390 protein-coding genes, 4 tRNA genes, 1 other RNA gene, 3 pseudogenes and 2 riboswitches are annotated in these 392,452 nt (G+C 41.8%); of the genes and pseudogenes, 85 read left to right on the top strand and 313 right to left on the bottom strand.

What is annotated here, in order from left to right; genetic code table 11:
• Positions 1 to 83: 83 nt before the first annotated feature.
• On the bottom strand, positions 84 to 395 hold the full coding sequence (locus E4K67_RS18490; protein WP_135549330.1) for a hypothetical protein: 312 nt from the start codon (positions 393 to 395) through the stop codon (positions 84 to 86).
• Positions 396 to 492: 97 nt separating this feature from the next.
• Entirely contained in the window at positions 493 to 693 is a 201-nt protein-coding gene (locus E4K67_RS18485) for a hypothetical protein (protein ID WP_135549328.1), read from the bottom strand.
• Between the two features lie 256 nt (positions 694 to 949).
• Here E4K67_RS18485 and putP point away from each other — a divergent pair, with 256 nt between their 5' ends.
• Positions 950 to 2,413 carry a sodium/proline symporter PutP gene (gene putP / locus E4K67_RS18480; RefSeq protein WP_135549326.1) on the top strand — a complete coding sequence of 488 codons (1,464 nt, stop codon included), beginning with the start codon at positions 950 to 952 and terminating at the stop codon, positions 2,411 to 2,413.
• A 307-nt stretch (positions 2,414 to 2,720) separates the two neighbouring features.
• Here the strand turns inward: putP and E4K67_RS18470 are convergent, their stop codons facing one another.
• From E4K67_RS18470 to E4K67_RS18460, 3 genes are all read right to left on the bottom strand, one after another.
• Entirely contained in the window at positions 2,721 to 4,199 is a 1,479-nt protein-coding gene (locus E4K67_RS18470) for an Lsa family ABC-F type ribosomal protection protein (protein ID WP_135549324.1), read from the bottom strand.
• A gap of 329 nt (positions 4,200 to 4,528) precedes the next feature.
• Complete coding sequence (locus E4K67_RS18465) at positions 4,529 to 6,175, bottom strand: hypothetical protein (protein ID WP_135549323.1); 1,647 nt, start codon at positions 6,173 to 6,175, stop codon at positions 4,529 to 4,531.
• 173 nt (positions 6,176 to 6,348) lie between these two features.
• On the bottom strand, positions 6,349 to 7,161 hold the full coding sequence (locus E4K67_RS18460) for a hypothetical protein (RefSeq protein ID WP_135549321.1): 813 nt from the start codon (positions 7,159 to 7,161) through the stop codon (positions 6,349 to 6,351).
• A 78-nt stretch (positions 7,162 to 7,239) separates the two neighbouring features.
• On the opposite strand from E4K67_RS18460, the gene E4K67_RS18455 reads away from it, so the two are divergent.
• Entirely contained in the window at positions 7,240 to 8,472 is a 1,233-nt protein-coding gene (locus tag E4K67_RS18455; RefSeq protein WP_135549319.1) for a hypothetical protein, read from the top strand.
• A 30-nt stretch (positions 8,473 to 8,502) separates the two neighbouring features.
• Here the strand turns inward: E4K67_RS18455 and E4K67_RS18450 are convergent, their stop codons facing one another.
• The 3 genes from E4K67_RS18450 to E4K67_RS18440 form a co-directional block, all read right to left on the bottom strand.
• Positions 8,503 to 8,739, bottom strand: coding sequence for a hypothetical protein (locus E4K67_RS18450; RefSeq protein WP_135549317.1), 237 nt, complete (start codon positions 8,737 to 8,739; stop codon positions 8,503 to 8,505).
• Between the two features lie 33 nt (positions 8,740 to 8,772).
• Positions 8,773 to 9,756 (bottom strand): D-alanyl-D-alanine carboxypeptidase family protein, encoded by a 984-nt coding sequence (locus E4K67_RS18445; protein ID WP_243454536.1) that lies wholly within the window; start codon positions 9,754 to 9,756, stop codon positions 8,773 to 8,775.
• A 162-nt stretch (positions 9,757 to 9,918) separates the two neighbouring features.
• The gene (locus E4K67_RS18440) at positions 9,919 to 10,722 is read right to left on the bottom strand and encodes a M23 family metallopeptidase (RefSeq protein WP_135549315.1); all 804 of its coding nucleotides are present in this window, start codon (positions 10,720 to 10,722) and stop codon (positions 9,919 to 9,921) included.
• A gap of 106 nt (positions 10,723 to 10,828) precedes the next feature.
• Between E4K67_RS18440 and lexA the strand changes: the two genes are divergently transcribed.
• A complete protein-coding gene (gene lexA, locus E4K67_RS18435; protein ID WP_135549313.1) occupies positions 10,829 to 11,446 on the top strand; it encodes a transcriptional repressor LexA in 618 nt (205 codons plus the stop codon).
• Between the two features lie 290 nt (positions 11,447 to 11,736).
• Here lexA and E4K67_RS18430 read toward each other — a convergent pair whose 3' ends face one another.
• The 19 genes from E4K67_RS18430 to E4K67_RS18345 form a co-directional block, all read right to left on the bottom strand.
• A complete protein-coding gene (locus E4K67_RS18430; protein ID WP_135549311.1) occupies positions 11,737 to 12,840 on the bottom strand; it encodes a D-alanine--D-alanine ligase family protein in 1,104 nt (367 codons plus the stop codon).
• Positions 12,841 to 12,962: 122 nt separating this feature from the next.
• Positions 12,963 to 13,508 carry a signal peptidase I gene (lepB, locus tag E4K67_RS18425; RefSeq protein ID WP_135549309.1) on the bottom strand — a complete coding sequence of 182 codons (546 nt, stop codon included), beginning with the start codon at positions 13,506 to 13,508 and terminating at the stop codon, positions 12,963 to 12,965.
• Between the two features lie 112 nt (positions 13,509 to 13,620).
• Positions 13,621 to 14,886 (bottom strand): methionine gamma-lyase family protein, encoded by a 1,266-nt coding sequence (locus tag E4K67_RS18420; protein ID WP_135549307.1) that lies wholly within the window; start codon positions 14,884 to 14,886, stop codon positions 13,621 to 13,623.
• A gap of 35 nt (positions 14,887 to 14,921) precedes the next feature.
• Positions 14,922 to 16,529 carry a GTPase HflX gene (gene hflX / locus E4K67_RS18415; protein ID WP_420841560.1) on the bottom strand — a complete coding sequence of 536 codons (1,608 nt, stop codon included), beginning with the start codon at positions 16,527 to 16,529 and terminating at the stop codon, positions 14,922 to 14,924.
• Positions 16,530 to 16,582: 53 nt separating this feature from the next.
• Positions 16,583 to 17,560, bottom strand: a complete 978-nt coding sequence (locus E4K67_RS18410) for an AAA family ATPase (RefSeq protein ID WP_135549305.1) — start codon at positions 17,558 to 17,560, stop codon at positions 16,583 to 16,585.
• A gap of 73 nt (positions 17,561 to 17,633) precedes the next feature.
• Positions 17,634 to 19,457, bottom strand: coding sequence for a translational GTPase TypA (gene typA, locus E4K67_RS18405; protein WP_135549303.1), 1,824 nt, complete (start codon positions 19,455 to 19,457; stop codon positions 17,634 to 17,636).
• 345 nt (positions 19,458 to 19,802) lie between these two features.
• Entirely contained in the window at positions 19,803 to 20,057 is a 255-nt protein-coding gene (gene hfq / locus E4K67_RS18400; protein ID WP_135549301.1) for an RNA chaperone Hfq, read from the bottom strand.
• 35 nt (positions 20,058 to 20,092) lie between these two features.
• Entirely contained in the window at positions 20,093 to 21,034 is a 942-nt protein-coding gene (gene miaA, locus E4K67_RS18395) for a tRNA (adenosine(37)-N6)-dimethylallyltransferase MiaA (RefSeq protein ID WP_135549299.1), read from the bottom strand.
• Positions 21,035 to 21,048: 14 nt separating this feature from the next.
• Positions 21,049 to 21,849 carry a class I SAM-dependent methyltransferase gene (locus E4K67_RS18390; RefSeq protein WP_135549297.1) on the bottom strand — a complete coding sequence of 267 codons (801 nt, stop codon included), beginning with the start codon at positions 21,847 to 21,849 and terminating at the stop codon, positions 21,049 to 21,051.
• 153 nt (positions 21,850 to 22,002) lie between these two features.
• Positions 22,003 to 23,991: a DNA mismatch repair endonuclease MutL gene (mutL, locus tag E4K67_RS18385; RefSeq protein ID WP_135549295.1), complete on the bottom strand. Its 1,989-nt coding sequence runs from the start codon at positions 23,989 to 23,991 to the stop codon at positions 22,003 to 22,005.
• The gene (locus tag E4K67_RS18380; RefSeq protein ID WP_135549293.1) at positions 23,988 to 25,328 is read right to left on the bottom strand and encodes a histone deacetylase family protein; all 1,341 of its coding nucleotides are present in this window, start codon (positions 25,326 to 25,328) and stop codon (positions 23,988 to 23,990) included. Before E4K67_RS18380 ends, mutL begins: the two co-directional genes overlap by 4 nt.
• Positions 25,325 to 26,992, bottom strand: coding sequence for a hydantoinase/oxoprolinase family protein (locus E4K67_RS18375; RefSeq protein WP_135549401.1), 1,668 nt, complete (start codon positions 26,990 to 26,992; stop codon positions 25,325 to 25,327). The genes E4K67_RS18380 and E4K67_RS18375 overlap by 4 nt, the downstream gene beginning before the upstream one ends.
• Positions 26,993 to 27,219: 227 nt before the next feature.
• Positions 27,220 to 29,772, bottom strand: a complete 2,553-nt coding sequence (mutS, locus tag E4K67_RS18370; protein ID WP_135549291.1) for a DNA mismatch repair protein MutS — start codon at positions 29,770 to 29,772, stop codon at positions 27,220 to 27,222.
• Between the two features lie 196 nt (positions 29,773 to 29,968).
• A complete protein-coding gene (locus E4K67_RS18365; RefSeq protein WP_420841559.1) occupies positions 29,969 to 30,400 on the bottom strand; it encodes a YlbF/YmcA family competence regulator in 432 nt (143 codons plus the stop codon).
• A gap of 103 nt (positions 30,401 to 30,503) precedes the next feature.
• Positions 30,504 to 31,835, bottom strand: coding sequence for a tRNA (N6-isopentenyl adenosine(37)-C2)-methylthiotransferase MiaB (gene miaB, locus E4K67_RS18360; RefSeq protein ID WP_420841558.1), 1,332 nt, complete (start codon positions 31,833 to 31,835; stop codon positions 30,504 to 30,506).
• Positions 31,836 to 32,068: 233 nt separating this feature from the next.
• Positions 32,069 to 33,337, bottom strand: a complete 1,269-nt coding sequence (locus tag E4K67_RS18355; RefSeq protein WP_135549287.1) for a D-alanyl-D-alanine carboxypeptidase family protein — start codon at positions 33,335 to 33,337, stop codon at positions 32,069 to 32,071.
• A 404-nt stretch (positions 33,338 to 33,741) separates the two neighbouring features.
• Positions 33,742 to 33,864, bottom strand: coding sequence for a hypothetical protein (locus tag E4K67_RS31165; RefSeq protein ID WP_274594895.1), 123 nt, complete (start codon positions 33,862 to 33,864; stop codon positions 33,742 to 33,744).
• Between the two features lie 72 nt (positions 33,865 to 33,936).
• Positions 33,937 to 34,377 (bottom strand): acyl-CoA thioesterase, encoded by a 441-nt coding sequence (locus E4K67_RS18350; RefSeq protein ID WP_135549397.1) that lies wholly within the window; start codon positions 34,375 to 34,377, stop codon positions 33,937 to 33,939.
• A 163-nt stretch (positions 34,378 to 34,540) separates the two neighbouring features.
• Entirely contained in the window at positions 34,541 to 36,025 is a 1,485-nt protein-coding gene (locus tag E4K67_RS18345; protein ID WP_135549285.1) for a peptidoglycan DD-metalloendopeptidase family protein, read from the bottom strand.
• Positions 36,026 to 36,176: 151 nt separating this feature from the next.
• Here E4K67_RS18345 and E4K67_RS18340 point away from each other — a divergent pair, with 151 nt between their 5' ends.
• Positions 36,177 to 36,371: a DUF896 domain-containing protein gene (locus E4K67_RS18340; RefSeq protein WP_135549283.1), complete on the top strand. Its 195-nt coding sequence runs from the start codon at positions 36,177 to 36,179 to the stop codon at positions 36,369 to 36,371.
• A gap of 91 nt (positions 36,372 to 36,462) precedes the next feature.
• Complete coding sequence (locus tag E4K67_RS18335; protein WP_135549281.1) at positions 36,463 to 36,750, top strand: hypothetical protein; 288 nt, start codon at positions 36,463 to 36,465, stop codon at positions 36,748 to 36,750.
• 83 nt (positions 36,751 to 36,833) lie between these two features.
• Here the strand turns inward: E4K67_RS18335 and pyk are convergent, their stop codons facing one another.
• Positions 36,834 to 38,570: a pyruvate kinase gene (pyk, locus tag E4K67_RS18330; RefSeq protein WP_135549279.1), complete on the bottom strand. Its 1,737-nt coding sequence runs from the start codon at positions 38,568 to 38,570 to the stop codon at positions 36,834 to 36,836.
• Between the two features lie 19 nt (positions 38,571 to 38,589).
• Positions 38,590 to 39,600, bottom strand: a complete 1,011-nt coding sequence (gene gap, locus E4K67_RS18325) for a type I glyceraldehyde-3-phosphate dehydrogenase (protein ID WP_135549277.1) — start codon at positions 39,598 to 39,600, stop codon at positions 38,590 to 38,592.
• 612 nt (positions 39,601 to 40,212) lie between these two features.
• On the opposite strand from gap, the gene E4K67_RS18320 reads away from it, so the two are divergent.
• Positions 40,213 to 40,932: a Crp/Fnr family transcriptional regulator gene (locus E4K67_RS18320; protein ID WP_135549275.1), complete on the top strand. Its 720-nt coding sequence runs from the start codon at positions 40,213 to 40,215 to the stop codon at positions 40,930 to 40,932.
• Here the strand turns inward: E4K67_RS18320 and E4K67_RS18315 are convergent.
• The 3 genes from E4K67_RS18315 to dltD form a co-directional block, all read right to left on the bottom strand.
• On the bottom strand, positions 40,924 to 41,523 hold the full coding sequence (locus E4K67_RS18315) for a 4Fe-4S dicluster domain-containing protein (protein ID WP_135549273.1): 600 nt from the start codon (positions 41,521 to 41,523) through the stop codon (positions 40,924 to 40,926). The two genes, E4K67_RS18320 and E4K67_RS18315, sit on opposite strands and share 9 nt — an antisense overlap.
• Before the next feature lie 212 nt (positions 41,524 to 41,735).
• On the bottom strand, positions 41,736 to 42,395 hold the full coding sequence (phoU, locus tag E4K67_RS18310; protein WP_135549271.1) for a phosphate signaling complex protein PhoU: 660 nt from the start codon (positions 42,393 to 42,395) through the stop codon (positions 41,736 to 41,738).
• A gap of 310 nt (positions 42,396 to 42,705) precedes the next feature.
• The gene (gene dltD / locus E4K67_RS18305) at positions 42,706 to 44,043 is read right to left on the bottom strand and encodes a D-alanyl-lipoteichoic acid biosynthesis protein DltD (RefSeq protein WP_243454535.1); all 1,338 of its coding nucleotides are present in this window, start codon (positions 44,041 to 44,043) and stop codon (positions 42,706 to 42,708) included.
• Between the two features lie 218 nt (positions 44,044 to 44,261).
• On the opposite strand from dltD, the gene E4K67_RS31590 reads away from it, so the two are divergent.
• The 8 genes from E4K67_RS31590 to E4K67_RS18265 all read left to right on the top strand — a co-directional run bounded on the left by E4K67_RS31590 (position 44,262) and on the right by E4K67_RS18265 (position 53,719).
• Positions 44,262 to 44,489, top strand: coding sequence for a trimethylamine methyltransferase family protein (locus E4K67_RS31590; RefSeq protein WP_135549393.1), 228 nt, complete (start codon positions 44,262 to 44,264; stop codon positions 44,487 to 44,489).
• A 147-nt stretch (positions 44,490 to 44,636) separates the two neighbouring features.
• Entirely contained in the window at positions 44,637 to 46,217 is a 1,581-nt protein-coding gene (locus E4K67_RS18295) for a PucR family transcriptional regulator (RefSeq protein ID WP_135549269.1), read from the top strand.
• Positions 46,218 to 46,490: 273 nt separating this feature from the next.
• On the top strand, positions 46,491 to 47,138 hold the full coding sequence (locus E4K67_RS18290; protein ID WP_158408522.1) for a TorD/DmsD family molecular chaperone: 648 nt from the start codon (positions 46,491 to 46,493) through the stop codon (positions 47,136 to 47,138).
• Positions 47,139 to 47,156: 18 nt separating this feature from the next.
• Positions 47,157 to 49,358 (top strand): molybdopterin-dependent oxidoreductase, encoded by a 2,202-nt coding sequence (locus tag E4K67_RS18285; protein ID WP_135549265.1) that lies wholly within the window; start codon positions 47,157 to 47,159, stop codon positions 49,356 to 49,358.
• Between the two features lie 12 nt (positions 49,359 to 49,370).
• Positions 49,371 to 49,937 (top strand): 4Fe-4S dicluster domain-containing protein, encoded by a 567-nt coding sequence (locus tag E4K67_RS18280; protein ID WP_135549263.1) that lies wholly within the window; start codon positions 49,371 to 49,373, stop codon positions 49,935 to 49,937.
• Positions 49,938 to 49,940: 3 nt separating this feature from the next.
• Complete coding sequence (locus tag E4K67_RS18275) at positions 49,941 to 50,846, top strand: dimethyl sulfoxide reductase anchor subunit family protein (RefSeq protein ID WP_135549262.1); 906 nt, start codon at positions 49,941 to 49,943, stop codon at positions 50,844 to 50,846.
• A 267-nt stretch (positions 50,847 to 51,113) separates the two neighbouring features.
• Positions 51,114 to 53,144: a molybdopterin-dependent oxidoreductase gene (locus tag E4K67_RS18270; RefSeq protein ID WP_135549260.1), complete on the top strand. Its 2,031-nt coding sequence runs from the start codon at positions 51,114 to 51,116 to the stop codon at positions 53,142 to 53,144.
• 26 nt (positions 53,145 to 53,170) lie between these two features.
• On the top strand, positions 53,171 to 53,719 hold the full coding sequence (locus tag E4K67_RS18265; protein ID WP_135549258.1) for a 4Fe-4S dicluster domain-containing protein: 549 nt from the start codon (positions 53,171 to 53,173) through the stop codon (positions 53,717 to 53,719).
• A 299-nt stretch (positions 53,720 to 54,018) separates the two neighbouring features.
• Here the strand turns inward: E4K67_RS18265 and E4K67_RS18260 are convergent, their stop codons facing one another.
• Positions 54,019 to 54,750: an SGNH/GDSL hydrolase family protein gene (locus tag E4K67_RS18260; protein WP_135549256.1), complete on the bottom strand. Its 732-nt coding sequence runs from the start codon at positions 54,748 to 54,750 to the stop codon at positions 54,019 to 54,021.
• Positions 54,751 to 55,113: 363 nt separating this feature from the next.
• Entirely contained in the window at positions 55,114 to 56,064 is a 951-nt protein-coding gene (locus E4K67_RS18255; protein WP_243454534.1) for an ADP-ribosylglycohydrolase family protein, read from the bottom strand.
• A gap of 279 nt (positions 56,065 to 56,343) precedes the next feature.
• Between E4K67_RS18255 and E4K67_RS18250 the strand changes: the two genes are divergently transcribed.
• Positions 56,344 to 56,925 carry a flavin reductase family protein gene (locus E4K67_RS18250; protein ID WP_135549254.1) on the top strand — a complete coding sequence of 194 codons (582 nt, stop codon included), beginning with the start codon at positions 56,344 to 56,346 and terminating at the stop codon, positions 56,923 to 56,925.
• Between the two features lie 121 nt (positions 56,926 to 57,046).
• On the opposite strand, the gene E4K67_RS18245 is transcribed toward E4K67_RS18250, so the two are convergent.
• The 18 genes and pseudogenes from E4K67_RS18245 to E4K67_RS30195 all read right to left on the bottom strand — a co-directional run bounded on the left by E4K67_RS18245 (position 57,047) and on the right by E4K67_RS30195 (position 73,460).
• Positions 57,047 to 57,232, bottom strand: coding sequence for a hypothetical protein (locus E4K67_RS18245; RefSeq protein ID WP_135549252.1), 186 nt, complete (start codon positions 57,230 to 57,232; stop codon positions 57,047 to 57,049).
• Between the two features lie 76 nt (positions 57,233 to 57,308).
• Entirely contained in the window at positions 57,309 to 58,115 is an 807-nt protein-coding gene (locus E4K67_RS18240) for an enoyl-CoA hydratase/isomerase family protein (RefSeq protein WP_135549250.1), read from the bottom strand.
• Positions 58,116 to 58,178: 63 nt separating this feature from the next.
• Positions 58,179 to 59,027: an SDR family NAD(P)-dependent oxidoreductase gene (locus E4K67_RS18235; RefSeq protein ID WP_135549249.1), complete on the bottom strand. Its 849-nt coding sequence runs from the start codon at positions 59,025 to 59,027 to the stop codon at positions 58,179 to 58,181.
• A gap of 44 nt (positions 59,028 to 59,071) precedes the next feature.
• A complete protein-coding gene (locus E4K67_RS18230) occupies positions 59,072 to 60,229 on the bottom strand; it encodes an acyl-CoA dehydrogenase family protein (protein ID WP_135549247.1) in 1,158 nt (385 codons plus the stop codon).
• A 116-nt stretch (positions 60,230 to 60,345) separates the two neighbouring features.
• Positions 60,346 to 60,639, bottom strand: a complete 294-nt coding sequence (locus E4K67_RS18225) for a ferredoxin family protein (protein ID WP_135549245.1) — start codon at positions 60,637 to 60,639, stop codon at positions 60,346 to 60,348.
• Positions 60,636 to 61,904: pseudogene (locus E4K67_RS18220) on the bottom strand (FAD-dependent oxidoreductase); the annotation flags it as partial. The pseudogene E4K67_RS18220 and the gene E4K67_RS18225, both read right to left, overlap by 4 nt.
• A gap of 77 nt (positions 61,905 to 61,981) precedes the next feature.
• On the bottom strand, positions 61,982 to 62,890 hold the full coding sequence (locus tag E4K67_RS18215) for an electron transfer flavoprotein subunit alpha/FixB family protein (RefSeq protein ID WP_135549241.1): 909 nt from the start codon (positions 62,888 to 62,890) through the stop codon (positions 61,982 to 61,984).
• Positions 62,890 to 63,657 carry an electron transfer flavoprotein subunit beta/FixA family protein gene (locus tag E4K67_RS18210; protein WP_135549239.1) on the bottom strand — a complete coding sequence of 256 codons (768 nt, stop codon included), beginning with the start codon at positions 63,655 to 63,657 and terminating at the stop codon, positions 62,890 to 62,892. The genes E4K67_RS18215 and E4K67_RS18210 overlap by 1 nt, the downstream gene beginning before the upstream one ends.
• Before the next feature lie 67 nt (positions 63,658 to 63,724).
• On the bottom strand, positions 63,725 to 64,789 hold the full coding sequence (locus tag E4K67_RS18205; protein ID WP_135549237.1) for a zinc-binding dehydrogenase: 1,065 nt from the start codon (positions 64,787 to 64,789) through the stop codon (positions 63,725 to 63,727).
• Between the two features lie 26 nt (positions 64,790 to 64,815).
• Entirely contained in the window at positions 64,816 to 65,604 is a 789-nt protein-coding gene (locus E4K67_RS18200) for a hypothetical protein (protein WP_158408521.1), read from the bottom strand.
• Between the two features lie 172 nt (positions 65,605 to 65,776).
• Positions 65,777 to 65,923 carry a hypothetical protein gene (locus tag E4K67_RS29835; RefSeq protein WP_206752213.1) on the bottom strand — a complete coding sequence of 49 codons (147 nt, stop codon included), beginning with the start codon at positions 65,921 to 65,923 and terminating at the stop codon, positions 65,777 to 65,779.
• A gap of 55 nt (positions 65,924 to 65,978) precedes the next feature.
• Positions 65,979 to 66,131, bottom strand: a complete 153-nt coding sequence (locus E4K67_RS29830) for a hypothetical protein (RefSeq protein WP_158408519.1) — start codon at positions 66,129 to 66,131, stop codon at positions 65,979 to 65,981.
• Positions 66,132 to 66,167: 36 nt separating this feature from the next.
• Positions 66,168 to 66,992 carry an acyl-CoA dehydratase activase gene (locus E4K67_RS18195; RefSeq protein ID WP_274594894.1) on the bottom strand — a complete coding sequence of 275 codons (825 nt, stop codon included), beginning with the start codon at positions 66,990 to 66,992 and terminating at the stop codon, positions 66,168 to 66,170.
• Positions 66,993 to 67,016: 24 nt separating this feature from the next.
• Positions 67,017 to 68,579 carry a 2-hydroxyacyl-CoA dehydratase family protein gene (locus E4K67_RS18190; RefSeq protein WP_135549233.1) on the bottom strand — a complete coding sequence of 521 codons (1,563 nt, stop codon included), beginning with the start codon at positions 68,577 to 68,579 and terminating at the stop codon, positions 67,017 to 67,019.
• A 12-nt stretch (positions 68,580 to 68,591) separates the two neighbouring features.
• Positions 68,592 to 69,764, bottom strand: coding sequence for a 2-hydroxyacyl-CoA dehydratase subunit D (locus E4K67_RS18185; protein ID WP_135549231.1), 1,173 nt, complete (start codon positions 69,762 to 69,764; stop codon positions 68,592 to 68,594).
• A gap of 38 nt (positions 69,765 to 69,802) precedes the next feature.
• On the bottom strand, positions 69,803 to 70,567 hold the full coding sequence (locus E4K67_RS18180) for an ATP-binding protein (RefSeq protein ID WP_135549229.1): 765 nt from the start codon (positions 70,565 to 70,567) through the stop codon (positions 69,803 to 69,805).
• A 506-nt stretch (positions 70,568 to 71,073) separates the two neighbouring features.
• Entirely contained in the window at positions 71,074 to 72,987 is a 1,914-nt protein-coding gene (locus E4K67_RS18175; RefSeq protein WP_135549227.1) for a sigma-54 interaction domain-containing protein, read from the bottom strand.
• A 302-nt stretch (positions 72,988 to 73,289) separates the two neighbouring features.
• Positions 73,290 to 73,460 carry a hypothetical protein gene (locus tag E4K67_RS30195; RefSeq protein WP_199242587.1) on the bottom strand — a complete coding sequence of 57 codons (171 nt, stop codon included), beginning with the start codon at positions 73,458 to 73,460 and terminating at the stop codon, positions 73,290 to 73,292.
• Between the two features lie 136 nt (positions 73,461 to 73,596).
• Here E4K67_RS30195 and E4K67_RS18170 point away from each other — a divergent pair, with 136 nt between their 5' ends.
• On the top strand, positions 73,597 to 73,839 hold the full coding sequence (locus tag E4K67_RS18170) for a helix-turn-helix transcriptional regulator (RefSeq protein WP_135549225.1): 243 nt from the start codon (positions 73,597 to 73,599) through the stop codon (positions 73,837 to 73,839).
• A gap of 103 nt (positions 73,840 to 73,942) precedes the next feature.
• Here E4K67_RS18170 and E4K67_RS18165 read toward each other — a convergent pair whose 3' ends face one another.
• A complete protein-coding gene (locus E4K67_RS18165; RefSeq protein WP_135549223.1) occupies positions 73,943 to 74,806 on the bottom strand; it encodes a DUF3102 domain-containing protein in 864 nt (287 codons plus the stop codon).
• A 245-nt stretch (positions 74,807 to 75,051) separates the two neighbouring features.
• Here E4K67_RS18165 and E4K67_RS18160 point away from each other — a divergent pair, with 245 nt between their 5' ends.
• Both E4K67_RS18160 and E4K67_RS18155 read left to right on the top strand, forming a co-directional pair.
• Positions 75,052 to 75,276 carry a DUF1659 domain-containing protein gene (locus E4K67_RS18160; RefSeq protein ID WP_135549220.1) on the top strand — a complete coding sequence of 75 codons (225 nt, stop codon included), beginning with the start codon at positions 75,052 to 75,054 and terminating at the stop codon, positions 75,274 to 75,276.
• A gap of 35 nt (positions 75,277 to 75,311) precedes the next feature.
• Complete coding sequence (locus E4K67_RS18155) at positions 75,312 to 75,551, top strand: DUF2922 domain-containing protein (RefSeq protein WP_135549218.1); 240 nt, start codon at positions 75,312 to 75,314, stop codon at positions 75,549 to 75,551.
• A gap of 922 nt (positions 75,552 to 76,473) precedes the next feature.
• Here the strand turns inward: E4K67_RS18155 and E4K67_RS30185 are convergent.
• On the bottom strand, positions 76,474 to 76,809 hold the full coding sequence (locus E4K67_RS30185; protein WP_199242585.1) for an AAA family ATPase: 336 nt from the start codon (positions 76,807 to 76,809) through the stop codon (positions 76,474 to 76,476).
• Positions 76,810 to 76,992: 183 nt separating this feature from the next.
• Positions 76,993 to 77,436 carry a GNAT family N-acetyltransferase gene (locus E4K67_RS18145; protein WP_135549216.1) on the bottom strand — a complete coding sequence of 148 codons (444 nt, stop codon included), beginning with the start codon at positions 77,434 to 77,436 and terminating at the stop codon, positions 76,993 to 76,995.
• Between the two features lie 773 nt (positions 77,437 to 78,209).
• Here E4K67_RS18145 and E4K67_RS18140 point away from each other — a divergent pair.
• Complete coding sequence (locus tag E4K67_RS18140; protein ID WP_243454533.1) at positions 78,210 to 78,446, top strand: DUF4177 domain-containing protein; 237 nt, start codon at positions 78,210 to 78,212, stop codon at positions 78,444 to 78,446.
• 60 nt (positions 78,447 to 78,506) lie between these two features.
• The gene (locus E4K67_RS31585; RefSeq protein ID WP_420841557.1) at positions 78,507 to 78,845 is read left to right on the top strand and encodes a TIGR04104 family putative zinc finger protein; all 339 of its coding nucleotides are present in this window, start codon (positions 78,507 to 78,509) and stop codon (positions 78,843 to 78,845) included.
• Positions 78,846 to 79,355: 510 nt separating this feature from the next.
• Here E4K67_RS31585 and E4K67_RS18130 read toward each other — a convergent pair.
• From E4K67_RS18130 to E4K67_RS18105, 4 genes are all read right to left on the bottom strand, one after another.
• A complete protein-coding gene (locus E4K67_RS18130) occupies positions 79,356 to 79,784 on the bottom strand; it encodes a hypothetical protein (RefSeq protein WP_135549211.1) in 429 nt (142 codons plus the stop codon).
• Positions 79,781 to 81,304 (bottom strand): Y-family DNA polymerase, encoded by a 1,524-nt coding sequence (locus tag E4K67_RS18125; RefSeq protein WP_135549208.1) that lies wholly within the window; start codon positions 81,302 to 81,304, stop codon positions 79,781 to 79,783. The genes E4K67_RS18130 and E4K67_RS18125 overlap by 4 nt, the downstream gene beginning before the upstream one ends.
• A gap of 132 nt (positions 81,305 to 81,436) precedes the next feature.
• Positions 81,437 to 81,796 carry a hypothetical protein gene (locus tag E4K67_RS18120; RefSeq protein ID WP_243454532.1) on the bottom strand — a complete coding sequence of 120 codons (360 nt, stop codon included), beginning with the start codon at positions 81,794 to 81,796 and terminating at the stop codon, positions 81,437 to 81,439.
• Positions 81,797 to 84,153: 2,357 nt separating this feature from the next.
• Positions 84,154 to 84,687: a TetR/AcrR family transcriptional regulator gene (locus tag E4K67_RS18105; RefSeq protein WP_135549206.1), complete on the bottom strand. Its 534-nt coding sequence runs from the start codon at positions 84,685 to 84,687 to the stop codon at positions 84,154 to 84,156.
• Between the two features lie 132 nt (positions 84,688 to 84,819).
• Between E4K67_RS18105 and E4K67_RS18100 the strand changes: the two genes are divergently transcribed.
• Positions 84,820 to 85,245: a flavodoxin family protein gene (locus E4K67_RS18100; RefSeq protein WP_135549204.1), complete on the top strand. Its 426-nt coding sequence runs from the start codon at positions 84,820 to 84,822 to the stop codon at positions 85,243 to 85,245.
• Positions 85,246 to 85,707: 462 nt separating this feature from the next.
• Here the strand turns inward: E4K67_RS18100 and E4K67_RS18095 are convergent, their stop codons facing one another.
• Together E4K67_RS18095 and E4K67_RS18090 are read right to left on the bottom strand one after the other, a co-directional pair.
• Positions 85,708 to 86,442 carry a hypothetical protein gene (locus E4K67_RS18095; RefSeq protein ID WP_135549201.1) on the bottom strand — a complete coding sequence of 245 codons (735 nt, stop codon included), beginning with the start codon at positions 86,440 to 86,442 and terminating at the stop codon, positions 85,708 to 85,710.
• A 380-nt stretch (positions 86,443 to 86,822) separates the two neighbouring features.
• Complete coding sequence (locus E4K67_RS18090) at positions 86,823 to 87,689, bottom strand: tyrosine-type recombinase/integrase (RefSeq protein ID WP_158408518.1); 867 nt, start codon at positions 87,687 to 87,689, stop codon at positions 86,823 to 86,825.
• 370 nt (positions 87,690 to 88,059) lie between these two features.
• Here E4K67_RS18090 and E4K67_RS30180 point away from each other — a divergent pair, with 370 nt between their 5' ends.
• The gene (locus E4K67_RS30180) at positions 88,060 to 89,640 is read left to right on the top strand and encodes a hypothetical protein (RefSeq protein WP_199242584.1); all 1,581 of its coding nucleotides are present in this window, start codon (positions 88,060 to 88,062) and stop codon (positions 89,638 to 89,640) included.
• Between the two features lie 699 nt (positions 89,641 to 90,339).
• Positions 90,340 to 90,594 (top strand): annotated as a pseudogene (tnpA, locus tag E4K67_RS18075) (IS66 family insertion sequence element accessory protein TnpA); the annotation flags it as partial.
• Positions 90,595 to 90,717: 123 nt separating this feature from the next.
• Here tnpA and E4K67_RS18070 read toward each other — a convergent pair.
• The 3 genes from E4K67_RS18070 to E4K67_RS18060 are packed head-to-tail and all read right to left on the bottom strand — an operon-like array spanning position 90,718 to position 93,911.
• Positions 90,718 to 91,743: a tyrosine-type recombinase/integrase gene (locus tag E4K67_RS18070; RefSeq protein ID WP_243454531.1), complete on the bottom strand. Its 1,026-nt coding sequence runs from the start codon at positions 91,741 to 91,743 to the stop codon at positions 90,718 to 90,720.
• Positions 91,730 to 92,695, bottom strand: coding sequence for a tyrosine-type recombinase/integrase (locus tag E4K67_RS18065; RefSeq protein WP_158408517.1), 966 nt, complete (start codon positions 92,693 to 92,695; stop codon positions 91,730 to 91,732). Before E4K67_RS18065 ends, E4K67_RS18070 begins: the two co-directional genes overlap by 14 nt.
• Positions 92,688 to 93,911, bottom strand: coding sequence for a tyrosine-type recombinase/integrase (locus E4K67_RS18060; RefSeq protein WP_135549191.1), 1,224 nt, complete (start codon positions 93,909 to 93,911; stop codon positions 92,688 to 92,690). The genes E4K67_RS18065 and E4K67_RS18060 overlap by 8 nt, the downstream gene beginning before the upstream one ends.
• 150 nt (positions 93,912 to 94,061) lie before the next feature.
• On the opposite strand from E4K67_RS18060, the gene tnpB reads away from it, so the two are divergent.
• The gene (tnpB, locus tag E4K67_RS31580; RefSeq protein ID WP_135549189.1) at positions 94,062 to 94,364 is read left to right on the top strand and encodes an IS66 family insertion sequence element accessory protein TnpB; all 303 of its coding nucleotides are present in this window, start codon (positions 94,062 to 94,064) and stop codon (positions 94,362 to 94,364) included.
• Positions 94,333 to 94,656 (top strand): annotated as a pseudogene (locus E4K67_RS18050) (IS66 family transposase); the annotation flags it as partial. The gene tnpB and the pseudogene E4K67_RS18050, both read left to right, overlap by 32 nt.
• A gap of 205 nt (positions 94,657 to 94,861) precedes the next feature.
• On the opposite strand, the gene E4K67_RS18045 reads toward E4K67_RS18050, so the two are convergent.
• From E4K67_RS18045 to trxB, 12 genes are all read right to left on the bottom strand, one after another.
• Positions 94,862 to 94,937 (bottom strand) — tRNA-Lys (locus E4K67_RS18045).
• A gap of 147 nt (positions 94,938 to 95,084) precedes the next feature.
• On the bottom strand, positions 95,085 to 96,488 hold the full coding sequence (gene pepV, locus E4K67_RS18040; RefSeq protein WP_135549185.1) for a dipeptidase PepV: 1,404 nt from the start codon (positions 96,486 to 96,488) through the stop codon (positions 95,085 to 95,087).
• A 171-nt stretch (positions 96,489 to 96,659) separates the two neighbouring features.
• Entirely contained in the window at positions 96,660 to 98,627 is a 1,968-nt protein-coding gene (locus E4K67_RS18035) for a penicillin-binding protein (protein WP_135549381.1), read from the bottom strand.
• A gap of 344 nt (positions 98,628 to 98,971) precedes the next feature.
• Complete coding sequence (locus E4K67_RS18030; RefSeq protein WP_135549183.1) at positions 98,972 to 99,946, bottom strand: rhomboid family intramembrane serine protease; 975 nt, start codon at positions 99,944 to 99,946, stop codon at positions 98,972 to 98,974.
• Positions 99,947 to 99,961: 15 nt separating this feature from the next.
• On the bottom strand, positions 99,962 to 100,783 hold the full coding sequence (gene larC, locus E4K67_RS18025; RefSeq protein WP_135549182.1) for a nickel pincer cofactor biosynthesis protein LarC: 822 nt from the start codon (positions 100,781 to 100,783) through the stop codon (positions 99,962 to 99,964).
• 74 nt (positions 100,784 to 100,857) lie between these two features.
• Positions 100,858 to 101,613, bottom strand: coding sequence for a nickel pincer cofactor biosynthesis protein LarB (gene larB, locus E4K67_RS18020; RefSeq protein WP_135549180.1), 756 nt, complete (start codon positions 101,611 to 101,613; stop codon positions 100,858 to 100,860).
• A complete protein-coding gene (gene larE / locus E4K67_RS18015; RefSeq protein WP_135549178.1) occupies positions 101,610 to 102,437 on the bottom strand; it encodes an ATP-dependent sacrificial sulfur transferase LarE in 828 nt (275 codons plus the stop codon). Before larE ends, larB begins: the two co-directional genes overlap by 4 nt.
• 183 nt (positions 102,438 to 102,620) lie before the next feature.
• Positions 102,621 to 102,902: a ferredoxin family protein gene (locus E4K67_RS18010; RefSeq protein WP_135549176.1), complete on the bottom strand. Its 282-nt coding sequence runs from the start codon at positions 102,900 to 102,902 to the stop codon at positions 102,621 to 102,623.
• Positions 102,899 to 104,191 carry an FAD-dependent oxidoreductase gene (locus E4K67_RS18005; protein WP_135549174.1) on the bottom strand — a complete coding sequence of 431 codons (1,293 nt, stop codon included), beginning with the start codon at positions 104,189 to 104,191 and terminating at the stop codon, positions 102,899 to 102,901. Before E4K67_RS18005 ends, E4K67_RS18010 begins: the two co-directional genes overlap by 4 nt.
• A gap of 12 nt (positions 104,192 to 104,203) precedes the next feature.
• Positions 104,204 to 105,544, bottom strand: a complete 1,341-nt coding sequence (locus tag E4K67_RS18000; protein WP_135549172.1) for an electron transfer flavoprotein subunit alpha/FixB family protein — start codon at positions 105,542 to 105,544, stop codon at positions 104,204 to 104,206.
• Positions 105,544 to 106,377, bottom strand: a complete 834-nt coding sequence (locus tag E4K67_RS17995; protein WP_135549169.1) for an electron transfer flavoprotein subunit beta/FixA family protein — start codon at positions 106,375 to 106,377, stop codon at positions 105,544 to 105,546. The genes E4K67_RS18000 and E4K67_RS17995 overlap by 1 nt, the downstream gene beginning before the upstream one ends.
• Before the next feature lie 103 nt (positions 106,378 to 106,480).
• Positions 106,481 to 107,392, bottom strand: a complete 912-nt coding sequence (gene trxB / locus E4K67_RS17990) for a thioredoxin-disulfide reductase (protein ID WP_135549166.1) — start codon at positions 107,390 to 107,392, stop codon at positions 106,481 to 106,483.
• A gap of 214 nt (positions 107,393 to 107,606) precedes the next feature.
• On the opposite strand from trxB, the gene E4K67_RS17985 reads away from it, so the two are divergent.
• Positions 107,607 to 110,357 carry a UPF0182 family membrane protein gene (locus tag E4K67_RS17985; protein WP_135549163.1) on the top strand — a complete coding sequence of 917 codons (2,751 nt, stop codon included), beginning with the start codon at positions 107,607 to 107,609 and terminating at the stop codon, positions 110,355 to 110,357.
• 83 nt (positions 110,358 to 110,440) lie between these two features.
• Here E4K67_RS17985 and E4K67_RS17980 read toward each other — a convergent pair whose 3' ends face one another.
• The 8 genes from E4K67_RS17980 to E4K67_RS17945 all read right to left on the bottom strand — a co-directional run bounded on the left by E4K67_RS17980 (position 110,441) and on the right by E4K67_RS17945 (position 116,727).
• A complete protein-coding gene (locus E4K67_RS17980; RefSeq protein ID WP_135549160.1) occupies positions 110,441 to 110,860 on the bottom strand; it encodes an OsmC family protein in 420 nt (139 codons plus the stop codon).
• Positions 110,861 to 110,890: 30 nt separating this feature from the next.
• On the bottom strand, positions 110,891 to 111,475 hold the full coding sequence (locus E4K67_RS17975; RefSeq protein WP_135549158.1) for an ANTAR domain-containing response regulator: 585 nt from the start codon (positions 111,473 to 111,475) through the stop codon (positions 110,891 to 110,893).
• A gap of 123 nt (positions 111,476 to 111,598) precedes the next feature.
• Positions 111,599 to 112,261, bottom strand: a complete 663-nt coding sequence (locus E4K67_RS17970; RefSeq protein WP_135549156.1) for a hypothetical protein — start codon at positions 112,259 to 112,261, stop codon at positions 111,599 to 111,601.
• Positions 112,262 to 112,565: 304 nt separating this feature from the next.
• Positions 112,566 to 113,282 carry a hypothetical protein gene (locus E4K67_RS17965; RefSeq protein WP_135549154.1) on the bottom strand — a complete coding sequence of 239 codons (717 nt, stop codon included), beginning with the start codon at positions 113,280 to 113,282 and terminating at the stop codon, positions 112,566 to 112,568.
• A 290-nt stretch (positions 113,283 to 113,572) separates the two neighbouring features.
• Positions 113,573 to 114,301, bottom strand: coding sequence for a phosphatase (locus E4K67_RS17960; RefSeq protein WP_135549152.1), 729 nt, complete (start codon positions 114,299 to 114,301; stop codon positions 113,573 to 113,575).
• Between the two features lie 90 nt (positions 114,302 to 114,391).
• Complete coding sequence (locus E4K67_RS17955) at positions 114,392 to 114,970, bottom strand: hypothetical protein (RefSeq protein WP_135549151.1); 579 nt, start codon at positions 114,968 to 114,970, stop codon at positions 114,392 to 114,394.
• Positions 114,971 to 115,062: 92 nt separating this feature from the next.
• A complete protein-coding gene (locus tag E4K67_RS17950; protein WP_135549150.1) occupies positions 115,063 to 115,920 on the bottom strand; it encodes an ATP-binding protein in 858 nt (285 codons plus the stop codon).
• A gap of 42 nt (positions 115,921 to 115,962) precedes the next feature.
• Positions 115,963 to 116,727, bottom strand: a complete 765-nt coding sequence (locus E4K67_RS17945; protein WP_135549148.1) for a DnaD domain-containing protein — start codon at positions 116,725 to 116,727, stop codon at positions 115,963 to 115,965.
• A 278-nt stretch (positions 116,728 to 117,005) separates the two neighbouring features.
• Here E4K67_RS17945 and E4K67_RS17940 point away from each other — a divergent pair, with 278 nt between their 5' ends.
• Positions 117,006 to 117,596 carry an HD domain-containing protein gene (locus E4K67_RS17940; protein WP_135549146.1) on the top strand — a complete coding sequence of 197 codons (591 nt, stop codon included), beginning with the start codon at positions 117,006 to 117,008 and terminating at the stop codon, positions 117,594 to 117,596.
• A gap of 13 nt (positions 117,597 to 117,609) precedes the next feature.
• Here the strand turns inward: E4K67_RS17940 and E4K67_RS17935 are convergent, their stop codons facing one another.
• From E4K67_RS17935 to E4K67_RS17875, 13 genes are all read right to left on the bottom strand, one after another.
• Entirely contained in the window at positions 117,610 to 119,352 is a 1,743-nt protein-coding gene (locus E4K67_RS17935) for an MBL fold metallo-hydrolase (RefSeq protein ID WP_135549144.1), read from the bottom strand.
• 127 nt (positions 119,353 to 119,479) lie between these two features.
• A complete protein-coding gene (locus tag E4K67_RS17930) occupies positions 119,480 to 120,118 on the bottom strand; it encodes a response regulator (RefSeq protein ID WP_135549142.1) in 639 nt (212 codons plus the stop codon).
• Positions 120,115 to 121,257 (bottom strand): sensor histidine kinase, encoded by a 1,143-nt coding sequence (locus tag E4K67_RS17925; protein ID WP_135549140.1) that lies wholly within the window; start codon positions 121,255 to 121,257, stop codon positions 120,115 to 120,117. The genes E4K67_RS17930 and E4K67_RS17925 overlap by 4 nt, the downstream gene beginning before the upstream one ends.
• A 99-nt stretch (positions 121,258 to 121,356) precedes the next feature.
• Positions 121,357 to 122,223 (bottom strand): hypothetical protein, encoded by an 867-nt coding sequence (locus E4K67_RS17920; RefSeq protein ID WP_135549138.1) that lies wholly within the window; start codon positions 122,221 to 122,223, stop codon positions 121,357 to 121,359.
• Between the two features lie 162 nt (positions 122,224 to 122,385).
• Positions 122,386 to 123,180: a methyltetrahydrofolate cobalamin methyltransferase gene (locus E4K67_RS17915; RefSeq protein WP_135549136.1), complete on the bottom strand. Its 795-nt coding sequence runs from the start codon at positions 123,178 to 123,180 to the stop codon at positions 122,386 to 122,388.
• 63 nt (positions 123,181 to 123,243) lie between these two features.
• Positions 123,244 to 124,203 carry an acetyl-CoA decarbonylase/synthase complex subunit delta gene (locus tag E4K67_RS17910; protein ID WP_135549134.1) on the bottom strand — a complete coding sequence of 320 codons (960 nt, stop codon included), beginning with the start codon at positions 124,201 to 124,203 and terminating at the stop codon, positions 123,244 to 123,246.
• Positions 124,204 to 124,218: 15 nt separating this feature from the next.
• Positions 124,219 to 124,986: an ATP-binding protein gene (locus E4K67_RS17905; protein ID WP_135549132.1), complete on the bottom strand. Its 768-nt coding sequence runs from the start codon at positions 124,984 to 124,986 to the stop codon at positions 124,219 to 124,221.
• 22 nt (positions 124,987 to 125,008) lie between these two features.
• Entirely contained in the window at positions 125,009 to 126,919 is a 1,911-nt protein-coding gene (locus E4K67_RS17900; RefSeq protein ID WP_135549130.1) for an ASKHA domain-containing protein, read from the bottom strand.
• A gap of 52 nt (positions 126,920 to 126,971) precedes the next feature.
• Positions 126,972 to 128,297 carry an acetyl-CoA decarbonylase/synthase complex subunit gamma gene (gene acsC / locus E4K67_RS17895; RefSeq protein ID WP_135549128.1) on the bottom strand — a complete coding sequence of 442 codons (1,326 nt, stop codon included), beginning with the start codon at positions 128,295 to 128,297 and terminating at the stop codon, positions 126,972 to 126,974.
• Between the two features lie 94 nt (positions 128,298 to 128,391).
• A complete protein-coding gene (acsB, locus tag E4K67_RS17890) occupies positions 128,392 to 130,572 on the bottom strand; it encodes an acetyl-CoA decarbonylase/synthase complex subunit alpha/beta (protein WP_135549126.1) in 2,181 nt (726 codons plus the stop codon).
• 16 nt (positions 130,573 to 130,588) lie between these two features.
• Positions 130,589 to 132,607: an anaerobic carbon-monoxide dehydrogenase catalytic subunit gene (cooS, locus tag E4K67_RS17885; protein WP_135549124.1), complete on the bottom strand. Its 2,019-nt coding sequence runs from the start codon at positions 132,605 to 132,607 to the stop codon at positions 130,589 to 130,591.
• A gap of 62 nt (positions 132,608 to 132,669) precedes the next feature.
• Entirely contained in the window at positions 132,670 to 133,434 is a 765-nt protein-coding gene (locus E4K67_RS17880; protein ID WP_135549122.1) for an ATP-binding protein, read from the bottom strand.
• A gap of 656 nt (positions 133,435 to 134,090) precedes the next feature.
• On the bottom strand, positions 134,091 to 134,948 hold the full coding sequence (locus tag E4K67_RS17875) for a DegV family protein (protein ID WP_135549120.1): 858 nt from the start codon (positions 134,946 to 134,948) through the stop codon (positions 134,091 to 134,093).
• Between the two features lie 399 nt (positions 134,949 to 135,347).
• On the opposite strand from E4K67_RS17875, the gene E4K67_RS17870 reads away from it, so the two are divergent.
• Both E4K67_RS17870 and E4K67_RS29820 read left to right on the top strand, forming a co-directional pair.
• Positions 135,348 to 135,424, top strand: a tRNA-Pro gene (locus E4K67_RS17870).
• A 247-nt stretch (positions 135,425 to 135,671) separates the two neighbouring features.
• Positions 135,672 to 135,848: a hypothetical protein gene (locus E4K67_RS29820; protein WP_158408514.1), complete on the top strand. Its 177-nt coding sequence runs from the start codon at positions 135,672 to 135,674 to the stop codon at positions 135,846 to 135,848.
• 557 nt (positions 135,849 to 136,405) lie between these two features.
• On the opposite strand, the gene E4K67_RS17865 is transcribed toward E4K67_RS29820, so the two are convergent.
• Together E4K67_RS17865 and E4K67_RS17860 are read right to left on the bottom strand one after the other, a co-directional pair.
• Positions 136,406 to 136,696 (bottom strand): DUF3846 domain-containing protein, encoded by a 291-nt coding sequence (locus E4K67_RS17865; RefSeq protein WP_135549118.1) that lies wholly within the window; start codon positions 136,694 to 136,696, stop codon positions 136,406 to 136,408.
• Between the two features lie 27 nt (positions 136,697 to 136,723).
• Complete coding sequence (locus tag E4K67_RS17860; RefSeq protein ID WP_274594897.1) at positions 136,724 to 137,374, bottom strand: M48 family metallopeptidase; 651 nt, start codon at positions 137,372 to 137,374, stop codon at positions 136,724 to 136,726.
• Between the two features lie 355 nt (positions 137,375 to 137,729).
• Here E4K67_RS17860 and E4K67_RS17855 point away from each other — a divergent pair, with 355 nt between their 5' ends.
• From E4K67_RS17855 to E4K67_RS17825, 7 genes are all read left to right on the top strand, one after another.
• Entirely contained in the window at positions 137,730 to 138,272 is a 543-nt protein-coding gene (locus tag E4K67_RS17855; RefSeq protein WP_135549378.1) for a GNAT family N-acetyltransferase, read from the top strand.
• Between the two features lie 54 nt (positions 138,273 to 138,326).
• A riboswitch (FMN riboswitch) is annotated at positions 138,327 to 138,440 on the top strand.
• Positions 138,441 to 138,622: 182 nt separating this feature from the next.
• Entirely contained in the window at positions 138,623 to 139,777 is a 1,155-nt protein-coding gene (ribD, locus tag E4K67_RS17850; RefSeq protein WP_135549114.1) for a bifunctional diaminohydroxyphosphoribosylaminopyrimidine deaminase/5-amino-6-(5-phosphoribosylamino)uracil reductase RibD, read from the top strand.
• A 79-nt stretch (positions 139,778 to 139,856) separates the two neighbouring features.
• Positions 139,857 to 140,510, top strand: coding sequence for a riboflavin synthase (locus E4K67_RS17845; RefSeq protein WP_135549112.1), 654 nt, complete (start codon positions 139,857 to 139,859; stop codon positions 140,508 to 140,510).
• 45 nt (positions 140,511 to 140,555) lie between these two features.
• Entirely contained in the window at positions 140,556 to 141,758 is a 1,203-nt protein-coding gene (locus tag E4K67_RS17840) for a bifunctional 3,4-dihydroxy-2-butanone-4-phosphate synthase/GTP cyclohydrolase II (RefSeq protein WP_135549110.1), read from the top strand.
• Between the two features lie 63 nt (positions 141,759 to 141,821).
• Positions 141,822 to 142,283 (top strand): 6,7-dimethyl-8-ribityllumazine synthase, encoded by a 462-nt coding sequence (gene ribH / locus E4K67_RS17835; protein ID WP_135549109.1) that lies wholly within the window; start codon positions 141,822 to 141,824, stop codon positions 142,281 to 142,283.
• A 138-nt stretch (positions 142,284 to 142,421) separates the two neighbouring features.
• A complete protein-coding gene (locus E4K67_RS17830) occupies positions 142,422 to 143,042 on the top strand; it encodes a sigma-70 family RNA polymerase sigma factor (protein ID WP_135549107.1) in 621 nt (206 codons plus the stop codon).
• Positions 143,043 to 143,275: 233 nt separating this feature from the next.
• Positions 143,276 to 143,806: a hypothetical protein gene (locus E4K67_RS17825; RefSeq protein WP_135549105.1), complete on the top strand. Its 531-nt coding sequence runs from the start codon at positions 143,276 to 143,278 to the stop codon at positions 143,804 to 143,806.
• A gap of 115 nt (positions 143,807 to 143,921) precedes the next feature.
• Here the strand turns inward: E4K67_RS17825 and E4K67_RS17820 are convergent, their stop codons facing one another.
• Entirely contained in the window at positions 143,922 to 144,119 is a 198-nt protein-coding gene (locus E4K67_RS17820) for a spore coat protein (protein ID WP_135549103.1), read from the bottom strand.
• A 16-nt stretch (positions 144,120 to 144,135) separates the two neighbouring features.
• Entirely contained in the window at positions 144,136 to 144,345 is a 210-nt protein-coding gene (locus tag E4K67_RS17815) for a hypothetical protein (protein ID WP_135549101.1), read from the bottom strand.
• Positions 144,346 to 144,579: 234 nt separating this feature from the next.
• Between E4K67_RS17815 and E4K67_RS17810 the strand changes: the two genes are divergently transcribed.
• Positions 144,580 to 145,110 (top strand): DivIVA domain-containing protein, encoded by a 531-nt coding sequence (locus tag E4K67_RS17810; RefSeq protein ID WP_135549099.1) that lies wholly within the window; start codon positions 144,580 to 144,582, stop codon positions 145,108 to 145,110.
• Between the two features lie 59 nt (positions 145,111 to 145,169).
• Here the strand turns inward: E4K67_RS17810 and lpdD are convergent, their stop codons facing one another.
• The 9 genes from lpdD to E4K67_RS17765 form a co-directional block, all read right to left on the bottom strand.
• Positions 145,170 to 145,574: a prenylated flavin chaperone LpdD gene (gene lpdD, locus E4K67_RS17805; RefSeq protein WP_135549097.1), complete on the bottom strand. Its 405-nt coding sequence runs from the start codon at positions 145,572 to 145,574 to the stop codon at positions 145,170 to 145,172.
• Between the two features lie 213 nt (positions 145,575 to 145,787).
• Positions 145,788 to 148,385: an ATP-dependent chaperone ClpB gene (clpB, locus tag E4K67_RS17800; RefSeq protein WP_135549095.1), complete on the bottom strand. Its 2,598-nt coding sequence runs from the start codon at positions 148,383 to 148,385 to the stop codon at positions 145,788 to 145,790.
• A gap of 101 nt (positions 148,386 to 148,486) precedes the next feature.
• Positions 148,487 to 149,488 carry a DnaJ C-terminal domain-containing protein gene (locus E4K67_RS17795; protein ID WP_135549093.1) on the bottom strand — a complete coding sequence of 334 codons (1,002 nt, stop codon included), beginning with the start codon at positions 149,486 to 149,488 and terminating at the stop codon, positions 148,487 to 148,489.
• Between the two features lie 589 nt (positions 149,489 to 150,077).
• A complete protein-coding gene (locus E4K67_RS17790; protein ID WP_135549091.1) occupies positions 150,078 to 151,007 on the bottom strand; it encodes a diacylglycerol/lipid kinase family protein in 930 nt (309 codons plus the stop codon).
• An 82-nt stretch (positions 151,008 to 151,089) separates the two neighbouring features.
• Positions 151,090 to 152,310 (bottom strand): threonine ammonia-lyase, encoded by a 1,221-nt coding sequence (ilvA, locus tag E4K67_RS17785; protein WP_135549089.1) that lies wholly within the window; start codon positions 152,308 to 152,310, stop codon positions 151,090 to 151,092.
• Positions 152,311 to 152,546: 236 nt separating this feature from the next.
• Complete coding sequence (locus E4K67_RS17780) at positions 152,547 to 154,289, bottom strand: phospho-sugar mutase (protein WP_135549087.1); 1,743 nt, start codon at positions 154,287 to 154,289, stop codon at positions 152,547 to 152,549.
• Positions 154,290 to 154,437: 148 nt separating this feature from the next.
• Complete coding sequence (locus E4K67_RS17775; RefSeq protein ID WP_135549085.1) at positions 154,438 to 155,322, bottom strand: DegV family protein; 885 nt, start codon at positions 155,320 to 155,322, stop codon at positions 154,438 to 154,440.
• Positions 155,323 to 155,411: 89 nt separating this feature from the next.
• Entirely contained in the window at positions 155,412 to 155,993 is a 582-nt protein-coding gene (locus tag E4K67_RS17770) for a flavodoxin family protein (RefSeq protein WP_135549083.1), read from the bottom strand.
• A gap of 779 nt (positions 155,994 to 156,772) precedes the next feature.
• Positions 156,773 to 157,588, bottom strand: coding sequence for a GNAT family N-acetyltransferase (locus E4K67_RS17765; RefSeq protein ID WP_243454529.1), 816 nt, complete (start codon positions 157,586 to 157,588; stop codon positions 156,773 to 156,775).
• 198 nt (positions 157,589 to 157,786) lie between these two features.
• Between E4K67_RS17765 and E4K67_RS17760 the strand changes: the two genes are divergently transcribed.
• Entirely contained in the window at positions 157,787 to 159,109 is a 1,323-nt protein-coding gene (locus E4K67_RS17760) for a M18 family aminopeptidase (RefSeq protein ID WP_135549081.1), read from the top strand.
• A 21-nt stretch (positions 159,110 to 159,130) separates the two neighbouring features.
• On the opposite strand, the gene E4K67_RS17755 is transcribed toward E4K67_RS17760, so the two are convergent.
• Positions 159,131 to 159,367, bottom strand: a complete 237-nt coding sequence (locus tag E4K67_RS17755) for a hypothetical protein (protein WP_199242590.1) — start codon at positions 159,365 to 159,367, stop codon at positions 159,131 to 159,133.
• Positions 159,368 to 159,761: 394 nt separating this feature from the next.
• Between E4K67_RS17755 and E4K67_RS17750 the strand changes: the two genes are divergently transcribed.
• On the top strand, positions 159,762 to 160,073 hold the full coding sequence (locus E4K67_RS17750) for a zinc-ribbon domain containing protein (RefSeq protein ID WP_135549079.1): 312 nt from the start codon (positions 159,762 to 159,764) through the stop codon (positions 160,071 to 160,073).
• Positions 160,074 to 160,188: 115 nt separating this feature from the next.
• Here E4K67_RS17750 and E4K67_RS17745 read toward each other — a convergent pair whose 3' ends face one another.
• The 13 genes from E4K67_RS17745 to E4K67_RS17685 form a co-directional block, all read right to left on the bottom strand.
• A complete protein-coding gene (locus E4K67_RS17745) occupies positions 160,189 to 161,052 on the bottom strand; it encodes a nitrilase-related carbon-nitrogen hydrolase (protein WP_135549077.1) in 864 nt (287 codons plus the stop codon).
• Positions 161,053 to 161,103: 51 nt separating this feature from the next.
• Positions 161,104 to 162,045 (bottom strand): LysR family transcriptional regulator, encoded by a 942-nt coding sequence (locus tag E4K67_RS17740; protein WP_199242583.1) that lies wholly within the window; start codon positions 162,043 to 162,045, stop codon positions 161,104 to 161,106.
• Positions 162,046 to 162,495: 450 nt separating this feature from the next.
• Positions 162,496 to 163,965 (bottom strand): cobyrinic acid a,c-diamide synthase CobB, encoded by a 1,470-nt coding sequence (locus E4K67_RS17735; RefSeq protein WP_135549372.1) that lies wholly within the window; start codon positions 163,963 to 163,965, stop codon positions 162,496 to 162,498.
• A 228-nt stretch (positions 163,966 to 164,193) separates the two neighbouring features.
• The gene (locus tag E4K67_RS17730; protein ID WP_135549073.1) at positions 164,194 to 164,418 is read right to left on the bottom strand and encodes a hypothetical protein; all 225 of its coding nucleotides are present in this window, start codon (positions 164,416 to 164,418) and stop codon (positions 164,194 to 164,196) included.
• Positions 164,419 to 164,453: 35 nt separating this feature from the next.
• Entirely contained in the window at positions 164,454 to 165,515 is a 1,062-nt protein-coding gene (gene dsrB, locus E4K67_RS17725; protein WP_135549071.1) for a dissimilatory-type sulfite reductase subunit beta, read from the bottom strand.
• A 20-nt stretch (positions 165,516 to 165,535) separates the two neighbouring features.
• Positions 165,536 to 166,774: a dissimilatory-type sulfite reductase subunit alpha gene (gene dsrA / locus E4K67_RS17720; RefSeq protein ID WP_135549069.1), complete on the bottom strand. Its 1,239-nt coding sequence runs from the start codon at positions 166,772 to 166,774 to the stop codon at positions 165,536 to 165,538.
• A 34-nt stretch (positions 166,775 to 166,808) separates the two neighbouring features.
• Entirely contained in the window at positions 166,809 to 166,997 is a 189-nt protein-coding gene (locus E4K67_RS17715) for a 4Fe-4S binding protein (protein ID WP_135549067.1), read from the bottom strand.
• A gap of 180 nt (positions 166,998 to 167,177) precedes the next feature.
• Complete coding sequence (locus E4K67_RS17710) at positions 167,178 to 168,866, bottom strand: FAD-dependent oxidoreductase (RefSeq protein ID WP_135549065.1); 1,689 nt, start codon at positions 168,864 to 168,866, stop codon at positions 167,178 to 167,180.
• 108 nt (positions 168,867 to 168,974) lie between these two features.
• Positions 168,975 to 170,597: a (Fe-S)-binding protein gene (locus E4K67_RS17705; protein WP_135549063.1), complete on the bottom strand. Its 1,623-nt coding sequence runs from the start codon at positions 170,595 to 170,597 to the stop codon at positions 168,975 to 168,977.
• A 50-nt stretch (positions 170,598 to 170,647) separates the two neighbouring features.
• Positions 170,648 to 171,538 carry a respiratory nitrate reductase subunit gamma gene (locus tag E4K67_RS17700; RefSeq protein WP_135549061.1) on the bottom strand — a complete coding sequence of 297 codons (891 nt, stop codon included), beginning with the start codon at positions 171,536 to 171,538 and terminating at the stop codon, positions 170,648 to 170,650.
• A gap of 446 nt (positions 171,539 to 171,984) precedes the next feature.
• The gene (locus tag E4K67_RS17695; protein WP_135549059.1) at positions 171,985 to 173,178 is read right to left on the bottom strand and encodes a THUMP domain-containing class I SAM-dependent RNA methyltransferase; all 1,194 of its coding nucleotides are present in this window, start codon (positions 173,176 to 173,178) and stop codon (positions 171,985 to 171,987) included.
• 128 nt (positions 173,179 to 173,306) lie between these two features.
• Positions 173,307 to 173,588, bottom strand: a complete 282-nt coding sequence (locus E4K67_RS17690) for a hypothetical protein (protein WP_135549057.1) — start codon at positions 173,586 to 173,588, stop codon at positions 173,307 to 173,309.
• A gap of 117 nt (positions 173,589 to 173,705) precedes the next feature.
• Positions 173,706 to 174,074, bottom strand: coding sequence for a hypothetical protein (locus tag E4K67_RS17685; protein WP_135549055.1), 369 nt, complete (start codon positions 174,072 to 174,074; stop codon positions 173,706 to 173,708).
• Between the two features lie 262 nt (positions 174,075 to 174,336).
• Between E4K67_RS17685 and E4K67_RS31160 the strand changes: the two genes are divergently transcribed.
• Complete coding sequence (locus tag E4K67_RS31160; RefSeq protein WP_274594893.1) at positions 174,337 to 174,465, top strand: hypothetical protein; 129 nt, start codon at positions 174,337 to 174,339, stop codon at positions 174,463 to 174,465.
• A gap of 150 nt (positions 174,466 to 174,615) precedes the next feature.
• Here the strand turns inward: E4K67_RS31160 and pepT are convergent, their stop codons facing one another.
• A complete protein-coding gene (gene pepT / locus E4K67_RS17680) occupies positions 174,616 to 175,839 on the bottom strand; it encodes a peptidase T (RefSeq protein ID WP_135549053.1) in 1,224 nt (407 codons plus the stop codon).
• Positions 175,840 to 176,047: 208 nt separating this feature from the next.
• Positions 176,048 to 176,173: a hypothetical protein gene (locus tag E4K67_RS31155; RefSeq protein WP_274594892.1), complete on the bottom strand. Its 126-nt coding sequence runs from the start codon at positions 176,171 to 176,173 to the stop codon at positions 176,048 to 176,050.
• Positions 176,174 to 176,337: 164 nt separating this feature from the next.
• On the opposite strand from E4K67_RS31155, the gene E4K67_RS17675 reads away from it, so the two are divergent.
• A complete protein-coding gene (locus tag E4K67_RS17675) occupies positions 176,338 to 177,654 on the top strand; it encodes an aminotransferase class V-fold PLP-dependent enzyme (protein WP_135549051.1) in 1,317 nt (438 codons plus the stop codon).
• Positions 177,655 to 177,718: 64 nt separating this feature from the next.
• Positions 177,719 to 178,195, top strand: coding sequence for a DsrE/DsrF/DrsH-like family protein (locus tag E4K67_RS17670; RefSeq protein WP_135549049.1), 477 nt, complete (start codon positions 177,719 to 177,721; stop codon positions 178,193 to 178,195).
• On the opposite strand, the gene E4K67_RS17665 is transcribed toward E4K67_RS17670, so the two are convergent.
• A complete protein-coding gene (locus E4K67_RS17665; protein ID WP_135549047.1) occupies positions 178,196 to 178,810 on the bottom strand; it encodes a ribonuclease H1 domain-containing protein in 615 nt (204 codons plus the stop codon).
• 139 nt (positions 178,811 to 178,949) lie between these two features.
• On the opposite strand from E4K67_RS17665, the gene nifJ reads away from it, so the two are divergent.
• Entirely contained in the window at positions 178,950 to 182,471 is a 3,522-nt protein-coding gene (gene nifJ / locus E4K67_RS17660; protein ID WP_135549045.1) for a pyruvate:ferredoxin (flavodoxin) oxidoreductase, read from the top strand.
• A 121-nt stretch (positions 182,472 to 182,592) separates the two neighbouring features.
• Here the strand turns inward: nifJ and E4K67_RS17655 are convergent, their stop codons facing one another.
• The gene (locus E4K67_RS17655; protein ID WP_135549043.1) at positions 182,593 to 182,757 is read right to left on the bottom strand and encodes a CDIF630_02480 family spore surface protein; all 165 of its coding nucleotides are present in this window, start codon (positions 182,755 to 182,757) and stop codon (positions 182,593 to 182,595) included.
• A 358-nt stretch (positions 182,758 to 183,115) separates the two neighbouring features.
• Here E4K67_RS17655 and E4K67_RS17650 point away from each other — a divergent pair, with 358 nt between their 5' ends.
• Positions 183,116 to 183,778, top strand: coding sequence for an AbrB family transcriptional regulator (locus E4K67_RS17650; RefSeq protein ID WP_135549041.1), 663 nt, complete (start codon positions 183,116 to 183,118; stop codon positions 183,776 to 183,778).
• 373 nt (positions 183,779 to 184,151) lie between these two features.
• Positions 184,152 to 184,919, top strand: coding sequence for an exodeoxyribonuclease III (locus E4K67_RS17645; RefSeq protein WP_135549039.1), 768 nt, complete (start codon positions 184,152 to 184,154; stop codon positions 184,917 to 184,919).
• A 47-nt stretch (positions 184,920 to 184,966) separates the two neighbouring features.
• Here E4K67_RS17645 and E4K67_RS17640 read toward each other — a convergent pair whose 3' ends face one another.
• The 7 genes from E4K67_RS17640 to E4K67_RS17610 all read right to left on the bottom strand — a co-directional run bounded on the left by E4K67_RS17640 (position 184,967) and on the right by E4K67_RS17610 (position 200,729).
• Positions 184,967 to 185,344, bottom strand: a complete 378-nt coding sequence (locus tag E4K67_RS17640; protein WP_135549029.1) for a PH domain-containing protein — start codon at positions 185,342 to 185,344, stop codon at positions 184,967 to 184,969.
• A gap of 195 nt (positions 185,345 to 185,539) precedes the next feature.
• Positions 185,540 to 186,262 carry a class I SAM-dependent methyltransferase gene (locus E4K67_RS17635; RefSeq protein WP_135549028.1) on the bottom strand — a complete coding sequence of 241 codons (723 nt, stop codon included), beginning with the start codon at positions 186,260 to 186,262 and terminating at the stop codon, positions 185,540 to 185,542.
• 59 nt (positions 186,263 to 186,321) lie between these two features.
• Positions 186,322 to 194,910, bottom strand: a complete 8,589-nt coding sequence (locus tag E4K67_RS17630) for a GH36-type glycosyl hydrolase domain-containing protein (protein ID WP_135549026.1) — start codon at positions 194,908 to 194,910, stop codon at positions 186,322 to 186,324.
• A 248-nt stretch (positions 194,911 to 195,158) separates the two neighbouring features.
• The gene (locus E4K67_RS17625; RefSeq protein ID WP_135549024.1) at positions 195,159 to 197,681 is read right to left on the bottom strand and encodes a DNA translocase FtsK; all 2,523 of its coding nucleotides are present in this window, start codon (positions 197,679 to 197,681) and stop codon (positions 195,159 to 195,161) included.
• Between the two features lie 181 nt (positions 197,682 to 197,862).
• On the bottom strand, positions 197,863 to 198,753 hold the full coding sequence (locus E4K67_RS17620) for a BON domain-containing protein (protein WP_135549022.1): 891 nt from the start codon (positions 198,751 to 198,753) through the stop codon (positions 197,863 to 197,865).
• A gap of 84 nt (positions 198,754 to 198,837) precedes the next feature.
• Entirely contained in the window at positions 198,838 to 199,854 is a 1,017-nt protein-coding gene (locus E4K67_RS17615) for a potassium channel family protein (protein ID WP_135549020.1), read from the bottom strand.
• 47 nt (positions 199,855 to 199,901) lie between these two features.
• A complete protein-coding gene (locus E4K67_RS17610) occupies positions 199,902 to 200,729 on the bottom strand; it encodes a PHP domain-containing protein (protein WP_135549018.1) in 828 nt (275 codons plus the stop codon).
• 232 nt (positions 200,730 to 200,961) lie between these two features.
• Here E4K67_RS17610 and E4K67_RS17605 point away from each other — a divergent pair.
• Positions 200,962 to 201,036 (top strand) — tRNA-Trp (locus tag E4K67_RS17605).
• A gap of 179 nt (positions 201,037 to 201,215) precedes the next feature.
• On the opposite strand, the gene E4K67_RS17600 is transcribed toward E4K67_RS17605, so the two are convergent.
• The 3 genes from E4K67_RS17600 to E4K67_RS17590 form a co-directional block, all read right to left on the bottom strand.
• Positions 201,216 to 201,437, bottom strand: coding sequence for a helix-turn-helix domain-containing protein (locus E4K67_RS17600; RefSeq protein ID WP_135549016.1), 222 nt, complete (start codon positions 201,435 to 201,437; stop codon positions 201,216 to 201,218).
• A 171-nt stretch (positions 201,438 to 201,608) separates the two neighbouring features.
• The gene (locus E4K67_RS17595; RefSeq protein ID WP_135549014.1) at positions 201,609 to 201,869 is read right to left on the bottom strand and encodes a hypothetical protein; all 261 of its coding nucleotides are present in this window, start codon (positions 201,867 to 201,869) and stop codon (positions 201,609 to 201,611) included.
• A gap of 90 nt (positions 201,870 to 201,959) precedes the next feature.
• Positions 201,960 to 202,154 carry a helix-turn-helix domain-containing protein gene (locus E4K67_RS17590; protein WP_135549012.1) on the bottom strand — a complete coding sequence of 65 codons (195 nt, stop codon included), beginning with the start codon at positions 202,152 to 202,154 and terminating at the stop codon, positions 201,960 to 201,962.
• Positions 202,155 to 202,355: 201 nt separating this feature from the next.
• Here E4K67_RS17590 and E4K67_RS31575 point away from each other — a divergent pair, with 201 nt between their 5' ends.
• The 3 genes from E4K67_RS31575 to E4K67_RS17570 all read left to right on the top strand — a co-directional run bounded on the left by E4K67_RS31575 (position 202,356) and on the right by E4K67_RS17570 (position 204,480).
• Positions 202,356 to 202,550 (top strand): helix-turn-helix transcriptional regulator, encoded by a 195-nt coding sequence (locus E4K67_RS31575; RefSeq protein WP_135549010.1) that lies wholly within the window; start codon positions 202,356 to 202,358, stop codon positions 202,548 to 202,550.
• A gap of 131 nt (positions 202,551 to 202,681) precedes the next feature.
• A complete protein-coding gene (locus E4K67_RS17580; RefSeq protein WP_135549008.1) occupies positions 202,682 to 203,101 on the top strand; it encodes a hypothetical protein in 420 nt (139 codons plus the stop codon).
• A gap of 521 nt (positions 203,102 to 203,622) precedes the next feature.
• On the top strand, positions 203,623 to 204,480 hold the full coding sequence (locus E4K67_RS17570) for a hypothetical protein (protein WP_135549004.1): 858 nt from the start codon (positions 203,623 to 203,625) through the stop codon (positions 204,478 to 204,480).
• Positions 204,481 to 204,897: 417 nt separating this feature from the next.
• On the opposite strand, the gene E4K67_RS17565 is transcribed toward E4K67_RS17570, so the two are convergent.
• The 59 genes from E4K67_RS17565 to E4K67_RS17285 form a co-directional block, all read right to left on the bottom strand.
• The gene (locus E4K67_RS17565) at positions 204,898 to 205,146 is read right to left on the bottom strand and encodes a hypothetical protein (RefSeq protein ID WP_135549001.1); all 249 of its coding nucleotides are present in this window, start codon (positions 205,144 to 205,146) and stop codon (positions 204,898 to 204,900) included.
• A gap of 57 nt (positions 205,147 to 205,203) precedes the next feature.
• Positions 205,204 to 205,398: a hypothetical protein gene (locus E4K67_RS17560; protein ID WP_135548999.1), complete on the bottom strand. Its 195-nt coding sequence runs from the start codon at positions 205,396 to 205,398 to the stop codon at positions 205,204 to 205,206.
• Between the two features lie 18 nt (positions 205,399 to 205,416).
• Complete coding sequence (locus tag E4K67_RS17555; protein WP_135548997.1) at positions 205,417 to 206,091, bottom strand: hypothetical protein; 675 nt, start codon at positions 206,089 to 206,091, stop codon at positions 205,417 to 205,419.
• Entirely contained in the window at positions 206,081 to 206,461 is a 381-nt protein-coding gene (locus E4K67_RS17550) for a hypothetical protein (RefSeq protein ID WP_135548995.1), read from the bottom strand. The genes E4K67_RS17555 and E4K67_RS17550 overlap by 11 nt, the downstream gene beginning before the upstream one ends.
• A complete protein-coding gene (locus E4K67_RS17545; RefSeq protein ID WP_135548993.1) occupies positions 206,461 to 207,303 on the bottom strand; it encodes a ParA family protein in 843 nt (280 codons plus the stop codon). Before E4K67_RS17545 ends, E4K67_RS17550 begins: the two co-directional genes overlap by 1 nt.
• Positions 207,304 to 207,689: 386 nt before the next feature.
• Entirely contained in the window at positions 207,690 to 208,064 is a 375-nt protein-coding gene (locus E4K67_RS17540) for a hypothetical protein (RefSeq protein WP_135548991.1), read from the bottom strand.
• 70 nt (positions 208,065 to 208,134) lie between these two features.
• The gene (locus E4K67_RS17535) at positions 208,135 to 208,881 is read right to left on the bottom strand and encodes an N-acetylmuramoyl-L-alanine amidase (RefSeq protein WP_135548989.1); all 747 of its coding nucleotides are present in this window, start codon (positions 208,879 to 208,881) and stop codon (positions 208,135 to 208,137) included.
• A gap of 16 nt (positions 208,882 to 208,897) precedes the next feature.
• A complete protein-coding gene (locus tag E4K67_RS17530) occupies positions 208,898 to 209,149 on the bottom strand; it encodes a hemolysin XhlA family protein (protein WP_135549370.1) in 252 nt (83 codons plus the stop codon).
• Positions 209,150 to 209,408: 259 nt separating this feature from the next.
• Positions 209,409 to 210,512 carry a right-handed parallel beta-helix repeat-containing protein gene (locus E4K67_RS17525; RefSeq protein WP_135548987.1) on the bottom strand — a complete coding sequence of 368 codons (1,104 nt, stop codon included), beginning with the start codon at positions 210,510 to 210,512 and terminating at the stop codon, positions 209,409 to 209,411.
• 1 nt (position 210,513) lies between these two features.
• Positions 210,514 to 210,933, bottom strand: a complete 420-nt coding sequence (locus E4K67_RS17520) for a hypothetical protein (protein ID WP_135548985.1) — start codon at positions 210,931 to 210,933, stop codon at positions 210,514 to 210,516.
• Positions 210,934 to 210,988: 55 nt separating this feature from the next.
• Complete coding sequence (locus E4K67_RS17515) at positions 210,989 to 212,071, bottom strand: phage tail-collar fiber domain-containing protein (protein WP_135548983.1); 1,083 nt, start codon at positions 212,069 to 212,071, stop codon at positions 210,989 to 210,991.
• Position 212,072: 1 nt separating this feature from the next.
• Complete coding sequence (locus E4K67_RS17510; protein WP_135549368.1) at positions 212,073 to 212,690, bottom strand: phage tail protein I; 618 nt, start codon at positions 212,688 to 212,690, stop codon at positions 212,073 to 212,075.
• A complete protein-coding gene (locus tag E4K67_RS17505; protein WP_135548981.1) occupies positions 212,690 to 213,853 on the bottom strand; it encodes a baseplate assembly protein in 1,164 nt (387 codons plus the stop codon). Before E4K67_RS17505 ends, E4K67_RS17510 begins: the two co-directional genes overlap by 1 nt.
• Positions 213,850 to 214,152: a hypothetical protein gene (locus tag E4K67_RS17500; RefSeq protein WP_135548979.1), complete on the bottom strand. Its 303-nt coding sequence runs from the start codon at positions 214,150 to 214,152 to the stop codon at positions 213,850 to 213,852. Before E4K67_RS17500 ends, E4K67_RS17505 begins: the two co-directional genes overlap by 4 nt.
• A 6-nt stretch (positions 214,153 to 214,158) precedes the next feature.
• On the bottom strand, positions 214,159 to 214,743 hold the full coding sequence (locus tag E4K67_RS17495; RefSeq protein ID WP_135548977.1) for a phage tail protein: 585 nt from the start codon (positions 214,741 to 214,743) through the stop codon (positions 214,159 to 214,161).
• Between the two features lie 13 nt (positions 214,744 to 214,756).
• Complete coding sequence (locus tag E4K67_RS17490) at positions 214,757 to 214,948, bottom strand: hypothetical protein (protein ID WP_135548975.1); 192 nt, start codon at positions 214,946 to 214,948, stop codon at positions 214,757 to 214,759.
• Positions 214,948 to 215,859 (bottom strand): phage late control D family protein, encoded by a 912-nt coding sequence (locus E4K67_RS17485; RefSeq protein WP_135548973.1) that lies wholly within the window; start codon positions 215,857 to 215,859, stop codon positions 214,948 to 214,950. The genes E4K67_RS17490 and E4K67_RS17485 overlap by 1 nt, the downstream gene beginning before the upstream one ends.
• A gap of 6 nt (positions 215,860 to 215,865) precedes the next feature.
• The gene (locus E4K67_RS17480) at positions 215,866 to 216,078 is read right to left on the bottom strand and encodes a LysM domain-containing protein (RefSeq protein ID WP_135548971.1); all 213 of its coding nucleotides are present in this window, start codon (positions 216,076 to 216,078) and stop codon (positions 215,866 to 215,868) included.
• On the bottom strand, positions 216,071 to 217,648 hold the full coding sequence (locus E4K67_RS17475) for a phage tail tape measure protein (RefSeq protein ID WP_135548969.1): 1,578 nt from the start codon (positions 217,646 to 217,648) through the stop codon (positions 216,071 to 216,073). The genes E4K67_RS17480 and E4K67_RS17475 overlap by 8 nt, the downstream gene beginning before the upstream one ends.
• A gap of 135 nt (positions 217,649 to 217,783) precedes the next feature.
• On the bottom strand, positions 217,784 to 218,122 hold the full coding sequence (locus E4K67_RS17470) for a hypothetical protein (RefSeq protein WP_135548968.1): 339 nt from the start codon (positions 218,120 to 218,122) through the stop codon (positions 217,784 to 217,786).
• A 47-nt stretch (positions 218,123 to 218,169) separates the two neighbouring features.
• Positions 218,170 to 218,679, bottom strand: coding sequence for a phage major tail tube protein (locus E4K67_RS17465; RefSeq protein WP_135548966.1), 510 nt, complete (start codon positions 218,677 to 218,679; stop codon positions 218,170 to 218,172).
• Positions 218,676 to 220,136, bottom strand: a complete 1,461-nt coding sequence (locus tag E4K67_RS17460; protein WP_243454528.1) for a phage tail sheath protein — start codon at positions 220,134 to 220,136, stop codon at positions 218,676 to 218,678. The genes E4K67_RS17465 and E4K67_RS17460 overlap by 4 nt, the downstream gene beginning before the upstream one ends.
• A gap of 4 nt (positions 220,137 to 220,140) precedes the next feature.
• A complete protein-coding gene (locus E4K67_RS17455; RefSeq protein ID WP_135548962.1) occupies positions 220,141 to 220,668 on the bottom strand; it encodes a hypothetical protein in 528 nt (175 codons plus the stop codon).
• Positions 220,669 to 220,671: 3 nt separating this feature from the next.
• On the bottom strand, positions 220,672 to 221,298 hold the full coding sequence (locus E4K67_RS17450; protein WP_135548960.1) for a phage tail protein: 627 nt from the start codon (positions 221,296 to 221,298) through the stop codon (positions 220,672 to 220,674).
• Positions 221,299 to 221,300: 2 nt separating this feature from the next.
• Positions 221,301 to 221,615, bottom strand: a complete 315-nt coding sequence (locus E4K67_RS17445; protein ID WP_135548958.1) for a hypothetical protein — start codon at positions 221,613 to 221,615, stop codon at positions 221,301 to 221,303.
• A complete protein-coding gene (locus E4K67_RS17440; RefSeq protein WP_135548956.1) occupies positions 221,616 to 221,849 on the bottom strand; it encodes a hypothetical protein in 234 nt (77 codons plus the stop codon). It lies immediately after the preceding gene.
• Between the two features lie 14 nt (positions 221,850 to 221,863).
• Positions 221,864 to 222,919 (bottom strand): major capsid protein, encoded by a 1,056-nt coding sequence (locus E4K67_RS17435; protein ID WP_135548954.1) that lies wholly within the window; start codon positions 222,917 to 222,919, stop codon positions 221,864 to 221,866.
• Between the two features lie 24 nt (positions 222,920 to 222,943).
• A complete protein-coding gene (locus E4K67_RS17430) occupies positions 222,944 to 223,294 on the bottom strand; it encodes a hypothetical protein (protein ID WP_135548952.1) in 351 nt (116 codons plus the stop codon).
• A gap of 3 nt (positions 223,295 to 223,297) precedes the next feature.
• A complete protein-coding gene (locus E4K67_RS17425) occupies positions 223,298 to 224,410 on the bottom strand; it encodes a head maturation protease, ClpP-related (protein ID WP_135548950.1) in 1,113 nt (370 codons plus the stop codon).
• Positions 224,407 to 226,041, bottom strand: a complete 1,635-nt coding sequence (locus tag E4K67_RS17420; protein WP_135548949.1) for a phage portal protein — start codon at positions 226,039 to 226,041, stop codon at positions 224,407 to 224,409. The genes E4K67_RS17425 and E4K67_RS17420 overlap by 4 nt, the downstream gene beginning before the upstream one ends.
• 45 nt (positions 226,042 to 226,086) lie before the next feature.
• A complete protein-coding gene (locus tag E4K67_RS17415; protein WP_135548947.1) occupies positions 226,087 to 226,320 on the bottom strand; it encodes a DUF6148 family protein in 234 nt (77 codons plus the stop codon).
• Positions 226,317 to 228,239 (bottom strand): phage terminase large subunit family protein, encoded by a 1,923-nt coding sequence (locus tag E4K67_RS17410; protein ID WP_135548945.1) that lies wholly within the window; start codon positions 228,237 to 228,239, stop codon positions 226,317 to 226,319. The genes E4K67_RS17415 and E4K67_RS17410 overlap by 4 nt, the downstream gene beginning before the upstream one ends.
• On the bottom strand, positions 228,223 to 228,804 hold the full coding sequence (locus tag E4K67_RS17405; RefSeq protein ID WP_135548943.1) for a protoporphyrinogen oxidase: 582 nt from the start codon (positions 228,802 to 228,804) through the stop codon (positions 228,223 to 228,225). The genes E4K67_RS17410 and E4K67_RS17405 overlap by 17 nt, the downstream gene beginning before the upstream one ends.
• Before the next feature lie 165 nt (positions 228,805 to 228,969).
• The gene (locus E4K67_RS17400; protein WP_135548941.1) at positions 228,970 to 229,176 is read right to left on the bottom strand and encodes a hypothetical protein; all 207 of its coding nucleotides are present in this window, start codon (positions 229,174 to 229,176) and stop codon (positions 228,970 to 228,972) included.
• A gap of 601 nt (positions 229,177 to 229,777) precedes the next feature.
• Entirely contained in the window at positions 229,778 to 229,912 is a 135-nt protein-coding gene (locus E4K67_RS31150) for a hypothetical protein (RefSeq protein ID WP_274594891.1), read from the bottom strand.
• A 141-nt stretch (positions 229,913 to 230,053) separates the two neighbouring features.
• Complete coding sequence (locus E4K67_RS17395) at positions 230,054 to 230,593, bottom strand: hypothetical protein (RefSeq protein ID WP_135548939.1); 540 nt, start codon at positions 230,591 to 230,593, stop codon at positions 230,054 to 230,056.
• Positions 230,594 to 230,716: 123 nt separating this feature from the next.
• Positions 230,717 to 232,111 carry an SNF2-related protein gene (locus tag E4K67_RS17390; protein WP_135548937.1) on the bottom strand — a complete coding sequence of 465 codons (1,395 nt, stop codon included), beginning with the start codon at positions 232,109 to 232,111 and terminating at the stop codon, positions 230,717 to 230,719.
• The gene (locus E4K67_RS17385) at positions 232,108 to 232,395 is read right to left on the bottom strand and encodes a VRR-NUC domain-containing protein (protein WP_199242588.1); all 288 of its coding nucleotides are present in this window, start codon (positions 232,393 to 232,395) and stop codon (positions 232,108 to 232,110) included. The genes E4K67_RS17390 and E4K67_RS17385 overlap by 4 nt, the downstream gene beginning before the upstream one ends.
• A gap of 282 nt (positions 232,396 to 232,677) precedes the next feature.
• On the bottom strand, positions 232,678 to 235,086 hold the full coding sequence (locus tag E4K67_RS17380; RefSeq protein WP_135548933.1) for a virulence-associated E family protein: 2,409 nt from the start codon (positions 235,084 to 235,086) through the stop codon (positions 232,678 to 232,680).
• A 48-nt stretch (positions 235,087 to 235,134) separates the two neighbouring features.
• On the bottom strand, positions 235,135 to 235,410 hold the full coding sequence (locus E4K67_RS17375; RefSeq protein ID WP_135548931.1) for a DUF3850 domain-containing protein: 276 nt from the start codon (positions 235,408 to 235,410) through the stop codon (positions 235,135 to 235,137).
• Between the two features lie 153 nt (positions 235,411 to 235,563).
• On the bottom strand, positions 235,564 to 237,579 hold the full coding sequence (locus E4K67_RS17370) for a DNA polymerase (RefSeq protein WP_135548929.1): 2,016 nt from the start codon (positions 237,577 to 237,579) through the stop codon (positions 235,564 to 235,566).
• Positions 237,572 to 238,591: a DUF1351 domain-containing protein gene (locus tag E4K67_RS17365; RefSeq protein WP_135548927.1), complete on the bottom strand. Its 1,020-nt coding sequence runs from the start codon at positions 238,589 to 238,591 to the stop codon at positions 237,572 to 237,574. Before E4K67_RS17365 ends, E4K67_RS17370 begins: the two co-directional genes overlap by 8 nt.
• Positions 238,588 to 239,439 carry a DUF2815 family protein gene (locus tag E4K67_RS17360; RefSeq protein ID WP_135548925.1) on the bottom strand — a complete coding sequence of 284 codons (852 nt, stop codon included), beginning with the start codon at positions 239,437 to 239,439 and terminating at the stop codon, positions 238,588 to 238,590. Before E4K67_RS17360 ends, E4K67_RS17365 begins: the two co-directional genes overlap by 4 nt.
• The gene (locus E4K67_RS17355) at positions 239,432 to 240,610 is read right to left on the bottom strand and encodes a DUF2800 domain-containing protein (protein WP_135548923.1); all 1,179 of its coding nucleotides are present in this window, start codon (positions 240,608 to 240,610) and stop codon (positions 239,432 to 239,434) included. The genes E4K67_RS17360 and E4K67_RS17355 overlap by 8 nt, the downstream gene beginning before the upstream one ends.
• The gene (locus E4K67_RS17350) at positions 240,607 to 241,089 is read right to left on the bottom strand and encodes a hypothetical protein (protein WP_135548921.1); all 483 of its coding nucleotides are present in this window, start codon (positions 241,087 to 241,089) and stop codon (positions 240,607 to 240,609) included. Before E4K67_RS17350 ends, E4K67_RS17355 begins: the two co-directional genes overlap by 4 nt.
• Before the next feature lie 112 nt (positions 241,090 to 241,201).
• Positions 241,202 to 241,591: a helix-turn-helix domain-containing protein gene (locus E4K67_RS17345; RefSeq protein ID WP_206752211.1), complete on the bottom strand. Its 390-nt coding sequence runs from the start codon at positions 241,589 to 241,591 to the stop codon at positions 241,202 to 241,204.
• On the bottom strand, positions 241,588 to 242,376 hold the full coding sequence (locus E4K67_RS17340; protein WP_243454527.1) for an HNH endonuclease signature motif containing protein: 789 nt from the start codon (positions 242,374 to 242,376) through the stop codon (positions 241,588 to 241,590). Before E4K67_RS17340 ends, E4K67_RS17345 begins: the two co-directional genes overlap by 4 nt.
• Before the next feature lie 2 nt (positions 242,377 to 242,378).
• Positions 242,379 to 242,633, bottom strand: a complete 255-nt coding sequence (locus tag E4K67_RS17335) for a hypothetical protein (RefSeq protein ID WP_135548917.1) — start codon at positions 242,631 to 242,633, stop codon at positions 242,379 to 242,381.
• Between the two features lie 10 nt (positions 242,634 to 242,643).
• Positions 242,644 to 243,009: a hypothetical protein gene (locus tag E4K67_RS17330; RefSeq protein WP_135548915.1), complete on the bottom strand. Its 366-nt coding sequence runs from the start codon at positions 243,007 to 243,009 to the stop codon at positions 242,644 to 242,646.
• A 13-nt stretch (positions 243,010 to 243,022) separates the two neighbouring features.
• Positions 243,023 to 243,343 carry a hypothetical protein gene (locus E4K67_RS17325; RefSeq protein WP_135548913.1) on the bottom strand — a complete coding sequence of 107 codons (321 nt, stop codon included), beginning with the start codon at positions 243,341 to 243,343 and terminating at the stop codon, positions 243,023 to 243,025.
• A complete protein-coding gene (locus tag E4K67_RS17320) occupies positions 243,334 to 243,642 on the bottom strand; it encodes a hypothetical protein (RefSeq protein ID WP_135548911.1) in 309 nt (102 codons plus the stop codon). Before E4K67_RS17320 ends, E4K67_RS17325 begins: the two co-directional genes overlap by 10 nt.
• A complete protein-coding gene (locus E4K67_RS17315) occupies positions 243,639 to 243,902 on the bottom strand; it encodes an AbrB/MazE/SpoVT family DNA-binding domain-containing protein (RefSeq protein ID WP_135548909.1) in 264 nt (87 codons plus the stop codon). The genes E4K67_RS17320 and E4K67_RS17315 overlap by 4 nt, the downstream gene beginning before the upstream one ends.
• Complete coding sequence (locus E4K67_RS17310; protein WP_135548907.1) at positions 243,896 to 244,168, bottom strand: hypothetical protein; 273 nt, start codon at positions 244,166 to 244,168, stop codon at positions 243,896 to 243,898. Before E4K67_RS17310 ends, E4K67_RS17315 begins: the two co-directional genes overlap by 7 nt.
• Positions 244,169 to 244,189: 21 nt before the next feature.
• On the bottom strand, positions 244,190 to 244,444 hold the full coding sequence (locus E4K67_RS17305; protein WP_135548905.1) for a hypothetical protein: 255 nt from the start codon (positions 244,442 to 244,444) through the stop codon (positions 244,190 to 244,192).
• A complete protein-coding gene (locus tag E4K67_RS30175; RefSeq protein ID WP_199242582.1) occupies positions 244,419 to 244,574 on the bottom strand; it encodes a hypothetical protein in 156 nt (51 codons plus the stop codon). The genes E4K67_RS17305 and E4K67_RS30175 overlap by 26 nt, the downstream gene beginning before the upstream one ends.
• Positions 244,575 to 244,589: 15 nt before the next feature.
• Positions 244,590 to 244,787 (bottom strand): hypothetical protein, encoded by a 198-nt coding sequence (locus tag E4K67_RS17300; RefSeq protein WP_135548903.1) that lies wholly within the window; start codon positions 244,785 to 244,787, stop codon positions 244,590 to 244,592.
• A 28-nt stretch (positions 244,788 to 244,815) separates the two neighbouring features.
• On the bottom strand, positions 244,816 to 245,094 hold the full coding sequence (locus tag E4K67_RS17295; protein ID WP_135548901.1) for an Rpo12/RPC10 RNA polymerase subunit family protein: 279 nt from the start codon (positions 245,092 to 245,094) through the stop codon (positions 244,816 to 244,818).
• Positions 245,095 to 245,133: 39 nt separating this feature from the next.
• Positions 245,134 to 245,343, bottom strand: a complete 210-nt coding sequence (locus E4K67_RS17290; RefSeq protein WP_135548899.1) for a MerR family transcriptional regulator — start codon at positions 245,341 to 245,343, stop codon at positions 245,134 to 245,136.
• A gap of 18 nt (positions 245,344 to 245,361) precedes the next feature.
• Positions 245,362 to 245,574 carry a helix-turn-helix domain-containing protein gene (locus E4K67_RS17285; protein WP_135548898.1) on the bottom strand — a complete coding sequence of 71 codons (213 nt, stop codon included), beginning with the start codon at positions 245,572 to 245,574 and terminating at the stop codon, positions 245,362 to 245,364.
• A 179-nt stretch (positions 245,575 to 245,753) separates the two neighbouring features.
• Here E4K67_RS17285 and E4K67_RS17280 point away from each other — a divergent pair, with 179 nt between their 5' ends.
• The 4 genes from E4K67_RS17280 to E4K67_RS17265 all read left to right on the top strand — a co-directional run bounded on the left by E4K67_RS17280 (position 245,754) and on the right by E4K67_RS17265 (position 248,543).
• A complete protein-coding gene (locus E4K67_RS17280) occupies positions 245,754 to 246,089 on the top strand; it encodes a helix-turn-helix domain-containing protein (RefSeq protein ID WP_158408511.1) in 336 nt (111 codons plus the stop codon).
• Positions 246,090 to 246,122: 33 nt separating this feature from the next.
• Positions 246,123 to 247,319, top strand: coding sequence for a site-specific integrase (locus E4K67_RS17275; RefSeq protein WP_158408510.1), 1,197 nt, complete (start codon positions 246,123 to 246,125; stop codon positions 247,317 to 247,319).
• Between the two features lie 187 nt (positions 247,320 to 247,506).
• Positions 247,507 to 248,052 (top strand): helix-turn-helix domain-containing protein, encoded by a 546-nt coding sequence (locus E4K67_RS30170; RefSeq protein ID WP_199242581.1) that lies wholly within the window; start codon positions 247,507 to 247,509, stop codon positions 248,050 to 248,052.
• A gap of 191 nt (positions 248,053 to 248,243) precedes the next feature.
• Positions 248,244 to 248,543 carry a hypothetical protein gene (locus E4K67_RS17265; protein WP_135548892.1) on the top strand — a complete coding sequence of 100 codons (300 nt, stop codon included), beginning with the start codon at positions 248,244 to 248,246 and terminating at the stop codon, positions 248,541 to 248,543.
• An 849-nt stretch (positions 248,544 to 249,392) separates the two neighbouring features.
• On the opposite strand, the gene E4K67_RS31145 is transcribed toward E4K67_RS17265, so the two are convergent.
• Complete coding sequence (locus E4K67_RS31145; RefSeq protein ID WP_274594890.1) at positions 249,393 to 249,524, bottom strand: hypothetical protein; 132 nt, start codon at positions 249,522 to 249,524, stop codon at positions 249,393 to 249,395.
• An 89-nt stretch (positions 249,525 to 249,613) separates the two neighbouring features.
• Positions 249,614 to 250,411 carry an SEC-C metal-binding domain-containing protein gene (locus E4K67_RS17260; protein ID WP_199242580.1) on the bottom strand — a complete coding sequence of 266 codons (798 nt, stop codon included), beginning with the start codon at positions 250,409 to 250,411 and terminating at the stop codon, positions 249,614 to 249,616.
• A 147-nt stretch (positions 250,412 to 250,558) separates the two neighbouring features.
• Between E4K67_RS17260 and E4K67_RS17255 the strand changes: the two genes are divergently transcribed.
• The gene (locus E4K67_RS17255) at positions 250,559 to 251,020 is read left to right on the top strand and encodes a LexA family protein (RefSeq protein ID WP_338031895.1); all 462 of its coding nucleotides are present in this window, start codon (positions 250,559 to 250,561) and stop codon (positions 251,018 to 251,020) included.
• A 27-nt stretch (positions 251,021 to 251,047) separates the two neighbouring features.
• Here E4K67_RS17255 and E4K67_RS17250 read toward each other — a convergent pair whose 3' ends face one another.
• Positions 251,048 to 251,284, bottom strand: coding sequence for a helix-turn-helix transcriptional regulator (locus E4K67_RS17250; protein ID WP_135548886.1), 237 nt, complete (start codon positions 251,282 to 251,284; stop codon positions 251,048 to 251,050).
• Between the two features lie 161 nt (positions 251,285 to 251,445).
• Here E4K67_RS17250 and E4K67_RS17245 point away from each other — a divergent pair, with 161 nt between their 5' ends.
• From E4K67_RS17245 to E4K67_RS17225, 5 genes are all read left to right on the top strand, one after another.
• Positions 251,446 to 252,159 (top strand): helix-turn-helix domain-containing protein, encoded by a 714-nt coding sequence (locus E4K67_RS17245; RefSeq protein ID WP_199242579.1) that lies wholly within the window; start codon positions 251,446 to 251,448, stop codon positions 252,157 to 252,159.
• The gene (locus E4K67_RS17240; protein WP_135548884.1) at positions 252,134 to 253,144 is read left to right on the top strand and encodes a tyrosine-type recombinase/integrase; all 1,011 of its coding nucleotides are present in this window, start codon (positions 252,134 to 252,136) and stop codon (positions 253,142 to 253,144) included. The genes E4K67_RS17245 and E4K67_RS17240 overlap by 26 nt, the downstream gene beginning before the upstream one ends.
• On the top strand, positions 253,132 to 253,446 hold the full coding sequence (locus E4K67_RS17235; protein ID WP_135548883.1) for a site-specific integrase: 315 nt from the start codon (positions 253,132 to 253,134) through the stop codon (positions 253,444 to 253,446). Before E4K67_RS17240 ends, E4K67_RS17235 begins: the two co-directional genes overlap by 13 nt.
• 185 nt (positions 253,447 to 253,631) lie before the next feature.
• Positions 253,632 to 253,856, top strand: coding sequence for a type II toxin-antitoxin system HicB family antitoxin (locus E4K67_RS17230; RefSeq protein WP_135548881.1), 225 nt, complete (start codon positions 253,632 to 253,634; stop codon positions 253,854 to 253,856).
• Between the two features lie 2 nt (positions 253,857 to 253,858).
• Positions 253,859 to 254,083: a type II toxin-antitoxin system HicA family toxin gene (locus E4K67_RS17225; protein ID WP_135548879.1), complete on the top strand. Its 225-nt coding sequence runs from the start codon at positions 253,859 to 253,861 to the stop codon at positions 254,081 to 254,083.
• Positions 254,084 to 255,622: 1,539 nt separating this feature from the next.
• On the opposite strand, the gene E4K67_RS17215 is transcribed toward E4K67_RS17225, so the two are convergent.
• Entirely contained in the window at positions 255,623 to 256,936 is a 1,314-nt protein-coding gene (locus tag E4K67_RS17215) for a DUF2812 domain-containing protein (RefSeq protein ID WP_135548877.1), read from the bottom strand.
• Positions 256,933 to 257,250 (bottom strand): PadR family transcriptional regulator, encoded by a 318-nt coding sequence (locus E4K67_RS17210; protein WP_135548875.1) that lies wholly within the window; start codon positions 257,248 to 257,250, stop codon positions 256,933 to 256,935. Before E4K67_RS17210 ends, E4K67_RS17215 begins: the two co-directional genes overlap by 4 nt.
• 570 nt (positions 257,251 to 257,820) lie before the next feature.
• Between E4K67_RS17210 and E4K67_RS17205 the strand changes: the two genes are divergently transcribed.
• On the top strand, positions 257,821 to 258,627 hold the full coding sequence (locus E4K67_RS17205) for a hypothetical protein (RefSeq protein ID WP_135548873.1): 807 nt from the start codon (positions 257,821 to 257,823) through the stop codon (positions 258,625 to 258,627).
• A gap of 153 nt (positions 258,628 to 258,780) precedes the next feature.
• Here E4K67_RS17205 and E4K67_RS17200 read toward each other — a convergent pair whose 3' ends face one another.
• Positions 258,781 to 259,215, bottom strand: a complete 435-nt coding sequence (locus tag E4K67_RS17200) for a GNAT family N-acetyltransferase (protein ID WP_243454526.1) — start codon at positions 259,213 to 259,215, stop codon at positions 258,781 to 258,783.
• Between the two features lie 337 nt (positions 259,216 to 259,552).
• On the opposite strand from E4K67_RS17200, the gene E4K67_RS17195 reads away from it, so the two are divergent.
• Positions 259,553 to 260,206 (top strand): HD domain-containing protein, encoded by a 654-nt coding sequence (locus tag E4K67_RS17195; protein WP_135548871.1) that lies wholly within the window; start codon positions 259,553 to 259,555, stop codon positions 260,204 to 260,206.
• A 239-nt stretch (positions 260,207 to 260,445) separates the two neighbouring features.
• On the opposite strand, the gene E4K67_RS17190 is transcribed toward E4K67_RS17195, so the two are convergent.
• The 4 genes from E4K67_RS17190 to iadA all read right to left on the bottom strand — a co-directional run bounded on the left by E4K67_RS17190 (position 260,446) and on the right by iadA (position 269,133).
• On the bottom strand, positions 260,446 to 264,795 hold the full coding sequence (locus tag E4K67_RS17190; protein ID WP_135548869.1) for a 2-hydroxyacyl-CoA dehydratase: 4,350 nt from the start codon (positions 264,793 to 264,795) through the stop codon (positions 260,446 to 260,448).
• 39 nt (positions 264,796 to 264,834) lie between these two features.
• On the bottom strand, positions 264,835 to 265,413 hold the full coding sequence (locus tag E4K67_RS17185) for a TetR/AcrR family transcriptional regulator (protein WP_243454525.1): 579 nt from the start codon (positions 265,411 to 265,413) through the stop codon (positions 264,835 to 264,837).
• A 317-nt stretch (positions 265,414 to 265,730) separates the two neighbouring features.
• On the bottom strand, positions 265,731 to 267,755 hold the full coding sequence (fusA, locus tag E4K67_RS17180) for an elongation factor G (protein ID WP_135548867.1): 2,025 nt from the start codon (positions 267,753 to 267,755) through the stop codon (positions 265,731 to 265,733).
• A gap of 199 nt (positions 267,756 to 267,954) precedes the next feature.
• Positions 267,955 to 269,133, bottom strand: coding sequence for a beta-aspartyl-peptidase (gene iadA / locus E4K67_RS17175; protein ID WP_135548865.1), 1,179 nt, complete (start codon positions 269,131 to 269,133; stop codon positions 267,955 to 267,957).
• 194 nt (positions 269,134 to 269,327) lie between these two features.
• Here iadA and E4K67_RS17170 point away from each other — a divergent pair, with 194 nt between their 5' ends.
• Both E4K67_RS17170 and E4K67_RS17160 read left to right on the top strand, forming a co-directional pair.
• Positions 269,328 to 270,872, top strand: coding sequence for a putative polysaccharide biosynthesis protein (locus E4K67_RS17170; protein WP_135548863.1), 1,545 nt, complete (start codon positions 269,328 to 269,330; stop codon positions 270,870 to 270,872).
• A gap of 385 nt (positions 270,873 to 271,257) precedes the next feature.
• On the top strand, positions 271,258 to 271,482 hold the full coding sequence (locus E4K67_RS17160) for an alpha/beta-type small acid-soluble spore protein (protein WP_135548859.1): 225 nt from the start codon (positions 271,258 to 271,260) through the stop codon (positions 271,480 to 271,482).
• A gap of 37 nt (positions 271,483 to 271,519) precedes the next feature.
• On the opposite strand, the gene surE is transcribed toward E4K67_RS17160, so the two are convergent.
• From surE to E4K67_RS17100, 11 genes are all read right to left on the bottom strand, one after another.
• Positions 271,520 to 272,281, bottom strand: coding sequence for a 5'/3'-nucleotidase SurE (surE, locus tag E4K67_RS17155; protein WP_135548857.1), 762 nt, complete (start codon positions 272,279 to 272,281; stop codon positions 271,520 to 271,522).
• A 13-nt stretch (positions 272,282 to 272,294) separates the two neighbouring features.
• Positions 272,295 to 272,495 carry a YpmA family protein gene (locus E4K67_RS17150; RefSeq protein ID WP_420841562.1) on the bottom strand — a complete coding sequence of 67 codons (201 nt, stop codon included), beginning with the start codon at positions 272,493 to 272,495 and terminating at the stop codon, positions 272,295 to 272,297.
• Between the two features lie 13 nt (positions 272,496 to 272,508).
• The gene (gene folE, locus E4K67_RS17145) at positions 272,509 to 273,084 is read right to left on the bottom strand and encodes a GTP cyclohydrolase I FolE (protein ID WP_199242578.1); all 576 of its coding nucleotides are present in this window, start codon (positions 273,082 to 273,084) and stop codon (positions 272,509 to 272,511) included.
• A 48-nt stretch (positions 273,085 to 273,132) separates the two neighbouring features.
• Positions 273,133 to 273,864 (bottom strand): 7-carboxy-7-deazaguanine synthase QueE, encoded by a 732-nt coding sequence (locus E4K67_RS17140; RefSeq protein WP_135548853.1) that lies wholly within the window; start codon positions 273,862 to 273,864, stop codon positions 273,133 to 273,135.
• Positions 273,864 to 274,421, bottom strand: coding sequence for a DUF366 family protein (locus E4K67_RS17135; RefSeq protein WP_135549353.1), 558 nt, complete (start codon positions 274,419 to 274,421; stop codon positions 273,864 to 273,866). Before E4K67_RS17135 ends, E4K67_RS17140 begins: the two co-directional genes overlap by 1 nt.
• Before the next feature lie 9 nt (positions 274,422 to 274,430).
• Positions 274,431 to 274,808: a 6-carboxytetrahydropterin synthase QueD gene (gene queD / locus E4K67_RS17130; RefSeq protein ID WP_135548851.1), complete on the bottom strand. Its 378-nt coding sequence runs from the start codon at positions 274,806 to 274,808 to the stop codon at positions 274,431 to 274,433.
• Between the two features lie 125 nt (positions 274,809 to 274,933).
• Positions 274,934 to 276,100 (bottom strand): tetratricopeptide repeat protein, encoded by a 1,167-nt coding sequence (locus E4K67_RS17125; protein WP_135548849.1) that lies wholly within the window; start codon positions 276,098 to 276,100, stop codon positions 274,934 to 274,936.
• A 239-nt stretch (positions 276,101 to 276,339) separates the two neighbouring features.
• The gene (locus E4K67_RS17120) at positions 276,340 to 276,807 is read right to left on the bottom strand and encodes a Fur family transcriptional regulator (RefSeq protein ID WP_135548847.1); all 468 of its coding nucleotides are present in this window, start codon (positions 276,805 to 276,807) and stop codon (positions 276,340 to 276,342) included.
• Between the two features lie 52 nt (positions 276,808 to 276,859).
• Positions 276,860 to 278,134 (bottom strand): class I SAM-dependent rRNA methyltransferase, encoded by a 1,275-nt coding sequence (locus tag E4K67_RS17115; protein ID WP_135549351.1) that lies wholly within the window; start codon positions 278,132 to 278,134, stop codon positions 276,860 to 276,862.
• Positions 278,135 to 278,689: 555 nt separating this feature from the next.
• Positions 278,690 to 278,929, bottom strand: a complete 240-nt coding sequence (locus tag E4K67_RS17105) for a YkuS family protein (protein WP_135548843.1) — start codon at positions 278,927 to 278,929, stop codon at positions 278,690 to 278,692.
• Positions 278,930 to 278,996: 67 nt separating this feature from the next.
• Positions 278,997 to 281,327, bottom strand: a complete 2,331-nt coding sequence (locus E4K67_RS17100) for a M28 family metallopeptidase (RefSeq protein WP_243454524.1) — start codon at positions 281,325 to 281,327, stop codon at positions 278,997 to 278,999.
• Positions 281,328 to 281,610: 283 nt separating this feature from the next.
• On the opposite strand from E4K67_RS17100, the gene E4K67_RS17095 reads away from it, so the two are divergent.
• A complete protein-coding gene (locus E4K67_RS17095; RefSeq protein WP_135548840.1) occupies positions 281,611 to 282,630 on the top strand; it encodes a phospholipase D-like domain-containing protein in 1,020 nt (339 codons plus the stop codon).
• Between the two features lie 173 nt (positions 282,631 to 282,803).
• Here E4K67_RS17095 and E4K67_RS17090 read toward each other — a convergent pair whose 3' ends face one another.
• The 4 genes from E4K67_RS17090 to panB form a co-directional block, all read right to left on the bottom strand.
• Positions 282,804 to 283,433, bottom strand: coding sequence for a histidine phosphatase family protein (locus E4K67_RS17090; protein ID WP_135548838.1), 630 nt, complete (start codon positions 283,431 to 283,433; stop codon positions 282,804 to 282,806).
• A 48-nt stretch (positions 283,434 to 283,481) separates the two neighbouring features.
• Positions 283,482 to 283,658: non-coding RNA, 6S RNA (gene ssrS, locus E4K67_RS17085), on the bottom strand.
• Between the two features lie 51 nt (positions 283,659 to 283,709).
• Positions 283,710 to 284,177 (bottom strand): IclR family transcriptional regulator, encoded by a 468-nt coding sequence (locus E4K67_RS17080; RefSeq protein WP_135548836.1) that lies wholly within the window; start codon positions 284,175 to 284,177, stop codon positions 283,710 to 283,712.
• A gap of 129 nt (positions 284,178 to 284,306) precedes the next feature.
• Complete coding sequence (gene panB / locus E4K67_RS17075; RefSeq protein WP_135548834.1) at positions 284,307 to 285,140, bottom strand: 3-methyl-2-oxobutanoate hydroxymethyltransferase; 834 nt, start codon at positions 285,138 to 285,140, stop codon at positions 284,307 to 284,309.
• A 99-nt stretch (positions 285,141 to 285,239) separates the two neighbouring features.
• On the opposite strand from panB, the gene E4K67_RS17070 reads away from it, so the two are divergent.
• Positions 285,240 to 285,614 carry a TIGR04086 family membrane protein gene (locus tag E4K67_RS17070; protein WP_135548832.1) on the top strand — a complete coding sequence of 125 codons (375 nt, stop codon included), beginning with the start codon at positions 285,240 to 285,242 and terminating at the stop codon, positions 285,612 to 285,614.
• Positions 285,615 to 285,830: 216 nt separating this feature from the next.
• On the opposite strand, the gene lgt is transcribed toward E4K67_RS17070, so the two are convergent.
• From lgt to spo0A (E4K67_RS17050), 4 genes are all read right to left on the bottom strand, one after another.
• Positions 285,831 to 286,616, bottom strand: a complete 786-nt coding sequence (gene lgt / locus E4K67_RS17065) for a prolipoprotein diacylglyceryl transferase (RefSeq protein WP_135548830.1) — start codon at positions 286,614 to 286,616, stop codon at positions 285,831 to 285,833.
• Between the two features lie 110 nt (positions 286,617 to 286,726).
• A complete protein-coding gene (locus E4K67_RS17060; RefSeq protein ID WP_135548828.1) occupies positions 286,727 to 286,927 on the bottom strand; it encodes a hypothetical protein in 201 nt (66 codons plus the stop codon).
• Between the two features lie 78 nt (positions 286,928 to 287,005).
• On the bottom strand, positions 287,006 to 289,108 hold the full coding sequence (locus E4K67_RS17055; RefSeq protein WP_199242577.1) for a cell division protein FtsA: 2,103 nt from the start codon (positions 289,106 to 289,108) through the stop codon (positions 287,006 to 287,008).
• A 63-nt stretch (positions 289,109 to 289,171) separates the two neighbouring features.
• Positions 289,172 to 289,975 (bottom strand): sporulation transcription factor Spo0A, encoded by an 804-nt coding sequence (gene spo0A, locus E4K67_RS17050; RefSeq protein ID WP_135548827.1) that lies wholly within the window; start codon positions 289,973 to 289,975, stop codon positions 289,172 to 289,174.
• Between the two features lie 432 nt (positions 289,976 to 290,407).
• Between spo0A (E4K67_RS17050) and E4K67_RS17045 the strand changes: the two genes are divergently transcribed.
• Entirely contained in the window at positions 290,408 to 290,614 is a 207-nt protein-coding gene (locus E4K67_RS17045; RefSeq protein WP_135548825.1) for an alpha/beta-type small acid-soluble spore protein, read from the top strand.
• Between the two features lie 200 nt (positions 290,615 to 290,814).
• On the opposite strand, the gene E4K67_RS17040 is transcribed toward E4K67_RS17045, so the two are convergent.
• The 3 genes from E4K67_RS17040 to E4K67_RS17030 all read right to left on the bottom strand — a co-directional run bounded on the left by E4K67_RS17040 (position 290,815) and on the right by E4K67_RS17030 (position 294,293).
• A complete protein-coding gene (locus tag E4K67_RS17040) occupies positions 290,815 to 292,239 on the bottom strand; it encodes a glucose-6-phosphate isomerase (protein WP_135548824.1) in 1,425 nt (474 codons plus the stop codon).
• A gap of 35 nt (positions 292,240 to 292,274) precedes the next feature.
• Positions 292,275 to 293,246 carry a 6-phosphofructokinase gene (pfkA, locus tag E4K67_RS17035; protein ID WP_135548822.1) on the bottom strand — a complete coding sequence of 324 codons (972 nt, stop codon included), beginning with the start codon at positions 293,244 to 293,246 and terminating at the stop codon, positions 292,275 to 292,277.
• A gap of 78 nt (positions 293,247 to 293,324) precedes the next feature.
• The gene (locus E4K67_RS17030; protein WP_135548820.1) at positions 293,325 to 294,293 is read right to left on the bottom strand and encodes a DnaA/Hda family protein; all 969 of its coding nucleotides are present in this window, start codon (positions 294,291 to 294,293) and stop codon (positions 293,325 to 293,327) included.
• Between the two features lie 84 nt (positions 294,294 to 294,377).
• On the opposite strand from E4K67_RS17030, the gene E4K67_RS17025 reads away from it, so the two are divergent.
• Entirely contained in the window at positions 294,378 to 295,304 is a 927-nt protein-coding gene (locus tag E4K67_RS17025) for an amidohydrolase family protein (RefSeq protein WP_206752210.1), read from the top strand.
• A gap of 7 nt (positions 295,305 to 295,311) precedes the next feature.
• On the opposite strand, the gene E4K67_RS17020 is transcribed toward E4K67_RS17025, so the two are convergent.
• The 11 genes from E4K67_RS17020 to E4K67_RS16970 all read right to left on the bottom strand — a co-directional run bounded on the left by E4K67_RS17020 (position 295,312) and on the right by E4K67_RS16970 (position 307,073).
• Positions 295,312 to 296,256 carry a selenium metabolism-associated LysR family transcriptional regulator gene (locus tag E4K67_RS17020; RefSeq protein WP_135548816.1) on the bottom strand — a complete coding sequence of 315 codons (945 nt, stop codon included), beginning with the start codon at positions 296,254 to 296,256 and terminating at the stop codon, positions 295,312 to 295,314.
• 218 nt (positions 296,257 to 296,474) lie between these two features.
• On the bottom strand, positions 296,475 to 296,993 hold the full coding sequence (locus E4K67_RS17015) for a peptidylprolyl isomerase (protein ID WP_243454523.1): 519 nt from the start codon (positions 296,991 to 296,993) through the stop codon (positions 296,475 to 296,477).
• A gap of 97 nt (positions 296,994 to 297,090) precedes the next feature.
• On the bottom strand, positions 297,091 to 297,663 hold the full coding sequence (locus E4K67_RS17010; protein WP_135549346.1) for a DedA family protein: 573 nt from the start codon (positions 297,661 to 297,663) through the stop codon (positions 297,091 to 297,093).
• Between the two features lie 193 nt (positions 297,664 to 297,856).
• Positions 297,857 to 299,332, bottom strand: coding sequence for a SpoVR family protein (locus tag E4K67_RS17005; RefSeq protein WP_135548814.1), 1,476 nt, complete (start codon positions 299,330 to 299,332; stop codon positions 297,857 to 297,859).
• A 23-nt stretch (positions 299,333 to 299,355) separates the two neighbouring features.
• Positions 299,356 to 300,492: a sporulation protein YhbH gene (yhbH, locus tag E4K67_RS17000; RefSeq protein WP_135548812.1), complete on the bottom strand. Its 1,137-nt coding sequence runs from the start codon at positions 300,490 to 300,492 to the stop codon at positions 299,356 to 299,358.
• A gap of 18 nt (positions 300,493 to 300,510) precedes the next feature.
• Positions 300,511 to 302,412, bottom strand: a complete 1,902-nt coding sequence (locus tag E4K67_RS16995; RefSeq protein WP_135548810.1) for a PrkA family serine protein kinase — start codon at positions 302,410 to 302,412, stop codon at positions 300,511 to 300,513.
• Positions 302,413 to 302,582: 170 nt separating this feature from the next.
• The gene (locus tag E4K67_RS16990; RefSeq protein WP_135548809.1) at positions 302,583 to 302,795 is read right to left on the bottom strand and encodes a hypothetical protein; all 213 of its coding nucleotides are present in this window, start codon (positions 302,793 to 302,795) and stop codon (positions 302,583 to 302,585) included.
• 232 nt (positions 302,796 to 303,027) lie between these two features.
• Positions 303,028 to 304,356, bottom strand: a complete 1,329-nt coding sequence (gene glnA / locus E4K67_RS16985; RefSeq protein ID WP_135548808.1) for a type I glutamate--ammonia ligase — start codon at positions 304,354 to 304,356, stop codon at positions 303,028 to 303,030.
• A gap of 275 nt (positions 304,357 to 304,631) precedes the next feature.
• Positions 304,632 to 305,165 (bottom strand): cob(I)yrinic acid a,c-diamide adenosyltransferase, encoded by a 534-nt coding sequence (cobO, locus tag E4K67_RS16980; RefSeq protein ID WP_135548806.1) that lies wholly within the window; start codon positions 305,163 to 305,165, stop codon positions 304,632 to 304,634.
• A complete protein-coding gene (locus E4K67_RS16975; protein WP_135548804.1) occupies positions 305,165 to 305,695 on the bottom strand; it encodes a hypothetical protein in 531 nt (176 codons plus the stop codon). Before E4K67_RS16975 ends, cobO begins: the two co-directional genes overlap by 1 nt.
• A 109-nt stretch (positions 305,696 to 305,804) precedes the next feature.
• Positions 305,805 to 307,073, bottom strand: a complete 1,269-nt coding sequence (locus E4K67_RS16970; protein WP_135548802.1) for a tetratricopeptide repeat protein — start codon at positions 307,071 to 307,073, stop codon at positions 305,805 to 305,807.
• Between the two features lie 603 nt (positions 307,074 to 307,676).
• On the opposite strand from E4K67_RS16970, the gene E4K67_RS16960 reads away from it, so the two are divergent.
• A complete protein-coding gene (locus E4K67_RS16960; RefSeq protein ID WP_135548798.1) occupies positions 307,677 to 308,468 on the top strand; it encodes a polysaccharide deacetylase family protein in 792 nt (263 codons plus the stop codon).
• A gap of 9 nt (positions 308,469 to 308,477) precedes the next feature.
• On the opposite strand, the gene E4K67_RS16955 is transcribed toward E4K67_RS16960, so the two are convergent.
• Both E4K67_RS16955 and E4K67_RS16950 read right to left on the bottom strand, forming a co-directional pair.
• Positions 308,478 to 309,482: a tetratricopeptide repeat protein gene (locus E4K67_RS16955; protein ID WP_243454521.1), complete on the bottom strand. Its 1,005-nt coding sequence runs from the start codon at positions 309,480 to 309,482 to the stop codon at positions 308,478 to 308,480.
• A gap of 135 nt (positions 309,483 to 309,617) precedes the next feature.
• On the bottom strand, positions 309,618 to 310,487 hold the full coding sequence (locus E4K67_RS16950; protein WP_135548796.1) for a YitT family protein: 870 nt from the start codon (positions 310,485 to 310,487) through the stop codon (positions 309,618 to 309,620).
• Positions 310,488 to 310,766: 279 nt separating this feature from the next.
• Between E4K67_RS16950 and E4K67_RS16945 the strand changes: the two genes are divergently transcribed.
• Together E4K67_RS16945 and E4K67_RS16940 are read left to right on the top strand one after the other, a co-directional pair.
• Positions 310,767 to 310,842: transfer RNA gene (locus tag E4K67_RS16945), tRNA-Arg, on the top strand.
• Between the two features lie 166 nt (positions 310,843 to 311,008).
• On the top strand, positions 311,009 to 311,554 hold the full coding sequence (locus tag E4K67_RS16940; RefSeq protein ID WP_135548794.1) for a hypothetical protein: 546 nt from the start codon (positions 311,009 to 311,011) through the stop codon (positions 311,552 to 311,554).
• Positions 311,555 to 311,881: 327 nt separating this feature from the next.
• On the opposite strand, the gene E4K67_RS16935 is transcribed toward E4K67_RS16940, so the two are convergent.
• From E4K67_RS16935 to spo0A (E4K67_RS16905), 7 genes are all read right to left on the bottom strand, one after another.
• Positions 311,882 to 312,568 carry a dTMP kinase gene (locus E4K67_RS16935; RefSeq protein WP_135548792.1) on the bottom strand — a complete coding sequence of 229 codons (687 nt, stop codon included), beginning with the start codon at positions 312,566 to 312,568 and terminating at the stop codon, positions 311,882 to 311,884.
• Positions 312,569 to 312,824: 256 nt separating this feature from the next.
• Positions 312,825 to 313,820, bottom strand: coding sequence for an ABC transporter ATP-binding protein (locus E4K67_RS16930; RefSeq protein ID WP_135549344.1), 996 nt, complete (start codon positions 313,818 to 313,820; stop codon positions 312,825 to 312,827).
• 9 nt (positions 313,821 to 313,829) lie between these two features.
• Positions 313,830 to 314,834: an ABC transporter ATP-binding protein gene (locus E4K67_RS16925; protein ID WP_135548790.1), complete on the bottom strand. Its 1,005-nt coding sequence runs from the start codon at positions 314,832 to 314,834 to the stop codon at positions 313,830 to 313,832.
• A gap of 13 nt (positions 314,835 to 314,847) precedes the next feature.
• The gene (locus E4K67_RS16920; RefSeq protein WP_135548788.1) at positions 314,848 to 315,762 is read right to left on the bottom strand and encodes an ABC transporter permease; all 915 of its coding nucleotides are present in this window, start codon (positions 315,760 to 315,762) and stop codon (positions 314,848 to 314,850) included.
• A gap of 4 nt (positions 315,763 to 315,766) precedes the next feature.
• On the bottom strand, positions 315,767 to 316,705 hold the full coding sequence (locus E4K67_RS16915) for an ABC transporter permease (protein WP_135548786.1): 939 nt from the start codon (positions 316,703 to 316,705) through the stop codon (positions 315,767 to 315,769).
• A 213-nt stretch (positions 316,706 to 316,918) separates the two neighbouring features.
• Positions 316,919 to 318,544, bottom strand: coding sequence for a peptide ABC transporter substrate-binding protein (locus tag E4K67_RS16910; protein ID WP_243454520.1), 1,626 nt, complete (start codon positions 318,542 to 318,544; stop codon positions 316,919 to 316,921).
• A 302-nt stretch (positions 318,545 to 318,846) separates the two neighbouring features.
• Positions 318,847 to 319,644, bottom strand: a complete 798-nt coding sequence (gene spo0A / locus E4K67_RS16905) for a sporulation transcription factor Spo0A (RefSeq protein WP_135548784.1) — start codon at positions 319,642 to 319,644, stop codon at positions 318,847 to 318,849.
• Between the two features lie 464 nt (positions 319,645 to 320,108).
• Between spo0A (E4K67_RS16905) and E4K67_RS16900 the strand changes: the two genes are divergently transcribed.
• A complete protein-coding gene (locus E4K67_RS16900; RefSeq protein WP_135548782.1) occupies positions 320,109 to 320,300 on the top strand; it encodes a ferredoxin in 192 nt (63 codons plus the stop codon).
• A 95-nt stretch (positions 320,301 to 320,395) separates the two neighbouring features.
• Here E4K67_RS16900 and E4K67_RS16895 read toward each other — a convergent pair whose 3' ends face one another.
• From E4K67_RS16895 to E4K67_RS16870, 7 genes are all read right to left on the bottom strand, one after another.
• Positions 320,396 to 321,277: a DUF1858 domain-containing protein gene (locus E4K67_RS16895; protein ID WP_135548780.1), complete on the bottom strand. Its 882-nt coding sequence runs from the start codon at positions 321,275 to 321,277 to the stop codon at positions 320,396 to 320,398.
• 9 nt (positions 321,278 to 321,286) lie between these two features.
• Complete coding sequence (locus E4K67_RS30165; protein ID WP_199242576.1) at positions 321,287 to 321,433, bottom strand: hypothetical protein; 147 nt, start codon at positions 321,431 to 321,433, stop codon at positions 321,287 to 321,289.
• A gap of 304 nt (positions 321,434 to 321,737) precedes the next feature.
• A complete protein-coding gene (locus tag E4K67_RS16890; protein ID WP_135548778.1) occupies positions 321,738 to 322,187 on the bottom strand; it encodes a hypothetical protein in 450 nt (149 codons plus the stop codon).
• A 205-nt stretch (positions 322,188 to 322,392) separates the two neighbouring features.
• Positions 322,393 to 322,743 carry a recombinase gene (locus E4K67_RS16885; RefSeq protein WP_135548776.1) on the bottom strand — a complete coding sequence of 117 codons (351 nt, stop codon included), beginning with the start codon at positions 322,741 to 322,743 and terminating at the stop codon, positions 322,393 to 322,395.
• A 599-nt stretch (positions 322,744 to 323,342) separates the two neighbouring features.
• Positions 323,343 to 323,882 (bottom strand): CDP-diacylglycerol--serine O-phosphatidyltransferase, encoded by a 540-nt coding sequence (pssA, locus tag E4K67_RS16880; RefSeq protein WP_135548774.1) that lies wholly within the window; start codon positions 323,880 to 323,882, stop codon positions 323,343 to 323,345.
• Complete coding sequence (locus E4K67_RS16875; RefSeq protein WP_135548772.1) at positions 323,879 to 324,517, bottom strand: phosphatidylserine decarboxylase family protein; 639 nt, start codon at positions 324,515 to 324,517, stop codon at positions 323,879 to 323,881. Before E4K67_RS16875 ends, pssA begins: the two co-directional genes overlap by 4 nt.
• 175 nt (positions 324,518 to 324,692) lie before the next feature.
• A complete protein-coding gene (locus E4K67_RS16870) occupies positions 324,693 to 327,476 on the bottom strand; it encodes a helicase C-terminal domain-containing protein (protein ID WP_199242575.1) in 2,784 nt (927 codons plus the stop codon).
• Positions 327,477 to 327,610: 134 nt separating this feature from the next.
• On the opposite strand from E4K67_RS16870, the gene E4K67_RS16865 reads away from it, so the two are divergent.
• From E4K67_RS16865 to E4K67_RS16855, 3 genes are all read left to right on the top strand, one after another.
• Entirely contained in the window at positions 327,611 to 328,114 is a 504-nt protein-coding gene (locus E4K67_RS16865) for a hypothetical protein (RefSeq protein WP_135548770.1), read from the top strand.
• A 248-nt stretch (positions 328,115 to 328,362) separates the two neighbouring features.
• Positions 328,363 to 330,396 (top strand): aminodeoxychorismate synthase component I, encoded by a 2,034-nt coding sequence (gene pabB, locus E4K67_RS16860; protein ID WP_135548768.1) that lies wholly within the window; start codon positions 328,363 to 328,365, stop codon positions 330,394 to 330,396.
• Positions 330,383 to 331,207 carry an aminotransferase class IV gene (locus tag E4K67_RS16855; RefSeq protein WP_135548766.1) on the top strand — a complete coding sequence of 275 codons (825 nt, stop codon included), beginning with the start codon at positions 330,383 to 330,385 and terminating at the stop codon, positions 331,205 to 331,207. Before pabB ends, E4K67_RS16855 begins: the two co-directional genes overlap by 14 nt.
• Positions 331,208 to 331,375: 168 nt before the next feature.
• Here the strand turns inward: E4K67_RS16855 and E4K67_RS16850 are convergent, their stop codons facing one another.
• Positions 331,376 to 331,639 (bottom strand): antibiotic biosynthesis monooxygenase, encoded by a 264-nt coding sequence (locus E4K67_RS16850; protein WP_135548764.1) that lies wholly within the window; start codon positions 331,637 to 331,639, stop codon positions 331,376 to 331,378.
• Between the two features lie 218 nt (positions 331,640 to 331,857).
• Between E4K67_RS16850 and E4K67_RS16845 the strand changes: the two genes are divergently transcribed.
• Positions 331,858 to 332,157, top strand: a complete 300-nt coding sequence (locus E4K67_RS16845) for a hypothetical protein (RefSeq protein WP_135548762.1) — start codon at positions 331,858 to 331,860, stop codon at positions 332,155 to 332,157.
• A gap of 87 nt (positions 332,158 to 332,244) precedes the next feature.
• On the opposite strand, the gene E4K67_RS16840 is transcribed toward E4K67_RS16845, so the two are convergent.
• The 7 genes from E4K67_RS16840 to E4K67_RS16810 all read right to left on the bottom strand — a co-directional run bounded on the left by E4K67_RS16840 (position 332,245) and on the right by E4K67_RS16810 (position 336,944).
• Positions 332,245 to 332,688 (bottom strand): DUF2383 domain-containing protein, encoded by a 444-nt coding sequence (locus tag E4K67_RS16840; RefSeq protein WP_135548760.1) that lies wholly within the window; start codon positions 332,686 to 332,688, stop codon positions 332,245 to 332,247.
• Positions 332,689 to 332,759: 71 nt separating this feature from the next.
• Positions 332,760 to 333,041, bottom strand: coding sequence for an EscU/YscU/HrcU family type III secretion system export apparatus switch protein (locus E4K67_RS16835; RefSeq protein ID WP_135548758.1), 282 nt, complete (start codon positions 333,039 to 333,041; stop codon positions 332,760 to 332,762).
• Positions 333,038 to 334,141: a hypothetical protein gene (locus tag E4K67_RS16830; RefSeq protein ID WP_135548756.1), complete on the bottom strand. Its 1,104-nt coding sequence runs from the start codon at positions 334,139 to 334,141 to the stop codon at positions 333,038 to 333,040. Before E4K67_RS16830 ends, E4K67_RS16835 begins: the two co-directional genes overlap by 4 nt.
• A gap of 84 nt (positions 334,142 to 334,225) precedes the next feature.
• Positions 334,226 to 334,822: a DUF2103 domain-containing protein gene (locus E4K67_RS16825; protein ID WP_135548754.1), complete on the bottom strand. Its 597-nt coding sequence runs from the start codon at positions 334,820 to 334,822 to the stop codon at positions 334,226 to 334,228.
• Between the two features lie 15 nt (positions 334,823 to 334,837).
• The gene (locus E4K67_RS16820) at positions 334,838 to 335,320 is read right to left on the bottom strand and encodes a metallophosphoesterase family protein (RefSeq protein WP_135548752.1); all 483 of its coding nucleotides are present in this window, start codon (positions 335,318 to 335,320) and stop codon (positions 334,838 to 334,840) included.
• 28 nt (positions 335,321 to 335,348) lie between these two features.
• The gene (locus tag E4K67_RS16815) at positions 335,349 to 336,449 is read right to left on the bottom strand and encodes a CofH family radical SAM protein (protein ID WP_135548750.1); all 1,101 of its coding nucleotides are present in this window, start codon (positions 336,447 to 336,449) and stop codon (positions 335,349 to 335,351) included.
• 123 nt (positions 336,450 to 336,572) lie between these two features.
• Positions 336,573 to 336,944 carry a hypothetical protein gene (locus E4K67_RS16810; protein ID WP_135548748.1) on the bottom strand — a complete coding sequence of 124 codons (372 nt, stop codon included), beginning with the start codon at positions 336,942 to 336,944 and terminating at the stop codon, positions 336,573 to 336,575.
• 131 nt (positions 336,945 to 337,075) lie between these two features.
• Here E4K67_RS16810 and E4K67_RS16805 point away from each other — a divergent pair, with 131 nt between their 5' ends.
• Positions 337,076 to 337,519 (top strand): DMT family transporter, encoded by a 444-nt coding sequence (locus tag E4K67_RS16805; protein ID WP_135548746.1) that lies wholly within the window; start codon positions 337,076 to 337,078, stop codon positions 337,517 to 337,519.
• Between the two features lie 11 nt (positions 337,520 to 337,530).
• Here the strand turns inward: E4K67_RS16805 and E4K67_RS16800 are convergent, their stop codons facing one another.
• Positions 337,531 to 338,055 carry a hypothetical protein gene (locus E4K67_RS16800; protein ID WP_135548744.1) on the bottom strand — a complete coding sequence of 175 codons (525 nt, stop codon included), beginning with the start codon at positions 338,053 to 338,055 and terminating at the stop codon, positions 337,531 to 337,533.
• A gap of 94 nt (positions 338,056 to 338,149) precedes the next feature.
• Here E4K67_RS16800 and uvrC point away from each other — a divergent pair, with 94 nt between their 5' ends.
• Entirely contained in the window at positions 338,150 to 339,955 is a 1,806-nt protein-coding gene (gene uvrC / locus E4K67_RS16795) for an excinuclease ABC subunit UvrC (RefSeq protein WP_420841554.1), read from the top strand.
• 563 nt (positions 339,956 to 340,518) lie between these two features.
• Here the strand turns inward: uvrC and E4K67_RS16790 are convergent.
• The 8 genes from E4K67_RS16790 to E4K67_RS16755 all read right to left on the bottom strand — a co-directional run bounded on the left by E4K67_RS16790 (position 340,519) and on the right by E4K67_RS16755 (position 346,860).
• Complete coding sequence (locus E4K67_RS16790) at positions 340,519 to 340,815, bottom strand: CD3324 family protein (protein WP_135548740.1); 297 nt, start codon at positions 340,813 to 340,815, stop codon at positions 340,519 to 340,521.
• A gap of 447 nt (positions 340,816 to 341,262) precedes the next feature.
• Positions 341,263 to 341,922, bottom strand: coding sequence for a FusB/FusC family EF-G-binding protein (locus E4K67_RS16785; protein ID WP_135548738.1), 660 nt, complete (start codon positions 341,920 to 341,922; stop codon positions 341,263 to 341,265).
• Between the two features lie 484 nt (positions 341,923 to 342,406).
• The gene (locus tag E4K67_RS16780) at positions 342,407 to 343,186 is read right to left on the bottom strand and encodes a C40 family peptidase (RefSeq protein WP_243454519.1); all 780 of its coding nucleotides are present in this window, start codon (positions 343,184 to 343,186) and stop codon (positions 342,407 to 342,409) included.
• Positions 343,187 to 343,236: 50 nt separating this feature from the next.
• Positions 343,237 to 343,388, bottom strand: a riboswitch (cyclic di-AMP (ydaO/yuaA leader).
• Between the two features lie 123 nt (positions 343,389 to 343,511).
• Positions 343,512 to 344,879 carry a PFL family protein gene (locus E4K67_RS16775; RefSeq protein WP_135548736.1) on the bottom strand — a complete coding sequence of 456 codons (1,368 nt, stop codon included), beginning with the start codon at positions 344,877 to 344,879 and terminating at the stop codon, positions 343,512 to 343,514.
• Positions 344,880 to 344,946: 67 nt separating this feature from the next.
• Complete coding sequence (locus tag E4K67_RS16770) at positions 344,947 to 345,240, bottom strand: ACT domain-containing protein (RefSeq protein ID WP_135548734.1); 294 nt, start codon at positions 345,238 to 345,240, stop codon at positions 344,947 to 344,949.
• 288 nt (positions 345,241 to 345,528) lie between these two features.
• Positions 345,529 to 345,858, bottom strand: a complete 330-nt coding sequence (locus tag E4K67_RS16765; RefSeq protein WP_135548732.1) for a HesB/IscA family protein — start codon at positions 345,856 to 345,858, stop codon at positions 345,529 to 345,531.
• A 101-nt stretch (positions 345,859 to 345,959) separates the two neighbouring features.
• Positions 345,960 to 346,199 carry a hypothetical protein gene (locus tag E4K67_RS16760; protein WP_135548730.1) on the bottom strand — a complete coding sequence of 80 codons (240 nt, stop codon included), beginning with the start codon at positions 346,197 to 346,199 and terminating at the stop codon, positions 345,960 to 345,962.
• Between the two features lie 46 nt (positions 346,200 to 346,245).
• Entirely contained in the window at positions 346,246 to 346,860 is a 615-nt protein-coding gene (locus tag E4K67_RS16755; protein WP_135548728.1) for an HD domain-containing protein, read from the bottom strand.
• 234 nt (positions 346,861 to 347,094) lie between these two features.
• Between E4K67_RS16755 and E4K67_RS16750 the strand changes: the two genes are divergently transcribed.
• Positions 347,095 to 347,769, top strand: coding sequence for a tetratricopeptide repeat protein (locus E4K67_RS16750; RefSeq protein ID WP_243454518.1), 675 nt, complete (start codon positions 347,095 to 347,097; stop codon positions 347,767 to 347,769).
• A 23-nt stretch (positions 347,770 to 347,792) separates the two neighbouring features.
• Here the strand turns inward: E4K67_RS16750 and pepF are convergent, their stop codons facing one another.
• The 9 genes from pepF to E4K67_RS16705 all read right to left on the bottom strand — a co-directional run bounded on the left by pepF (position 347,793) and on the right by E4K67_RS16705 (position 357,155).
• The gene (gene pepF / locus E4K67_RS16745) at positions 347,793 to 349,595 is read right to left on the bottom strand and encodes an oligoendopeptidase F (RefSeq protein ID WP_135548726.1); all 1,803 of its coding nucleotides are present in this window, start codon (positions 349,593 to 349,595) and stop codon (positions 347,793 to 347,795) included.
• 225 nt (positions 349,596 to 349,820) lie between these two features.
• Complete coding sequence (locus E4K67_RS16740) at positions 349,821 to 350,087, bottom strand: DUF3102 domain-containing protein (RefSeq protein WP_135548724.1); 267 nt, start codon at positions 350,085 to 350,087, stop codon at positions 349,821 to 349,823.
• Positions 350,088 to 350,305: 218 nt separating this feature from the next.
• On the bottom strand, positions 350,306 to 351,295 hold the full coding sequence (locus E4K67_RS16735; RefSeq protein WP_135548722.1) for a 2-hydroxyacid dehydrogenase: 990 nt from the start codon (positions 351,293 to 351,295) through the stop codon (positions 350,306 to 350,308).
• A gap of 111 nt (positions 351,296 to 351,406) precedes the next feature.
• A complete protein-coding gene (locus tag E4K67_RS16730; RefSeq protein WP_158408507.1) occupies positions 351,407 to 352,138 on the bottom strand; it encodes a GntR family transcriptional regulator in 732 nt (243 codons plus the stop codon).
• A 22-nt stretch (positions 352,139 to 352,160) separates the two neighbouring features.
• Entirely contained in the window at positions 352,161 to 353,087 is a 927-nt protein-coding gene (locus tag E4K67_RS16725) for an ABC transporter permease (protein WP_199242574.1), read from the bottom strand.
• 4 nt (positions 353,088 to 353,091) lie between these two features.
• Complete coding sequence (locus E4K67_RS16720) at positions 353,092 to 354,153, bottom strand: ABC transporter permease (protein ID WP_135548719.1); 1,062 nt, start codon at positions 354,151 to 354,153, stop codon at positions 353,092 to 353,094.
• 3 nt (positions 354,154 to 354,156) lie between these two features.
• Positions 354,157 to 355,671, bottom strand: coding sequence for an ABC transporter ATP-binding protein (locus E4K67_RS16715; RefSeq protein ID WP_135548717.1), 1,515 nt, complete (start codon positions 355,669 to 355,671; stop codon positions 354,157 to 354,159).
• Between the two features lie 101 nt (positions 355,672 to 355,772).
• Positions 355,773 to 356,822, bottom strand: coding sequence for a BMP family lipoprotein (locus E4K67_RS16710; RefSeq protein WP_135548715.1), 1,050 nt, complete (start codon positions 356,820 to 356,822; stop codon positions 355,773 to 355,775).
• Positions 356,823 to 356,963: 141 nt separating this feature from the next.
• Positions 356,964 to 357,155 carry a hypothetical protein gene (locus E4K67_RS16705; RefSeq protein ID WP_135548713.1) on the bottom strand — a complete coding sequence of 64 codons (192 nt, stop codon included), beginning with the start codon at positions 357,153 to 357,155 and terminating at the stop codon, positions 356,964 to 356,966.
• Between the two features lie 165 nt (positions 357,156 to 357,320).
• Between E4K67_RS16705 and E4K67_RS16700 the strand changes: the two genes are divergently transcribed.
• Together E4K67_RS16700 and pheA are read left to right on the top strand one after the other, a co-directional pair.
• A complete protein-coding gene (locus tag E4K67_RS16700; protein ID WP_135548711.1) occupies positions 357,321 to 358,577 on the top strand; it encodes a [Fe-Fe] hydrogenase large subunit C-terminal domain-containing protein in 1,257 nt (418 codons plus the stop codon).
• 178 nt (positions 358,578 to 358,755) lie between these two features.
• Positions 358,756 to 359,619: a prephenate dehydratase gene (gene pheA, locus E4K67_RS16695; protein ID WP_135548709.1), complete on the top strand. Its 864-nt coding sequence runs from the start codon at positions 358,756 to 358,758 to the stop codon at positions 359,617 to 359,619.
• A gap of 317 nt (positions 359,620 to 359,936) precedes the next feature.
• Here pheA and E4K67_RS16690 read toward each other — a convergent pair whose 3' ends face one another.
• Both E4K67_RS16690 and thrC read right to left on the bottom strand, forming a co-directional pair.
• Positions 359,937 to 360,608: a YidC/Oxa1 family membrane protein insertase gene (locus E4K67_RS16690; RefSeq protein ID WP_135548707.1), complete on the bottom strand. Its 672-nt coding sequence runs from the start codon at positions 360,606 to 360,608 to the stop codon at positions 359,937 to 359,939.
• A gap of 594 nt (positions 360,609 to 361,202) precedes the next feature.
• The gene (gene thrC / locus E4K67_RS16685; RefSeq protein WP_135548705.1) at positions 361,203 to 362,675 is read right to left on the bottom strand and encodes a threonine synthase; all 1,473 of its coding nucleotides are present in this window, start codon (positions 362,673 to 362,675) and stop codon (positions 361,203 to 361,205) included.
• A gap of 206 nt (positions 362,676 to 362,881) precedes the next feature.
• On the opposite strand from thrC, the gene E4K67_RS16680 reads away from it, so the two are divergent.
• Positions 362,882 to 364,270: a uridine kinase family protein gene (locus E4K67_RS16680; RefSeq protein WP_135548703.1), complete on the top strand. Its 1,389-nt coding sequence runs from the start codon at positions 362,882 to 362,884 to the stop codon at positions 364,268 to 364,270.
• Between the two features lie 78 nt (positions 364,271 to 364,348).
• Here the strand turns inward: E4K67_RS16680 and E4K67_RS16675 are convergent, their stop codons facing one another.
• The 6 genes from E4K67_RS16675 to nth all read right to left on the bottom strand — a co-directional run bounded on the left by E4K67_RS16675 (position 364,349) and on the right by nth (position 367,648).
• The gene (locus E4K67_RS16675; RefSeq protein ID WP_135548701.1) at positions 364,349 to 364,534 is read right to left on the bottom strand and encodes a 2-hydroxymuconate tautomerase; all 186 of its coding nucleotides are present in this window, start codon (positions 364,532 to 364,534) and stop codon (positions 364,349 to 364,351) included.
• Positions 364,515 to 364,922, bottom strand: a complete 408-nt coding sequence (locus E4K67_RS16670) for a methylglyoxal synthase (RefSeq protein WP_135548699.1) — start codon at positions 364,920 to 364,922, stop codon at positions 364,515 to 364,517. The genes E4K67_RS16675 and E4K67_RS16670 overlap by 20 nt, the downstream gene beginning before the upstream one ends.
• A 28-nt stretch (positions 364,923 to 364,950) precedes the next feature.
• On the bottom strand, positions 364,951 to 365,313 hold the full coding sequence (locus tag E4K67_RS16665) for a GIY-YIG nuclease family protein (RefSeq protein WP_135548697.1): 363 nt from the start codon (positions 365,311 to 365,313) through the stop codon (positions 364,951 to 364,953).
• A 3-nt stretch (positions 365,314 to 365,316) separates the two neighbouring features.
• Positions 365,317 to 366,135 (bottom strand): menaquinone biosynthetic enzyme MqnA/MqnD family protein, encoded by an 819-nt coding sequence (locus tag E4K67_RS16660; RefSeq protein WP_135548695.1) that lies wholly within the window; start codon positions 366,133 to 366,135, stop codon positions 365,317 to 365,319.
• 82 nt (positions 366,136 to 366,217) lie between these two features.
• Positions 366,218 to 366,976, bottom strand: a complete 759-nt coding sequence (locus E4K67_RS16655; protein ID WP_135548693.1) for a fumarylacetoacetate hydrolase family protein — start codon at positions 366,974 to 366,976, stop codon at positions 366,218 to 366,220.
• A 24-nt stretch (positions 366,977 to 367,000) separates the two neighbouring features.
• Positions 367,001 to 367,648 carry an endonuclease III gene (gene nth / locus E4K67_RS16650; protein ID WP_135548691.1) on the bottom strand — a complete coding sequence of 216 codons (648 nt, stop codon included), beginning with the start codon at positions 367,646 to 367,648 and terminating at the stop codon, positions 367,001 to 367,003.
• 210 nt (positions 367,649 to 367,858) lie between these two features.
• Here nth and E4K67_RS16645 point away from each other — a divergent pair, with 210 nt between their 5' ends.
• A complete protein-coding gene (locus E4K67_RS16645; RefSeq protein ID WP_135549333.1) occupies positions 367,859 to 368,611 on the top strand; it encodes a TSUP family transporter in 753 nt (250 codons plus the stop codon).
• A gap of 200 nt (positions 368,612 to 368,811) precedes the next feature.
• Here E4K67_RS16645 and E4K67_RS16640 read toward each other — a convergent pair whose 3' ends face one another.
• The 16 genes from E4K67_RS16640 to E4K67_RS16570 all read right to left on the bottom strand — a co-directional run bounded on the left by E4K67_RS16640 (position 368,812) and on the right by E4K67_RS16570 (position 381,781).
• On the bottom strand, positions 368,812 to 369,936 hold the full coding sequence (locus E4K67_RS16640; protein WP_135548689.1) for a VanW family protein: 1,125 nt from the start codon (positions 369,934 to 369,936) through the stop codon (positions 368,812 to 368,814).
• A 21-nt stretch (positions 369,937 to 369,957) separates the two neighbouring features.
• Positions 369,958 to 370,776 (bottom strand): PRC-barrel domain-containing protein, encoded by an 819-nt coding sequence (locus tag E4K67_RS16635; protein ID WP_135548687.1) that lies wholly within the window; start codon positions 370,774 to 370,776, stop codon positions 369,958 to 369,960.
• Between the two features lie 22 nt (positions 370,777 to 370,798).
• Positions 370,799 to 371,773 (bottom strand): hypothetical protein, encoded by a 975-nt coding sequence (locus tag E4K67_RS16630; RefSeq protein ID WP_206752209.1) that lies wholly within the window; start codon positions 371,771 to 371,773, stop codon positions 370,799 to 370,801.
• A 585-nt stretch (positions 371,774 to 372,358) separates the two neighbouring features.
• On the bottom strand, positions 372,359 to 372,973 hold the full coding sequence (locus E4K67_RS16625) for an IMPACT family protein (protein WP_135548682.1): 615 nt from the start codon (positions 372,971 to 372,973) through the stop codon (positions 372,359 to 372,361).
• Between the two features lie 2 nt (positions 372,974 to 372,975).
• On the bottom strand, positions 372,976 to 373,359 hold the full coding sequence (locus E4K67_RS16620) for a thioesterase family protein (protein WP_420841561.1): 384 nt from the start codon (positions 373,357 to 373,359) through the stop codon (positions 372,976 to 372,978).
• 122 nt (positions 373,360 to 373,481) lie between these two features.
• Complete coding sequence (locus tag E4K67_RS31140; RefSeq protein ID WP_274594889.1) at positions 373,482 to 373,607, bottom strand: hypothetical protein; 126 nt, start codon at positions 373,605 to 373,607, stop codon at positions 373,482 to 373,484.
• A gap of 26 nt (positions 373,608 to 373,633) precedes the next feature.
• On the bottom strand, positions 373,634 to 374,056 hold the full coding sequence (locus E4K67_RS16615; protein WP_135548678.1) for a CBS domain-containing protein: 423 nt from the start codon (positions 374,054 to 374,056) through the stop codon (positions 373,634 to 373,636).
• A 101-nt stretch (positions 374,057 to 374,157) separates the two neighbouring features.
• Positions 374,158 to 374,883, bottom strand: coding sequence for a demethylmenaquinone methyltransferase (locus E4K67_RS16610; RefSeq protein ID WP_135548676.1), 726 nt, complete (start codon positions 374,881 to 374,883; stop codon positions 374,158 to 374,160).
• Between the two features lie 168 nt (positions 374,884 to 375,051).
• Positions 375,052 to 375,639 carry a TetR/AcrR family transcriptional regulator gene (locus E4K67_RS16605; protein WP_135548674.1) on the bottom strand — a complete coding sequence of 196 codons (588 nt, stop codon included), beginning with the start codon at positions 375,637 to 375,639 and terminating at the stop codon, positions 375,052 to 375,054.
• An 84-nt stretch (positions 375,640 to 375,723) separates the two neighbouring features.
• Positions 375,724 to 376,002 (bottom strand): FeoC-like transcriptional regulator, encoded by a 279-nt coding sequence (locus E4K67_RS16600; RefSeq protein WP_135548672.1) that lies wholly within the window; start codon positions 376,000 to 376,002, stop codon positions 375,724 to 375,726.
• 144 nt (positions 376,003 to 376,146) lie between these two features.
• Positions 376,147 to 378,234 carry a ferrous iron transport protein B gene (feoB, locus tag E4K67_RS16595; protein ID WP_135548670.1) on the bottom strand — a complete coding sequence of 696 codons (2,088 nt, stop codon included), beginning with the start codon at positions 378,232 to 378,234 and terminating at the stop codon, positions 376,147 to 376,149.
• Positions 378,235 to 378,429: 195 nt separating this feature from the next.
• A complete protein-coding gene (locus E4K67_RS16590; protein WP_135548668.1) occupies positions 378,430 to 378,723 on the bottom strand; it encodes a FeoA family protein in 294 nt (97 codons plus the stop codon).
• 377 nt (positions 378,724 to 379,100) lie between these two features.
• Positions 379,101 to 379,496 carry a RidA family protein gene (locus E4K67_RS16585; RefSeq protein ID WP_135548666.1) on the bottom strand — a complete coding sequence of 132 codons (396 nt, stop codon included), beginning with the start codon at positions 379,494 to 379,496 and terminating at the stop codon, positions 379,101 to 379,103.
• Positions 379,497 to 379,685: 189 nt separating this feature from the next.
• Positions 379,686 to 380,012 carry a zinc-ribbon domain containing protein gene (locus tag E4K67_RS16580; RefSeq protein ID WP_135548664.1) on the bottom strand — a complete coding sequence of 109 codons (327 nt, stop codon included), beginning with the start codon at positions 380,010 to 380,012 and terminating at the stop codon, positions 379,686 to 379,688.
• Between the two features lie 277 nt (positions 380,013 to 380,289).
• Positions 380,290 to 381,282 carry an asparaginase gene (locus E4K67_RS16575; protein WP_135548663.1) on the bottom strand — a complete coding sequence of 331 codons (993 nt, stop codon included), beginning with the start codon at positions 381,280 to 381,282 and terminating at the stop codon, positions 380,290 to 380,292.
• Between the two features lie 22 nt (positions 381,283 to 381,304).
• On the bottom strand, positions 381,305 to 381,781 hold the full coding sequence (locus E4K67_RS16570) for an HD domain-containing protein (RefSeq protein ID WP_135548661.1): 477 nt from the start codon (positions 381,779 to 381,781) through the stop codon (positions 381,305 to 381,307).
• A gap of 109 nt (positions 381,782 to 381,890) precedes the next feature.
• Between E4K67_RS16570 and E4K67_RS16565 the strand changes: the two genes are divergently transcribed.
• Together E4K67_RS16565 and E4K67_RS16560 are read left to right on the top strand one after the other, a co-directional pair.
• Entirely contained in the window at positions 381,891 to 382,871 is a 981-nt protein-coding gene (locus E4K67_RS16565; RefSeq protein WP_135548659.1) for a glycosyl hydrolase family 18 protein, read from the top strand.
• Between the two features lie 418 nt (positions 382,872 to 383,289).
• Entirely contained in the window at positions 383,290 to 383,964 is a 675-nt protein-coding gene (locus tag E4K67_RS16560) for a Crp/Fnr family transcriptional regulator (protein ID WP_135548657.1), read from the top strand.
• 6 nt (positions 383,965 to 383,970) lie between these two features.
• Here the strand turns inward: E4K67_RS16560 and E4K67_RS16555 are convergent, their stop codons facing one another.
• Positions 383,971 to 384,813: a hypothetical protein gene (locus E4K67_RS16555; protein WP_199242572.1), complete on the bottom strand. Its 843-nt coding sequence runs from the start codon at positions 384,811 to 384,813 to the stop codon at positions 383,971 to 383,973.
• Between the two features lie 137 nt (positions 384,814 to 384,950).
• Between E4K67_RS16555 and E4K67_RS16550 the strand changes: the two genes are divergently transcribed.
• Positions 384,951 to 387,200 (top strand): DEAD/DEAH box helicase, encoded by a 2,250-nt coding sequence (locus tag E4K67_RS16550; RefSeq protein WP_135548655.1) that lies wholly within the window; start codon positions 384,951 to 384,953, stop codon positions 387,198 to 387,200.
• 204 nt (positions 387,201 to 387,404) lie between these two features.
• On the opposite strand, the gene rd is transcribed toward E4K67_RS16550, so the two are convergent.
• The 6 genes from rd to E4K67_RS16525 form a co-directional block, all read right to left on the bottom strand.
• Entirely contained in the window at positions 387,405 to 387,563 is a 159-nt protein-coding gene (gene rd / locus E4K67_RS16545; protein ID WP_135548653.1) for a rubredoxin, read from the bottom strand.
• Between the two features lie 100 nt (positions 387,564 to 387,663).
• The gene (locus tag E4K67_RS16540) at positions 387,664 to 388,110 is read right to left on the bottom strand and encodes a hypothetical protein (RefSeq protein WP_135548651.1); all 447 of its coding nucleotides are present in this window, start codon (positions 388,108 to 388,110) and stop codon (positions 387,664 to 387,666) included.
• Positions 388,111 to 388,135: 25 nt separating this feature from the next.
• A complete protein-coding gene (locus E4K67_RS16535; RefSeq protein ID WP_135548649.1) occupies positions 388,136 to 388,825 on the bottom strand; it encodes an HAD family hydrolase in 690 nt (229 codons plus the stop codon).
• Positions 388,826 to 389,041: 216 nt separating this feature from the next.
• Positions 389,042 to 389,170, bottom strand: a complete 129-nt coding sequence (locus E4K67_RS31135; protein WP_274594887.1) for a hypothetical protein — start codon at positions 389,168 to 389,170, stop codon at positions 389,042 to 389,044.
• Positions 389,171 to 389,358: 188 nt separating this feature from the next.
• Positions 389,359 to 391,524: an L-lactate dehydrogenase (quinone) large subunit LdhH gene (ldhH, locus tag E4K67_RS16530; protein ID WP_135548647.1), complete on the bottom strand. Its 2,166-nt coding sequence runs from the start codon at positions 391,522 to 391,524 to the stop codon at positions 389,359 to 389,361.
• Positions 391,525 to 392,103 (bottom strand): LutC/YkgG family protein, encoded by a 579-nt coding sequence (locus E4K67_RS16525; protein WP_135548645.1) that lies wholly within the window; start codon positions 392,101 to 392,103, stop codon positions 391,525 to 391,527. It abuts the gene before it with no gap.
• Positions 392,104 to 392,452 lie beyond the last annotated feature (349 nt).

Genomic DNA, 392,452 nt, shown 5'->3' with positions numbered 1-392,452 from the left:
CTGCTAGATTCCTTCTAAAGGTTTCAGCCCAAAGGCATTCCCCTTTACCAGACTTGATCCTGGCGCAATAAGAATAATGAGACTTAAACAACTACCCCTAATAGAGATATAAGAATAAGTAATCCAATAATTGCAGAAAGATTTCTCCCTATCTTTGAACCATAGTTTTCCTTGTATTTTAGACCGATTAATAATGATGGAATGAAAAATATTAACGAGTAGAAAATCGTATAATGAATTCCAGAATCACCATTAGACCATGAATTTAGTCCAATACCATCTACTAAGTAATCACCAATACAGACATATCTAAAACTTATTGAAAACAAGATACCAACCAAGCATAATGCTAAGGATATAGTTCCTATTCCTAATTGTTTATTTCTAATTTCCAATATGTATTTCACTCCTATAATATTTTGATTTTTAGTGTCCAGTCATTAATTAGCCATGGAGTATCTGTTGTTTCTTTAATTAAATTAAATAGCTTGGTCAAAAGCCAATCGTACCCATTATAAAGTAAATTAAACCGAATATAGCAGGTATTGATAAAGCGAAAGTAGCTCCTAATAGCGCCTTTTTATATGGTTTTTGGGAGAGTTTAAGATATAGCCCCCCAAAAGCCAATATCACGGCTACCTCTAATGCAATTAGTGGAATCCATGTTATGATAGCAAATGTAATTTCACTCATTGTTCCACATCCTAGCTATCTATCTATATATAGTTTCCGTTGCACATTGTTCTACTAAATGAGTCAAGTCATAAGAAGACGTTCAGTTACTCTCAATAAGAATTCAACAGCATATTTAAAATACCTGCCCTAAGTACCATTATCTTATAAATATGCTCGTCACTCCAGAGTGTTCAACAACTTTTCAATGTGTGATACAATAATTATTCAGTGCTGGCCGACATTAGGCTGAATAAAGAAAAAGGAGGAATACGGTTTGGAATCATTAGTAGCAATTATTATTTACATGGCAGGTATGCTTGGGATTGGTTATTACTCCTATAAGCGCACCAGAAGCTTGTCCGATTACATGCTAGGGGGACGGAATCTTGGCCCTGCCGTAACCGCCTTAAGTGCAGGAGCCTCCGATATGAGCGGTTGGCTCATGCTAGGACTTCCCGGAGCCATGTTCTCTCAGGGAATTAGCTCTGGGTGGATCGTCATTGGCCTTACACTCGGTGCTTATTGCAATTGGCTCTATGTTGCTCCCCGTCTACGGACGTACACCGAACTCGCTAACAATTCTATTACAATCCCGGAATATTTAAGTAATCGTTTTGGAGATACCTCTAGAATTTTGCGGATTGTGTCAGGTCTCGTCATTATTGTGTTCTTTACCTTCTATGTATCGTCCGGTCTTGTCTCGGGGGCTGTTCTTTTTCAGAATTCGTTTAATGTAGACTATAATATCGGATTATGGATTGTCGGTGGGGTTGTTGTAGCTTATACTCTATTCGGAGGATTTTTAGCAGTCAGTCTTACCGATTTTGTTCAAGGCATAATCATGGTCCTTGCTTTAGTAATGGTTCCTCTTGTCACCCTTCGGGCAACTGGAGGATTGGGGTACTCCTTAAATACCATTCAAAGCATTAATCCTGCATACCTCGACTTCTTTAAAGGTACAACAGTTCTAGGTATTATCTCGCTCTTCGGTTGGGGGTTAGGCTATTTTGGACAGCCGCACATCATTATTCGTTTCATGGCCATCTCTTCTATTAAAGAAGTTGCCAAAGCTCGTAGGATCGGCATGCTCTGGATGGTCTTCTCAGTCATTGGCGCTATGTTTACTGGATTAATAGGGATCGCCTACTTCGCTAACAAGGGCCTAACGCTTGCTGATCCCGAAACCGTTTTTCTTGAATTAGGCAAATTGCTTTTTCACCCGATTATTACCGGCTTCCTGCTCGCCGCAATCTTAGCCGCGATCATGAGCACCATCTCTTCTCAGCTTCTTGTCACGTCTAGTTCTTTGACGGAAGACCTCTATACCCTATTTCGTCGCAATGCTGGTGATAAAGAACTCATCTTTGTCGGGCGTTTATGCGTTCTGCTTGTAGCACTGGTCGCAATACTGGTTGCTTATCGCCGCAGTGATACTATTCTGGGTTTGGTCGGTTATGCCTGGGCAGGATTCGGTGCATCGTTTGGTCCTGTCATTCTCTTGAGCCTCTATTGGAAGCGGATGAACAAATGGGGAGCCTTAGCCGGGATGATCGCCGGTTCTAGTACCGTTATTATCTGGACCCGCTTCCCCTTTCTTAAAAACACCCTTTATGAGTTGGTCCCGGGGTTCTTCGTCTGCTTAATCGCCATCGTCGTGATCAGCTTACTCACTGCTAAGCCCACAGAAAAGATTCAAACCGAGTTCGAACAGTGCAAACTGGATACGAATCTTGTTTAGGAACAAATTTGATAGTTACTAAATTGATGCGACAAAAAGATCCCTTGAATACCAACAGTTGATTGGCTTCGAGGGATCTTTGTTTACCAACGCCTTAAAATAGGTGATTAGTGAACCCTAATTCTCGAAGAGTTTGCGTAAATAACGACCTCTATTTCTAAAAAACCTTCGCTAATCTGCTAATGCGAGGTATCTTCATACGTTGTTTGAGAAACCGATGAAGTATCGAAATCGAGAATTTGGGCATCTGGGTAAGCTAAAATAATTGGAGAATGTGTTGCAATTCAAGCGGCGGTTGTCCATCCAGTTAAAGTTCAAAAAACTTTGTTGCAATATTTTTGTAAAAGTTACTGTCATGTTCCACAAATAGTAAAGTTGGTGAGTATTCAAGCAGTAACTCTTCTATTTGCATGCGAGAGATAATATCAATAAAATTAAGCGGTTCGTCCCAGATATGCAAATGAACTTTCTCGCATAGACTTTTTGCAATCAGCACTTTTTTCTTTTGCCCGCCGCTAAAAGCTGACATATCCTTTTCAAATTGAACTCTGGAAAAATCAAGCTTTCTTAAGATAGATTTAAAAAGGCTTTCATCGATCTCGTTGTTTGCAGCGTAGTCATTTAATTTGCCCTGAAGGTGTGAAGTATCCTGGGAGACATAGGATATTTTAAGCTGACTTCCTTTCCTGAAAGTGCCTGTATAGTTTATATCCTCACCACAAATAAGTTTGATAATACTTGATTTTCCGGAGCCGTTTTTACCTATAAGCGCAATTCGGTCACCTTGGTCAATAGTAAAGCCGACATCTTTGCAAACCATTGTTTCATCGTAAAAAATCGAAATATTATCGAGTTCGGCAAGTCGGTTCTTATGATAAGCAAGCTGAGAAATCTTCAGGCTGTCAGAGTTTTCAATATTTCTAAGAAGTTTAGACTTCTCTTCAATAGCTGATTGCTGTCTGCTTTCGATTGACTTTGAGCGTTTCATCATTTTAGCTGCCTTATGGCCAACATAACCTTTATCTAGCTTGGAACCGGAGTTTGTTGTTCCATTTTTCGTCTTTTCCACCTCGTGCGACCAACTACTCGCTCGTTTGGCAGAATCCGACAAGCGAGTAATATCTTTTTTGAGCTTTTCATTTTCTGCAAGTTCAAAGCTGTCTTGTCTTTGTTTATTTTCCCACCAACTAGAAAAGTTACCCCTTTGGATTTCTACATTGGTCTTATTGATCGAAAGAATATGGTCAACACAGTTATCAAGAAATGATCTGTCGTGAGATACTAGAATAAAACCACTTTTAGTATTGAGATAGTCACTGACAAGTTTTCTGGCCTTCATATCAAGGTGATTAGTTGGCTCATCAATCAATAGAAAACTATTTTCCTTAAGAAACAAAGTAGCAAGCATCACTTTCGTTTGCTCTCCGTTGGATAATGAATCAAAAGGACGATATAAGATTTCCTCAGAAAGTTCTAGTAATGAAAGTTCACGCATCAATTTCCAGTGGGTATAGTCTGGGAAAATGTCGCTGATTATATCAAGGGTATTATTACCCTTGTTTAATACATCGAAAGGGAAATATTCAAAGCTGATATTTGCAGATATATTACCGCTGTATTCATATTTACCACGCAACAAATTAAGAAATGTTGTCTTACCTCTACCATTTCTTCCTGTAAAACCCAATTTCCAAGCGGTATCTATTTGAAAACTTACGTTTTCAAATATGTTATCGTAACTGCCGTCATAGCCAAAGGTCAGATTTGTAACGTTTATCAAAGACATAAATTCATCCTCCAGTATAAAAAATATGAGCTGCAAGAAAGTCAATTCTTACAGCTCATAAATACAGCAAAATCAAACCCTTATTGGGCATGAAGAGGATATATTGTCTGAGTGAAAAAAATTGGTAACTTTCTTGCATAAGAACAACAAAATAAGCGGCATTTTCCGCACCACGATTTTGTTATTCTTTTAAAATTAGCAAGAAAATTACTTCATTTTTTCAACTCCAATTTCAATTAATTACACTAAATATTGTAACATACTCGTTTTTATAATTCAACAAAAACCAAAAAGCATATATATTATAATAATCTCCCGAAAGTAATCCATCAGATTTTTATACTTTTCAGCACCTCCATTATTCGTTCTTTATTTTGATTAAAACATTCAGGGCTAATCCTTACATTTGCCCCATGGTAACCTTCACCAAGGATTAAATCTATATGTCTTTTCCCATCAATCTCATCGCTATAAAGATGTCCCTTTAAGCCACTATTTGTTGTAAATTCTTCTCTATGAAATCCATCAATAGTTGGTCTGATATGGCTGACTTGACCAAACACATAAATTCTTTCAACTTGCTTGCCATCCACGTATATATTAATTCCACTATCAGGACTTGCATTATGTTCTGCAGTTGGCTCGATATAGGTTTCCATTATAGCTGTCCATTCCACTGGGTATTCTACACTAAAATCAAATCTTTTGTCTTGATATATTTTTGTGACTCCATCAGACTTTTCTATTGAAGCCTTGTCAGAAAAAACAAACTGACTACCGTTCCATAAATATTTACCGTATCCGTATCCAAACCCATAGCCATTGAAATTGCTCAGAGTAACTCCAATACTAGTTTCTCCATCGTCCAATAAAGAAAACCCTGCTTGTGTCTCCGCGCTGTAAATGAACCCATCTTCTTTATAGCCAATAGCCGGCAGATTATACACAATCCCCTCGCCATTGACACTGAGTAAAACATATTGAAATTCCGGACTGGATTTTCCTGGCCGACCAATTGCAAAATCATAATGACCGTCTTTATTATAATCTTTGAATACAAGTGGGAAAGTTCCACAGCTCAATTCGTCATTTCCGAAGTAGTTATTGAGCGAAACCCTGCTCGTTACCTTCCCGCTGCTGTTCTGAATTTGAAGATCAAAACGTCCTCGGTACATGCTTTCGAAAATACTAAAGCCTTGTTCGTCAGGGGTAAGTGGCTTTTTGTATTCCGTTTGTATGACTGTAATCAAATATTTATCATTATTGGCATCTAATACTGCCTTGGAAATAATGAAAGGACTTTCTTTTTCAAATTTAAATAGTTTTCCATCCCAGACATATTTGGCAGGTTCAAAACCGCCGCCGTTATTCTTAACACCAATTACTATACCTGGACTCTTACCTTCTCCAATACCTCCTGTTCTAGTGAACTCAATTGAATAACTACCAGCGGCAGTATAAACAAAGCCCTCTTCTTTATACCCTTTTATGGGTAATGAAAAAATCTTGCCATCTTTGCCAACACTGAAAATATGATACTTATATTCACCACTACCATCGTTCACAGGGAGTCCAATAGGGATGTCGAGCAAATTATCATTATTGTAATCGTTTAGAATGAGATTCACCGGACCGTCAAAGAGCAGGTCTTTATTACCAAAGGACTGATTGAGTGACCGTCGGCTGGTTTCTGTTCCTTTGTCGTTCTGAATAACAAGGTCAAAGGTCCCTGAATATATGGTTTTTTCATCGGCCCGAATAGAAGACCCCTTTGTCTGGACAATAGAAAGTGTATACTGCAATTCAGTATCTATGAACCCCACTGCGCTTTGAGCAACAATGGGATTCTGACTGCTCGGGTTTAAACATACCGATAAAACCAGCAGAGAAAATAGAATGAACAGAAAACCGCTTGTCTTTATAAAAGAAAGCATTAGTAATGTACTTTCTTTCTTACTTCGATAAGCCCTCTTCATCTCTAATTCCTCCCCACCACTTCTTTTTGTCAGCATGAGAATTAATTTCTCGATTGATCGAAGTTCTGGCCCATTTTCATCGTTGCAAAGGCATTTCAACTACTATTTCTACAAAATAACAAGTATCCCTTCATTTAAGAGCGGGGAGCAACGTAGTAAGCAATTGTCGTCATTCATTCCTTAGGGGTGATTTCTTCTATTTGCTCACTTTGGTTTTGGGATACCTCTCTGTAGATTTCTAGCACAGCTTTATTAATCACAGCTCCAAAATAAGCAGTGATAACAGATCCAAGGACAATGCCATTCAGGCCCATCTTTGCTAAAGGGTGTATAACTATCCCAACTAAGGAAAACAAAATGCCAAAAGAAATAGCCATTCTGATGGTTAAGCGTAAGTTTTGCAATAAGAATCTAATTCCAAACTGAAAATTTTCTATAAGACTTACCTTATCTACAACAATTGAGTATTGAACATAAACTAACACAATGTAAACTAAACTAAAATAAGCATATTCTTTTTTTATAAACATTAAGAGAAAAGGAATAACCTCCAAGAGGTTAAGGATGAAAAACTTAAACCATACTCTATTACCATCCTGAAGAAAGTCTTTAAATGTTACCTTTTTATGCCCTGCTTGGCTAATAACTGATAAATAGCCACCGAATAAAAAACTTGTGACAAGAACAAAAGATAACAGAAGCAAGAGGTTTGCCAGGTTGATTTGATTTATTACTCCTCGAAAATTGCTAGGGTTATATTGAAATATAAGAGAAGGAAAGTCTTCCAAGATATATCTAATACTTGGTGGGGCTGATATAAACCCGATTTTTAAGTTGAATAGTTGGGAGATGGGCTCATATTCAGTTTTGAAAATCCTTTCATAAAGATGGAGTTCTCCTATATCTAAAATTATGGGCAGTAAAATGATCCAAATGACCTTATGTATTGCTTTAAACTGTTCGTTAAATTTATCAGTTATAGACATTTAACTTTACTCCTTTAAGTCACCTAATTTGTGATATAATTAATTATACCATATTATGGAGGGAGTATTGGGTCTATAATGAGAAAATACATTATGCTTATATTTACACTTGTAGTGTTGTTAGCTACTGTTATTACGCAAATTCCTGATAATAAAACCCATCCTAAACCTAACTTTCGGGAACCTTTCCTTGAATTTAATTCCTCAAAGTTCGGACAAATCAAAAATATTGTTTGGCTAGATAATTATGTATTAAGTGAAAATGCTGTGGTAGTATTAGCCACAAACCTTAAAGAAAATATTAGCTATTCTTCTTTATCCTATTTAGATGTTGCTACTGGTGAGAGCCAACTCTTAGCAGAATATCCGACTCACCAATATCTTGAGGATGTTATATTGTTCGATAGTCCATTTTCTAAACATAGTATAATTACAGCTTTTAATGATGGAGTTGTTAAAACAACTCTCACCAGAGATAATGACCAGAATTTACATGCCGAACAGGAACTCTTAACGATAGAGGGTTTTGAAGAAGCTAATAGCATGGAATTCAAAGGCAATCTCTATTACTCTAAAGAAAATGATAAGTTATTATATGTAAAGAATTTCGACCGACCAGTCTTTTCCTTTAATGAAACAGATACTCCGGTCAGTGATATGACCTACTTACTAAAACCTTCTCAAATAATCAATGCTAATACCTTAGACAGTACTCTTACCTATACCTCATTTACTCCAAATGGGATTGACCTCTACTCCATAGATTTTGATGGTACTCCCTTAACAAATAATAAACCTCTTGTTAAAGAGGTAATTAAGGCACAAACTATCGAGGATAGGTTTGGCTTTATTGGGATGAATTTAAACACTGATCCCTCTAGTTCCTCTAGTAATCAAACCTTAAATATTTTTATGGCTCGAAGATATAGCTCTAATAACCATGAGATACTTGAATTGGATGCTATTCCATTTAATAATGATCCTCAAGGTGCGGTGCCTGCTTTAGACTCAACTACCTACAATGAGGACTATACTTTAGTCTATACGAGTTATGATGAGAGCCACAGGGGTAAGCTAAATATATGTAATTATAAACAAAAACCCAAAGTTATCCTCGAAGATGAGAATCTCTTTGGGCCAGTTAGTATTGCCAGAAAAAGAACCCTTGATCCCACAGATCCATTGGGTAATGGTGATAGCACAAACAAATATATTCTTTATTTTACGTTAGAGAATGGTAAGGTTAGGATAAAGGTCTGTGATGAGCAAGGGGAGCTAGTTAAGGATCTTACAACTATGATAATGAGCTAATATAATCTATTAATGTAATGATTCACTAAGCTATGCTTTAATCCGATATTTACTCCCCTTCCCTTTATGGCGGGAAGCTGGAGTTGGGTTATCCGTGTTCAATAGTATATCGTCTATCTCAATTTCTGCGAAATCTCCATCTGGAAATTCAATACATTGACCGCAATTATCACATTGTTTGTTTGGATCTTGATCACATTGATCACACTCGCCGCATTCAGTGCATGGACGATCTTCTAATACGCATGCTTCACCTAGATTTTTCAACTTTTTCGAACCTCCGAATTAATTAAAATATACCTAGAATATTCCAGGACTCATAATTAGTGATTTAGGGTCATTTGCCAGTCCTCGGAGTGCAGCCTTCGAGCGCTGATCTGCCCACCCTTCATCCAATAACTTGATGGTGTCATTGTAGCGATTCTCACTTCCTAATAAGACGAGTAACAAATCCCCATCGGGTCTAGTTACATACGATACCAAGCACTGTCCAGCCTCTGTGGTCGTACCCGTTTTCAGACCTTCGTCTCCAGGATAGTTCCCGAGAAGTAGATTCGTATTGTCAAACTCGCCTTGACGAGGGTTACCTTTTGCATCTTTCCATTGAATTCGTGCATGAGGTAGTTTGACCAATTTCATAAGCCGTTCATTCTTGAGAAATTGACTTGCTATTTTACTTAGGTCATTTGCAGTAGTATATAGGTCCGGGTCAGGCATTCCATGAGGGTTCGTAAATTGACTATCTGTACATCCTAAAGTGGCCGCATAGTTGTTCATTTCCTCGGCAAAGGCTGGGATTGAACCGCTGATTTTTACGGCTAGCGCTGCAGCTGCATCATTCGAGCTGTGAACGTATAGTGCAGTTAAGAGCTCTTTGACTGATATTTGATCGCCTGGGCTGAGGCCTAGCTGTGACCCCTCAATATTCACTTCAGGGCCAACACTTACAACATCTGTATCCTGAAGGGTCTTCTCTGCGACAAGACCAGTGAGGAGCTTTGTGGTACTCGCTGGTGCCCGTTTAAGGTCGGCATTGTATGATTTCAGAATCTGAGTTGTTTGTGGGTCTATAAGAACGTAGCTTTCGTCTTGGGTTGAGAGATCCTTATTCGATATCAATGTCTTAGAATTGACGGTATTCGCTTTGGTCTCAGTTCCGCTAATCAGTCCTTTTGCGATTGTCGGACTTATGTAGTTGTATCCGATATACGACAAAACGCTAACCAGCATTAATAGAATTAGAATCGGTAATTTCGGGCCAAAGCGATTTGTAGAATGCCTCAATGACTAACCCCTCTTTATCCTTATATCTAAGTATTAAGTACTATAATCTGAAGATATATTACTGCAAAAATATAATAATAATATTTTTTTTAACTGACTACGCTATTATAACGAATCTTAGAGCAAGGGGCAAGTTTTATACGCTGGGCATCAAACGAAATACTAAGAACCCTTCTCCTCATCCCAATACTGCCATACTGCTAAAAATGGATAGGGATTAATCCATTGCCCATTCGGTAGTTCAATCCCAAAATGAAGATGGTCGGGTGTTGTTAAAGCATCTCCTGTATGCCCCATGGTTCCCAAGGGCTCTCCGAATTGTACTCGATTCCCTTTTACAAGTGTTGTGGCAATAGATTTGAGGTGTGCGTAATAATAATAATTCCCATCATCCCCGCGTATACCGACACGTTCTCCACCCAGGCGGTTCCACCCTAATTGTTCAACTTTCCCACCACAGATGCTGACAATGGGAGTTCCTTCTTTCCCGAAAAGGTCAGTTCCTTCATGTCTGCGTATTCCCCCTTCACGGTCTGCTCCAAAACTATCCCCAAACCACGTAGTTCCGATAACGGGAAATTTGTACACGTTAGGCTGGTAGTAGGTATACTGGTTGAGAATTTCCTTGTGCCTTTTAACCTTATTCTGTGTAACTTTGGAGAGTAATCCCCAGTCTATTGCTGAAAAAGGAACCTGGTTCTTAAGTTGATTAATTAGTGCTTGTGCTTCGCTTTCAGGGATCGTGGAGCGTATTGCAATTAACTCCTCTAAGGGAATTGTTGGAGCTGTTCGATTTTCATGAATACACTGTTTCACTAGGGCTGGCGATATCGATGTTAAATAGGGATAGGCATCTGAAGGGCTTTTGATAGGCGGACGGTGAAGTTCCTGCCATGCTATTATAGCGACAATCATAAGGAAACCTAACTGAGTTAGCATTCGTTTCAACTTCGCTGGAATTTTCATCGTCCTCTCCCACTTTCTTCTGTTCTTTTCTTAACAATTTGACGAACATTTGTTTGCACTTTGTTTTGATGAATGGTAAAATTAATGAAAAGATGGGGGTGTGATTATGTACCCAGATTTGTCACTGAGGCAAACAAACATTTTAGAGTTCATAAAACAAGAAATACGTAAAAAAGGATATCCACCTGCTGTACGCGAAATTGGCGAAGCCGTCGGATTATTATCGAGCTCTACAGTGCACGGTCATCTACAAACGTTAGAAGACAAAGGATATATTCGACGTGATCCCACAAAACCTCGGGCAATTGAAATTTTGGATAGTTCAAGCGACATACTCGAAGCGGCAAAAGTCGTCCACATTCCTGTTATAGGTCGTGTCACCGCTGGGCAACCGATTTTGGCCGTGGAAAACATTGAAGGCACCTTTCCTCTTCCTGCTGATCTTGTTCGTCAAGATAACGTTTTCATGCTTAAGGTTCAGGGAGAAAGTATGATCAATGCAGGAATTTTAGATGGAGATTTTATTATTGTTCGTCAACAGAATGAGGCTCGAAATGGCGAAATTGTCGTTGCGTTAATTGGAGATGAAGCGACGGTTAAACGCTTTTATAAAGAAAGAACTCTTATTCGCCTTCAGCCTGAGAACCCGGCCATGGAGCCAATTTATTCTCAGGATGTCTCGATTCTAGGGAAAGTGGTTGGTGTTTTCCGAACCCTACAGTAGACTTAAAAAGACCTATAAACAAAGATATGCAGAATAGAGCGATGTTAGCGCTCTAAAACTTAATTCTATGACCTAATACTTTAACATAATTCTATCTCGTAATTTGATATGAAAAAGGGCCTGTAACTAAACTTGTTTTCCAGTTTGTTACAGACCCTTTTTGTTCGAGAATTGCCGTTATTGTCGAGGATTATTCGCCATTTCATAGGTGTATATCCTCTTTTGGGTGATAGCGCACCACTACTCAGAAGATTTTCCAAGTTTTGTAACGCTCCCTTTTTCATATTAAATTATTCGCGAGAAATTTTACAGTTCTGTTTATCCTGAAAACGTTCCAAGCCTAACTGAATCAATTGGTCAATTAATTCAGAGTAAGGAATTCCAGATGCCTCCCAAAGCTTGGGGTACATCGATATTTCCGTAAATCCTGGCAATGTATTAATTTCATTAAGGAAGATTTGATTCTCAGAAGTTACAAAGAAGTCAACTCGACTAAGGCCACTCGCTTCTACGGCACGGAAGGCTTCAACCGCCATTTCTCTTAAACGTAAAGTTATAGATTCCTCGAGCGGAGCTGGAATTAACAAGCTTGAGCCAATATTTGAGTACTTTGCTTCGTAGGTATAAAATTCATGGGCGGGTTTTATTTCTCCAGGAACTGATGCTTTTGGATGATCATTTCCCAGAACGGCGACCTCAACTTCTTGTCCAGTAATATTTTTTTCTACGACAATTTTACGATCAAATATGGTCGCAACATCCAAGGCAACCATTAATTCTTCACGGTGGCGTGCTTTAGAGATGCCCACACTAGACCCTAGATTAGCCGGCTTTACAAAGCAAGGATAACCAATCTTGGTTTCGATTTCGTCAACGCAAATATCCCGCCTACTCAGTAAGTCTGAACGCAGGAGGGTCACATAGCGTGCTTGGGGTAGCTCTTTCTCATGGAAGACTGCTTTCATTCGATCTTTGTCCATCCCTAGAGAGGATCCTAAAACCCCAGACCCTACATAAGGTACATTCGCCATTTCAAGTAATCCCTGGATAGTTCCATCTTCCCCATATGGGCCATGTAGTACAGGAAAAACAATGTCAAATTTACCTTGGTTTGGCAGAGTGTGACCGTCTAAAGCCATAAAATGCGGGTTTGTCGGATCAACGACCAGAGTAACCTGGTGTGTCTGGTCAGCCGGAGGAAACCCTTCTTTTATCAAAGTTTCGGGGAGAACGCCCCAAAACCATTGGCCTTGTTTATTGATTCCGATCGTTTCAACAATGTAACGTGTTCGATCAATCGCTTTGACGATCGACTGGGCTGAATTTAAGGAAACTTCATGTTCTCCTGATCGCCCGCCAAACAACAAAACTACCCTAAGTTTATGATTTTCCACTAAGCTCCACCCTCTCAATTAAGTAATTGGAATGAATGTCCTGCTATGTGTTCCTATTCCTCTAAGGAGACGATATTATAACTGATATCATTATATGCGTAAAATAAGGAAAAAGCTCCCGCCTATCGGGCAAGAGCACCTATATGATCCATTGGCCAATAACGGAATAAAGTTCGGCCAGTTATATTTTGAGTAGGTAAAAATCCCCACTCCCTAGAGTCTGCACTATTGTTGCGATTATCGCCCATAACGAACACTGTATTTTCAGGAATATCGATCGGCCCGAAATCATTTTTAGATTTATCGACTACATAGGGTTCATAAAGTGGTTGATCGTTTACATAGGTCGTATGATTACGTATTTCCAGCTTATCTCCGGCCACACCAACCACACGTTTAATAAAGTCCTCAGTTGAGTGAGCACTCGGTGGTGGATGAAAGACTATGATATCTCCAGGACTAATGTGGTCAAAATGTTTGAAGAAAAACTTATCCACTATGACTCTGTCTTCCAATTGAATCGTCGGCAGCATTGAACCGGTAGGGACTTTACGAGCTTCAATAACATACGTGCGCAAGACCCAAGAAAGCGCAAAAGCTATCAGTACAATTTCAACAAGTTCGAGTAAAAAACGCATTGTACTTTTCGGTGACTCTGAATCTCCCATAATTCGCCCCTTTCTTCCCTTTCATATTAACACAGTTAGGTATATGTTTGAAAGGAAGATGTCATTGAACCAGTTACTATTGAAAACTGCTAATTAGCAGAGAATCGATGAGTTAGTCCAAAAGCCCTTGTTGCCATAGATTTAGGGCGGCTAAAATGTTGCCCATCTGGACATAAGTACTGGAAATGCCCCCTTGCTGATAGACGATATAAGGTTCTCGGAGTGGACCGTCCGCAGAAAATTCGCTGGTAGCTCCTTGAATAAAAGTACCACCTGCCATGATGACTTCGTCTTCATACCCCGGCATTCCAGAAGGTATAGGCAAAACATGAGAATCCACGGGTGAACCTTTCTGAAGGCCCTGACAGAAGGAAATCATTTTAGCCCGTGATCCAAGTTTTACAGCTTGAATCAGATCTGCTCGAGGCGCTTCTGGTTCAGGATGTACTTCAAATCCTAAGGCCCGCCAAAATGCCGCTGAAAAAACAGCACCTTTAATGGATTCAGAAACGGTTAAGGGGCTAAAGAATAATCCCTGATAGAACAGGCGCTGCCATTCCAAAGTAGCGCCCATATGCTCACCAATACCTGGGGCAGTCAAGCGCTGGGCTGTAAGTTTAACCAAATCTGAGCGACCAGCTACATATCCACCCGTCGGAGCAAGACTACCTCCCAGATTTTTAATTAGCGAACCGGCCATCAAGTCAACACCGATATCACCGGGTTCCAGTTTTTCGACTAGTTCTCCGTAACAATTATCTACAAAGATAAGCACGTGAGGATAGCTACCCTTTATAAAACTAACCAGTTCCTCGAGCTGCGATATCATCAGTGAATTTCTCCACGCATATCCGCAGGAGCGTTGAACCATCAACATACGAGTTTTATCAGTTATGCACTTGCCTAAAAGTACATATTGTATTTTTCCTTGGGAATCTAAAGGAATCGCCTCGTAGGACACGCCGAAATCTAGCAGGCTCCCTTGACCTGTTCCCCGTAACCCTATAACTTCTTCCAAGGTATCATACGGTGCCCCAGTGACAGAAATAACATGATCGCCTGGGCGCAGAACACCAAATAAGGCGGATGCAATTGCGTGAGTACCGGAAACAAATTGACCCCGCACAAGCGCTGCTTCCGAGCCTAAAATGCGTGCAACCACGCGGTCTAGGACTTCACGACCCGAATCACCTAGTCCATAACCGGTTGTTCCCTGTAAATGATACGTAGAGACCTGTTCGGCTTGAAAGGCTTGCAAGACTTTTTCGTGGTTATGTGTGGCAATGTCCTGTATCGCAGGTAGCTGACGCATAAGTGTTTCTTCTGCATCAGACACTGCTTTACGAATTACCTCTGGCCAGTTGGGATTCAAATACAAACAACTTCCTTCTATTAAAACAAAATGGATGAAAATCAGGTCATTAAAGAACTGAGGGCAGTCCAAACTGGCTTTAAGGAGTCTCCCCGAGCGAGAGAAAACTTGATTGGATGAGGAAGGCGCTCGACCAGTTCTGTAAGATCATCTTCAGCCAAGACCTTATCGACCTTATTTAACAAAGTTATCATGGGTTTGTCATCGCATCCAAGTTGTTTGAGCACCTCATGTACAGTTTCAGCATGTTGGAGTGCTTGCGGATGGCTCGCATCGACGACATGTAATAAAATATCCGCCTGTTGGACTTCTTCAAGTGTGGCTAAAAAAGCACGCAGAAGTTGGGTTGGCAATTTTCGAATAAACCCAACCGTATCGCTAAGGAGGACTTCCAAGGAGGAGTTCACTCTGATACTACGTACAATCGGATCTAAAGTTGCGAATAGTTTATTCTCACCCATCGGTATGTCGGAACGGCTACCAGTCTGTTCCATTGCAACTTTTAAAAACGTTGTTTTTCCAGCATTTGTATACCCGACTATGGCAATTGTCGGTAGGCCACTTCTCGATCGTTGACGACGTTGGACATCGCGATGCTGTAAAACCAGCTTCAATTCTTTTTCCAATTGAGAAATGCGATCCCGCATGCGCCTACGGTCAAGCTCTAATTTTGTTTCCCCTGGTCCGCGCGAGCCGACTCCTGCCCCTAAGCGAGAAAGAGCTTGTCCTTGACCTGATAGATAGGGCAATAAATGTTTAAGTTGCGCCAATTCGACTTGAAGTTTGCCTTCGCGAGACTGAGCACGTTGCGCAAAAATATCTAAGATCAATCCTGTACGATCTAGTACTTTAAGCCCAGTTTCCGTCTCTAGGGTTCGTAACTGTGCTGGTGACAATTCATCATCACATATCACGACGTTAGCCTCTGTCTCCTGTAAGCGGTGAACTAATTCTTCAATTTTTCCGCTCCCTAAATAGCTGCGGGACTGTCCATAACGACGCAGTTGGACTATTTGACCAACTACGTCTACACCAGCTGTACGGGCTAGCTCTCTCAGTTCAATCAAATCTTCATTGTCTTCTTGGTCACTGTCAACGAGCGCGATAAGGAATGCGTGCTCTTTACCAGAGGCAGTTTCAGTTTTAGGTGCAACCTTGGAAAAGCTCGATAAGGAATCGTTATAGTCAAAGGCTTGCCAGTTTTCAGAACTGAGATTTACGTTAAAGGAATCGTCCTCTCCTGTTCGAAAGGCAATCTGAATTCCTGTAAGTAAGCCGTCGCGAACTCCAATAGCAGCCATACTTTCTAGTTGCAGGGATAACAAAGCGCTATGATCTAGGGGACTGAGTCTGAAGTCTCCATTGGGATGGGTATGTATGCATCTCAGGTGTTTTCCAATGGAGCGACCTTTAATCTGAGGTAGAGTAACATTGGCATGACGTCCTATCGCCGCCGCGAGGAGTGTCCCTGGACGCGAAAGATAGACCGCAATTTCTCTATTCCAAAGTTGGGTTAGACGAATGAGCTCTTGAAGGATTTCTGGATGGATTAGTTCGGAACGTTCAGTCTTAAATTCTGAAAGATCTTTTAGCTCTTGTAACTGGCTTGCCCGAATCCCGGACAATTCTCCCGAAATATCCATATCCATAGGAAACCTCTCATTCTTAAGTTTTGTATATCAATTGTACCTAAAAGATAAGATTAGAGATCTTCTAGGGTAATATCCACAGGTAATATTTGAATCAGTTCTTCGCGACTAGAGCTAGGCTTTTGAAATAACCGAACAGCCTGTTTCCGGACTGTCTTTTCCACGAGGTTACGAACAAGCCGTGCATTTCCAGCATAAGGATGAGTATTAATCAAACTTAACAGGTGGAAGCGGAGCGTGTCCGAACCCTCAGGAGAAAGCTCATATTGTCGAGACTTGAGCATAGATTTCCCGATGGCTAACAATTCGTCGAGGGTATAATCTGGAAAATCAATATGTATTGGGAAGCGTGAACGAAGTCCAGGGTTAGATTGCAAAAAAAACTCCATTTCCTGTCGATAACCAGCCAGGATTAAAACAAGGTTATCCTTATTATCCTCCATGGCTTTTACCAAGGCATCAATAGCTTCCTTGCCGAAATCCTTTTCTCCCCCACGGGCTAGCGAATAGGCTTCATCTATAAAAAGAACTCCACCTAACGCCTTCTTCAGTTGTTCCCTTGTTTTTTGCGCGGTATGTCCGATATATTCCCCGACAAGATCTGCTCGCTCACATTCGATTACATGCCCTTTTTGCAGAACTCCCATTTCTTTAAACAATCGACCGACTAAGCGAGCCACTGTTGTTTTGCCAGTGCCAGGGTTCCCACGGAAAATCATGTGCAGAACTAGAGGCTCGGCAATAAGCTTTTCTCGTGTACGCCGCTTTTGTATTTCCACATAGGCTTGCAATTCACGAATGAGGCGCTTCACGGTTACTAAGCCAATGAACGCTTCCAATTCATCAAGGATTTCCGCGACTTTATCTTTATCTTTATCTTTTTCAAGGGACGAAGGATTATTCTTGCGAACTTTTCCTATTCCAACCGGCTCATTCACAGGTATGAGAATCTGTGCGGTTTCGCGGGGCAAGGGAGATTGAATGACTGGTGGTTGAAGTTTGTCAGGTCTAAACGTCACACGGATTGTCATAAGTACAGGCACCTCCCATCCTTACTACTATACTCAAGTAAAGATAAAAGGTGTCTTAGAAAACGCGTTGTTATTATTTTCCTGTTAGGGTCTTAGCGTATCGTACTCGTGCCTGATGATCTAAAAATTTCTTACGGATCCGGACGCTCTTTGGTGTAATTTCAACTAACTCATCATCATTGATAAATTCTAAAGATTGTTCCAAGGAAAATTCTCTAGGTTTATCAAGTCGTAACGCTTCATCGGCCGAGCTTGTACGCATATTAGTAAGTTGTTTTTTCTTACATACGTTTACTTCAATATCTTGTTCACGTTTATTCTCTCCAACAACCATACCTCCATATACATGAAGGCCTGGATCAACAAACAAAGTTCCTCGGTCCTGAGCTGAGAAAAGACCGTAAGCGTTTGTTTCTCCCTCTTCAAAAGCAATGAGTGCACCACGACTTCGGCCAGGGATATCCCCTTTATAAGGTTCATAACCCAAGAACATATGACTCATCATACCTTCGCCCCGTGTCTCTGATAAGAAATCTCCACGGAAGCCAATCAGGCCACGTGCCGGAATTCTAAATTCCAGACGGAGTTGCGTCTGAGACAGGTTTATCATATTGGCCATTTCTGCTTTCCGCTTTCCGAGAAGTTCCATAATTGATCCAAGCGCACTTTCGTGAAGATCACAGATTAAGAACTCGATTGGTTCGCATTTGACCCCATCGATGGTTTTATAGATAACTTCGGGTTTAGAAACTTGAAGTTCATACCCTTCCCGACGCATATTTTCAATTAGAATTGAGAGGTGAAGTTCTCCTCTACCAGATACTTGAAAACAATCAGCAGAGTCCGTTTCTTCGACCCTCAGACTAACATTTGTCTCAACTTCTTTCCAAAGGCGTTCGCGTATCTTACGAGAGGTTACGAAATGACCTTCTCGCCCAGCGAAGGGACTGTTATTAACCATAAAGTTCATGGATAAAGTTGGCTCATCGACTTCAATTCTCGGTAAGGCTTCAGGAGCTACAGAACAGGCTACAGTTTCTCCGATATTAGCGCTGGTAAGCCCGGTAAGCGCAACGATTTCTCCGGCGGATGCTTCTAAAACGTCTTGTCGTTTTAGTCCTTCAAAGATCATAACTTTCCCGACTTTAGCTCGTTCAAAACTCTCATCCCGTTTGATTAGGGTAACAGTTTCATTTTGGTGAATTGTTCCACGTACAATTCGGCCTACAGCAATTTTCCCGACATAATCATCGTAGTCTAAAGTGGTGACAAGCATCTGAAACGGAGCTTCCAGATCAACTACAGGAGCTGGAATGTGTTCCAAGATCACGGAAAATAAGGGTGTTAAAGAGTCCGCCAAAGAATCGTGAGCGAGTCCTGCAGTTCCGGCACGAGCAGAGGCATAAACTACTGGAAAATCTAACTGCTCATCTTCCGCACCAAGCTCAATAAAGAGGTCAAGGACTTCATCGACGACTTCATCAGGGCGGGCGTCAGGGCGGTCAATTTTATTGATGACAACAATAGGCACGAGTTTAAGCTCTAAAGCTTTTCTCAAAACAAAACGAGTTTGGGGCATAGGGCCTTCGAAAGAATCTACAATAAGGAGTACCCCATTGACCATTTGTAAAACGCGCTCAACTTCACCACCGAAGTCGGCATGGCCTGGAGTATCAATAATGTTAATCTTTGTTCCCTGCCAATGAACGGCGGTGTTTTTGGATAGGATTGTAATTCCACGTTCACGTTCTAAATCATTGGAGTCCATGACGCGCTCAATAACTTGTTGGTTAGCTCTGAAGGTTCCACTTTGTTTTAACATGGCGTCCACAAGCGTCGTCTTCCCGTGATCAACGTGAGCGATAATTGCAATGTTTCTTAAATTTCGAGTTTCCATAGTTTTAGTTGAGTTCCTTTCTTTCACCAAGATAAAAGCATATAAAACTAAGATATCACAAAAGAGCAATGAATTCAAGAGAAAGAACTAAGAATGGTAACTTTCCAAACTTAGTCCTTTACGCTTTTGAGTCATCCTAATATATCCAATCGTGAGACTCCTACTTCTACGAGTTGGAGTGGGACCCTGTCCCCTGCTTCGTGACGAAAGCCTCCAGTGTTGAAAGTCTCCAGTGGAGACTTTGGCACTGGAGGCTTTTCCAATGGGAACACTTGCCAGCGAAGGAGCTAGACTCCCTCACCGAAGTCTCGATTTTCAACTATAGTTGAACGAGTTAATATTGGTCTAAGAACTCGTGGATGACTCTGCAGCAGCACTTGCCATAAAGTTAATAGGGCGAATTGGCATGACAGTTGAAATTGCGTGCTTATAGACCATTTGTTGTCTACCTTCAAACTCAATAACTACTGTGAAGTTATCAAAACCTCTGATAAGACCCTTAAGCTGAAACCCGTTAACCAAGTAAATGGTCACCGGAAGGTTTTCCTTGCGTACCTGATTTAAAAAGGTATCTTGTAAATTGATGGGCGATTTATTCATATATTTGCCTCCATCACCTTATATTACTACTTAACTTATTCTACACGAGTTTGACAGGCTCTGCAAGTCTTGAGAATACCCTCGAGTAATTCGTCCGAATCCGTCTCAATGTCATACCAACTGATGCGTGGATCACGGCGAAACCAAGTCAGTTGGCGTTTAGCAAAATGACGCGTATCTCTTTGTAGCAAACGTAGCATTTCAGGTTGGGTGACAAGACCAAATACGTACCAAAGTGAATGACGGTAGCCTATACTTTGCAATGGCTTTAACGTTGGTGCATAACCGAGTTTTAAGAGACCCAGTGTTTCTTCGATTAGGCCCTGAGATAGCATTGTGACGCAGCGCTGATTGATTCGATCGTAGATTAATTCGCGTCGAGCAGTTAGCCCAATATAGACAACCGAGGGGTCAAGTGCTTGGTATTCATCATCTCGGAATTGACGTTGACTCGATAGGGTGCTACCTGTTAATTCAATGACTTCTAACGCTCGAATAACGCGAAAAACATCGTTGGGGTGTAACTGCTGTGCTGTTTCAGGGTCCCTGTCCTTCAACTCCTGATGCAGTGCTAAGTTTCCATGTAATTGGACGTATTCATTCCAAATGGATCGGATTTCTTCAGAACCATGTTGTGAAAAATCATAGGGATCGAGCAACGAACGAATATAGAGCCCTGTCCCCCCGACTACAATTGGAACATGTCCACGCCCCCTAATTTCATCAATTAAGGCAGTAGCCTTAATCTTAAACTGAGCTGCAGAAAAAGGTTCTTGGGGATCTATATAATCAATGAGGTGGTGTGGGACGAGTTGGAGTTCTTCTGTACTTGGTTTCGCTGAACCGATATCAAGTTTCTTATAAATCTGAACAGAATCTCCAGAAATTATCTCCCCTCCAAGTTCCAGGGCCAGGGCTATTCCTAGTGATGTCTTACCGACGCCGGTCGGGCCGATAATAATGATTAGTGGATACACTAGATCAACCCCTATCAAACTAAAATGACGCCATAATCGACAGGACTGTACTGTCCTCCAAGTAATATGTCAAACCCTAGACGTCGGAATTCTGGGCTGGTTTTGCGTTCTTTAAGCACAACCCGGTATCGAGCAACCCGACATGCTTCTAGTACAACCTCGGGATTGAGGGGATTGTGGTCTGACCAGCGATGCAAGGGTACAATTGAGTCAGACTGTCTACATGTGTTGCGAAACATAGGATCGAAATAAACCACATCAACCGAGCGAGAGGGTATCTGCTTTAGATACTCAAGGTGTTCACCCCAACGAACTTCAATTTTCTGAGAGGCTCGTGCTAAAGCTGACCAAGTATCTTGTTTATCTTTATTGTGAGCTTTGCGAATAATCTCATCAAAATGGCTCAAACCATCCTTAACGAATGCGGCTAAAATCGGAGACTGCTCAATTCCCAGAACACTCCCTTTTTCCCCAACTGCCCAGGCCCCAATTAAAGCATCCGTCCCAAAACCCAGAGTAGCATCAATTAATGAGCCCCCTTCTTTTAGTTGGGTTGCTTCAAGATAACGATCAAACCCACCACGCAGGAGATTTAATAGCCGAATGATGGCCATGTTTGGATGAAAGGACAGTTGTTTTGATCCGCTTGTCAAGAAAACACCCCGACGCGTTATTGTAAGTTCTGGTAACTCTCCACCCCTGCCCTGAATTACAGTCCAGCTGCATCCGGGTTGTTGCTGAAACCAAGCAAGTCTACTTAGGAGTTCAGGATCTGTATGGGTTATTTTGATGAGGATAGGTATATCTTTTAACATAGAGCCTCCAGTTTTCTTTACCGTATCACTAGCATGCATATTTTCGCCGAATCCTTAGTTGTACTAAGTGAGTCACTTGGTTCTAGCGCAAGAGCACGCCTCTCATCTTACGGAAAGTATACCCGTGTCAAGCAGCACCCAAACTTTTGATTATCAAGTGCGATAAAAACGCTTTTCCAATTCTGCCCGAGTCATTCTCACCATAGTTGGGCGTCCATGTGGACAGGTATAAGGATTCTGACTTCGGCCAAGTAGCGCAATGAGTTGTTCCATTTCCAGCAAGGAAAGTGAGTCTTGTCCTTTAATGGATTCTTTGCAAGCCAAAAGATAAATCCATTCCTCTAATAATTTCTCAATAGTGGGTGTAGAATTTTTCTGTAAGACCTCTTCGATAAACTGCCGTAGTAGGCTGTCTGCCTGAACATTACCTGTTTGAACGGGTACACCCCGTAAAAGATAAGTTCGTTCACCAAACTGCTCCAGGATAAATCCCATTTCAGTCAAACTCCATAAATTTTCTAAAACCACCTGCTCTTCCTGGAGAGTAAACTCCATTGGAAGTGGAATCAAAAGAGTCTGACTGGAACGCTCAGCTTGTCTAAACTCCGCAAACAGTCGTTCATAATTAATGCGTTCGTGAGCAGCATGTTGGTCAATCATCAAGAGGACATCACCGTCAGTAGCTAAGATATAAGTGCTAAATAGCTGTGCTAAGGGCCAGATGTGAGCTAAAACATCATCGGCTATCGTTTCCAATTGAGCTAATGTATCCAATCGTGAGACTCCGACTTCTTCGAGTTCACTTATCTTACTAACCTCACTAGGGGGCGTGGTATGAGTTAATGGTTGCGCCACTTGGACATCTAACTCAGGTGAGGCTTTTTGAATAGGTCCCTTAGCGACTAAACTCTCTAGAATTCCAGTCTGTTCTTGAGCGGGTAAGAAGAATTTTGGTTGGTCAACTATTTCGGGTCTTAGGGGGAGTTTCAGCGGGGAGCTTGACGCGAGCGGTGCTACAGTCTCCTTAAATTGCCCTCTGGCTTTAGCATTCTCTGAATTTGTTGCTAGTACAGAACTTGGAGAAGGCTTAGTGGAGAAGGTTGTCGCTGGTTCTAGTGATGAGCGTAGTGTCTGATATGAGGGTAAAGGTTTACTCTTGATTAGGGTTTGATAAACCGATTGACTGATAAATGGGGCTAAGGCTTGCTCACTCCTAAAGCGCACATCCATTTTTGTGGGGTGGACATTGACATCATACTCTGAGGGCGGAACATGCAGATGCAGAACGACGATTGGATGAAGCTTCGTTGGAATAAGGGTATGATAGCCTTCCTCTAGGGAGCGGCCTAAAAATGGTGAGCGTACAATTCGACCATTGATCATAAAGTTTTGGGTTTGCTTAGAAGATCGCACCAGATCAGGTGGACTGATAAAGCCCTCTAATTGCCAGTCTCCTTTTTGCACGTTGATCGGTATCAGCTGTCGAGCAATCCCATGGCCCAAGACTGCTCCAATCGTTTCCCGTAAATCTCCGCGCCCGGACGTTTGCAAAACGACTTGTTGAGGATGAGTTAAGGAAAAGGCGATATCTGGATGCGCAAGAGCTATTCTCCCAATTGTATCGCTTATGAGACCAAATTCAGTAGGCGTAGATTTTAGAAATTTCAAACGAGCGGGTGTGTTAAAAAAAAGATTGCGGACAGTCACAGACGTTCCGACAGGGCACCCAACTTCTGAAAATTCTCCATTTTCGCCACCGATCAGCTTAAGACATAATCCAGCAACTTCGTCCGCGGGCCTTGAGGAAATTTCCATATGAGAAACCGAGGCAATACTTGGTAATGCCTCCCCTCTAAACCCGAGGGTCTGTAAATGATCAAGGTCATCAATCTTGTTGATTTTACTGGTGGCATGACGAATAACAGCCAATGGTAAATCCGCAATTGCGATTCCACAGCCATCATCTCGCACTCGAATAAGTGGTACGCCATTCCCTTCAATGGTTATGTCAATGTGTTTTGCCCCAGCGTCTAGAGCGTTTTCAACGAGTTCCTTAACGACAGATGCAGGGCGTTCAACGACTTCTCCGGCGGCAATTTGGTTAGCTGAATGTGAATCAAGGATGTGTATCACCGGTGTCAAAATTTCCTCAGTCCTTCTTTCCTACTCCAAACATCTAATTTATCATGAAGTTGGTTTTGCAGTAAACCGCTTGTGGTAGCTTCACTATGATGTTGTAGGTGGTCCCATAGGTCATAACCCGCTTGTTCACACTCTGAGCAGGCTTGAAACGGAATTCGCACGAGCACAGACTTTTGGGGAGACGACGAACGCGAGCTTTCAATATAGACGGTTCCGCCGCAATGGCTACACTCCCGTATGTAATCATGTCGGGTTTCTTCGAACCCATCCGTATCATAATAGACAGAACGAGGGCTATAAATCCAAGTTCCTTGGGGAAAGAAGGCTTTGCCTTGGATTGTGAAGCGGGGTTTAATGGTTTCGTGCTGTTTCTTGAGGGCCTCAAAATATGGTTTAAGGGCCGCAAGGGGTAAAGCCGGACTATCTGGTTTTTGTGGTTCTCGGACATGATGGTAATCTTCCCCGGCAAGCGCGAGTAAAATTGCAAGGTTGACATAAGGCAGTGCCCCTTCTATGGAATATCCACCTTCCAGGACAGCTAAATCCGGTTGGAGAAGTTCAGTGATACGCCCGTACCCATTGGCAGTGAGCTTCATCGATGCCAATGGATCTGTAAAATGATTGTCCTGGCCTGCTGAATTGATAATCAGATCCGGGGCAAACGCTTGGAGTCGTGGTAGCACCCAGTTTTCCAATACGTAGTGATATCCTTCGTCACCAGTTCCAGGTGGTAGAGGAATGTTTAACGTCTGATCCCAGGCATTCGGACCACCCTTTTCATTAACAAAGCCACTGCCTGGAAAAAGAGTACGTCCATCTTGATGGAGGGAAATAAAAAGCACATTCGGATCGTGATAAAAGATATCTTGGGTTCCGTCCCCGTGATGCACATCGGTATCGACAATAGCAATCTTCTTAGTTCCAAAACGTGCTCTCAAGTGATTTACAAGGATCGCTTCATTGTTGAGTGAACAAAAGCCCCGATTGCCCCATGAGGTAGCTCCTGAGTGGTGTCCTGGAGGGCGTGCCATAACGAAACCATTAGAGATTTCTCCGCGGACACGTGCTTCCCCAAGCAAAATAGCACTCCCTGCTGCAATGAGGTGGGCGTCTAAGGAACCGATATGCACTTCAGGCGTGGGAAATAATGCTTGAGCCCGTAAAGCCTCATGTAGCGAGGCAAGCCGGGGTGAATACTGTTTGATCTGGGGTAAGTCTAGAATCCCCTCTTCAAATAATTGTTCTTGTGTGTAGAGGAGACGTTCTTCTCGTTCAGGATGGGAGTCGCCCAGTGACCAGTCAAATGCAGGGAAAAACAAAATTCCAGTTCGTTTCATGCGTCTATCCTCCCGATCACACCAGGCCGCAGATGAACGGCCCCGCGGACAATTTGACCCACGGTTTTATATCCCTTAACAATTGGGAAGAAATCGAAGGGCTCTTTTTCCACGTCGTTAAGCTGCAACCCATAGGATGTAGCTAGCTGCTGAGCGAGAGTATCCAGAAATCCCTCGACTTCGCGATGAGGGCGGAGCGCACCTGACCACGTCCCCTGTTCCCCAGTCTCTTCTACCCGATACCTTTTCATATAAGTGTCCAGATGAAGCGTACAATCAAAGGTCGGTTTAGCCATAGCTGCGCCAAGAGCATTGGAAACCTCTGGATATAATCCGAGAGTAACAGGTGTCTTCAGGCGTTTTTCCAGAGCCAAAGTCATCCCCCGAGCTCCTCCACCACTGACTAGGGTGTTGAAGGTATGGGCCTCTTGGGGATGGAGAACTTCCCAAACTTTATATGCCGGCTCTTCTTGCCACTCGCGCTTCAGGGAATCAACTGCGCCAGCGATTTTCTCTGCTACTGTTTCAATAATAGCCTCTGCCAGTTCATGCAGAAACTCTGGTGTCCGGCGTTCTATCGGCAAAATAGAGGCTAGGGCCTCTTCTGCTAAGCGCTCATTTCCATATTCGATCAGCCCCAGATAACGCATCGCGTCTGTTGGTGTGGGTATGTTTCCACCTAGACAATAGGCTGGTCCGAGTCGGTATTCCTCCAGGACAAAACCCTGATCTGCAGAATGGATGGCGGAGTCCCCTCCAACTGGAATTGAACGAACCGCTAGGGTTCGGACAAGGGTTGAAAAAGGCCCGATTTGAGCTCCTTTCGAGCTGAGTAATGGGACACCGGAAAGCACGATCCCAATATCGGTCGTCGTTCCACCAATATCCACGATGATCGAAGAAGTCGTCGGTTCACTTTGAGTCAGTGCGGCAAGGATACTCGCTGCTGGTCCAGAGTAAATGGATTCAATCGGCCGAATCTTGGCAAGGGGTACAATCCCCCCATCGGCCTTTAGAATTGAAATAGGCGCTAGGATTTTTCGGGCGGATACCGCACTTTGTAATTGTTGGGCGAATTCACGATACAAATCGGAAACAGCCAGATTGAGATACGTAGTCAGACTGCGCCGATAAAAATTTGCTTGTCCCCAAGTGTGTCCTAAAGCAATTCTCAAAGAGGGATTAATCCCCCTCAGATAGGTTGAGAGTTGTTCCTCGTGAAGATTGTTGCGATGTGAGAACTTTCCTATAATGGCTACTAAAGCAGGATTTTCACGGAGATTAGGCGTTAGGAATTCTCCCCACTCACTCTGCTTAGGAGGTTCAATCTCCCGGCCTCGAAAATCCATTTCTCCAGTCAGTTCCAGATAACTAACTGGCCAGGGGAGTGCGTCGACGCTCATCCCATTTCCAGAAAACAAGAGTAATTGCACGGGTGGTATTCTGTTTTGAAGAATAGCGTTTGTCACGAGTGTTGTACTGACCGTTATTTGACTAAGGGCTTGTTCATCTGGAATATTTAATTGATCAAAGGCCATCATGAGTGTCTCCACTAAGTTTTCAGATCGGGTGGGTACTTTTGCCGTTTGTTGGATATGACCGTCGTGAATAAACACAGCGTCGGTATAAGTCCCTCCCACGTCGATTCCTACTCGGTAAGGAATAGTAAACACCCCCTAATTCGATATTCGATATTCGATGCACGATGTAAGATGTAAGATGTAAGATGTACGATCTTTAACACCGAACATCCTACTTCGAACTGCGAAATACGATCTTAACTTTAGCTTTGACTAAACTTTAGAGTCGGTCCGCTAACAGCGAACACTCAACTTATAATTCGTTCTAGAACCTCGGATCTAGAACTTCAGACCTCGAACAATCGCGTTCCCTACAAGTCTTCAGAGGATTGAATGCGTTCTCGTAGGTCAAAGAGATACTGAAGGGCTTGGCGTGCAGTCATGTCTTCCATAGGAAGTTTGTTAATTTCTTGCAAAATCGGGTGGATTTGTGGCACGTCAAAGAGGGAAATTTGAGCAACCTGCTTAGGTGGGTCGCTCAAAGCATGCGTTGGCTGAGAGGATTCTAACTCTAGAAGCAGGGTTTTAGCACGTTTAAGTAGGTTCTGAGGCAAACCAGCTAAACGGGCTACCTGGATACCATAACTGCGATCAGCTTTACCAGGCAAAATTTTATGCAGGAAAACAATGTCCTCTCCCCTTTCCTTCACCCCAACATGAAGGTTAAATAGCCCCGAAAAATCATCTTGAAGATGCGTAAGCTCATGATAATGCGTGGCGAAGAGAGTTTTAGGGTTGAACTTAGGCTGTTGAACGAGGTGTTCAGCAACTGCCCAAGCAATGCTAAGCCCATCAAAGGTTGCTGTTCCTCGTCCAATTTCGTCTAAAATGATTAAACTTTTCCCAGTAGCATATTTTAAGATGTGAGCGACTTCTTGCATCTCGACCATAAAGGTGCTTTGTCCGGCTGCTAAATCATCAGAGGCCCCGACCCTTGTAAAGATCCGATCTACCAGTGTAATACTGGCCTTTTTAGCGGGTACAAAGGAACCGATATGGGCCATGAGGACTATCAAAGCAACTTGGCGCATGTAGGTGGATTTTCCGGCCATATTTGGTCCTGTGATAAGTGCTAAATGCAAACTCTTCGACATGAGGGTATCATTCGGGACGAACACGCCTGGTTCAAGCATTTGTTCAACAACCGGGTGTCTGCCTTCGGTGATAAGTATTTGACCATCATCTTTGATCTGGGGGCGAACATAATGATTGCGAACTGCAACTTCTGCTAAACTGACAAAGACATCAATTTCCGCTAAAACCTGAGCTATGTGCAAAATAGTCTTAATATGGGCCCGGACGTCCTCTCTCAGAATCAAGAGAAGCTCATACTCTAAATCTTTAAGCTTTTCCTCTGCCCCTATGATTTTTTGTTCGTACTCTTTCAATTCGGGAGTAATGAAACGTTCAGCATTAGATAGAGTTTGCTTGCGTTGATAGTCTGGAGGACTAAGATGAGCATTGGCATGAGTAATCTCAATAAAATAACCAAAGACTTTATTATACCCTATCTTCAAAGACCGAATTCCAGTTCGTTCACGCTCTGAGTTCTCCAGTTGAGCAACCCATGCTTTGCCACCCGTCGAAATGGAACGCAATTCGTCTACTTCTTGGGAATAACCAGTTTTGATGATATTGCCATCGCGTAAGGTTAAAGGGGGATTTGGATTTAGAGCACTTTGAAGCTTACTTACGAATGAGTCAAGTCCCTCTAGATGGGGAACATTGCTTTTAAGGTTTTCCGAAGAGCTAGCAGATAGGAGTGTCCTGATTTCTGGAAGGAGCGCTAAGGTTTGCGCCAACGCTAATAAATCTCTCGCATTAGCCGTCCCATAAGAAACCTTCCCCATCAGGCGCTCAAGATCATAGACCTCAGACAGAAGCTTAAATAAGTCTCTGCGGAGAAATGAATCTGAGGTAAGTCCTTCAACCACATCCAGACGTTGATTTATCGCATCTTGCCTAAGCAAGGGTTTATCAATCCAATGCTTTAATAGCCTACCTCCGAAAGCAGTTTGAGTTAAATCAAGCACTGACAAGAGGGTTCCTTTTTTATCTGTACTACGGAGAGATTCTGTCAGTTCAAGATTACGACGGGTCCATTGGTCGAGAAACATCCAATGTTCAGAACGGAAAGTCGTAATTTCTATGATATGGGTCGGATCTATACCAGGCATCGTTTCTAGTATGTAGACCCATAAAGCTGTGGCAGCTTGAGTTCCTACGGGAAATTCTTGCAACAAATCTTGTTGATTGAGAAAACGCTCCCGCAAGGACTGTCCACAAAATGTTTTTCCTTCGCGTACAGTACTGTAATAACCCACCCACGGTTTAGGTTTTTTCATAAGTTCAGGAGGCAATAGTAGTTCAGCGGGATTAATACGGGATAGTTCTGTGAGGAGAACGTCGAGTTCTGGGGTTTGGAACATTGAAAACTCGCCAGTAGATAGATCAAGAAAAGCAAGTCCCCAGTCCATATCATGGTACACACTGGCTAAATAATGATTAGTCCGTTCAGAGAGCGATTCTGTCAGTGTACCTGGAGAAACAATTCGAATAATGTCCCGTTTGACAATCCCTTTGGCGTTTTTAGCGTCTTCCACTTGTTCACAAATGGCGACTTTATGACCAGCCTTGACGAGCTTAGACAAATAATTATCTAAAGCATGATAAGGAACACCGCACATGGCAATTCGTTTCCCGTCTCCTGCATCACGCCCGGTTAAGGCTATTTGTAAAATAGGTGCGGCTAATTCTGCATCTTCGCCAAACATTTCATAAAAATCGCCCAGGCGATAAAACAGTATTGTTCCGGGGGCTTTTTCTTTAATTCCTCGATATTGGTGCATCATCGGGGTGGTCATACCTTGATTCTCCCCTTTTTTGAAATTCTGTCAATATACTTATAGTAAGTCCAAGCGAACTTATTAACTAAAGTTGAACATCGAACCATGGTGACGAAAAGCTTAATCTCACTTGCTACCCTTGAATTAATCCTAAAAGGGAAGGGCTACCGATTTAGCCCTTCCCTTTTGACAACTTAATGAACTTCGTCAGGTGTTAGTTTCCTGAACAACCGCAACCACCGCTGCCACACCCACCAGGCTCACAGCCGCCAGGTTCACAAGTATTGTCTTCGCAGGAACAACCACCTGAAGATCCGGCTATTGCACCAGCTAGAATAGCATTTACACTATCCAACATTACCGTGAATTTGTCTTGTGCAGCCATATAAGCGACAATGGCAGGGTTACCCTCAACCTTTGTTTCAATTTCATCTACCGCATTTTTATCGGCTTCAGAAAGTTCGCCTCCACCTTGTTGTTTTTCCATAAATCGTTCTTGAGCTTTCTGTAATTCTGCGATCAATTCTTGAGCTGACGTGTCAGCTGTCATTGCATCTTCCGTACTACGTAAGTCGGCCAGTTCCGAACTACGAGCAATGGCATCAGCTAAGAGTCCAGCTTTTTCTGTTATTTCACTGTTAATCATTATTAACACACCTCCGAATATTACTTTCTACATAAAACTCTGAATTCCTGCATTAAATTTAAAGGCCAAAGATTTTTTAGGATTCTTCCCAATCGTGAGACTTTCACTCAACCTCTCCAATTAGGGTCCATGATCCTGCTTCCTTGATCCTAACATTAACTAACGAGCCAATAGTTTCAAAATCACCCTTAAATACAACCAGTTCGTTTCCGCGTGTACGTCCTGTTAAACGTTCAGGATTTGTTTTACTAGGGCCTTCAACAAGAACCTCTAGTATTTCCCCAATCATATGTTGCCGCCATTCAAGACTTTCTTGATTTTGGACACCCATTAATATCTGTAAACGCCTTTTTTTCACGTCCAATGAAATTTGGTCTTCCATCTTTGCAGCCAGCGTTCCTGAACGTTTAGAATACATAAAGGTGAAAGCTTGAGCATAATGAGCTTCTTTCATCATTGCGAGTGTCTGTTCGAAATCTTCTTCCGACTCACCAGGAAAGCCAACAATAATATCTGTTGTTATGCTAGCATTGGGGATGAATTCACGAATTTCTTGAACTCTACTTAAATAGTATTCCCTCGTATATTTGCGATTCATGCGCTCTAAAATAAAATTACTACCTGATTGAATAGGGAGATGAAAGTGCTCGCAGAGGTTCTTCCCTTCAGCAACAGTCTTAATTAGTTTATCTGATAAATCTTTGGGATGGGACGTGATAAAGCGTATCCGTAATAGAAATGGGATTTGATCCACTTGATGAAGTAGATCCGCAAAGTCATACGCTGGTGAAAACTCTTTCCCATAGGAGTTCACATTTTGTCCCAATAAGGTGATTTCTCGACACCCACTGTCCACTAGGGATTTGATTTCTTGAAGTATTTCTTCAGGTTTACGGCTTCTTTCCCTACCCCGAACATGGGGAACAATGCAATATGAACAGAAATTATCGCAACCATACATGATATTTACATTGGCATGTAGTTTGCCTTTTTCAGCGAGCGGTATAACTTCTAAGGTTGCTTTTGATTCTTGCCAAACTTCTGCCACTTTTCTGCCCTGCTCTACCCGATTTATTAAAGCGGAAAAATCATGTAGATTATGGGTCCCTGCCCAAATATCCACATGAGGGGCACGTTTCTGCAAACGTTCTAAAGCACCCGGTTGTTGTACCATACACCCTGTAATCGCTATCTTTACATTCTTATTTCGTTCTTTGAGTTTTTTGAGTTCTCCGATTTTTCCAAGTATTTTATTCTCTGCACTCTCTCTTACGCAACAAGTATTAACAATTACTAAGTCTGCCGTTTCGAGATCATCTGAAGGCGAATACCCTAATTGTCTTGTGATCTCTGTCAAAGTTTCCGCATCGCGTTCTGACATTTGGCAACCATAGACTAATGTAACAACCCTTTTACTATTTTCCAAGAATGTCACTCCCAAATCGCACCCTCTAAACTTAATCTACTCATTATAAGATAAAAGACAAAAAAAAGCTAAAGTTAACTTGGCTAGCGCCCAAGCTTTTAGCAAAGTTGGTAGTCAAGTTAACTTTAGCCTCCAAGAAAAGTATATAACTGAAGGTTATCCTTTCTGGAAGCTAAAGTGTTAGCCTATCTGTGCCTAATGCTCTAACGTTATATTGGGTTATAACCCCAACCTTTAATACTTTAGTCACTTGATTCTCGCATTGAATATCTATTCCTCGCAAGTCGCATTTTTCTGCGCCAACGCCTATCAGCACGAATTTTCGCACTAATAAGGAGCAGTAAGATAACACCTATTAGAATTGCTCCAGTGGTCCATGAAAAGTAATTAGAAAATAGACTTCTTTTTACGGTCGGCGGCAAAATTGTTCGCGTCGATTTTAAAGGAAGTGTGCCTAAAAGTGTACTATCGTCCGAAATTTCGACTTGGGCAACTACTTGACCCTCTTCTACTGAAGTAAGAGTACTAGAAGAAGTCGGTATAACTTTTAAATCCAAGACCGAACTCTGATCGTCTATTTTCTGGGTCATATAGATTGGACGATCGAGAATTAGATTAACAGGTTCATTGTTAACCGTGGTTGTAGAAATGATCGACCCTGAAGGTTTAAAAATAGTACTTTTAAACTGAGTAAAGCCGAACTCAAAAAGAGCTTGCATATCCGTGTAAATTTCGGGTCCTGGAGATTTTAGGATCACGCCAATAAATTGACGTCCATCCTTGGTTACGGATGCCACAAGGCAATTTTGCGCAGCTGCTGTGTATCCTGGTTTAATCCCATCAACGGCAGAGTCTCTCCACAGCAGTTTATTTTCATTAACCATTAGCTTAGGTATATCTGTTTTTGATCGTGAGATAGGCTGTGATTTCGTACGAACATATTGAGCAAACGTAGGATTCTGATAAGCAACACGTGCTATAAGTGCTAGGTCATGAGCGGTTGTTGTGTGCCCAGACTCTGTTAAACCACTCGGGTTAAGAAAATGGGTATTAGTCGCTCCTATTTCACGGGCACGCTGATTCATCATTTCGACAAAAGTAGGTAAGTCACTTCCTATATGTTCCGCAATTGCCACAGCTGCATCGTTGGCGGAGTTTAACAGCAAAGCATATAAAAGATCTTTTAGAGGCATTTTTTCTCCAGGCTCGAGGTATATCTGTGTGCCATAAACGAGCTTATTATTAAGCAGTGTAGAAGTTGGCGTTACGATATCATTTAAATCTCCAAGTTCAATTGCTAAAAGGCCAGTCATAATTTTTGTTGTACTTGCTGGAGCTAGTGGTTCGTCTGGATTCTTCATATAGAGGGTTTGACCAGATAATACATCAATTAAATAGGCACCCTCTCCTCGTATTTGAGGTGCTTTCGAAGTAGTGTCTTCCGCAAATGATGGAGGAGTAACACTAACCATTATAAGTATTGTAAGGAGAAAAGTAGTGAAAAACTTCAAGAATAGTACACCTCATATTCCTAACGACTTTTAATCTTATTAATTGCCATGTTTCCGGTCCCGTGTTTATAGTATTCCACAAAAACATCTCGCTGTTTTAATCACCGTCCCTCTTTAACGAGATATTTAAGTGTACTAATGTAAAAACATATCGCATCTTCTTGGAAATTGCAAGTAAGCATACCCCAATGATGCTCCTAGGTCATCAATTATATGTACTCGCTCCGAAAGCCAGAGAATAGATCCGAAGACAACGTTGGGTTTCTAGAATAAACAGAAAAATTGCCACATTTAAATATTCGAGGAAGATTAGTAATATCCTGCAGAACGCAAAAAAATAAATGTCCATCAAAATGATGGACATTTATCGATATTTAAAATCCTTAATAATTTATTGGGCTCCATTACGATGCAAATCTTTGAATAATTGCATGTTGCCCAAAGGATGCCATTAATGCAGAAAGTTCATGCTTCTTCACGAGCCGATAGTTAACCTCTTCGCCTTCGATCCAAGTTACAAGAAACATAGAATCCCTTCTTTCAATGTATTATGTATACATAATACCATGGCCTGAATCGAAATACAATAGCGTATCCTATTAGCCTTTGGAAAGATGTTTGGCATCCTTATTTTTCTCAATAATTCCTTGCAAACGGGTCCATATCGCGTACCTTCGAGCGTCTGCTGAACGGCCTTCAGTATTAATAAACGCGTGAACGGTTTTGCCTTCAGCCAAAAGAGTTTCCTCTCGATAAACGTGATAACAAAAACGGGCTGAGCGCGAAGACATCTGATCTACCTCGGTAACAAGCACAAGCTCATCATCATAATGGGCGGGTTTGCGATAGCGGCAATTGGCCTCGATGACCGCTAAACCTAAACCCTGTTCTTCGAATTCAGTATATGGAAGTTCCAATTCCCGAAATAGTTCTGATCTTCCGACTTCAAACCAAACAAGAAAATTAGCGTGATAAACGATGCCCATTTTGTCCGTTTCAGAATAACGAACCCGCAAATGTGTTTTTGAAGATAATCCCACAATAGCCACTCCTTCATCGTAATGTATAATCATAACGACTCTGCATCCAAGTAAGGGCAATTCATGCATGAATTGCCCTTACTTAACATATATTTTCTGATAGCTTAAAGAAAACTTGGGGGTCTGACTAGTATAAAAAAGCGCCAAGGGCGCTTTTTTATATCTACCGCAAATAGTTCAATGGGTTGACAGTAGACCCATTAAGAATGACTTCAAAATGTAGATGTGAACCGGTTGAATTTCCAGTTGAGCCAACCAATCCGATTCTTTGACCTTGTGTTACTTTTTGACCGACAGAAACTAAAAGTTTTGAAGAATGCCCGTAACGGGTCTGTACACCGTTGCCATGGTCAATAAGGATCATGTTCCCGTATCCTCCACTCCAGCCTGCAGAAATCACCTTCCCTGCAGCAGCAGCGGAAAAGGGAGTACCGGTACTCCCGCCGATATCTATTCCGGTATGTACACTACCCCAACGGGACCCAAAAGGAGAATTAATCGGACCTCTCAAGGGCCAAGCAATCCCAGTGGAACTTTTTGATCCTCTAGATACGCTAGCCAAAGCAACGGCAGTTAGCTCAGGCCCTTTGGAAACGACTTGGGTAACGGGTTGTTTAATTACTTTCTCTTCGTCAACTTGCTTCGATACATCTTGCCCATTTTTTTGGAGATAGGAGTATGTGACAACTTTGGTGCCCTCACTGCCGGGCTCTTTGACAACAGTTTTCCCGCTATCGAGTTCAGTGTCCGTCGTTGTCACGGTATCGTAAGCAATCGTTTCAGTACTGGTCAATATCCCTTTACTCATCACAGTTAGATATGGACTTACAGTGACTATTTTGATTTTTTGACCAGTTTGAATCTTGCTATCTTCCGTCATTCCTGGATTACCCGCTAACACTTCTTTCGTTTTCATATCATGTTTGCGAGCAATCAGCCACCAAGAGTCATTTTCTTGAGCAGTGTATTCCGTAGTCGTTATCTTACCTTCTATTAACTCTTTCAAGGCTTGATCAAGTACTTTGACCTGATCGGGTTGAGCTTCAACGGGTTTAGTGGCAGTGGGTTCGCTAAACTCAACAGATAGCACTTTATTGTTATCACTAGGTTTTGTATAGTAATCCTGATATTTCTTAAGGAGAGTTTGCACATCGGCTTGGGTAGGTAGAATGGCGACCTGTGTTCCGGCAACCTCTAAAGCATACCCATCAATATAGGAGGATAGTACACTATGCAGTTCATTATCTGTTTTGCTGACATCTAAAAGCTCTATCTTTTTAACGCGAACTGTTTCATACGCTATTACATCACTCGTTTTGGCAGCCTTACCTATAGCTTGACCACGTTCTGTCAAAATGTCATCAACAATTTGTTGGCCTTTATCAACACTCTCAACTAAACCGATCTTTTGTCCGTTAACCACTATATAAGCAGCCGAAGCTGTACCACTATAGTATATCGTTGCACCGCTAATGACTAACACAAAGGTCATTGTTCCAATTAAAAACTTGGGTGATTTCCAAGATATTGCAAGGAGATTCTTTGACCTCCATAATCCCATTTTTGAAAAAATGGCTTTGGTCTGTTGGCTTAAACGTTCTAAAAATCCTTTAATTACGACTTTCATTTCAAAATTTAATTTTTTCATCCTAGCCCCCCCATCGTCTTTAAGACGTTTTGAGACCATTATAGCATTGATTCCTTAGGATAGGAACCTGGATTTTTCATTATATTTCACATTATGCTATAATGTGATAATAAATCCAAGTCACATGGTATGTTGGAAGGAGAGTTGAACTTTGAGTATTTCAGCCATAAATGTCATTATTGATCGAATTAATGAACTGTCTAAAAAGCAAAAAACTATTGGTCTTGAAGAGTGGGAGCGCGCCGAACAAGAGGCCATGCGCCAGGAGTATTTATCGTTTATTCGTGGACAAGTCAGGGAGACCTTAAACAAAGTTGAGCTTACTGATGATCCACTTATTCAATAAAAATGATCATCCAAAATGTATTTGTTTTGACCATCAGGCAAATAATAAGCGTAATAAGCTAATAATAACCTGATTTAAGGAGGAAGATACTTTGCCGGAACGCATAATGAAATACGGAGGAGTCAAATTCCGAAATCTTGTCCCACCTGTCAAAATAAATCGTTTTGTGAATCGCTTACCTCGTGCGAAGCGAGTTTCTCTCTTTGAAATTGCAAGTGAATTGCAAGAAGCCGGATTAATTGACGTTTTAAATGGTCGCTCCCAAAGTACGATTGATAAAGATACCATCGATGATCAAATGACGAATACAGGCAGTTTTGACCATGAATTGCAAGGACTTAAACGTCATACTAAGGATACGCTAACTCTTCAAAAGTAGAATTCATAATCGTTTACATTACATCAGATAAAAGGCGTACAGTAGGTTCTACTGTACGCCTTTTTATGACAGGATTTTAATCACTAGAGAATACTGATAGACCCTTCATATATCACGCCGCTCAAAGCATCAACCGTCAAAGTTTGTCCGTTCGACACCTTGGAAAAGGCTTCTTGAGCACCCACGATGGTTGGTATTCCATATTGTAAAGCGACAATCGCTGCGTGTGATGTTAAACCACCCTCCACGATGACTAATGCTCCAGCCCTGGCAATTATGGGTACAAAGTCTGCATCGGTGGTCTCTGCTATTAAAATATCTCCATCATTAAATAGATCCGTTTTGGGAGATTGGACAAGACGCGCAACTCCTGAATAGGATTTTCGTCCAATCCCTGTCCCTTTAGATAGGATATTTCCCATGATCTGAACTTTGATCATATTTGTTGAGCCAACTTTACCAATTGGAACACCAGCTGTGATCACCACGACATCTCCAGAGTGAATGAAGTTTTTATTTAAGGATGTATTCACAGCTATGGATAACATTTCGTCTGTTCCTAAACTTTGAGGAACAAGCATGGGTTGGACTCCCCATTGTAGTGCTAATTTTCTTGCCGTAGTCTCAAATGGTGTAGCGGCAACAATCAAGGCGATCGGTCGATACTTGGAGATCATACGCGCAGTCAAACCGGAATGTGTCGGAGTAAGAATAACAGCTGCTTCAAGATTTTTAGCGATGGTATAGCTTGCAAAACTAATAGCCTCAGCTACATTACGCTGGTGATTGTGGGTAGACTGATTATCTAAGCAAGTCTGTTCTATGCGTTTGGCTATTTTATCCATCATCTGAACAGCTTCAAGGGGAAAAAGACCAGCCGCAGTTTCTCCAGATAACATAATGGCATCCGTTCCATCCAAAATAGCGTTAGCAACATCACTTGCCTCTGCTCGCGTGGGCCGAGGTTGACGTATCATAGAATCTAACATCTGAGTTGCAACAATAACGGGTTTGCCAAGAATATTGCACTTGCGAATCATTTCCTTCTGTCTGATGGGAACTTCTTCAACTGGAATTTCAACCCCCAGGTCCCCGCGTGCGACCATGAGCCCATCCGCGACTTCAAGTATAGAATCTAAGTTATCCACACCCTCTTGGCTTTCAATCTTGGCGATGATGTGGACATCCGCATTCATTTCTTCAACAATACGACGCACGTCCAAAACATTGATCGCTTTACGGGTAAAGGAGGATGCAATAAAGTCAATTCCTTGGGAAATCCCAAAGCGAATATCCTCAATATCCCTTTCTGTGACAGCGGGTAAGTCGTTAAGAGCGCCTGGAACATTGACCCCTTTTTGGGACTTAAGGACCCCACCGTTTCGAATGACAGTATGAATAACTGTATTGTCTACTGAGGTCACTTCTAGATCGAGTTGACCATCATCAATGAGAATATGGCCACCACACTTAACCTTTCGCCAAAGGTCTGTATAAGTAATCCCAACCCGTTGCTGATTACCCAGGCTACTGAGATCTGTATCTAAACTGAATGCAGATCCGTTTACCAGAGTAACCCCCTCCTCCGGAACCTTCCCTGTGCGAACTTCTGGTCCTTTGGTGTCGAGCAGGATTCCCAGATGCTTCCCTAATTTGGCAGCTTCCTCTTTTAGGATGGCGATTCTTCGACCATGTTCCTCATGAGTTCCATGTGAAAAATTTAGTCGAGCAACATCCATACCTGCTACAAGAAGAGCTTGAACTTTTTCCCTAGACTCACTTGATGGTCCAATCGTACAAACAATTTTAGTCCTTCTCATGGAGCCAATCCCTCCCTGTTTACAGACCTTTAGCTACAATAAGCTTCACTAAATCTAAAATGCGATTTGAATAACCCCATTCGTTATCGTACCAAGCCAGAACTTTAACCATACGATCTCCGATCATCATGGTCGATAATGCATCCACTATGGAGCTGGCTGGGTTACCATTAAAGTCATGCGAGACTAAAGGTAACTCAGTATACTCGAGGATTCCCTTCAGCTTACCATCAGCCGCTTCACGCAACTTGGCGTTGACTTCTTCCTTAGTTGTTGGCTTGGTTAAATTAGCGACAAGATCAACCAAGGAAACATTCGGAGTAGGGACCCGAACAGCAAGTCCATTCATTTTACCAGCTAATTCTGGTAAAACAAGAGTAACCGCTTTGGCAGCACCCGTCGTCGTTGGGATCATGGATTGATAAGCTGCCCTGGATCGACGCCAATCTGAGTGTTCCAGGTCTGTGATCCTTTGGTCACCTGTGACTGCATGAGTCGTTGTCATAAATCCTTGTTCAATTCCGAAAGAATCGAGTAAGATTTTTGCGACAGGAGCAAGGCAGTTCGTTGTGCAGGAAGCATTTGAAATAATATGGTGCTTGAGAGGATCATATTTATCGTCATTGACTCCCATAACAATCGTAATATCTTCATCTTTAGCTGGAGCAGAGATCACGACTTTTTTAGCTCCTGCAGTAAGATGTTGCGCTGCAGCGTCACGTTTTGTAAAACGGCCTGTTGATTCAATGACAATATCGACTCCAAGTTTTGCCCAAGGTAAATCTAAAGGGCTCTTTTCGGCAAAAATTTCTATGCGTTTCCCATCAATAATCATTGTGCTTCCGTCAACTTCCACAGAATTAGGAAGAACTCCGTGGACGGAATCATACTTGAATAAGTGGGCTAATAAATCTGGACTTGCTAAGTCATTGATGGCAACTACTTCGAAAGGGAGGGATTGATTTAGAGCTGCACGAAGTGTAAGACGACCAATTCTACCGAAACCATTAATTGCTACTTTTAAACTCATTGGTAAACCTCCTTTTAATAATCCGGTCATCCCGGATAAAGCACAGATTTATGCCTATGATAAACATCATTCTGTGCAAATACACCGAATCCCTTCTTTTTTTATGTTTATTTACAATATAGTTGTTCCCTAAAGACGAGGAAAACTTGCAAAGCATGACTTTGCAAGTTAATAGATAGCTAAACATTTATTGTCAAATCGGAGCTGTCTTACAGTTTCTGGGACTTTGTTGTCATTGCTGCAATAGCAGGTTCCTCAGCAAAAGCAAGAATTCTTCAAGTATTCATTCAAAAGACCAACTGATCATCAGTTGGTCTAGTACACTCACTACTACACTTTTCCTTAAGCTTATGGAGTATTACGAGGTAGAGGTTTTTGAATATTTCGCTCTTTATGCGTGTCAAACTCAGTATAATGTGGGTCTCTAAGGGAAACAGGAGATTTTGCTCTCGAAACCTTTTTGCGGGTGCCCATAGTATATCCTTCCTCTCAAAGTCAGAATATCGCGAACCTAAAGTTAGTTTTCCCAGTAAAAGAATTCATATGCCTAAATTGAGATTAGTAAGCGTGTTATAATGAACAATACAAATTTATTACCAACGGAGGGATAAAGTGTCTAAAGAGCTGCAAATTCGCGAAATTCTTGAACGCAAACTTTTCTCAGGTTCTCTGCCACCTGATTTTGTTGATTTCTGCTTAGCGCATGGCAGATTACGTCATTACGCACCTAAACAATATCTTTATTTCTCGGACGATGAAGGGAATACTGTGTATTTTCTCGTCTCCGGTAGAATTCGTTTGTCATTAATGGGTGAGTTTTCTGAAAAGATTATTCGGGTACTTAGTCCCCCAGCCTTTTTTCCTGAAATTGTTTTAGACGGAAAACTTTACCCCCATGCGGCACTTTGTATGGAGGAGACCGAAGTTTTGGCCCTAGATCGGCAAATATTAATGCGCTATCTAGAAAGCAATCCCTCCGTGTTGTGGATTTTTTACCGCGAACTCGCTTTGGATTTACGTCGTTCATACCGACAAATTAGAAATCTTTCACTGGGGGATGCTCGTTTGCGCTTAGGAGCCAAACTATTTGCCCTAGCCCATGTCCACGGACAGCCTTCAAATAACGGTGTCTTAATTACTATTCCCCTATCCGCGACAGAATTAGCAGGAATGTGCAGTCTGGCTCGAGAGTCAGTTAGTCGTATTTTGGGCGAATTGAAAAAAGCGAAGATAATTAAGATAGAGAAAAAGGCAATTACCGTTGTCGATGTTGAAAATTTGCGTTTCTGGATTCACGAGCGGGCAGCAAATTCGCGTGTAGCCCTAGACTAAGGTTTGCTCACGTTCAAGAAAGTGTGTTAATCTCTCTTGAGTTTTTCCATTTTCAATATAGCGATGTATGGTATCTGAAATCCAGGTCAATACTTCTTCATCTGTTTGAACTTGTCCAGCGGGTTTGGCAAATTGAGGATGTCGCCCTACTCGACCACCTGAACGCAACGTCCATCCAGTTTCTCCTTCTGTCAACGTCCCAGAGGGACAGACATGTTGACAATCTCCACAGGAAAGACAGCGGTCCGGGTCAATAACGATCCCGCTTGGATTCCAAGTGATGGCCTTTTCTAGGCAAGAACGGACACATTCATTACAGCCTATACACGGAACTTCTGTGATTAGTGGCGTGACATATCCTGAAATTCCAAAATCTTTGATATTCGGATGGGAACATCCGTTGGGACATCCCGCTAGACAAATCTTTGGAATATGATGATGAAGGACAGGACTAAACTTATCTGCAATCGATTGATGTAAGTTCAAGGCGGTTAGATTTTTGGTCAGCAGTTCATTAAGGTTCTGCCAATTTCGAGCAGATTTTGGACAATTTGAGCGACAATGTTCAATCTGAAATCCTGAATCCTTCATACATATTCCCCCAGAAATTTATTGTTCGCTACTTTCACCATCTGGAGTCATTCTAACAAGAATACTATTCCTAGAGTGTGTCTTGAATCACAATACTTCAACCTTCATGTGATCTCGTTCACCCAAAGATCATTTACAAGGAGTAATCGAGAACATAATAAAGAACTGACTTTTAAGTCAGTTCTTTATTATGTTCTCGATAGTTGCGCTTCTTATTCGTTTAGATTCAATCTTTTTCCAGTACAGATATAGATAATCTCTTCAGCAATATTTGTACAGTAGTCTCCAAGGCGCTCAAGAAAACGACAGACAAAAAGTAAGTGATTAGCCTGAGTTACCTGCGAAGGATTTTTCATCATAATGCCCAACAGTTCTCCAAAAACACTAGAATATATCTCGTCTATTTCATCATCAATTGCAGCCATCTCCGCAGCGGTCTTGCAATCCTCTTGGACATATGCTTGGAGCCCAAGGTTAACCATTTCTTCGACCAAAACAGTCATACGCGGGATATCAAGAAGTGGCTTGATCAATTGATCTTCACCGATTCGGACTGTTATTTTTGCAATGTCGACTGACAAATCGCCCATTCTTTCAAGATAGATGGAGATTTTAAAACCTGCTACTACCTTACGTAAATCGCGGGCAAAAGGCTGCTGAGTAGCTATGATAAGTATACATTTTTCCTCAATCATTGCTTGTAGTTCGTTGACTGCTAAATCTCCCATTATAACAGTTTTTGCTATTTCCATATCCTGTTTAATCAAGGATTCAACAGCAAGAACAATTCGTTGGTTAACCATCTTTCCTAGGTCTAAAATATTTAAACGTAGTCCCTCTAGGTCCTCATCAAATTTCTGGCGAGTTGGCATTCACTAGCCCCTCCTCTCATTTATAAGTCATAATCAAGCTGAGCTGTCAAACTGACACATTGACATACTAATAAAATTGATTAGTCAGTCCCAACTAGCTTTTACTTATCCATCATTAGAATATCTATATTATAGCATTATTACCAATTTGCGAATAATTAATTTTCCTTATTAAGAAAAGTAACTCATTTTTCTATTGTGTTTCGATCAAATTTCAGTAGATAAGTTCAGACACCTTTAAAAGCATATTAATCTTCCCCCACTAAAAATATTAACGGGTATTAATCCAAATATGCTCGATTCAAAACGGTTATTCCCTATAAAATTGATCAAGTGCCTCATTGACGTCAATCCAACCCTTCCAAGCTAGGTGCCAAGGATCGCGCAAATAGTAATCATCATTTTCATGAGCTGTAAAATCCGACAATTGGAAATCTTCAGCCTGAACCATCTGAGCCAGAAGCTTATAACAAGCTTGGCGTTCCGTACGAGGAAAACCAGTGTAGTCAGACCAACGTCCATTCATGGGCAGGATGACAAAAAGGGGCTTCACTCCCTTCTCTTTCATAACTTTCATCAAAAGTATTAAATCCTCATACTCCGGAGAGGGAAAAAGCTTTGCATTTTTATCGGAATCTTTCTGTTCCTGAAGTTTAGGCGCAATTTGCTCAAGATAAAACCTATTATCCATTCCAAATGGGTTATTGTTCGATGACTTTTTTCCTTCCTCAATAGCCTCGGTGCGTAATTTAGCCCAATCCAACCGCAAATACTCTGAAGTTTCACCTTGAATTAAGGTCTGCGTCTTATTGATTGCTAATCCTCTTGATGTAGAATCTTTTGGTATCTTTGAACTTCCCGCATGCTGGGACACAGTGTTCAGAGGTGGTTTATTTACATTCATTATTGTTTTATATGCATCTTGGAAAGTAAGAGCTGAATATTCCATCTGAGTAGGAAAGGCCCAGATGATCCTCGTCATCTTGGAACTCCAGTCTGGTTGTACCAGATCTGCCAACATTTTTTCTAAAAAGGGAAAATCCTTATAAGCTCCTGGAAATTGCAAGAGACGTTTAGCTATTTCTTGTTTGAGTTCGGAGGAGAGCCTTGGGTCTCTCAGCATCTCATAGGCATGTAGCGCCGAAAAATTCCCTTGAAAGGTTAACTGGGGAATCCCTCCTAGTCCGAACCACTGAGGGCTAAGGAAAATAGCCAGTTTCCGTCCCCGTGCTTCCTCCCCAAGTGCTGCTAAATTCAAAACATGAATTAAGGTTTGGTTTCCCCCTTTTCCTACAAGAAACGGAGTAAATCCAGTTTCCGGGGTAAAAATTCTGGCCGGTTGAAAATCTCGGATATAAGACATTTCAGAGGAGCCATAGAGTGGTAGAATATTCGGATCCCGAAACGCCATTTTCTGTAAAATCGATCCCTGAAAAGTATCAAACGTGGGATTCACTCCCATCGCCGCAACTATCTCTGGACGGAGATATATATTTTCTATCCCAATACTGCTTACGTAACCGAATCCATAGATCGTGACCACAAAAAGACATCCCGCAAAAACCATGGCTGAGAAAGTACTATTACAGCGTCTCATGGTGGTACTAGCAAAACCCACAATTCGACCTATTATTATTCTGAAATTCAACGCTCATCTCCCAGCTTCCTTCCATGATCAAGGATGTTGTTTTTAAGTAAGTGATTTTGCAGGGTCTCAATGTTGAGTATTCGACAATAATTACACTTTTCCCTTTTATTTTGTACTCCACAGTTAATCATTAACCGATTATCTTATTTTCTTTTAGACCTTAATATAGTTTACTTATTTAGGACTTAATATAGTTTACTTATTTAGGACTTAGCTATATTATACTAGATATCTCCAGCACCTTTGAGCATTTCCGTGATAGGTGGACGCCTTCGGTTTCTGATTGGGTTTCCTATACTGACTGGCAAAACTCAGGTTCTAAGGATATTTTAATAAGAGCGAACAAGAAATTTAAGAAGATTTTAGCAAGTTCTTCCGAAACACTGATTGATAAGGAACTTGAAAATAGTCTGAAATTATATATGCATAAAACGTTCACTGTGTAAAAATACGAAGCGTGATGGCTTTTACTGAGTAGAAAAAGCCATCACGCTTCGTATCCGGATCAATAAAAATATTATACTCAGTATATTTCAGTATGTTAGTAACAAAACTTATTACAGCAAAACTATTACATCAAGTGAGGTGGACTGATGACTAACCCGAACCTTCCCCAAGCAATTACTGTCGGCCGCCTCCAGAATAAATTATCGTTACTGCCTATTGGCGACTCATTCTCCTCTATCCAACAAATTTCCCATCTATCCATTAAAACGATTCATTTCCAAGGGCTTCAGACCTTCTCCTTACCTTTTGCAGGGGTGGCAATTACTCTAGATCCCACCGATAACGGGGCCATTTCTCTGACTGTGGAAATTTCAAAAGACCAGATTACTTTGCTTTTTGTACAAGAATATCCTTCTCCTTGGTCAATATTCTGCGAAAAGGCGATGGGTTGGTTAGATTGTGAACTGGGTCGTATCCTTACCGCAAGCGAGCAGTATTCACAAATGATCGCCGAACACTTAACCAATGGATCTGGATTTTCATTTCTAATCAACTTACAGGAGATTTTCAGGTGTGATATCTTCTTATTAAATAAACAACTCGAAGTTATTGGTTGGACAGGTGGAAAATCCCTTCCCTTAGCACCCATCTCCTTTAAACCCCCAAAAATATCCCGCACCCCCGCCAACCTACCCTCACCTCACGCTTCATTCAACACAGGGCAATGGACTGAGAAAGGATTCCAAACAATTCCACTGACCTGGTTTCCTATTTCGGGTCCAGAAGGAGTCTTGGGCTTTATAGGACTTGCCGCAGCGATAAAAGATTTGGGAAGTATCGAACAATTTTTTCTTTATAAAGCCGCTACCTTAATCTTACTTGAACTTGTTAAAACGCAGTGCATTCAAGACAGTGAACGCCAACATTATAGGGACTTTCTCTTTGATTTGCTCTACAATAATTTTGATTCCTTGGAAGTGATCATTTCCAGGGGTAAATTATGGGGGTGGGATTTTACTAAGCCACACTTTGTCGTTGTAGGTGAAATACCCGGTTATGATCCCGATTCAGCCGAGCGCGAAAATTTCGAAGAATTATTCACCGAAATATCAACGCTAATACATAAATGCCATCCCAAAACTATTTGTCTCGAACGTAATGGTCAAGTCGTTTTACTTTTTCCACTTCAGGATATGCTCCCTCAATCAGACTGGCACAGCAAAGCTTTAGAACTGCTTGAGCCCATCATGAAAAAAACTAAAACTCTTCCCGAAAAACAGCCGTTCCAATACGGTCTCGGTAACCTGTATGACTCTGCACGCTATTTGCACAGAAGCTTTCAAGAAGCAAGGACCGCGCTCGAATTAGGACAACTATTTAATAATCCTCATCGTCTAGTCTCTTTTCAAGACCTTGGTATTATGCGTTTATTACACCGGTTAGATCGTCAGGAATTGGAAGACTACCGTTCTGAAGTTCTCGGTCCTCTCCTTAAATTTGACAAAGAGAGTAATCTCAATCTGGAAGAAACTTTATTAGCGTATCTTGCGTGCAATACAGACCTGAATGCTGCGGGCGAAAGGCTCTATCTTCATCCGAATACCCTCCGTTATCGTCTCAAAAAGGCAACGGAGATTTTGGGTCGTGATCTATCCTCTCTGGAGAATCAAGTTAATCTATTTCTTGCACTTAAGATTGGACGGTTAAAGTCGTTGTGGCCGGACTAATACGATACTCAAAGTGAGATTCGTAGTTCGAATATCTCACGATTGTCGGAAGGAAGTTCGCTAAACTCATATATAGAAGTTAAATCATACTGAAAATATTTACTTATTAAAGCCCTTCTCGCCTAGCGGAGAAGGGCTTTTGTTTTTTTGTACAATGAACCTATTCATATTTCATTTTTTTCTCTAAAGGAACAAAACTCAGGAAGCCGAATTATAGCGTAGAAAGTGAATTCCGGTACAAGGTGCCTTATCCAAAGAAAGGAGGACTACTATTTGTCGACATTTTACGAGAACTACTCTCCCCAAGGGCTGCGAATTCATTCAGACCTCCTACTCGCTTTGAGTTCGTTCTTCGCAGAAGGAGGAGAGAAAATACCCCACACCTTAGGCCCACTCGTGAGATCTTGTACTCCCTTCTCTAATCACTTTAAACTTGAGAACCTCCAGCTTCCCCTAGAAACTTTGTTAAACTGCTCCAAAGCAGATCGCGACGAGTACCGGCTCATGACCTATGAGTTTAATCGCCTCTTCGTTGGCCCAACCGCACCTCTTGCCCCCCTCTATGAATCTGTTTATTTATCCCCAGATCATTTGATAATGGGAGAACAAACATTAGCTGTTCGCAAAATCTACCAACAAGAAAACTTACAGGCTCAAGGGCATGGGCATGAACCCGATGACTTCATTGCAACTGAACTTGAATTCACGGCTTATCTTCTAAGTCGGATTATGGAGGCCCAGGATACAATGAACGACATTAAAATCCAACACTACAAGGACCTCTACCATGATTTCTGGGAGCAACACCCTAGTCTCTGGTTAGGATTATTTGCTCAGAGGCTTCGCCAGTCAACCCATCACCCTGTCTTCTCCGCATTAAGTGAAGTTCTCGATACTCTAACAACTCTTCATACCCATTAAACACGAAGGAGGCTCTTTATGAAACTATCGCGACGCAAATTTCTTGGGGGGGCAGCTGCTGCTGTCTCTAGCTTAACCCTATTCAATTTCAATTTGTTGACGAATTCGCTCTCTGCTGATGCGGCGGATCCAAGCTCCGAGACTATGAAAACATTTCGAAATGTCTGTCCTCGTAATTGCTACGATACGTGCGGGATGATTACCTATGTTCAGGACGGAATCCTTAAAAAGGTCGAAGGAGATCCTAAACATGGCTATACAAACGGAAAGCTTTGCCTGAAAGGGTACGCTTATCCGCGCCGAGTTTACAGCCCGGATCGCATCAAATATCCCATGAAACAATCCCCTCGCGGTTCAGGTAACTGGACACGCATCAGTTGGGATGAAGCCATGGAAACGATTGCAACTAAGATTCTAGACTTGAAGAAGCGCTACGGTTCTACCCTTCCAATTTGCTTAGATAAGTACTCCGGTAATTTTGGTATCGTTCACTATGGTATTGAAGGGACAATGTCTAGCTTAGGTTATACAACTCGCGCCGTTGGCACACCCTGCTGGCCTGCCGGCATTGATGCTCAGACCTATGACTTCGGGACACTTTATAGTAATGACCCTGAAGACATGGTTAATGCAAAATATATTATTCTCTGGGGCCAAAATGCCGCCTGGACTGCGATTCACAGTTTCCCCTTTATCAACAAAGCTCGGGAGCACGGGGCTAAACTAGTGGTTATCGACCCAATCTTAACGTCGACCGCTTCAAAAGCAGATCTCTACATCCAAGTTAACACCAGTACGGATGGTGCACTGGCTTTGGGTATGGCGCGCTATATCATTGACAACGACTTAGTCGATTGGGAATATGCTCGCGCCAATAGCATCGGGTTCGATGAATGGGTGGACTATGTCAAAAAGGATATCACTCTGGACTGGGCTTCTGAAAAAACGGGCGTGCCCAAAGATACTATCATGGAAATTGCCCACGACTACGCAACAGCAAAACCAGCCAGTATGTGGGTTGGCTACGGTATGCAGCGTCATACCAATGGCGGTCAGAACGTACGTATCATCGACGCTCTTGGAGTCATGACCGGCAATGTCGGAAAATCTGGTGGGGGAGTGAATTACGGTCACTTAGAAACGTGGGGCTTCAACTATAATGCAATGGTTAACGCTGCACCAAAGGGGTCTAAAGGGTTTATTGGCCCAGATGGAAAAGATGGGGATCGCGCCATTAACATGAATAACTTTGCCCATGACGTCTCAATCCAAAGCGACCCTCCAGTAAAAATGCTCTGGCTGGCGTGCCGAAATCCTGCCTCCCAAGATCCCGACACAAATGCTATTGAAAAAATGTTTGCTTCCATGGAATTTGTCGTTACCGTAGACTCATTTTTTAATAAAACCGTCGAGATGTCCGATATTGTCTTGCCGGCGACAACCCATTTTGAAGACTGGGATGTTATGGCCAGCTATTGGCACTACTGGGTCGGTATTAATCAGCGCGCTATTGACCCCTTATACGAATCTAAAAGTGATGTTGAAATTGCTATAGAACTCTCTAAAAAAATGAATACCCTAGAACCTGGTTCATGTACCTTCCCCACTTCAGGGACACCTGAGGAATGGTTAGCCAAAGAATTCAACCCCGCAATACATCAAATGCTTGGCATTAACGATTATAAAGAACTCATCGATGGGCCTCGCAAGGCAAACATGCCTTCAGCTTCTTGGTCTGATGGACAATTCCGCACCCCTTCTAAGAAAATTGAGATTCACTGCGAACTAGCCAAGAAGAACGGGCTTCCTGCCCTTCCTATCTGGGTCGAAGAAATGAAGACTCCAGAGAAATACCCGATTAGATTTATAACGCCCCATCCCCAACATGCTTTGCATTCTCAGTTTCAAAACCTAGACTGGATGATGACCACAAACCCCGAGCCCAAGGTGGAAATTCACCCTGTTCTAGCCGCCAAATACGGTATCGCAGAAGGAAATATGGTTAAAGTTTTTAATGACCTCGGTTCAATTACTGTCAAAGCCCACCTAACCCGAACAACCTCTCAAAATGTTATTGTCTCCTATGAGTCTTGGTATAAAGACTCAAACTTCAATGTCAATTACACTTTAAAAGCAATACCCAGTGATATGGGAAAACAAGCGACCGGCAACGACGGATTAGCCTTTCACGATAATTTCGTAATGATTGAAAAAGCATAAGGAGGAATCCCATTGAGTAAACAGCTTGGCTTTTTACACAATTCAGAGAAATGTGTGGGCTGTCGGGGGTGTGAAATAGCTTGCAAAAATGAGTATCAGATCGACGCAACCCCCCAGTGGCGTAAGGTTTTTCAGCTCCATGAAGACGCTTTCCCACTTCCTACTCGAATGTTCTTCTCGATGGCCTGTAACCACTGCGCGAATCCAGAATGCCTCCGAGTCTGCCCTGTTAAGGCCTACACTAAGCGCGATGATGGAATTGTAATCCATGATCCTAATCGCTGCATTGGCTGTCGTTTATGTACCATGGCCTGTCCCTATGATCGGCCTCAATTTAACCCTGCAAAAAAGAAAGTCGAGAAATGTAATTTATGTTACCAGCGAATTGACAATGGGGAAAAACCGGCTTGTGTTGCAGCCTGCATTCCAGAGGCCCTAGAACTGGTGGAAATCAATGATAGCCTCGACCAAAAAACAGGTGTTCTGAAAACCTTGCCTGGCCTACCCAGCACGAACATTACAACGCCGTCGATTCGCTTTATCGGACCAAAACAAGGCAAACAAATAAGGAGGGATTAATCTATGGGAGACTGGGAATGGCCCTTAATTCTTTTTACCATACTGGGACAAATCGCGATCGGGATCATCCTTATGCTCTGGTGGCTCGACCGTAAAGGCAATCATCTTGACAGCCAATTCTTCAAACAGGGAGTCTATGTTTCTGGAGCCCTATTGATGGTCGCTCTATTGGCTTCACTTTTTCATCTGGGGCATCCAGAGGCAGCCTACCGCGCCTTATCCCACCTTGGATCCTCATGGTTAAGCCGCGAAATACTCTTGTTCCTCCTGACGTTCCTTGCCTGGATCTACCTTTTTTTACTGTCGAGGCACCTTACAGGGAGTCGGGTCCTTGGATCTAGTACCTCAACTACCACGACTGCTGAAACTGCGGCTGGGGGGCACCTTACAGGGAGACGATCCCTTGGCTTAGGAATCACCGCTCTACTAGGTCTAATGGGTATAGTAAGTAGCGCCATGATTTATGTTCTCCCTCGAGTTCCTGCTTGGAATAATGTTGGCCCCGTTCTTTTCTTTCTACTCACCACAGGCTTGCTAGGGGCCCTTTGTACTTTGGTTTTGGGCCAGAAATCTCTTATAGCCACTCAAAAGAAGTTTCTTCTTCAATTTGCACTCGGATGCACTATCGCCGGCTTACTCACCTTTAGTATTTATGCTTCCATGCTCAGTGGAAGTGTTGAAGGAACAGCTTCCTTAAACTTCCTATTAAATAGCCCACTATTCTGGATCCGTGCGTTATTAGGATGGCTTACTCCGCTCCTTCTTCTGGTTAGCATTCTTAAAAATCCTCAAGCCGACAAAGCTACTCTTATCTTAACCGTTACTCTCTTAGCGTCTTTAGGAGAAGTCTTAGGCCGAGCACTTTTCTACCTTAGTGCAACAGGCATTCAGATCACTGCTTTGTTCTAATATAGAGAGCGATTTCTCATTATAGCCCTGAAGGTTTCCAAGACTATTGGCGAACTTTCAGGGCTCTTTCTCCATTTTTCAGACTCCCCACTTCATATATGGCTTTCTAGTACACTTCAGTAGGGATAATTCCCCACCTAAAGTTTAGGCGCCTCAGCTTTAGCTGATAAAAGTTCAGTTCACTACTTCACTCATACTTAAAGGTGTTTCAGTAAACCCTAACGAATAATTCTCAAATAGACATGGCACAGATGGGAATGTTAGAATATGGAGCTTCATCAGCATATTTGCCCTCGTAACTGCTATGATACATGTAGCATTGTAAGCACCACTCGCAAGGGAGTCCTGATCTCTGTGGAAGGAAACCCCAATCACGAATACACCTTGGGAAAACTCTGCCCAAAAGCTCTCGATGATGTAAAAAAGGTTTATAGTCCTCAGCGTATCCGTTACCCTATGCGCCAGAGAAGTCGCTATAGCGGTTTTTGGGAACGCATTTCGTGGGATGAGGCATTAACCCTTATCGCCGAGAAAATCCTTGACCTTAAAGAGCAGTATGGAACCGCCTTACCAATTGCCTTGAACAAGTACTCTGGAAATTTCGGTATTTTACACAATGCTGTGGATGGTCTATTCACGGGCATCGGGGCAACCACTAGAGCGATCGGGTCCCCGTGTTGGTCAGCAGGAGTCGATGCTCAAACTTTAGACTTTGGCACGTTCTTTTGTTCGGATCCGCTGGATATGGCTAAGGCTAAGCTAATATGGCTCTGGGGAGTTAACCCAGCTTGGACAGCCACCCATCAAATGCCGATTATTTTCGATGCCATCGACCAAGGTGCAAAGGTCGTCTGTCTCGATACGCACTTTAGCGCTACAGCCGCGCGATCGCATCAGTTTGTTCAAGTACGCCCGGGAACCGATGGACTTCTCGCTTTAGGAATTGCTAAGATTCTCCTAGAAGAAAACCTTATAGATCCCAAGCTTAGTAACTATACTTTAGGGCACGAAGAATTCATCCACTATCTCGAAACTGAAATTTCCCTGGATCAATGTTCTCAAATTACAGGAGTTCCTATTTCGACCCTGCGAGAACTTGCCGTAGAATATGGTCAAACACACCCGGCTTGTATCTGGGCAGGTTTTGGCTTACAGCGTTATACCAATGGGGGACAAACCCTGCGCGCTATAGATGCCTTAGGAGCACTTGCTGGACACCTTGGCGAACAAGGAGGCGGGGTCCAATACGCTCAATTCGAAACCTGGCGTTTTTCCAAAGCCTTACAAAACCCACCTAAACCACTAAAACAGATAGACCGGCTAATAAATATTAATAAATTTTCAGAAGAAGCGCTAAACTGTACTAACCCTCCCGTTAAAATGCTCTGGATATCTGGAAGAAACCCTTTATCCCAAGATGGAAATCTACACCTTTGGAAAAAACTGATCAAACAATTAGATTTGATTGTCGTTAGCGACCTCTTTCATTCCGCCTCCTCCGAAGTAGCTGATCTTTTTCTTCCCGTAACGACCCATTATGAACACTGGGATATTAATGCAGGCTATTGGCATTATTGGGTTGGGGTCAACGAACCGGCAATTCTTCCGCTTGGTGAATGCCGCTCCGACTTACAGATTGCTTGGGATGTTTCCTCTCAGTTGAATAAACTTGTGCCCGGAAGCTGTTCGTTCCCTACATCGGGCAAGGAGAAGGATACCCTCTTGCGTGAACTCGGTCCCGAAATGTTGGCTATTCTAAGTCTAGAGAAACCAGAGGCTATTCTAAAAGGTCCGGTGCGGGCAAAGTTCCCTAGAACGGCTTGGGAAAACCGGAATTTTTCAACTCCTTCTGGGCGCTTCGAATTTTTCTCCATCCAAGCCGCTAACGCCAACCTTCCACCTCTTCCTGTTTTTGTACCACCTCTTAAGCCTTCATCCGCTGCCCTGCTACGTCTTTTGACTCCACATCACTACTCTACTATTAACTCTCAAGGTTATAGCTTAGATGCTCCCATAACTGATTTCATATTGCACCTTGCTCCAGAACTGGCCCAGCGTTATGATTTAGTAGCCGGAGACCGAGCTCAAATTTGGAACGAATGTGGCCATTTAGATGTAGTTATCCACCCAGAATTCGGCATATCAACAGATCTTGTAATTATATACCAAGAAGGTGTCAGGAATAATTCTCCGCTTAATCGCTTGCTTGGAACACCCTTGACAGATATGGGACATCTTAGTCTAGGAGCCCCAGGATTTGCGCTCAATGAAACATTTGTGAACTTAAGAAAACAATAATACCAATGGGAGTGTGCATTCTTAAAATGGTCAAACAATTAGGCTTCTTGCTTGATACAAATCGTTGTCTCGGCTGTGGAGCCTGTGCCAAAACCTGCCGAAATTATAATCAACTCACTTCTCCTACCGGATACCGACGGATCCGAAAGGTGGAGAAACAATCTGCGGACACTATTCAGCAATTTCATCTATCCACTGCTTGCAATCACTGTGGTGATCCTGAGTGTCTGCGAGTTTGTCCAACTGGGGCCTATTCAAAACGTCGCGATGGTATAGTAATGCATCTTTCTGAAAAATGTATAGGATGTAAATCCTGTATCGCCTCTTGTCCCTTTGGCGCTCCACAAATCAATCCCCAGACTAATAAAGCTACTAAATGCCAGCTTTGCTATGAGCGATTAGAACACGGAATGCCTCCCTACTGTGTTCAAGCCTGTCTTACAGGCGCCCTACAGCTTAAAGAACTACTTGATATTCCCCAGAACCAACTATTACGGCTCACCGCCCCGATCCCCAGCCTCCGACTAACACGCCCCTCTGTTTTCTATAAATCGCCGAGAGCAACTAAAATATAGAAAAGTTCTTAACCTAATTGGTCATGAAGCACGAATCATGCTCAGAGATTCTTATTCTACTTTGTCACGGCAGAGCTACGTACTGGCTTTTTATTAATAAAAGGAAAAGGGATCGGTATCTTTGTAATTTATTACAAAAATACCGATCCCTTTTGTTGATTTTTACAAACCCAATTATATTTGCTTTTATATAGTATAAACTAAGAATATACCGACGTAAAGGTCATTCTTCAAAAGCGCCTTTTACTTTCCTGTTTTTTGATATAGTAGCTTTTCCAAAAGTCATTCAAGCCGTTCTATTAGGCTGCGTTTATCACCCTAACTAATCGCTTATACATATAGTTCGAAATTAGCTTATATCCCCTTGTATTTGGATGAAGTCCATCCGACAATAATCCATCCAAGGTTATTTGCTCTCTCGGAAATATACTCCACAAATCCAATAAGTTTGACTCAGTCTTATCAGATACTTCCATAATTGCTGTCCTGATACCCAAAAATAAAGATTCGTCTTCAGAAACCATAGGAGGTTCAACAATGCAGAATATATCTGCGTCAGGAGCTTTACGTTTAATGACACGGATTAACTGTGCATATTTTTTACTGAACTGTTTAGGCGTGTAAATATTTCTATCGTTTCTTCCTACACAAATAAATACTGCGTCTGTAGTACTTTTTATCTCTGTTGCTCTCTGTAAGCAATAATCGATAGTTGTTCCAGATGAAGCTTTGTTGTCCCACACTATGTTATTTGAATACTTCTTGAATAAAGATGTTTTAAGCTCTTTAGTCCATCCATTCTTTAAGGGATTTGAAACCCCTTGACTAACAGCAATTGAGTCCCCAAGAATCACAGCGCTAACTTTAGCTTTTTCTAACTTTTTAATACCTGTCAAGGGATTTGCTTTAGTAACAGCTGCTGTGATCACAGGTTGCTCTGCAGCAGTTACTGTTTCTGGAATGCCAAGACTTACCAGAGTGAACGCCAGTGTTGCGGATAATAAATAAATAATGATTTTCTTGTGCTTCATTTCTTAGTTCTCTCTCTCTTTCTTACTTACGTACTTTCAGTCATTCTATCTTTCATTCTTTCTTAATGACTTAATGACTGATACTACACCTTTTTCTACTTACTGCGTTTTAAACCAAGCATTATAAAAATTGCCCCCCAAAAGGTCGCAAATAATGCTAAATAATAGAGGCTAAACTAGTAAATATCACCTAACCCTTAATGCCAGTTCCCATCATCTCATAATATTCTTGCGAAATTAGGGGAAATCTGTCATACAAATAAAAAAAGGCCCTAACAATTTTTAATGCGGCAGGAGAGAATGAGAAAAGACCACCGATTTTTCGGCGGCCTTACTGTGATGTTTCCCAGCGAACTCAAATGTTCACCTCTGTTGTAGTACCCGTTCTGAAAATTGATTAGTTATACTCAATATTTTTTCATAGTCTAATAGTTTTTTCAGCCAATGATCGGGGATATTCGAAAACCCATAATAAACGCCAGCCATACTACCCGTAATTGCTCCCACTGTATCAGTATCCCAACCTAAATTTACTGCTGTGAGCACTGCGTCCTCAAAGGACGATGTTGTGAGAAAGCTCCAGAGAGCCGCTTCCAAGGATTCAACCACATAGCCCCCAGATTTTATCTCACTCTCAGGAAGATCGGGAAGTTCACCACTAATAATACGCTTAAAATGACTTAACTGCTTGCCTATATTGCGGTCGACAAAAAACACAGTTTGAGATTTCAGTCGCATAGTGTCATAAGCTTCTTGGGGACTACTCCCTTTTAGTAATTCCTTCACGAACAGAGAATACAAACTACACGCTAATTGACTACGCGCATGGCCGTGCGTAATCTTGGAAACCTCAGAAATCCTTTGAATCATAGTGTAATCGGATTCATGGGCGAAAAATAGGGTTGCTGGGAGAATTCGCATCAGACTTCCATTCCCATTACTCTCTGCATCAGTAGGACCCGCTTTAAAGGGAGCAACCCCATTGATTAATCTCTTCATGGCTATTGATGTAGTACCGCCTATATCAAAGGATTCACCCAACGGGGTCATATAGCCATCTTGATACCACTTCACAAAGCGCCGAGCAATATCTGCAGGATTATAACCTACCTCAGACAGACTTTCAACTAGACATAACGTTAGAGAACTATCATCAGACCAAGCACCCGGTTCAAGACCGAAAGCACCTCCTCCGGTCATATCTGTGATTGGGTTTTTCTTTATTTCTGTTTTCGTCATAAACTGGACAGGCAATCCTAAAGCATCACCTATAACAACTCCCATTACTCCACCTATTATTGCATCTTGTTTCAACTGAAACCCTCCCTTTATTGCTATCCGACCCTAACTGCTTAATCAGAAGTTATCGATCATACTGGATATCCTACCCTTAATAAGGGTACTCATCTCCTATTATACTTTCTTCGGCCTTACTAAGGCTAATAATGCATTATAACCAATTATAGCAATAGGCGGGGCTTTAATTACCTTACTTTTTAATTTTCCGGGGTGATTCACATGCCAATCCATGGTATATTAGGGGATAATGTGGATAAAATTTAGACTAGGCCAATAATTTAAGAGGTGAAATATATGAAAAAAAGTTTGGGTCCTAAAACTTTGGTTTATCCTACACCGGTGTTGGTTGTATGTACCTATGATAATGAAGGCAATCCAAATGCCATGACCGCTGCTTGGGGAGGTATTTGCTGCTCATCTCCGCCTTGCGTCGCGATCTCACTACGTAAAGCCACTTATACTCATGGTAACCTTATGTCCAAAAAAGCTTTCACAATTAATATTCCTTCAGAAAAATATGTTAGAGAAGCCGATTATTTTGGCATGGTATCTGGAAAGAATGAAGATAAATTTGCTAAAACTGGTCTTACACCAGTTAAAAGTGATATTCTTGATGCCCCTTACATAAGTGAATTTCCAGTTAATTTGGAGTGTAAGATTATCCAAGTTATTGAACTGGGCCTACACACCCAGTTTATTGGTGAGGTCATGGATGCTAAAATTGATGATACCATACAAGAAAAAGGAGAGCCAATTATAGAACAAATAAAGCCTTTAATATTTGCCTTAGATAGTAGAAATTACTATGGTATAGGAAAACAAATTGGCCAAGCATATTCTCTAGGCAATGAGATAGGGAAAGAAGTTAATAGTTAATTTCATCTGCTGGCTGTCATCTAAGCGCCAGCAAAGATAAATACAGCTGGGAAACTATGATGTTACCCAGCTGTATTTATTTTGACACGGCTTAATTAACATAATCATGCCTCATGCTCATTTAAGACAAGATTCCACCTTGTCTTAAAGCCCTATAGTATTGAGGATACATAAACTTTAATAAACATAATTTTGATTTATTTTTCCTTATTAGCTCGTCATAATAACCTTGATTTGATAGATAAAGTTCTCTGATCGCCTCTGGATTATTAAGATTGTTTTTTATAAAGAGTTTTAATTCATTCATTAATGTAATATCCCCCAACATATGACCGCTTATCGCCTTTAATCAGAAGGTTGCTGGTTGGACTAATAAGGTCGAATTAGTAGCCTTTATACTGGGGAGCGCGTTTTTGCATTGCTGCGAGGTTGGTTTCTTTGAAGTCTTCACTGAGTGCACCTAGGGTAAGGTAATCTCCTTCAACTTGGAAATAAGTGTCCATAGAATAATCGTGTAAACGATTAGAAATTTGCTTAATGTGGTTGATCCCAACCGGGGACTTTGAAGTGATTACTTTGGCCAGGGCATAAGCTTCCTCATAGGCCTTGTCGGCGGGAACAACTTTATAAACCATCCCCATCTCAAGTGCCAGCTGGGCGCCTACCGGTTCCCCACACATTGTAATAGCTTTCGCTTTCATGGGACCAACGAGTCTTTGCAGTGCCCACAGTCCACCCGTGTCAGGTGTAAGGGCATAATTCACAAACAGCTCGTGGAAGTAGGCTTTTTCTGATGCTATCACGATATCGCTGGACAGGAGTAAATTACACCCTCCTCCTAGGCAACCCGCTTCAGCAAGCCCGATAATGGGTTTAGAGATAGTATACATTTTCTTAATTAGATTGGCTATTTCATACATAATTTCACGGCCAAGCGCGAGATTTTTGGCTAGTTTGGTTTTAATGATTTCTATATCCCCAGGGCCAAACGATATATCTCCTGTACCTCTGAGAATAATGGCTCGAATGTCATGATCCCATTGGGCATTATCTAAGGCTGCTCCGAACTCATCTATCACTTGTTCGGAAAGTCTATTGAGGTTTTCCGGGCTATCAAAGGTAATCGTAGCGATTTGATTTTCTTTCTCAATTTTCACGACATGATCGTACTTCTTTTCATATGGATACATTGACAATCACTCCTCTTATTTTATATATAGTAATAATTTGTCGATGCTACGCGTTGGATATGCTTACCTCTTTACCTTAGCCGGCCTTATTCCTTCCACAATACCATTTGCCCTTGCTACAATGGCGAGGTTATAGACTGGGTGGGTTAGAATATAGAACTGATCATTTTCAATCCCTTCGATAATGATCTCGACGGCTTTTTCCACCGGCAGTCCAAGTTTCATCGACGACTGCACGACCGCATCTCTTTTCTTGTAGTCTTCCGTTTGATAATAGGGATCTTCGGGATTATAAAGCTCCTTGGCACGGTGACGTAGGCAATTATTCAGGTCAGTGGCCACCACCGCAGGGCAAATCACATGAGCTTTCACTTTAGATCCGGCATCCTGGAGTTGCAATTCCAGCACTTCTGTAAGCGATAATGATGCAAACTTACTAGCTACGTATGCGGGAGAGTTTTCCACCGTTAATAGTCCAGCGATAGAAGCAGTATTGATGATCCGACACTCTTTGTCCTGCTTAATCATGGCAGGTACAAAAGCCTTTATGCCATGTACAATCCCCATGACATTCACATCCATTAACCATTTCCAATCCTGTAAAGGCTGATCCCAAATGGAACCAACGGAAATAACCCCCGCGTTATTGAAGAAGAAATCAACCGTGCCATAGGTAGCAAACGTTCTCTGCGCAAAGGCTTCCATAGCTCCGTAATTCGTCACATCAAACATAGCAGTGCTTACTTCTACTCCGCTTGCTTTTAGGTCTTTTTCCAGGCCTGATAGGTTTTCAACATCAATATCAGCTAGTGAGAGTTTTGCCCCTTTGGCGGCATACTGACGGGCTAGTTCTTTACCGATTCCATTGGCAGCCCCGGTAATGACTACAACTTTTCCCTTATAATCGTTCATATTTATATCCCCCTTTCTATTTTTATTTAACAAGATATATTCAATTAAACCATCTTGTTCTTAATTAATGTGGCTATGTTATCCATAAGAGCCTCCACTGAAGCTCCACCGATTGCCATAACCTTTGCATCGCGCCAGAAACGCTCCACACCCGTGTCAACGACGGTACCTACTCCACCAAATAATTGAATCGCTTCTCTGCTAACATATTCTGATACTTCAGCACCCTTGATTTTAAGCATACGACCGGTTGCCAGGCAAAGTTCACCTTGGTCTCTATTGGCATAGGTACTGTATACCAACGACCGTAGGGATTCGATTTCTGTATACATTTTAACCAGCTTATGTCTGGTGACCTGAAATCTATCGAACATACTTTGACCGCATTGCTCCCTCTCCATGCTATACTTCAGAGCCATCTCGTACGCACCTTCTGCTACGCCTAGGCTCACGGGACCGCAACTCAAAAATTCAGCTGTTGCGCTAACAAACATTGCCTGCATACATCCGCCCAAGGGTCCCAGAAGGCTTTCTTTGGGGAGGTGACAATTCTTGAACGAGATGCTACCAGTCGCTGATCCATGCCATCCGAGCTTGTGTTCCGCTTTACCCACATTCAAGCCGGGTGTATTTGCCTCAATTATAAAAGCGCTGAAGCCCCCTCTAGTTACAGGATCTATTTTTTCGGCTGTTATCGCCAGGACGACATATACATCCGCAACCCCAATGTTACTAATTAAGACCTTTCCACCGTTCAATACCCATTCGTCGCCTTCCAATACCGCACGAGTCGTGAATTCAATTTGGTTGGACCCACCAACAGCTTCTGTGGAACCACAGGCCAAAATAATTTCGCCACTTGCTGCTGGTGCTAGATATTTATTCTTTTGTTGAGGTGTACCCAGCATATCTAGAAGGCCTCCCGCCAGTAAGCTATGGGCTCCCATGGCTACTGTGAGGACCGGCAAACTCTTGGCAATCTCTTCCATGATTAAGGCTAGAGTGGTCTGATCTCCTCCCAGTCCACCGTATTCCTCCGACACTGTAACCCCCAGCAAGCCTAACTCACCGGCTCTCTTGAATAGTTTCATAGGAAACTCACTTGTTCGATCTATCTGCATTGCGACAGGCTTAACTTCTTTCTCCACGAAATCCCTTGCTACATTAAGCATGAGTTGTCTTTCTTCGTTCATATACCACATCTGAAATCCCCCTTATTTATTGAGTAGATCCTACATATTTCGGCGGACCTTGCCCGTTCTTTAGTTCGTTGAACCTGACCTTGCTTCACAACTAAGTCAGATCATTGACACAATATCTAACTGGAGCGAAAACTAACCCCAAATGTCCCCCGTGGATATTCCCATTTGATGATACCTTTGTTTTTGCACATCAACCGACATGTACCGCATTCTAGACACCCTGCATAATCAAACATAATCTCACCGTTTTTACCCAGCTTGTATAGGACCGCGGGACACACCACCAGACAGGGTTTTTCTTTACACGTTTCGCAGATTGTTTTATCCAAAAGGATATGAGGTTCTTCTTCATCAATATTGAACTTGTTCAGCCCCAAGAGTTCAGGTGGGTCTACTACTTTAATGTTCATATTGATCTAACCCCCTTGAAACCGTCTTTCATCAGCTGCCAAATAGAGAGTCCGTTTGCCTTGATTAGCCTCAGGACTTCTTTCTTCATGCTTATCGGAACTTCACCCTCCATCCGATAAAGCTGTCCAAAGACATCCGTCGCTAGTTTTGGATAGGCGGAAAATATCCTCGGTATTTCTAGCATATCAAAGTACCCGTCGACCGCTTTCATGGATGCTATCAGCTTCGTCATCTCCAGTTGATTCATATAGGTTTGTCCGACCATAGCTGGATCATTTGTGGCTATGATGGCTTTAGCCGCAGCAATACCAGATAAAATGGCAAGGTCGATTCCCCGAATTGAGTAGCCTGTGTTAATGACAAATCCAGCAGATTCCCCAATGATGAGAAAACCGTCTCTATATAGCTTTTTAGGAATACCTCGATAACCCAATTCACTTACCAAGTGTGCCTCGTATTCCACAGTCTCTCCACCCTCAATCAAGGGATATATTGTCGGGTGCATCTTCATGTCCTGGAATATGGCATGAACAGATTTTCCGTGGTTGACCACTTCTTGCGGTGTGAGAACACACCCTAAAGATAGACTATCACTGTTCGTATACAGAAAGCCCCCGCCATGAATTCCTTCCGTACAGCCAAGGATCATACGGGCTGCCCCTTCATCTTTTGATAAGATAAATCGTTCCTCAATAATTTTTGCAGGGAGCTCAATGACTTCTTTTATGCCCACACCCACGGCATGTCCTTCAATGTCCCCAATAAGCCCTGCCTTTTGAGCTATAAAGGCGTTGACGCCGTCTGCTGCCACTACCACGTCGGCATACATCTCATCTTCACCGGCTATAACACCAACTATTTTTCCGTTCTTTGTTATAAGATCATCTACTTTGATGCCGCAGGCTACTATAGCTCCCAATTCCTCAGCTTTTCCGGCAAACCATTCATCAAACGCAGATCTTAAAACAGTGTATGACTGAGCTACTTTTCCCTCTTCATTAAATGAAGTGTCATGGTAATCAATGCTAATCGCTCGCTTGTCCCCCAGCAGCATAATTTGTTCGTGGGTTACTTTTCTCTCCAGGGGCGCTTCTAGCGTTAGACCTTTCTCTACCATTTCTAAGGCATAGGTATAAAATCTTCCCCCGGTCACATTCTTAAGTCCTGGAGTGTCTGCCCTTTCAATCACTAAGACTGCTTTGCCTGCTTTAGCCAGGGTGTAGGCGCACGCTGATCCTGCTGGTCCTGCTCCAATAATGATCGCGTCAAATTTTTCTGTTTCGCTCGTGTTCTCACCCCCTTTGTTTTTATGTAAGCATCCTCTATCAAGATGGAGCGTATTTACATATTTCGCAGAGTTTCAGTCAAGAGAGGAATAATTTCATACATATCCCCCACTATTCCATAGTCTGCCGATCTAAAGATTGGGGCCTTTTCATTGGAGTCTATCGCCACAATGATTTTTGAATCCCGGATCCCAAACATATGCTGTATCTGCCCCGATACTCCCATGGATAGATATAGCTGTGGTTGTATGACTGCACCCGAAATGCCAATGTATTGTTCTACCGGCAACCATTGTCTTTCCTCAGCAATACCACGACTACACCCGAGTTCTGCATCTAAAACAGTTGCTAGCTCTCTTGCCATCTGAAGATCTTCTTCTTTATCGAGACCCAGTCCGACACACACGATTTTATCAGCCCCATTAAGTTCTACTCCACCTTTGATGATAGGGGTCCTTGCCACGAGGCTGACTCTGGTATCTGCCTCAAGGTTAACAGTTACTATTTCTGATTTACCTTCGCATACTTCAAATTTTCCCGCTGGCACCGTTACGACGCTTAAACCAGTCAGCACTTCACTTTGCACAACCGCACCACCGTATAACATTCTCTCGCATACAAGTATTCCGTCTGTATAGCTTAGCGATGAAACATCACTGACCATTCCGCAGTCGAGATATCCCGCTACTCTGGCCGCTATATCTCTGCCCCGGGCAGTTGCACCCACTACAAAGAGCTCGGCGCCTTCTTTGGTAATAAATTCTGCAATCGATTTACTGTAATTTTCGACGATTGGGCTGACTCCTTTGAGCAGATAGACTTTGTTTGAGCCGTGTTGAGCTAGTTCTGCAGCAGCTTCTTCAGTAAAGGTGAGTGCAAAGACCTCTTTGCCAGTTTGCTTTGCAAAGCTGATTATTTCAGCTGCGATGTCTAATTTATCACTAAAAACGTAGATGCCAGCCATTAGAGAACACCTTCCTTTCTTAAGAACGTTGCCAATTCATTTACTTGGTCAGCAACTTGTCCTCCATTAAGGATGATGTTTTTTCTATTCATGACATAGCCTTTGACTTCTGTTACTTTTGTTTTGGTAGTAAAATCTACCCCTAGGTCCTCACCCTTGTATTCAGTAATTGGTTTTTTTCCTGCAGCCATCACTGCTTTAAGGCCTGGTATAGTTGGGACACAGGTTTCAGGTAGTACGGACACGACCGCTGGGAGTTCCACCTTTACTGTCTCTAGGCAGTCATAAAGTTTCCTTTGAGCAATTAAGGTATTCCCTTTAATCTCCATTTTGCAGACCGAGCTTACCACGGGTAAGTCCAGTGCCGCACCAACCCTAGGTGCTGTTTGCCTAGCATAGGTATCACTGGCGCCTTCTGCACAGACTACAAGACTAACATCACCAATTTTTTTTATTGCTGCTGCCAAGACCTTAGCCGTTACTGCTCCATCTGCTGTTACCGCTTGTTCTGAGTTTATCCAGTACCCTTCTTCCAGTCCCCTTGACAGGGCGTCCTTTAAGCTTTGTTTAGTTTTGGCATTACCGAAAGTCAACCCTACAGCTTTTCCCCCCAGTGTTTTTGCGGCCTGCACGACTGCCTCTATTGCATTTTTGTCATAGTCGCTTATTTTTCCTTTAGCTTTATTGGTGTCTATGGACTGGTCTGGATTAATCTTGATATCTGCTTCATCTAATACCCATTTATAACAGGCAATGATATTTGACATTGTATTTGGTTAACCTCCCTCGATTTGAATTTTGCATCATAGGTTCCCAAGCTGACCCTATGGAAGGTTACTCTTCATAAGGGGTAACAAGCCATTTAACGCAACCCTCTTTTTTGTTGCCAAAGATGTCATACCCTTTTGAGATAGCATTCAGCGGCGCCCTGTGGGTTTGCATAAACTTGGTACTTATCTTGCCATCTTGAATCATCTGCAACATTTCTGCTACCCCTTCACATGACTGAATACCAGATCTAAACTCCAAATTCTTATATACAATTTCCTGCATAGGGAGTTCAACTGGTTCGGCAAAAATAGCCACCGTTGAAACAATCCCACCAGGTTTAGTGAAAGCAAAAGCCATATTAAGGGTTTCAGATATTCCAACTGTTTCTATAATGGCATCGACACCCCCACCGGTGGCTTGCATGATTTTACTCCTTAAATCTTCAGTATGAGGATTAATCCCAACGTCTGCGATACCTTCCGTTAAGGCAAGCTCCACTCTGTATTGCAAAATATCAATTGCAATTACTTGCTTGGCTCCAAATACTTTTTTCGCTAACAAACATGCGCACAATCCTACTGGTCCAACACCTATGACCGCTACGGATTGTCCCTCTCGAACTCTTGCATTCTTAACCCCAAACCAAGCAGTTGCTAGCATATCGCCGAGTAAAATGACATCTTCTTCTTTCAGTCCTTCAGGGATTTTTATACAGAAATCTGATGCAAGTGGAATACGGATGTATTCTGCCTGGCATCCGTCAGGACCATTGGCCCCGAAGCATCCTGAATCATCATTTTTACAGAGAATATTTACACCCATTTTGCAGTAAGCACATTCCCCACAAAAAGTTCCTGGCAAAACGTGAGCCCGGTCTCCCGGTTGCAAGCCTGTGACTGCGGAACCGATTTCGACTATTTCTACGCAGAATTCATGACCAAGAATTTTCGGGGTAATAACATTTTTAATATCACCATGAACAATATGAACATCACTCGTGCAGATAGCGGATAGGGTCACTCTGCCAATGGCATCAGTGGGTTTAAGAATCCTAGGAACAGGCACATCATCTAGGCTAAATTGGTTCGGTCCATGATACACTAATGCCTTCATAGTCTTCTTTTCCATTTTCACACCTCCCTTAAGCGTGGTGGTCATTGTTTTGCTTTTTGATGCATTGCTTTTAAACCATCGACTTCTTTGCACACATCTCCAAAATCACAAGTCCCACAATCATATTCAAGGTTATCAATGATTTTTTTCATGGCTTGAGTGATTTGAGCAACTTTTTTCCCAATGGGTTTAAACCTTTGGATATCTGTTTTCGAAGAAGTTATAAAGATTATCTCTACTGCGTCAACATAAGCGAGCTGTTTATATTCCCGGATGATTTCATTGCCCAATATGTTTAAAGAGAAGCCTGATTTTAAGGCACTATGACTCACGCGGCTCCATTCTTTATTTTCTTGGGGTATGGAACGCAACATATAACCGTCGAGATTCAGTTTAAACTTTAAGACATCCATGGCTTGATAACGTTCATAGGCGTTCGTTTCATTAAATCCCTGCCCGTGGACCAAGATGATCTTGGCGAAAGGCACCTGGGTTACGTTGGCATCTTTGAGTTCAGGGCCGATCAGTGTGATATGCCCATCCTTGATGTCTTCTAGGGTTTCCGTCCACAGCAAAAAGGCTAAAGATTCTGTCTGTGGAGCCCCTAATTCAAGAGCGGTTTCAGGCGTTAAAATAATCTGTCGTTCTACCCTGGGCCAGATTTGTTGTTCATCATAGTCAAACGATTGACTGATCGCCCTTAAGTCTTTAGCGTTGGTCAGTTCAACGACCTGTTCAAGATAGTGATCAAATATTTCAATCCCCCCTTGTATATTTTTGTAGCGTTTTCTAATAACCTTAATTGCATTAAGTTTTCTCAGTAACTGCACAAAATTTGATACTGACTTCTTATAAGGTTTCCTCTTTCTGACGAAAACCCTGGGATCTTGATTTACTTGGGAATATATCCGGCTTAATCGTGGGTCGGTGACGGAACACTCGTCATCACAGCGGCTTATCCCCTAGGTAAATCAAGGTTCCCTTGATATCACAAATTAGTAGTTACTTTGCAGCCTTTTTTGCAGCCAGTTTTTGGAGCATAGGGGCAGACTTGGCGATCATCATGTCGTCCAAATCGAACCAATATATAACAGCAATAGTTGTAAAGGCAATACCTAATACGTTACTAATTCCTTTTACTAATTTCATTATCCTCATCGCCCTTTCATTAAAAAATTACTCTTTAATTCTGACTTTGCAATGTTTATGCTTTTTGAGCTGCCTCAGCCTTTAGCCGAGCTCGTTTTATCAATAAGGGCTCCACCTTTTCCATTAACTTATCGTCCAAATCATACATCGCAACCGCCACAACACCGATAAATACAACCCCTAATACGCGATTGATTTTCTTAAGCATAATTATCCTTCTCCTTCCTATATACCTTGAGATAAGTTATCTAGAAGCTTGATTACTAGCCTTGGCTACTAAAACCTTCTTACGAGCAAACTCACAGGCTCCCAGCGCGCCCATTAACTGTGGGTCGGTAGAAAGCGCCACTATTTCAAAACCAAGCACTTTTTCCAGCGCACTTTTTAGGCCTAAATTCTTGGCACATCCCCCAGACATTGTTACTTCACGCTTAATTCCAGCACTTTTTAACATGGTAATACATCGCTTGGCTACCGAGACATGAATGCCTGCTGCAATATCGGCGGGACTCTTTTTTTGAGCCACCAGACTAATTACTTCCGATTCTGCAAACACTGTACATTGTGAAGTTATGGGAACAGCACACTTTGCCTTTAAAGACATTTGTGAAAATTCAGGTAAGCTCATTTCAAAAGTAGCGGCCATATTTTCCAAAAAACGCCCTGTACCTGCTGCACACTTATCGTTCATCGCAAAATGCTTTACAGAACCATTTTCATCCAGAGCGATTCCTTTCAGGTCCTGACCCCCGATATCAATAATGGTTTTTATCGTAGGGTCAGTGATATGGACACCCATAGCATGACAACTGATCTCACTGATGTTTTCGTTAGCAAAGGGGACCCGGTTTCTTCCATAACCCGTACCTATCAGATAAGCAAAATCTTTCGTGCTGTTCAGACCTTCGATGCCTTTCATGGCTTCAGCAATCGCCAAGTTACTGGTTTCTTCTGGATCAATTTTGCTGCGCACAATTGAACTGCCCAGAATATCCCCGTCCAGATTCATGATTAAAGCTTTTCCGTAAGTTGAACCCACATCACAACCGCATACAAAATTTGACGTCACTTAGACCACTCCTCGTATTAAGATCTACCAATCATTACTGTCATCAAAAACTAAGAGACTCGAATCCAAAGGCTCTGCATGCATAATGTTAGTCATGAAGTTATTAATCTGATCTCTTATGCCCTGTCTGGAAACCACTCGAGAATCATACATGTTGTAATTAACAATGCAGTTAGATACGTCTTTCTCATTGGCCCAATCTATCATAGCTCCAGTTAAGCCCAGACTACTCCTGCATCCCATATGGTTCAAATTAAGAATGAAATCTGGACGGTACATTTCATTGACCTTAGCCAGATCACCCATCCAGTTTTCGGCAGGTCCACGGGTATGTCTGGACATGGCCGCATTACACCACTGCTCACCTAGACCCGCTAACATAGAGTCCGGGGAACTGGTATCAATAAAGTTCAGTGTCCCAAATGTTTCCATATCATTCACAATGCCTATACCCCAGCAGCGTTCCAGCCAACTCCAGAAGTAGGAATAACCAAAAGTAGGCGGATTCCATAATATTGCACGATATTTCAACGGTTTAACTGAACATTCTTTAAAATAATGAGCTCTGCGTCCTAATTTTTGCAGTTCCTTGAACAGTTCTAGGGCATCCGCTCTACCGGCATCTAGCTGGAAGAAGCACAAGTGCGGAAACCACAGTACATCATTGCACAGAGGTGGGGTTTCAGAACGGTTCATTTCCCAACGTTCAAGTTCGATTTCATTCAGCTGGTTAACTATTTCACATTCTTCTTTGAGTTTTTCCCAGTCAATCTTATGGCCAGTATGTTCTTCCAGGAAGGCAATCATGCCCTTCAGATCCTTGATATAGGCCTCACGAGCGCCCTCTTCTCTAAAGTTATAAGGAACATCCAAGCGATAAGTAGGCACACCCAGCTCGCGTTCCATGATGGCATAAGAAGCAAATCCAGCTTCACAGGGTAAATTTGAACAAACCATCACGGTATGAGGATTCGGAAGATCTCCGGCCAAAACTACCCCCGGAGTCTGTGAAGCATAGGTGCAGGTATCATCCGGCAAGCCATTATTTACAGAATTATCTATATACTTTTCATGGCAATGCTGATCCATCATAACCATGGTGTTAGCAGGCGTTTCACAGATAAAATACTTCAATCCCATCGCCTTGTAAATCTGAGTCGGAACCATGACCTGTGCCAGTATGGTATTTTCGGGGTCCAGAATGACATTCTGCAACTGTTCAATCGTAGCACCGGCCTGCAGAAGAACAGTTTTCCATGTCATTTTTAGTGCAATACCGGTACGACCTTCTGTATATCTCTTGCCCATTGAGGTAGTTTTGAGAAGATCAAGCATCCAAGGATACTCAAGCATGGCGTTGAGCATTTTTTTCTGATCAGGTTTAGTTGTACCCAGACAAACATGCCAGACCTTCATCCAATATTTAAAATCAACCCATTGATCTTTTAAACTGCCTTTATATTTTTTAGTGAGTCTCTTTTTCACTGCAGCAATCGTTTCCTCGCTGCTCAGCTGTTTTATAATTTGATTTCTGACATCTTTGTTACTCATGGCTTGCTTGATTAGAACTTTAATTGATTCTTTCATACTTTTCCCCTCCTATTCCGCTAACTGTTTATTCAGCTGCTTATTTACAATACTCTCGATAAAAGCCTGTACTCTAGTTCTCAATTGGCCTTCCCCAGCAAATGCGTATTCTCTTTCGATTCTGACGATAGGTATACCGCTTTCTTCCAAAGCCTTCATGGTGGTCAGTTTTTCATAGCCCCATACATCGCAGAATTGCATGGTTTCGAAGATGATTCCATCGGCTTTGTATTCTTCTACATACTGCACCGCATGCTCAATCCGTTGATTGGTTTTTTCCATCATCCTCGGGCATTCATTAGTTTCTAGATAATAGAGAGCTAGATTGCGATAAATATCACCGTCTTCGGATATCAATTCCATCCCTGGCAGGGAGCCAAAACAAAAGCGGTCAGCTACCACAACACAGCCCTGACTTTCCATCAGTTCGATGTAAGCCGAATTGTCCAGGATAGAACCCATAACCATGATTCTTGGAACACCCGAACTTAGCCCTTGACGTTTATCTAAAGCAACCTTTAGTTTCTTTAAGGGCTCAATCAGCATATCTTTGGGCGCTACTTTGCAAGCGGTATAAACGGTATGCCATTCGCTTCCGGTGATTTTCGGATGATCGAGCTTTCTGAGGTCGGAGATTTTCTTCAATATTTTGTTGAATTCGTTATGTTCGTGCACAGCCTTTTTGACAGCGTCGTCGTTTATGTCGATACCATAAGCGGTTGACATTAGCTCTGCTACTTTTTTAAACTCCTCGATTAGTGGCTCAATATTGCCGTCGAACATTTTGCGTGGGACATCAATCAGATAATGAACAAATGACCCATCATTATCTTTGAGCTTTTGTATTTTGTAATTGTGACTCGTTCTCTGAATCTGTACGCAGCAAGCAGCAAACACCATGCCTCTCAGAAAATCATACTGATCATCCAAAGCAGCCTCTAAAATGCTTCTGGAATATGAACAGGTAAATGGAGACATGTAGAAATTAGCCAATTCAGTACTTGTAGTTTGGGGGGCTCTTAAGCGTACAGCAAAGGCTTTTCCTACCGACAACAACGGTTCGGGAGCAGTAAAACAATTGTAACCAATAGGTATTCTTCCGGCCTCTACAGCCTTCTCAACCAGCGCGTTATTTGGAGTAGTCAGCAGGTCTTCAAAAAATGCTAACTCCTTAAGTTTTTCCATATTAGTACACCACCTATTTCTATTGATTTTCTTTTTACCTAAATCATCCCAAATTTTTGCAATAGTTCGCTTAATACGTAGGTGGACCTACCTTCAGGAAGGCCTAACAGGGATCTATCTTCGATATCATATTTACGGATAGTTTCGTCCTCGAGTATGCACCCTAAGAGCTCTAATTTCCCCAAATTCACTGAGTCTTTTTCATTTTCGTCTTTCATCCTGTTTAAGATTACGCCAGCCTTTTCATACTTCATCACACCACCACTGGCCACTTCTTCAATAGTCTTAATAACGTTAATCCCTTTAAAGCTGGTATCAGAGACCAAAAGCAAATGAGTGACTTCTTCCATGACACGTCTGTTAACCTGTTCAATACCTGCCTCCCCGTCGATAATCACATAATCGAAGTTGCTAGCCAATGCTTCAATGATTGTTTTTAAATAACTGTTGACCTTGCAATAACAGCCCTCTGTTTCTGAGCGGCCTATAGCAAGAAAGGCGTAGTTATCTTTTTGTATCATTGCCTCAAATACTTCATAATCAAGCTTTGATAAAATAGCTAATTTGTCATCCCGATTGCCTTCCTTACTTGTTTCAATGACCTCATTTCGTATATCGTTCACAGTTCTTCCTACTTGAACTCCCAGGGCCGTTGCAAAGCCAACTGCCGGGTCTGCATCAATAGCTAATATCCTCTTGTTTCCTTGTTCTAGAAGTGCTCTAGTGATTAAGGCCGAAATTGAGGTTTTTCCTACCCCTCCTTTTCCACATACGGCAATAATTTTTGGTCTCTTTGTTTCCATAGATCGGATCTCACCTCCTACTTTGTTGATTTTATTGCAGTGGATGTAATACTATAAATGCAATTATTGTGCCATTATTTATATTTATTCATAATAATAAATAAGGACATCTCTATTCCGTTACACTCTCTTATGTTTACTGATAAATAATCTTTTGATAGGGTCTATAATTTGCTAATTATTCTCGGTAGATTGGAAGTATGTATGTAATTATGTAGTAATATCAGTCAGATCACTGTAGTAATATCGGTCACATTTCATGTCAATGAGGAAGCGAGCGAGTAGCTACTATACGGATGAATTGAAATGCTCGGGTTTGACAGTCAAATGCCGGTTAGGCACTTGTCGTGCCTACAGACTGTCGAACCCGAGAAATTCACAAGGGCAACAATGCCTGAATAAAGAAGGGGATGTTTCAACTTCGAACTGACTTCCAGTTCAAAGTTGAAACATCCCCTTAGAAAAATTAAACCTTCAAGCTTATAAGAAACTTTCACTGCTTTTAGTTAATGGGAAATACATAGCTTATCCATTTTTTGATAAAGAGTGGATCGTGCGATTCCCAGTTCTTCTGCAGTCTTACTAAGATTTCCATGGTGTTTACGTATTGCTTGCGTTATGGCAATCTTCTCGCATTTTAAAAGACTCCCTTTATCAGAAGCATCCTTTAGTACGCTTTCTTTAATCCGAGGCGGTAGGCAGTCGTAAGTAATTACATTTCCTTCCATGTAAATAATAGCTCTTTCCATAACGTTTTGTAATTCTCTAACATTTCCTGGCCAATCATAACGACTCAAGCATTCCATTGCCTCTGCACTAATCTCAATATGCTCATTTGTGTTACGTTCTTGGCAAAATTTATCTAAAATATGACGACTCAAGGATGGAAGATCTTGTATGTGTTCCCTTAAGGAAGGCAACCTAATTTCAATAACATTAAGCCTATAATACAAATCCTCTCTGAAATTTCCATTTTTAACTTCGTCATCAAGAACTCGATTGGTGGCTGCAATGATACGAACATTCACTTTCCTCGTAAGTGTTCCGCCTACTCGAGTCACTGTTTTCTCCTGCAGACAACGTAGGAGGCTGACCTGCATCTCCAAGGGCATTTCTCCTATTTCGTCTAGAAAAATCGAACCCCCGTCAGCCAGTTCGAACTTACCAGGCTTACCTCCCTTTATCGCTCCAGTAAAAGCGCCTTCCTCATAACCAAAAAGCTCGCTTTGCAATAATTCCTTAGTAAGGGAGCCACAATTAATCGCAATAAAAGGTCCTGTAGGGCGACTCGCGCTGTGAATAGATTGCGCTATGAGTTCCTTACCCGTTCCAGTCTCTCCTTCAATAAGGACGTTAGCGCAAGATTCTGCTGCTTTTCGCGCTATAGTTTTTACTTTATTGATTGGACCACTGTCGCCGTACAAGTCCTCAAAATGATAACACTTGTTATCGATTAAAGGGGCTGAGCTTAAAATTTTTAAGTCATTTGAGTGGGGGGCCTTAACTATAAATAGAAGAAGGGAATGATCACCGAAACTGCTAATGACACATTTTTTCATACTGATCATGTGGTGGATCTTATCTTTACCCTTAATATATAATTTACTAGGAACATCAGATTTATCGCAAGTGTTTAATAATGTATGATAATTTATATTGCCCTCGATATATTCTGTCAAATAATGTCCTCTCGAGATTTTAAAAGGAATACACAAATCCATAAACTTTTGGTTAAAATCTAAAATTACCCCTAGTTCATTGGTAGCAATCGCTGCGTCAGAAATCTCTTCAAGTAATACCCCCATCTGGTGAGCTGCTATTTGCTCAAATACAAGAACCGATTGAATTAACTGTGAACCGATCCGCACAATGGGTACTATCGAAGACACCTTTGAGGTTTGGCAAATAATGCCCAAACCTCCAGCTACACTTTTATCATAATTAAAAATTGGAGCCCCAAGGGTATGCCATTCAGCACTCTCAGGATAAAGGTGTTCATACCCATAAATTTCTAATACTTTATTTTCATTTGTAGCAATATCCATAGCATTTAAACAGGCGTATGTTTCACTACTACCATGATTAACCCATGGAATAACATCATTCCCTTTTGTCTTTATTATGACACCTTCTGCATCCATTAATATAACTGAATATTCCGATTTCATATGTTCAGTTAAGATAGTGTCAATCACATTCATCACTTGCTGAGCGTTATCTATTAGGCTACGATTATTCTGTTTCTTGGCCCGTTTGTTTGCAGGTAAAGGCATTCCATAAATTCCTTTATGACTGCATCTTACCCAGGAGATATAGTTATCCGGGTGTAGAATGTCTTTGGGGACCGCTCCTATTTCTTTAAACATTGTCCAAGCGTTTACTAATTCATTGTTCTCTGTTTCACAATAACCGTAATGCACTTAAAACACCCCCACCTAATAGGACCTTCCATTTTCATTTTGCCTACAAGTCATGTCCTTACTGTCAACTATATTCCACATTGAAGGCGAAACATGGCGAAAAAGCGACTGAGTACAAAATAATCTCCTTACACCTCAAGAGTCTGGGAGACCAAATTGCTTTCTCTTCTAAATTATGCTTCTAGCAAGGGTCGACTTAAGATAATTATTTAGCTTGTGTCTCAATAAGCTTAGCCAATATCTTGATCCGCACATTTTTCACGCTCCTCATAAAATTCTTTATGGTTGATCAAAAATGATCATCATTCTTGATCACTCCGCTTCTCTTCTGGTCTAGAATTTTTAAGCGAAATAACCGGGGTTTCTTCTTTAGAAAAATCGTATTCTCCTTGCTGTTGCGCTTCAACAAGAATATCAACAGCATTTGCAACTTTGGCGGCAAGTTGAAAATACATTTCCTTATAATCTGGCACGCGAATACACCCCTCTGCACAATTAGTGTTATATAACTAATTATGACACATAATATTCCTTAGTGCTATATCACTAACAAAACTAATTTTTCTTCTGTATGCTTTAATTAGTGATAACTCACTAGGAGGTGTATTCATGGATACGAGACAAGCAGTAGTGAATAGAATTGTTGAACTTTGCAAAAAACGGAATATAACGCCCAATGCTTTGAGCTATCGTGCCGCCGTACCACAATCGACAATAAAAAGCATCCTAAATGATGAGAGCCTGAACCCTGGTATTGTAACAATTAAAAAGTTGTGTGATGGTTTAGAAATCTCATTATCGGACTTTTTTAATACGGATGTCTTTAGTAATTTAGAACAAGAACTCACATGAATCTCCGATACTACGCTGCATCTCCCCGAAATCTTTAACCGTAAATGCGTTTTAGGTCTGCTTGGCTTTCCCGCCAAGCAACCTAAAACGCATTTTTGAATCATCAGCCCCCCATTCTCTCCTGCATAGCCTTGATTAAAAAATCATTCACCATCTTTTTATACGCTGCATGTACATCCGGATCAATCGAAGCGAACTTGGTCATCTCATAAGCCAGTTCCTTGAATGCTTTATCCATATTCTCATATAAAAAAGTGATTTTATTGGCGGCCACCTTGTTATACGCGACAGTAAGACTATCGCTCATCCTTTGGACACTCTTGTAACTTGTCTTTTCTTTGAGCTTGTCACACTCCAATTGCTTTTTCTCGACATCCTGCTCAAGTGCCCGCTTGGACTTCTGCAGATCGCCCGCTTTCGTCTTCAGGTTGTCGCGCTCCTTAATCAGCTGAGTGTTTGTACCCTTTTCACCGTCCAAAGCCTTCTGGAGATCGGCTTTTTCCTGCTGGGCCCGGTCCCGATCCTGAAATGCCTGTTCCCGGTCCAGAAAAGCTTGGTCCCGCTCCTTCACGGCCTTCTGCAGTTCCCGAACGGACATGTTTTCAATATCCATCTCCATGATGAACTGCTCCCGTTCTTCTTCCGGGACCTCGAGAAGGATGAGCGCCTGAGAATAGTTCATATTCGGCAGTCGCAGAGTTTGTGCGTCGGCATTGAGGGTAGCAGGCTGTTGGTCCCCGTAGGCATCAAAGACGAGCATCAGTCTCTGGGCTGTTCTCTCCGTGTAACTTACCGACTCCACCAGCCATTTGCCCCATTCCCCATACGGAATCAGGTCCTTGGCCTCCTTCAGCCGCCTGCCGATCTCAATGGCGTTGTTTAGCACTACTTTTTCAGTCTGTTGTTTGATCATGTTAATTTCAACCGCGATGACGGGCGGTGTTCTCTCTGTTATCGAATCGCTCATGATTATTACCAATCCTATCTCGCACTTTATTCACATTATATGAGATTAGCTAGATAAGCGTGACAACCCCCTATAAAGGCCTGTCCGAGAAACGACTACGTAGTCGTTTCTCGGACAGGCTTGAGTAATATAATAAATTAAAAAATAGGTCGCAAACAATAACCTCTGGACGAGCAATAGCATAGTCTATACGGACAAGCCAAATTCAAGCGGCCTGTCAATTTCGGAAGAAAGGATGTGAAACGATGGCAGTAGTTGGGATACCTTTAAATTCGACGCTTGTTGTTGTATACCAGACCGGGCTCACCCCCGCCGGTGGTCCGGTACTCAGACAGAAAAGCCTGAGTGATGTGAGATCCGATGCAGCGGAACAAGCTGTTTATGAGGCGGCACATGCCTTATTCGGTCTGGCGCAGTATCCGGTGATCGACGTACTCTATAGGAAAAACTTTGAGCTGGTCGATGAATAGCCGACCGGAAAATCAGATCTAAAGGAGGTGAAAGCATGGCTGTAACAACAAGCAGAGTGCTAAGGTTGACTTTCACGACCGCCGGCGCAAAAACGTTTGCGATTACGGTCCCCAATCCGAAGGTAGACCTTCAGCAGGCTGAGGCCGTGGCCGCGATGAACTCGATTATTGCCAGTGATCTATTCCTTACGTCCAGCGGCGCACTGACCGGAATACGGGACATTAGGGTAATAGATACCACAACCGACGACCTTTTCGACCAACCGCAGGCTTAACCGGCTGCGTTAAGGAAGTAAGCGTCAAATAACAAGGTGTATAGAAATAGAGCAAAAACCAGTGTGAACTTGGTTTTTGCTCTATATGCAGGCTTCTTGGCGAAGGAAAATTATTTACTAGAAGTATGAGATAGCTATAAACTCTTTTGACACACCAACAGACAGACCGGGCAGTTAAAGCACTGCTCATACCCTACCCCTTCACTCGTAGCTCTTTGTCTACCCTCCTATGGAGCTGGTGGTTGGAATAGAACCGATGACCTGCTCATTACGAGAAAGTGGAAACCTATATCAGCTGGTATCAATGTATATCAAAATACGCTAAACATGCGGGGTTGGGGATTTTCATATTCCATCTGGTATTGTAAAATATATTTCGCAATTGCATCCATTGTTTCCACCTTATGCCCCCTTTTACTTCACATTCGCCTCCTAGAAATGCAGGCAATTCGGATATGAATTCGACAGGCTGATTGGTATATCCTGCCATGCACCGTCAACTAATAGACAGAATGCCGTCCAACGCTGAATTAGAGAGCTGGGTGGCATTTATACTGCTGAGTTTAAGAATTAGCAGTTTAAGGTTCTAGACCAAGGCTTTTAATGCACCAATTGGCAGGTTATTCCTGAACAATCCGAAATTAGGCAACAAAGCCACTTGGAGTTGTTTGATTATTGAATTAAAGGAACCTTGAGCCAAAACTATTTCATATATCAAGCCGTTTCAAGTGTTCCTTTACTATATTCGTACGTTCTTCTACAGTCTTGTCGCCCTCTATTTTTAAAATTGGACAGGGTAATTTCGAAAGCCAAATATCATGTAAGGCCTTACTTCTCATGTCAGGTCCAGCTTCGTCATATTTCGAAGCCCACTCTACAAATTCTTTATGCATTTGATGCATCTTCCCATTTTCTTCTATTTCTATTCCATACCTTTGTCTTCCCTCTCAATTAGTCTTTTTATCCGAATTTCCTTTGGTAGTGACAAATAGACAACTAAATCGAAGTACGGGATGAAAATATCCCCCCAACCACATAACGAACCTGACAAAATCCATTTAGATGTACTATTCAAATCTTTTTTTAAAAGTTCTTGACGCTCTTCTATTTTTCTCTTTTGTGTAAATGGTACATCAGTGGAAGTCCAAAAATAATCATCCGTATCAAAATGACAATAACCTATTTCCTTTGATAAAGCCTTCGCAAGAGTTGTTGTCCCTGAAGCAGATGCACCTAAAATATGAATTCTTTTTATCATTGATATTTCTCTCCGTCTCAATTCTTTGTCATCGGGGGATTTCCCGTCGAGGACGTGTAGGTTCAACAACATATAGAAATAATAATTCTGCAGATACTGATGGGTTTTAAGAATAATTAGAATTTGACTTGCGACGCTATATCAGAATAATACGTACTAAATAGCATTGGCTTATCGAAGTCTTTAAAAATCTTTTCTTAGATAAAACATATCAATCAGTTGAATCCCATTCTCAAAAATAGGGTGGTCATAATTCTCAATGAAGAAATTCTTAACTCTATGACTGACTTTAAACCCGCAATGCAGGTAAAATGGAATTGTCAAAGGGCTGTCTCCAGTCCCAACAAACATCGTCCTGCATTTGTCCTTATAAAAGTCAAATATATACTTTATTAGACTACTTGCATAACCTTGTCTTTGGTATTTTTCATATGTCGCTAAATTCTTTAGCTCAAATATATAATCATCTTCTTTAGTTATCACACAAATGCTTTTCAAATCCTCATCATAAAGTACGAACATTTCCCCACGTTCCAAGTATTTATTAATCATGTTTTCTTGCTCATCCGCCAAAAGTAATAAATCCAAAAAGCTTCTCTTGTTCTCCTTAATTAATTTGACCTCCATAATAGCTCCTCTAACACCAATAATTTAATTTTAAATGCGTATTTTCCAAGTATTTAGCAGTTTCAACTTGCCCTACCTGAGATTCCGGAATGCGATTACTCCAACCATTTTATCACCTTCCAAGTGCGTTCTCCAGAAATAAGATGGTACAAATCTCTCATATAAACAGCAAAAAAGAGCCTATATCTGTACTGTGCTTTCCAAATTCTTTGGTTTCATTTTCATTTAGTGGTATATCAACTAAAACTCTCTCCAATAAAGATTATCCGAGCATCATCAAAAGTTCCGGCCTTAATGGCTTTGGTAAGCAAGTCATCGAGACACTAACCAAACCGGTGGAAACACCACCAACGCTTTAATTTAAAAAGGGCGACAAGGTGATTGTCAACGGTCAACTCTTTACAAATAGTAATGGCGGTGGAGCCAACAATTTTGCTTATGTATGAAATTGCTGCCACTGATTGTATATTTCAATGACTTTTCGAATTGTCCTCCACAATTGTCTAATAATGGAGAAAACAGGACCAGGCCATTTCTTCCCTCATTATAAGTAAGCAAGCACAAGTATCCAACCCGTAGGGATCGTTTACTTGTGCTTTTATATTACCAACTGGAAGTTCAAATGAAGATGGTCAAATATGTCCTTCTTTCCAGAACATAAAAAACGCTCTCGAAAGAAGGACATATTTTTTATGGTATTTATGGCAGGGATTTCAAGAAATTTGTTGAAATCTTGTTAAGAGTAACTGAACTCATTTCTTATGACGTGACTCATGAGTAGGATATTACGCACTGGTACCAAAACAATGTTATCAAAGGATGTGTTTGAAATTTATAAGTACATTTATGTAGAATCAAAGGCATCAGGCTATTTTTCAAGCGGAAAACATAGGGAATTAATTGATGAACATTGCAAAGAAGGCTGGAGATTTATTACTGCTATTCCAACGGTTTTTAACATTCTTGGTGTGATTAAACAATATGACTTAGTATTTGAAAAGGAAGTATAAATGCTCCCGTAGTACCTTGCGACGCGTTCGTAGGATTATACGTCTCAATCAGAGGAGGTAGTGTTAGTGCAAAAATGTCAGAAATGCTCTGAACCATTTACATGGAAAAGTATTATGAAATCTTGTTTTTTGGGCTACAAGTTAATCAAGTGCGGTAGTTGCAATAGTGAGCACTATGTAAGTCTTATAACTAGGATTGGCTATAGTACTTTTGCTGGAATTATTCCAATGATATTTGTATATGTACTCATATTTACAAAAGTAATCAATATTTTAAACATTTTTCGGGAGTATTTTATTGCCCTTTTACTTTGGATTACCTTACTTACATTGATAATGCCTTTTTTCGCAAGATATCACATTCGAGAAGCCAGAGAAAATAACAAAATTGAACGGTAAATATATAGTTGCTATATAACAATACTTATAAACTAATATTGACTTTATTCCCTTCGTTATCCAGGGGTATTGGTATGGAGAACGCTATTATACATCAATTAAGCGTAATTTAGCATGGTTACTTCAACATTGAATAACCCGATAAATTGAGTGTGTTTGCGAATGTTTTTGCCATCCTTTTCCCGATGTTTCTTATTAAACCAAGATATATTGTAGAAATGCCAACTTCCAATTATCCTACTGATGGTAGCCAGTTTAAGAATAATAAGAAATTCACCTTAATCGTTCATATACGCATTATTAGCCTAACCCGTATATGGATTAGAGGAAGTTCAGTAAATAGGAATGTAACAAATAATAAATAATCCACAGTCTAAGCTACGTGACAAATTGGAATTTGCTTTAATAATTCTTCCTCAAATTACTTAAAGCATTTTGATAATTCATACGGCGTGATCTATATCTTCTGTGTGCTTGTATTCACTATCTGTTCTAACCTTTACTATCGGTTCAACGCATTTCAATAAATTCGAATATTTGCCCATCTATGCTGATTATTTCATCAATGGGAATCGCTGTGCCATCGGTCATAACGACAACCCGTTCATATTTGTCTATCTTTTTAGCCGTACTGATAGCAGTAACATAGGTGCCGCAATTCTTCTTCGCATCCGGCTGAAAGTAGGTAATTGCAATTTCGGAATACTCTTTAATCCGATCTGCAATGATTTGCAGCCTATCACTCAAAGCGTCCTTCATATATTCGTCCAATTTTACTCTCTCGTCAGTCAGTCTTGCGGTTTCTTTGATGGCGGCATCATAGCCGGTCAGTGCGGCGAAAGGGGAAAACTGAGCTGCCCGGTCAATAGTAGTCATATGAGGGCGTGTCGTCGAGACATGGTGAGGTAGATTAATGATGTCGTCATATGTCCTCGTCATGACTTGTGCCCTCCAATCTGCCTGTTCCGATCTACAGTGGTAGCGCCTTCCTCCAGATTCATACCCTTTAGAATGGCGTTCTTGCCGTATTTCTTTTTTATTTCAAGCATTGCTTGCTGCATCTTTTTTTCTCGTGCAAGCTCAGCTTCTTCATCTTCTTTTTTCGCCTGCGCAGCCGCGTAATCCGTAAAGAGATCAAGTTGTTCAAAGTTGCTTGTCTTTTGAACGGTTGCCTCATCAACGACATGATTCGCTGTGATGTTGACTCTTCTAATCAGAAGATTTTTGTCAACGATGCGTTCAAACAGATCTGTGACGGCATCCATGATTAGCTTTGTAGAGGAGGTCTGTCTGCCAAGATTTACTGAACCATGCGCGGATTTCGGAACGGCGCGTCCGTAGTGGTCAGTGGTGATTGCCCCGTGATATGATTTCTTTATCTCTGGATTTGTTAGATTATCGATATCATATCCGACCGTCAAAACAAGCTGGTCGCTCACAAGCCTTTTATCTACCAGATCAAGTACCAGCAGATCAGTCATTTCCCGCACGATCAGCTTCGCTTTGTCAAAAGTATAGGCATAGTGCAGTACCTGCCCCGATCCAATACTGTTTGTGCTTGGCTTATACGCTTTAATATCGGCAATTGTGCATGGCTCCCACCCCCACGCATGGTCGATCAGCAGCTCAGCGTTGATGCCGAATAGCTTATACAGTAAATCCTCGTTGTAGTAATCGGTAGGTTTACCGAGAGAGCATCTTGCAATATCTCCCATCGTAAAGAGACCTTTTTCTTCCAGCTTGTTGGCATATCCTTTTCCAACGCGCCAAAAGTCTGTTAGAGGCCGATGCGACCACAGGGAGCGACGGAAGCTCATTTCGTCCAGCACGGCGATCCGTATACCGTTGTTATCAGCAGGTATGTGCTTTGCCTGAATATCCATAGCGATCTTGCTAAGATACAGGTTTGTGCCAATTCCCGCCGTTGCTGTAATGCCAGTTGTTTTGAGTACATCCAGAATCATTTTCGCGGCAAGCTCACGGGCTGAAAGATTGTAGGTGTTCAGATAATCGGTGGCGTCAAGGAATACCTCGTCAATGGAGTAGACATGAATATCTTCGGGCGCGATGTACTTCAAATAGATATTGTAAATCTGCGTGCTGTACTCTATATAATACGCCATCCTCGGTGGAGCAACAATGTAGTCCAACGAGAGACCCGGTGAGGATTTCAATTCAGTATCGTTGCAGGAAACGCCGGAAAAGGCTCGTCCTGGTGCTTTGCGCAGCCGTGCTGCATTTGCTTCCTTGACCTTCTGTACGACTTCAAACAGCCTCGCCCTACCGGGAATGCCGTATCCTTTGAGGGGGGGAGAGACGGCGAGGCAGATGGTTTTTTTTGTGCGGCTTGCATCAGCGACAACAAGGTTGGTGGTCAGCGGATCAAGCCCTCGTTCCACACATTCGACCGAAGCGTAGAAGGATTTCAAATCAATTGCGATATAGGTTCTGTTCTTCATGCTTATTCTCCGGTTGCCTACTTAAATACAAATTAGCTGCTCGACAAATTTCTGTTTATCTCTGCGTTATATAATTATAAGAAATTCACTTTAATCGTTCATATACCCATTATTAGCCTTATGATTCTCTTATTATAAAAAGGGATTTTCCGCATCGGCCACTTCTTGCAAAATCACAATCGGATCTGATATCAGGCCAAATTGCTCGTCATCCGGGTAAGTTACAGCTATTGTGGGTTTATTACCTGCATATGCAATCACACTAGCCATTGTATCCCATTTTGTACATAAAAAGAAATGTGCATATTCCCCTTGTTCAACTATCTTCAAATATGCCCCCATGTTTCCTTTTATTATCGTTGTATCTCTTATCCCTGTTTCATATTCATATTTTTCAAACGCATCCTTCATATGAATAGGTACAATACCATGCCATGTTCTTGATATCATCTTATTTTCATCGCCTTCTTTTGTGTTAATTAATGTTCTCATTATTAGCCATATGAGAAGTTAGCATATTCACTCAAGCAACGCATTCCTAAACAAAATGTGAAGTTGAATTGGATTAACAAATTTCAAGACTCGGAGTATTTTTCTGGCTCTGGCATTGTGAGCTACTGTCGTAGTTCGGTTACTCTCAAAATGGAATGCTCCGGCTGCAGCTGGGAGATTGGTATAGGTTATAGAGAGTTTAAATATCCTCCAGAAAGGCTGTGAGAGGATTGGGCATACTTCCCCCTTGAAGTTTGGGCTTCGATGATGCCCTTTTGACGGAGTTGAGATAAGGCTTCTTTTAGGGTTCTGTAGGCAACGCCTAGACGTTCTGACCAGGCTTTTTGAGTTTCAGTGACGGTTTTATGTTGCTGGAGATCGGCAATGATATCATCTTTGACGAATCATCCCCTCTTTCGCTCATTGAGTTAATGTGAGCGTAAATCAAACTATCACTTAATCGTTGAGAGAGACCTCTTTGTATTCATAAAATAGCCTTTTCGTGATTCATGCCAATCCCTCTCTAGCATCCATTGTATGGGAATAGTATACCACAAATTCCATTATTATCTTTCTTTAATTTCTTCCACTTTAAAAGCATGTGTGTTCCACCGACAACCTATTTTTACGCTCATCGAAAAGGAATACATCTCTTTTTCGCCAGGGAAGCCCGAATAACCTCCCCCACCACTCTCTAAGGTGACCAGCGCCAAACTTCTGATTCAGCCTTTTTCCTTGAGCAATGGGGTGGAGTCCAAAAATATAAAACGGGTCATCATTTAGAAGGCCGGCTATGGGGCAAAATCCGGGCCGTCTCTCGATTTGGCGATTTAATAAAGGCTATAAAATGAACCGGTGAAATCCGGTTTTTCTATTTAGCTAGTTGTCTTCAAAGTTATTATCTACACTTCCCATACAACATAAAAAAAGCACCGCAATCCCTTGCAGAGCCTACATTACATATGGAGCGGACGACGAGATTCGAACTCGCGATCCTCGGCTTGGGAATTCGATGTCGTTAGTCTTATCTAGTCCTAGGTATTAGTGTTTAAGCCTATCTAATTAATTATTCGTGTAATTAATTAACCTTCTTTCCCCTCTATTTTCACCTAATTACAAGCTCGTTGTCGTCAATTTGTCGTCAACTATAACAGGAATACAATTTAGAATGTCGTTACAAAATATGTTATTCTTCTGGTCTTGACCCCAATCCATATCTACCCATAAGCTCCGGAATAAAATACGGCCGCAACACTTATCCATAAGTAGGTCCAGGTTGATATACGGTCACTCCAGCAAATCCTCAGGCATGAGAGCGTTGCAACAACATAAGATTTATACACATATTGATGAGCATCAATTGCAGTCTGCTGTCAATTCAAACCCTCTTACCATGATGTTAACACTGTCATAAGGAATGGGTATAGGTATATGTAGAATACGAACCATAAAGACACAGTATAAGAATAGCACTAAACCGCTGGCGCGGTGGCGGGAGTAATAGTCCTATGGAACCGATGGTCGGAATCGAACCGACGACCTGCTCATTACGAGTGAGGAAAATTGTTTTATGCATAATTAGGTATTATTCAATAAATCCTTATTTAATGCGGTTTACAAGGTTTTTTATCTGGCTATTGTTGGGTGTATTTTGGGGACATCTTGTCCCCATTTGTAAAGCCTGTTCCCAAAATGTCCCCATTAATTTATGCTTCGTCGTTTGATAATAGAAAAACTATATTGGATTATATTTTTTTCTAAAACTCAGAGGGGTTTTCAGCTTGAACCAGGCGAGGACTTCAACGGGAGTTGAGTAGATTTTCATGGTTATTTAGCTTCAATCGCTAAGGGTATTGAAAGCCGCTTTTAGCTACGGTATGAAACTCGACATTATGCTCATGGCCGAAGTATGTTCGGGCATGAAAGAGATTGTCCGTGAGGGCAGATAACCCACAAAACAATGAAACACATCATATAGTTCACTAATGGAAATCTGTCCGTCGCAGTTAAACGCCTCGGCAATTTTCGCTTACCATATTATCTTGCTAATATTCCTTTTCGGGGAGATAGGCCAAAACATCCCCTTAGGTAAAAGGGAAGATGCCAAAAATGCTTAAGATAACAAATCTGATATTTTTACCTCAGGATGCTTGTACTGTCTTCTTGTAGATGTTTTGTCGGCAAATTCAATTGCTTTTGTTGAGCACCACTGAATGCAGGCCGTTTGGATACAAGCCAAATGAGTTCTTACTAAATTTTGGAATTTATATGTCCTATTTTTAGGTTCTAATAGTTCTACTACGTGGCCGCGATAGAATTGGCTCCGACGATCCTGCTGCAAGAGCAGTCTAACAGTTTTATATAACAGACGATATTCCCGAAGTAAATAGCATATCTATCAAGTTATATAATTCATCTGGGGGCAAATCTTTTTGCCTGCGCTGCCAAAGACGAAGCAGTGAAAATGCAGTTGAGACTTGAAACTCTAATAAATATGGTGTTACTGAATTATCTTTAGGGAAACAATATTTCTGTGCCTCAGAAAAAAATTCACCTTTCAACTTTTCTATAAAGCGGATATTACCGTAATCACCTAATAAAGCATTTAGGCATGCTCCTTTTTCCTCGAAAAGTAGGAGTATATCCCGTGTATCAGCTTGCTCTTTGTTTTTCATCTTCTCCCGGATATAATCCAATATATCGTTTTCCACGAAGCTAAGCAAATCGTAAACATCGGTAAAATACTGATAAAAGGTACTTCGGTTATATCCAGACTTGTTTGCAATTTCCTGTACTGTGATTTTCTCAATCGGTTTTTGGCAATAAAGTTCACAAAAAACGCCGATAAGTGATTGTCTTGTTTTTTTCGTTATTTCAGGCTGTTTTTTCATTTCTTGCCCCTTTCGCAAGCAAAATATCATTCGACAAACTAAATAAATCTGTTGGTTGATGAATTTGAAACAAAGTCGTATAATTCATTATACAACACGTTGTCTTATAGTCAAGATGTGAGGAGGATAAAAATGAAAATAGCCGTCAGGTATCAGTCCATAGGAGGCAATACGAAATCAGTAGCGGAAGCTATCGCCAATAAAGTAGGTATCAAAGCAGAGCCGATTACTGTACCGCTTAATGAGCCGGTTGACTTTTTGTTTATCGGCGGCGGCGTCTATGCGCATGGTTTAGACGATTCCCTAAAAAGTTTTTTGGGAAATTTAGATGCGGCAACAGTCAAAGTCGTGGCTGCTTTTTCCACTGCCGGAGCTATGGATGGAGCAATAAAAATAGCTTCTATCGTTAAGGAGAAAGGGATACCTGTGCATGGCGAAACCCTGCCTATGAAACTCGGTGTGCGCAATCATGGTTATTTTGTCCATAAAGGTTTTATCGAATTGACCGACAAACAGCTTGCCGCTGTTAATGACTTCGTAAAAAAGGTGATTGGATAACGGTTTTGCATAGCAACAAGAATTTCATATCGCCATAGGGTCACGGCAAATCAACCGTGGCCCTATTTTTTGCAAAAAATCCATAAAACAGCTTGACAATATTCATCTGAAACAGAACCTTTGTGACTGAAAGCAATATAATTTCCGCAAATCACGAAGCGCTACAGAAAGTAACACTGCGCTTTATCTATGGAACAAATATTCCAGGCACGAGGTGTAAAGCCGGGAATAAGTTGCATTTCTATTTCTATGGCTGCGAGAGGTGTATCCCTCATAAATCTTGTTATCATTTCATTCAGTCCTTTCTTTTTTCTGCTAATCACAAAAAATGAGGCTATATTTTTCAGTAACGAAAAACATAACCTCATGGTTGTTTGCCCGATGGCAGATTTATTAAATTATTTTGGGTTTATATGAAAACAGAGACATCAAGATTTTTCTATCTCAATGCCTCTGGATTTTCTATCCTTGTATTTCCGAAGCCAATTTTACAGCCTCTAAATGTGCCATACCTTTGCTATTCATCATCGCAATAACATCTATTATCTCAACCTTAGTTCCCAACAAAAATTCATAATCCAACATCATACTTTCAAACACTTTATTAGCTCCATTATTTAGTTCTTTATATGATTTATACATATCTGCTAAAAATTCTAATGTACAAGTTTCGTAATTTATAATTTGAATTGGATTATATTCAATCGGTAATAAATGCTTTTCTTCAACCATTTTTGCCTCGGCAGTTATTAACGATTCAGGCTCGTGATTCTGAAAATTTCTGGCTCTATTAAAACCAACCAAGATTTTAAGAATGTCATCTTCGATTTCTCTCATTTCAAAAGGCAAAGTTTTTTTCTTCTTTTTCTTTTGAATTAAATCTCTAAATTTATAATATGACATTGAACTGCCCTGTAGGTCACCAACAGTATTTAATAAGTGTGTTTCTATATGTCCTTGCAAAGCCAAAAAATCACTATAATCTTCGTACGGCACATCTATTACTTCTGCTCTCTTTAAAATATTTTTCCGCTGTACATCTTCGATATAAACTTTCAGTTTATTTAAATATCTATCTTGTCGCTTCAAAATTTTATAACATCTGCAAATGAGCTGATATAGATAATAGATGAAGTCCTCTTTATTATTTAATTGAAATGTCTTAAGCTTTCTTTTTTCTTCTTTAGGTATTTCCATTTAATCACCTCTATTAGCATCTGTTATTATCAAAAATCCCCTATGTCATCTATATTTTTGCCTAAAAATCAAGGCAAAAATTGGGCGTTTTTAAGCCTAATTTCTGCCCATTTTTCGCTCTGAAACCACAACATCTTGTGGTGATATAGTCTTATTTCTCCTTGTAACCACAATGCGTAATCAGAATTATACACTCAACGTGTATCGTCCAAGGAAACATATTAACACCTTGTATTAAATCAATCAAAGCATAAGGTGATTCGCTGTTCCTTGTAATCCTTCTTTTGCATGCTTACATACTGCAGGATCATATTAGCTGAAATGTGACAGCTGAGGGCTTGTACGATAGACAGTTCTGGATGGTTGTCCCCTATTCAGCATTAATTTAGAGACAACTTCTCCACTGCATTTGCCTTATCCTGCTCAGATGGCTGAGTGTATATTCTTGTCGTATTCAAACTCTTGTGCCCCAGGATTTCCGCGACCATCTCCAGCCCTTCGCCAGTTTTTAAGAGGTTTCGAGCGAACGTATGCCTAAGGGCATGGGGATGTAGATCGGGCAGTTTCGCCAGATAAGCGTACTGATCGATAACCTGCCTAATTCCACTAGCTGTTAAGCGACCTGTTCCCTTCCCCCGCTGACTTAAAAACAACGGTCCTTTTGTTCTACCGGTCAAATAATCGCGCAGGACTTTTCGTGTATCGCTGTTGAGAGGCACAGTACGGAATTTACCCCCTTTCCCCAGCCGTACCTTGAGGCTGCCGGAGCGATCCCCAATAATGAGATCATCAATATCCAAAGCGGCCACTTCGCTAATACGAAGGCCAGTGTTTAGCATGAGCGTAATCAGAGCAATATCCCGAGGAATGCTTTCGCGTTCCAGAGCACGAGTAAGTGAGCGTTGGTCCAACCGCTCCAGCCCTTGAGGTGCAGAACGTACCTCTTCCACATATGAAGGCATTGGTACATTCTGACCGTTAAAGTCCAGCCAGTTTGCAATCGCAACGAAGGAAAGATTGACTGTCGATGGAGTGCGCTTAAGGTTGATTAATAAGTAGGATTTGTATTCACGCAGGTCTGTAGGAGTGACACGCTCATGCGTAAGTGTTTCTCCATTCGTCGATTCAAACCACTCAGCAAAACGCAGCACTCTCTGCCGATAGGCTCGAAGGGTGTTTTCACTTTTGTTAGCATGGCGAAGATGTTCTAACCATACGTTTAGATCTGGGACGTTGGTAGCTGGCAAAGACATCACCTCTTCTTCTTTTTGGCTAGCCCTGAGATTTCCTCTGTGTTTTTGGTCCTAAAATCTTATCTCCTGAGTTTTTTGGTACTTAACGACTATATCGGCTGGAACATAGTGTCTGAAACCCGCAGATCATAAGGTTCTTCTAAAACCAGTCTATCACAGTTACATAAGAATATACGAGATAATGTATATTATCTCGTATATTCTTATTGTGCCCAAAGTAATTTCGGAATTTTACCTAATATCTTCGCTATTCCAAAAAAAATATAATCTAATTATATTTTTTTAACTTCTTTATACATATAAATTATTTTTAGTGGAAACTTAATCGTAACTACCTAAAATACTTATTCAGGAGGAGATAAGCTTGTCTGATCGGTTGCGTCCTGGTGAAAAACTGCACCTAGGTGAAAAGCTCATCTCTGAAAATAACACCTTTGCTCTTGTTATGCAGGATGACGGCAATTTAGTATTGTATGCCCAAGGGAAGACTCAGGCACTTTGGGCAAGCCGAACTAACGGACATAAGATTGATGAAGCAGTTCTTCAAAGTGATGGGAATTTTGTCATCTATGCTGCTGGTCAAGCCTTGTGGGCCTCTCTTACTCACGGAAACCAAGTTGCTTATCTCGTTGTTCAAAATGACGGCAATTTAGTTATTTACCATCAAAATGGAACTGCGCTTTGGGCCACTAATACTGTCATACATTCTGATCGCTTGCGTCCTGGTGAAAAACTGCACCCAGGTGAAAAGCTCGTCTCTGAAAATAACACCTTTACTCTTGTTATGCAGGATGACGGCAATTTAGTATTGTATGCCCAAGGGAAGACTCAGGCACTTTGGGCAAGCCGAACTAACGGGCATAAGATTGATGAAGCAGTTCTTCAAAGTGATGGGAATTTTGTCATCTATGCTGCTGGTCAAGCCTTATGGGCCTCTCTTACTCACGGAAACCAAGTTGCTTATCTCGTTGTTCAAAATGACGGCAATTTAGTTATTTACCATCAAAATGGAACTGCGCTTTGGGCCACTAATACTGTCATACAGCATCCAGGAGCTCTTATTGCATATTCAGTAGGTTTACGCGAAGAGGGAGGAGCGTCTGAATCATCCGGCCCTTCCATCCCCACGGCTGATTTTGACCACACCTTTGTACAAAGTATTGATGGCCATAAGTGGGGATGTTGGGGAAGAGACGACGATATTATGAAAAAAGAAATTGCAAACGGTGGTGGACGTCATAGAATTAAAATGGCAAAATGTCTCGCTGAGCCGAATGGAACTGCGGGGATAATTTGGTCTAAGACCGGTACCTGTCATCAATGTGCTAACCGTATTCTTTTTCCAACACGATTAACTGTTTCAAAAGCACGCGGGTATGCAGGAAGTGTGTTTCTTTACGGAGTATACGGTAGGGATTATCCAGTATTTATGGCTAACGTAGCGAGGTGTGAACTTTCCGTTAACGGAGTTCCAAATCCGCTCCCAATTGATTTACCTGACCTCCCCTCACTCGATGATATAAATCCATTAATGGATGAAGTGGAATCATTTACTACACCATTGAATGAAGAAGAGAAAAGGTACAATCAACAGTTATTCAACCTTTATACCCATGAAAGAGACTTAAAAAAAGCTCTGGCAGGTGACCTGGAATTACTTATGCAACTTCGTTTGGATAACCGCATCAATTTGCTACAGATGAATAATTTAAAAAACTTGCAGGTAGATTTACAAAAAGATCATTTGAAACTTGTTTCAGTAATGGATGAAAGCAAGATTACCCATAAATTATTTGTACCCCAAATGAATGAATTACTGGAACGTGCAATGCGACATATTGAAAAAATAATTGGAGAAAATAATTTTTTGCTAGCGTTTGATTCACCACCTGATAAAGCATCTAGGATATTTACAATTCCTAACCTTTCTGATACGGGTGTTTGACAGTAAGAATATCTTTAGTGTTCAAATTCAAATACAATAACGGACTCCGTGCGGATTTCAAACTTTACATTTGGCCCAATGGGCCATTTCTTCCTCAATATGTTTTTGAACCGCTTTATCGCGTTTCGCTTCCTCTTCATTAAGACAGACCATATAGCAATTTTCATTCAGTATAACTGTCAAACGTTAGTCTATCGAAATCGCAGACAAAAGCCAGGACGTGTCTTACATAGCGAGGTTGACGGCGACGAGCGTTGTCTTTATGAAAAACCTTTATAATTTTTTCCACATTTGAAAATTTTCATATGAAATTTGTGCCAACGATTAAATTATTTATGAGTTCGTATGGCCTTTCAGCGATAAAAGCACGTTTAATTTCATTTGTATTTATGATATTTATCTTATTGGCTGAGTAAACCAGACGTTACCGGCACAACAACAAAATCCGTACCCCACACTTGTATCTGAACGGATGTAGCGCTATGGATATCCCATTTTCGCCGTTTTCCAGCAGTTCTTCTAGGCCATACCAAAAAGAGTAGTAGAACGCTTGATATTTACAGACATTACCTCCGAAAGGTAAAGTAAGAGCAGTTACCCCGCTTGGTAATATTATTCTAAAATCAGTCAGATAAAGCGCTGAGGATTCCCTCGGCGCTTCTCTTTTCGTCTTAAAACTCTGGTTGTCGTGAATGCAGGGCCAGTGGAATGACCGCAAAGGTGTGGTGCGAAGCAAAGGGTATTCAATATAGTCGGTATGTTACCTGGGCTACTAAGCTCAACCGGGAACGCCAACATGAACCGCAGCAGTGGGCTAATGTAACGATGGTAAACGAGGAACGTTCCGCGAGCGAAGTCAGGCTTAAGTGCGGTAAATGGGTAATTTGTGTTGAAACCGGGTTTAGTCCTTCATTGCTTGCAGACGTACTTAAAATCGTGGATACCGTATGCTAAAGGATATCATGAACTATGACGGCATTTATCTGGCTTATACCGAAAAAATAACTATACCGAAATTATGTTGAAAGTACCATTCTATTGGTTTCTTAGCAAAAATTTCGGTATAGCATTCGATGATTACAGGCAATAGAGTTTTTGCATCACCTTTTTATCTTTCCACTTTTTATCTGTCTGGCTCTCATTAGCCTTTTCCAATGACTTTGCTAAGGTATCAAGTGTTGCAAATGCATAGAATCCAGAGGTGGTTGAAATATTCTCATGTCCTAACAGCTGTTGTATATGTGTCAATGGAATCCCCTGTTGATACAAATCCATGGCTCTCGTTTTTCGAATCATATGGCAATAGACATTTGATGGCATCTTCGTTCCATTTGATATACATTTTACTGCATAGCGTTTTAACATTTTCTCTACCGTATCCATCGAAAGATGATGTTTCTCACCATGTGTTGTTGCATAAAAAAGCGGTGCATCTGGCTTCGTATCTTCATGAAATTCATGGAGATAACACTTTAAATGCTTTTTTGTCTTCGGCATCAATGGAAGGTTCCTGTACTTACGTCCTTTTCCGCAGATAGTGACATAGGATGGTTCTATATTCATGTGAATATCCCGGATTGTCACATCCAGCATCTCAGATACCCTTGTCGCCGTATCATACAGAAAAATCAGGATCATCTGATTTCTGCGCTCCGATTTTTTCCGCGTATCAGGTGCTGACATCAACGCAGTCATTTCTGTTCTTTCAAAATACTCAATAGGCTTTCTAGGTGTCTTAACTGCTTTAACACTACATACTTCCAGATAATATGCTGTTAGTTCAAAGCTCTCTTGTGAGGCATATTCCATCAGGGAATGCACAGCAGTCAACCTCAAATTACATGTTTTTGGTGCAAGCAGCTGGTCATTCAGCATCCAATTCATGTATTCCTTTACATTTCTACGGTTAAATTCCTTAAAAGTGATGTCCTTACGGTTGTATTGTTTTTGTTTTTCCAGGTAGCCAATATAATGGTTCAATGCAGTTCTGTATGCTGAAATAGTATTGCCGCTGGCTTTCCGTATATCAGTTAAATAATGTCTGACATAATCCATCGCGGTGTTCCAGAAAAACTGGCTACTGTCGATATCATTCTTCTTCATGAGGCACCTCCGGCAGTATGTCTTCCAGGGATTCTGACAGTTTTGTGAATACAGGGAAAAATTCCGGGACGAAGCGGAAGTAATACAGGGTGCAGCTAAGATGCTGATGACCCATGTACCGTACAAGATATGGAAGCATGGCATTCATATCCGTCCCTTCTTTTGCCCAGCGGTTTAAATTTGCCCAGACGAAATGATGGCGAAAGTCATATGCCCTTGGTCGTGATATCCCACAGTCCCAATCAGGGAATGCCTGTCTCCAATGACGTTTGAAATTTTCGGAGATGAATCCTGCAGTATAATAATCGGTCTGGGATCTTGGGAAAAAATATGTCCTGCCAGGAAATACGTTTTCTATCTTCTGGTTATACCCTTCTAGGTAATCTGACAGTTCCCAACTGATGAAGAGTCTTCTACTTTTAGCTCCCTTTGACTGCAGGATGTCAATGTAGTTCTCGGAAAGATGTACATCACTGCATAATAACTTACGTACTTCCTTGCACCTGAGTCCACAACAATATAAAATCCTGAACAATGCAGGAAGAACGCATTCGCGGCCTTTAAATGATCGATTAGTTTTGACAGAATCACAGGCGATTAAAAAGAGGAATATCTCATCCTCTGTGAAAAAATAAGGCGGTTCTGGGCATAGCTTTGGCATTCGCTTCGGAGGAATCACATATACATTTTCATATCCTTGATTGAGTAAGTACCTACTGAATTCTCTCAAGACCGCTGTTAATCCATATAGAGCACCTGGATAATCTTTTTTTGTATCCAGATACGTACGGATAACATCTTTATTCGGAATCTTTACATTCGGATAATTTAGCAGGATATATTTTACAAATCCGTTCATATATATTTCTGATGTGATATATTGGTAGCCGATACCACGTTTGTATGCAAGAAAGTCTTCTGCTAAAATATCAATCGATTTACAATTATTCATAAGCACCTCTTGGAAGAGGAAGGGTACATTCGGAAAGTCTTTCTCCATCTGTTGAAATATAAGCCAGGGTACTGTTGGGATCTGAATGTCCAAGAACTTCTGCTATTACAGGAAGTGGAATTCCCTTGCGTACCATACGGGAAGCTGCATTGTGACGCATCATGCGCGTCCCATTAATTCGGCCGTTCTTTTCAATGCCTGCATTCCTGACTGCCTTCTTGAGAATGCTGAAAATACAGGTATGCGAATTTATTTTGTCAAATGGAGCTTTTCGATGAAGAAAAATATACTTTGAAGAAGAATCCGGACGTTCATCCAGCAGATAATCAGCCATTGCATTGCCGTAGGAAGACCTGAGAGGAATGTTTATGGCATGGCTGGTTTTTTCCTGTACCAAATACATGACTTCATTCTTCCAATCAACATCGTCAAGTTTAAGATTGCTGATATCTATCGCCCTTAGTCCGGTCTCTATTGACAGTAGGCAAATTGCTTTATCCCTTTTGGAAATATCGGCCTTGCCTAGGTGATTTATAAGCTGTTCATGCTCCTTATCACTATAAACTTCAATGATATCTTTCTTCCGTGGCATATAGGAAGGAAGCTCTCTTATGAATGCACTACTTGTTTTGGACATGGTTAAGAGCTTCTTCATTCCTGAAATATATGATCCCAGACATTTGGGATTCCAATGTTCCTTGCACATAGCTAACATAAAATCTGTCACATCACCAGGACGTAAATCCTCAATGGATTTATAACCTTTTGTTTCAATATAATTCAGGAAATAGGCAACAGTCCTGCTGTAAGTACAGATAGTGCTTGGTTTCATCCCTTCCTCTTTTAAGAACATAATGTAATCGGCATAAATGGTATCAAAGAGAGGAACACCGAAGGAATGCCTGCTTTCATTAGATGAACATTGGGACCAATCGACAAGACCTGTATAAACCAGAATCTCCAATATATGCACACATCGTTTATGAAAATAGAATCTATGATGGCTAAACTCGTCAGTGCCAACATAATTGCAATCTTCAATAAATGCCTGTCCCATTTGGTTGTTGTAAAACATTTCTTGTCTGGCATTAGCTAGTTTCTGTAGCCGTCTGTATACATCTCTGTATTGACGGCGGGTTTCCTCACTGAATTGCGCATTTTCCATTTCATCTAAAATCATCGCAATTAGTTCATTCAATGGCTTCTTGGATTTCATTTTGAGTACCTCCTAATCAATAATGATAAGGTTAGGTTCTCAAAAATCATCCAAAAATATAAGAAAACTATACCGAAATTTTTATTATGAAAGCTGGAATATAAAAGTTGCTACCAAAATTTCGGTATAGTAATTTTTTCGGTATAAGCGATGCTATACCGATTTCGGTATAGCATCGCTTGTGGAGTGACAGACCTACGGCGAGCTGTTGACGGCCTGGCCATCATCGTCAAACAGGAATTCAACATGGATCCGTTTGGAAACTATCTTTTCCTGTTCTTTAATCGGGCCCGCAATCGTCTAAAAGGCCTTAGCTGGGATAGAAACGGTTTTGTACTCTACTACAAAAGATTAGACGGGGCGGGAGCCCGATTTAAATGGCCAAGAGATCCCACTGATGTAAGAAACATAACGGTTAGACAACCAAAAAACTTCGTTATACGCTTTTCTTGAAGATGGTCGTATTGAGTTGTCTAACAACCGGGCTGAGAACGCGATCCGACCATTTGTCGTAGGAAGGCGAGGTTGGCTATTCTCTGATACGACCAAAGGTGCCAAAGCCAGCGCTGTCATTTACAGCATTGTGGAGACGGCGAAGGCGAATAAACTTAATGTTTACATGTATCTGGTTCATATCCTCAGCAAGATTCCGGGCGCAGACATTAAGTCCGATCCATCGCTAATTAATGACTTTATGCCCTGGTCGGAAAAGCTTCCGAACTACTGCCTCAACACAAGACAATAATTTTATAACGCAAACGCCGGTATGAGTTGAAGTCGTACCGGCGTTTGATTTTCTATGCACCCGTATATTAAGTGCTTACCTTTATTTAAGTCCTTTTAGGGATCCTTTTGCTACTCTTGTCCCCAAAATATCCCCAAAAGCAACTTTTATGCAACCACTGTATAAAACAAAAACCCGCAATCGCTTGCGGGAGTAATGTTAATATTGGTGCGCCACCCAGGGATCGAACCAGGGACCTGCCGATTAAGAGTCGGATGCTCTACCAGCTGAGCTAGTGGCGCACATAAGTGAACAATAGAAAGTATACTTCTATATTGCGAAATAGTCAAGTAGTCTTATAACTCTAATCTTATGTTTAAATATTCAAAAACTAATATAGATTTGCCTTATTATAGACACGACATCTGCTTGTGCTTTGTTTCTAGGTTCTATCTGTTCTCAGGGTCAGCTGCTAAGTTAAGAATCGCTTGGGCATACACTTTGGTCGTTATGAGAAGGTTTTCGATGGAGATGTATTCATCGGGACAATGTATACCATCAGGTTCACCTGGGAAAACAGGTCCAAAGGCGACTCCTTGAGGGAGTGCTTTAGCATACGTTCCCCCTCCAATGGCAAAAGCAAAGGGTTCGAGCCCAGTAACATCAGCATAAGCTTTGAGCAAAGATTGAACTAAAGCACTGTCTTTTGGTACGTGATGCGCATCCTGCTGAGATATAATTTTAAGGGAGAAGTTTTCACTCTGGGCTATTTTTTCAATCGGTAGAAAAATATCATCCCGTTTGAATGTTACTGGGTAACGGATATCAATGACAAAGCGAACATTGTCGGCAGTTAATTCTAAAATACCTAGATTGAGCGAAAGCTTACCAGAGGGTTCATCACTTAAAGCGATTCCAAAACCTTCTCCATAGAAGCCATTACCTGGGTGCGTCAAAATGAAATTTAGCATGTGAAGTTCTTCTGAGCTCAGAGGTAATGTCTGCAGGAACTGTAAGGCATAAAGCACCGCATTCTTACCATTTTGCGGGAGACTCCCATGCGCTCCAACCCCTCTAAAGATAAGTTTCATTTCGTTTTCTATTGCTACACTACCAAGCTCAGCGCTAACGCCTTCTGGAAAAGAGAAGTCCTTCAATTTATTGGTAATTATTCCGCCTGCAATCCCCTTGACGCTAACTTCGCAAACATCCGGAACGACGTTTGCTCGTTCTCCACCCTGAACACGGACAAGATGAGGGAAAGATTTCGCCTGAGATTTGCTCAATTCCAGATGAAGAATCCCCTTTTCTGCATGGATCACGGGAAACTCGGCGTCTGGAGCAAATCCGATCTTAGGTACTTCTTCTTTCTTAAGATAATAATCCATATCTGCCCAACCAGACTCTTCATCTGTACCTAAGATCAGGCGAACTCTCATGTTTAAAGGAATATTGGCATCCTTTATCGCTTTCATGGCGAATAGCGCTGTTAAAGACGGTCCTTTGTCATCTAAGGCACCCCGCCCATAAATTTTGCCATCTTTAATCGCTCCACTATAGGGAGGAACTGACCAGCCATCCCCTTCTGGTACGACATCGATATGGCCTAATATGCCTAAAAGGTCCCCCGTGCCCATTTCTATATGGCCCGCGTATCCTTCAACGTTTTTAACGGTAAAGCCAAACTGTTCACCTAAGCCCAAGGTCCACTCTAAGGCCTCTTTAATTCCAGGACCAAAAGGGGCACCAGGCGCGCCATGTTCATCATCCTTGACACTCTTAATTTGGATACAAGCTTGGATAGCCGCAATTAAGTCTTCTTTCATTGAATCAATCTGTTGGTCTAAACGCATATTTCATTCCTCCGATTATTTGCTCCATTCGTGAGACTCTCACTTCTACAGGTGAGAGTTTCACAAGTGTTCAACTTTAGTTTGATAGTTTTAGCGAGCTAACTCGCTGTCTACTCTATCATACCCCGATACTGTCACTATTTCCAAATGCCTTTTTCTTCCCTCTGATTTCTATGGACTTACGGGGCTTACGGCGTCTAGAGCAGAAAACTCAACTTCTATAGTTGTACCTTTGACCACAGCTTTACCAGCTTGGGGTGATTGTTGCTTGACTAAACCACTCCCGCTAAAATTAAAATGCAGTTCTGACTTTGTCAATACATCTCCAACTTCGCGCATGGTCATTCCTGTGAGATCAGGAACAATAACTTCCCCGCCTAAAGGTGTACGTTCAGGAATCACTGGTTTAGGGGAAGGCCTAACTGCAGAATCACTGGGAGAAATGGTTACAGTGCTTTCAGTATTTTTGGCAACAGGAAATCCGAAATATTGTAAAGCTCCTTCAATAATAGCTTTAGCAGGAGGTCCTCCTAGGGTTCCACCTTGATGACTTTCACCTTCTTTAGGTGTATCAATAATAACTAGCACGGCAATTTTAGGGTCTTCAGCAGGGGCGTATGCCACGAATGAGGCAATGAAGTCCGTCTGGGAATATGCTCCGGTCTTGGGGTCGACCTTCTGAGCCGTTCCCGTTTTACCGGCAACATTAACACCAGGGATTTTGCACAGTTGCCCTGTTCCATCGTCAACAACTTGTCTCAGAATTTCCGTCATTTGCGTAGCAGTCGCTTTAGTAATTACTTGGCGTACGGGAGTCGGTTTTTGTTGTTGAACAAGTTGACCATCAGGTGTTGTTATTTTATCGACAATATAAGGTCGATAAAGCGTCCCTCCGTTGGCAACTGCAGAGATGGCAGATAATAATTGGATTGGAGTAACCGAATTAGCTTGGCCAAAGGACATCGTAGCCAAATCTAATTCTCGGATTTTGTCTTGCTGAAGGAGCAAGCCACTTTGTTCTCCGGAAATATCCACCCCTGTTTTCGATCCGAATCCGAACGCTCTTAGGTATGTAAAAAAGTCATCTGAACCTAATTTAATTCCGACCTGTGCCAGAACAACATTCGAGGACAACTGCATCCCTTTCGTAAACGTGGGGCTACCATGTGGCATTTGATCAGAGTCCCAGTTGGTAATTATTCGAGGATAAATCTTTAAGAACCCAGGATCTTCAAACGTATCATTCGGGGTGATTTTCCCTTCTTCCAGTGCGGCTGAACCAGTAATAATTTTAAACGTTGAGCCAGGTTCATATGACATACCAATAGCTAGATTGCGACGGGCATCGGGTGTCGATTTATCATACTCGGTGGGATCAAATGTGGGGCGGGAGCCCATGCCCAAGATCCGTCCGGTCATTGGATCCATCGCTAAAATCGTAACACTATTAGCTTTGGTGGCTGCTTGAATTTGGTCAAGTTGTTGTTCCACAAAGTATTGTATCGTTGAATCTAGAGTTAAAGATATATTGTTTCCAGGTCTTGTAGGATCGCTTTGATGTAAAGCATCGAGGATAGAACGCGCTCTTGTATCTTGTTCCTGTGATTTAAAGCCAGGCATACCAAAAAGCTCTTTATCATAAAAGGATTCTACACCTTCTACTCCATGACCTGCTAAATTTACTATCCCAAGTGCCGAGGCAGCAAAACTTCCCATAGGATAGACCCTTTTTTCCTCATCACTTAGACCGACTCCAGGGATTTTGAGTGCCATGATTTCATCTGCTTTTTGTATGGTTACTTGATGAGCTAAACTCACCCAAAGTAAATCTTTTTTATTGAGTTTATCGAGTATGTCCTGTGGTTTTAGGTCTAAGATCGTTCCAAGCGCTTTGGCAACGTCTTCTTTTGTTTCTTTGAACTCATTATCCGCGATTAATTCGCTCAAAGTTTTGGGATCCGCATAAATTTGTTTAACTGGAATGCTCTGAGCTAGGACATTGCCTTGGGCGTCAAAGATCGCGCCTCTTTCTGGTCGAAGAGTTGTATCACTGGTTCGACGTTCAATCCCTTTTGCCTTGAGATCGGCAGCTTGAACAACTTGTAGAGTCACTAGCCTAGCTAACACGAGGGTGACCATCAAAAGCAAAACAACATGGACCCACTTATCACGCGAAAAATATCTAACTGTATGTTTGCTTCTCTTTTTCAAAGTGTCACCTCTCTCTCCTTGTTACATTATAACATTTAACGGCGGTCTTCCAAATCATAATTACGAAGATCAAGTAAACTGGTTCAATTTTAGTAGATAAAACCTGATTTCGCTAGTAAATAATAAGCCAAATAGAGCTCACGCTTTCTTAACTAACGATGGCTTGTTACAGCCACCTTGCTAAGAAATCGCAAGCTCCTGAGTGTATTTTGTCCTAAGGGAAGGATAAATTATGCTGGCAAAAAGAGGTATGATTTCCTTTTGTACTTACTTTACTTGTTCTTTCTTTTTTGTGATAAAAAACACGTAAGCGTACCGGTAATAAGTCCTCCTAAATGCGCAAAGTTATCAATGCCTGGTTGAACGAAGCCAAATCCTAGATTAATCAGAATTACTACAACCAGATTCATTCCCAAACCAGACTTCCACAGGGCAGGACGTTTATAACTATAATACAGTAAGGCGCCTAATAGTCCAAAGATCGCCCCAGAAGCCCCTGCTGAAAGAACAGGGGAAAAGAAAAAGCTGGCAATGGAGCCGCCTAGGCCACTTAAGATATAGATCATAAAAAACCGTCGATGCCCAAAACTTTCTTCCGATAAAGGACCCAATGCCCACAATGCGTATAGGTTAAAGGCTAGGTGGATGATCCCGATATGAATAAATGTACTTGAGAAAAATCTCCAGATTTCACCAGCCTCAATCAAGCTGTTAACTTTGGCTCCAAAGTCGATAAGAACACGTTGATCGATCGATCCTTCAGTAGGATTGGGGAATAGATGAAATCCAGAAAAAACCATCATGAGAAAATAGATAATGTTTATGCCTATTATTGCATACGTTAAAAACGGTTTAGACGATAGTTCTATTCTAGAGTTCTTCTCGAGAAGAACTGGCTTTCCACTGGCAAGTTGTTTTAACCACTGAGGAATCAATTGATCATTGGTTGGAGGAAACGGAAATAGGTTACCTAGTCGCATATCCCAATACCATAGTTGGATACCCGGAAAATGCCGTTCTTTTAAGTACGAAGAATCAATTCCATCGGGACAAAAAACAATAACATCCCACTTAGGAATATTAGTATTGTAACTAATCCACTGCCTAAAGTCATTGGGGAGTTCACTGAAATCCCCCAACATTAGTCCACGGTTCAGGGATTCGTGCGTTGCACTGACCCAGCTTCCTTCTAAAGTCACCAGAGACCAGCCAGACTGTCTGAGGCTATTAATAATCTGTTCGTACATATTATCACCTCTGTTCTAAATCTCCCCTAGAACCCCACGCAACAAACTTGGTATGCCATAATCATTTTTACCTGCTCCATAGCCCACACTGAGTAAAGTCATTTCTGGAAAGGTTGCTTGCTCAGCTAAGGCACGCATGAGGGCCGCTCCTGTAGGGGTAATTAGTTCGCCAGTGATTCCTGATTCCTGAAATTTAAAGCCCCGTAAAAGCATGAGTGTTGCTGGCGCGGGTAGTGGCAATATTCCATGGGCACAGTTCACAAAGCCATGTGACCATGGAAGCGTAGAAACTCTTATTAAGTCAATATCCAACTGATCCAAGGCGATGCAGGTTCCAACGATATCGACAAGAGAATCGACTGCTCCTACTTCGTGAAAATGTACTTGATCGACTGTTGTCCCGTGAACATGCGCTTCTGCCTCAGCTAAGACATTAAAGACTGCGAGGGCTCTCTTAATTGATCGTTCAGACAGGGTACCACTCAGAATCATCTTTGTAATATCTGGAAGACGACGATGATGATCTTTAGGTTCTTTTTTCTGCACTTCAAAATGGTCGTGATGAGCGTGGGGTTCATCGCGTGTATGGTGTCCATCGTGTTCGTGGCCTTCATGGTGTCCATCGTGTTCGTGGTTTATCATCGGTATAACGACATCGATATCCGTTGCTTGAATTCCATGAACTTGGCGAGATTGAACATCAAGAACAAATTCTGTCAAGCCGATAGAATGAAGTTGCTCGACTATTAATTCTGGATCAGCACCTAAGGCAATCAGTGACCCTAGGGCCATGTCTCCGCTAATGCCGGCAAACGTATCCCAATATAAAATTCTCAAGAAAACTATTCCTCCCTATCATCCAATCGTGAGACTCCCACTTCTACAAATACCACCTTAGTTGATCGAGTTAACTACCTCGAAATACGGCGTACGATTGCTGAGGCTAAAGAAGCTGCCCCAAAGCCGTTATCAATATTAACAACTCCGATTCCAGACGCGCAACTGTTTAACATGCTAAGTAAGGCTGCTAGTCCTTGAAAGTGCGCGCCGTAGCCCACACTTGTAGGTACAGCGATAACAGGTTGTTCGACTAGTCCTCCGACAACGCTAGCTAAAGCGCCTTCCATTCCAGCTACAACGATAAGCACCTCTGCCTTTTCCATTAGCTCTCTCTGACCAAGTAGACGGTGTATGCCGGCCACACCAACATCAAATAGCGTATCTACCTCGTGTCCCATATAGCGAGCCGTCAACCAGGCTTCCTGGGCCACTGGAAGATCGGCAGTCCCTGCAGTCATAATCAAGATTTTCCCAGAAATAGTAGGGTCCTCTAAGGGACGAAGAAGAAGACAACGTGCTTGGGCGTCATAGTGAGCACTTGGAAAATGGGGTAATATTTTTTCTGCACTCTCAGGATCGAGACGGGTGGCTAATACGTTCTTGGCCTTTGCACCCAAGTGGTTCAGAATAGAAATAATATGTTCAGGCTGTTTTCCTTGACAAAAGATCACTTCAGATTGTCCGGTTCGTAACCCTCTGTGATGATCTAAGCGCGCAAACCCCAGATCTTCATACGGAAGGTCTTTTAATTGGAGCAACGCTTCAGCGGGGGAACATGATCCTTGCTGAACAGATTCTAATAGCGCCTTTATGGTCTCTTCATTCATACAGTACCCTCCTGAATAGGGTTGAGGCTCCCCGAGCGCAGACCCATTAAGTCTAAGGTGACAAATCTAAAACCGAGCGTGAGCATTGAGTCAGTGACTTCCCTACGATGTTGTAGGAAGGTGGAAAAGTCTTCTATCGGAATCTCAATACGAGCAATATCCTTGTGTACCCTTACTCGACATTCCGCGTACCCTTTTTGCTGGAGTATCGCTTCAGCCTGAGCAATTTGTTTTAGTAGTTCAGCAGTGATAGTGTCTCCAAAGGGCACGCGAGAAGCCAAACAAGCCATGGAAGGTTTATTCCATGTGGGTAAATTTCGACGTTTGGATAATATACGAATTTCCGCCTTTGTGAGGCCTACTTCTAATAGCGGGCTAATAACACCTAACTCTTGAAGGGCGATCCTCCCAGGACGATAATCATTAGTGTCTGAAGCGTTGGTACCGTCGATAACTGTAGAGTAACCAGACCTTTTGCCATAATCCAGAAAGGTCTCGAAGAGTTTCTTCTTGCAAAAATAACAGCGATCTGGTGGGTTTTCTCGGAATCCCTCTAAGTCCAAAACATCTAAGTCAATCACCTCGACAGGAAAATCACACTGTTGCACCAAAGCTAAGGCTTCCGTTTCTTCTTGGGAAGAAATCATGGGGCCACGGGCAAAGACAGCTTTACAGTTTCCCTCTAAAGATTCTTGGGCAACAGCTAGTAGATAGGTTGAGTCAACACCCCCAGAAAAGGCCACTAGAACATTGTTAAATGATTTTAAGTATTTGATGAGTTGTGCTTCTTTGATACTTGCTGCATCTATTATTTGTTTATCCATGTTAACTTGATCCCTTCCTCCCACCCTATTCTACCTATTGAACAAATCGCTGTCAAAGTAACTTTGCACTTTATACAGAAGTATTGTCTCTAGAATTAAGAATACCAAAGAGCAAGAGCAGAGTCGGCCTTTAAGCCTACCCCGCTCTTGCTCAATTCTTACCAATGAAGCACTAACTAAAAATTAGCCATTCTTCCATGAAACTCCGAATCCGCCTCTAGGATACTTCCAGTCAATGTTGCCAAAAGGACAACCAATCAGACATGTGCCACACTCTAGACAGCCTTCGTAGCCAACAGCGATGCGTTTTTCTTCTTCATCCCAATCATAGACATGGGCCGGGCAAAAACGAGTACAGGGTTTGTCTTGACACTGCTTAAAGCAGACATTAGAATCATTGATTTTAATGTGATTTAACTTATCGGTATTAAACCGTACCAAAAAAAGCTTATCATCTAATTTCATAACAGTGCCCTCCATGCCCCATAGACATCCTTAATTAGACCGCCTTTTGAACGATGTTGGAACGCCATCTTAATAATTTCTTTTTGACGCTCCTTCTTTGGTGTCCCATCAGCCGTTAAATACATTTTTGCTGCTTGAGATAGAAGTTTTGGATAGGTTTTTAAGAGGTGTGGATTATTTTCAAAGAATTTACCCATATGGCGATAATGGTGCAGGTCTTTGAGCACGAAGGAATTCCTTAATCGTGTTTCGTAAACGGTCATGGCTTGGTCACTAACGTCCCCAGACTTGATAGCTCCGGCAGCGACTTCACCAGCAATTTTACCCGAAATCATGGCTAGGTTTGAACCTTCTCTGTTCAAGGAATTCATAAGCATTGCCGTATCCCCAACGACAAGAACTCCTTGACGATGAAGTTTCGGTACAGAAGTATATCCACCTTCAGGGATGAGATGAGCTAAATACTCCTTAGTTTCTCCCCCTTGAAGAAGACGTTTAACATAAGGCTTTGATTTCAAATTTTCGAGGAGGTCATTCGGAGTCCAGTTATTTTTAATCATAGGCTCCAGAATTGCTCCAACGCCAATGGAAATCGATTCTTTATTGGTATAAATGAACCCTACGCCCATCAGTCCTGCTGTGGAATCCCCATACAGTTCAATTGTCGCTCCCTGTCCTTCATCCAGACAGAAACGATCTTCTATTTTCTCCTTAGGTAAGGCAATGACTTCTTTTACCGTAACTGCAACAGCTTCAGGCTTTAAAGGTTTAGCAAGTCCAGCTTTAACAGCTAAGAAGTTATTAACTCCTTCTGCTATGATAACAACCTTTGCTCCCAAATCCCCTTCAGCACGACCTGTACGAATGCCTACGACTCTTTCATCTTGATAGAGCAAATCTTCTACCAAAGTTTCCGTAAGAATTACTACACCGGCCTTTTCAGCTTCACCAGCTAGCCAACGGTCGAACTTTACCCGTAAAATAGAATGTGCGTTATAAGGTTCTACTCCCCAAGCAGGATCGCGATAACCAGCCATAATTGACTCATCGCCACTTAACATAGCAATCCGTTGTTCAATGATCGGCCGTTCTAAAGGTGCTTCTTTCCAGAATTCTGGAACGACCATGTCAGTTGCTTTTGTATAAAGTATGCCCCCCATGACATTCTTGGTTCCCGGATAATCTCCGCGTTCAACGACTAGAGTTTTCATGCCTGCTTGGGCAGCACTGATCGCGGCAGACAGGCCAGCAGGGCCGCCTCCAACGATGATCACATCAAAGTTTTCCATGTTTGCCCCTCCTTAATTTGCCACGCCGTGCTGAAGGCGTTTCTTAAACTCTGCGGTCAGCGCAGGTACGATTTCAAACAGATCTCCGACAATTCCATAATTGGCTACTTGTAATATGGAAGCCTCAGGATCATTGTTAATAGCGATAATGAAGTCTGATGTTTCCATCCCGACTAAATGCTGAATAGCACCTGATATTCCCATTGCGATATATACTTTAGGTCTAACCGTTATCCCAGATTGTCCGACTTGTTGATCATGTGTCAACCAGCCAGATTCTACGGCCCCTCGTGAGCCGGCAATAGTAGCTCCTAAGACTTCTGCCAATTCTTCAGCTAATACCATGTTTCTTTTTGCTCCAAGACCCAAACCAACCGCAACGATGATTTCAGCCTTATCTAAAAAGGCACTCTTGGCATCGGAGGGGATGAACTCGAGAACTTTCGTCAAAAAATCACTTTCGTTAGAACTAAATTCCTCACGAATCAGTTCTCCCTCGCGTCCCTCGACACGTTCTGGCATTGCCATAACTCTTGGACGTACGGTAGACATTTGGGGACGGCTGGTACGACATAGAATTGTCGCCATAATATTCCCACCGAAGGCAGGTCGTGTTTGAAGTAAAAGTTTTGTCTCTGGATCAATACCAAGGACCGTACAGTCAGCGGTTAAGCCGGTTTTCAGTTTCGTGGCAACAGCCGGGAAAACATCGCGTCCCATTGAGGTTGCACCCATTAAGATAATCTCTGGCTGATATTTTGTTACCAGACTGGTAATTGCTTCAGCATAGGGTTCTGTGCGGTAATCTTTAAGTACAGGGTGATCAATCACATAAACTTTCTCAGCCCCGTAAGCAAAGGCTTCGGGTATAACACTATCGACCATGTGACCGGTGATCACTCCACAAAGCTCACATCCGATAGCATTAGCAAGTTTGCGACCTTCTCCTAATAATTCCCAAGCCACTGGTGCAACCAGTCCGTTGGTATATTCAATAATAACCCAGACCCCACTCCAGACATCTCCACCAGCTACTGGCGCTACATTTGAACGAATTGTCTTTTTCTCATTTCCCGAGGCGTAATCGCTGACGGCCTCTGGCAGAGGGTCTTGTAGATTAAATTTAGAACCGGATTCAGGATCAATTTTTTCTTTAGGTTGATCGGGTTTAATGGGTTGATTTGGTAAGGCCAGGGCATTAGTTGGACATACCATAACACATTTGCCTTGGTCATTACATTTCTTTGGATCGACCACTGCGAGACCATCAATGAGGTCAATGGCTTCTACAGGACATTCCATGACACATGCTCCACACCCGATACATTTAGCCTTGTCTACTAAGACGGTCATTAATGTTTTCCTCCCTTCGCTCGAGGATTAACCATGATGATATTTTGTTGGAAGATCTTTTGTACGATGGAGGAGGCTGTTCCTGCAGGATCTTTCGTTCCATCCATTATTTCTCCTCCACTGCGACCAGGTGGTGCAAAGATTCTTGAAACACTGGTAGGCGAACCTTTAAGACCCATTTGGGTTAAGTCATACGGTAGTGACTTAGCATTCCACATCTCAGGCTCATATGAGGCAGCTTTCATCATATTGGGCAACGTTGCGTAACGCAAATCGTTAAGCTCTTTTTCCACCGTGAGCAGTGCCGGCAACTGAGCTTGGACAACCTGACGTCCGCTCTCAGTTTTGCGAACAACTGTAACAGTCTTGTCTGTGAGCTCTTTAACCTTAATTGCGTAGGTCAATTGCGGAAATCCAAGGCGCTGAGCAATACCTGGGCCGGTCTGAGCTGTATCCCCATCAATCGCTTCTTTTCCAGTAAAGACGAGATCAATCGGCTCTTCTTCATGAATTTTTTGCAGGGCCGATCCGATAATATACGCAGTAGCTAACGAGTCTGAACCACCAAACGCACGGTCACTTAAGAGAATAGCGCGATCTGCTCCGTAAGACATGGCTTTTTTGAGCGCTTCTTTGGCTTGAGGTGGCCCCATACTAACGATTGTTACTTTTCCCCCAACTTTTTCTTTAAGGCGCATGGCTTCTTCCAACGCATGGGCATCGTATGGATTGATAATCGAGGGCACACCCTCCCGCATTAGGGTATTAGTTACAGGATCAATTCGGACTTCGGACGTGTCCGGGACTTGCTTTAGGCAGACTACAAAGTGCACTAAAATCCCCCCTCTATTATAATTTTCAGTTATTTGTACATTATAGTACAAACGAAACAGATTATCAAGTCTCCTGTTCAAGCACAGGAACAGCTAACTTACTTTACTGTTCAGAAAGATATTTTTCCACTTCTACCGCTGCCAAGGCTCCATCACCTACTGCTGTGGCTACTTGGCGCAGTGGCGTGTTACGGATATCACCTGCAGCATAAACGCCCACAATATTAGTTTGCAATAATGAGTTAGTCTGTATATAACCACGCTCATCCGCTTCAATTTCTCCATTGATAAATTGAGTGTTCGGGTCAGTTCCTACATAGATGAAAACACCGTCCGCAGAAATTTCGCGTGTTTCTCCACTCAGGACATCGAGAATTCGAACTCCTTCTACACGATCAGATCCAAGGATTTCCTCGACTTTGGCATTAAGTTCAAAACGTATTTTAGAGTTATCTTTTGCATGGGTCATGGCGATATGGGATGCTCGGAAGCCCGCTCTTCGGTGTACGATGATCACTTCTTCCGCAAACTTAGTAAGGTATACGCCTTCTTCGATGGCAGCATCTCCTCCACCGACGACTACAACCTTTTTACCTCGAAAAAAGGCTCCATCACAGGTGGCACAATAGGACACTCCACGGCCTTTGAAAACCTCCTCACCTGGTACGCCCAATAACCTGGGTTTGGAACCAGCAGCTATAATGATAGCACGTGCTTCAAGAACTTGATTATCGGTACGGATTTTTTTGATGGACTCCTTAAAGTCGAGTTCATGAACTTCCTCAAATATAAACTCAACACCAAACGTTAACGCTTGTTTATGAAATGAGTTCATGAGTTCATATCCGTTGATCCCATCTGGAAAACCGGGGTAATTTTCAATATTTTCCGTTGATGCTGCTTGACCACCAGGCATTGCCAGTTCTACGATCGCAGTTTTCAGCCCACCACGCGCAGCATATATTCCAGCTGTTAAGCCTGCAGGGCCTGCACCAATAATAATGACGTCATGCATATCTTTCAACTCCTTGTAAAATCTTGCATTTTCAATACCCCTTAAGGGTATTTCTAAAGTAGTATACCATATCTTATCCAGATTTAAAATAAATCATAGGGAAATATGAAATTTGATGAAGGGATTTTCATTTACTGGGAAGAATATACTTAAATGAGTTAGGTCTGCGCTCATTTAAGATTTAGTTTTCCAAAGTTAAAAGGAGGAATCATTGTTGTCCCGTTTATTTAAATTTTTAATTGCTTTCATTATATTACTGTCCTTGCTGACAGCGTCGAGTGGCTTATTTGAAGATTGGTTGTGGTTTAAAGATCTCGGCTATACGCAATTATTTTGGACGCCAATCCTAAGTAAAATGCTTTTTCAAGCAGTAAACGGCACTATTCTTTTTATCTTTATTGCCGGAACCTTACTATCTATTCGCCACGCCATAATTACCTTTGTTAATGAACGTTTGCGGAAGCGAATGCGTTTAGTTCAAGACATGAACCGACCCATTTTTAGTCTTAGTCAGCGTAAAGTTACACTTTGGTTACTCTTTATTTCAGCTGTAGTGAGTTTTGCAGTCAGCTTTGTTGCTGGTTTTACGGGCTGGTTGGATATATTGTCGTTTATCCATGCAACCCCTTTCGGTCAACAGGATCCGATTTTCAACAAGGATTTGTCTTTTTACTTCTTTCAATTACCATTTTTAAAGACTCTATTCAATGCATTTTTCGGGCCCTTGTTCCTACTCACCTTATTTACAACTATTTTCTATATCGCTACAGGAGTCATTCGATTCCGCTCGAAAAAACTATGGCAAACCGGTGCAGTCTCAATGGGATCCGCTCGGAAGCACTTAGCCTTACTCATCGGAATTTTATTTGCCCTAAAAGCTTTCGGATATTATCTTGATATTTACCAATTACTATACTCGGTTCACGGTCATGTTGTTGGTGCCGGATATACAGACTTAACCGCGACGCTTCCTGCCCTCAGAATATTAATTGTGATCAGTATTTTGGGATCTATATTAGCTTTTGTTTCACTGGCTTCTAATGAAACACGGTTTTTAACCCTACCAGTTGTAAGTATATTTGTAGTCGGATTATTAATTAATGGAATTGTTCCGGCTCTTCTCCAATCGTTTGTCGTCTTACCGAACGAGCTCAGCCGAGAGCAGCCGTATATTCAACATGAGATTGAATTGACCCGATTTGGGTATGGCTTGGATAAAATCACTGAAATTGAGTATCCCGGAAACACGCCCATCACAATCAGCGCTTTGAAGGCAGATCAGTCAACACTTAACAACATTCGGCTTAACGATGCCAAACCCATGTTACAAACTTATAACCAGAAACAAGGTATTCGTCTCTATTATAAGTTTCATGACATCGATATCGACCGATATACCATCAACGGAGAATATCGTCAAGTTATGATTGGACCACGAGAAATCTCAACCCCCGATTTAGAAGAAACAGCGAAAACATTTGTGAATATGCGTTTTAAATATACCCATGGTTTTGGGGCATCCGCCTCGTTTGCCAATGCAGTCACCTCTGAAGGCCTGCCCTCCTTTGCCATTAAGGACGTCCCGGCTGTCAGCGAGTTTCCGGAATTCAAGATGTCAGAACCCAGAATTTATTATGGTGAACTAACCAATGACTGGGTCGTCGCAAATACATCAGTTAAAGAATTTGATTACCCCCTCGGTAGCGCGAATGCTGAAAATACTTATCAAGGTAAAACGGGGCTACTTTTAACCCCGCTCAATAAACTGATGCTATCCCTTCGCCATGCAACCCCGCGCTTTTATCTGGCCACCCAAGTGAATCCTGATAGCAAATTGCTAGTGTACCGCAATATAGAAGTGCGGGTGCAAAAGTTAGCCCCGTTTTTAACCTATGATTCAGACCCTTATATTGTCATCGATGACGGTCGTCTCAAGTGGATTATCGACGCTTACACTACATCCGACGCCCTCCCCTATTCAAATCTGAATACTAGTCAAGAGTTTAACTATATTCGAAACTCTGTAAAAGTAATCGTTGATGCCAATGATGGAACGGTTGATTTTTATGCAAGTGATCCCAAAGACCCGATATTAATGACCTATATGAAGATATTTCCGGGCGTATTTAAAGACATAGCGAGTCTGTCGCCGAGCTTAAAGAGTCACCTCAGGTATCCTGAAACACTTTTTAATGTTCAAAGCAATGCACTTAAAACTTTCCATATGACAAATCCCTCTGTTTTCTATAATAAGGAAGATTCCTGGGATATTGCCAAGGAACTCTTTGACGCCAAACCCCAAAGCGTAGCACCCTATTACACCATCATGAAAATTCCAGGAGAGGACAAACCAGAGTTTGTGCTCATGCTCCCCTTCACACCAGCATCTAGTGCAACCAATTCACGGAACAATATGGTCTCCTGGATGGCTGCTCGCATGGATGGAGCACATTATGGTGAGTTATTGCTTTATAAACTGCCTAAGAATATTGAGGTTGACGGTCCCTTGCAAATCGAATCTAGAATAGACCAAGATCCGGAGATATCGAAAGAACTTTCCTTGTGGGATCAAAAAGGCTCAAGTGTGATTCGGGGAAATCTTTTAGCCTTGCCAATCGGAGGAAACTTTCTCTATGTAGAACCAATCTATCTGCAATCAGATAAAGGCGGTAGTATACCAGAAATGAAACAAGTCGTACTTGCTTATCAAGATCATTTGGTGATGACTGATAATTTGGGGTTAGCCTTAACACAACTCTTCGGAGAGGATGCTCCTCAGCCTACTACCCCTGGACAGAGTACACCCGTTCCAGTTCCGACTCCTCAAGCGCCAACAACTACTGCTCAGACTTCACCAAACGTTACTTCGATTACTGATCAAATGAATCAAATCCGGGCTTTGCTCGACAGTCTGGAAATCCAACTCAAGGGATTACAAGGTGAGTCCAGCGTGATTGCTCCATAAAATTCATTCCAAAGTAAACGAGAGGGAGACATCTTTTGATGTCTCCCTCTCGTTTACTTTTTACTGGATGGGTGTGTTGAACTTTAGTTTGTCGAGTTCATTTCGATCCGGTAGGTAAGATTGGCAGCCTTGTCAATCATACTGGCAACACTACAATACTTTCCCATTGAAAGTTGAGCTGCCCGTTGTAGTTTATCTTCAGAAAGGGATTCGCCCCAAAACTTATAAACAACTTCAATGTCTTTAAATACGCGAGGGTGGTCACTGGCTCGATCTCCTTCTACGCTCATCTCAAAGCGTTGGACTTTAACCCTCATCTTTTCAAGAATAGAAATTATATCCATCCCACTACAGCCTGCAATCGCCATTAAGAGTAACTCCATAGGATTGGTTCCATGCCCCGATCCTCCCGCTGTAACGCTGGTATCAATATTTGTCATCACTTTGGTACTTCCTTCGCCCTGAAAGTGCATTCCCTTTATGTGTTTAACAACTACTTTCATAATAAGACTCCTTTCTGGCATTATTTAATATTAATCGACTTGTTCAGGCACCCACAAGCCTTTGAGAACGTCTTGAGCAACCATACGTAAGGATTTGCGCGTCGACATGGCCTGTTTTCTCAGTGCAGCATATGCCGACTGCTCAGTGAATCCTCGCTGTTGTATTAGAGAAAGCATGGCCTGAAAAATAAACTTGCGCGTTTTAAGTTCTTCCTCTAACTTTTGAATTTGCTGAGAGTTCTCCGTCTCACGTGTATAACGATGCTCCGCAAGCAAAATTGCAGCGACCAGTTCATGCAGTCGCCAAGGATAAAGTAAAACATTGTGGGCATCTTCGTTGATGACCTCTGTTAGAACGTGCTGTTCTTCTTGAGTAAGTACAACTATGATGGGACAAAGATGCTGAACGACCAGATTTTGAAGAACCTCTGAAGAGCTAAGGCCACGTAAATTCCACCCCATAATGATTAAATCAGGTTCAAATCGGTGAGTGAGTCGTAAAGCTTCCATCCCATTATCTGTTATAGCCAGAAGCTGGTAATCTGCCAATGATAGCATAGATTTTATTTCCTGATTTAATGAGGCTTTTCCTGATACTAATATAGCCCTCTTCATTCTAAATCACTCATTTCATAAAGCTTCTTTAAATATCACATCCTGCGATAGGGCTGAGATCTATATTTCCTACTCAGTTAAAAAGCGCTCTATGAGCGCTTTTGGTTAAATCAGAGTATTAAGTTATTTCGCTACTGCGCCTAGTCCTTCTTCTGAAGAACTATATTCCAAGTCTTCTTGCATAAAAGGTTGTGAAGGCATCGGCGTTACTAAGCGCATTGGAAAAATGAGGATAACTAAAGCCATCCCACCAATAGCGAGGGTAAGATATTGGAGCGACAAAACAGCAGAAACAAGAGAAGCAAGTTTTGAAGGGGTTCCAATCGCATAGTTAAATGGCTGAACAGTTCTCAGATTATCATTAAGTAGCTGATTCGAGGTTCGCTCCGATCCAGTTGTTCCATTTTTATTTGATAAGATCCATACGGGCTTTCCATCAGGATCTACGGAGTTAATGAGTTGCCTGCCTGTTTCATAAAATGGATCTAACGAAGATAGGTAGATAAAACCCTTGGTGGTATAAATTCGATCTAATTCCACAGGTGCACCTGTTATGGCAGCCTTAGTATAGGTCCGTTCGATTCTCAAAATATCATCTAAGCTAACATTTATAGGGCCTTTTTCTGTAATAACAGTATATAATCCTCGGTCGACTAATTCAACGTTAGAAACTTTAACATCTAAAAATCGAATACTCACAATTGACAGTAGGATAACAACTATACTTATAAGTACAATTGCCCCCGTAATGCGTTCTCGATCTATTTGTCTTTCTCCAATAAGCACAGTACCACACGTCCTTTACTTCTGCCATTTTCCTATGGCTAGCCACCATTAAGTCGCGGTTCGGGCACCCATATTGGGTTTTTAGAACTAGATATGTTTACTAAGCTCAATGTAATTCATCATCGAGTAGTTTTAATTAACTTATACAATTAGTTTAACCACATTCATCATTGTACTATAAATAATTTGATGAAACAAATTTTTTTACTTTATAAACTGCAATTAAGAAGGCAAATTGCCCTCTTAGAATGATTATGCAGGTGAAGAAATAGAATTAATATGATATATAAATCGGCTTGTTTACTTACTTTGTTCCGAACTTTTTCCCGAACTTAGTGAGCAATTGCAGTAGATCATTCGGTGAGTAGTCTAGGGGAGTATTTATGCTAGTTTCAGGGGTAGAAAGTGGTTTTGAACCCGAAGATTGCGGTGAAACAACCGAACGCACAAAGATTGTGGAAAGTAATCCAAGTATTAGAAGTGGTATCGCTCCTCTTATACCCGGAAAAGCGAGTATCGGAATATACAATGATACACTGGGCGTGTATGGATTATTTGAATAGAATGCTGAGAAATATAGGGCAATTGTTAGGGGGGCTTCTGGGAGCTCGACCGTTATAAAGCCGGTGCTATCCGTTCCACTACTCTGTCGAGTCTGATTTGCGAGTAAATTTATTTTCCCTCCATCAGTTACTGGGGTGGAATTTGGAGAAGTGCTAGTGCCGATTCCGTTTGCCATCCAACGTAAAAATGCTTGAAGGTCCGTAAGCGACATTTCCACTCTTTGTCCATTCCTCGCATCAAGAACAGGTATGCTTTTAAGGTCAAATATTCGCCTAGCAATGAAGAGGAAGAGTTCTGAGACAATTAAAACAGCAGTAGATGCAAAAACACTTCCTGTTAATAAAGGTTGAGCAAATAAAAGTGAGGCACTCCCTGCTTCTGTGCTAATAGGTGCGAATATTGAGAACCCCATGTTGAGCGGTTCTTCAGAAAACTTTCCTGGCTGACTACCAGACATCACAAACGCCACCCTTCATTACAATATATGGAAGAGAGGCGTGCGTTGTACCAAGTATGTTGAGAGTTATTCATTGTTAGGTAAACGATATGTTAGGTAAAGGAGCGACCACTGCAACTCAAGTGAACTCGCTCAACTTGAGTTAAACATCGAGATGGTGGAACCCTCCCGTGCAAATAGTCTCTGGTGGTAAGTATTGCCGATGCGGGGGGCGGAGTGCCACTCCCACTTATAGAAGTGGGAGTGGCACTATTGGCTGCAGGGACACGATGCATCGTGCCCCTGCAAAGTCATAGTATTGGGCGGTTTTTGCGACGTGTCGCCAAATATTCTAAGACTCTTGCCGGGGAAGTATTTAGAACTTGATGCTCTGAAATCCCAGCTTCATGAACTAATTCAAGGGAGTGGCTTAAATCACCGACCCGATCCCAAAAATGGGCATCACTCCCTAAGATAACGGGACTTTTATAATGAGCCATGTAGCGAGCAATGCGTCGACAATTTTCCCATGCTCCCTTTTTTTCCTTTGACAGTGAACTGTTGTTTATCTCGACTGGGATATTTAATTGTGCGGACATGTGAGCGATAAGTTCTAAATCCATCTCGAAATACGGTCGTCCCGGATGAACCATCATATCAGTATAAGGATTTTCCATGGCTTTGATATAAGCCTTAGTATTTTGTTCAGTCGTTCCACCAGGGTAACAAATCTCATGGAGGCCCACAAGAACGATCTTCATCCGAGACAAATACTCTATGGGAAGATCTAATTCCCCTTCATAGTTTGTGATATTTGCTTCTACTCCTGGTAAAATACGGACCCCATTCAGTTCTTCAGGAAGAATTGCCAAGTTGCCAAAATGATACCGATGAGGCGCACCTGGCATACTGGGAGCATGATCTGTCATGCCGAGCAATTCTATGCCTTTGCGCGCGGCCGCCAGCGCATTTTCAGAAAGGGTACTGTAAGCATGTCCACTTGACACGGTATGGGTATGCAAATCTACTTTTATATCCATATAACACCTCACTAAGGGTATTATATCCCAAATCAAGGTAAAAGAAAAATAAGTGCTCTGTTATTTAGCACTTATTTTTACATGTTACTATTACTGTTTTTTAACGGTTGTTGGAACTTTGACTGTTGTATCAACCGTAAAGCGAAAACTTGCCTCCGTAGCTTCTTCAACGCCTCCTACAGGATTAGGTTTAATCCTTATCGTCATTAAATGCTGTCCATCTGTAGCACTTTTCCCTAATGCGTCCCCTAATATCTTAATCTGACGAAAGGCTACGCGTGCCGTGGCACCTGGTTCTAAGGCAGGTAGTGTTCCAGGTGAGGTTATTTTTTTAGTGTCATCTCCAACGAGTGTTACTTCCAATTCTACTGGAATATTCGTCATTTTCTTAGCAGTTGTGTTTTGTACTGTTGCGACTAGGTCAAACGTTTTAGTAGTAATCACTTGTGCGCCTTTTAAGGTCACGCTGCCATACGTTAGATCCTTGACGATCGAGGCTGGCTCCACGGTAATACTGAGCATTTTAATTTCCGGGACATCGTTAACTTTGCTTACACTCGCATTAGTGTTTTCCCAGAATGAGAATCCAGCAAACCCGATCAGACAAATCACAACAACGCTAGCGTACATAATAAGGTTTCTTCGATTAATCGTAAAAATTTTAGCCAAAGCTGTGCACCTCCAATTATATTTGAGATTTTATCTCTTTAAAAAACCTATGCATGTCTTTTAAGGACATGCATAGGTTTGAAAAATTATTTTTATTTTTTTCCTTCTCGTTCCTGATACATCTGAAGGCGAATGTCTTCCTCTACTGTTAAACGGAAGATCCGTGAAGATTGAATGATTCGGGATGTTGTACGTAAGCCAATATAGTCTTCCATTTCATCAAGTGAGAGATTTGAGGTGATTATGGTGGGGAGTAATTCATTCATCCGATAATTAATAATTGAATAGATGCGATTTCGCGTCCAATCCGTATAATTGTGTGCCCCTAAATCGTCAAGAATTAGAAATGGAATTGTACGCGCTGAATCCAGTAAATCCATTTCATTGATTTCAGACTTATAGGTTGCCCTTAATTCATCCAAAAGATCCGGAACCACTAAGAATAGAACTTGAAGCTGTGCTTCCATGAGTTCATTAGCAATGGACGCCGCCAGAAACGTTTTACCCGATCCTACAGGGCCAGTGAACAGCATTCCGAGGGTATGTGGGTTATGCTTGCATTCATCCACAAAGCTTTTGGAGGCGTTTAAGGCTCTTGAAGCTGCTTCGCGATGTGATTTGTCTTTACTTTCCGGTGTGTAATAATCGAAGCGGAATTTATCGAGACGGCATTTCATCAATTCTCGTGAGATTCGAGCATTGCGAAACTGATTTTCCAGTTTTCTTGTTTGCATGCAGCTGCAGGGATAGGCTACTTCCCCTTCAAGAATAATTCCACGATCTTGGCAAATAGCACATCTAAACGTTTCAACTTTGTTGGGATGATCTGTCTGTCCAGAATTAGGATGGGAGGAGGGCAAATCAGATTCGCAGTTAGTAGGTTTAATGTCGGGAATATGTTTATTAGTGGCTAAGACATTACTTTTCAGGATATCTTTTACACTTTTCATTTTGTGCCATTAACCTCCTTAAAGCCAGGATGCACTATGAATTTACAAGTAAAAATTGTCATATTTATTGGGTGTTGTTTTAGGTACTAGATTTTTAGGTTTAGCAATTTTTTTCTCTTGTCGAGCTTGAAAATATGCATCTTCTGCCTCGATTTCGGCTCGGGTGCGAAGTCCCTTCTTCTCCCATTCACGAAGTATAGAATCTAGATAGCGGAAGTTGCGAATACCAGCACTTACCCCTCTTCTTAAGGCTTCAATAATTAGTTCTTCAGAAAAATGAGAGGAAAGCCAACGATCAAGATTTTCACACTCTAAATGGGTGAGTAATCGGCCCAATTCTTGTTCGAAGGTATGGACTAAATTTTCCATGGATGGATTTATAGGAGTAGAGATTGCTTGAGGTGTAGATTGATGTTTTTTTAAGGTCCGTTCTTCCTCTAATTGCTGAGAACGTTCAATGGCCCAGAGTTCGGCGAGTTCATCAATTAGTTTAACAAAACTATAGGTATTATCCCATTTTTGGTCGTTAGGATTCCAATACCTTTCAATCGTCAGCAACTTTCGTTCAACTAAACGACCTACAACTTCCTCAATATCGGTAGACGTTGCGGTCATACGAGCAGCTAATATTGCTATCGAAGGATACGGGTTTGATTCAGCTTCACAGAGAATCTGTATCAAAACTATCATCTCACGATCGGTTAAACCAATTTCAGTATAATGAGTTAAAAGATATTTAGGAATTGATACTACACCGGAAAAGAAAAGAGCCTGTGTAAAGCTCCCATAAACATTAACTTTATTCATTGACGACGTTCACTCCCTATGTTCACATCAAGAAACATATTAAAGTATTCTCTCTTTTCACTTATTATCCTCCTAAAAATTGGTAACAAAGGATATTTAGACGAAAGAATACTTTATTAATTGTAAGATTATAAAAAATAGCTCGATAATATTTACCATATTTTGGCAGGAGAATGGGGTCCTTTTGGCGTATATAGCTTCTAAGTGAACTCGTTCAACTAACGATTAACTTCGGGAAATCAGGAGTCTCAGATTAGATGAACTAAGGAGGAAGAAAAATGGACTTTCGGCAAGATCTAATAGATATCGTTAATAAATCAGGTGCTCACCCAGCTTCTGGGGTTAACCATTGCTTAAGAGTTTATCATCTGGCCAAAGAACTCTCTAATAGCTTAATTCTAGATGATGAAGTTCTTTATACTGCCTCAATGCTTCATGACACAGGAAAATACCCTATTTATTCGCTCAAAAACGTTGATCACGCCTTGCGTTCTAAGGGGGTCACCTCAAACATCTTACAACAAATGATGTTTTCTCCTATCAAGTTGCCAATTGTTTTAGATGCTGTTGAAAATCACATGTATTACTCAGAGCCTGGACGGAGTGATGAGGCGGTTTATTTACGTGATTCAGACATATTGGATAATTTCGGAAACATAGGTTTAATGCGTTTATTTAGTTTAGTCGGGCAAGATGAATTAATTATGACAACTGAAAACGCAGTAGACAGAGCCCGACTTTTTGCAGATGCACTTCCGCACAAAGTATCTACTAAAGCTGGAAAACGTTTAGCGGTAAAGCGGCGTGAAGAAACACTTCGGTTCTTGGCCGGAATAAAACGCCAAACTGCCGAATTTGCTTGGCTTTAGCGAATGAAGCCGTTTACTTCTTAGGCTGTTTTCCACGCACTTGTTCTTCAAGCCAATGGGTCATACTGTCAAGAAGATTCGCGACTCTTGCAAAATCATGAGTCCTTTGCCCTTCACTAATCAGCTGTTTGAGATGGTGCCGTAGTCGGACATATGCTCTATTAACTTGAGCCCTTGATTGGCGTGGCTCTGAAACTTTAGTTCGTTTTAGGGTAGGCTTAATCGGTTGATATGTGGGTGTGCCACTGGGTTTATGAGACAAGGCTTCATAGTCCTTGCTAATAGCATCAGGCGCATCCTGGGATAACCATTCTTTATCGGGAGAATGCCTTATAATTTGACCGGGTAGGAATTCAATACTCTCTCCGAGCTGAGGGATCAGCGGAGTTTTGCCAAACGTCTCTTCAATTTTATTAGCAAAAACAGTTTGAGCGTCAAGCTCCCCGTGAACAAGAATGAGATGCTCCGCCTTTTTCCCAATGATAGACAGCCATTGAAGCAAAGCTAATTGATCAGCGTGAGCAGATAAGCCGTCCATATGACTGATGCGAGCTTTTACGACAACTTTTTCCCCGTGAATATTTACAGTCTGGGCACCCTCAGAAAGAATACGGCCGAGTGTGCCTTGTGCCTGATATCCAACAAATAGGACAGTGGCCTTCTCTCGCCATAAATTATGCTTAAGGTGATGCTTTATTCGCCCAGCATCAGCCATGCCGCTAGCGGCAATTATTATCGCTCCACCTTCAATTTCATTCAGCGCCATTGAATCCGCAGCTGTAAGACTGAAATGAACATTCGGCATGTTCAACGGACTAATGCCATTATTAATTAGTTCACGAGTCTCTGCATCAAAATTCTCGGAGTTTTCTTGGAATATTTTTGTTGCCGCGATTGCTAAGGGACTGTCAATATAAACTGGCAAAGTGGGAATGCGATGTTCATTTTGTAATTTTAGGAGATAATAAAGAATGTCCTGGGTTCGTTCGATTGCAAAGGCAGGAATGATTAAATTCCCTCCAGCTTCATAAGTTGTACGAATCGTTTCAGCAAGCTGTTCAATGCGGTCTACTTTTAACTCTTCTGAATCTGCCTTGACATGCAGTCGATTTCCGTAGGTTGTTTCCATAACGACAATGTCCGCTTCACTTAAAATACTTGGATCTTCAAGATATGGTTGATGAACATTGCCTATATCACCAGAAAACACAATAGTTTTGTTAAAGTCAGGTTCTTTGACGTATAGTACAACATGTGACGAGCCTAAAATATGGCCTGCGTCGTACAGTTGTAACGATACAGTCGGGACAAGGTCGATTATTTTATTATAGGGCGTTGCCTGTAAGTATGGGAGGGTATCTAGCGCATCTTGGACAGTATAAATCGGAACTAAAGGCTGAAGCCCCGTTCTCGCTCGCTTTCGGTTTTTACGCTCAACTTCCATTTCCTGAATATGACCACTGTCTGGTAGCATAATAGAGCATAATTTAGTGGTTTCAGAAGTAGCATAGATCTTACCCTTGAACCCTGCCTTAATCAATTTTGGGAGCATTCCTGAGTGGTCGATATGGGCATGTGTTAAAACAACGGCGTCAATACTTGCTGGATTATAAGGGAACTCGTTATAATTCAATTCTTTCAGTGCTTTTGAGCCCTGAAACATTCCGCAATCTATTAAAATACGGGATTCGCCAGATTCCAGAAGAAATGATGATCCCGTAACAACTTGTGAAGCTCCAAAAAAGCTAATTTTCATTGAACATCCTCCAAATAATACGTTTTTCAAACTATTCTCTTTGACAGCAAAATTAATGTAGTTACTATTTTACCTGTTTATATTATGATTAGCAACAATGAAGTAACAGGGAATCTCCAATAGCACTCTATTCCAGATTAATAAATTTAAGTTTAACTGCCTTAAGCGCTGCTTGTGTGCGGTCCTCAACTGCTAATTTACGATAAGTGCTTGATAGATGATTTTTTACAGTCTTCTCACTAATAAATAAGGAAACTCCAATCTCCCGATTTGAAGCCCCCCTCACAACATAATTGAGGATTTCCATTTCTCGCTCACTTAGTCCACAAGTATTCTTTACAGGAATTGGATGGGTCAATTGATTCAGCAATTTCCCAGTAACAGATGGTGATAATATTGGTTCACCAGCATATACCTTGCGAATGGAGTGAATCAATGTTTTCGAATCTACATCCTTTAACAAATAACCTGCCACACCTATTTGAAGGACCTGAAAAACCTTTTCATCCGAATCATCAACTGTTAACACCAGAATACCGATTTCTGGAAATTCACGACGGATGACACGGCCTGCCTCTAAGCCATTTACCCCAGGCATATTAAGATCCATAAGTAATATGTCAACTGCCATGTTCCGCGCTGCATTAATGGCGCCTTGTCCATCCCCAACTTCTGCAACGACTTCAAATCCCTCTTCAAATTCTAGAATTCGGCGAAGTCCCTCCCTTAACAGTGGATGATCATCGGCAATCACGATTCGTATCATGTTGTCATTCCTCCCTTAAGTCTTGATGGAATTGATAGTTCAATCGTAGTGCCCTTCCCTAAGGTTGATTGAATGGAAAAATGTCCGGAGAACATTTCTACACGTTCACGCATTCCTATGAGTCCAAAATGTTCTCCAGGAGAGGTCAATGCAAAGCTAACTTCAAAACCTTTACCATAATCTTGGATACGAGCCATCACCCATTCTTCTTGGTAGATTAACGATATAATTACTTTTGGCGAGTGAGCATGTTTGGCAACATTAGTCATCCCCTCTTGGACTAAACGAAAAAGAGCGACCTCTAATGCAGGAGGGAGCCGTTTTTCTCGCCCTTCAATCAAAAGCTCACATTCAATACCATAATTATCCTGGAAATTATCTAAATATTTAGCGATAGCTGGTAGAATTCCTAAATCATCCAAGGCCATTGGGCGAAGATCAAATATAATCCTTCGAATATCTTGTAAATTCGAACGCACGAGATTTTTAAGGTCGATGAGTTCAGCTTTAACACGGGTATGATCAAATTCAAGTAACTTTTCAGCTATTTCCAAGCGTAAGACGATGTTAGCAAGTGTTTGAGCTGGGCCGTCATGTATTTCTCGTGCTACTCGCCTACGCTCTTCCTCTTGTGCTCTAATTACTCGCAACCCCAAATCCATTTTATGTTCGTGATTATGGGTTTGAATTGAATCCGCTAATCCACCCTGCAATAAGCTAATTGCCATACTTACCTGAGTCATCAGAATTAGGGCTCGATCAACCATAGACTGCATATGACGCAGGGACCGTTCAAGATCATCTCGCCGTTTTCTCAATTGGATTTCATTAGCTTGCAAGAGTTGTAGGTTAACCTGAGCATCTTTTGCTTGAGAATATGTTTCGTACATCTCTTCTTGGGTGTGTTTATGATGTGCTCGATTTACTTCCATAAGACTCTGCCGCATTCGTCGATCAACTTTCTCTTGTTGATCGACTTGTAAAATAATGTCTGAGATATCTGCTTTAAGCTGAGAGAGTTCATATGTTAACCTAAGTACCTCAGTTCGAGATGTTTCTGCAATAACAAAGATTCCTTCTTTACCTGATTCGATCGCAGCCAAGGTAGTTTTCATGATTGCTCCCAACTGGTCCGACACTACTATTCCTCATTTCGAAATTCTGTAATTTTTCTTCTCTATGCTTAATTCGACAAAGAAGTAAAATTTCCTACTTGATTTCAGAAAATTACTTATAAGCTATTCAATTTTATGTTGCTTCCCAAAACGTTGGACTTGTCTGATTCCTCTCTCTAATCTACGGGGAAACATAAGATCATCTATACTGCACTCGTAGACCTTCCAACCTTCCTTATTAAGCCTTTCAACACTACAAGGCTGCTCGGGATTATGAAGACAAATTAGAATATCCTCCACCTGGGCCAGAAATGTTTGACCCATTAAGTTCAAGTTCCAAGAAATAGAGATGTTTGGAAAAATGGTGCTTAAAACGTGCTTGAGACGCTCTGCCTGTTCAGGCTCTTTCGTCTTACGTACAATCCCATAAACTTTAGTAGGAATTAAAGGATCGTTAGAAGTAGCTACGAACTCTTCTAGCCCAAGAGCTTGTGGCTCAACTTTAGATTCAAGTATGAGTTGAGTTTTGATTGAAGCAAGAGCAGCTAATACACCTTCGGTATCGAGTTCGTCACTCAATAAATTCACAGAGCTTCCTGTCTCCTCTTTTAGTGCTTCTATTATATCATGAGTACTCTGATCTGATGAAGATAAAGTATTCATATTTTCCTTATTTAGGGTGTCAATTGCCTTGATCATACCTTTACGTATCATTTTATTCATGGTGTCTTGGAATAAAGGAAAGTTACTAATAACTCGAGAGTCTGGTAGTTGTTGTTCAAGGAGTTGCTTAAGTCCATCTTCTAAAAATTCTGTTGGAAAGATTGAAATTCCTTGTAATAGATTAGCAACATTGGTTACAATTTCAGAGCCTCTCTGAAACTCTACTTCCGAATCAACCCCTGTTAGTAGGCATACAGTAAAAATCTTTTCAGTAATTTGATTTATCCATTCTTCTAATCGAGGATCACTATGATAATATGCTTCCATGGTTTGCCACCTCCAGATTATTTATCTGTTGATAGCTATGCTTGTATCCTTGAAGGTATGAATAATATGCCAAGTAAATAACTCACAGTACTTAACGAAAAATTCCTCATAAAAAGCTCCTCGGAATAATTTCCGAGGAGCTTTTTGATAGGCCGTAGACTATTAGCGAGTGCGGAATACTTTTAGGTAGGAATCCGCATATATGCTCCTGTTAAGTAGGATTTGGCATGTCGCAGCGACATCGACAAGGTCATCGTCATTGGCATCCATGATGGCAGCATCAAGACCTGACGCTATGGCCATAGCCAGGTAGGTGCGATTGATTAAGTTTCGATCTGGTGATTTTTGAGAAACATTGGATAGACCAAGTACCGTACGTGGTGCTGGGTTTGCCAACATTTTTACTTGACGTAGGGATTCCAAAACTTCTGGTGCATGCTCTTGAGCTACGTTTACAGGGAGAATAAGAGGATCGATGAAAAGATCTTCCATAGGTAGACCGTATTCATCTGCGGCTGCTACTAATTCCATAGCAAAGGCAACCCTGTTATCAGCATCCTTAGGGATTCCTTTTTTGTCCATTGTTAAGCCTATAACACCAGCGTTATATTGAATAGCCATAGGGAAAACACGTTCGATTTTTACTTGTTCTGCTGGGCAAGAGTTGATAATCGCAGGGCGTTTACAAACTTTCAAACCAGCTTCGATTGCATTGTAGTTAGTCGAGTCTAAGACGAGAGGCAATTGGGAAACTTCTTGAATGACATTAACCATCCACTCGTAAGCAGCGACACGTTCCTCAGTGGGAATGGCTGGACCCGAGTTAACATCGAGGTAGTGAGCTCCCCCTTCTTCTTGCTTCACTGCCCAATATTGTAGAGGTTTTGGGTCTTTGTTACGAAGTGCATCTCCAATATCAGTAAACATCCCATTTATCCGTTCGCCAAAAATTAGCATTCGGTCACAACCTTTCATATTCTTTGTTTAAAAGAGTTAATAAATTATATGGCCTAGGGTTTATTAGCCCATTAAATCCGCAATGTTCTTTTGAACTAACTTAACTGCTGCAGGGTTACGCATTACAAGGATACTAGCTCCAACTTGAAGCACACCAGAAGCTGTTACCGCTTCCCAAAGCACACCACGGTCTTCGAGATTTCCCCAGCCTGGAAACTCTTCTTCAGAGGCATAGGCCTCTTTACAACGATTGGCTTCGTAGCCGACGGTACAAATGATCGGCATGGAGAGCATTTTATCATTGGCTAAGGCTCCAAGGCGTGCTCGTTCCATAATAGAATAGACATACTCGATGCCGAATCCAAGGCCTGCAACAGTTGGGTCAATAATAATTTTGTTCAAAGGTAAACCCATTTCGTTGATTAGAATATTAAGCTGTTTGCAAATATTAATATCCAAAGGTGAACGAGCAATCAAAGTATGTTTATGAACCATCGCAGCAGCCGCAATGGACTTGTAGTTATCCTGCTCAGCAATACCGATTAGGAGGTTTTCTCCTGTAGCAGCTTCTGCAATAGCCGTGATTACTTCATTGTTTTTTGCTGAATCGTCACACCCTTCGACGACAAGAGGAACTCCAACGGCAGCCAAGACTTCTTTAACGATACGAGCACAATCTTCAGGCGAACGATTTTCTCCTTCAGGGTCTGCTCCGTTAAATTTTAAGTAAATGAGATCTGCGCCAAACTCATCTACGCATTTTTTAGCCCATGCAGCAGGGTCGTTGATGACATCGCCAATTTGCTTAGTAATTATGTCGCTCCATGTGGGAACAACATCTGTAACCTCCATGGCGATAACTGGACGGTTAATCGTTTGACCCTCAAAGTGAAGAAAAGGTAAGGCACTATCCCCCCCGACGGTCACTGTAGCAGTTCTTGTTCCTCCTTGTTCAGGAGTTGCTCCGAGAACTACCTCTCCAACTTTACTGGAATATCTTTCTTTTACTAATGTTACGGGCATGAAGTTCGCTCCTTTCTAGTTAAAGATCCCGGCACGGTGCAAAATGCTTTCAACAGCCTTGACCGAGACGGCATCATCAGGCAAATCGAATAATGGTTTTCCTGCCAAGTCATATTCCACAACCAGAGGATCTAAGGGAATATCTCCAATTAAGGTCAGTCCTGTACGTTCAATTTCTTCCTTTAAGGACTCCATACTTCCCTCAGTGCTCTTGGTTACGATCAAGTATATGGTCTCCACAGCGGACTTTAGTCCTCGTATGAGATCGTGTACTCGGCCTGCTGACCGAATGCCTCGAGCAGAAGAATCACTGATTACGAACATACAATCAATGTGGGGAATGGTACGTCGGCTAATGTGTTCTAGGCCTGCTTCAGAATCCACTGCAACATAGTCGTAGTTTTCTCCAATGGTCTCAAGATATTTGCGCAAAAGATCATTGGGGTAGCAGTAACACCCAGCTCCTTGCGGACCACCCATGACAAGTAGATCAATGTCTTTAGACTCCACTAAGGACTGCTGAAGTTTATATTCAATGAAGATATTCTTCGGCATCCCAGCAGGAATCGCTTTGGGATCTTTACTTTGTTCTAGCAACTCAGAAATCGTTGCAGTGACAGTAAGTCCCAGAGCTTCCCCAAGGTTTGCATTGGGGTCAGCATCTACCGCGAGAATTGAAATACCTTTTTGTTGGCTAACTAATTGCCTTAACAATAACGCTGTGAACGTGGTTTTTCCTACTCCACCTTTACCAGCAACTGCTATATACTTTGCCTTTGCCATAAGACGACCTCCATTTATAACGTTATTGACAAGATGGAAATAGGGATAAATCGGTATGGGGCAAAAACAGGGCTGAAACATACTCGTCCATAAAGGTCGCTCCAACGGATAGCTCAACATAAGTCATCTTACGGCCTAGTTCTTCAGCTTCTCGCCATGCATTCTGAGAAAGTAAGGCGAGACGAGCTCCTTTAACGGAAGCATTTCCGATAAATTCAAATAGCTCTGGTTCAAGATCTGGGAGCAGGCCAATTTGAACAGAATCATGAACATTGAGGTAGTTACCAAACCCACCGGCAATGACAATCTTACTGATCATTTCAATATCCACTGCGACCATGTTCAGTAACGATCGGATCCCAGCGTAGATCGACCCTTTTGCACGAATAATATTCTTGACATCATTTTCAGTAATGACCACGTCTTTTTCGCCACCGGCTTGATGAGCCCATGCCAACACAAATTCTTTGTCGTCGCTTGAAGCTCTTAGGCGTTCCGAGCCTGAGTGATGCCCCAACTGGAAATTCCCGGCACGATCGATTATGCCTGCACCGAGTAGCTTTGACACACAATCCACAAGCCCTGAACCACATATTCCAACAGGCAGACTGTTGCTGATCACCTTAAGCGAAACATCCAAGCTATCTGGGTCAATGATGACCCTTTCAATAGCCCCTGGCATGGCTCTCATACCAAACGTTATGCCACCACCTTCAAAGCTTGGTCCCGCAGAACAAGCGCAGGCAACAAGCCAGTCCTGGTTGCCGAGGACAATTTCCCCGTTTGTCCCTATGTCAATGAAGAGGATAATATCTTCCCCATTGGCTAGATCCGTAACTAGTGTTCCGGCTACAATATCCCCACCTACATAGCTTGCTACCGAGGGGTAACAATGTACCAAGGCCTCAGGAATCATATGCAACCCAATATCCTTAGCAGGAACAGAGGGAACGCTCGTCATAGTAGGAATATAGGGTTCTAAACGAATGTAGCGCGGATCTACACCCAGAAACAATTGTGTCATAGTCGTATTGCCAGCGATCATAGCGCACGCGACGTTGTAACGAGTCAATGATTGACGAGCAAGAATCTTGTCAATTAGATCGTTGATGGTAACAATGACCGTGTGCTGAATCTCATTCAAGTGCTCAGCGTCTTCTACTGCATACACTATCCGGGAAATAACGTCATCACCGAATTTTGCCTGCTTATTGTAGGAACCCTGCTGGTCATCAATCTCTCCAGTCAAGAGATTGATCAGGTACACGACAACAGTTGTCGTACCAATATCAATAGCAAATCCATAAGGGGGGTGGTCATTCCCAGGTTCTACGTGAGTGACAGTCAAGCCTGTGTCAGTATCGGTCAAGGTGACCGACAAATCCCACTTTGCTTTACGAAGTGACTCTGGCAAGTTCTTGAGGATGGATAAAGGAATATTGATCGGCTTGTCTCCTGCTTTTAGGACACGTCGAAGTTCCAATTGTAGACGGGCCCAATCACTCGTGTTAGCCGTCAAGGTCGGCGCAGAGAGGGAAATCCTCTGCTTAGTGGCAAGTGGGTGATGCCCAAACTTTTCAAGTAAATCATGTCCGCTTTCTTGTAAGATCCCTTTTTGGACATCCCCCATTAAGACCTGATGTTCTTGTAACCGAGACTCTGGAGGCACCTCAATTGTCAAATCTCCTTGAATCGTCGTTTGGCAGGCTAGCCGGACTCCAGCGGAAATTTGGTCAGGTGTTAAGTTTCCGGTTCCAGTCACTAAGGGATCTCCACTTAAAACAACGACCTTGCAAGCACCGCACGTTCCCTTACCACCACACCCTGATTTGATATATATTCCCGCCTTAGCAGCTGCTTGGAGCAGAGATGTGCCGGAATCAGCATCAATAATACGGTTCTCGGGCATGAATTTTATTTGAAATGGGGGCATTATTTCACTTCCTCACTACTAGGCAGTTGGTGTACACCCTTAAAGGGTGATTTTAAGATAGGGATTTGGAGAAAGAAACAATTCCACTAGATTCCCGTGGACCTACGACAACCTTCCAGCCAGATACTTCCGCAAGTTTGCCTGAGATCACAGCAACATAGCCTGGAATGATAACGTTACGATGTTTTACTTTGTCGGCAATACCACAAGCAACCATCGCTTCAGCAATTTTTTCAGGTTCGAATTTTCCAGCGGCATATGCTGTGAGCACGGATGTTCCGTCAGTATCAATAGGTAGAATATAGCTCGGAATCTTGGAGGTTTCTACTTCGCCTTCAACACTATAATACGTTAAGGAGAAATTCGTAGTAATGTACAATGGAGAATTCTCGTTGACATTCCCTACTGAATGTAATGTCGGTTCAACTTGAATCGGTTTCTGCGGATCAGTATAGATATTTTGTCTTAAAGTCATTAGAGGAAGCACATGGGCTTTGACACTGGTTTTCAGAACCACTGCACTGGCATATTTGGCGACATATACAGTTGCTTCCATGATTTCTTCCAGTGGTTCAGTATTACTAGTAAAGGCAATGACTGGATAACCAAAAGGTCGGAATTTCTTTTTAATAGCCAACCGACGCAGATGGGTCAAATTTGCTAACGTTTCAACAGTTTTTCTTGAACCTGGATCTAGGACAAACTCTTTATAACCCAAAGCTACGGCTTTCTCAACGAGATCGTTGAGTGCATCAAGTCCGTCTGCTTTGATGATGACAGGAACTGAGTTTTCTTTGGCCAGGTTAACCATTGCTTCATAGTTATCGGCCGTTGCTGCTCCAATGAGTGGTTTACGGGCTACTAGTGGTGCCAGGGCTGCTTTGACAGCTTCGGGATTATCACTGAGTAAAAGTAAGGAAATGTCAGTACTTTCAGCTACAGTAGCAGCAACTTTTGCAAAGCGCGCAGCATCGTTGGAATCATTGACGATAGCTACTCCATCTATTGTGTATTGGAGACCAACGCGTTCAAACTCTAAGCCTTTAATTTCCTGAAGTTTTGCACTCAATTCCTCGTCACTTAAGGTATCAGATACATAGATAAGCAAGGTAGTAGGGTGATAAAACGTCTTATCATGACGGAAAAGGACAGTTTCGTCTCCGAGAACAGAATCTTTACCAAATTTAATAGCTTTGATTGGAGGGGCAGAAGCAGAATCCAAAGCTTCACGCGCAGCCTCCGTAACATAAGGACAAGCGTCCAATGCTGCTTTGCCTGAAGCCAAAGCCATGGCAAAGGCTAAGCAAGTAGGTACTCCACATTCTCCGCAGTTTTTCTTGGGTAATTGTTTATAGATTTCTAAACCTGTTAGAGCCATTTTGAAACCCCTTTCTAATTGACATCGACTTAAGTAAGTAGACGGCCAAGGCCTTAATTTAATGTAGTAGCAAGACCTTGGCGTCTCCAGGTAATTACATTAGTGATTCAAGTGCAAAACAAGGATGTCCATTTTCCTCAAGGAACGGAATAATTTCCTCTACCGTGGTTCCAACGGACTCATCGGCGATCTTATCGATAAAGTCTGCGCCTAAACCTTCGTTGATGGAGCGTTGAACAAAGTCTTCACGTAAGAATTCTTTTAATTCTTTTGGCATCCAGACAATACGGGCAAGTCCACCATCCGCAGGGATGAATTTTTTACTGAGGAGGTAGGTTCTTCCAATCCCCATAAATCCTGGAGTTTGCATTCCACCACCGCAGGTTCCAGCGAGCGTGGAGAAGGTCATACCGCAAGGAGTCATTCCTGAATGCTCACGGGTAGTGATCATGAGACCATTGGCCTCAGGAACGATGGCCATGATGGCTTCGAAGCAACCGCACGAGGTCATTGGTTTGTCCATTAACGTATAGAGATTAACTTCTTCCAATGTGTTGTTCGAGGCTTTGAACAGGTATTCATTACAACTTTGCCACATACCTCTCAGTTCATCCATTGCAGGACCCTTCGGTATGGGTTGGTTAGGGCCGTTCGGTGTAATTTCAAAAGATGCTCTGGCATCCAACCAACTAACAGCTCCACATAAGCCGACCCGTTCTGGAGTAACAATACAGACATGGTTCGGTGCAAAAGACTGACAAAGCAAGCAGGAATAAAAGTCTGTTACTGACTCATCCGTCAAGCTCCTCATACGATCGTCACGAGCACGATATACTTCTCGAGCTAAAACGAGCCCTTCTTCAACGGCTGCTTGGTCGGTAATAAGGGTTACTTGAACACGGTCAACGATAGCGGGGAATTCCTGTTTTAACTTTGCGAGCAGCAGTTCGCCTAAGTGTTTAATTAAGAAGCCTTTTGCTCTAGCATCTTTGGAAATCCGTACCCAGCACAGATCTCTTTGGGCTACGTGCCAAATACCTTCTCCATAGTTGGCAAAGTAATGAATTCGGCGCTCTAAAACGCCTTCAAAATCCGCCTGCATCTTACGTCCAAAAATGTCGATCTTAATGCCCAATGGGAGTTTGGATCCCTCTGGAACAGTATCAATCTCTGGTCCAATAACCGTGACCTGACCGTCAACGATTTCATCCGGACCGACCATGTGAACGAGTTCGAAAGCTGTTGTTCGTCCGCCACCGAATTCCACGTAGGTTTCTGCTTTGCGGATGGTTTCTCCCTCAAAAGCAGGCCCGAAGTTTACTGGAATAGGGATTTCGATGTTCGTCAATTTAATTCCGCGAATCTCCATAGCTAAGGGGATGATTTTCTCATAGTCAGGCTCAGAAATATACCAATCAGGAATTTGCATTTCTTCGCTTAGCACCTGATCCGTCAAGACTGGGAAGCCCATGAAAATTGCGCCCATTTCAGCAGCAACTTTAACATCATCCAATTCTCCCAGATGAAGAACGAAAGCACGAATACGGCGACGTTGATAATCACGGTGATTCTCTCGTTCACCAGCCGGAATCCCACCGAAAGCAAGACCTGCACGGAATGCATAGTTTACTGCATGAATTACTTGAGTAAAGTTTCCTAATGGGAACGCAATATAGTCTTCCCCAATTTTGACGTTTTCTTCAAGTAATTGCTCAATAACTTCATCGCAGAGGAAAATCATAAAGCCCTTACTCATCAGATTATCGACAATTTTTTTCGCAGATGCGGAATCTTTGGCGCGACCGAGAATTACAGCAACACCAGGGATAGTCCAGTCTACCATCTTAATCCCATGTTTCCGAACAATCGGATCACCTAAAAATCCAGTCCAAGGTTTTGTTTTAGGTTCTTCTCCACGTAGATAGTTAAGTGTCTCAATGATTTCTGCGGCATAAAGAACGGATTCACCCCAAAGCCTTGCATTGTCAAAGGTAAGACCTGTGTGAATTTGGCTCCGCATGCGGTTTAGTATTGGAACTAGTTCACCCAGTTTTGTAATTTTTTCGCCAGAAAGACACGTGATGACCGGGAGGTGGTAGGCGGTATCCGGATAGCCTACAATTTGCTCGGTTCCAAAGTCTTTAATAGCACGATTCAGAAGGATTTCTGCATAAGTCATGGCAATAATTGTGCCATCTAAAGCTTTACGTAACAGTTTCTTAGGTTGAATATTCGGATCTTTAATTGCCTCTGCGTAAATAGCATCCATTGACATATAAGTTCCTCCTTTCTTACCAACCTTGGGCTAGTGGCGTGTTATTCTTTTCAGCTGTCTTTTTATGAACACTAAGCTTCCAGGTCCGGTACTCTAGTGCATCCAGAAGTTTTTTCGCACCAATGTTAGGGTCTACTTCGAAAATAAAATTACCACCGAATACGTCATGGGCAATTTGGGTCGCGATTCCATAGACAAGGTCACTTCCTTCTAGCGGAGGCAGAGATCCTACGTGAGTAGGTAACCCGAGGGAAACACACCAAGAACCGATCGCGACAGCTTTTTCATGCATTGCTTCTGGGGCAGATGCTACAAAAGGAACCTTCGGAATATCGACGCCAAGTTCATTAGCCATTGCGACGGCCAAATCTGCTCCACGGCTGTTATCCACACAAGATCCCATATGGAATACTAATGGCAGACCAGTTGCTAACTGGGGATTTGCAGCTTCCAGTGTTTTAAAGAACGCCTTAAGTCCATCACCAGCATAAGCTTCAACTGCTAAAGGTGACATTAGACCAAACTTAGCAAAGGCTCCTGAAGAGCAACCCGTGGAAATAACTAAAACATCATTTTTCACAAGTTCTTTCAAGACAATGAGGTGAGATTCATCTTGGGCCCGTTTAAGATTGTTACATCCCGCCATGAGACAGACCCCTTTGAGTTGCCCACTTAGGATAGCATCTGTTAGCACAGAAATTGGTCGTTCAGGGCAAATCTTGGAGAAAATTTCCGTGAGTGCTTCTAGACTGAACCCAGCGACAAGTTTGTGTTTTTCGCTAGGAATTGAGACCTTCTTAGGATCCCGGTTTTTGAAGGCCTTAATAGCGATGCTAATAAGTTTCTTGGCATCCTCCATAGCAGTGGTTGTATCAAAGGCGATATGCTGAGCACCAGGGATTTTCATAATAGCTTCCGTTGTAATAACCTTAGTATGGAAACATTCCGCAACTGTTTGCACAGCGGGATAGATACACTGAATATCAACGACCATCGCATCTAAGGCACCAGTCAAGATGGCCATTTCCTGCGAGGCGGAAGAGGTTGCAAGATAAACTCCTTCGCGCATGAGTAGTTCATTACCAGTACAGCAAATCCCGACAATATTGACCCCTTCGGCTCCAGCCTTAATGGCTTCTTCTTTCATAACTCGTGCAGCAGCAACAACCATTTCACTCAGAACTGGGTTGTGTCCATGAACAGCAATATTTACCATTTTGGGGTTGATTACTCCTAGATTGGCCTCAGAGACGATGGGCTCGGGGATTCCAAATAAAACGTCACTGAGATTCGTGCCAATATATTCCCCACCTAAGTCGGCAAGAGAACTTTTAAGACCCCCAAAGATGATATTTACAGGATCACTGTCAACGCCCATAGCTGTTTGTGCTATAAGCTCGGTAATTGATCCATCAATGTTTCTAGGCATGATATTTGTTTCGTGGAATTTCTTTCGTCGTCCCTCAGTCAAGAAGGAGTCTAGAAAAGCTAGCGGGCGATCTTGATAGCGACCAAAATCTGCATACCCAAGCTCTACAACATCTTTGAGTATTTCCATGTTCCCACGATTCAATGTAGCAATCCCTAATTTTTCAGCTAATTTAATGAGTTTAGCAGGTGATTTGATTTCATAATCTGGAGCATGTCCTTCAACTAAAGAATGCGCGGTATGCAGAACGTGTCGTGCGTGCTCTGAGTGGGATGCGGCACCTCCAGCAATCATTCGAACTAGATTACGAGAAACAATGGTGTATGCAGTTGCTCCACAGATCCCACGACTTCCAGGACCTTCTTCTTTTTTCACACGACAGGGTCCGGCAATACAGATTCGGCAACATATTCCATTATATCCAAACGTACACTGCGGTTGTTGTGCAACGACGCGGTCGTAAACGGTCTCTATTTTTCTTTCCTTAATCATTTCTAACATTTGTAGGGCACCAGGGTCTGTCGTACGAATCGGATTCTTAGGATCTACGACTCGTGGAGCGTCCGACGGTCGAGCGGTATGGGTTAAATCCCGATATCTAGGCATGTAACACCCTCCTCTTTTTTAAGATCTCTTTTCATACTGTTTTCTACTAGGCTTAAGCTTTGTCATCTCCCTTCATCCACAATTCTTTGATAGATTGTATTAAGTTGAACTCCAAGAGACCCTCCAGGCAATTCGTCACTGCCTGTATTTATGGACATTTCCAACAGTTCGTCGCTGTAAGGGATGACGCCAATCAGCTCTTCTGTAGAAAAGTGGTCTCTAAGAAAATTTTCTTCTTTGGGATTGCGCACTTTATTACCAATGACAACCACATGTGGGATTCCCAACTCAAGAGCGAGTTTTTGAATGACTTTTACAGTCTGAACACTAACTTTAGACGGTTCAGTGACTATGACTAAGACATCGACGCCAAGGGCTGTACCGCGAGTGAGTTGCTCTATCCCAGCGCCCATATCCAAGATAACGGTATCTTGTTCTCCAAGGATTAGTGAATTGACCAAGGCCTGAAGAAAGCTGTTTTCCTTACAATAACAAGAGGTCCCTCCTCCTTTGATGTTTCCCATGCGGAAAAAGCGAAGAGCTCCTAAGGATACGCAATAATCATCTAATATGTCGTCCACATTGGGATTTAGAGGGTAATAGGTTCCACTTCCACCCATTCTCTCTTCAATCAATTCTTTCATATCCACAATTGGTTTTAAATCTACAAGTACATCGTCGGAGATTCCCAAGACTGTTCCAAGACTTGCATCTGGATCCGCGTCAACTGCCAAAACGGTGAGCCCTTTTTGCGAAAGCCAACGGGCTAAATTCGCTGCAAAGGTAGTTTTGCCTACTCCACCCTTGCCAGATATTGCAATTTTCAACGGGCATCCACTCCTTCTATGAGTATTGATAAAGTTCTCCTACGATTTAAAAAGCTTATTAAGAGTATATTCTTTTTTTGTTTGATTAATCCTGCATACTTTCGGAATTTATTTGTGTATATTCTGTTTTTTTTGAATTTATTAATTTCATTACAAAAATCAGTTATTAAATAAAGATTTAAATTTTCAGAATTTACTCAATATTCAATTTAATGCAAACAACTTCTTCATTTAATTGCCTTGAGTTTACATTAGAACCTATATAATTACTATTCGTTTAGAAAGATCATTTTCCCTTTTAGGGGTTGTCTATTTCGAAGTAAACTCGTTTTACTAAAGTCGAATGCGTTTACTTCATAGGTTGTCTCCCCCACCGAAACAAATTAAGCATAACAAAGTGTCAATGGTTAATGATTTGTGGAATTAGTGATTATTTTCACTTGTTATGAAGTTTAGCATATTGGTCATTAGTTGTCAATATGATACCATCAGCTAAACCTATACTCAAGGTAGAACATTTCTGTACTTGCAACGCTAAATATATACTCCGCAAGTTGTTGTATTCTAACATGCAATTCACCCAATCTTTTCGTCTGAATTAACAGTCGTTTTAAAGGCTATTTCGATGAAAGCCACAACTTCCTTGCGGAAGAATCTTATAGGTTTGGCCAAGGATGAAACGTAAGTCCAAAGGCTCCTTGTCCGACATGTGTAGCAATAACAGCACCAGCTTCAAACAAGCGAACTTCATGTTCTGGAAAGCGGGCCCTTAATTCGTTCAGGAGATTCTTACCGTCCTCAGGTATATTGACGTGCATAATACAAATGCGGTAACGTTTTCCTGAAGATAATGCACGATTAAGTTCTTCGAGTACACGTTGCCAAGCTCTTGAACGTGAACGCACTTTATCAAAAACATCAATTTGTCCTTTCGAATTAAAATAAAGAATTGGTTTTATCTGAAGTAAAGTCCCTACGAGGGCAGCAGCTCCACCAATTCGACCGCCTTTTCGTAAGTTTTCAAGAGTATTAACTATAAAGTAGAGCTCTGTCTGTTGTTTTAAGCTTTGAAGCTGAACCATGATTTGTATTGCACTCATGCCTTGTTCAGCCCATTCCGCCGCTGCCCACGCTAGAACACCAAGCCCCAGAGCAGAGGACATAGAATCGAAGAGGTGAATATTAGGGTTAGAGGCTAAGTCCTTGGCCATCTGGGCTGAGTGAAAGGTTCCACTTATTGCCGATGAGATATGAATGCTTACAATATCCTCGACACCTTCCGAAAACAGGGATTCATAAGCTTCCAAAAATGCGCCAACAGAAGGTTGCGAAGTTGTCGATAAGCCAGTGATATGACTTAACCTTTCAAAGTAAACAACATTTGTTAGTTCAGTTTCAAAAAACATTTCATCCCCAACATTAACGTTGAGAGGTATAACTCGAATCTGAAATTGTTCAAGGATATCTTTCGGTAGATATCCGGTAGAATCCATTACAATCCCAATTTTTTTCAATTCTTATCTCTCCCTCTTCTTATAAACACCTCTTAATATTTTTGGTAACTTATAGGTGTCTAAAGTATATCCTAAAATAAAATCTGTAGCAATCAACAAAGCCCACACAAATGCCAGAAGGGTAAGACTTGTGTGTGGTTTGGTTGTAGAGGGAGAACAACCGCCTGTTGAATAAGACAAGATGTAAGATATAAATAATTTATCTAAATTTTTAGAACAATAGGACTATACTAAAATATTTCAACTTCATTGTACAATATAATCACATATTAGGCAATGAGGTGTCATTCATTTTTTTCTCTAGATGTCGACTTACGCTCTGTAGAACAACAGTAGTCGAAAATTAGAGGTTGACAGGATTGCAGCCGTTTGCTATTATAATAAACGTTCTAAATATTACGGGGCGTGGCGCAGTTTGGTAGCGTGCTTGGTTCGGGACCAAGAGGCCGAGTGTTCGAATCACTTCGCCCCGACCACTGGTATCACAGGGTTTCCTTAAATGGAAGCCCTTTATTTTTTTGACTAATACGACCTTCCATACGACCAGAGACCATTCTCGCATCAAATATGAGCCAAGAATGGTATATCAAACTCACTTCCGTTCAAATATAAATGGAGAGCCGGGCAGAGGTTTCCTTTTCTTAATTCATAAAATATCCCAATCATTATTCTAAAAAATGAGGAAATACTGTTATGGGATAATATTTTAAGGAGGCGTTTTTCTTGATCAACGAGGAAATTAAAAGCATGGTTTGGACCGGTAAATCAGAACAGCTTAAAGATAAATATACTCAGCTGGAAGATAATTTTAGTGAGTTAAAAAGGCAAGCCTTATTACATGAAACGCAAGGATTAGTGCCAGCTCAACCAGAAAAACATGAACAAAGACAAACAAATTAGAAGGAGAACTTAACGGCTCTCCTTCTCTTACATCTTCCCAAAAAGCTACTAACAAGTACCCAACTCGAGCTTAATGTCGAACGGCTTCAACTTTCCATCGATCTCGCTTTGGATCGGAAGTGTTCGAAATCACCTTGCACCGACTATTGGTATAAAGGGTTTCCTTAAATGGAAGCCCTTTTTTTGCTTTTTACTCTCCTTTGACCCACTTATTTATAGTTGGATTTCATTTTGATATCTACTCGTCTAATGATACCTTACAAATCCACTATAAGTCTTCCATTAACATCCAGCAGACATGCTGCATAGAATGTACGAGAACCACATTCTTAGGGACCTAAATAAAGGAGTGAAGTATATATGATTCTAACAGCATTAATCATCATTATTATCTTATTATTAATAATTATATGGGAACTATTAGAAATACTCCGAAGAGAACCTAGACCACCTATCCCTCCAAAACCACCAAGACCCTGTCTGTAACTGCTTATGGCCTAGGTTAACTACCTAGGCCTTTTACATTGTTTAATAACTTTGGAGTATCTTTTTGACGTTTATTTATAGGAGTTAGCTAAGATTTCAATATCCTCATTATTAAGGGACGAAAGCTCTGGAGGGTTCACGCGTGCAATAATAAATGTCCCTTTGATTTCCGCCCTAGTAACAGGTTTTTCTGTAAACTTATTTATCCCATTGTAAATAATTACGCATCCAGAACGGTCGATTTCAATCGTCTCTATATAACCGCGTACTGTTAATTCTAAAGCTTTTAGGTTATTCGGTAGTTCGCAAACCTCTGGAGCCTTACCCTCTTTAACTAATAGAACTCTCACCCATTTGACCAATGTTAAAACCCCCAAATGTCAAAATTTCTAGAAATATAATTTAGCACCATTTTCCTTTAACCATTTTCGCATTTTCCGATAATCTCTGATCTGGTTTTCAACGAGCAACCAGAATCTTGCAGAATGATTCATCTGCTTCAAATGGCAAAGTTCATGCACAACAACATAGTCTACTATTTCTAGTGGGGCCATAACAAGCTTCCAATTAAAGTTTAGATTTCCTTTTTGAGAGCAACTTCCCCATCTTGTTTTCTGATTCTTGAGCCTTACATTGTTTACCTTAACTCCGATTATCCCGGAGAAGAATTCTAGTCTCTCAAGGATTAATTCTCTTGCTTCTCTTATGTACCACTTCTCTAAGTGTCTCCGAATCTCCTCGCGTCTTATATCAAATGGTAAACCCACCTTGATCTCCACTAGTAATTGACCGTCAGTTAGATTCACGTTTGTGAAACGGCCTTTAGATTCAATCACTTTCAATGGATAACTGTCACCCTTAAATAAGAGCTTTTCACCACTAATAAACTCTCGTTCTACTGGTAACTGCAATAGCCTTTGGTGATAATTCTCATATTTATTAATGATCCAATGCCTCTTTTTTTCAACAAGCGAGATAATTTCAGTGTCATTCATCGAAATAGGAGCCACGACATGTACTCCATCTTCGCTAATCGATATACTAACATACTTGGCCCTATGACTTTTTCTAATTGAATAGGAAATTGCTGTAGTGTCTATGATGAGCTTAAAAATAATATCAAGTCCTTATACCGATTTATATAATCGTGAGATCTCAACCGCAAGTGGAGTTGGAATGATACTAGTATTCTACTTGAGTGGAGGTAGACTCCTTCTATACACCTAACTTCATAGTATGGTAAAACTTATCGTTTTACAAGTCAGCAAATCTACCTCAGAACAAGAACTATAATACAATTAATGAGTTGTATCTTTCAGTTTGATTTTATCCTAATATCAGTGCTAGAATAAGTAATCATAAACCCTACTAACTATTGCTGAGGAGTTCTTAATGATGCTAAAAGGTCAAAAGACATCTATACGCCCAATGGAAGACGATGATATTGATACAATGTACCAATGGTACAATGATCAAGAGGTGAATTTATGGTCCAGTGGGGCTTGGCCGTTGAATACGCTTCAAAGCAAAGATCAGCTTGCTGTAAAGTTTCTTGACGGATCTCCGGACATGTACCGTTATGCAATCTTGGATGAAAGCGATCTACTCATTGGGTCTATAGGTTTTAAAGATGTTAATATGCCTGGTCGATCGGCCACTCTCTATGTAGTGATTGGAGATAAAACGTATTGGGGAAAAGGCTATGGTACAGATGCCTTGATCACTTTTTCACGCTTTCTTTTTGCCCAGTGGAATTTTCATAGGATTTCGCTAGATACTTGGGATGGAAATGTTCGCGCAATTAGGGCTTATGAAAAAGTCGGTTTCAAGCTTGAAGGTCGTCAACGTGAAGCGCGTTTTGTGTTAGGTAACTATCACGACGCCATACTAATGGGTTTATTGCGTGAAGAATTCTTCTCCTTACATGGCAAATTATAGGGTTGCTAAAATCAAAAGTCTGGAGTAAACTATAATAAATTTAATAAACCGTAATATTTCCTCTGGGGTTGGGTGAGATTCCCTACCGGCGGTAAAGCCCGCGAGCCTTTTGGCAGACCCGGTGACATTCCGGGGCCGACAGTAAAGTCTGGATGAGAAGAGGAACAGGTAGAACGAGGCGTATTTACGCTTTTTTTGAGCTGTGACCTTTGACCCAAGCACCTAGAGAATACTTAGGTGTTTTTTTATTTCCTAGTTTTATGGTCCAGGTGTTCATCAAACCACTCAGTAAGTTTCCTTTATGCTTTTCGATTTTTTGGAGACGCTAATAATAAGAAAGGGATTTTTCAATGCAAACATCAAGTCCTTCCAATTCAAATGATGAAAGGTTCATGAAACGAGCGCTCGACTTAGCCATCAAGGCTATGGGGAGAACCAGTCCTAACCCACTTGTTGGCTGTGTCATCGCCAAAGATGATCAAATCGTCGGAGAAGGGTATCACCTTAAAGCCGGTACTCCTCATGCAGAAGTTCATGCTCTCGCAGATGCAGGGGAGCTGGCACGCGACGCTACTGCTTATGTTACTCTAGAACCATGTTCTCATTTTGGACGAACACCGCCCTGCGCTGAGGCGCTGATTCGTGCCGGGGTTAAACGAGTTGTAGTCGCCATGAGTGATCCAAATCCGCTTGTATCTGGCCGCGGTATTGCGCGCTTGCGCGAAATCGGCATTCAAGTGGACGTAGGTCTAATGTGTCAAGAGGCCTCCCTCATTAATGAAGTCTTTATTAAAGCAATTACGACAGGCTTGCCCTTTGTTGTCTACAAAACAGCGATGACCTTAGATGGTAAAATTGCTACTGAGACAGGAGATTCACGCTGGGTCAGTTCAGAAGGTTCTCGACAATATGTTCATCAGTTACGAGATCGGTACGATGTTATTCTCGCGGGAAGCGAAACTGTCCTAATAGATAACCCCGCTCTCACCTGCCGTCTTCCCAGTGGACGGGATCCCATTAGACTGATTGTCGATGGGAAATTACGCATCCCTGAGAATGCTCAGGTGCTCTCCTCCTCAGCTCTCAGTCCTTGTGTTATCGCTACAACTCAAGCAGCCTCTCGCGAGAAGCTAGGGCGTCTCAACCTTCTCTCTGGGGTTGAAGTGTGGCAATATGACACGCCACGACATGTCCCACTGGAAAAACTATTATGTGATCTTGTTCGTCGCGGTTGGACAAGTGTCTTACTAGAGGGCGGTGGTGGACTTGCGGGCACACTTATCAAAGAGCAATGTGTTGATAAAGTTGAGTTTTTCATTGCACCTAAGTTAGTTGGCGGAAATGGACCTTCTCCCCTTTCAGGCTTACATATCCAGCATATGTCTGATGCCCTAGAGCTTCATGATCTCCTCTTTGATATGAATTCTGGCGATCTCCATGTTACTGGGTACACGTCAAGGTCAGAAATCAAAGGTCAGATGCCAGAGGTAAGCAAAAGGAATTAAGTAACTGAGATCGTCGGTAAAATTGCGCAGATGAACTCAGATACAGCTCAGGGCTGAGATGCATTAGGGAGGTTTAACTGTGTTTACTGGAATTGTAGAAGAACTGGGTATCGTTCGAGCCCTTCGCCTTTTGCCTGACTCAGGGCAACTTACAATCGAGGGGAAAATAGTACTTAGTGGGACCCAAATCGGAGATAGCATCGCTATTAACGGCGTTTGCTTGACAGTCATTCGGCAGAGTGAGCGTGAGTTCACCGTTGATGTGATGGCCGAGACGCTGAGAAAAACCAATCTTGCTGAGCTTAAAAGTGGGAGCCCTGTCAACCTAGAACGGGCGTTACAGCTCCAAACCCGTTTAGGGGGACACTTAGTCAGTGGGCATATCGATGGTGTCGGCAACATTCGGAGGATTACCTCATGGGGAATCGCGCAAGTCTATGAAATTAGCGCACCACCGACCCTTCTATCTTATATGCTGCCAAAAGGATCCATCGCTATTGACGGAATTTCGCTAACGGTGATTGATGTAGAATCTGAGTATTTTACAGTCTCCCTTATCCCCCATACATTTGAGCAAACTACCCTGGGAATAAAGGGAATTGGTGCAAGCGTGAACTTGGAAACAGACCTTATCGGCAAGTATGTTGCTCGATTTATGGGAATAAACACAATACCAGGTAATAACAAGCCAGATCTTTCTCTAGGTTTTTTGGCGGAACACGGATTTATCTAAACTTATCTGTTACCGCTAGGTTATATAATAAAGGAGTGAAAAATCATGTCGTTTAACACGATTGAAGAAGCTTTAGAAGATATTAAACAAGGTAAAATGGTTGTAATGGCGGATGATGAGGATCGTGAAAACGAAGGGGATCTAGTCATGGCCGCTGAAATGGCAACCGCCGAATCAATTAATTTTATGGCAACCTATGGACGAGGGTTGATTTGCGTTCCAATGACCAGAGATAGAATTCATGCCTTAAAACTTGAACCGATGGTGAGCAATAACACGGATCCTCACGAAACTGCGTTTACGGTAAGTGTTGATTCTTCACAAAGTTCAACTGGGATATCCGCTTTTGAACGTGCCGAAACCGTCAAAATTCTAGTAGACCCTAACAGTAGCCCAACTGATTTACAACGTCCTGGACATATCTTCCCGCTTAAAGCTCGAGAAGGTGGAGTTTTAGTACGTGCTGGGCACACAGAAGGTGCAGTAGATTTAGCACGTCTGGCCGGCCTTCAACCAGCAGGCGTCATATGTGAGATTATGAATGAAGATGGAACCATGGCAAGAGTACCAGACTTAAAACTTTTTGTAAAAAAGCATAACCTTAAATTTATTACTCTTAAAGACCTTATTGCTTATCGCCGCCAATCTGAAAAACTTATCGAAAGAGTAGCAAGCATCAATCTTCCAACCGAATATGGAGATTTTCAGACCATTGGGTATCTCAGCATTCTCGATCAAAAAGAACACTTAGCCTTAGTCAAAGGAACAGTTGATGACGGTAAACCAGTACTCGTCCGAGTTCACTCCGAATGTTTAACTGGAGATGTTTTTCATTCTCTGCGCTGTGACTGCGGAGACCAACTTACTGCGGCATTGGAGGAAATTGAGTCTGAAGGGCGCGGTGTATTACTTTACATGCGCCAGGAAGGCCGTGGGATTGGCTTGTTAAATAAACTGAAGGCCTATAAACTTCAGGAAGAAGGAAAAGACACAGTCGAAGCCAACTTGGCTTTGGGATTTGAAGATGACTTGCGTGATTATGGTGTGGGTGCACAGATTCTGGCGGACCTTGGAATTTCTAAAGTTCGTTTAATGACTAATAATCCACGAAAAATTGTAGGTCTCGAAGGGTATGGCTTGAAAGTTGTGGAACGTGTTCCGATTGAAATACAGTCTAAGCCAGAAAATTCTGCCTATCTCTGTACCAAAAAAGTTAAAATGGGACATATCCTGACTGGAGTTAAGTGAGTAAAAAGGATCAAGTATTTCAATTTAAGTATTAAAATTAAGTAACGAAAGGGTGTATGACCTGTGAAAACTTATGAAGGAAATTTATTGGCTCATGGTCTTAAGATTGGAATTATTGCTGCGCGTTTTAATGAATTTATTACAAGCAAATTAGTGGGTGGGGCTATTGATGCCCTTCAGCGACATGGGGCACTTGAAGAAGATATTGAACTAGCCTGGGTTCCAGGAGCCTTTGAAATCCCCCTCGTGGCTCAAAAAATGGCAAGTTCTAAGCGCTATGATGCTGTGATTTGCCTTGGTGCCGTGATTCGTGGTGCCACGCCTCATTTCGATCTGGTTAGTAATGAAGTTAGTAAAGGAATTGCACATGCAGGCTTACAAACTGGTGTCCCCATAATTTTCGGGGTCTTAGCTACTGATAGTATTGAACAAGCAATTGAACGTGCTGGAACAAAAGCTGGCAATAAAGGCTTTGACGCTGCAATGACTGCGATTGAAACTGCAAACTTGCTTAAATCATTCTAATGACAATTAGATTAAACTGCTCAATAATTTAGCAATATATGGAGGAATGTCCACAAAAAACTCCTTGTCAAAAGGCATAAACTTTAATAAAATCACAGAGGTGATTGTATGTCTATTTTTGACAAGGAGTTGAGTGCCATGACTTCCAACGTAAGTACTTTAGACAAGGAAAAGTCCATGCTAGAAGCTGCGCGCTCAGGTGACGAAGAGGCACTAAATCTAATTATTCAGCACTATGAACCTGAAGTTCGCATGATTGCTTGCAAATATTTTTTACCTAGAGCCGATTATGATGACCTGATACAAGAAGGGCGCATTGCTATTTATAAGGCCGTATTGTCTTATGATACAAACTTAGAAATACCTTTTGTCCATTTTTTAAGAATGGTCATTAAACGCAAACTAATCGATATCATACGCAAGCATACTCGCCAAAAACACGTCAACTTAAATGACGCTTATTCCCTAAACAATGTGCTTTCAGACTCTGAAGAAACAAGTTTTCTCTCTCTTCTAGCAAACGCTGAGGATCCTGCTACCATGGTTATCGCAAATGATGAGGCTCAAACCATGATTCACGGCTTAAATAAAAACTTGTCCAATCTTGAGCGTCTAGTTTTTGAACATTATTTCATACAAGGATTTAAGCAACGTGAAGTTTCTGAACGGCTTGGACTACCGCCAAAGTCTTTAGATAACGCGATCCAGCGGATTAAGAGGAAAACTCTACAGTATCGATCACGCCAACTGGCAGGTTAATCACATTTTCTAGGGAATATCTGAGATTCGAATATCGCTCATTTAGCATGTGGACGGGTTTCAACTTACTTCATATAGAGCTTATAACTCCGCATGAAGTAAGTTTGCTTTATCCAATCGCTACAAGTGGGAGTGCTATTTTGCACTTTGCTTCGATAGAAGTAGACTCTCCCACGCTTGATCTTCAACTTTAGTTGAACGAGTTCACTCGCACTTACTTAGGAGGAGAGCCGATGCTTTCGTTTTCAAGTTTTGTTTTTTCCTGTCGAATGCGACTGTTAAAATTGAAAAATCATAAATTTGTTGTTATTCTAAGCATTTTACTTATAGTAGCCCTCTCTATTTGGGGACCACCAGCCTACAAAGAGAGTTGGCTTGATCCTTTCAGTACACTCAATGTTCCCAATCGAGAACTTCATCCTCATGCGATTAACAAGCTTGGAATGATCAATTCAGATGATCCGTTTCATTCTTTATACTACACAAACGAAGACAAAATACGGGAGTTGATGCGCAACTTACAACGTGCAACTCGCCTGTCAGCCTCAGAACAAACCTTACTTGACTTAGAGAATCAAAAGGTACAGTATTTTACGTTACATAGGGATCCTTCTAGCTACCATGAAGAGGAAGATTTTGCTTTACAATACTATCCAGAAAAAGGTATTGTCCATTTTCATCAACTTTTCTTTCGAATTAATGAGGCTTCAATCTATAATCTCACCCAAATATCAAGTGAGATGACCACCGGATGGTGGAAGTAAATAAAGAACCGAGAACATTCTTATGTGTTCTCGGTTCTTTATTTTAAGTTCTCTTTTAAGTAGCCAGAAACTGACGTTTATATACTTTTTGGAATGTCCCACTAGCTATGCTATGCTATGCTATACCACCACTTTGATTAATTAGCTTGCTAACCTTATTATGAGCATTGGTTGCCTCATTTGCCAAGTGTAAGTAAATACTTCTCAGATCACCATGATGGGCTCGAGTGGCAAGTGTCATGTATCCCATTGCAGCACCTGCGGCGTCCTTTTCATAATCATAAAGCATATCTAGGTCTGTAAATTGACTCATTTCCAAAGCCCCCTTTCTATTGTAGTTCGGCCATTCCTTTGTTAAAATACCCTAACACATCTTCTAAGCCCTTAGCTTGTTCTTTAAAAAATCCTTTTACCGCTGGATCTTTAGCCATTTCAGTATACATTTGGCATTTTTTCATGACAGTTTCATTTTCAATAATACTTCGAGTTAGCATACCTTGGTCTAGGATTTTCTTCATTTCCATCTCATTTAGCTGCATCTGTATCCCTCCTTTTATTAAGAAAACCAATTTTTAATAACATTTTCAGGATGTGTAGAAAGACCGTAAATTATTCACTGTCTTGAAAAATATATCTAACATATTGAAGTACTAGGTCAAAATGGCACTTCCCGAGATGGACAAGAAATGATACATTATAATTATTAATTATAATGTATCATTGTCTTGGGTTGTTGAGTTGTTGAGGAATGTGAAAAAAGGAGGCTTTAGAATTTGGAAACGCCAGACTTTAAGCGAGTTATTCGTGGGTATGATCCAGAAGCTGTCGACCAAGCGTGGGCAGAAACGGACCGTCAGTTATCTGAAGCCAATGCTGCGCACAAAGAGCTGCGCTTACAGATTAATAGCTTAAGAGAACAAAACGCCGAATCTGGCAATCGCCTAAAGAACTATGAGCAAATGGAAAAAGACCTCCGGGATGCCCTACTGAGTGCTCAGCGTATTGCAAATCAAGTAAAAAACGAAGCTAGTAAACAAGCGGACGAACTTATACAGTCCGCCCGCAATGAAAGTGAAACGTTGCTTAGTGAAGCAACACGCATTTCCGAATCGATGGAACTTGACGTAGAAACTAAGCTCATTGAAAAGCGAATGGAAGTCCTTCAACTTGAACAGCAAATTAAAAGCTTTGCCGATCAAAAGGCTCAACTTCAAACACAGGTGGATCAGGCTATTCGTTATTTAGAAATGGCCAAAGAAGTGTTTATATTCGATATTCCTTCCAACGCTGATCAACAAGTTTAACTGTGAGGTTTCAACAAAATCACGTAAATTTGTGTGCCCAGTTTCACCTCATAATATAGTTAATCCTTGGAGTTAAATGAAGCTAGAGCGGCTTGAGTCAAGGTAGCGCAATGAAGGACAATTTGACCCAATTCCTCAGGGTTAAGGTTATCAGAATGAATTCCTGCTGTTACAACGACAGAGCATTGGAGTTCACGGGCCAATGTATCGGCAACCGTCCGAGCGACGTCGACATCTTTATGCCCAGGAACTGGCGTGATGAAGATATCGGCACTCCACCCTTTACCACTGAGACTTGGGCGTGGAAGGGCCAGAACAACGCCGCCGACATGGGGTTTTCCCCCGCCTGTCAAAAGTCCATTAATTCCGTTCCCAGTATCCATGAGGATTAATGAAATTTGGCAACGTCCCTCCCCTTCTTGTCCTTGCCAAATGGGGAAATTAATCAGTTTATTATATGGCACGTGCTTTGTCCTCACTTTACCAATTTAACATTAGGTATCTACATTATACATTTTGCAGTGAATATTTGCCAAATTTTAAGTGAACTCATTCAACTAACTTATGAACTTGGCTTTTTCGGTTTTGATTTTTAAAAAGAGAGAGTCTGGGATCTGATCCCAGCTCTCTCTTTGGTCAAGTGAACTTGTTCAATAAGCGACGAAATTAGTATTTGCTTAGTCTTTTTGAGGAGAAAAGGAATAACTGCCCAAATCATCAACATCTACCAGGAGATGTTGCCCTTCCTTAAATTCTCCTTGTAGAAGTTTAAGGGCCAAGGGGTTTTGGAGACGTTGCTGAATCACACGTTTGAGTGGCCTTGCTCCATAAACGGGATCATAGCCCTCATTCGCAATATATTCACGTGCCTTAGCCGTCAATTCAAACGTAAGTTTGCGATCTCTTAAACGCTTACGCAACAAACCAAGCTGAATTTCCACGATTTGCCCAATGTGCTCGCGCCCTAGAGGGTGGAAAATGATAACTTCATCAAGGCGGTTAAGAAATTCTGGCCTGAAGTGGTGCCTTAGTTCTTCATTAATGCTAGATCGGACTTCTTCTAAAGATGCTTTACGTTGAGTTAATTGCTGAATAGACGGGCTTGCAATATTACTGGTTAATATCACCACCGTATTTTTGAAGTTAACTATACGACCCTGCCCATCTGTCAGGCGTCCATCGTCTAAGAGTTGTAAGAGTACATTCGTAACGTCACTATGAGCTTTCTCTATTTCGTCAAAGAGGATTACACTGTAAGGTTTGCGGCGAACGGCTTCTGTAAGTTGTCCGCCTTCTTCATATCCCACATAACCAGGAGGTGCTCCAATAAGGCGAGAAACGGTGTGCTTTTCCATATACTCCGACATATCAATTCGAACCATAGCTTGTTCGTCATCGAAGAGAAACTCCGCCAAAGCTCTGGCCAACTCCGTCTTCCCGACGCCCGTTGGACCAAGAAAGAGGAACGATCCCAGAGGCCGATTCGGGTCTTGTAGCCCAGCACGTGCCCTGCGTACAGCATCTGCAACGGCTCGGACAGCTTCTTCTTGACCAATGACTCTTTGATGGATTCGCTCTTCCATGTGGATTAACTTTGCCATTTCGCTCTCCATAAGTTTGGAGACGGGAACATGGGTCCAGGTTGCCACAATTTCGGCGATATCTTGTTCGACCACTTCTTGTTTTAAGATAGTATTTTGCTTAGCTTGTAGCGTTTGCTCAGCAGTTTTAAGATCCTTTTCTAAATTTGGGATTATGCCATACTGGAGCTCGGCAGCCTTATTATAATCCAATTGTTGCTGTGCTTGCTCCATAAGATTTCGCGAACGGTCGACTTCTTCTTTGAGTTGTTGAATTCGCGCCAAAACTTCCCTTTCCCCTTGTAATTGGGCATCCAAACCGGAACGCTCTTCTTTGAGATTGGCCAACTCTTCTTCGATCTTTGCTAACCGATCTTTACTGGCTTCATCCTTTTCTTTCTTTAGGGCTTCCCGTTCAATTTCAAGTTGCATCATTCGGCGTTTGATCTGATCTAACTCATAGGGATCACTGGTGATTTCCATGCGCATACGGGCTCCTGCTTCATCAATCAAGTCAATCGCTTTGTCCGGTAGAAAACGATCGCTAATATAGCGATCGGAGAGCACTGCAGCAGCAATGATTGCTCCGTCTGTAATTCGTACGCCATGATGGGTTTCATATCGTTCTTTGAGTCCACGCAAAATTGAGATAGTATCCTCTACGCTTGGTGCCTCGACCATAATTGGCTGGAAGCGTCGTTCAAGGGCAGCATCTTTCTCTATGTGCTTACGATATTCTGAGAGTGTAGTCGCCCCAAGCATACTTAATTCGCCACGGGCCAGCATTGGTTTTAGCATATTACTGGCATCCATTGCTCCTTCAGCAGCACCGGCTCCTACGACGGTATGCAATTCGTCAATAAATAAAATAACATCATCTCGGTCTTGGATTTCTTTAAGCACTGCTTTCAAGCGTTCTTCGAACTCTCCGCGGTACTTAGCCCCCGCAATTAAGGTTCCCATATCGAGAGAAATAACTTGTTTATCTTTAATTGCCTCAGGGACATCTCCCCGAACAATCCGTTGAGCTAAACCTTCGACAATCGCTGTTTTACCGACCCCAGGCTCCCCGATCAGGACAGGGTTATTTTTTGTGCGTCGGGATAGAGTCTGGATTACCCTGCGGATTTCTTCATCCCTGCCTATGACTGGATCAAGACGCCCTCGCCTCGCTTGCTCCACGAGGTTGAGTCCGTACTGCTCTAGGGCTGCATAGGTCCCTTCAGGATTGGCACTCGTAACACGTTGGGTTCCCCTGACTTCACGTAGGGCCTGAAGCAATTTTTCTCGGGTAAGCCCAGCTTGTTTTAGGATTTGTTCAGTAGCCCCCCCGGCTTTTTCAAAAAGCGCAATAAGAAGATGTTCAGTGCTTACGTACTCATCGCCAAAAGAGATCATTTCATCATGAGCCGCTACTAAAACAGTCCTCAAGCGGGGTGAAATACCAATTTGTACGTTTCCACCGCTAATGCGTGGAAAACGGTTGATCTCCTGTCGAATGTTTTGGATCAGGACGCCAACTGTTATATTCATTTTCGTCAGTACTTGGGGAACGACACCATCCCCTTGCTCTAAAAGGGTGAGCAATAGATGCTCAGGCTCCACCTGGCTGTTTCCGTTACGTTCCGCCATATTTTGGGCATTAGAGATCGCTTCCTGTGATTTCTGGGTAAATCGGTTGGTATCAAAAGACAAATTCGCTCACTCCTTTTTAAGTTGGGTCATGTCTTCTCACTACTTACTGAATAGACATTAGCTACTGTTGTTATTTGAACGCGTAAATGCTAATAGATCTATTAATGTTCTTTAGTCACTTCGATAGTCCCTCTTGTATCTGCTAGACCGCGAAGTGTCTCAAGCTCTTGGGTACTAATGTTTTCCGGTAAAACGATGGATAATTCTACAAAGAGATCCCCATATTGGAGGGGATTTTCTAAATTTGGCAACCCTTTTCCTTTTAGACGAAATTTCTTACCACCCTGGGAAAGCGTTGGTATTTTAAGACTGACTTCCCCGCCAAAAGTCAGGATACTAGCCTCGCCACCTAAAATTGCCTTGTAGAAGTCAATCGGCAATTTCACCCTCAGATCATCTCCATCTCGGACAAAGCGAGCATGGGGACTTACTGTGATATTCAAATAGAGATTTCCACCGGGTCCGCCCGAAATCCCAGGACCGCCTTGACCTGTAAGCCGCACCTTAGAACCAGTGCGTACCCCTTTCGGGATTTTAGCTTCGATTTGTTTTTCCCCAGTACGGATGAGGCGTGTCGTTCCATTATAAGTTTCTTCGAGGGTTACTTGTACATCAACTTCATGATCTTGACCTGCGCGAGCACGCCTTACATTTGAGCCACCGCTGAAGCCATGACTTTGACCGCCAACCCCTCCGAAGAGCGTAGAGAAGAAATCAGAGTATCCATCCCCTCCAAAACCGCCAGCTCTTCCTGAGCCACCGAACATTTCTGCAAAATCTTCTTGGGACATAGTGTGGCCCTGACTTCCACCACCCCCTCCAGGATTAGACTGCCAACGGTCCCAATTGTAATCTCCACGTCCTCCGCGAGACTTCCATTGTTGATAGTCCTGCCGAAGTTCATCATATTTGCGTCGTTTCTCTGGATCGCTGATTGCTTGATAAGCTTCCATAGCGTCCTTAAACTTTGCTTCAGCTGCTTTATCCCCTGGATTAACATCTGGGTGGTATTTTTTTGCTAACTTTTGATAAGCTTTTTTTATTGTTTTTTCATCCGCGTCTGGTGATACACCGAGACCGACATAATAATCTTTAAAATCCATTCTCTCACCTCGTATATTAATGTGCTCTTTTTAGTCGTCGTGTTTTCTACTTATTGTTGCAATTATTGTTCTCTCTATTATACCTTGACATATATTGGAGTATTATTTTCCTTGACAAGTAAATTATATCCTTTTTTGTTGCGAAGGTCAATAATGGTCAGACATTTTTTTAGAACAACTTAGCGTTACAACACTCACCCTGTGATGTCGTGGGCCAAACTAGGGCTCAAGCGGTTTATGCTAGAGGTCGGGGTACCCGCCATATGCGCCATCCTTGGCGCAATGACGGCTGAACATGTCCTGTGTTCCGCTGATACATGCATCGCTTGAGCCGAGTTTGGCCTCCACTCTATCAGAGAGGTTTCCTTTTGTAAGCGATAAATTCCGGGCTAGGAACGCAGGGAACGGACGTTTCCCGCCAGCATCGAGGCAAGGACGCTCGTTTGCCGGGAACCCCGCCTCTTGCATATAGATTATAAGCCCTAGTTTGGCACGAGGAACGCGTGGCCGAGGGATGTGTCTCGCGAACCCTCGCTTTAATTAAGAAGTAGCTTACAAGAGTTTGTAAGCTACTTCTTGAATTTACACCTTATCCCCATAGACAAAGGGCTTGGGGATGAAGGCTGAATTTGAGTGGTGCTTGGCCTGGTTGTTCGCCATCGATATCAAGCAGTGCTTTTTCAATGGAAGTGATGACTACGGATCGGCCACGATGTACTGTGACGCCGGGGATTTCGAGATGTGTTCCTTTATATAGTTTGGGTAGATGTCGCAAGAGCATCAGTTTAGAAAAGTCGCCCAAGATGACTACATCAAATAGCCCATCATCCAGTTCTGCATGGGGGGCAATCATCATTCCCCCACCGATATACCGGCCGTTGGCCACCATGATACTGTTTAGGCGTCCTTCAAAGACCAGTTTTCCATCGATTTTGCAGCTCATAAATTTATTACGATAACGAAGAATACTTAAAACTGAACCAATTAGGAAGGAAACTTTCCCCCCCAACAGTTTGCTTTGCTTATTGACGCGAGCGACAGTCTCTCCTCCTAGGCCGACATCAGCGACATTGAGAAAATAGCGCTGAGTCTGTTGTCCTTGTTCATCTTGAAAGAGAACTTCGCCAACATCAATTAAGCGTTTATGGCCTCGCCCTAAGGTGTCCAAAAAGCTCTCAATCCCTCTCGATATCAGCAATGTCCGAATCAAGTCCCCTCCAGTACCATGAGAAAAAAGGGCAAGTTCAGCTTCCGGATTAATCAGTTGACCGTTTGAAAAAAAACCATTAACAACTTCATTCATGGTCCCGTCTCCTCCAACAGCCATGATATGAGTGTAGCCCTCCTTCAATTTTCTTTGCGTAATTCGTGTTGCGTCTCCAGGCTCGGTTGTATACGCAAAATCAAGGCGATATCCGCCTTTAATTAGTCGTTTTGAATACTCAGGCCACCGTTTCTTCGTGTTGCCATTGGCAGATTGCGGATTGACGATGGCAAACCAGCTGTCGTTTTCTAACATTGAGAAACTCCCTTTTGTTGTAGATCCTCCGCGTCGAGAATAAGAAACGCGGCTTCTAGCTTATCAAGGGAGAATTCGACATTTAGTGTCTAATATCCTTTTGAAAAGGATATCCTGCTTCACGAATACTTTGTAAGACTTTTTCCTGATGTTCGTAATTCAGTGTCTCCAATGTCATCGTGACACGCGCATAACGAAGAGGCACGCTTAAATCATATCGCACTTGCTCCACTGTAAGTACATTAGCCCGTTCCTTCGCTATGAGGATCAGTAATTTTTCCAAATTCCCAGGCCTATCGGGTAAAATAGTTCGAAAGACCATTGACCGCCCATTTGTCAGTAATCCTCGTTCAATAATTTGTGCTAAAAAGTTGACATCGATGTTACCGCCACTGATGACTAAGACAGTCTTTTGCTTAGTTATATCAACTTTCGCGTTCAGTGCCGCTGCGAGAGCAACTGAACCTGCTCCTTCTGCAATACTTTTTGCCCTTTCCATGAGGGAAAGGATGGCTGCACTTATTTCATCTTCTGTTACTGTGACAATGTCATCCACCCATTGTTTAATATGGTCAAAGGTGAGATCTCCAGCACGTTTGACTGCGATCCCATCCGCTAATGTATTTGCTGTATCTATTAATATCGGATGACCGCTCCGCAAGGCTTCGGACATAGACGCTGCTTCCGCTGCCTGAATACCGATAACACGCACCTTAGGTCTTAAGCTTTTAATTGCCACAGCAATACCTGAAATTAAGCCTCCTCCTCCGACTGGAACAAGAACCGTGTCAACGTCTGGAAGATCTTCGAGGATTTCTAAACCTATGGTACCTTGACCAGCCATTACATCGAGGTCATCAAATGGGTGGATAAAAGTGGCACCAGTGACTGCTTGAATTTCTTTAGCCTTCTCATAGGCATCGTCGTACACGTTGCCATATAAAATTACGTTCGCTCCATACCCCCTTGTTGCATCAATCTTTGCAATTGGTGCACTTTCAGGCATCACGATTGTGGCAGGTATACCACCTCTTGACGCAGCCAAAGCCACCCCTTGAGCGTGATTACCCGCGGAAGAAGCTATCACACCATATTTTTTCTCAAGTGATGTAAGTTTTGATATTTTATTGGCCGCACCTCGCACCTTGAACGATCCTGTTTTTTGCATATTCTCAAGTTTCAGATAAATTTCAGAATTTGTCATTTTACTATACGTTTGAGAATGATCTAAAGGGGTTCGTTGAATATATGATCCAATGTTCGCTTGCGCCTCTTGAACATTCATTAAGGTTAAATTCTCCATTGTTTATTACCCCTACTCTCGCTGATTTGATGGAAGATATGATACATCTAACAAATGTTAAGCTAGTATTTACCCTAGGCGATCTGTTTATCCTTCCAGCTTAGCAAAGCCTAGCTTGTCATTCACTACAACAGTTCAACTAACACAATTGGATCCAAGTTGTATTTAGACACCGGTAGTCGGCATAAAGAAAACGGACTACAAAAGTCCGTTTAAGGGGTAACTGAAATTATTTATCAGACCGATCGTATTCGCGCTATACGCTGCATAACATCGGCTTTTATCGTTCGAAGAGTATCCTCGGCCTCCGAGAGAGTGTCCGACTTTACCGAAAAGTAAAATTTTATTTTAGGTTCTGTTCCAGACGGGCGAACCATAACGAATCCCCCACCATTAAAAGAATAACGCAAGACATTGGAACGGGGAAGCGTGAGTGAATAAGTCAGCCCTGTCGACATATCCTTACCAAGGGTTTGATCATAATCATCGAATCTCTCAATGTTAATCCCGCCTAAATCATGGATTTCTTCGTGACGCAGTGAACTCATGATCTTCGCTATCTCTTCTTTACCTTGAATGCCCTCAAGAGCGAGTGACTCCTGGTCATCAAGGTAATACCCAAATTGTTTGTAAATACTTTCGAGGACATCGAAGAGGCTACGCCCTTCCATTTGTTGATAGTATAAGGCCGCTTCTGCCAAGAGGACTGAGGCAATAATAGCGTCTTTATCCCGCACAAAATCCCCTGCGAGATATCCATAACTTTCTTCAAACCCAAACTGGAAAGTGCCCCATCCGCCTTCTTCCATTTCTTTTTCTTTCTCGGCAATAAATTTAAACCCAGTCAGTACGTTTTCTACGCGTACGTTGAAATAGCGGGCAACCTCATCCGCTAAATCAGTGGAGGCGACTGTTTTTATTATTGTTGCGTTTTCTGGAAGGATTCCTAAGGCTTTTTTTTGAGATAGAATGTAGTAGGTTAATAAAACCCCAATTTGATTACCAGTAAGCTGTGTGAAATCCCCTTTAGGATCTCGTAAAACCACGCCTAAACGATCACCATCCGGATCAGTTGCCAAGAGAAGATCGGCTTGCATTTGGGTCCCGTATTTCCTGGCAAGTTCGAACGTCGCTGGAATCTCTGGATTTGGGTAAGGAACAGTTGTGAATTCTGGATCAGGGAACTCCTGTTCAGGTACAACCGTGACTGAACTAAAACCTAGTTCTGCCAAAGCTCTTCGGACAAGTATGTTTCCTGCTCCGTGCAAAGGGGTATAAATAATTTGAAGTTCTGCCCCTTTTTTTAGGTTAAGGTCTGGGTGCAGAGCTAGTTTAAGGACATTAGCAAGGTAAGGGTGATCAATCTCCTCGCCAATGATTTCCAGTAACCCGCTAGTCTTCGCCTGCTCTATCGGCATGGGTTCTAACCCCAGCCAATTTTCTCGTGCTTCAATACGAGCAAGGATTTGGTCCGCTTTCAGAGGAGGAACCTGTCCGCCGTCCTCCCAGTATACTTTAAAACCATTATATGCTTTAGAGTTGTGACTAGCAGTCACAACAATTCCTGAGAGAGCATGTAACTGCCGTACGGCATAAGAAAGCTCTGGAGTGGGCCGAAGCGCTTCAAAAAGATATGCCTTAACTCCATTTCGGGCAAGAACCAAGGCTGCCTCTAGGGCGAATTCTGTTGAATATTTTCGTGAGTCGTAAGCGATAACTACTCCTCGCTTCATCCCCTCTGCCCCATGATCACAAACACATTCAGCTAACCCCTGAGTTGCTTTTCGTATGACATATTTGTTCATACGATTAGTGCCTGCTGCCATAATTCCCCTTAAACCACCTGTGCCAAATTCCAAATCCATATAGAAACGTTCCTCAATTTCTTGCGGATCGCTAATCTGTTTTAGTTCTTGGCGTGTCTCTTCATCAAAATATGGATTTTCTGACCATAAACGGTAGCGCTCTTGAATATTCACACTGTTGCCCTCCAATCATTTAGTCTGGAGAAAGAATATCACTGAATTAATCATTCATACTTACTGGTTAGTCTAATAAAATACATAACTTGGATAATTCCCCTGTTAAATGAGTATAACATTAGAATTAATGAAGAAGCAACTCAATCTAAGACTGAGTTGCTATAACAGGAGAAATTATGATCCCAACAAGTCCAGGGCCTGTATGAACCCCCATCACTGGGCTAATTTGATTAAATAATAAATCCTCGATGTTAGGGAGTTCGTGCGCTTTCTGCCACAACTTCCGCGCTTCCTGCTCTGCTCCGCCATGGACAATCGCCACGTTATAGCGTCCGTCCTGAGTGGATTCAATCAAAATATCGTATAACTTTTTCAAGGATTGTTCTCTACCTCGAACTTTCGCAGTTGTTATGTATTTCCCTTCGGAATTTATGGAGATAATCGGCTTAATATTTAAAAGCTCACCAATTGTGCCAGAAACGTACCCGATGCGCCCTCCACGTTTTAAATATTCTAATGTCGAAAGTACAAAATAGAGTTTTGTATGTTGTGAGACGGTCTTTGCTACATGTATCACTTCTTGGAAATCCTTTGAGGTTCGAAGTTTACGAGCTGCTTCCAAAATTGGAAAACCTAATCCCATAGAAAGTGCTTTTGAATCTAACACTTCGATAACCATCTCTTTATACTCTTGGGCAACCTGACATACTGTTTCGTAGGTCCCACTTAAGCCACTAGAAATATGCATTGTAAGTACGTGTGTGAAATGAGCCTCCCTTAACCGGTTAAATAAGTCGGAAATCTCGGAGGGCGAAGGCAGTGATGTTGTCGGCACCTCAATATCCATATTCTTGTAAACTTCATCTGGACTGATATTAACCCCATCGAGATATTCTCGATCTTTGTATACGACGTGTAAAGGAATGATCTCGATCCCAAACTCCTTAATCATTTCTGGAGCTAAATCACTCGTACTATCTGTTACAATCGCGATTTTAGGGACATTCATCGGCGTTGATGTTTGTTGCATGAGACACAGTTCCTTTCCATTTTTACAATATTGCAGTATTTTTATTATATCATAAAAATTAACAGTTTGGACATGCATTTTTCGAGATATTAGGATGTTAACAGAGCCTGTGTGGCCTTTCGTACCTCGTCAAAAGCTGTTGGATGGTTATTAATTTCCCCAGCTTGATCAATCCCACTATAGAGACAAGGTTGGGCGGATTTGATATCTAACATATGAAAGAGAGTTTGAATGGAACGTTCTGCACATTTAAAAACATCCGCCTTTTTAGTACCGGCAGCAGAGAGAAAAAGACCAATGCGCTCAGGCCCAGATTGTCTAATTAAGGATTGATTAAGAAGATATTTGCGAGCCCAAAACGTTTGCATTCGATCAATCATGACTTTTGTTTGGCCATTAACTCCCATAAAAAAAATAGGAGCAGCAAGGATAACACGATCTGCTTGGATAAGCTTTTCTTGGAGCTTGAGGATGTCATCTTTTATTATGCATATCCCCTTAGCTGAACAAGCATTACACCCTTGGCAGGGATTAATGTTTAGGTCGTTAAGATAAACTAACTCGGTTGTATGACCTTCGGCCTGGGCAGTTTTCATCGCTTCTAAGATTAAGCCAGTTGTGTTACCATTACATCGCGGGCTACAGGCTATACCAAGTACTGATAATGTCATAAATTCGTCCACTCCATCCTAGTTATTTTAAACAGTAATACACCGGGACATTCATGACTACCCTTAATTCTCCTAGTCAGATATTTGACAGTTATATACCTTCTAGAAGCTCCCTTCTCTTCATACTTGTCCACAGAGCATTAGGGCAACTTAGGCCCTAGCAAAGCTATCATAACTTAGTTTTAAGCATATATCATATCCAACTATAAAAGCGAGCTTCTTATCAAAATTAAGAAACTCGCTTTCATATTTGGCTTTTTGTAAATGAATCTAAGTTAATCAGGTTACAATTTAGGATTAGGATCTGGGTCAAAATACCGCTCCCTTTCTGTAACTACTTATCCTTCATCATGGACTCGTCGTTGAGTCTGTGTGGATTGAATAGGTTCTAATCCAACGGACTCTAAAATGGCATTAATCATTAATTGTTCTTTTTGTGTCATAGGGTTACTTCTCCTTTCATTTTAGCTAGACCTTCATTATACACTAATTACAATAAATTACAAGAGTTAATTTCTAAAAAACCTTGTAATCGCCTAGCCTTATGGCGCAGGTGTCAACCTTATTTGCACATATTAGTTCTCCATAGATGCGTGCGTCCCAGTATCCATAGATACCGTGAAGGACACTCGACCATCCAGAGACTATTACGTCGGTGTATATTTCTGGCTAGGATAATTACTTAAACAATACTTCTCACAATTGAATGTTCTGACGTGAACTGACCCAGATTTACGTCAAAACACCAGATTATATAATCTATGAACAGTAGATCAAGTTTATGTCAGTTCAACACACATTTCATATTGTTTTGCACTTGGATAAACTCCCCGAGAATTACAAAGTCTGGTAATTTCATCATCAGGCTGATTTGTCAATGACCACGAAGTCTTCGAGCGCTTAGTAATGGTGGCAATCACGTCTGTTGCCCCGACCACAGTTGTACTCCAGGCATCTAACACAAGGGTGATTTTATCTCCTCCAAACAAGACGCCAGCAGACCCACTCGAGTTTATCAGAGCGAAAGTATTAACATGCCGTTTGAGATAACCCTCTCTTCGCTGCCATGCTGGCTTAAATAAACCTCGACGATTATAAAAATAGGTTTCTAAGGGAATCAAATCAAGAGGACATGTATCCATTGTCCTCTTAGAATTCTCGTTATTTTTATGGACGCGATAAATATTGAGCTGTCGTATCTGTGTAAAACCTAGGGATTGATAGATTTTAAGCGCAGGATTTTGTTCTAAAACCTCAAGGTAAACACGCTTTAAACCTAGCCGTCTAGCTACATCAAGCTCTAGCCGCATTAATGCCGTAAAGAGACCTTTACGGCGATAATTTGGATCAATGCAGGTCCCAGCTATCCATCCATCAACCCCTTCTAAGGACAGCAAAGCAAACCCAGCAATCTGATCATCCACAAAGATTGCCATGGAATGTTGCGGGGAAACTTGGGTTAGATCCAACCACGCCCTCATCTGATCAGGTGTAAACCACATATCGTAGTAATACCCTCGCCAACAACGGTTCCAAATCTCCGTCATTTCAATCAAATTGATTTGTGTTAGAGCGGCTACTCGAATATTTCTCAATTAAACGTCACTTCATTTTCTACATAGTTTTAAGATTTCTGCTTTGCCATTAATAGTTTCTCTTATCTTGATCTAATTTCCTGCATACTCTTTCAAGGATTGTAGGAAATTAGAAGGAATGCAGTTTCTGGAGGGCGAATATGTTACTTTCACATAATATCCAGAATATCAAACTATAATCGGAAAGGTTGGTACAGTATGAGAACGTCTGGTATTACAACCGAGGAACAGCAGTTTGCCCAAGAACTGCTTGATTTTATTGACGAAAGTCCGTCTTCCTTTCATGTCGTCGAAAGCGTGAAGAAGATCCTGATTCTTCATGAATTCAAAGAGTTAGCTCTGGAAAAGAAATGGCCGTTGCTTGCAGGAGGTAAGTATTTTGTAACTCGAAATAGTTCAGCCTTAATTGCGTTTATTGTCGGCGAAGGAGAGCCGGATCAGTATGGATTTCACCTTATTGGAACACATACTGACAGTCCCAGTTTCAGAATCAAACCTTTATCCGAAATTCCCGTTGAAGGACATTATCTGAAATTAAATGTCGAAACATATGGAGGTCCTATTCTCAATACATGGTTGGACCGCCCACTCTCTCTAGCTGGTCGGATTGTGTTGCGTGGAGAATCTCCTTTTACCCCTCAAATTAAACTCTACCGCAGTGACCGCCCGTTACTCGTGATACCTAATCTTGGAATCCATATGAACCGGAAAGTTAATGAAGGACTAGAATTAAACAAACAAAAAGATATGCTACCTTTGCTGACACAAATCACAGATGATTTACAAACGGAAGGCATTCTTATTCGACATCTTGCGGAATCCCTCGGCTGTCCCTCAGAAGATATCTTAGACTTTGACCTTTTTCTCCATGAATATGAGAAGGGTTGTTTAATCGGACTTCAAAAAGAATTTGTCTCAAGTGGACGGCTTGATGATTTAGCGATGGTCCATGCTGGTACTAGGGCTCTTGCGTCATCAAAGCCAGCTTTGATGACGCAAGTTCTGGCTTGTTTCGACCATGAAGAATGTGGAAGCACCTCTAAGCAAGGTGCAGCGTCTCCATTTCTAGCCCATATTTTAGAACGAATCCTCTTAGCACAAAAAAAAGGCCGGGAATCATACTTCCAAGCCCTTGCCCATTCTTTTCTTATTTCCGCTGATATGGCACATGCTCTTCACCCGAATGCTGGAGAAAAGCATGATCCAGTTAATCGTCCGATCCTTAATGGCGGTCCAGTCATCAAAATCAGTGCTAATCAGAGTTATACCACGGATGCTGAATCTGCAGCGGTCTTCGAGGCGCTCTGTAAACAAGCTGGAATACAATTCCAGAAATTTGTTAATCGTTCCGATGAACGAGGGGGATCGACCATAGGCCCAATCTCTAGTACTCACCTGGATATTCGTTCCGTCGATATCGGAAACCCCGTTTTAGCCATGCATTCTGTCCGAGAACTAGGAGGAGTTAAAGACCACTTGGCCATCGCTAGCATCTTTTCTACGTTCTATAAAACATTATAATCCTTCTTCCTACCTAAATTACTATTTCATAGTCCTAAGACAGCTCTGTACAAAAGTTGTGGCATGATCACTATGAACAGCCATCACTTGATCACGCTCTGGACTAAGCGGTATAAAGATCGTAACGATGTCCTTGAAGTCATATATCCGCTCTCCCGATGATTGGCAAATTAAATAGCCCTTCTGGTTAAATAAGGCCTCAAGTTTCTGCATACCAAGGATACGCTCGTGTATTGTCTCTATGTCGAGGTTCTCCAATTGCTCATCCTCCATCTCGCCTATATCCGAAAGCAGTCTATCGATTATTATTATGCGCAATCTCCATTTTTTATTTATGACTGGCGAATAGAATTTTCTGTCTTGAGGAGTTAAAGTATTAGAATAGCTCAAAATTATTGATCTTTTCAGATACTCTTTCGTTGTAATATAAATTACAAATAGTCATTAAAACATTACATATATTGGATTATTTAATGGAATAATTTAACTAAATTTTCGAGTTGACATTTGACTTATCTTCGTTTTTTAGATATACTTTAATAAACTCGTTAGTAATAGTGGATATGAACAGACCTTCTCGATTGCCTAAGGCTATGGGAAGATTTTTCTGCACTTCCCACGTAGCGGGTAATAAAATTGCGGAGGTTTTTTGATGTTTAATGACAAAGTTTTAGGGTGTAAAGATTGCGGACGTGAGTTTGAATTCACAGCATCTGAACAAGAGTTCTACGCCGAAAAAGGGTTTACTAATGAGCCTGGACGTTGCCCAGAATGCCGTGCAGCGCGCAAAGAACAAACCAGAAACAGCGGCGGTGGTGGCGGATATTCTCGTCAACCACGCGAAATGTTCCCTGCTATTTGTGCTACTTGTGGAAAGGAAACCACCGTACCTTTCCAACCTTCTGGTGATAAACCAGTATATTGCCGTGATTGCTACCAACCACGTGCACGCAACAATTGGTAAACTACTAATAGTAAAAACCTTCCTTAGCTTGAGCTTAGGAAGGTTTTTTTATTGATTACTATTCAAACGACTCAGACACCTTTCTACCTTAGTCATTTGAAGTTCACTATTAAGTTTACTCTGTATTCTTTCTAGTCGATATGTCTAGCTCTATCAGTTCATGATAAAGTTCCTTACGTCGATCGGCCAAGAAAAAGCTATCTCGCATGGAGGCACGATCTGGGCTACGTATAAGATTAATCCGATCAGCTGAAAGAGTAGCTGATAAGATACCTTCTTCCCCCAAGCTGGATTGGTTACACAGCTCTCCTTTTGGTCCAATGACTAAAGCGCCCCCGCTAAATTGTTTCGATTTTCCATTGCTTCCTACCAAATTACATGCTCCGAGATACACAGAATTATCATACGCTCTGGCACCAAGATAACGTAACCAAATCTCTTTTCGATCACCGGCGATCATCGGAGAAGCATGAGGTGCAAATAAAACCTCAGCCCCTTTGAGAGAATAAATGGCCGCAGTTTCAGGAAAGTGCCAGTCCCAACAGATTCCCACAGCAAAAGTGGTCCCATGAGCTGAAAAGATCGGGAAACTGTCTCCTGGAGTAAAGTAGTCAAGTTCACTTCGTCCCAGATGTACCTTGCGATAAACCGCAGGTTCCTCTCCAGGGGTTAAAATGGCATGAGATATATAGGGTTTTGGCAGTTCTGTGCCTCGCTCAACAAAACCCACCATCAGGGTGATCCCTAAGTCCTGTGAACACTCATTTAACAGGCGGACCCACGAACTATCGAGTGTGGTTCCAACTTCTGATGCGTCTTGAGGTGAGTATCCATTTAAGGCGCATTCTGGAAAGCACAATAGGGATATTTGTTGCTTTTGAGCAGCTTCAGCCATATGAATAATTTTTTGGAAATTACGTTCAGTCTCTCCAACAATGGATTCCATCTGAACGAGTCCAATTCGGCAGTCAGTTTTCAATTATTTTGTCCTCGTCCTTCCCTACCCCACTGCAGTCGATGAATAATGTTCCTACTCAAGATCCTCAAGTTCACTAAATTCCTTACTTAAAATATCCGATAGCAACCGATGATCATGAAGAAGGTTAATTAAGAGACGTTCGTCTTTGGTTTGATTAGTTTGGGCATTGGTGAGAATACTGAGAGGCCGATAAATTGGAGCGTCTTGTATCTTCAAAGTTTTAAATAATCTTTGATCGACTTCCCGATTGACTGTCAACGCTGAGATAATAGTAATTCCAAGTCCCGCCGAGACCACTTGTTTGATTGCATGAGTACTTCCTAGCTCCATAGTTACATTCAAGTGTTCTGGGTCCAGCCCTCGCTCTTTAAGGGCCATCTCCATCACCTTACGAGTCCCTGAACCTTCCTCTCGTGTTACCAAACGTTCATGAGGAAGTTCAGCAAGTGTGATGCTTTTCCTTGATGCCCAAGAGTGAGAATGGGGAAGCACGACTACTAACTCGTCTTCCCAAAACTTTTCCACATTAAGATCCTTATGACGCGGAACTGGCCCCTCAATCAGACCAATATGAAGTTTCTTTTCAAGAACATCTTGAGAGATCGACTCGGTATTCGCAATCTTCACTTTAAAGTCAACATCTGGGTGTGTCTTATACAAATATGCAAGAATATTTGGCAGAATATATTCTCCAATCGTTAGAGTTGCACCTAGATAGATAAGACCTCTCTGACCTTTTGCTAAAGCGTTTATTTGCTCTTTAGCACTCGTTAGAATGTCCAGGACACTCCGAACATGTGCATAGAAAATTTCACCTTCTTTAGTCAGCGTTACCCCTTTATTTGTACGATCAAAAAAACGAGCACCATATTGGTTTTCTAAATTCTGAATTTGAAGACTAATGCTGGGTTGACTCATGTGTAGCTTCTTAGCAGATAATGTAATGTTTTTGGTTTCTGCCACATCTTTGAACACAAGAAGGTGTTGTTCCATGATGATATATCATCCTTCCTAGATCACCTATATCTTTACTGAAAGAGCTCATTATCAGCTCGTGTATACATTTTTCAAGATAAATATTCACAATTAATACAGTTGTGTCCAAACATTATCCGAAATAAAACTCCATCCAAATTCAAATAGTATATAAATCTGGATATCGTATATCTTTATAATACCATCAGTGTAAGGATTTAGCCAGACAAGCACTCTAATTTTTAATAATACTGTAGAAATACTTGTTCCCTGAGGTACGTAAACGATTACGCTGTTCAAAAATTACCAGCAATGTAGTGAACTCGATAATATAATCTTTGGTGCACTAGCAAAGATCCATATGATTTGCTCAAGAGTTAGAATCACTAATATCCATCCACTCTGAATAAAAAGCCTTCGAGTAGAAGGCTTTTTTCTTACGACTTTTAATCAATTACTAAAATTGTTTTACTGTCCTGCTACTTTCTCTATTTTGGTCCACTTTGTTTGGTTATAATTCGCAGCAAGCTTTACCATGCGTTCTGCCCAGGCGGGGCATCCTAGAGCGTGAATATGATTATATGAAGCAAATACGTTTTTATAACAAATTCCGTCGTGTTGCCCATCGATTCCATGCCCTCGCTTGACCTTTAAGCCAAATTTCACATGTGGGGCCAGATTTATCACGCGGGAATTATGAAATTCATGACCCTTAATTTCGCTCAACTCATCAAACCAAGTCTGGTCTGGATTCGCTTCCATAATTGTATATCCATGGCCTTGAGGTTTGCTTTCCATCTGAGTATCAAGAGGAAGTAAACCCACCATCTCAAAGTTCTTAGATGGTGTAATAATTGAGCGGCCTAGATACATTAGCCCTCCACACTCGGCGTATATCGGGAGGCCATTTTCCCCAGCCTGTCTAATTTCTCCACGTAGGGTTCTATTCTCTTCAAGAGCAGCAGCGAAAACTTCTGGGAAACCCCCACCTATATACAGACCGTCAAGGTCTCTGGGGAGGTTGCTATCCAAAAGGGCGTTAATAGGGACTACATCAGCACCCATATTTTTTAGGGCTTCAATATTTTCAGGATAGTAAAAGCTGAAAGAAGCATCCTGGATAAAGCCAATCTTGGGGGAAAGCGTCCTATTTTTTACAGAATATTTAGGAATGTTTGTCCCCTGAGTAGCCTCATACTGCGGTAGCTCAGGAGCAGCTTGAGCCAAAGTTAGTATCTTGTCTAAATCGACATGTTCACAAATGACATCCGCTAAATACTCGAGAAAACTGTCAGTTTCTTGCATTTCTCCGCTAGTTACAAGTCCAAGATGTCGATCAGGTATGGTTAAGTTGACGTCCTTGGGTATTGCCCCTACAACCGGGATTTTACAGAACTCTTCTATGGCTTCTCGAGCCATTTTTGCATGGCGCGGTCGTCGTGCTACTTTATTGAGAACTACCCCTACAATATTAACTTCTGGATCAAAATGTTGATAACCCATCACCATCGCAGCAATACTTCTTGTCATGCGAGTTGCATCGACCACTAAAAGTACGGGTGTACGAGTTACTTTAGCAATTTCGGCAGTAGAACTGCTTCCCTTCATGTCCAGACCATCATATAAGCCCATTGCACCTTCGATGATTGTTATCGTTTTCCCTAAAGCTTGCTTAGAAACGGAACTGCATATTTCCTGTTTCCCCATAAAAAATGAATCTAGGTTACGGCAAGTACAGTTAGCTGCAACTGTATGCCAACTTGCGTCAATATAGTCTGGGCCCTTCTTAAAGGGTTGAACTGCCATTCCTTGCCTAGCAAACGCTCTTAGTAATCCCAAGGTAAACGTTGTTTTTCCGCTACGTCCATGTGGTGCTCCAATTACTAAGCGAGGTACATTCGTTATACTCAGTTCATTAATCCCCGTCCATGGTAACATCATACCCACACCTTTCTTGGAGTTGTTTCGTCAGGAGTACAAAGTGTTCTTTTTAATATACAATTTCATCTATACAATTTACAAACTAAACAATCGACCACCCAAATCTTATTCCCTATAATGCTAGATTAATAGAATCAGCAGAAACAAGGAAAGGTTTAAGGATGGTCGATCTTTTGTATATTGAGAAATAATCTAAACTAGGTTAGTCCATCCAAGGATTAAAGTTTAACCATTTGGAGTTTGGACTTTACCTTTTAAACAAATAAATGTGGTTGTAATGTAGAGATATTCAACGAGATCCTCCGCAGTAAGTTCTTTAACTGCGTTATCAACATCGCCTTTTTTCGCGCCAATGGCTACTGCTACGTCTCTACTCTTAGCTTTTTGTACTTTCGCGAGATAATCAAGAATTTGTTGCTTAATTACGGGATCAGCAGGTCCTTTTTGCATTTTAAATACCAGCTTTCTAATTTTATTGTATCAAATTAGTACTTAAATGCTGCACCAGTACGGAAGGTTTCACGGGCAAAGATATAATCGTCAATTAACATATCCGAGAAAGGAAGTCCACTCAAGCTAAAGAATCTTTCCCAGCCAATACGTTCAACCCATTCACCCAACCGTTCACCTTTGTGAGCATTCGCAATCCACAGTTCAATGATATCACGAATTGCTTTGGTTGTCTCTGGCCAACGAGGAGCATTATTTGGCAAGAATGGGATTACCATACGGGAAAAACTTGGAGCTGAACGAGCATTAGAAACTTTACCACCGATGAGAATGGCGATGCCGTCGTTTTTAGCATCGTAAATTTCCATTGCAGGAGACATGGTGTAGCAGTTACCGCAATACATACATTTATCATTGTTAACGATAACACTCTTGTTCTTAGGATCGGGACGAATAGCTCCAGTCGGGCAACTAGCTACCAGACTCGGAATTTCTGTACCTTTACGGATCTTGTCATGGTCAATTCGAGGAGGGGTACGGTGAACACCGACAATTCCGATGTCACTGCAGTGAGTTGATCCACACATGTTTAAGCAACAAGCTAAGCCCATTTTTAATTTCGCAGGGAGCTTCATGGAATCGAAATACTCATACAAGTCATCCATTACAGCTTTAACTACGCCTGAAGCGTCGGTTGCTGGTGTATGACAGTGTACCCAACCTTGAGTGTGAATGATATTACTAATCGATGCTCCAGTTCCACCAACACAATAACCTTTAGCTTCTAATTCAGCAAGCAATGGGTTAAGTTTAGCTTCGTCTCCTACTAAAAACTCTACATTGTTCCGAGTTGTGAAGCGGAGAAATCCTTCGCAATATTCGTCAGCGATTACGCATAAATCACGTACAAAATCAATACTAACCAAACGAGGAGAAGCTACGCGCACACTGTGCATTGTTGCTCCGGTTTCAGAAACATGTTTGAGCACGCCTGGACGAGGAATTTCATGATATTTCCATTTGCCATAGTTCTCAAGAATAACTGGAGGGAGCATCTCTTTATAATTAGGAGGTCCTTGGTCTAATTTAGCTGCCATGATTATCCACCTCTCGTAAACTACTTATTATAGTTTTTAACTTCAGATCCATCCATTGCTGTTCCAGATTGGTCAAGTTCTTCTTGGTTCCAGAATACATATGGGTTAGCACGCGGGCGGAAGACCTGTTGAGGTACAGGTGGAATTTCCGTTTCGCGGAGGAATTTTCCCATTCCTAAGCGGAAAATTGTTTCACCAATACGTTCACGGGTTTTACCGTTTTCATCCCACCATTCCCAAATGCGACGTACAGTATCCTTGAATTCTTCGAAATCGTCTTCGACTTCCATTTTCATGAAAGGCACAACGACTGAAGACATAAACGCGGACTGAACGATTGTCGATTTTCCACCGACCAAAAGGGTTGCGCCTTTTTCTTTGCCGGCTTGAATAGCTTTTGGCATAAGGTTGATACAGTGGTTACAACGTGTGCAATCTTCTGCAACAACAGATAGTTCTTGAGTTTCTTTATTATAAGTTAAGCAGTGAGTTGGACATTTAGCAACAACTGCAGATTGAATAGGGAATTCTTCAGCAGCATATTCTTTAATAGCGTTTTGATCAATTCTGAGTGAATCGCGCCATGTTCCGATTACAGAGATATCAGCACGGGCAATCGCACCAGTACAGTCATTGGCGCAACCTGAGAACTTGATTTTGCTCTTATAAGGCCACATCGGACGATGTAACTCATCCATGAATTCATTAGTTATATTGTAACATGCTTCGAGTGTGTCATAGCATGCATGTTCACAACGTCCTGGTCCTACGCAGCAGTTAGTTGTCCTTAGGCAAGAACCTGAACCACCAAGGTCGAAACCAGCCTCACTATAATCGTCGAAGATAGGTTGAATGCTCTCAGTTTTGCAACCGAGCAAAATAACGTCTCCAGTAGAACCGTGCATATTCGTCAAGCCACTGCCGTGTTTCTCCCAGAGATCACAAATAGTGCGAAGTGTTTTTGTGTTGTAGAAGAATCCAGATGGTTGATTGATACGAACAGTATGAAACTCAGCGATATTTGGGTAAGTTTCAGGTTCATCAACATAGCGACCAATTACACCGCCGCCGTACCCTCTAACTCCAACGATCCCACCGTGTTTCCAGTGACCTCTGCGCTCTGCATAAGATCTTTCCAAGACTTGGAGTAATTCAGCTGAAGCAGGACTTTTCACAGCGGCTCGTTTGATTTCAGTTACAAAACTGGGCCATTTACCTTTTTCTAGTTCATCTAGTAAAGGCGTTTTCTTTTCTGTCATGGCGTACCCTCCGTCTTCAAGTTTATGGGGTTTCTTACATTTCAGCAATGCTGATGGCACCCGTCGGACAAACTGACGTGCAACTTTCGCAGCCCATGCACTCTGATTCATCACCAGTTACTTGAGCTTTGTCCTCAACAAAGCTAAGTAGGTGAGCGGGACAGCTCTCAGTACATCCATTGCATCCTGAACACTGATCTTCGTCAATTGTAACAATAAACAAAATAACACCTCCTTAACTTTATAAAGAGAAAAATGAATTTTCAATGGACAACTCCGCGAAAATTTTACTTGTGTAAATTAACACTAGACCATGTTCTTAATTTAACATCTTGTGTACTGTTCGTACAATAAATAATCCTGATTGCATTATACTGAAAAACTGCTTGTACTATTTTTAACACTATATTTTATCAAAGTATGCATTAGCTACAGAGAGTCCCCCCTGAAGAAAAACTACTTGGTTCATTCCTTTTCCTTTAAGCATACAAGCTGCGTCGTAGCCCCTAATTCCTAATCCGCAGACTGTCACAACTAAAGAATCTTTTGGAACCTCTTCCCAACGTTCCCGTAGTTCTCCCAATGCAATGACCTTGGTTCCTTCGATGGATAATGGATTAGCCGCCACTTCATCCGGTTCACGTACATCAAGCAGACATAGCTTTTCTCCGGCCTGTAAGCGGTTTAAGAACGCTTCAACAGTGATTCCCTGTGCAACCCCCAGACGCATGTTTTCAAGCGTTGTAGCTGCATGAATAAGTACATCAATAGCTGTGGCAAAAGGTGGTGCATAGGCTAAATCCAAGTCAATAAGATCTGCTACTTTTGCTCCAAACTTCAGAGCAGTCGCCAGGACATCGAGTCTCTTAACACCATCTCCTAAACCACAGACTTGAGCACCTAACAAGCGCCCGTCTTCCTTTTCGGCAATTAATTTAATGGTTATATTGGCATGCATCGGATAGTAATGGGTGGAATCAAGTCCACTACTCACACTGGTCACAACATTGTACCCTCGTTTTCGTGCTTCCGCTTCTCCTAGACCTGTGCGTCCAATATTAAGTTCAAACGCTTGAAGAACAGAGGTTCCTTCAACGGGAGCATAGCGGGCAGAAATTCCCATTATATGATCCGCTATAACACGACCTTGCTTGTTAGCGGTTGAAGCTAGCGGAATATATACTGGTTCGCCAGTAATAAGATGACGCTGTTCTGCACAGTCACCACCTGCATAAATAAAGGGATCGTTGGTCATCAGGTGCTCATCAACTTGTATGGCTCCTGTAATCCCAATCGTGAGCCCCGCCTCGCGGGCCAATCCAACTTCCGGACGTACTCCAGTCGCAATGACAACTGCTTCGGTTTCTATCACACCCTGTTCCGTCTGGACGCGGCACACATTCCCATCAGCGTCCCCTTCCAACGCTTTCACTCTACAAGATAGTCGAATGTCAACCCCTTGCAATTTCATTTGGCGCTCTACTAGTTGAGCCATATCAGCATCCAGTAACTTCGGAAGAACTTGAGACTCAGCTTCGCACAACGCAACTTTTAACCGCGGACTAGATAAAGCGTCTGCTGTTTCGATCCCGATTAATCCCGATCCCATCACAGTAACATGTTTTACCTTCTTAGCTTTGATAAATTCCTTAAGTGCTTGAGCATCCTGTGGACGATGTAGAGTAAATACCTGACCTAAATTAACACCCGGAATAGGGGGAATACTTGGTATAGCACCCGTTCCGAGAACTAAATAATCGTAATCTAAGGTTTCTTCTACCCCAGTTACCACGTGTCGAACAAGGACTTTTTTATTTACCCGATCGATTTTTATGGCTTCAGTTTGTGTAAGAACTTTAGCGTTCTTTTGACTCTGAAAAAAATCAGTGTCTCTAAGCACGCCATAAGAAGTTTTCATTAAACCATCTAGTTGTGGTACCAAGTTAGCTACATAAAGAGGTAACCCACATGCCCCGTAAGAAAGCAACGTTCCTTTTTCAATAATTGTAATTTCTGCATCGGAATTTAAGCGCCTTAGACGTGCCGAAACTTTGGGACCTACTACAACTCCACCAATCATAATTACTTTCATATTCGTTTCTCCTCCCGAATTATTGGTCTTAAATTTAAATATACCTAAAGAATGGACCCGTTCAGGTATCCTGAAAGGGTCCATTCTAAAGAATCCATCAGGATCCGTCTACTCTTTATCTAAGAACTCCAAGAAAGGTTTTTTCATACCCACCATAGCATTCACCATTAGTTCCACTAAGCCACCATACTGGACGTTGAATTTCTCAGTTACCTCGTAATGTTCCAGAATTGCTCGCATAGCACCCTTACAATTAGAACAAGGGGCACAAATATATTTCGGGATTGAAGTATCACTTATGGTATCCTGAAAGGCTCGAAGAATCTGGTTAAATTTCACTCGAGAAGCCACTTGATCTCTGAACTGAGGGAAGTTCTGGGAATTCATAATGGCGAAACCGCTTCCCCCTCCACAGCAGTAGTTGTCAACGCCATGAGGAGTCATTTCTCTAAACTGTGGACAAATTGCTTTTAAGACATTCCGTTGAGGTTCGACGATCCCCAGCTGTCGCACTACATTACATGGATCGTGAAGAGTGACAGGGAAGTTATTTTTACTAGGATCGAACTTTATTCGTTTGGTCCTAACCATATCCCAAAGCAACGGCAAACAACTCTCCACAGGGATCTTAGACTCTCCATACGCCATTCGATCACCGACAACCATCGAAGCCTTATGAGCATGTCCACACTCTGCCACTACAATTCGATTGACTCCAAAGTCTTTGGCCACTTTCATCTGCATCAAAGCAATTTGTTTAGCCTGATAATCATCATACCACAGACCGTAGTTAACACTGTCATACCCCATGATTTCACTACTAAGTGTCCAATTTAAGCCAGCCGCATCAAAGAGGAGGGCAAAGGCTACTGGGTTTTCTGGCCAAGCCATAAACTCCCCTGCATTGTGCAAGACAAGTATGTCTGCGCCTTTTTTATCGACTGGAAATTTTAACTTTATGCCGAACTTTTCTTCGGTATCTTCTTCTAGAAACTCAAGGGTATCTAAAAAAGCCGGTTTGCTTAATCCTGTCGATGAACCCGTCTTTATCTGAAGCATTGTACCTTTATTATGCAAAGGAGTCGGAGCAATGCCCATTTCTTGACTAAAGATCTTGCGAATTTCTTTGGTCATAAGTGCATTATCTAAGCCCAATGGACAGGTTTGAGCACAGCGCCGGCATAGATTACAGCGATAGGCTAATTCCCCCAAGCGAGCAATCGTTTCCCAGTTTACGTCAACATCTGCGCCAACAAAACCTCCCAGAAATTTCCCACTCGTGGTGAAATACTTCTTGGCGATTTTCCGAAGAACCTCAGAACGATAAATTGGTCTGTACATCTCGTTCTTCCCTGACGCTTCATAGATATGACAAGCTGCTGAACAAGTATCACATTTCGCACAATATTCATGGGTCAATAATAGCGGTTCAAGTACGCCATTATTGGCATCAGAAAATATTTTCCCCAAGCCACTGACGAACTTACGGACAAACTCGTCTTCTTCCTCTTTTGATTTAGGCCGAACTAAGGTATCAATACCAATGTAACCATCTAACGAAGTACAGTATTTCTCTTTCCAAGCAGGCTTGGGATCCGTTAAAGCTGGTTCCATCCCAGGCTTATCATACGGTGGGAGCAAAGGCATAAGCTGATTAAGTTCGAGTTTAATCAGTTGCTCATCCGTGTGCAGCCCCATATCTTTCGGAAGTAAATCCTTTTGATTCATCATGCTTAGATCTCCTTTTCTATGAGAATTAACACTTAAGAATAGACTGGAATTTATTCCTTAGGTGCGTTAGGTGCCTTGATATGAGGAGCTGACCAAGTGGTGGTTGGGCGATAAGTCGTCGCTTTTTTGACTTTTTGCTCAACAGCACTCCCCCTAAGGTTAGGACTATTATCCCATAGAACTGTATGGAACGTGAAATACTTTCCAACGTAGTGACTCATCTTACTGATAGGAATATAAATCAACATAACTCCTACTATAATCACGTGTAACGTCACTAAACCACCGGCAGCAAAAGGGGTAAACGTGATCAAATTCGCAGTTACTTCCCTAGCAGGCTGAAATGATAAATCACTCCCCCAGACGAGAATCCCAGTAACCGCCGCTGCAAGAATGAGCAAAAGGTTAAAGTACTCTTGCGGGGTCGTATATTTCTTTAATGTATTGTCAAACATTCTACGCAGAAATAAAGCTCCAGACCCTAAAGTAACCAGAGCGAGTCCTATAATCCCCGTCAAAATCGAAAAATAGTAAATTAACAGAGCCAAGATATTCGAACTGCTTGCCGCTACCATAATTCCATTGAGCGCAAATACTGCTCCTATGACCAACAATATTGTCCAAGCCATGATGAAGTAAATGCCTAAGTGCAGAGCATATGAAATCCACCAAAAAGGACGTTGGTTCTCAAACAATTTTTTAATAAATAGTATTTCTTTTAACATTTCCAGTATTTCCCTCACGTGAGAAACTTCGTGTGGCTTACTCCACCACGCTACTTCCTCATAAAAGGAGCCCCCATGTTCATACCCTTTTTCTTTGGGAACCGGATAGAGTTCCATCCGACCATGCAAAGGCATTTTGGCAAATCCATAGGCTTTGTAAACAGATATTCCGAGAAAAAGGAGTATGGATAAATACGCAATTAAACTCAGTAACATGAACCCTCAACCTCCTCACACTTGTTATTATTATAACATGTTTTAGTCTATGTGAGTTTATAATGCTTGTAAAATTATCATTTCCTATTATCACTATCGCATAATTTGATACTAGAATAATATTTCTAGTTAACCAAATATTAGGACTATGGAGCAATTCTTTCTAACAGAATTGCTCTATAATTCAATCCAAAAAATATCGAATTTGGCCTTGCGAAAATGCTCCTTTCAAACTAATAAGTCTTTAATCTTTCTTAAGCAGTTAGGTTAAGTAAAATAGCTTAACTTAAGTTAAATAACTTAAGTTAAATAACTTAAGTGTTAATAACTTAGATAAGTTTGACCGAAGCCCAGCACTTAAGCCAGTAAATGTTCAGCTAAAGTTAAAAAAGATCTAATGTGATACTTGATTATCGCATTAGACCTTTACTATGACCTCTTTTTAGTTATTTAACTGTTTCAACTACATCTGAATTCGTTAATCTACTTGTGTCGTTTTGATACGGTTCCCTTGGAGGACGTGCCCCGAAAAACTGAAAATAATGGCATTCCAATCGACCAGTATAAAGCTTGCGACTCTTGTCCCAACGGCGTCCGATTAATCGTTCTGGGAATTGGTGAGTGGTAAGCATATGAAGGGACCAGTTTTCCAGACGCTTAAACGTTTCCCCGAGTTCCAGATAAAGTCCTTCAACCTCTGAGACATCCCCAAGCCGTTCCCCATAAGGAGGATTGGCAATCATATGCCCATATTTAAACCTAGAGCGCACTTCTGCCACAGGTAATCTCTGAAAGTGTATTACATCTTCTACCCCTGCCTCAAGGGCGTGCGTGCGAGCCAAGGCCAAAGCGTTAGGATCGATATCAGAACCGTAAATATGCAAAGGTACGTTGCGATTCCAAAGATCGAGTGCTTCTTGCCAAGCTTCTTGCCATAGTTCTTTGGGAATTCTTGGCCATTTTTCGGCCGCAAAACTACGTTTCAGGCCTGGTGCACGGTTTTGGGCAATAAATGCTGCTTCAATGGGAATAGTCCCGGTCCCACAAAAAGGGTCTATCAAGGCGCGATCCTTGTTCCAGTAGCTTAGTTGAATCATTGCCGCAGCTAAAGTTTCTTTTAACGGCGCTTGTCCAGCAAGTTGCCGGTATCCACGCTTATGTAAACCTAATCCAGACGTATCTAGGGTTAAGGTAACAATATCATTGAGCAGGGCGACTTCGATTTGATAACGGGGTCCCGTCTCTTCAAACCAGCTCCTACCATAATTCTCTTTGAGGCGTTCCACAATTGCCTTCTTAACAATAGCTTGACAATCGGAAACACTAAACAACTGGGATTTGATCGACTTCCCTTGTACGGGGAAATTCGCATCCTCGGGAAGCCACTCCTCCCAAGGTAACGCTTTGGTTTGCTCAAAAAGTTCCTCGAAGGTTCGCGCTTTGAATGAGCCCATTTTTAGGAGAACGCGATCCGAACTACGCAGCCAGAGGTTTGTACGACAAATCCCCAGCTCATCAGTCGCGAAAGTGACTTTCCCGTTTTCGACCACTAAATTATCATACCCAAGGTTTTTTAACTCACGAGCCACAATGGATTCCAAACCAAAAGCAGCCGTTGCAATCAGCTCAATATTTGCCATTCGTATTCAACCTCTCTAATTTCGACGCGCCATTATATGCTTGTCATCTATATCCTGTATCATAAGTCGTGTAACTCAAAATGGCAAGTTTGAGAAAAAAGGAATACTGTGTGGATTTACTCGACTCGTTATACCACTGTTACAGTTATACCTATCGTCATCACTTCGAGTGTTTCTCGTGTGTCACTAATTTCTGGAGCCATGGTCTCCTCATCTTGAGTCTCCAATAGGCCATCTTCATTTACAGATAGTGTACGTTTGTTTTCAACGACTTCCCAAGTATTTTCAAGAATGTATTCCGTAGCTTTTTCTCGCAACGATTCCTTCATTAATTCGACTACATGTTTTTTTAATGACTCATCATATTCTGCTAGTGCCACGTTCACAGATGCACTTATAATTTTCGCCATTTTTTAACCACCTTTAGTTTCCATAGGATCAATGCTACCCGCAGCGGATGGGGGACCAAAAAAGGCGGCTCTTGCCGAGCCACCGTGGAGAATGAATAAAGCTAAGTTCATATGTCCTTAACTTAGTAAGCCTAGTTCCCTTTTTGTGCGTTCTGCCATTTGTTTAAGCATTCTTTCTCTATCACTAGTACAGAGAGGTCCATAAAATACGATCCCGTACTTTTCTAACATTTTTGCTTCTATTGCTTTTCTAGTACGCCCCACTTCGGGAACATACTGAGACTTTCTTTTGGCTTTGTGGAATTTCGCGTGATGAGCAATATCAATAAAGACTGCAAGATTTGCAGTTCTGTCGTCATCATTAACCTCGTTTAGATGGTGTACAATTTCAGTTTCTTTTAATTTTCTTTCTAAGTACCTCTCAATTATTAACCTAGAGATCTCCATTGTTTCGGTTCCACTATTCATGGTAATGCTGTCGCTCATAGTTGACTCCTTTCAAAGTGTTACCCAAACAAAAACAAGCAACAACTAATAGGATGGATTTTACTTTTCATCCCGCCAGTCAAATTGCTCTTATTTCAAAGGTAATTTAATAAATTTGATTTGTTTACTGTTTTAGTATACTATATCTTATTCAAAATCTCAATAGAATTCTCTTTTAAATTAAAAATCTTAGCATTATTTCTGAAATTTGGGAAATCCTAAGTCGAACAGAAATACCACTGTCTTTAAAGGAGATTACATTATGAGTAATAAGAAAACTGATAAATCCAGAACCCATGCAGCTAACGTCGACGACAACCGCCCAAATTCTGATCACGATCAGAAAAAGGTTCCAACGAGCGCTACAAATAATCCTAAGGACCGGGTTTAAAAAACCCAGTCCTTTTTTTTACTAGTCCGAAGTATAACTTCAGTCACATACTTTCGGGAAGCATAAGGGCAACTAAGGCGACCGCCGGCGCCTGAAAGCTTGGCGCTGGCCTTAGTTTTCTTTACACTCCAGTGAACTCGTACAAGTAGTCTATGCTTTTGAGTACATATCTATTATTTTCAGTATAACCTCCACAGATTTCTCCATAGCAAAGGTTGGGATAAACTCATATTTTCCATGAAAATTATGTCCACCCGTAAAAATATTGGGAGTAGGTAAACCCATATAGGAAAGCCTTGCACCATCGGTTCCACCCCGAATCGGGCGAATGTCAGGAACAACTCCAACTGCCTCCATTGCCTTTGAGGCAGTGTCCACAATGTGCTTCACTGGCTCAATTTTCTCTTTCATATTGAAATATTGATCCTTAATCTCAATAGTAATTGTATCTTTTCCGTATTTTTCGTTAAGTTTTTCCGCAATTTGCCGCATCTTTTCTTTTCTCTCGTCAAAAGAAGTCGGGTCAAAATCACGAATGATATAACGAAGTTCAGCATTTTCAACTTCCCCATGAATATTAGTTAAGTGGTAAAACCCTTCATACCCTTCCGTCTCTGCTGGTGTTTCATTCTTTGGCAATTGATCAGCATATTCCTGAGCAAGTAGAATAGCATTAACCATTTTTCCTTTTGCAGAACCAGGATGGATATTTCTCCCTTGTATACTAATTTTTGCTCCTGCAGCATTAAAATTCTCATATTCAAGTTCCCCAATTGGACCGCCATCTATGGTGTATGCAAAATCTGCTCCAAATTTCTCAATATTGAAGTGATCGGCACCTCTCCCTACCTCTTCATTGGGGGTAAAAGCGACACAAATCTTTCCATGCAGCACTTCCGGATGATTGGTCAGATAGTCCATCGCGGTTATAATTTCTGCAACCCCTGCTTTGTCGTCTGCGCCCAACAAAGTCGTACCATCCGTAGTGATCAGCGTTTTACCCTTATAGTTTAGCAGCTCGGGAAAATCCTTCGTAGATAATACGATATTTTTCTCTTTATGAAGTTGGATGTCGAGACCATTATAATCTTCAATAATTTGAGGATTCAATACCCGACCACTCATATCAGGGCTCGTATCGAGGTGGGCGATAAAGCCAAGAGCAGGAATAGCCTTATCAGTATTTGCTGCTAAATTAGCCATCACATAGCCGTTTTTGTCTAATGAAATATTCTCCATATTGATCATCTTTAATTCTTCAATAAGAGCTGTGGCCAATTCGATCTGCCCCTGAGTTGTCGGGACGGTATCCTCTTCGCTAGACATGGTATCAAATTTGATATACTTTAAAAATCTCTCTGTAACGCTTGTCATTTTTTAAATCCTCCGATATCTCAATTCTTAGGAGTCCAAATTTATAAGGCTATATATTTAATGAGCACTCCTAATATACTAGTTCTCAAAATGATGCCTTTAGACCTTCTTTTAATCATCGATGTTCAATTTTAGTTAACGAGATAACTTGGCTCCTACTAATTTAAGCCTCAAGATAAACTCGAGGCTTAAATTCTAGCCTATTAGTTTAAAAGTCACCCTTGCCAGCCTCTTTGGATTTCTTTTGTTCTTGTTTAGAGCCTGCGCTTCTAGAATCGTATTTCGCACTGGTGAGCCCTTTCGTGTGTTTTTGGATCTCGCCTGACTTTTTCATTAATCTACCTCCATGTATCTCCAATTTATAGTTTCTAAGATTAGTATGTTTCAGGAGCACAGATATCATGTAGTCAAATAATTAACGATAGTCACCTTTTCTCTAAAAACTAAATATCATGCAAGTAGAGAAATTATGATAAAATTTTTAGATTGGGTGATTACATGAATTACAAGTTGACGCAGTCCAATTATAGACATTTAGTGGTAGGGACTGAAACAAAGATCCCTATAAAGAACGGTCAATTCATATCCGCTATAAACTTTGACAATGCGGCTTCAACCCCTCCCTTTGTTTCAGTTATGGAGGAAATAAATAACTTTTCCAAGATGTATTCTTCCATTCATCGAGGCACTGGATATAAATCAAAGCTTTCTTCTCAGCTTTTTGAAGATGCAAGGTCAATCATCCTCAAATTTGTCAATGCCGACCCTCACAATGATACAGTAATCTATGTTAAGAATACGACGGAAGCGATTAATAAACTATCCTATCGTCTCTGGGATGGAAATAAGAAAAGCGTCATTTTATCGACCTGGATGGAGCACCATTCTAATGATCTCCCGTGGAGAAACAAGTTTCAAGTCGATTATGTTCAAACAGATTCGCTGGGGAAACTAAGCCTTGAGAATTTAGAGTATAAATTAAATAAACACAAGGGAAACGTTAAACTTGTAACCGTGACTGGAGCCTCCAATGTAACAGGCTATGTAAATCCGATACATAAAATAGCCGAACTGGCCCACCGCTACCAAGCAAAAATATTGGTTGATGGCGCACAGTTAGTCCCCCACAATGCCGTTAATATGAAGCCCAAAAATCCACTCCAGCATATCGATTATCTTGTATTTTCGGCACATAAAATGTACGCCCCCTTTGGCATTGGAGTACTTATAGGGCCCCAAGAAACGTTTACACGGGGTATTTCTGAATTTGTAGGCGGAGGTACGGCAGAAACTGTAACCCATGATTGGGTAGTATGGGAGAACCCTCCCCACAAGGAGGAAGCTGGCTCTCCCAACGTTATGGGCGTTGTCGCTCTCGTCGCAGCCATTAAAACCTTAACCGCCCTAGGCATGAGAAATATTGACCATTATGAGAATGAGCTTACGAATTATGCCAACACGAAACTGAGTTCAATCCCAGGGATTACACTCTACTCTCACACCGCTCAAGGAGAGCCAAGAATAGGGGTTATTCCGTTTAATATTAAAGGAATTGATCATGAACAAGTTGCAACTATTCTATCAAATGAGGCGGGCATTGCAGTTCGCACTGGTTGTTTTTGTACCCAGCCCTATATTCAACAGCTTTTATCCATTTCCCCGAAACAGATGGAGTTCTACAAAAACAATGAGAAAGCCCCCCGTCCGGGCGTGGTTCGATTAAGCTTCGGCTTATACAACGACTTTAGTGAAATCAATGTCTTAACCCATTTACTGGAAAGAATTATTAAGCACCCTAAAACTTACATCAACTGAGTGTAATATAATTCCTATTTCTACAAATAATAGGTTTGTATTAAATACTTAAGGGGTGCATGAATTGAATAAGAAAATGAACATCCTCATGTTTAGCGGAGACTATGATAAAGCGTTAGCCGCTCTCGTACTTGCCAACTCTGCCCGAGAGCTGGAGGTCGACGTCACCATGTTTTTTGCATTCTGGGGGCTATTTCTAGTTCGTGACCCTGAAAAAGGGGGAGCCGAGGATAAAAGTTTATACGAAAAGATGTTCGGGATGGTTACACCCAAAGGGCCTGAGGAATTACCTCTCTCAAAAATGAACATGGCTGGGCTAGGGAAATATATGCTTCTGGAGATGATGGAGGACGACAAAACCCCTTCTCTGACCGACTTTCTCAATGGAGCGAGGAAAAAGGGGGTTAAATTTTACGGGTGTAAATTATCGGTTGATGTCATGGGCTTTAAAGAGGACGAACTGATACCAGAGGTTAAAGTCATCACAGCAAAAGAATACTTAGCCGATGCCTTAAACTCTGACCTTCAACTCTTCATCTAATTACTTTGTACTTATTCCCAAAGCTTCTTTGGCTAGCCGGTCAACGTAATCGTTAAATCGATCTCCTGAGTGGCCGGCTACTTTTTTAAATTCGTAAAGCCCATGATGAGCTTTCATAAATGCTACGTAAGCTTGAGTAAACTTATTTTTCGCTTGCCAATCCCCATTAACCCAATGAGAAATTCCAGAATAATCGTGATAGATCAGGATACGGGCATTCAGTGTTTTAGCTTTTTCCACAGCATGTTGCACAGCCGCTAGTTCTCCAGCAACATTTCTCATACTAGCGGCTTCAAGGTCTTCCCCGACTCCATTGCTTTCAAAAACGACCTCGCCATCCTTAATAAAGGCATAACCATAGGAATACCTGCCGTTGACAAAACTTCCGTCCGTGTAAACTTCATAATCAATAGGACCTATACTGTTAATACTTCCGCTAGGATCAGCAGAAACTGTATCCCTACCGTTAAACCACTCCATGGCTTCAACCTTGGTTTCAAACCCTTTAAACACAGCTCCTTTATAACCCTTGACAGATGCTTGACATTCCGCCCAATTATTAAAGATACCTACCTTAGATCCTTCTTTAACGACGTAGTAATTTTTTTTACCCAAAGCTCGTCCCTCCTTAAACCTAGCGATCTCGATTAATTCCGTAGATAATGATCCTTTGATGAATGATATTCTTCTAATAATAAAATAATAGGTTAAAGATGATCAAAACACAAACCATAAATGAAGGAGGACTGTCCCCTTGACAAAAGTAATGAAAACCATGGATGGAAATCAAGCCGCTGCATTGGCTTCTTATGCCTTAACCGAGGTAGCCGCGATCTTTCCGATTACTCCGTCTACCCCAATGGCTGAAGGAGTCGATGAGTGGTCTGCACATGGTCGGAAAAATTTATTTGGTCAACCCGTAATAGTGTCTGAGCTGCAATCAGAAGCGGGTGCCGCAGGAGCCTTGCACGGTTCATTGCAAGCGGGGGCACTCTCAACTACCTATACCGCTTCTCAAGGTCTACTCTTAATGATCCCAGATATGTATAAATTAGCTGGAGAATTGTTGCCAACAGTATTTCATGTAACCGCTCGTGCTATTGCTGCGCACGCTTTGTCTATCTTTGGAGACCATCAAGATGTTATGGCTTGTCGGCAAACCGGTTTTGCCCTCCTAGCTTCTTCAAGTGTTCAAGAAGCTCATGATTTAGCTTACACCGCACATCTTTGTACTATTAGATCCCGGGTTCCCTTTCTCCATTTTTTTGATGGTTTCCGCACCTCACATGAAGTACAGAAAATCGAAATGATTGATGAACAAGATATTGCCAAGATTGTTGATTGGCAAGCCATTCAAGCCTTTCGTGATCGTGCTCTATCTCCAGAACACCCAGTCGCCCGTGGGACTGCCCAAAATCCGGACATTTATTTCCAAGGACGAGAAGTTGCTAACCCTTTTTATGAAGCAGTTCCAGACATCGTCGAAAACTATATGCAAGATATTAAACAAATTACGGGGAGAGTGTACCATCCATTTGATTATTATGGTTCTCCTGATGCGGAATCAATTATCGTCGCCATGGGCTCTGTCTGTGAAACAATTGAGGAAACACTTGATTATCTGATGGCCAAAGGGGAAAAGGTTGGACTTATTAAAGTTCGTCTCTACCGACCGTTCTCAGAGAAACACTTCTTGAAGGTTCTGCCAAAAACAGTGAAGAAGATTGCCGTCCTCGATCGCACCAAAGAGCCGGGATCACTTGCTGAACCCTTATGCCTTGATGTCGTTCATTTATTTTATAATAGCGAAATTAAGCCTCTTATAATCGGAGGTCGCTACGGTCTAGGTTCAAAGGATACCCGCCCTGCCCAGATCATTGCGGTCTATGATAATCTCAAGCAGACCCATCCCAAAGATGGGTTTACCATTGGAATCACAGATGATGTCTCAAACACCTCGCTTCCAGAAGTAGATCTAGTTGAAACAGCACCTCTTGGAACCATTAGTTGTAAGTTCTATGGATTGGGTTCGGACGGAACAGTCGGAGCCAATAAATCAGCTATTAAAATAATTGGGGATAAGACGCCACTTTATGCCCAAGGTTACTTTTCGTATGACAGTAAAAAATCTGGTGGTACAACTATATCCCACTTGCGTTTTGGCAAGAAGCCCATAAAATCCACCTATTTGGTATATCATGCGGACTACATTGCTTGCCATAATAAATCATTCATTTACAATTATGATTTATTAAAAGGGCTTAAACCTAATGGCGCCTTTGTTTTGAATTGCCCATGGCAACCTGAAGAATTAGACAGGGAACTCCCCGCTTCGCTTCGTCGAAAGCTCGCCAAAGGTAATATTAATTTCTATACTATTGATGCAGTTAAAATTGCCTCCGAGATCGGTCTAGGCAATCGGATCAATATGATCATGCAGGCTGCGTTCTTTAAGCTGGCCAATGTAATCCCCGTCGAAGACGCCGTCAACTACTTAAAGGACTCCATCGCCAAAACATACGGAAGTAAAGGGCAAAAGATCGTAGACATGAACCATGAGGCTGTAGATCGTGGTATAGAATCTATAAAAAAGGTATCTATCCCTGACACTTGGGCCAATGCCAAAGATGATAAAATTCCGACCGTTGACGAACCTGACTTTATTAAAAACATCCAACGTCCTATGGCCCGAAATGAAGGAGACGATCTGCCCGTCAGTACTTTCGTGGGAATGGAGGATGGTACCTTCCCTGTGGGTACAACCACTTATGAAAAACGTAGGATAGCAGTTATGATCCCTGAGTGGCAAATTGACAAGTGTATCCAGTGCAACCAGTGTTCCTTCATTTGTCCGCATGCCACTATTCGGCCGTTCTTACTAAGTGACGAGGAGAAGGCCAAAGCCCCAGCTAGTTTCGAGACGAAGAAACCACTCGGTAAAGGATTAGAAAGCTTTCACTATCGGATTCAAGTCGATCCGCTTGATTGTACGGGATGTGGTAACTGCGCCGATATCTGCCCTGCACCGGGAAAAGCCATCATCATGCAGCCAGCTCAATCTCAAATTGATGCCCAAACGGACAACTGGTACTATGCCTTCAGTGTTACAGAGAAAAAAGTTATGGATCCTAAAAGTCTTAAAGGCAGTCAGTTTCTGCGTCCGCTCTTTGAATTCAGTGGAGCTTGCCCAGGGTGTGGAGAAACACCGTACGTCAAACTAATAACTCAACTATTCGGTGACCGTATGATGATCGCCAACGCCACGGGTTGTTCTTCCATTTACGGAGCTAGTGCTCCTTCTATCCCCTATACTACAAATACTGAGGGTAAAGGCCCTGCCTGGGCTAATTCTCTGTTTGAAGATAACGCCGAATATGGTTATGGCATGCACCTTGGCGTTAAACAACTTCGCAATAACTTGGCAAATTTAATAAAACAATCCTTAACAACCCCCATTCCTGAAAACCTTAAAGAGGCTTTCCAAGAATGGCTAGCTGGCAAGGATGATGGAGAAGCCTCAAAGACTGCAACTGCAAAGGTATTAGCTGCCCTAGAGACTATTCCAGACTCAGCTAAGGTACATGTCCAAGGGATCCTGGCTAAAAAAGATTACTTAACTAAACGGTCACAATGGATGATCGGAGGGGATGGTTGGGCTTATGATATCGGCTACGGAGGATTAGACCATGTCTTGGCTTCGGGAGACGATATTAACATCCTCGTACTCGACACAGAAGTCTATTCCAATACAGGTGGCCAATCCTCTAAATCCACGCCGACAGCTGCCGTTGCTAAATTTGCAGCTTCAGGTAAGAAGATTCGCAAGAAGGATCTCGGCATGATTGCCATGACTTATGGCTATATCTATGTCGCTCAAATTGCTATGGGGGCTAATATGAATCAGACAATTAAAGCCCTTACGGAAGCTGAAAATTATAAGGGCCCCTCTTTGGTCATTGCCTACTCCCCTTGCATCAACCATGGTATTCGAAGTGGGATGGGCACCTCGATTGCAGAATCAAAGAAAGCAGTAACTGCTGGATATTGGCATCTCTACCGCCATAATCCTCTGCTCAAAGAAGAAGGAAAGAATCCATTCATTCTTGATTCTAAAGAACCTACTGGTTCCTTCCAGGACTTCATCCAAGGTGAAGTTCGTTACACTAAATTAAATTCTACCTTCCCAGATATTGCTGATGAATTGTTTAAGGTAGCTGAACGGCATGCCTTAGAACGCTATCAATCGTATAAACGTTTGACAGAAATGCAGTATTAAAACATAGAGAAGTATTATTTATAAGAACCGAGGCCTTACGGCCTCGGTTCTTATATTACACTAACATGACTGAAATTTGATCCGTTAGTAAAGGCGCGATACATCGTGCCTTTACAGTTTCCTATTTTTGATTTGAGTCGACCCATTCTTTGGCATTCCCAACTTGTACATCGCTAGGAATTGAAACGTTTGATATTTCCTTAAGTTTTTCGATATTTGCCCATGCAGCCGTAGTATGTTGTTCGATAGGTCTCAGCCTAGGGTGTTCTTTATTTTTGTCATTCATAAACTATCATTCCTCCTTCTTATTATTTAGTATGATCAGTCAGAAAGAATAACATTCCAATCATTAACGCATAACTTAATAATATCTTTGGCCATTCCTCAAATTAGTTCTCAATCTGGGTTTTGTGCAATAGACTTATTCTTAAACACATATCCTTTCAAGTGAACTCGTTCGACTAAAGATTGAGTACAATTCTCGATTGTAATTGAAGTCTCTCAATTTAAGTAAAATTAACTAAATATTTCGAAAACATAGAAGGATAATTCAATTTCTTGCCGAAAATCTTTATATACAACAAATGTTAACGCAACTTACTAAAATGTCTGTAAACAAAAACTATTTTTAAGGGGGAATAACTATGGAGACTTATCGAGTAAAGGTTGGCGCACAAGGAGAAATCGTTTTACCCCTAGAATTGCGCAAAATCTTTGGACTAGTTGCTGAAGATACTTTAGATTTATGTGTCGATTCAGAAGGCAAGGTTTTTGTCCGAACAGCGGAGCGCTCTGTTCGGCCGCTTTCAGATTTCTTTGAGGATTTGATAATCGGGGATTTGCTTGCTGATGGGTGTAATGGGGATTGTTTAAAAGCCAAACTTTTAGAGTGTAAATTAAAACTAAGTACCGTACTCGATCGCTTATCTGAAGAGGCCCACAGAGCTCACAAAAATGGTCAATCCGTCAAGTGGTGGGAAACTCAAGCTCTCTCGCCTCTGGGTATTAAAAAGACGTTCGATGGGACCTATAATGTAATGTTAACCACCCGTAGCATCCATGATTTAGCCGTACTTCGGGAAGAAGAACTTAGTGAGATTCCTGAGGTCTTTCAAAACTTAGAATTGGACCCCATGGCTTTTAAGCGACTAAACGGACCTTATTACGAGACCTACCGTGTTTCTTTCCGTTGTAGATCTAAAGAATATCGGGTAATCTACACCGTCTTTGCCGCAGAAAATCTAATCACGGTACTAACAATCGGAGCTCGAGAAGTCCTATATGATCGGCTAAACGGTATAGCATGAGCTAAGCTAAGCTAAGCTAAGCTAGGCTAATCAGTCAATTATTTAATTTTGCGTCCATGGCTATCACACTTAGAGACCTTAGTGAAGAATAGGGCTGTAACAAACTTGTTTTAACAGTTTGTTACAGCCCTATTTGTGCTAGAATCCCTTGGTATTCAAAACCATAAGTGTTATGGTATTCTTGGGACGTACCGACTTATGCCAATATAATTACCAAGCTATGTCCGTCACCCACGGTTCTTTGTAGTATTAGTCTATCCTCAGTAACCAGCGACGTTTAATAGGCAAGACCCATCAGTCTAGCCATATTGCCACTCTGCTTCCCTAATATCGCAAAGAATTCTCCATATATAGAAGATGAGGAGTCGTTATTATGACAAAATTTATTTCATGGAATGTCAACGGAATTCGTGCGTGTATTACTAAAGGTTTTCTGGATTATTTCTCTGAAGTCGATGCTGATATTTTTTGTCTCCAAGAGATCAAACTCTCACCGGATCAGCTTGAACTAAACTTAGCCGGTTATCAGCAATATTTTAACTATGCTGAGAAAAAAGGCTACTCCGGAACAGCCGTGTTTACAAAAATACCCCCTCTAAGCTGTACCTATGGCCTAGGAATTTCTGAACATGACCATGAAGGCAGGGTCATCACCTTAGAATTTGACGATTTTTATCTGGTCAATGTCTACACGCCTAATTCCAAGCCAGAATTGGCAAGACTGGATTATCGAATGGTTTGGGAAAATGATTTCCGAGAGTATTTACAAGCACTCGATGAGCAAAAGCCCGTGATTCTGTGTGGGGACTTAAATGTAGCCCATCAGGAAATCGACCTAAAGAATCCTAAAACTAACAAACGCAATGCAGGCTTTACCGATGAAGAAAGAGGCAAGTTCTCACTGCTTCTGAATGCCGGCTTTATAGATTCCTACCGTTATTTATATCCTGACAAAGTAGGCTACTCCTGGTGGTCTTATCGCTTCAATGCCCGCCCCAAAAACGCGGGCTGGAGAATTGATTACTTCTGCACTTCAGAACGGTTGAAAGCCAGAGTTCTCAAAGCAGAAATCCATGACACCGTGATGGGTTCTGACCATTGCCCTGTAGAGCTTGTGATATCTGATACTCTACGCGACTAAAGTCATCAGCTTCTTAGGTACGTAGACGAAATCATATAGCAATAAATTCAAGCAAGAACATAAGTTGCTAAAATAGCTTGTAACGCATAAATATTTAAACTTTTATTAAATTTCTTTTGCATTGGAATTGGATTTCCTGAAATATAAATTTTCAATTCCGCATCCAGATCAAAATTACCTGCAGTCTCTATACTGAAATGAGAAATACTTTTGTAAGGTATAGAATGATACTCGCACTTCTTACCAGTAATTCCTTGCTTATCTACAAGAATCAATCTTTTGTTGGTAAAAATAAACATATCTCTAATTAGTTTGTAAGCCTTTTCAATAGTTTCATTCTCGCCAATTATTTTATCATATTCATTATTAATATCACCGATATTTACCTCTGAAGCATTACCTAATAGACCATCAAATATCCCCACATTAACCTCCAAGTTACTTTTTTCACTATTATATAATTAATTCTAACAAATTACCACCATTGGTCCTAACCAATACCCACCCGGGCTTGTTACGTAAAGAAAGCCAGTACCTTATGACAAATAAGGCTACTGACTTTCTCCTTATATTTATTCAGATGTTATTCAGTAGGTTAGAAAAAACAATTTGGGCCGTATTCAGCTAATTATTCGTTTCGCCTCTAAAACAGTTGCTGGCGAATCTTCAGTCCAGACATCTTTGTCGAAATTCCCCCATAATCCGGACACTTCCCAACCAGTTTCTAACAAGGCTTTTTTTAGGCTATCGCATTTGATTGGGAACAGAAGGTTAGTCCCTGAAACACCTTGGCTCGTATCTGGAAACTCAATTTTCATGTTGAAATCTAACATTCCATCGAGCCGATAGGTATAGTTTCGATAAAAAGTTAAGTGTGAAGTCTTAATCAAAGGTAACTCTTTGACCTGCTTAGCAAGAATCCGATCGTAATTTACGGTTTGTACTAAGAGTTGAGTTCCCTTTTCCCCAAATTGGGCCAACACCTGCTTTAACTCAATTTCTCCAGACACATGTGCTAACGTATTGCCTAGGCAAAATATTCCATCAAATTTTTCGCTGATACTACTTAGGTCCCCCATATCCGCAATGGAAAATGTTGCAGTACTTCCGTTCTCATGTGCCTTTTTTTTAGAGATCTCGACCATTTCATCGCTTAAATCCACACCATGTACTCGTACCCCACTTTGGCTTGTTTCTATAGCAAATGTTCCTGTACCACATCCGATATCGAGTACCGATTTAAGAGATTCCCGTTTCACATAATCGTGTAAAAACGTTTTCTGTGGTTCCTTCAACGGAAATATTTCGTCGTAATGATCCGACAATGCGCGGTAAAAATCCATTCTCTTCATCCTCTCTCAAGTTACACAAAAACCCGAGGGACCTCGTCTCATCGATCTACTTACAACGTTAAACGAACAGTATGAATTTGACCGTCATCCTGCAATAAAATCTCAGGTTCCAGCAACACTTCTTCATCTAAAGTGATTCTTTCACACCCAGTCATTCTATTCATTGGATTATCGATAAAAATCTCATATTTTGTCGTTTGATACTGATATGTTAATCGATAGCCCGGCCAGCGACTTGGAATGCACGGCTTCAATACCAATTTATCTCCTTGGCGTTTAAAGCCTAATATTCCCTCTAACCCAGCTTGATACATCCACCCAGATGCTCCAGTATACCACGTCCATCCTCCCCGACCAATATGAGGGTACGAGGCATAGACATCAGCCGCGACAACATAGGGCTCAACTTTGTAGCGATTAACCTCATGTTCAGTACGAGCGTGATGGATGGGGCTTAACATTTGGAACAATTCCAAGGCCTTGTCCCCTTCCCCCAAACTTGCGTAGGCCAAGATAGCCCAAGTCGCTCCGTGCGTGTATTGCCCACCATTTTCCCGAACCCCTGGAACATACCCTTTTATGTATCCAGGATCAGGCAGGAACTTATCAAAGGGCGGGGTAAGTAAAAGGAGAACCCCGTCTTCTTTGCGCCATAAGTAATGTTCTAAGGCCAGCATAGCGTCCTGGGCCCGTGTAGGCTTGGCGGCTCCTGATAGCACAGACCAGGACTGAGCGAGAGCATCAATCTGACATTCCATATTTTGCGAAGATCCTAAAGGTGTCCCATCATCAAAATAAGCGCGTCGGTACCAACCGCCATCCCAACCATGCAATTCCATATTCTGTTGAAGTTCTTCCGCTACACGTCTATAGCGCGTTCCTCTCTCAATATCCTTATGATCATCACATAGCCTAGAAAAGCGGGTTAACGTTAGATATAAAAACCACCCGAGCCAAACACTCTCTCCTTTTCCCTTGATACCAATTCGACTAAATCCATCATTCCAGTCTCCAGAACCAATCAAGGGTAACCCGTGTTCCCCAAATCGCAACCCTCTCTCGATCGCCCTAAGGCAATGCTCATACACAGTTCCCTGCTCATCTGAAATTCTCGGAATCGAATATCTTTCATCTTCATCCTCTTTGAGGTGATCATCCTCAAGAAAAACATTTGTTTCTTCCAAAATAGCAGTGTCCCCAGTGCGTTCTATATAATGAGCAGTTACATAAGGCAACCATAACAAATCATCCGAGAATTTTGTTCTTATCCCTTTTCCCGTCTCAGCGTGCCACCAATGCTGAACATCCCCCTCTACAAACTGATGACCACAATGGAGAATAATTTGTTTTCGGGTAGCCTCTGGAGTCGTGTAGACAAGGGCCATCACATCTTGAAGTTGATCCCTAAAACCGAATGCTCCTCCGGACTGATAAAGCGCCGATCGAGCCCATACGCGGCAGACTACTGTCTGATATAGTAACCAACGGTTAAGTAACAAATTCATCGCCGGGTCTGGCGTGTGCACTTGAACATTTCCTAGCAACTCGTCCCAATACTTCTTAACTTCCTCAATCGTCTCAGTAATCATATCTGGCTTTTCAAAAGAAGTTACAATTTTCTCGGCCTCTTGACGATTTTCGGTCTCACCCAGTAAAAAGGTGATGGTCTTGAGCTCACCGGGAGCTAATGTGAATTTGAGTTGTAGAGCACAACAAGGATCAAGCCCTGCTCCAACGGTTTCTGAGAAGAGGTCCAGTTTTAGACCCATGGGATCTTCTAAAGATCCGTTACGTCCGATAAATTCAGAACGATCTCCTGTATAACTGGTGATTTGAGCTCCTAAAGCACTTAAAAACCCTATCCTTCCAACAAATTCTTCTTGAAACGTGTTTCGAGCATAAAAGATATTCCGTTCTTTATCGTAGTCCGTCACCAGATAGGGCGCCGTAAGCTGGCGAGCCACGCCCATAACCCATTCTGCATAATAGATTGCACTTAAACTTAAGTCTTGATTTGTAGTGTTCGTAACTTGTAATTCAATGACCTTCACTGGCTGTTCCAGCGGGATAAAGAAACGCAGAGATTGCTTAACCCCATGGCTATAATGTTCAAAAATAGAATACCCTTGACCATGTCGAATAGTATATGAACCCTTTTCACGTTTAGGACTCGCAGTCACGGACCAAGATTCGCCGCTTTGTTCATCACGTAGGTAAAGGGCTTCCCCCGCAGGATCTAAAATTGGATCATTTGACCAAGGTGTGAGCTTATACTCTCTGCTATTAAGTGACCAGGTATAGCCGGCACCCACTTCTGATATTTGAAATCCAAACTTAGTATTAGCAATGACATTAATCCAGGGCAAGGGAGTGTTCATACCTTCTTGTAGATGGATAATATATTCTTCGCCATCTTCACTAAATCCACCGTATCCATTAGCAAATTGCAGTTGACCTATCGTTCGCTCCAGAGCTTCTTCGCGAAACTCACAAGTTCTTTCCTGAGCAATTTTGGGGTGATTGGCCTTTTCTTGTACATCCTCCTCGCCCTGCTGCCCTACCTTTCCATTCATCAATTTCCTTTTTTTACGAACTTGAATTGAACATGATCCTCCTTCCCCATTAAAAGTCATCCGAGCCACTGCACAGAGTAGATTGATATCCTCTGGCAAAACATGGTCTTTTTGCAGTAAAAAGACTCCACCGGACCGATTTAATAAGTCTCGGGCATGCCCCATGGAAACTAAATCCCTCAAGTTATCTTGGAAGGCTTGAAGGTAACCGCTCTCATCTTCATTTAGAACGACAAGATCAGCAAACAGTCCCTTAAGTCTCCAGTATTCATGGATTGTTAAAAGCCTTCGTACTAAATCTAAATTCTCGACACTCTTTACTCGCACAAGGACAATAGGCAGATCTCCTGAAATAGCATATGGCCATAAAGAAGACTGTCCTTTACTATTATTCTTAATGTATTCCGCCACATCACTGCGGCAGGGACTTAGATAGAGCAAATGCCCCCCAAGGCTTAAACCTTCGTTTGCTTGTGCTGCAGTCATATTTAAATGACGAAGCTCCATTTTGCTATGTGTCCAGGCTAGTTCAAATGCTCTATTAACGGAAAGCGGATCTCTGTATTTTTCGGCAATTCGGATTATATCCTCACGATTATCCGCATATCCAACAGAGAAAGAGACTCGAACTGTTTGCCCAGGAGCAATCCTAACTCTTTGACGCAAGCTCATCATTGGGTCTAGCACCGCTCCAACAGTATTGGACAAGGGATGATTAGCATCTAAGGCTTGAGGCGTGGCGAGACTTCTTCCTCGTCCAATAAAACGTGCGCGGTCAGTCTCATATTGCAGTGAACCAACTTTTTCTCCCTCCGTCGCAACTGTATGCATGAGCCATAACCGAGCCTGTTTTTCACTGCGTGGCCTTCGTGAGGCCAGCAAAGCCTCATGTTCAAATTCGGTCTGAATAAAGAGATTGCCAAACGCCGGATGAGCTAAATCTTCACTTAACTTAGCCAGGACCACTTCAAAATAGCTCGTAACTTCCACGGTTCGTTCGTACTTACTGTGATTAGTCAAAGAAATACGACGCATTTCCGCTTGGTCTTCAGGAGACACGACGACTTCAGTATGAGTTGTTATGTTACCATCTTTACGCGAGAACTCTACCTTATCAGGGGCATAAGTCACCCTATAGTCCTCTCCAGAATTCCGGCAAGGGTGGTGCGTTGCGGACCAGAAGTCGCCTGAGTTTAGGTTTTGGATATAGAAATACATTCCCCAGGCATCTTGAGTCACGTCTTCACGCCAACGTGAAAGATTAATCTCCTGAAAGCGGCTGAACCCTGAACCAGCATTTGTCAGCATGACTGAATATTGGCCGTTAGAAATACTGTGCGTGACAGGAATAGGACTCTTTGCCGTCTCAATAATAATAAACTGGTTATTTTCTGGATCAGGTCCTTTAACTTGACCTTCTGTCACAACATGCTCCTCTTCTATGGGAGGTTTAGCTGGGGTATACTCTGGTAAACGTTCTTGGAGTAGAAGCTCTGTGGCTTGGATCATAGCTTCGCTGTGGAAACGCTCAGGCATGATATTATCATGCAATGCATTGTCAAGCGCTAAGAAACTCATGCCTTGATGATGAGCCATAAAACTTTGGATCAGCATAAACGGACGCCCACTAGGGATTCGTTCAGGGGTAAAATCAGCCGCTTCATATAACCCATACCGCCCGGCAAAACCCATTTTCTCCATCGTTGAAATATTTGATAAGGCATCACGCGGATTAACCATTAAGGCCATAAAGCTTGCATAGGGGGCAATCACTAGGTCCTGAATTAAGCCCCGTTTAAGACCAAGCCCTGGTACTCCGAAGGCTTTATACTGATAATTCAGCTGAGGATCGAAGGCGTAGAACCCGGACTCTGATACCCCCCAAGGTATGTTATGTTCTGCTCCATACTTCATTTGCACCTCAACTACGGAACGATAAGTTTCATCGAGAAGGGTTTCCTTATAATTCTGCATCACCAGTAGTGGCATTAAAAATTCAAACATTGTGCCACTCCAAGAAACTAAACTTCGGTTTCCTTTTACTAGGGTCAAAGAACGTCCGAGTTTAAACCAATGCTTGTGATTTACATCCCCTTTGGCGATAGCTATAAAGCTTGCTTGGCGTGCCTCTGAAGCCAACAAGTCATAATAAGACTTATCAAGCGTGCTTTCACCAACACGATAGCCAATCGAAAAGAGTTGACGTATTTCGTCAAACAACGGAGTGAAATCTGTTGCCATAGCCATCCTTTTGAGGCGTTCCTGTAGATCCGCGGTTTCTTGCTGATAACCTTGAATCTTCGTATGCGCGCCTTGAAGCATAGCCTTCATTTCTGATAAATCACCTAATTTTTCTATTTCCTCTAAATAGCACTTGGAGAGTTCATCTAAACTCGACGTTTTAAATAGACGCGCGTTCATAAGGGCGATTGCGTCAAGATGATTCGGTTCGTAGACCGATGGATAAAAATTTTGCGTCTCTTTGCGAAACGTTAGAACCATCGTTTCCAGACGACTTGCCCAATAAGCCCCCTCTTGGCTTAAATTATTTTCTAAAAAGGAGACTGGCCATAGGGACAATAGCTTCATCCAGTTCTCAAAATTCCATGCCTCATCGGACCCTAGCACTTGATCTAGGGCAACCCCAAATGTGTTAAGCTCCTCATAGGCATCTTTCTCAACCGCTTCAATCAGTAGGTTATAGGTATCCTGTAGCCCACGGACAAACTCTCGATCGATCAAAGGTTTGCTTAAGGTCTCAGTAAGACCAGCTTTTAACGTTAACAAATAGAGCACAAAATTCCCACTGTCCACGGTCGAGATATAGCGAGGTTCTAAGGGTACAAGAGTCTGAGTATCGTACCAATTATAGAAATGCCCCTTCCAAGGGTCGAGCCCCTCAAGTACTTCAAGGGTATTCTTAATTCGTTTATGCACCTCAGCTAAGGAAATGTAGCCGAAATCTCTGGCAGCCAAATTCGCTAACAGAGAGAGTCCTATGTTGGTAGGGGAAGTTCGATGGGCAACACCGTTAGGGGGCTCAATCTGAACATTATCTGGAGGAAGCCAGTGATCCTCACTGCCTACAAACTCTTCAAAAAAGGCCCAAATTTTTCTTGCCCAACGGCGCAAAGCCTGTTGTTCTGAAAATGAGAGACTCTCCTTTTTATGCTCTGTAGGGAAACTTACTCGATAAGCAACCCAAGGTGAAGCTAACCAGATTAATGCTAATGGGATAAATTGCCCTAGCTTCGTTGGAAACGAGTAGCCAATCCCTATAGAGGCAACGAAGACTAATAATATAACCGTCCACATCGTAGCAACCATTGTTTTATAACTAACATCTAAGCGTTTCTCTGTATCTGCAGCCGTCTCCCATTCTAACAGGTTTCGGTGTGAGATAACCTGTCGATAAACGCTCCGAATGATAGCATCAAGCATGCTAAAGGCCTGAAACGGGAGAAATACAAACTGGAGCGAGAACTGTGTCAACATAGCCAACATATCTTGACTCATGTTTCTCTTCCCCGCCTGGCCAAAGAGCTTACCGATTACATTCAAAACCATGGGCCAGACTAAACTTAACGAAATTAACCCTACCCATATCCACGGTTCCCCAGAAAGGACTGTGAAGGCTAAGATGAGAAGAAGTAATAGTGCTGGTGCTTCTAAACTTCTCCTTAAGTTATCGAAAATCTTCCAGCGCGAAACAAACGGGATAGGTTTAAATAACCAAGGTATAAGTTGCCAGTCTCCCCTTACCCAGCGGTGCAGGCGTCGTATATAAGCGAGGTAATTGCTAGGGTAGCCATCGACCAACTCTACATCCGTAACAAGTCCAGCTCTAGCGTACAAACCTTCAATTAAATCATGACTGAGGATGGTGTTTTCCGGGAAAGCCTTATTGGTTACTTTATGGAATATCTCAACATCATAGATTCCCTTGCCTGTGAAAATCCCTTCTCCAAATAAGTCTTGATAAACATCGGATACTGCCGTTGAGTAGGGATCAACCCCAACTCTCCCTGAAAAGATACGGGCAAATTTCGAGGCACCCGCGCACTGAATAGATACTCCAACCCGCGGTTGCAGTATCCCATACCCTTTCACTACCCTATCTTCACCCTCACTCAGCTCTGGAGCATGTAGCGGGTGAGCCAGAGTTCCAATGAGTTGTCTAGCCGTCCCCGGCGGTAACAAGGTATCTGCATCAAGAGTAATGACATAACGAATCGTTGACAAGATAGATAATTCCCCAATTTGAACGTCATAACTAGTTTCTCCATCTTGACGTAAAAGGCAGTTAAATTCAACCAGTTTGCCACGTTTTCTCTCCCACCCCATCCAGACGCCCTCAGAAGCATTGTAAATACGCTTGCGATGAAAGAAGTAAAACTGACTCTGACCATACTTGTTATTCAAGTTTCGGATTGCCAAAGTTGCAGCCTCAATTATCTGCTCATCCCCTTGAACGCTTTCCGACGAGGCATCACCAAAATCCCCTAGGAGTGCAAAATACAAATTCTCATCCCTATTAGCAAGATAATATACTTCGATTTGTCCAATCAGTTCGTTAACTCTGCCCACATTCGTTAACAGAGTTGGCACTGTGACCATCGTCCGTAATTCCTGAGGAATCCCATCCCTCAACTCTAGTTTAGGGAGAAATGTGGGGCGAAAAAGTAGGGAAGTAACCCAATTCACCACCGGTATGATCATAGTACTCGCCCAAATCAAAAGTCCTATAACAATTAGAATATAATATAAGGATAGCGGAGTTCCTTGAAGGGCATATGCTAAAGCCCAAACACTTAGACCTCCTACCCCGACCAACAAGCTACCAAAATAGTATAATACGGGCTTCTTCCGTATTTCTTTACGAATTTTACTTGCTAGATTGCGGGACTCTCCGAAATCTTGTTCTACTTCCCGTTCAAGTTCAATTCGTCCTAGTCCAATTAAATCATACCCTACATGAGAGGCTACTAGTTCCCCTTGCTCATGCGCCTTAACAGATCTTGATAACACTTTTCTTGCCACAACCAATTCCGAAACTTTAAAACGGCGGGCAATTTTTTCTACTATATGACGATAAAAATCTCGTGAATGAAAGTCCATTCTGCTATAAATGTTACTTGGATCCTTTTCAAATTCCCTTTCCACCAAACTTACTTCTTCAAAAAAACGTGGCCAGTCTTCTGCCGTGACAAAATGGATACTTAAAATAGCATGTCCCATAGAAACTTGGTACATAGACTGACGATGACGCTCGAGTTTTGCTAATTCTTCAATCGTTGTATCTTGCTTAGCGATAACTCGATCAACCCACTGCAACAGTGGAGCAGCGTCGACGCCAAGATCCCTCAAACGTTTAAGCATCTGTTCTGCATAGGCTGAGGAATATTCCTCTTGAGCTGTGAGTGTTTTTAGTATGCCATCCCATTCCTCAGGTCCATGCTCAGATTCTAATAGAGGCATCACCCAAAGATCTGCAGCTTCTCTTTCTGCTTGGGTGAATAGGATTTGTTCTGTTAACCTTCGAATATTCTCAAGTAAGATGATTCTCAACATAATTGGAATTGCCCATAGTTCCCCACTCGATAAAGGCACTTGAAGCTGATAAGCACTAATAAAAGCTTTGAGCGTATCACTTTGCAATTGACTATCCGTATGTTCGATAAGTTCCACTAATAACCCGTAAATACGTGGATATCCATGGAAATCCCCACTAGCATTTCTTGGCAATTGGCGCTCAAATTTATAGGGGAGATTCTTTTCAATATCCTCCTTTAAGTCTTTTAAACTATAAAAGTTATCCAATAACCATTCCGTAGCCGGTAAAACTTCCTGTGTCCGGGTTGAGTAATTCACAATATCCTGGTAAGCTTGCTCTAAAAACTTAATGTTCTGCTTAAATCTAGGCAATAATGTTCGTTTCGTTGAATTGGTCTCCTGGTGCGCATGTGAACGAGCAATCTCTTCGGCATGACTCAGGAGATCCTCCCTGTTTAAGACAATATCTTTGTATGGTTTATCTTTTGCAATGTAACGTGTAAATAACTTCATTCTTCGTCTCCGTCTATTTTTTTGCATCATTAAAGCATTATTCCCATTCCTCCCGACTTCATTCATCAAAAAATACTCTTAACCAATTCAGAGAGGCTTAAATGTGCGCGATATTAGAGACTTAGAGGGGGAACTATCGCAAAAAAACACTCTAACCAATTCTAATGGTTAGAGTGTTTTTTGCGAGGTTGGATGCACGAAGTTTGAGGCTCGATGGTAATATCGTCCGCGCTCCACGCACATCGCTATCATCCGAATCGTTCATTAAATTCATCTAAGGTTAAAAGCACCTGACGCGGCTTACTTCCTTCATAGGTACCAACGACCCCTTGTTCTTGGAGCATATCCATTAACCGAGCTGCTCGAGTATACCCTAATTTCAACTTACGTTGCAGAAAGGATACAGAGGCAATCCCTGTCCTGATAAAAAGCTGTCCTGCATCAATGAACAAGACATCATCTGGCCCGTTGCTGTCTTCATTTTTAGCCGTTGTTTCTGCGAAAAGATGCTCTGGATCTAGATATTCTGGTCTACCTAATCCTTTCCAGTGCGTGATAACCCTTTGTACCTCGTCATCTGTGACCAAGCACCCTTGTACGCGTAGCGCTTTATTCACTCCCAGAGGAGAATAAAGCATGTCTCCTCGCCCCAAAAGTTTCTCAGCGCCCGTTGCATCCAGAATGGTGCGGGAATCGATTTGCGACGAAACTGCAAACGAAATTCGACTTGGAATATTGGCCTTAATCACCCCCGTAATAACATCAACAGAGGGCCGTTGAGTCGCGATCACCAAATGTATCCCTGCTGCCCGAGCCATTTGAGCTAAGCGACAAATAGCTTCTTCAACTTCCCCCGCTGCGACCATCATCAGATCAGCCAACTCATCAATGATCACGACAATGAAGGGCAAAGCGGGTTTCCAGCTGATCGTTTCCCCAGCTTTCATTTTATTATACCGTTCGATATCTCGAACCCCTGCGGCTGCAAAAAGTTCATACCGGTTTTCCATTTCCTTGACGATCCATTTTAAAGCACTGGCTGCTTTCTTCGGGTCGACAACAACTGGAGCCAAAAGGTGCGGTATACCATTATACTGACTGAGCTCTACCATTTTTGGATCCACAAGCAAAAATTTCACTTCATCTGGGGTCGCATTGTAGAGAATAGAATTAATAATTGACGTAACACAGACACTCTTGCCCGAGCCTGTAGCCCCGGCTACAAGGAGGTGGGGCATTTTAATCAAATCCCCTATGATCGGTTGATCCGCGATATCCTTCCCTAAGGCAACTTTCAGTTTAGAAGGATATTCTCCAAAACTAGTTGTGTCAAGGACTTCTCTAAATGGCACTGAGCGCGCTTGTTTATTGGGAACCTCGATCCCAATAGCCGCTTTTCCAGGGATCGGAGCTTCAATACGCACATCCCGAGCTGCCAGCCCTAAGGCAATATCATCCGCTAAATTGACGATCTTACTTATCTTAACGCCAGGCGCCGGGGCTAATTCATAACGAGTAATAACTGGCCCTCTTGTTACGCGGATAACCTTAGCTTTAACTCCAAAATCGAGGAGTACTTTTTCCAGTAGTTGAGACGTTTCTGTATCTTGAATTATTATACGTTTTATAACAGGTTCCAATAAATCAAAATCAGGAAGCGTCCAATGATCAACCCTTTCAAGCAGAGGTTCATCTACTTGTGCCACAATCACTTCCGTCATTGGTTTCAACGTTAAGACAGGGGCTTGAGGGGCTTGAGGAACTTCAGAGGCCTCTGTGGTCACATAAGGTTCATAGGCCTCGGGACGTTCAAGGACTTGCATGTCTAAAGAAGTACACGCTGATTCCAATAACGCACCGCTAGAATCATCGACTAACACGCATTCCTGCGGCAATTCCACTTCAACTTCTATTTCCTCTATAAAATACTCGATGGGACTCCCCACAAGTTCTGTCTCCAAACTTACTTCCGTAACAGAACCCTCGACATGGGCAATCGTGCCTGACAAATCCAGCGTTGTACACTCTTCCCTCAATGCACCTAAGAGATCGTGACTTTTTAAGTCTTGGGGATCATCCCCACCGTCTTTAAATTGAGCTAAGTATTCTTTTTGATCCTCCTGGGACTTAAACGGCGAAGAAAACAACATTGGTTTCTCTGCTGTTATTTTAGCGATTTCTCCTAGCGCATTATAATTTTGCCTTGGGATTTCTCGCCCAAATCTTTCTTCCTCGTCTACTTCTTCAATGTACCCTTTAAGCCCTTTTAGAGTTGTCATTTTGCCTAGCTTCCTTGGGTAAAACGTCTCCCCTGTTCCAAAATACGTTGGGAAATCCCTTCCCATTTCCTTCATGTCTTCCATCTTTTGGACATCAGAATCCTTAATTTCTAGCATATCAGGCGAAGAAAAATATTGATCAAATCCCCGCAAACTAACAAATTTGCCCGTAGGCAGGGAGATTCCCTTGGAAAAAACGTCCTGCTTAGCTTTTGATTCTTGCAATTCATTAGGAATTGAACGATTAGAGAACATTTTTGGGCGATTTCTGATTAAACTCGGAGAATAAATCCAAAGCAAAACAGCTGTAACAAAGCATAAGAAGGGGCCAGCCCAAGCCAGACTTCCCATAACCGCTTTAAACATGCTATACACCAGGTTTCCGATAGAAAACCCGAAAGAGCCCAGTAGACCTATAACCGCGAACACCAATAAAAATACACTGACTAACTTAAGCCACAAAGAACTTAGTTCTTTTTCCCTTTTCGACACACCTTCCACCTCCACGCTTCTTATACATTATGGTAGATGAGCTAGGAGAATGTCAAAAGGTTTTTTTAAATTTTCAGTAGCGCACACTAACTAAATTAGAAGTCGGGTCTTCTTGCTAGCAATATATAGAACCAAAAACCCACAGTAAAAACTGTGGGTTTTTGGTTCTATTATTGGGGATTTAACCTTTGCTCCAATGCGCCGCTACCTTGATTGAATTATTAACATCGTGGATTCCTGGGATATACTGGATCATTTTCTCAGCCCATAAGCGATCTTCTTCGGAATACACTTCACCTGTCAGAAAGGCAATCCCTCCTTGAACAGCAGCACGTATCTGACCCGAGTTCAAACGATGTTGACCAAGCTTCGCAACCAACTGTTCCGTTAACCACAAATCATCTCCTTGCGAGCGATGACGAGTAAATACTTCACTGACGACTGCTTTTACACCAGGTACTTGATACGCTGTTTCTACAACCCACTCCATTGTTTCCTGAGTATCTACCAGTCCTGTTAGAGTAATCAGACCATTACGAGCCTCTGTTTTAATCTCTTGAGCATTGACCCACGGAGAGGCAACCAAGGCATTTTCGACTCTGTTTACTAAAGTGGCATCATCCACAGCCTTTTCTAAGAACTGTATCTCACTTCGCACTTCTTTAACTCCACGAACCTGAGAAGCTAAGCGCTTGGCCAACCGTTCCGTGCTTTGGGTCTCGACATGTCCAAGGAGGGTAGCAATTCCACGGCTTACTCGACAACCTAAATGCGTAATATCTTCATAATTAGATCCTTGAAACCGTTGAATTATTCCTTGCTCAACGTCTTTATCTTTGATAGTCCCGTCATTAGACACTGTTAATGAATTATCTAATTCTCTAACCCCGTCGATGCGGCCCACTCGGCTTCCGAAAAAATCCTTTTCTGCGAGACTATCTACAGTCCCCCAAAGGTTTACCCGATCCCCTTTGACCTCCACATGTAGCCCTTGCCCACTTTCCCCAAAATGTGTATGAATAAGGTTTTTGATATCCCGAAGGACTTGTTGTTCTGTACGTAGCTTATGCATAATTCTCCCTCCACAATGAAAAAGTTGTTGTGCTCACTTAGAGGGTATTTTATCCCAAGCCTTATCCTTTTAATCTGACGTAATTTATATATTTTCTAAATCTAATTTTATTAAGTTGGCAGCTACATCCTCTAAACGATGCAATTGTTCTCTTAAACCGAAAACAATTAAAAGATCGCCCTCTAAAATCATTTCTTCAGCAGCTGGATTACTGATTACCTGATTTTCTCGGACAATCGCCATAACCATTGCACCCGTTCGCTGTTTAATCCCACTATTGACCAATGTCTTACCCACTAAACAAGAGCTTTTATTTATTCTAAGCTCCTCCATATCCATGGCAATATTATGGTCATGAATTACAGTGTCGATATATTCGACGCTCACCGGTTTTAAAATAGACATTGCCATTCGCCAGGCACCTAAGATGGCAGGAGAAATCACTTTATCTGCTCCAGCACGCAATAATTTTTTCTCAGTTTCTAACTCATCCATCCTGGCAACCACGTGAATAGCAGGATTTAGTCCTTTGGCTGACAAAGTTACAAAAACGTTCAAAGAATCCTCTGGCAAAGCTGTTATAAGGCCTTTAGCCTTATCAATACGTGCTCTTTTAAGGGTTTCATCATGAGTCGCATCACTATTGATTACTAAAAACCCTTCTTCAACGAACTGATTTGCCAGATCTTCTTGCTTTTCAATAACAACACAGGAGGCTCCCTCCTCACGAAGGCGGTAAAGAATTTGCCTGCCGACTCGTCCAGCTCCGCAAACGATGATATGATCCTGAAGGTTTAAGATCTTTTTGTTCATTTTTCTCCTCCCATACGCACCAGCCAACTCACCCTCAATCATAAAGGCCATCATAAGCCCCGCAAAATAGAGCATTACCCCTACTCCTCCAAGCATTAGTAAAACTAGTAAAGCATGCCCGGAGTTTGAGTGTACTTCAATATCTCCATAACCCACCGTCGTCACCGTTTGTACAGTTAAAAAAATAGCTTGGGCTAAACTGAGGTGTTCCGTAAGTATTAATCCAACTGTGCCTACAATTAGCGTTACAAGTAAGGCTAAAAAGGCAAGTCTAATCCTCTTTTCCAACAACTAACTGCTCCTTCCTGTCAGGTTGAAGGTTAATTATAAATAGCCTAAGCATTTGTTAGGTAGGCCTCTAATTTCTGAACCCCTTCAAGCGGGACATCCATTTGGCCCAGTGTAACCACGCCAAATGGACCATGATAATCACTACCACCTGTAGCCAAGATGGCAAATTTCTCCGCGATTTCCGCATAGTACGGGATCAGCGTTTCTTGCCTTTCCCAGTAACCGTAATATACTTCAAGCCCAATGAACCGATAATTCAAAAGCTCAAATATCTGTTTGGGATCGTTCAGTAGTCCTGGGTGAGCTAATACTGGAAGTCCTCCACAAGCAAAAATAAGATCAACAGCATCTTCAAAGGTATGCATCAGATAAGGCATATAAGCGACTCCTCCTGGCCGAAAATATTTTGCAATTTCTGGCCAGTTCTGACTACACCCACATTTTCCATGATATAAAGCCCTCATAATATGGCCCTTACTAACAGCACCATCGGCACAGACCTCACGCTCAACATCTTGCCAATCCAACGAGAGACCGCCGTTTTTTAAGCATTCTACCATATCATAAGCCAAAGCCGTTCGTTGTTCACGTATTTCTCTTAATCGAGACTGTAAGACAGGATTATTAACATCTTTAAAATATCCCAAGAGATGAACCTCTATGCCCTGATAATTAGTGAGTAATTCCACGCCAGGAATAATCTTAATGTTTAAACGCTCTGCCAGTCTTTGAGCCTTAGCAATTCCTTCGGTACTCTCATGATCTGTTATACCGAGAATTTGAACATTATTAGCGTGGGCGAGGTTAACGACCTCTTCAGCCGATAGTAAACCGTCTGATTCTTGAGTATGGACATGCAGATCGACCTTCAAGAACACCCCTCCCTTACATTTTCCGTTTAAAGAAACCATAGCTTATGGCAAGTTTTTCAAGCTGGATACGAATCAGTTAAAAAAGCACTACTTTAGTATGCCTATTCTTGCTTTTCCTTAAAAATCCTGCTGCTTGTTCCAGATCAACATATTTATTCTTAAACTTATAATATTTTGATTGACACTTTTTCCTTTTTCGGATATAATTCAATTCGTTGCTGAAATACTTCTTAGGGGATTAGTTTAATGGCTAGAACAGCGGTCTCCAAAACCGCTGATGGGAGTTCGACTCTCTCATCCCCTGCCAAACGAAAAATAGGCTGGGAGCCTTATTATAAGCGGTTTGAGAGGGTTTGGTACCCTCTCTTTTTCAGTTAATTCACTAACCATGAAGTAATAAACTATTGTATCTTTTAACCGAATATGGTTATTTTTTAGGCACGTATTGGGCACGTTAGACGCTTTGGGCACGTTTTAGGCACGTTTTTATCTATGATTCTTAACGTATTCAGACTCTAATCCTACGAAAATTTGCTCAATATTGATACGGAATAGTCGTTTCGCCTTTTTTGCTAAGTCAAAAGGCATCTTCCTTGTGTCCTCTTCATACATCTTTACGTCCTCTACGGTAATACCACAAACTACAGCAATGTCTTCCATGGAATATCCATTCATTTCTCTAGCTGATCTTAAGGTCACCTGAGCCATAAAATCATTTCCCTTCTAATTATATTGCGTGAAATACAATAACTTTTAATTTTACCCTTGTGGTAATAGGGAAAAGTAAAGTATAATTGCATTACAAATATTCCCTATTACTGGGGTTTTTTGTAGAGGAAGTCCGAAACTCTTGCGGGGTATGCGGGCTTCCTTGTTTATTTATTTTACCTTCTTCAGCTTGTTTAGCGGTTCGCTTATCAAGCCATCATCTCCCTGCGTAACCCTGAATTTCTCATTATTAAACTGAAAGAGTTCTCCCGTATTAAGGCCTGATTCATCTAGTCCAGCGACCATGCTAATTTTTCGTCGTTGCCACGTCTCGCCCTCGTCATCGCTAACCTTAACTTCGACCAGTACATTGGCCTCGTCTAAAAATTCATTTTTGAATTGGTCATCGTTTCCTTTTGCTTTCTTTCCCACAACATCGCCCCCTCGGAACGTTTATTCTTTCATTATTAGAACACATGTTCCATTTGTCTTCAAGGGGTAATTTGTCGTAATGTGTTATTCTTAATATCTCCCCCTCAAAAGGGTCCTCGCTTCGACTCCTAATGCTTCTGCAATTATGGCTACGGTTTTCAAACCAGGGTGTTTCCCTTCTTCGATAGCGGCAATATAGCTCTTACTTAATCCCGTAGTTTTAGCCAGTTGTTTTTGTGTCCACCCCTTCTCTTCACGGAGCTCAGCAATCCTTTTCCCTACCATTTTGTCATTCCCTTGTTGCTACCTATAAGGTTATACCTAACGGCTTGTCGAATCATAGTGTAATGGCTACCGAAAAAGTACCTATTCTACGATTAATATAACCTATTTACGACACAATTTATATGCGTACCCATATATTTACTTATATACCACTTTTCTCGCAGGGATTACACAGTGTTTGTTGAATTCCTAACATCGGTGATGAGAATGAATCGATTAGAATTAATAATGCATAAAAAAAATATGACCCAAAATGATCTATCTAAATTAACAGGAATCTCCCAAAATGATATTAGTAAAATTATAAATGATAGGAAAGACATTTATTTGACAACAGCTCAGAAGATCGCCCGCGCCGTTGGGGAAAAAGTAGATTACATTTGGTATGATTATTAAGAAAGACCCCTGCATTGCTGCTGGGGTCCTTCTATTTGTCACAAAACAATTAATTCTGTCGGATGGCAGGAAACTATATATGATTGTGGAATTAATATTTACTATAAGATATCGAATAGGAGATTGATAAAATGGGATTTCTTGATAATCTTAAAAAACAGCTTACACTTGTTCAGGTAAAATACTTAGGTGGTCATCCGGAGCTGAGTGGCCCTAGTACCTTAGGGCTTGGCTCCTCAGAAGGTAAGCTTATCCTTAATGCTGGCATTAGGCCCCTATTGGAAATTCCATTATCTGATATAGTTGGTCTTACTCTTGAAAAAGCTAGCCACAGAAGTGCTGGGAAAGCTGCTGCAGGCGCAATTATAGGCGGTGCACTTACTGGAGGAATTGGACTACTCGCAGGCGCAGCATTTGGCGGACGAAAAAAAGATGATAGCGTAATAGTGCTTACTGTAAAATATGGAGTTGCAAATGTCGATCTATTTTTTTCTGGTGCAAATATTGATACTGCTAAAACATACCCACAAGTTGCTAAACTACTTCATTAATGAAATGTTAATTGGGCCTCAAGAATCACTCAGAGGCTTTTAAATTAAAAGATGATCCTGTGCGCGACGCATTCATGATCTCCAATATACTGTCGTCCGTAACGGAGTAGAACAGGCAAACGCTAGGCTGATCGAGTCAGTGAGTCAGATCGAGAAAAATGTCCATGAGATTAAGATAGCAGCAACCAAAAAGGAGAGCAGTTAAGCTCTCCTTAAAAGCAGAAACCCGGTGCCGCCCCACACACCGGGTTTCTGTAAACGGGATATCAAAATAACCGATACCACAACCAACGACCTCTACGATCCGCCCCACTATACTATATGCCCCTGTCCCATAAGGTGTGACAAGCGCCGACTTAATTGCCGGCGTCTTTTTTATGCCTATTGACTTATCAAGACTCTTGCAGTTAACAAATATTGGTGTTATAATAATGGTATACAAAAGGTTTACCGGTAGACATTGGTAAACCACGCATGAATAGAGGGTTAATAGTATACCTATTGTGAAGGGGGAATGAATTATGTCCGACGAAAAGGATATTAAGCCAGATTCCTACTCAGTAAAAACAACAAACGACATCACGGGATCCGTTGACGAGCTACTAAAGGCAACCGGCCTCAACAATAAGGAACTATTCGCAGCTATGGTCACGCAATTCAAGACGAATTTAATGGCCGGCAGTGACGCCGAGCAGACTGAAGATATGCAGCAACTACGTTATCACCTCTCCCACGCTGAATCCATTTTTACTAACATGGTTCAGAAACTTCATGACCTGAAGGAAAACTTTACTGAGCGTATTGACCAAGAGAAGCATCTGCATCAAAGTGTTGTCGCCCAAGTTGAGCGTAGCCGACAACAGGCGGAAGAAGAACGCGACAAGGCCCGGCTGGAGTTGGCTGAAATCCAAGAGCAAATGAAGGAGTTAACCGAGCGAAATAACGAACTCGAAGTTGTCAATAAGTCAAATTTAACTACGATTACCCTGCTTACCGACAAAACGGAATCCCTTGAGGCCCGGATCGGAACTGTCTCTGAAATGGAGACAGAGATTAAGAAGCTACGGACACAGCTTATCGATGAAGAATCAAGGCTTAGTGGGCTACAAATCAAGTTAGATCAAAGCCAGCGGGCCGTCGAAGCTAAAGAGCAGACTATTGCAAACCTGGAGAAATCTCACGCCGCGGAATTGGTTTCTGCACAAAAAATGGCTGACCTACAAATACATGCGGCCGGCGTTGAAGCGAATAATCGAGTTCTGGAAGCTACTACTAAGCTCAAGGATGAGTATGCCGCCAAGATTGATGCCCTCATAGAGAAAAATCAACTCCTGACTGCCCGGGTGCATGAATTAGAGTTAGGTAAAAACAAACGCTAAAAAAGCAGAAGCCCGGCTCGCCATACCGGGTTTCTGCTTATCGCCAAAAATATTTTCCTAACCACCGCACTACACTATATGTCCCTGTCCGTTAAAGTGTGACAAAGCGCCGGTTAACACCCGGCGTCTTTTTTATGCTCCAGCAGCTCCCCCACAAGATTCGTAACATTTTTGGACAAGCAAACATAAGATATATCAGATGCGATAACAGGCAGTTCACTTCTAAGAAAGGAGAGTCGGCAGGGGCTCTCCTATATTTAATGAAGGAGGAATGTTTTTATGCCTCCCAAACCAGTTCCCCCCGGAATTATCGACCGAATCATTAGAGCCTTATTAAGATTGATTAGGGCAATCAAGAGTTTACTGAGTAAAAGGACGAAGGCGGTTTTATTACCACCTTCGTCCTAATCTTAATACTTACATCTTCCACAACATCCATTTGCAAGTCTGCAGCTCATACTTCAACTCAAACACCTTCATGGCTCCATCTACTTCGCTTTGGCAGCGAAAGCACAGCATACGATTGCCGGCGAGCTTTTCTTCAGTTGTGTGGATAACCTGTTGGACTCTCACGACACTGTCCTTATGCCGAAATCGCACTGGGTGAGGTTTACCGTTTAGATCAAACCAGCAGACCATCTCAATTAATTCCGCCACTACTTTCATACGTACAGTCGCCCCTAATAAGAACGTTTGTTCTTATTATAGCTTAAGATGAGCGAATTAGTACAGGTAAGTTTTGGGTATACTCTGGCACTTGAAGATCAGCATCTTATTACCGGCAAGTTTCTCTTCGGTTACTGAGACTACGTGCCCGATCTTGATCTCCTTGTCGGCGATCTTGAAGTGGATCGGGTGAGGTGTACCGTCGAGCTCGAAGTGGGCTAGGAGTGTGATGGGGGTTAAGAGGATTTTCATATGTTTGTACATCCCCCTTTAAGCTTCCTGTTTAAAAGTATCCAATTCACTTAATCGTCTATATATCCTTTCCGAGACAAGAAATTTTAGTGATGTACTTTTCCTATAAAAAACATGGTTGATTTCTTCATCATAAACCACTAAAACAATATAAGTTATTTCTGAAATTAGCTGTACTAAATCTCTGCTTCTTTGAAGCATCTTTTCTTCGGTTAAATGACTATTTTTCAACTCTACATAACTACTAGTGACAGGCAAATCTGCCCTGATATTATTATGAACATAATCACATGCTGAAGAATAATAATTTCTAATTAATTGATAATTACCTAATTTTGATTCATCAAATTTTGAAAACAAATTTGTGATACTCATATCATCACCATCTTCTAATCGTAAAATTACACGAAGACTATTTTCAATTAATGATCGTAAATCAAAATAGGAATATCTTTCATTACTATTACAAATAGAAATTATAGCATTAAGCGAATCGTAAATTATACTGTTAAAATAGCGTTTGTGTTGTAAATTTGACTCCTTAATTGTTAAATCGAAAAAGATCACTTTTTTTAAGATACAAATAAAATCATTTACTAATCCTTCATTTTTTATATAATTAAATTCTTCCCTGAAAACATCTAGAACATTTTTTACGTTGAACGGATCATGTGTCAATATATTATTTTCCATTTCTTATACCTTGTATCCACTTTGAAATAGATGGCTTTTCTTTACTCATTTCTGATTGACTTTTGTTTTCTAAGTTAAAATCGAAATAATCAAATAGTCTTTTAAGCATTATACTCAAATTTTCTTTATCATAATTATAAATTGTTTTAGTAAGTCTAGCCCCTATTAGGCTCCTAGACTTCATTACATATGGTAAATAAGTCATTTCAAAAACTTTTTTTAAGTAGTCTTCAATATCTGAATTTTTTTTGAAAATTTCTTTTGAAAATAATATGGATATATTTGTTCCAATAACCATCTCCACACTATTCTTTTTCCTATTTAATTCAATCAGTCTATTTCTGAGATCATTTTCATTTTCAATTTGCACTATGATTCACTCCTTAATATGGCTTCCAATTCCTCGCAAATAAGTGCTATGTCTTCTCTCGATTTTTTATAGTGTGATGCTATATTTCCTTTCCCTCCGACTTGCAAATCTCTAACATAAGTTGTCCCATTTTGAAAAACGTATAATTCTCCTATGTTTTCCACTGATTCAAATTCGTCTTTTAATGCTTGAGTTTTCTGAGTTAAGTTATCATCTAAGTTAGTGTATATTACGCCAAGTGGTCTAATATCTAATTCCGCTTCTGCCTTTAAATTACTAATTACTGTTATAAGATTCGTTAGACCTAATATTGAATATTTGTCTATTTTAACGGGAACTACATAATAATCTGAAGCAACTATTGACGCATCAGTATACATTGATATAGTTGGAGGAGAATCTATTAGTATGTAATCGTATATATCTTTTAAGAAATTACTAGTAATAAACTTTTGGACTCGTTTTATTCTTGTGTTATCCATTGTATTGTTATCAAAAATTAAATTTATATCTCCAAAGACCATATGTAAATTATCGTTAAATTCATGAATCACTTCTTCTTTTCCTATGTGAACATTCCTTTGGTATACATTTGTGGTAGTTGCGAACAGCTTCCTAATTGTTTTTTCTGTGCGGAAAGTGGATAAATATTCGTCTACTAACTCATATTTATCCAGTAAAGATTGGGTGGCATTAAACTGCGGATCAATATCTATTATTAAAACCTTTTTCCCCAACTCATTTGCTAAATATTCACCTATACCTATGCACAAGGTTGTCTTCCCAACCCCGCCCTTCATATTAATAAATGTTATTACTGGCGCTTTATTATCATCTATCATACCATACAGCTCCTCCATATTTTAGTAATTAGATTAATAATATAAATGGGTCACTGCCATATTAACTCAATATACCCCTATCATCTCATAACTTTATCGCGAAATTAGGGGAAACCTGTCTATAACGCAAAAAAGCCTCCCTCCAATTAAGGAGAGACGCTTCGTCATATGCAGGGAATCCCTCTCCAGCACTTCACTAGGAGGGAAAGGCATGAGAAGTTGGTCTATATTTCAACCGTAAACGTACGTGTTCTTGCTATACATTGATCATACTCCCTATTTGTTGTCTCTCGATTAACTTTATGTAAAGAATGCGTTAAACCTTATAATGAACAAAAGGGCTCCCTCCAATCAAGGAGAGAGGCCTTTTGTTATGTCTGATTACTTTATCCCGGGTCAGTAATTTTGCTCTCTTGGATTTCTTCCTGCTTTGGCTTATTCTCGTCAGTCGTGTTTAATCCCGATAGATAATTCTTAGCTCGGGAGTAAAGTGTATTGGCCATATCTTCAAACATTTTGTGAGTAATAAACAATCGGACGTTCGCGGGCAATAACTGGTACCCTCGGTCGACCACAAAAATAAACTTTTGATCTCCATTTTTGAGCATCAGATCCTCTGCTTCTTTCTCTGCCCGGAGCATCAACGATAGAATGATCTGAGTTGCTTTGGTCTTACCCTGAGAGATCAGATAGATTATGAAGCAGAGTGCGAACAGGATTATTCCCCAGTAACTCTGGAGATACGATAAAAATACGTCCACGTTTAATTCCCCCTCTTTCATTTTGGCAAGCGCTTGCCGATTTGCTAACGGCATTAATGTCGGGAGCAAATTATCCTAGATATCGCTTTACAGCTGCAGCTGTGTCATACTTGTCGTTCCCACTCAGCAACACCTCGTTTGGGTGCCCCACCGTTGCCCCGCCGATCACGAATAACTTCTCAACGCTCTTAGCATCCTTCGGTACGGACCGATCCTCTCCTCGCACAAATACCGCGCAATTACCATTCTTAACAGCCACATCCACACCGGCCCAGAAATCATCCTTGGTATTTAATAAAACTGCTACATCCAACACGTCGCTCTCCCCTTTCAAATCCTCAAATAGTCGATCCCACGGAAATCCTGAACCTGGGCAATTGGACTTATTAACCGAGTCAATCCGGTAATGCCCGATGATATTGTCCCGAGTCACCGGGATCCCCAGCTCTGCCACTAACCACCGATGCAGAGCTAGAGTTGACTGATACTGCGCTTCGGTCATTACATCTCCGCTATAGCCCTCGTGTTCGATAGAAATGGTGTAATAGTTTGGATTAACTCCGGAGTACAAAGGCCAATCGGGTTTATTCGCAATGCCGTTTGCCCATGCCGGGTATTTCAGGTCGACGTATTGATGGATATCGCCATTCTTACCTACTCCAAAATGAGAACTGGCCTTACTCGCTGGATTTAAAAACCATGAGTCTGTGCCTATTAATGTCCCGGCCATAATGTGGTCTACGATGGCAATCATTTTATAACCCTTTGGATCATTGTGGTTTGGTGATCCGATCCATGTGATGTTTGGCTTATCCATTTTTCCTCTCTCCTCCCTATCTGAAAATAGCCAACGCCCCGATCGCTGCAGCAATAATAGCCCCAACAACAGTGCGCCAGAGCCAGGTGTTATTTTCCTCGAGCTTATCAATTCGATGACAGTTTGACTTTGATCTGGATTCGTTTTCGATTGCTCTGTCTTCCACTGTATCAAGCCTTTCCCGGATGCCGTTGTGGTTGTCGAGTTTTGTTTCTACCCGCACTAGGCGCTCACGAATGTCCATTAGTACATCTTGTTGTTCAGCCATTAGCACATCAGTCTCCCTCCCCTTCATTTCTACTTATAAATACATAAGCCCAGGGTGCCCTACTTCGCGGTCACCTCTCCGCTTTTCAGACTTAGATTCCCGGGCATAAAAATAACCGCTCGTTAGCGGTAAAATAAACTTGATATAAGCGCTTTCCAATTCTAATACTCAACAATCTTGATCCCCCACCCGCCTCATCCTTTCATTTTTAGGCATAACACCTCACCTAAGGCGTCTTATTTACCAAAAAGTTATTTGATCATATTATATTCATAGACACTTGAGTGTTTTCACCAACTTTTAAAACAGGGTTTGCTTGTGTATACCCATTTATGAAAGTATTATTCGTAATCAAATTATTATCACAATTAGTTGATTCTTCAACGCAGTAGTTGTAACCACAATCGCCACTTTCATAGACTGTAAAGGAATTGTTGCAAATCTGATTTCCAAAAGCTTTTTCACTCGCGTCAATGTCCTTGAATTTAATACTACTTCTACTAGTATCAGATAATGTATTTCGTCTACCTCCAAACCTATTGTTATTTATTAAATACCCCCAAGCTCTCCCTTGCATTACTATGTTTTCCCATAAACCGGCTTCAAAAATATTCCCTTGTATTAAAGCATAAGCAGCCCAGTTTCCTACTATATCAGTTCTATTCGCTGCAAAATGATTATTACCAACGACTTGAGTATTCCAACCATTGATCAGTAAACCACAGGCATCCCAGTTCCATAGAACTTCTTCTGATTTAGCATTATCGCCGAAACTAGTGCCCGTTATAGTAGTATCTCCACCAGCGACCATACCTTTAGCATGATTATTCTTTACAAAGCCATCTCTAAAATAACCACCATACGTTCCTTCGCCATCAAGCTTAATTCCACTATGACAATTCTCAACGATTAAATGGCAAAACTCGAATTCTTGTGATTTAATTTTAATCCCCCAAAAATCTTGGTCCCTGTTATTATCGTGGTTACCATCTACTCTAAATTCTTTCAACGTTGGAAAATAGACAATGCCGCTATCATAATTATCGCTAACTAGCATGTCACATCTAGAACCACTTTGTAAAAAAAACCTAGTATTATATCCACTACCTTCAATGTACGAAGAATCCTTCACATGAACAGAACCAGAAATATTAATGTCACCATCTAATAATTGTATTTTTGGTACCATCCAATTACCAAATGAGGCGTTAGGATTACTGTGAATATCTTGAATGATGTCGTTTAATGTTTCCTGATCATCCGTGCCTGGCAATACATATCTGGCTGCAGATTTTTGAAGGGATTTACGTGGTGCAATAGTAATAATACCTCCTCCAGGTACTGCCCTCCGTGTTAAACTCATCTCAAGCCCTCCCCCACGCCTGATAGGGACCTTCAGTAGTGATATTGACAAAAGTAAACGGCTCAAATGCTTCGTCAAAACTCGTAAATGGGTATACCGTAAAAGTCATATTGTTAATGGTAATCGTCAAATTCGAGTCACCATCATTACTAATAAAAAACTCCCGCATTGGTTTGGTGAATGTATGGGTAACCGTCGTAGATCCTGTAAAAGGCTCATTGACTAATCTCCCTGTAAGTTTAGTATTCACGCTACCATCAGAATTTACAGCAAGGGCATTCACCCCTCCCCCTGCATCCTTAAGGTTAACGTCCATTGCCCCGTTAGCGCCTTTGATAGCTTCGTAAGACAATCCATCTCGTTTTAAAAATTGAGGAACTGGGGTCCCCGCAAGATCAGATAATAGTTTTGCTAAACCCAAAATAAGCACCTCCAGTTGATCGCTGGCTACAAAATATTCCTCCAAAGATCTCTCTTTAAAGTTTCATAATGTACGCTAAAGCGTAGTAAAGGGGTCTATTTTCTAATGTGGTCACCCCTCCACTATTTACAGTCACAGAAACACTATGATTATGACTTCCGTCTGAATTAGTCGTCCCTGAAACTGAGTGGGTATGAGATGTTGACGCAAAGTAATCTTGTGCTCCAGCATCTCCACCATGAGTATCACTAGGGCTTCCAGTTGCACTTGAATAACTATGGCTGTGACTTCCAGCATAGCCAGACGAGCCTGAAGCAGTATGGGTGTGACTAATATCATTAGTACTCGTACCACCTGTACTACCCATGTTATATGTTGAACCTGCACCAACAATAAATCTATTAACTAAGTTAGGTGTACCATTAGCGCCATTGCATATAGCCCAACCACTTGGTATTGAAGCAATGGAACCAGACCACATGACAATGGCCCCACTAGGAATGCCTGGATCTGCCGCGGGAATAGAAGCTATTTGTAAATCGGTATACACTTTTGAATTAGCCTCAGCCGCGTTCGCCTTAGTCTGAGCTCCAACAGGTGTTTCTTTTGCATTCCATGTGTCCCTGTCAGTCTGAGAAACGTGAATCACATTGTTTCCAGTGTGACTATTGAAATCCTGAATAGTCGTAAAGGTTAATGAAGTGTCAATGGTCGCAGAGACATTAGATGCATTCCCTATGATAGTCACTACATCAATGCTCTTTTCAAGAATGTCAGCTCCGCCCGAGGACGGAATATACTCTGCGCTGGCATCGGCGTTCCCGTAGCAGTAAAGCACCTCGCCAAGGTCTGGATCCTGGGCATAGACTCCAAGCTCCTTCCAGTAGAAGCCCTCAGTAACATCTTGATTTGAGAAGGCTGTTCCAACTACAGCGTTTCCACCCGCCATGGTTTTAAGTTTAGTAATACTCAGTGATTTTATCTGATGTTTTAATGTCGTAAGATCCGCGATAGATGTTCCGCCCAAGTCACCATCACCGATTGCTATCCGTGTGAAATTCAGTTGTGCACCCGCCTGTGCTTTCGCTTGTAAATTACGACCAACAGTTGTAAATAATAATCCTCCAAAAACACTCATGTTAGCCCACCTGCCTAGTTTCTATGAAATCTCCTGTATGAACCGCACCGCCAAAATATATATCTAGTTGACCAGACAGGGATATTAAGATCACTTCAAGATGGGAGCGCATATTCTTAACTGAATTAAGCACCGTAGTGAATTGATTAGCTAAATCTGCTGTTACAGAAGGGTTAGTTGTCAAAACCTTAAACATACCTGGTTCTCCTCCGTAATCAAACCACTCTTGAACTTCACCGTCTCCAAAATACGTCTGAATGATCTGCTCCACTGCATAGGGCGTTCCTTTATACATGTGAACTATTATTGCGCTACGAACTATTTGTTGTTTCGTGGCTATATCGACCGAAGGGTCGTACCACTTAATATTTAGTTGCCAAGCTAATTCGTCAAGCACCTGCTCGTTTGTAATTTCAGGTGCAAACACCTTAACTACTAACCCTGGAGAGATCGTAGCCCATTTTATCTGATTCAATCGGGCCAGGATTGAACACTTTTTAGCCTCACCAGATAGTTGTTGGAACTGAGGACTAAGCGCCCGACAAAAAGCAATCGTTGTCGGGTCGTTTTTCATGTAGCTACTTTGGAGGCTTAGTAAATCGACATCGCTTAAATCCATCACTCAAGACCTCCATACGCAACTGTTATGGTACCGACTTTAGCTACCTGAGTTGATGTAATGTCAGCATACACTGGAGAAGTCAAGGCAATTCTTTTGACGGCTGTTTTAGTAATGCTACTTTGCTGATACTGGGCCGCACTTTGAATGAAATATCTAAGCATATCTGGACTAACCGAAATCCCAAGTTCACTTTGTTGCCAAGATATATACTCATATACTGCGCTATCAACGCCTACATCAAGCTTTTCTCCTTCTATTGCTTGGCGATATTTAATCTCATCCGCACTGAGCTTCTCGTCAAGATAATAGGTTAGGGCAATATCGTAGGAAACAACAGTAGGAGCTTCAACTTGAACTTGATCTGTTAATGGCCGCTTATCTTTTGCAGAAGTGATCGCTAAAACTGCATCTAAAATGCTTTGGCTAGGAATGCCACCCTCTTCGAGCAGTGGTACGATCCTGACAACACAAGGTGATGGACTATCCACGGCCACGTCTATAATTGTACTATCAGCACTCTTTGCCCAAAAAATATAGGCCCCTTCAGGACCTGCTGTAGAGAGAGACTCTGGAAGAATTCTGAGTCTTTCTCGGTAATTATCATCGCCCTCAATATCGGTTCCACCAGAACTCGTATCCGTATTGACTATACTTAATACATAGGGAATTGGGTCCACCATGGTTTTTATTTGCCCAGCGATATATCCATTGTATTGAGATCCAACCTCCGTAGCTATTCCCTTTACTTCTGCTGTAAGCTGACCGGCTAAGATCGTAACATCCGAGGATGTCGCATAATATAACATACCATCAGGGGTAACTCTTTTCCCTGCTCGTATAAGATAGTTTGATGGTTGGATTACTGATAGAGTTATCTTCAGCGTAGTAATTGCGCTTTGTGCGCTTAACCTTTTTCCCCGATCTCCATAAAGCTCACCAAGAGCATCAAGAACATCGCCACGGGCATACCTGAGAAGATTCTGCCGTGCGCTGTCATTGATTAAGTTTTTCAGACCAACAACCACCTGCGTTTCCTGTTGTAGAAACATAAGGCGCTCATCAGCAGGATAAAGGTTTTCTCCTAGAACTTGTTCAAACTGTCTAATCATATCTGCCTGGATCTGTGCAGCATCTACTTCAACAAAATTGATCTCACTCAAACTTCTATCACCACCTCTGCGTCAATTTTCCCTTGCTCATTAATTCCTTTTACGGTCACGCTTGTAACCGTTACGTCAGGTTGATAGTCCTGCACAAGTCGATAAACATCTGCAGTAAACAACGCCACAATAGTTGGGTAAGGTTTATCAATCATCGCTGGATTCAATCCCATGATACGGTTATAAGCTACGTCATATCGCCAAGTGTTAAGGAGATTTAGTACATTCTGGGCTTTACGTTGACTCCCTTTTGCTGTCCAGTCTAAGTTGCCTTGGGAAGTATAAATTGTTTGCGGCACAGTTAATTACCCCCCTAGAAATCTTGATCTATTGTATTCTGACATAGACACCATTGTGGGGTTTTCTCGCTTATAGTCTGACTTATCTTCTGGGCCATAGGTACCACCATAATCAGAAGGAGTCAGCCCTGGAACACTTGATGTCTTCGGTCCGCCAGATCCATTAGCTTTCGCCGCTGCAACTGCAGCCGAACCAGGACGAACATACTCATCCAACTTTAGTTGCAAGTCTAACTTAAGCATATTCCCGAGATTATCCATGACTATGTTTGAACCTTGGACATCTACCAGAAGCCACTTATTCCATCCAAGAGGGCTTCTCCCAAGAATAAATTGATAGGCAACGCCTGCGTCCTTGATTTGCTCCCATGATTCCATTTCATGACGTGGGTTTACTCCTTGTGTTGCGTCGAGTTTTAGAGTAAAGTTCAGTCCATTTAATCCAGGGCCCTTGTTGTAGGTACTGGGTTTCTTTCCTTCTGCGTCTTGCTTTTCAGTATCAAGTGTAGTGGTATACTGCAGACCATCAAAGGTATATATTTTTGAGTCCGTTATTTCGAAAACTTTGCTTCCGAATACTGCAATAGGCATGTCATTTCACCGCCTAATATTTGGCCAAGATTAGGCCGTCTTGCATATTATCTGAAAAGAACACCACAACGATGTAATCACCTATTTCAAGAGTTCCAACGCCGACGGCCACTAATAGAGGGGCTGACACTGCGTTCTCTTTGTCCGGGAAGGTAGCTCTAGTGCCCTCTATTCCAATACTTGAGACTATCCCCCTAAGTACCATTAATACCCCTCCAGTGGTTTCCTTAGCTTTGCTATGGTCCGCTTTTGAACCAACTTGTGGATAATCTGATAGGCAAAATAATTGCCATCTGCAAGACCGAAATTATTCAAGGCAAGAACATTGCCGGAAGCAATTCCCGGCTCGAGTCTAATAACTCCGGAAAAGGTCTGTTCAAATTTATTTTTAGCACGGAGAAGTCCCTTGGATGTGCGTTCCGCCTCACCCAAGCTTCCCAAGGCAATATCAAACGCTTTAAGTGTTGGCCCGTATGCTCCGGGAGCTTTGAATTCATATTGAACGCCCTTATGAGAGACTTTGCACGCACCAAAGATTTGGTTTGATTTATTCTTAAATAAAAAGTCCCCGTCTATATCGTCGGGGGTCAATGATTTGACTGCTGTTTGGGATTCCATGTACTGCTCACCGTAGACAATAAGTTTCCCATCGGTGATCTTAAGGGCACAGCTTTCCAGAAGGCAACGCCTAGACAAAAATTCAAAATCTGCCTGCTCGTACTGGTCTACTCTCGTGTAAAGTTGATCCTGTACACCGTATGTTTGAAGCGTAAGGCTGTGCTTTGAGGCAATCTCCCGGACTAATCCGAGGAATCTTACATTGTCCCAGGACTTGATATTAGGAGTCTTGGCCTCTTGTTTAACTGGTAATGCTTTGATACTGATAAGGCCTCGCTGCTGTCCTAATTCATCAGTGTACATGATACCGCTGTCGAATCCAGATTCTTTAATCTGAATGGTGTGATTCTTTTCAGGTTTCCACTGACTCCATAGACCTTTGGGATCATTGAGAATCAAATCAATGCTGTCTAGTTCCCCTCCAGCATTGTCAATTAGATCAGCCTTACGAATTTCAACAGCATTGGTAATGTCTTCACTCTCGTAAATTAATTGCATAAACTATCACCTTTTCCATGGCGGTAGTGTTGACGCTGCCGATGGATCCACGACTCTAATTTTTAAATCTACTCCAGCTTCAAATACGAGCACGTTTACATAATCCGGATTGTCTTGGATAATCCAATGAGCTTTTGTTTCGTCGTTCCACGCATCGAGAGCAAGAATGTCAAAGGTGTCACCCGCTTTGGTTGTATAAACGAAATATGGGTTATTCAAAAGCAACCCTTCCTTTATCTCCGAAGTATTCTTCAGCCCATACTTTGAATTGCTCGTATGAGGTATTCAAGGCGCTTTGGACCTCAGGTCCGCTTCCACCTTGGATGACGGGGGCATAGGTAATATTCACCTCATTTTTGGAACCGCTTGAGTTTGATCCTCCGACTCCTAGAATGCTGGCTGTTTGTTGCAATAGACCTAGACTTCGTGGAGTACGTTGTAAGGGAATGGCCATTTCTTCCCCTGCTTCACCGAATATTGAGGGACTGGAAGCAATACCTCCGGATGCATAAGGGGTTAGTTGCTCGTAGGCAAGTGTCGAATTACTTTGATAACCTCCGCCAAAGAAGTTCTTAATGGGTTCCGCTACCTTACCGATCCACGCGAAGAGTTCTTTACCCTTTGCCATCACCCAGTCCCAGTTTTGCCAAAGAGCAACACCAGCTGCCACTAGAAGCCCGATTCCAACAACTACTAATCCAATTGGGTTAGCAGTCATGGCGGCATTAAATCCGTATTGAGCCCATGTCATAGCAAAAGTCGTGGCCGTCCAAGCCCGATATAATTTTGTTACTGTTCCAATTATTTCAAGAGCCGCCATGGACCCTGCAACTCCTGCAACCGCAGGAATCAACCAATTCGAGTTATCCTTTGCCCATCGGATCCCGTCACCCATAATGGTAAACGCATTTGCGACATCCTTCGTCACTTTACCGACATCTACGTTTTGTGCCCATTTATTTGCATACTGGAGGAACTGTGTTAAATATGGTAATACCTGAGTGGCCACCGTCGCTCCCAATTGCTTCATATTTGTATCAAAAAGCCTTTGCTGGTTGGCGAAACCTCCCTGAGTCCTATTAAAATCTCCCTGAGCATCTTTGGAAACAGAAAGAAGGTAATTGTATCTAAGAATGCTCTGAGAGGCTTGATCCATCTTTGCATAAGATGTCTTGATGCCTTGAGACATTGCATATGCTTCCATGTTTGCCACCGACATATTAATACCAAGCTGTTTGAGGGGTTCAGTTTCACCGCTGATGCCAGAACGGATTTTCTCAAACGCAGTTTCTTGATCAAGATTATAAAAACTAGCCAAGTCGCCCGACAATCCAGCTAGGTTTTTAGACATCTTGACCATGCCTTCACCGGTAATACCCGTACTTTTTAGCATGGCTCCCATAGTGCCCGAAAATTGCTTTGCTTGAAGCTCAGAAAGGCCGTATGCGCTTAAGGCTGTTTTGGACCATGCATCAATCTGATTAGAACTCTTTCCAAAAGTGGTATCCACAACGTTCTGTACTTCAGTCAGATCGGAGGCCAGTTTAACGCTTTCGGCTGCAACTCCCGCTACCCGAGAAGCTATGAACGAAAGCCCCTCTGCTGCTATAGCTCCTAAAAATGTTCCCTGCGCTATCGTTGAAACTCTATTCAGTCCATTAGCAGAGTTTCTAAGGTTGTTTGAAAGCCGCATACTCTCACCTGATGCACGTAGCATTGCACTTTGCAGGGATGGATCTATGCGGCCGGCTATCGTTATGAGTGCTCTTAGTTCCTGCCTACTTGCCATTATTGCCCTCCTTTCTCAAACGATTTAATTCTTCTATGAGTATTTGGTTAAAATCAGCATAATCGACTAGGGGGATATTGTAGCAATATTCCGCCGAAGTAGATGTCAGCAAGGTAACTCTAGCAATTGACCTCTTTATTGCATCATCTGTGACAACTCCCCCAAACTGAAGAAGAAAAAACTTCTTGCTAGATTGGATGCTTTCTGCGCGTCTTTCGCGCTAATTCTTAGTACGTCGTCAGTGCTAATACTGCGATCCGCGACGCACACGGCCTCAGCAAAGAGATAAAAATGATAATCCGAGTCCATTTCTTCCATGATCGTTGGTATTCCAGCTGCTTTCATTTTCTTGCCGACATTTATCTTGTCCTTAGCTGTCATGTTTTCAAAATCATAAGGTAATTCGGACAGCTCTATGTCTTCGTTTGCACCGAAAATCTTAAGTGGTTTAGATAACTTTAAAACCTCTGCCATGTCCTCTTCCTCCATCTATGTTATTTTTAAAAAGAAAGCGACTCTTGTTAACCAAGAATCGCTCTGATTGCCTGCATGTAGTCAACACCGTTAACTACGTATTGGTAATTGAATTTATCGATTAATAACGTTTCCACGCCTTCAATCACCTGGCGATATCGCAACACTTCAAATTCCACACTGCCATCCATAGTGGCTCCTTGCTCGACTTTACCGGGCTCATATTTTTTTACTACCCCGGTAATAAAGATTTTCGTACTTGCAGGGATTACGGTTCCATCTGACTGGATGACATCCCGAGCAAACCGCAGTTCAAGGCTTTGCTTACCCGTCTTTGCAAGTGCGGAGGTTTTTTTGTTTATGGACCGCGAACTAATCTTAAAACTCATGGCATTGATTTGTGTTGGAGACGGCATGTCAACCGTTCCTAAGATACCCGCGCCCTTAACTTCCGTCGTGCCAAATTCGATTGATGGCAATTCGCAAGATACATTGTCCTCGATCTCAACGTTGTCGGCGAGAAGCTTATGTGCTATTACACTTCCAGATACAATCATGCCGATTCACCCCCAAACAGAACGCTTAATCCAGCAGTAGTGTACGTAATTTTGGCCGTCAAGGATTTACCTGGTGGCGTTGTCGTTGTGGCCACATCAAAGACAAAATCTCCTTCAACGATATCTGACGTAGGGTTACTGATCTCATTGAAAGCAATCTTCCCGAGCAAGATTTTACCTTGCCCGATCAGGGTATCAAACCACTCTTGGTAATCATTGAGGATCGTCTCAACTTTAGAACGATTTATAGGCTTGTCAACTATGATCCCGTACCGTGATTGGAAGGTATTCGCGATATATTGCAGCATCCTCACACCGCAGTCAAACACGTTCGCTTTGTCCATGTCCTTCCCGTATGCATATTCTCCAGTATGTCCACCCCAGAGTACCCAGCGCCCGCCCCAGTATGATAGAGTGCGTATTCCCTTGCTGTTGAGTACGTTGGCCTGCATTTGGTCAAAGACGATACTCGTGCCATCCGCGAGGCACATCCCGGTCACGTCAACCGGCTTATTCGACGGTGTTTCACAGGGCACGTTGTCGTTTTGATAATCGACCCATTGCATGGTCACGGTCGCAAGAGTAGAAAGGTGGAATTTACGGGTTCCATTCTGAGCCATTGGCCAACATGGGGCCTCTAGGTGGCTATCGTAGCCGTTAGTATCCTTCCAAGCTTGCGCCTTAGTAATGGTATTGGTTGTAGCAGTGGAATCCATGTCGGAGTTAACGAAAGCGTACCAGTGTCCATTGATCTTCTGTGCTGCCACCTTTAGTGCTGCATCAACATCAGGGTCAAAGCTCCAACCAGGAGAATTGAACAGGGTGGGGATCATGTTGTGGGTTAGGTATACCAAATCAACAACACTGATACCTGTTTTCACTCCGTTTACATCAGTTCCGCCAATTACAGAAGCCGCATCTGCTAGACTTGGATCAACCTCATCGAAGGTTACTGTGACTGGGGAAACAATGGCTCCTGTTAGGTCCGTAATTAATACTTTACTGCCATCCGGGATATAGCTTGCCGTGAAATCAGTCCCCTTTACCTTACCTGCAATGGCAATAGATTTCACGATTACTTTGTTATTACTGATGTATCCCTTGCTATTCGTCAGGGCAACTGAGGCTGTTTGATCAGCCAAGACATGGATATCAGGATCAAGGACGTTAACTATGATAATGGGCCCGATAACCTGTATATCGTTTCTGAAGTGTGCATATATGGCTTCACAGAGGTCATAATTAACCCAATCAGCGTCATTGTAACCGACTTTGGCCACGGCATCCTGATAACTCTGGACCAATACCGCTTTATTGACCGCCCCGCTATAATCTTCAAGTTGATGTACTGGCAAGCGTCCAAAGTACACTGGGAGCGTGCTTACCCCTTTTGGCGGAATATAATCCTTGGTTGCTAGTATGTCGGCAAACGCACCGTGTTGGTACAAGTAGATCACCTCACTATAAGTTTTTTAGTATCTCTGAACGCGAGTAAGCTTGTTTCTTTATGGAAAATGTTATCCATCCGTACCAATAAGGATAGGGCTGGTCTTGATACATTCCCCACTTAACCGATTCTTGGACAGAAAAGGAGTTTTTGATAATTGGGTTCTTCAGAAGTTCGGCCTTTGTTCGATCTATGAGGTTCATTAAGTCGATATATCCCTGAAAATCAGGAGTATATTTCACCCTATCGCCTTTCGGTTCATGAAGTCCGGGACTAAAGATAGCAGCGCTGATTCTTATGTTAATATCTGAGCTCTGTCCATCGTCACTGCCATCCTCCATACCCACTATAAGACATGGAATCGTGGACTCCATTCCTTCAGTAAGATATCCCTTTGGCGGGATCCATCCAATATGGACCTGAGGACTGACGAGTTCATACTCTCTAATATTAGTGTCGTTGGCCTTTTGTAGTTTAATTGTTGGAGTTACTTTTTCTAAAAGGAATTCTCGTAACACCTCAAGGGTAGCAATAGTGGACATAATCTAATTACCCCTTCTTATAGAGTCGCTCATTGAAGTCATGGCCCGAGTTATTTCATGCTCAAGTCGGGCATTGAGCTTCTCTGTTGCAAACTCCTGAATTTGTTCACCAACATTTTCATTGGTGATCATTTGCGGGATTGATAGTGTCCTGGGTACCGTGATCGGGAAACGGGCTCGACCTTCGCGACGAAATACGTTGAACTGTGTCAAGTCTGCCGATCTTGCGCCAGTCGTAGCGACGAAGGGTAGAGGGTTCGTGTTGACTACTTTTTTACCCCCGCTTTTTTTGATAGTAACTGCTACTTTCCCTCTACGTCTCGATCCACCCGGTGCCCTTGGAGTGAAAGGAAAATGTGCCAACGAGAGTGTATGTCCTTTTGACGTTATACTTGCCGTCAGATTGCTGGAAGTTGGGCGCTTGATACCACCTGCAAAGCTTTCCTTAACCTCTTTAGCTTTGATAGCATAGGCTCTTGGCACAATTCGCCCAACCTGAGTAATAGTTTGGTCAATTGTACGTTGCAACGCATGATAGGTTGCTACTCCGACCCTTGCCTCGAATCCCCTTAACTCAATGGTTAAACGGTTTACTTGTCTAGTATCAACAAATATTTCTCTGTTTGCCACGATTAACCACCCCGGTTCTGGCTGAGAATGATTTCATACATTCCTGTATCCTCACGAGCATTGAAAACATACATCTGTCGGCCGTCAAAGATTACTGGTGTTCCCTCTTCTGGCCGGATCCCGTAATCAGCCTTCTTGACAAAGAATAATAATTCTCCGGCAGCAATCCCGTCGTATTCCTTTTTTGAGCGTTCTTTTAGCTGGTCATTGTCTACCGTACAGACAAGCTCCACACCGTTTATGGCATGGAGCTCTGCGAACTCATCAGTATTAAGGAAAACATCTAGGTCCTTGGTTAATTGATCCTTGAATGACATTTATTCACCTTCTAGAGGGATACCTGTATTAGGTCCTTGTCCGTCAGATTCGGTCTTTGGATCTGGTTCTTGATTTTTTTTGCTATCCGCTTTGCCTTTTTGCTTTTGGCCTACCCTTTTAGCGACACCGCGACTGACAAGGCGTTTTTCCTCTTCAGTCGTCAGTGTTAAAGTTTCCCCTACACCGTATGAAGTATTTTCATATCTTACTTGGCCATCAATAACTTCAATCATTTAGATTCTCCTCCTTATAGAACTGTTCCAACATACCAAGAATCCACTTCCTGTGGAACGGGTAGAGGTCGACTGTGCAGAGCCAAGAACCTTTGAGGAGGATCATTTTCGACCCAAGTCTGAGCAGCTCTTTCACCGACGATCGAACGGAAACCACTCGCTGTGTTCTCATCCGTCAGCGTGATTTCTCCGTAATAAATGGTCGTTTTGGCATTGGTAGATCCCAATAAGACGGTTGCCGCGGGAACGATCGGACTTTCGACTGGTACTTCTGGGTTTGTCCAATCATCAATAAACCATTCGTTATAGATGTAAATCGGCATGTTGTACTTCAGGATCATCCCGCCATATACAACATTTTCAGTTAGTTGACGAGGATTGAGCTGCAGGACATTCAAGTTCGTGCTTAATTGATCCAAAAAACCCTGAGCTTTTACTTGAATCATAAATGCGTTATACGCATCATAGGACATTAGGGAAACATTCGGAGTGTGGTACCCATTTTGCTGACAAGCAAGCACCCAACGATCTATGTCTGCGAGCGGATTGCTAGTTCCTGCGCTCCAAAGATTCACACCTACGAGAATTTCTTTGTTCGTGAAACCAAAGTCAATCTCATAGTTTACACCTTCGCCGATAACTGGAATTTTACCAGTAAGCATCGCCCGGGAAGCCATCCACTCTTCTCTACGCATATTCATGTCGTTGAATTCCTGTAAAGTATTAGTGAGCATCATGAGCGCTCTTTCTTCCGTAGAAAGGCCACCATAAACTCCCTCACCCGGCATCCTTACCGAAATGCTTTCGACGGTAGTTATGTCCTTTGGTTTGAGCAAAGGGGTTGTGAAGGTATTGGTTTTGTAACCGGTCTTTTCAACGGTTTTGGCTGCACTTTTAGGATTCACAAAAGGAGAAATGCGTCGCTTTCCTTTGTAGAAATCTACATCGATTTTATTACCAAGTACGGGCAATCTCCGTTTAAAAAAAGTATCCCTGAAAAATCCACCCGTTGCTGGTAATACTTGTACCACTTGGTCCATTACTCTAGGATCATAAATGTTGATCGGCATGAAACTATTCCCCTCCTTCTTCGACTATTGTTTTTGAGTCTTTGTTAGATAAATTGCCTTTTCGGCCAAGATATCGTGGTTATCATCGGCCGTGGAGGCTCCTCCAAATCTCATTGCAAACTGATTGAACCATCCCGTTTTATAGCCAATGCTCTTGACTGTTGTTGCTCCGTCTGTCGTGATATCTTCTGATGCTATCACGACAACATCGGCTGTAATCAAAACGGCCGCTGGTCTACCAAACTTACCCGCTGTCTTCTTCAAGACATCCCCACGTTTGATTGTCTGAGATACGTCGATGGTGATTTCTTCAGTAATAACATCAAAATCACCGGCAAAAAGGTTATCATACTTCAATGTATCTAATAATGGCATATCTTACTTACCCCCTTCTTGAATTCCCAGCGTTCTTTTGGCTATGGCAGTAACCTTGTTGAGGATCCCTGTTACTTCATCCGGTTTAGCATCGTCAGAAGCATCTCCCGGTACCGCATTAGCCGTTTCGGCATCGGCCTCAGCACTCGTTACATAAGCAGCATTGATTATTTTTCCTTCTTGCATTGCTTTAAAGAGTACGTTTTCAGCTGTGGCCCCTTCTACGTACTTCGCGTTTGCAAGGAAGTCAGCATCAACCTTGCCATTTAGTACATCAAAGGCTTTGATCCTTTCACGCTCTGCCTTAACTACTACCAACGTTCCTTCGTTGATTGCAGAATTGTAAATGTCCGGGTATTTTTCTTTCAGTTCAGCTAGATCCACAATAAATTCCTCCTCTTTGCTATTTTTTACTGGAATAACGCTTGAATCTACTAGCGCAAATAAATGCCGGATAGATTCATTCGCACTATTTTGAATGGTAATCCTGTTGTACGCGAAATTCATGATGTTTTCTGGTTTTCCATTCTCTTGATAAAGAACTCCGTCAGCAAACCCTTCTTTAACTGCAACGTTTGCACTCATGTATGTTTCATCATCCATCATTGCAGAAATTACATCTCGTGGCTTTCCTGTTTTATTTGCATATGCATTGATGATGGTATCTTTTATGATATCAAGTACGTCGGCTGCTTTTCTCATATCGCTCGCATAGCCTTGTATGCTTGATAAGGGGTTGTGCACCATCATAATAGCCACTAGCGACATCAAAATTTCATCACATGCCATAAGCGGTATTGTTCCAGCGCTCATAGCTTTGCTGCCAACTTTACCTGTAATCTTTGCGCCGGTCTGCTTATGCTCTATAAGAGCGATGTACATACCAGTTGCTGCAAACACGCTCCCACCATAACTATCAACCCAAAGGGTTATATCTTTCCCAGCATATTGTGCAAGTTCTATTCGAAAAGCGTTTGGTGAAGCCGCTGGTATTCCAAACCACTCATACAACCACGCATCTTCGCTGTCAACGATGTTTCCCTCAATGCGCAATTCAATGTTTTCAGGAGTAGTCCCTGATGCTTGATTTCTTATAAACTGCCAAAATCTACTCATTTTTTATTATCACCCCCTTCCGGTTTGCTTTGAGGAATTTGAGGTATCGGGTCTATTAAAAGACCTGCATCCTTCATCAGCTTCTGCTCCCTCTTAGCTTGCTGAATATTTCTGTCAAAGTTACCGCCATTGATCTCCATGGTTTCTTGCTCTCTCGTGGAAATACCGTTTTTTATTCTTTTTTCAGCGGCATTGATCTCTTTCAGGGGGTCAAGCTGCCCTGGCGCGGGACCGTTCCATTCAGCTCCACTCCACGCCTTCCGAATAATAGGATCGTCGAAAAATCTTGGTGCCTTAACCCTACCGAGCGCAATCGCTTGGGCAAGCCATTCGTCATACACAGGTTGGCAAAAGTCCTGTGCCATCCACGTCCGGCGCATCTTAAACATTTTCCACGCTTCCAGAAGCGCAGCCCTTGCCGCGGAATAACTTGCATTAAAGGATTTTTGTAATAGCTCTTGAGGTATTTCAAGCGCAGCGCCAATGTATCTTGATAGAGCATTCACAAATCCATCAAAAGCAGTGTTAGGTCTTCCTGGGTTTGCCATTTGCACATCTTCACCAGGTTGGAGAATGTTGATCGCGCCATTACCAAGTTCATAGGATGCCGGTTCTCCTGAGGAAACCTGTTGGTCTTCCGGTATCATCGATCCAAAAGGCATCTCACTAGAAGGACCGTCGCTTTTTACAAATACCGTAAACATACCTGTAACAACCGCCGCCATTAGCTCTGCTTCGGTGTATCTTGTAAGCTGTTTAAGCGGTTCAATTACAGGGGCCAAGAAAGGAACGCCTCTTCGTTGTTCCGCTCTTTCCGATTCCATGAGATGCAATACATTGGGCCGACCGGTTCTTTTCCCGAATGCCTCAACTCTTGACCAAGTAAGTGGGGCCATGTTGCTTGAAAGGTAGAATGATTGTGGATAGCGATTGCATACGTGATAAGCAACCACCGCACCTCCAGTATCAATTTCCACTCCGGATATTACCTTGTTTCCATTTGGAGCAGTTCCCTCAACGGCGAACATGTTTATATCTCCCGCTACGATATTGTTAAAGATGTTAGGGGTGCAGACTCGATCCGCTTCGATAAGGTGCAGTCGTAGGCCATATGGCATATACGGTACTGGTTTATCTTGCTTTAAGAGTGCGAACCCATCCCCACTTTGTAACCACATTAACTGAGCGAGTTGTTGCATCTCGTAGAAATTATTTATCTTAAGTGCATCACAGTGAACCGAATCAGCCCATAGAGAAAATTCTCTCTCTACTGTCTGTTCCCACTCGTCTGCTGCCTCTTCCGATAACCCAAGATACTTGAAGTCTATTCTCGATTTTAACAGGAGGCCTGATCCAATGACATTTGTCCTGGTCGTTTGTATCGAAGCTCTCCCAAGTGGGGCGTTCATATACAGATCACGACAACGGTTTCGCAACGAAAAAAGGTTTAGGTCGATATCTTCTTCTGGACTGGAGCTTCTGGCATTCCAACCTCTCATTGATTTTTTGGTGGAAGATGCCCCTCCTTCTGAATAACCGGTGTTTAATACTTTGAGTACATTCCTTGAAGCTATTCGTTTAAGTGCTTTTTCTGGTGCAAAATAAGAAACAGCTTTATCGATTAAATTCAATCACATTCACCTCCTTCAGCCAAAAATTAAATAGTCTTGCGGTAATCAAAAATCTCTCGGGATTACCCCTACCGTTCGATTTCTCCCTTTTCCAGCGATCTTGCTCTCTTCCTGAGCAATTTCTTTCTCCAAATACTCTATCATTATCCTTATATGACTTAGATTTGCTCTATTTAATTGTTTGGCACCGATTTGATAGCTTTGTGCACCTTCTAAAATCGCTATTTCACAATCAAGGTACATCTGTAATCTGCTTTGTAAACTCTCTAAGCGGCTCAAATGCTCACCCCTTTACTCATTACACCTGACCTTTTGGGCTTTGTGCTCTGTTGATTTTGAACCACTTTTTGATTCTGACCAGAATTTTGTAGATTTTTAAGAAATTCAAGGGGTGGATTTAGGATTTCCAAGGCCGCTGCAGCATAGTTTCTAAGATCAAACGGTTCGTTTCTTGCCCCTGTAGTGCGCTTTTCCCAGTGTATCTTTGCTTGACCTTTAATCCATCGTGTGACGCGATGCTCTGCTGTTAGCCCATCAAAATAGGCCTGGTCATAACCCTTTCCTGCTTCCGTGGGAAAGTGGCAATATCCCGGGCCTTCAAACTGGATCTGTAAATTTGATGTAATAATGTCCTTGCCTACGTCAACGCCGATATTGAACAGCCATACGCCGTCATCATTTCTATGTTTTGGACGATGAATAAACGATGTACCACTCGCGCCTTGTCCCTTAATAGCCCAAACTCTCCGGATCTCTCGAGTTTTACAAAATTTATAAGCTGTTTTTGTGTGATGACCACCGGTGTCTATGCAGGTTGTCATAATTTGTAGCACTTGGCCATCTTTACGAGGATAAGACTTAGTGAGAACAGCGTCAAGCAGATCCCATGCTGACTGTATTTTTAATCCACTTGGACTAGTAATTGTAGTTAACTGCCCTGGATCCCCCATGATCACCCCGTATTGTATTCCCCATGATTCCCCTTCTAACCCCCATCCTACGATCTCATATTCAAGTCGATTATCCTGCGTGTCAACCCCACAGGTAAGGACTAACACATCATTAGGAACCTCGCAATCATATCGTTCTCTACGCTTGACTAACTCTTCTGATTCAATGCCTTCGCCTTTTTCTTCCCAAAGCTCACCGAGTAGTGTGTTGACTACTACCTTTAGTCGCGTGGGATTATGACTCGCCTCAAGGAACTTGCGGGCAATTTTGCTCCACGGTGTCCACGGGGAGGAGAAAGCATTGAGCCAAAAAGACCGAATTCCATTACTGTATGCCTCCGGGTTGTTTGCAATCCACTTGGCTGGTTGCTTGCGCATGATATCCTCTGTGGATATGCACCCACATGAGGGACAAACCCAGCCAGTGATCGTGACATAGTAGGTCTTTTTGTTGTGTATCTTGACAACCTCATGATCATATTTCACGTTTCCAAATACAATACTGTGCCATTCCCCACACTCAGGGCATTGGTGGCACCAGTACTCCTGTGTACCTTGGTAAAAAGACGCCTCGATGTTACTGCTACCCTTAATGGTCGGCGTCGACACCTCAATTGCCTTTGCATTATAGAATGTCGCCTGCCTTGCTTCAGCCAGTGACCAGGGGTCTCCTTCAGTACCTGCACTCAGTGCCCAGCGATCGCGTTCATCCCCAAGTATGTAACGAGCCGGTGTAGACGCCAGGGCCGACGCACTGTTCGATCCTGTTATTGTGAGCATGCCACCTGGAAAAGATTTTTGTAATATCGTGTTACCGCTGTCACGTGTTTTGATGTCGGATACTTTAGCTTTCAGTGCCTTACTGTCTCTGATCATTGGGGCCACACGAAGGCGAGAGAACTTTCTTGCATCTTCGAGTGTTGGCTGGACGAATAGAATTGAGCCTGGATCTTGATCGATGATGTACCCGATTATATTGAGCTCCAGCTCCGACTTGCCAACTTGCGCTGCTGCCACCATTACGACCTTACTGATCCTTGGGTCAGTAAAGGCATCCATCGGTTCTTTCAGATACGGAGTTCTTGATGTCCTCCACGGCCCTGCCTCTGCCGAGTTCTCAGGGGAGAGACGGCGTTCTCTGTCGGCCCATTCTGACACGGTGAGGTTTTCGGGCGGCCTGAAGTTTTTGAGCGCGCTCGAAATAGCTGCGTTTAGCCTTTCGGTCGCCCTCTTATCCTTCTTGGCCATCTTCCTCCATCTCTCGCCAGCCCTTACGATCCCTTACCCGCCGTTTGTATTCCTCGGGATCGTAGCGATAATTAGAGAGATCATTGAGAATACCGTGGCATTCTTGCTTGATACGCTCCGATGCTTCTGCTGCAGTCTTAGTATTCGCCACATCAATTGCTAGTCGTCCAGGTAAAGCCATAATCATACTCCTGATTGAAAAAACTAGGGCTGTAGTCATAGCCTCGACATCCTCGCTGCGGTGCATTTTTCCTTCGAGTTCATTAAATTCAAGGGCTGCCATTCCCGCTTTGCTTTCTTTAAAGTCAGCCTCGGCATTCGATTTACGGGTTTCAATCTTCATTGCTTCGCTACTTTTGGACTCTCGGTTGTTGGCCTTGTCTCCAAGATGCTTAATGTACTGCTTTATCGTCGACATAAGGTCGTAGCAATTGGAGCCCTTGACCTTAGTGGAGACGATGACCCCTTCCTTGGTGAACTGCTGAATTCTACGCGTCGATACACCGAAAAGCTCGGCAAGGATGTCGCTACCGACCATTTGGTTGTTTGGTTTATCATCTGGCATCGTTAGCCCTCCCCCTTACTTTTGGCGAAACGAAACGCCCTAAAAAAAAAATTCTGAAACTACATGATTCTCGGGACTCGCTAGACCCGCATTAGAGAGGAATCTCTGGAAGGACCCATTTTCGTAGGGCCGCTTCTTGTTTAACTACAATCTCTCGATTCGTCTTCATCTGAGTAGATTGACCATGATCTCTATTTGCTCTACAGTCAAAGGTAACTCTGCGATTCTATACAACTTACGCACATAATTTGCATCTAGAGATATTTCCTTATGTTTAATATAGAACACCAGTGTTTGACGCGCCTTACTTTTCTTAATAAGCATTTCTAACTCATCAACCGCCGTACACTCCTCTTCCAATACCCTATCCACGTCATGCCTTACCCTCTCCTTATCTGTCTAATACCACCACGATCACGGTTGTAGGCATCATTCGATCATAGTCCTCCCGCGAACATTAGCTGGACATGCTGAATAACATATATCAGTAACGCACTTATGGAAACTAAAAAGGGAGAGGTGAAATATATGCTTTTAGTGGGTGTAGGTATTTTAGTGGCATTGCTGGTAATTATTGCTTTATTGTTAATAATCATCTGGGAACTCCGGAAAACATGGAAACCCTGTGAAGCTTAGCTCGTGAAAGTTTTGGCCTAGGTATTTATACCTGGGCCTCTTTACTTAGTTCCCCCCCGCCTTATCTGCCTAATCCCACCACGATAACAATCATACTCATCCCATGAACATTAACCGGACAGGCTGAATAGAATATACTAAGAACTCCAATTGTGTATGAACTCTCAAAAAGGAGGCGTAATGAATGATTTTAACAGCCTTGATAATAATCATTGTGTTATTATTTTTAATCTTCTTAGAACTATTTGAGATATTGCAACTCGCAAGGCCCCGCAAACACTGCTGTTAATCAGTCCACGATAATTTTGGCCTAGGTATTTATACCTGGGCATTTCTATTACATTGGGCCATTAATCCCCCGATTGCTCTTCATCATCTTATCAAAGGCTTGAAACTTATTGGTATCCTCGTACTTCGTTGGTGTAGGTGGAGGTTTGGCAACACTTTTTTTCTTACGTTTCTTTTTAGCCACGATGCAATCACCGCCTTTTGAACATAGAAAAAGCGCCACCTTTCGGAAACGCTTTCTTTTAGAAAAAATTTGATATTACAATCATAACACGGCGAATAATCCATGTAAATGTCAGGTTAATGTCATAGGTTGTCAAGGGCTCTAAAGCTCTAACTGCAAGCCATCAGCACCAAAAATCAAAACGCTCAACTCTCTAATCATGTCATTTTTCCATCTATTCACAGATGACTCACTACACGGTATTTCAGCGGCTATGATCCGCACCCTTTCCAACCAGGGTAATAGACTTTTAGTAGGATCTAGGTAGAGCTTCTCAAGGACAACGTACTTTTCTAATTGCCCTTTGTCGATCATCTTTGTCCTAAGTTTCTCTAAGCATATTTCGATTTGCAAGACCATGATCAGGGTTCGTATCCTACTCCGTCTGATTGACCGAATAATAACATCCTCCATATCTGCTTCCTCAAAATTATAGGCTTCCATGTCTTCTTCTGAAGCCTTATCTTGCGAAAGCTCAAAATGTTCGATTAAGTTTAAATAGTTTTTTAGCAAGAGTTCGGTATTGCCAAACCTGTTTTTCCTGATTCGCATTCGTTCCTCATTCTTCTGGAGCTTCAGCGCTTCGACGGCAGCTGCTGTGGCAATCTCCTGAATATTAACTGTGCCGGGTCTTTTACCCATGGAATCAATCCTCCTTATCCGCAAGCACTCCATCCACATGTCTGATCAGGGCATTGAATGCACCCGCCAGTATGTATTACTGTCAACCCACCCCATGGACATGCCTTATCATTAGCAGGTTTATCAAGATGCATTTATATCACCTCTCACTTTCTCTATTCTTGCTTTCAAAGCAACCATCAGTCGGTCTTGCGTGCTGCTCTTATCCAGTAGGGCTGCTATAACGTCCTCATCGACTCCACCAGAAACAATTAAGTGGTGTATAATCACCTTCTCGGTTTGCCCTTGTCGGTGTAACCTTTTGTTCGCCTGCTGGTATAACTCCAAGGACCAGTTCAGTCCAAACCAAATGACGTGGTTTCCTCCTTGCTGAAGGTTCAGGCCATAGGCCGCACTAGCAGGATGGGCCAGAAGGATATCAATTTTACGGGCGTTCCAATCATCCTGATCTTGCGGGGTCTTCAGCTCTCTTACTCTCAAGTGAGTGCTTTCCAGTGCTTTTTTAAGTCTTGCTAGGTCGTGCTGAAAACTATAAAACACCATTGCCGGTTGTCCGTTTAGTCCCTCAACTAGCTCCATAAAAGATTCGATCTTGCATTGATGAATGTCGACTATTTTACGCTCTGCGTCATAGACAGCACCATTGCACAGCTGCAGCAACTTGTTCGTTAGTACAGCAGCAGAACCGGCATCGATCGTCGAGTCCTCAATCTCTAGAATCATTTTCTTTTCAAGTTCGTCGTAGGAGGCTTTGGCTTTTGGGTCAAGATAGACTGGAACAGTAACCGATATACAATCAGGGAGTTCCAAGTAATCCTCAGCTTTCATCGATATGCAGATGTCCCTAATTCGTTGCTGAATGATTTCATCCGCTCCCGGCTTCATTTCGTAGCTATGCCCGTCCCAACTACGCTCAAAATACCTAATGCGATATTTCGTTATTTTGTCCTCTAGCCTTTTACCCCCATCGAGTAGATACATCTGGGCCCACAAGTCAAGTAGACCGTTAGGGGCTGGTGTTCCGGTAAGTCCTACAAACCTATTTATGCTTTTTCTCACCCAAGTCAAAGACTTAAATCGTTTAGCTTGGTGGTTCTTAAAGCTGCTGAATTCATCAACCACAACCATGTCGAATGGCCATGCGTTTCGGTAGTAGCTCACCAGCCACGAGACGTTCTCCCGATTAATCACGTAAATGTCTGCTGGTGTATTAAGCGCCCTAACTCTCTTTGCTAAACTCCCAAGCACCGGCACGATCCTTAACAGGTGCAGGTGATCCCACTTTGCTGCTTCGTTACTCCATGTCCCCTCCGCGACTTTTTTGGGCGCGATAACAAGTACCTTACTAATCGCAAATCGATTATATTTCAAATCGTTTATAGCAGTTAACGTGATCACTGTTTTCCCCAATCCCATATCAAGAAACAGCCCTATCCCCTCGCTAATGACTCCCTGTACAGGATCAATTAGCAACCTTTGTATGTTGTATTTCTGATAAGCGTGGGGAATAAATTTCATCGGATCAACAACTCACAATACTCAATGAATTTATCGACCTCAGCTTTACTGTCCAAATTGAAAACCGAATTTCCTAGCTTTACTAACTTTGCTTGCTCTGCCTTTTGGAGTGCTGTTGGTTTTTTCCCCGGAGCTTTAGCTTCTACGAATATTTTTATTCCACCGGGGAGACACACCAGTCTATCTGGCACACCAGAGTTACCTGGCGAAACAAATTTATATGCTTTACCTCCGAGAGCTTTTACCCTGTCTCGAAGATGAACTTCTACTTCCTTTTCCCTCAAAGCACTCATCCTCTCAAGTTTTCATTTTGTATACTTTGTACCCTTTTTTCCCTTACGTGCGTGTATTCATGCGTATCATGGGTGCACACCCTCGCGCGCATCCTTTAATTTCTTTAAATATATATATACATATAATAGTTAGTCTACAAGGTATACAAACGGCTGAAAGCCTTACCCTCTTAGGGTTCGAGTTGTATACTTTGTCGTAGACTATCTCAAAAATGAAAGTCTACAAGGTCTACAGAGAAAGTCTACAAATATAGAAAGTCTACATCGGTAAGTCTACAATTTTTTAAAACCTTTTTGGTGGCCGTATTCTCCGAAACGCATCGAACTCCCCTGCCTTTTCCATCCTTCAAACCCTGCCAAAATGGCATTCAATTCTATGGAATCAGATCTTCGCATGAACTTTAATTCTCCACCCAAACACTCGCACCACACCTCTGCGGCACATATCCGATCACGCGCCACGGTTTCAACGCTATCGCGTCCGAATTCACTCGTCCAATAAAGACGCTTATCAGCAAGCGACCTCTTCTCCCAACCAACCGGTATCTGCCTCTCGATAAACTCCTGAACGACGCCCTCTTTCACGTTGCTCTCTCGATGTATCTCCTGTTCGATCTTCGACTCTTCTTCGGCAGCGCCTGTAAGATATAACCTCTCACCTAATTGCCAGTAAATATAGGCCTCTGCCCATATCTGGTCCACTTCGTTCTCGAGGTCAATAAAAACGCTTTTAGTTACCGGTTGCAGCCCACAATCAACAGGCCAAAATCTCCGATTACCGGTCCTGTCTTTCAAGAATTCGCTGTCGTTCGTGGTACCGAAAAACACACACTGACGCGGATGAACACCTGTCCGTCGTCCGAAGGGCTCTCTATAGATATCCTCAGTTCTGCTTAAAAACTGCTTTACTGAATTCGTCTCTGACTTACTCAGTCCATTTAGCTCACCAATCTCATTTATCCATATCCCCTGAAGCATTTCTGAGGCTTCCTTGCCCTCAAACGTTGTCAAGCTGTCAGAATACCAACGTCGGCCTAAAAGCCTAAACAGAGTACTTTTACCCAATCCCTGTGGCCCTGAAAGAATCGGCATGTAGTCGTATTTGCAACCAGGTGTCATTACCCTTGCGACTGCAGCCACCAATGACTTGCGCATCACGGCCCTTGTGTATGGTGTATCTTTAGCGCCAAGATAATCAATCAGCAAGGTATCAAGCCTTTTTACTTCGTCCCACACAACGCCCTTCAGATAACTCTTAACATCGTTAAATGTGTGCTTATGGGAGCAAAGGGCCACCGCATCATATATTCGTTCTTTGCCGGTTATGTTGTACGTTCTCTCGAGGTAATGCCTAAGCCCGGCATCATCTATATCCCCCCACTGCTGCGTTGATGCTCCGTTGCTGCTACTGATCCCCCAGGGTAAGGCCCCAAGGATCAAACCTCTATTGGCGAATTCATCAAATGCCAGTTTACCTTTTAGCAAGGGGTCATTCTCTAGGATAACAAGCACGTTGTCTGTCGTCTTGGCCGGTCTGCCGGTCGTTGGACTTACTGCGAGCTTACTAATCCAGTTTGCAGTCTCCGCAGAACTATCGAGTGGGGTCGCAGAAAACTCCTGGACTGCTTTGTCATATCGTTCTTGGTTGAGTAAAGCTGCAACGTCGGTATCATTTACTGCAAACTCACAAGCAGAAGCAAATGAAGGCATTTTGCTCGTCGGAGTGTCGGGCTTAGCATCATCGTCGAGCTCTCCGAACTTATGCAAACGAACAAGGTCAAAAGCGTTCACCAATTTGCCACTTGTGGGATCCGTTGCATGATGGCTGTATAGGAAATTGCCGTTATCGTACACAACAGCTCCGCCGGTGGTAGATCCACCTGTATAGGTAAACCGTCCGGATCCATCGTCACAGTAGCTATATTCACCGGGCAAGAAAGTCTCGATTGCACTGTAGATGTCATATATTCTGCAGAAGGCACCAACCACTCCGGTCTTTACCGTTGGATCCCCTTGCTTAGCTGCTAGTCTAAGGTGGCTCTGCTGTGCTCCGGGTACCTCTGGCCATTCGTTGACGTTTCGCCAATCTGTATAGGTAGCGAGCAGCCCATCCGTGTCGAGGAAAGGGTTGTCGCCATGTGCATAAACAAACGTGCTGTCTGAACTTGCACTGGGCCAATACATAAGGCGAGAGGCCTCGAAGGTGGTCGGGTCGCATAGTTCAATCCCAATGATGCTCCCCAGCTTACGCGCCAGAGGTTCATATTCGTCTGCAGTGGCCGTTCTGCTTAGTGGTACCAGCACACGCAAACGTGGTTTTACCTCTTCGTGCTTGCGGGTAGAATAAACTACATAAGCGCAGCCTAAACCGGCAACACGGCGCAACGTGTCCTGCGTCTGGGCCTGTTGAATGTTGTCTAGGTCGAGGGTTATAACGTCACGCCCGACGACGTTACTTGCCTTTCGCCTGTTACCTTGCAGCGTACCGGCTACAAAACCTCCGACATCTTTTAGTTCATCCTGTTTACTTTTTGGGAGTCTCATGTACTCAGCGAGTGTTTCAGTTCCTCTGACGGGTGTTCGCAGCTTATCTACCAGCTCTGACCAAAACAAAGTTTGTGTCGGCCAATAGGTAGCTTTGCGGCTCCCGGCAGATGCAATTTTAATTTGACGATCATTCATGAGCACCGGAAGCACCTCAATCCTTTCTTTATCTGCTTGCTTGATACTCTATCCATCAAGGACATTAATGCTCATGCAAATATAACCATCGGGGAGAAAGGGAGAGCCTGATAAGGAATACGTGACAAGCACCGTTATATCAGAAGCTCCAGTATAGTCATCTGTTTTAGGATCAAATTCCTGTAGGATTAAAATCTCTCCAGTTTGATAATCTCGATCATTGAATCTTATTTCAAATTTTTTCTTACGCTTTTTAACATCTTGGAAAAACTCGGGATGTGTTTTCAAATAATGTTTTCTTACATTCGGATTTAATCTCACCATGCTTTAATCCTCCTGGTTTCTTATGACCGCTTCAATAGTGTAAATTCCACCTTTGTTATGGTTGGTGACCATAATTACAGGGGCCTTCATAATCGTTATGCAAATTTCAATCTTCTTTTTTAGACTATTCCATGTCAACTTTACCACCCTGCCTTAGTCTTTTTTGTAATATGCCGCATCAAAACCAGCAGCTTTGAGAATCAGTCCAGGAGCCCACGATATTGGCTGACCCATAAGTTCACAAACTCCGTTTAGATCAGCTTGATTCTCCGGAACATCGAGCACAACCTCATCATGTACATGCATTATGGTTTGGTACCCGGCAGCATTAACCCTGAATAGGCTTTCTGCTAAACAATCTCGAGCAATAGCTTGTACTATGTTCTCCGTAAGCTTTCCGCCGTAAGTTGAGATTACTCCCCACTTCTTTGTATCTTGGTCGACTCCATAGTAGTGGAGCGAATCTCTGTCAAATTTATTTTTTCGTAGAGAGGGTTTTGGATAAAACAGTTTTCGTCTACTTGGCAGAGTAACTGTGAAGAAATCCTGCTGGGTGTTGTAGTCACTCTCGCGGGCGAATATTAACCCTCTAATACCGACCGGTCTTCCGGTCCTCATTACCTCGATCGCTGCACCATCTAAGCTGTACCACAGGTCAACGATCCGTCTATTTGCAGCTCTCCATCGCTGTACTATATCCGGAAGTTCTTCTTCAGTGAGTCCCATCTTTTTGTCCAGTGCTCCCATGGTGATTAGCGCACCAACGCCCCCTTGATATCCGAGGGCCAACTCAGCAACCTTGCCTTTTTGTCTCAGATCATACTCAGGGTTACCCTTTTTAATTAGCTCAAGCTCTACTCCGAACATTGCTGAAGCACTAGCCTCATAGATCTTGCCATGAGTAGCAAACACGTCGAGTCTCCACTGTTCTTTTGCCAACCAGGCAATCACTCGCGCCTCGATGGCACTGAAGTCCGCCACAACAAACACGTTGCCAGGGGTAGGCACAAACGCTGTGCGGATAAGCTGCGATAAGGTATCTGGAACATTCCCGTACACAATTTTTATAGCGTCCAATTTTTTGAGCTTTACGCACTCTCTCGCGTGTCCTAATGTTTCAAGGTGATTCTTCGGGAGGTTTTGCACCTGGACTAGACGACCTGCCCACCGGCCAGTACGATTGGCCCCATAAAACTGCAAGAGCCCTCTTATCCGTCCATCCCCGCATACCGCTTCACGCATGGCCACGTATTTTTTAGTGCTGGTCTTTGACAGCTCCTGCCTGATCTCGAGCATTCGCCGGGCGGCTTCGCTACTTATGTTTCCACCAAGCATCCTTACAACCGTTTCTTTGCGCAGGTCAGCTACTTCTTCGCCGGTTTCCTCGGTCAGCCATTTCGAGAGCTGCTTGACGCTTTTAGGGTTATCGAGTCCGGACATCTTTATGGCTTCAGCCATCAGCTCACCACTAACAATATCGTCACAGTAAAGTGCTCCATCAATTAACCCTTCGTCTACTGCAACACCATAAGCGTTTATCCTTTGGTCAAGCACCCACAGCGCTTGCTCCTGGTAGGGTACCGGGAAAGAGGACAGCCTTCGTTCGACTTCCATTTCTGTAATAACATCCTGGATGCAGTAATTTTTAAACAAGATCCACTTGTCCGGTTCGTGGTGTGGAAGAGTCCTGGTCCTGTCTCCCCCTCCACCAAATAATTCAATCTGATTCACATTCTTTTTCTTACCCTTACGGGGAATACAGAAGATCCTTATAAGCGCCATTCCTATTCCCATTTTACGCTTATCTTCCGGAAGCCCCAGAGCTACTGCAGTAGCAGCGAGTCCCGCAGTATATCCGCAGTAAAGGCCATGCAGCATAGTACAGCGCCATTGCTCGAGCGGAGAATAGAAGAACTTGTTCAGGCAGTACCACTCGAATGTGGCGTTGTAAGCGTGCTTGATCACGTTGGGATCCCGGAGCGCTGCGTGTACGTTTATCGGTAATGACTCTTGCTGCATAAAGTCGACGATATTGACCGGCCCTCCATCGAATGAATAAGCGAATAAGAGTATCTGGAAATCGGGGGACTGCACATATTTGTACAGCCCCGCTTTTTTAAGGTTTACACTACTAAAAGTTTCGATGTCGACCGATAGGTGCCTAGCCATTCGGACGGTCAATCCAACTCAACTTTTGTGCGTCCAAATACTCCTCTAAGGCTTCAAGCTGTGCCTCTGTTCCCTTTACCTCGTAGACCGCTTTTATGATGACCACTTGAGCTGTATAGCTCTGGAACGTCGCAGGGGCCTCGCTTTCTACGTTGACTGCACTTGATGTATAAGGTTTTGCACCCCTGCATCCTACTGGGTTTACACACCCCGGAGCATCTGCTGCCTTAGCAATAAGAGCTTCAGCATATTTCTCAGCTGTCTTAAAATCTGCTTCAGCTACTTTCCTTTCCCGTTCGCTAATTTCGATAGCGTCTGAAGTTATTAGCGCATCAACTTCGGCAACTGATCTGTACGCTAATAACCTTAAATATTGGTCGGGTAGCAAGGTGTTCGTTAGTTGATACTGAGCATTAGCCAATTCAACTTTTGCCTTAATGAAAGCACAATCCTGTTCGTCTTTGTCCTGCTGAAGCTTTGCGGTTTTCGCGAGGGCCGACAGCTCGGCTTTGATTGTCTTAATGGTTTTCCCCTTGTTATAGTATTCTTCGAGGATAATTAGCCGTAACGCGTAGTTTCCTGTTAATCCGTTTTCTGTTATCAAGGAGTCAATAACGCTTTGCACTTCGACTCGCTTTGCCTCTTTGCGATCAAGTTCAAACTGGTCGTTCTGGGTAGTTAGAGGTTGAATGACTTTTTCAAACTTTTCGGTTATGACCTTGCATTGATTCTCAAAGGCGGTCACTGATGCAGTAAGATCCTTTTTCGTTGCTATTCGGAAATCTGAGAGAGCCTTTTGACCTTTGCGAAGTTCAGCAATTGTCTTTTTACAGTCGGCAGCTGCGCTTTCAGTAAATACTAATCCTTGATATTTAACTAAAACTGCGTCGAGGTTAGCTTCTATTTCTTCATAGTTGAATTTAACAATGGCAGGTGTCGTTTGGATTATCCGTAAGGCTACATTGTCTTTTACAGGCAGCGCTTGGGGATTTAATGCTTCTGTTGTACTCATAGGCCCATCACCCCGCCTACTGGGAGAGGTAGCCCGGTGATCGGATCATACTGAACTTGAGGGGCGTATTGTTGCTGCTGCGGCTGTTGTCCGTATTGCGGTTGTGTTTGTTGCTGTGGCTGCTGCCCATATTGCTGTTGAGGTTGTCGACCGTATCGAGGCTGTGGTTGAATAGTCGGAACTGGCTGGGAGTATTGCTGCTGGGGCTGGGTATATGTTTGTCCAAGCTGTTGTGGTTGCGGAGCATATTGCGGCTGCTGCGCCGGTTGTTGGTATTGTTGCTGCACTGGTGGAGCGTATCCAGCTCCTGCGCCAAAAGCAGACTCTGCAGTCATTTGATTGCCCAAGGGCTCACCATCTGCTAGTTTCTGCACAGGGCCAAGGCCACAGCCGATTCCTTTTTTCCCGCTGTTGAAATAAGGGAAAAAGTTAATATTCAGGCGAGCATAGATCCCTGAATATACCTCTGATTGTTCAAGAATCGGGTTAACATTCATGTCAACGATCGGTTGTTGTTGCTTTGACGATGCAGTAAATACCCAGTGACCTCTGCACTCAGGCGCGAAAAGCTCACCATTTTGCCGGTAGCCGTCACCGTCATATATCGGGTTTGGTACTTGTGCTGGTCGCACGCCGTTCCACTTGGCTGAAACCCCTACTTGGATGGCTGCGTTAATAGCTGCATCAATCTTCTGCTTTGTCGCAAAGTCCGATTTAGGAAGTAAGACCGTCACGCTGAATTTAGGCTCTTGGTTTGGTTGGTTCGCATACGCTTTAAAAAGATGTACATAGCTCAGTCTCACTTGTCCTGTTGTTAAACTTGTCGGGCTAGCTTGTTGATTACTCAATTTCTTTACCCCCTAATTCATTTTTAAATAATTCGGCTAGGTCATACTGCTTGAACTCTTCGCGTGGGTCGCTTGCGGGTACGAGTGTCGGTTTGCCGGGTGTCTTTTCCACTTTTTCGGTATCAATCAAAAGCTCTTTATAGATGTTTTTACCGAGCAACTCTTCAATTGCGGGTGCGCTTAACGGTTCGCGTTTATAGAGTAATGCTTCGGCATACCCCTTAGAAACTAAGAATTTAAAGGCCTCATCGATGTCAATGAACTTTCTGGATCCGCGTCCTGCGACTGCTTTCCAACCGGATATTTCTACACCTTTTAAGGTTTCGCTTAGGGCATACGCTTCAAGGTCTTTTGCCCACTTGGCAAGGTCCTGTGCTTTTTCTAGGATTTGTCCTACTTCTTCATTAGTGAGTAAGGGCGGCTTTTGGTAACCAAATTCCTCAAGGGAAACATTAAAATCTGCCCTTGCCCGGCACAGAGCGTTTGCTCGACAAAACCGGCAGTGCTCACCAGGTACAAATTCACCTTCGCCCTTCCATGCCTTTTCAGCTGCACCCATGACGGTGTTAGTCGCCCAGTACATAAGATCGTTTACTGACATTACAAACTCCGAAATAGAATCAAGTCTGGGCTGAACGATCACCATGACTATTTGCTCTAGGCCATATAAGATCGAGTATTCAAGAAGCGCACCGAGGGCATAGAGCATCATTTGCGGGTTTTCAAAGGCTGAAACCGGCACCCCTTTCCCGTATTTCAAATCAATGACGTGCATGATACTTCCGCCTATGATAATGCAGTCACCGGTCCCAAATCCTTCAGGAGCGTAAGCGCTATAGTCGAGTTTCTTTTCGACCGCGACATAGGGCAACGTTTTGTATCCATGCACAACACTTGAGACGTAGTCGAGGTAGGTATCTGTGTGCCGTAGCATCTCATCTTGGTATAAAGGATTAGATTGTAACTTTTTTAATCTATTAGTGAATGTTCTAGGTCCCATCGGATCAGTGAATGCTTTCCGAAGTTTCAGCTCACCGATCTCATGGGCTAAGCTGCCCTCTTGCGCATATTCGCTAGTGCTATCGGGCAGAGTCTCTTCCAGCCGGGCGCTTGGAGTGCAGTGAAGCCACTTATGGGCTCCGCTTGCACCAAGTAGAGCGTGTGCGCTCAAATCTTCGCCCCCATAGAACGCAGATGCGTTGCAAAATTTCCGTACTGATCCTGAGGTAATGCAGTCAGCGCAGGCACTCCAAAGGAGCCAAGTAATGAGATAAGTTCCATCCTGCGCCCCGCGTCAATAAGGGCTGTTGCTGCGACTGAAAGTTGTTCCAGTGTGTATGTTTGGGTAGCGGTTGGAACAGGGCCAGGCTGAGGGGTTTGTGTTTGCATTTGTTGTTGTGGCAATTGCTGAGGCTGAGCTTGTTGTAAAGGCATTTGCTGCGGCTGCACTTGTTGTTGAGGTATTTGCTGCTGTACCGGCTGCTCTTGAATCTGTGGGAAATATTGAGGCTGTGCTGGCGCTTCGAGTGTTGGTGCAGAGGCCCCTTGCGGTGCATTCTTGAGTTGACGATCAATGAGCATAACGTTAAGGATTGATTTTAGTACCTCGACGATTTCAGGCGATTTTACTTCTACGACGACATTAAACATTCATTTGTCCTCCTTTTTTTTATCTTCGATTGATGATTGTTCCCTAAGACTTTATGGATCAGCACTTGCCTATTTACCACCTCCCTAAATAAATGCTTAACGAATAGTCCTATTAGAGCGCCCCCTCTAGCTTCTTCTTACCCTTGATACCCTGCAGACCATAGGACCTGATCCAGTTACCCACAGTGGCAACGCTGGTGTCTCGCTTCATGGCAATCTCAGCGAATGACATGCCGTTCCTTAAATAGATCTCCAGCTGATCACGCGATGGCTTATTTGACATAATCAACGGTCTCTTCCTAATCATCTTCTGCGCTACTGCTACTTCCTCCGTCACAACGGGTGGCACATACTCTTGAAACTCCTCGACCATCTTGACCTCACCTGTGAGATCGTAGTGGGTTTTATCCATTACGCCGCGAAAGCATGGTTTAGCGTATGACCTAGGCAGTGGATCCACGTTAGTAGTCGGTATGCCGCTCCGTAATTGCTCCAATCTCATCTTCTTCCCGCCTTTCTCCTCTCTCCGATCCTGTTATGAATATCAGCAATGATTATCCCTGTCCTAGTTAGGCCGGCATCGTTTTGGATTAAATGTTTTTGGTTCAGCCTTACTAGCTGCTTCTGAGATACAAGAATTAGATTATCAGGTTCAAAATTTTGCCTATTTCCATCACCGAAAAGTACTACATGCTTTTTCGGCCTCGGACCGTTTGCAGCTTCCCAGATCAAGACGTGTTTCTCTCGCCATTTATTTGGCCCAGCTACCTTCTTCCAGACATAACCGTCAGCTCGTAGCCTTTCGGTACCAACAGGCCACCAGTTACGCGGTATGTTACCTTTTTTAAATTGCGTAGCCACCATGCCGGGATAAGAATATCCTTTTTTACCTTTGTTTACTGGTGCATTCCCCTTCCTAAACCGCCCGGTACGTCCGCTATTAAGTTTAAATCTGGCATAAATCGCTTTCATCTGGCCTTTGGTGTACTTAGTATCGAATACCTTATTCAACATATCCGCCATGCCTTGATGACCGACGCCGATATAATTACTCCTGATAAACTCCCTAACTTCTTCCGGATACAAATTCGTTGGCGTCCCTTCTGGGATGCCGCATCTAGTTTCACTTTTAAGCCCGTAATTGCTCTTAAAGGATTTCATCTTACTTTCAGTAAAATCCAGGCCAAATTTCGTATTCACGAGCTCAGCGAGGTTTTTTGTCGTGACCCCTTTTACGTGCTGCTGAATGAAAGCTATAATTTCTTCCGGGTACTTTTTCAGACTCATAATCACTCCCCGGCTGGCAGAAAGGCTTCGCGCAACATGGCCGGCATTCTTTTGCTGTCACCGCCCAAGTATTCATCTTTTGCTTTTATTGCGTCGAGTACTAATTTACCATTAGAAATAATTTGAACGGCAACTGAATTTATTGCCTTTGCCCTGTCAATTTCTTCTGCCAACTTTTCTCCTATGATCTCCTCATCTCCAAGGCGCTCAAGCTGAGCAAATAAATGGTTGTTCAAATCGACTAAAGAGTTTTTCATTTCTTGCCTCCTATATGAACTGAGTGTTGTACTTCGCTTCCAACTCGATAAGCTCTTCAGACAGGTTAGCGTATACTCGAGAGTCTTCCACACTTGTCCAATCACTGGCCATAGCCATGAGCACCTCATTGAATAAGGCTTTAAACTTATCTCTAACGCTTTTACGCATCCCTTTAGGCTTGCTAGTTTCCAAAGCTTTTTCAAATTCAAGGTTCGGCTCTATACCTTTGCATTTCGCGATCGTGATACCTAGTTGGCTACGCTTGGCATAGACATCTGTCAGTTTGCAGCGCATTACATCAGCGATTTCTGCGTTGGTTTTACCTTCGATGCACAGTTCCTTGAGCTTAGCTGTCAGCTGCTCATTCCATTTCATTCTTATCTCCCCCTCAAGATATCTTCTGGCGTTCTTGAAACCGGATAACTCGCCTTCGAATTGCGTCAGCGCTCGTTCCGTATCGCTCACCGATCTGTTTCCAGGTATGGTTCTTTTTAAGCATCCAGATATCTTCAACATCGGTATGTTTGAATCGCATTGGCTCATCTGCTACGCCCATAATTCGAAAAGCTTCTTCAGGGATTCTCTCGGACAGAACACAAATACATAAAGCGTAGTAGTTTAATTTAACCTCGCATGATTCTGTGGTATAATTAACTTGCAATATTTCCTTTGGGGTCTCTGTTGGCGCAGAGGCCTTTTTCATGTCCATTTTTCCCGCCCCATCCCCAAAGGCCTCACGATGAACGGTGTAACAGGCATCTGCCCAATCATTCGCCCGTCCATGTACTCGACGATCACGCCGTCGTCGGTGACTGTCGCTGATGTCCGGTGAGGTTCCAAGTTCATAGGCTTAACTTTTTTCCGAAGGGTGCGCCCAGCGGTCATAAGGATTGCACTGTGTTTGGCTTGACGCTCTTCTTCTAATCGTTTGAGAGAACAAGCCACGACACGCTTTACATATTTAGATTTAAGCAGCTGCTTTCGAATTTCTTTGATTAGATTTTTCATCGTGGTCTCACCGCTGAAAGTTCATCTATGCAGTCCGCACAGACTGATCTTCCGTTCCTATGCTCACATAGATCTTTCGTTTTACCGCACACAACACAGCCTGGTTGATATTTAATAAGAGTAAGACCGCCCTCATTATCGGGAAAAAGTTCCAGTGGATCTCCTTCATGCAAATTAAGTGTTTGGCGAATCTCCTTTGGGATAACAACACGACCAAGGTCGTCAATTCTTCGAATGATTCCAGTAGATATCCTCAGCATCTTGATCCCACCTTTCTCCCTTTCTTTTTGTTCTTGATCTTACTCTTTGGGTAATTCCGGTACCGATCGTTCCGCGACTTAGACGAGCTCACAGCAGGCTTTGCTAAAATAGGGGCAAATGGTGTAACAATGCTTTGGGCATACCAATACCCTTCAAACCCACACTCCCAGGTAGCACCGCAGGAGCATTTAGTCCGGATCTCACCTTCAGGGAATTTCATTGTTTGCCCACACAGACAGAGTTGAGTTGAAGATTGCTTTAACATGGATCCGCCTCCTTATTCTTCTTAGGGTCTCTCAGAGACACAGTCAAAACCTACGGCATGGATAACTCTCCTACAATGCTTACAATGTGTTATGGACTTTCCCCCTTCAAAGTCTGTTTTCTCCTGTAAACTTAAAGGATGTGTGCAAATGTTTGGGTTGGCGCCGATGGCAGCTCTTTGAGCCTCAAGGCTTTCGATGTATATGCCTAAGTCGTCATACATCTTTTGGAGGTTAACTCCAGTACCGACTTCATTGTTTACTGTTATGAACTTCATCGTTCACTCCTCTCTCCTTAGCGTTAACTTCAGCCACGGCCTCTTCCTTGGAGTCGAAGTTCCCCGCAAACACTCCGTCAATGTAAAACTCAACATATCCACGTTTTTGGACGAACGTGTACTTTGGCATGGCATTACCTCTTCTCTAATGTTTTCGAGCGACCTTGCCCCGGCTCAGGGCGATAAAACAACTTGCTGCAATCTCAACCGCATCACTGAGGCTTGTCCGCTTGCCGAAGTCGACGCGGTTCGTTTTTATGTCCGTGGTGGCTAGATCGAGGACTTGTTCGAATTCGGAGTTTGTCATGGGGCATGTGAATGATTCGAGGAGCTTTCTGAGCATTGGTATCACCTCCTCCCCCAACATTGTCCTATCGCGGAAACCTTGAGCACCCCGTCTCACCCATCCAGTTGCAAGCCTCCTCACACTCATTGCACGGCAGGATACGTTCGCCGCATTCGGGACAGAGTGACGCACGATAAGCTGGTATGGATACTTCGGTTGTGCAATTGGAACACTCTTCAACTGTCATTCGTTCAGGTTCTCCCAGCACCATTTCCTCGACAGCTTCACGGAGCTTGTCCTTGGCCTCCCAGTCCAGGTTTGTGCCCCACTTCTCGATCCAAGCTTCAAGTGGTGTTTTGTCCATCAGTTTTACCTCCTTCCCCTTAACCCGCTTTTTCACAAACTAGGCTGATTTGTTTTTACCAAACCTCCTGACGTATCCACTCTTAATCTGCTTAGGCTTGACCTCTGGTCCGATGCCTACTTTGTCCTCTGGGAATCGCCATACCCCGCCAATCTTAATGCCTCCATAATTAGTTGGACCGTTATGGTAAATAGTTGACTTCGCGATGCTAAGTCTTTTGGCGACTTCTGTTATTGTGCAGTATTGCACCTAGGCCTCCACCTTTCTTTAACTAGCCTCATCCCTTACAAAATAAAACAGATACTCGATTTCAAATTGCGGAAAAAATTTTCGTTTAATTTTCCGGGCATCTTCCCATGCTATCCTTGATGTACCAGTAAGGTAACTCCTCATTGTTCTTTCACTAACTCCTATGCACTCCGCAAGATCTTTCGGCTGTATGTCATACCTTGACATTTCAGCATCTAAATTTTTAAACACACTCTACCCCCTCCTAACCGTTTACGGTTATTTATATCTCTATTATTAGACCATTTTCGGTTAATGTCAAGTTAAATCCAACAATAATTACCCCTTGACGGAAAATATTTTCCGTTTCCGGTTAATTATTGTTGACTTAATTTGGATACTATAATATATTTTAATCGGAGGTGATAAACGTGGGATTAGAGTTAGTAGGTAAATTGAAACAGGCACAAGGCCTAAAGACAGACGAATTGGCACAGCTATCTGGCGTTCCCGTTGGAACTCTAAATAAAATCCTAAATGGCCAAACGAAGAACCCTTCGCTTGAAACTGTATTTGCATTAGCTCACGCATTAGGTTGCTCGGTTGATGATTTCGACGATGAAGACACAATAAAAAAAGACAATCCCATTGAGGGACTGCCTGAAGAAATCCAAGACCTAATATCAAGGTGGGACAAGCTGTCAAACGAAAATAAGCTAAAAATCACGGGCATGATAGACCTGAAATTATCAGAACAAGAAGATTAAAATTCTGTACATAAGATGAGGAGTGGTAATACTATGGCTCAATTTGTCCCAAAGGCTAACGGCATCGGGGTACGCTTCTATGTTGAGCAGAATGGCAAAAAAGAGCGTATCTATCTTTATGAAAAGGGATGGACTCAGGAAGATGCCGAAGAGGCCATGGTCGAGTATCGTCAGAAGATGGGATTTGTAGAGGATAAGGATATCACTGTAGCGGGCTTCCTCGACAAATTTTACGATGACTATGTTGAGCATAACGTCGAGCGATCCACGGCTAAGCGATACGACGAGTTTACCGCGATCCACATCGTGCCTGAATTAGGGAACATAAAGCTCCAGAAGCTCAAGCCGGCTGAATTACAGAACCTCTACACCAAGATGATCAAGAAAGGGTTATCCACTACTACAGCACTCAAGGTCCATAGATTCATGCACCTAGCTCTCAGGTACGCAATAATGTGGGGATACCTGAGATATAACCCATGCGACGGTGTAAAGGCTCCGTCTTTGGCAGAAACAGAAAAAGTAATCCCAACCGATGAAGAAATGAAGGCGATCCTAGCGAAGGCTGAAGTAAACATGCAGATGTATATGCCTGTCTTTATCGCCAGCACTACTGGCATGAGACTAGGGGAAATACTTGGCCTACACGATACGACGGTAGATATACCGGGTAAAGTGTACAGCGTTAAATTCAGTCTCAATTATCTGGACGGTTCCTTCATTCTAAAGCAGCCGAAGACAAAAGGAAGTCGCCGACCGGTTACGTTTTTACCAGGCAGCGACGTAGTATTAAAAAAGTATCTCAAGTTCAGAACAGAACGACAACTGGCGGCCAAAAAGTATAATGACAAACCGATACACTTCTTGGTCAACAAAAACGGTGGGCCGCTTAATCCTTCCAATGTGAGCAGATGGTTTAAAAAGATAATCAGAGAACTTGAATTATCAGAAGAAATCAGTTTCCACAGCTTGAGGCATTACCACGCCAGTTGGCTATTGAGACAAAATATCCATCCTAAAGTAGTCCAGGAACGTCTAGGCCACTCCAATATATCGATCACTTTGAACACCTACAGTCACCTGATCCCCAACATGCAGGGGGATGTTATTTCTAGTCTTAGTGGAGATTTATTTAATGGCGGGCACGTTTCGGGCACAAAGACTGCGGTCTTTTCAGGCACAAACGGGCACAAGCTAGTTAGGAGACGGATCGCAGGGGTTACTAAATAATTTTACAGGGGGTCTCCAAAACCGCTGATGGGAGTTCGACTCTCTCATCCCCTGCCACAACAAAAGATAGACACCGCAAGGGATTGCGGTGTTTTTTATTTAATACTTTTTACTTCATAGAAATATGGAAGAAAAAACTTTCCATCTATTGAAGGGGTAAAGAAGCAAGAGGAGGAATCGTTTTATAATGGACGTTGAAAAACCACAATTCAGAACAATTAAATATCGCCAACATGGTATGCTAACGAAACACTTCAATTTTGAGACCCATGAAGAATTTTGGATATTTAAAACATCAGACTTAACAAGTGAAATTGTTGGGAAAAATCTTGATATTTTTACTATTCTTGATGATTTGTCAATTGACGGCTTTGAGTTAGTTGCCGGTTGCGACGATGAGTATATCCTTAGAACAAAAGAAGAAATTGAGTATGTCCAAGAATATTATACTGACGAAAACGAAGATGAGGAAAACGAAGGCGAGGCCATGAGGGTTGAGGAAGCTAGTACACTTATGAACAAAGATGATCTTCCCGAAATTCTTACAGCCCAGCACATCGCGACTTATCTTGGGATCTCCCGCCGGCGCGTGTACGAGTTATTTCAAACCTTCTCATCAGCTGGCGGAATACCTAACTTCGACATTGGTGCATCTAAGAGGGTCGAGAAGAAAGACTTCTTTGCTTGGATCGACGCACGGAAACAGGAGAAGACACTAAGCAATAGCGGTTAAATGATTTTAGCCCTTGCGCCTCTCCTGGGCCATCCTGTGAGCCTAGCGAAGACATACTTAGATTAACGATATCAACTGCCGCTCATTAGAGCGGTTTTTCTTTTAAATAATCTTCAATTACCAGAAATATAGCAGGAGAAACATACCATTTGTTGAAGGGGTAAGAAAATAAGAGGAGGAATGATGTGTTAATGAATAAAGATGAACTAAAATTCCAGACAGTCAAATCTCATAAACATGGCATACTGAAAAAGTCGCTCGATCTTCAAACAGATAGACATGGCTGGGTATTTAAAGGCCCAAATGAAATTAATGACTATGTAGATGAATTTGAACTTATTGAAATACTTGATGATTTATCCAAGCTAGGATATGAATTAATTTGCAGTATTAGTAATTCAGAATTTATTCTCAGGACTAAAAATGAAATTGAGGAAATCGAAGAATATCAGGATATAGATCCTGAAAATTTTTTAGAGATAGCTGCCTAGATTGAATTAAAAAATGGACTTGAATATTTAAGTGGCGTTTCATACAACGGAATTCTTCGTTCTGTTAGCTAAGGTGCACGAGAAATTGTTCCCCGGAGTACCTTAACCAAGGGGATTTCCCCCTTGTTGCACTTACCTATTGTTGGGCACTTCTAACCATTTTTCTAGAGCTTTCTTGGGGATCACAACTCTTCTTCCTAAAACCTTTGCTGGGATCTAGAAATCATTAAGTTCCTTATAGAAAAAAATATAAAAAAGGGACTACAAATAAATATAAAATATCTTAAAAATGGAGACCAAGGGAAATGGTCTTTTTTTGTGCCCAAAATTAGCCCCGCCTTATCTGCCTAATCCCACGAACATGCAGTGGACATGCTGAATAAGCTATATCAGAAACACCTATGTAACTAATCAAAGAGGTGAACTATATGCTTTTAGGCTTTTTAGGTCTTCTTGCACTGCTACCACAAATAATTGTATCTTTACTGGCAATACTAATCGCCGCCGTTGGTCTATAACTGTTTTAGCCTAGGTATTTATGCCTGGGCTTTCTACCTAGTTAACTTCCCCGCCTTATCTGCCTAATCCAACAACGATAACAATCATACTCATCCCATGAACATTAACCGGACAGGCTGAATAGAATATACTAAGAACTCCAATTGTGTATGAACTCTCAAAAAGGAGGCGTAATGAATGATTTTAACAGCCTTGATAATAATTATTGTGTTATTATTTTTAATCTTCTTGGAACTATTTGAGATATTGCAACTCGCAAGGCCCCGCAAACACTGCTGTTAATCAGTCCGCAATAATTTTGGCCTAGGTATTTATACCTAGGCATTTCTATTACATTGGGCCATTAATCCCCCGATTGCTCTTCATCATCTTATCAATTGCTTTAAACTTAGTTGTATACTCATACTTAATCTTCGGCGGAGGTTTAGCTGGTTCTTTTTGCTTTGAATTCTTCTTTGCCATGTTCATCCTCCTTTTGTGCAAAAGAAAAGAGCCCAATAGTGGGCTCTTTATGTTATATAGTTCTATGAGGCTGAAAAGTAATTTTACTATTACAAATTAATATCAAAGTTAGAATCATCAAACCAAAGAGATAAGTTTTTATAAAAAAACATTCCATTAGGTCTGTAAAAAAGTTCTTTAAACAAAACGGTATTTAGTTTCTGTACTCCCAACTCTCCAGCATCAACAATAGCGCTTTTGAAAAGTAATCCTTTTTCTTCAGGATCCTTACACACATCCGGATGACTAAATACAATATGTTTTCTGCAGTTAAAAGGTCTTACAGGGTAAATTGAGCATTCGTGGTTAATTAAAAAAGCACAAGGTATTTTCATTAGGGAATACTTATCTTTCAAGCTTTTTTCTCTTACTACTTGCTCATATGTAGGAGAGTGAGTTTTATTTTGTTTATTTTTCTCAAGTATCTTCTCTTGGGTCGCTATATTTAAATTTTCATTTATAAATCTCCTGATTAATTCTGCTTCGAGCAATGAAGTATCTACATATAGGCAACAGCAGGAACTACATCCTTTAGCACATGAATGGAAATCCTGTACCATTTCATGCATTGAGTTATCAAATAATAAGTAATGATTTTCAAGAATTCTTTTACCGTCGTTCAGATTTAATTTTTTATAGTTATTAGGGCCTTCAAAAATCTCTTCCATAACATAATTGTTAATAATTCCAAGATGCTTATCATCGATATCTCTATTAAACACAACTTCTTTCCCTAAATAATTTTGAAACATCGAATACGTTATCTCATCTTTTTTTAAACAACAGTTTTTGTATTTAATTCCACTACCACAATGACAGTCATCATTTCTGCCTATTTTTCTACTCAATTTGAATAACACTTCCTTCCTAAGATATTTCATACTTCAACAAAAGAAAGGATATTCCTTTATAATATGGCAATAAGAAAAGACACCCTCATTTAGAGTGCCTGAGTTTGTTATGTATAAGCGAACCTGGATTCAGTCCCTAATTAGATTAGACACCTCCATAGAATCATAGCGGACTTTGCATTAAGGGTAGAGGGCGATAATATGATTTATGCTGGGATACTTCCAGGGGATATTATCCTGATTAAACAAACTAATATCGCGAACACTGGGGATCTTGTCGCTGTAGGAGTTGAAGATTCGGCATGGAGTGCTAACCTTAAGTATTTCGTTGAACCAAACGGTCATCATTGCCTTCGGAGTGCAAATCCAGCCTACCATGACATAGAGTATACAGACAAGCATCGAATCATTGGCACCATGGAGGGTCTGATCAGGGAGAGAGCTCCATCGGAAAATGAGTATGAGGTGCTGATTAATTATGGTAATACATTTAAAAATGAGTGGCTTGAGGTAATATCATTGGCGCAATTACTCGGTCTAAATGCCGAAAAGGTACGAAGCTTAATTGAAATCCAAAAATCAATGCACGATCAATTATCAAAGTAAAATCAGGAAGGGATATTCTAATGTTAGTTACTGCAAGCCAGACTGCAAATTTGAATCTTTTAATACGAATAGGTCGTCAAGTTCGCAACCTAATGCAACACAAATTTTGTTTGCCGTACTTGGCGAGGGAAATCTTTTCCCATTTTCCACTTGGTTAATAGTTCCGGCATTCAAGCCTGCCGTACTACCCAAGGCCCTAGTACTGAGCCCTTTTTTGATTCTTGCCCTTCGTATCTCATTACAGCGAGGTGAGATAATAAACATATTGTTTACCTCCTTTATTTTTTTGTCTACATTTAGGGTATCACCCTATTTGTATTACTTAAATGTTTTATGCGAATGCATTTTGTTGACTATTATATCTGTTTGTGTTAATGTTGTATCAGTTAATGAAAGTTCCTTATTCATTCAGGGGAGATAGGTTTATGAAGCAGGTTAAGAATATTTTTAAAACTCGTTTAAAAATATTACGTAATGAATCAAATATAACACAGAACGAATTAGCCGAGGCATTACACATTAGCAAACAAACTGTTTCTAATTATGAAAGTGGTTCAAGGGAACCAGAAATTGATATTTTGACTTCAATTTCTTCTTATTTTAATGTTTCTGTTGATTATTTAATTGGAGTTGGCGATACTAAAAGTCACAGACTTGCTTCGGTAAATAACAAACTCGGACAACTTAACACTATTTTGGAACAAAAATCGGGAGTAGAGTTTTTTGAGCGAAATGTGACTCCTATCTTAAACGTCTTTTTGGATTTAGTATTGAGGCATGTTCCGGATCCTCATTTAATGCTGGAACATTACACTGATATCCTTGTGCTATTAAACTCACATGATTTATTTCTGGATGAAGTATACTCTTCAGCACCCTTCATAGATTATGATATTCCAGCTCTGCAGCTTTCGAAAGACGAAGACGCAAAGAAACTTCTAGAAGGGGTCAAAGAGGCAATAGGACCGAATCTTGCTGTAAGTAATAGAGAATTAGATACCACTCACAAAATTTCCAAAACATTATTTAGTATTAAAAATGCATATATGGTAGAAAAAATAGAAAGTCTTTATTCTAACATCTCGCCTAATTCCGAATTAGGAGGAATGATTAATGGCATCAATCAAAAAACGCGGTGAAAATTCATACCAAATAACCGTTAGTTGTGGATATGATAGCCAAAATAAGAAGCTAGTACAGACTAAAACTATCTCATTAGATCCCGACCTCACTCTAAAGCAAGCCGATAAAGAACTTCAGAAACAAGCCACCCTGTTCGAGCTGGAAGTAGAAAATGGGACCTATCTAGACGGTTCCAAGATAACCCTTGCAGAAATCACAGAACGCTGGCTTAAGGACTACGCAGAAAAACAATTAGCACCTAAAACATTGCATCGGTATAAAGACAGGCTTAAGTCGAGGATCCTCCCAGCATTAGGTCACCATAAACTTGCTAAGCTACAACCAACTCACCTTCTACAGTTTTATGACAACCTAGGCGAGGATGGCATTAGGCGCGACGTGAAGTATTCCGTTAAGCCTGAATTCAACGAATTAATGAAGCAGAAAAAATTAAAACTAATAGATCTGAGTAGAATGTCCGGTATCTCAACTGGTACGATCAGCAGGGCGCGATCTGGAAGCACAATCACTTTTAAGACCGCAGAGTTATTAAGTAAAGCTCTCGAGGTAAAACTAGAAACACTTTTCTTAATACAAGTGTCCGGACCACTTTCTGGGCAGAGCGTTAAGCACCATCACCGGCTCATTAGTTCAATCTTAACTTGTGCAGTGCAATGGCAGTGTCTTATTAGCAATCCTGCCGAACGTGTAAAGCCTCCAAAGATAGACAAAAAAGAAGCAGCCCATTTCGAGGAAGACATGACAGAGTACATGCTTTCCTTACTCGAGGATGAACCGCTTAAATATAAAGCTATGGTGTATATAGCCGTCTACTCCGGGAGCCGTCTTGGTGAAGTATCAGGCCTTGAATGGTCAGACGTCGACTTTGAAAAAAACCATTTGCAGGTCTGCCGAGCGTCCCAGTATTTACCCGGCAAAGGAATTTTCACGAAAGATCAAAAAATGAAAGCAGCAAGAGAGTTATTGCTATGCCACCTTTAGTCATGGACATCTTGAAACAATATAAGGTAAGTCAGAATGAAGAACGCCTTAAGTGTGGAGACCTCTGGGAGGACCATAACCGTCTATTTACAAAATGGAATGGTAAACCTATTTTCCCTACAACGCCTTCAACATGGTACCGTGAATTCAGAAGAAAACATGAACTTCCAGACGTGAAATTTCACGGTCTGAGACACACCAATGCCTCTCTGTTGATCGGGCAGGGCGTAGATGTGCAAACGCCACAAGGCTGGGACACACTAAAGCAACGACCACTGCGAGCATATATAGCCATTTCCTGAAAAGACCTGATCAGGAAGCGGCCGACAAACTTCAAAACCTTTTTAAGAAGAAACCAGTTGATAAACCAGTAGAAGCATAAGATAATAAAAGTAGCTCCTGAGTTTGTGACTCCCTCAACTGCCAACCAAGTAACATACTAGAATATATCTTAGGCGAAAATAAGTAATTACGGAGGTATTCAATTATGCAAAGAAGATTTAAAGTGATTCTTGAAAAAAATGAAAGTGGTGGCTTCACTGTTACCGTCCCTGAGCTTCCAGGTTGCGTTACCCAGGGACGTGATCGAAAAGAGGCTCTTGAGCATGCACAGGAAGCAATAGAAGGTTTTCTCGAAGCCTTAGTAATCGAAGGTCTGCCGATCCCTTCCTCAACTATTGTGGAAATGGATGAAGTGCAGGTGAGCTACTAATTATGACTAGGCTACCGAGAGTAGAGGGAAAAAATGTTGTAGCTGCGCTTAAGAGAGCGGACTTTAGAGTTTCACACATTCGAGGAAGTCACCACTACTTACGTCGTTCCAGTGGAAACCTGGTTTGTGTGCCAGTACACTCTGGAATAACCGTCGACCTAAAGACGCTAAAGAGTATCTTGGAACAAGCGGAACTTACGATAGATGAGTTGATTGAGTTGTTATAGAGAAAAAATTGCTTAGGGGATCCTTATTTTGTTGGAGTCGTGTAACTTAGACGCGTTTTTATAGCCTAAAAAAGTTGGCTACTATTTGGCTACTAACGACACGAATAGTAGCCAAATAACACATTATGTTAATATAATCCAATGTGGACAAACCCGTATATACCAAGGGTTACAGCAATTTGCATTAAGCTGAAATAAGAAAAATACCGCTCTCCAAAACCGCTGATGGGAGTTCGACTCTCTCATCCCCTGCCAAACGAAAATGTAGACACCGCAAGGGATTGCGGTGTTTTTTATTGATTGTCTCCAATTATAAACATGTATAACGTTTGTACAATCAATTGCTGAGAAGATCTTCCTCTGGTGGTGTGGGACTCACCTTAATTTGATCCAGTTATTTGCACTCGGGATTAAGTCCGATGACAGGCGGCGTTCCGGAAGAGGAGTACCTAATGATGGGCTCGATATTATAAAAGTAGTTGGGGTACTAGGAATAATATAAACACTATGTATATTATTGATATTATACCTCCTAATCTCGAACCCAGATTACGCTTAAATTTATAACTTATATATAATGCTGGGATAAAAAATATTAATGAGTAGAAGATCGTATAATGTAGTCCCGTATTACCTTTAGACCACGCTTTTAGACCTAATGAAGTAAGGATAGAGTCACCTAATGATATATTTATACCAAATGAAAAAGAGAACAATATCTTTAATATTGCCAATATTAAAGATATCGTGCCAATTCCCACTATATGACCTTTTTCTTTAGAATTATTATTCATAATAACCATCCATTCCGGCGCTGCCGCTGCGGCACAAATAGTGATGAAAAATGGTGTGCGACTTTCACCAACTTTGTTATGATTATTTTCGAGGAGAAGATACACTACAAAGCACGGAAGGAGGAGTCGTAGACTGCTCTTCTCAGCTTAAATCAGTATAATAACCAGTGTAAGAATCGTCTTACAAGCACAAATAAGTGGTTCTATAAGACCGCACGCTAACTTTAAATCCCAGTCTTTCTAATGCAGCAACTAATCCTTTGCCAGTGATTCTCGGAAGCTTACTCACGATACATGCACCCGCACTTCATCAACCTTTACATTTCCTTTAGGGATCGGCATGCCTATTAGGTTTAAAGCTTCCATATGACCTTCTATCGCTTCCTGTATCCGTTCAAGGGCTTTCTTTTCGATTATTGCCTTGGGTAACGCATCCCGGAAGTCCTGGCACTGTCACAACATAAACCTTTGTCTCATCGTCCCACTCAAGGGATCACCTTGAAACTTTTTTCCATCATCGTGTACCTCTGTTAGCTTTATTTTCGCACCTCAAGCGAAGCATAAATCAAGCTCTCTCGTTAGAGTGATTATCCATAACCCTTTCCTTGGCGGAAATAATTCAACCAAGCAAGACTATTACTGTTTAGCTTCTGCACTTAAATCGACGCGTCCCTGAGCTCAATAATGAAGTTAACAATAGCAGCAATTCGAAGAATGCTGGGACTAACTGTATAATTGAAATTAATTACTTATAAAGCTTTTGATATACTTTATTCAAAAATTCATCATTACTTATACCACTAAGATCTTGCTTAATATCAACGACTCTATCTTCTGATACTAATATATAAGTTCTTTTCTTACTATCAATATAAACCTTAATATCACTAGGTAAATTTGTGTCCTCCTGCTTTAAATCAACGCCATATCCATTAAGTCTACTTACTAATCTATTCTCACAAAATTTAATTACCCAAGGATACTGACTTTCAAAAATTGTAAAAGTTAAGTCATTATCCCCATTACTGGAAGCATAGAATATTATTTCGGCTAGGATACTTTTATCAAAACGAATATATGGACTCGTAGCAGCATTCTCTTTATACCCAAAATCCATTAATGTTAAACTAACTTTCTCTGTTGGTACTTTGCTTTGCTCAATCGCATTAAAGTTCCTAAAAGCTAGGCCACCTGCAAGCATTATTATTAAATATATTGAGATTATTGCACTACTAATAATTATTGTCATATTGATTTTTTTCGAAAACCTTTTTTTATTAATAAAATTTTTAACAAAAATCATAATTAATATAGGGATACACATTAGCATTAATATAGAAATATTAAATCCGTCCCCCCCTTGTTTATCATAAACTGAAAATTTAAGTAATATAAAAAGCGTTATTAAGCCGTAGGTACTCTTTAATATGTTTTTTGTCCTTAATTGGTTATAGTTATTATAAGGCATGAACTTATTTTCTTTTAACTTACTGCTAGCTTTTATGACCCAAAGAAAAAAGCTAATAATCTCTATACTATTCATAAATATAACAGAAGCCATCCCCACTATTACTAAAATTCCCAAATTGGACCCTAGGGCAAAGTCTGTAGGTAGCGAAAATAGTTGCATATATAGATTGAAAATAAATAAGAGCGTAATAAGAAATTGACTACCTACATAATATAGCGAAGCTTTAAAAACAGACTTAAATTTTTCCGCTTCATCAGTATGAATAGAAATAGTTCTCTTTGTATCCACTGTGTAAAATATTTGAATTTTACCTTTCTGACATACATAATTCCACCCTGCAGTTTGGCAATAATCCCTATATTCTAAAGCCACATCACTATCTTTACGGTCAAAGATAGAAACTTTGTGAAGTACATCGACTGAATATTTTATTCTTTGCGGTTCTATTTTTTTGAATTTTAAGAAGGATCCCATAATAGATTCTAATAACCATCCCTTTACTGCCATTAGTTCAAGATATTCTTCTGCGGCTACGCATTCATACGGTAAAAAATTAAAAAATGTTATTTTTATATCTCTAAACCTCATGATTTCCCCTCCAAATACAATAATCCATCGTTCGCCATAGTAATTAATCGTCTATACTCATCTAGTAATATTCCTTTACCCTTATCAGTGATTATATAGCTTCTTTTTCTTCCTATTACTTCCGTTTCTCTTATCATAGTTTCTTTTTCAAACTTACCAAGAAGACTATACAAGGTTCCCGGTCCAACTCTTACACGACCATTTGAAATCTCATCTACCGCCTCCATAATATCAACACCACAACTTTCCTTGAGTAGTGACATTAATATATAATACATTGGTTCTGTTAAGTTTTGGAATTGCTCCCTCGCCATTCTTATAATATCTCCTTTTCAATATCGATACACGCTACTAATACTTCCATTCTAATATCGATACACGATATTGTCAAAATATCTTTTTATTAGAGTCTTAGAGTATACAAGAGTTATGAGCCATCCTGCCTAACAACTAAAGCAACAGAAATTGCGATCTTGAACTTGTAGATCTTATTTTGTTCATACCTACCATAATGCCATGAATAAATAAGCCCTTCTATCCAGGACTACGTTCTTAGGTTCTGGATAGAAGGATGCAATTCTCAAATAGTCTTGTCATGACAAACCCATCTTACATTTATGTATGTTAATGTGACCACTTGTCGAGACTAATTGTTAGTTTCGATATTACGATGCCATATATTTATTATATAAAGGAATACTTGTTATTTTGTTGAAATAACAAGTGTACTGTTTTGCCAGCAGCTTTACCTCTTGTTAATGTTTCAAATTCACGGATAGGTAAAATATACGAACAGGTTCGCGTTAAGTCAATCAGACAGACACTAAATGAAGTTCGTTAGTCCAATAACGTTACGGCCATTGCTATTTCTAAAGGAGGAAATTATGAGTAAACGTTACGGGTACTTCTCTCAAATTGAACCTCTACTGTTAAACCAGTCATCAAGGGAAATCGAACAACTGCTTCTAAATAATTCTAATCTTCCAGGGCCTAGATCAAACCTCGAACTCGTTTATGCTTTTGCAGACCACTTTCGCTCTAACGATTTGGTCACTTATAAGTGGGAACTTCTTCAGCGGTTTTTAAATTTCGGATTAGATTCCGACCCCCACAATAGCCCAGCGGAATTCCTTCCTATCTGTGCATTGGTGGCATTGGGTACGTTTTATATCAAAGCTGAGTCCTCTATTCAAAAACAAATTGTCTCTATTTTATGGGATTTTGCCAACAACTCAAACTGGCGCCTTAGAGAAGCTGTAGCCATGTCTTTCCAATGTATTGAAGAGCAAGATTTTGACCTTATTCCTCCGTTATTCAATCAGCGGATAAATGACGTCTCTCTTTTAGAGATGAGGGCAATAATTGCTGCTTTGGCACATCCTCCCGTACTTAAAGTCGAACCAAATTCTGTTTTCTGTTTACTAATTAGCGACATTTTTCTTAGCAAAGTCGTCACTCTAGATGTCAGTAAACGTAAAACAGAGGAATTTCGTGTTTTGAGAAAAGGACTAGAATACTCACTTAGTGTCTTCGTTGCATCCCTTCCTGCAAAAGGTTTTGCGTTTCTTTCAAAATGGGTAATGGTTAACGATACTGACATCAAAAAGATTCTTAAATCTAACCTTGGTAAGAGCAGGCTTACGAAGAAGTATGAACAGCAAGTTAATGAGGTCTTGAGCATGTTGAAATAGCCACCGCGCTGGTCGTGACAATCACTTGTTTTTGGCATCAATTATTTACAGCTTTGTTTTTGTTAAATTTTATCGAGCAAATAAGAAAATCGCTTAATTTCAATTCTAACGATAGCTCGCCAATAGCCGGGTGCCTTTTTGGCTTACAAATACTCATAAATCCTTTGAAAATAAATAGGCTCTACTTTCAAAACCAATTTTTTCATAAAATCTATGCGCTTTTTCGCGTGGAAATCCTGAATCTAATTCAATCTTCTTACAACCTCTTAATTTTGCTTTATCAAATGTCTTTTTAAGTAACTCAGTACCGATTCCCTGTCCTCTAAGGGAATCATCTATTATCATTGCATAAACATATGCAATTTGACCTTCCTGCCAAAAATTATTTACTATTGCGAAAGAACAGAAACCAATAACTTTCCCGTTAAGTTCCACACAAAGGTACTCATCATTATCTAACTGTATGCCACGAGAAAAAACGATCATTAAATCATTTTCATTTAATTCTTTACCTGGCCAAAGTTGCTTAAAAAGTAATATCACATCAGCGAAATCTTCAAGTTTCGAATTTCTAATTATTATGTTCAATTGTTTCCCTCCTGTTTTATTCAATGTTTCGCATAACCTTTTTTAGATTTGAGTCCATCTTGGCTCAATATATAACAACGGTTGGGGGGAACCGTTGTACTTCTTCTCAACAAATTACACCAATTGCAACATAAACCCACTATTAGCTCAAGATAGCTAATCATCTCATATCTTTCTTGCGAAGTAAGGGGAAACCTGTCTCACAAAACAAAAAGGTCCCTACTACAATAGTAGAAACCTAAGTATGAAGAAAATGTAACGACAAGATAATACATGTCATCATGCAATTTGGGTAACCCTAGAATTAAAGATTCTTTTAATAGGGAGCAGAATTAACATGCAAACATTTATTGATTTCGATGCTCATTTAATGAGTGACAATAAACCTTCAAACTACTTTACCGAATTAAGTAAGACCGGAATATTTGTAGAACAATACCCTTACACATTACTGGGTGACTTAATGAAAGTACCCCAATCTCCGACACATCACCCTGAAGGTAGTGTTTGGAATCACACGATGTTAGTTCTAGACAATGCAGGAGAAAGGAAGCATCTTAGCGAAAATCCGAAGGTCTTTATGTGGTCTGCTTTGCTCCATGATTTAGGTAAAGCAGACACAACGAAGTTTAGAAAGGGTAAAATAACTTCATATGACCATGATAAATTGGGTGAGAGGCTTTCTGTTGATTTCCTCAAGGAATTTACCAGTGATCTTAATTTTATAAATCAAGTCTCAAAACTGGTAAGGTGGCATATGCAAATACTCTTTGTTACCAAGGGGTTGCCTTTTGCAGAGATTGGAAGGATGGCTTCTGAGGTCTCAATTGATGAGATAGCTTTACTTGGGTTATGTGACAGGTTGGGAAGAGGAGATATGACCATTGCTAAAAGGCAAAAAGAGGAGGAAAGTATAAAAATTTTTATCGAGAAATGCAATAAGTATTTGAAGGATAGCAATGGCTCTTTAACTGGTTATTGTCAGTATTAAAGGATCAGACATCCAACAATCAAACATCAAACATCACTTATAATTATCTCACTACTGCCATCCTAAGTATAAAAAGAAAAGGCTAGGGCAACTTTCAAGCCCTAACCATTATTATGCTAGGCAGAAAGTATAACTTACAGTTACATACTTTCTGCCTAGCATAAGTGCAACTAAGGCGATCGCCAGTTCCTGGAGGGTTGGTGACCGCCTTAGTTTTCTTTATCCTACCGCAACTCTTTTCATGAATCCAATTTGCATTCCCTTAAGTTTGTGTCTATATTTAGCAGCGATAGTTTATTATCCACCAGATCATCCTCTAACTGGACCTTAGCTTCTACTGGCACTTCGTGCTTGTTTTGCAAGTTATCCATGGCTACGGAAAGCATGAGTTTTAGGCGATTAAGCTGGTTTACTTCGCTTGCCCCTGGATCATAGTCAATGGGCGCAATATTTGCCGTAGGATAGGACCGTCTGATTTCTCGGAACATACCTTTTCCCGTGATGTGATTAGGCAAGCAGGCAAAAGGTTGTAAGCAGACGATGTTATTGACCCCGCTTCGAATTAGCTCAACCATTTCGCCAGTGAGGAACCAACCTTCTCCAGATTGATTGGCTAGAGAAAGATGTTTTTCAGCATATTTGGCGATCTCTTCGATGGGTTTGGGCGCATGAAAACGTTTACTGGCTTGCAAAGCTTTCTTCATTTCTTTGCGATAGGATTCAATTCTATTGATTGAGAGATAACCGGATACCATGCTCCAGAAACTACCCGAAAGTTTCTGATATTTGATGCGATTATCATACGCACCATACAAGAGGAAATCAGCAAGGTCAGGAACGACTGCCTCAGCCCCTTCAGCTTCCAACAATTCTACAATATTGTTATTAGCGGTAGGGTGGAATTTGACTAGGATTTCACCTACGACTCCAACTTTTGGCTTGATCAAATCTTCGTAAATTTCTAGTGCATCAAAGTCCGCAACAATTTGGCGAATATTTTCTGCGTGTTCCTTTCTGCTTCCTTTCTTCAAGGACTCTTGGCAGCGATTAACCCAATAGTCATATAATAGATTGGCGGAACCTGGGAATTTTTCATAGGGTCGAACTCGATAAAGGACCCGCATTAATAGATCCCCGTAGATAAGTCCCCTCAACAATTTATTAAACATTGGAATTGTGAATTTGAAACCAGGATTATTCTCCAAGTTTGATGAATTTCCCGTATTAAGGGCAATCACGGGAACCTGTTCCATATTGGCATCTTTAAGTGCCTTTCTAATAAACGCGATATAATTCGTTGCTCGACATCCTCCGCCGGTTTGCGTAATGATGACCGAGGTGTTGTTTAAATCATACTTACCGGAACTTAACGCTTCCATCAACTGGCCAACCACGATTATCGCCGGATAGCAGGCATCGTTATGCACATACCTTAAGCCTTCTTCAATGGCCAACTTATCGACAGAGGGCAAGAACTCAATAGTATATCCTGCATCCTCAAATCCTATCTTAAAAAATTGGAAATGAATCGGTGACATTTGTGGTGCCAAAATCGTATGTGTTTTTTTCATTTCCTTGGTAAATAATGCTTTGGCAGGCTTATCATAGAGTTTCTTGGGGGTGAAATTTCTCTTTTCTCGCTCGTTAATGGCCGCGATCAAGGAACGCAAACGAATCCTCGCAGCCCCTAGGTTATTGATTTCATCAATTTTTAATACAGTATAGATTTTTCCATAAGCCTCGAGAATCTCTTTAATCTGATCCGTGGTAACTGCATCAAGACCACATCCAAACGAATTCAGCTGAATTAATTCTAAGTCCTTTTGTTCCGAAACATAGGTGGCTGCAGAATACTCTCGAGAGTGGTACACCCATTGATCGACAACGCGCAAAGGTCGTTCGACCTTGCCTAGATGTTGGACAGAGTCTTCGGACAAAATAGCGAAGCCATAGGATCCGATCATCTCAGGAATACCGTGGTTGATTTCAGGATCAATATGATAGGGCCTGCCTACGAGCACAATTCCCTTGATATTGTGTTTCCGGATATAGTGAAGGGTTTCTTCTCCTTTTTTTCTTACCTCTTCTTTATATCTATCTTGTTCCGCATAAGCTTTCGCCAAAGCACTTGCAAGTTCATTCTTTGGTATTCCTTCGGGTTCTAACTCCTCAGCTAACCGTTTCACCATTCTACTTGGCATATCCATCGGTAAGAACGGATGATAAAACGTAATATTGGGCTCTCTTAGTAAATCCATGTTAGCATTGATGGTCTCTGGATAAGAGGTGACGATTGGACAATTGTAATGGTTGTCTGCCGCTGGATCTTCCGCTCGGGCATATGGAATGCAGGGGTAAAATATTTTGTTTAATCCTTTTTTCACTAAATCGGTAATATGACCGTGTACAAGTTTGGCTGGGTAACAGGCAGACTCTGAAGGAATTGTATCCATTCCAAGTTCATATATTTCTTTTGACGAGCGACCAGAAATGATAACTCGATAACCTAGTTCTGTAAAAAAAGTAAACCAGAAAGGATAGTCCTCATAAATGTTTAAGACCCTAGGAATTCCAATGGTTCCTCTCGATGCCTTATCCTTCGTCAAAGGCTTGTATTGGAAAACTCTTTTGTACTTATATTCATAAAGATTGGGAATGTCATTTTTTACAATGTCTTTCCCTGTGCCTCTTTCACATCGGTTCCCTGAGATATAGTCACTTCCGTTTGAAAAATGTTTAACACTAACTAAGCAATTATTCCCACATAACCCACATCGTTTCATCGATGTTTCTGTTTTAAAATTGTATAAATCTTGCCCTTGCATCAGATTTGTTTGATTCCCAAAGATATAACGATCTTTAGCAATTAATGAAGCTCCAAACGCACCCATAATACCTGCTATATCTGGGCGAACTACTTCCTGATGCGTGATAATTTCAAATGCCCTTAACACAGCATCGTTATGGAAGGTTCCCCCCTGGACGACTATTTTTTTCCCTAGCTCCTCGGCATTTCTCAAACGAATCACTTTATAAAGCGCATTTTTAATGACTGAAATAGCAATACCTGCCGAAATATCGCTGATCTCTGCTCCTTCTTTCTGCGCTTGTTTGACTCTTGAGTTCATAAATACCGTACAGCGTGTTCCTAGATCAACTGGATGCCTTGAATCTTGGCTCAATCTAGCAAATTCTTGGACGTCCAAATTCAGTGAATGAGCAAAGGTTTCCACAAAGGATCCACACCCTGAGGAACAAGCTTCATTTAGCGTAATGGATTCAATAACTCCATCACGAATCACTAAACTTTTCATGTCCTGCCCACCAATATCTAAAACGAAATCGACACCTGGGCAGAAGAAATTGGCTGCCGTGTAATGAGCTACCGTTTCAATTTCTCCAATATCCACTCTCAAAGCTGCCTTTATCAGATGCTCTCCATATCCGGTGACGGCTGAGTTTATAATTCTGGTTGTCTTATTTAATTTTGCATACATATCTTTCAAGGCTTCTATTGTAGATTCTAGAGGGTTGCCCATATTACTGCCATAGTATGAGTATAGTAAGCTACCCTCATCATCGACAAGCGCGATCTTAGTAGTTGTCGATCCTGCATCAATCCCAAGATAGGCATTTCCTTCATAGCTCTCAGGATCTACTCGCTTGACCTTGTGCAAGCTATGCCTCGCTTTAAATTCCGCATATGCCTCAGAGTTCGCAAATAGAATTTCTAACTTTTCGCCTTCAGCATTATTAATCTTATGAATCAGAGGCGCTTTTTCATAGAGACAATCAAGTGTAATTGGCATTTTATCGCGTGAAGAAAGCGCGGCTCCGATCGCTACAAAATATTGTGAATTCTCTGGGAAAATCACATTTTTGTTTTCTAAATTAAGTGTCTCAATGAAGCGTTCTCTTAGCTCGGACATAAAATGCAGAGGCCCCCCCAGAAATGCCACGTTCCCTCTGATAGGGCGACCCTGGGCTAAACCACTTATCGTTTGATTTACAACAGCTTGTAAGACAGACACAGCAATATCCTCTCTTGCTGCCCCTTCATTTAATAAGGGTTGAACATCGGTTTTAGCAAACACACCACACCTAGAAGCAATAGGGTATATATTTTGATAGTTTTTGGCAAGTTCATTTAGACCCGGGGCATCCGTTTGTAATAATGAGGCCATCTGATCAATAAATGCGCCCGTACCTCCAGCACAAGTTCCATTCATCCTTTGCTCAATTGCTTCCCCGAAAAAGGTAATCTTAGCGTCCTCTCCGCCTAGTTCGATCGCCGCATCTGTGTTTGGAATAACGATTTTGATGGCGTTAGTGCAAGCAATAACTTCTTGAATAAAAGGAACCTCTAACTTTTGGGAAATATTATACCCTCCAGAACCGGTAACCATAAGGGTCAATAAGTGCCCTTCCATGGTCGCTTTGGCACCATCGAGCATCGTAACGACAGTATCTCTTATATTCGAAAAATGTCTTAGATATTTCTTATAAACAATATTTTTGTCACTATCTAAAACAATTATTTTTGCGGTTGTAGAACCAACATCTAGTCCTACATTTAAAACTCTTCTCATTTTTTTCCTCCACTAGTACAACATTTAATAAAGCTTATTTTAGCAGGTGATTCCTTTGGCAAAAATCTTAATACAACTTGTAATATAGACCTGCATATCTGTTTCAAAAGTTAATTTTTTCATTATTAAAGAGGTAACAAATAGTCCAAAATTTGTGGCTAAAAAACTCATTGCCAGTGTTTCAGGATTTTCTCTTATGGTTCCTCTACTTTTCATTTCCTCAAAATAATTGCAGAGCAGTTTTTTAAATTCATTCGGAAACTTAAATAACGTAGCATCAAAATCTGGATTCAATTCTTCATTTTTAAAATGCATCAAAATAATTTTTTGATTTTGATACAATGTATCTTGGTAGGAAGAACATATTTTATTTAAGTCTCGTTCCAAATCCCATTCAAATTCCTCAAATAAGGCAATGACTTTAGGGGAAAAGACAAATTTATCAAATGCTTTTTCGAACAAATTATGCTTGTTTTCGAAATGTCTAAAAAGAGTCATTTCACTTACGCCTGCTTCTTTGGCGATTTCTTTAGTTGTTACTGCGCTATACCCTTTTTGCGAGAAGAGAATAATAGAAGCATTTAAAATCTTGTCTTCAGTATTTATAGTACACATCATATTCGTCTCCAATTAAAACATGCCTATTGCACGCTTACATGTTAGTTGTTACTAACACGATTTTATCATATCTTTTAAATAACTTCAATCAGTGAGAACAAAACTTATCCATAATAAATGTATGCCCAGATTGTATCAAACGTTAAAAAGGGTCTGTAACTAAACTTGTTTTCCAGTTTGTTACAGACCCTTTTTGATCGAGAATTGCCGCTATTATCGAGGATTATTCACCATTTCATAGGTGTATAATCCTCTTTTTGGGGGATAGCGCACCACCACTCAGAAAATTTCCCAAGTTTTGTTACGCCCCCTCTGGCTTAATGGCCTTGCGCTGATTTTAATTGATTTACCAACGTTTCACTGAGTTTGCCTGGCACTTCTTCGTATTGGAGAAATTCCATTGTAAACGAACCTCTCCCTTGAGTGAGGGATCTCAAATCAATAGCATAGCGCATCATTTCAGCTTGGGGAACATGAGCGCGGATTACTTGATATTTTTCGTTGGAGGCAACCATGCCCAGCACTTTTCCTCGTTTTCCATTGATATCCCCAATTACATCCCCCATAAAAACTTCAGGCACTGTTATTTCCACCTCAACGACAGGTTCAAGCAAGGTGGGTATTGCTAGACCTACCCCCTTGCGGAAGGCGATGATCGCTGCTAGCTTAAAAGCCATTTCCGAGGAATCAACGGCATGGTAAGACCCGTCGCAGAGCGTGACCTTGATATCGGTGACAGGATACCCAACCATAGTACCTTCAGTCATAGCCTCACGTATTCCCTTTTCCACAGCTGGAATATATTGCTTCGGGACTGATCCACCAAAGATTGCCTCGGCAAACTCAAAGTCTTTACCTTCTGAGGGTTCTATATTAATCCATACATGGCCATATTGACCATGCCCACCCGTTTGCTTTTTATGTTTCCCTTCCACTTTAACTGCTTTGCGAATCGTCTCACGATAAGGTACGCGAGGAACCTTCATAGATACAGCAACTCCAAACTTGCGGGCCAGCTTTTCCAAGAAAATCTCGAGTTGCATTTCCCCAAGTCCTGTTAATAGCAACTCTTTCGTTTCCGTGTTTTTACTAATTTTAATTGTGGGGTCTTCTTCCGCTAAACGTACTAAAGCACTGCCTAGTTTATCCTCATCCCCCTTAGTCTTTGGCGCAATTGCCACTGCTAAGGTTGAGACTGGAAAATCAATACCCTGAAGCTTCACTGGATGTTCCTTTCCGCATAGGGTATCTCCTGTTCTCACCTCTTGTAATTTGGCTACAACGGCAATATCTCCTGCAGAAACTGACCCAACCGGTTCTTGTGTTTTACCACGTAGATAAAACGGTTGCCCAATCTTCTCATCTAATCCCCGACTTGAGTTATAGACCATCGTTTCTGCACTAAACTTCCCTCCATAAACCCGGAAGAACGACATCTTCCCGACGTAAGGGTCAGCTAGGGTTTTGAACACTAAAGCCGCTTTCTCTGGGACAATCTCTGGCGCTGGAACAAAATCGACTAAGAAATTCATGATATTTGCAACACCAATATTTCTAAATGCTGAGCCGCAAAGTACTGGAGTAACCAGATTTTGTCTAAGCGCCATCCGCAAGGCCGTTTGCAAATCAGCCTCATTTAGCCTTTCCCCTTCAAGATATTTCATCAAGACTTCATCATCCGCTTCGGCAACAGCTTCGGCTAATTGATCTCTTAACAGTTCGATCTCTAACTGGTACTCAGCAGGAACTTCCTTAACTATGAACTTACCATTGCCATTGGCTTCGTAGTTATACTCTTTATTCTCAATGATATCGATGACACCCTGGAAACTTTCCTCTTGGCCGACTGGTAGTTGCAAAGGAACAAACTTTTCATGTGGATATGCATCTTTCAGTTGATCCAAAACCTTACCAAAATTAGCATTCTTCCGATCCAGCTTGTTGACAAAGACTACTCGAGGTAACTTCTGTTTTGCCATAACATTCAACGTGATTTCTGCCTGAACCTCTAGTCCAGCCACGCCGCAAAGCACCAAAATTCCACACTCGGCGACGCGCAAAGCACTTTTGACTTCTCCAAAAAAATCTAAATATCCTGGGGTATCGAGAACATTCACCTTAACTCCTTGCCACTCAATCGGAATAAGACTCGTACTAATCGACACTTTGTGTTTCACTTCTTCTGGTAAATAATCCGAGACGGTGTTTCCCTCTGTAATTTTGCCAATACGGTTGATTGCACCCGAATTGAAAAGAAAGGTTTCCGTGAGGGAAGACTTTCCTGCTCCACCATGCCCTACAAGACAGACGTTGCGAAGATGATTTGTGTCATAGGTCTTCAAGACGATCTCCTCCTTGATGTTATTTAAGAAAAAGGACGCATGCCTTTTTACTTGCAACATTAATACCGGAGTTTTCTATGTCAGAAGATACACGTTAGTCTCATTTTATTGAACAGCTAGGGTCAAGTATTCTTGTTTTTATAAATAATCCAATCGAACTCCCACTTGCATCCTCCACCCGAAGTCTCGATGTTCAACTTTAGTTGAAGAAATTAGCTCTCTTTTCGAAAGTTCCCCAGACCTTCGGTTGTTTGTTACTAACCATACATTTCCCCAATGCCCAGACATCCTGGACCTGTAAGCTTTCGTCGAGAGCCACTAAGTCTGCATCGTAACCGATGCGAATTGATCCTTTATTGATCAGGCGGAGAACATTCGCCACATTTGAAGTTATGGTGCGCAACCCGACCTCTAAAGGGAGTCCATAGTGTAGTACAGATTCTCTAACGTCACGCCAAAGAACTTCTACCAAGCCGACTCCCATACCTATAAGCACGCCTGCTTCGTTATACTGAGGCATACTTCCGTTTCCGTCCGAAGTGACAGTAATACGATCATTAAGAATTTGACGTTGATTCAACATAGCTAGGACTGCAGGCACCTTTAAATCAATAGGGAAATCATCACACCCTGCGGTAAAATCGATATGCCCACCTGCTAGAAGGAACTGGATCCCATCTTGCAGTAAAGAATGAGTTCGGTTGATGTGCGTTGGTACAAATTGAGTGATAGGAATCTCAGTATGCTCAAGGATAGTCCAAATAGGTTGTAGTCCTCGTTTCCCCTCCCCAAGATGGAGATGCACCACCCCAGCTTTTCCCCCCAACATCCCCCCCACTCGAGCTTCTGCCGCTAAATGCTCAAGTTCAGCGATTTGGGGCTGGGCTGAGCGATGATCAGAGATTGCGATTTCTCCTGCGCCGATAACTTTTTCAATCAAGACTAGGTCTTCTTGTAGCGTTGGTAACAGAGATCTCATAGGGACTTGATAAGCACCGCTGTAAACAAACGTAGTTATCCCCTCTTCTTCAAGGGCTTTCGCCTTAACGAGAAGCTCAGTCATAGACCGGGATATGGAATCTGTCCCCAGACATCCGACGACAGTGGTTATTCCTCCCCTAGTTAATTCGGAAAGTTGGATTTCCGGAGTCCGCGAAGAAGGGCCCGCTTCTCCTCCTCCTCCACAGATATGAACATGAGCATCAATAAAGCCTGGTACGATTATTTTGCCTTGCAGGTCAATTACTTCCCCTTCAACATAGTCGGGAAGGCGAAAATTCCTTCCTAAAGCGGCAATACTACGTCCCACAATCAGGACATCTGTGTCCTCAATCAGTTCAGGATTATAAATTTTTGCATTTGTTAGTAGTTTCCACACCACAACCCACTCCTTGGAGGTAGAATGCCCCAATTATGGTGTTATATTCCCATATAGAAAGTCTTTCTCTATGACACGGCAAAATCCTTCAAACTTTAGCGGTTGCTTAAAAATTTCCTAAGCATTTCTTTTTTTCCTAAGCATAAGTTTAAATAAAACTTGGCTATTTAAAGCCTTAACTTATGGAGGAATACATGCCGAAAAGGACCTTTGTTTATGGAGCGACTATCCTCTTGGGAGCCAACTTAGTAAACCGAGTTTTGGGCTTTGCCTATCAGTATTTAATTATGAATCATATTGGCGGTGAAGCATATGGTCTCTTTAACATGGTTTTCCCGATCTACATGCTGGCTCTTGTCTTAACAACTGCTGGCATTCCCCTTGCCATTGCTAAAATGGTCTCTGAAGAAGTTTCCCTAGGACGCACTGCTCAAGCTCAAGCAATCTTCCGCCTTGCCTTTTGGATATTATTTATTTCTGGCGCAATCGTATCGTCTGTCTTGTATTTTCTTACCCCATTTTTAACTCATCGTATTTTCCCCGATCCTAGGGTCCTTACTATCTTTCAAATTTGCACTCCAGCCATTTTCATCGTCTCCCTATCTTCGGTGTTTCGAGGATACTTTCAAGGCTTACAAAATATGGTTCCTACTGCTATAAGCCAAATATGCGAACAAATTATCCGTGTCCTTGTGGGCTATACAGCAGCGCTTCAACTCCTCAATTCCGGGGTCGAATGGGCGGCAGCCGGGTTAGCTTTGGGCATGTTGGCTGGAGAAATAGTCGGTTTATTGGTGATTGCCTTTCAATATCAGTTTGTATGGCCTAAATTTAAAAGGAATAATCAAGAAGCTGTATATTCCTCGCGAATCATCTTGAGCAAGTTGTGGCATCTTGCATCTCCTGTAACAGTTGGCAGACTGTTTTCCACAGGGTTATCGGCCTTAGATGCCCTACTCATCCCGCTGCGCCTTCAAGTAGCTGGTTACGGAGCTCGGGAAGCGACTACCTTATTCGGGCAACTTGGGGGGGCGGCCTTTACTTTACTCACCTTTCCGAGCGTCTTCACCTTTGCCTTAGCTACTTCACTAGTTCCCGCTATCTCTGAAGCGGCTGCTCGAAATCAATTACAGGTTGTCCGAGCCCGTAGTGCAGAAGCCATTCGTTTAACGATCTTAATTGGAATACCATGCCTTATTATCCTATTTTATTTTGCCCGGCCACTCACATCTTTTTTCAAGAGTACAGAAATCGCACCAATTTTGCGTTTGTTAGCTGTTGGGGGCATCTTTTCGTATATACAACAAACCACAACGGGAATTCTTCAAGGACTTGGAAAAGTTCATCTTCCAGTCCTCCATTCCATCATTGCGGCTTTTATAAGAATTCCAATATTAGTTTATCTTACTGGACTTCCCCAATGGGGTCTTAGAGGTACGGCTATGGCGTATATCATTGGTTTTATTATTATGGCGTTTCTAAACCTGATAGCTATTACACGCTCTACAGGAATGGCCTTAGATCTTCAGAGATTTCTCCTCCAACCAGTCAGTGGAGGGATAGGCATGCTGTTAATTTTTCATTTTTTAGATCCGATCTTGGGCCAACAGGTTGTAGGGTATATCACTGAATTTACAGCTGGAATTATACTTTACAGTCTGATCCTCTTCTTTAATGGTGGGATCACCTTAACAGATTTAAAACGACTTCCTTGGATTGGTAAATACCTTCCCCGCTGATCAATTCCACCAACGACGAATCTGTTTCCCCCATTGCCAATATGATAAGAGACCCGTCACAAATACAAATACTAGAGCCAATAACTTATAAACAAAGTACACCTTGATCAAAGACAAAAAGGCCATCCCTACGCCAAAAAGGGCAGGGATTGCCAAAAACTTAAAAGAGGTATTCGATTTCTCTGAGTTTCTTAGGCCAGGGATAGAAAAAACAACTATAAAAAGTACAAAGTAAAATATAAATGTCCCAATTATCATCTAGAACTTCCTCCATTAACAAAAAGACATAATCTATCCAGAATTTGAGTACGATAAACACTCGAAAATATGTAAATACTACTATTGTCCCGAAATAGAGTGAAATAAATGGGAGGAGATGTATCTGATGAGTCGACGCAATAAAAACACGAATAGTATCCTACCCGACTCTGTATTGGAGCAATTCAAGTGGGAAGTGGCCGATGAATTAGGCTTGAGCTCAAAAATTAAAAGCCAAGGCTGGGAAAACATGACTTCTCGCGAATGTGGCCATGTTGGGGGAAGAATCGGTGGAAGCATTGTCAAGACCATGATGCGTCGAGCGAAGGATTCCCTGAATACGCCGATGTAATTCGGCATAAAGGAGTACAGATTTATTCTGTACTCCTTTATCCGTTATTATGATCAAAAATAGGTTGCCATGATTTGATACACGCGAAATCCGTCAAATCACTATGCATTGGAGTAATCGAAATAAAGTCCTCCTGTATCGCTCTCAAATCGGTATCACTCTCAAGATCTTGCGCTAAATTTCCACACTGCCAATAATACGTTATGCCATGAGGGTTAACTCGTCGTTCAAAAACATTTTCATATACCGCTTTACCTAACCTAGTCACTTTCACACCACGCCACTCAACCTGAGGCTTACCTGGAATATTGATATTCATTAAACCCTTGTGATTATGTTGTACAATAAAATCTAATTGTTCTGCTAGGTAAGTTGCAGCAGGTTCAAAACTCATAAACTCATAGCTAGCTAGAGACACCGCAAGGGCAGGAACTCCGAGTAGTACCCCTTCCATGGCCGCAGAAACTGTACCTGAATAAAAGATGTCAGTCCCTAAGTTGGGACCGAGGTTAATCCCTGAAATAATTAAATCAGGTTTAGCTACAACCCCACCTTGTATTGCTAGTTTTACACAATCTGAAGGAGTACCACTAATTGCATATCCTTTTTGCTGTCCGTCAAGCTTGTGTTCTGTTAGAAACAGCGGCTGAAATAAAGTAATAGAATGACCTGTGGCGGAACGCTGACCATCTGGGGCAACAATGCTTATATCATGGTTTGTCTGGGATCTGAGGGCACGATATAAGGTTTGGATGCCAGGTGCATTATAGCCATCATCATTGGTCAATAAAATATGCATTCTTTTCCCCCGCTCAGTCTGCTTCATAAACAGAAATGACCATTTTATCTTCTTTTTTGGTTAAACCAAACATCAGTTTATAATCTTTTAAATTTTTATTGAGAAAATCAACGACCTTATAAAGTTCGCCATTAGGACTAAAGCGTTGTGTGGCAATAAGATCTAATTTCCCGTGTTGATCAGAAGAATTTGTGTGTTGATCTTCCACTGTGATGATCTCCTCTTTCTTAGCTTCTATGTCCTTGAATCAGTGAAAAAGCTTCTGATCTTGTAATGGGATTAGTTTTAAATATCCCCCGTACTGCTGAGGTTAATGTTTGTGATCCCGCTTTCTTAACCCCTCGCATGGTCATACACATGTGCTCTGCTTCAATGACAACTACAACTCCAAGTGGATCAAGTTCACCCATGACAGCATTTGCAATTTGTGATGTCAAGCGTTCTTGAAGCTGCGGTCGGTGTGCAAACCCTTCAACAACACGAGCAAATTTTGACAGTCCAGTTATCTTACCTTTCCTCGGGATATAGGCAACATGTGCCTTACCATAGAAAGGAACGAGATGATGTTCACACATTGAATAGACTGGGATATCCTTAACTATTACCATCTCTTCATGTTGTTCTTCGGTAAATTGCACCTTGAAATGTTGACTAGGGTCTTCATGTAATCCGGCAAATACTTCTGCATACATTCTAGCAACTCGTTTCGGTGTATCTCTTAACCCTTCGCGGTCAGGGTCTTCACCTATAGCCTCCAAAATCATATAAACTGCTTGCTCGATCTTCTCTATATCCATCCCCATATTCTTATCTCCTTTACTATGGTTATCTACTATGGTTATCCAATATCTCTATAGTTGTCCTATAAAAACGTGTGTTTGAGGAATAACTCGAACGTTCACGAGTTTCTCAAGCAAAAGGCTCTGCCATTTTAAGAGTTGCATAGGTTTGGGCGCCAGGATGCCCTGAGTTGGAGTTACAGGTTGCAATATTGTTAAGATAGATGGGTCAACTCTAGCAATTAAATCGCAGGCATATTGCAGGTCATTCAAAGGGGTGTCTTGGTTAACAACTAATTTGACAAATACTTCTTTTTGAGTGCTGTAGCGCAAAAAGGATTCATGGACATCCCAAAAATTCTTACTAGCGAAGGGCAACTTAATATCCATGCTAATTACGTCGACCATCGGTAATATTTGAAGAAGTTGCTCCGGCAAAGTTCCATTAGTCTCAAGGTAGATCTTTAAGCCTTTCTCTTTTAAAAAGGGCAATAGAACTTGTAATTCGTCTGCCCAAAGAAGGGGTTCTCCACCAGTGACACTTAGGGAGTGATGCATAGAGAAATCAAAGGTCTGAAGTAAGTCCAGCAATTTATCTATAGGAACAGGATTATCCAGCATACTGAAAATCCGTGTTCCGGGCACCTTCTCAACCCGAAGCTGTCCTGGTACTTTAGTTTCTGTGTCACAATAAGGACACATTAAGTTGCACATTGGCAGACGAAGAAATAGTTGTCGTACACCTACGTAAGGACCTTCACCTTGGATCGACGAGAATATTTCTGTTACTGGCAATTTAAACATTACTGAACTCCCCGCACTTTACAACGGGCGAGACGCATGGAAGTTACCTCGGCGCAATAGTGTTTGGCAACGCTTTCTCCGAAGGATAGAACGTCCTGGATGCGAAGATCTTCTAAGCCGGTGGTAGGAATTGGCGTATTCTTATTTGACACGTTCAGCCCGCAATGAATCAGAGTGGATACTGGGGAAAGGGTACTGATACTCACCGAGAGTTTTTTGTCCTCTTCATAGAGATCATCCCCACTCCTACGCAGGGTTGTCACCCCAAGTTTTTCTAGTTCTTCCTTAATCGTCGCGATCAGTAATCGTTGTCGTATAATAGTCTTTTCCAAATCCATTTCAAAATGTTCCACGATAAAATGCAGCATGTCTTCGCTATAGATCCAGTCCTGAGCTAAGACATCCTCAATATCTACCATCTCATTTTGTTCCACACGGCACGTGCCACGGAATATGCTCATGCTATCACCCATAAGTCCAAAGTTTTTATAGGAAAACAAGGATTGAAGTTGACTGCCATCATAGTTCAAGGGTTCATGGAGTACAATGTATTTCATGACCATTCATCAGTCCTCCTTAAAAATGGCCCATGCATCAGGAGATTCGTTAACCTGAACCCATGCTAAGCGCTTATTAGTAAGAACCAAGTCCTTCTTAAGTTCTGTGTATAGTTGTTGGGCAAGATTTTCAGCTGTCGGATTAACCCCTTCAATTCCAAATGCAGCTAAGTCATTTAGAAGACTATGATCAAGTAACTTCAATTTTTCTCTAATACTCTGTTTTACTTCACTAAAATCTATTAACATCCCCAAATGATCTAATTGTCGGCCTTCAATACAAACCACAACATTCCAACGGTGACCATGCAGTTTAGCACAATTACCATCATAGTTACGAATAAAATGGGCAGCATCGAAATGCGCCTGAACAAATACCTGAAACATTTTTCGCTCCTTATTTGACATATTACAATCTATTTTAACATTATTATTTACAAAAGAAAAATGAAATATTAAATATTAATAATTAAGTGAACATAAAAAAAAGAGAAGGGTTTCTCCCCTCTCCGTCAGGCTAGCTTTAGCGCCTTATTAAAACAGTCGATCGCTGTATCAGATTGATCGATTTGGTCATATATATTACCGAGTAACGCCCAGCCTGCAGAATGGTGTGGGTCTATTTCAAGAAGTTGATTCACTAAATCAATACTTTCCTGCCAATTTCCTTTGCGGGAGAGGCAAACACATAAATTATACAGAATGAGTGGATGATTGGGAGTCAACTCTAAAGCTTCACGATAATACTCTGCTGCTTTTCGAGTGCGACCCTGATGGACCAATGTAAAGGCGAAGTTATTGAGTAATATAGGATCTTTTGGATATATACTAATTGCGCGTTCCAATAATTTTAAAGCGTCCTGAGAACGATCTTGGTTTTGATAGACTGCTGCAAGGTTGCTTAATGAGTCATAATGATCTGGTTCATATTTTAGAGTTAGTTTATAATACTTAATTCCTTTTTTCATTTGATTGTTTTGGATATAACAGTACGCTAAGCGAGCTGCTAAATCTGGGGTTCCCCCGTAACGAAGCGCCTTTTCAAAACTATTACAAGCATCGGTCAACTGTTGCAACAGCAAATGCATCTCAGCCTTCATCTCCCAATATAGAGAGTTCCGGGGTTCAAGCTGACAACATCCCTGAAAACACCTTAAAGCTTCTAGGGATTCATTATGAAAGGCGTAGATAATCCCGAGGCGATAATTTGTTTCTGCATGCTTGGGCGCCGCTCTCAATGAATTACTCAATGATTTAATAGCCTCACGCCAATCTCCCAGTTCTAGAAAACAATCAGCAAGCAAGTCCCAATAACTTGAATTTTGAGGCCTTACCTGAATCGCTTTTTCTATGCGCTTTTTGGCCTGTGGAATCAGGGCTTGACCAACATAGCAACGTGCTAGAAGATAATTTATCTCCGGCGATTCTTCTTTCTGCTCACTTTCCAGACGTTCTAGGTAATCTCTGGCCTCTTGAAAAGCTTGAGCATCGATCAAATTTTGCGCCACTTTAAAATGTGGCTTAGTCGAATCCCGATTTAATAAGTCCACCCATTTTAAGATAGCTACTTCCGACGTTCCAAAGTGATAATGCCATTTGGCTAGGAGAGAATTCCACAAATAAGAGTTTTTCAGATATGGCCTTTTTTCTTTGACGTCCGAGGCCAGAGGTAGATTCATAGTTTTCGCCCCTTTTTTACTTATTTTACCATATACGTATTCCCCTTTCATTCTGCTAAACCCTTTTCTTTAGACCAATAATATAACGTCAAATGCCTGATAAATGCCCGATAATTCGCAAATATCAACCTCAATATCTTCCCCACTCGTCAGGTTTCCCACAATACTAATTCTGGCTCTATATAATAGCTCTCAATTCCATAAATACTCTGTTTTTTCTCAAAAAAAAGAGGCGTGCTTTATAGCGCCTCTTCACATTTATTACAATATCCATAAAATTTTAAATCGTGGTCCATGACTTTAAATTGAGTTCGTTTTGTAATTACTGCTTCTAAGGACTCTAATAAATCATCATCAAACTCTGAAACACTACCACAACTCAAACAGATCAGGTGATGGTGGTGATGATGTTCATCCTTTCGACTAAATTCATACCTGCTTCGCCCATCCCCAAAATCATTTTTAAGTAACACGCCTATTTCTGCCAATATGTCTAGCGTCCGGTAAACTGTAGCTAAACCAATTTCAGGGTTTTGATGTTTAACCAGCATATAAACCTCTTCAGCACTCAAATGACGATCAACGTGTTCCATAAATGTTTGTAAAATCGTCTGACGCTGGGGAGTTACCTTATAGGAATGATTACGCAATAGATTGCAAATACTTTCGAATGTTTTCGATTCCTGCACTCCTAGCCCCTCCTCCATATATTACCCATTATATGACAAGGAGACTCATTTGCAAAGAGCTTTCAGATATTTATCGTTCAAATACTTCATATATTGCAAACTTTAAATAGTCTGTTTCTTCACTCCCTAATAGCACCGGATGATCAATTCCCGCGCGTCGGAATTCAATGAGCCTTAATACTTTATGTGCATCTATAGCCGCTTCTTGAAGCATTTTAAAGAAGCGAGAGGCACTCAAATGATAAGAACAAGATGCGGTTACTAAGATTCCTCCAGGACGAACTAACTTCATCCCCTGTAGATTTATTTCTTTATACCCCCGTACAGCGCTTTCAATAGCTTGACGGTTTTTAGCAAATGCAGGAGGGTCGAGGATGACAACATCCCATGTTTTTTTCTCTTTTACCTGTTCTCTCAAGAAATCAAAAGCATTGGCAGCCACAAATTCAGTCCTGTGAAGAAAGCCATTCAACAAAGCATTTTCTTTGGCCATTTCAATAGCCTTCTCTGAAATGTCTAAACAGGTTACTTTTTTGGCTCCATAATGACAAGCGTGCAACATGAAAGAGCCAGTATGTGAGAAACAATCCAAGACCTCAGCGCCGTTCCAAAAGGGATTTTTAATTTCTCTACCTGAAGCATTCTTGGGCTTTCCAGTCTCATCCTCTTTAATTCCGTGGGAAAGACCCCATCCAGTCATCAGTGGCTTCAACGCAGCTCTATTTTCCCGCTGATCGAAAAAATACCCTGTTTTCTGTCCTTCTGCAACATCTACTAAGATTTTCAAGCCATTTTCGATTACCGTTACATGAGTATCAAAGGGTTCATCCACAAAGCCCTCTCTCTCTTCAAGTCCTTCGAGCCTCCTAACCGGAACATCACTTCGCTCATAGATCCCACGCGGGTTAAAAAGCTTCTTTAATGCTTGATAAATCCATTGTCGCCGCATTTCCATCCCTAAGGAAAGTATTTGCACAACTAAAACATCTTCATATTTATCAATGATTATTCCTGGTAGAAAATCAGCTTCCCCATGCACAACACGACATGAAGTTGCTGTTGGTAATAACCATTGCCGACGCTTCCACGCTTGTTCAATCTTATCATAAAATAAGGTTTCATCCACTTCAACCTCTGAATAAGTCACAACTCGAATGATAAGTTGGGATAGTGGATTATAAAATCCCTGGGCTAAAAAATGCCCAACATGATTAACAATATGTATAACGTCCCCACCCTGAGGGTCCCCTTCTATTTTTTCGATTTCACCTGGATAAACCCAAGGATGCCCTTGCTCAAGCCTCTTTTTACGATTTTGTTTAAGAAACGCTTTGGAAACAGTCAATATAATCTTCCTCACTTTCCAGTCTACCTTTAATATGTGATAGACATCTCTAAGAATATACCGTGAAAGTCGAAGAAAAGGAAGCTTTTGCTTCCTTTTCCTCGAACTGTACAAACAATTTATGACTAAGCTGTTGGGCAAATTAAATTATTCAACCGTAAGGGCAATTCATAAATCCTTAGTACCAGTAAGGGTACGGATACGGATACGGATACGGATACGGGGGAGGATATGCGGAATACGCTGGATACGGAACATAGCGCGGTGCTGCTAAAGTCCCTAATCCAAAACCTAAGGCAAAGGGGATGACGCCAAAGAACATAAGAACAACTCCTTCAAAATGAGTGTATTGATTATAATCCATTATATGGTATCTTATCCATCTTAGTGAAAAAAGAAGCCGCCCTCTCAATCGATGTTCGTGGTACGAAATTCATGGTTCGAATCAAGGAATTCTTTGAGGCACGAGAAACTGTTGAGCATTCCTTAATTCGTACACAAACGTCGAATATCGAACATCAAAATGGAAGGACGGTTCCATAACAACTTATGCCTTTAAGAGAGGCGATCCCGCAGAACATCTACGATTTCGTCTGCGCTCCGCCCCGATGCATTGATCACAGGCATTTTCACAGGCCATTCAGGGGCCAAAACATCTGTTCCGTCTCCTTTGACGACAACGGCTCGGACGGTTTTTAAGGATTGACCCTCTAGAGGAGTCGTCTTAAATCCTGCGTCATGTAAAGCCCGAGTTACATTTTCTAGTCCAGTTTCGACTGCTATCAATTTATACATTTATTTCACTCTCCTCACGCTATCTTTATTTTTCCCTAATAGTTTTAACGTATGCAAGGTGAGTTATTTAAAAATCATAACTTTCTTTAAACTGTATCTCATAATCAACCGATAAAAGTGTGTTTTGAATTTTTAAGCGCGGTGACAGATCAGGAAATATGGCCTCGAATGTACACGTCATTATTCCCTCTGTCTCTACAGCCAAATGGATTATTTTTTTATGGGGAGGCGTTCTCTGTAGGGTGATTGAATAATTACCAGAGGGTTGAAGGACACCTTTTAATTCAATTTTTTTAGGAAGTTTAGCTATTGGTAGAAAATCGTCTGTTTGGATTTCAAAAGGATGAGAGCTTTCTAATTTGAAACGAATTAAATAGGGTTCCCTTGGATAATTAAGCATAAAAGAGATATCGAGGGTTCTCATCGCATCTTTGTTTTTTTCTACCACGGATGCATCAACGTTTATCGGGGCCAATTCATTAAGAATCGGGACAAATTGGCTATTGCCTTCTTGGGCATTCAAATCTTTCACTAATTCATGAGGCAGACGTTCCTCAGAGAAAATATGAAGTAATCCATCGTTATTCCCTGACCACTCTTCTCGAACTACGACTGTCTGTGGGTAACTTCTTGTGTAAATTGGGACTAATCCTAAGGATAAAATCAGGAGACTTATCATGATCAGTGCTGGTTTTCGAATATGATTCAATATCTTCTTCGAAAGCTGTATTTTAGTGATTGCGACATGTAGCGCGGCAAGAAAAAGCGGAATTAGTAGTAAGCTATAAATCACGAGAAAGATCAGACTATATTTGTGTAGCGCCTCGTAAAAGCTGCCCCACTGCTGAGAATTTATGAGTTCAAAATGGATCGTATAAATAAAATAGGGCCCCAGTAAAACTAATAAAATATTAGGTAAGAAAAACTGCATAACCATACACAGAAGCCAAAACACAAAAGGAAAGGCAAGGTCAATACGAATGAGTGCTAACACTAAGCTAACTGCAAAAAGAAGTGAAACTCCAGTAAACCAATATATTTGGGGATCCCTTGCTAAAGGAACCTTATGAAGCCAACTCGCAACGGCCATAAAAATTCCTAAGGCAATACCGATACGAGCAGCGAGAAAAAGTAGAGGGTAGGCGTGATGCAATACCTGTACCTGTTTAATCCAACTCCAGAGAAATTCTCCCACCCCACTTAAGCCAACCACTAACACACTCAGTAATAGCATAACCCCTAGAATGTAAAACACTTTTTTCCAGTTTGCTCTTTGTTTCTCTATATCTTTCCTAAAAACCCCCATTAACATTAAAGCAGTCCCTAAAAATGTTAAAAAGGTAAAACAACGTATTCCGTTACTCGTGAGTATAAATACATTACTTCCTAACACAAATGGTAGATACAACTCATCCCAAACGCTCGGTCCGAGCTGTTCCAGCTTTACAGATGTTAGCAATCGATGAGTATACTCACCTATTTTCTGCATTTCGTCCAGCGACACACGCTCCAAACGATCTTCCGGTCGATGATAATATCCTTCAGGCCGTCCAAATATACCTAGTCCAAGTGCTGGAATACCCTTATCCAAGAAGGAACTAAAGTCACTTGATCCACCGTGCGTACTTTCACGGGTCATCATTATAAAATCGCGACTTATGTGAAATGGGATGCCACTATCACTTGCCAAAGCTGTGACTTGCTTAATCAACTCTGGAGGTGCAGATTTTTTGCCTGCAACATCTATTTCTAATGGTGTCCCGACCATGTCTACATTGAGCATCCATCGAACCGCCGATAAGTCTGCTTGTGATGTATAGAATTGCGACCCGACCAGCCCATACTCTTCTGCTCCAAAGAAAATCAATTGATAGGTTTCTTGATGTGGTACTTTACTTAGAACTCGGGAAAGCTCTAATAAGACCCCCACACCTGAAGCATTATCAAGTGCCCCAGGAGCATTTAGATTAGCAGAATCATAATGTGCACCGCCTACAATGGTGTCGGGCAGACTCCCCGGCAACTCGGCGATAATGTTTTGGCTACTGATTAGTTCGACCTGTTGTTCTTGTTGTAAGACTGAAGCTTCTCGAATGACAACTTTACTAAATGGCTGCTCACGAACTTTCCAGCCATTTTGCTTCAATACATAACTAATATACTGAGCTGCCGTCAGCTCCGCCTTACTGCCTGCAGGTCTAGGCCCAATTTTTTGGACAAGATACTTCACATGCTCATAAGCCAGCGTCGCGGAAAATTCAGCTGGTTTAGAATCATTGAGGATCGGCTTTATAATAATCTTTGTATAAACCAGCCATGAAATTGCGCTAAGACACAAGACAATTAATAATATGAACACCTTAGATTTAAACAGCTTCATAAATCTAAACCCTTTCAATTAATAAACTCCCTTGCGAATTTTATATAGAAAACTTGGCAAGTACCAAGCCTTCAGGCGCCGGTGATGGCCTTAGTTGCACTTATGCGCTGGCCATGGACGGCAAGAGTGTCCCTGTAGTCTTGGACGGCGAGAAGGGACCTTCAAGAAAGTATTACTCAAAGTTATACTTTCTGACTAGTATGAGGAACTTAGAAGAGTTATGCCTCTTAAAACTATTAACCTAGTGATTGTTTATGGTATAATATAGACAATATTTTTAACCTTGGGAGAATGAACTACCATGTCAAAACTGAGATTCATCGTTTCTATCTTTCTGCTGACATTCAGTATGTTGTTTTTAAGTGGGTGTTCACTTAAGTTTCCTAACTTTACTTCTGAACCAGCCCCAATTTCCAACCTGCCCCCAGAAGCGCTCTATGTTGATAAAGATGCAATTTATGCTCGAACGTTATCCCTCATTCAATCTGCACAAACGTCTATTTATGTTGAACAAGCTGAGTTTGATGACCCTCAACTTATTCAGCTCCTCCTTGTAAAATCCCAAGCTGGGATTGAGGTCCGCATCCTCTTGGACCAATGGCAAAAAGTAAATCGAACAACATTAGATCTATTAAAGAGTCAAAATGTATCAATTCAGTATTATCCTGCGCAAAAGGGACAGATCAACCACACTAAGTACTTAATTGTTGACCAAAAAGCAGCTATGGTTTATGGACCACCATGGACTGCTGATGGGCTTCTCGCCCATGATCTTGCCGTAGAATTATCTGGAAGATCAGCTTGGAAAGCCGCAACTGTGTTCTCAAAGGATTGGGAATTCACCACTACATTCCCCCTGTCTGTGCCGGAGACTTCCACTTTACCCGATGATTATATTGTACTAGCCACCAATGCCAAGGTTAAACAACAACTTGCCGAGAAGATATCAGCTAGCATAACATCCATCTGGATAGAAATCTCTGAAATATCTGATTCTGATTTAATTCAGGCCCTAGTTGATGCTGCCGAGAAAGGACGAGACGTTCGTCTAATTCTAGATCGAGCTGTGATGAGTAAATCACCGGCTTCCCTAGAGAAATTGACCTCCAGCAACATTTCCATCCGATATTTTCCAACTGAAACGCCGCTCGGAATGCACTTAGCCATTTTCGATAACTCAACTTTCTTTCTAAGCAGTGCAAACTGGACACGAACTTCATTTGTCACTAACCATGAATTTTCCATTACTGTCCCTTCTCCTTCAGCCTCCATCAAATTAGGTACTCTGTTTATGCAAGATTGGGAGAAAAGCACGAAGTAACTTCCTTCTCACTTCTCAGGAAGATGTCAGATTAGCGATTTCGCCCAGCGACTGGGCTTTGACTTAGTAAAAAAATAGGCGTACGGGACAGCTATAGCTTATCCCTTACGCCTATTTTTTTACAGAAATTAATATCGTTATGTTTACGTTTTTCTGAATTAGTGATTTAACTTCTAAATCAACTCAGATTCCTCTAAGTGCTTGCAATCTCCAACGAGTATTGGCATCCATTGGTTTCCAACAATCTCAAAGATGTTCAAGGCCGTATTATGTTGCCATGGTGTTTTAGCCCACTCATGGACCTCAAAACCTAATGCTTTCGTAACTAGCATCTTTAGAGTTAACCCATGGGTTACAATACATACCGTCTCATCTGGATAGCTGGCAATAATTTGCTGTAAAAATTTCCAGGCCCTTTCCATGACTAATCCCATGTTCTCGCCACCGGGTGTAGTAACTAGATGCGGCTCCGAGTCCCAAATTTTAAATACCTCTGGATTAGCAATTCGTAAGTCTTGCCAGATCAGCCCTTCCCATTCACCAAAGGCAAACTCGCGGAGCGCAGGGTTTGTGTACACTGTTTCAAGCCCAAGTTCACAACGAATCTCTTCTGCAGTACCTATCGCTCGACAGGAGTCACTGGAATAAATATGGTCAATATCCTCATCTCTTAGTCTAACTGCTAAGGAACGGGCCTGAAGTATCCCCTTTTCTGTAAGCGGAGAGTCCAAACTTCCTTGAACTCGTCCTTCAATGTTCCATATGGTCTGGCCATGACGAGTTAGTATGATTCGAGTCGCCATAAATACACCCCTTAATATAAAAAGGGTAGTGAATATTCCTATTCCCTACCCTCCCCCAACTTGCCGTATGACTTCAGGTTTCTGACCCCGCTCTCGCAGGTGGGCACCTAGTTTAAGCTTTCCAACTTCCCCTCGAAAGGGCTTGTTGTACTAACCTAACATTCAGCTCCCGTGTCACTAAATAGGATCAAAACCATGATAATCACACGCACAACTCAGGATGTATTCACATTATAACACCACTTTGCAAAAAAATCTCTAGCAAATGCTTGGAAATTATCTCTTTCTCATTTTGTCCTCTATTTCCGCTAAACGATCTTGAAGTAAGGCAATGGACATTTCTTGATTACGCACACGCCGACGAAGGTGATCAACAAGCTGGCTTAACTCTGTGACGTCCTCATTGATTGTCTCCAGAATTCGTCCAGGCTGAGGCTTTTCTCCGTCACTCAAATTTTCTGAGTTTCGCGTTTCATTAAGTAAGGCTTCGGGATTTTTCTCTTCATTTTCCTGAACAGGCAAAAGATATCGAAAACGTGCATACCTCGAGTTGCGTCCTGAATGCACTTCGATAACTCCATCTTCCGCTAAGGCCTGAATCGCACGTTTTAAGGTAACACTTGCTGCTCCTGTTTCACGCTGAATATCTGAATATGCTAATTCGAAATCCTTACCATGATACATACTAGAAATCTTTTCAAAAAATTCGACAAATTTACGATGTGTTTTTTCCTTTAATCTCAATCTTAGCCCATCCTTTCTCATTATTTATTAATTTAATTAAAAAGTAATTATATTATAGCAAATTTAAAGAGAAAAGCTATACAAAGATCATTTTTAATTAAACTTAAATAATCCTATTTAGCAGTTAATTTATTTATTCCCATAGAGTTTTTCAACAACTTCGTCTGATAAGGCAAAAGTGTGTTCCGAAGCTGGAAATTGACTCGATTTTACCTCTTTGTGAAAGTCCTGCAACGCCAGAACCGCTTCCTTACCTAGTGAAGCATATTGTTTAACGAATTTAGGTTTAAATCGTTCAAATAGTCCTAATATATCGTGAAACACGAGTACTTGACCGTCACAGTCTAGTCCCGCCCCAATTCCAATTGTAGGTATTGTCAGGTCTGTCGAAATTTGCCCTGCCACTTGCCGCGGTATGGCCTCAAGTACAAGTAAAAAGGCACCTGCTTGTTCTAAGGCCTGACCATCTTTAACTAGCTGCTTGGCACGGTCTATGTCTCGCCCTTGAACTTTAAATCCACCTAGTTGATTTGCCGTTTGAGGAGTTAGTCCAATATGTCCGACAACGGGAATTCCCGCTCTTGTAAGAGCTAAAACAATAGGGACAACATTTACTCCACCTTCAAGTTTAACTGCATCTGCTCCCCCTTCTTTAAGGAGTCGACCTGCATTCATGAGCGCAAGGTCAATTGAAGCGTAACTCATGAACGGCATATCAGCTATTACAAATGTCTTGGTAGCACCTCTGCGCACAGCTTTGGTATGATGAAGAATTTCTTCCATTGTTACTGGTACTGTTGAATCATATCCCAGTACTACCATCCCCAAAGAATCTCCGACAAGGATCGTATCGATTCCCGCTTCTTCGACCCACTGAGCAGAAGGATAATCATAGGCTGTTAGCATACTAATTTTCTCACCAGCCTGCTTCATTTTTACAAAATCAGGAATCATTTTTTTCATTTTTAATTCCTCCTCGATTTTAATTATAGTTTATAACGCTTAATTGTCATACTCCATTAAATTAAGGCATAGGTAGTAATCAACAAAGGAGGGATAATAATGGCAAAATCCTTTCAGTTCAGCTTAATTCTAAAAGGCGTTCTCTTGGCATCCATCTTGGCTTTGTTAATGTCACTTGTGTTTGGTGTTCTACTTACCTTCACCCTACTCCCAGAATCTGAACTGTCGATCAACATTATCTTTGGCTCAAGTATCTTCGTCGCTGCCTTAATCACAGCTTACCAAGCAGGCACAAAGGGATTGTACTATGGATTGTCCGTCGGTCTTGGATTTATTCTTATGGTACTGCTCCTATCTTCCATTTTCTGGTCTGATACACCATCATGGCTAAAAATGGGGGAGAAAACTATCCTAGCCCTAGTATCGGGTGGTATTGGGGGAATCATAGGAGTACTTTTCCCCTCAGTCAAGTAGGGCCTAAAGAATAGTTTGGGGAAAGATAGCAATTAAGTTAAAGACGTCACTCTTTCTCCGTTTATCTTAATTTTCTATTTTCCATCGGAAAATCCTGCAATTTTTAAGCATTTATTTTTAGAATCATAGGAATAACTCTTAAATTATAAGTACACTAAGGCTAGCACCAATGCCCGAAGGCTTGGTGCTAGCCAAATTTTCGCTATATTTCTTGCACTATGCTACCTTGGATTGTCGGTCTCTCCATACTCTCCAAGCCAAGAGCAATAGGGCAATGCCTACCGCAACCATACTACTCCATTGCGCCGCAGACCAGTTGAATAAAAACCGTGGACTATCCCCACGAAGACTCTCCAAGAAGAATCTTGATAGATTGTATAAGACCATGTACAACAAAAAGATCACGCCAGTTGGCCATTTTCTCATTTTCAAGACTACGAGAAGAGCAAAGATAATCACGTCAACTTGCCCTTCCCACACTTCGGCAGGCCACAATGGTTGGTTTCCAAATGTGTCTCTAGCAATTGTGCCAACAGGATAGAGTATTCCAAAATCCCCGCCTGTCGGTCCTCCAAATGCGTCACCATTCATAAGATTGGCATTCCGTCCGATCGATTGGGCGAGCATAAGCCCTGGGGCAATTAGATCAGCTAATTCCCAGAAAGGCAATTTCTTTAACCAGACGTAAATTCCGCCAGCTAATAATGCCCCGACCACACCCCCTTGAATCGAAAGCCCACCATGCCAGATGGCAATAATTTCACCCGGATGCTGACGATAAAAGGCCCAATCGAAAAAGAACACCTGCCAGAAACGAGCACCCAATAAACCTGAAAGGAGCAAAATAGGGGCTAAATCCATGATGGGTTCCATATACTCCGTTCGGCCTTCAACTTTGGCAAAATATAGTGTTAGGCCAACTCCGACGATGAAGGCCAACGCGAATAGTGTTCCGTAGGCACGTATAGGGAAATCCCCTATGTAAAACCAGTACTGGTGCATTTTCACTCCTCCTAGACTAAAATATCCGGGTTCCTAACTTCTATATACCCGGGTACCACGTGGTTAATACATAATAACAGATCCGATGTTCACCATCGGATCTGTTATTATTAAAATGCGTTCAATTTCGTAAAGAATTGATCGTATTGACTAAGATTAGGTATGGCTGCTTCACGTTCTTTTTTTCCAGTTGGTTTTTGAACTGTTTTAAAATAACTGGAATGCTTCTTCTTAGCTGCTAACGAATCAGAGTACAGTGTAACAATTAACGTACCAATAACAACGAAAGCCAATAACCATTGAAATACCATGTCTAAACACCTCCATTACTATTTTATGGCGTATCGAGCAATTGTCAAGCATTCCTGCTAAATTTCAGCTTGAAGACCTTATTCAAACGTTGCCAAAATACGATCACCCGGATGTAAAACCGTTGTGAATTCTGCCGGTATACCATTGACACTAAGTTTTAAGGAAGCCCCTGGAAGAAGTTCATCAGGAAACTTTACATATGGCAAAAGATCAGTTAGGATCGGCATTTTCTTATATCCCTCTACCCTTAGATCCATTCCATCTATTAGAGGTTGATCTTCCAATATAGGACGCCCATGAAATAAAATGATCTTTTCTTGCGGAGGATATTCTAAATGCATCCCATTGACACTGAACGTAATGGGCTTTGCCTCTAACTTCAGTTCGCCGACAGTGATCTGCCTTAGGCGAACCTCTATTGAGTCCCCTGCTCGGACAATATGACTACTATCTACCCCACAACCATTGACTAATAGCTCATGGGTTAATTTAAAGATCTGTTTCTCTCCATTGATATATATTTCAATCTCTTTTTTCTGCAAATCATAGCCCATTTGATTGCAAAGATTTTCTAAATTATCGTTAGGCAGGTATGTTATTTTATATCCATCTAAAATTTCGTCCGTTTCACACGCCAATTCCTGATTCACAAAAACCTGAGGAGAAAATTCCTTTTGATTTCCATTCCAGACAATCCATTTAGACTCCGCTGGTGGCAATATATCTTTGAAACACACCTGAGCATCCTCTCCTGGCTCTCCAGGGACAAAGACTATATCATCTCCCACTTTAAGTGCTTGATCTAATTTGCTGGGTTTGTCATTGACTAATAATTGTGCTGCACTTCCCATAGTTCCCTTGATGACCCGCATTTCATGATTCCATTCAAAAGTCAATGCTGTTCCTAGCTTTCCAAAAAAAGAACGTGGCAAGATCCCAGCAGCGAGTAAAGCTTCTGCAACCGTTGCTAATTGCAATTCAAAGATCGAAACACGTGCACCATTCACTCTCACAGTGTAATACTGCAACCCACTTCCTTCGAGGGCGGCAATTCCAATACCGATCGGGGTAATACTTTCTGGCCCTTTGATACTTTTCTCTCCATAAATCTCACTTAACCGTTCTCTGACTTGAATACCTACTCTATTCTGCGGAATCCCCAAAGTCTCTGCTAACATTTCGGAGAGCATGGGGGTTAAACTTCCACCGCCAATAAGAATTACCGCCTGAGGGACCTCATTATTGAGATTCATAATCTCTCCTGAAATATTCTCCGCGATCTTCCCGACTACTGATTGAATAATCTTTATAACTTCTTCTTTCTTCACAACGACTTTAGCTCCGAGAAAATCCTTGAAATTTAGTTCTGCTTTTGTATTTAGGTCTCGTTTTACCTTTTCACCGACCTTAAAATCGAGTAAATAATGCGCACAAATTTCCTCAGTGACTGCATCTCCGGCCATCGGAACCATTCCGTAAGCGAAAAAAGATCCATTACGCGTCAAGGCAATATCCGCAGTTCCAGCCCCAATATCAACCAATGCCAGATTAAGACGCCTCATATTCACAGGAATAGCAGCCTGACCTGCAGCAATCGGCTCAAGTGTCAGACTGGTCATTTCAAGACCTACTCGGCTTAATACGGCTACCAAGCCATCAACAACAGTCCGAGGCAAGAAGGTTGCTATAACAGAAACTTTCGCAACCTTCCCCCGTTGCCCGATCAAACTAGATATTTCCTCCCCTTCATTCCAGCGGGCTATAGGGTTATATCCTACACAGTGATAACTTTGCGAAGCATCGTCTGCTGATGTTTTCAGTTGACGAAGCGCTAGATGGACTGCTTCCATTTCTAAAGCTAAGACATCTTCTCGTTCCCACCGCACCGGTAGTAGTTCCTTATGTTCCGCAACTGCCACTTCAGTTCGGAGCGCCCGTCCGGCTGCTGCCACAGCGACTTGCTTCAAGGGTACATTGAGTTTTTTTTCTAGAATCTCTTTGACCCTTATAACGGCCCGAGCTACCTCTTCAACGTCATGAACCTGACCATCATACATGGCACGCTGCCGATGTTCCGTTCGTGCGCTTGCCAAGATTTCATAACCTTGGTCTTCGTTCTTAATCATTACAAGCCCCATAACCATACGGGTTCCAATATCTAAAGCAAAAATAGGTTCCACTGATTTCACCTCTTTAAGTAAATTCGACTCGATTGAGGTAAAATCCTTCTTAGAGGAAGTGTCTTAGCTTACATTAGTCAGGACTCTAAATTTATCGGCAAGAAGTGCTATAAATTCAGAGTTCGTAGGTTTTTGACGCTCAATATTCATGGAATATCCAAAAACTCGTTTAAGAGTTTCTTTTTGTCCACGTTCCCAAGCAAGTTCTATGGCATGACGAATTCCGCGCTCTACCCTGCTAGATGCAGTATCAAACTTTTTTGCAATTCCAGGATAGAGTTCCTTAGTTACGGCCCCAATCAAAGAGACATCTTCCACCACCATCAAAATTGCTTCACGAATATATTGGTACCCTTTAACGTGGGCAGGAATCCCAATTTGATGCATCATCGAGGTTACTTCGGAGACTAGATTATACTCGCTTCCCACAGTTGTCACTTTCGGATAAGTTGAAGACGAAAACTGTGCAGGTTCAGCTGTCGTTGTCGCCAAATCCTGTGTTAAGAAACGAATACGTTTGCAGAGAATATCCACATCAAATGGTTTTAGGATAAAGTAATCTACACCGAGCATCATCGCTTGATGCGTGAGAGATTCCTGTCCAAAAGCCGTTTGCATGATAATTTTTGGCCGGGCTTTCGTTGTTCGAGAATTAATCCGTTCCAAAACGCCTATGCCGTCCAGATTCGGCATCACTAAGTCGAGAATGATCAAATCTGGTTCCTGGGTTTGAAGAAGTTCCCAAGCTTCTATGCCATTGTTAGCAACTCCAATAATATTAAAATCTTCTTGACTTTGTAGGTAGTTCTGTAACATTGAACAAAAACTTAGGTTATCATCCACAATAATAATCTTTATGCTCTTCATTTTGCTATCATCCCGCCTTATCAGTATTCCCATGCGATTTCCTCACCGGTTTCATCATTATACGTTAAGGTCCATGTCGAAATCGTGATAAATATGGTTAACTTCGAAAAGTGGTTAATAATGCGAGATAGCCTATCCTTAAAGGGTTTAGTAGGTATTATTTACGAATAGTTTGTATCGCAAATTCTACGCTTGTTTTTTATATCAAACAAAAAGGCTAGGAATTTGGGAAAATTGCTCGAGTACAGTGACAGGTTTAGTTGGGACAGTGAAAATCCACATCAAAACTACCTCTTAGTCTTTTATATAATTATACAAGGAAACTGCACCCTAATTAATTATAAATTACCAGTGTTAAGCATCGCAATCTGGATAAGATAATAAGGCCATACGGACATAAAAAATAACACAATTTAAAGGAGGGTACCTATCATGGCAGGAGAAAGAAACAGTAATACACCCGCAGCTCAAGGGGCTTCCCAACAATTGGATCAATTTAAGTATGAAGTAGCAAACGAAATGGGTCTTCAACTTGGTGGTGACCGTACAAGTCGTGAAAACGGTTCTGTCGGTGGCCAAATGACCAAACGAATGATTCAATTTGCAGAGGAACACCTTAAAGGTGGAAGCAGAATCTAATTAATCTGATAATAAAAGTTTAATAGGCGTACAGAAGAGGGATATCATGGCTATTCCCTCTTCTTCTTGTATTCAACTATTCGACAAACCATGATCATGACACATCCAAAGGGGTCTCAGATTGGATAAAAGAAGAGAGAATCCGCCGATGCGGATTCTCTCTTCTTTTGTTGTCCACAACATTCTATTGGTTCTCCTTTTTAGATCATTCCATCTAATACATACCTTACTTCTCCATATTCCTCAATTTCTTTTTTTCTCGCTTCATATCCCTTGCGTCCCATTAAAGCATAGGTCCCGTTTTTCCCTTCTTCAACCCCTGGTTGGTCAAACGCATTAATATTCAATAGTTCACCCATATAGGCCGTCTCCCACTCAAGTAGAAGTAGTAATTGCCCCACGTTATACGCATCCAAAGTGGGCAGTATAAGCTTTTGATGTTGTCGGCCGGCTAGGGTTAATGCGTATTCGGTGGCTTTTTGTTCTGCATATAACAACTCTTCCAAGGTTCGTCCACTCAAGAATTGAATGTCCTCTGGTAATTCCAGATCCATAGGAATCTCGCGAGTTTCTTTAAATTTATCTACGGTTACGAAGGTTATGACCTTATCATCAGGCCCCTCGACATATAATTGAACTTGGGAGTGTTGATCTGTTACCCCTAACGCTTTTACCGGTGTCTGTCCGACATGAAGGACTCGTCCCTGTCTATCAAAACGTTTCCCTAAGCTTTCCGCCCACAATTGAGCATACCAGTCTGCCATTGTTTTTAAGCCATCAGCGTAAGGCATGAACACGGAAATGTTTTTCCCTCTTTGCCCGGACAAATGAGCTAGGGCAGCTCGCAATTGTGCGGGGTTAGAGTAGACCCCTTTTGAATCACGAATCCATTGATCCATCGCTAAAGCGCCTTCAAGCAGTTGATGAACGTCGATCCCACATATTGCAGCCGCCAGCAAGCCTACTGGTGTCAGTTCAGAGAAACGTCCGCCAATTCCTGCTGGAATAACAAACCTCTGATATCCTTCTTTAAGGACAATAGGAAGAAGATTTCCCTTTTCCTTATCAGTGGTAACGACTATATGTTCTGCGTAACTTTCACCACATACTCGGCGTAGAGTGTTTCGAACAATTAGAAACTGGGCCATCGTCTCTGATGTGTTGCCCGATTTTGAAATGACATTGAAAAGGGTTTTCCTTGGATCAAGTATTTGTAACAATTCATTAAACCGGACGGGATCAATGTTGTCCATGACATAAAGGCGGGGGCGGTAACTGCGCTTTTCGGACGGAAGTTCGTTATAATAGTAATGATTGAGAGCTTGGTGAACCGCCAGAGGGCCGAGCGCTGAGCCACCGATTCCCAAAACAACGAAGTTATCATATTTAGAGACGACATTATCCGCATATTCGACGATCATTGAGAGTTGGGCTTTCATAGGATCCAGAAGCTTTGAAAAATCGAGCTTCCCAGAATCCCGCAGAGACGAAAGTGCAGTCTGAGCTTGATCCAACTCATTTTGAAGTCCCAACAATTCTTCCTTTTTAAACCCCTTTGGATTTTGAGCGGAGCTCATCATCCCCGTATAATCAATCACTATACTAGGACTTACTTGCTTTTTCATTACTCACCCTCATTTCTGATTAAAATATTATCCGATTAAATTGAAAGCTCATTGGCTAAATCATAAAGGTCTCTGTCAAAGGGACGTCGTGCACCATAAGCAGCATCTAATGGGCAAGAAACGACGGTTTGATTAATGTAGGCAGTCATCCTATTTGTGTCATTAGCTAAAAGGATTTCAATCGCTTTTCCACCCATGGCTGCTGCGATTACTGCATCTAACGCACTTGGATTTCCGCCGCGTTGTAAGTGCCCCAGTATTGTAATACGAGTCTCAAATCCCGATCGAGTCCTTAATTCTTTGCCAATTTCGTAAACACTTCCGACGCCTTCAGAAACTAAGATAATACTATGATTTTTCCCTCGTTGATGTCCGCGCTTTAGTTTATCACTAATCTCATCCAGATCGAACGGTATTTCGGGCACTAAAATTGATTCTGCTCCACATGCTAAACCAGCCTGAAGGGCAATATTACCACAATTTCTACCCATAACTTCGACAAGGAAAGTTCGTTCGTGGGAAGAAGCCGTATCCCTTATTTTGCTCACTGCATCCACCACCGTATTGGTGGCCGTATCGAATCCTATTGTTAAATCAGTCCCTGCAATATCATTGTCAATGGTGCCAGGAATACCCACAATTTGTATCCCTTGAGCAACTAAGGTTTGAGCACCTCGAAAAGACCCGTCTCCCCCAATCACTACCAAAGCATCAAGTCGCATCTTATGTAACTGTTCTAAGGCCTTCTGCTGCCCTTCTACTGTCCGCATTTCTTCGGAACGTGCAGTCTTTAAGATAGTTCCGCCGCGCAACACAATATCTGCGACAGACCCTACGCTCATTTGTTGAATTTCTCCGTGAATGAGCCCCTCGTAGCCACGGTTAATCCCATAAACTTCAAGTCCATGGTAAATTCCTTTTCTGACCACCGCGCGTAGTGCCGCGTTCATACCTGGAGCATCTCCGCCACTAGTTAGCACCCCAACCCGCTGTATGTTAACCGACATATGTCCACTCCTTATCTTTCCATAGATTTTGACTTAATTATACTCCTCAAAGCATGAATAGAATTGTTTGGCTAAATATCATACTTGAAATACCTTTATAATAGTATTGTATATTTGTTCTAGTCTATGGTCTTTTGTCAATTTTTCTTGCATTTTTTTATGTGAGATTATCATGGTAGAATGATTGCGATTAAAATAACACGCAATGGCTGGATATGAAATCTGACAAAGCATTCGAATTGCATAAATCGCCATTTCTCTCGCTTCGTTCACCCTAGGTTTTCGACTAGGTCCTAGCAATTCATCAACTGGAATTTCCATTGATTGAGCAACTTGTTTAATAATATTTATAGGTTCAGTCGCGTTATTTCCTTTTCTTACTCTAGTTTCCCAATATGCCTGGAAACATTGCAAACTTAATTCATTTTCTTGTAATACTGCGAATTCAATAAATTGTTCAATGATCTTTAAAGCCTCTGCTAAATTGTCTGTTAAGTTTGCGATCATCCCCGGAATTTCTTGGTCCATAAATAGGTGCTTTTGCTGAATATATTCCACCATAAAACGCTCTAATTCATTGTCAAGAGGTACAGCTATAGGGACGGCCACTCCACTCAAAAAGCGTGAGGCGAGCCGCTTGCCTAGGAATTCAAGATTTGGGGTATCGCCTTCAAGTGTGATTACCATCTTGCCTCCATTTTCAATGACATATTCATAAGTATAATGAAGTTCCTCAATAGTTTTGACTTTACCTTCCAAGACTTGTAGATCATCAATCAACAGTAACCTCGTCCTACGGTATCGTTGCCTAAATGAATTAAGCTTATTATCTTGAGCCGCGTATGCGTACTGATGAGCAAATGCCAACGCATCCGCTAAAATCCCCCTCTCATGTTGTCCCCTATGTTCGTGGAGATACCGCAATATAGACGTTTTCCCTAGTCCTTTTTTTCCGTATATAAGCGTAACATCAGCAGCCTTCTCTAGTTCATAATGTTTAATCAGACGCCATGCTCGAATATTAAATTCACTTAAAAACAAGTTCACCTGTGCCTCTCCTTTATTCAATATTCAAACATGCCAGAACATGGATGTGCGCTATTTGGATTTATGCAAGGAGTTTGGTCTGAAATGTCGAATTATTTAGACATATTAAACTATTATACTGCTAGAAGGGAGTATAAGTTAGTGAGCCCTATACAACTAAGTAATACGAGCACTGAAACTGCAATGAATGATATTCATAAAATCTGCGATGCACACATCCATGTTTTCCCATACCGTTTAATGGAGGCGATTTTACACTGGTTTGTAAAGCAAGGGTGGACTATGCCCTATCGACAACCCATCGAGGAATTATTAAAGTATCTCGAAAACATCGGGGTAACGTCAGCTTTTGTATTAGGCTATGTACATAAACGAGATATGGCAGTAGGGATTAACTTATGGTTAAAAGACCTATGTACACAGTATTCATGGTTACACCCTTTTGCTGCCCTTCATCAGGAGGATCAGGCTATGGAGAGTATCTTAGGGCAAGCCCTCGATGAATGGAATTTTCCAGGTGTCAAAATCCATACATTCGTTCAAAAGGTTGCTGTTAATGACGAGCGTTTGTGGCCTATGTATCGAATGCTTTGTGCTAGACGGAAGGGGCTCATTCTTCATGCAAGTGGTATGCCGATAGAAAGCCCTTATACACGAGTTGAGAACCTTCGGGAAGTGCTCAGGTCCTTTCCCAATCTTAAGGTTACAATTGCGCACATGGGTCTCCCTAATGACTTCTCCCTCGCTGTTAAATTAGCTGCTAGCTATCCAAACGTATACCTTGACACGGCTTTCATCTTCGGTAATCCACGTTTTCCAGTGCAGGAAGAGTGGCTCAAAGCAATTGAAGCATATCCTACTAAATTTATTTTTGGGTCGGATTTCCCCGTCATGGATTACTCTCCCTTTAACGCAATCCAAGCCCTAAAGGAACTCTCTCTAACAGGCGATGTAAAAACCCTGTTACTTTGGGATAATGCCATGAGATTCCTGGATACAGAAATCTCATAAAAAGACCCTACGAAGGGTTCCTAACTTCTCGATCTGACCTCTGGCTTCTGAATTTGGTCCTCTGAATTGGCCTCTGACCTGCCAGATAACGGTAGTATTCATCCGCAATAGCAGTTAACGTCTTATTCCTACGGGTTAAGAGGTAAAACCCTCGTTGAATATAAAAATCTTCGACATTGGTCCATACTAAACCGTGTGAATCACCAAACTCTAAGGCATGCTTTGAAAGAAATGAGTATCCAATACCAGCGCGAACAGAATTTTTCACGGCTTCTGTACTTCCAACTTCTAAAGCTATATTAAAGTCATTTAGATCGAGCCCACGTTTCACAAGTGCCTCCTCTAAAGCTCTCCGATGTCCGGACCCAATCTCCCGGACAATCATAGGATTTTCCTTGAGTGTGTTTATATCAATAATTTTTTTCTGACTGCATGTATGCTCACTGGAGACTACAAACCCAAGTTCATCTTGCAACCAAAATTCTGAGGTTAGTTTTTCAGTATCGAATACTGACCCGATAACCGCAAAATCAACTTCATTGGCAAGAACTTTTTCTGCCATTTCAAGACTGTCCCCTATGGACAGTTTAAACTTTATTTCTGGATACAATTTCCGAAAAGAAGCTATGTAAATCGGAAGCAAATATTCGCCGGGTATGTGGGAAGCCCCAATATGTACTTTCCCGTTCATTACTCTTTCTGAACCACCGATTTCTCGCATTAGCTCTGTCCATTCATCGTTCAAGAGCAAGGCATGCCTATAAACAGTTTCTCCCTCAGGGGTTAGGGCAAAACTCTTGCCTTTGCGGTATAGTAATTTAACTCCTAATTTCTCTTCAAGTGCTCTCATCTGATTGGATACTGCAGGCTGGCTAATTCCCAATTTCCGCGCGACCACTGTAAAGCTCTGTTCCTCCACAACTTGACCAAACAAACGCAACAAGTCTAACATTAAAACACCTCCCTCCGCTGAAAATACTTTTAGTGTACATTTATAGATACTTGGCTAACGCCTAGCCTTCAGGCGCCGGCCATGAACGGCGAGTCTCCCTGTAGCCATGGCTGGTGAGAAGGGACCTTCAGAAAATTATCATTTCTGACTAGTAAGAAAAAGAGGGCTAGGCCCTCCTCTTTTCGTAATGTAAACTTATTTAAAACAAACAAGTAAAACTAAGCTTGCAGGGAAACTTTTTTCATTTTTTGATCTTCTAATGGCTTATCTCCACGATCTTTTGGAACACTGACAATTCGATGAACTTCTTCAATACCCTCAATGACTTTTCCAAAACTAGCATACTGACCATCTAAATGGCTTGAAGCCTTAACTACAATAAAAAATTGGGAACTCGCGGAGTTAGGAGCTGAGGTACGAGCCATTGAAACAACGCCGATATCATGTGTTAGATCATTCTTAAAACCGTTAGCAGAAAACTCACCAGGAATAGTTTGCTTACTGCCACCCATCCCTGTCCCATTTGGGTCGCCACCTTGAATCATAAAGCCTGGGATAACTCTATGAAAAATGAGACCATCGTAAAAGCCTTGAGAGACAAGAGTCACAAAATTCTTAACTGTTTCGGGGGCAATCAACGGATAAAGTTCAATTTTAATCATATTACCGTTTTCCATTTCGATTGTTACGATTGGGTTTTCCTTCAACTCTAGTTCTTGTGCATTTTCATTTGTCACCTGAGTGACCTCCTTTATGTTGGGTTTTTATCCCTTGTATTATACCACTGCACTTAGAATTTCCAAAACTGTTTGGAAAACCTTTACTGCACACTGTTTAACGTTTTCTAGGTTTAAAGTTTTTTAGCAAGAAATATGCAACTACAATTACTATGCCTCCTCCAATAACTAAGTCTGCTCGATGAAACATTGGTTTGAGCGAATTCCAATTTTGCCCTAGTTTCTGGCCTACAAAAATTAACAATGCACACCAAAAAAATGCACCTAAAGCCGTGTAAGCAGCCATCTTCACTGGATTCATTCTAGCAATGCCAGCAGGAAGGGAAATGAAGGTGCGTACGACTGGTAACATGCGACCTATTAAAACTGTCATTTCCCCATGTCGTTCAAATAAACGTTCTGTCCATGCTAATTCTCGTTCGTTGAATAAGATATAACGCCCATATCGTTTAAGGAAAGGCCTCCCTCCCCATACGCCGACATAATAGGCTACGAACCCACCGAAGAGATTGCCAAGAGTTGCGACGACAGTCGCTTGCCAAAAGCCAAAGTGCCCTAAAAACACCATGAACCCTGTAAAAGGCAAAATGATTTCACTTGGTAACGGAATACAAGCACTCTCAATAGCCATAGCAATAAATACCCCGAAGTAGCCAAACGACGAAATCATGGTTTCAACAAATTTTCCAAGTAACGTGATCGTTGCTTCCAAATTAGCCCTCCTTACTCTGACCTATCACTCAGGCAACCCCTTAATAGTTCTATTTTGTTCTCCTGTGTTCTCTGGCTCAATAAATCTAATGAGAAATCCTCTAACTAAAGCAGACGTTATTTCTAACATCTGCTTTGAAATCAGGAGAAATTCATTCCTTATTGACTGCCGTGTTAGGAACCTGTCGCCTATTGACTAGTCCATTAAACGCTTCATAGATGACCTTCTTTGTATCCACCACTGTTTCAAGCGCAACCGCTTTACCCCAGAGGAATTGAACAAGCGTAAGAGTTTTTTCAAGATAAGCAATATCGAGATCTATTCCTTCATGGCGGTGTTTGAGATATAGACCGCCCTTGCCTTCATAATCTCCTTCAATTACTACTATTCGGGGATGCCCGCCATTTGTTAATTGTTGGACTAGATTATCTCTCACTTTCTCCCATTCATTTGCCGTAACCTGCCAATGTGCTCCAACCTTTCGGAAATTGAATAAATTGAGTTCTTCAACCAATTCGCGATTTAGATGATTACGAATGAACGAAAGATCATTCTCCATCTCCCGGAGCTCAAAAAGTTCATCATCTGATTTAACTTTAGCAAGAGACTCCCATATTTTTACCCCCAGATAATATGGATTTAATCCCATACGAGAGGGCTGTACGACTTGGCTGTGCATATGCGCAAATTCCCACGACTCAGCATCAGTGAGATCAAGTTCATGCATGATTCTAGCATGCCAGAATGTTGCCCAGCCTTCATTAATGATTTTAGTCTCAATTTGCGGATAGAAATATAACGATTCTTCACGAACAATACTTACAATATCTCTTTGCCACTCTTCGAGCCCGGGTGCAAACTTCATAATATAGAGTAAAAGATCTTCATACTCCGGTTGGGGTAGACATTTGCATTCTTCTTCTAATAAATCTCCCCATAAATCTTCATAGGGTAAGGACGCTCTTTTGGTCCGAGTCTTCTGAAGCTCAACTTTGCTTTTTTCTTTTTCAGCACAATTTCCATTACAGGAATGTTTTCCAACACTGGCCTTGCCACTGCACATATGCCCTTCAGGTCTGCTCGGCACATTAATATTAGGAATATTTTTCATTTTTTCTTTAGTGCCTATGTGGGAGCGATAATCCACATGTTCTTGAATTGCCAGTACTGCATCTAAGGTTCGTTCAACCAATTCTCTGCCATACTGCGATTCATAGTCTCTGAGTTTGTCTGCATGAGCTGCCATACGTTCAACCATATCCTTAGGTGTCCGTGAAAAATAACGATTATTCTTAAAGAAGTCGACATGGGCATATACATGCCCGATCACGAGCTTATTTTGGGTTAGGCGGTTTCCCTCAAGCAAAAAAGCATAAGCTGGATTCGTGTTAATAACTAGTTCATAAATTCGACTCAAGTTCAAATCATATTGAGTCTTCATTCTGTAAAAGGCCTTTCCAAAACTCCAATGCGTGAATCTCACCGGCATTCCATAGGCGCCGAACGTGTATAACGTTTCTGCAGGTACGATTTCAAAATTCACCGGATAAAAATCAAGCCCCATACCACGAGCGACTTGAGCGATATCATTCGCTATGGTGCTTAAGGATTGCATTTCACTGTCCATAGCTACCCCCTACCTATGAGGTCTCACGAAAAGACCGTTTTGAGAGCGGCGTATACCTCGCCGCGCTCTCTAATCGTAACCAAGCGAAGTTTTGGATCGGTAATCCGTTTCAACGTTGACATTAAAGTGCTGGAATAATGTGTTCTTAAGATCTCCCCATACCCAACGACCTGACTTACTTCGACCAAACTTTTCATCAACGACAAGGCTCTGGAATTATCTGAGCCTATATTGTCGCCATCTGTAAAATGAACTGGATAAATATTATGATGCTCCGGTGGATAATCTCTTTCAATTAAATCTAAAGCGTATTTATACACGGATGAACAACGAGTTCCTCCGCTCTCCCCTCGCGTGAAGAATTCTTCCTCGGTTACTTCTTTAGCCTCCGTATGATGCGCTAAAAATCGTATCTCGACGTGTTCATACTTCAGTCTCAGGAATCGAACCATCCAAAAGAAAAATGTCCTAGAAATGTATTTTTCAAATTGTCCCATTGAACCAGACGTATCCATCATTGCTAATATTACTGCATTGGTCTCAAAATTCGGACGAGTCTCCCAGGTCTTAAAGCGCAGGTCTTCTGGGGTAATTCGCAATTTAACATCTTTCTTGAGGTTTTGTGCTAACGCAGACCTTTTGATACTTTCGAGCAAGGTACGTTTCTTATCAACATTTGCCATAAGTCCTTTCTTTCTAACATCATTGAACTCAGGGCGATCATGCGTGATAAGAGGCTTTTTTTTATCATCTAAGTTAGGTAGTTTTAATTCTTCGAAAAGAATATTAGCTAAATCTTCATATGTTATTTCTGCTTCATAGATGTCCTCCCCAGGCTCTTCCCCAGCGCCATTCCTCGAAGCACCTTTGCCCTTCCCCTGTTCACGACCCATGATCTCGCCCGGAACCATTTTCTTAGTTCCTTGACCAGTATGATTCATTTTATTAAAATCATACTTAAAGCGAAACTCCTCCAGAGAACGCATGGGAATCTTGATGTTTTTCTTCCCATCAGTCAAGATAATACTTTCATCAACTATTAAATCCCCCAGTTGATGCTTAACGACTTCTTCAACTTTTTCTTTGTGCCTCGTTTGGTCGAGGTACCCTTTGCGGTGTAAACTCCAGTCATCACGACTCACAATGATGTCATCAGCCACGCTTATCCCCCTTTCTCTTTAACGGTTAAGGAGGGCCCCAACATATTTCACAATTTCGTTAGCACAGATTGGGCAATAACTGTGCTCATTGACGAGACGATCCATAACATTATTGATTCTTAACAATTGTTCCTGATCAGGATGATCGATAGAGGTAGTAATCTTCACAATATCCTTAAGATCCGCAAATAGCTTCTTCTCAATGGCTTCTTTTAACCGTTCATGTGAAGCGTATCCAAAGGTCCTTCCCTTGCGGGCATACATCGAAATACGGATTAGGATTTCCTCTCGAAACGTTTTTTTGGCATTTTCTGAAATCCCAATTTGTTCTTCAATACTACGCATCAGTTGCTCATCAGGCGCTAATTCTTCACTGGTTATTGGGTCGTATAATTTAGACGAATTGCAAAAGGCCTCAACATTATCAAGATAATTGTTCAATAGTGACTTGGCCGATTCTTCGTAGGCATATACAAATGCTTTCTGAACTTCCTTCTTAGCCATTTCGTCATATTCACGGCGAGCGACAGAGATCAAATTCAAAAGATTGTCTTTTTCTTCTTTCATGATTGAAGTATGTTGAGACAAACCGTCTTTTAAGGCCCTTAAAATATCTAAGGCATTTATACACGCATGTTCATCTCGAATTAATGCCGTAGAAATACGGTTGATAACGTAACGAGGATCTACTCCAGCCATACCCTCGCCTAATTCTTCTCCCTCCATCATTAACTCTTTAATATCCTTTTGATTAAATCCCTCCACATCTTCTCCATCATAGATTCGCATTTTCTTAACCAGATCCATGCCTTGTTTTTTTGATAGCTTCAAGCGAGAGAGGACGCTGAAGACAGATGTTGCCCATAAGCTATGGGGGGCAATATGCACATTCTTGATATCACTTTGGCTTATTAGCTTTTCGTAAATCTTCACTTCATCACTGACTTTTAGATTATAGGGAATGTGCATGACAATAATTCTGGACTGCAGAGCCTCATTCTTTTTGTTTGCTATAAACGTTCGATATTCACTTTCATTCGTATGGGCTATCACAAGTTCATCTGCGGAGATTAAAGCAAATCGTCCAGCTTTAAAATTACCTTCTTGTGAGAGACTTAAGAGATTCCAGAGAAACTTCTCATCAGATTTTAGCATTTCCTGAAATTCCATCAAACCTCTATTAGCCTTATTGAGCTCTCCGTCAAATCGATAAGCACGCGGATCTGATTCTGATCCGTATTCTGTAATTGATGAAAAATCTATACTCCCAGTCAAGTCCGCAATATCTTGCGACTTTGGGTCAGATGGTGTGAAAGTCCCAACCCCTACCCGCTGTTCTTCTGAAAATAGTATTCGTTTGGCAGGAAAACGTTCAACTTCTCCACCAAATTCTTCATCTAAACGCAAACGACAAACTGGGCAGAGATTCCCTTCAATGCGGATGCCATACAATTCTTCGAATTGCGGACGCAACGAAACAGGCAAAAGATGCAGCGGATCTTCATGCATTGGGCACCCGTCGATAGCATAGACTGCGCCTTCGTCTGTCCTTGTAAAGGCTTCAAGCCCACGCTTCAAAAGGCTAACAATTGTCGATTTCCCACCACTAACAGGTCCCATTAAGAGCAAAATTCTTTTGCGAACATCTAAACGCTTGGCTGCACTATGAAAGTATTCTTCGATAAGACGTTCTAACGTTCTATCTAATCCAAAAAGTTCTTTGTCAAAAAATTTATACCTTTTCTGCTCTCCAATTGTTTCTACCCCAGCCGCTTTGATCATCGCATAAATTCGAGCATGAGCATGATATGCCAATTTGGGGTTGTTAGTTACCATTTGTAAATAGTCTGCAAACGTTCCGCTCCACGCTAGGGCGGCCTCTACTTCGCGATATTCACGCAACCAATTTATGACTTCCATGGTAGCCCTCCCTTCTCCAATATCATCAAGACTTGCCTGGTTATAGTTGAGTATATGCCTAGTCAAGGAAGATAAAGCATATCCACGTTCTTCTTTTCGAAAACATAAAGAGAAGAGCATCTCTCAAAATAGAAATGCTCTTCTCAATATGTCATAAATCAACAAATATCTCACTTAATTTTTTCTAGGTCCCAAGGATCATAGGCAAATTCACCAGGTAAAATATCTAATCGAGCTACAACAAATACTCCAACTTCATCGCGATCAAGTCGAACTACAGTTCCAAGGCAGTGATTACAAGTCTCAACACGGTCTCCGACTTGAAACTGATGCTGACGCCGAAGGGAGTAGCCCGTTTCATATTCACGTTTTGTCGTTTGCATACGTTATACCCTCCTTTTTCTAATCTTATTATAATATATTTTTATATTAACATAGCCTCCACTGAAAGTCTATAGCAATATCAGAAAATTCAAGCTTTTTAAGTGCTATAATAATCTAAAGTTTTTGTTGTTTCTTATTATTACCTTTTTCTTATATAGTAAATATAATTTTCCGCATTAAAGAAGGGGTTTGTAAAAACTGGTAAAAAGTTTTTACAAACCCCTCGCATATTTAATACATGTGCAAATAACGATCAAGTTCCCATTGCGTAACTGTGAGTCTAAAGCTATCCCACTCCTCAGTTTTCGCCTCAACAAAGCGATGATAAATATGATGGCCCAATGCCTCACGTATGACAGGATCTTCACTTAGTGCCTCCAAGGCTTCTTTCAAAGTTCCTGGCAAAGAAGCAATTCCCAGTTCTTTGCGTTCTTCAAGTGTCATAGCATAAATATTCAAATCTACGGCTTGCGGCGGAGTGAGTTTGTTTTTAATACCGTTAAGCCCTGCTTTAAGCTGAACTGCAAGAGACAAGTAAGGATTGCAGGAGGGATCTGGGCTCCGCAATTCTATGCGGGTCGAAGAACCTCTTTTGGCTGGTATCCGGATAAGCGGGCTTCTATTACGACCTGACCAGGCTATATAACACGGTGCTTCATAACCTGGTACAAGCCGTTTATATGAATTAATTGTAGGATTCGTGATGGCTGTAAAGGAATTCGCGTGTTTCATTAGTCCTGCAATATAGTGGTAAGCGATTTCCGAAAGCTCCATAGGACCCTCAGGATCATAAAACGCATTTTTACCCCCTTTAAAAAGCGACTGATTACTGTGCATACCAGATCCATTAATGCCGAAGATTGGTTTGGGCATGAACGTAGCGTGTAAGCCATGATGTTGAGCGATTGTACGTACAACAAAACGGAATGTAGCAATCTTATCAGCAATATCCAGAGCATCTGAATATTTAAAATCAATTTCATGTTGGCCTGGGGCCACTTCGTGATGAGATGCTTCAATCTCAAAGCCCATTTTTTCCAAGGTCAAAACCATATCACGACGAGCATTCTCCCCAAGATCTACTGGGGTTAAGTCAAAGTAGCCTGCTTTATCATGGGTAATTGTTGTAGGTCGTCCCTCTGCATCCGTATGAAAAAGGAAAAATTCCAATTCTGGTCCGACATTTAAAGTGTACCCCATATCTGAAGCTTCATTTAACACTCGTTTCAGAGCGCTTCGCGGGCATCCTTGAAAAGAGGTTCCATCAGGGTTATACACATCACATATGAGTCTTGCTACTCCCCCTTCTTTGGGGCGCCATGGAAATACAACAAAGGTATTCGGATCCGGTCGCAAATACATGTCGGATTCTTCAATACGCGCAAATCCTTCAATAGAAGAGCCGTCAAACATGAGTTCTCCATTTAAAGCCTTTTCCAGCTGTTCAATGGTAATGGCAACATTTTTGAGAATCCCAAAAATATCAGTAAACTGTAGCCGAATGAACTTTACCCCTTTTTCATGGGCTTCCCTCAAGACGTCTTCTGTGGTCATCATCATGATAATAGCTCTCCTTTCACATTACAAACTAAAGGAAACTAAGGCTAGCACTATGCCTACAGGGACTTTTATAAATGACTTATGTTTCCTGCAGGCAAAAAGATGGCGCGAAGGTACCTTCCAGAAAGTTATAAACTAAAGTGAAATCAGTCTGATATTTTCTCCTAGTATAAAAAATGCCCATGCTTCACCCCTCAAGGCTCAGCACGGACTCCTGTGTCCTACTTTAATAAGTATATCCATTGTCATTTCAATTTACAAGCTTGAGCTGAGTTTTAATACTCAATTCCTAGACGAGCCATAATTCCTTGTTCAAAAGGATGTTTTCTTGGAACCATTTCAGTTACAAGATCTGCTCTTTCAATGAATGTCTGCGAAGCATTGCGACCGGTTAAAACCAACTCGACATGGGACGGTTTCATACTCAGTAATTCTAAAACTTCACTCTCAGGTATTAGGTCAAACCAAAGCGCGTTAAATATCTCGTCAAGAATGACAATATTCCACTCTCCCGAAACAATGATTTCCTGAGCTCTTGCAAAGGCTTTACGTACTTCACGGCTATGTTCCTCGATATTTTCTCCTTTGTGCACCCAACCAGGGGCTCCAAAGTGTTCGAGTTGACATTCAGGCTGCAAGCGCTTCAGGCCTTCTAGTTCTCCGTAGCCGCCCCGCCCTTTCATGAACTGAATAATATAAACGTGTAAGCCGTGACCTACTGCTCGAATTGCCAAGCCTAAGGCAGCGGTTGTTTTCCCCTTGCCTTCTCCGGTATAAATTTGAATCAAGCCTTTTGGAAAATCGACCATTACTCTGCACCCCGTATCCAATTTTCAAGTTGTGGATGTATATAAACAATATTTTGGGACGTTTTAATCTCTGGAAATCTCTCTAAGGTTTGTCGACTAAAGGGAATTGAAAAAAACAACTTGATAGCCGACTTTTCATCCATCGCTCTTAATTCCACTTTATCGGGATATAGGTAATAAGAATAATTACCATCTCGCCAAGTAATTTCTACTTCCCCAAGTTTGACACATATTATTCCGAATTCATTAACCTTAACGGCTTCAACTCCAGTAAACGGATGTCTTAGATATTCTGCTTCTAGGGCAACTTGTCCAACTCTAAATTGGGATTCTAAGAGTTGTTCAACAATGAGTCGAGCTGGGATAGAAATGTCTTCGAATACCCGGCGTTCACTTCTCAGTTCTTCAAGGATCTGTTCAAATTTTTGGACATGAATTGATCGAACTTTTTGAGCCTTCTTCAAGGCTTTTTCAAAGGAATGATATACATCTTCCAAGCATTCAAGGAGTATTGCATCTTCCTCACGCATGTTGATTCACCTCCATCCCTCTTATCATTAAAGAATCTCTATATAGTCTATTCTAACTGAATCCGCATCATTTATAAAGCTGTTTTTATATTTTTTGGAAATCATTTGCTTATCTCCCTAACTTTTTGCGTCTAAGGCGTTTTGAAACCCGTTGAACTCTGCTCTCAATCCAATCAGTCGTCATTCCAGCATCCCGTCCCATTCCTAGGGCTTTCCAGTAACATTCCAGAGCATCGCGGAAATTACGTTGTTTTTCGTATAATTCGGCTAATCGAACTAAAGCCTCCAGTGCCAATTCACCTGGTGGTCGACTCAGGTCTTCTGTTAGGTCTTGAGAGTTAACTGCCGCTACCTTGCGCTTACGAATTTCTTTAAGTGCCGCCAAGGATTCGTATATTTCACCAATCCGCACATCATCTATCTTCTCAAAGAGACCTACAGCCTTTAAATAATAGAGTTCCGCCTTATCTAAATCCATAGAAATAAAGAATAAACCCGCTAAGCTTTGATAGCGTAAGGCAAGATCTAAATCTTGCGCGGAATAATACTGGATTGATAATTCTACATAATACTTTGCTTCTTGATAGTTTTCTAAAAATTGTACGATTTTACTTAAGAAATAACAGCTTTCACTAAATATAGTCTTTGACTCGAATTTCAAACAGAGTGCAACCGCTCTTTGTTGACATTCAAAGGCCAAATGTATTTCATTGTGTTCAAAATGAACTAAAGCCAAATATTGAAGTGTATTGGATAAAGCAACTGCATCATCTATTTGCGCAAAAATTTGGCAGGCATGCCTTAAGTATCGTGTTGCCTCTGTTTTTTGCTCACGTTGAAAGCATAGTTCTCCGAGAAGGACATCCAACTCTGCCTCCCCTTTGGGAAATCCATTAGAACGACAGATCTCGAGTGCCTTAATATAGGCTTTATTAGCCCTAGTCCAATCTTCAAGCGTAGCATATACTTGACCTAGGTCTGCATAGAGCATACCTAGCCTTAATGGTGGAGAGGTGCTAGGGTAAACAGATATGGCTTGCTCATACTTCTGGCCTGCCTCCCATAGCATTCCCCTTTTAACTGAGACACTGGCTAATCCTGCCCATGCTTCAGCCATTCCTTTAGAATTTTGAATCTCTTGGCAAATACGTAATGCTTGTTTAAACCCTTCTTCCGCAAACTCTAAATTTCCTAAGCGCACTCTCACTGTAGCTAACAGTCGCAACGTAAATGCAATTATTTCAGGAACAGCGAGTTGATAAGCGGTTAAAAGGCCCTGCGAAAAATACGTTTCGGCTTTTAGATACTGTTCTTCTCCTAGACATTGTGTTCCGTCCTCCATAATGGTCCGCCAAACTAATAACTCCGCATCGTGCATATTATCGCCTCCGTGTCTGTTCCATCATATGCACCAGGTGATTTATAGGGAATATAATATAGAGAATTATAGATAGGAACTTTAAGAAGAACTAGCTTATAACCTAGACATAAAAGTCGAAATATGATAATCTATTGCCAAAGAAGGGAGTGTTTTAACTCTATGAATACATATCGTCCAACCCCATCTTCAAATTATTGGATGGTTGCACTCAAACTTCTCATACTCATACTAGGTCTTTACATTTCTGCTTTAGTCTTAGGTAAAGTTTTCACATGGGTGTTTGCAATAACATTCTTTCTGATACGCTTGATTGTTCTCTTAGCTGTCTCGTTTATTGTAGTGCATTTTTTTCTGAAAGTTTTGTTTAAACTTGATTTATTCCAGTTTGTGATGCGCAAAATCAGGACTCTTCGTTAGATTCTATAGCAGGACCACTTCATGATTTGCCCCTGCTATAATTCCTTAGCTTGCCTTACAGAGCCTGGAAAATTGATATTTTATGACTATTTAAATTTAACGCCTTTAAAGGGCGTTTTTTTCTTTTTCACCTCATGAACTGGCTTTCCAACGAATATCTTTCAATTGAAGGGGGAATGCCAAATGCGAATTATCATTTTCAAACGTCCGTCTTGGCGTAATATTGTGCTCTGGGGAATCCTATTGTTCGTTTTAGTAGCTTACCGTGAGAATGCCACGTCTGTATTTTCTGGAAAATTGAAACCGATATACTCAGCAACTGTCCAAACCCAATCGATCGGGCTGACCTTTGATATCAGTTGGGGGGAAAAAACAGCAGAACCAATCCTTGATATTCTCAAACAGGAAGGGGTCCATGCTACGTTTTTCCTTTCAAGTCCGTGGGCAGATAAACATCAACCATTAGTGCAGAGAATAGTGCTTGAAGGTCACGAAATTGGTTCGCATGGCAATCGTCATATCGATCTAAATACCTTAGGAGCACTCGAAATTGAGAATGAAATTACCACTTCCCAACAAGTGCTGGAACGAATAACAGGTCATTCAATCCGTTTAATCCGCACACCCAACGGGGCTTATAATAACAAAGTTATAGCAACTGCTCATAAGTTAGGCTACCGAGTAATCCAATGGAGTGTGGATTCTCTAGATTGGAAACGCCCCGGACCAGGTGCTGTTATTAATAACGTACTAAACGGAATACAACCGGGACATGGAGCTAAACCTGGGGACATTATTTTATTTCATGCCTCAGACTCTGCACCCGATACCGTTCAAGCCTTACCAACAGTCATTAAGCGCCTAAAAGACAAAGGGTACAGTTTAATTCCAGTCGGCAAGTTGCTTGCAGAGTCGAGCAACACTTGGCCACCTGAAAGCAATCTGAAGGAAGAACCTATCGCTCCTGCCAACTAAACATTACAATTAGCCATTTTCAACCACAATCGAGTGTAAGCGTTTATCCGCATTTTGTCGCGTTGTCACTTGGTCAAGTGATTTTTGGGCATCCACTTTTAGCCCACCTTCAAGTCCAATTTCCAGAGCACGTTGAAGCAAAGACTTACCTTCTTGCAGTTGTCCTTTGCTTAATGCCTGAACCCCATTCACATATTTAATATAGGCATCTCCCTGGGGGAGCCCTTTTAGTACTCTAAGGCTATTAGACAACTCTTGTATGTCGTTTTCCTGAATTGCAAGAACTGCCTTTTTGGTCTCAAACAACGTATTCTTAGGATACCAGGTTTGAGCCACGATTATTTGGCTAAGCTCCTTTGCCTTATCCCATTGGCTTTCTCCAAGGGCTAAGTCGAAAGCGACTGTCAGACATGCTGGATTTTTGGGTTCTAAACGCTGGGCCGCTTCGAGCTCTGTCTGAGCTGCTTGATGATCACCCATAATCATTGCTGCCTGAGCCAGTGTCAAATGACGCAACGTTTGTGCATGCTTGGGTATGCTTTTCCAATCCAATTCTGCTTGCCTTAAGACTTGACTTGACTCCTCCACATCCCCTTTGGACATTAATACCAAGCCCTGCCCCAGCTGACCCAACGGCGTCTGATCTAATCGTGGCAAGATATCCTGAGCTTCTGTCATCTTTCCTTTTTGTAAGTTAAGTAAAAATAACCAAAATTGATGTTTTTCATCTTGATACAGGGCTAATTTAGATTCTAAGTTCTCCCCACCGACATTAAGGTCAAGCCATAAGGCGGCATCTTTTATCATTCCTAGCTTATTCAATAAGCCTCCATGCGCGCCCCACCACTGGAGTTCCTCCTGCACTCTTTGAACGTCGTAAACACTCTCCGCTTGTCTTACACGCTCCAGCCGCCATATAAAAGGCGAGGAGGCGACCATTATTATAACTAAAATTAAGATCAAGAACGTGGTCTGTCGACGTCTCCGCAGACTACGTTTATGCCGCTTTGCCAATTACAATCCCCTCGTTCCCATCCTCTTCTCTCTATCTTTCACTCTACTCTTGTTTTCTCTATACTACACTACTTCCCATCTCTTCAGTTTTCTTCAGTTTTCTTTAGTTTTCTTCAGTTCTCCTCAGTTCTTTCTCTAATGTCCTTTCCAGGTTGAAAAGCCTTCACCGACAACTTCGGGCACTTCGGAAATCGCTACAAAAGCCTGAGGATCTTGCTCACGCACGATTTCTTTAATCTGAGATAATTCTGCGCGGTTAATAACACAATATACGACTTTTTTAGCCTCCCCTGAAAAAGCTCCGGTCGCTTCAAAAAGCGTAACCCCTCGCTCAAGCTTGGCCATGATTTCATCAGCAATTCTCTGAGGGTGTGTTGTCACCACCATGACCGATTTAGAGTGACTCAAACCTACCTGCACAAGATCAACAACTCGGGTACAAATAAACATATAAATCATCGCATACATAGCCATCTCAGGTCGGAACATGATCGCAACTCCAAGAAAAATAACCGCATCAATTCCCAGTAGAATTTGCCCCACACTAAAGGAAGTTGTTCTAGCAAACAAGACCGCTAAAATATCGGTTCCACCCAGCGAACCTCTGGAACGAAAAATGATACCCATCCCAATTCCCGTAAGTACCCCTCCAGATATTGCAGCGAGCAATGTATCATGAGTCAATGCTGGGAGGTTTGCGGTCATTGAGAGAATGGCAGAGAGTATCCCAACACCCGCAATACTAAAAATTAAGAAATCGCGTCCTACCGTCCGAAGGCCTAGAATGAAAAGTGGCAGATTCAGCAAAAGGACAGCCCAACTAACCGGCCAATTAAATAAGTAATGTAAAATAATAGCAATTCCCGTAACCCCACCATCCGCAATTTGGTTGGGTATTATCAGTGTGTTGAGACTCACACCTACTATTGTTGAACCTATTACGATTCCAACAAAATGTTTCAATAATTGGAACGTAAAATAATCGCGAATACCCCTCCAGTGCACTAGAATCCCTCCGTTCTTGCCTCGTTATCATCGATTTAATCAGTGAGACCTCCACTTCACAAGTGGGAATGGTAGCCCATATGTTCAACTTCAGCTGGTGGACGAGTTCACTGTCCTCGTAGAATTATACTTCAGAGTCCCCAAAGAGACAACTTTTCAGTATTTACCAGTTAGCTCTTATTTATAACAACCTAATTTTCAAGGACACTTCACTTCGCGACTCAATAATGCTTGACAAAATACTCATTAATTAGTAAAGTAATGAAGTGTTCTCAGCATGCGCTCGTAGCTCAGTGGATAGAGTGACGGTTTCCGAAGCCGGTGGTCGCAGGTTCAAATCCCGCCGGGCGCACCAAAAGAGACATAGCTTTCCGTCAAGGGAGAGGTATGTCTCTTTTGGTGCAGAAATGTATGGTAATATGGATGTCAGTCTTATCACATTATGTGGACAAACGGGAGTTTGCCTGATAATAAATGGCTGGAAGTTTGAATGAAATGATATGTGAAGAGATGGTAAGTGCGTGAAAGAGAATATAAAATTCGCAATTTTATTTCCATGTATTCTCCTTGCTGGAGGCTTACTATACCTCGTTGCGCACGAATTAGGGCATACTATCGTTGCGATCATTTGCGGGGCGGAAATAACACAGTTTAGTATTCTCAATGCCCACATGTCGTATAATGGAGGAACATTCAGCAAGGTTATGTATTCGCTATTCAATGCTGCGGGAATGTTATTACCAATAATATTAATAGTGCCGATTATCATTTCTTACAAACGGAACAAAAAGAGTATACTTTATCATTGCTGTTACATAACGGCTTGCTTATGGGGTATTTCACCTCTTTTGGCATGGCTGATTGTACCTGTTGTTAGTCTGTTGGATTCTCCACCGCAAGGAGATGATGTTGCAAAGTATATTATGAGTTCAGAATGGCATCCCATGACAGTATTCGCATGTGCTTTGGCCATCTTAATAGGGTTGCTTGTACTTGTAATTAAGAAGGGGATCATTCCAGAATTCATTGAAATTATAAAAGGCTTTTCTTATAAAAATAATTGCTAAGAGCATAATGTTTTTTGCGTTAAAAGTATTGGACAAATTCTGATTTAGCGATTGAACCATAAGTATGCCAGCCTGACTTACAAAATCTTTTTTCCACCATTACCTCCAATAAAGTATTTAAACCACAACTATGTTGTGGTTTCTTTAATACTGGTCCATTTTATTTCAATTCTAATACATATATAGTTTCTTGAAAAAAGAGGGTTGGTAAATTTGATTTACCAACCCTCTACCCATACTAATTTACAACCTGACAAGCCGTGTATTCTTATTCCTGCTTATCTATCTATATACTCTACGCTCATTCTAGCACTTTGATTCTTAGACTTAAGCATCTCTTCTTGATATCTCGACCATGACAAGCTTATACACTTCTTCATGGATTTCATCGATCGTTTTTAGAGCGTTATCACTTATACACCTAACTTTGTGCCAGTTATATTTACTCGCAACTCGATTTGCGTTGGTATACGATTTTATAAGATATTGTTCATCCGCCTCATGAATATCTTGTGAGACATCTAGGGCTTTGTTAGTTCTTTTAGAGATAAGTCCAAAGCTGTATTCTGGTGGCATGTCAAGATAGATTACATAATTCGGAACAGGCAGTCCGAAAATATTATATTCAAAATCATATAACCAATTGAGAAATTTATCTCGCTCTAAGTCTCCATCAATTTTTGCAGCTTGATGAACCATATTAGACGTAGTGTAACGATCAGCCAAGATAATGCCACCTTCTTGATAAAAGGCTTCCCATTCCTTCTTAAAAGAAGCATATCGATCGACTGCATAAAACGAAGATGCAATATACGGACTTATTGTGTCAGGGTCTGTTCCAAACTCTCCATTGAGATACATTTTTACTAAAGCTGATGATTCGCTTGCATAATTCGGGAACTCTATTTTTTTAACTTTATAATTCTCAAATACTAATCTTTGGAATAGTTTTTCTGTCTGTGTAGCCTTGCCACTGCCATCTCCTGCTTCAATAATAATGAGTTTTCCTTTCATCTATCTTCCTCATCTCAAAATATCATCTTTTAGTACTAATCTAATACTGATGTGCTGATGTGCAATTTCGTTATAGCTCGCTTAATATTCTATGTAATTGTAACACTTCTTGAGTAAGAATTACAGTCATCTCCCAGTCAAGTTAAGCTGGAGGATGACTGTAACTGGAGTTCTGGGTTGGGGGGATTTTGAACATATTTAAGAAGTCGGGGGAAATCCAACTTCTTAAATATTGTTACCTGACTCATTGTCGCACCTAAAGCAGATGACAAGCAGCAACGTGATTACTTCCAAGTTCCTTTAATTGAGGAACTTGCTCTGAGCACACTGCTTTAACATAGGGGCACCTAGTACGGAAATAGCAACCCGAAGGTGGATCAATTGGGCTGGGCACAGTCCCTGAGACAACAATTCTCTTTCTGGTCGCCTCAACTCTGGGATCAGGAATCGGTATAGCTGATAAAAGAGCCTGGGTATAAGGGTGCTGTGGATTTTTATAGAGTTCAAAACTATCGGCTAATTCTACAATTCTTCCGAGATACATAACTGCAATTCTATGCGAAATATGCTTAACCATTGACAAATCATGGGCAATAAACAAATATGTCAGACCCAATTTCTCTTGTAATTCTTCCAACATATTGACGATTTGAGCTTGGATGGATACGTCGAGAGCAGAAATGGGCTCATCGCAGATAATTAAGCGGGGATTTACCGACAACGCTCTGGCAATCCCAATTCGCTGCCGTTGTCCGCCGGAAAACTCATGTGGAAAACGGTTAGCATGCTCTGGGTTCAATCCGATAACCTCAAGGAGTTCGTATATACGATCTGTTCTGGCCTGACCGGATGCCAACTTATGAATATCCAGCCCTTCCCCAACAATGTCCCCTACCGTCATCCGAGGGTTGAGAGAAGCATAGGGATCTTGAAAGATCATTTGCATCTGGCGTCGAAGGTTGAGTAAATCATTTCCTTCGGCCTTTGTCACATCTTGTCCTTCAAAAATTATTTGCCCGCTGGTGGGTTCATAGAGACGAATGATTGTTCGTCCTGCTGTGGACTTACCACAGCCACTTTCTCCCACAATGCCCAGGGTCTCCCCTTTCCTAACTTTGAAGTTGATGCCGTTAACAGCATGGACTACTTTTTGGTTTTGACCAAAGAATCCTCCACCCATGGGGAAATGCTTGACAAGATCTTTGACTTCTAAAATAATCTCTTCTTTTCCTAAAGTAACATCTTCATTCATAGCCACTGACTAGCCCCTCCCTTCGAAGGCGACTTTAGGCGCCTGAGGGTGCTGTAGCCAACAGGCAACTTGATGTCCGTCATTAATCGGACTGTACTCTGGCATTTGGTCTGTACACACTTGCATGCAGTGTTCACAGCGTGGTGCAAACCTGCAACCATTAGGAGGATTGAGCAGATCAGGCGGAGTGCCCGGAATAGGAACTAACCTGCCCTTTTTAGTGGCATCGAGACGGGGAATAGACTTTAGCAAGCCCCAAGTATACGGATGTTGAGGATGATAATAGATATCATCAATACTACCGCTTTCAACAATCTTACCGCCGTACATTACGATTACCCTGCTACACAAGTCTGCAACAATGCCCAAGTCATGTGTAATCAAAATTACAGAAGTGTTTATCTTTTCCTTGAGATTTCGCAATAAATCTAAAATCTGCGCTTGAATAGTTACGTCAAGTGCCGTAGTGGGCTCGTCTGCAATTAAGAGTTTTGGACTGCAGGTCAGAGCCATGGCAATCATGACCCTTTGTCTCATTCCACCTGAGAACTGATGAGGATACTGCTTCAGTCTGCTTTCTGGGTTCGAAATGCCAACTAAATTAAGCAGCTCTATTGCGCGCTTGTTAGCAGCTTGACCGGATAAACCTTCGTGCTGTTTTAGTACCTCAGTTAGTTGTAAACCCACAGTTAACACAGGGTTAAGAGAGGTCATAGGATCTTGGAAGATCATCCCCATTTCCTTACCTCGGATCGATTGCATCTCTTTTTCACTAATATTTACGATATCTCTGCCTAAAAAATTGATACTTCCCCCGACAATCTTACCGGGTGGCGTAGGAATTAGACGCATTACAGTTTGTACCGTTACGCTTTTACCACAACCTGATTCCCCAACTATGCCAATTGCCTCTCCTTGGTCAATGTGAAAACTTACTCCGTCTACCGCTTTTACTTCGCCAGCATAGGTAAAGAAGGAGGTTCTTAAGTCTTTCACTTCGAGTAAACGTTGCATATCTGTTCCTCCTCTACTTCCGCATTTTGGGATCGAACGCATCCCGCAAACCGTCCCCAACAAAGTTAAATGCCAACATAGTTATCGCAATTGCCGCAGCAGGGAAAAATAAAGCATAGGGATACGAGGGAATGTTTAACCTACCGTCTGCAGCGAGGGAACCCCAACTGGCATAAGGGGGTTGAATACCAATCCCGATAAAGCTCAAAAAGGCCTCCATAAATATGGCCGAAGGAATTGCCAAAGCGGACGTGATAATGATTGGCCCAAGAGCATTAGGAATTAAGTGTTTCAGCATAAGACGTGAAGTGCTAGCACCTAAGGTTCGAGCAGCCAGAACATATTCCTGTTCTCTCAATGCCAAAATCTGGCCCCTTACAATCCTGGCCATTCCCATCCAGTTCACGATTCCCAGTACAATCATAATGTTTAGCAAGCCACCCTTGCCCATGACTACCATGAGCAAAATTACATATAACAATTCGGGAATACTATAGATTATATCGATAATCCGCATCATCACATTATCGATCCTACCACCAAAATAACCAGAAATTCCACCGTAAAATACACCAAGGCTCAGGTTAATTAAGACAGATACAAAGCCAATGGCTAAGGAAACTCTTCCTCCGTACATTAACCTAGCCATTGTATCACGGCCCAAAGCGTCTGTACCGAAGGGATGAATCCAGGAGGGTTGGAGATATTGATTCATTAAGTCATTGGTATAGTAGTTGTATTGAATGAGACGCGGCCCGAAGAAAGAGAAAAGAATAAGGATCAGCAGAGTTATTAGACCTGCCATGGCCAACTTATTTTGCTTAAAACGTCTCCAGGCATCTTGCATCATAGTTGTACTGGGGCGGTTAATATGCTCGGCAGAGATCTGGGATATTGCGGGTTCAAATAAGTTTTGTGCCATTTTCATATTACTACGCCCCTTTCTGACCAGTGAGTTTTATCCTAGGGTCAATAACTGTATAAGCTATATCCACCAACAGGTTAAATACCACTAATAGACTACAGAACAGTACCGTCATGCCCATAATGGTAGAATAGTCGCGGTTAGTAATTGAGGTAACAAAAAATTGTCCAATTCCGGGAATTCCAAAAACAAATTCAACAACAAAGTTCCCGGTAAGAATATAGGCGAAGAAAGGACCCAAATAGGTGATGACTGGTAATAGTGCGTTGCGCATAGCATGTCTACCAATAATTACGTATCCTGGTAACCCCTTTGACCTAGCTGTACGAATATAATCTTGATTTAAGACATCCAACATGCTTGTCCTCATCAAGCGCGTAATTTGGGCAATTGGAAAAGCCCCCAACGCGATAGATGGCAAGACTAAATTCCTGAGTGCTCCATTATTCCAGCCGACAGGTGGAAACAAGCCAAGCTTGTACCCTAAGTAGTATTGTAAAAAAGTCGCCATAACGAAACTGGGAACAGAAACACCAATAGTAGCTATAAAAGTTGCCACGGCGTCTGGAGTTCTATTGTGCCAGAGAGCTGCAATGCTACCAAGAATCAAGCCCCCACCGAGTGCAAAAATAGAGGCTAAAAAGCCTATGGTCGCTGTTTTTGGCAGTCCGTCCTTAATAAGGTCGTTAACAGTCCTGCCTTCATAGCGAAAGGTTGGCCCCAGATTAAACTGTGCTACATTTTTCATGTAATCAATATACTGTTTCGAGAGTGAGTCATTCAAGTGGTAACGCTCTTCTAAATTCTTCATTACTGCTGGTGGAACCTGTTTTTCGCTAGAAAAGGGACCACCGGGAATTGAGTGCATTAGTACAAAGGTAAGCGAAACCACTAAAAAAAGTACCAGTAACGCCGATGCGATCCGCTGCAATAGAAATTTTGCCACGTTTATCCCCCCCCGACAAGGATTGACTATAGTCCGCTTATTCCTTGTCAATTTGTTATAATCCAACTAGATTATATTATATACTGAATACTTCATACAATTAAACTATATTATATTGTCATTTTTGGAATAATGTTCTTTTGAATACACATGAAATGGAGGAGGGCCGCAATTCAGCCCACCTCCATCGTTGCAGTATTTAGTTATTATGGTCTATTCTACAGTAGCTAACTTAAAATCTATAGGTCCAAGGGATGAACGGAATACGCCTTTGATATTATCTTTCATAACCCAAGGAAGGGTATAGAAATAGATAGGCATTATAGGCATTTCATCCATCAAGACTTTTTCAGCAGCATGCATTGCGGCAACACGAACCTTTTGATCGCCAGATTTATTAGCAATTTCTTTGATTTGTTTGTCGTACTCAGGATTGGACCAACCTGTTTGGTTGTTTCCGCCCCCTGTAACAAACATATCCATGAAAGTCATAGCATCAGCATAGTCGCCAATCCAAGCAGCGCGGGAAATATTGTAGTTGATTGTCTTTTGGGATTCAAGATAGACAGCCCATTCTTCATTACGCAACTTAACATCGATACCTAGGTTGGTTTTCCACATATTTTGAATTGCTTCAGCCATCAGTTTGTTGTCAGATTTAGTGTTGTAAAGAATCGAAACATCTGCAGGCCAATTCTTGCCTTCAGGATATCCAGCCTCAGCTAAGAGTGCCTTAGCTGCAGCAACATCTTCTTTGATATAGTCTCCGCCTACTACGCGGAAGTCTTTGCCTTCTTCAACATCCACCATACCAGGAGGAGTATAGGCATAAGCAGGTAATTGTCCACCCTTGACAACTTTGTCAATTAACATCTTACGGTCAATCGCCATAGCCAAAGCCTTACGAACCTTGACATCGTTAAACGGCTTCTTAGTTACGTTAAAACGATAGAAAGAGGTACCAATATAAGGATCAATTCTCAGGACCTTAGCAGCCTTGAGGCGATCAATGTCCTCAATTGGAATATATTCAGATCCGTCTATCTGTCCGCTTTCAAACGCTGTAAGTGCAGCTTTGATATCTTCTAGCAGCTTGAAGGTGACTTCAGACATCTTAACATTCTTAGCGTCCCAATAGTTTTCGTTTTTAACAACAATGACTTGATCATTATGTTTCCACTCTTGCATTTTGAAAGGACCGTTAGAAACAAAAGTCTCAGCCTTCAAAGACCATTCCTTGCTTGCTTCAACAGCCTTCTTATTAACCGGGTACAGAGTATGGAAAGCAGTTAAGGCAACGAAGTAAGGAGTTGGAGCAGCCAAGGTTACTTCTAACGTCTTAGGATCTACAACTTTGATAGCAACCGCATCAGCGGTACCTTTTTGGGAGTTGTAGTCTTCAGCACCCTTGATATAGTATAGCTGATAGGCATACTCAGAAGCCGTTGCAGGAGCCAAAGCACGAAGCCATGAATATTTGAAGTCTTCGGCGGTGATCGCATCGCCATTACTCCATTTAGCATCGCGAAGTTTAAAAGTTATGACTGTGCCATCCGTGCTTGTTGTCCAGCTTTCGGCGATACCCGGCATTACCTTTTCCCCTTCGCCTTTGCGAGTCAGTCCTTCAAATAGTGCTGTCTGGATATGGGACTCCGGAACACCTGTAGAAATGGCTGGATCTAAGGTTTCGGGTTCTGCGCCTGCGTTATAACTAGCTTTCATGACTTTTGCTGAGGCATCTGGTTGTTTGCTACCGCCGCAGCCTGTCAGTAAAACACTGACTGCTAGCACCATTGCTATGGCTACTGATAAGCTTCTTTTCTTTCGAATTTTAAACACTCTCCTTTTCTATTTGTATTATAAATTTTGAATTGGAAACGATGGGACCGTTTTTAATTGTCCTCCATATAGTTTCCAACAGAATAGTATTCTGTATACATAAGCTATATTCCTGCTTTACAAGAGAAATTTGTCGAATATTTTTAATACAGCGACAAAGAGCATTATTAAGAATCGTAATATTAATATTAATATTTGAGACTCCTTAAAGTAGTTGGGAACTAATTGTACTAAATATTTTCTTCTAAATAATGCTAAGTATATATGATGACAATAGTGTTTAATAATTTCTTACCTTCAGCTCAACTCACTTTACTCATAACTCTTAATTTATCAGCAAGAAGTGCTATAAATTCTGAGTTCGTGGGTTTTTGTCGCTCAATATTCATAGAATATCCGAAGATTCTTTTAAGCGTATCAGTATGTCCACGTTCCCATGCTAACTCAATTGCGTGACGAATTCCACGTTCAACCCTACTGGGTGCAGTGTCAAACTTTTTCGCAATTCCTGGATAAAGTTCCTTAGTTACTGCTCCTAACAGGGAAACATCTTCCACCACCATCAAAATCGCATCTCTAATATATTGATACCCTTTAACATGCGCAGGAATCCCGATTTGATGCATCATAGTTGTTACTTCGACACAGAGATTAACTCCACACCCTGCCGTTGCCACAACCGGCGAAGTTGATGAAAACTGAGCTGGAGCGGATGACGGCATATCCTGCGTTAAAGATCGAATCCGTTTGCCGAGGACATCTAAATCAAAGGGTTTTAGAATAAAGTAATCCACGCCAAGCATCATTGCCTGATGGGTAAGTGATTCCTGGCCAAAAGCAGTTAGCATGATAACTTTAGGACGGGCCATTGTCGTTCGAGCATTAATTCTTTCTAATACCCCTAAACCATCTAAATTTGGCATAACCAAGTCAAGGATAATTAAATCTGGTTCCTGAGTCTGAATGAGTTCCCAAGCCTCTAAACCATTATTTGCGACTCCTACAATGATTAAATCTTCTTGTGCTTGGATATAGTTCTGTAGCATTTGACACAAATTACGGTTATCATCCGCAACAACGATTTTTATTTTGTTACTCATTCTGCCATCATCCTACCTTAATTGTATTCCGGATCATCTTTTAGCATAAAAACGTGCGCATCTGTCCGGTGCTCTTATTATACGTTAGGGTCAATGTCGAAATCGTAAATAATAAGGCAAGGTGATAAGTTGTTTCTCGTGAAGAAAGAGTTATAACCAAAGGGCTTCTGGTTATTTATGGTATTTTTTAATACGCAAAATATTCCATTGTTTTCCATGTATGAATTGAAAGCAGTTTTATACACGAATTGTCGAGAACAATATCGAGCTTTATCGCAATATAGTCACCTGATGACATTTAAGTATTATTGATCTAATTATCCATAATTAAGGCATTTTTAGTGATGATGTCAAATCTATTGTCAAATCTACTATTTAAAAAATTTAGATATGCTACACTTATTAAGTATAGACGGCTTTGACTAGGGTAGAATAATACCTAGATTAGTTTAAGGAGGTACATAATGTTTGCTACAGTAGACAAAGATGCTTGCATCGGGTGTGGAGCTTGCCCTGACATCTGTCCTGAAGTATTCAAGATGGAGGATGACGGCTTAGCAGAAGCTTATAAAAATCCGGTTCCCAGTGAGGTTGAAGCGTCTGCCAAGGAAGCTGCCGAGGGCTGCCCAACAGATGCAATTCACCTTGAAGATTAATATCGCTTACAAAAGGTAAGAAGGCAGTAGAAGCGGTTGATTAACAACCGTTTTTACTGCCTTCTAGTATTGTATTGTTTGACTCAACTTGCTTTTTAATGCATTGCTTTTTCTGCAAATTCTTGAAGTCCTTCTATACCTATTCGATCAATAAGACGACCAATTCGCTCTTGAGGTTTGCCATTTTGTTTATAGTAATCAATAACCGCGTCCATCGCTGGTATAACTTGGTCTTTTTGAAGATTTTCTAAAAGGATGTTCCCCTGCCTTGGCTTGACTCCACCATTTCCACCTACATAGAGATGATAACCTTTGCTTGTACCCATCAGCCCTAAATCCACAGAAGCGGAGTCAGCACATTTATTTGGGCAACCAGACACACCCATTTTAAATTTCGAAGGTAATTTCATGCCATGATAGCGTTTGTCAATTTCCATGCCCAAAGCTAACGTTTCTTGCAGTCCTCGCTTACAAAACGTATTGCCAGGGCAAACTTTTACACTCCGCACGCATAAGCCAATCGCGTGTCCGGGATCCATGCCTAAGTCTTTCCATACCTTAGGTACATCTTCAGGGAGTAACCCTACAATAGCAATACGCTGAGCGGAAGTCACTTTAATAGCTTGGGCATGGTATTTTTCAGATACATCTGCAATCTTACGTAAAATTTCCGGAGTAACGACACCAGCTGGAATATGGGGAGCAATAGAATAAGTCTTCTTGTCCATTTGCAGGATGCCCCCAGCAGGTTGAGCCTTTGCTGCTGCCTCTGCTGAAAGTTCTCCTTGTTCCACAGAATTTACTTTTTCTAACAACACATTTGGATCAAGATTATGCATCTGGGCAGCATTGGCTAAAGTTTCATTAACCGAAAATGCACATCCAAGGCAATGTAACCCGAGTTCCTGCATAGCTTCGGCAGTCTTCGGATTGACTTCCATAACATCTTTTAATTTCATATCAAGTGTAAAACGCATACGCTTCTCCTAACCATGAATGAGCATTGGTAAACAATGCATACATACATGTTTCTCTTCACCTTGGTGGACATATGTCAATACTGGGGTTAGTTCACTGGTTGTTCCGCAATGAGCACATTCTAGTTCTGGTGCCGCTTTTTTTACTTCTTCCATTTTCGAATAACCTCCCTCTAATATTTATTAGTGTAACACTGACACCTCTCACTTAGTGTGACGCAAAACACATCTCTGAGTGTATTAAGTCACTCTAACGAATACGAAAAGTTATATCAGAATTCAGTTTAAACGGATAGTCTCAAAACTATACAAAAGTAGAAACGAATTATGAAGTTCCTTGCCAGAAAGTATATAACTAAAAGTTATACTTTCTGACTAGTAGAACAAAAGAAAAAACACGATTTCCCGATTTCGGTCTACCGTGTTCAAGAGTTATTAAATTAATTAGCAGATAAGTAGTTCATAGTACGTCGTTCATCCGCTTTAGGCGTTCGATACGCCATCCATTTTCTGTTTGCTTTAGATTAATGGAAAATGTCACTGGCTGTACTTCTTCAATAGATGACGTCCAGAAAACACGCACCACCACCCCTTGTGATATGTCCGAATCAGAATTCATAAACACTATTTTCTGCAAGGACAATAGAGGATCTTTATTCAACCGAGTTTCCCATTCTCCGAACTCCTTTTGGTCCAAAGAACCCTCTGTCAGTACTAATAAGTCACGAGCGAGGTCAGTTTGGCGATGATCCATAAGCTGCCAAAAGTGTTGAATTGTTTTTTGTGGAGAATCCCCAAAATGAGGATCTGCCAGAGCCGATATCACTGTTTGGGGCGTCTTAACGGTGACGAGAGTAATTAGACAGAAAAGTGATAGGCCAAGGAACCATACATAACGACTATAACGCATAATTTCCCTCCTTGCTTGTCTCTACTATCATTCTAGGAGGGAAAAGCTCAATTCATACCACTTTAACCAAAAACTTTTCTTAAAACATTAAGTACAAATTCCGGTAGGCGAACATAATATATTCTCATACTTTAATAGACCTCCTTTACATCAGCTTAAAATACTCATATGTGCTAATGTATGCACACATTAGCATGAATGTCCTTTATATCACTTGGTAATTCTTTACTGCTTCTTCAAGTTGAGCAACAAGTAGACGATCCTCCTCTGTATTTGCCGTGAAATAGAGGCGACCAATGATACCAGTAATCACCTTAAGCACATCTTCCAAAACCAATGACTCTTTCATCGCTAATTGAGCACTCGTTTCAATTAAAGCAATACCGAATTGATGACCTACCCCATCCTTCACCATTCGCGTACAACTTTTCCCTAACAATCGCATAACCAGAGAAGCTTCTTGAACATCCAATTGGCGAACCACTTCAATCGTAGTCGTTAAACCTTGCACGATACGCAATCCCACGCTATTCCAACTTACTTGTTGATCCATCATATACTTCCCCCTTAGAGATCACTTCCGTGCCATACAATATGCCACATCCCTTCCAAGGGTGAAAAAACGAGCAAGGAAAGTAAAATACTTTTCTTGCTCGTTGTAGTTTGTGATTTAGATGCGTGATATATCGCATATTTCCCGAGTTCCAAGCCGGAACATAAAATGCAAGTCAAGAACATCCCCTAACTTGCACAAGTCAAAGAACCGCCCCCAACTTGCATACTGCACCAACTTACACGTGCTCCTCGAGACGGTGCACATGAAATGTGCCGTCTCCCCGTCTCTCGTTCTCCGTCTCCTCGACCCAAGCCAGGGACGCAGTGTGACACAGCGCGACGTCTTATACGTAAGCAGAAAAGCAAACTTCCGTGTAAGCGACCCCAGATACGGGGCAGCGAACAAGGATGTGAGCTGCCGCCATTGCGCCAGGGACGGCGCATTTGGCACGATAGTCTCCAGTGGAGATTATCGCCGTAGGCGTGTTCTTCAAAAGAGTACTATCCGCCGAAGGATGAACCCCGCACCCCACACTAGGAGCTTACACGGTTAGTTTGCTCTGCGTCGTATGATCTGAGCGCTGAGTCACACAAGTCCCCCTACTTGCCCAATTTCGCCACCTTAAACGTAGACACCATTAAAAACGCTAAAATCACCATACTTACAGGATAAATATACCATGGCAACATATTGCGAAAGAGCATCAATAGGGCTAATAAACCTCCAGCGAAGGTAATAGGGACCCCTACAAAATGAGTTGTAATATTAAGCATATTAAAACGTGCCAAACGGACTGCTCCACATAAGGCGAAAAAAGCCGCAATACTTAACCCAATATACTTTACATAGTCAGATTGTAGTGGGTACAAGATTGCTTGATAAGTAAGAATTGCAGGTGCTACACCAAAAGAAACTAAGTCACTCAAAGAATCAAGTTCTTTTCCGAAATCTGAGCTCACGGAAAGTCTGCGTGCCACCTTACCGTCTAAACTGTCCAAAAGAACAGAAAGTAAAATCATTGCTGCTGCTATTGTATAATGCTTTTCAATAACCAAAATCAAGGCAAGAAAACCACAAAGCAAATTAGCCAAGGTAAAAATGCTAGGGATCATACTAGCCGTAATTGGATTTCCTTTCATTCGACACTCACTCTCCCTATTACACTTACTCCACCACGGACCTTATCTCCAGGACTAATCATTATTTCAACATTTGTTGGCACAAAAATCTCTGAGCACGAACCGAATTTGATAAGACCAAACCTTTCCCCTTTGACTACTTTGTCTCCCATATTAACCCAGCATACAATCCTACGTGCAATAAATCCTGTCACTTGAGTCACTAAAATCTTCAAATGTTCATTTTGGATTCCCACATAGTTTTTTTCGTTCAGTTCAGACGCATGGCTTTTAAAGGCGGGGATCATTAGTCCTGGTCGGTAGCTACGAAAGACAACTTCGCCTGCCATAGGGCAGCGATTGATATGAACGTTAAATACACTTAAAAAGATACGTACACGTATGCTTTCTCCGTTCAGAAACTGGTCTTCCAAGACCCTTTCCACATCCATAACTACACCGTCCGCTGGGGATACTAACATCAATTCATCCGTTGGAATAACTCTTTCGGGGTTTCGAAAAAAGAATAAAATAAACAAGAACAGGATACCTGGTATAACAACAAGCCACGGCCAAACCCAATACGCTAAAACCATCAGAAAAGCCAATATCGCCAGATAAAACCAAGCATCACGAGAAATGGGATATTGTTTCACCGAAAAATTGACCTCCTCCTCTTGAGTGAGACTCTTACTTCTACAAGTTGGAGTAGTATCTCGTACTCTGCTTCGGTGGTGGGGTAGACTCCTCAACCGAAGTCTCGCTGTTCAACTTTAGTTGAACAAGTTCACTTGCTCTAGTTTACCATTTTTAGGACGATTAGAAAAGCTCTTAACCCAATTCCATAGCCTTCCACTCTTCGAGCTTGCGAAGAATTAGTGAATTTCCCCCTCGAATATGAGTCCCTATCGGTAAGGAATTTAAAAAGAACCTCCCATAATATTTTTCAATAACTCTGTCATCTAGTAAAATCACAACACCACGGTCCCCCTTGGAACGGATTAAGCGACCAAACCCTTGCTTAAAACGAATCACCGCTTCTGGTAGTAATAGTTCTTGAAAAGGATCACGTCCTAAAGACTTGAGGAATTCTGAACGAGCTTCAATTAATGGTAACGACGGAGGCCAAAAAGGTAGTTTAACTAGGATAACACAAGATAGTGTATCGCCCGGAATATCAATCCCTTCCCAGAAACTATTCGCGCCTAAAAGGACACTCTTTGGATTTCTCTTAAAAGCTTCTAAAATTGTGCTTCGTTCTCCGTGAAATCCTTGCGCTAGTGTCTCAATACCAATGCGTGATAATTTCGGATTCAAAGAGGCATAGGTATCACGCAATAATTTATGAGCCGTAAATAAAACTAAAGTCCGGCCATTCATACGCTCAGCAACTTCAGTAATGAACTCCGAGAGATTTTCAGCCTTTTCCTCGTCAGAATCATACTGTCCCAAACCCTTTTTGACAACGAATAATCTCATTTGCTGTTCATAGTCAAAAGGGGAGTCTACCTGCGCAGTTCTAGTCGTATTAGGTAGTCCAATATCTCGGAGAAAATGCTCGAACGAATTAGAAATGCTCAATGTAGCTGATGTTAAGATTACGGAATCGAAACGCGAAAAAATCTTCTCCTTGAGAATATCGCTAACTTCAATAGGAGAAGTCTTTAAATAAAGTCTGGAGTTTTGTTCAAGCCATGTTACTTGTTTAGGATTATGAACGTTCAGCACAAGTATCAACGTGTCAAGCAGTGCTTGTAGCTCTCTCTGATGCCCTACTAAAACATATTTGAGCTCCTCGATCTCTTCTGCATCTTCCCCACTTAAAGCACTTTTCAAACTTTCGAGGACAGCGATTAAAGCCTTGATTCGTCCAATTAGGTTCTCAAATTGAATATTTAACGTACCCCACCATGTTTGGGTTGAATGGCTTGCAACAAATCTATACGTTCGCTCCTTGCCTATTATTAACAACAACAACTGAAATAACTCTTTGGCCTGCTCTACCACCATAGAGCAATTTTCAGGAAGGTCATCTAACCTCTTTTCGAATATTTCCCACGCAACAGAAGGTACTCGGTGCGTAAGTGGACCTAAGCGTTGTTTAACCAGCCCATAAAAATTTTGCCCTGTAAGTTTATATATATTATCAATAATCCGAGTAACATTTTCTAGGCTCATATCTGATCCGAGATGTTGTAATGCCGTTTGGTAAACCTGATGCGCTTCATCAATCACAAGCTGATGATATTCCGGCAACACATTATAATCAGTCTTAAGATCCGCAAATAGTAGCGAGTGATTTACTATCAATAGATCTGCCTCTTCTGCCTTTTTGCGGGCCCTGAGTAAAAAGCAAAGCCCTGCCTTCGAACATTTTCCGGGAATACACGTTTCATTATCCGCATTTAAACTAGCCCAAATTTGTATGAGACCAGGAACCTTCGAGAGTTCTTGCAGGTCTCCTGTCTGAGTTTCTCGGATCCAAACAAGAATGCTTAAAAGGGCGAGCCTTTGTTCTTCCCGCGAAATTTCACGCGGATTAGTCATGTAACCCTGTAAACTCTTTAAACAACAATAATTACTTTTCCCTTTCAATACGGAAACTTTAAAGCTAAATGGTAATATTGTTTCCAAAATTGGGATATCTTTTTTTTGAAGTTGTTCCTGAAGCGGAATGGTGTGTGTCGCTACAACGACTTTTTTCCCGGTCTTTTTTGCCGACCATAAACAGGGTAATAGATAGGCAAACGACTTTCCTGTCCCTGTTCCGGCCTCAACAACAACGTGTTGCGAGGAGGTAAGCCCTTCCGCTATTAGTTTTGCCATTTTCACCTGTCCTGGCCTGCTCTCATAGCCGATTAGATTTTGCTCGAGAATTCCTCCTGGTGAAAAACAATCGACAACCCAATCGATTGAGACAGGAATTTTATCCGTCTGGTTTGTATCACTTGAAAATATTCCTTCAGAAAGAGGGGCGAGCACAATATCTGTCCGAATCTGTCGATCGGGAAAACGACGAGTAATTTCTTTATGTGATTGGTCGATAAAACCTCTTCCAGCCCACCCCTCCAGGAGACCCTTAGTTTGATCAAAGAAGCTAAGATCGAATTCCAGGCTTTTTTTCCTGCACGTCTCAAAAAGTTTCCAAGTTAACCAGGCATTCATTTCTGATCGATGACCCCTAGCTCCTTCTTGCAAAGCTAATGGAAGCCTTTCAGCTAGATAGGGTAATTGATAGTCATGCACAGTTGGGAAAAAAATCCTAGCTAATTCTAGGGTATCCCATTGAGACTGCTGAAAACGAACGTTTAATTTCCGTTCCAGGAGAGAGAGAAGAAATGTTATACGATGCCCGACAAGAACGGCGTCCTGAAAAAACTCCTGTATCTCGTGGCTATGCTCATCTAAGTGACAAGCACCGTCAAGCTCTTCCACTTTGATACCAGTTAGGTTTAAAACCTTATTCGTTATTTCTTGCTCAGGCAGAACAAGAAAGTGACATGTTCCTTGAATTTCTCCATCACGGATTCGGAGTGCAGCAAATTCAATGATTTCATCCTTCAAGACCTCTAAACCTGTAGTTGCTACATCAAAAACCACAATGTCTTTGCTCAAAATACTGACCCCTCTCTTGTTGCCATTGTACACTATTATAACGAAAGGAATCAACGAAAAGCAGGATTTTCGACTTCTATAGCGAATATAATATCTTTGGAATACGAATCTTGCAGTAGGAAGAAGGATATCTATTGTTCAAACGTAAGATTTCTACCCTGGGACTTGGTCTTGCTGTTTTCTTAGCTAGTCTTTTTCTAAGCGGCTGTTCAGAAAAGCCTTTTTTAACACAAGACGGGTCGTACGTCATTTTATCAATTTCCCCTTCTGGGATGACTCAATCAGAACTTATCAAATTACCATGGAACACAAATTCGGCCGTGATGCAGAACTTACTTAAGGAATGTTCTTTTGTTTTAAGTGATTTACGCACCCCTAGTGCCACCCAAGATCCTGAAGTAAAAGCCCCGCTAAAAACAACAATTCTCCAAACCAACTTCGCACAACCAAAGCGCATGTCTTTTCTTGTGGATCAGAAGATCCTTACACTTGATGTCCAGTCTCTTCAAATTGAGGTCGAAGGAGCTAATGTAGGACAGGTTACCATCAATCAAACGATCACCTTGCAGGGTATCAATAACCCTAATCTCTTTCCTGCGTTCGAAGCAGTGAGAGATTTGATACATGATAATAATTAATTGAATAAAAGTTGCTTTATAGCAACTTTTATTTTTGTTAAAAACACCTCTCTTACGCTTCTCTTTTCCTGTTGATTGGTGATGGAATCCCCACGATATCTAGCTGAGAGTCTATAAATTGAATAAAGACACCCTGAGTCAGAGAGGCTACAATATAGAGGACCCTCAATAGTGAAGTCGGCATTCCCGCTCTGAGGTGGGAGCCTATCGATTGGAAAAACTTTTGACAGTATAAAGGGGAAACAACGATGATATTTTTACTAGATAATCATGATTCTTTTACCTATAACCTCTACCAATACTTTGGGGAACTTGGAGAGGAGATCATTGTCAAACGCCAAGACGCTATTACCTTAACAGAGATCGAGACAATGCATCCTGATTTGATTGTAATCTCACCTGGGCCCTGCACACCGAATGAATCTCCACTTTCTTTAGCCATTATTGAGCATTTTATGGGACGAATCCCCATTTTAGGCGTTTGTCTGGGACATCAAGCTATCGGACAGTTTTTTGGAGGAAAGGTAATCCAAGCCATAAAGCCCATCCACGGAAAAACGGCACCCATTCTTCACGATCAGCAGGGGGTTTTCACTGACCTAATTAATCCATTAGAAGTGACCAGATATCACTCATTAATCATAGAGCGTTCTTCCCTTCCTAAGGAATTAATAATTACTGCCGAGTCAAATGATGGAGAAATCATGGGCATACGTCATAGAACACTGCCAATTGAAGGGATTCAATTTCATCCAGAAGCTATTTTAACCCAATCCGGACATCACCTTTTAAAAAACGCCATCCAGAATGCAAAAACGTGGCGCCTGCAGCATGCTACAGCTCCATGGATTGTTAAGCCACTCTCAGTTTCCATTCCTCCTTATCTCTTATTTCCAGCTTTTAAAGAAAAACCTTCCCCATTTTTTTTAGATAGTGGAAACGATTACAAAGAGCTTGGTCGTTATTCCTATTTCGGCTCATCCCCATTTTTAGAAGCAACTGCCTACCCCGATCATCTTGAGCTTTTTTGGCCGAACCGCTCAGAACGGGAAATAATCCCTCTTCTAAAATCCGAAAGTTTGAATTTTCTTGATGATACACATTGTAAATACCACGTGCTTGATTCCCCGTTTCCCTTCTCGGGTGGCGCAGTAGGATTTTTTAGCTATGATCTTAAAAACGAGATTGAATCACTTCCCAATAGTACAGCAGATGACTTAAAGCTCCCGCTGTGGCGTTTTGCCTGGTATGATGGCATTGTGATTTACGATCACATAGAGGAGAAGTATTGGATCACGGCCTGCGGGATTGACGAATACGGGACGTGTCATGCAGATTTAGCCCACACACGTATTGAAGACTTAGAACAGATCCTCTATCCATTTACTCCTGAGCGACAAGACGAACTTGAAGATCCCAAGACTGTGACAAACCTTCCCTACTCAACCATCGACCCCAGCGTTTCCCATACACAGTACTTAATTGATTTAAAACGCGTCATTGATTACATCTATGCTGGAGATATTTATCAAGCCAACCTAACCCAACGTTTTTCCATGGATTGGCAGGGGGATAATTGGTATCTCTATTCTCAACTTCACAGACATAATCCAGCTCCCTTCGCTGCCTTTCTGCCATATTCGGATTTTCAAATACTTTGCAGTTCTCCCGAGCGCTTCATTCGAATTTTATCAAACGGACGAATCGAAACTCGACCGATCAAAGGGACACGCCCTCGCGGAAAATCGCCACAAGACGATGAGTTACAAGCTTTAGAACTTCAAAACAGTTCTAAAGATCGAGCGGAGCTAACCATGATTATCGATCTAGAACGCAACGACCTCGGGCGAATTTGCGAATTTGGAACTGTTAAAGTAACCGATCTAATACAACTTGAAAAATATCCTACCGTCTGGCATCTAGCCTCGACTATTACTGGGCAACTAAAACAGGGTCTCAAGCCCAGTGCTATTTTAAAAGCCGTTTTCCCAGGTGGATCAATCACAGGAGCCCCGAAAATCAGGGCGATGGAGATTATTGAAGAAATAGAGTTATACAAACGGGGGATATATACAGGAAGCATTGGTTATATGGGCTTTGATGGCACCTGGGACTTTAACATTGTCATTCGTACGATTTTAATAAAAAACAAGAAGGCGTATATTCATGTTGGTGGAGGGATTGTTGCAGACTCGATCCCCGAAAGTGAGTATAACGAAACGCTTGATAAAGCTAATGCCTTATTTCGGGTTCTGAAAGGAAGATTAGATGGTGCCCACTGATACCCTATCGTCGCAAGACCGACTAGCTTTATTTGGGTTCGGACTTTTTGAAACGCTTCTCATAACCGAAGTTGGTCCACACTTTCTTGATCTCCATTGGCAGCGCATGAACAAGGGTGCTACCTTTCTCGGTCTTAATTTACAGGCTAAAAATGAGTGGGCTAAACTGGTTCAGAAATATATAGAAGAGAACCCTAGTCCATACCCCTATGCGCTGCGAGTTACTCTTAGTGGTGGGTCTCCCCTTGCTAGTCTTCCCTCTCAAATCCTTTTCCACAAGCGAGTACTTCCCTATACACCTGCTCAATACACATTAGGAATTCGACTATACCTATTACCATCCCCTCGTAATGAGCGTTCACCTTTAGTCTCCATTAAATCTACGAATTATCTCGAAAATATCCTTGCCAAAGAAGAAGCTCTTAGAAATGATGCTGAAGAGGGCTTATGGCTAAATACTCAAGGCTATATTTCGGAAGGTACAATGAGCAATTTATTTTTTATCAAAGATGAAGTCCTCTTTACCCCCTCTCTTGTCAGCGGATGTTTGCCTGGAACACGTCGTCAACTCATTCTCGACTTAGCTCAGTCTCTACAAATTACAATTTATGAAGGTCTGTACCGATCTTCAAACCTATTGTCGGCTGACGAAGTCTTCATGACCAATTCCCTCATGGGCATAATGCCGGTTCGACAAATTGATGGTTTCCCCTTTCCGATTGCCCCCTTGAGTGAAAAAAAATCAGGGATGCGAAGACTTGAATCAGCTTATAATAAGCTTATCAAAAAGGCTTCGCAGCCCTTAAGTTAATCTACAAACTGGGTGAATAAACGGAGGAGGCAAGGTAATATTTCTTGCCTCCTCCGTTTATCCAAATCGAAGATTCCCCTTCTACAAGTTGAGACTTTACCCGCACTCCTTACGGTGGGCTAAGTTTTCAACTTAAGTCTAATGTTCAACTCAAGTTGAACGAGTTCACTAATATTTTTCTTCAAGCACTTCAAACATTTGAGGTGTTGCAGACTTAAATGCTTTATTTTCGCCCACGGTAACTGCCCATCTTTCGTAAGCCGAATGATTTTCCCATTTAGAAAAAAGCATAATATCCGAAGTATTCTCTTGTTTATTTACCGAAGCAAATTTAAACCCTTCGGTATTTTCAACGGTTTGAATTCCTGTTCGAACCTCTCCTAAAATTCGATCTGCGTCCGGACCGTTAAATGTATGAATCACTGTAAGCATATTTTACACCCTCCATTGACGATTATTTTCCTTTCTAGTTTATCCTAGACTGTATTTCAGCATACCTTTAATCGCATGAACTTTCATTCTACAAGAGGCATAAGTTAAGATGAGAAGATTACATTTCCTCAAAAAATCCATCGTTAAATTCTAGATTTCATGCTATACTGAAATGGGTCAGTCAGGGCACGTTTAAGTTGCACAAAGGGGGACAGTGGATGAAGCTTATTTACATTCAAACAGACTTTCCGAACGGTCGTTCCCACATTTTAATGCGTGATACCGAATCTACTTATCCAGAACTTGTTCATTTCTTGATGGTTTTAAGTAACAGGGGAACCTTGTGGGTTGATGTTTTCTGGCCGTACGATCAAGAATCTGAAGGATATACTCGTAGAATCTCTGAACAACTATTTTGGCAAACCTTCCGTGAATGGAGACTTCAAGGCATACTTCTTGGCGACAGCGAAAAAGTGGCGCAAATGCTAGCACGAAGACGCTTAGCAAAGAAGGTCTAACTTCACGTAGACAACATAGTTAGTTAGTAAATAAACAAGCAGCAACTGCTGCTTGTTTTAATTTTAGGCCATCTACAATTTACCCATTTACATATTACTGTAGAGACCACTTCTCAAACTCTGCAATTGTTTTAGATGATCATGTTCATCTGAAAAGATTGGTTCCAGCACCTCTTTTTCGGCGCTACTCAAATATTGTTCCGAATACTTTACAGCTCTTGCTAGGCTCTTATCTTCTCCGTCATAAAGGCGTTCAAGTATCTTCATTGGCTCTGCCTCGCCCAGATTAGCCAGATGGGTTTTCCAATCTGCCATTATACCTATAAAGCCCGCGCCTTCTTCAGCCTGTCCTCCATTAGTTTGGATGTAATAAGATATTCGAGTGGCATGTTCTTTATGATCTGTGAGAATCGCCGTAAGATGGTTACGAAGTGGTCCGTCCGTTAGTTCGCCAATATATGCTTGATATTGTTTGATGGCCATATGCTCGCCTTGAAGGATCTTATTTAGCACTTCAAATGAATTATTCATTAGTACCTCCTGCATCCTATTTTTCTACTATTAATAGTTTGCGAAGCATTCTATGAATTATGTATGTTTATTTATGAACTTGGGCTCGATTTAGTTTTGTCTAATCTATAAATGAAGGCGAGGATCTCTGCCACTGCACGATACAACTGGGGTGGAATTTCTTTCGTCAACTCTACCTGCATCAAAGCTTCCACCAGCAATTCATTTTTTTGAATAGGAATTCCTTCAGCTTCAGCGGTTTCGATCATTTTACGAGCCACTTCTCCCGCCCCTTTAGCGACTATCCGTGGTGCACCAATTTGATCGTAAACTAGAGCTGCGGCTTTTGTCTTCTTTTCTTTATTTTCTTTCAACTCTGAATATCAACTCCACTTCGTCTTGATCCTTGAAGGAAATTCTGAAATTCTAGGTTCTGCCCTAGCTCACCCGTTTCGATTTTCGTTAAATTAAAACCAAGCTTAGCAAATTGTGTCCTCGTCTCAGGCAAAGCCTCTTCTAGGAGTTGAGTCGGGAAATGGCCATCTGTTAAAACACGAAAGGTCACTGAATCTTCATAAAAATATGCATCAATTCCTACCTGTCCTAGTTGCGGAGTATCCATCTGTATTCCCACTCGGCAGTGTTGCTCATCCATTTTTCCGCCGTTACGAGCACTTTCTATCGCTATTTGTGTTGGTACGAACTGTTCCTGATTTAATAAAGGAAGATGGAGTAATAGATAGGCATTATCAAGAGCACCTGTTTTAATCCACAATTGTTGTCCTGTTAATTTTTGGAGTAAATTTGTCAAGATCTCTTCTGAATCATGATTGACGAGGCCATCTTGACTTTGAAGAGCTTTGAGGAGTGCAAATTTAAAGGTTTCTTGGAGACCGTTTTTCTCTGCTTCCTTGGCTTGAGGATCTAATGTCATCATGTTTTGGATCCGTTGCTCATAATTCAGTCCGAGCTTTCGTAAACACTCCACTAGTTTTTCCGCTCCAGTGTTCTCTGATAGCCCTTCCCACTTTGGAATTGCTTTTCGAAGGTTCATCACAAGTCCTTCCAACGTTGTCCCTTGCAGACTTGTCAATAAAGTACTTAACAATCCAGTATTTGCTGCAGGAAATGATTTTAGTAGGCTTATAATTTCCTGATTAATAGGCAATCCTCTCTCTGTAAGCTGCTTTAACTGTTGGGGAGGGACAGGAATTCCCGCAAGCTTTTCCACTAAAGGTTCGCGAACCAACAATAAGCTACCCTCGCTCACATTGCCCACTTTGACCCAGAATTTTTCTCCCACTGTAGTCGTGGATTCTAAAAGGGCGGACAAGTTTTGGCCCTGTACCTTGATTGTTCCTGTTCCCTCAGCTGTTTTCTGAACAACTTCAACCATTAGACGCTCACCTTGATGCCATTGTTTAATTAAGGTTGATATGGCTGCACCTGGAGCTAATATGCCACCTACTTCCACACAACAGACCCTCCTATCTGAGCGGATACTCTTATACCCATAACAATCACCAAAACAGCTTAGGATAATTGGCCCTAAGCTGTTTTATTTTTGTTGAAATGTTTCGCGCATTGTTTGCGCGTTTTGAATTTTATCATATTCTAAGAACTTTTTTAAATGACTTAAGGCTTTGAGAGTTGTGCGATCCAAACAATCAGCTACATTAGGGGAATCTTGATCCCCGAGGATATGCTTAGGGCCTTTACCTTTTTCACAGGTGCGCTTTTTTGAGTGATGTAGGCCCCTCGGGGAAGTTCTTTTCTTGTATCTATGGTTTAATTCTTTGGGCAAATTAGTCAACTGTTTCTTAGGAGTTGCTCGGAGGGTGCTTTTCGTTATAACTTCAGGTTCCGTTGATGGTAGATCAGGCGGAAATTCCCGCTTAACCCAATTCTGAACACAAATTGGGTCTTTAGTGACTACAAAGACTTCTTGAATGGACCCATTACTTTTGAGTAAAAGTTTACACCCTGTTTGGGTTTCATATTTATAGACAATTCCTCGTTCGGAGGAATGACTAACGTCAATAACTCCAGGTATAATATCAGTCACTTCCGATAAGCGACCTAAATTCTCAAGCCAAAGCAAAGCATTTTGAATGATGCCGTGTTCTCGTTTTACTTTATTTCTACGATATTTCATTTATTTCACCGGCTTTCAAAAGTACACATGTTTTGCTTTTAGCTTCCCTTGTTGGATATCCAATAATCCAAAGGAATAATGGAGTTCACGTCTTTTGTCCGTCGGTGAACCTGGGTTGAACATAAAAATGCCGTCTCGCCACTCCATAAAAGGGGTATGACTGTGACCAAAAACTATTAGATCAACCTGTGTATCTTTAAAGGCCGTATAAGCTCGGTCTGGCGTACTTCTACCCTTACCTGAATCTCCATGAATCAACCCTATCCTAAGGGCTTCACATTCAATTATGTCGCGCTCAGGCAAAGAAACATTCCAATTGTCACAATTCCCTCTTACTGCCCGTACCGGTGCGAGACAGGACAATTCTTCGAGTAAGCCTATATGGGTCAAGTCGCCAGCATGGAGAATCATGTCAATTTGGGTTAACTGTTCCCAAACAAAACCGGGGAGAGATTTGCCCATACGTAAATGCGTGTCTGATAATACGGCGATTCGCATTCGATTCACCTCTTAGTTTCATACTTACTCATGGCCGAATCGTTTTTCGGACGTTGTAGTAGGTATCCCGTTCTACGGCCACTAAACCTGCTTCATGAATCAGACGGATTAATTGTTGTTCACTTTGCATTTGCGGACTTGTTGCACCTGCTGTGTGATAAATTTTCTCTTCTCGAACAACCCCATCAAGATCATTGGCCCCAAACGAAAGTGCCATCTGGGCAACTTGAGGACTGGTGGAAATCCAATAAGCTTTAATGTAGCGGAAATTATCTAAAATTAAACGCGCAACGGCAATTACTTTTAACGTACGAAGTGCACTTGCAGGAGAAACTTCTTCAAATTTTGTGTTCTTCGGATGAAAGGCAGTAGGAATCAGGGCATAGAAGCCCTTAGTTGCGTCTTGTTGATTTCGCAAAGCCAATAGATGATCGATTAGTTCCTCATTCGTTTCAAGAAGTCCATACAGCACATTTGCATTGGTAGGTATACCTAACTGATGGGCCATTCCGTGAATCTCTAACCAGCGTTCTCCACTTAATTTTCCAGGACAAATAATTTCCCGAACCCTAGGACTGAAATTTTCCGCTCCACCACCTGAAATAAAGCTAAGGCCTGCTTCTTTAAACATTTTTAGAATTTCTATAACTGGAAGATTCTCCATTTGAGCAAAAAAATCATAATCAGATGCAGTGAACGCTTTCAAACTGACCTGTGGAGCTCGTTCTTTGATTTTCGTTATCATGTTTAGATAATATGAAAAAGGAAGATCTGGGTGTATTCCTCCGACAATATGCAGTTCTGTAACCCCTTGATCTGCGAATCCCCCAGCTTTCGCTACCACCTCTTCAATGGACATCGTATAAGATCCCTTATCTCCAAGGTCTTTACCAAAAGCACAAAGCCCACACCGTACTTTACATACATTACTATAGTTAATATGGGCATTATTATTAAAGAATACCTGATCACCCGTCATAGCGCGTTTCCGTTCATTCGCCAGGTAACCCAGACCCAAAATATTATTTGTTTGTAAAAGATGAAGACCGTCATTTCGATTAAGCCGTTGTTCTGAGACCATTTTCTCATATACATCTTCTAATCCCTTAACTATTGGATTAAATTCCACTCCTGACCCTTCTTTCCCGAAAATTGTTATCACTTATAGTATAACATAATTCTCAAATTACTAGAAAGGAGAGTGAACAGAAAGAAAGGACTATAAGCGTGTCCCACTTAAGTCCTAAGATTGTTAGTGATATTGTTTCATAGTTTGTCGCTGTCGTTTGATAGCCTTACGCACTTCATTCGCAACTCGCCATGTTTCAGGTTGGTTGGGAGTTATTAACTCTAACTTCCCAGACCTCTTATCGATTAAGATATCGACTGATGGCTTGCGTCCTTGAGATTTTTCACCGGGATGTAGAATATCAATACCAATTTTATGTTCATCGTATTGAGGTGGTACGAGGTAATTTAGGACTTCTGCGGTTGCTTCCATAAGCTCCACGACTTGATCTTGGGGATACCCTTCTCCGATTAAGATTTCACGCACAGATGTTAAAGGATGCTCAAGTGTGAGTAGCATCTGGGCGCGTTGTATCAAATTATAATCGATGTCCAAACCGCCACCTCCACTTTATTTTTCTAACTTGTTTTCATTTTTCCCTTAACCTTTCTATTGAATACTGAGAGATCTTTAACGAATATAGGTATTTTTTCCACTCTAGTTAAATCAACCTAAGGAGGCTTAATATGTCAAAATTCTTTTCTTTTCCTTTTTTAGTTGCGGCTATATCTGGGATTGCAATGGCTATCCAAGGCACATTAAATTCATCGTTAAGTCAAAAAAGTTCATTACTATCGGCGACACTCGTAGTCCATCTCATTGGTACGCTTGTCTCCTTAGTTGCTGTACTCGCCTGGAGAGCTCCTCTATTAAACTATAACTGGACTTCAGTTCCATGGTATCTGTATCTTGGAGGTATACTCAGTGTACTTATTGTCGGACTGGTTGCAGTAAGCATCCCAAAAGTAGGCGTGTGTAACGCGACCACAGCCATTATCATTGGCCAGGTTAGTATGGCTGTACTTATTGATCATTTCGGATGGTTCGGTATGAGTCGCCACTCATGGACTCCATCCCAATTCATTGGAGTTGCTCTGTTCGCCGCAGGGGCCAAACTCCTCTTCCGCTAATTCTTTAATAATCACTGTTTGGCACGACCTACAATTAATGCCATATTATTAATAATGCTATATATTTCTTCGGTGACAGTAAATTTCCGTATTTGACCGTTAGATACTAATATTATAGAGCTCTTCCCCTCAGTACTCTGGTCACTTTCAATGAGTCGGAGAAGAAAGGCATAAGCCTCAGCACTTACTGCGAGTTGCTTAAACTCACCTCCTGCGACAAAGATGACCCAATATCCAGAGGAAACTTCGTTTTTTCCATTATTATAGAGGGCATTGGATACATTGGAGAAGTCTTGTTCCAGCAACGTCTGCTGATCATAGCTATTCGTATTCAGGTTGGCAGAATTATTCAGCGTGTAGTTGTCATTTAGCGTGCTTGTCTGAGTTACTGGGTCGGATAGTCGTGAGTAAATATCTTTGAAAAAGTTAGGGAATAAGATATAACCAACAACCCCAATAATGAGAACCCATAGGGCCAAGGCTTGTAAATCCTTCCATAAATCATTACGTGGTGGTCGTCCCCATGCACTTGGCATACCTTATCCCTCCAATCCATCTCATCTTATGCTTCAAATATGTCAGTCTTTATACATATATACGTTCATTTTTACCAAGATATGTGTTGGAAACTTGCATCTCGGAATCCCACCCTCTAGAATAAGAACTGAGGTGGGGAATATGGATCTACTTCGACAAAAACTGACCTTGTTGCCGGAGAAGCCAGGTGTGTATCTTATGAAAGATACTCAGGGACAGATTATTTATGTCGGGAAAGCTAAAATATTAAAAAATCGGGTTAAGTCATATTTTACTGGCTTACATGATGGCAAAACTGGGCGCCTAGTAAGCCAGATCGCCGATTTTGAATATATCATGACGGAATCTGAGGTTGAGGCTCTGGTCTTAGAATGCAATTTAATAAAAAAGCATAACCCGAAGTACAACATCCTCTTGCGAGATGACAAGACCTACCCCTATTTGATCATTACCGAAGAAAGCCACCCACGGATCCTCGTTACTCGGCAAGTAAAAAAAGGAAGAGGTAAATACTTCGGTCCTTATCCTAATGCAACTGCAGCCAAAGAAGCAGCACGTTTGCTTAATCGGCTATTCCCTTTTCGAAAATGCCGTCAAATTCCCTCGCGCCCTTGTCTTTATTATCATTTGCAACAATGCCTTGCCCCTTGCGTCACAGACGTATCGCTTAATGCTTATACGGAGATGCGCAAAGATGTTTCAACGTTTCTGAAAGGAGATCAAAGCGAGATAATCAAACTCTTAGAAGATAAAATGCAAACGGCGTCTGAGGCTCTCCATTTTGAACGTGCTACAGAATATCGTGACCTTATCGAAGACCTTAAACTCCTTCGAGAAAAACAAAACATCACGCTCAATGATTTTATCGATCGCGATGTTATCGGGTATGCTATAACCACAGATCAGATGTGCTTTCAGGTATTTTATATACGGCTTGGTAAGTTATTAGCACGTGATAGTTTCATTTTCCCTTATTATGAAGAACCTGAAGAAGCTTTCATCTCTTTTGTCGCTCAGTTTTATATTGAGCGTGCAGTCTGGCCTACTGAGATTTTGCTTCCACCGACGGAATCCCAAGTCTTAACGACCCTATTTCCAATCACCGTTCCCCAAAAAGGAAAGAAACGAGATTTAGTGCAGATGGCAATGTCCAATGCTCAGACCACTCTACACGATCAAATTTCACTTGAAATACGTCAACAATCTGAAACACAGCAAGCTTTAACCACCCTCGGGGACCTCTTAAGCATCCCGACTCCTAGTCGAATCGAAGCTTTTGACATTTCAAATATTGGCGGTGCACATAACGTTGCAGGTATGGTTCAATTTATCGAGGGCAAACCTCAACGCAATGGGTATCGGAAATACAAAATACAACCCATGGAGACATCTGATGATACGGCTGCCATGGGGCAGGTAATTCAGCGCCGGTACGCACGGTTAGTTTCGGAAAACAGCCCCCTTCCGAACTTAATTTTAGTAGATGGCGGCAAAGGCCAAATCAACGCGGCTTCTAGGTCACTAAAGGAACTTAACCTAACGATTCCCGTCGCTGGAATGGTTAAAAACGACCGTCACCAGACTCACGGTCTCTTAGATCAAACAGGTAATTCTGTTGCATTACCCAAAAGTCATCCCACATTTTATTTACTCGGCAGAATTCAGAATGAGGTCCATCGCTTTGCCATTACATTTCATCGTCAACAACGGGCTAAAAGTATGACGCTCTCTGCTCTCGATGGTATTTCCGGTATAGGTCCAAAGCGCAAGCAACAACTGTTAAAGCATTTTTCATCCCTTAACGACATTCAACGCGCAAGTATCGAAGAACTCCAAGAGGCCGGACTCCCTCATAGTGCTGCAACCATGGTCTACCAATATTTTCACGAATCCCCCTGATAAACACTAGTCTAAAAGGAGAGATCTATTCACATGATCCTAAATTACCGAGTAGAATTATGTCGGAAATGTTACTTCAAACGCACCCACAAATGTTCAGTTTCAGATTCTTACATCCAGAATCCATTGTTTCACCTTGCGAAACCTGGTGGAGAATGTTTAAACTACAAACCGGTTCCCTGGTTGCCCCAACTCTAACAACAAAAAGTACGACAACCACCTTGATAAGATATAGTGTTAAATAGTGTTCCGAAATGGTATTTACCCTTGATAATCATCACTTTGAGTTGGTACATGTACCAAAGCTCGTACCAAAACTACTAAGAAAGAAGGCCACAAATCATTTTTGTGGCCTTCTTTCTTAGGTTAAAATTAAAATCCTCCATACAGACGTGGAGTATAAATTCACCTTTGATAAGTCATTAGTAGTATTATTTCCTGCAAGAACAATAATTTTGTTCGTAGAGACATATCTCTGAGTTGCCTCTTTTATGGATATCTTCTCTCTATACGATTACAGATATCTTGCATTTTTTTCTTTATTTCAAATTATGATTGCGTGTTTATGATTCTGTATTGATTTTGAATATTAGTTTCTTTTGCTGACTAATAATTCTTCTGATACTTTTATCCGAAAGATAGTATTCCTGGGCCAAATCCAAAATTACAGCACCATTCATATATTTTAGATAAATTTCTGCATTTCTTCTTTTTAAAGTCTCTCTTGAACCGCTGTTTTCTCCCCATTTTTTTTGTGCTTCCTCTTTTCTAGGTATATATAAATATTCACCATTCACATATTCTTGAATAATTTTCACTATATCTTCCGGTAACACATTGTACGCATTACTATATTTCATATCTTTACTCCTCGAAAAATTTATTTCTTCTTGAAGCAAAGACCAAAAAAACTGTTACAAAGCTATGTTTGCAACAGTTTCCATATAGGAATAAATGTGTGAAATCATCTATTAAATCGCCTAATGCTGAATAATTACATACTAACTAAAGTTCTTTTTGAAATCAAAAAGAACTTTAGTAGGATCGTATAATTCAACATCAGCTATTTTAATGAAATAATCTCCAAGCAAAGCATAGCCGATTTAGTTCTTATGGCCTTCGCAAGGAGTATCTTTTAATCCAAAGTAATTTTTGTAACTCATAATATTCATACCTTTCATTAATACTAACTCTAATATATTTAGTAATAATATTTATATTGTACAATCTTTTAGCAAAGATTACAATTAAATCCTATATCCGATGCCGATTTTGAGAGTGGCAGAATCCCGGGCTGGACATAACCATTACTCTATATTGTTAACCTTCTTTAAAATTTTCTCAAGCTTTTCGATTGCTACAATTCGTTCATTACACTTCTCGCTATCTAAACATAATTCAAAGCCTATTGACTTATAGGCACCGTCTCCAGTATTAGCTGTTTTGCAGATAGATGAAACAACGGCTACTTCATTTTCGCCACCTTCATGATTGCAAAGCGCACACATATGAGTGTGATTGGAACTATAATTTCTAATTCTACATGTCATACCAATAAGTCTACCATTCATATTGTAAGCTACAAATAATTTTCTAATAGATTCATCAATCCAACCTAAATATACATTCTTTGAATCCTGTGCATTTAGGTTTGGTAGTTTTAATTTCCTTTCCTTTTTAAACAATTTACCAATTTGTTCTTTTGTAATGTTTGGCATTCCATATACATATTCATTCAACTCAGCTAAATACTCATCAATGTGTAAGGGGTCGTTAAATTTACTAATATCAAGTAGCTCTTTTTCTCCATCGGATAAATCTGTAAAAATATTTAATATTTTCTCGTATATATATTCCTTAGTAACTTCAATAATAGTAATATCTACGCAACCTCTGAATGCATTATTTAAATCATATAAACACTTTCTTATTTGATTATACTCATGTTTATTTATAAAAGCTTTCATAAAATCTAGCATCTCTTTTCTTAAATGTTTATTTCATTATTCATGCAAGTGAATATGACATTAGTTCCAGTTTCCTTTTCATCAGCACTAACAAAAAGATGATTATTATTACTCCAACTGAAATTAACAATGAAATCATAACATAGTCAAAATAAGCATTCAATCTAATTAATGATTCTGTAATGATTATGAGCATAGTAGTTTCTCTTCACTTATCTTTCGCGTAGAAGGCATTCGCGAGAAACCATAGATGGGATTTGTAAAGAATAATATGACCTGGCAGCAAAGATTTCTCACTTGTTACTATTAGCAGATTGTCAGAAGAGGCTGGCACAAAAAAACTCCATATATTATTTGGATGAAAACAAAAACAAACCCCTTTTATTTCTAAAAGGGGTTTGTTTTTTGATAAAATTCTTAAAATTATGGTAGACATTAACTACAGATATTAAAAAGTTGCTGTTTTAAATATCTACATAGAAACCTATGGGCGACGAGCACCTAGGTATCTGTCCGCATAATAACCCTCACTAAGACTGGAAGTGCGCACTCCACTATTTGACGCATGGATAAAACTCTCACCACCGATATAAATTCCAACATGAGATGGTCCCGAATTATTCGTTGCAAAGAACACTAAATCACCTTCTTGCAATTGAGCTTTCTTTACAGAAGACCCCACTTTGTATTGAGAAGAAGAAGTTCTAGGTAAAGAAATCCCAGATCCCTTATATACATATTGAGTATACCCAGAACAATCAAACCCACTGCGACTAGTTCCACCATATACATAGGGAACGCCAGTCAGACTACGTGCATTATCAACCAGAGATGAGCTATCCGATCTGGAAATCTGTAGTTTAGGAGCTTCTGCGACTTGAACTGGTGTGGCTGGTGCTTGTACCTTTTTTGGTTTTTCAGGTTGGACTACTTTTGCAGGTTGCGCTGCTGCCACTTTCGCCGGTTGTGCGGTTACCACTTCAGCGGGTTGTACTGCTGCAACAGTAACTGAATCACTAGGAGTTGGAACTGACTTCGGTAATTCTGCATCAGCTTCCACCTTCACCTCGTCAATCGCAGGACTTGAAATCCATTGCAATTCTTTACGAACTGCTTCTGTATAAGTTCTAGACGGGACAAAGCTAGAAGCCGTAAGCACATGTTTCATAGAAGAACCAGTGGAGGTAGCTGCTGTCGCTGTAGCTGGAGAAGTTTGACTTGAAGCTGATGCTGTAAGGCTACTAGCTAAAAGTAATGCCGCCAAAGTTGCGCTTCCCAACCACATCCGCGTTGATGAGGGAATCACCAAATGATATATCCACCTTTCTTAGCTTACGAGGTTAGTTGCCGGATTCGGGCAGGAAGGTGTTAGCCCTACACGTGAAAAGTCACGTGATTCACCCCAAAAAATTATCCCCCGTTCCAAGGCCATCAAGTTAGATGCTTGGATTCAGCTTGTCTAGTTCTTAATATTCGAGACATTTGCTAAAATTCCTGCATTTTTACGATGGAATTATTTTCTTTCATAGAAAAAGTATAATGATACCTCTTATTATACTATTCTATTGACCATCATAGTGTTCAAGCTATTAATTTGAAAGACTAATAATCGGCGCTGGAATACGGCCGCCACGATTTACAAACAGTTTTGATGAAAAGGGGTGGATTTCCATCACAGGTGCTCCACCTAACAATCCTCCAAATTCTACTCGATCGCCTGCCTTTTTACCGATTGCAGGTATAACTCGAACTGCCGTAGTCTTTTTATTGATCATCCCAATTGCTGCTTCATCGGCAATAATAGCCGAAATCGTTTCAGCGCTCACATCCCCAGGTAGGGCAATCATATCTAAACCAACAGAACAAACGCAGGTCATAGCCTCTAATTTATCGAGGGTCAAAGCCCCTACTTCCACAGCTTTTACCATTCCTGCATCCTCCGAGACAGGTATAAAGGCGCCACTTAACCCTCCAACATGAGAAGAAGCCATTGCTCCTCCTTTTTTAACAGCATCATTAAGTAATGCCAAGGCGGCGGTTGTTCCATGTGTCCCGCATCGTTCGAGACCCATATTTTCGAGGATTTCTGCCACACTGTCTCCAATTGCCGGGGTTGGAGCCAGCGAAAGATCAACGATTCCGAAAGGAACATTTAAGGCCTTCGAGGCTGCTCGCCCTATTAACTCTCCCATACGTGTGATTTTGAAAGCGGTTTGCTTTATAAGATTAGAAAGTTCACTAAAATCGGCTTCAGGGTATTTCTTTACAACCTTTGCCACAACTCCAGGGCCACTGACTCCCACATTAATAACACACTCGGGTTCCCCAACCCCATGAAAGGACCCAGCCATAAAGGGATTATCCTCGGGGGCATTACAGAATACTACCAATTTCGCTGCCGCTATACCATCTTTGTCTGCCGTAAGTTGAGCGCACTTCAGAACTACTTGCCCCATTTTAAGAACAGCGTCCATATTAATTCCCGCTTTAGTAGTTCCTATATTCACTGATGAACAGATAAACTCCGTCTCACTAAGAGCTTGGGGAATGGCGTCTATAAGTGCCAGATCTCCAACTGTAAACCCTTTTTGAACCAACGCGGAAAAACCGCCTATAAAATTAACTCCGACCTCACGCGCGGCTCGATCTAAGGCTTTGGCAATCCTAACCATTCCATCGCTATTCATGTTGGCCGCCACGATTCCAATAGGAGTGACAGATACACGTTTGTTAATAATAGGAATTCCGTAACGTGCTGAGATTTTTTCCCCAACCGATACTAATAACCCTGCATTTCTAACAACTTTATCGTAAATCTTCTGTTCCAGCCGGTTAATATCTTCCGATCCGCAATCCAAGAGACTTATCCCCATCGTAATCGTTCGAATATCAAGATTCTCTTCATGTATCATTTGAATCGTTTGTTGTATTTCTTCTTGAGCGAATGTGATAGTCATGATTACCTCCCATACCAAACTTTAAGCTATAAGTGAACGAGTTCACTTTTCCCCTTAATCGTGTAGATTATATACGGTGCATGAACGCAAAAATATCTTCGTGTTGGACCTTTACCTGTAGTCCTTTTTCTTTACCCTCATCTTCTAGCATGCGTGACAGTGCGACCAGTTCTAAATTAGTTGGATTTATATCCACAACCATAATCATTGTGAAAAATCCGCTGACAATTGTTTGACTGATATCCAATATATTAACGCTGTATTCTGCTAGTCGCCCCGTAACCCAAGCGATAATTCCGATTTGATCACGACCTAATACAGTAATGATAGCTCGGTTAGACTCTTCTCGTGGTAATGCCATAATATTTCCTCCCTTTATAGACGAATGTATTCGCAATATGGACATTAGACTAACACATTTGCGAATTTTACTCAAGTACTATTTCTTACCTTTTTCACAATTAACGTCTTGTATACAGTATAAATTCGTTCACGCCGATCCGAGTCAGTAAGGCAAGAGTGAGACTCTTAAAAAGTCAGTCTATTCCTGCAATCGTGAGTCTTCTACTCGACGACAGTGAGAATTGAGTGCACTTCACTTAGGAACGTAAAAAGAGAGCTCAATGAGCTCTCTTTTATTAAACCGTTATTAGCAACTTCCGCCGCAACTATCGCCACAGCCACCGCCGCTACCCGATTTGGCCGTACGTATTTCGAATCCTCCGCCGTTAGCGGATTCAATATAGTCAACTGTAGCTCCCTCTAAGTGCACTGTAAGTTTCTTATCTGTTACTAATGAAACACCATACTCTTCATCAAGAATATCGTCGTCCGTCTTTGACTCTTCCAGAGTCATGCCGAAATTCGGCCCACCTCAGCCAACCCCTACTAAATAGAGGCGAAGAAATGCATTTTCTTTATTTTGACTCTTTAACACTTCTTTAACTTTCGTAGCGGCTATTTCCGTAATATTAACCATAATTCTTCACTCCTTTAACAACAATTCATTCTAATATACCACACTTTTTGCTTTTCGCAAACCTAATCTTACTAAAACCATGGTGGTAGGTAATGTCGATATCAAACTTCTTTTCCAGCCCCACTAGGTTGGAACTCATTCAAGAGGCGACGCACTTCTACTTCAATACTAGCCGGCAGATCTTGCGTAATTTTTTGCATTTGTCTAATATCACCTTGTATTTTAAGTGCCCAATTATTCTCTTCCGGCCAAGCAATGAAAGCCATTGGTTGGGGAACGAACAGAGTACGTAAAAATACTAGGAGGACCAAAAGAGTTAATAAACGCCAAAACCAACGCATTTTTTGAATTCATTCCTTTCTGAATAAGCCTTTGTACAGGATTAGCTTATCCAGAATGCACTAGTTTGAGTCGCTCGGCATGTAACTGTTGCCAAAACTCCTCCATGAATAGAAACAAAGGTTCAAAATAGACTTTAGCCGCATTAGTATAAATATGTTTTTGATAACCACGGATCTTCTCTTGGTAAAAAGTCTCACAGGAATTATCACCAACTAATGGCCAGCCTTGTACTCCACCTAAAGTAAACAAACGCACCAACCCGATTGCACCTACAAAGTCTAATTTATCAGCATCATATAGTATTTTAGCTTCGAGCGTATTTGGTTCATGTCCAGCTTCAAGGGAATGCGCAACAATTGCATCTCTAACTCTCATAATAAGGTCGTTAGAGTACCCGGCTTTTTGTAGAATATTGACAGAAAGCCCTGCACTGCTTTCCGCATGTGTTTTTTCTACCGCACCAGAACGGCCAATGTCATGAAGAAGCGCTGCTAACTCTATGACAGTAGCATCTGCCCCTAATTCCTCCGCCAGTAACTTACCCCACTCCCGAACTCTTAAGGCGTGCTCTAAGTCATGCGCACGGTCTTTTCGCGCATAAAACCCCTGAGCCACTAGAATTACCTGTTGTAATTGGTTTTGATTTGCGATATCTTCCATGGTCACTCCCCCATTCGTTATCAAACGAATCACCATATTATTTCCAGTTAATCCAAATTAATCTTACTCCCCTAATTCTTGCTTTGTCAAGTTACCGTTTGGAGTTATCTAAGTATGTAGCTATCTAATTGCATAACTAGATAGCTTAAATGGTTAGTTCTTATCATGCATCCAATGTTATAATGAGGTAGTCAAGCAAACTTATACTATTTAATCCCTGAAGGAGAGTTAAAATTGAAGCGTTCTATGACCTCGTACATTTTATTGGGATCAATACTTCTGATAATCACCACATTGATCATTTTTCATAACTCGCCTAAGGACAAAACAACTCAATTCACTCCAATAACCCCTTCTCCCGTTGAAACAAGGCCGTTCTCCCCTTCGTCATCTCCTCAACCACTCCATGTCTCGGATTCAAAGGCACTCGCTTTATATGACCAAGGACTCAAGCTATATTATCAACGAAATTTTCCAGAAGCCCTCGACCTCTTTAATCAAGCGTTGACGATTGACGCTCAATGTTATGAAGCAATCAATGCTAAAGGAGCAACCTTAGCCTTTCAAGGACTCTACGATCAAGGGCTTGCCCTTATTCAGCAAGCCCTTAATCTGAATCCCTTGTATGTGTATGGTCATTTTAACCTAGGATTAGCCAATGAGCTGGCCGGACGCTGGGACCCGGCCATCACAGCGTATCAGAAAGCAATAGAACTCGACGATCGCGACACGTGGAGTTATTACGGCATCGCCAGTATTTACGGGCGTCTTGGGAATATTGATAAAGTCGTTGAATATTTGCAACCAGCCATCGCCCTCGACCCTGATGTCAAGGAAGTAGCCCGTGACGAACATGACTTCGCCCCTGTTCGGGACGAACCCCGCTTCCAAACTATAGTCGCTCCCTAGTCAAAACCTAGTGTTGCCCTAGTCTACGCTAACAGTGTCTCTAATCGTTCTACAAGCCCCGTAAAGACTTGCAGTGCATTACGTACAGGAACAGGAGTCTCCATATCAACCCCAGCTTTACGCAGCAATTCGATCGGATAATCTGAACTACCACCGCTTAAAAATTTCAAGTAGCGAGCCACTGCTGGCTCTCCTTCATCTAAAATCGCTCGTGCAAAGGCCGTAGCGGCGGAGAAGCCAGTCGCGTATTTGTAAACATAAAACGCATTATAAAAATGAGGGATACGTGCCCACTCAATAGCAATTTCTGGATCTAGGATCACTTCTGAACCATAATAAACGGCATTTAAATCTCGATAGATTTCAGATAGGCTATCTGCCGTTAAGGCGCCACCTTCTTCTACGACCGAGTGAATCTTCTTCTCAAACTCTGCAAACATGGTCTGCCTAAAAATGGTGCCCCGGAACTGTTCCAGATAGTGATTAATCAAATAAGCGAGAGTGTTAGGGTCTTTGGTAGTTTCTAAGAGATGTTCCATAACCAAGGCTTCATTTAACGTTGATGCGACTTCTGCCACAAAGATTTTATAACCTGCATAGAGATGGGGTTGCTCTCGATTGGAGAAAAAGGTATGTAAGGCATGCCCCATTTCGTGAGCGAGAGTAAACACAGAATCTAAAGTGTCTTGATGATTGAGTAAGACATAGGGATGAGAGCTATACGTTCCCCAAGAATAGGCACCACTCGTCTTTCCCTCATTTTCATAAACATCAATCCATTTTTTCTGGAGCCCCTCTTCAAGAATTCTGAGGTAGTCTTGGCCTAAGGGCTTTAGACCATCAAGCAACATGTCTTTTGCTTCCTCGTAAGTAATCGTCATGGTCGTTTCGGGAACAATCGGAACATAGATATCATACATATGTAACTCATTAAGCTTCAAGGCTTTTTTGCGCAGTTGAACATAGCGATGCATCTGAGGCAAAAATTCGTGTACCGTATTGATTAGGGAATCATACACCGCTAATGGAACACGATCATCATCTATGGAGGCCTCAATCGCCGATGGATAGTTCCGAGCCTTGGCGAAAAAAACGTCAGATTTTACACTAGAATTCAAGGTGGCAGCCCAGGTATTTTTTTGTTTCTCATATGTATGATAAAGCGTCTCAAAAGCTTCTTTTCGAACCCCCTGTTTATGGCTTTCCATAAACTGAATAAAATTCCCCTTGGTTAGTTCCACGGATTGACCCGCTTCATCGTTTATACTTGGGAATTTCAAGTCTGCATTATTAGCCATCGAGAAAATTGCCCCAGGGGCCTCCGCTAATTCGCCGACTTCCGCTAATAATTTTTCCTCGACTGAACTGAGGATATGCTCTTTCTTGCGTAGAATATCATCAAGGGCCTGGGTATAAAGCTTCATTTTTTGAGACGTGGCTTGGAATTCCTTCAGGCGCCCTTCAGGCATAGCTAACAATTCAGGAACCACAAAGGACGCCGAACTACTCACCTTCACGGCTAAGGTTCCCGCACGATCGGTCAACGCTTGATAGAGGGCATTGCGGTTATCCTCATCTCGTCGCATACGGGCATAAGTATAAACCTCTTCAATTTGTAAACTTAAATCATCCATCCACTCAAAACAACCGATTAAGGTCTCCGGAGCGTCTGTTAAATGTCCCTCAAATTTTTTTCCTTCCCCTAAAAGCGTTTCGACGTCGGCGAAGGCTTTCTCCCACTGATCATTATCCGAAAAAATGTCCTCCAAATGCCACTTGCTAGCCTCTGGAATTTCTGTTCTTGACTTCAGTCTTTGTTGTTCCACAGTTTTACCTCCTAGAAATATTAATCTCACTTATTATATACAGACGGAACGTAAATTACCATTTTCTAAGAATTTTATGTGTTAAGAGGAACCTTTTTAGGCTTGAGGTTACCAAAGAGATGCCGTTGCTCCAGCCGACATCTCTTTGTGCGCTAATCTCTGTTCTTTTTAATAATCAAATTTGTCTTAATCGCAGGAGGATATTTTTTCAGCGTCTCCACCATATTAGTCGTTATCTTTAACGCCTCTTCCCTGTTTGCTTCCTTCTTCACCGGATTTACTCTGTTTAAAGCGACGAGGGTTTTCAACAGCTCCCCGTAGGCTCATGTTCCCAACATCATTGTCCGCTATAAATTGATCCCGGTCCTCAACCGGAATCCCAAAAAGGATGAGCCCTTGAGTGTAGTTCAAATGTTGCACCGGTGCAACATTTGGGCTCTCTTCCTCGGACGCAATTTGCTCAGGCGTCCTGTTGGAACTTGCCATCCTCATACCGGCTGCCCTCCTTTTTTCGGAATGTCTTTTCAGATACCGTTATAGGATATGCCGAGCCCCAGACAAGTGTGAGGGTTATTTCACCCATAAAAAAATGCAGTTTGGACAAAGATGCTTCCCAACAGTAACCATCTTCTTGTTGAACAGTTTGTAATCTTCTACCAGAACCCCAAGTGCACAAAACTAGGAAAGGGAACCTTTTCAAGGCTCCCCTATTATAATCCGTTCACAATATTCTCAGGCCTTCCCCCTTGCATCACCCTGAAAATATTGTTCCATACCCCTTGATGCATTTTTCTAAACGCACCGTCCGTAGTTCCTCCAATATGCGGTGATAAAAGTAGCTTAAATTGCTTATCCTCAGACAATAAAAGCAACGGATTATCCAGCATTACAGGCTCCGGCGATAAGGTATCTAATCCGGCGCCGCCAATTTTCCCACAGCTAAGTGCTTCCTTAAGCGCGTCTTGGTCTACTAGCTCTCCTCTTGCTGTGTTTATGAGTATTGCACCTTTTTTCATCTTGTCAATAAATGCCTCGTCAACCATCTCAATCGTTGTGGGCGTAACCGGCATATGCAGACTAACTATATCACATTTACTCAATAATTCTTCGAGTTCTAAATAACGTACTTGATACGCTTCTTCTATTTCAATTGAAGCTCTCGTCCGACTATAATAGTAGATCTGAGCCTGAAAAGCCATCAACCGCTTTGCCGTTTCTCTGGCAATATCGCCAAATCCAATTAAGCCTACCTTACAATCGGCAAGCTCCGTGATCCCCTCAAACATCATTCGTTCTTTGGTTTGGATCTGGTTGCCCAAACGAACCTGCTTATCACCGTTTAACACATCTCTTAGCAATCCAAGCATTAATAAAATAGTTTGCTCGGCAACTGCACCCGCATTTGCGCCCTTATTATTGCAGACAAATACCCGGCATTTCCTCGCAGCTTCAACATCAATCTTATTAAATCCGACTCCTTCCGAATGAATAAGCTTCAAATTTGGCATATGCGTAATAAGGAATTCACTTACTTCTTTGATAGCATCTGCAAATATATATTCAGCATCCCCAGCCTTGATTATTGCTTCTTCATCTGTGCAATCTCTTTCTAAAAACAATAATTCAGCCTGATCCGCTACATTGCAAAATGGCAAATATTTCTCCACTCTTTTTCTATCACTAAAAACAGCAATTTTCATGACAGATTTCCTCCCATCATTTATATGACAAAGGTATTTGTTGCAGATCCTCTTATTTTTAGTGTATTTTCTAATATTTGAGACAATTGAACATTCCAAAAGAACCAACGTTCACCTTGACCTGACAACGTGAAAGACAAAATAGTCAGAGCGAAAGAACAAGCGAGAATAAAATATCGGGTTGTCAGCTTTATCAAAATGGACTTCATCTAACAGAAGTAAGGGACTTGCTGCTGTCACCTCTAATTTATCGGCAAGCTCTTTCCCCGCAACAATCGGACGAATGTCCGTCGAAGCATAGGCGATCCGAATTCCTTTAACTTCTTCCAGATAAGAAAAAACCGATGACTTCATTGCTTCAACGTCAAGATCTCCGACTTGTGAGGAAAACATATCAATACAATAAATCGCAGGAACACCATCTGCTGTACGTACTCTGCGCAGTTGGTTCACAATAGTTCCAGGACTTATCCCTAGCTTCTCGGCAACTCGGGAATCTGCAGACAAACTCTCATATTCAATACTGCTTGTCCCAGGTATCATGCCGAGCTCTAAGATGGCATCCGTCACCCGAAAGAGAACCTCTAGTCCAGGCTTAACCTTGGGGGATGATTCCCCTCGCACAAAAGTACCCAGTCCATGCTTTTTCTCGACAACGCCAACCGATTCTAAAACCCTCAACGCTTCTCGCAAAGTATTTCGGCTTACCCCGAGTTCCTGAGCTAGTTTTTCTTCATTCGGAAGTCGGCTGTCAACCAGATATTTCCCTCGGCGGATTTCATCTAAGAGTTCTAAACGGACTAGATCTGAGAGGGATTTACCGCTCTGTTGAATACGACCCATGACGCTTACCCTCCTCAATCTATTATTTATTTGGATTATACGGAATGCCATCGGCCGCAGGAGCGGTACTTCTGCCCACTAATCCTGTCAAGGCTAAAATTGTCAGGGCATAGGGAAGCATTTGAATTATATTTGAGGATACTCCCCCTCCTTGCAAGATCATACTCAAAGCCATGGCAAAACCAAACATCAAGGCTGCTCCGAGCGAACCAAAAGGAGTCCATTTGCCAAAGATCATCGCTGCCAGGGCAATGTATCCTCGTCCCCCACTCATATTAACTTCAAAACTATTAAGCAGACCTAAGGCGAGATAGACCCCTCCTAAGCTGGAAAGCATACCCCCAATAATCACTCCTAGATATCGAAGACGCCGCACATTAAGACCCGCTGTGTCGGCCGCTTGAGGATTTTCTCCGACTGCTCTCAAACGCAGACCCAAATTCGTATGAAACAAACAATAATGGGAGGCAATCACTAAAATCAGCATTAAATAGACAACGACATTTTGGGAACCTAGGACTGGCCCCACAAAGGGGATATCACTCACTCCTGGAATGGTTAAGTTTGGTAGGGCTGGTGTTTCACGAGGCGTTCCACCATATCCAAAAATCGTATTTAACATAAAGGCTGTCAGCCCAGCCGCAAAAATATTGACACCCATTCCCACAATCACTTGATCAGCTCCCAGATTAACCGTAACATAAGCAAAAAGTACAGAGATTAACGCTCCCATAATTAATGCTCCCAGTAATCCAAGCCAGGCGTTGTTAGTATAATAGGAGAACAGCACACCAAAGAAAGCTCCGATCAGCATAATTCCTTCCATGGCTATGTTTACAACCCCACTTCGCTCAGAAAAGGTTCCTCCCAGCGCAGGAAGGGCAATCGGAGTGGCCATAGCCAACGTTGCTGCCCACAGATCAGGTCTCATTAATGCATCCCAAAGCATAGCTTTAAGCCTCCTTTACAGGCGCGATGGTATGACGTTTGCGCCAGCGTTTTTGTACCATTTGCACAATATTCTTAGTCGCGACTAAGAATATTATGATCCCGGAAATGACATCGGTCAAATGGGCAGGAACCCCTGAGACCAGTTGCATTGACTGACCACCAGTCGATAAAGCCGCAAAGAAGACCGAAGCCAGTATCACACCAAAGGGATTATTATTAGCTAGGAGAGCAACCACGATGGCTGTAAATCCATAACCTGACGAGAAGCTATCATAAAGACGATGTTGTACTCCTAGCATTTGAACTGCGCCGGCTAAACCCGCTAGCATTCCACTAATAAATAAGGCTAATACTAAATGAAGAGGGACATTGATTCCAGCGTATTTTGCAGCTCTGGCATTCAGTCCAACCATCCTTAAGCGGTATCCCAAGGTTGTTTTGTAGAGTAACCAATAAATAATAAAACAGGCTGCTAAGGCAATGACTAAGCCCCAAGACAGCTGGGTTCGCTCCACGAGCTTTCCCAACATCGCAGAGGGAAGAATCACGGGGGATTGAGGGGTAAATCCTGGCTGCATCATCGGTCCATTTTCGAGCATATAGTGGCTCAAAAAAATGGCAATGTAGCTCATCATCATAGTCGTGATTACTTCATGAGCACCCACAAAAGCCTTGGCTAAGCCAGGGATTATACCAGCCCAAAGTCCAGCGGCCAGCATCCCAACCACTATGGACAAAGAGACATGCAAAATTGGGGAGAGCCCAGGCACAGAATATCCAATCCATACGGCTGCCATACTTCCAATCCAATATTGACCCTCTGCTCCGATGTTAAATAAGCCAGCTTTAAAAGCAATTGCCACACCTAACCCCGAGAGGATTAAAGGAATAGCATTCGCTAAAGTGTTCGAAACGTTTATGGTAGAACCAAAGGCTCCTGAAAAAAGAGCCCCATAGGCTGTCAATGGGTTATGACTGGTCACAAGCATAACCCCTGCCCCAATTAAGAGCGCAATAACGATCGCTACAAAAGGGGTAACCAATCCTTCTAGCGTCTTTTGCATGCTTTACCCCTCCTCCTCCAACTTTACTCCAGTCATCAGCAACCCGAGCTGTTCGCGTGTTACTTCTCCCCCTGGCAAGATTGCCATCAATCGTCCCTCATAAATAACCCCAATACGATCTGACAAAGACATAATTTCGTCTAATTCCAAAGAAACCAATAGTATCGCTTTTCCAGCAGCCCGTAACTCCAAAAGCTTGTTATGAATAAACTGAATCGCACCGACATCTAAACCCCTAGTCGGCTGAGCTGCTATCAATAATTCTGGATTACGAGAAACTTCGCGGGCCAAAATCACTTTTTGTTGATTTCCCCCCGACAGATTTCGCGCTAAAGCGTGAATCTGTCGGGGTCTAACGTCAAATGCTTCTGATAATCGTGTGGCGTATTCCTCGATGGGTCCCTTCTTCATTTGACCTACTCGCGCAAACGGTGCCTTAAAGAAGTCACGTAGTACGAAATTTTCGGTCAGTTCAAAATCCATAACCAGTCCATCTAATTGGCGGTCTTGGGGAATATAGGCAATCCCCGCTTTGGTTCTGTGTTGTACTGAAGAGGACGAGATGTCCTGCCCCAATAAGCGAATGTGTCCACTTTTACAGGGCATAAGCCCAGCAATCGCTTCCACAAGTTCAAACTGACCGTTCCCGTCAATACCTGCGAGTCCAAAAATCTCTCCACGACGGACTTGAAGACTTACCCCTTTGACCTTCTCGTTATGGTCAGACAAGACAACAATATCTTCAACCTCTAAAACTGGTTCTCCTGGCATCTGGGGTGGTTTGGACACATGAAGCACAACTTCACGCCCGACCATCGCATTGGCCAGTTCCTGAGGGGTTGTTGACTTAGTTTCAACGGTACTTACCGTTTTTCCAGCTCGCATAACCGTGACGCGATCTGAAATACGCTTAACTTCGTCAAGCTTATGACTGATGAAAATAATCGGAATTCCCTGTGAGCGCAGACGTTCCATGACCAAGATTAATTCCTCTACCTCTTGAGGCGTAAGCATCGCTGTCGGCTCATCTAGAATGAGCAACTTAGCCTTGCGATAAAAGACCTTTAAAATTTCAACTCGCTGTTGAAGGCCGACTGTCAGATCCCCTACTTTGGCGCTGGGATCGATATCCATATGGTATTGTTTCGCTAGTTGACGGACCAACTCAATATTTTCTTTGCGCCGATAGTGAATTCTTCCCGGTTCCCCACCGAGGACAACATTTTCGGCAACCGTCAAAGCAGGTATGAGCATAAAATGCTGGTGTACCATTCCAATACCTGCTTGAATGGCTTGGCGAGGACTTGCGAAGTTGAGTTCTTGGTCATAGAGTCGAACGCTCCCTGAATCCGGTTTATAGAGTCCATAAATAAGTTTTACAAGCGTGGATTTCCCTGCGCCGTTCTCACCTAATATTGCATGAATTTCTCCTTCGCGCACAACTAGATTCACATGATCATTGGCGATGACTCCTGGAAATGATTTCGTAACATCTCTAACTTCCAAACAGGTACGCATCGTGCATAGTCCCCTCCAATTAGAAGGGGTTGCCCCATAAGGATTATGAAGCAACCCACTTGTCATTTTTGTCTTTTATCCGTCTAACCTGTTCTCAGAGCTTATTTATAGCCTGCTGGCATTTCATTGGAAACTTTAATTTTTCCATCTTTGATTTGCTGCGCCGCATCGTTCACTTTCTCGACAACCTCTTTAGGTACTACTTTAGTTGGAGTAGCAAAACCAACACCATTATTACTTAAATCAAAGAACACGTCCCCGCTTTTGAACTTGTCGTCCATGACACTTTTAATGATATCAAAGGTTGCAACATCCATACCTTTCAGAGCGCTGGTAATCACATTATCCGGCGCCATATAGTTTTGATCGGCATCGACGCCAATAGCATAGACGTTCTTTTCTTTCGCTGCATCGATAACGCCCGTTCCTGTTCCACCGGCGATATGGAAGACAATATCTGCGCCGCCTGCAATTTGGGTCAGAGCCGTTTGTTTGCCGAGAGCCGGATCGTCAAATTTTCCCGTGTATTTTAAGTTAATCATAATGTCTGGATTAACACTCTTAGCACCTTGGATAAATCCAGCAATATAATCATTGACAGGGGGAATCGCCATTCCGCCCACAAGACCCACTGTGTTTTTACCTAAGGCATTTGGAATTCCAGGAGTTTTTTCGAGTAAACCAGCCATCACGCCAACTAAGTAACCGCATTGTTCAGTTTTAAACATGGCGGAAGCGACGTTTGGACGATCTGTAATGGATGAGTCAATAATCATGAATTTAGTGTCTGGGTACAATGCGGAAACCTTCGTTACTGAATCCTGCATTAAAAAGCCAACTGCAATGACCAAGTTGTATTTGTCCTGAGCAAAACGACTGAGATTTGTTTCATAATCGGTCATTTGTTTAGACTCTACGACGCCCTTAGTAACCCCAAGTTCTTTCACAGCCTGCTCTAACCCTTTGTTCGCAAGGAAGTTAAAGCTGTGGTCATTAAGTCCTCCCACGTCAGTTACCAGACCAACCTTAAATTCTTTCTTCGCGGGTGTATCTGCCTGAGGTGCGGGTGTCGTAGTCTTGACACATCCCACAAGGGCCACTGCTAAAATAAGTACAACCACTAAACTACTAATAAACCGAGATTTTCTCATGATTTCCCCTCCAATTAATTTGTTTCATTAGTCTTACGTTCACATTAGGATGATAGATCCTCTTCTCTCCCTCTTTTCAGGTTGTAGGACGTCGAACAGCTTTCAGTTAAGTTTAGCAACTATTCAGATAAGGGTCAAGGTTTATTTACTGATCGTTGAGCAATTAGCACTACTTAGAGTTTCTAATATCTCTCTAAAACCGGATAAAGCCGATTCCAGCTTTATCCCTTGTCGTGCCTGCCCATCTTGTAAGGGTATGTTAAAAACTATGAAATCATGCGCACCACAGACAATGGCTCTTAAAAAAAGTGAAACAGGCAGCGTACGTTCCACTGCCTGTTTCTTCCACCTTGTCCACTAATCCCCTGGAAGGTTCCCCAACCTTCCATTCTCAATTTTACTTGATTTTAGCCCCCTTCGCAAGTGTGTTGATCCCACCGTTTAAGTTATCAATATCGGTTTATACTAACTATTAATAATCTTTGACTGGAGGAACTTATGAAAACCTACGACGACATCTTCCAACAGCTTGTCAACGCGGCCTATCGTGGAAACTTAAACGATACCATTAATGAAATACGAAAGTCAGGAAATTCAGAGGAAGAAAAACTCGACCTCCTACTCCATCCCGAAAATCTATCTCCTGTAGTCCATCTTGAACAGGACGATTGTTCATGCTCGCCAGGCACTTCCCCTTGTGAAGTTGCCTGTTTGTTTTCTGCCATTGAAAAAGATGCAAATGGTCATGTAAGGGTGTCTTCCGAGACATGTGTTGGGTGTGCACGATGTCTCGATAGTTGTAAGAGCGGGCATCTAGTGGATCGCAAAGATTTTATCCCCCTCTTTGAAGACCTTAGTTCGAGGAAACATCCGGTTTATGCCATGATTGCCCCGGCATTCGTCGGTCAGTTTTCCTCTGATGTCACTCCAGGTAAACTCCGTGCTGCTTTTAAACGAATAGGGTTCTATGGCATGCTGGAAGTCGCCCTTGCTGCTGATATTCTCACTTTAAAGGAAGCCTTCGAATTTGACCAAGCTATCCAAAACGACGAAGATTTTCTCTTAACAAGTTGCTGTTGCCCAATGTGGGTTGCCATGATTCGTAAAACCTATCACACACTTGTCCCTCATATGCCTGCCTCAGTCTCTCCAATGATCGCTGCTGGTCGTATAATAAAACAGATGCATCCTGAGGCGAAGACCGTTTTTATCGGTCCTTGTATTGCCAAAAAGGCAGAGGCAAAAGAACCCGACATTCGAGATGCTGTAGATTATGTCCTGACCTTTCAGGAAATTGCTCAGATTTTTGAGGCTGCAGAAATTGTTGTCCCTAGCCTTGAGGAAGATGAACGAGATCACTCCTCGCGGGGGGGACGAATATATGCTCGAACTGGTGGGGTTAGCACGGCCGTCTCCTCTGCCCTTACCCGACTTCGTCCTGATCGAATTATCCCATTGCGGTCGGAACAGGCGGACGGTATCGTTGCCTGTAAAAAAATGCTTAAAGACATACTAGGTGGTGAGGTAAAAGCTAATTTCTTAGAAGGGATGGGGTGTGTCGGTGGATGTGTCGGCGGACCGAAATCTTTAATTAAAGTCGATCTAGCAACTAAGCAGGTGAACGATTATGGGGATGAAGCATCGTATGAGACTCCCGCTGACAATCCCTTTGTGCTTCAATTACTTGACCGCCTTGGCTATGACACTCTCGAAGCTCTGCTTTCACACGAATCCATGTTTACTCGCAAATTTTAATTATATAACCCGACCTTAATAACACTTGCCGTCATTGTCTATCTGTATTATGATAGTAAGAATAATATCTAACTATGATGCTAACTGACGGCAATGAGGATGGTACAATGAGGATCTGACTCCTCCCTTAAAGTGGATGAGGCAGACCTTTTCAGTTTAAAGGAAGGAGATAAAGTTAATGAAAAAAATAGGTTATTTAGGGCCAAAAGGAAGTTTTTCTGAGGAGGCAATCCATCTATTTCTGGCCTCTCAGCCTGAATTTAACGAAACAAACCCAGCACTTATCCCCTTCCCAACAATTCCTCGCTTACTATTCGCCTGCAATGATATGGAGATAGACTGGGCCTTTGTCCCTTTAGAGAACTCCACAGAAGGGCAGGTTGGCGTGACAATGGATACGCTCGGCCAGACTGAGCACCTCTTTATTACTCATGAATTCGTCCATCCAATCGATCAATGTCTATTGACGCTCGAGCCAATGCCTCTTCATCAGATAGAAAGAGTTTATTCTCACGAACAGGCGCTAGGGCAATGCCGGGATTTTCTTGAGAAACATCTCCCCCATGCTCAACAAATTACTTGCTTAAGCACCGCTGAAGCGGCCCATAAGATATCCTCTATTCGGGAAAACTGGGCAGCCATCGGACCCCGTCGAGCGGCGCACCTCTATAACCTCCACCAACTTCAAGAACGCATTCAAGATATCCTTCTGAATGCTACACGTTTTGTACTCGTCGGCCATGCCCTCGCGGAAATGTCAGGTGGCGAAGATAAAACATCCCTTCTAGTTATCGCAGATAATACACCGGGTTCTTTATACCGTATTTTGGGTGAATTTAGTAAACGTCAAATCAATTTAACTAGGATTGAATCTCGCCCCTCGAAACGCAAATTGGGCGAATACGTTTTCTTCTTCGATGTGGACGGTTATGTCTTCGCTCCGCCCATTCAAGATGTTCTATGGGCACTTAAAGAAGCCAATATATCCGTCAAACTGTTAGGTTCATATCCCAAAGCGCAACCCGATGAATCAATATTTTAAGGAGAGAGGATTTCCTCTCTCCTTTTACTTATTCCCCTTTAGGACAGCCCTCGCACCCACAAGCGAGAGAGGGTTTTAGTGACATCTAATATCTTCCTAAAATATTCTCGAATAATCTTAGATTTGATATTCAAGGCAATTTTCTGGAGAATAACTTCTTTGTTTCTCGCCTTTTCTTCCCATAAAAATGCCCTCCCTAAGTAGATGATTAATTCTACCATGGGAGGGCTCTTAATTGTTGTGTCCGGTTTATAGGTCTCACTTCAGGACGCTGGTGCTATTTTCAGAAGAGCTTATTTATCCATGTTTTGAACCACCTATATAGCCTTCTTACTTTGACTCGCTAATCTCCGATTAATATATAGTTGTTGAAAAATAGAAACAACATTCATGGTTACCCAATATAAAGCTAAACCTGCTGGTACTGTGGCACTAATGTAAGCAAAAAACACCGGCATAACATATAACATCGTCTTTTGTGTTGGATCGGAAGTATTTGGATTTGTTATTTTGCTTTGCAGGTATGTTGTTAACGCTGCAAAAATCGGTAATAGCAAATGATAGGGTGAAGTAAAACCATAGATTTTAGTTAAATCGAAACCCAAAAACCAATGGGCGGCAGTAGCTGAACCTTCATACGAGAAATTGCGAAGTGTGCTATATAACGCCCAAAAAATCGGCAACTGAACGACAATTGGGAGGCAGCCACCCATGGGATTAACTTTATGCTCTTTGTATAACTCCATAACCCCAGCATTAGCTTTTTCCTTATCATCTTTATGTTTTTCTTGAATTGCTTTGATCTTTGGTTGTAGCTCAATCGTTTTACGCATTGAGGCCATTTGCTTATAGGTTAAAGGATAAATCAAGGTTTTAATTAACATCGTCAAAAGAATAATCGCTACACCATAATTAGGGAAACCAACTGTAGCAGAAAAACTATAGAGTATATTTAATAAACTGGTCATCCCATCAACAACAATATTCACGGCTTTTCCTCCTTAATTTTGCGATTGTAAATAAAGGAGGTGATGTGGTAGGACGTCATCGGAATCTATTTTCATTATTCTTCTAATAATTAAATATCTATTTGCAAAAATTGACGATACGTTGGAGGAATATTGAGATCCAGTGGATTTGCACCCAGCGATCTTGAAATGAATTGTATTACGTTTTAGTAATTCATAACTTACCGCAGAGAGAGCTAATATCAATGTAATATTAAAAAATAGTAGTAACCAAATATTATGGTCTATTTGCACTGGTGCACCTCCCCTCATCGCAGAATATCTTATTATATACTCTCTGATAAGAGTACGCCAGTTTTTACAGATAGATTATCTGATACTCCGCGCGACTTAAGTCGGCGGGTAGGCTTTACACCCATCTGCCTACACAATGAAAATCCTCAAGATAGCGTTGAGAGGTATTCATTGGACCCTCCTCCATAACTCAGGCGTAACTGTAATGCATATTAAGCCCCCTCGTCTGACGAGGGGGCTTAACATATTGGTCCTGCATGAAGAACCCCTAACGAACATTTATCGCTAGAAGCTAAGAGCGCGCTAAGAGATATCCTCTCCTTAAATAAACATTCTTTGAAGTACTTCCACGATCCCTTCTGCTTCACACACCTCAACCGTTTTTGCTGGCTTATTATTTAACCCTTGTAACCCGAGCGGTATCTTCCAGCCTGTCAATTTAGTGAGGTCATCTAGGGCAACCCATTCGTCACGCAAACTCTCTTGCTTCCCTTGTAAGGCTGTTAAAACATTCGAGGAGAATTTAAAAGGACTTGCCGTTGAAGCTATGACTGTGAATGTTTGATCCTTTGTCGTGGCAAGATAATCCTCGTAGACTTTCATCCCAACTGCCGTATGAGGGTCAAAAACATACTGATAGGCTTTATAACTTCTGGATATTGTCTCTAAAGTTTCGTCTTCATCGGACCATCCTGCATAGACTGTATCCTGGCATTGTTTCAAGGTGTCTGGATCAACTGTAAACATCCCCTGGTTACTCGAATCATACCAACTCCGAATCTTCTGCGCATCTCGCCCACTCATCTCATATAGAAAGCGTTCGAAATTACTCGATACCAAAATGTCCATAGACGGTGAGATCGTTTGAAAAAAGGCTCGCTGGCTTTGATACACTCCAGTCGAGAAGAAATCAACCAGGACATTATTTTTATTCGAAGCACTAATAATCTGGCCAATAGGCAGTCCCATGCGTTTGGCATAATACGCAGCCAAGAGATTACCGAAATTCCCTGTAGGGACCACTACATTCATCTTGCTCCCTGGAGTAACTTTTCCTTGCTCTACTGCTTGCAAATAGGCCCAATAATAATAAACGACTTGTGGCAAAAGTCTTCCCCAGTTGATGGAATTAGCGGAGGAAAAGATCAAATTTTTCTCCTGTAACTGAGCCTTCAAACTGTCCAAAGCAAATATACGTTTCACAGCGGCTTGACACTCGTCAAAGTTCCCCTTAACTGCAACTACATGGGTATTAGTCCCTTCTGTCGTCGTCATCTGACGTTCTTGAACAGCACTTACCCCCCCCTCTGGGTAAAAGACAACAATATGCATACCTTCTCTGTTTTTAAATCCCTCCAACGCGGCCTTTCCTGTGTCACCAGATGTTGCCACAAGAATCAAAACATCAGAATTCAACTCCACACTACTAAGGCTAACTTTCATTAAATTTGGCAATACTTGCAAAGCCATATCTTTAAACGCTGCAGTAGGCCCATGCCAAAGCTCCAGTACCCCAAAATTCCCAACAGAAATCAGAGGTGCCGGATTAGGCCCGTCAAACGTTCCATCGGCATAGACGTTTACAATGTCGGAAAGGACGTCCTGAGAGAACTCAGGCAAATAAGGGGTCATAACATGTTGGGCGATGTCACGATACGTTAACCCCTGTAGGTCTTGCCAATTCAAGGCGGGAAAGGTTGAGGGAACAAAGAGTCCCCCGCCTGGTACCATACCTAATGTAATAGCTTGCGATGCAGTTTGTTCAGAAAGATTACCCCGTGTGCTTTCGTACATTTCGCTTCCCTCCTTGATCTTTAACTTGCTTAAATAATATACAACCTATTCCCTGTATATTCTCCATTAAAGACAAATTTCCTCCCTATACGGACAACCCTCTTCGTTGATTTGCGAATTTAGCCTATTCCTACGCTTATTATAAAGGAAATTATGCGGGTCTGTAGAATTACTTTAAAATAACATACTTGAAAGGAGGACCAAGAATGACAGCTTTTGAACTCCGAAGATATCGACAGAGTCTGATTCTTGGACTCATCGGGGTCGTTAAAGAGCTTTTTCCAGGTGAACAACTTAAAATTTCTCACTCTATCCTCGATGGTGTCTATTGTGAGCTTGTCAATTCCACACTCTCAATACGGGAAGTCCAGCAAATTGAAGATCATTTACGAAACTGGGTTCTTGCTGACCAGTCCATCCCTTATGAGAGAGGACAAGATAATTTATATCAATGCCTTATAGGCAATGAGAGGATTACCACGATTTATCCCCCATTCGATCGAGCGGGATCCTTGAAATACTTTAAGCTAATCCATTTCCTACCTGGATTTATACTGCTCTTTCCGAATTCCGATCACCCTGAATTTATTTCCCCATTTATTTCCCCAGAAAAGCTCTCTGCCACGTTCTCCGAATCTCAACGTTGGTTAGAAAACTTACACCTTTCCACCGTTCAAGATGTTAATGCCATTATTAATGCAAATGCTTCTCAGGACTTAATCTGTTTAGCTGAAGCCTTACATGAGAAGAAGATATCCTCGATTGCTGATCAGATTTTTGAAAAGCGACGCAACGTCCGAGTTATTCTAATATCTGGGCCTACTTCGTCCGGTAAAACGACGTTCGCCCAACGACTGTCAACCCAGCTACGTGTTAATGGTCTACGTACAGTTGCCCTCTCGCTCGATAATTACTTCCTACCGCGGGCTGAGACCCCCCTAGACTCCTGTGGACAATACGATTTCGAGTGCTTAGAAGCCCTTGATTTACCCTTGCTCGCAGCTCATTTAAAAACACTCGTTGGCGGATTCGAAGTTGAAACTCCGATCTTTGATTTTGTATGTGGCGGACGAGGCCCCGTCTGTAAACCTATGCAATTGAGTTCTGACGAGATTCTTGTTGTTGAGGGAATACATGCGCTAAATCCTTGTTTACTCCCTTCACTTGATCGAAACCAAATGTTCAAGATTTATGTTAGCGACCTTTTCCAGCTCAATATAGATGCCTATACTAGGGTTCCTACCACCGAAGTCCGACTTATCCGCAGGCTTGTTCGCGACGATAAATTTCGTGGCATTGAGCCTGAACGAACACTAGCACAATGGGAGAGTGTCCGGCGAGGAGAAAATAGCAATATCTTCCCTTTTCAAGAAGAAGCTGATGTAATGTTTAACTCTAGCCTTTTATATGAACTTAATGCACTCCGTCCCTTTGCCGAACAATTATTGATCTCTGTAACACCTGCGTCCCCACATTATCAATCAGCCCTCAATCTCTTAACCCTTCTGTCTTTTTTTAATCCAATAGATAGCTCCACCGTCCCTTTCAACTCAATTTTGCGAGAATTTCTGGGTGAGAGCGCCTATGAAGTATAAGCTCTCTTCTAGTGAATTCTGAAGCGCGAAGAGGGCTTCCTCTTCGCGCTTTTTGCAATGTATAATATTGCACTGTAATTATTGATCACAGGCAAGTTTTCCTGCTTTGGAGAAATTCTCCTTAGACATATCTCGAATGATAATAGTCACCTTATCTGCAGGAACACCAAGGGACTCTACAATTGCCTCAGTAACTTTCTCTACCATTAATCTTTTTTTCGCGAGTGTGTGGCCTTCTAACATCTCAACTTGTACGATTGGCATTTTTCTCACTCCCTTCTATATGTAGTTTAACAAAGGCCATTAGAATTTCTGCGCTTTGGCGATTTGTTGCTAAGGGAACATTATGGACATCACAGACACGCAGCAAGGCAGCAATATCTGGTTCATGGGCCTGAGCGTTCAAAGGATCGCGCATGAAAATTATCATATCTAAAGCTTGAGTAGCAACTAAGCTACCAATTTGTTGATCTCCCCCAAGTGGGCCCGACATTAGTGCAGTCACTGGTAATCCTGTATGTTGTTGAACCAACTTACCCGTTGTTCCAGTTGCCGTTAATTCACACTGAGACAATACAGTTTGATGTTTTTTGGCGAATTCAATCATTTCCGCTTTCTTTTCGTCATGGGCAACTAATGCAATTCTAAACATATGCACTCCTTCTAGCCTACATACCCTTTCAAAGGCTCTTCGGGTAGGCTTCCTCCGTCTTTTTCAATAAATCTTGAGAAGTCTCTGTTATAGAGAAGGTCAGATTACGGCGCTCGGCGAGTTGATAAATCCGCTCTGGCTCCCTAATTAACTGATCCTTTTCTGGTCGTTGGCACTTTTTTATGGCATATTCCAGACGAAGGGCATCACTCCAAGAACCTACCTCCCAAGCTTGTGCCAAAGACACTGGAAGATGTGCAGCTGTATACTTTGCTCCGTTCCTTTTTGGGGACCCACTGTTATGTTCTCTCTCTCTCCTTAGAAGATCTGTCGTAGCTCCCGTGTATATAGAATTATTACCACATCTAGCTAGGTAAACCCAGTAACCCATGCTTTACTCCTCCGGCCAAAATTGTAACACAGGACGACTTGACAACAGATTCTGCTCAAAACACAGGTTTAAGTATTTCTCAAGTCCTGCAACAGTCGTTTTATCTAAGCCATAATTGAACTGGGTGAAATAATCCCTCCAAAATTCTAGCGATCCCCCTAGCATGGTTTGGCAAGTTTTTACAATATCCTCCATGTTAATCAAAGCCTTGGTTTTAGCAGCGATTAGCATTTGATAAACTGTGAAAACTTCTTCTTTCCGCTCTGTAATTAGTCTTTTGGGAAATGCCCAAACTGCATAAGTCATGGAGCATCCAGTGTAATTAAACCACTCTTCACCCAGATCATAGATATAACATTCTGGCTGAAGAAGGGCTGCTTGAATGGCTGCATCCGCAATCAAGAGTGCAGCGTCTGCCTTAGCAAACATTCCCTGAAGACTGGAACTCATCGTCAAATAACGAGGAACAACTCCATAGTACTGATGGAGCAAAATTTTGGTCAGATTTACTGAGGTTGCAGAGGTGTCTGTCAACGCAACGATCATGCCGTCCAAATTTTCCAATGGAACTTTGGAGAATAAGAGAATCGACCCTACTCGTCCTTTGGTGGAGACAGAAAGGTTTGGCAAAATGGCATAATCTTGCCAATGTTCTCCATAAGAAAATGCACTAATAGGAGCCATATCAATCCTACCATCGCACAGCATTGCGTTATGCCCTGTAGGTTCTGCAGTGATCGACTCCAGTAAAGGATGCTCTTTTGACAAAAAGTGAAACATTGGCAACATATTGGTATTAGGGTTATGTCCAATGCGAATCATACGTGTACCCCCAAACGATGTAGGTTCTATTACTTCAGATAAAGATGCAAGCTTGTAGCTTCTCAGAGTTCTTGCTAAAACTTCACTTTAATGTATTGCGCAATTGTCCAATAGTTTTAATCTGGACTATAACCTCGTCCCCTGGTTTCATCGGCCCAACCCCTTCCGGTGTCCCTGTCAGCACTACATCCCCAGGGACAAGTGTCATAACCTGAGAGATAAAGCTCACTAGTTTGGACACTGGGGTTATGAAATTTCGGGTATTGGAAGACTGCATAATGACACCATTGAGCAGAAGTTGAATGTCTAAGTCGTTAGGATCAATATCGGTAACGATCCACGGACCGATCGGGCAAAAGGTATCAAATGATTTTCCACGGGTCCATTGACCATCTTTTTTTTGCAGATCTCTAGCAGTTACGTCGTTAGCGCACGTAAACCCGAAAATCCCCTTAGCAGCCTCTACTTCAGTAACGTCTTTGATGGTTGTTCCGATAACTACGGCAAGTTCTGCTTCATAATCTACACGCTGACTGATTTTGGGATAGATAATCTCCTCTTCTGGGCCGATAACACAAGATGCTGGCTTCATGAATATCACAGGCTCTTCAGGCAAGGAATGGTTCATCTCTTTGATGTGCAAGGCATAATTAAGTCCGACACAAATTACTTTGCTGGGCTGGACCGGAGCTAACAGAGTCACTTCATCTAAGGATAACCAAGTATTGATTGGTTTACTTGACGGATCAAGGAAATTTTTATCAAGTACCTGTATCTTTTCCTCTTGGATAAACCCATACCCAATCTCGTTAGCGCGGTTCATAAAACGTACGTATTTCAACAGGCTTAACCTCCTTATATTTTTTTACTGCTTTTCCTTATATGTCACGCAGAGGTGTGAGACCGGACATTCTTCACAACGCGGATTGCGAGCTAAACAGATTCGTCTTCCCTGAAAGATCAAGAGATGATGGACTAGCGTCCAATTTTCACGAGAAAAGATCTTCATAAGTTCCTGTTCAACTTTTTCAGGTGTTTTACCGTTAGCAATACCTAACCGGTGAGCAACACGAAAAACATGTGTATCAACAGCAAGCGCTGGAATACCAAATGCATTACTGACTACTACATTGGCTGTTTTACGTCCCACGCCGGGAAGTTGTCTCAATAAATCCAGTTCTTCTGGTACCTGTCCTTGGAAATCTTCGACGAGAACACGACAAGCCGCTATAATATTTTTAGCTTTATTATGGAATAAACCGAGTGAGCGAATTTTGTTTTCCAGCCCTAATTGACCTAAAGCTATAATAGATTCAGGCGTATTCGCTTCATTAAAAAGAGAAGCCGTGACTATGTTCACTCTTTCATCGGTACATTGTGCAGATAATATTGTAGCAATCAGGAGTTCAAAGGGAGAGTGATAGTCCAACTCACAGTGCGCGTCGGGGAACTCTTTCTGTAGGGCCTTAAAAATTAAGTTAGCGTAAGTTTGATCACCATTTATTTCTGTCATAATCCGGTATACCTCCGTGGTTAGCCTAAAATTTCTCCTTCTGACTTATAGGTTTCTCCTTCCTAGTTGAAGCATTACACCATTTTCAAATTCTATTTAATCCTACACTATTTTTAATATATTTCCCAGTCCCAGTGTCTGAAAGATGACGGAAATGCTATTCGGGAGTATAATACTCTAATCTAGTAAGTCTTATAAGTGAGGGGTAACATTGTGCTTAATCTTTTTATCATCTGTACACTCGGTTTTTTGGCTGCGGTAGTAGACGCAATTGCTGGCGGCGGAGGGCTCATTAGTCTACCCGCCTTACTGCTGGTCGGTGTGCCCCCTCATCTTGCCCTTGGAACTAATAAATTCGCAGCATCCATGGCCTCTCTAAACAGTTCCATAACGTTTGCCCGCTCCGGAAAAGTGCATTTTTCTCTAGTAAAGTGGCAAATCCCTTTTACTTTAGTTGGAGCATTTCTTGGTGCCTGGTCCGTACTTTTAGTCAACTCCGAGTTTTTAAGCAAAGCTGTTTTAGTCTTGATTTTATTTGTTGGAATTTATACTATGGTCCATAAAACCTTAGGCATGAAAAGTAATTTCAAGGGACTGAATTCTGGCAATATTGTTTTAGGGTGCCTGTTTGCCCTAGCCTTGGGCTTTTATGACGGATTTTTTGGCCCAGGCACAGGATCTTTCCTCATTTTTTCTTTTATTGCTCTCTTTGGCTTTGATTTTGTCGTTGCCTCAGCGAATTCAAAAGTCCTAAATTTCACAAGTAATTTCGCCTCTCTCCTTATATTTGCTTGGCATGGAAAGATTATCTTGTCCATTGGTATTCCCATGGCCTTATTCATGATTTTAGGCTCCTACGTCGGAACGAGACTTGCCATTCAACGAGGTGCGGAACTCGTCAAACCCATCTTTATCACAATGTCTTTATTAGTTGCACTAAAACTCATTTATCAGTATTTATAATACAGTTTCACGTGCATGCTTGATAATATAACCCATCAAATCTACTTTAATTGGAAGACTCCCTAAAAAGAGGTTAAGCCTCCTTTTAGGGAGTCTTCTTCAGGCGCCCCAATAACTTTCTAATCAATTGTGAGAGTCCCTTTGCTCCATTCGTAATGCAAGTGAAAGTAGTCTCCCGTATTTTCACTTGCATTACGAATCTATTTGGGATCTCTGTTCCACTCTTCTGGATGGCTCGGGTAACCCGCTGGCTTTAAAAGAACTGGATGTTGTTCATCCGCTAATCCAAACAGCTGTATCCTTAGCCAATTTGAACCCGTACGAGCACTGATCAAGAGATATCCTTGCGTATCATTGCGGAAGCGAAAATCAAGTATACCAAAAGACACGGTCGCATCCTGGCCTTTTAATACATACGATACTGGCAAGGTATGAGTATGCCTTTCTACTATGCTTAAATGTGCTTGGCGGACTGCTTGATATAGGGTACTGGAATCTTGGCATATCCCTCCACCATCACCTTTAATTGCGGTTTGATTCACAAAAATTAATGCTGGCAAATACCCAGAAGCCTCGGTACGTTCTCCCACAACGTCATTGAAAGAAAATATTTGACCCGGTGGAATGAGCTGATTATTTAGAGCCATAGCAGCTAACCGTACATTTTTTGTACGTGGCACATCCAGAGAATTAAAATACGTGGTGTAATCTCCAATAATATCTTCTACTCTTGAAATGTCCGCTAAATCTGGCTGAGGAGGCAGATTATTTACGACTAGTGCGACTTGTTTTTGTTCATGCTCACTTGCAATCTTCAGCCAAGTTCTCTCAATATCCACTTCTTGCCCAGCTTGTCCATCGGTCTTTACTAATTGGCCCTTCGAATACGTAATCATGGCTGAAACCATAGGTTTATTAATAATTGCACTTAACGCTTGCAACTGAGCAAGTATATCTTCTCTATTCAGTCCAAAGTCACTCGAAGGGATGACTTTAGAGGGAAGTGATAGAATCTGGATTATATCAGTGAACCAAAAACCGGTAGGCACCTGAAACACTTGATCCAACCATTTGTCGATTTCCTCATATGAACGATCCATCTTTAAAGGATAGTCTTGTTCTTGAAATAGTAAAGAATTCGGGATTCTATCTTTTATTTGAGAGGATACCTGAATTCTACTCATTCCAGAATAGTCCTGTCCCCAAACAATTAAACCTGCTGGTGCACGATCATGCGTTTTACCGTATGCGACGACACTCCCTAATCCAAGGGTAATGAATAATTGTAATAGTAATGCTACTATTAGTGGCCTTGTTTTTTTCATGTTTTTTTTTACTCAATTTTCTTAGTTTTTCTGTAAATGAGAGGTTACTTCCATCAATGTAGTCCTCTTTGTTATGTAAGTCACAATTTCTGGAGTAATGAGTTCTCCGGCAAGTAATATTTCAGCATTATCGAGAACTATATCTTTATTCACCTTTTTACCTATGAAATATTGCAGTTGGCGTTGTTCAAAAAGGTTAAACTCTGTCTCCTTTTCAACAATGGAAACAGTTCCTTCTGTAGGCTGTACTTCTTCGATAACGTTTACCTCTTCGATTACCTCATCGGCAGCATCTGTTTCTTCTAACAGCGTCGATTCTTCAGGCATTGGAATCTCATTTTCAATCTTAGGTTTCATAATTTGTTGGTTTGGCACGGCGGGGGAGCCCTCAACAATTAAGAGTTCTTTGCCCAAAGTAATGATTTGTTCTATCTCTACTTGATGCATTTCACCCTGTGATTCAAAAAGACATGTAGCAATTCGACCGGTTTCCTCATCAATGAGTATTTCTGTCACTACTCCGATGAGTTGACCCTTTTTCGTTAATACCTTAGTTCCTAGAACATGGGTATCTAGCTTTAACAAATTCTGAGCATCAATATTTTGTGTGACATCTTGAATTACTCCAGGGTGAGGAATCATGATTGCGAACTCTCCAAGCCCCAATATATCTGCAAAAGCAATAACCTTTGCCCCAAAAATGTCAGTCGGTTGATCGACAATCAAAAAGTCTAACGTTTTTTCCTTCGGGTTAAGAACAAAGTCTTTTACAACTCCCACTTGATTTCCATCTAAAATACTAATGATTCGCAATCCGATGATTTCCTTTGTTGGTGTCATTTTGTAATCTAGCCCCCTATTATTATGGTAAAACTATTTGGAGATCTTCTTTCACCATCCAGGTATCAAACTGAAGACGAAGCTCGGCATTAAATAAAGGGACATGCTTTTGGATATAAATCTGCAATTGAGTTAAAGCATAGTCATGATCTCCCATACTATTCCAAAGCCAATAGCAATCTATGATTAAAGAAAACGCTAAATCGGGTATGGGATCTTGAGCTAAAGCTTGGGAAAAATAGGATGCTGCCTGTTCGAAGTTCTGTGAATGTTTTTCTTGGAATCCCAAATCAATAAGTTCATCGATAGATAAGATGCAGGTTATTTTCTCCACATCAACTTGAATTAATGAATCAACCACGTTGACCTCATTTTGGTCATCCAAGCGTGCCCCTCCCACTTCTACAAGTGGGACTGGCAGTGGCACTCCGGCCCCTGTTTCGGTGGAGATAGACTCCTCCATCGAAGTCTCGATGTTCAACTGTAGTTGAACGAGTTCACTAATTCCTTCGTTACTCTTGAATTCAGCATACACATGTTCAAAGTTCTTTGAATATATTTCTGTAAATTCTAAATCAATGGGTTCTTCAATGGGTAAGATGAAGATTTTTTCTTCCAGATTTACTGCACTTTGGGATTCAAACGCGATAACTACGTTCTCCTCAATTTGTTCAGGTATTTCTTGGCTCTTGTTTTCTGCATATACATTAATTTGGGAAGTCAATACATTGTCCTTTGACTTGGCAATAAGTACTCTAGGCCATAATACTAATGAGATAAACAGAACTATTATGGACCAAATCCACCAACTTATCCATCCTAAGCGAAGAGCCCATGGTAAAAGCATAACATCCGCGCACAAATAGACCGTTATTAAGAAGGTGGTCCTTTCGTTTAACCCCCAGAGTTTAGCTCGCCACGTTAAAAAAGCTATAAATGGAATGCTTCCCCAAAAAACTGTAATCTCATATGCCAGAATACGGGTTCCCCCCTTCATTCTGTACAATCTTTAATTATGATTCGACAGAAGTTTTGTTTCTCCTTCTTCTTTCACATCGATTCGTCAAATAATCAAGTTTATGCAAACCAATAGTCTTATGTAATTTCCAAACTTATTGATTCCAGCGCTGGTTGTGTTCGTTACATAAATGACAGGTCTCAATCAAAGCATCTTCGAGTAGGGAACCTTCGGAACCTTCTCACCTTAAAACGCAGAAAAAACACCACTATTTCCAGAAAGAAGTGGTGTTTTTCATGTTTTTAAATTTGAGTGACATATCATACCTCAAAAACCGTCCTCGCTTTCCTGAAAATCCTTAATAAGTGCATAGCTTGATGTTGTAATGACAATAGCGCATCCTCCGAGAAATCCAAAAACTATTAATACTGGAATCCAAGCTAACATAAATACCGCCCCTTTCAGTTTAAATTTTCACTTATTTGTTTTAGTTTTCTACCATTGATATTTGATATAGCATATGCTGCCTTTGGCTATGATTATACACTTTTTACAAAATAAAAGAAAGTGATTACATTCACTTTCTCAAAATAAAATTTTCACTATCTTTTCAATAATTAATTTTTACCCCCAAACAGTCCCCAAGTCCTCATAATGTATTTTTTTACCGGTAAAATCATCAATCCATTTCTTAAACCCCTCAGCCTCCTGTTCAGGGATATGGACATGAAGTTTAACAACTTCAGAAAATTCTTCTTTTCTAATGATCCATTTATGTTGATCAAACTGATACTTTAGGGACTCAAACCATTCATAAGGTATACGCAATGCCAAAACACTATAAAGAGCCAATTTCTTCAAATCAGTTTCAATGATAACTTGCCTTGCAGTTCCACCATATGCCCGAGATAATCCTCCTGTCCCAAGGAGTACCCCCCCAAAATACCTCACAACAACTAATAAAACATTCCAAACATTTCGATGTTGGAGCAGATCAAGGATAGGGCGACCGCCAGTCCCTTGCGGTTCACCATCGTCTGAAGACTTCTCTATATATCCATCGTGCAATCTATAGGCATAGACGTAGTGTCGTGCGTTAGGATAAATATCACGGATCTCTTGCATAGCTTTTTCTATTTCTCCTAGAGACATTAGGGGAACTGCTATCGCAATAAAGCGAGATTTGTCAATCACTTGTTCCCAAGTTGTTTCTTGAGTTAACGTATAAAATTCTTCCACTGCTATAATACCTGTTTGCGACTCTGAGCTTTGGCAAGAAAAGGTGCAACATCGATTATAAAACGTTCATGTTTTCCGTCACCAATCTTTCCTGCTTCATCACATGCACTTACCTTAAAAACCAAACGTCGCCGATCAATCTCAATAAGTTCAGCAGTTGCCGAAACAACAGAGCCTAAGGGAGTGGCAGCAATGTGCGTAATATTGAGAGAGGTACCAACACTGGACTGCCCTTCTGGTAATTCAAGACAATTTACAGCAGCTTGCTCCATGAGTGCCACCATTGCGGGAGTTGCGAAAACATCTAATATGCCACTACCCATGGCCTTAGCCGTATTAAAGGAAGTTACAGTAGTTTGAGCCCGACCCCGTAATCCAAGTTGCATATTCAAAACGAACACATCCTTATAATTATACTTTAGCCTAATTTTATCATAAAACATATAGTAGCGTTGTGAAAATTCACAACGCTACTATATGTTTTATATACTGTAATTTGTTAAGATTATTACATCCTAGCAATCCAGTAACCAATATAACCGACAACGACAATACCTACAACATGCAGGACCCACCACCCTGTACGAAATGCTCCCCAAGTTCCTAAGTCCATACGATCACGTATTTCACCCATTTGTCTCACCCTTTCGTCCTCAAAAATTAATGATGAGCACCTTGTGATATATCACTAAGTGCATCTCCTGCTTCGTTGATATGAATCTTTTCAATAGCCAAATCACCAATGGCAACTATACCCACTAATTTTCCATTTTCTACGACTGGTAATCTTCTGATTTGATACTTTGACATCATATTTGCAGCCTCATGTACATCTTGATCAGCGGTCACTGAGATAATATCCTTACTCATAATATCCTTACAAGATACGTTATTAGTATTCCCCCCAGCTGCAACGACTTTCAAAACAATGTCCCGATCTGTAATAATACCAATTAAGTTATTATCCTGACATATGGGTATAGAACCTACATCATCTTTCTTCATCAACTGTGCAATTTTAACCACAGTGGTATCTGGAGTAACCCAATCAACTGAACTTGTCATTATATCTCGAACTTTCATAACGTCAACTCCTCCTGATGATTTTTTTTCCATTGATAGTATAAACAGCTATAATAAAAAGCATACAAGATAATAATCTTGCATGCTTTTTTAAACATATATTATTGCTCGACAGGTTTCGTACCAGTTACAATGGCAACAACTCCACCCGCTAGATTATCGAAATGTGAGTCGATTAACCCACACTCTGTAAAGATTCGGACCAGTTCGTCCTGAGCCGGAAATTCACGAGCAGAGTCATGTAAATATTGATACGCACTCGCCTTCTTTGCCCATAATTTACCCATCAAAGGTACGAGTTTTTCGAAATATACCCAATAAGCTTGTTTAAACACAGGAAAAGATGGTTTAGCCATATCTAGGGATACGACCTTCCCCCCAGGTTTAACCGTGCGGATCATTTCTCGGATCCCCTGACGCAAATCCGGTAAATTACGTAATCCCCAACCCACTGTTGCACCATCAAACGATTGATCTGGAAACGGAAGTTCCATTGCATTCCCTTGAATAAATCGAATATTACCTGGATTTGAGGACTGGATTAATGAATATCTAGCGACTTCTAACATATTTTGGGAGAAGTCTAAACCGGTAACATTGCCCTCTGATCCAACAACTTTGCCCAATTCCAAGGAGAGCTGCCCTGTCCCACAGCAAACGTCAAGAATATGCATACCGGGCTTTGCACCAACTCGTTTTACTGCAAGCCGTCGCCAGTGTTTATCCATTCCCAGACTCATTAAGCTATTCATTAAATCATAATGTCCTGCAATCGAATTAAACGTTTCTTTAACGTAGGTTGCTTTATCTCTACCACCAAAATCCATAATTTATCTCCCTACCATTAGTTCTTCCCTCAATAGTATTTGACATTTCCTTAAATATTACGCGATCTTTAACACATTGTGGAGTTCATTGTTGTCTTAATAAGTAGCATGGGAATCTCTACAAAGAAAAGGAAGGAATTACACAAGTGGTTCCTTCCTTTTTTGAGGTTAATCTTTAATTTTAAATGCACCACGTATCAAATCAATGACGGTATCTTCAACTCCGACTAAAGAACGAGGCTTCTTCGAAATCACCCAATCGCTAATTACTGCATCCAATGTCCCGAAGAACATCTGCCGGCCCACCTTTATGTCACTCAAAACAATTTCCTGTTTTTCAATTCCTTCAGCAAGCACTTGTTCAATCAATTGGAAATATTCTCTAAGTGGGCCAGAAATGGCTTCTCTAATCTGAGGGTCGGACTGTCTCACTTCAATCTGAGTTACGACGGCTAGTGAACGATTTTCCTGCATATATCTTAAGTGAGTCTGTACAATGGTCGATAGTCGTTCCTGCGTTGTTTGACATAGGATAACATCGTGACGGATCCGTTGAATAAATTGGCCCATCCTCTCCGAAAAAAGGCTGACCAAGATGTCTTCCTTATTCTTAAAATAAAGATAGATTGTACCATCAGCAACTCCAGCTAATCTGGCGATTTTTGATACTTGGCAGGAGAAATAGCCATACTCTGCAAACGCCTCTGTGGCAGCATCTAAAATTAATTGATATTTTTCTTCACGGGGCTTACTCATTCACTACACGAGCTCCCTTCTCCCCTGCATCACTACTATTAATATTAGAACATCATATCATAAAAGTTAAAATTTAAAAATACCTCACTTTAGTTCCGAACCCACGATTGCTAAGCCCCGCTCTGTGAGCTCCCAAACAGTGAATGATTCTGAGGATACAAACCCACATCCTTCACAGCGATCGGCTCCACAACTCGAACTACTACATGATTGCCCCAATCGTTCGCGGTGAATATATCCCATGTGTACCATTTGTTCCAAAGCACTTTCGATTTCCCCGATTGTACACCCTATCTCCTGAGCTAACTGAGTCATTGATAATGATTCCTTACGTGCTAGTATTCTCATAATACTTGTTAGCATAAACATTCACCCCCAGAGGGTTTAATCCAATTATTATATAACTCCCACTTCTACAAATGGAAGTGGGACTTCGTGCTCTGCTACGGTGGGGGCGGACTCCCCCACCGCGGTATCGATGTTCAATTATAATGGAACTAGTTCACTCTAATGAAAACCGAGGACCTGTCCTCCGTGAAAAACTATCCACCCCATGATAAAACTAAGGATTAGGTTATAAGCCACTCCAAAACTAGTCCATCCTAGACTCCCGGACTCCTTATACGTTGTTACAACTGAAGCTAGACAGGGAATATAGAGCATATATACTACTAGAAAAGTGTAGGCGTTTAAGGGGGTCATCGCTCCTGTCATAGCTTGGGCGATGGATTGCGAAGCATCTGCGGCGACACCATATAAAATGCCTAGCGTCGATAAAGTCGTTTCTTTTGCAGCAAATCCAAAGACAATAGCGACCATAATCCGCCAATCAAATCCTAAAGGCTCTCCGATAAAGGTTAACCAACCTCCCATTTTCCCTGCCCATGTCGCTTCCATGGAAACTCCTTGTGGATATGAACTCAGCACCCAGACCACGATAGAAGCAACTAAAATGAAAGTCCAAGCTCTTTTGAGAAAAGAGTAGGTTTTCTGCCAAGTAGGTAATAAGATATTACGAAATGTTGGGATATGGTACAGCGGTAATTCCATCACGAAGGCAGATCGTTCCGTTTGCTTGACCACTCTTCTCAGGAAAAGTGCTGAGAACATTACAAGGAGCATACTCAACATCAAAAGGCTCAGCATCACAACTGACCCTCGAGAACCTGGGAAGAATGCTGCCACGACAGCACTCATGACCCCTAACCGCGGAACACAGGGAATCAAAGGATTTAAGAGCATGGTTATCAACCGGTCTTTAGGATCTTCTAGGGTTCTTGTAGCCATAATTCCGGGAACATTACATCCGAAACCGGAAACCAAGGAAAAAAAAGATTTACCATGTAAACCCATCACTTGCATGAAACGGTCTCCCAAAAAAGCTGCACGAGCTAGATAACCACTATCTTGCATAAGGGAAAAAAAAGCAAAAAAAATAGCAATTTGAGGTACAAAAGCTAAAACAGCACCAACTCCTGCAAAGATCCCGTCTCGGACCAAACTCAGAACAAAGTCCGGAACTTGAGCCCATTGCAGTATACTAACAACTCTCTCCGCTGCCCATGCCATCCCTTGGGAGATTGCGCCACCTAATGGCGCACTCGCAACAAAAGAACCCCAAAATACGAAGGCTAATACCGCAAACATAATTGGATAACCCCAAATTGGAGAAAGAGCCCAAACATCGATCAGATCAGTCCATGTAGGCTTAGTGGGATTGAGATGTGTCCTAAACTTCGGCAGTATCTGAGAAATATACTGATACTTGGCATCCGCAAAGGCCATCTCAAAATGATCCTTGCTCCACCCTTCATCCTCATATTTCTGCAATAGATCCTCACCTGGAAGCACTGTCGTTTTTTGCAGCTCGTAGCTCGCGCCATCCCCAAGCTCACAGCATGAATCTTTATCCTTACTGTGTGTAGGTCTAGGCACGCTTGTCTTCCACTCTTGCCCAATTTCTGGATCTCTTTCGAGACGTTTAAGGGCTAACCAGCGCAATGGATATCTTGTGGCCCAGGAGTTTGTTGCCAAAAGTCTTTCCATATCCTGAACCTTAACCTCAAGATCTTCTGGATATGGAACTTTACCGGGTAATGGATCCTCTGCCAGCATGCCCACTCGAATAGCCTCGGTTAAGAACTCCTCGATCCCTTTTCCTTTGGCCGCAACGATTTCGACCACTGGAACATTCAATGCCTTGGCTAACTCCGAGGAATGGATCGTTATTCCGGAAGACTGTGCCAAGTCCATCATATTTAAGCCTATTACAACACGAGGGGCAAGTTCAAGAATCTGGAGAACAAGATAGAGATTTCTCTCAATATTCGAAGCGTCAACCATCGCCATTACAACATCTGGGTTTTCTCGGAGAATATATTCGCGTGTAATAATCTCTTCTTGGGAATAAGCTGTCAAACTATAAGTTCCTGGTAGATCAATCATTTCTATTGTCTGAGTGGCCCTTTGGATTATCCCAGACTTTCGTTCAACGGTTTTACCAGCCCAGTTTCCAACCTGTTGGTTAGAACCAGTTAAGACATTAAAAACCGTACTTTTTCCTACATTAGGGTTACCAACAAGAGCAATTTTCATGGACTTAGCCGCCTCTCTATTTTATGCTTCGTCACCATGTCTTAAGCGGCAGTAGACTCGTTCAACTAAAGTTAAACATCGAGACTTCGGGGGGGACTCTATCCCCACGAAGTGGAGTACGGGTCCGACTCCCACTTGTAGCAGTGAGTCTCACGATTGGATCTATAATTAAACTAGTTATAGACACCTAAGAATCTATCGGCTAGCTAATGGGTGTTCTATATGTCGTGTAGTGTCAATAGGATCTATATTTATCTGATGTGCTGTCGTAACAGCAATTCTAGCACATTCCCCTCGACGCATTGCTAAATAATACCCTTTTAGTCGAACCTGAAGTGGACCACCAAAGGGTGCACGACGAACAACTTCTAGCTCAACACCAGGAACGATACCCATATCCATCATCCTGCGGCGAATTGCTCCGCAACCTTGAATACACTCAACGCATGCACGTTCTCCTGGTTTTAAATCCCCTAAAAAGCGCTCCATCCTTCATCCCCCCTATAAAAAATGATAACCATTCTCACTCAATACCTAAAAAAAACGACTGAGAATTCATCTCATTTTTAGAATACTATTCTTTTCTAACTGTGTCAATAGAAAAATATTAGCACATATAGAACTACTCTATTTGTTGGTCCCATTACTTTATTCCAAGAAAATAGCAGGTGATTTTTTCTTGGAATAACTTTTACTAGTTTTAGATCTCCGTCGATGAAACGATGTTTGACACTGCTTACCTCAAATTCCACTACTTTGAATGTTAATTGAATAATATATCCTAACACTAAGGCCATAATAATGGTTCCTAATTCCTACAAAACCTTCTAATAAAGACCCAACAATCAGGGCGCTTTTTCCTCAGGTTACAAGCGTTGAGAAGTGTCTCTCCTGGCAATCATTTCGATTTCCACTTGTGCCCCTAGTGGCAACGAAGCTACCCCTATAGTAGTGCGAGCAGGATAAGGGGAAGAAAACTGAGTTGAGTATACCGAATTCATTGCTTGGAAATTACCCATGTCTGTTAGAAAAACGTTAACTTTAATGACATTATCTGGCGTCAAACCCGTTACGGATAAAACATTGAATAAATTTATAAAACACTGTTTAGTTTGAGCGACAATATCCCCAAGGACCAACTTTCCTGTTTTGGAATCAATTGGGGTTTGTCCTGAAAAATAGATCTGATTACCTGACTCAACTGCGTGCGAGTATGGACCAACTGCTACTGCTCCTTCAGCGGTATAAACTTTTCTTGGCATTTTAAGCACTCCCCATAATTGAATATCCTCTTTCAATAAGAATCTTCGTCATGAAGGGTCCAATCCCCTTTCTTATTCCTAGATAAAAATTGGCAGAACAGTGAACGAGTCAATATTGTTCACAATTTCAAAATTGCTAAAACCAAAAAAAGCCAGGGTGTTACACCCTGACCTTTTGTTAATTTCGTTCTAGTAACGGCGCATTGATTGGAAGCACTCACGGCAATACACAGGTTTTTCACCAGAAGGTTGGAAAGGAACTTCTGTTTGAACACCGCAACTTGCGCAGACTGCAGGGAACATTTCACGTTGTGGGCGACTACCACTACTTCCGAAACTACCACCGCCATAATTATTGCGGCCCCCACCATTTTGTTGCTTGCGAGCTTGACGACAAGCTGGGCAACGTGTTGGATCATTTTCGAAACCTTTTTCCGCATAGAAATCTTGTTCGCTAGCCGTGAAAACAAATTCCTGACTACAATCGCGGCATGATAAATTTTTGTCCTGAGCCATAATAACTCCTCCTTATTGGGTGTTCCTTGTACGCGTGGGATCCTCCATTAATTTTCATCCGTTCACCAAATAAGGTCAGTATTATGGATTCCAATTTAGTTAGCCCCATGTCTTAACAAGCACACGGTCAGTATAGCAGAGCGATTGCTTAGAAGCAATCTAAACTTTCCAGATAATGAGCACTTTTTATCATCTTCAATATACTTTTTTCAAACAAATCAACCGAATCGCTAATGTAACAGCAGTAGTTAGAACTATTGTTACATTGGCGACTATATCAAGAAATATTTACAGCACCATTTGCCAGCATCTTTCTCAATTCCTTTTTATCCATTCCTTGCCCTAATGCAATACTTAAAAACAAGCGCACCTTTTCTGTCGATAAATCCGCAGCAAACCAAGCCCCTACCCGTTCAAGGTCTGCTCCCCCACCAGGATATCCATAGACAGGAGCAGTACGCCCAAACAAACATCGGGACGTGATTACTACCGGAATGCCGCAAGAGATAATTTCAGCAATCTTCTCTACCAAAGAAGGGGGTAAATTACCACGTCCAAAAGCTTCGATCACTAAAGCCTCAGTTCCGTCGTGAACAAATGCTAGCAAGATATTCCCATTCATACCCGTATAAGCCTTACATATTGAGACACTTGCTAACGTCTTGGGAACTCCCAGCTTAACGGAGTGTTCAGGTTTGCGATGCCAAATGACCTCCCCGGTATCAATACTTCCTAATGCTCCGATATCTCCGGAATTGAAGGCGTCGACATGACTAGTATGCAATTTGCGCACATCACGCGCTGAGTTAATTTCTTCATTGAGCGCGATGAGCACTCCTCGATTGACGGCCCGCGGATCTAAAGCTATGCGCAGGGCATTATGTAAATTACGTGGCCCGTCTGAATCACTCTCTGAAGCGTCTCTTTGAGATGCGGTTAGAATCACCGGGCGTGGATCTTTTATGGCGACATCTAAGAAATATGCTGTTTCTTCAAGCGTATCCGTACCGTGGGTAATGATAATCCCTTTTAATACAGGGTCACGTAAAAAGCGCTGCTCAACTTCCATCGCTAACGTCATCATATGCTGGGGGTCAATATTACAACTTGCAACATTGCTTAATTCACAGATTTCCCAGTCCGATTCTTGGCTCAGCTCTGGCAAGCTCTCGATTAATTCGTGACCGCTCACAGCTGGAACTACTTTTCCAGCTTCATCCTTGCGCATGGCAATAGTTCCACCTGTAGCAATTAGAAGTACTTTATTCATAAATAGTTACCCTTCCTTACAATCAACCTATTCCTAACTCCAATAATTGCTGCTGCAACCTAGCAATATGATGTACTTTAACAATTTCTTCTCCATGCCAGTAACAGTCTAAAATATCCGCATCTTTAACAAGTTCTTCAAGGGGGGTTCCAATTTGTTCTTTCTTAGAATGGTTTATAACCGCTTGAATAATCTGTTCTCTTGTCTCTTCAGACCCCTTCCACTCGGCTAAAAATAGGCGGGCAGGTTCCTCTCCTTTTGGGGCATGGTCAATCTGTCGCCCCGAGATCCAGCGGCCCATATCATGGATGGCACACGCCAAGGCTGCCTGTTCTATATTCACATTCCGCTTTTGTGCTAGGATACGACCGATTTGGGCGCAGCTTGTCGCGTGTATTTTTTCCCATATTATAGGATAATCACGTTTTATAGTTTGCTCCTCCAAGTAATTCAATAAACTATAAATCCTTTGCAAATCATTAATAAAAGCCTTATTCATCCAAGCGCCACCTCTACTTACCATATTTTACTACTCCAAAAAATATAATTTCTACACTTTAACCTCATATCCTATCCTAGGAGTATTGTAACATAAGGAGGAGGTCTGTTTGACTTCACATTGGACACCCACAGCACGACGCCTTATAGACAAACGATTATGGATACTCGGATACATATCTGAGGATTTCCAAGACGACTTGCGCTCATTAAACTCACTTCAACAACAAGGCTCCCACATAGATGTTTATGCTGATTTTGCATTTATGCTTCAGGCGGATGGTCAATTCAGCGGTCAAGTTAATATACTTGCACTTCAAGAGGCCACTGCGCGGGGCATAGCACCTCTTATTCTCTTTCATAATTTTAACGGGAAGATCTTTGATCCACTGCCTTTGCGTTCTGTTTTATCATCCACGACTACTCAGCGGAATTGCATAAGCCAAATGCTCCATCTACTTCCTCCTAATATAGCAGGAGTACAGGTGGATTTTGAAGGGGTTGAGGCCCCCTACCGCATTCCATTTTTATCTTTTCTAGAATCCCTTAGAACCTCATTACATGCACGCGGGTTACTATTGACCATTGCTATACCTGCAAAACGTTCAGAGAGCGAAGCTCCAGGCTATGACTTTGCGGGAATTGGGCGGTTCTGCGATTCCATAACCTTAATGACCTATGACGAGCACTACTCTGGCGGTGCACCTGGTCCTATAGCAAGTTTACCCTGGATGACTCAAGCGCTCGACTATGCCATCCGCTACATTCCTCGCGAAAAGATACTATTAGGAATTCCAGTCTATGGTTACGTTTGGTCCAGCGCACCCACTCAAATTCTCCCAATGCGGGATATTCCTGAATTGGCCGCTCGAACCAACGCACGCATCCTTTGGTCAGACTCCGCAGTTGAGCCATATTTTTATTATTGGCTAGGAAGAGTTAGACATACAGTATGGTATGAAAGTGAACTATCAGCAAAGATTCGCTTAGGTTTTGTCAAAAGTTATAGTCTAAGAGGCATTGCCATTTGGCGACTTGGTTATGAAGCAAATCGTTTCTGGCAAGAGTTAACTAGCAAACTCAAGCGATAAGCAAATTTAGCTTTAACAACAATTAGAGCATCTTCTGCGAGAGGATGCTCTTTTCCTACTTGTTCTTTGGACCTTTAACATCTATTATAAAACTATTGGAAAATCTAAGGAAGTGAAATTTAAATAATTTAATACTCGACAATTAGGTTGAATTTATTACGATAATTGCCGTTAATACTATGCCTACAAATAATGCTACTACTCTAAAAGGGTTGTTGATGGTCGATTGAATGCGCACCTGAGTTACTTCTATGTCAACCATACACTATTCCTCCTCAGAGCCAATATTTAATGTAGTTGAAATTACTCGGCACACTGTGAAAACGAGCAGACGTAAAAGTCCTACATTAAATACTATGCTATACTGGGCAAAACGTCCATAATTAGATTACAATTGCTATAAAATGAGGTGTAATCCATGCTTAACGCTGAGGAACTTCTCCGTTTTTCTCTATTTTCGACCTTAACTCCTAAAGACGTCTCTCTCTTGCTCCCTCATCTAAAAGAACGCCATTACCGACGTGGACAATTATTGTTTTTTGAAGGGGAGATTGGATCATGCGTGTATTTTGTACTTTCTGGACAAGTTAAACTCAGTAAATCGACGCCAGAGGGTACTGAACAGATTTTCGATTGGTGCGGCCCCTATGATTGTTTCGCCGAAGTATTACTTCTTGAAGACGGCTCCTACCATGCAACGGCTGAAGTGCTTCAAGACAGCACACTATTAGTCCTCCATAACGAAGTAATGCCTAGCATACTGGAAGCTAGCCCTGCGCTCTCTGTGGCTCTCATTCGCACTTTGAGTCGGCGCTTACGACTAGCCCAAGAGTTTATTAGAATCTTAACTAACCGATCTACTGCAGGAATACTTGCTGCCCTTTTCCTGCGCCTCGCCCAACCTGCCCACCAGCCTGGACAACCAATATTTGTTGATGCGTCACTTACTCACCGTGATCTAGCCAGTATGATTGGGACAAGTCGAGAGTGTGTCAACCGCTCCATCAATGGATGGAAAAAATCCGGAGTTCTAAGGCTAGTCGGCGATCGGTTAGAAATTATCAAGCCCTCTGAATTAGCGGAATGGCCTTGACCCTTATTATATTAGATTTTCTGATCGTTCAAGTTGATTAATAATATGCCAACACTCTTCCCAGCTTATATTCAACTGACGCCGCCAGAAAACCATAGTAGCACGCGTTTTTTCACACGTTCGATCATTAAGCAAACTTTGACTCGGCAACTTACCGCCCCAACCTTTAACCCACTCTTGATAGCACTGAATCAGTTCAGACGATTGGTTTTTTAGATATCGAAGGGTATATATACTCGTTAGCCAATGGATCGCCTCGTCTTCTCCGCCCCTAGAATATACTTGCCCATCTAAATCTGTCCCGGCAATTAAGAGGAGTAAAAATATGAAATGAACACGCACAACCTGTCGCAAGGATTCAGGATTCATCTGGAGGATTTCTGCAAATCGTCCTAAGGGCTTCAGAAATAGTTTAACGTTAGGGTCTTTATAAGTACAAATTCCAAAAGCAGCTAACGGGATAGGGAAAATATCCTCTAGCCCACACTCTTTTAGTTGATCTACTAAATCTCGTTCAGCCTGAGCTAAACGTTGTTCTCTTATTAAGAGTTGGTCTGTCGTGTCTTTTAAGAAGGATTCCGCGTCTCTAGGACGATCTGGCAGAGAATCAGCCCATTCACGTAAACGGGAGCGCCGTGGCATGAGAATATCGATCAATGATCCAGTTTCTTGATGCAATAGCTTAAATCCTTGGCGTACCCGTTCGGGATCACGATATAATCCCCGCATTAACATTTCCGCTGCACGTGGAATTTCCATCGATTCTGTAAACCGAACTATTGATTCTCCGTTTCTTTCTGGAAACTTAAGTCCCATTGCTTGCTCAATCTCTAATCGCAAAGAAGACACGCTGCTCCCCCCTTAGCCCTTGTCTATTTCATCATATGGATTCTAGTGCCCATTCAGACCACTCTGCGCCTAAAGTTGACCAATATTCGCCATTTTGTTAATATAAGTAAAATGAAATCAGAAACGAGCTGACTCACATGTCTAAACGCACCTATCATCAATTTACCCTTGACCCTTTTCAAGAAGAGGCACTAGATGCCATTGATGCTGGAAAATCCGTCATTGTTGCTGCTCCTACCGGGACAGGTAAGACTCTTGTTGCTGATTATTTGATTGAAAAGGCTATGAATGAACATCTAAGAGTTATCTATACAGCGCCTATCAAAGCGTTAAGTAATCAAAAATACAGAGACTTCAAAGCACAGTTTGGAGAAGAGGCAGTCGGTATTATGACCGGGGATGTAGTCCTTAATCCTACTGCTCCACTTCTTATAATGACTACAGAAGTCTTTCGCAACCAAGTCATCACAGAAGATCCTAATCTTGAGTTTGTCTCTCATATTATTTTTGATGAGATCCACTGGCTGAATGACGAGGAACGCGGAACAGTATGGGAAGAGTCTATTATTCTTGCACCCGCGAAAATGAAACTTCTGGGTTTAAGTGCGACCATCGCTAACGCCCAACACTTAGTGGATTGGATCAAATCCATACGGCATGAAGATGTCGCTCTCATCGAAGAATCCAAGCGAGTTGTTCCGTTAGAATACTATTACTACACTAAAGACACCGGGCTTGTCGATTATGATCAACTCTGGCATTATTATCGCCAGAAACTCAAAGATCGTATTAACGATGATAATCCTTTTGGACCAACCACTCACCTAGATCTTGTACGTACAATTCAACGCGAACATCTTCCAGCACTTTTCTTCGTTTTCAGTCGAAAACAATGTGCTATAAAAGCCATGGAATTATCGACGATTGCCAATTATTTAAACTCTCCAGAACGCCGTATTGTTGAAAATAAATTCCTTATGCTCTTTGGTCCTGAAATCGATTGGTCATCGTCTACTCGTCAGCTTAAGCGTTTGTGTTCAAAAGGGATTGCTTATCATCATGCAGGTTTGCTTCCTTCCCAAAAAGTCGTGGTTGAAGAACTCTTCCTAGAACGCTTAATCAAAGTGCTCTACTGCACTGAAACCTTTAGTGTTGGAATTAACTATCCCGTCAAAGCAGTTTGTTTCGACTCCCTGAGCAAATATGATGGACACAATTTCCGCGCACTTGCTAACCACGAATTTTTCCAAATGTCCGGTCGCGCAGGGCGAAGGGGTCTTGATGAAAAAGGGTATTCTTTTGCTGTCGTAGACTTAGCCTATATGGAAAAAAGTCCACCCCCTAAATTCCAGTTAAATCGGCTTGAACCACTTACCAGCCAATTTAGACTTACCTACAATACCGTTCTCAACCTTACAGCAACTCTTACGCAAAGCCAGATTGAAACTTACTTCCAAAAAAGTTTTGCCGCCTATAGTTACCATTTAAGTTCCAAGCAACTTCACGCTGAATTGGCGGGAATCGAGCAACAACTCGAAGGAGCACAACATCACCTCTGCGAAGCGGTTGGAACGTTTACCTGTCCTTTGAAACACCACCCCAAGCGCAAAGAATTTGAAAAGCTAAAGAAAACCTATAAGGCTTTAGGACCTCGCAAGCAAACTCGCGTTTACGGACGAGAGATGGCTCGAAAAATCAAGGCTTGGGATAAACTGTTATCGCTGACACCAAAGAGTTGCCCGTCAGCACGCCAAGATAGCTGCAAGGAACATAGCAAGAGCTACTTAGCGATACAACAGCGCAGCAAGGAGCTTCAAACGGCCTTAGCGGGCCTTCCAGAGGAAAATGCGTTTCTCCTTGAATTTGAATACAAAAAAACTCACCTTCGTCAATTAGGCTACATGCGAGAAGATGAGCTCCTCCCTCGTGGTACCTGTGCTAGTCGTATATATGTACAAGAACTTCTGGTTACAGAGCTTATTTACTCTGACATATTCGCCCAAATCGATGACGATCAGCTTAACGCTTTGCTGTCGAGCGTCGACTTCGAAGCACGGAAAAATGATGTATTTCAGCGTGCTGGAGTTTTCGATACCGCGCCAGTCAAAGAAATCTGCGAGTACATCCAAAGTATTTGTGGTGAAGACTCAGTAAGATACGACCCGCGCGTAGCGGGGATTACTTACGCCTGGAGCCAAGGTTCAACGTTTGTCGAAATACAATCATTATGTAATCTTGATGAGGGCGACATCATCAGTGTTTTTAGGCGAACCATCGATCTCTTGCGCCAGATGAGAGAGGCCACAAGCGATTCCCTTTTGCGAACGCGTTTAAAAGCATGCATGACAAAACTTGATCGGGATGAGGCAGCTATTATGGAACTGTAAGGGTAATTCATCAATTACCCTTTCCCCCTTTCATCTATAATAACCAGTAATGTCAATTCACTGAATTGCTTGTCTCTCATATCCCTCACTGAAGAAACGAGGGCAATTCGAGAATTGCCACTACAAGTTGAAAAATAAAACTAAAAGGGAAAAGCGATTGTTCGCTTTTCCCTTTTAGTTTCCCATGATACAAGCACTTTTCAGTTACTCAGCTTCAAACTCATCTTTACCTACTCCACAAACTGGGCAGACCCAATCAGCCGGAATATCCTCAAACGCTGTACCTGGTGCAACACCAGAGTCAGGATCTCCAACTGCAGGATCATAAACATAGCCACAAGCGGAACAAACATACTTTTTCATAAGAACTCCTCCTAAAATTTAATGAATTTAAATTAGTATGAATTATAACATCTCTTCGAGACTATAGCAAATTTATCCATCAACAAATCCCATCATAATATCACCTCAACGATGGATTGTAAAATGAAATATTGTAATTCATAATAACATAGCGACGAAAATTCTCAGCACATTGGCAAGGCTCCAAGTGTTCGCAAAAGCCAACCTCAAGTTTACCCGTCAAATGATGGTGCAAAATATGTACATTCACAAATAAGTGACTCACTTGTTCATTTAATTCTAAATAGTGGCGTGAGGCAAAATAGAAAATAACCAACATGACTACACTCATAACTAACCCTCTCCCAAGCAAAAACCACGGGAGTAAAATAATACATATCCCAAGAAATAATAGGATAAAGATCCAGATCATTTCCTGAACTTTAGCAGCTTTCCATTCGTTATATCGGCCAAGAAATTCACAGAACAAATGACCCATACGCTCTGAGGGCACTGGGATATCCTGGTTTTCTATTGTTTTAAGTATGGGCTGGCAAATTATTCCCACCCATATCTCCCCTCTTTCCAGCAAATTACAAATTCCCTTGCCCAATTAACCGGAAAAGATCGTCAAGATTGCCTGCGTAATCAGTCTCTTCTAATCCTATGGATCCAACGAAAAACGTCTTCATCCCTAGTTCTCGACAAACCAAGTCTTGCGTGTGCCCACTGACAATTAAACAATTATCAGGTTTAACTCCAAGACTTTCCGCAACTTCTCTAAAAAATCCTAGGTGAGGTTTAAAGAAATGGAAATTATCTAAGGAAGGAATGATCTTAAAATGTTCAGGAGTGAGCCCAGCCCAGCTTATATGTTCCTGCATAGCATTTAACGGGAGTATTGCATTGGAGGCAACAGCGGTTAAAAACCCCTGTTGAATGGCATATTCAACCACCTTAACTCCTTGAGGAATAGCCTGAACCAGACACCGTAAAGCCGGAAAATCGGATTCATAAAACTCCTCAAAAATTGGCTGCAGTGTTTGAATAGATTGCCCTGTAGCCTTACTGAAATCGTCATAGAAGCTCTGTATATTTGTCTGCCCAGGTTTAGGTTCACTTCGCGCAACTTCCAACGATTTTGAAAATTGTTTTGAAAATTTATCAGGTGAAAGCAGATGAGCAAAGCGCGGGGCCAGGATTCCAAGATAATTGCGCATGAAAGCGATCGCATCAATATTTATGAGTGTATCCTCAAGGTCAAAGAGAATGGCTTGGATCAATGTTGTGTCCTCCTAATCGAGGTCTGAAACACAGAACGATTGCTTGTTCCGGTTCTATTTTATATTATTCTCCTTTTCCTTGCGATTTCCTCCTAGTGTTTGAGATGTTCCATTAAACATTTATATTCCCTTTTATATAAAATATATTCATTTATTCAACAATTATTGAAAATGGAGCCTCAAGGGATAGTCATCCCTCGAAGCTCCTTAAAGTTCTCAGTCTCGCAACGACCCGCTCTGATCACAGAGGTGCAATACTGAGACCATCCCTCCGTAATGAGCTGCAGACACATTAGGTGGGTCATTACTTTCCTTTGTGAGGCTAAAGGAATTGCTTCCTGGCATTCCTTCTCCTCCCACGCCTACACCTTTTCTCCTTTACGCGATTTCGCTCGCTTTCGAGGCAACGATTGCCTTACTACTTTCGGATAAAAAAGATGTCTGCTTCTACTAGTATACTTCTTGGCTACCATTAAAAAATCCTTGGGTGAAAAACAGAACTTTTCCACTAATATTGTAATATTGTCCTCTGACTACTTCTTATTCTTTTTCTTTGAGTTTTTCCGTTTTTCTAAAAGAAGCTCAGCTGTGTGAATTACTTTGATTTTTGGGTTTTTCTTATCTAAGCCGCCACCAATTTGCATTAAACATCCTGGGCAATCCACAACCACGAAATCTGCACCTGTCTCTTCAATGTTTTTCATTTTCCGATCCAAGATTGGTCCCGATATTTCAGGGAACTTTATCGAATAAGAGCCGGCGAAACCACAGCACCGATCGGATTCTTTCATTTCAATTAGCTCGACCCCTGCTGTATCTGTCAATATTTTACGAGGTTCAGCGAAAACTCCCATAGACCGTTTCAGGTGACAAGAATCATGATACGTTATTTTCATCGGTACGCCGTCTCCACCTGCAGGCAATCCGCCTAAGTCAAATAACAATTTGGAGAAGTCTCTAGATTTTCTGCTCAGCTCTTCAGCGCGGGCTAATAAGGCTGGATCATCTTCGACGAGTTCTTTGAAACTGTCGATTAAAGCATGGGTACAGGTTGGACATCCACTTACAACATAATCAACCTTTTCGGCTTCCAGCGCTTCGATATTCATGACTGCACACTTACGTGCATTTTTACGATCACCCATGTACGTTGCAGGAGCACCGCAACAAGATTGTCCATCCGGGAATACGACTTCATACCCTTTTTCATTCAGTCCAGCAATAATCCCTTCTCCAATTTTTGGATAGACAAAGTCAATCAGGCAACCAGCATAAAGGGCAACCTTACCTTTTGGATTTTTAACCTCTTGCTTGACCTTTTTGATTACATCACGGAAGGGAACCTTAGCAACCGTCGGTAGACTTTTCTGTTCTGTAAGTCCGGAGAGAAACATAGGTAAATGCCGAATAACAGGTTGCCCTTTGGAGAACGGTAATTGGGCAAGTGAAGCAACACGTAACATTGAATGAAACAGGCGCCGATTCGATACTACATCCAAGGCGAATTTCGGGACTGCTCCGATTCCATCCTTTTCCCCCATCCGATTACGCAGTTCTAAAATCATCTGAGGAATATCTAACTTTCCAGGACATACTTCCGTACACTTTCCACATTGTAGACATAGATTTTGCGGATTTTTAGCGTCTCTTTCTGAATTTACAAAGTTGGTTAAGATGGTTCCAATGCCACCGGTATAAATATGTCCATAGACGTGCCCACCCAAGAGTTGGAACGCAGGGCATACATTGAGACAAGAGGCACATCGAACACACTGGAAGGTCTTTTTAAACTTTTCGTCGTTAAACATCTTCCTACGACCATTGTCAATGATGACGATGTGAAAGTCCTTATCCTTAATCGTACCATCAGCATAGTAGGCTGGGGTAGGTCCAGTTATCATAGTTACATAACTAGTAATCAGCTGACCAGTTGCACTCTTTGGAAGCGCCTGTATGATGTGTTGTGCATCTTCAAACTTCGGAACGAATTTTTCCATACCTACTAAGAAGACTTGAGTAGGGGGTAAGGTATTTGTAAGCCGTCCGTTCCCTTCATTTGTCAGCATCATCAGTGTCCCAGTTTCAGCAACGGCAATGTTAGCTCCTGAAATGCCCATTTCAGCTTCTAGAAACTTCTTACGAAGTTCTACTCTGGCGGTTTTAACAAGTTCGGCAATAACTGGTTGCTCAACCCGTTTTAAATGACCGCTAAATGTCGTGGCGACTTCTTCTTTTGTCATATGGATTGCTGGCAAAACCATGTGAGACGGATGTTGTCCAGCGAGTTGTACAATCCATTCGCCTAAGTCTGTTTCTTGGACGTCAATTCCATCGGCAATCAAATCGTCATTTAATAAAATCTCTTCAGAGACCATTGATTTAGATTTTACAATTCGTTTAATTCCCTTTTTCTTAACTAAGTCACTGACATATTTCTTGGCATCGGTTGCAGTAGCTGCACGATAAACCTTAGCTCCTCTTGCCGTTGCTGCTTTTTCGAATTGATCCATCATTTCATCGATATGGTTTGCCGCATAAGACTTAACTTGCACAATGTTTTCACTGAGTGCATCAAAGTCATAACCCTCATACGCTTTAGCACGAGCTAAAATATAGGCATCGCCAAAACGACCTAAAGCACCACGTAAAACGTCATCTCCCAGAGCTTTTGAAATTTTTGTTTTAAAATCTTTGTCCATTTAAGCCACTCCCTCTACTTGTTCATCAACAAAGATTACTATAAGTTGTTTCGGGCCATGAACCCCAACTGTCAGGACGCGTTCAATATCCGAAGTTCTGCTGGGACCTGTGATAAAACCCACAAATCCGGGAATTTGAGGAAGTTGATGAATTGTTGTCATAGCTTCCGCTAAAGTAGCCATCATGGTAGACGTCGAAACCAAAGCTATGTGAATGGGAATAAGAGTTGAGCATAGACGATCATCAACACTTGCATCTTCCCTAGCCTGAACAAGCGTTCCAAATTCAGCAATAGCATAGTCAACTTGTGTTATCCCCGCATGCGCGTCCGGTGTGACTTCTCTAAAACGATCTGTATAAACGGTTATACCTGCTTCGCCTATTTGTTTAGCAAACTCTCCCCTTAGAGAGATTGAAGAATTCAAGAGTGCTACATTTTCAATCCCTTTTTCTTTCATCACTTTGCAAGCAAGTTCTCCTGCTTCTTTTGCAGTCTTAACACGAAAACACTCTCCAGATAACACTTCTACTCTTGCTTGAAATTTTTCAAATAATTCAGTGGTTTGGTCAACTCCCATTTTGAACCTTCCTCCTTAAATATTTCCATCTTAAGTAATTGCAAATTTGTGGTCAGACCATCATACCATCTAATTAATTCATTTTAAAGTATTTTTCAATAAATTGCAATATCCAATCGTTAAAAATTGCAAATATTTAGACGACAAAAGGGCTTCTCAGTAAACTGAAAAACCCCTTTGATAAGTACAGACTTTTCTATAGAACCCTATCCCCTACTGAAATAGGCTTTGAGCAGCAGCTATTGCCATCTGAGCAAGAGGCGTTGGATAAAGACCAATTACAAGCGTAATTACCATGGTAAAGACCAACGTAAACTTCATTGCCCCATGAACTGGTACATCCGGTAAC

The sequence above is a fragment of the Desulfosporosinus fructosivorans genome, from assembly GCF_004766045.1.
In the GTDB taxonomy this organism is placed as follows: domain Bacteria; phylum Bacillota; class Desulfitobacteriia; order Desulfitobacteriales; family Desulfitobacteriaceae; genus Desulfosporosinus; species Desulfosporosinus fructosivorans.
The sequence above is the reverse complement of the archived record's forward strand: the minus strand, read 5'-3'. Positions and strand labels throughout refer to the sequence as shown.

What these genes read in the sequence shown, in the direction of transcription:
- E4K67_RS18485 (WP_135549328.1), bottom strand. Translation starts at nt 693, where the DNA reads ATGAGTGAAATTACATTTGCTATCATAACATGGATTCCACTAATTGCA.
- E4K67_RS18470 (WP_135549324.1), bottom strand. Translation starts at nt 4,199, where the DNA reads ATGTCTTTGATAAACGTTACAAATCTGACCTTTGGCTATGACGGCAGT.
- E4K67_RS18465 (WP_135549323.1), bottom strand. Translation starts at nt 6,175, where the DNA reads ATGAAGAGGGCTTATCGAAGTAAGAAAGAAAGTACATTACTAATGCTT.
- E4K67_RS18460 (WP_135549321.1), bottom strand. Translation starts at nt 7,161, where the DNA reads ATGTCTATAACTGATAAATTTAACGAACAGTTTAAAGCAATACATAAG.
- E4K67_RS18455 (WP_135549319.1), top strand. Translation starts at nt 7,240, where the DNA reads ATGAGAAAATACATTATGCTTATATTTACACTTGTAGTGTTGTTAGCT.
- E4K67_RS18440 (WP_135549315.1), bottom strand. Translation starts at nt 10,722, where the DNA reads ATGAAAATTCCAGCGAAGTTGAAACGAATGCTAACTCAGTTAGGTTTC.
- lexA (WP_135549313.1), top strand. Translation starts at nt 10,829, where the DNA reads ATGTACCCAGATTTGTCACTGAGGCAAACAAACATTTTAGAGTTCATA.
- lepB (WP_135549309.1), bottom strand. Translation starts at nt 13,508, where the DNA reads ATGGGAGATTCAGAGTCACCGAAAAGTACAATGCGTTTTTTACTCGAA.
- hflX (WP_420841560.1), bottom strand. Translation starts at nt 16,529, where the DNA reads ATGGATATGGATATTTCGGGAGAATTGTCCGGGATTCGGGCAAGCCAG.
- E4K67_RS18410 (WP_135549305.1), bottom strand. Translation starts at nt 17,560, where the DNA reads ATGACAATCCGTGTGACGTTTAGACCTGACAAACTTCAACCACCAGTC.
- typA (WP_135549303.1), bottom strand. Translation starts at nt 19,457, where the DNA reads ATGGAAACTCGAAATTTAAGAAACATTGCAATTATCGCTCACGTTGAT.
- hfq (WP_135549301.1), bottom strand. Translation starts at nt 20,057, where the DNA reads ATGAATAAATCGCCCATCAATTTACAAGATACCTTTTTAAATCAGGTA.
- E4K67_RS18390 (WP_135549297.1), bottom strand. Translation starts at nt 21,849, where the DNA reads ATGTTAAAAGATATACCTATCCTCATCAAAATAACCCATACAGATCCT.
- E4K67_RS18380 (WP_135549293.1), bottom strand. Translation starts at nt 25,328, where the DNA reads ATGAAACGAACTGGAATTTTGTTTTTCCCTGCATTTGACTGGTCACTG.
- mutS (WP_135549291.1), bottom strand. Translation starts at nt 29,772, where the DNA reads ATGACCACCCCGATGATGCACCAATATCGAGGAATTAAAGAAAAAGCC.
- E4K67_RS18365 (WP_420841559.1), bottom strand. Translation starts at nt 30,400, where the DNA reads ATGATTAACAGTGAAATAACAGAAAAAGCTGGACTCTTAGCTGATGCC.
- E4K67_RS31165 (WP_274594895.1), bottom strand. Translation starts at nt 33,864, where the DNA reads ATGTTTCTTGTAACTTGGATCGAAGGCGAAGAGGTTAACTATCGGCTC.
- E4K67_RS18345 (WP_135549285.1), bottom strand. Translation starts at nt 36,025, where the DNA reads ATGAAAAAATTAAATTTTGAAATGAAAGTCGTAATTAAAGGATTTTTA.
- pyk (WP_135549279.1), bottom strand. Translation starts at nt 38,570, where the DNA reads ATGAGAAGGACTAAAATTGTTTGTACGATTGGACCATCAAGTGAGTCT.
- gap (WP_135549277.1), bottom strand. Translation starts at nt 39,600, where the DNA reads ATGAGTTTAAAAGTAGCAATTAATGGTTTCGGTAGAATTGGTCGTCTT.
- E4K67_RS18315 (WP_135549273.1), bottom strand. Translation starts at nt 41,523, where the DNA reads ATGAAGGATTCAGGATTTCAGATTGAACATTGTCGCTCAAATTGTCCA.
- phoU (WP_135549271.1), bottom strand. Translation starts at nt 42,395, where the DNA reads ATGCCAACTCGCCAGAAATTTGATGAGGACCTAGAGGGACTACGTTTA.
- E4K67_RS18295 (WP_135549269.1), top strand. Translation starts at nt 44,637, where the DNA reads ATGACTAACCCGAACCTTCCCCAAGCAATTACTGTCGGCCGCCTCCAG.
- E4K67_RS18285 (WP_135549265.1), top strand. Translation starts at nt 47,157, where the DNA reads ATGAAACTATCGCGACGCAAATTTCTTGGGGGGGCAGCTGCTGCTGTC.
- E4K67_RS18275 (WP_135549262.1), top strand. Translation starts at nt 49,941, where the DNA reads ATGGGAGACTGGGAATGGCCCTTAATTCTTTTTACCATACTGGGACAA.
- E4K67_RS18270 (WP_135549260.1), top strand. Translation starts at nt 51,114, where the DNA reads ATGGAGCTTCATCAGCATATTTGCCCTCGTAACTGCTATGATACATGT.
- E4K67_RS18265 (WP_135549258.1), top strand. Translation starts at nt 53,171, where the DNA reads ATGGTCAAACAATTAGGCTTCTTGCTTGATACAAATCGTTGTCTCGGC.
- E4K67_RS18260 (WP_135549256.1), bottom strand. Translation starts at nt 54,750, where the DNA reads ATGAAGCACAAGAAAATCATTATTTATTTATTATCCGCAACACTGGCG.
- E4K67_RS18250 (WP_135549254.1), top strand. Translation starts at nt 56,344, where the DNA reads ATGAAAAAAAGTTTGGGTCCTAAAACTTTGGTTTATCCTACACCGGTG.
- E4K67_RS18245 (WP_135549252.1), bottom strand. Translation starts at nt 57,232, where the DNA reads ATGAATGAATTAAAACTCTTTATAAAAAACAATCTTAATAATCCAGAG.
- E4K67_RS18240 (WP_135549250.1), bottom strand. Translation starts at nt 58,115, where the DNA reads ATGTATCCATATGAAAAGAAGTACGATCATGTCGTGAAAATTGAGAAA.
- E4K67_RS18235 (WP_135549249.1), bottom strand. Translation starts at nt 59,027, where the DNA reads ATGAACGATTATAAGGGAAAAGTTGTAGTCATTACCGGGGCTGCCAAT.
- E4K67_RS18230 (WP_135549247.1), bottom strand. Translation starts at nt 60,229, where the DNA reads ATGTGGTATATGAACGAAGAAAGACAACTCATGCTTAATGTAGCAAGG.
- E4K67_RS18225 (WP_135549245.1), bottom strand. Translation starts at nt 60,639, where the DNA reads ATGAACATTAAAGTAGTAGACCCACCTGAACTCTTGGGGCTGAACAAG.
- E4K67_RS18215 (WP_135549241.1), bottom strand. Translation starts at nt 62,890, where the DNA reads ATGGCTGGCATCTACGTTTTTAGTGATAAATTAGACATCGCAGCTGAA.
- E4K67_RS18210 (WP_135549239.1), bottom strand. Translation starts at nt 63,657, where the DNA reads ATGTCAAATATCATTGCCTGTTATAAATGGGTATTAGATGAAGCAGAT.
- E4K67_RS18205 (WP_135549237.1), bottom strand. Translation starts at nt 64,789, where the DNA reads ATGGAAAAGAAGACTATGAAGGCATTAGTGTATCATGGACCGAACCAA.
- E4K67_RS29835 (WP_206752213.1), bottom strand. Translation starts at nt 65,923, where the DNA reads ATGAAATTAGTAAAAGGAATTAGTAACGTATTAGGTATTGCCTTTACA.
- E4K67_RS29830 (WP_158408519.1), bottom strand. Translation starts at nt 66,131, where the DNA reads ATGCTTAAGAAAATCAATCGCGTATTAGGGGTTGTATTTATCGGTGTT.
- E4K67_RS18190 (WP_135549233.1), bottom strand. Translation starts at nt 68,579, where the DNA reads ATGAAAGAATCAATTAAAGTTCTAATCAAGCAAGCCATGAGTAACAAA.
- E4K67_RS18185 (WP_135549231.1), bottom strand. Translation starts at nt 69,764, where the DNA reads ATGGAAAAACTTAAGGAGTTAGCATTTTTTGAAGACCTGCTGACTACT.
- E4K67_RS18180 (WP_135549229.1), bottom strand. Translation starts at nt 70,567, where the DNA reads ATGGAAACAAAGAGACCAAAAATTATTGCCGTATGTGGAAAAGGAGGG.
- E4K67_RS18170 (WP_135549225.1), top strand. Translation starts at nt 73,597, where the DNA reads ATGGATACGAGACAAGCAGTAGTGAATAGAATTGTTGAACTTTGCAAA.
- E4K67_RS18165 (WP_135549223.1), bottom strand. Translation starts at nt 74,806, where the DNA reads ATGAGCGATTCGATAACAGAGAGAACACCGCCCGTCATCGCGGTTGAA.
- E4K67_RS18160 (WP_135549220.1), top strand. Translation starts at nt 75,052, where the DNA reads ATGGCAGTAGTTGGGATACCTTTAAATTCGACGCTTGTTGTTGTATAC.
- E4K67_RS18155 (WP_135549218.1), top strand. Translation starts at nt 75,312, where the DNA reads ATGGCTGTAACAACAAGCAGAGTGCTAAGGTTGACTTTCACGACCGCC.
- E4K67_RS30185 (WP_199242585.1), bottom strand. Translation starts at nt 76,809, where the DNA reads ATGATAAAAAGAATTCATATTTTAGGTGCATCTGCTTCAGGGACAACA.
- E4K67_RS18145 (WP_135549216.1), bottom strand. Translation starts at nt 77,436, where the DNA reads ATGGAGGTCAAATTAATTAAGGAGAACAAGAGAAGCTTTTTGGATTTA.
- E4K67_RS18140 (WP_243454533.1), top strand. Translation starts at nt 78,210, where the DNA reads ATGAGTAGGATATTACGCACTGGTACCAAAACAATGTTATCAAAGGAT.
- E4K67_RS18130 (WP_135549211.1), bottom strand. Translation starts at nt 79,784, where the DNA reads ATGACGAGGACATATGACGACATCATTAATCTACCTCACCATGTCTCG.
- E4K67_RS18125 (WP_135549208.1), bottom strand. Translation starts at nt 81,304, where the DNA reads ATGAAGAACAGAACCTATATCGCAATTGATTTGAAATCCTTCTACGCT.
- E4K67_RS18120 (WP_243454532.1), bottom strand. Translation starts at nt 81,796, where the DNA reads ATGAGAACATTAATTAACACAAAAGAAGGCGATGAAAATAAGATGATA.
- E4K67_RS18105 (WP_135549206.1), bottom strand. Translation starts at nt 84,687, where the DNA reads ATGAAAAAACAGCCTGAAATAACGAAAAAAACAAGACAATCACTTATC.
- E4K67_RS18100 (WP_135549204.1), top strand. Translation starts at nt 84,820, where the DNA reads ATGAAAATAGCCGTCAGGTATCAGTCCATAGGAGGCAATACGAAATCA.
- E4K67_RS18095 (WP_135549201.1), bottom strand. Translation starts at nt 86,442, where the DNA reads ATGGAAATACCTAAAGAAGAAAAAAGAAAGCTTAAGACATTTCAATTA.
- E4K67_RS18070 (WP_243454531.1), bottom strand. Translation starts at nt 91,743, where the DNA reads ATGAAGAAGAATGATATCGACAGTAGCCAGTTTTTCTGGAACACCGCG.
- E4K67_RS18065 (WP_158408517.1), bottom strand. Translation starts at nt 92,695, where the DNA reads ATGAATAATTGTAAATCGATTGATATTTTAGCAGAAGACTTTCTTGCA.
- E4K67_RS18060 (WP_135549191.1), bottom strand. Translation starts at nt 93,911, where the DNA reads ATGAAATCCAAGAAGCCATTGAATGAACTAATTGCGATGATTTTAGAT.
- tnpB (WP_135549189.1), top strand. Translation starts at nt 94,062, where the DNA reads ATGCTATACCGATTTCGGTATAGCATCGCTTGTGGAGTGACAGACCTA.
- pepV (WP_135549185.1), bottom strand. Translation starts at nt 96,488, where the DNA reads ATGCGTTTAGACCAACAGATTGATTCAATGAAAGAAGACTTAATTGCG.
- E4K67_RS18035 (WP_135549381.1), bottom strand. Translation starts at nt 98,627, where the DNA reads ATGGTCACCCTCGTGTTAGCTAGGCTAGTGACTCTACAAGTTGTTCAA.
- E4K67_RS18030 (WP_135549183.1), bottom strand. Translation starts at nt 99,946, where the DNA reads ATGTACGAACAGATTATTAATAGCCTCAGACAGTCTGGCTGGTCTCTG.
- larB (WP_135549180.1), bottom strand. Translation starts at nt 101,613, where the DNA reads ATGAATGAAGAGACCATAAAGGCGCTATTAGAATCTGTTCAGCAAGGA.
- larE (WP_135549178.1), bottom strand. Translation starts at nt 102,437, where the DNA reads ATGGATAAACAAATAATAGATGCAGCAAGTATCAAAGAAGCACAACTC.
- E4K67_RS18010 (WP_135549176.1), bottom strand. Translation starts at nt 102,902, where the DNA reads ATGAAATTAGATGATAAGCTTTTTTTGGTACGGTTTAATACCGATAAG.
- E4K67_RS18005 (WP_135549174.1), bottom strand. Translation starts at nt 104,191, where the DNA reads ATGGAAAACTTTGATGTGATCATCGTTGGAGGCGGCCCTGCTGGCCTG.
- E4K67_RS18000 (WP_135549172.1), bottom strand. Translation starts at nt 105,544, where the DNA reads ATGACCGTCTTAGTAGACAAGGCTAAATGTATCGGGTGTGGAGCATGT.
- trxB (WP_135549166.1), bottom strand. Translation starts at nt 107,392, where the DNA reads ATGCATGACGTCATTATTATTGGTGCAGGCCCTGCAGGCTTAACAGCT.
- E4K67_RS17980 (WP_135549160.1), bottom strand. Translation starts at nt 110,860, where the DNA reads ATGAAAGTAGTTGTTAAACACATAAAGGGAATGCACTTTCAGGGCGAA.
- E4K67_RS17975 (WP_135549158.1), bottom strand. Translation starts at nt 111,475, where the DNA reads ATGAAGAGGGCTATATTAGTATCAGGAAAAGCCTCATTAAATCAGGAA.
- E4K67_RS17965 (WP_135549154.1), bottom strand. Translation starts at nt 113,282, where the DNA reads ATGTCTGGTAGTCAGCCAGGAAAGTTTTCTGAAGAACCGCTCAACATG.
- E4K67_RS17960 (WP_135549152.1), bottom strand. Translation starts at nt 114,301, where the DNA reads ATGGATATAAAAGTAGATTTGCATACCCATACCGTGTCAAGTGGACAT.
- E4K67_RS17950 (WP_135549150.1), bottom strand. Translation starts at nt 115,920, where the DNA reads ATGAAAAGTGTAAAAGATATCCTGAAAAGTAATGTCTTAGCCACTAAT.
- E4K67_RS17945 (WP_135549148.1), bottom strand. Translation starts at nt 116,727, where the DNA reads ATGAATAAAGTTAATGTTTATGGGAGCTTTACACAGGCTCTTTTCTTT.
- E4K67_RS17940 (WP_135549146.1), top strand. Translation starts at nt 117,006, where the DNA reads ATGGACTTTCGGCAAGATCTAATAGATATCGTTAATAAATCAGGTGCT.
- E4K67_RS17935 (WP_135549144.1), bottom strand. Translation starts at nt 119,352, where the DNA reads ATGAAAATTAGCTTTTTTGGAGCTTCACAAGTTGTTACGGGATCATCA.
- E4K67_RS17930 (WP_135549142.1), bottom strand. Translation starts at nt 120,118, where the DNA reads ATGATACGAATCGTGATTGCCGATGATCATCCACTGTTAAGGGAGGGA.
- E4K67_RS17920 (WP_135549138.1), bottom strand. Translation starts at nt 122,223, where the DNA reads ATGGAAGCATATTATCATAGTGATCCTCGATTAGAAGAATGGATAAAT.
- E4K67_RS17915 (WP_135549136.1), bottom strand. Translation starts at nt 123,180, where the DNA reads ATGCTAATTTTTGGCGAACGGATAAATGGGATGTTTACTGATATTGGA.
- E4K67_RS17910 (WP_135549134.1), bottom strand. Translation starts at nt 124,203, where the DNA reads ATGCCCGTAACATTAGTAAAAGAAAGATATTCCAGTAAAGTTGGAGAG.
- E4K67_RS17905 (WP_135549132.1), bottom strand. Translation starts at nt 124,986, where the DNA reads ATGGCAAAGGCAAAGTATATAGCAGTTGCTGGTAAAGGTGGAGTAGGA.
- E4K67_RS17900 (WP_135549130.1), bottom strand. Translation starts at nt 126,919, where the DNA reads ATGCCCCCATTTCAAATAAAATTCATGCCCGAGAACCGTATTATTGAT.
- acsC (WP_135549128.1), bottom strand. Translation starts at nt 128,297, where the DNA reads ATGGCTCTAACAGGTTTAGAAATCTATAAACAATTACCCAAGAAAAAC.
- acsB (WP_135549126.1), bottom strand. Translation starts at nt 130,572, where the DNA reads ATGTCAATGGATGCTATTTACGCAGAGGCAATTAAAGATCCGAATATT.
- cooS (WP_135549124.1), bottom strand. Translation starts at nt 132,607, where the DNA reads ATGCCTAGATATCGGGATTTAACCCATACCGCTCGACCGTCGGACGCT.
- E4K67_RS17855 (WP_135549378.1), top strand. Translation starts at nt 137,730, where the DNA reads ATGCTAAAAGGTCAAAAGACATCTATACGCCCAATGGAAGACGATGAT.
- ribD (WP_135549114.1), top strand. Translation starts at nt 138,623, where the DNA reads ATGCAAACATCAAGTCCTTCCAATTCAAATGATGAAAGGTTCATGAAA.
- E4K67_RS17840 (WP_135549110.1), top strand. Translation starts at nt 140,556, where the DNA reads ATGTCGTTTAACACGATTGAAGAAGCTTTAGAAGATATTAAACAAGGT.
- E4K67_RS17830 (WP_135549107.1), top strand. Translation starts at nt 142,422, where the DNA reads ATGACTTCCAACGTAAGTACTTTAGACAAGGAAAAGTCCATGCTAGAA.
- E4K67_RS17825 (WP_135549105.1), top strand. Translation starts at nt 143,276, where the DNA reads ATGCTTTCGTTTTCAAGTTTTGTTTTTTCCTGTCGAATGCGACTGTTA.
- E4K67_RS17820 (WP_135549103.1), bottom strand. Translation starts at nt 144,119, where the DNA reads ATGAGTCAATTTACAGACCTAGATATGCTTTATGATTATGAAAAGGAC.
- E4K67_RS17815 (WP_135549101.1), bottom strand. Translation starts at nt 144,345, where the DNA reads ATGCAGCTAAATGAGATGGAAATGAAGAAAATCCTAGACCAAGGTATG.
- E4K67_RS17795 (WP_135549093.1), bottom strand. Translation starts at nt 149,488, where the DNA reads ATGGATTTTAAAGATTATTATGTCGGTCTCGGTGTATCACCAGACGCG.
- E4K67_RS17790 (WP_135549091.1), bottom strand. Translation starts at nt 151,007, where the DNA reads ATGTTAGAAAACGACAGCTGGTTTGCCATCGTCAATCCGCAATCTGCC.
- ilvA (WP_135549089.1), bottom strand. Translation starts at nt 152,310, where the DNA reads ATGGAGAATTTAACCTTAATGAATGTTCAAGAGGCGCAAGCGAACATT.
- E4K67_RS17775 (WP_135549085.1), bottom strand. Translation starts at nt 155,322, where the DNA reads ATGCAACAAACATCAACGCCGATGAATGTCCCTAAAATCGCGATTGTA.
- E4K67_RS17770 (WP_135549083.1), bottom strand. Translation starts at nt 155,993, where the DNA reads ATGACATTATCAGTACTTGGTATAGCCTGTAGCCCGCGATGTAATGGT.
- E4K67_RS17760 (WP_135549081.1), top strand. Translation starts at nt 157,787, where the DNA reads ATGAGAACGTCTGGTATTACAACCGAGGAACAGCAGTTTGCCCAAGAA.
- E4K67_RS17750 (WP_135549079.1), top strand. Translation starts at nt 159,762, where the DNA reads ATGTTTAATGACAAAGTTTTAGGGTGTAAAGATTGCGGACGTGAGTTT.
- E4K67_RS17740 (WP_199242583.1), bottom strand. Translation starts at nt 162,045, where the DNA reads ATGGAACAACACCTTCTTGTGTTCAAAGATGTGGCAGAAACCAAAAAC.
- E4K67_RS17735 (WP_135549372.1), bottom strand. Translation starts at nt 163,965, where the DNA reads ATGTTACCATGGACGGGGATTAATGAACTGAGTATAACGAATGTACCT.
- E4K67_RS17730 (WP_135549073.1), bottom strand. Translation starts at nt 164,418, where the DNA reads ATGCAAAAAGGACCTGCTGATCCCGTAATTAAGCAACAAATTCTTGAT.
- dsrB (WP_135549071.1), bottom strand. Translation starts at nt 165,515, where the DNA reads ATGGCAGCTAAATTAGACCAAGGACCTCCTAATTATAAAGAGATGCTC.
- dsrA (WP_135549069.1), bottom strand. Translation starts at nt 166,774, where the DNA reads ATGACAGAAAAGAAAACGCCTTTACTAGATGAACTAGAAAAAGGTAAA.
- E4K67_RS17710 (WP_135549065.1), bottom strand. Translation starts at nt 168,866, where the DNA reads ATGAAAGTAATTATGATTGGTGGAGTTGTAGTAGGTCCCAAAGTTTCG.
- E4K67_RS17705 (WP_135549063.1), bottom strand. Translation starts at nt 170,597, where the DNA reads ATGATGAATCAAAAGGATTTACTTCCGAAAGATATGGGGCTGCACACG.
- E4K67_RS17700 (WP_135549061.1), bottom strand. Translation starts at nt 171,538, where the DNA reads ATGTTACTGAGTTTAATTGCGTATTTATCCATACTCCTTTTTCTCGGA.
- E4K67_RS17695 (WP_135549059.1), bottom strand. Translation starts at nt 173,178, where the DNA reads ATGGCAAATATTGAGCTGATTGCAACGGCTGCTTTTGGTTTGGAATCC.
- E4K67_RS17690 (WP_135549057.1), bottom strand. Translation starts at nt 173,588, where the DNA reads ATGGCGAAAATTATAAGTGCATCTGTGAACGTGGCACTAGCAGAATAT.
- E4K67_RS17685 (WP_135549055.1), bottom strand. Translation starts at nt 174,074, where the DNA reads ATGAGCGACAGCATTACCATGAATAGTGGAACCGAAACAATGGAGATC.
- E4K67_RS31160 (WP_274594893.1), top strand. Translation starts at nt 174,337, where the DNA reads ATGAGTAATAAGAAAACTGATAAATCCAGAACCCATGCAGCTAACGTC.
- pepT (WP_135549053.1), bottom strand. Translation starts at nt 175,839, where the DNA reads ATGACAAGCGTTACAGAGAGATTTTTAAAGTATATCAAATTTGATACC.
- E4K67_RS31155 (WP_274594892.1), bottom strand. Translation starts at nt 176,173, where the DNA reads ATGAAAAAGTCAGGCGAGATCCAAAAACACACGAAAGGGCTCACCAGT.
- E4K67_RS17675 (WP_135549051.1), top strand. Translation starts at nt 176,338, where the DNA reads ATGAATTACAAGTTGACGCAGTCCAATTATAGACATTTAGTGGTAGGG.
- E4K67_RS17655 (WP_135549043.1), bottom strand. Translation starts at nt 182,757, where the DNA reads ATGAATGACAAAAATAAAGAACACCCTAGGCTGAGACCTATCGAACAA.
- E4K67_RS17650 (WP_135549041.1), top strand. Translation starts at nt 183,116, where the DNA reads ATGGAGACTTATCGAGTAAAGGTTGGCGCACAAGGAGAAATCGTTTTA.
- E4K67_RS17645 (WP_135549039.1), top strand. Translation starts at nt 184,152, where the DNA reads ATGACAAAATTTATTTCATGGAATGTCAACGGAATTCGTGCGTGTATT.
- E4K67_RS17635 (WP_135549028.1), bottom strand. Translation starts at nt 186,262, where the DNA reads ATGGATTTTTACCGCGCATTGTCGGATCATTACGACGAAATATTTCCG.
- E4K67_RS17630 (WP_135549026.1), bottom strand. Translation starts at nt 194,910, where the DNA reads ATGAAGTTATTTACACGTTACATTGCAAAAGATAAACCATACAAAGAT.
- E4K67_RS17620 (WP_135549022.1), bottom strand. Translation starts at nt 198,753, where the DNA reads ATGCATAAGCTACGTACAGAACAACAAGTCCTTCGGGATATCAAAAAC.
- E4K67_RS17600 (WP_135549016.1), bottom strand. Translation starts at nt 201,437, where the DNA reads ATGGCTCAGGTGACCTTAAGATCAGCTAGAGAAATGAATGGATATTCC.
- E4K67_RS17590 (WP_135549012.1), bottom strand. Translation starts at nt 202,154, where the DNA reads ATGGTAGGGAAAAGGATTGCTGAGCTCCGTGAAGAGAAGGGGTGGACA.
- E4K67_RS31575 (WP_135549010.1), top strand. Translation starts at nt 202,356, where the DNA reads ATGAGAATGAATCGATTAGAATTAATAATGCATAAAAAAAATATGACC.
- E4K67_RS17580 (WP_135549008.1), top strand. Translation starts at nt 202,682, where the DNA reads ATGGGATTTCTTGATAATCTTAAAAAACAGCTTACACTTGTTCAGGTA.
- E4K67_RS17570 (WP_135549004.1), top strand. Translation starts at nt 203,623, where the DNA reads ATGTCCGACGAAAAGGATATTAAGCCAGATTCCTACTCAGTAAAAACA.
- E4K67_RS17565 (WP_135549001.1), bottom strand. Translation starts at nt 205,146, where the DNA reads ATGAAAGTAGTGGCGGAATTAATTGAGATGGTCTGCTGGTTTGATCTA.
- E4K67_RS17560 (WP_135548999.1), bottom strand. Translation starts at nt 205,398, where the DNA reads ATGAAAATCCTCTTAACCCCCATCACACTCCTAGCCCACTTCGAGCTC.
- E4K67_RS17555 (WP_135548997.1), bottom strand. Translation starts at nt 206,091, where the DNA reads ATGGAAAATAATATATTGACACATGATCCGTTCAACGTAAAAAATGTT.
- E4K67_RS17545 (WP_135548993.1), bottom strand. Translation starts at nt 207,303, where the DNA reads ATGATAGATGATAATAAAGCGCCAGTAATAACATTTATTAATATGAAG.
- E4K67_RS17535 (WP_135548989.1), bottom strand. Translation starts at nt 208,881, where the DNA reads ATGGATAAGCCAAACATCACATGGATCGGATCACCAAACCACAATGAT.
- E4K67_RS17530 (WP_135549370.1), bottom strand. Translation starts at nt 209,149, where the DNA reads ATGGCTGAACAACAAGATGTACTAATGGACATTCGTGAGCGCCTAGTG.
- E4K67_RS17525 (WP_135548987.1), bottom strand. Translation starts at nt 210,512, where the DNA reads ATGAGTTTAACACGGAGGGCAGTACCTGGAGGAGGTATTATTACTATT.
- E4K67_RS17515 (WP_135548983.1), bottom strand. Translation starts at nt 212,071, where the DNA reads ATGAGTGTTTTTGGAGGATTATTATTTACAACTGTTGGTCGTAATTTA.
- E4K67_RS17510 (WP_135549368.1), bottom strand. Translation starts at nt 212,690, where the DNA reads ATGGATTTAAGCGATGTCGATTTACTAAGCCTCCAAAGTAGCTACATG.
- E4K67_RS17495 (WP_135548977.1), bottom strand. Translation starts at nt 214,743, where the DNA reads ATGCCTATTGCAGTATTCGGAAGCAAAGTTTTCGAAATAACGGACTCA.
- E4K67_RS17490 (WP_135548975.1), bottom strand. Translation starts at nt 214,948, where the DNA reads ATGGTACTTAGGGGGATAGTCTCAAGTATTGGAATAGAGGGCACTAGA.
- E4K67_RS17485 (WP_135548973.1), bottom strand. Translation starts at nt 215,859, where the DNA reads ATGCAATTAATTTACGAGAGTGAAGACATTACCAATGCTGTTGAAATT.
- E4K67_RS17475 (WP_135548969.1), bottom strand. Translation starts at nt 217,648, where the DNA reads ATGGCAAGTAGGCAGGAACTAAGAGCACTCATAACGATAGCCGGCCGC.
- E4K67_RS17470 (WP_135548968.1), bottom strand. Translation starts at nt 218,122, where the DNA reads ATGGCAGAGGTTTTAAAGTTATCTAAACCACTTAAGATTTTCGGTGCA.
- E4K67_RS17465 (WP_135548966.1), bottom strand. Translation starts at nt 218,679, where the DNA reads ATGATTGTATCTGGAAGTGTAATAGCACATAAGCTTCTCGCCGACAAC.
- E4K67_RS17455 (WP_135548962.1), bottom strand. Translation starts at nt 220,668, where the DNA reads ATGTCCACTATTGCTACCCTTGAGGTGTTACGAGAATTCCTTTTAGAA.
- E4K67_RS17445 (WP_135548958.1), bottom strand. Translation starts at nt 221,615, where the DNA reads ATGTCATTCAAGGATCAATTAACCAAGGACCTAGATGTTTTCCTTAAT.
- E4K67_RS17440 (WP_135548956.1), bottom strand. Translation starts at nt 221,849, where the DNA reads ATGATTGAAGTTATTGATGGCCAAGTAAGATATGAAAATACTTCATAC.
- E4K67_RS17435 (WP_135548954.1), bottom strand. Translation starts at nt 222,919, where the DNA reads ATGCCGATCAACATTTATGATCCTAGAGTAATGGACCAAGTGGTACAA.
- E4K67_RS17430 (WP_135548952.1), bottom strand. Translation starts at nt 223,294, where the DNA reads ATGCCATTATTAGATACATTGAAGTATGATAACCTTTTTGCCGGTGAT.
- E4K67_RS17425 (WP_135548950.1), bottom strand. Translation starts at nt 224,410, where the DNA reads ATGAGTAGATTTTGGCAGTTTATAAGAAATCAAGCATCAGGGACTACT.
- E4K67_RS17410 (WP_135548945.1), bottom strand. Translation starts at nt 228,239, where the DNA reads ATGGCCAAGAAGGATAAGAGGGCGACCGAAAGGCTAAACGCAGCTATT.
- E4K67_RS17405 (WP_135548943.1), bottom strand. Translation starts at nt 228,804, where the DNA reads ATGCCAGATGATAAACCAAACAACCAAATGGTCGGTAGCGACATCCTT.
- E4K67_RS17395 (WP_135548939.1), bottom strand. Translation starts at nt 230,593, where the DNA reads ATGGGTAAAAGACCCGGCACAGTTAATATTCAGGAGATTGCCACAGCA.
- E4K67_RS17390 (WP_135548937.1), bottom strand. Translation starts at nt 232,111, where the DNA reads ATGAAATTTATTCCCCACGCTTATCAGAAATACAACATACAAAGGTTG.
- E4K67_RS17380 (WP_135548933.1), bottom strand. Translation starts at nt 235,086, where the DNA reads ATGAATGATCGTCAAATTAAAATTGCATCTGCCGGGAGCCGCAAAGCT.
- E4K67_RS17375 (WP_135548931.1), bottom strand. Translation starts at nt 235,410, where the DNA reads ATGGTGAGATTAAATCCGAATGTAAGAAAACATTATTTGAAAACACAT.
- E4K67_RS17370 (WP_135548929.1), bottom strand. Translation starts at nt 237,579, where the DNA reads ATGGCTAGGCACCTATCGGTCGACATCGAAACTTTTAGTAGTGTAAAC.
- E4K67_RS17365 (WP_135548927.1), bottom strand. Translation starts at nt 238,591, where the DNA reads ATGAGTACAACAGAAGCATTAAATCCCCAAGCGCTGCCTGTAAAAGAC.
- E4K67_RS17350 (WP_135548921.1), bottom strand. Translation starts at nt 241,089, where the DNA reads ATGTTTAATGTCGTCGTAGAAGTAAAATCGCCTGAAATCGTCGAGGTA.
- E4K67_RS17345 (WP_206752211.1), bottom strand. Translation starts at nt 241,591, where the DNA reads ATGAGATTGGAGCAATTACGGAGCGGCATACCGACTACTAACGTGGAT.
- E4K67_RS17340 (WP_243454527.1), bottom strand. Translation starts at nt 242,376, where the DNA reads ATGAGTCTGAAAAAGTACCCGGAAGAAATTATAGCTTTCATTCAGCAG.
- E4K67_RS17335 (WP_135548917.1), bottom strand. Translation starts at nt 242,633, where the DNA reads ATGAAAAACTCTTTAGTCGATTTGAACAACCATTTATTTGCTCAGCTT.
- E4K67_RS17330 (WP_135548915.1), bottom strand. Translation starts at nt 243,009, where the DNA reads ATGAAATGGAATGAGCAGCTGACAGCTAAGCTCAAGGAACTGTGCATC.
- E4K67_RS17325 (WP_135548913.1), bottom strand. Translation starts at nt 243,343, where the DNA reads ATGGACATGAAAAAGGCCTCTGCGCCAACAGAGACCCCAAAGGAAATA.
- E4K67_RS17320 (WP_135548911.1), bottom strand. Translation starts at nt 243,642, where the DNA reads ATGAAAAATCTAATCAAAGAAATTCGAAAGCAGCTGCTTAAATCTAAA.
- E4K67_RS17315 (WP_135548909.1), bottom strand. Translation starts at nt 243,902, where the DNA reads ATGCTGAGGATATCTACTGGAATCATTCGAAGAATTGACGACCTTGGT.
- E4K67_RS17310 (WP_135548907.1), bottom strand. Translation starts at nt 244,168, where the DNA reads ATGTTAAAGCAATCTTCAACTCAACTCTGTCTGTGTGGGCAAACAATG.
- E4K67_RS17305 (WP_135548905.1), bottom strand. Translation starts at nt 244,444, where the DNA reads ATGAAGTTCATAACAGTAAACAATGAAGTCGGTACTGGAGTTAACCTC.
- E4K67_RS30175 (WP_199242582.1), bottom strand. Translation starts at nt 244,574, where the DNA reads ATGCCAAAGTACACGTTCGTCCAAAAACGTGGATATGTTGAGTTTTAC.
- E4K67_RS17300 (WP_135548903.1), bottom strand. Translation starts at nt 244,787, where the DNA reads ATGCTCAGAAAGCTCCTCGAATCATTCACATGCCCCATGACAAACTCC.
- E4K67_RS17295 (WP_135548901.1), bottom strand. Translation starts at nt 245,094, where the DNA reads ATGGACAAAACACCACTTGAAGCTTGGATCGAGAAGTGGGGCACAAAC.
- E4K67_RS17275 (WP_158408510.1), top strand. Translation starts at nt 246,123, where the DNA reads ATGGCTCAATTTGTCCCAAAGGCTAACGGCATCGGGGTACGCTTCTAT.
- E4K67_RS30170 (WP_199242581.1), top strand. Translation starts at nt 247,507, where the DNA reads ATGGACGTTGAAAAACCACAATTCAGAACAATTAAATATCGCCAACAT.
- E4K67_RS17265 (WP_135548892.1), top strand. Translation starts at nt 248,244, where the DNA reads ATGAATAAAGATGAACTAAAATTCCAGACAGTCAAATCTCATAAACAT.
- E4K67_RS31145 (WP_274594890.1), bottom strand. Translation starts at nt 249,524, where the DNA reads ATGGCAAAGAAGAATTCAAAGCAAAAAGAACCAGCTAAACCTCCGCCG.
- E4K67_RS17250 (WP_135548886.1), bottom strand. Translation starts at nt 251,284, where the DNA reads ATGTTTATTATCTCACCTCGCTGTAATGAGATACGAAGGGCAAGAATC.
- E4K67_RS17245 (WP_199242579.1), top strand. Translation starts at nt 251,446, where the DNA reads ATGAAGCAGGTTAAGAATATTTTTAAAACTCGTTTAAAAATATTACGT.
- E4K67_RS17240 (WP_135548884.1), top strand. Translation starts at nt 252,134, where the DNA reads ATGGCATCAATCAAAAAACGCGGTGAAAATTCATACCAAATAACCGTT.
- E4K67_RS17235 (WP_135548883.1), top strand. Translation starts at nt 253,132, where the DNA reads ATGCCACCTTTAGTCATGGACATCTTGAAACAATATAAGGTAAGTCAG.
- E4K67_RS17230 (WP_135548881.1), top strand. Translation starts at nt 253,632, where the DNA reads ATGCAAAGAAGATTTAAAGTGATTCTTGAAAAAAATGAAAGTGGTGGC.
- E4K67_RS17225 (WP_135548879.1), top strand. Translation starts at nt 253,859, where the DNA reads ATGACTAGGCTACCGAGAGTAGAGGGAAAAAATGTTGTAGCTGCGCTT.
- E4K67_RS17215 (WP_135548877.1), bottom strand. Translation starts at nt 256,936, where the DNA reads ATGAGGTTTAGAGATATAAAAATAACATTTTTTAATTTTTTACCGTAT.
- E4K67_RS17210 (WP_135548875.1), bottom strand. Translation starts at nt 257,250, where the DNA reads ATGGCGAGGGAGCAATTCCAAAACTTAACAGAACCAATGTATTATATA.
- E4K67_RS17205 (WP_135548873.1), top strand. Translation starts at nt 257,821, where the DNA reads ATGAGTAAACGTTACGGGTACTTCTCTCAAATTGAACCTCTACTGTTA.
- E4K67_RS17195 (WP_135548871.1), top strand. Translation starts at nt 259,553, where the DNA reads ATGCAAACATTTATTGATTTCGATGCTCATTTAATGAGTGACAATAAA.
- E4K67_RS17190 (WP_135548869.1), bottom strand. Translation starts at nt 264,795, where the DNA reads ATGAGAAGAGTTTTAAATGTAGGACTAGATGTTGGTTCTACAACCGCA.
- E4K67_RS17185 (WP_243454525.1), bottom strand. Translation starts at nt 265,413, where the DNA reads ATGATGTGTACTATAAATACTGAAGACAAGATTTTAAATGCTTCTATT.
- E4K67_RS17170 (WP_135548863.1), top strand. Translation starts at nt 269,328, where the DNA reads ATGCCGAAAAGGACCTTTGTTTATGGAGCGACTATCCTCTTGGGAGCC.
- E4K67_RS17160 (WP_135548859.1), top strand. Translation starts at nt 271,258, where the DNA reads ATGAGTCGACGCAATAAAAACACGAATAGTATCCTACCCGACTCTGTA.
- surE (WP_135548857.1), bottom strand. Translation starts at nt 272,281, where the DNA reads ATGCATATTTTATTGACCAATGATGATGGCTATAATGCACCTGGCATC.
- folE (WP_199242578.1), bottom strand. Translation starts at nt 273,084, where the DNA reads ATGGGGATGGATATAGAGAAGATCGAGCAAGCAGTTTATATGATTTTG.
- E4K67_RS17140 (WP_135548853.1), bottom strand. Translation starts at nt 273,864, where the DNA reads ATGTTTAAATTGCCAGTAACAGAAATATTCTCGTCGATCCAAGGTGAA.
- E4K67_RS17135 (WP_135549353.1), bottom strand. Translation starts at nt 274,421, where the DNA reads ATGAAATACATTGTACTCCATGAACCCTTGAACTATGATGGCAGTCAA.
- queD (WP_135548851.1), bottom strand. Translation starts at nt 274,808, where the DNA reads ATGTTTCAGGTATTTGTTCAGGCGCATTTCGATGCTGCCCATTTTATT.
- E4K67_RS17125 (WP_135548849.1), bottom strand. Translation starts at nt 276,100, where the DNA reads ATGAATCTACCTCTGGCCTCGGACGTCAAAGAAAAAAGGCCATATCTG.
- E4K67_RS17120 (WP_135548847.1), bottom strand. Translation starts at nt 276,807, where the DNA reads ATGGAGGAGGGGCTAGGAGTGCAGGAATCGAAAACATTCGAAAGTATT.
- E4K67_RS17105 (WP_135548843.1), bottom strand. Translation starts at nt 278,929, where the DNA reads ATGTATAAATTGATAGCAGTCGAAACTGGACTAGAAAATGTAACTCGG.
- E4K67_RS17095 (WP_135548840.1), top strand. Translation starts at nt 281,611, where the DNA reads ATGTCAAAACTGAGATTCATCGTTTCTATCTTTCTGCTGACATTCAGT.
- E4K67_RS17090 (WP_135548838.1), bottom strand. Translation starts at nt 283,433, where the DNA reads ATGGCGACTCGAATCATACTAACTCGTCATGGCCAGACCATATGGAAC.
- panB (WP_135548834.1), bottom strand. Translation starts at nt 285,140, where the DNA reads ATGAAAAAAATGATTCCTGATTTTGTAAAAATGAAGCAGGCTGGTGAG.
- E4K67_RS17070 (WP_135548832.1), top strand. Translation starts at nt 285,240, where the DNA reads ATGGCAAAATCCTTTCAGTTCAGCTTAATTCTAAAAGGCGTTCTCTTG.
- lgt (WP_135548830.1), bottom strand. Translation starts at nt 286,616, where the DNA reads ATGCACCAGTACTGGTTTTACATAGGGGATTTCCCTATACGTGCCTAC.
- E4K67_RS17060 (WP_135548828.1), bottom strand. Translation starts at nt 286,927, where the DNA reads ATGGTATTTCAATGGTTATTGGCTTTCGTTGTTATTGGTACGTTAATT.
- spo0A (WP_135548827.1), bottom strand. Translation starts at nt 289,975, where the DNA reads ATGAAGAGCATAAAGATTATTATTGTGGATGATAACCTAAGTTTTTGT.
- E4K67_RS17045 (WP_135548825.1), top strand. Translation starts at nt 290,408, where the DNA reads ATGGCAGGAGAAAGAAACAGTAATACACCCGCAGCTCAAGGGGCTTCC.
- E4K67_RS17040 (WP_135548824.1), bottom strand. Translation starts at nt 292,239, where the DNA reads ATGAAAAAGCAAGTAAGTCCTAGTATAGTGATTGATTATACGGGGATG.
- pfkA (WP_135548822.1), bottom strand. Translation starts at nt 293,246, where the DNA reads ATGTCGGTTAACATACAGCGGGTTGGGGTGCTAACTAGTGGCGGAGAT.
- E4K67_RS17025 (WP_206752210.1), top strand. Translation starts at nt 294,378, where the DNA reads ATGTCGAATTATTTAGACATATTAAACTATTATACTGCTAGAAGGGAG.
- E4K67_RS17020 (WP_135548816.1), bottom strand. Translation starts at nt 296,256, where the DNA reads ATGTTAGACTTGTTGCGTTTGTTTGGTCAAGTTGTGGAGGAACAGAGC.
- E4K67_RS17010 (WP_135549346.1), bottom strand. Translation starts at nt 297,663, where the DNA reads ATGATTTCGTCGTTTGGCTACTTCGGGGTATTTATTGCTATGGCTATT.
- E4K67_RS17005 (WP_135548814.1), bottom strand. Translation starts at nt 299,332, where the DNA reads ATGGACAGTGAAATGCAATCCTTAAGCACCATAGCGAATGATATCGCT.
- E4K67_RS16995 (WP_135548810.1), bottom strand. Translation starts at nt 302,412, where the DNA reads ATGGAAGTCATAAATTGGTTGCGTGAATATCGCGAAGTAGAGGCCGCC.
- E4K67_RS16990 (WP_135548809.1), bottom strand. Translation starts at nt 302,795, where the DNA reads ATGCAAACGACAAAACGTGAATATGAAACGGGCTACTCCCTTCGGCGT.
- glnA (WP_135548808.1), bottom strand. Translation starts at nt 304,356, where the DNA reads ATGATGATGACCACAGAAGACGTCTTGAGGGAAGCCCATGAAAAAGGG.
- cobO (WP_135548806.1), bottom strand. Translation starts at nt 305,165, where the DNA reads ATGGTCGATTTTCCAAAAGGCTTGATTCAAATTTATACCGGAGAAGGC.
- E4K67_RS16975 (WP_135548804.1), bottom strand. Translation starts at nt 305,695, where the DNA reads ATGCGTGAGGAAGATGCAATACTCCTTGAATGCTTGGAAGATGTATAT.
- E4K67_RS16970 (WP_135548802.1), bottom strand. Translation starts at nt 307,073, where the DNA reads ATGCACGATGCGGAGTTATTAGTTTGGCGGACCATTATGGAGGACGGA.
- E4K67_RS16960 (WP_135548798.1), top strand. Translation starts at nt 307,677, where the DNA reads ATGCGAATTATCATTTTCAAACGTCCGTCTTGGCGTAATATTGTGCTC.
- E4K67_RS16935 (WP_135548792.1), bottom strand. Translation starts at nt 312,568, where the DNA reads ATGAAAGGAAAACTCATTATTATTGAAGCAGGAGATGGCAGTGGCAAG.
- E4K67_RS16930 (WP_135549344.1), bottom strand. Translation starts at nt 313,820, where the DNA reads ATGAATGAAGATGTTACTTTAGGAAAAGAAGAGATTATTTTAGAAGTC.
- E4K67_RS16925 (WP_135548790.1), bottom strand. Translation starts at nt 314,834, where the DNA reads ATGCAACGTTTACTCGAAGTGAAAGACTTAAGAACCTCCTTCTTTACC.
- E4K67_RS16920 (WP_135548788.1), bottom strand. Translation starts at nt 315,762, where the DNA reads ATGAAAATGGCACAAAACTTATTTGAACCCGCAATATCCCAGATCTCT.
- spo0A (WP_135548784.1), bottom strand. Translation starts at nt 319,644, where the DNA reads ATGAGTAACAAAATAAAAATCGTTGTTGCGGATGATAACCGTAATTTG.
- E4K67_RS16900 (WP_135548782.1), top strand. Translation starts at nt 320,109, where the DNA reads ATGTTTGCTACAGTAGACAAAGATGCTTGCATCGGGTGTGGAGCTTGC.
- E4K67_RS16895 (WP_135548780.1), bottom strand. Translation starts at nt 321,277, where the DNA reads ATGCGTTTTACACTTGATATGAAATTAAAAGATGTTATGGAAGTCAAT.
- E4K67_RS30165 (WP_199242576.1), bottom strand. Translation starts at nt 321,433, where the DNA reads ATGGAAGAAGTAAAAAAAGCGGCACCAGAACTAGAATGTGCTCATTGC.
- E4K67_RS16890 (WP_135548778.1), bottom strand. Translation starts at nt 322,187, where the DNA reads ATGCGTTATAGTCGTTATGTATGGTTCCTTGGCCTATCACTTTTCTGT.
- E4K67_RS16885 (WP_135548776.1), bottom strand. Translation starts at nt 322,743, where the DNA reads ATGATGGATCAACAAGTAAGTTGGAATAGCGTGGGATTGCGTATCGTG.
- pssA (WP_135548774.1), bottom strand. Translation starts at nt 323,882, where the DNA reads ATGAAAGGAAATCCAATTACGGCTAGTATGATCCCTAGCATTTTTACC.
- pabB (WP_135548768.1), top strand. Translation starts at nt 328,363, where the DNA reads ATGATATTTTTACTAGATAATCATGATTCTTTTACCTATAACCTCTAC.
- E4K67_RS16855 (WP_135548766.1), top strand. Translation starts at nt 330,383, where the DNA reads ATGGTGCCCACTGATACCCTATCGTCGCAAGACCGACTAGCTTTATTT.
- E4K67_RS16850 (WP_135548764.1), bottom strand. Translation starts at nt 331,639, where the DNA reads ATGCTTACAGTGATTCATACATTTAACGGTCCGGACGCAGATCGAATT.
- E4K67_RS16845 (WP_135548762.1), top strand. Translation starts at nt 331,858, where the DNA reads ATGAAGCTTATTTACATTCAAACAGACTTTCCGAACGGTCGTTCCCAC.
- E4K67_RS16840 (WP_135548760.1), bottom strand. Translation starts at nt 332,688, where the DNA reads ATGAATAATTCATTTGAAGTGCTAAATAAGATCCTTCAAGGCGAGCAT.
- E4K67_RS16825 (WP_135548754.1), bottom strand. Translation starts at nt 334,822, where the DNA reads ATGAAATATCGTAGAAATAAAGTAAAACGAGAACACGGCATCATTCAA.
- E4K67_RS16820 (WP_135548752.1), bottom strand. Translation starts at nt 335,320, where the DNA reads ATGCGAATCGCCGTATTATCAGACACGCATTTACGTATGGGCAAATCT.
- E4K67_RS16805 (WP_135548746.1), top strand. Translation starts at nt 337,076, where the DNA reads ATGTCAAAATTCTTTTCTTTTCCTTTTTTAGTTGCGGCTATATCTGGG.
- E4K67_RS16800 (WP_135548744.1), bottom strand. Translation starts at nt 338,055, where the DNA reads ATGCCAAGTGCATGGGGACGACCACCACGTAATGATTTATGGAAGGAT.
- E4K67_RS16790 (WP_135548740.1), bottom strand. Translation starts at nt 340,815, where the DNA reads ATGAAATATAGTAATGCGTACAATGTGTTACCGGAAGATATAGTGAAA.
- E4K67_RS16785 (WP_135548738.1), bottom strand. Translation starts at nt 341,922, where the DNA reads ATGAAAGCTTTTATAAATAAACATGAGTATAATCAAATAAGAAAGTGT.
- E4K67_RS16775 (WP_135548736.1), bottom strand. Translation starts at nt 344,879, where the DNA reads ATGACTATCACATTCGCTCAAGAAGAAATACAACAAACGATTCAAATG.
- E4K67_RS16770 (WP_135548734.1), bottom strand. Translation starts at nt 345,240, where the DNA reads ATGGCATTACCACGAGAAGAGTCTAACCGAGCTATCATTACTGTATTA.
- E4K67_RS16760 (WP_135548730.1), bottom strand. Translation starts at nt 346,199, where the DNA reads ATGCGTTGGTTTTGGCGTTTATTAACTCTTTTGGTCCTCCTAGTATTT.
- E4K67_RS16755 (WP_135548728.1), bottom strand. Translation starts at nt 346,860, where the DNA reads ATGGAAGATATCGCAAATCAAAACCAATTACAACAGGTAATTCTAGTG.
- E4K67_RS16740 (WP_135548724.1), bottom strand. Translation starts at nt 350,087, where the DNA reads ATGAGGATGGCAAGTTCCAACAGGACGCCTGAGCAAATTGCGTCCGAG.
- E4K67_RS16735 (WP_135548722.1), bottom strand. Translation starts at nt 351,295, where the DNA reads ATGAAAATTGCTGTTTTTAGTGATAGAAAAAGAGTGGAGAAATATTTG.
- E4K67_RS16730 (WP_158408507.1), bottom strand. Translation starts at nt 352,138, where the DNA reads ATGGGTCGTATTCAACAGAGCGGTAAATCCCTCTCAGATCTAGTCCGT.
- E4K67_RS16725 (WP_199242574.1), bottom strand. Translation starts at nt 353,087, where the DNA reads ATGCTTTGGGATGCATTAATGAGACCTGATCTGTGGGCAGCAACGTTG.
- E4K67_RS16720 (WP_135548719.1), bottom strand. Translation starts at nt 354,153, where the DNA reads ATGCAAAAGACGCTAGAAGGATTGGTTACCCCTTTTGTAGCGATCGTT.
- E4K67_RS16715 (WP_135548717.1), bottom strand. Translation starts at nt 355,671, where the DNA reads ATGCGTACCTGTTTGGAAGTTAGAGATGTTACGAAATCATTTCCAGGA.
- E4K67_RS16710 (WP_135548715.1), bottom strand. Translation starts at nt 356,822, where the DNA reads ATGAGAAAATCTCGGTTTATTAGTAGTTTAGTGGTTGTACTTATTTTA.
- E4K67_RS16700 (WP_135548711.1), top strand. Translation starts at nt 357,321, where the DNA reads ATGAAAACCTACGACGACATCTTCCAACAGCTTGTCAACGCGGCCTAT.
- pheA (WP_135548709.1), top strand. Translation starts at nt 358,756, where the DNA reads ATGAAAAAAATAGGTTATTTAGGGCCAAAAGGAAGTTTTTCTGAGGAG.
- thrC (WP_135548705.1), bottom strand. Translation starts at nt 362,675, where the DNA reads ATGTACGAAAGCACACGGGGTAATCTTTCTGAACAAACTGCATCGCAA.
- E4K67_RS16680 (WP_135548703.1), top strand. Translation starts at nt 362,882, where the DNA reads ATGACAGCTTTTGAACTCCGAAGATATCGACAGAGTCTGATTCTTGGA.
- E4K67_RS16675 (WP_135548701.1), bottom strand. Translation starts at nt 364,534, where the DNA reads ATGCCAATCGTACAAGTTGAGATGTTAGAAGGCCACACACTCGCGAAA.
- E4K67_RS16670 (WP_135548699.1), bottom strand. Translation starts at nt 364,922, where the DNA reads ATGTTTAGAATTGCATTAGTTGCCCATGACGAAAAGAAAGCGGAAATG.
- E4K67_RS16665 (WP_135548697.1), bottom strand. Translation starts at nt 365,313, where the DNA reads ATGGGTTACTGGGTTTACCTAGCTAGATGTGGTAATAATTCTATATAC.
- E4K67_RS16660 (WP_135548695.1), bottom strand. Translation starts at nt 366,135, where the DNA reads ATGATTCGCATTGGACATAACCCTAATACCAATATGTTGCCAATGTTT.
- nth (WP_135548691.1), bottom strand. Translation starts at nt 367,648, where the DNA reads ATGACAGAAATAAATGGTGATCAAACTTACGCTAACTTAATTTTTAAG.
- E4K67_RS16640 (WP_135548689.1), bottom strand. Translation starts at nt 369,936, where the DNA reads ATGAAAAAAACAAGGCCACTAATAGTAGCATTACTATTACAATTATTC.
- E4K67_RS16635 (WP_135548687.1), bottom strand. Translation starts at nt 370,776, where the DNA reads ATGACACCAACAAAGGAAATCATCGGATTGCGAATCATTAGTATTTTA.
- E4K67_RS16630 (WP_206752209.1), bottom strand. Translation starts at nt 371,773, where the DNA reads ATGAAGGGGGGAACCCGTATTCTGGCATATGAGATTACAGTTTTTTGG.
- E4K67_RS16620 (WP_420841561.1), bottom strand. Translation starts at nt 373,359, where the DNA reads ATGCAACTTGGATTACGGGGTCGGGCTCAAACTACTGTAACTTCCTTT.
- E4K67_RS31140 (WP_274594889.1), bottom strand. Translation starts at nt 373,607, where the DNA reads ATGGGTGAAATACGTGATCGTATGGACTTAGGAACTTGGGGAGCATTT.
- E4K67_RS16615 (WP_135548678.1), bottom strand. Translation starts at nt 374,056, where the DNA reads ATGAAAGTTCGAGATATAATGACAAGTTCAGTTGATTGGGTTACTCCA.
- E4K67_RS16610 (WP_135548676.1), bottom strand. Translation starts at nt 374,883, where the DNA reads ATGGATTTTGGTGGTAGAGATAAAGCAACCTACGTTAAAGAAACGTTT.
- E4K67_RS16605 (WP_135548674.1), bottom strand. Translation starts at nt 375,639, where the DNA reads ATGAGTAAGCCCCGTGAAGAAAAATATCAATTAATTTTAGATGCTGCC.
- E4K67_RS16600 (WP_135548672.1), bottom strand. Translation starts at nt 376,002, where the DNA reads ATGCTAACAAGTATTATGAGAATACTAGCACGTAAGGAATCATTATCA.
- feoB (WP_135548670.1), bottom strand. Translation starts at nt 378,234, where the DNA reads ATGAAAATTGCTCTTGTTGGTAACCCTAATGTAGGAAAAAGTACGGTT.
- E4K67_RS16590 (WP_135548668.1), bottom strand. Translation starts at nt 378,723, where the DNA reads ATGGAGCGCTTTTTAGGGGATTTAAAACCAGGAGAACGTGCATGCGTT.
- E4K67_RS16585 (WP_135548666.1), bottom strand. Translation starts at nt 379,496, where the DNA reads ATGCCAAGAAAAGTTTATACCGCTGAAGGAGCAGTAGCAGTTGGTCCA.
- E4K67_RS16580 (WP_135548664.1), bottom strand. Translation starts at nt 380,012, where the DNA reads ATGGCTCAGGACAAAAATTTATCATGCCGCGATTGTAGTCAGGAATTT.
- E4K67_RS16575 (WP_135548663.1), bottom strand. Translation starts at nt 381,282, where the DNA reads ATGAATAAAGTACTTCTAATTGCTACAGGTGGAACTATTGCCATGCGC.
- E4K67_RS16570 (WP_135548661.1), bottom strand. Translation starts at nt 381,781, where the DNA reads ATGAATAAGGCTTTTATTAATGATTTGCAAAGGATTTATAGTTTATTG.
- E4K67_RS16560 (WP_135548657.1), top strand. Translation starts at nt 383,290, where the DNA reads ATGCTTAACGCTGAGGAACTTCTCCGTTTTTCTCTATTTTCGACCTTA.
- E4K67_RS16550 (WP_135548655.1), top strand. Translation starts at nt 384,951, where the DNA reads ATGTCTAAACGCACCTATCATCAATTTACCCTTGACCCTTTTCAAGAA.
- rd (WP_135548653.1), bottom strand. Translation starts at nt 387,563, where the DNA reads ATGAAAAAGTATGTTTGTTCCGCTTGTGGCTATGTTTATGATCCTGCA.
- E4K67_RS31135 (WP_274594887.1), bottom strand. Translation starts at nt 389,170, where the DNA reads ATGCCAGGAAGCAATTCCTTTAGCCTCACAAAGGAAAGTAATGACCCA.
- ldhH (WP_135548647.1), bottom strand. Translation starts at nt 391,524, where the DNA reads ATGGACAAAGATTTTAAAACAAAAATTTCAAAAGCTCTGGGAGATGAC.
- E4K67_RS16525 (WP_135548645.1), bottom strand. Translation starts at nt 392,103, where the DNA reads ATGGGAGTTGACCAAACCACTGAATTATTTGAAAAATTTCAAGCAAGA.